Genomic DNA, 456,276 nt, shown 5'->3' with positions numbered 1-456,276 from the left:
ACCGCGGCCGGGCAGATCACCTGCCCCGACGTCGCTTCGCAGCTGCCCGCCATCCCGGCGTCGGCCCAGGCCGAAGTCCAGCGCAACCTGGAACTGCTGGACACGCAGATCGCCGAAGCCAACAACCGGCTCGTCACCAGCGCGGGCGAAGGCGGCGCGAACTTCGTGCAGAACGCCATCCTCGGCCCGCTCGAGGACAAGCGCGTCGCGACGATCAACCGCATCGCGACCGCCATCGGCCGCACCGCGGACAAGCCGCAGGGTCTCGACGCACTAGCCCCGTGCAGCCGCTGACAGGGCGCTGATCCGCAGGAAGCCCTTGGCGGTCATGGTGATCCGCACTTCGGTCGTCGTGACGGGATCGAACTCGAGCGTCGTCGGGTCGTTCGAGCCGCTCCCCCACGTCACCTTCACGTTCCGCGCCGGCTCCCAGCCCCGCGCGGTGCGGTACGCGATCTCGATCGCCGCCGGCAACGCGTGGTTCCCGTCCACGACGAAGTCCGCCGCCACCGCGCCGATCCGCCGGGCCGCGGGCCAGGCGAGCGACACCCAGTCCTGCGCCCGCGGCCGGCTCACCGCGGGCAGTGTCGCGGTCGCCTGCTTGACGTAGAAGTTCGACCAGCCCGTCGCGGGGTCGCCGTCCAGCATCGCCGCCGGCAGCGTGTCCGGCGCGCCCGAGTAACTCGCGTCCGCCGCCACGAAGGCCGGCGGCACCGGCCGGTCCGCGGCCCGGGCGCCGGGACCGTTGCGCTGCCCGAGGTTCGTCCCCGGCAGCGTCGTCTTCCCCGGTGCCAGGCCGGGTGCGGTCGCCGTGACGGTGATCGGGCCGCGGCCGCCGGTCGCGGCGATGACAGCCACCGCCTGACCGCGGAACGCCGGGATCGTCGGCTGCTGGTAGCTCTGGGCGAGTTCCTGGCGTCCGTTGTCGACACCGGCGACCCGCCCCGGCCCGCGGACGGCGAACCGCAGCACCGGTTCGGCGCCGGGCACCACGACCCCGCCGGCGTCCACGACGGACGCCGTCACGAACGCCATCGCACCGTCGCCACGCGGCTCGGCGGTCAGCGTGACGGCGTGCGCCGGCCCGGCCGTGACGAGCCGGTCGCGCGCCACTTCGCGGCCGCCGGACGTGGCGATCGCGGTGAGCGTGCCGGGTTCGAACGGCACGGTCCACGTCAGGTGCAGCTTGCCGGTGCCGCCGTTCGGGCTGGTGTAGCTGCCGGAGGGGTCGTTCTTGTCGTCGCCGGCGGGTTCGGACGTCTCCAGGTAGGGACGTCCGTCCACAGTGGTCTTTCGGTCGAAACGCCTGATGCCGAGCGATCGTCCGTTGAGGACCAGCTCGACGGTGTCCACAGTGGAGTAGACCCACACCGCGACCGGTTCGCCGGGCCGGTGGGTCGTCCAGTCCACCGGCGTCAGGTGCACCATCGGCGCGGTCGTCCACTGGCTGCGGAAGAGGTGGAAGGCGTCCTTGGGCAGGCCGGCGCTGTCGATGGCGCCGAAGAACGACGTCTTGACCGGGAAGACGTCGTAGGGCGTCGGCTCACCCAGGTAGTCCTGCCCGGCCCAGAGGAACTGGCCCTGGCAGAACCGCCGGTCGCGGTCCTTCTTGAGCGAGTACTCGCCGCTGAACGTCCACGAGGCCAGGTTGTTGTCGTACGACGAGGTCGCGCGCTTGCCCGGTGTGTGGTTCTCGCCGGTGTTGAGCAGGTCCGGGTCCTGGTACACCCCGCGCGTCGAGGTTTCCGACGACGATTCGGACTCGAAGAAGAACTTGTCCGGGTACTTCGCGTGCAGCCCGTCGATCGACTGCGCGGTGTTGTAGTTGACGCCGAGGCCGTCGAGCTGCCGCAGGATCAGGTCCTGGGGCGAGCCCGGCGCGGGCACGCTCCGGTAGCGGTCCGACCCCATGACGACGGGCCGGGTGGGGTCGATCCCGCGGACCGTCTTGATGAGCTCCGCCGCGATGGCCGGGCCGCCCGCCATGGACGCGTCCGGTACCTCGTTGCCGATCGACCACAGCACGACGGCCGGCGAATTCTTGGCCGCGTGCACCATTTCCGCGATGTCGCGCCCGCTCCACGCGTCGAAGTCGCGGTGGTAGTCGAATTCGAGCTTCCCGGTCCGCCAGCAGTCGAACGCCTCGACCATCATGAGGATCCCGAGCCGTTCGCAGACGGTCACCAGCTCGGGCGCGGGCGGGTTGTGGGCGGTCCGCAGCGCGTTGGCGCCCATCGCGAGCATCAGCCGCAGCTGGCGTTCGAGCGCGCCCGCGTCGATCACCGCGCCGAGCGGCCCCTGCGTCGAGTGCAGGTTCACCCCGCGCAGCTTCATCGGCTCGCCGTTGAGCGAGAACCCGCGGTCCGGGTGGAACTCGGTGTACCGGAAGCCGAAGTCCGCGGTGGTCGTGTCGAGCACGCGCCCGGCCACGACGACGTCCGTGCGCACGCGGTACAGCCGTGGTTTCCCGGCCGACCAGAGCCGCGGTTCCGGAACGCGCTGGACGGTGACCGCCGTCGCGGTCTTCCCGGCTTGCACCGGCACGGTCGTTCCGCCGCTCGCGACGACGTGGCCGGCGGGGTCGGTGACGGTGGTGCGCACCTCGGCCGCCAGCGCCCCGGCGGAGTCGTTGACGACGTCGGTGGCCACCCTGACGGTGCCGCGCCCGGCGGCGATGTCCGGTGTCGTGACGAAGGTGCCGTGCCGGCCGACGTGCACCGGTTCGGTGACCACCAGCCGGACGCGGCGGTGAATGCCGCTGCCGGAGTACCAGCGGCTGCTGGGCAGCGGGTTCACCGCGCGGACGGCCACGACGTTCGGCGTCCGGCCGTCGGTGTGCACGCGGCTGGTGAGGTCGAAGGCGAAACCGGTGTAGGCGTACGGGTGGTTGCCGAGCAGTTCGCCGTTCAGGTACACGTGGGCGTCGGAGTAGACGCCGTCGAACTCGACCGACACGCGCTTCGCCGCGAGCGACGGCGGCAGCGTGAAGGTCCGGCGGTACCAGCCGAGGCCGCCTTTGAAGAAGCCGGAGCCGCTTTGGGTGCCCCGGTCGGTGGGTGGAAGTTCGATGCTCCAGTCGTGCGGGACGTCGACGACCTGCCACTTCGAGTCGTCGTAGGCGGGGTCCGGCGCGTCGGCGAAGCGGCCGCCGGGGTCGGTGACGCCGTCGGGGTCGGCGAGCGCGAACCGCCAGCCGGCGCCCAGGTCGGTGGCCCGGCCGGTGAGGTCGAGGCCCGGCCGCGCGAGGGCCTCGGCGGCCCGGGCGGCGGGCGCGGCGGCGGAGGTGATGACGGCGGCGCCGAGACCGCCCAGGACTACGCGTCTGCTCGGGGTGTTCGGCATCGGTGAAGTCCCTTCCGGCGGGCTGACGCGGCGGAAAGCACTATTGCACAAGGGTTTCCGGGTGGACAAAGGGTTCGATAGTTTCGAACACCCATTACTCCGCCCGTGCGTGACCGATGAAAGCGGTCACCGCGTCCACGACCGCGCCGGGCTGCTCGTCGGGGATGAAGTGGCCGGACTTCGAGATGACGACACCGGTCACGGTGTCCGCCCAGGGGCCGAGGGAAGCGGCCATGTCGGGGATCGAGCCGTGGGAACCGGAAATCCCCAGCACCGGGACGGTCAAGTGCCGCCGGTCCAGAGCTTCGCGGTTCTTGCGCGCGGATTCCGCGGCGTCGCGGTAGTAGGCGAGAGACGCCCGGAGACCCCCGTCGGCCGCGATGGCGGCGGCGTAGTGGTCGATCTCGGTGCTGTCGAACGTGTTCGCGGACAAGGTTTTGGCCGTCAGGAACCACTCGACGTACTCGCGCTCGCGCCCGGCGAGCAGCGTCTCGGGAAGGCCGGGCACGACGTGGAACGCGAAGTGCCAGGTCTTCCAGGCCCGCCCGGGATCCGTGGGGATCGTGTCCGGGAGGGTGATACCGGGGATGCCGGCGTCGAGCAGGGCGAGGCCGTGCAGGTGCTCTTCGTGCTTCAGGGCGAGCGAAAAGGCGACCCAGGCTCCGACGTCGTGGGCGGCGAGCCAGTACTTCGGCACGTCGAGCGCGGTCACCGCGGCCTGGACGCGCGAAGCGACGGTGTGCGTGTCGTAGCTGTCGTGCGGGCGATCGGAGTGACCTTGTCCCGGCAGGTCGATCGCGAGCACGCGGAAGCGCTCGGCGAGGCCCGGCATCGCCTTGCGCCAGGCCCACCAGGTCTGCGGGAAGCCGGCGAGCAGGACGACAGCCGGACCGGCCGGCCGGCCGCCGTCCACGACGTGGAGCCGGACGCCTCCCGCGTCGACCCAGCGGTGGGTGAACCCCGCGAGGTCGTGCAGCGGCAGCCCGGCGATCGCAGTTTCGGTCATGTCGCCACCCTAGCTCATCTTGAACTGTTCGGTTCAAGATACGATGGAGCGATGGCCGGGAAGAAGCAGTTCGATGTGGACGTCGTGCTCGACGCGGCGATGGCCCAGTTCTGGCGAGCCGGGTACGCCGACACGTCCCTCGACGACCTGTCCCGGGCGACCGGGCTGAACCGCAGCTCCATCTACTCCTCGCTCGGCGACAAGGAGTCGCTCTACCTGCGCTGCCTGGACCGTTATGCCACGCGCTACGGCGAGCGGTACGACCAGGCGCTTTCGGGCGCGTCCGAGGAGCCGCTGCGGGCGGTACGGGAGTTCTTCGACGTCACCCTGAAGCGGATCGCCGACCCGGACCTGCCGGACGGGTGCCTGATCGCCCAGACCGCGATGGCGACGCCGGTGCTGAGCCCGGCCATCGCCGCGCGCGCGACCGAGGCTCTCGGCTTTCAGCGTGCGCGGCTGCGGACCGCTTTGAAGGCCGTGAAGCCGGCCGACGACTTCGCCGTCCACCTCGCGGCGGTCAACCAGTCGCTGGCCGTGATGAGCCGGGCCGGGGCGAGCCCGGAGCAGCTCCGCGCGATCGTCGACGTCAGCCTGGACGCGCTTGCGCGGGCGCTGGGCAAGCGCCAAGCAACCGCTTAGTATGGTGGCCGGACCCGAGGAGGCAACCCATGTCCACTGTGGACGGAGTGCGGTACGCGGCGGACGGCCCGGTCGCCACGCTGACGTTCGACAAGCCCGACCGCAGCAACGCGATGGACGTGCCGATGCAGGCCCGCTACGGCGACCTCCTGCGGCAGGCGGACGCGGACCCCTCGGTACGGGCGGTGGTCGTCACGGGGGCGGGCAAGGCGTTCTGCCCCGGCGCCGACCTGGGGTTGCTCGACAACCTGGCCACCGCGCCCCCGGCAGCCGGCGGCGGGCACGAGAACTTCCGCGACGTCCTGGCGGCCTCGGCGGCCGGCGTCCCGGTGGTGGCGGCGATCAACGGCGGCTGCGCGGGCCTGGGGTTCGTGATCGCGTGCTCGGCGGACGTCCGTTTCGCCGCGGCGGGCGCGAAGTTCACCACGGCGTTCTCGCGCCGCGGGCTGATCGCGGAGTACGGGATCGCGAAGCTGCTGCCGTCGCTGGTGGGCGAGGGCCGGGCCCGTGACCTGCTGCTTTCCGGCCGGACGTTCACCGCGGAGCAGGCCGTGGACTACGGGTTGGTCCAGGAGGTGGTCCCGGCGGAGGAGCTGGGCCTGCGCGCCCACGCGTACGCGACCGAGCTGGCGACCTACAGCGCGCCGCGCTCGATGGCGGTGATGAAGGCGCAGTTCGCCCGGGAGGCGTTGCTGCCGCTGGAGGAGGCCGCCCGCGAGGCGACGGCGCTGATGATCGAGTCGTTCGGGCGTCCCGAGCTGGCCGAAGGCCTGGCCAGCTGGAACGAACGGCGGGCGCCGGAGTTCCCGCCTCACCCCGGCCGATGAGTTTTCCGGCCCGCGCCCGTCAGTACCGGAGTCCGTGAACACCGGCTCAGGGAGACACCATGGCAAAACTGCTCTACGGCTTCAGCTGCTCGCTCGACGGCTTCATCGCCGGCCCCGGCGGGGACATGTCCTGGCTGACGCCCTACCTCGGGCCCGATCCCGTCGTCGACGAGCTGATCCCCGAAATCGGTGCCCTCCTCGTCGGGCGGCGGACCTACGGGGGCGATGACCCCCACCGCGGTACCGAAGGCGAGGGCAAGGCCTTCGGCGGCGGCTGGGACGGCCCGCAGTTCGTGCTCACCCACCGGCCCGCTCCCCCGGCGCCCGGCGTCACCTTCGTCGGCGATCTCGCCGAGGCCGTCGAGCGGGCGAAAGAAGCCGCCGGGGACAAGTACGTCAACGTCCTCGGTGCCGACGTCGCCCGGCAGTGCCTCGACGCCGGGCTGCTCGACGAGATCCTCGCGATGCCCGTCCCCGTGCTGCTCGGCGACGGCGTCCGGATGTTCGACCGGCCCGGCGGGAAGCCCGTGGCGCTCGAAGTCGTCAAGCCCAACTGGTACCGGGTCATCTAGGGCCGCATGCCGAACGACGGGCGGCCCACCAGCTTCGGCAAGACAGCGTAAGCGTCCGGGACCCAGTCGCACAGCCGCGCGCGGGTTTCGCGCGGGTCGATCACGTCCTCCACCGAAAACCGCTCCGCCGTGCGGAACGGCGAGCGCACCGCGTCCAGGCGGGTGCGGATCTCCTCGATCCGCGCCGCCCGGTCGCCGGCCGCGTCGAGTTCCGCTCGGTAGGCCGCCTCGATGCCGCCCTCGACCGGCAGCGATCCCCAGTCGCCCGAGGGCCACGCCCAGCGGCGGACCAGGCGGTGCCGGTTGACCTGGCCCGCGCCGCCCACGCCGAACACGCGGCGGACGATCACCTCCGCCATCGGCACCCGTGCCTGGTAGACCGCGGTCACCGCGCGGGCGCCGTGCCGGATCGCGCCCGCGCGTTCGGCCGCCGCGCCGATCACCATGCCCGCCTGGTCGGTCAGCGACACCAGCGGCAGGTGGAACGTCTCGCACAGGTCGACCAGCCGCGTCATGACGTCGGCGCCTTCGGGCGTCAGCGTCGCGCCGCGGTACGGGTCCGTGGCCAGCACGCCGACCGGGTGCCCGTTCAACCGCGCCAACCCCGCGTACGCCGAGCCGCCCGACACGGCGTAGTCGAACACCGAACCCGAGTCGAAGACGCCCTCCAGCAACGGCCGCAGCCGGTACGGGTGGCGGCGGTTGCGCGGCACGAGCGACAGCAGCGCTTCGTCACGCCGACTTGCCGGGTCCGAAGTGGACCCGACCGGCGGCAGGGCGTCCACAGAGGACGGCAGGTACGACAGGAACTGTTTCGCCACCGCGAAAGCCTCGGCCTCGGCCGCCACGATCCGGTCGACCGCGCCGCTGCGCCGGTGGACGTCGGCGCCGCCCAGCTCCTCCTTGGTGAGGTCCTCCCCCGTCGCGTGCTTGACGACCGGCGGCCCGGCGACGAACAGCTGCCCGGCGCCCTCGACCAGGATGTTCAGGTGCGACATCACCGCCCGCGCGGCGCCGAGCCCGGCGACCGGGCCCAGGCAGAGCGCGACCACCGGCACGGTCGACAGGTTGTCCACCACGAGGTCCCAGCCGGGGTTCACCGGGACGTAGGTGAACCCGTGCTGCTCCAGCATCTTGACGCTGCCACCGCCCCCGGTGCCTTCGATCAGCCGCACCAGGGGCAGGCCCAGCTCGTTCGCCAGCCGCTCGGCGTAGACCTGCTTCTCCATGATCGCCGCGTCGGCGGCGCCGCCGCGGACCGTGAAGTCGTCGCCGCCGATCGCGACGCGCCGGCCGTCGAGCCGGGCGGTGCCGATGACGAAGTTGGCCGGGGTGAACGCCTCCAGTGATTCGTCCACATAGGACGCCGTGCCGGCGAGCGCCCCGATTTCGTCGAAGCTGCCGGGGTCGGCCAGTGCCGCGATCCGCTCCCGGACCGTCGACCGCCCGGCGGCGTGCTGGCGGGCGACCTTCTCCGGCCCGCCCATGCGCTCGGCCAGCTCGCGCCGCCGCGCGATCTCGTCGACCTCCGGCTGCCAGCTCATCCGGCGTCGACGGCCGCTTCGACCTTGCGCTGCAGCTTGTTCATCCCGCCGAGCCACCGGTCGGTCTGCGTGGCGCGCGCCGCGTAGTAGTCCGCGACCTCCGGGTGCGGCAGCACGAGGAACTGCTTCGACTCCATCGCCGCGAACAGCGCGTCCGCGACCTGTTCCGGCTCGATCGCCGACGCGCCCATCAGCAGCTGCCCGGCGGTGCCGGTGCTCTCCAGCATCGCCGTGCGCACACCCTGCGGGCAGATCGCCTGCACGGTGAGGCCGCGGTGCCGGTAGGTCGCCGACAGCCACTCGGCGAACGCGAGCGCGCCGTGCTTGGTCACCGAGTACGGCGCCGAGCCGAGGCTGGTCAGCAGGCCGGCCGCCGACACCGTCGCGATGAAGTGCCCCCGGCCGCGCTCGAGCCAGTTCGGCAGCAGCAGGTTGGCCGCGCGGACGTGCGCCATGACGTTGACGTCCCAGGTGCGCGCCCAGACCTCCTCGGGGCTTTCCGCGCCGCCGAAAGGCGCGATGCCCGCGTTGGCGCAGAAGACGTCGATCTCACCGAGCGTCCCGCGGGCGCTGTCGATCAGCTTCGCGACGCCTTCGGGGCTCGCGACGTCGCCCGCGAAGGCCGTGCCCTTGATTTCGGCGGCGATCTCGGCGGCCTTGTCGCCGTCGAGGTCGGCCACGACCACCTGAGCGCCGTCCGCGGCGAAGCGGCGGGCCAGCGCGGCGCCGATGCCCCCGCCGCCCCCGGTGACGACGACGCCGGTCACAGGCCACCGCCCAGGGTGACGCCGCCGTCGAGGACCATCGTCTGGCCGGTGATCCAGCCCGCGTCGTCGGACAGCAGGAACGCGACGGCGCCGGCGATGTCGGCCGGCACGCCCAGGCGCTTCATCGGGTAGGCCGCGGAGACCTCTTCCTCACGGCCTTCGTAGAGCGCGGTGGCGAACTTCGTCTTGACGACCGCGGGAGCGACGGCGTTGACCCGGATCTTCGGCCCGAGCTCCGCGCCGAGTTCGACGGTGAGCCGGATCAGCGCGGCCTTGCTGACGCCGTACATGCCGATGCCCGGCGACGCGCCGAGGCCGGCGACGGAAGCGACGTTGACGACCGCGCCGCCGTGCTCACCCATCCACGCGTCGCGGGCGCGCTTGGTCCAGCCGAGCGGCGCGAGCACGTTGACGCCGAGGATCTTCGCCGCGGCGGCCGGGTCGATGTCCAGGGTCGGGCCGTAGACGGGGTTGATGCCGGTGTTGTTGACCAGGTAGTCGAGCCGGCCGAACGTCTCGATCGTCTTCGCGACGGCCTCGCCCTGGTGCTCGGTGTCGTCGGCCTTGCCGGGCACGAACATGGCGACGTCGGGCCCGCCGAGGGAGTTGACGGCCTCTTCGAGGGCCTCGGGCTTGCGCGCGGTGATGCACACCTTGGCCCCGCGTTCGACGAGCGTCTTCGCGATCCCGAGGCCGATGCCCCGGCTGGCCCCGGTGACGATCGCGACGCGATCCTTGAACGAGTTCACGGCAGTGTGTCTCCTTCGCGGTGTGGTACCCGGCACATGCTAAGCGGTCGGTCAGGTGCCCATTATGCGCGCCCGCGCCATCCTCTCAAGCCGACGCGCGTCACACCGGCGGCCGCGCCCGCCGCTCCGCTCTTGCCCCTGACATCGGTGTCAGGTTTTAGCGTACGACCATGACCGAAGTGCACGGAACTCACGATCCCCGCTTCGCCCCCGTCCGCGACGCGCTGCGGCGGAACCTCGCCGCCGGCGAGGAGCTCGGCGCGTCCCTCGTCGTCGACCTCGACGGCGAGCTCGTCGTCGACCTCTGGGGCGGCTTCCACGACGAAGCACGCACCACGCCGTGGGACCGGGACACCATCACCAACGTCTGGTCGACCACCAAGACCGTCGTCAGCCTCGCGGCCCTGGTGCTCGCCGACCGCGGCGTCCTCGACCTCCACGCGCCGGTCGCCCGGTACTGGCCCGAGTTCGCCGAAAACGGCAAGGAGGACGTCGAAGTCCGGCACCTGCTGTCGCACACGTCCGGGGTGTCCGGCCTGGAGCAGCCCGCCGTGGTCGCGGACCTCTACGACTGGGACAAGACGACGGCCCGGCTCGCCGCGCAGGCGCCGTGGTGGGCGCCGGGCACCGCCTCGGGCTACCACGCCACGAACTTCGGCCACCTGGCCGGCGAGGTGATCCGGCGGGTCAGCGGCAAGACCGTCAAGGACTTCGTCGCCGAGGAGCTCGCCGGCCCGCTGGAGGCCGACTTCCGGATCGGCGCCGCGGAAGCGGACCGGCCGCGGATCGCGCCGGTCGTGCCGCCTCCGCCCGCGCAGTTCGACCCCGAGCCCGGCAGCGTCATGGCCAAGACCCTGGGCGGCCCGGCGGTCGACGCGGCCGTCGCCAACACCCCGGCGTGGCGCCGCGCGGACCTCGGGGCGGTGAACGGCCACGGCAACGCCCGCTCGGTCGCCCGGCTGCTCTCGGCCCTCGCCCTCGGCGGCACGGTCGACGGCGTCCGCCTGCTCGGTCCGGACACGATCGACCTCGTCTTCGCCGAGCAGGCGAACGGGATCGACCTCGGCCTGGGGATCCCGCTGCGCTGGGGCATCGGCTACGCGCTCCCCCGGCCCGACGCGGTGCCGTGGATCCGGGACGGCCGCGTCTGCTTCTGGGGCGGCTGGGGCGGTTCGGTGATCATCATGGACCTCGACCGGCGCCTGACGATCTCGTACGTGATGAACAAGATGGCGCCCGGCGTCATCGGCTCCGACCGCAGCACGACCTACGTGGACGCGGTCTACGCCGCGCTCGGCTGAGGTGGGTGCGGGTCGCCGGCCGGTCGGGGCACGGCCGGCGACCCGGGTCTCGTCAGACGCCGCTGACCTGGCGGATCCAGCTCCGGCCGGCGGCGACGCTGCCGTAGGTGGTGGTGCTGGACCGGTCGCTGGTCGAGCAGACGCCCACCTGCACGCCGTCGTCGAGCATCGGGCCGCCGGAGTCACCGCCGGCCACCGCGCCGTACGGGGTGTCCGCCGAGATCGCCGGCCCGCCGAAGTAGTCATCGGCGTTCGTGTCGGAGATCCGCACCGACGCCTTCTTCAGCACGCTCGACTGGTGGCTGCCCTCGTCGGTGGACTGGGTCGCGCCCCAGCCGTAGACGGTGGCGCCGTCGCCTTCCTGCGCGTCCGACGAGCTCGACGCGAGCCGCGCGAACGTGCTGCCGCCGTTCGTGTTCAGCTTGATCAGGGCGAGGTCGCCGCCGGAGTACACGTAGGTCGACGACGCTTTCGCGTGCACGCCACCGAAAGCGCTGTTCGACCCGACGTAGAGGTCGATGTCGGTCAGCCGCTGCCCGTTGTTGTCGTACATGCAGTGCTTCGCGGTCAGCACCCAGCGCGCGCCGATCAGCGTGCTGGTGCAGAAGAACGTGTAACCGTTGGCGTGGCCGTTGAAGCGGGTGATGTAGCCGGGGTTCTGGGCGGTGCTGCCGCCGATGATCGACGGCTGGGCGTCGGGCGAAAGCGGCGCGACGGGCGTGGCGGCCGACGCGGGGGCGGCGAGCGTGGCGAGGGCCGCGGCCGAACCGGCCAGCAGGGCGGCGGCGCGGGCGAACCGGCGGGATGACTCACGCATGGGGACTCCTCGGAGGGGACCGGTGGGGACTCACCGAACGTAAGCGCGCGGTGCGCCCGCGGTAACCGTCCGAAGATCCGAGCCGATCAACGGAACAAGACAGTCCCTTCGACGGGTTGCCCCGCGCGCGGCCGACGTTCGTCGGGTGACAGCGGTGATCCGCGGCTGCTAAACCGAAGGCGGTCCGGCGCCACCGTCACCGGACGCCCGCACCGGCCGCGCGTGATCCGCCCGTCCCGGAATCCCTTGCCCCGCACCGACGCCGAGGATCACCGATGCCGTTGTTCGCGGCGGACTTCGCCGAGCGGGAACTGGCGCGCGCGCTCGCCGACGGCCCGTTCAGCCGTGCGCTTTCCCTGGCCATCGACCGCAGTGGACTCGGGCTCGCGCGCCTGCGCGACCGGCTGGCGGGCGCGGGCGTCCCGGTCAGCACGACGACGCTCAGCTACTGGCGCACCGGCCGGACCCGGCCCGAGCGGCCGGATTCGCTGCGGGCGGTGGCGGTGCTGGAGGACGTCCTCGGCGTGCCCGCGCGGGCGCTGACCGAGCTGCTGGCCCGCCCCGGCCACCCGGGCGCGCCGGACCCGGTGCGGTGGGAGCGCTTGTGGGTGCCCGCAACGGGGTTCTCCCGGCGCTGCGGTCGTTCGACGCGGCCGAGGAGACGTCCTTGGTGACGGTCAGCCTGCACGAGGAACTGCACGTCGGCGCCGACCGGTCGCTGACCCGGCTGCGGGTGCGCGAAGTCGTCCGCTCGGCGGAGGAACCGGTGCAGGCCAAGGTGGTGGTGCTGCGCGGCTGCGTGCCCGGCCACCCGCCCCGGCTGGTGTCGACGCGCTACTGCCGTCCGGTCCGCACCGAGGTGCTGCCGGAGCCGGGGTTCGTGCTCAGCGAACTGGTGCCGAGCCGATCGCTGGCGGTCGGCGAGACGGCGATCCTCGAGTACGAATTCGCTTACACGGACGGGGTTCCGGACACGAGCTACGACCGCCGGTTCCGCCACCCGGTGGCCGCGCACCTGCTGGAGGTCCACTTCGCGGAGCTACCGGAGAAGTGCGAGAGCTACCGGCTGGAGTCACCGGGTGGGCCGGAGCGGGACGTGACGGGGGTGCCGCTGTCCCCCGCGGCACCGGCGCACGTCTTCACCAGCGGCGGCGGACCGGGTATCCGGGGCCTGCGGTGGAGCTGGCCGTGACCCCGCTCAGGCGTCCTTCGCGAACTCCGTGACGAGTTCCTGCAGCTTCCCGGGCGTCTCCAATTGCGGCAGGTGCCCGGCCTCCTCGATCAGCACGAACTTGGCATCGGGCAAGGCGTCACTGTAGGCCTTTCCGTGCTCCGGCGGCACAATCCGGTCCGCGGCGCCCCACACCACCAGCGCCGGCGTCGCCGCGGCCGGCAGCCGGCCCAGCAGCGTCGGGTCGGCCATCGACGTGCCGCCGTACACCTGCAGGGCCGCGCGGTTGCCGGCCATCGCCGCCTGGCGCTCGGGCGGCAGCTTCGCGGGGTCGATGCGGAACGCGTCCGGGTTCGCGTAGCTCAGCTCGGCGACCTGGTCCATCGTGAGGCTGAAGAAGTCCGCGATCGGCGCCTGCGGGAGGTCCAGGCCGGCGGCGTCGACCAGCACCACGCCGTCGACCCGCGGCGATCCGAGCAGGGCCAGCTCGGCGGTGATCCACCCGCCGATGGAATTGCCGACCACCGTGACGCCGGTCAGGTCGAGCTCGGTCAGCAGCGCGGAATAGAGCCGGGCCAGCCCGGCGATCGTCGTCAGCGGTTCGGGGCGCGGGGTGCCTTCGAAGCCGGGGTGGACCGGCACGAGCACCCGGAAGCCGTCCGCGGCGAGGCGCTCGGCGAAGCCGGTCACCGACTGCGGGCCCGCGCCGCCGTGCAGCAGGAGGAGCGGGCGGCCGGTGCCGTACGCGCTGTAGGTGACGTCGATCGGGCCTTCGAGGTCGACGCGCTGGGTGTTCGTCATGGGACTTCTCCTGGGGTCGTCAGTCGGTGGCGGGCTCGGTGGCGTAGGCCCGCATGACCTCGGTAAGCGCTTCCGGGGTGGGCCGGCCGCCGCCGGCGATCATGGCGCGCAGGTCCCGGAAGTAGTTGACGTACAGGTCCGGGGTGAAGGTGTTGAGCATGACCGCGGGTTCGTCGCCGTGGTTCGCGAAGGTGTGCGGGGCTCCCGGCGGGACCATCACGAGCGTGCCCGGCGTCGCGTGGTGCTCCTGCGTGCCGACGGTGAAGGTCACCCGGCCCGACACGACGTAGAAGCCTTCGTCGTGCTGGGCGTGGCGGTGCTGCGGCGGCCCGTCGGTGTGCGGGGCGACGACGATCTCCGCCATGCCGAGCCGGTGCTCGGTGGTGCTGCCGTCTTCCAGGATCCGCACCACGGTCGTGCCGATGCCGATCGACTCGCCGTCCTCCGGTCCGACGACCGCTACGTCCGCCATGCCGCGCTCCTTGGTCGAGGTTGCCGGACCAACCTACTTACGAGAGTCAGCTCGCGCAAGTACACTCTCACGAATGCGACTGGCGGCCTGGGAGAGAATCGGACGCGGAGACCGGACGAACAGGAGCGGGATGCCCACGACGAGCAAGCGCGAACGGGTCAGCCGGGCGGACCAGAAGGCGCGGACCCGCGCCGCGATCGTCGACGCGTGCCGCACGCTGATCGCGTCCGGCCGGATGCTGACCATGCCCGAGGTCGCCGAGCTGGCCGGCGTCTCGGAAGCGACCGCGTACCGCCACTTTTCGGAGATCGTGGAGCTGATCAACGCCGCGCTGGTGGGCATGTGGCCGGCTCCCGCCGAAGCGCTCGAGCCGGTCGCGGGCAGCACGGACCCGGCGGACCGGCTGGAGTTCGCCACGGAGGTGCTGCTGCGACGGGTGGTCGCCTACCAGGGGTCGGTCCGCGCGGTCATCGCGGCGACGGTGGTCAACCCCCCGCGCGCACAGGCCCGGCCCGGCTTCCGGTTCGGGCTCATCGACGAGGCCCTCGACCCGGTCCTCCCGGCGGCCGGCCCGGCCGCCGCCCGGAGGCTGGCCCAGCTCAAGCAGGACCTCGCGGCTGTGGTCAGCGCCGACGCGTTCTTCTCACTGACCGACCTTTGCGGGTTGGACACGGAAGCGGCGATCGCGAGCCTTCAGCGCACGGCGCGGACGCTGGTGACGGCCGCACTGCCGGAACTCACGGCCGGCTGACCCACGAGCGGGTCGCTGCCGGAGCGGCGAGAGCTACGGCAGGGTCGCACCGCCGGCCGCCCTCAGCGCGCGCGGCGCCGCGGAGCTGCCGACCGCGGCGGCGTCGCCCGCATGTGGTCGCGCACCGGGGCCAGCAACGCCGCCAAGTTCTCGACGTCCTCGCGCGACAGCGGCTCGAACAGCAACCCGCTCACCACCTCGACGTGTCCCGGCAGCACCGCCGCCAGCCGCTCGCGGCCGGCCGCCGTGATCGTCACCGTGATGCCGCGCTCGTCGTCCGGCGACGGGGCTCGCTCCACCAGACCCGCCTTCTCGAGCAGCCCCGCCTGGTACGTCAAGCCGCTGCGGCTGTAGACGACGCCGTCGGCCAGGTCCGTCATGCGGTGGCTGCCCGACGGCGAGTCCCCGAGCCGGGCCAGCAGCTGGAACTGGACGTAGCTCAGCTCGCCGGCCTCGCGCAGCTGCTGCTCGACCGCGTGCCGCAGCAGGCTCGTCACCTCGATCAGGTCGAAGTACGCGCCCAGCTGCACGGGGTCGAGCGACGGTGGTGCGTCAGCCATGACCGGAGTCTACTGCTTCGAATTCGAAGGGCCCACGTGAGCGCGAACCCGGGCAAACTGGCGCCATGTCGCTGTCCGAACTCGGCGCCGCCGTCCGCCGGCTCCGCGAGCACACCGAACCGGCCGGCGAACGGACCCGGCGGCGGGTTCGCGGCCTGCGCCGGGAAGAGCTCGCCGAACTGGCCGGGGTGTCCGCGGACTACGTCCGGCGGCTGGAGCAGGGACGCCGCCACCCGTCGGCCGGCGTGGTGACCGCGATCGCGCGCGCGTTGCGGATCAGCCGGGCGGACTACGAACGGCTCTGCGCCCTCGCCGGGTACGCCCCGGTGGACGGCCGGGTGCCGCGCGAAGCCGGCCCGGCGGCGATGCGGCTGCTGGAGCGGTTCGGCGACACCCCCGCGTTCCTGACCGACGCCGCGTGGAACGCCATCGCGGTCAACGGCGCCTGGCTGGCGCTCGGCGGCGCGACGGCAACCGGCTCCCGGGACTGGAACGTCGCGTGGCGCACGTTCTGCGACCCGCGAAGGGAAATCGCCCGGACCGACGAGCACCAGGCGGGGTTCCGGGCCGCGCTCGCCGCCCGGCTGCGGGACACCTCCCTGCGCTACCCCACCGACGCGGCGCTCGCCGAGCTCGTCGACGAGCTGCGGAGCACCAGCCGCGCGTTCGACACCCTGTGGCGCAGCCCGGGAACCGTGGACGCCTTCGAGAACCGGGCCGTGTTCCGCACTCCGGACGGCGAGGACATCGCCCTCGACGGCAGCCTGCTCGGGGTGCCCGGGGACGACCTGATGGCGGTGGTCCTCACCGCGGCACCGGGCTCGGCCGACGCGGCCCGCCTCGGCGAGGTCGTCCGCGCCTCCGCCGGGCCGGCCGTGCTCAGGGTGGGCCAAACCGGCCCAGGCTGACCGGGCCCGCGACCACGATCCTGGGACCCGAGTGGATCAAGGGATCCCCCGAAGGTGACCGGCCTCACTTGCTTCGAATTCGAAGCAGCAGTACCGTGCCTGTAGTTGCTTCGAATTCGAAGCTCTTCCCGAAAGCGAGAGTCCGATGAAGGCAGTGCGTTTCCACGACTACGGCGACCCCGAGGTCCTGCGCCACGAGGACGTCGAGGTGCCCGTCCCCGCCGCCGGGCAGGTCCGCGTCCGCGTCGCCGCGACGTCGTTCAACTCCGTCGACGGCAACATCCGCGGCGGCTTCATGCGCGGCCCGATCCCGGTCGAGCTGCCGCACACCCCCGGCCTCGACGTCGCCGGCACGATCGACGCCCTGGGCGACGGCGTCGACGGCCTCGCCGTCGGCGACCCGGTCGTCGGCTTCCTCCCGATGGACAAGCCCGGCGCCGCCGCGGAGTACGTCCTCGCGCCGGCGGACGTCCTGACCGCCGCGCCGAAGGACATTCCCCTGGCGGACGCCGCCGCGTTTCCGCTGGTGGCGCTGACCGCCTACCAGGCGCTGTTCGACCACGGCAAGCTGACCGCCGGCCAGCGGGTGCTGATCAACGGCGCCGGCGGCGCGGTCGGCGGCTACGCCGTCCAGCTGGCCAAGGAGGCCGGGGCCCACGTCATCGCGACGGCCAGCCCGCGCAGCGCCGACGCGGTCAAGTCCGCCGGCGCCGACGAGGTCGTCGACCACACCGCCACCGGCGTGACCGCCGCGGTGACCGAGCCGGTCGACGTCGCGCTCAACCTCGCGCCGGTCGACCCGGCGGAGCTGGCCGCGCTGGTCACCCTGGTCAAGCCGGGCGGGGTCCTGGTGAACACGACGGTGTGGATGCCCGCGCCGTCCGACGAGGACCGTGGCGTGCGTGGCGTCGACCTGTTCGTCCGCAGCGACGCCGGGCAGCTGGCCAAGCTGGTGGCGCTGGTCGACTCCGGCGAACTGCGCGTCGACGTCGCCGAGCGGGTGCCGCTGGCCGAGCTGGCGGCCCTGCACGCCCGCGCCGCCGAGGGCGCGGTGCACGGCAAGGTCGTCGTGACGGTCTAGTGCGGGTCGGTGCCGTTGAGGGTCGCGACGACCTGGTCGTAGTCGCCGCGGGCCTCGCCGTAGCGGAGGAACTTGACCCGCTCGACCTGGATCTCCCGGGCGTCCGGCCGGGTCTCGAGGATGCCCATGACCTCGGCGACGAACTCGCCGAGCGGCTGAGCGTGCGCGTTCTCGGCCTGGCCGGGCAGCAGGTCGGTCTGCACCGACGGCGGCACCAGCTCGACGACCTTCACCGAAGTGTCGGCGAGCTGCAGCCGCAGTGATTCGCTCAGCAGGTGGATCGCGGCCTTCGACGCGTTGTAGCTCGGGGTCACCTTCAGCGGGGCGAACGCCAGGCCCGAGGAGACCGTCATGATCGTGGCGTCGGGCCGGGTCTGCAGGTGCTCGACGAACGCGGCGATCAGCCGGATCGGGCCGAGGACGTTGGTCGTCACGACGTCCTCGGCGGAGGAGAGGAACGTCTCGGGCCGGTGCCAGTCCTCGACGCGCATGACGCCGGCCATGGTCACGAGCACGTTCAGCTCGGGGTAGCGGGCGAGCACCTCCTTCGCCGCGGCCTCGATGCTCGCGGGGTCGGTGGTGTCGATCCGGACGGTGCCGAGGCCGGGGTGCTCGGCGGCGATCTTCTCCAGCAGCTCGGTGCGGCGCCCGCCGACGACCACGGTGTTGCCCCGGTCCTCGAGGGCGAGCGCGAGGGCCAGGCCGATGCCGCTGGTGGCGCCGGGGATGAAGAGGGTGTTTCCGGTGATGTCCATGCCCCGACTTTCGCCCGGCCCGGCGGGCGGCGGCAGAGAGCACTCATCGGGGGATCGGCGATCCCTGGTTGCGGCCGCGGCGGGCGCGATACTGGGGGTATGGACCGAGCGGAACTGGCGGCTTTCCTACGGCGGCGCCGGGAGCGGCTGCGCCCCGAAGACGTCGGCCTGCTGCCGGGTGCGCGCCGCCGGACGGCCGGGCTCCGGCGCGAGGAGGTCGCGTCGCTGGCGGCGATGTCGACGGACTACTACACGCGCCTGGAGCAGCAACGCGGTCCGCAGCCGAGCGAGCAGATGCTGGCCGCGCTGGCCCGCGCGCTGCGCCTGACCGACGCCGAGCGCGACTACCTCTTCGAGGTGGCCGGCCGCACGGCCCCCTCCCCCGCGGCGACGGCCGCGCACGTGGCGCCGGCGTTGCTGCGGGTGCTGGACCGGCTGTCGGACACGCCCGCGCTCATCCTGTCCAACCTCGGCGAGGTGCTGGTCCGCAACCGGCTCGCCGAAGCGCTCTACGGCGGCAAAGCCGACCACACCGGGCTCGCGCGCAGCGAGATCTACCGGTGGTTCACCGATCCCGACGAGCGCCTGATCTACCCCGAGGGCGACCGCGACCGCCAGAGCCGGGCCCTGGTCGCGAACCTGCGTGCCGCGCACGGCTCGATGGGCCCGCGCTCGCGTGCCGGGGAGCTGGTGCGGGCGCTGATCCGCGAGAGCGAGGAGTTCGCGCGGCTGTGGGAACGCCACGAAGTCGCGAAGCGGTTCGAGGACCACAAGGTGCTCGTGCACCCGCAGCTCGGCGAGATCGAAGTGGACTGCCAGGCGCTGTTCACCGAAGACCAGTCCCAGGCGTTGCTGGTGTTGACGGCGCCTCCGCGCACGGAGGCGTTCGAGAAGCTGCAGTTGCTGGGCGTGCTGGGCAACGAGCGGTTCGAGGACGCCGCCTCGTCCTGACCGTCGGGCGGCCGGGCATCTCACAGGTTCCGGCCGAGCACCCGGGTCAGCTCCGGCGAGACGGCTCGGTGCCTCGTCGACGTGTTCCAGCCGAGGTCGGTGCCACTGGAGCCGATCACCGCCCGTGGTTCAGTTTCGCTGCTCCGGGGGCACGTACTCGAACGTCGGGCCCGCAGTCGTCTTCCCGTCGCCGGTCGGCGTCTTCATCAGCGCCAGTGCCTGCTTGCGCAAAGCGAACATCGTGCCGACCGCGTCCGTCATCCCGCCCGGGCTGCCGTTGAACGCCTGCTCCAGCTGGAAGAGCAGCAGACTGTACGTCTGGTTGAACTCCTCCTGGGCGACGCGGATCGGGCTGCCTTCGGGATGATCGGCCGTCCGCGGGTCGGGCCGCATCGGCAGCACGCCGTCGAGATCGACCGCGATCCGCTCGCCCGTCGGGCCGGACTGCGGGGTGTCGCCCGTCCGATAACGGCGGCCCACCTTCAGCTCCTGGAACCGGAAGTAGTGCGCCACCTCCTCCCGCTCGGGGTGGAAGACGTCGCGGTCGCCGTCCCACACGTCCGTGCGCGCGGCGCCTTCGCCCTGCTCGACGATCTCCGCCAGCGCGGCCGATGCGGACTTCAGGTCGTGGACCGGGAGCACTTCGCCGCCTCCGCCGCGGAGGTGGAACTCGCCGATCTGCCGGGCCGGGTCGCCGGTGAACACCCGCTCCTCGCCCAGTTCGTCGCACAGCGTGCGCAGCCCCTCCTCGATCGCGGCGTAGAACTGCCCGATCGTGCGGTACTCGTCGGATTGCGGTGGCGCGTCCGCCGACGCCGGCTGCTCGATGCGCAGGAACAGCTCCAGCGCTTCGGGGCCGAACGGCGCCAGGTGGACGTGCACCGACCGGTCGCCGTGGGGCAGCGGGTGCGGGTACGGCGGCAGCAGGTCCGGGGTGTCGAGCTTGGGCGCGCCGCCGACGGCGTTGAGCAGGTTCGCCGCCAGGGCCAGGTGGATCATCTCCTCGGCCAGCACGGTGCCCACGACCTGGGTGGCTTCGGGGTTGCGCGCCGGGTCCAGCGAGTACAGCGCGCACAGGTACGGGGGAATCGTCGCGTGCTCGAGCTCGATCGCCCACTGCAGGTGGCGGCGGAGATCGTCGATCGTGTCCATGCGGTGCTCCGGTTCGTCGGGTCGGTGTCGCCAGCCAAGACCGGACGCCACCGCGGTTTGTGACAGCCGCCGGAGCCGATCTCGTAGAGTGGGGTCCGGCGGCGCTCGCCAGACGACGATGGGACGTGGGGTGGCGGATTCCGGGGTGGGTACCGAACTCGGCGGCGCGGACGGGCTCGAGGCCGCCACGGCGGTGTTCACCCGGGTGCGGCCGCGCCTGTTCGGGATCGCCTACCGCATGCTCGCCAGCGTCGCCGAGGCCGAGGACCTGGTGCAGGACGTCTGGCTGCGGTGGCAGGCGTACGACCGGTCCACAGTGGCCAGTCCGGACGCCTTCCTGGCGACCACGACCACCCGGCTGGCCATCAACGTCCTCCAGTCGGCGCGGAACCGGCGGGAGACCTACATCGGGCCGTGGCTGCCCGAACCGGTCGACACCGGCGCGGACCCGTACCTGGGCGCCGAGCGCGGGGAAGCGCTGGAGTTCGCCACGCTGCTGCTGATGGAGAAGCTCACCCCCGGCGAACGCGCGGCCTACGTCCTGCGGGAAGCCTTCGACTACTCCTACGCGGAAATCGCCGGCATCCTCTCCTCGACCGAAGCCGCGGTGCGCCAGCTCGTCAGCCGGGCCCGCAAGCACCTCAAGGGCGAACGGCACGCGTCGGTGCCCGCGGCCGAACAGCGGGAACTGCTGACGACGTTCCTCGCCGCCGCGCGGTCCGGCGACATGGCCGAGCTGGAACGGCTCTTCACGCCGGACGTGACCAGCCTGTCCGACGGCAACGGCCGCAAGGGTGTCGCCCGCACGCCGGTCGCGGGCGCGGCGCGGGTGGCGAAGTTCCTGCAGGCCATCTCCACCTGGTTCTGGGACGACGTCGACGTGCGGTGGGCGACCACGAACGGGCAGACCTCCGCCGTGCTCCTCCAGAACGGTGTCGTGTACGGCCTGCTCACGGTCGGCGCCACCGCCGAGGGCATCGACCAGGTGCTGTGGCTGGTCAACCCGGAGAAGAACCGGGCCGTGTCCGTCACGGACTGAGCCGCGGCTTCGCCGACCGGCCGGCACCGCGGCTGCCCGGGCCCGCACCGCGGGCCCGGGCCTTCACCTGCGCGACCAGCCCTTCGCCCGGAGTTCGTCTTCGGCCACGAGGTCGACCATCGGCTTGCCCGGCTCGCAGAGCATGGTGACGGTGAACCGCACCGGGACGTCGTCGCGGTTGTTGCCGTCCTGGTAGTGGATGACGTCGCCGCCCGGCTCCCAGAACGCCTCGCCGGCGCGGACCACCCGCGGCGGCTCGCCTTCGAGTTCGAACACCATCTCGCCCGCCAGCACGTAGCCGAAAGCCGGTCCGGGGTGGCGGTGCGGCGGGGTGCCGGGGTCGCCCGGCGGGTACTCGATGACGATCGTCATCGCGTGCGCCCCCTCCGGGACGAACGGCGGTTCGACCTCTTGCAGCACGGTCAATGACATGGAAGACCTCCTCGACGAACGGGTGCACCCGCTAGGACCGGACAGCCGCGCGATCTGTGACTCGCGCGCCACGGGCTCCTCGGCCCGTTTCGCGGCGAACCGGGTCAGGCCTTGAGGTCGAAGCCGGTGACGTACCAGGCGCCGGCGTGCTTCTGCACCGTGAAGCTGAGGCTGAACGAGCCGGTGTCGCCGGTGGCCCCGATGAGTTCGAGATCGCGCAGCGTACGGCCGTCGAGCTTGATCGCCGTGTCCGGCACGGTGACCTTGTCGCCCTTCGCCGGCGCGGCGGTCACCTCGACTTTTCCCTGCGGAGGGAGGTCGACGCCCGGCTTCGCCCAGGCCTCGCGCAGCGACTTGGCGCTCGACAGGGCTTGGGGGTTCTTGCACAGGGTTTCGGCGTCTTTGCCGGCGGGCAGCAGCGGAGCGCCGGAAAGGCAGGCCTCGGTGTAGCGCTCCTCCAGGATCTGGGTGACCCAGAGCTCGAGGGCGGCCCCGGGCGTTTCGGCCCCGGAGGCGGCCGGCGCCGAAGACGACGGGGCCGCGGCGCTCGCCGACGCGGGCGGACCGCCCGCGGCCGCACTCGCCGACCCGGTCACGCGGGCCGGTCCGCACGCCGCGAGCAGCACCATCGGCGGCACCAGTGGGAGGAGCCACCGCTTCGCCGGCCGCACCGTCGTTCCAGCAGTCACGGAATTCCTCCTGGCTCGCCGGTGTGCGCCGGCTCCGAAGCTCGGTCGGGGCGGATCTTGGTGTCCGGCGCCCGGGACCGTCAACCGGCGCCGGGCAAGTTTGCCCCTTTGGTCAGTTTTCGGGTGCCGGATGGCGGTTCCGCGGGCGTGGCCGGTGTCAGGGCTTCTCCGCGACGTCGCGCCGAGGCCTGCGAAGACATGCCCGCCAACAGTGTCAGCGGCTTGGCAAGGTACGCCTGCGTGGTGCAGCGAGGGCGAAGGGCGGCAGCTGTCAGGCCGAACCGCGACCCCGCGCGGCCGCGCGGTAGGCGGCGATCCGGATCCGCAGCCCGCGCAGGTGGACCAGGTCGATGACGAACGTCGGGGCCGGCCGGTACCCCGCCACCGCCTCGTCGGTCCGGCACGGGCCCGACAGGTGGACGAACTCCGCGTCGTACCGCGGCTCCGACCACACCACCGGGTCCCCCGCCGCGGCGTCGGCGCGGCGGGCGCGGGCCAGCCAGTAGACCGGCAGCTTCATGACCTCGCCGAGCGCTTTGTCGAAGGCGGCGAGGTCGGCTTCGGCGATCGCGAGCGCGCGCCCGTTCCACACCCGTGGCGCCCACGAACCGCCGCCGGCGTGGACGAAGGTCGCGGTGTCGCCGGACGACGTGATGGTCCAGTCGGCCACGGTGGTGAGGGTCGGCATCTCGGCTCCCAGCGCTCACGACCCCCAGGTCGGCGCACGATAGTGGATCAGGTCCGTGCGCTGGTACCACCCACCGCCCGCGCCGACACCGAATTCACCCACCGTTCACCTGAAGCACACCTCGGCACCGGGAACGGGCTCTACGGCCGGGGCGACGAGAATCCGGCCGGCCGGCGTTCGGCGACGGCCGACGTCCGCCGGCGGAATTCCGCCGGTGTCAAGCCGTTCTCCCGCTTGAACACCTGCCCGAAGTGGGACGCGCCGGGAAACCCCCACCGCGCGCCGATGGCGGACGCCGGCACGTGTGCGAGTGCCGGGTCGATCAGGTCGAAGCGGCAGCGTTCGAGCCGGCGCTCGCGGATGCGGCGGGACACCGTCGTCCCCGTTCGCTCGAACAAGCTGTGCAACGCCCGCGGCGAAAGGAAGTGCGCCGCCGCGATCCGGCCCGGGTCGAGGTCGGTGTCGGCCAGGTGGCCGTCGATGTAGGCGAGGATCCGCTCAAGCAGGTCCTCGTGCGGGGGCCGCGCGGGGACGTGGTTCCCGAGTTCGCCGCGCAGCATCGTGCCGACGAGGGTCATCAGCGACCGGATGGCGGTGGGCCCGTGCGGGCCGAGCGACTCGAGGTTGCGGTTGACGCTGAGCACCGTGCTCCACACGGTGTCGGTGAGGCCCGGCGCGCAGGCGAACGGCGTCGCCGTGATCTCGGCCAGCGGATCGTCCTGGCGGGTGGTGATCGCGGTCTTGGGGAACCGGATGCAGGTGGAGCGGTAGCCGTCACCGACGGTCAACGTGGCCGGTTTGCCCGAGTCGTACAACGCGAACAGCCCGGGCTTCAACGCGGCCACGCGGCCGTCCTGCGCGATCCGGATCTCGCCGGCGAGCTGCAGGGTGAGCACGTAGAACCCGGCGTCGGCGGGGCGGATCGTGCGATGGTCGCGGTAGGCCGCGTGGCGTCCGGAGGCCATGTCGACGAAGCTGACGCCGTGCAGGTGGCGGTCGCGGACCCGGCCGGTGAACCGGTCCGGCCGGTCGCAGTCGAACTCGAAGCTCAGCACGCTGCGCCGGACGGCGGCCGCCCACGACGTGAGCGTGATCGGTCGCGGCGCGACGCCTTCGAACTGTTCCGGTAGCGCTGTGAATGACGTCATCGTCGCACTCCACGGTCGGTCAGCCCACGGTACCCAGCCGCCCCGCCGCGGACCAGTGCGCTGGTTCGACACGGCCGTGCGCTCGCACGCCACACGCCGGCCCGCCGCGTTCCTACTGTTCGCCCCGGCGGACATCTCAGTGTGGAGGAGCCACCCATGACCTACGTGCAGGGTTCGCACCACGTGACGCTCTCCGTGGCGGACGCCCAGGAAGACGTCGACTTCCACGTCAAGATCCTCGGCATGCGCTTCATCAAGCGCACCGTCCTGTTCGACGGCTCCCTGCCGATCTACCACCTGTACTACTCGAACGCCGCGGGCGACCCGTCGAGCGTGGTCACGACCTTCCCGTGGGCGCAGGCCGGGTTCTTCGGCAAGCGCGGCACCAACCAGGCGCGCGAGGTCCTGCTGTCGGTCCCGGAGCACTCCCTGGACTTCTGGCACGGCCGGCTGACCGAGCACGACGTCGAGGTCACCGACGTCGAACGGTTCGGCAAGCGCCGGCTCGCGTTCCGGCACCCCTCGGGCATCGAATACCTCTTCGTCGGCAACAACGGCGACGAGCGCGTGGGCCACCCCGGCCACGGGGTGCCGCCGGAGCACGCGATCCACGGCATCCACGGCATCGGCGTGCACATGGCCACGCCCGACCGCATGGTCGAGTTCGCCGGCGAGTCGTTCTTCGCCCAGGACGGCCTCGCCGAGGAGGGCGACGTCATCGGGCTGCAGATCGGGGACGCCAAGCACGGCAACCACCTCGAGATCACCGTCAACCGCACCGACGACCAGGGCACGTGGGGCTACGGCGCCGGCACCTACCACCACTTCGCGTGGAACGCCGCCACCCTGGAGAACCAGGACGAGCTGAAGTTCGCGATCGAAGGACGCGGCTACACCGACATCTCCGAGCTCAAGGACCGCAAGTACTTCAAGAGCGTCTACGTGCGCACCCCGAGCGGCGCGCTGTTCGAGCTCGCCGTCACCCACGCCGACGGCGGCTGGACCTGCGACGAGTCCCCGCACGAGCTCGGCACCCGCTTCCAGCTGCCGGAACAGTTCGAGCACCGCCGCGACGAAATCCTGGGCCGGCTGGAACCGATCGACATCTGAGGGCGGCGGCCATGACGGCACCGCACGTGGCCGGCGGGTACGAAGTCACCGTCCGGCGTGGACAGTTCTGGGTACCCGGCGAACGGGTGCGCGCCGAACACGGGACGGTGCAACGGGCGCCGCTGTTCGTGCAGTGGGAGGCGCCGCCGGGAGACGCCCATCCGGTCCCGCTCGTGCTCGTGCACGGGGGCGGCGGGCAGGGCACCGACTGGACCGGCACCCCCGACGGCAGGCCGGGGTGGGCGGCCCGGTTCGTCGAGGCGGGCTTCGCGGTCTACGTCGTCGACCGCTGCGGGCACGGACGCTCGCCGTACCACCCCGACGTGGTCGCCCCGATGGGGCCGCCGTTCCCCTACGAGGCCGCGGAAGCACTCTTCCTGCCCGGCGGCCCCGACCAGACACAATGGACATACGGGCCCGAGCACGTCGACCAGCTCCTCTGCCCGATGGGACCGTTGCCCGCCGACCTGGCCGAGTCGCAACGCCTCGACGCGGACCGCCTGGGCCGGCTGCTCGACCTCGTGGGCGAGGCCGTGCTGGTGACCCACTCGGCGGGCGGCCCGGTCGGCTGGCTGACCGCCGACGTGCGGCCGGACCGGGTCGCGGCCATCGCCGCCATCGAACCGATGGGTCCCCCGTTCGCGCAGTTCCCCGGATTCGGCACGCTGACCTGGGGCCTCACCAGCGCCGAGATCACCTACGACCCACCCGCCGACGACCCGGCCGAGGTCAGCGGGCGGCGCATCCCGGCGCTGGCGGGCAAGCCGGTCGCGGTCGTGACCGGTGGCGCGTCGGCGTTCGCCGGGTTCGCCCCGCAGGTCGTGGCGTTCCTGAACACCGCCGGCGCCGACGCCCGGCAGCTGCACCTGCCGGACTTCGGCATCACCGGCAACGGGCACGGCCTGATCTTCGAGGCGAACTCGGACGAGACCGTGAAACCCGTCATCGACTGGATCCTGGCCACGCTGCGCACCCGAGGACGGACATCGTGAACCACCTGCACGTCAGCGACGAATTCGACGCGGTCCTGGCCCGGCTCGACGCGATCGCGCCGGTCATCGAGGAAACCGCCGAGCAGGGCGAGGCACTCGGCGCGTACCCGACGAGACCGCGAAGGCCCTGAACGGGACCGGCGCGTTCAAGATCGGCATCCCCCGCGAGCTCGGCGGGTACGAGTTCTCGCCGCGCCAAGTGATCGACACGATCGCCAGACTGTCCTATGCGGACGCTTCGGTCGGCTGGGCCTTCATGGCCGTGCAGATGGTCACCGGCACGACGGCCGCCTACCTCGGCCCGGAGGCCGCCGCGGACCTGTACCCGGACGCCGGCCACGGCGACCACCCGCTCATCGCCGGCCAGGGCACCAAACTCGGCACGGCCGTGCGGACCGACGGCGGCTACCGGATCAGCGGGCACTGGCACTTCGCGTCCGGGATCTCGATGGCGACGCACATCCACACCGCCGCGCTCTGCGCGGAAACCGGCGAGGCGCTGGTCTTCACGCTGCCCAAGGAGCAGGCCACCGTGATCGACAACTGGGACGTCATGGGCCTGCGGGCGACCAGCAGCCACGACTACGTGTGCGACGACGTCTTCGTGCCGGAGAGCCACGTCTACGGCATCGCGACCACCGACGTCCGGCACGGCGGCGCGATCTACCGCATGGGGCTGGCGAACATGGCCGGCGTCTGCCACACCGGGTGGGCGCTCGGCGTCGGCCGCCGGATGCTCGACGAGCTGAAGGTGCTGGCGGCCAAGAAGACCGGCAGCCCGGGCGCGTCGGTGGACACCCAGCAGTTCTACGCCGAGTACGCCCAGGCCGAGGCGAAACTGCGCGCGGCGCAGGCGTGGGCGACGGAAGTCTGGGCGGACAACGAAGCCACCCTGGACCGCGGCGAGCCCCTGGACACCGAGCAGGAGACGCTGACGCGGCTGATGCTCAACAACACCACGTGGTCGGTGCACGCCGTGGGCCAGACCGTCTACAAGTGGGCGGCGACGGCGGCCCTGCGGCACGGTGTCCTGCAACGGTTCTTCCGCGACCTGCACGCCGGCACCCAGCACATCACGTCCAGCCCGGTCGTGCTGCAGAACTGCGGCAAGCTGCTCAGCGGCCTCGCGCCCGGCGCGCGGTGGGTGTTTCTGGATCTCCAGGAGACACCCTGATGGCTACCGAGTGGGGCGCCCCGGCGGACCGGGCCGCCCTGGCCGTGCTCGCGGTGCACGGCCGCGGCCAGGACCCGGCTTTCATGCGGGCGACGGCGCAGCGGCTCGGCACGGCGCCGGTGCGGTTCTTCGCGCCGGAAGCCGAGGGGAACACGTGGTACCCGCTGTCGTTCCTGGAGCCGGTCGAGCGCAACCAGCCGGAGCTGGACCGGTCGGTGCGGGTGCTGGAAGCGTGCCTCGACCGTCTCGCCGAGACCGGGTTCGACGGTGAACGTGTGGTGCTGTGGGGCTTTTCCCAGGGCGCCTGCCTGCTGTCGCACCTGGTGCTGAGCGCCCCGCGGCCGGTGGCCGGGCTCGTCCTGTTCACCGGCGGCTACCTCGGCACGACGCCGCCGGCTCCGGACGAGGGGGCCCTGCGCGGAGTTCCCGTGGTGCTGCGCAGCATCGAAGACGACCCGTGGGTTCCCCGGCACCGGGTCGAGGAGACGGCCGCGCTGTTGCGGCAAGCGGGAGCGGAGGTGGACCTGCGCATCGACCCGGGCACCGACCACGTCATCACCGACGAGGCCTGCGCGAGGGCCACCGAGCTGCTCGACGCGGCGGCGAAGCGCGCGTCCGGCTGAGCACCCGGCTTCCGCGGGCGGCTCGACACCGCGCCTTCGGCCTCCGCGCGACCCTAAGCAGGTCGGCTCGGCGGGGAAGGAGCGTTGACGCAACCCTGACGACCGGCCGAGCCACCTATACGTTTTCCTTACGCGCAGCCCGGAATCTTGACGGTTTCCCTATGCCGCTCCCCCGCGCCGTCAGGCACGCTGCGGTACGTGCCGGCACCCACCTCATGGCTCAAACGGCTGGTACTCGGCCGGCCGTTCCGCAGCGACACCCTCGGCGAGACGCTCCTGCCCAAGTGGCTCGCCCTGCCGATCTTCGCCAGCGATCCGCTCTCCTCGGTGGCCTACGCGACCCAGGAGATCCTGCTGATCCTGAGCATCGGCGGCCTGGCGTACCTGACGCTGGCGCCGTGGATCGGGCTCGCCGTCGCGGTCCTGCTCACCGTCGTGGTGATCTCCTACCGGCAGGTCGTGCGGGCCTACCCCAGCGGCGGCGGCTCCTACGAAGTCGCTTCGCGCAACCTCGGCGGCTCGGCGGGGCTCGTCGTGGCCGGCGCGCTGATGGTCGACTACATCATGACCGTCGCCGTGTCGGTCGCGTCCGGCGTAGACAACATCATCTCCGCGGTGCCCGAGCTCAACGACTACCGCATCGCCCTGAACCTCGGCTTCGTCCTGCTGCTGATGGCGATGAACTTGCGCGGCATCCGCGAATCCGGGCGCGCCTTCGCCATCCCGACGTACCTGTTCATCGGCGGGGTCATGCTGATGATCGCGCTCGGCCTCGGCCAGGCCGTCGCCGGCCACCCGCCGGTCGCCGAAAGCGCCGGCTACGACGTGCGTCCCGAGCAGGTTGGCTTGAGCGGCCTGGCGCTGGTGTTCCTGCTGCTGCGGTCCTTCTCCTCCGGGTGCACCGCACTCACCGGCGTCGAGGCGATCTCCAACGGCGTGCCCGCGTTCCGCAAACCCAAGAGCGCCAACGCGGCCAAGACGATGACCGCGATGGGCGCGACCGCGGTCGCCATGTTCGGCGGCATCACCGCGCTCGCGATGATCAGCCACGTCCGGATCGCCGAAAACGCCTGCGACCTCACCGGGTTCCGCGGCGACTGCACCACCGACCCCCAGCGCACCGTGATCAGCCAGATCGCCGCCGCGGTGTTCGGCGGGGACCACTCGGTCCTGTTCTACTTCCTGCAGGCCGCGACCGCGCTGATCCTGATCCTCGCCGCGAACACCGCGTTCAACGGCTTCCCTTTGCTGGCCTCGATCCTGGCCCAGGACCGCTACCTGCCGCGCCAGCTGCACACCCGCGGCGACCGGCTCGCCTTCTCCAACGGGATCGTCGCGCTCGCCCTCGTCGCCGGCATCCTGATCTTCGCCTTCGACGGCTCGACCACCCGCCTGATCCAGCTCTACATCCTCGGCGTCTTCACGTCGTTCACGCTTTGCCAGGCCGGCATGGTCCGGCACTGGAACCGCGCGCTCGCCGACAGCACCGACGCCCGCGAGCGCCGGTCGATCCACCGGTCCCGGCTGATCAACGCCCTCGGCGCGCTCCTGACCGCGATCGTCCTGGTCGTCGTGCTGATCACGAAGTTCACCCACGGCGCCTACCTGGTCGTGATCGCGATCCCGGCACTGTTCGTCCTGATGCGGACGATCCACCGGCACTACACCCACGTCCGCGAGGAACTCCTGCCGGACGACGAGAGCGAGCTGCTGCCCAGCCGCGTCCACGCCATCGTCCTGGTGTCCACTTTGCACAAACCCAGCCAGCGCGCGATCGCGTTCGCCCGGGCCTCCCGGCCCGACACCCTCACCGCGATCACGGTGAACGTCGACGACGCCGACACCCGCGAACTGCAGCGCCAGTGGGAGCAACGCGGGATGAAGCTCCCGCTCAAGGTGATCGAATCGCCCTACCGCGAGATCACCCGGCCGGTCGTGCAGTACGTCAAGAACCTGCGGCGCGCGAGTCCCCGAGACGTCGTGTGCGTCTACATCCCCGAGTACGTCGTCGGCCGCTGGTGGGAGAACATCCTGCACAACCAGAGCTCGCTGCGGCTGAAGGGCCGGCTGCTGTTCGAGCCGGGGATCATGGTGACGAGCGTCCCCTGGCAGCTGCGCTCGACCAGCCGCCGCGACCTCCAGCGCATCCGCCCCCTGCCCGGCGACCTCCGCCGCGGCGTCACGACGCAACGCCAGTCGTCCCGGTGACGCCCGGCGGCGCTCGGCCGGCGAAGATCGTCGCCTTCAGCGGCTCAACGCGGTCACTTCGCCGTTCGCCCACTGCCGGAGCCACGCAGTCCACGCCGGCCCGACGTCGGCGACGCGCGCGTATTCGAGAACGCAGCCGGCGAGGTCTTCGCGGCTGATCACCAGCCGGCCGGTCGCCTTGTCGGCTTGGGTGTGGCGCCGGAAGATCCCGGCGAACAGTGGCAGGCGCGTCCCGATCAACCGCCACACCCCGGACAGCTCGACGGGACGCCAGTTCTCGCGCTCGAACGCGGCCAGCAAGAGGGCGATGAACAGCAGGTAGAACCCGGCCGACGAGGCCTGGCCGCCGGGGGGTGGCGGGAAGTGCTCGCGGACGACGGCGGTTTCGAACGGGGCCAGCAGCTCGGCGAGCGTGTCTCCGGTCCGCTCGTCTTCCAGCTCGTCGGAAGCCAGCAGGTCGGCCAGCACGGTCTGGTCGTCGAACATCGGCCGGCCGATCAGCTCCGGCGACGGGCCGGGCCCGGTCTCGCCGGAGGGCGCGAGCGCTTCGCCGGGCTTGCCGATCTCGGCCAGTCCGGCCGCCACCGGCCACGACATCGGCACCACCGCCTCCGGGTCGTCGGCCAGGCGAGCGAGCATCTCGTGCAGTTCCGGGTGGAGTTCACCGGCGGCGAAGAACATCCGGAGCCACTCCACCAGCGGCCCCGGTGCCTCGTCGTGCCCGGCCACCGGCACCGATACGAGGGCTCGCGGCCCGAGGGTCGCCACGTAGTGACCGGTGGTCACGAACCCACGGCGGCAGAGCCCCGCGAGCACATCCGGGTGAGACCTTCCCAACCGCTCCGCCACGCCGGCGACCAGCGGACGCACCGCGTTCGGGCCGCCGTCCAGGCGCCCGGCCAGGTCGGCCGGCGCGGTCCCGCCCTCCACCCGGACGAGCAGCTCGTCCACGACCGCCGCGCCGGTAGCGGCTTCGACAGCCGAACCGCCGGCGAGGATGCGGGCACACGCGCGCCGCGCGATCGGGACCACCTCACGCGGAGCGCTCAGCACCAACACGAGCAGCTGTGGGTCGAGACTGCGGCCGTAGGCCGCGATGGCGGTCGCGTAGAGCCGGTCGAGCACGCGCGGGCTCGGCCTCATGAACCGCAGGCAGCGCAGCGCGAAATCGAGGTGGATGCGCCGCGAGCTGTCCAGCGCCAGCAGTTCCAGGCAGTCGTCGATCCCGTCCGCCCGGCGGGCGTCGAACTGCTGGATCGCGATCTGCGGCACCACTTCACTGGTGTTGAACCGGATCATCGGCCGGATCATCTCGACCAGGTCCCGGGCACTGTCGCAGTGCCGGACGATGAAGCACGCGGCGAAGTACTCCAGGAAGGTCCGGTGGGTGAACCCGAAAAGCCGCTCGCCCCGCTCGGACGACCCGGTCTGCGCCAGCAGCCAGGCCCGGCCGGCACAGAAGTCGAGGAAGTCCTGAGCCTGGCCGGACGCCGAATCGGCGTCGTCGACGACGTTGCGCTGGAAGTAGTCCTTGATGTTCTGCTTGAGCCGCCCTTCGGGCAGGCCGGCCTGAACGCCGTCGTTGTTGAAGAAGTTGTAAGCCAGCTCCTGGATCAAGTACCGCGTCCGGGTGTTCGACTTGAACGAGACCGGCACCCGGCGAACCCGGTCCCAGCGTTCGAACAACAGCTCCGCGCATTCCTCGTACACCTGCGGCCGGTTCTCCGGGATGTAGCCCTCGTACTCGTAGATCATGCACAGCAGGGACAACATCAGCGGGTTGGTGCGGAGGTCCCCGACGTGCACGCTGTCGTCGAGGAAGTTGCGCGCCCGCTCGTCGGCGCGGAAGGCCCTCGAGCCGGCGACGATCCGGAACCAGCGCTCGACGTAGTGCCGCAGCTGCTCGTCGGTGAAGTCGGGCAGGTGGTAGACGGGGAACGAAGCCGCGTCGAGACGGGCGCGCGGGTAACCCTCTTCCCGGGAGGTCACCACGACGGTGACGAGCGGGTAGCGGCGGCTGAACATCTCGATGGCCGTCACCGTCGTGCGGCGCAGGTCGATGTCGGTGATCTCGTCGAGCCCGTCGAAGACGACGACCGCGAGCCCCAGCCGCAGGATGTCCCGGATGGTCCCGGCGTCGAACTCGGCTTGGGCGAGCACTCGCAGCGTTTCCGCGAGGATGCCGAGGTACGAGTCGGTCGGCGACGGGTGGTCCTTGAGTTCCACGACCATCGGCGCCACCGGGTTTTCGCCGTCCTGCCCGGCGACCCGGTATAGCAGGTTGCGGATGAAGGTGCTCTTCCCCGCACCCGGGTGGCCGACGACCACGAACCGCCGGTCGTCCAGTTCCTCCTCGGCCACCGGCGCCGAGTCCGCCGCTCGGTCGTCCGCGGCGCGGAAATCGGCCCGTGGCGTGAGGAGCCGGGAGACGTAGATCTGCTCGATGGGCACTTGGTGGTCTTCCCGGGAGTGCGGCATGACCAGTTTGGCGTAGCGCGCCCGCATGGCTTGCCGGACCACTCGGATGGCGGCTTGCGCCGCGGCGACCCGGTGCCGCTGCGGGGAGAGCGTCCACCGATCGGCAATCGTCGAGGAGAGGGCCGACCGTTCCGGCGCGCCTTGCCGGAGGCTGGTCGCGTACACCAGGTCGTCAGCACTGAAAGCGTTGTCCTCGTGGAGCTGGCGGACGTGGAGGCGCACGCAGTCGCAGAGGTCGGCCCACAATGCGGCGGCGATGCGCCCGGACTGGTCTTCGGGCAGCTCGAGTTTCTCCGACAACTCCGCGGCAAAGGTTTGGCCGAGGCGTTCGCGTTCCCGGTCGGATCCCTCCGCGTCTTCGGTGATCTCGAGGTACGCGTAGATTTCCAGCAACCCGGCGCACAGCCGCCCGGACAGGTAGGCGGAAATCTTGTCTTCCTGCGCCTTGGCGAGTTTCACCTGGGTCCAGTACGGGGACTTCCGGACCGGCGACGGCGCCGACCGAAGCTTGTGCGCAGCGGCTTTCCAGGCGGGCGCCGAGGCACGGACGGCCATGCCACCCACAGCCTTTGCCGCTGATTGCGCGACAAGAGCCGCCAGCCCCAGTGACATGCCGGCGATGTTACCGAACGACGGGGGGCGGACTTGCTTTCACCGGCAACGGATCGTGACCTTCCCGCGGACGTCGCCGGCCTCGCTTCGGCGGTGTACGTCGGCGAGGCCGTCGAGCGGGTGCGTCTCGGTGACGTCGACCGTCACGGCGCCCGCGTCCACGAGGTGCACCAGCTCGGTCAGCTGGGCCACGTCGTAGCGGACCACCACGTGGGTCGACGTCACGCCGGGCGGTGCGGTCACCGGCGCCGCCGCGGAGACGATCGTGCCGGAGCGGCGCACCGGTGGGGTCCACGGTGGGGGAGTTCCGACCAGGTGGATCAGCACGTCGACGGGCTCGACCGCCGTTGCGACGGACTCCTTGGTGTAGTCGATGATTTCGTCGGCGCCCTGGCGCCGGACGGCGTCGGCGCTGCGCGCGCTCGCCGTGGCGATGACGTGGGCGCCGGCGCGTTTCGCCAGCTGGACGGCGAATCCGCCGATTCCGCCGCCCGCACCGTTGATCAGGACGCGCTGCCCGGCGGACACGTGCGGGACGACGACCTGCCACGCGGTGAGGCCGGCGAGCGGGATGGCCGCGGCGTCCGGCAGGGGGATGCTCGCCGGCGCGGGCACGAGACGTCCGTGCGGCGCGACGGCGTACTCCGCGGCCGCGCCCCGCTCGAGCCAGCCGATGACCGGGCGGCCGGCCACCGTTCCCGCGACGTCCCAGCCGAGGGTGCAGGGCAGTGCGATCGGGAACAGCGACCGCAGGGCCCCGGAGCGCAGAGCGGTCTCGGTCGGGTTGAACGACGTCGCCGCGACCTCGACCAGCACCTCGCCGCCGGCCGGGAGCGGTCGCGGGATGTCGTCGATCTCGATGACCGAGGGGTCGCCGTGGCGGTGGATCCGTGCGCTTCTCATGGAAATCACCCTAGGATCGGACTGGGGAGACACTCCATGCGTCGCAGTCCTCATTCCTTGTCCGATCGTCTCGCGGGAGAGACTGTGGATGTCTTGAGCGACGTGCTCGCCGTGTTGCGCACCGGCGAGCCGCGCTCCGCCCGGGTGGTGTGGAACGCGCCCTGGGGACAGTGGTTCGCGCCGGTGCCGGGCGCCGCCGGGTTCCAGGTGGTGCTGCACGGGACCTGCTGGCTGATCCGGGCCGACGCCGAGCCGCTGCCGCTGACCGCCGGCGACGTCGTCCTCCTCCCCCACGGCCGGGGTCACGCGCTGGCCGACAGCCCGGCGACGCCGATCGGCACCGAGGCGTGCGACCCGGACGATCCCGGGTTCGCCGAGCGGTACGCGGACCGGCCGGAGACAGGCACGGGCCCGAAGACCGTGACGCTCTGCGGTGCCTACCGGCTGGATCCGGCGCAGGTGCACCCGTTGCTGACGAGCCTGCCCGAGGTCGTGCACCTGCCCGCCCGGCTCGACCACGATCTCCGCGCCGTCGTCGACCTGCTGTGCGCCGAGCTGGAACGCCCGCGGCTCGGCTCGGACGCGCTGATCCCGGCCCTGCTCGACGCGCTGCTGCTGTACCTCCTGCGCGCCTGGTTCGACGAGCGCGCCACGACGGCCGGGACCGGCTGGGCCGCGGCGTTGCGAGACCCCGCGGTCAGCGCGGCGCTGCACGCGATCCACCGCGACCCGGCGCACCCCTGGACCGTGGCGGGCCTCGCGGCCCGGGCCGGGCTGTCCCGGGCGCCGTTCGCGCGCAGGTTCACCGAGAAGGTCGGCCGGCCCCCGCTCACCTACCTGACCTGGTGGCGGCTGACGCTGGCCGCAAGGATGCTGCGCGACACCGACGCCCCGCTGCGCGTGATCGCCGGGAAGAGCGGCTACACCTCGGAGTTCGCCTTCGCCAAGGCCTTCCGGCGGCACTACGGCACCGCACCCGGCAAACTGCGCTCGGCCCGCTCCGGGCCGGAGTGATCACCGGCTCAGGCCGCCGCTTTCGGGCCGCGGTGCAGCGGCGGCGGCTCGCCGGACCGCACGGCGGTCCCCCCGCCGTGCGGTCCGGCGTCAGCGGCCGGTGGTCACACCTGGATACCCAGGACCGTCGTCGCGCGCTGGCGGACGTTCTCGAGGTCGGCCAGCGGATCGCTCGTCTCCGACACGCTCACCGCGAACGTGCGGACGAACGGGTTGATCCGGAACACCGCCGCCCGTGCCGAGTCGTAGTGGACCGAGATGATCTGCCACTCCATGAGGTACTCGATCATCCGCTCGGCGTCGTCGACCGAGGTGCCGAGCACCGCCGCCGCCATGTCCAACGTGAACTCGTCGGCGTGGATGTGCGACAGCGCGCACAACGCCCGCTGCGTGTCCGGGGACAGCTCGTCGTACAGCGCGTAGAACCGGCCGCTGAGGTCCATCCGGCAGGACCCGATCAGCTCCTTCCTCGTGCGCGGGTTGATCAGCGCCGTGAACATCCGGTGCAGTGTCCAATGAGGATTGCGCAGCAGCCGGCCGCTCACCCACTGCAGTGCGAGCGGGAGCCCGCCGCACAGGGTGGCCAGCCCGATCGCCGCGTCGTACTCGTCCCTGATCCGCTGCTCGCCGAGCGCCGCCGCCAGCAGGGCCACCGACAGGCCGACCGACAGCGGCTCGACCGAGACCGTCGGCATGCCCGCCTGCGCCGGGAACCGGCGCCGGCACACCGCGAGCACCGCGCTCGCGCTGACACCCGGCAGCACCGACCGCACCTGGGCTTCGCTGACAACCTTGTCGAGGACGATCAAGAGCCGCCGGCCGGCCAGGAAGCTCCGCAGCGCCGCCGCCGCGGATTCGAGGTCCGCGCCCTCCGCCACCGGTGCCCCGACCGAACGCGACAACCGCCGCACGACGTCGAGCGGGCCCATCGCCGACTGGCCGTCCGGGCTGAGGTCGATGAACAGCTGACCGTCCGGGAACAGGTGCCGCCACTTGTAGGCCGCGTGCACCGCCGCCGTCGTCTTGCCCACCCACGGCGACCCGACGATGAACGCGGTGTTGCCGTTGGCGGGGGCCAACGTCTCGGCCGCGGCCACCGACTGCAGGAAGTCGTCGAGCGCCGGGTAGTCCGGCTGCGTGTTCGGCAACCCCGGCAGCCGGGGCGGCAACTCGCAGATCCGGCCCGGGTCCGCCGCCTCGAAGCGGGCCGCGTCGTGACCGCAGCGGACCGCGCCGGGCCCGGCGTGCGGCAGCGACACCTGCAACGTGGACTTGCGGGCGACGTGGACGAGCCGAGCGGTGTCGTGCTCGTCCAGGCGCATGCCGCTGGCCAGCAGTTCCACCGTCTTGCGTTGCGGGCGGCGGGTCCGGCCCCGCTCGAGGTCGCTGATCGCCCGCACACTGATGCCCGACGCCTCCGCCAATTCTTCCTGCGTGACACCGGATTTGATGCGCAATCTCCGCAATTCAACCCTGAATGATTCGTTGGATTCGAACACAAGGCCCCCAGTTGATTTCCCCGCGCGTCCGCCCGGGAAAACCCGGACGCACCCGCGAGCACCCTTGACCGGCGACCGCTTGCCCCCCAGCCGTCGCCACCCGACAACGCCCCGGCCCGCGATCACCGATTGCGCACACCCCGACACCCGACGGAGTGCACGATCCGATCAATTCAGTGCAAGCTGAATTTCACCCCAGTTACCAACCCCCCAGTTTTTCACTTGTACCACAGTACCGTGATCTCCCTGCCCGGAGATCACGTCGTGGAATTCTCTGGTCGCCGGACCCCCGGCACCGAGGGTGCCCGGACGACCCGGCGAGAGCAAGGGATCAAGCGGACGTCGGCGAACGGCCGCGCAGCGCACGGCCGGCCGCGAGCCGGAACTCAGCGGCACGGGAAGGGAAATCCGGAGACCCGTCCCGGTCACCGGGCAGCTCCGGGTGGCGCGCACACAGCTGGGCGGCGTCGGAAGACTGAGGCCGACTGTCGATCTCCATATGGCGCACCCTCGGAGGGTCTCGTTCGGAAGATATGAGTTTGTCTATCAACGCGTCTGACATGTTGTCAAGGCACCTATGTCGGCTAAGTCCGTTTTATCCAAGTTCACCCGGGAGCCCGGGAGAACCGCCGCGCCGGACCGGAAGGAACACCTCCGGAACGTGCACCGAAACCGCCGGAACACTGCTGCCGTTCTCTCAGGTGTCCGGCCCGCGGCGAGCCAATAAGGTCGTCGGTGACGTCGAGTTCGAGTTTCTTTCCCCGTCAGGCCACTCGAGGTGACCATGCCGAAAACAGACGCGCCCGCATTGTTCAGCGAAGAGTTCACCGCAAATCCCTACCCCACGTACCGAGCGCTCCGCGAAAACGAACCGGTGGTGTGCAAGCGGTACGCGGGCGAGCGCATGCAGGTGTGGTTCGTTTCCCGCTACGAAGACGTCCGCGCGGCGTTCCGCGACCCGCGGTTCCGCAAGAGCCGCGAATCGGTGTCGACGGGCGGGCTGGCGAAAGGGCGGGGGAACCCCGAGCTGGCCGCGTTCCACCGGACGCTGATCATGCTGGACCCGCCCGAGCACACCACGTTGCGCCGGCTGGTGGCCAAGGAGTTCACCCCGCGCCGCATCCGGGCGATGGCGGACAAGGCGGCGGCCTACGCCGACCAGCTCGTCGCCGGGTTCCGGCCGGGCGGGAAAGCCGAGCTCGTCGGCGACCTCGCCGTTCCGCTGTGCTACCACATCATCGGCGGCATGCTCGGCTCCCGGCCCGAGGAGGACTGGCCCGGGTTCGACTGGAACCGGCTGCGGGTGCTCGGCAACCGGCTGACCACCCCGGACAACGGCGCGACGACCGTCGACTACGACGAAATCAAGTTCGAGATCAAGGCGCTGGTCGACGTCCTGATCGAGCGGCGCCGCGAGAACCCGGGGCCGGACGTCTTCAGCGCGTTGATCGCGGCCACCGATCGCGGCGAACTGTCGGCCGACCAGCTCTTCGGCCTGGTCGTCACCCTCGTGCTCGGCGGCATGGACACCACCGCCGCCTTCCTCGGCAACGCCCTGCTCGCGCTGCTGCTCGACCCCGGACAGCTGGAGCTGCTGCGGTCCCGGCCCGAACTGATGGACAACGCGGTCGAGGAACTGTTGCGCTTCGACGGCGCCATGCAGACGGCGTCGTTCCGGTTCACGAGCGAAGACGTCGAGCTGGGCGGCACGGTGATCCCCCGCGGCGCGGTCGTCGCGCTGACCCTGGCCGCGGCCAACCGCGATCCCGAGCGGTTCCCCGACCCCGATCGGCTGGACATCACGCGGGACGCCAAGCACCACGTCGCGCTCGGGCACGGCATCCACAACTGCCTCGGCGCGGAGCTCGGCCGGATGCTGACGCGGATCACGCTCGAGACCGTGCTGCGCCGGCTCCCCGGCCTGGCGCTCGCCGCGCCCCCCGACACCCTCGACTGGCGGCCCGGCATCCTGCTGCGCGCCGTCCGCGAACTGCCCGTCACCTTCACCGACGAGGAACGCCGATGACCCAGCAGGACGCGGTGCCCGAGCTCTTCAGCCCCGAGTTCGTGGCCTGCCCGCACGCCACCTACGAGCACATGCGCGAGGAGGACGGGGTTTCCCAGCGGTTCTACCCGGGCGGCCTCAACCGGCTCTGGTTCCTCACGCGCTACGACGACGTCCGCGCGGCGCTGATCGATCCCGACCTCGTCAAGGACCGCAGCTCGGTCACCGAGGGCTCGCTCGCGGCGCACCAGCTGATGGACCCGGAGCTGAAACCGTTCCACCGCAACCTGTCCATGCTCGACCCGCCCGAGCACACCCGGCTGCGCCGCGTGATCGCGAAGAACATGACGCCGCGGCAGGCGCGCTCGCTGCAGGAGCCCGCGGAACGCCTCGCCGACGAGCTGATCGACAGGTTCGCCGCCGACGGCGAGGCGGAGCTGATCGAGGGGTACGCCTCGCCGCTGGCCGACGGGATCATCGGCGAGCTGGTCGGCGTGCACGTGCTGCCGCCGGCCGACTGGGCCCGGCTGCGCGAGCTCGGCCGCAACCTGACCAGCCCCAGCTACCAGCACCACTCGGACGACTTCGACCGGATCAAGTACGAGATCCGCGACCTCGTGCTCGAGGTGATCCGGTTGCGCCGCGCGCAGCCGGGCGACGACGTGATCAGCGATCTCGTCCGGGCCCGCGACCGCGAGGAGATGACCGAGCCGGAACTGCTGGCCATGGTGGTCACGATGGTGCTGTCCGGCGTCGACTCGGTCACCGCCTTCCTGGGGACCGCGCTGCACTCGCTGCTCACCCACCCGGACCAGCTGGAGCTGCTGCGGGACCGGCCGGAGCTGATGGACAACGCCGTCAACGAGCTGCTGCGCTACGACAGCGGGACCCAGACGGCGACGTTCCGGTTCGCCGCCAAGGACCTGCACTACGGCGACGCCGTGATCCCGAAGGGCGCCGTCGTGTGCCCGGTGATCACCGCCGCGCACCGGGACCCCCGGCACTACGACGAGCCCGAACGGCTCGACGTGACCCGCCAGGGCGAGCTCAACATCGCGTTCGGCATCGGCACGCACAACTGCCTCGGGCAGAAGGTGGGCCAGATGGTCAGCACCGCGGGGCTTTCGGCCGTGGTGCGCCGGCTGCCGGGCCTGCGGCTGGCCGTCGAGCCCGCCGAGCTGCGCTGGCGTTCGGGGTTGCTGCTGCGCTCGGTCTACGAGCTGCCGGTCCGGTTCGACGCGATGGGAGCACTCGGATGACGGAGATCGCGGGCAGCAGCCCGGTTTCGGAGATGTTCACGGCGGACTTCCGCCGCGACCCGTACCCCACCTACGCCCGGTTGCGCGAGTCGGCCGCGGCGTGCCCGGTCACGGCGCCCCACGGGTTCCCGACCTACGTGGTCACCCGCTACGAAGACGCGCGGGCCGCCCTCGCCGATCCCCGGCTCAGCAAGGACATGTACGGCGCGTGGGACGCCTACACCGCCATCTTCGGCGACAGCTCGGTGCACCTCGACGACAACATGATCAACTCCGACGGGGAGAAGCACACCCGGCTGCGCCGGCTGGTCAACCTGGCCTTCACGCCACGCCGGGTCGAAGCGCTCCGGCCGCGGGTGCAGGCGATCACCGACGAGCTGCTCGACCGCATCCCCCTTGGCGAACCGGTCGACCTGATGACCGCGTTCAGCTTCCCCCTGCCGATCACGGTGATCTGCGAGCTGCTGGGCGTGCCGGAAGCGGACCGCGCGGACGTGCAGCGGTGGTCGGCGACAGTGGCGCACACGGGGTTCGACGAGGAGTCCACCACTGCCCAGCAGGAGGCCGAAGGCCGGCTGCACGAGTTCCTGGTGGACCTCATCGCCCGCAAGCGCGTCGAGCGGGGCGACGACCTGATCGGCTCGCTGGTGAGCGCCCGCGACGACGACCGGCTCGACGAGCGGGAACTCGTGTCGTCGGCCTGGCTGCTGCTGTTCGCCGGCCACGAAACCACCGGCAACCTGATCGGCAACTCGATCTTCCACCTGCTGCAGCGCCCGGACCGGCTGGCCGAGCTGCGCGCGCGGCCGGAGCTGCTCACGGACGCCGTCGAGGAGCTGCTGCGTTTCGACGGCCCCGCCGAGAACGCGACTTTCCGTTATGCCACCGAGGAAATCCGCATCGGTGACGAAGTGATCCCCCAGGGCGCGCTCGTGCAGATCGCGATCGCCGCGGCCAACCGGGACCCGGCCCGCTTCCCCGACCCGGACACGGTCGACTTCGGCCGCGCCACCAGCGGTCACCTCGGCTTCGGCCACGGGGCGCACTACTGCCTCGGCGCGCCGCTGGCCCGGATGGAGGCGCAGATCGCGCTGTCGACGTTGTTCACGCGCTTCCCGGGGACCCGGCTCGCCGTGCCCGCCGCGCAGGTGCCGTGGCTCGGGGTCGAGATCCCCGCGTTCCGCGGGCTCGCCGAACTGCCGGTCCTGCTGGCGTAACGGAGGAACCGAATGCCGACGGCCACACCCACCGGGCTGCTGCGCCACACCGACGCTTCGCTGCCCGAGCGCATCGCCGAGTCCGCCGCGGCGGCCGACGGGGTGCTGACCCACCGGGAAGTGCTGGCGTGGCTGGAAAGCCGCCGGCCGCACCACGTCCAAGAGGTGCGGCGGATCCCCTTCACCGAGCTGGGCAGCTGGGGGTTCGACCCGGGCACCGGCAACCTCACGCACGCCAGCGGCCGGTTCTTCTCGGTCGGGGGCCTGCGGGTGCGCAGCGACTTCGGGCCGGTGCGCGAATGGTCCCAGCCGATCATCCACCAGCCCGAGATCGGCATCCTGGGCATCGCCGTCCGCGAGATCGACGGCGTGCTCCACTGCCTGATGCAGGCCAAGGCGGAGCCGGGCAACCCGAACGGGCTGCAGCTCGCGCCGACGGTCCAGGCGACCCGCAGCAACTACACCCGCGTGCACGGCGGCCGGGTGGTGCCCCACCTGGAGCACTTCGCCCCGGCCGACCCGCGGCGGGTCATCGCCGACGTCCTGCAGTCCGAGCAGGGCGCCTGGTTCTACCGCAAGCGCAACCGGAACATGATCGTCGAGGTCGGTCCCGAGGTCGAGGCGGGCGACGACTTCCAGTGGCTCACCCTCGGGCAGCTGCACCGGCTGCTGCACCTGGACAACGTGGTCAACATGGACGCCCGGACGGTGCTGTCCTGCCTGCCGGCCGCGGCCGACACCGCGGGCGGCCTGCACACCACGGCCGAGGTGCTCAGCTGGATCACCCGGATGCACACCGAGCACGAGCTGGTCACCGAACCGGTGCCGCTGCGCGAAATCGAGCGCTGGCACCGGACGGACTCCGCCATCGCCCACGAGTCGGGCCGGTTCTTCAGCGTCGTGGCCGTGGACGTGCGGGCCGGCTGCCGGGAGGTCGGCTCGTGGCAGCAGCCGCTGCTCGAGCCGCACGGGGTCGGCATCGTCGCGCTGCTGGTCAAGCGGTTCGACGGGGTGGTGCACGCCCTGATCAACGCCCGGGTCGAGCCCGGGTACCTGGACGTCGTCGAGCTGGCGCCCACGGTGCAGTGCGTCCCGGAGAACTACGGCGACCTGCCGCCCTACGTGGACCTGGTGCGCGCCCGGCGGCCGGAGCGGACCTGGTTCGACGTCGAGCTTTCCGAAGAGGGCGGCCGGTTCTACGACGCCCGCAGCCGGTACGTGATCCTCGAGGTCGACGACGGGTTTTCGGTCCGGCCGGACGGCCAGTTCCAGTGGCTGACGCTGAGCCAGCTGACCGTGCTGCTGCAGCACCGCCACTACCTCAACGTCCAGGCCCGGACGCTGGTCGCGGCGCTGCGGGCGCTGATATGAGCGCCCGGCCGCGATGCAGGTGATCGGCGGCGGTTTCCTGGCCGCGCACCTGCGCGCGCACTTCGGCGACCGGCACCCCGGCGTGACGGCGATCGCGGCCGGCGTGTCGAGCACGATCGTGGACTCGGCGGCGGAATTCGACCGCGAAGCCGAGCTGCTGTACCGCGTCGCGCTCGAGTGCCGGGACCGCGGCCGGCTGGTCCTGTTCTTTTCGACGGCGTCGCCGGTCCTGTACGGGACGCCGTCGCCGGGCACCGAGACCGGGCCGGTGTTCCCCACTTCGGCGTACGGCCGCCACAAGCTGGCGCTGGAAACGGTGCTGGCGGCCAGCGGCGCCGGCTGGCTGACCCTGCGGCTGAGCAACCTCGTCGGCGCCGGCCAACGCGAGCACCAGCTGCTGCCGGCGTTGATCGCCCAGGTCCGGTCCGGTTCGGTGCTCGTGCGCCGCGGGGTTTTCCGGGATCTGGTGGACGTCCGCCACGCCCTCGCCGCGTTGGACGGCCTGCTGCACGCGGGGGTGCGCGACACCGTGGTGAACGTGGCGTCGGGGGTGCCGGTCCCGGTCGAGAGCGTCATCGCCGGCATCGAGACCCGGCTCGGCACGACGGCCGTCAGGCGGGTGGTGGCCGGGCCGGCGAGCACCCCGGTGGTCAGCCTGGACCGCTTGCGACGGCTGGTGCCGGGCGTGGACGCGTTCGGCTTCGGGCCGGGGTATCTGTCCACTGTGCTCGATCGGTACGTTCCGGCAGGCGAGCCCGCGCTGCCGCGGTGAAATCGAGCTGCCGGGCGGCACATCACCGCCCGGCAGCCGGGTTCACTTCGTCGGCGTCGCCGCGGATTCGGTCAGCTGCGCGGCCACCTCGGCCGGGCTGGGCCGCACAGCGTTCTCCGCCGCCAGCCGCCGCGAAACCTCCTTGAGCGCTTCCCCGTCGGTCACTCCGGCGGCGGCCGCGGCGATCTCCGCCGGGTCCTCCGTCGCCCGGGACAGGCTGAGGGCCGCGCCGGCCTCGACGAGCCGCCCCGCGTTGCGGAACTGGTCGCCGAAGTGCGGGATGATCAGCTGGGGCACGCCGCACGTCGCGGCCGTCAGCGAGCTCCCCATTCCGCCGTGGTGCACGATCGCCGTGCACGTCGGCAGCAGGACGGCCAGCGGCACCCAGTCCGCCCGCACGCCGTCGGGCAGCTCGCCCAGCACCGACCGGTCCTTCGGGTCGATGGCGATGACCACTTCGTGGCCGTGCCCGAGGAACTCGTCCAGCAGCCGCCGCCAGAGCGGGGCGACCTCCGGGTCCCGCCGGGGCAGCATGGTGCCCATGGTGAGGCACACCCGCGGCCGGGCCGGCGCGCCGCCGGTCAGCCAGGCGGGTACGTCGGCCGGCCGGTGGTACGGGACGTAGCGCATCGGGGTCACCGGCACCTCCGCCGGGAACTGCAGGCCGGCCGGGCAGATGTCGAGCGTCCGCACGGGATCGGCCAGCGGGGGCAGCCCGGCGGCCGCCATCGACGCGGTCGCGGCGGCCAGGATGCCGTCGGGCGGGAACAGCCCCCAGTGGTGCCGCACCCAGGGCACGCCGGCCTCGGTCGCGGCGGCCGGGCCGGCCAGCTCCATGGGCTCGGAGACCACCAGCTCCGGGCGCCACTCCCCCACCAGCCGCCGGACGGCCGGCAGCGCCCGGACGGCCGCCTCGCCGCACCGCCGTCCGCTGCCCTCGGCCGCGCGCTGCGGGTCGAACCGGCCGAAGGTGACGCCCGTCGGCGGTTTCAGCAACGTGGAGAGATCACTCGGGGGCAGCACGGCGGTGGCCGGCAGGCCCACGCCCCGCACCGCCGGGGCGAACTCGTCGTCACTGGCGACGAGCACGGTGTGCCCCGCCTCCCGCAACGCCCGCGCCAGGGGCACCATCGGGAACAGGTGGCCGACGCCGGACAGGGTGGTGAACAGTATTCGCAACGGTGGACTCCTCTGTTCGGCGCGGGCGGTTTTCGCACACCCCTTTCCCCAGGATGCGGACCGCCGGACTTCCCCGGCCAGGGAATCGGGGCATCTGCCGGGAAACTGCCGGTGCCGGTGTCCTTTCTTTCCACCGGAACCGCATGGCCCGATTCGTCGCGCGTTGCTTAGCTTGGCCGGAAAGCACGGTCCGGCATTCGAACGATCGGGAAGAATCGCCATGCGACGCACCATCCAGCAGCCGGGTGCCCGGTGACCCGGGTCGCCGTCATCGCGGGCGCGCACGACGACGTCGGCCCGGCGGCCGCGGTCCGGCTCGCCCGCGGCGGGTTCGACGTCGCGCTGATCGACACCGACCTCACCGGGTTCGACGAGACCGCGCGGCAGATCGCGCGGGCCGGCCGGCGGTGCGTCGCCCTCGAAGCCGACTGCGCCGACAGCACTTCGTTCGAGAGCGCGGTACGCGTGGCCGGGGCCGAACTCGGCGGACCGGCCGTCCTCGTCACCGGCGTCCCGCTCGGCGTCCGGGCCGACCGGTCGCCGTCGCTCGAGCACCACATCGCCGCGGTCCGGCGCCGGCTGCGCTCGCTGTTCGTCTGCTGCCGGGCCACCACGGCGCACATGGCCCGCCGGAAGTGGGGCCGGGTCATCAACGTCGGCCTGGCCACCGGCACCGGGGACGACGAGTGGCGCGACGCGCAGACCGTGCTGTCCGGCCTGATCGGGTTCACCCGGACCCTCGCGGTCGAGCTGGCGGCGTTCGGCATCACCGCGAACTACGTCGCGCCGCTGGCGTGCGCCACGAACCCCCGCCCGCGCCTGGGCCCGGCCGGCGACGGCGCCGAGCCCTACTCGGCGGGCGTCGCGCACGTGGCGGAATTCCTGGTCGACGACCGGGCGAACGCGATCACCGGCCAGGGCACCTACGTCGCGGGCCGGTCGCGCCCGCCCCGGGGCCTCGACCGGCAGCAGCTCCAGACCTCCAACGGGAAGTGGGACAGCCATGTCAGCCACTGAGCCGGCGGCCCCCGGGCACTACGTCGAACGCATCCTGGACGCACTGGCCGCGGACGGCTACCGGCCGGTCCTGCGCTGGCGCGACGAGACGTTCACCGCCGCCGAACTGCGCTACGCGGTCCTGCGGGTCGCGTCGGCGCTGCACGAAGCCGGCGCCGGCCCCGGCACCACCGTCGCGGTCCTGACCGCGGTGAACAGCCCGTGGATGCTGGTGGCGCGCTACGCCACGCACCTGCTCGGCGCCGTCGTCGTGCACATCAGCGGCGCCAACCACGGGACCGTGACGCACGAGCTCTCGGTCGCGGCCCGGGCCCGGATGATCCGGGAGACCGGCGCGTCGTTCGTGGTCTTCGACGACGCGAACGCCGAGCGGATCGGGAAGATCGCCGCACAGCTGCCGGAACCGCCGCACCTGTGCGGGGTGGGCCGGCCGATCCGCGACACGGTCACGGTGGACGGCCGGCCGCTCGGCCACCTCCGGATGGAGTTCGAGGCCCGGGCTCCCGAGTGCTCGACGGTGATCTACACCAGCGGCAGCACGGGCCGTCCCAAAGGCGTGTACAAGCCCTTCGCCGCGTGGAACGACCTCGTGCTCGCCGGCGCGGACGAACCGAAGCACTTCCTCGTGGTGAGCGCCGCCAGCCACACCGGCGGCGTCCTGGCCGACGTGGCGATGGCCTCCGGCGGCAGCGTGCTGCTGCGCGAACGGTTCGAGCCGGAAGAGTTCCTGCGGGACATCGAAAAGCACCGGATCACGGACACGTTCATCGGTGTGCCGCTCCTCTACGAGCTGGCGGGCCACCCCGCCGCGCGCTCGGCGGACCTGTCGTCCCTGCGAGGACTGCTCTACGGCGGCTGCCCGGCGTCGCCGGAGCGCGTCGAGCAGGCGCTCGCCGTCTTCCCGGGCGTGCTGCACTACGCGTACGGGACGACGGAAGCCGGCCCGATCGCCATGCTGCCCGCCGACGGCCACGGCGACCCTGCGCTGCGGACGACCGTCGGCCGGCCGCGGCCCGACATCGACGTCGTCGTCCGCGATCCGGGAACCGGCCGGGAGGTACCGGTGGGCGAAGTCGGCGAGGTGACCGTGCGCAGCCCGTACGGCATGCGGGGCTACGCCGCCGATCCGGAGCTGACGGCGGCGGTGCTGCGCGACGGCTGGGTGCGCACCGGGGACTACGGCAGTTTCGACGCCGCCGGCTACCTGCGGTTGTTCGGCCGGATGAACGACGTCGTCAAGGTGCACGACACGAAGGTCGCGCCGACGGAGGTCGAGAAGGTGCTCGTGGGCCACCCCGGGGTCGTCGACGCGTGCGTGTACGGCCACCGCCGCGCGGACCTCGTCGAGGAGCTGCACGCCGGGGTGGTGCTGGCCGCGGACGGCCCGCCGGGCTTCGATGCCCTGCGGGACCACGTTTCCCGGCACATGACGCCGACGCACGCGCCGGTCAAGTTCGTGCGCTGGCGCCGGTTCCCGGTCAGCACCGCGGGCAAGGTCGACCGCGTCGCGGTGCGCCGGGCCAACGCCCTCGTCGCGGTGGAGGACGAGGGCCTGGTCGGCGCGTAACCGGGAACACCTCCGCTGGGGAAAGGAAACTTCGTGGGAACCAACCCGTTCGAAGACCATGACGGCCGCTACCTCGTCCTGGCCAATGACGCGAACGAGCACTCGCTGTGGCCCGCCTTCGCCGCGGTGCCGGCCGGCTGGCGGATCGCGTCCGGGCCCGCCGACCGGCCCGCCGCGCTCGGCTACGTCGAGCACCACTGGACCGGCCTGCGGGCCCGGACCCCGTTCCACGCCGGAGAGGCTTAGGCCGTGCGGACGGGCACGGCCCGCAGCCCGCGGATCTCGCCGATGGCCCGCCACCGCAGGTCTTCCGGGGCACAGGCCAGTTCCAGCACCGGGAAGCGGTCGAGGAGCAGCTTGAGGAAGACCGCGAGTTCGACGCGCGCGAGGTGGCTGCCGAGGCAGCGGTGGATGCCGCGGCTGTAGGCGAGCTGCCCGGGGTCGGTGCGCGTGATGTCGAACCGGTCGGGGTCGGCGAACCGGGCGGGGTCGCGGTTCGCCGCGGTCAGCGAAGCGATCACCGCGTCCCCGCGCTCGATCGGGACCCGGCCGTAGGTCAGGTCCTCCGCGGCGAAGGCCAGCACGGAGGTGAACGGCGCCTCGATGCGCCCGAACTCCTCGACCGCCGAAGGGATGTGCCCGCGGTCTTCGCGGAGCAGGGCGAGCTGGTCGGGGTGCGTAAGCAGGGCGGCCACCCCGCTGCCGATCATGTTGCCCGTGGTCACGTAGCCGGCCACGACGATGTTGACCAGCAGCGAAACCAGTTCGTACCCGGCCACTTCGTCCGCCGCCGGCACGGCTTCGGCGAGGGTGCTGGTCAGGTCCGGACCGGGCTGCCGGCGCTTCTCGGCGATGAGCGCGAGCAGGTAGTCGCGCAGCGAGTGCAGCGCGACGCGGTGGGCCAGGAAGCTGTCCTCGTCGGTGTCCTCCGCGAGCAGGCCGGCGGTGATCCGCATCAGTTCGACGTCGGCGCCCTTCGGTGCGCCGAGCAGGTCGCCGATCACCGCCAGCGGCAGGCGGTAGGCGATCCGCGGGATGACGTCCCACTCCGGGGTCTCGGCGAGCTCGTCGACCAGGGCCGCGACCACCGTCTCGATCCGGCCGGCGAGCGCGTCGATCCGGTGGCCGGTGAAGGCCGGCTGGACGAGCGCGCGCAACCGCGTGTGCTCCGGCGGGTCGACGGTGTCGAGGACGCTCGGCGGGACGAAGTCGCGGCCGGCCACCGCGGCGCCGCCGCCCGGGGTCCCCTGCCGGATCGGGTCCACCTCCCCCGGCACGTTGCGGACCAGCCGCGGGTCGGCGAGCGACTCGCGGACGAGGTCGTACTCCGTCAGCAGCCAGGCGTCGAACCCGAACGCGGTCCGGACGCGCGCGACGGGAGCTTCGCGCCGGAGCCGGGCCAGGACGGGATAGGGATTCTGCAGGAATTCCGGATCGGAAAGATCGGCCGTGATCGCGATCGAATCAACCATGCCGACATCATGAGCACGAATCATTCTCGTGAGCAACGGGAATGGTGATTAACGCGGGTTTTCTGCCGGTCGGGAATTGTCGGCGCGTTTTCAGCGCTCGGGTTCGGGCGACCGGCCGGCGACGTGGTCGCGCAACCGGCCGAGCACGTCGACCAGCGTGGCGCGTTCGGCGTCGGTCAGGATGCCGAACGTCTTCTCCGCGTGGGCGTCGTGCAGCGCCTTGATCTCACTCAGGTGCTCGTGGCCCTTCGCGGTGATCTCGAGCCGGGTCGACCGGCGGTCACCGGGATCGTCGCACCGCTTGAGCAGCCCTTCGTCCTCCAGACCGTCCACAAGGGACGTGATCGACCGGCCCGTGACGCCGAGCCGGTCCTTGAGCTCGCCCATCCGCGGGGTGCCGGCCTCGTCGACGGCCAGCATCAGCAGCACCCGCGACGTGGACCAGCCCTTTTGCTGATAAGGCTGCCCGGCGAACCGGCGCAGCGCGTGCGTGGTGCGCATCAGCGCATCGGCCAGCTGCGCCCCGGTCGGCGGTCCCTCCGGCTGGACGGGCCCCGGCGTCTTTTCGCTCGACACCCGCTCAGGCTACACGCAATCCGGATAGACGAAAGTAAAGCTATCCGGGTTGTGACTGGTGCACCGGAATGGTCCCGGGCCGCCCGAGCGGAGAACCGCGCGCCGCCCGGTGCCGCGGGGATCGGCACCGGGCGGCGCGGCGGTCAGCGGGGCGGCTCACCAGGACCGCCAGGTCCACCCGGACCACCGGGGCCACCCGGGCCGCCAGGCCCACCCGGCCCACCGGGACCACCCGGGCCGCCAGGCCCACCGGGACCGCCGAACGGCCCGCCGGGTCCGCGGGTGCCGTCGTCCGGGGCGCGCTTGACCTTCCGCACCTCGGCCGAGGCGAGGACCATCGCGGTGGTGGCGACGATGGCGCCGCTGGCGATCCACAGCGTCCGGCCGAGCCCGAGCCGGTCCGCGGCCGGGCCCGCGCCGGCCGCGCCGAGCGGGGTGAGGCCGAACGAGCAAAGCGCCTCGTAGGCGGCGATGCGCGAGAACTTCTCGTGCGGGATCTCCTGCCGCAGCGTGGTCATCCAGTTGACGGTGAAGATCTCCACCCCGAGCCCGCCGAGCAACGACGCCGCGCAGATCACCAGCAGCGGCGCGTCGGCCGCGAACGCCGCCAGCGGCAACGCGAGCATCACGGCGCCGGAGACGCCGGAAACCAGCAGCCGCTGCGGCCGCAGCTTCACCATCAGCAACCCGCCGAGGATCATGCCGACCGCGTCGCACGAAAGAATGAAACCCCAGTCGCTCGCGCCGTTGAGCTGACGATCCGAGGCCACCGCGCCGAGCACCGTGAACGCTCCGACGCCGAGGGCGTTGACCACGCCGAACTGCACGGTCACGCTCCACAGCCACTTCCGGCTGGAGAACTCGGTCCAGCCTTCGCGCAGCTCGGTGATCAGGCCTTCCCGCTTGCGCAGCGTTCCTTCGGCCACCATCGCGAAGGCGAGCAACGACGTCAAGGCGAACGTGGCCGAGTCGATCGCGAGCACCCAGCCGGGGCCGAAAGCGGACACCAGCACGCCGCCGAGCGCGGCGCCGGCGACCTGGGCGCCGTTGAGACCGGTCCGGAAGATGGCGAACGCCCTGCTGGCGTTCTCCCGGCCGACGCTGCGCATCAGCAGGCCTTCGGTGGCCGGCATCCGGAAGGCCATCGCGAGCCCGTTGGCGGCGGAGAACGCGATCAGCTCCCAGAGCTTGATCGCATCCAGGAACACCACCAGGGCGAACAGCCCCTGGGCGACCGTGCTGACCAGGTTCGTGGCGACGATGACCAGGTGGCGCGGCAGCCGGTCGGCCACCACCCCGCCGATCACGAAGAACAGCACCGCGGGCACCGTGCCCGCCGCGGACACCAGGCCGACCGCGGTCCCCGAGCCGCCGGTGTCGAGGATCGCGAAGGCCATCGCGACCGGCGCGGCGGACGTGCCCAGTGCCGAGATGATCGCGCCCGCCATCTGCAACTTGTAGTTGCGGCTGAACCACGCTTTCTTCTTCACCGGCGAGACGGTCCCCGGCGGGCCCGTGCTCGTCCCCGTTGCTTCCATGCACGCACTCCTGAAATTAGTTTCAATCCGGACTGAGTTATTTGTGCTTGTCAGGATTACCGGTATGCTCGGGGGGTGTCAAGCGACAATCCACCGGCGGGCCCGCCGACCGGGGCGCGGCTGGGTGACGCGCTCATGCGCACCACGCACGCGCTGCGGCGGTTCGCCGGGCAGCCCTACCAGCAGCGGGGCTGGTCCCCGTCCCGCGTGTTGCTGATGCTCGCCGTCGACGAGGCCGGCACCCCGCGGATGGGCGACCTCAAGGACCGCCTCGGCGTCACCGGCCGGTCGATCACGTCCCTGGTCGACGGCCTGGAGGACGAGGGCCTGCTCGAGCGGCGCCACGATCCCGGCGACCGCCGCTCGACGCGGCTCGAGATCACCGCCAAGGGCCACGAGCACCTCGGCGAGATCCAAGCCCTGCACGAAGCGCACGCCGAGCTGACCTTCGGCATCCTCACCGACGCCGAACGCGCCACCCTGCTCGACGTGCTCGACCGGCTGCGCGACCACGTCGCCGGCCGGCTACCCGAACCCGGAGATCACCGGTCGCCGCCCGTCGCGTAGACGGTCTGCCCGGTGACGTAGCCCGACCGCGGGCCGGCGAGGAACGCCACGACACCCGCGATGTCCGTGGCCGAGGCGACGCGGCCCAGCGCGGTCGTGGCCCCCGCCCGGTCGAGGAACGCCTGCCGGTCGACGTCGAGGCGGTCGGCCAGCTCGTCCACCATCGCCGTCGCGACGAAGCCCGGCGCGACGGCGTTGACGGTGACGCCGAACGGGCCGAACTCCGCGGCGAGCGCCCGGGTGAAGCCGGTGATGGCGGCCTTCGCGGTCGCGTAGTTCGCCTGGCCCGCGTTGCCGTCGGCGGCCACGGAGCTGAAGTTGACGATGTGGCCGGAACGCCGCCGCTTCATGTGCTCGCCGACGACGCGCGAGCAGCGGATCGTGCCGCCGAGGTTGACGTCGACGGCGGCGTCCCACTCGTCGTCGGACATCGTCAGCAGCAGCCGGTCGCGGGTGACGCCGGCGCAGTTCACCAGGACGTCGACGTGCCCGAACTCCGCCACCACCCGCCGCACCATGCGGGTCACCTGATCGCCCGAGGTGACGTCGCAGCCGATGCCCGTGCCGGTGCTCCCGAGCCGGGCCACCGTGGCGGCGAGCTCGCCCTCGTCGCGGTCGACGGCGACGACCGAAACACCGCGGGCCGCGAGCAGTTCCGCGGTGACCGCCCCGATGCCGCCCGCCGCGCCGGTGACGACGGCCACCGCCGCGGCGGCCCCGGCGCACTCCGGAGTGTTCATGCGGTGAACTTGACCGGCAGGGAGCTCATCCCGTGCAGGATGCTGGAGTAGATCCACTTCTCTTCACCGGTCTGCTCCACTTCGGACACCAGCCGGCGCAGCCCGTCGAGCACCGCGCGGACCTCCATCCGCCCCAGGTAGTGCCCGAGGCAGTAGTGCGACCCGTACGCGAAGGTGAAGTGGTGGTTCGGGGTCCGGGCGAGGTCGAACCGGTCGGGGTCGGCGAACACGGTCTCGTCGCGGTTGGCCGAGGAGATCCACACGCTGACCACGTCCCCGGCCTTGATCTCCCGGCCGCCGACCACGACGTCCGCGGTCGCCGTCCGGCCGCCGTGCAGGGACGGCACCGTCCAGCGCAGGGCCTCCTCGGTCGCGGTGGCCAGGTCGACGTCGCCGTTCTTGAGCGCCCGCCACTGGCCGGGGTTTTCGATCAGGGCCAGGATCGTGCCGGTGATCGCGTGCCGGCCGGTCTCGTCGCCGCCGATCATCAGGCCGTAGCAGTTCGCCATGAGTTCGGCCTGGTTGAGCGGCATCCCGTCGATGTGGCAGTTGGCGAGCAGCGTGACCATGTCGTCGCCGGTCGCGCCGCGGCGGGCCTTGGCCAGGCGGCTGAAGTACAGCAGGATCTCGTTCTTGGCGACCCAGCTCTCCTCGGGCGGTTCGTCGGCGTAGTCCGAGCTCCACGCGTGCGCGGTCAAGTCGAGGAGGTACTTGCGGTCGTCGTCGGGGATCTCCAGCAGGTCGCAGATCGCGCCGAGCGGGACGTTGGACGAGACGTCCCGGGCCGCGTCGCACTCGCCCTTTTCGAGGGCGCCGCGCAGCAGCCCGTCCACGGTCTCCTGCAGGGAATGCCCGATGAGGTCGAGCATCCGCTTGGAGAAGCCCTTCTTCAGCACGCCGCGGACCTTGTCGTGGCGCTCGCCATCGGTCACCGCCAGCATCGACCCCGACGCCGAGTCCCCGCCGTGCAGCAACGTGGCAAGTGCGTTGCCGTTCTCGGTCCCGAAGTGCGCTTTGTCCTGGTACACCTGGTTGACGTCGGCGTACCGGGTGATCACCCAGAACCCGCGTTGTCCTTCGCGCGGCGGCTGCCAGTGGACCGGGTCGTGGGCGCGCAGGTGCCGCCACACCTCGTCCAGTTCGTGTTCGGCGTGCAGCGTCGGCGAAGCCAGGTCGAGGTCGGCGAGCGCGGCGGGGTCGGCGATCGGTCGGGTCGTCATGCTTCGCTCCGGGCGGCGGCGGCCAGCGCTTCGATGGTCGGGTTGTCGATGACGCTGCGCGGCGAGAGCTCCAGGCCGGCCTCCTGCGCGCGCAGGATGACGTCGATGGCGAGGATGCTGGTCCCGCCGAGCTCGAAGAAGTTGCTGCCGACGTCGATCGGCGCGCCCTCGAACAGCTCGCGGAAGATCGAGTAGATCGCCTTCTCGGCGGCGGTCTCCGGCGGCCGGCCGCCCGAGCGCGGCCGGACTTCCCGCTCGAGCAGCGCGGTCCGGTCGACCTTCCCGTTCGGCGACAGCGGCATCGCCGGAATCGCGGGGTAGGCGGCCGGGACCATGTGGTCGGGCAGGAACTCCCTCGCGTGCGCGCGCAGTTCGTCCGGCGAAGGCGCGCTCCCGTCCGCCGGGACCACGTGCACGACCAGCTGCCGGCCGCCGGCCCCGTCGTCCCGGACCACCGCGGCGGCCTGGGCGACCGCGGGGTGCCGGGTGAGCACCGCTTCGACCTCGCCGAGCTCGATGCGGAAGCCGCGGAGCTTGACCTGGTCGTCGACGCGGCCGTGGAACACGATGGCGCCGTCCGCGCGGCACGAGCCGAGGTCGCCGGTGCGGTACATGCGAGCGCCCGGCGTCGAGAACGGGTCGGCGACGAACCGCTCGGCGGTCAACGCCGGCCGGCCGAGATAACCCCGCGCCAGCCCCGCACCGCCGAGATACAGCTCGCCGATTTCGCCGGCCGGCACCGGCCGCAGCTCGCCGTCGAGGACGTACACCGAGACCCCGGCGATCGGGGTGCCGATGGTCACCGGCTCGCCCGGCGCGAGCGGCCCGGTCATGGTGGCGCACACCGTGCCCTCGGTCGGCCCGTAGGCGTTGAGCAGCCGCACGTGCGGCGCCCACCGCGCGACGAGATCCGGTGGGCACGCTTCGCCGGCGACGACGAGGGTCCGCAGCTCGGGGAAGTCCGCGGGGGCCAGCGTCGCGACCGCGGTCGGCGGCAGGACCGCGTGCGTGACGCGCCCGTCCAGCAGCGCCGCCTTGAGCGCCTCGCCGGCCAATGTCGGCGCCGACGGGACGACCAGTGCGGCCCCGGCGGTGAACGCGGACAGGAGCTCGGTCAGGAACGCGTCGAAGCTCGGGGACGCGAACTGCAGGACCCGGCTGTCCTCGGTGACCCGCATCGCCGCGACCTTCGCCCTCGCCAGGCCGGCCAGCCCGGTGTGCGTCACCGCGACGCCCTTGGGCCGGCCCGTCGACCCGGACGTGTAGATGACGTAGGCCAGGCTCGCCGCGGAGACGCCTCCGGTGCGCTCGCCGTCGGTCAGGTCGGTGCCGGCGCGCCTCTTCAGCGCTTCGGCCGGACCCTCGTCGTCGAGAACCACCAGCGGCACACCGGTTCCGGGCAACGCCGCGGCGCCCGCGCGCGTCGTGCAGACCACCACCGGCGCGGCGTCGGCCAGCATGTGCGCGACGCGCTCGGCCGGGTACGCGAGGTCGGCGGGCAGGAAGGCCGCACCCGCCTTCGCCACGGCCAGCACGCTCGTCACCATCGCCGCGGACCGCGGCAGCGCCAGCGCCACCACGCGTTCGGGTCCGGCACCGTGGTCGGCCAGCAGCCGCGCCAGCCGGTTCGCCCGGGTGTTCACCTCGTCGTAGGAAAGGACTTCGCCGCCGGCGATCAGCGCGGTGCGGTGCCGGTGCCGCCGCACCGCGTGCTCCCACAATTCGTGCAAGGTGCGGTGCACGCCGTCGTTCGCCATTTGCCCGACTGCCGCTCGACGAAAGTCGTGGGCAGTGCTCGCCTCGTCTTTCGATACCGTCACGCGCCAAAGCTAAACACCGGGTGGCGAGCCCGGCCATGTGGTTCTGGCGGAAGTAGTGGCGCCGATCGGCAGTTTCGGCGGCAGTTGCCCCGATTGCCTGGCCAGCCGGATGCGCCGTGCCCATCCTTGCCTCAGTGGGGCACGGATCCGATCCGCTGCGAGAACTCGCGGGAACTCCAAGAGGTGATCAGATGACGCAGGTTGCGGCGATAGCCTGGACGTTTCGCCGGGAATGCAGGAACGAAGTCGAGAACTTGCTCCTGCGCTATCCCCCGCCGGACTCGCTGGAAATAACCGGCGACGACGGGAATGTGGTCGGCCGCATGCTGGCGACCGCCGTTTTCCTGCGCGACAACCTCGTCGTGCGCGTCATGGAGTTCGAAGGCCCGCTGCCCGAGCTGCTGCGCCAGAAGTCCATGGAGTCGACGCACGCGGAGATCGACCGCGCGCTGCAGCAGTACCTCGAGAAGCCCGCCGACCTCAGCACCCCCGAGGGGTTCCGGACCTTCTTCGCGGACTCCGCGATGCGCTGCCTGTACTTCCGCAAGCCCGCCCAGGACCCGACGGGAGCGATCGCGCGATGATCATCGACGTCCACGGGCACATCATCTCGGCGGAAGCGGCCGAGCGCGCCCCGATGCCCCGCAGCCTGGTCGACGTGGAAGGCATGATCGAGGCCAAGGCGGCGGCCGGCATCGAGCTGACCATCGTCGGCAGCCCGAGCGGCGCGCGGACCATGGCGCCCGCGGACCGGTTCGCCGGGTACCGGCAGCCGTTCGGCTACCAGCAGCCGTTCGACCAGCTGCGCGCGCTGCACGACTGGCTCGGCGAGACCGTGCGGAAGTGGTGGCGCAATCTGCGCGCCTACGTCTACTGCGACGTGTTCGGCGACGACAAGAGCATCGCCGCCGCGGCGGAAACCCTGCGGGAGCCCGGTTTCGTCGGGCTCATCGCGAACTTCAGCGCGGACGCCGAGTACCTCGACTCCCCGCGCGCCGACGCCTTCTTCGCCATGGCCGAAGAGGCCGGCGTGCCGATCCTGCTGCACGCCGGTCCGATGCCCGCGAGCTGCCGGGACATCGCGAACTACGGCCTGCTGGAGATCTTCGGCCGTCCGTGCGACGCGACCCTCGGGCTCGCCGCCCTCGTGCTGTCCGGCCGGCTGGAACGCCACCCGTCGCTCAACTTCATCTCGGCGAACTCGGGCGGCGCCTTCAGCCTGTTCGCCGACCGCATCGACTGGGCGGTCCGGCCGCGGCACTGGGACGACCGTACGACGCAGAACCGCGGCGAAGACGACGCCGCGGGCGCCCCGGTGCCGGAGCTGCACCGGACCGCGTCGTCGCTGCGCCCCAGCGAGCTGGCGGCCCGCCTGTACGTCGACACCACCTTCGACCACCCCAGCCTGCACGAGGCGAACCTGCGCCTGCTCGGGGCCCGGCACATCGTCTTCGGCACCGACGCGCCGCCGATCCCGGTCAAGTTCGAGGACAAGGTCCAGGCCGTGCGCGACCTCCCGATCGGCGAGGCCGAGGTCCAGGACGTCCTCGCCGGGAACGCGCTGCGGCTGTTCGACCTCACGGACTTCCTCGAAGCCCGTGCGTCCGCCGAGGAGCGCCGTGTCGCCGCCGGCGGTTGACCGGGGGCCGCGGTACGCGAAGGGCTTCTGCGGCGGCAACGACTTCGTGCTGCTGATCGATCCCGACGACGACGTCCGGCTGACCGGGAACGCCGTGCGCGGCCTGTGCGACCGGTACCGCGGCCTCGGCGGCGACGGCGTGCTCCGCCTGGTGCGCACCGAGTTCGCCGATCCGGCGCTGGCCGGCGCCGCCGAGTGGTTCATGGACTGCCGCAACCCGGACGGCACGGTCGCGCCGATGTGCGGGCCGGGGCTCGGGCTGGTCGCGCGCTACCTGCTCGACGCCGGCCTGATCGCGCCGGGCGAGGTGTGGATCGGGACCAGCGTCGGCGCGAAGCGGACCGTCATCGACGACCGCGGCACGACGTCGATCGAGCTGCTGCCGCCGGAGTTCCTCGGCTCGGCGTCGGTCCGGCTGGGCGGGCGCGAGTACCCGGGCAGCGTCATCTCGCTCGGCAACCTGCACCTCGTGTGCTTCGTGACGACGCCGGTCGAGACGCTCGACCTGTCGGCCGAACCCGTGCTGGCCGGCCCCGGGTTCGGCGACGCCGACCTCGACATCACCTGGGTCAACGTGCTGGCCGACGGCCGGCTGCGCACCCGCGTGTACGAACCGGGCACGGGCGAGATGCGTTCGTGCGGCACGGCCGTGTGCGCCGCCGCGGCCGCCCGCCAGCGGGCGGAAGGCGCCTGGGGCACGACGGTCGTCGACACCGACGCCGGGCCCCTGTCGGTCACCCTCCGCGGGCACGGCAAGACCGTGTTCACCGGCGCGGCCAGCGTCGCCGCGCTGGGGACCCTCGACGCCACCTGGATCACCTCTCTCGACAAGGAGCCGTCATGACGGAACCGGACACCACGATCGCGTGCCTGGGCCTCGGCGCGATGGGGTCGGGGCTCGCCCACCGGCTGCTCGACGCGGGCCGGCCGGTCTCGGTGTTCAACCGGACCGAGGCCAAGGCGAGCCCGCTGACCGGCCGCGGCGCGCGGTTCGCGGCGACGCCCGCGGCTGCCGTCGCCGACGCCGGCACGGTCCTGGTCAGCCTCAGCGGCCCCGAAGCCGTGGACGAGGTGCTGTTCGGCGACGACGGCGCCGTGCACGGCCTCAAGCCGGGCGCGGTGGTCGTCGACGCCTCCACCGTCTCCCCGGAGTTCTCCCGCGGCTGCACGGCGCGGCTCGCCGAAGCCGGGGTGTCGCGGGTGGAGGCCTGCCTGATCGGCAACCCGTTCCAGGCGAGGTCCGGTGAGGTGCGCGTGCTCGCCGCGGGCGACGAAGCCGACGTCGCCAAGGTGGCGGACCTGCTCGGCGTGATCGGCAAGCACACCTGGCACATCGGCGGCACCGGGTCGGGCGCGAGCGCGAAGCTGGCGTTCAACGCGTTGCTCGGCGTGCAGCTGGCCGGCCTGGCCGAAGCGCTCGACATCGGTGCGGCGGGCGGGGTCGACCGCGACCGGCTCCTCGAGGCGATCGCGGGCAGCGGTTTCAGCTCGCCGGTGCTGGGCTTCCGGGCCGCGCTGGTGCGCGAGAACCGGCTGGTGCCGGCGGCGTTCCGGACCGACCTGATGGCCAAGGACCTCCGGCTCGCCGAGCGGACCGCGCGGGAGCACGGCCTCGACGCCGGTCTGGTGACGCACGCCGCGGGGCGGTTCGCGGCGGTGACCGAACGGGGCGACGGCGCGAAGGACGCCGCCGTCGTCCTCGCCCGAGCCGAGTGAAGTTCCGGTGTTCCTGCAGGTACAAGCACGTGGTCGTCCGAAGCCGCCCGGGGTTGGCTGAGGGTGCCGGGGAGAAAGGAAGGTGAGGGCCGGATGCCGGGTCGTCGTTTCGTCCGGAGTGGACAGTCGCGCCGCCGCCTGCGCGCGCTCGGCCGGTACACCCTGGCGGCACTGGCTTCGGTGGGCGCCGCCTTCAACTTCTACGTCGCCCCGCTCGTCCCGGCCGAACCGGGCGGACCGGGCGGACCGGACCCCGGTTCCCCGCCGGAACCCGCGCCGCTGACCGACGTCGAGCTGAGCGCGTGGGCCGGCATCACGCGGAATCTGACCTGACCGGTGCACCGAGTGAGAAAGGTAGGAAAGTGTCGTTTGCCGCCATCAGTTACAACATCCGCCCGGACACCGAGGCCAAGATCGCCGAGATCTTCTCGGCCACGGGGTTCAAGCGGACCGGCTCGCCGGTCGTCTACGACGCGGACGGGAACGAGGTCGGCCTGATCCCCGCCACCGGGTTGTTCATCGGGGACGACAGCATGGTCCGGATCATCCAGTACCAGGGTGAGCTCGGCGACGTCGCCCGGCACATGTCCCGGCAGACCACGGTGAAGTTCGCCGAGCAGCGGCTGAGCCCGTTCCTCGCCGAGCCGCGGGACACCCAGACCGAGCAGGGTTTCCTCCGGTACTTCGAAAACAGCCTGATGGCCGACTGCGGCGGGTCGACGACGCCGGACCGGCTCGCGCGCATCACGGTGATGCGGTTCCGCCACCCGGGTCCCGCCCACGCGGACTTCGCGCTGGAGAGCCGGGTGCCGATCTGGGCGGAGCCCGGGCACCCGGACGGTCCCGCGCTGCTGGCCGAACGCTGGTACCGCAACGACGAGTCCGTCGTGCGGCTGTGGCAGCACACCGGCGAGCTGCGGGACGTCGCGCGCGCGGTGGCCGGGGACGCGACGGCCTTCGCGCACGAAACCCGGCTGCTGGCCGCGCTGTCCGGCGGGACGCTGCGGCCGACCGAAGAGTCCTACCCGGACGTCGTCGGCCGGCTCGCGATGCGCTGCCTGTCCCAGCTGGCGATGCACGACTCCCCCGCGGGCGAAATCCTGCCCGCGCGCGTCTGAAACCCCTGTCCGACAACGAGACCACCTTCGGAGGTGCGCGTGCAGAGAACACTGATCGTGGCCCGCATGGGTGCGGACGACAGCGCGGACGTCGCCCGGATCTTCGCCGATTCGGACGCGTCCGAGCTGCCGCACCTGATCGGCGTGAGCCGCCGGACCCTCTTCCGCTTCCACGGGCTCTACTTCCACCTCGTCGAAGCCGACGAAGACATCACCCGGGACCTGTACCGGGCCCGGTCCCACCCGCTCTACAAGGACATCAACGAGCGGCTCGGGGAGTTCATCAGCCCGTACGACCCCGGCTGGCGCGAACCGAAGGACGCCATGGCCGAGACCTTCTACAGCTGGAGTGCCACGTGACGCAGAAGATCGCGCTCGGCGACGTGCCCGCCAACCGGCGGCGGGGCGGTGACCTGCGGGTCCTGCTCAGCCCGAAGACGGTGCAGTCGACCACCGGGTTCATGGGCGGCGTCACGCTGCTGCCGGGCGAGTCCGTGACGGAGCACTACCACCCGTACTCCGAGGAGTACCTCTACGTCGTCCGCGGCACGCTCGTGCTGACGCTGGACGACGAGCCGGTCGAACTCGGTGCGGACGAGGCCGTCCTGGTGCCCAAGGACGTGCGCCACCGGCTGGAGAACCGCGGCACCGAAGCCGCGTTCGCGGTGTTCCACCTGTGCCCGCTCGCCCCGCGGCCCGAACTCGGGCACGTGGACACCGAAGCGCCGGCCAATCCCGCCGAGGCCGGCATGGACGTCGGCGGGCCGGTCGCGGCCGCGGAGCGCCGGTGACCACCGCCGTGGTGACCGGCCTCGGCGTCCTCGCGCCCAACGGGATGGGCGTCGAGGAGTGCTGGGCCGCCACCCTGGCCGGGAAGACCGGCATCCGGCCGATCTCCGGGTTCGACGCGTCCCGGTACTCGGTCACGGTGGCCGGGGAGCTGGCCGGCTTCCACGCCGTCGACCGCGTCCCGCGCGGCCTGATCGTGCAGACCGACAAGTGGACCCAGCACGGCCTGGTCTGCGCCGAGAGCGCGCTCGCCGACGCGGCCGTCGACCCCGCGGCGCTCGGCGAGTACGAGATGGCGGTGGTCACCGCGAGCTCGTCCGGCGGGAACGAGTTCGGCCAGCGGGAGATCCAGCGCCTGTGGGAGAAGGGCCCCGAGTTCGTCGGGGCGTACCAGTCGATCGCGTGGTTCTACGCCGCCACCACCGGCCAGGTCTCGATCCGGCACGGGATGCGCGGTCCGTGCGGGGTGGTCGCCACCGAGCAGGCCGGCGGGCTCGACGCCATCGGCCAGGCCCGGCGCCTGCTCCGGGCGGGCACCCCGGTGATCGTCACCGGCGGCACCGACGCCTCGCTGTGCCCGTACGGACTGGTCGCGCAGACCGCCACCGGGCGGATGTCGACGCGCGCCGACCCCGGCCGCGCGTACCTGCCGTTCGACGCCGACGCATGCGGGCACGTCGTCGGCGAAGGCGGGGCCATCGCCGTCGTGGAGGACAACGCGGCCGCGGTGGACCGGGGCGCGCCGCGGCGCTACGGCGAGATCGCCGGGTACGCCGCGACCTTCGACCCGCCACCGGGTTCGCCGCGGCCGCCCGGGCTGCGCCGCGCGGCGCTGGCGGCGCTGGAGGACGCGGGGGTGGCTCCCGGCGAGGTCGACGTCGTCTTCGCGGACGCCGCGGGGACCCCGGCGCTCGACCGCGACGAGGCCGCCGCGATCGCCGCGGTCTTCGGGCCGGCAGGCGTCCCGGTGACCGCGCCCAAGACGATGACCGGCCGGCTGCTCGCGGGCGGCGCGGCGCTCGACGTCGCGTTCGCGTTGCTGGCGATCCGGGACTCGGTGGTCCCGCCGACCGTCGGCGTCCGCCCGGACGCCGGCCACCACCTCGACCTGGTGCTCGACGAACCGCGGGAGGCGCGGGTGCGGATCGCGCTGGTGCTCGCCCGCGGCCACGGCGGCTTCAACTCCGCGATGGTCGTGCGCCAGTGCGGAATCGGTTGACCGAGAAGGGAGACAGGCAGTGTTCACTTTGGACAGTCTGAGAAGGATCATGGACGCCACCGGCGGCGCCGACGACGGGGTCGACCTCGGCGGGGACATCGGCGCCACCGAGTTCACCGACCTCGGCTTCGACTCGCTGGCGATGCTGGAGATCCAGGCGCGCGTCAAGCAGGAACTGGGGATCTCCTTCCCCGAGGACTCCGCGACCCTGCTCCTGCGTCCCGACGACCTGGTCGCCTACGTCAACAGCAACCTCGTGGAGGTGGTCTAGGCGTGGCCGGGCACACCGACAACGAGATCGTGATCGACGCCCCGTTCGACCGGGTGTGGCGGATGACCAACGACGTCGCCGGCTGGCCGCAGCTGTTCAGCGAGTACGCCGAAGCCGTCATCCTGGAGCAGCGCGGCGACACCGTGCGGTTCCGGCTTTCGCTGCACCCGGACGAGAACGGCAAGACCTGGAGCTGGGTGTCCGAGCGGACCCCCGACCCGGCCACCCGGACCGTGCGCGCGCACCGCGTCGACACCGGTGTCTTCAAGTACATGTCCCTGTTCTGGGAGTACGAAGACCTCGGCGGCCGCGTCCGCATGCGCTGGGTCCAGGACTTCGAGATGAAGCCGGGCGCGCCGCTGGACGACGCGGGCATGACCGACCGGCTGAACACCAACTCCGCCGGCCAGCTGAAGCTGATCAAGGACAAGGTCGAAGCGGCCGCCGGCTGACCCCACCCACCCGACTCATCCCAGGGAGGAAGACCATGGCACTTTCCCTTGCCAGGAAACGCGTTCTCGTCACCGGCGGGACCCGCGGCATCGGCCGCGGCGTGGTGCTCGCCATGGCGGACGGCGGCGCCGACGTCGTCACCTGCTACCACAGCGACACCGACGCGGCGAAGGCCCTCGAAGCCGAACTGTCCGAACGGGACGGCAACCACCACGTCGTGCAGGCGGACATCGCCCAGGAAACCGAGATCGACCGGCTGATCGAGGTGTGCGGCGAGCGCCTCGGCGGGCTCGACGTCCTCGTGCACAACGCGGGCGCGATCAGCCACATCCCGTTCGTCAAGCTCGAAGTGGCGGACTGGAACCGGGTGCTCGACACCAACCTGACCGCCGCGTACCTGCTGGCGCAGCGCGCGATGACGCACCTGCGGCCGGGCTCCACGATCATCAACATCGGGTCGAAGGTCGCCGAGATCGGCGTTCCGCTGCGCGCCCACTACACGGCCGCGAAGGCCGGGCTCACCGGCCTCACCAAGTCGCTGGCGAAGGAACTGGGCGCGCAGGGCGTGCGCGTCAACCTGGTCGCCCCCGGGATCATCGCGACCGAGATGGCCGAGCGGGCCACCGACCACGAACGCGCGGCCGTCGAAGAGCGCCTGGAGGGCTACCGCAAGCGGATCCCGCTGGGCCGGCTCGGCGACCCGGCCGACGTCGGCGCGGTCGTCGCCTTCCTGGCGAGCGACGCCGCCGGGTTCGTCAACGGCGCGGTCGTCACCGTCGACGGGGGCATGTGATGGGGGCGCCGGAGACCTTCCGGGTGATCCTCCGGTTCGAGATCAAGGAGGGTGCCGAGCCGGAGTTCGAAAAGACCTGGCTCGACATCGCCGACGTGATCACCGGGCACCCCGCCAACCTCGGGCAGTGGCTGCTGCGCAGCACGCAGGACGGCGCACCGGTCTACTTCGTCATCAGCGACTGGACGAGCGAGCCGGCGTTCCGCGAGTTCGAAACGAGCGCCGACCACCTGGAGCACCGGGTGAAGCTGCACCCGTTCCGCACGGGCGGGTCGATGGAGACGACGACGGTGGTGCACGCGCTGCAGGCCGCCGGCGCGGCCCGATGAGCCGGGTGCGCGTGCTGCTCTACCTGCGCGGCGCCGACAGCGAGCCGATCGAGCGGGCGTACCACCGGATCAGCGGGACCCTGGCCGGGACGCCGGGCCTGCTCGGCAACGAGCTCCTGCGGTCGCCGCACGACCCGGCGGAGCTGGCGGTGCTCAGCGAGTGGGCCAGCCTCGAGGAGTTCGACGCCTGGGAGCGCGGCCCGGACCACCGCGCGTCGACCGCCCCGCTGCGGGACCACCAGGACGGCACCCGCGCCAAGCCGTTCGCGATCTACCAGGTCGTGTCCGAACACCGCGCCGACGCGTAGGACCACCGTTCTCGGAGAGGAAGCTCATGGTACTGCCGGCACAGGGCCGCCGGGTCGCCGTCACCGGCATCGGCGTCGTCGCCCCGGGCGGGATCCGGAAGAAGGAGTTCTGGGACCTGCTGTCGAACGGGCGAACCGCCACCGACCGCATCACGTTGTTCGACCCCAGTGGGTTCCGGTCGCAGATCTCGGCGCAGGTCGACTTCTCCCCCGTCGCGAACGGGCTGAGCGAACGCGAAATCCGCCGGATGGACCGGGCCGCCCAGTTCGTCGTCACCAGCACCCGGGAGGCGATCGCCGACAGCGGCCTCGACTTCGGGGCGATCCCGCCCGAGCGCGTCGGCGTCAGCGTCGGCAGTGCCGTCGGCGCGACGACCGCGCTGGAGCGGGAGTACGTGGTGCTCAGCGACCACGGCAAGCACTGGGAGGTCGACGAGGACTACGTCGTGCCGCACCTGTACAGCTTCATGGTGCCCAGCACGCTGGCCACCGAGGTCGCCTGGGCGGCGAACGCCGAAGGGCCCGCGGCGGTCATCTCCACCGGCTGCACGTCCGGCATCGACGCCGTCGCCCACGGCGCGGCGCTGATCCGGGAGGGGTCGGCCGACGTCGTCCTGGCCGGCGCCACCGACGCGCCGATCTCGCCGATCACCGTCGCGTGCTTCGACGCGATCCGGGCGACCTCGGCGAACAACGCCGACCCCCGGCACGCGTCCCGGCCGTTCGACCGCGAACGGGACGGCTTCGTCATCGGGGAGGGCGCGGCCGTGCTGCTCCTCGAAGAGCTGTCCGCCGCGCGGGACCGCGGGGCGCACATCTACGCCGAGTTCGCCGGGTACGCGGCGCGCAGCAACGCCTTCCACATGACCGGGCTCCGGCCGGACGGCCGCGAGATGGGGGAAGCGATCGACCGGGCGCTCGAGCAGGCCCGGCTCGATCCGTCCGAAGTGGACTACATCAACGCGCACGGGTCGGGTACCAAGCAGAACGACCGGCACGAAACCGCGGCGTTCAAGCGGAGCCTGGGCGAGCACGCCCGCGCGGTGCCGGTGAGCTCCATCAAGTCCATGGTCGGCCACTCCCTCGGCGCCATCGGCTCGATCGAGCTCGCCGCCTGCGCGCTGGCGCTGGAGCACCAGGTGGTCCCGCCGACCGCCAACCTGAGCACCCCGGACCCCGAGTGCGACCTCGACTACGTCCCGGTGCACGCCCGCGAACACCCCATGGACGTCGTGCTCAGCGTCGGCAGCGGCTTCGGCGGCTTCCAGTCCGCCGCGGTGCTGACCCGGCCGGCGTCCTGACCCACCCCAGCCCATCCGATGAGAGGACACCTCGTGACCAGTGAAGTGATCGCCCCGCCGACCGCCGGGGCGGGCTTCCCGAACCTGGCCGTGCTGCCGCCCCGCGTCCGCGTGATCATGCTCGTCACCGCGCAGTGGCTGTCGCACTCGATCAACGTGCTCGCCGAGATCGGCGTCGCCGACCACCTGGTCGACGGCCCCCGCACGGTCGCCGAGATCGCCACGGCCACCGAAACCGACCCCGACGCGCTGTACCGCGTGCTGCGCGCGGCGGCCTCGCTCGGGGTGTTCGCCGAGCGGCCCGACGGCCGGTTCGAGCTGACCCCGGACGCCGACTGCCTGCGCAGCGACACCCCCGGCAGCCTGCGCAACTTCGCGCGGCACGTCGGCCACGCCTGCCGCCTGCAGTCCTACGCGTCGATGGTGGACACGGTCCGCACCGGCGAGCAGGCGTTCCGGAAGGTGCACGGCATGCAGTCGTTCGACTTCTACGCGGCGCACCCGCACCTGGCGGAGGTCTTCAACGGCGCGATGACGGCCTTCAGCGAAGCGGCCGCCGAGGAGCTGAGCGGGCTCGGCGACTTCGGCCGGTTCGGCGTCGTCGCCGACATCGGCGGCGGGCACGGGCACATGCTGTCCGCGGTGCTGCGCGCCCACCCGGGCGTCCGGGGCATCCTGTTCGACCGGCCCGAGGTGCTCGCCGGCGCGGACCCGGTGCTCGAACGCAACGGCGTGCAGGACCGGGTCACGCGCACCCCCGGTGATTTCTTCGCCGACGTGCCGGTGGCGGACGCCTACGTCCTGAAGAGCGTCCTGCACGACTGGACCGACGACGAGTGCGTCGCGATCCTCGGCAACATCCGGCGGCGCATCGGCGACCACGCGGACGCGCGCGTGATCCTGTTCGAGGCCACCGTGCCCGAGCTCAACACGTTCGACTTCAGCAAGCTGATGGACATCGAGATGCTCGTCAACCTCGGTGGCCGGGAGCGGACCGAGGCCGAGTGGCGGGCGCTGTTCCACACCAGCGGGTTCGAGCTGGCCACCACGACCCGCGCGACGCCGCCCAACTGGGTCCTGGAGGCGAAGCCGCGATGAGCCGCTCCGTGTCGCCCGGGATCGTCTGGGCCACCAGCGCGCCGGTCGCGGCGGGGGTCGGCCACCTGAACCTGGCGAAGCTGGCGGGCATGGGTTCACTGTGGACGGTCGACCACCTGGTGAGCCCGTTCCCCCGCAGCGTCTGGGACACCGATTTCACGTTCCTGGCCAAGGGCTCGCCCACCCCGGACGAGGCGTTCGACTTCGCCGCGGCCCTCGGGCACCTGGCGGCCAAGGCCGGCAACGTGCGGCTCGCCGTCGGGGTGACCGATCCGCACCGCCGCCACCCGGTGAGCCTCGCGCAGACGTTCCTGACCTTGTCGCACTTCACGCGCAAGCCGCCGATCCTCGGCCTCGGCGCCGGGGAACGGGAGAACCTCGACCCCTACGGCGTTTCCCACGACCGGCCGGTGGCCCGGCTGGCCGAGGCGGTGCAGATCATCCGGCAGTGCTTCGATGCCACCGAGCCGTTCGACTTCGCGGGCGAGTTCTTCCGGCTCGACCAGGCGGTGCTCGACCTGCGGGCGCCGAAGGGCCGCCGGCCCGAGATCTGGCTGGCCGCGCACGGCCCGCGGATGCTCGAGCTGACCGGCCGGTACGCCGACGGCTGGTACCCGTGGGAGCCGGTCGACCCGGACGAGTACGGGCGGCGGCTGCGCGAGGTCCAGGGCGCGGCGAAGCGGGCCGGGCGCGACCCCGAAGCGATCCAGGCGGCGCAGGTGCTGACCGTGGTGCTCGGCCGGGACGAGCGGCACGTGCGGCGGCTGCTGCGCGCCAAGTCCGTGCGGTACCTCGCCTTGCTCGCCGACGCGAGCGCGTGGCGCGCGTTCGGGGCCGAGCACCCCCTCGGCCCGGACTTCCGCGGGGCGATGGACCTGCTGCCGCACCGGTACAGCCGGGCCCAGGTGGAGGACGCCATCCGCGCGGCTCCCGACGAGCTCGTCGCGAGCCGGGTGGTCGCGGGTACGCCGAAGCAGGTCCGGGACCGCATCGGCGGGCTGGTGGACGCCGGGCTGCGGCACCCGGTGCTGGTCGCGGCGTCCGCGCTGGTGGCGCCGGCCGACGCGGTCTACAGCATGGCGGGCCTGGTGTGGCTCAGCCGAAGCCTGCGCACCCGGCGAGCCGGCCGGGTGTCGCCCGTGACCCAGGAGGTTCCGGTATGAGTCTCGACGTCCTCGTGGTGGGCGCGACCGGTCAGCAGGGTGGCGCGGTCGCCCGCGAACTGCTCGGGCGCGGGCACGTCGTCCGGGCGCTCACGCGCAAGCCGGATTCGCCGGCCGCGGTCGAGCTGGCCGCCCTCGGCGCCGAGGTGGTGCCCGGCGACCTCGCCGTCGCCGCGTCGATCGAAGAGGCCGCGCACGGCGCCGACGCGGCGTTCCTGCTCTCGGATTCCTTCGACGCGGGAACGGATTTCGAGATCACCGCCGGCGTCGGCGCGATCGACGGGCTGCGGCGCGCGAAGGTGGGGCACATCGTCTACACGTCGGCGGCGAGCGCCGATCGCGACACCGGCGTCCCGCACTTCGACAGCAAGGCGGCGATCGAGCGGTACCTGCGGGAGCACCGCGTGCCGCACACGGTCGTCGCGCCGGCGTTCTTCATGGAGAACCGGTTCTTCGGCCTGCGGCGGACCGAAGACGGCTGGCTCCTGCCGACGCCGATGCCCGCGGCGCGGGCGCTGCAGCAGATCGCCGTGGCCGACATCGCCGGCTTCGTGCGCCACGCGGTGGAACACCGGGACGGCGTGCTCGGCGAGCGGTTCGACATCGCCGGTGACGACCTGACCGGCGCGTCCGCCGCCGCAGTCCTGGAACAGATCATCGGCGAACCCGTCCGCTACGCGGCGATTTCGCCGGACGCGCCGTTCCTCGGCCCGGACCTCAGCGCGATGTTCAAGTACATCGACCGGGTCGGGTTCGCCGCCGACGTCGCCGCGCTGCGCGCCGACTTCCCCGACGTCGGCTGGCACACGTTCGAGGAGTGGGCGAAGCGGCAGGACTGGCAGCACATCGGCGCCAAGCCGATCAAGGCCGTGCCGACGGCCTGATCCTCGCCGGACACCGGCAGAAAACACGCAGTTGATACTTCTCGCTTGCCATGTTGTGAACTTTTCTCCTAGTATCGGAGACACGGTCAAACGATCACGGCCACCCCGGCCGCATGGTTCCCGACCGGCACTTTCCCTCGATGATTCGGAGTGTTCCTGCATGTCCAAAATCACCAAGGTGCGGTTCTTCGCGGCAACCGCGGCGGCGTTCGCCGCCGTCATCGCGGGCAGCACGGTGGCCGACGCGGCACCGGAAGCACCGAGCGTGACGGTGTCCCCGGCCGAGGGCCTGGCCGACGGAGCGTCGGTGGCGGTGTCGGCCACCGGCTACACGGCGAACGAGACGGTGACGATCTGGGAGTGCGCCGGCGGCACCACGGGCCCGGTGTGCGACACGGGCAGCCAGTCGACGACCACCGACGCCTCGGGAGCGGTGTCGACGTCGTTCGTGGTGCACAAGGTCCTGACGACGGCGTCCGGGCCGGTGGACTGCACCACGGTCGCCAACGGCTGTTTCGTGGGCGCGGCCAACGAGTCCTACAGCGAAGTCGCCTCGGCGGTGATTTCGTTCGGCTGACGGCTCGCGGCCGGTCGGCCCCACCCCCAGCGGTCGACCGGCCGCTTCCCTCCGTGGAGAGGCACCGGAATGAGCCTGCTGCGCGTCGGCGTCCTGGGGTGCGCGAGCATCGCCTGGCGCCGGATGCTGCCGGCGTTGACGCGCCACCCCGACGTCACGGTGGTGGCGCTGGCCAGCCGGGCACCGGAGAAGGCTGCGCGGTTCGCGGCCCGGTTCGGCGGCGAGGCCGTGACCGGCTACGACCGCCTGCTGGCCCGAGGCGACCTCGACGCGGTGTACGTCCCGCTCCCCGCGGCCCGGCACGCGGACTGGGTCGAGCGCGCGCTCGAGGCGGATCTGCACGTCCTCGCCGAGAAACCCTTGGCCACCACGGCGAAGGAAGCGGAACACCTGGTGTCACTCGCGGCCGGGCGCGGGCTGACGCTGGTCGAGAACTTCATGTTCCGCTGCCACTCCCAGCACGCCACGGTGCGCGAGGTGGCGGCCGCGGGAACGATCGGCACGGTCCGCTCGCTGACGGCGGAGTTCACGATTCCCGCACCCCCACCGGACGACATGCGCTACGACCCGCGGGCAGGCGGCGGCGCGCTGCTGGACATCGGCGTGTACCCGATCCGCACGGCACTGGATTTCCTCGGCGAGGACAGCGAAGCCGCCGGAGCGACACTGAACATCGATGCCCGGTTGCGCGTCGACGTCGGCGGGTCCGCGTTGCTGACCGGACCGGCGGGCCGGACGGCGCAGCTGACGTTCGGCATGCGCCACGGGTACCGCTCCCGCTACGAACTGACCGGCTCCGAGGGCCGCATCACGGTGCTGTGGGCGTACACGCCACCGGCCGGCCACGCGCCAGTGATCCGGATCGAGAGCGGCAACGGGGTCGAGGAGCGGGTTCTGCCACCCGACGACCAGTTCGCGGCCGTGGTGAGCCGGTTCGTGGCGCGCGTCCGAGAGGGCGTGCCGTCGGATCTGGAAGGCCCGGCGATCCTCGCGCAGGCGCGTCTGGTGGACCGGATCCGGGAACGGGCGGTCCTGCTGCCGGAGCCCGGTCCGCGGTAGGCAGCGTCAGCCCGCAACCGGTCCCGGTCACGACTCCCGCGTCACCCCCAGGGCGACCGCGCGCAGCAGCGTCGTCAGCTGTTCGCGGAACCGCAGCGCGCTGTGCGCCCACCGCGGCACCTCGTCGTAGAGCCGGCGCAGGGTCGGCGACGGCCGCGACAGCTGGAACAGGTACGCCGCGCAGCTCATCGCCGCCGTCAGGATCGTGCGGGCGCCCTCGGCGTCCAGACCGGCTTCGGCGCCGGCTTCGGCGAGGGCGGCCGTCATCGCGTCGAACGACGCCGAGGCCGCGGTCTTGTACCGGCGCGCCCGCTCCAGCCGGACCGCGCCCTCCAGGCTCAGGCCGACGTGCGTTTGCAGGTCGCAGAACAGGGGGAGGGCGTCGAGGGAGCCGGCGACCACGTCGGCGATCCCGGCCGCGGTGAGGTGGCGGCCGCCGAGGTCGGCGAGCAGCCGGTCGCGCCATTCGGACCAGCCCTGCTCGGCCAGTTCGAGCAGGAGCTCTTCGCGGGATTCGAAGTACCGCCGCAGCGCCGACGGGTGCAGGCCGACGCGGCTGGTGACCTCGGTGAGCGTGACCTCGCGCACGCCGCGGTCGACCGCGAGCTCGCGCGCGGCGGTCAGCAGGGCCGTCTTGCGGACCTCTTTGTCCTGGTCGGAGCGGGCGCGCTGGCGGGGCTGGGACATCCCTCCACGATAACGCAAGCGCTTTGACTTAACTTCGCGCCCGGCGTACGGTCGGTTTAACGCAAAGGCATTGCGTTAACTGAGGAGCATCCCATGAGTTCAGTGTTTTTCGTGACCGGTTCGTCGCGCGGGCTCGGCCGGCGGATCGCCGAACAGGCCCTGGCCGCCGGGCACCGCGTCGTCGCGACCGCCCGGGACCCGCGGGCCCTGGCCGACCTCGCGGCCCGCTACGGCGACCGCGTCCACGTCGAGCGGCTCGACGTCACCGACGCGGCGGCCGCCGAAGCCGCGATCGCCGCCGGGGTCGCCGCGTTCGGCCGGATCGACGTCGTGGTCAACAACGCCGGCCAAGGTGACCGGGTGTCCCTCGAGGACACGACCCTCGACGTCTTCCGGCGGCAGATCGAGACGAACTTCCTCGGCACGGTGTACGTCACCAAGGCCGCGATCCCGGTGCTGCGCCGGCAGGGCGGCGGCCGGATCATCCAGGTCTCGTCGGTGGGCGGGCGCGTCGGCAGCCCGGGGATGACGGCTTACCAGTCGGCGAAGTGGGCCGTCGGCGGGTTCAGCGAGGCCCTGTCCGCCGAGGTCGCGCCGCTGGGCATCAAGATCACGGTGCTCGAGCCGGGCGGCATGCGCACGGACTGGGGTGGCGCGTCGATGGCCACGCCGCCGATCAGCGAGCCGTACGAGGCGACGGTCGGCGCCTCGGCCCGCGCGATGGCCGACTTCGAGAAGCACGCGAACAGCGACCCCGCGAAGGTCGCCGACCTGGTGCTCACGGTCGCCGGCCTGGACGAGCCGCCGCTGCGCCTGCTGGCGGGCAGCGACGCCTACGAGTTCGGCCGCGAGGCGTGGCGGCACCGCCTCGACTCGGACGCGAAGTGGGCGCACCTGAGCACGTCCACCGACGACGCCGAAACCGGCGACGCGTGGCGCCGGCAGCGCGGCAAGAGCCTGCCCGACGTGCGGGCCTGACGACACCGACGGGTGGTTCGGCGGTTCCGGACGGCCGTTTGCGGGTAGCCCGGTGGTGTGAGGCTGAGCAGGCCCTGCCTGCGGGACTAGTGAGAGGTGAGCACATGAGCCAGGGCGATGCTCCGGTCGGGCGATCCGTGAAAACGGCGGCGGCCGGCGTACGGGACCTCGCGGCCGAGGCGGCGCGGGTGGGTGCGGCCGCGGCCGCACGGGCGGTGGAGATCACCGACCGCAAGCTGTCCGAAGGCGCGGACGAGCTCGCGAAGGTAGGCCGTTCGGCGACCAAGGACTTCGACAAGAGCACCCGGTCCTCGCGCCGTGACGTCCGCAAGCACTCGGTCGCGGCCCGCGACGAGGTGCTGAACCGCGCGGTGAAGCTGCGCGACCCGGGCCGCAAGGCGGCCCAGGCGCTGGCGACGGTGGCGGGCTCGGCGAACGAGTCGAACCGCAAGCGCCGCAAGGCGGTGGCGACGGCCAAGCGTGATCTGGCGGTGGCGCTGCAGGAAGCGAAGAGCGTGGCACGCGGGGAGCGCGGCCGCCGGGCCCGCTGGCCGTGGTTGCTGGCCCTGGGCGCGCTGGCGGCGGCGGTCGTGGCCGTGACGAAGGTGAAGAGGTCGAACCCGCTGGTGGAGGAGAAGCCCACCCCGGCTCCTTCGGCTTCGACGGCCCCGGCGCCGGTACCGGCGGACAAGACGGTGACGCCGGCCGACCAGGCGGTCCCGCCGACCCCGGCCAAGCCGGAACCCCCGAAGCCGGCCACGTCCAAGCCGGTCAACGGCGGCACCGCCAACGGCCACGCGGCCGCGGGCAAGGGCAAGAGCGAGCACAAGTCCCGGTAATCCCGGGTCCGGCCGGGGCGTCGCCTGATGAGGGTGGCGCCCCGGCTTTCGCGTACCTACGCGCACACCTCGATTTGGCGCCGGTATCCGGGCAGCTCCGGGGGTTCGTGCGGGCCTGCCTCGCGCTGCGCGATGGCAAGCTGCCGGGCCCGCTCGCTGATCAGATGCCCCGAGCGGCGGTCTGGCCCTTGCCCTTCACCGGACCGTTCCCCCGCGTCTTACCCTTGGCCTTGCCGCTCTCGGCGTTCGTGCTGTGCGCGGCGCCGGACGTGGTGGCCGCGGGCGGCGGTGCGGCCGCCGGTTCCGACGTGCCCGAGGACCCGCCTTGCGGCGATCCCATCAGGACTGTCGACGCGGGCAGCGTCGCCACCACCGAAGGCGGGGGCTGCGCCGGACTGCCGGGCGTGACGGAACCGGCGCCGGGCTCCTGGCCCGCGTCCGGATCCGCGGCGTCCGGCCGCGTCAGCAGCACGCCGAGCACCACCGCCGCGGCCGCCGTCGCGAGGCCACCCGCGGCGGCCAGCCGGCGGCGGCGCCGCGCGGGCACCGGAGCCAGGAGTGGCGCGGCCGGTTCCCGCAGCAGCCGCCCCACCTCGGCGGCCGTGGGACGCCGTGCGGGTTCGAGCGCGGTCATCCGCTCCAGGACGCGGGCCAGCGGGGCGGGCAGCCCGGCGGGCACGCGGGGCCGGCGGTGCAGCCGCGCCGTCGCCGACTCGGCGGGGGTGCCGGGGTACTCGCGCTCCGCGGTCAGGCACTCCAGCAGGATCAGGCCGAGGGCGTAGACGTCGGCCGCCGGGCCGACCCGCTCGCCGGCCACCTGCTCCGGGGCCAGGTACGCGGCCGTGCCGGTGACCAGGCCGGACCCGGTGACGTGCGTCGACTCCAGCTCGTGCGCGATGCCGAAGTCGGTGATCAGCGGGCCGTCGCCGCCGAGCAGGACGTTGGCGGGCTTGAGGTCGCGGTGCACGATCCGGCGGTCGTGGACGTGGGCCAGCGCGTCGGCCAGCCGGACGGCCAGCTCGGTCACCTCGTCGGCCGGCAGCGGCCCGGCGAGCAGGCGCTGCGCGAGGTTCTCCCCGTGCACCAGCTGCATCACCAGGTAGGGCCGGTCGCCGTCGGTGCCGCTGTCGAACAGGGCGACGACGCGCGGGTGGTCGATGCTTGCCTGGATCGTCTTCTCCCGCGCCCGGCGCAGCCGCTCGACGGCCACCGCGCCGCGGTCGTACACCTTGACCGCGACGTCCCGGCGCAACCGCTGGTCGAAGGCCTGGTAAACGCGGGCGGTGCCGCCGGCGCCGATCAGGCCGCCGACCTCGTAGCGCCCGGCGATCACCTCGGGCGGCTCGTCGCGGGCCCACCACGGCCGCACGCCGGTCACGTCCAGCGAAAACCGGGGAGAGGTCGGGGTGTCGCCATCGTGCTCACCGAGCATGGGCGGCGACCTCCGCAGGCTGAGGGCGAACGCCGGCCGGGAGGGCTCGGCGCCGGACGACGGCTGCTGGCTGAACCGGGAAACGAGCTCACACTTTACGCCCGGCCCGGCCGGCGCGCCGATTCACCCGTGCCGCGGAGGATCTTGGCGGGTCAGCGGCCCAGGACCGCCCGCAGGCCGGGCTGCAGGCGCTCGCCGTGCGCGCGGACCAGGTCGTCGCACAGCTCCCAGATCCGCTCGACCGGCAGCGCGGCCGCCGTGGCCGGGTCGGTCATCGCGGCGTGGCGGATGTGGCGCGGGTCGTCCTCGATCGCCGCACGGACGACCAGGTCGTTCATGCTCAGGTACGTCCGGTTGAGCGCGGCGAGCTGCGGCGGCAGCGCGCCGATCCGGGTCGGCCGGACGCCGGTGCCGTCGGCCAGGCACGGCACCTCGACCACGCCGCCGGCCGGCAGGTTCTCGATCAGGCCGCGGTTGACGACGTTGCCGTAGACGGTCCGCGGCGTGCCGGTGACCAGGCTGTGGACGATCTGCGGCGCGTACTCGTTCGTGCCTTCGACGGGCAGCGGCTCGTCGGCGGCGATCGCGCGGCGGGTCTTCTCGTACTCCGCTTCGTTCTGGGCGACGATGCCGAGGTAGGCGCCGATCGGCAGCCGCAGCCGCTCGACTTCGCTGTCGTGCCCGAGGTACCAGGGGACGTACTCGGCGGAGTGCTCGCTGGTCTCGGTCGGGTAGTAGCCCAGGCGCCGGAACATGTCGAACCGGACGCGCCGGCGCAGCTGCGCGTCGGACTCGGCCAGCTCGGCCAGCCGCGGGTACAGGTCGCTCCCCCGGTGCTCGAACCGCAGCACCCACGCCTGGTGGTTGACGCCGGCGGCGACGTAGGCGACCTCCTCGAACGGCACCCCGACCAGCTGGGCGAGCCCGTGCACGGTCCAGTACACCGAATGGCAGAGCCCGACGACCCTGCTCAGCCCGGTCGCCTCGGTGAGGTACTGGACGTTCATCGCCATCGGGTTGGTGTAGTTCAGCAGCCACGCGTCCGGGCAGACGTCGAGGATGTCCTCGCCGAGCGCCTTCAGGAACGGGAACGTCCGCAGCGCGCGGAAGATCCCGCCGACGCCGAGGGTGTCGCCGATGGTCTGGCGCAGGCCGTACCGCGCGGGGACTTCGAAGTCGGTGCGGGTCGCCTCCCCCATGCCGATCTGGACGATGTTCACGACGAAGTCCGCGCCCGCCAGGGCTTCCCGCCGGTCGGCGTGCGCGGTGAGCACCGGCTTGCCCCCGCGGACGGCGGCGATGCGCCGGGCCGCGGCCAGCGCGGTCGCGAGCCGGTCCGGGTCGATGTCGTGCAGGGCGACGTGGACGCCGTCCAGTTCGGGGTAGGCGAACAGGTCGGCGAGCAGCCCTTGGGTGAAGACGACGCTGCCGGCGCCGACGAAGGTGATCTTGGGAGTCATGGGATCCGATCCGGTGGTCAGGCCTTGAGCCCGCTGGAGGTGATGGACTGGATGAACGTCTTCTGCGCGCCGAGGAACGCGAGCAGCACCGGCAGGACCGTGATGACGTTGCCCGCCATCACCGCGGCCCAGTTCGTGTGGTGCTGGCCCTGGAACGTGGTGAGGCCCAGCTGCAGCGTGTACACCGTGTCGTGGTTGAGCGCGATCAGCGGCCAGGTCAGGTCGTTCCACGTGCTCAGGAACGTCAGCACGGCCACGGTGCTCAACGCGGGCCGCGACAACGGCAGCACGATCGTGACCAGCACGCGCAGGCGCGAGCAGCCGTCGATCCACGCGGCCTCTTCGAGTTCCCGGGGCAGGGACAGGAAGAACTGGCGCAGCAGGAACACCGCGAACGGCGTGACCAGCGACGGCACGATGAGCGCGCCCAGGCTGTCGATCAGGCCCAGCTTCTTCATCACCAGGAACGTCGGGATCATGGTGAGCTGGAACGGGATCGCCATCGTCGCGATCATCAGGGCGAGCAGCGTCCGCGAGCCGGTGAACCGCATCCGCGCGAACGCGTACCCGCCGAGCGCGCCGAACAGCAGGTTCGACCCGACGGTCACCGCCGACACGATCAGCGAGTTCCCGATCCAGCGCACGAAAAGCGCGTTCTCGAGGACGTACCGATAGCCCGCGAAGTCCACATGGGACGGCCACAGCGACGGCGGGAACCGGTTGATCTCCGCGTTGCTCATCACCGAGCTGAGCAGCAGCCACACCAGTGGCGCGGCGAACACCAGCGCCAGCGGGAGCAGCAGCAGGTGCCAGGCGCTGAACGGCAGCCGCGGGCGGCGCAGCTCGGGCAGCGTCCGCGGCGCGGGCACGCTGTCGATCCGGGCGGTCACCGGAGTGCCTTCCGGGGGCGGCGCGCCAGGCGCACGGCGACGACGACCACCAGCAGGCCCAGCGCCAGGACGTACGCCGAGGCCGCGCCGTAGCCGGCGGTGAAGTTCTTGAACGCCTGCTCCCAGACGAAGTAGACGATCACCGTCGTGGAGCCGAGCGGGCCGCCCTTGGTCGTCACGTACACGAGGTCGAACACCTGCAGCGACGTGATCAGCTGCCACAGCACCAGGAACGCCGTCACCGGCAGCACCGCGGGCAGCGTCACGTGCCGCAGCACGCGCCAGGTGCCCGCGCCGTCCAGCCGGGCGGCCTCCACCAGCGACGGCGGGACGTCCTGCAGCGCGGCCAGGTACACCACGACGCAGAAGCCGGTGCCGCTCCACAGCGTGATGCCGACCAGCACGAGCAGCGCCTGCGCCGGATCGGTCAGGAACCCCTGCGGGGAAACGCCGAGGTGGTGCAGCAGCGAGTTCGCCGCGCCGAACTGCGGGTCGAGGATGAAGGAGAACAGCACGCCCTGCGCCGTCGCGGACAGCACGAACGGGACGAACACGAGCGTCCGGTACACCCCGATCAGCCGGATGCGCCGGTTGAGCGCCTGGGCCAGCAGGAAGCCGAACAGGATGCTCAGCGGGACGTACAGCACCGTGTAGAGGACGGTGTTGCCGACGGCCTGGGCGAAGTGCGGGTCCTGGGCGAGCGCGGCGTAGTTGTCGAGCCCGACGAACCGGCTCGGCGTCACGAGGTCGTCGGCCTGGAAGGACAGCAGCAGCGACCAGGCCACGGGGACGACGCCGAGGCCGAGGATGATGAGCACGGCGGGCGAGATGTAAGCCCACGCGGCGGCGGTTTCGCGGCGTCTCCTGGCTGCGGATGTGACGGTGATGGGACTCGGCAGTCCGGGCATGGCGGCTCCCTAGCGTGGGATGATCAGGGCGGCGTTCGCGGCCGCGGCGCAGTCGCGCAGGGCGTCGGCCGGGCTCGCCTGGCCGAGCAGCACGGCGACGATCGCGGTGCCGACGGCCGCCGACACCTGGGGGTAGGCCGGGTGCACCGGCCGGACGCGGGCGTTCGCCAGCGCGTCCACGAACACCGGCAGGCCCGGCGTCTCGGCGGTTTTCTCCTGCCACGCGGGCAGGTCCTTGGTCTGCGGGCTCAGCGGCAGGCTGCCCGCGCCGTCGTCCCAGCGGACGTCCTGGGCCGGGTCCGCCAGCCAGGACAGGAAGGTGCGCGCCGCCCGGACGCGTTCCTCGCCGTTGTCGAAGAGCGTCCAGGTGTCCGGGCCGGAGATGGTCACCGGGCGGCCGCTGAAACCGGGCAGCGGCACGATCGCGTAGTCGACCCCGGCGTCGGCGATGTCGGGCAGCTGCCACGGGCCGGTCGGCACCATGCCGATGTGGCCGGCTTCGAACGCCTGGTACATCTGCTCGCTGCCGGTTTTCGGGTCGAGGTAGACGGACTTGGCGGCGGCGAGGTCGCGGACGACCTCCAGGGCCCGCACGCCCTGGTCGGCGAACCCGATGCCGCGGCCGTCCGCGCCGATGACGTCACCGCCGAGGTCCCACACCATCGGCCAGATCCGCCAGACGGTGTCCTCGTCACCGGTGGCGGGCCAGGCGGTGCCGAAGGTGCCGTCGGCCGGGTCGGTGAGTTTCTTCGCCGTGTCGACGAAATCGGCCCACGTCCAGCCCGCGGCGGGCAGCGGGAGCCCGGCTTTCTCGAACAACGCCTTGTTGCACACCACGGCCAGCGAGTCCAGCAGCGCCGGGACCGCGCGTACGCGGCCGTTGACGGTGACGGCTTCCCTTGCCGGGGCCCAGAACCCGGGTCCGGCGTCGACGAGATCGGTGACGTCGACGACCTGCGGGCTGCGCGCGACGCTCGCGAGGTCCGAGCCGAAGACGTACGCGATGTCCGGGAAGGACCCCGACGCGAGCGCCGCGGTGACCTTCTGCAGCATCGCGTCGGCGAGCACGCCACCGCCGAGGTCGATCCGGATCCCGGGGTGGGTGCGGTGGAAGTCCGCGACGAGCTCCTCGAGGACCTTCTTGCCGGTGTCGGTCTGGCCGTGCCAGACCTCGACGGTGACCGGGCCACCGGCGCCGCGGGCCGGGCCGCAGCCCGCGACGGCGGCGCCGAGCGTCAGCCCGGCGGCGCCGCGCAGGAATCCGCGCCGGTCCATCAGCAGGTCTTGCGGACGTAGCCGGCTTCGCCCTTCGGGACGACGTCCAGGTCGCGCCGCACGATGCTCAGCGAGCTCCACCGGCTGCAGGCGGTCTTGAGCCCGCTGTCGGTGTACTCGATGACGATCACGTGGTCGCCGAACGCGGGCGTGAACTCCCCGCAGTTCTTCTGCTGGCCGCACTCTTCGGCGACGGCGAAGTCGAGCCCGTTCGCCTGGCGGTTCCCGGCCAGTTCGGAGGTGTTCTTCTGCCCGATCGCCAGTCCCTTCGCGTGGGCGTGCGCGGAGAGCAGGCGGATGTAGGCCTGGGCGTCCGCATCGGACAGCAGGCCGCGCGAGCGCGTGAAGCTGTCGTAGTTGTCGGGCTCGACACCCTGGTAGCCCTTGGCCGCGCAGTCGTCGACCCAGGCGTTGACCTTCGCGGCGACGCGCTGGCGCTTGTCGGCGGTGCGCAGGTCGAGGAGGGCTTCGTCCCAGTCCTCGTCGATGACGACGTTGCCGTTCGCGTCCCGCAGGAGGAGGTCGCCCCACTCCCCCTCGGCGCCGGGCTGCGCCTGGAAAGCGTTGACGTAGCAGATGTTGTAGAGCCCCGGGGCGGGCTGGGCGGTGTGGTCGCGGCTGAGGACCTTGACGTCGCTCGCCGGGGTGTAGGCCCCGCCGATCTGGTAGTCGAAGCCGGCTTTGACCGGGGGTGGCGTGACGGCGGCAGTCGTCGCCGCGCCGGCCGGCGGGGTCGCGTCGGCGGAGCAGGCGGTGCCGGCCAGGACGACGGCGGCCAGAGCGGCTCCGGTCAGGAACTGAACGCGGGAAGGGGGCATCCTCGAACTCCGGATGGTGGTGGGCACGACCCCGCCTCGGACCACGAGCAGGTCCTGGCGACTCAGTCCGGGCTCGCGGCGGCGGCCGACATACCGGCTGGGCGTACCTCTGGCGTCGGGCGTCCGTTCCGACGTGTCCAGCAGTAAAGCGAGCAGGACCGGGCATGTCAAGTGCTCGATAGTGATTGATTACCGGCCTTTATGGACAGAATTGCGCGTCAGGCGGCGCCTGGTAGAAACAGCACGTCCGATTTCCGCAGTGCCCGGGAGGGTGATGACCGCCAGCGCGCCGGGGCCGGTCGAGGCGCAGTTCCGGGCGTCGGTCACGCGGTTCGCGGGCCCCGCGCGAGCGGTGGCGGCGACGGTCGTCGGCGTGTTCGGCGTCGTGGCCGCCCCGGGCGACGCGCTGCCGCTGGCGTTCGGCCTGCTCGCGCTGAGCCTGGTGGTGGACGTCTTCGGCGGGTCGTTCGCCTTGGTGGCGGCGCGGGCCGGCGCGGTGGCGGGGTGTCAGCCGTGGATCACGTCGGTGCCGGGCGAGGCGAGCCTGTGGGCGGTGAACGTCCTGACGATCACCGCGATCACGTGGCAGTGGGAGCACTCGCCGCGGCTGACCGCGCCGGTGCTGGTGGCGTTGCCGGCGCTCGGGGCGGCGTTCGGGGGCGGGGACTGGCTGCCGGTGGCGTTGCGGGTGGTGGTGGAGAGCGTCCTGGCGCGGGTGGCGTTCGTGCTGCTGGTCCGCTCGACGGCCCGCACGGACGCGGTGCGCGCCGAGCAGGCGGCCCTCGAGCAGGCGGCGGCGCTCGAGCAGGACCGGCGGAGACGCGAGCGCGAGTACCTGGCACTGCTGCACGACACGGCGTCGGCGACGTTCCTGGCGGTGGCCTCGGGGACGGCGGCCGACCGGGCGTCGGTGGCCGGGTACGCGGCTCGCGACCTGGCGATCTTGACGGCCCCGGACCGCTCGGTCGACACGCCGGTCGACGTCGAGGCGGGGCTGCGGAAGGTGCTGACCGGGCGCGCGTTGCCGGTGTCGGCGGTGTGGGAGCCGGTGCCGCTGGTGCCGGCGGCCGCGGCGTTGGCGGTGGTGCGCGCCGCGGAGGAGGCGTTGCGCAACGCGGAACGGCATTCGGGGGCGGATTCGGTCGCGGTGCGGTTGTTCGCGGTGCCGGGCGGGGTGGCGGTGACGATCACGGACTTCGGGGTGGGGTTCGACCCGTCGTGCGTGCCGGCGGCCCGGCGCGGGGTGCGCGGGTCGGTGGTGGAACGGATGAGCGCGGCCGGCGGGACGGCGGAAGTGCGGTCGGCGCCGGGCGAGGGAACGACGGTGACGTTGAGGTGGGCGCGTGGGTGAGCCGGCGGCCGGGACCGCGTTCCCGATCGAGGGTGGTCGCGTGGCTGATCCAGTGGCGTCGTCGCCCGCCGACCCAGCGATCCGCCTCGCCGCGGCCATCCGGATCGTGCTGCTCGGCGTCACCGGCACCATCCAGCTCGGCCTCAGCCTCCCGCCCCTGCTCCGCCACCAAGCCGCCTACCGCCCGCCCCTCGCTCCCGACCTCGCCTACGGACTCCTCGCCGCGACCCTCGCCCTCTCCGCGATCTGGATCCTCCGCCGCAAGCCGCTCCCCATGGCCGTCGCGGTGACCGGGACCCTTGGAGTCCTCCTCGCCTCCTTCGCCGCCACCGAAGCGCTTCCGCCCGGCTCCTTCTTCCGCGAACCGCACTGGTCCTTCGGGCTCGTCGGGTGGCACCTGCTCGTCCTCCTCGCCGACCGCACTCCGGCCCTGCTCGCCGCGCTCGGCGGGCACGTCGGGGTCAGCGTGGCCCAGTTCCTGCTCGACGGGACCCCCACCCGCACCGAGCTCGGCGACGCCGGCATCGTGCTGTTCGCCGTCACCACCTTCCAGCTCGCCATCATCGGCCTGATCCGGCTGCTCGACCGCCGGGCCTCCGACGCCGCCGCGGCCGCCGCCGGACGCGAACGCCTCGCCACCCGGGCCGCCCTCGCCACGCAGGCCGGGCGGGAGCTGCGGGCCGGGTTCGCCGAACAGCTCGGGGCCACCCTGCCGCTGCTCGCCGGGCTCGCCGACGGGACCGTCGACCCCGGGACCGCCGACGCCCGCGCCCGGTGCGCGCTCGCCGCCGCGCAGCTGCGGCGGCTCTTCGCCGAGAACGACGACGTGCCCGATCCGCTGGTGCACGAGGTCACCGCCGGCCTGGACGTCGCCGAGCGGCGCGGGGTCGCCGTGACCCTCGCCGTCAGCGGGGACGTCGTCGCCGTCCCGGCCGAGGTCCGGCGCGAGCTGGCCGCGCCCGTGTTCACCGCGCTGGCCGCCGCCCGCACCCGGGCGCGCGTGAGCGTGCTGCGGACCCCCGAGCTGGTGCGTGTCGCCGTCTTCGCGGATGGTGAGGCCGAATTCACCGGAGCGGCGGCGGTCCCCGTGACGTCCCAGTCCCGGGACGGGCAGACCTGGATGGAGGCGCGGTGGCGACCCGAGTGACGGCCGTGGTGGTCGACGACCACCCGGCGGTGCGCGCCGGCGTGGCGTACTGGCTGGCGGCCGGCGACCCGCCGATCGACGTCGTCGCCGAGGGCGAGGACGTCAAAGCCGCCTGGCTCGGCGACGGCGCGGCCGCCGACGTGGTGATCTTCGACCTGCACCTGGGCGGCCCCGCGCCGGCGTTCGGCGATCTGCGGCGGCTGGCCGAGGCCGGGCGCCGGGTGGTCGTCTACTCGATGCGCGCGGACGACGACGTCGCCCTGCAGTGCCTCGAACTGGGCGCGCTCACCTACCTGACGAAGGCCGAGGGCGCCGGGCACCTGGTGGAGGCGACGCGGGCGGCGGCGCAGGACCGGCCGTACACGCCGCCGTCGCTGGCCGGGGCGCTCGCCGGCGACCGGTCGGAGACGCGGCCCGCGTTGTCGGCGCGCGAGACCGAGGTGCTCGTCGAGTGGTTCCAGTCGGAATCGAAGGAGTTCGTCGCGCACCGGCTGGGGATCTCGCCCAGCACGGTGAACTCCCACCTCGAGCGGATCCGGGTCAAGTACGCGCGCATCGGCCGCGAGGCGCCGACGAAGGCCGCGCTGGTCGCCCGAGCCATCCAGGACGGCCTGATCGGCGTCGACGACCTGTGACCCCCGTGTGGTGCGAACGGCCCACACCACCGGCGGCGCGCCCGGGTTAGCGTCCGGCCGACGGAGCCGCGAGGGCGCCCCGTGCCGGCCGCCGCGACCGTTCCCCGGGTCGGCCGCGGCGCTCGGCTCCGCCCGGCCGGAACCCGTCCGGCGGGGTCGTCCGAGGAGATCCATGAAGCACGTCCGCACCACCGCCCTGCTCGCCTCCTGCGCCGCCGCGCTCCTGCTGTCCGCGTGCGGCGGGGAGTCCGGCCAGGCCGTGCCCGCCGCGCCGACCAGCGCCCCGGCCTCCGCAGCCCCGGAGTCTTCGACGGCCGCGGCGGCTCCGGTGGGCGACGTCACCAAGCCCGGCACCGAGCTGAAGCTCGGCGAGCGCGCGGTGGTCCCGTTCAAGTACGGCACGAACAAGTCCGGCACGATCGCGATCACCGTGACCGCGATCGAGAAGGGCGACAACGCCGACCTCGCGAAGTACGGCGACAAGGCGAAGGGCATCACGCCGTACTACCTGCGCGCGACGGTCGAAAACGTCGACGGCGCCGACCTGGCCTACTCGTCGGTGTCGCTGCGTGCCCTCGGTTCCGACGGCCGCTCGACGGGCGTGATCATCACCGGCAGCACCGACCGGTGCAAGTCGGGCACGGCGGGCAAGGACTTCACCGCGGCGGGCGCGAAGTTCGAGACGTGCACGCTGCAGGGCGCCCGCGAAGGCGCGACGGTCGAGGCCGCGACGTTCGACAAGGGCGACGGCTACGACAAGTCCCCGGTGGTCTGGAAGAGCTGAGTCTCGGCCTGGCCTGCCGCCCACGACGCCAGCAGGGCCAGCCCGTCCGCGGTCGCCGTGCCGGCGGGCGCGGTGTAGACGGTCAGGACCAGGCCGGGTTCGGCGGGCAGCTCCATCGCCTCGACGTCCAGGTCGAGCCGGCCCACCACCGGGTGGTGCAGCCGCTTGCGCCCGGACCGGTGGAGCCGGACGTCCTGGGACGCCCACCGCTGCCGGAACAGTTCACTGCGCGTCGACAGTTCGCCGACGAGGGCGATCAGCTCCTCGTCGTGCGGATTGCGGCCGGCTTCCATGCGCAGCTTCGCGGCCACATCGCCGACGATCCGGTCGTAGTCGACGAAGAACGCTTTCGCCGCTTCGGGATCCAGATAAACGAACCGCGCGGTGTTGGCCGGCCGTCGCGGGTCGGCCAGCAGCGGTGCATACAGCGCGCGGGCGAGGTGGTTCGTGGCCAGGACGTCGTAACGGCCGTTGCAGAGCCAAGCCGGCGCGTCGGTGATGGCGTCGAGCACCTGCCGCAGCGCCGGACGCACCGTCCCGGCGGGGCGCCGGCGGCGGGGACCGCCGGCCGCCCCGGACTGCCGCGCGAGGTGGAACAGATGATCGCGCTCGGCCTCGTCGAGCTGCAGGGCAGCGGCCACCGCGTCGAGCACCCCGTCGGAGGCGCCGCCGAGGCTGCCGCGCTCCAGGCGCACGTAGTAGTCGACCGACACCCCGGCCAGCAGAGCCACCTCTTCGCGGCGCAGCCCCGCGACCCGGCGGTTGCCGCCGTAGGCAGGCAGCCCCGCCCGCTCGGGCGAGATCCGCGCGCGACGGGAGCGCAGGAATTCCTTGATCTCGGTGCGCAGGTCGATCGTGGTCACCTGGTCACCGTAAGCCCTGTCCGCGGGCGGAGGGAGGTTCTGCCGGTACCCCCGACGCCCCGGCCGGACGACGCCGGCTCCCCAGGCAAGGGGAACTCGAGAACGTGCACCGACGAGAACCCAGACTCCCCCGCACCCCGATCCGAAGCCAGAACACGGCCGGCAGCGCCGGGTCAAGGCATCTTTCCCGCCTTGACGCGGTGTTGCCGGCCGTAGTCACAATGACAGCTTCGGGGTGCCGGAAGGGGCTTTGCCAGGACAGCTGTCCCCGCACGGCCCGGTGGCCCGCCCCCCAACGCCGTGAATGACTCATTCACGGCGCCAGACGCCAGGGCTCCGGCAAAGTCGGATGGGGCGATGCTCCGCCCGGCACCACCGCCCGCGGAACGCCGGGCCGAAGAAGCGCTTCGGCAGGATGCCGAGCTTCGGCGGTCATCAACGACTCGTTCATCGCATCCGGCGAGATGAACGACTCGTTTATGCCATCCGCCAACCGCCACCTGAACGACTGCCCACCGCCTCGCCACGCCACAAAGGCCGACGCCAAAGGCGAGAGGCCCCCGAGAACAGACACCGACGAGAACCCAGACTCCCCCGCACCCCGATCCGAAGCCACAACACGGCCGGCAACGCCGGGTCAAGGCATCTTTCCCGCCTTGACGCGGTGCTGCCGGCCGTAGTCACAATGACAGCTTCGGGGTGCCGGAAGGGCTTTGACAGGACAGCTGTTCCCGGCCCCGCCCACGGAACGCTGGACCGAAGAGGCGCTTCGACAGAATGCCGAGCTTCGATGGTCATCAACGACTCGTTCATGACGTCACCGGCCACCGGACCGGCCGCTCCGATCCGACTTTGCCGGGACCCTGTCGCCAGACGCCATGAATGACTCATTCACGTCGCCAGACGCCATGAAAGAGTCGTTCATTGCGTCGCCGCGCAGGTACTAGGTACCCGTCGCGGTCGTGGCGATGCCGCCGTCGACCGGGATGATCGTGCCCGTCAGGTAGGCCCCGGCCCGGCCGGCGAGGAACACCGCGATACCGGCCATGTCGTCGTCGCGGCCGAGGCGGCGCAGCGGGGCCTTCGCCGCGATCTCGTCGCCGATGGCGTCGAGCGTGGCCGCCATCATCTGCGACGGGAACGGTCCCGGGGCCACCGCGTTCACCGTGATGTGCTGCGGGCCCAGTTCCCGGGCCAGCACCCGGGTGAGCTGGTGGAGTCCCGCTTTGCTGCCGGCGTAGGAGTAGTTGGGCGCGGCGGCGACGTGGATGGCGGCGATGCTGCCGATGTTGACGATCCGCGCGGGATCGTCGGCGGTGCCCGCCCGGCGAAGCGCGGGGAGCAGCGCCTGCACCAGCCAGAACGGCGACTTGAGGTTGAGGTCGATCACCTCGTCCCAGGCCTCGTCCGGGAACGTTTCCAGGGGTTCGCGCCACATCGCTCCCGCGTTGTTGACGAGGATGTCCAGGCGGTCCGAGTCGCCGGTGACCAGCTCGGCGAGGCGCCGGCACTCGTCGTGCCGGGACAGGTCGGCGGGGAACGCCCGGACGTCCCCGAATTCGGACAGCTGCTGCTGCGCTTCCGCGCACGCGTCCGCCTTGCGCGAGCTGATGGTGACGCGAGCGCCCGCCTGCAGCAGGCCGCGCGCGATCATCAGCCCGATTCCCCGGGTGCCGCCGGTGACCAGTGCGGTCTTGCCGCTCAGGTCGAAGAGGTCCGCGTGCGCGGTGAACCGGTTGTCCGCCATGGATGTTCGTTCCTTCGGTCGGGGAAGCTCCGAATCGAGGTTGACAGGCGTCCCGGACGTTCGGGAGACCCTGGTGATCCAGGTACCCGGAGAGCCTCCATGCCGCCCTTTTGACAAGCGGAGAGGTCTCCACTAAGGTCGGCGACGTATCCGGAGACCTCTCCACATCATCTCGTCAGGGAGCCACCCATGCACTACGTGAAGCTCGGCACCACCGGCCTCGACGTCTCGCCCATCGCGATCGGCGCGATGACCTACGGCGAGCCCGACCGCGGCCACCCCGTCTGGTCCCTCGGCGAAGAAGACGCGCGCCCGCTGATCAAGCACGCCCTCGACGCCGGCATCACCTTCTTCGACACCGCGAACATGTACTCCAACGGCTCCAGCGAGGAGATCCTCGGCCGCGCGCTCAAGGACTTCGCCGACCGCGACGACGTCGTGATCGCCACCAAGCTGCGCCACCCCATGCGCCCGGGTCCCAACGGGAAAGGCCTGTCCCGCAAAGCGATCATGACCGAGGTCGAGCACTCGCTGCGCCGGCTCGGCACCGACTACATCGACCTCTACCAGGTGCACCGCAACGACCACGCCACCCCGCTCGAAGAGACCCTCGAAGCGCTGCACGATCTCGTCAAGGCCGGCAAGGTGCGGTACCTGGGCGCGTCCTCGATGCCCGCGTGGGAGTTCGCGAAAGCCCGGCACCTGCAACGCGAACACGGCTGGGCGCGATTCGTGTCCATGCAGGACCACTACAACCTGCTGCACCGCGAGGAAGAACGCGAAATGATCCCGCTGTGCCTCGACGAAGGCGTCGGCACGATCGTCTGGAGCCCGCTGGCCCGCGGCCGCCTCGCCCGCGCCTGGGACGACGCGAAGTCCACGGCCCGCGCCGAGACCGACGGCGCCTTCGCCGACATGCTCTACTCGCCCAGCGAAGAGGCATCGAACCGCGCGATCGTCGAGGCCGTCGGGAAAATCGCCGGCTCCCGCGGCGTGAGCCGCGCGCAGATCGCCCTCGCGTGGCTGCGCCGCCAGCCCGTCGTGACCGCTCCGCTGGTCGGCGCGGGTTCCACGAAGCAGATCGACGACGCCGTCGCGTCGCTGGACGTCGAGCTCACCGACGACGAAGTCCGCTTGCTGGAAGCGCCCTACACGCCGCGCTACGACTGGCAGGGCGTCTCCGACGAGGCCGAGCTGGACGCGATCCGGGCGCGCATCCCCGGGATGGCCCTCAAGTAGCGGACCCGCCGGGCCGTCCCCGTGGGAACGGCCCGGCGGCGGCTCAGGCCGCGCCGGAGCGGAAACCGCGCAGCCGCAGGCTGTTGCCGACCACGAACACCGAGCTGAACGCCATCGCCGCGCCCGCGATCATCGGGTTCAGCAACCCGGCCGCGGCCAGCGGCAGCGCCGCCAGGTTGTAGGCGAACGCCCAGACCAGGTTGCCCTTGATCGTGCGCAACGTGCGGCGGGACAGCCGGATCGCGTCGGCCACCGCGCGCAGGTCGCCGCGGACCAGCGTCAGGTCGCTCGCCTCGATCGCGACGTCCGTGCCGGTGCCCATGGCCAGCCCGAGGTCGGCCTGGGCGAGCGCCGGCGCGTCGTTGACGCCGTCGCCGACCATGGCCACGACCTTGCCCTCGTCCTGCAGCCGCTTGACGACGTCCAGCTTGTCCGCCGGCAGCACCTCCGCGATGACCTCGTCGATCCCCACCTCCGCGGCCACCGCCCGGGCGACGGCCGCGTTGTCCCCGGTCAGCAGCACCGGGGTCAGCCCGAGCGCGCGCAGCTGGGCGATCGCTTCGGCCGACGTCGGCTTGACCGTGTCGGCGACCACCAGGACGCCGCGGGCCGCGCCGTCCCAGGCCACCGCGACTGCCGTGTGCCCCCGTTCCTCCGCCGCGGTCTTCGCGGCGGCGAGGTCGTCCGGCAGGGGCTGGTTCCAGTCCGCCAGCAACGCGGTCCGTCCGACGAGGACGGCGTGCCCGTCGACGGTCCCCTGCACACCGAGGCCTTCCACGTTCGCGAAGTCCTCGACGGCCGGCAGCTCGACGCGCTCCCGGGCGCCGCGGGCGATGGCCGCCGCGATCGGGTGTTCCGACGCGTCCTCCAAGGCCCCGGCCAGCCGCAGCAGCTCGGTCTCGTCGACGCCCTCACCCGGGTGGACACCGGTGAGCGTCATCCGGCCGGCGGTGACCGTGCCGGTCTTGTCCAGCACGACCGTGTCGACGCGGCGGGTGGACTCCAGCACCTCCGGGCCCTTGATCAGGACCCCGAGCTGGGCGCCGCGGCCGGTGCCGACCAGCAGCGCCGTCGGCGTGGCCAGGCCGAGCGCGCACGGGCAGGCGATGATCAGCACCGCGACCGCGGCGGTGAACGCGGCCGCCGCGCCGGCGCCGCTGCCGAGCCAGAAGCCGAGCGTCGCCACGGCCAGCCCGATCACGATCGGCACGAACACCCCGGACACCCGGTCGGCCAGGCGCTGCACGTCCGCCTTCCCGCTCTGGGCGTCCTCGACCAGCTTGGCCATCTGCGCCAGCTGCGTGTCCGTCCCGACGCGCGTGGCCCGCACGACCAGCCGGCCCCCGGCGTTGACGGTCGCGCCGGTGACGGCATCGCCTTCGCCGACCTCGACGGGCACCGATTCCCCGGTGAGCATCGACGCGTCGACGGCGGACTGGCCTTCCTCGACCACGCCGTCGGTGGCGATCTTCTCCCCGGGCCGCACGACGAACCGGTCCCCCACCGCCAGCTCGGACGTCGGGATCCGGACCTCGGCGCCGCCGCGCAGCACCGCGACTTCCTTCGCACCCAGCTCCAGCAACGCCCGCAGCGCGGCGCCGGCGCGGCGCTTGGACCGCGCCTCGAAGTAGCGGCCGGCCAGGATGAACGTGGTGACGCCCGCGGCGACCTCGAGGTAGATGTTGCCGGCGCCGTCCGAGGGCGCGACCATCAGCTCGAACGGGTGCACCATCCCCGGCTCCCCGGCCGTGCCGAACAGCAGTGCCCACACCGACCACGCGAACGCCGCCAGCACGCCCATCGACACGAGCGTGTCCATGGTCGCGGCGCCGTGGCGGAGGTTCGTCCACGCCGCCCGGTGGAACGGCCACGCGCCCCAGGTGACCACCGGCGCGGCCAGCGTCAGCGAAATCCACTGCCAGTACGTGAACTGCAGCGCCGGCACCATGGCCGCCAGGATCACCGGCACCGCCAGCACCGCACTGGTGATCAGCCGCTGCCGCACCGGCCGCGCCGGATCCTCTTCGTCCACTTCGGACTCGGGCGGCTCCGGCCGGGGCAGCGTCGCGTGGTAGCCGGCGGCTTCGACCGTGGCCACCAGGGTCGCCGGGTCGACGCCTTCGGGAGCGAGCACGCGGGCTTTCTCGGTGGCGTAGTTGACCGAAGCGGTGACGCCGTCGAGCTTGTTGAGCTTGCGCTCGATGCGGTTGGCGCACGACGCGCACGTCATGCCACCGATCGCGAGTTCGATCTCGGTCATGATCGGCTCTCCTTTCGCGGTCAGTGGCCGGTGGCGACGGTGAATTCGGCGGTGCGGACGACGCCGCCGTGGCGGAAGTCGAGGAACAGCCGGTAGGTCCCGGCGCTGGGGACTTCGGCGGCGAAGCGCACCTCGGGTCCGGCGCCGGGTCCGCTCTCGGGGTGGACGTGCAAGTAGGCGAGGTCCCCGCCGCGCAGCGCGACCAGGTGCCCGTAGGCGCCGAGGTAGGGCTGCAGGTCGGTGACCGGGACACCGGCACGGCTGACGGTCAGCGTCAGCGGCGACGTCTTCCCCGCGGTCAGGTCCCCGGCGAGTTCGACGCGGTAGCCGTCGACGGTCGCGACGCGGCTGGGCGCGAAGGTCGCCGGCCGGTAGTCCCCCGCGACCGAGAGGTCGACGCCGAGCGTCATCGGCTTCCCGCCGGTGGGCGCGAAGTCGGCGAACGCGCGGTAGGACCCCGCGGCGGGCAGGGCCAGCGGGACGCTCCACGTGCCGTCCGGGGCCGGCTCGGGGTGGACGTGCCGGAAGCCCGCGGTGTCCCGGCGGACGACGATCAGGTGGAGCTTCTTCTCGTGCTCGACGTCGAACGCGGTGACGGGCCTGCCGTCCGGACCGGTGATGCGGAAGGAGAACCGTCCGGCTTCGGCGACCGGGTCGGCGAAGGTGTAACCGTCCTGACTGGACGCGAGCCCGCCCGGGAGGCCGATCTCGGTCGTAGTCTCCGCGTGGCCCCCGCCGTGCCCGGCCTCCTCGGCGGCCGCGGTCGCGACCGGGCCGGCCGCCTTGCCCACGACGAATCCGCCGGCCGCGAGCAGGGCGAGCGCCCCGCCGAACACGGCGAGCCGTGCTGTGGTGTTCATGGCACTGATCCCTTGAGTTCCGGTCGCCGGCTAGCCGGCGAGGGTGTACCCGGCTTCTTCGACGGCGGCGCGGACGCGCGCTTCGTCGACCGGCTCGGCACTGGTGACGGTGACGGCCCCGGTGGGCAGGTCGACGGCGACGTCGGTGACACCGTCGATCGCCCCGACCTCCTCACCGACCGAAGCCACGCAGTGCCCGCAGGTCATCCCGGTGACGGTGAACGTCGTCCGGCTCATGGTGTCCTCCCAGAAGTGCGGTGTCCCGGCCCGGTCGACCATACCCCTAGGGGGTACCAGTATCAAGCCGGGTTCCTGGGCCAGATTCCGCAGCGATCGATGCGAAAGCGGTAGGCTGGGGGGATGAAGACCGGGAAGCGCCGTCCGGCCGGCCGGCCGCGGGGGTTCGACCCCGACGCGGCCCTCGAGCGCGCCCTGCTGGTCTTCTGGGAGCACGGCTACGAGGGCGCGAGCCTGGCCACCCTGACCGAGGCGATGGGCATCTCCACCACCAGCATGTACGCGACCTTCGGCAACAAGGAAGAGCTGTTCCGCAAGGCACTGGAGCGCTACACCGAAGGCCCCAGCGCTTACGTCGTGGACGCGCTGGAACAGCCCACGGCACTCGAGGTCACCACCGCGCTCATCGCGGGCACGATCGAGACGACCACCCGGCCGGCGGGCCCGAACGGCTGCCTGGGCGTCCAGGGCGCCCTGGTCACCGGCGACTCCGGCCGCGGCGCCCGTGACCTGCTCGTCGGCTGGCGCGACGACGGTTACGCCACCCTCCGCGACCGGTTCGAACGAGCCGTCGACGACGGCGACCTGCCCCCGGAAGCCGACCCCGTCGTGCTGGCCCGCTTCGTCACCGCCCTGGCGTACGGCATCGCCGTGCAGGCCGCCGGCGGCGTCCCCCGCGAGGAACTCCAGGCGATGGCCGACGCCGCCCTGCGCGCCTGGCCGCTTTCCTGACCTTTCCGCATCGATCGATGCAAAACGTGCTACGGTCGAATTCTGCATCGATCGATGCGGAAATCGACGGGACGGGGACACCCGATGTCCGACCTGCGCGAGTTCTACCTGCGCTACCTCGAAGAGCTCAACGCCCACCGGTTCGGCGGGATGGCCGGGTTCATCGCCGACCGCACCACCCTGAACGGCGAGCCGGCCACCCGGGACGACCTCATCGCCGTCCAGAAAGCCGACGTGGCCGCCGTTCCGGACCTCCACTGGGAGCTCCGGGAACTGCTCTTCGACGGCGACCGGCTGGCCGCGCGCCTGGTCAACACCGGCACCCCGGTGCGGGAGTGGCTCGGCGTCGCGCCCACCGGCGCCTCCTTCGAAATCACCGAGTACGCCATCTACCAGGTCCACAACGGACGGTTCGTCCACATGACCGCCCTGCACGACGCCGGCGAGCTGCACCGGCAGCTCACCGCCCGAAAGGAACGACCATGACCGTCACCCTGATCACCGGCGCCAACAAGGGCATCGGCTTCGAGACCGCGAAGCAGCTCCTGCAGCGAGGCCACACCGTCTACCTCGGCGCCCGCGACCCCGAGCGGGGCGAGAAAGCCGCGGCCGAGCTCGGCGCGCGGTTCGTCCGGCTCGACGTCACCGACGACGCGTCGGTCACCGGCGCGCTGGCCACCATCGGCGCGGCCGAGGGGCTCCTCGACGTCCTGGTCCACAACGCGGGCGTCCTCGGCAGCGAAGCCCTCGACGGGCCGACGGCCCTGCGGGTCTTCGACACCAACGCCGTGGGGATCGTGCGCGTCACCGAGGCGGCCCTCCCCTGGCTGCGCAAGTCTTCGAATCCCACCGTGGTCACGGTCTCCAGCAGCGCGGGGTCGTTCTGGGCGGTGACCAATCCGGACCGGCCGGAGTACCAGCTGCCGCTCGCGCTCTACTCCGCGTCGAAGGCGGCGGCCACCATGCTGACCCTCCAGTACGCGAAGTCCCAGCCCGGCATCAAGTTCAACGCGGTCGAGCCCGGCACCACCGCCACCGACATGACCGCCGCGTTCGGCATCGGCCGGTCACCGCGGGAGAGCGCCGAGGTCGTCGTGCGGCTGGCCACCCTGGACGCCGGCGGCCCGACCGGAACTCTCCGCGACGAGACCGGGGTGCTGCCCTGGTAGCGGAGGTATCTGGCGGCGGGCGGCGTGCTCTTGAGTGCTGGCGGAAGGCCGGACCACCCAGGAGGACGCCATGCCGGAACAGCTCGGATCCCGACCCAGCCTGGGGAGCGGCGTCGTCGTCGATCGGGGGCGGGGTGAACCCGTCGCCGGCGTGCGGCTCACCGTCCAGTTGAGACTCGACAGCTCCTGCGAACACGACGTCGCGGCCGGGATCAGCGATGCCGACGGGCGGTTTTCGCTCCTGCTGCAAGATCAGGTCGCGGACTGGCTGGTCCGGGTGGTCACCTGCGGCGACGGCGAACCGGTGACCATCCGGGGCGCGCTCGGCGACCAGCCGCCCCAGGAGCTGGGCACCACCCGGCTGGGTGAATTCCTGCAGCTCACCATCGACGTCCCCGCCGCCGACGTCGACTGGGCCGCGTTGGCCCGCGACGGCGAGGGCCGCGTCGACGAGCTGCTCGCCCTCGTCCGCGATCCCGCGGTGGTGCCCGACCAGGCCGTCCGCGTCCGGGCCGTGACCGAACTCGAGACCGCCTTCCTCGACCCGTCCGGCACGCTGAGCCGGTTCGGGACGCTTCCGCCGTGGCAGACGCTCGCCCACGACCTGCCCGCCTACGAAGCCGGCCTGGGCGACCACGCGGACGCCGAACCGGTCCGGCAGGCCCTGCTGGAACTGCGCTCCCGCTTGGAAAGCTTCGCCGATCTGTCCCAAGTGGACTGGCCGATCGACTTCGGCGCGCTGGGCCAAGCCGGGCTGGCGGACGTCCTCAACCGGTACGCCGACCGCTTCACCACCGATCACCTCCTCGACGGCCCGCGGATCGGCGCGCTGCTCCCGCTCGTCGGCTACCGCGACTACCTCCTCTCGGTGTGGACGAAGCTGTGCGCCTACGACGACTACTGGCTCCAGCAAGGCGGCGAGAAACCGCTGACCGCCGCGCAGGCCCGCGCCCAGCTGACCGCCCGCTTCCACCAGGACTTCACCACCCGCGACACGGCTCCGCGGCCGGCCGGCGAACTCGCGATCGGCGTCGTGACGCGCATCCTCACCGAACCCGCGCCGACCGGCTACGGCCTGCCCGCCGGCGCCCTGCCCGACCGCGGCGACCTCGACGCGCGGTCCTACCTGGACAAGCTGATCGGGCTTTCCGGCGTCACCACGAGAGAACTGGGCCTGCGGTTCCGGATCGACCTCGCCCGCGCCGACCAGGTGCCGAGCAGCCCGGTCGCCGAAAACGTCGCCACGCTGCTGGGTTTCTTCCGGGACAGCTTCCAGTCCCAGCCGGACCCGTTCCACACGCCGCCGGACGTGCGCAACCGCACGATCATCCCCGACGTCCAGCGCGGCCGGGCGCCGTTCTTCCTGGAGTACGAGGAGTGGCTGGCCGCGACCGCGCCCTTCCACCCCGAGAACGTCTTCTCGATGGGCCGGTCCCTGCGCGCCGCCGACCTGGCCGCGACCACTCCCGCCGAAGGACCCGCGAAAGCCTGGCAGGTCAAGGCGATCGCGGTGTTCGCCGACATCGCGAAGATCGAGAAACTGCTGCTGCAGAGCGAATACCCGCAGGCGCTGAACCTGCTCGACACGACGACGAACCGTGCCCTCGAGCTGGTGAAGGAGCAGCAGAAAGCCGGGTACCCGCTGGAGCCGCCGCTGCAGGCCCGCAAGCGCCGGACCGTCACCACCAAGCCGCAGCTGGCGGCCTTCGAGCGCTACCTGGGCTCCGGGTCGGCCTACGTGAGCGAGACGCCCTACGACTTCCCGTTCCCGGGTGACTGGACCGTCAAGCGGATGACCGCCGCCCTGGTGCTCCACGCGTTGTACTTCGCGTGGGTTTGGCGGTCGGACGCCCTGCTCGCCGTCGGCCGCTTCACCGAGGCCGCGAAGTGCCTCGAGGGCCTGAGCGCCGTCGCCGTCGGCGCGGCCGGCCAGGACGACCCGGCCGGGTACCAGGCGATCCAGAACGCCGGGGTGCCCGGGCTGTACACCGACGGGCCGCTGCCGTTCACCTTCGACCGCTCGGACCGGCCGCAGGTCGTGCAGCCCGACATCGAGGCACCCGACGCCGTCCCGTACGGAAGCCTCTACGACGAGTACAGCCAGCTGCGCCCGCCGAAGATCGCCGGGCTGCTGCACCGCGTCGACCGCCGGTTCGTGCTGCTGCGCCTGGGAACCGTACTGCTCGAATGGGCCGACGCGCTGTTCCGCGCCGACGATCCGGCGAGCACCGCGCGGGCGCGCGAGCTCTACAAGGCCGTGCTGTGGCTGCACGGCGACGATCCGCGCGTCAGCCCGGCCTGGCAGGCCGACGTCCTCACGCTGCTGGGCGGCTACACCAGCGCGTCGGCGAATCCGGCCGTCGTCGCGCAGGTCGGGCGCGCCCGGCTCGGCTTCACCCGGATCGAGGCCGGCCTGAACTACTTCGGCGGCACCGAGGAAACCGTCCCGGTGCAGCGCTACCGCACCCTCAAGGACGCCGCCGACCGGTTCGCCGCGCTGGCCAAGGCGGCCGAACGCGACTTCCTCGCCGCCACCGCGCACCTCGAAGACCTCGCGGTCGAACGGCTGCGCACGTCGAACCTGCTGGCGAAAGCCACCGCGCAGAAGGCGATCGCCGGGGAGCAGGCGCAGATCGCGGCCCACCAGGTGCAGGTCGCCCAGCAGCAGGTCACCGACGTCGAAGCGCAGATCGCGGCGAAGAAGGCCGAGATCGCCGACCACGACGGCTTCTTCGGCCAGCTGTCCGACTTCGGCTCGGGTCTGGTCAAGACGTTCACCGGGCTGCCGGGCTTCGCGACGAAAGGCATCGGCGAAGGCTTCGCCGCCGAAGCCGGGCTCGGCGACGCGTCCGCGTCCGGCCTGCTCGGGCTCGGCGCGGGCGCGTCGGTGCTCGCCGGCTTCGGGGCGTTCTACTACGCCGGCTACACGAGCATGTCCGGCATGGCCGCCGCCTACGCCGGGCGAGCCGGCGAGCTGAAACGCCTCCAGGACGTCGCACTGCCCTTGGCGCGGGGCAACGTCGAGGCCAAGCAGCGCGAAGTGACCATCGCCAAGCTGCAGGCCACCATCGCCGACGCCGACGTCCGGCTGGCCGGCGACCTCCTCGCGTTCGGCACCCTGCGCCTGCTCAACGCCGAGTTCTGGACCGCCGTCACGCAGGTGCTGCGGCGGGTCCTGCGCCGTTACCTCGACCTCGGCGCCTGGGCGGGCTGGCTCGCCGAGCGCGCGCTCGCGTTCGAACAGGACCGGCGGCTGCGGGTGCTCCGGATGGACTACCTGGCCCGCGACCTCGCCGGCGTCACCGGCGCCGACCAGCTCCAGGGCGACCTCGCCGAACTCGAAGCCACCCGCGTCGCCGGGGAACGCGCGCTGGTCCCCTACCGGTACGCGGTGTCGCTGGCCGAAGAATTCCCGCTCGCCTTCGGTGCCTTGAAGACGCGCGGACAATGTTCCTTCGCCACCACGGAAGCCACCGCCCGAGCGTTCTTCCCCGGCACCTTCGGGCACCGCGTGCGGAGCGTCGCCGTCGAGGTCCGGATGCTCACCGCCGGCCGCCGCGTCCGCGGCACCCTGGTCAACCACGGCGTTTCGCAGGCCAGTGTGGACGAAACCCTCACCACGCGCCCGCTGCTGCGGTTCGCCGACGCGATCGCCGTCTCCGAAAGCGGCACGCCGGTCCCCGAGGGCCACGACGTGCTCGGCCCGTTCGAGGGCATCGGCCTCGACACCGGCTGGACGCTGCACCTCGACCGCGAAGCGAGCGCCACCGCGTGGGACACGATCACCGACGTCGTCCTGCGGATCGACGGGCTCGCCCGCTTCTCCGACGCCCTCCGCCGCACCCCGGCGGCGCCCGCACCCCGCCGGCTGCTGCTGGTCTCCGCGGCCCGGTTCGCCCCGGCCGCACTGGCCGCCGTCAAGGCCGGCGGCGGCGGGCAGGTCGAACTCGACCTCGCCAAGATCCCTTATCCCGCCGAGGAAGGGAACCGCCGGATCGCCAACGTCCTGCTCGCGCTGCCGGGCAGCACCGGCCCCACGGTCACCGGCACGCTGGACCTCGCCGGCGCGACCGCGGCGTTCACGTTCGACGCCGGGACCGCGCTCTCCAACGGCGAACCCCTCCGCCTGCCCGGCAGCCCGACGCCGGACCAGCCCCTCAACGCCGTTCTCGGGGAACCGGTCGAGCAGCCGTGGCGGTTCACGCTCACGCCCGACCCGGGCGCCGACCTGGCCGGGCTGCAGGACCTCGTCGTCGGGGTCGAGTACACCGCCGACCCGGTCTAGCTCACGGCACCACCAGCCGCGCGAGGGGCACGTGGTGCTGGCCCGCGTGCATGTCGCGGTCGCGCAGCGAGCCCTGGCTGACCGGGCGGGGGAAGGAGATCTTGACGACGTTGAGCGACGGGATCCGGAAAATCCGGATCGTGTCCGGATCGACGCGGTACAGCGACGCGATCACCCGCTCGTTCAGGAACGTCTCGTCCGCTGCGATGCGATAGCCGTCGGCGTCGCGCAGGAACAGCTCCATCGTGACCCAGAACGGGCCCGCGTTCTTCGACCGGACTTCGTGGGCCAGGTCCGCCAAAGTGGTCTCAGGCATCGGTGGTCTCCCCGGTCTCGATGCGGAACAGCTCCAGCGGCGCGCAGTCCACGACGTGGTTCAGCACGAACTCGTACGCCGCGCCGCGCTCCACCTCCGCTGGCGACGACGCGAACGCGAAGCTCGGCAGGTAGTCCATCGACGGCGTCGGCAGGTGCAGCATCAGCGGGTTGGCCACCTTCGCCACCGCCGTCGCGGTCGCCTGGTCGGGCGCGTTGACCAGCAGCATCACGCCCACCTCGCGCGGCGGCCCGCTCTCGGGCTCCAGCTCGCCCAGCACCGCGTTGTGGCCGTACAGGCGCAGGTCGAACGCGTATTCGCCGTCGGTGAGGCCGAGGGTCTGGCCGACCCGCTGCGTGATCAGCGTGCGCATCAGCTCCGCCCAGGTGTCGATGTCGGCGAGGACCAGCGGGTCCCGGATCGCCGAGAACGACATCGTTTCGTACCCGGTGATCCGCGCGCCCTCCAGCTTGATCGTGTGCTGGGCGGCGTGGTGGAACTTCGACCCGGTGACGCGGACGATCCGGTCGTCGACGGCGGTGTACTCGGCGTCGCGGACGTCGAGGGTGCCGTCGGGTTCGCGCATCTCAAACGGGTTCGCGGTCTCGTAGAGCATGTGCGCGGCCACCGAGATCGGCGTGCACGCCGACGCCGGGTCGAGCGGCTCGATGGTGAACCCGTCGGCGTCGATCGTGGCCAGTACCCCGCCGGCGCGCGGGTTGCTGGTGCACTGGCCGCCGCATTCGATGATCTTGGCGGCGTGCCAGGTCGGGCCGGCCGGCATGCCCACCATCAGCGGGTAGGCGGCCGCGACCGCCGTGTCGGTCGCGCGGCCGGCGAGCACGACCTGGGCTCCCGCGCGCAGCGCCTCGACGATCGGCTCGTGCCCCATCGCGCCGACGATGTGCGTGCAGCTTTCGAGGGTCTCCGCGTCGAGATTTCCCAAGGGCGGCAACGGGTGGACGCGGTCCAGGTACTCCTTCAGGCCGGTGGCGTCCTGCTCGCTGTAGATCCGCGCCACCTGGAGGTCCAAGCCCTCCTCCGCCAGCACCTCCGCGGCGATCCCGGCGACCCAGTCGACGCCGGCGTCCGTCCCGCTGGTGCCGCACGAGCCCACGATGACCGGGATCCCGGCACCGGCCGCCGCCGTGAACAGGCTGCGCAGGTCGCGCGCCACCGCCTTGGCCGTCGTCTTCGCCGTCGCGGCGCCGAGGTAGTACGGGCCGGAGTCGGTCGAGCCGCCGTCGATGCTGATGACGTCGGCGCCCAGGGCGATGCCGCGTTCGACCGTCGCGTGGTCCCAGCCGGCGCCGAGCATCCCGCTCGGCGCCAGCACGCGAACCTTGTCCATGTCCCTCATCCCTCTGTCCCTCATCCCTCTCCGTTCACGGTGTGCCGGGCCCGGCCTTCGAGGGCCGCGACCAGTTCTTCGGCGCCGCGCAGACCGGCGGCCCGGCGTGCTTCGGCGGTCTGCCCGGCCAGGTGCGAGTAGACGACGATCCCGGCCACCTCCCGCAGCGGGCTGTCCGCGGGCAGCGGCTCTTCGCCCACGACGTCGAGCGCCGCGCCCGCGATCTCCCCGACGCGCACGGCCGCGACGAGCGCGTCCTCGTCGACGATCGCGCCGCGAGCGGTGTTGACCAGCAGGGCCGTCGGCTTCATCTGCTTGAAGGCCACCGCGTCCAGCAGGCCCCGGGTCCGCTCGGTCAGTGCCGTGTGGACGGACACGTAGTCCGAAGTGGACAGTAGTTCGGGCAGCTCGACGAACCGGACACCCGGCCCGCGCAGGCGGGAGGTGCACACGACGGTCATCCCGAAGGCGCGGGCCAGCGGGACGACGGCCCGCGCCGAAGCGCCGTAGCCGATGAGCCCGAGCGTCGACCCGCGCAGCTCGCGCCCTTCCGCACGCGGCCAGCCCCCGGCCGCCACCCCGGTGGCGGACTGCACGAGCCGCCGGGCGCCCGCGAGCAGCAGACCCATCGTGTACTCGGCCACGGCGTTCGCGTTGACGCCGGGCAGGTTGCTCACGCTGATGCCTTGGCGGGCCGCGGCTTCGACGTCGATGGAGTCGTAGCCGACACCGGTCCGGACGATGACCCGCAGCCGCGGCGTGCGGGCGAGCACGCCGGCCGTGAACGGCTCGTTGGCCACCAGCGCGGCGTCGATCCCGGCCAGGGCCGCGACCAGGGCTTCCGGGTCGCGCCGGCCGGTCTTCGGCGAGTACACGGGCTCCAGGCCGGCGGCGCGCAGGTACTCGTCGACCTCGTCCCCGGGACGCAGGTAGTCCGTGGTGATCAGGACGCGCGTCACAGGACACGTCCGTCGGTGCGGCGGCGCTGCAGCACGGCGACGCGGGCGACGAGCAGCACCGCGACCGCGGTGACCACCCCGACGTCGAGCAGCATGTACCGCCACCCGGTGACGTCGACCATGCCGCCGACCAGGGCCGGCCCGGCGAACCCGCCGCCCGACCAGCCGACGGTGTAGAGGCCGGAGTAGGTGCCCAGCACGCGGGCCGACGGGGCGAGGTTCCACAGCACGACCGCGGTGTTGACCATGAACGCCGCCGCGCCCACGGCCGCCACGCACATCGCCACGACGACGCCGGTGGGCGTGGCGATCGCGGTGCCCAGGACCATCGCGGCGGCGAACACCGCCATCCCCGCGAGGATCACCCGCAGCCGCCCGAAGCGCTCGGCGAGCAGGGCGACCGGGTAGGCGGCCACGAGGAAGGCCAGCCCGCTGGGCAGCGTCAGCCCGCCCGCGTCACCGCGGGACAGCCCCAGGGTCTCCATGCCGTAGTTGGTGATCAGCGACCGCGAGGCGAACCACGCGCTGCCGAAGGCGAAGACGGCGGCGATGACCAGCAGCCGGCTGCGATCGGCGTCGCGCACGATGTCGAGCAGGACGTCACGCATCCGCACCCGCGGCGAAGCCTCGCCGGGCTCGGCCCGGTCCTCCTCGAGCGCGGCCCGGTAGGCCGGCGACCGGCTGTCCCGCACCTTCCAGCCGAGCACGGCCACCGAGCCCACCATCAGGACGGCGGGGATCGCGAACGACAGCTTCGGGAAGTCGTCGACGAGGAAGAGGCTGATCAGCGCGGCGACGATCACCGTGATGCTGGAGGCGATCTTGACCGCCGCGTTGGCCCGGCTGCGCCGCTCGGGCGCGATGAAGTCCGGCAGCAGCGATTCCGCGATCGGCTTGAAGGAGTTCGCGACCAGCGCGTAGCCGAACATCGTGAGGACCAGCAGCGGCAGTGACGCCGCGGCGTGCGGGATGAGGACGAACAGCAGCGCCGCCACCGGCATGCCGACGACGAGGTACGGGATGCGCCGGCCCCACGCCGTGCGGGTGCCGTCCGAACGGTTGCCCATCCACGGCTGGACGAAGATGCCGAGCAGGTTGTCCATCCCCATCAGCGCGCCGATGAGCGCGGCGCTGCCGAGGTGCTCGCGCAGCAGCGGCGGCACCTGCGAGTCGTACAGGTTCCACGTCGATTCCTGGGCGAAGACGGCCAGGGCCACGAAGAACGTGATGCGCCCGGTCCGGACGCGCGGGGTGGTCAACGTCATCGTCGGCCCCTTCCGTAGGTCGTGACGGCCACCGTACTTTTGCTATAGCAAGATGGTCAATAGTTGCAAATGAGTTTTGCCGTAGGCTGTGCGGCATGATGGGCGAAGCACTGCAGACCGACACGCTGGCCGACCGCGTGTACCGCGCCCTCCGCGACGCGATCACCACCGGCGAGCTGCGCCCGGGGCAGAAGGTCACCGAGCGCGGGTTCGCCGAGCAGCTGTCGGTCAGCCCGACGCCGGTGCGCGAAGCCATCCGGCGCCTGGAGCAGGACGGCCTCCTCGAACGCGCCGGGCCCCGGACGGTCAAGGTGGCGATGTTCGGCGGCGTCGCCGTCCAGGACCTCGCGGAGGTCGAGGTGGGCCTGCGCGGGATGGTGGCCCGCTTCGCCGCGCGGCACGCGAAGCCCGAGCAGCTGGACCAGCTCGACGCGATCCTCGACGAAGCCGACGACCTGCTGATCCTCATCAAGCAGCGCCACGAGTCCGGCCAGGAGGTGGCCAAGCACGTCGGCCGGCTCTTCGACGCGGTGCAGCGGTTCAACGCGGTGGTCGAGTCGTGCGCGGGCAACCCGGTCCTCGTCCGGCTGCTCGACCAGACACGCGTGTTCTCCTCCCCGGAGCGGCGCTCGCGGGTGCTGGAGCGGGTGAGCGTGGACGAGACGTTCGGCTTGGACCGGTACACGACCCACCGGCAGCTGGTGCACGCGCTCCGGGCGGGCGATTCGGCGGCGGCCGAGGCGCTCGTGCTGGAGGACGCGCGGGGCGGGCTCGGCGACCTGCTGGCCGGCCCCACTCCCCCGGCCGGCTAGCTCGGGGGGGCGCGCTCGGCGAGGTGCTTGGCCACCCGCCGGGCCGGCCAGGCTGGTCCAGCGACATGAATGAGTCATTCATGTCGCTGGACGACGTGAATGACTCATTCATGTCGTCGCGGCCGGGACTGCTCAGGCTGGGCTCTCCCGGCATCGCGACCGGCCGACCCGGCCAGCCGGCCCGGCCGGCTAGGCCCGGCCGGCGATCCGCTCGGCGATCGCCACCCCCAAGCCCTCCGTGGTCCCCTGCCCACCGAGATCCGGGGTCCGCACGTCCGGCCGCTCGTCGAGCACCCCCTCGATCGCGGCCACCACGTCCGCCGCCGCGGTGGGCTCGCCCAGGTGGTCCAGCATCATCGCCCCGCTCCAGATCTGGCCGATCGGGTTGGCGATGCCGCGGCCCGCGATGTCCGGCGCCGACCCGTGGACCGGCTCGAACAGGCTCGGCCACGTGCGGTCCGGGTTGATGTTCGCGCTCGGGGCGATGCCGATCGTGCCGGTGCAGGCCGGGCCGAGGTCGGACAGGATGTCGCCGAAGAGGTTGCTCGCCACCACGACGTCGTACTTCTCCGGACTGAGCACGAACTTCGCGGCCAGGATGTCGATGTGGTCCTTGCCCGCGGTCACGCCGGGGTAGTTCGCCGCCATCGCGGCCGCGCGCTCGTCCCAGTACGGCATCGAGATCGAGATCCCGTTGCTCTTGGTCGCCCACGTCAGGCGCCGGCGCCGGGTGAGCGCCAGCTCGAAGGCGTACTTCAGCACCCGGTCGACGCCGACGCGGGTCATCACCGTCTCCTGCAGCACGGTTTCCCGTTCGGTACCTTCGAAAACGCGGCCGCCGACACTCGAATACTCGCCCTCGGTGTTCTCCCGGACGACCAGGAAGTCGATGTCGCCCGGCTCGTGGTCGCGCAGCGGCGCGCGCACGCCGCGCAGCAGCCGGACCGGCCGGAGGTTGACGTACTGGTCGAAGCCCCGGCGGACCTTGAGCAGGCTGCCCCACAGCGAAACGTGGTCGGGCACCACGTCCGGCCACCCCACCGCGCCGAAGAAGAGCGCGTCGAACCCGGCGAGCTGCTCGCGCCAGTCCGGCGGCAGCATTTCGCCGTGCTCGAGCCAATAGTCGGCGGAGGCGAACCCGAATTCGGTGGTGTCGAGGGCGAAGCCGTGCCGGTCGGCGGCGGCTCGCAGGCAGCGCAGTCCTTCCGGCACGACCTCGCGGCCGATGCCGTCGCCGGGGATGACCGCGATGCGGTAGCGGTGGGTCAACGGAGGCTCCTCGGAGTCGGGAACCTCCACTGTGGCCGGTGCCGCACAGGCCGGGCAAGACCGGCGGCGGCAACCTATCCTTTCCCCCATGGAAAGACTGGACGACCTCGCCTTCTTCCACGTGGTGGCCGGCCGCGAGACGCTCACCGCGGCCGCCCGCGAGCTGGACGTGTCCCTGCCCGTGGTGAGCAAGCGCCTCAAGGCCCTGGAACAACGACTCGACGTCCGCCTGGTGCACCGCGGGACGCGCCGGCTCACGCTGACGTCCGAAGGCGAGCTGTACGCCGCGCGCGTCGCGGAAATCCTCGACCAGGTCCGCGAACTCGACGACCTCGTCAGCCACCGCACCGGCGACCTGCGCGGTTCGATCGTCGTCCAGGCGACCCTCGGGTTCGGCCGCGCCCATGTCGCGCCGCTCGTCGGCGAGTTCACCGCGCTGCACCCGCGGGTGCGCGTCCGGCTTCACACGTCGGCGCTGCCGCTGCGGCCGCACCGGCGCGAGTTCGACCTGGCCGTGCACGTGGGCGTGCCACCGGACTCGACGCTGCGGATGCGGCGGCTGGCGCGCAACCGCCGGGTGCCGTGCGCGGCACCGTCCTATTTGGAGCGCCGCGGTACACCGGAGCGGCTCGAGGACCTGACCGGCCACGACTGCATCGTGCTGCGGGAGAACGAGGGCGACTTCGCGGTGTGGCGGTTCGGCTCCGCGGCCAACCCGCGCCAGGTGCGCGTGCGCGGCAGCCTGTCGAGCAACGACGGCGACGTCGTGACCGCCTGGGCGTTGGCGGGCCACGGCATCGCGATGCGCTCGGAGTGGCAGATCCGGTCCGATTTGGACAGTGGCGCGCTGGTCCGGGTGCTGCCCGGGGTACCGACCCCGCCCGCGGACGTCTACGCCCTCCTCGCCGACGACGTCCACGTACCCCGCCGGGTCGCCGAGCTGATCGACCACCTGGCCGCGCGCCTCCCGGAGCGGCTCCGGGAGATCCCGATCAGCCCGGCGACGAGCACCGCCAGTTCGGCGACGACGACCGCGGCGAAACCGTAGGCCGCGCCGGGACCGGCGGCGAAGTCTCCTCGCCGCAGGACGACCGCGATCGCGATGAGGGTGAGCATGACCGTCTGCACCTCGAGCTGCAGCCGCACCCGCGACGCCCGGCCGTCCATAGCGACGAGCACGTTGGCCAGGCCGAGGGCGTACACCGCGGCCAAGGTGCGCGCGGTCAGCGGCGTGACCGCCCACGGCCACAGCGCGCCCACCTCGGCCGGCCGGGCGAACAGGCCGGCCGCCACCACCAGCTCGGCCAGCCCGGTCACGCCGAGCACGATCCGGACGGCCGACGGCAGCCGGGGATCCGGGGCGACGACCGCGCCGCGGGCCGCCCGGGCGTTCGCGGCCGCGATCACCACCACGAAGACGGGTGCGGCGAAGTACAGCGCGGCCCACGCGACGAACGAGACGTGGCCGTGGGTGAACCGGTCCCAGTGCAGCACCGTCGTGACGCCGAGCAGGGACGCGAACAGCGCCACCGGCGGGAATCCGAGCGCGACCTCCGACCACCGCTTCGCCGCCGCCACGCGGGCGAAGAAGAACGCGCCCCCGAGGTAGACCGCGGCCAGCAGCATCGCGGTGAGCGGCGGCTTGATCCCCCAGGCGAACAGTTCGAGCGTCCGGGTCGGCAGCAGGTAGCAGAGCACGAACGCCGCGATCAGGAACGGCACGATCACGAGGGCGAGCACCCGGGTGGCGGGCCGGACGCGATCGGCGGAAGGGTCTGCAGAGGACTGTCGTGGCGTGGTGGTCATCGGGCGTGCCAATCGCGGAAGGCGTCGAGGACGCTGTCGCGGACCCCGGCCGAAAGGGTTTCGGCCGGGAGCGAGCCGAGTTCCGCGATCGTGGTGCGGAACTGGTCGAGGTAGGTTTCGCACCCCTCGCACAGCGCCAGGTGCTCGACGAAACGGGCTTCGGTCTCCCGATCGAGCGCTCCGTCGAGGAAGGCGGTGACGAGTTCGACGAACTCTTCGCACGTCATGCCGGTTTCCCCTCGGCACCCAGGTATTCCGCGAGCCGCTCGCGGACCACCGCCCGCGCGCGGTGCAGGAGCACCCGCTGGTTGGCCGCGGTGATCTCGAGCAGCGCGCAGACCTCGTCGGCGCTGTGGTCGGCGACGTCGCGGAGGCTGATGACGGCGCGCTGGCGGGCGGGCAGCTCGTCGAGCGCGCCGGCGATCACCTCCCGGACTTCCAGCGCCAGGGCGGTGTTTTCCGGCGACGGCCAGCCGGCGGGGAACTGCCGCCAGCCACCGGGGTAGGGGTCGTCCGGGCCGCGGAACCGGGCCGGGTCGACGGTGGGACCGCGGTCTTCGCCGTCGGGCGCGAGGCTGGCCCAGGGGATGCAGCGGTGTTCGGCGGCGCCGCGTTTCTTGGCCGTGTTGACCAGGATCCGGTAGACCCACGTCTTGAACGCCGAGCGGCCCTCGAACGCGTCGAGGCTCTTGACCACGGCGAGCCACGTGTCCTGGACGACTTCTTCGGCGGACGCGTGGGTGGAGACGAACGAGCGGGCCAGCCGCAGCATCGGCGCCGACCACGCGTCGAGGACGGCGGCGAAGGTGCCGTCGTCCCCGCCGCGCAGCGCGGCGACGAGTTCGGTGTCCGGCGGAAGCGCGCTCACCAGCCGAATATAGCCGCGAAAACGCGCGAAACAGGTGACGGTCATCTTACGGCCACCCGGTCCCGGGACCGCAGCAGCGACAGCGCCCCGGCGGGGAACAGCAGCACCGAAAGCAGGCCGGCGCACACGAGCGCGGCCGCGGTCACCGGGGTCATCAGCCCGGTGAGGACCCCGATCTGGGTGGCGGTGACCAGGAACGGCAGCGACGTCGCCTGCAGCAGCCCGGCCGCGATCGCTTGCCGGGCCCCGAATTCCCGCGCGAACAGCAACGCCGGGACGCCGCGCGCGAGCAGCAGCGCGACCAGGAACAGCGGGACCCGGGCGAGTGCGGCCGCGTCGGCGAGCAGCCCGGACAGGTCGAGCCGCAGACCGCTGGTGACGAAGAAGACCGGCACCAGGAAGCCGTACCCGATGGCGTCGAGCTTGACCCGGAACCGCGGGTGCGACGCCGAGTCGCGGTCGAGCAGGCCGACCACCGCGCCCGCGAGGAAAGCGCCGAGAATGCTTTCCAGGCCGAAAGTTTCGGCCAGCGCGACGAACGCGACCAGCAGCACCACGGCCGCGCGGACCCGGATCTCGGCCGTGGTGTCCTGCAGCAGCAGCAAGGTCGCGCCGAGCCGGCGCGACCGGCCGGCCAGCGCGACCGCGACGGCGGTCACGACGACCAGTCCCGCGAACGCGACGAGCAGCACCAGCCGCGAGCCGGTGCTGCCGCCGGAGGCCGAGAACAGCAACGAGACCAGCAGAACGGCGGCGAAGTCGGCCACCGACGAGGCGGCGATGACCGCCTGCCCCAAGCCGCCTTCGGCCTGCCCGGCGTCCTTGAGCACCGGTACGACCAGGCCGAGCGAGGTCGCCGACAGCGCCACCGCGATCAGCAGCGGGCTCTGCACCCACCCCGCGGCGGCGAAGCCCGCGCCCGCGGCGAGCCCGAGCGCCAGCGTGAGGACGTAGCCCAGCAGCGCCACCCGCAGGGCCCGGCCGCGCAGCCGGTGGACGTCGATCTCCAGTCCCGCCAGGAAAAGCAGGAAGGCGAGCCCGAGCAGGGCGACGATCTGCACCGGCAGGTCCGGCTCGATCCAGCCGAGCCCGGACGGCCCGAGCGCGATCCCGGCCACGATCTCCAGCACCACGGCCGGCACGCGCAGCTTCGGCGCGAGGCCGAGCAGCAGCGGCGCGGCGAGCGCGATGGCCGCGACCGCGAACAGGTTGACGAAGCCGACGCCCGGCATGACTCAGCGGTATTCGGGGTTGGTGAAGTCGAAGCGGCAGCCGGCGTCCCACTCGCTGCGCTGGTTGCCGTGCGCCGGGATGCCGCCCGCGTCCTTCAGCATCCGCGCCAGGTGCAGCAGGTTCCACGTCATGAACGTGGTGTTGCGGTTGGTGAAGTCGTTCTCCGGGCCACCGGAGCCCGGGTCCAGGTAGGACGGTCCCGGGCCCGCCTCGCCGATCCAGCCCGCGTCCGCCTGGGGCGGGATCGTGTACCCGAGGTGCTGGAGGCTGTAGAGGACGTTCATGGCGCAGTGCTTGACGCCGTCTTCGTTGCCGGTGATCAGGCAGCCGCCGACGCGGCCGTAGTAGGCGTACTGGCCGGCGTCGTTGAGCAGGTGCGAGCAGGCGTAGAGCCGCTCGATAACCTGTTTCGTGACGGAACTGTTGTCCCCCAGCCAGATCGGCCCGGCGAGCACCAGGATGTCCGCCGCCATCACCTTTTCGTAGATGGCCGGCCAGGCGTCGGTGGCCCAGCCGTGTTCGGTCATGTCCGGCCAGACGCCGGTGGCGATGTCGTGGTCGATCGCGCGCAGCACCTCGACCCGCACGCCGTTCTTCTCCATGATCCCGCGGCTGACGTCGATCAGGCCGTCGGTGTTGCTGGGCTCGGGCGAGCGCTTGAGGGTGCCGTTGAGGAACAGGGCGCGCAGGTCGTCGTAGCTCGGCATGGTCGTCCCTTTCAGAGGAGTTCGGCGTCCTGTTCGACGCAGAGCAGGGTGGGGCCTTCGGCGGCGAAGAGCGCGGTCATGGCGTCGTCCAGCTGCTCGCGCGCGGTGACGCGGATGCCTTTGGCACCACACAGTTCCGCGTACGCGGCCCAGTCCGGGTTGACCAGCGACGTCTGCCACACCGGGTAGTCCCCGGCGAGCTGCTCCTTGCTGATCTTGCCGAGCGCGTTGTTGTTCAGCAGCACGTGCTTCACCGGGATGCCGTACTTCACGGCCGTGGTCAGCTCGGTCGCGTACTGGCCGAACCCGCCGTCGCCGGTGACGGCCACGACCGGCCGCTCCGGCGCCGCCGCCCAGGCGCCGAGGGCCGCCGGGTAGCCGAAGCCGATCGAACCGAGGTAACCCGACATCAGCACCGGCTGGCCCTTCGACTCCAGGTAGCGGCCCAGCGAGTAGGCGTGGTTGCCGACGTCCACGGCGACCACCGCGTCCTCGGGCAGGTGGCGCGACAACGCGTCGAAGACCGCCGCGGCCGAGACCCCGCGGCCGCGGTCGTCGGCCACCCGGCGGGCCTTCTCCGCACGCCAGATCGCCCAGCGGGCGGCGACGTCGGCCCGCTGGTCTTCGGCCTTCGCCTCCCCCAGTTCGGCCGCGAGCGCGTCGAGGGCGAGCCGGGCGTCGCCGAGCAGCGACGCGGTGACCGCGTCGAACCGGCCGATCGCGCCCGGGTCGTCGTCGAGCTGCAGGATCGGCTTGTAGGCGGCGATGCCGGTGTGGTTGCTGAAGGACGCGCCGACCGCGACGATCAGGTCGGCTTCGTTCATCAGCCAGCTGGCCACCGGCGTCCCGCTGCGGCCCAGCACGCCCGCCCCGAGCGGGTGGGTGTCGGGCACCAGGCCCTTCGCCTTGAACGTGGTGAGCACCGGCGCGCCGAGGCGTTCGGCCAGCGCCGTGACCTCGGCGGCCGCGCCGCGGGCGCCGTGTCCCACGACGAACACCGGCCGGCGAGCGTCCCGCACGAGCGCGGCGGCCACGGTGACGGCGGCGGCGTCCGGTCGCCCGCCCCGGCCCGCGCGCCGGCCCTCCGGGGTGGCCGCCGGCGCGTCGCTCGGCTGCGCCTGGACCTCGTCCGGCAGCACCAGGTGCGCCACGCCCCGCCGGTCGAGCGCGTGCTTGACCGCGAGCGCCGCGAGCTCGGCGTGGTCGCTTCCACTGTGGACGGTCGTGGTGGACACGGCGACGTCGCGGAACACCGTGGAGAGGTCGACGTCCTGGAACGCGCCCCGGCCGAGCACCTTCGACGGCACCTGCCCGGAGATCGCGAGCACCGGCGCGCCGTCGAGCTTGGCGTCGTAGAGGCCGGTGAGCAGGTTCGTCGAGCCCGGCCCGGCGATCGCGAAGCACGCCGCGGGCCGGCCGGTGAGCTTGCCGTACGCGCTCGCCGCGAACGCCGCCGCGCCCTCGTGCCGGATCCCGACGTACGTCAGCTCGCCGCGGGCTTCGGCGCGGCGCAGGGCCTCGGCGAACCCGAGGTTCGAATGCCCGACCATGCCGAACACGTGCCGCACGCCCCAGGCGACGAGTGTCTCGACCAGGACGTCGGCCACCGTCCGCACCGCGGGCGCCGGTTCCGGCAGCCGGACGAAGACGCCGTCCGCGCGTTCCTCGACCGGGTAGGTCGGCACCGCGTCGCCGAACCCACCGGGCGACTCGCCGGTGACCGGGTCGTAGTCGTAGCCGTGCCAGGGGCAGCGCAGCCAGCCCTTCTCGATCGAGCCCTCGCCGAGCGGGCCGCCCTGGTGCGGGCAGTGGTTCTCCAGCGCGCCGAGCCGGGCGCCGCACCGCGACAGCGCGACGCTGCGCCCGGCCACGGTGACGCTGCGGACCCGGCCGTCCGCGGGTACGTCGGCGGGATCCACCCGATGCCACTCCGCCATGTAACGCCTCCTGGGTTCGGGGACACTGCGGTGACGGCAGGCTCAGTGCCCGGAACCCTCCCGGGCGTTACACGAGGAGTTCGGATGGACTGGGAACCGACGCGACGGTCGCTGCACGGCGTGGCCGAGCTGCTGCTCGCGGGCCCGCAGCACCGCGCGACCGGGCGCATCGACCTGGCCGTGGCCGACGGTGGGTTCGCGACGGCCGCCGAACCCGCGTTGCGCGTCGAAGGGGACGAGCTCCTGGCCGGCGGCACCCGCGTGCGGCTCGCCGGGCGCACGTACGCCGATGTGGGGGCGGAGGCGGGGCTCGAGGCGGGTGCACCCGTGGGCGTCTACTCCGGCGGTCCCGGCATCCGGCCGGACGAGACGATCGTCTTCGCCGCCGACGCGCTGAAGCTGCTTCTCCAGGCCTTCGCCGACGGCGACCGCGCGCTGCGCGAGTTCGCGCCCGGGTCGGTGCCGATCCTGTGGCCGGAGCACTTCGACGTCGCGATCGCCCTCGACGAGGTGAACTACGGCGTCTCCCCCGGCGACGGCCACCTCGGCGAGCCCTACGCCTACGTCGGCCCGTTCACGCCGCGGCACGGCGAGTTCTGGAACGCGCCCTTCGGCGCCGCCCGTCCGGTCGCCGACCTCGGCGGCGGTTCCGCGATCGCCGCCTTCTTCGCCGAGGGCCGTGCGCTCACCGCCGACGGGCGCTCAAACCGTCCAGGATGAGGGCGAGCATCGACGCCGACCGGTCCTCCGGGCCCAGGGCGGCCCGCCAGAGGGCACCGGTGAGCTGCAGGAAGTCGCGGGGGTCGGCGTCGGCGCGGATGGTGCCGTCGGCTTTGCCCGCGTCGAGCAGCCGGGTGATGGCGGCGATGACCGGGCCGTAGGTCTGCTCGGTGATCGCCTGGTGCGCGCCGGGGCTGAGCGCGTCGCCGAGGCCGTGCTTCTTCCGCATGGCCGCCACCAGGTCGACCGTCCAGTCCCGCAGCGCCTCCAGCGGCGGCCGCTTCGCGAGCAGCTCCTCGACCGACTCGAGGAGCCGGTCGACTTCGTGCTGGTAGATGGCCAGCACGAGCGCCTCGCGGGTCGGGAAGTTGCGGTAGAGCGTGCCGGGCCCGACACCGGCGAGCTGCGCGATCCGGTTCATCGAGACGTCACCCCCTTCAGTGAACGCCTCGCGCGCGACCTGCAGGATGCGCGCCCGGTTCTCCCGGGCGTCCGAGCGGACCATGGGCCTCCTTGCTATCCGGAGAGGTCTCCATTACTTTATGTGGAGACGTCTCCAGAACCATAGGCGAGCGGCCCGGGCCACGCCAGCTCCTACTCCCGACTTTGCGAGGTTTTCCATGGCTGAAGTACTGGTCACCGGCGGTTCCGGCTACCTCGGCAGCTGGTGCGCGCTGGCGCTCCTGGCCGACGGGCACACGGTCCGCACGACGGTGCGCGACCTGAAGAAGGAGCCCGCGGTGCGGGCGATGCTGCACGCCGGTGGAGCGCCCGCGGACGCGAAACTGACCGTCCTGCAGGCGGAGCTGCGGCAGGACGCCGGCTGGCGCGAGGCCGTCGAAGGGTGCGACTACGTGCTGCACGTCGCCTCGCCGACGCTCACCACCCTCTCCCAGAGCGACGAAGACATGGTCGCGCCCGCCCGCGACGGCGTCCTGCGCGTGCTGCGGGCCACGCGCGAGGCCGGGGTGAAGCGAGTCGTGCTCACGTCGGCGTTCGGCGCGATCGGAATGGGGCACCCGGAGAAGTCCCGGGTCTTCACCGAGGAAGACTGGACCGACGTCGACGCCGGCGTCGCGCCGTACCAGAAGTCCAAGACCCTGGCCGAAAAGGCGGCGTGGCAGTTCGTCGCCGAGCACGGCGGGATCGAGCTGGCCGTCGTGAACCCGGTGGGGGTGCTCGGGCCGGTGCTGGGCCCGGACTACTCGCCGTCGCTCGGACTGGTGAAGCGGATGCTGGACGGGGCGATGCCCGCGCTGCCGAAGTTCGCCATGGGCTACGTGGACGTGCGCGACGTCGCGGACCTGCACCTGCGCGCGATGACCGACCCGGCCGCGGCGGGCGAGCGGTTCCTGGCGATCTCCGGGCACAGCCTGTGGGTGCGCGAGATCGCGGCGATCCTGCGCTCCCGGCTGGGCGATCGGGCGGCGAAGGTCCCGACGCGAGAACTGCCGGTGTGGACCGCGCGGGTCCTCGCGCGCGTCAACCCCGGGCTGCGCGTCCTCGGTCCCCAGCTGGGCCGGAACCACGACGCGTCCGCGGAGAAGGCCCGGCGGGTGCTGGGCTGGTCGCCGCGGCCGATCGCCGACACCATCGCCGAGACCGCGGAAAGCCTCCTGGCGCTCGCGGCCTGAGCTCAGCGAGCCTCGTACAGCCCGGCGTCCAGGATCGTCCGGCGGGGCACGGTGTGGCCGCGGTGCATCTTGACCAGCAGGTCGACGGCGCCCACGGCGAGGCGGTGCGTGTCCTGGACGACGGTGGCCCGCAGCGCGCTGCCGCCGGTGTCGATCAACGTCCGGGCTTCGAGGACGCCGTCGATGCCGACCACGACCGTCTCGCGGGTGGCCGCCGACGGAGTGGCCAGGAGGGCGTCGACCGCGCCCAGCGCCATCTCGTCGTTGGTGCAGAAGATCGCGTCGAGACGCCCGTCCGCGGGCAGCTGCCGGAGGTGGGCCCGGACCGCGTTGTAAGCGCGTGAACGCACGAAGTCGCACCGGTCGTCGACGGTGATCTCGACATCGGCCAGCGCGGCGCGCAGCGCTTTTTCGCAGCGCTGCTGCCGGCTGTCGTGTTCCCGGCTGGCGACGATCAGCACGCGTGGGCCGGGCCTCCCGCGCAGCCGCTTGACCAGCCAGTTCCCGGCCAGCTCCCCGAGTTCGCCGGTGTCGTAGCCGATGAACGCGGTCTTGGCCGGGTATTCGGCTTCACTGGGAAAGGGCTCGAGATCGGCGAAGACGACAGGCAGGCGGGATTCCCGGCAGAACGTCGCCAGGTCCTCACGCAGCCGGAGCACTTCGCCGGCGATGATGATGCCGCCGATGTAGGCGTCCTTCCGGCTGAGGACGCGGCGCAGGTGGTGTGCCTGCGCGCCGGCGTCGTAGTCCAGGTCCGGCACGCGGAGGACGAGGTCGACGTCGTTGCGGTCGAGCGCGCTGTGCACCTGCTGCACCAGATCGGCCACGTAGTACTTCTGGGTGAAGGCCGAGGTCATCATGAACGCCGCGGCGGAGCGCTTCCGGGTGCGCCGCAGCGCGACCCAGAAGATCCCGGCGACGACGGCGGACACCACGGCGGACCACAGCACCGTGGCGCCGGCCGAGATCCCGGCTTGCAGCGCCTTGGTGAGCACGGCCAGGATGACGCCGCTCAGCACGGACGTCGTCACCGCGAACAGCGCCGGGGTGCGGTCGCGATCCAGCCGGGCCATGGTCGGCTCCCCCTCCGTCGGCGGCGCTGTCCCGGAGGGCGATGATACGGCGGCGGGCTAGCCGGTCACCGGAAAAGGGCCGAGGCGGCGCACAGCGCGGCCCACGTCGTGGCGAACGCGGCGACCTTCCGGCGGGCGGACCGGTCGGGCAGGTTCGTCCCGAAGACGACCGCGTCGGCGGCGTCGGACGCCACCCGGGCGGCGAGCGCGACCCGCAGGGGCTTCCCGACGGGGGCGAACACCATCGCGAGGCCGATCGCCGCGTCGCGGGCGCCGATGCCCGCGGTGAGCGTCCGCACGGCGGCGGTGACCTCGCCGGCCGGCGTCGTCAGGCCGCAGGGTTTGGCCAGCACGCGCGGTGCGGCGATGATCGTGACGCTGTAGGCGGCGGTCACCGCTCCGAGAACGCGGGTCAACGCGGGCATCGGCCACTCCTTCGGTCCGTGGGGTTCTCCGCTTACCCGGTCGAACCGCTGCCAAACCGATGCGCGACCGGCTCCGAATGCCGGGGAAACGGGATCAGGAGGGGTGCGCGTGCCGACGTGGACGAGCCGGGTGCTCGACGCCGCCGCCGTCGTACTGCCCGGAATCGGGCGGGTCCGGGCGCAGAAGGAGCCGTTCGCGCGGGCGTGGGAGGAAGCGGGCCGGGCGGCGCTCGCCTCGGACCGGCCGCTGTGGGTGGCGCTCGGCGACTCGATGACGCAGGGCATCGGCGCGGGCACCGTCACGGGGGGCTGGGTCCCGCAGCTGAACGCCCGCCTGGGAGCGCCGTTCGCGGTGCTGAACCTGTCGGCGTCCGGGGCCCGGGTCGCGGACGTCCTCGAGGACCAGCTCCCCCGGCTGCCCGCGCGGGCGGCCTTGGTGACGGTTCTCGTGGGGGCCAACGACATGCTGACGCGGTCCCGGCGCCGCGGGGTCGCGGACGGGTTCGCCCGGCTGCTGGAGGAGCTCCCGCCGGGCCGCTCGGTGGTGGCGACGCTGCCGAGGCGCAACGCGGCGGCCCGGGCGGTCAACGCGCTGATCGACACCGCGGCGGCGGACGGGAAGGTGCGCGTGGCGGACTTGCGAGGGCCGGCGCTGGGCCCGATCCGCGGCACCCTCGCGGACGACTGGTTCCACCCGAACGAGGTCGGCTACGCACGCATCGCGGGCTTGTTCGAAGCCCCGGTCCGCGCGACGGCTCCCCACCACTGCCGAGAGTGACGCGGCGAGGGCGGGCGGGCCGCACGTCGTCCGGCCCGGCGAGCATCCGCCGGACGTACCGCTCGACCGGCCCGTGCCGGCCGCGCACCGGCTCGGGGAACGCGTCGCGCTCGCCGAGCCGGCACCGGACGATCACCGGCCTGGGAAAGAGGGCGGGTTCAGCTGAGCGGGTAGTGGATCAGCTCCACGCCGCCGGAGGCGTAGTTCGGCACGTCGGCGGACACGGCCTTGCCCTCCGGCGAGCCGAGCGCCGCCGCCATGGCCTCGGCCGACTCGAAGTCCGCGTGGAAGACCGCGAAGTACTTGCTCTCACCGGCGAGGGAAGCAACGTCGAAGGAGTACTGCCACGACACCAGCCCCGGGAGCTTCTCGGCCAGCGGCAGGTGCGTCCGGACGTAGTACTCGCGGAAGTGGGCTTCGTCGGCGGGCGGCGGGTAGAGCACGGTGAGGCGGTGCATCGGGGTCCTCTCGGCCGGGTCTGTCTCCCCAGCCTGGCACAGATCACCGGTTCCCGGAGGCCGCGAACGCGTCGGCCACCCAGTCCGCGATGTACGTGCTGACGTGGGGCAGGTGGTCGAGGCCGATGTGCTCGGTCGCGCCCTCCTCCGGGGTGAACACCCGCAGCTCGCGCCGCGGCGAGTTGACCGCCTGCTCGTACGACCGGTGCGCATACTCCAGCGGGATCTGCCGGTCGTGCTCACCGTGGGCGATCAGGAACGGCACCGTGATCTTCTCGACGACGCCGTCGAGGTGGACACCGTCGGCGAACTCGATGAACGCGTCGAGGTCGTCGTGGCCCCACACCCACAGCACGTGCTCCCAGTAGTGCGGCACGGGCCGCTCGCCTTCGCGTTCGAGACGCCGGCGCTGCACCGCGCCCCAGTTGTGGTTCGCGCCCCAGGCGACGCAGAGCGCGAACCGCTTCTCGAACGCCGCCGCGCGGGGCGCGTAGTAGCCGCCGAGCGACCAGCCGGCGATCCCGATCCGGGCGGTGTCCACATCGGACCGCGTCTCGAGCCAGTCCACGGCCGCGCCCGCCCAGGCTTCGGCGTCGATGCGGGCCGTGAGTCCCTGCAGCCGCAACGCTTCCCCGGTGCCGGGCTGGTCGAGCATCAGGCACGAGACGCCGCGGGCGGCCAGCTCCCGCCAGTGGCCCGAGCCGTACATGTGCTCCTTGGTCGAGTCCAGGCCGTTCACCAGCACCACCACCGGCGCCGACGCGCCCGCGGAGCTGAAGTAGGCCGGCAGGGTCGTGCCCTCGTACGGGATCGCCACCCGGGAGACACCGGGATCGCGCAGGGCGAACGACTTCTGGGCGAGGTCGAGGACCCGGCGGTAGGTGGGCAGCCGGTCCGGGTCGGCGTGGGCGAGCATGCGCTCGGCCTGGCAGAGGTAGTTCGTGGCCCGGAAGTACAGTTCGCCGGCGGTGCGGGCGTGGCCGGCCTTCTCGGCTTCTTCGGCTTGGCCGGCGAGCTGGTCGGTCAGCGCGGTCCACGCGCGCAGGAAGTCCGGCGTGCCGGCGTCCGAACCCCGGGCCGCGGCTTCGCGGAGGGGCCGGCAGGCGCGGTCGACCTCGTCGATCAGCCCGCCGCTGTTGAGCGCGGCGACCACGCCGAGGTTCCAGACGTAGTTGCCGGGGAAGTATTCGAACACGGGAAGTCCTTTCGGGTTCGGGCGGCTTCGCTGATCGACTTGACACCGCCGTGCGCGGTCAGGCCGCCGTCGACGGGGATGTCGGCACCGGAGATGAAGGAGGCCGCGTCGCCGATCAGGAACGCGACGAGCGCGGCGACCTCCTCGGCGGTCCCGGTGCGGCCGAGCGGGGTCTCGGCGACGTTCGCGGCCCGGAACCCTGGCGGCGCCGAGGCGGTCATCGGGGTTTCGATGTAGCCGGGGTGCACGGCGTTGACGCGGATGCCGCGGCCGCCCAGTTCGAGGCAAGCCGCTTTGACGAAGCCGCGCAGCGCCCACTTGCTCGCGGTGTAGGCGACCGGGTAGTGCCCGGTCAGCGCGGCGGCCGACCCGGTCACGACGATCGACCCGCCGGCCGGCATCAGCGGCACCACCGCCCGCACCGCGCGCAGCACACCGCCGACGTTGACGTCGTGCACGTGGGCCAGCTCGGCGGCGTCCAGCTCGTCGAGCCGGGCCCGCCAGGTGACGCCCGCGGTCGCGACGAGCCCGTCGACCCGCTCCAGGCTCGCCGCGAGTGCGGCCCAGCCGGCGTCGTCGGTGACGTCGAACCGGTGGTGCTCGACGCCGGGCAGGCCGGGGTCTCCGGCGCGGTCGACGCCGAGCACCCTCGCGCCGTCCGCGGCCAGCCGCCGCGCGGTCGCCGCGCCGATGCCCTGGGCCGCGCCGGTGACGACCACGACCTCGCCGGTCACCGCGACCGCCGTCGCGCCGGGCGGACCGGCGGCAGCTCGACGCCGGGGACGACCGTGTTCCGGATCGTCCCGATGCCCTCGACCGTCATCTCCACGACGTCGCCCGGCCGCAGTGGTGCACGCGTACTGCCACGACTCCACAACTCGGCGAGGCAGCCGCCGTTGCCGCACGTACCGGACCCCAGGACGTCGCCGGGCCGGGTGCGGGTGCCGCGGGCGGCGTAGGCGGCCAGTTCCTCGAACGGCCAGCCCATGGTGGACAGCAGGTCGTGACCGACCTCCTCGCCGTTGACCGAGACCCGCATGTCCAGCCGGAGAAAGCCGTCGGTGTCCCGGTAGGACTCGAGTTCGTCGGCCGTGACGAGCCACGGGCCGAGCGTCGTGGCGGAATCCTTGCCCTTGGCGGGGCCGAGGTTGACCTTCATCTCGCGGCGCTGGAGGTCGCGGGCGGACCAGTCGTTGAGGATCGTGTAGCCGAAGATCCCGTCGGTGCCCAGGACGGCGGCGACCTCCAGCTCGAAGTCGAACCGCCGCGAGCCCGGCGGGATCGGCACGTCGTCGTGCGCGCCGATCAGGGCGGCCGGGTTGGTGAAGTAGAACGTCGGCGCCTCGTACCACTCCGGTGGCACGGACCCGGGCGCGACCATGGCCTCGACGTGCGCCTCGAAGGCGACGAAGTCCCGGACGCTCGGCGGCTCGAGCGGCGGCAGCAGCCGCACCTCGGCCAACGGCACCGCCGGGCCACCGGGGACGGCCGGCCCGCCGCGGACCAGGTCGAGCACGGTCACCCCGGCCGGGAACGCGTGGACGACGTCGCCGGAGACGACGCCCGCGTGCACGGTTCCGCCGTGCTCGTAGGTGGCGAGGCGCATCAGACCGGCGGGGCCGCGAACAGGCCCTGGTCCGGGTCGTTGAACGACCGCCGCGCGACGAACTCGTTCATCGCGTTCGCCGTGCCCCACTGGTCGGACACCTCGGGGTCGCTGAAGTCGTACAGGTGCGGGTGCCAGGTGTCCTCGTCGACGTGCTCCAGCTCGGTGGTGTACTCCACCGTGTTGCCGTGCGGGTCGAGGAAGTAGCTGAAGGTGTTGTTGCCCGCCAGGTGCCGGCCCGGGCCCCAGATCTTCTCGACGCCCGCGCGCAGCAGCCGGCCGGTGCCGCGCAGGTACTCGTCGAGGCCGCGCAGCTCGAACGACACGTGGTGCAGCGACGGGTGCGGGCAGCGCGCGATGGCCATGCTGTGGTGCCACGAGTTCACCCGCAGGAACCACATCATCTCGCCCATCCGCGGGTGCGTCAGGATGTCCGACAGCCGGAACCCCAGGTGCTTCTCGTAGAACGCCCGCGTGGCTTCGGGGTTCGCCGAGTTGATCACCACGTGGGAGAGGCGGACCGGCACGGACTCGCCGGCCTCGATCTTGCGGTGCGCGCGGACCGCGACCTCCGCGCTGATCTCGATGGTCCGGCCTTCGTTGTCGAAGAACCGGAACCCGTAGCCCCCGCCGGGGGTGTGCAGGGCGCGGGGTTCGTGGACGAGGGTGACGCCGCCGGTGGCCAGCCGGGCGGCGAGGGTGTCGACGCCGGCCGCGGTGGCGACGCCGAACGCGATCAGGTCGATGCGCTTGTCGCCGGCCTGGCGCAGCCGCACGACGTACTGCTCGGGCGAGCCCTCGGCGGCGAGGAAGGCGACGCCGGAGTCGGTGTGCTCGGTCTTCAGGCCCCACGCGCCGGTGTAGAAGTCCCGCTGACGGGCGAGGTCCGGCACGGCGAGGTCGACGTGCCGCAGGTGGGTGATCATCTCGGTCTCCTCCGGAAGGGAAGGTCAGGCGGGCTGGGTGACGAGGGCGGCGATCCGGGCCATCAGCCCGGGGACGTCACCGGGCACGCGGTCCACAAGCCACTGTCCCAATTGGACGGACGCGGCGACGACCTCGGCCGCCCGCGCGTACCGGCGCTCGGTGAACGCGGTCCAGAGATCATCGTCGAGGGTGTCCGCCGCGAGCAGCAGCTCGGTCAGCACCGCGGCGTCTTCGAGGGCCTGGGCGCCGCCCTGGGCGAGGGTGGGCGGGCAGGAGTGCGCGGCGTCGCCGATGAGCACGACCCGGCCGCGGTGCCACGGCGGCGGCAGGACGTGCGTCTCGAACCACGTGTAGTTGACCCGGGCCGGGTCGGTCAACGTGGCGCGGATGTCGTCCCACGGCCCGTGGTAGGCCGCCGCGAGTTCGCGCATGGTCGCGAGTTGCTCGCCGGGTGACAGGCCGCTGCGGTCCTGGGCGTCCTCGACGAGGTAGGCGTAGAGGGAATCCGGGCCGGTCGGGCAGAACCCCGCGATGTAGCTCGGGCCGCCGTAACAGATTTCGGTGCGTGTCACCGACTCCGGACGCGGCCCGGACGCCCGCCAGATTCCCATCCCGGTCGGCTGGGGCTCCCGCTCGACGCCCAGCAGGCGCCGGACGGCCGAGCGGACCCCGTCGGCACCGACGACCAGGTCGTAGTGGCCGGTCGAGCCGTCGGAGAAGGTGACGCTCCCGTCCGGGGCGACGGCGGTGACCGTGTACCCCCAGCGCACCTTCACCCCGGCCGAGACGGCGCGCTCGGCGAGGATCCGGGCCAGGTCCGGGCGCGGCATGCCGAGCGCCGCCGGCAGGTCGGCTCCGCCGGTGCGGGCGTCGGGGAACTCCGCGAGCAGGCTGCCGTCCGGGGCACGCAGGCCCACGCTGTCGAAGCCGTATCCCTTCTCCCGGACGCTTTCCCACACGCCGAGCCCGCGGAGTTCCCGCAACGCGTTGCCTTGCAGGGTGATGCCGGAGCCGAGGGCGGTGACGTCCGGCTTGAGCTCGACGAGGTCGACCGCGACGCCGTGGCCGGCGAGGTGGATCGCGGTCGCGGCGCCGGCGAGGCCGCTGCCGACCACGAGGACGGTGTGCACGGCGGGCATGGGGACTCCTCACTTGACGGCGATCGGGGCGACGGGCGCGCCGACCGCGCCGGTCACGGGCAGCGGGTCGGCGGTCAGCCAGAACTCGTAGCGGCCGTCTTCCGCGCAGTCCGCGGCGAGCGCGTCGAGGTCCCACATCTCGCCGAGGAACAGCCCGAGGTGCGGGATCGCGACCTGGTGCAGCGGCTGGAAGGCGTCGTCGAACTCGTTGGGCCGGACCTCGAACCCCCACGTGTCAGTGGCGATCGCGGCGATTTCGGTGCGGTGCAGCCAGTCCGCGGTGGTGAACGACAGGCCCGGGGCGGGCCCGCCGGCGTAGTCGCCCCAGCCGTCGCGCCGAGCCCGGGTGAGCCGGCCGGTCCGCACCAGGAGCAGGTCGCCGCGGCCGACCCGGGCGGTTTCCCCTTGCGCCGCCTGGGTTTCTTCGAGGTGGGCGACGGTGATCGCGAACCCGTCCGGCAGTTCGCCATCGGTGCCGAGCGCACGGCCGACGTCGAGCAGCACACCGCGTCCGGCGATCCGGCCGGCTGTCGTCTCGATCCCGGTGACCTGGTCGCCTTCGCTGGTCACGACGTCCCCGGCGCGCCGGCCGTTCCACGCGACACCGTGGTCGAAGATGTGGCCGAGCCCGTCCCACTGGGTCGAGGCCTGCAGCGGCATGAACACGACGTCGTCCGCGCCGCCGATCCCGTGCGGGAAGCCCTGGGTGCCGCGCTCGGCGTCCAGGCCGGTGTCGAGCATGGTGTGCACCGGGTTGGTGCGGCGGCGCCAGCCTTTCTGCGGCCCGTTCGCGTCGAACCGCTGGGCCAGCGGGAAACTCGCGCCGCGCCGGACGAGCGCGGCCCCTTCGCGGCGCTTGGCGTCGTCGAGGAAGTTCAATGTGCCGAGGACGTCGTCGGCGCCCCAACGGCCCCAGTTGGAACAGCGCTTGGCTGCGGCGGCGATCGCGGCTTCGGGATCGGTGCGGTCCATGCGCCCACCGTCCGGTACCGGGCGACATCAGGGAAGACGAAATACCCTATGCGCGATATCACCGCGATGGATAACCTGAGGTCGTGAACCTGGCGAGCCTGGACCTGAATCTGCTGGTGACGCTCGACGCGTTGCTCGAACACCGCAGCGTGAGCCGGGCCGCCAAGCAGATCGGCCTCAGCCAGCCCGCGGTCTCCGCGCAGCTGGCGAGGCTGCGCCGGCACTTCGGCGACGAACTGCTGGCCCGCCACGGCAACCAGTACCGCCCCACCCCGCTGGCCGTCCAGCTGCGTGGCCGCGTGCAAACGGCGGTGAACGGCGTGGAGCGCGTCTTCGCCGCCGAGCCGGACTTCGACCCGGCGACCACCTCCCGTGAGTTCTCCCTCGCCATGACCGACTACGGCGTCGCGGTCCTCGGCTCCCCGCTGGCCGCCGCCTTGGCCCAGGAGGCACCCGGCGCGCGCGTACGGTTCATCGCCAACACCCCGGCCGTCGTCGACAACGCCCGCCAGGTACTCACCGGCATCGACCTGCTGGTCCTGCCACACGGCTTCCTCGAGGGCCTCCCGCACCAGGACCTCCACCGCGACGACTGGGTCTGCCTGGTCGACGCCGGGCACCCGGCGGTGGCGCACGGGCTGACGGTGGAGCAGCTGCGGGCCATGCCGTGGGTGGTCACCTACCACAGCCCGACCGCGTCGACCCCGGTCGTGCGGCAGATGCGGATGCTCGGCATCGAACCGCACGTCCAGGTCGTCACGGAGAACTTCCTGACCGTCCCGGGCCTCGTCGCCGGCACCGGCCGGGTCGCGCTGCTGCAGCGACGGCTCGCCGAGCGCATCCCGGCCGACACGAACGTGCGGGCGCTGGCCTGTCCCTTCGACGCCGACCCGCTGCTCGAGGCGGTCTGGTGGCACCCGATGTACGAGCACGATCCCGAGCACCGGTACCTCCGCGACCTGCTGACGCGGATCGCCGCCGGCGTCACCGGGCATCCACCGCGCTGATACCGCGCTTCGCCAGAAGTGATTTCCGCTCCCTCACCGCGGAATTCATGCTTTCGGCACCTTCCCTGGACCAACGACGGAATTCAGGTGCCGAAATGTTCGAAAGCCCAGCCGTGAACCTGTCACCGGCCGCCTCGTCCACCGACCGCTCCCCCGGGCTGGTCCAGTTGGTCCTGCTGCTCGCCGGCAGCTGCCTGTCCGTGCTCGGCGCCGTCCTCATCGCGCCGGTGCTGCCGCAGCTGACGCGGGCGTTCGCCGCGACGCCCGGCGCCGAGGTGCTCGTGCCGATCGTGCTGACCGCCCCGGCGCTGCTGATCGGGCTCACGGCGCCGTTCGCCGGCGTCGTCGCCGACCGGATCGACCGGAAACGCCTGCTGCTGCTGGCGATGCTCGCCTACTCCGTGTTCGGCACGGCGCCGCTCTACCTGGGTTCACTCGGCGCGATCCTCGCCAGCCGCGTGCTGGTCGGGCTGTGCGAGGGCGCGATCATGACCTGCTGCACCACGTTGATCGGCGACTACTGGTCCGGCGCGCGCCGGGCGCGGTACCTCGGCCTGCAGACGCTGGTCGCCACCTTGTCGGCGACGGTGTTCCTGGCGCTCGGCGGTGTGCTCGGCGCGTCGGGCTGGCGGACGCCGTTCTGGCTGTACGTCGTCGCCGCGCCCCTGGCGATCCCGATGGCGCTCAAGCTGTGGCAGCCGCGGCGGCGGTCCACGCCCGGGCACCTGGCGAAACTCCCCTGGCGGCAGCTCGCGGCGCCTTGTCTCGTCACGCTTTTCGGCGGGATCGTCTTCTACGCGCTCATCGTCGAACTGTCCTTTGTGCTCACCGGCGTCGGCGTGGCCTCGACCGGCGCGATCGGCGCGGTCTCCGCGATCATGTCGCTGGCCACGGCCGGCGGGGCGATCGCGTTCGGCCGCCTGGCCGGGAAGCCGCCCCGGGTCCTGCTGCCGGTCGAGTTCGGTTTCGCGGCCGCCGGTCTGCTCCTGGTGTTCGCGACGGCGTCGCCGGTCGTCATCACGCTCGGCGCGGTGCTCACCGGGTTCGGCACCGGCATGCTGCTGCCGACCCTGCTGACGTGGGCGGTCAACCGGCTTTCGTTCGACCAGCGCGGCCGCGGCACCGGCCTGTGGACGGGGGCGCTGTTCCTCGGCGAGTTCGCCTGCCCGCTCGCACTGGCCGCGATCAGCGGGGGCGCCGGCGGGCTGCCGGGCGCGCTCGCCGTCCTGGGGATCGCGACCGCGCTCGCCGGCGTGCTGACCGCGCTCACCCCGCGCCGCCACGACCGGCCGCTCGACGCGACCGAGCACTGACGGGAGGAACAGTCCCACCATCCGGCTTTACTGTTGGTTGAACTTTTGCCGGACGACCGATAAGCTGCCGAGCACGCTGGGAGCGCTCCCATGGATCACCACGCTCATCCCGAGAATGGAGGCCCATTCATGCGTATGCGCAGCAGCTCCAGGTCCGGCACCCGCCGGCGGAGCGTCCTCACCCTGATCGTCGGCACCCTCGCCGGACTGCTCGTCTGGGTCCCGGCGGCGTCCGCGCACGGCACCATCGTCGGCCCCGCCACCCGCGCCTACCAGTGCTGGTCGGACTGGGGCAGCCAGCACACGAACCCGGCCATGCAGCAGCAGGACCCCATGTGCTGGCAGGCTTTCCAGGCCAACGCCGACACCATGTGGAACTGGATGAGCGCGCTGCGGGACGGGCTCAAGGGCAACTTCCAGGGCGCGACCCCGGACGGCCAGCTCTGCAGCAACGCCCTTTCCCGCAACAACTCCCTGAACACCCCCGGCTCGTGGCGCACCACCAGCCTCGGCAGCAGTTTCTCGATGCACCTGTACGACCAGGCCAGCCACGGCGCCGACTACCTCCGGGTCTACATCAGCAAGAACGGGTTCGACCCGACCACCCAGCGCCTCGGGTGGGGCAACCTGGACTTCATCACCCAGACCGGCAAGTACGCCCCCGCCAAGGACATCACCTTCAACGTCCAGACGTCCGGCTCGTACCGGGGACACCACGTCGTGTTCACGATCTGGCAGGCTTCGCACCAGGACCAGACCTACATGTGGTGCAGTGACGTGAACTTCGGTTGACGGATCCGGTCCGGCGCCCCGCCTCAGGGGCGCCGGACCGCCAGTCCGTTCACCAGCAGCCGCACGAGGTGGCGCGCGTCGTAGCCCTTCGTGCTGCCCGCGCAGAGGCTTCCCACACCGCGCATCAGTTCGTACGCGTCCTGACCCGGGTTGATCTCCCCCGCCTCGGCGGCCGCCTCGAGCAGCTCGGTGCACACCGGGCCGAGCCGCTCCAGGAAGTACGCGTGCAGCGGGTCGTAGCACGCTTCGTCGGACTGCAGCACCGACGCGAGCCCCTGCTTGGTGATGACGAAGTCGACGAACCGGTCGATCCACTTCGTCAGGGCATCGTGCGGTCCCGGCTCGGCCGCCAGCAACGCCGGGCCGGCTTCGGCCAGGGACTCCACCTGCAGCCGGTACACCGCGAGGATCAGGTCCGCCCGGGTCGGGTAGTGGCGGTAGATGGTCGCCGTGCCCACGCCGGCCCGCGCGGCGATCTCCCGGATCGGCGCCTCGACCCCCGACGTCACGAACACCGCGGCGGCGGCCTCGAGGACGTTCGACGCGTTGCGCCGAGCGTCCGCGCGTTGCGGGGCCGCCGCACGGGAATCCGTCACACCGGCATGCTAACCCGAAGGTCGAGCAGCATCCCGGCGAGCTCGGCGGGCGCGGTGATCATGCAGTCGTGCCCGGTGGCCAGCTCCCGCACGTCCGCGGGCTCGCCGTTCGGCTGCACGGCGGGCACCGGGCGCCGGTCGAAGCCTTCGGGTTTCACCGTGCAGTGGATATGAGTGCGCGGGATCGCGGCGAGCGCGGGGTGGTCCATCGCGACGGGCTCTTCGAGGCAGCGGATCGACTGGTCGGACAGCATGGTGCGCACCCACGCGACGTCGCCGGGATCGGTGACCCCGAACAGCCCGAACGGCGCGGGGAACTCGGGCAGCGGGGGCACCCGCCAGTCCGCTCCGAGCATGGTCCGCGTGGCCGGCATGACGTCGAGCGCGTTCTCGCCGTGGGTGGGCACCATCGCGTCGAGGTAGACCAGCCGCGCGACGCGCTCGGGCACCTGGTTCGCCACCGCGGAGATGACCAGGCCGGCGTAGCTGTGCCCGACCAGCACGACGTCCCGCAGGTCCTCGTCTTCGAGCAGCCGCACGACGTCGGCGGTGTGCGTGCCGAGCCCGACGTCGGGACTCAGCAGGTGCGCGGTCTCGCCGTAGCCGGTCAGCGTCGGGGTGAACACCCGCCGGCCGCTCGCCGCCAGCAGCGGGACGACCCGCGCCCAGGCCTGGCCGGTGTGCCAGGCCCCGTGGACCAGTACGTACGTCACCGTCATGACCGCTCATTTCTTCAAGTGGGACATTGTCCCGGTTAACATACGGGACGATGTCCCACTTAGCCAACACGGGGGGTCTGGCACGCTGGCGAGGGACAGTTGTGAAGGACCGACCCGAGGGAGCGCGCGTGGCAGCCGAAGATCCCGCCGAAATCGAGGCGTTCGACTCCGTGCTCGACGCGATCGGCGGCACCCCGCTGATCCGGCTGGCCCGGATCGCGCCGCCGGGCGGGCCGCGCGTGTACGTCAAGGCCGAGTTCCTGAACCCCGGCGGCAGCGTCAAGGACCGGGCGGCGCTGGCGATGGTGCTCGACGCGGAACGCTCGGGCGCGCTCGCCCCCGGCGGGCTCATCGTCGAAGGCACGTCGGGCAACACCGGCATCGGGCTGGCGATCGTGGCCGCCCAGCTCGGGTACCGGCTGGCCGTCGTGGTGCCCGACAAGACCAGCCGCGAGAAGATCGCGATCCTGCGCGCGTACGGCGCCGAGGTGGTGACCACGCCCGGGACGGTGCCGCGCGAAGACCCGGCGCACGTCCGGCAGCTCGCCCGGCGGATCGCCGAGGAGCGCGGCGGCTGGCTCGCCGACCAGTACGACAACCCGGCCAACCCGGCCGCCCACCGCGAGACGACCGGACCCGAGATCTGGCGCCAGACCGGCGGCCGGCTCACCCATTTCGTCGCCGGGATCGGCACCGGCGGGACGATCAGCGGCGCCGGCGCGTACCTGAAGGAGGTCAGCGGCGGCCGGGTGCGGGTGGTCGGCGCGGATCCCGAGCACTCGGTCTACTCCGGCGGCGACGGCAGCCCGTACCTGGTCGAGAGCATCGGGCACTACCGGCACCCGGACACCGCCGAGGACCTGTGGCCGCGCTCGTACCACCTCGACGTCGTCGACCAGGTCGTGCCGGTCGGCGACCGGGAGTCGATCCTGGTCACCCGGCGGCTGGCGCGGGAAGAGGGGCTGCTGCTGGGCGCTTCGGCCGGGACCGCGGTGGCGGTGGCGCTGCGGGTCGCCGCCGGGCTGTCCCCGGACGACGTGGTCGTCGTCGTGGTCCCGGATTCCGGCCGGTCGTACCTGTCGAAGTACTACGACGACGGGTGGCTGGACCGCCTCGGCCTGCCCGTCGAGCACGCGGGCGAAACGACGGTCGCCGAAGTCGTCGGTCCCCTGCCGGCGGCGGCGCCCGGCCTGCCGGAAACGGCGACGGTCGCGGAAGCGCTCGCTTCGGCCGAGGGGCACGTGGTCCGGCCGGTCGGCCTCAGGCCGTCACCGGAACCGCCGTCGGTCGTGGAGGTGACGGGCGCGGTGGACATCGCCGAACTCCGCCGGGCGGTCGACGCGGGCGTCGCCGGGCCGGACGACCCGATCACCGCGTACGTCAGCGGCACGCTGCCGGCCGTCGGGCTCGGTGAGACCCGGGCCGCGGCCGCGGAGCGCCTCGGTGGGCACGAGGCGGCTTGGCTGCTGTCCGACGGGCGGGTCGTCGGAGCCGTCCACAAAGGACAGCTGGAGCCGTAGCCGGCCGGGAGTGGGGCCGGCTCGTGGCCGGCCCCACCCTGGCCGGCGAACACCCGACGCCGCGGCGTGCCCGGGACGGGGAACCGGAGTGTGCAGCTCGCTCCCTGTTCCGGGCACGCAGTACGACGTCCGGCGCCACGCCGGGTTCCGCGCCAGGGCCGGCTTCCGCACACACAACGGGCGGCCGCGGCGCGGGGACTCAGTTGTCCTGGCTGGTGCCGCCGTCGGCGATGGCCCCGGACGCGCAGTTCTCCGGGTTCTCGCCGCTGGCCTCGCTCCCGCCCGGCGACAGGATCGGCACGCCGATGCCGTTGAGGGAGTTCTGGACCGGGACCTGGACGCCCAGCACGTTGACGTTGTTGTCGCAGATGCCCGGGGTGACGTTCAGGTTGTGCAGCGCGTCGGTGTTGCTCAGGTTCAGCAGGCCGAGCTGGCTGCTGTGGTCGTGGCCGTGGTGACCGTGGTGGTCCGGCGTACCGGCGGCCGCGACGCCGCCGGCCAGGAAAGCGCCAGCGGCCGTGGCGGCCACGACGATACCGAGCTTCTTCAGCATGGGAACTCCTCGAGTAGACGTACGAAACGACCGGGACCGCGACAAGGTGTGTTAGCCGTCCCGGATGGGGGAAACGTACTGAAAAATGCCGTTCGGTTCCGCGCGGAACCACCATCGTGTGCGCCGCGGAAGCCGCTGACCGGGGACCGGGTGCCCCGATGGGTTGATTCCGGCGTGCTCTCCCGGAAACCGGTTCGCACAGTTGTTCAGAAGCCTGCCACCCGGAAACGACGGCGAGTCGGGTGGCACTTTGAAGCGAATCGCCCGCGGCGGTGGTCCGGCACGCAATTTTCCGCCCGGCGGAATTCCCGGGACCGGTTCTTCCGGCAAAAGAGCGAAAACGGATTCGCCTGCCGCGGCGCCACCGGTCGCGTCCGGGCCGCCGGTAGGCCGTCCGGTGGTGGACTGGACCACCCCGTTGACACGGCCGAGAACCCGGACCTACCCTTCCCCCATCCCGATCGCTCCCCCGCGCCACCCTTCTCTCCCGGAAATACAACGTTGTAAAAATCCGCCCGGGTCGTCGACCTGCGGCTCGAGAGTGAGGTCCCCGTGCCCCGCGCCGCCGGTCGAAGCCTGCTCACCGCCCTCCTGCTCGTCCTCGGAACCGTGCTCGGCCCGATCGCCCCCGCGCAGGCCGCCGGCCCGCTGCCGTGCGACATCTACGGATCCGCCGGCACCGCCTGCGTCGCCGCGCACAGCACCACCCGTGCCCTCTACGCGGCCTACGGCGGCGCGCTCTACCGCGTGCAGCGCGCGTCCGACCGGGCCGAAACGGACATCGGGCTGCTCGCGGCGGGCGGGTACGCCAACGCCGCCGCGCAGGACTCCTTCTGCGCGGGGACTTCGTGCACCATCACCGTCATCTACGACCAGTCGCCGCGGCACAACGACCTCACCGTCGAAGGCCCGGGCACCGCCGGCGGGCAGGACGTCGCCGCGAACGCGGCCGCCCTGCCGGTCACCGCCGGCGGGCACAAGGTCTACGGCGTCTACGTCTCCCCCGGCACCGGCTACCGGCACTACGTCGGCGCCGGCGTCGCGCGCGACGGCCAGCCCGAAGGCATGTACATGGTCGCCAGCGGCACGCACGTCAACGGCGGCTGCTGCTTCGACTACGGCAACGTCGAGGCGCAGATCGCCGACACCGGCAACGGCCACATGGACGCGGTGAACCTCGGCACCACCTGCTACTTCCCGCCCTGCACCGGAATCGGGCCGTGGGTCGCGGGCGACCTCGAGAACGGCCTGTTCCAGGGCAACCGCTCCAACACCGCCAACCGCGGCAACGCCACGCCGTTCGTCACCGCGCTGCTGAAGAACAACGGCCAGACCACCTTCGCGCTCAAGGGCGGCAACTCCCAGAGCGGCGGGCTCACCACCTGGTACAACGGCACGCTGCCCTCGGGCGGGTACACGCCGATGCACCAGGAGGGCTCGATCGTGCTCGGCACCGGCGGCGACAACAGCAACGCCTCCATCGGCTCGTTCTTCGAGGGCGTGATGACCGCGGGCTACCCGACCGACGCGGCGGACGACGCCGTCCAGGCCGATGTGGTCTCCGTCGGCTACGCGGGCAGCACCGGGACTCCGCCGTACGCGGCCACGGTTTCCGGGCCCGGCGGCAAGTGCCTCGACGTCAACGGCGACGACACCGGCGGCAACGGCACCGCCGTGCAGCTGTGGGACTGCCAGCCGAACGCGGCCGACCAGCACTGGGCGCACAACGCGGACTCGTCACTGTCCACTGTGGGCCGCTGCCTCGACGTCAACGGCAACGGCACGGCCAACGGCACCCAGGTCGAGCTCTGGGACTGCAACGGCGTCGGCGGCCAGAAGTGGGTGCAGCAGGCCGACGGTTCCCTGCGCAACCCGCAGTCCGGCCGCTGCCTCGACTCCCCCGACGGCGCCACCGCCAACGGCACGCGCCTGCGGATCTGGGACTGCAACGGCTCGGCGGCGCAGAAGTTCTCCGTCACCGGCGGCGGGCCGGTCACCGGCCCCGGCGGGAAGTGCGTCGACGTGGCCGGCGACGACCACGGGGTGAACGGGACCGCGGTGCAGCTGTGGGACTGCCAGTCCTTCGCCGTCGACCAGCACTGGTTCCACCTTTCCGGCGGCGCCCTGCGCACCTTGGGCCGCTGCCTCGACATCAACGGCAACGGGACGGCCAACGGCACCCAGGTCGAGCTGTGGGACTGCAACGGCGTCGGCGGCCAGGGGTGGACGCAGCAGGCCGACGGCTCGCTGCGCAACCCGCAGTCCGGCCGCTGCCTCGACTCCCCCAACGGCGCCACCGCCAACGGCACCCGCCTGCAGATCTGGGACTGCAACGGCTCGGCGGCGCAGAAGTTCGCGTTGCTCTGACCCCGGATGAGGCGGGCCGCCGCGGCGGCCCGCCATATCGTCGGCGTATCGGAAAACGCATACGTGCCGGCAACACCGCCTCGCCTTGACTGGCGGGCATGACCGACACGGCGCTGGGCATCACGATCTACGGCTGCGAGCCGGACGAGGCCGCGTTGTTCCGTGAGCTGGCGCCTCGCTGCGGCGTCGTGCCGACCATCACGGAAGCCGCGGTCTCCGAAGCCAACGTCGAGCTGGCGTGCGGAAACCGGTGCGTCAGCGTCGCGCACAAGACGCCGATCACGAACGCCACCCTGCGTGCGCTCGGCCGGGCCGGCGTGCGGTACGTCTCCACGCGGAGCATCGGTTACAACCACCTCGACGTGGAGTACGCGAAGAGCATCGGCATCGCCGTCGAAAACGTCTCCTACTCGCCGGACAGCGTGGCCGACTACACCGTCATGCTGATGCTGATGGTGGCGCGGGACGTCAAAGCCCTGCTCCGGCGCGCGGACGTGTACGACTACCGGCTGCACGACGTGCGCGGCAAGGAACTGCGCGACCTGACCGTCGGGGTCGTCGGGACCGGGCGCATCGGCGTGGCGGTGATGGACCGGTTGCGCGGCTTCGGCTGCCGCGTGCTGGCCTACGACATCCGGCCGCGCAATTCCGCCGACTACACCTCGCTCGACGAGCTGCTGCAGCTGAGCGACGTCGTCACGCTGCACACGCCGCTGACCGCGGACACCCACCACCTCCTCGACTCCCGGCGCATCGCGCTGCTGAAGCGCGGCGCGGTCGTCGTCAACACCGGACGCGGCCCGCTCCTGGACACCCGGGCCCTGGTCGAGGCGCTGGAAAGCGGCCGGCTGGGCGGCGCGGCGCTGGACGTCCTCGAAGGGGAGGAAGGGATCTTCTACGCCGACCACCGGACCGAGTCGCCGGCGAGCGAACTGCTCGTGCGGCTGCAGAGCATGCCGAACGTGCTGATCAGCCCGCACACCGCGTACTACACCGACCACGCGCTGAGCGACACCGTCGAAAACAGCCTCATCAACTGCCTGACCTTCGAAAGCGAGCTGCGACATGGATAAGGTGAAGGTCGGAATCGTCTTCGGGGGATCCACCGAAGAGCACCCCGTTTCCGTCAAGTCCGCGCAAGAGGTCGCGAAACACCTCGACACCGAAAAGTACGAGCCGTTCTGGATCGGGATCACCCGCGAGGGTGCCTGGTTGCTGTGCGACGGGCCGGACTGGGAAAACGGCCGGCCGGCGGTGCTGTCCCCCGATCGCGGCGTCCACGGCCTGCTCGTCCTGGAGGACGGGAAGTACGAGACGATCCGCCTCGACGTCGTGCTGCCCCTGCTGCACGGGAGGCTCGGGGAGGACGGTGCGACGCAGGGTTTACTGGAACTCGCCGGCGTCCCCTACGCCGGCTGTGACGTCCAGAGTTCCGCCCTGTGCATGGACAAGTCCCTGACCTACCTCGCCGTGAAGAGCGCGGGGATCGCGACGCCGGAGTTCCGGACGGTCACCGCGGACGAGAAGGCCGGTCCCGGTGGGCTCACCTTCCCGGTGTTCGTCAAGCCGGCCCGGTCGGGGTCTTCGTTCGGCGTCAGCAAGGTGTCCCGCGAAGAAGAACTGGCCGGCGCGGTGGAGTCCGCGCGGCAGTACGACTCGAAGGTGCTGATCGAAGAGGCCGTCGCCGGCAGCGAGATCGGCTGCGCCGTCCTGGGCGACGACCCGGACCTGGTCACCGGCGAGCTGGACCGGGTCGCGCTTTCCCACGGCTTCTTCAAGATCCACCAGGAGAGCAACCCGGAAAGCGGTTCCGAGAACTCGACGTTCATCGTGCCGGCCGACATTTCGGAGGAGGCACGTTCGCTCGTCTTGGAGACGGCGAAGGCCGTCTACCGCGCATTGGGTTGCCGGGGACTGTCGCGAGTGGACATGTTCCTGACCGGCGACGGGACCGTGGTCCTCAACGAGGTCAACACGTTGCCCGGCCTGACGTCGTACAGCCGTTACCCGCGGATGATGGCCGCCGCGGGGGTGTCGCTCGGCGAGGTGCTCGACCGGGTGGTGTCGCTGGCCTTGAAGGGGACTTCGCGGTGAACGAGGACTTCGTGTTCGTGGACGGGTGCGCCCCCGGCATCCGCTGGGACGCCAAGTACGCGACCTGGGACAACTTCACCGGCAAACCGGTGGACGGCTACCTGGCGAACCGGGTCGTCGGTACCCGGGCGCTCGGCACGGCGTTGCAGCGGGCGCAGGAGAAGGCGGCCTCGCGCGGGTTCGGCCTGCTGCTCTGGGACGGCTACCGCCCGCAGCGCGCGGTGGACTGCTTCGTGCGCTGGTCCCGGCGGCCGGAGGACGGCCGGACGAAGCCGCGCCACTACCCGAAGATCGACCGGGCCGAGATGTTCGAAAAGGGCTATGTGGCGGCGAAGTCGGGGCACAGCCGGGGCAGCACGGTCGACCTGACGCTGTACCACCTGGACACCGGGGAACTCGCGGCCATGGGCGGCGGCCACGACCTGATGGACGCGATCTCCCACCACGGCGCCCACGGGATCACCGAGGCCGAAGCGCGGAACCGGCAGGTTCTCTGTTCCCTCATGGAGTCCTGCGGGTTCCGGCGGTACGACCGGGAGTGGTGGCACTACACCTTGACCGACGAGCCCTACCCGGACACGTACTTTGACTTCCCCATCGCATAGCCGGGAGATCCGCCCGGTGCGGGCCGCCGACGCCCCGCGTCTCGTCGAGCTGCTGGCCCAGCTCGGGTACCCGAGCGAGCCCGGCACCGTCGGGCGGCGGCTGGCGGGCGTTCTCGGATCGCCGACGCAGCACGTGCTCGTCGCGGACGAGGATGCCCGGCTGGCCGGGTATGCCGGTGTCGAGTGGCGGCCGGCTTTGCTGCACCGCGACGAACACGCCGAGCTCACCGGGCTGGTCGTCGACGCGGCGGCCCGCCGGGCCGGCCTCGGCCGCGCGCTCGTCCGGGCGGCCGAGGAGTGGGCGGCCCGGCACGGCCTGCCGGCGATCGTGGTCCGCTCGAACGTCGTGCGTCCCGAGTCCCACCCGTTCTACGAAGGTCTCGGCTACGTGCGCACGTCGACCTCGCACAGCTACTTCAAGGACCTCACCGCGGGCGGCGGGCGACGCAGATGGGCAGCCGGACCGTGACGTGGAGGCCGCCGCCGGCGCGGGGAGCCAGGGTCAGGGTTCCGCCGTGGGCCTGGGTGATGCTGTGGACGATCGCCAAGCCGAGGCCGACGCCGGTGTGGCCGCTGCGGATGCGCTCGGTGCCCCGCCGGAACGGCTCGACCAGCGTCGACACCAGCCGGGGCGGCAGCGGCTCCCCCGTGTTCTCCACCGTGAGCACGACGCGACCGGGGTCCACGCTGGTCGTGGCCCACACCGTGCCTTCGCCGGGCAGGTTGTGGACGATCGCGTTGTGCACCAGGTTCGTCGTCAGCTGCTGCAGGAGCGCGGGCGACCCGAGCGTCGGGGTCGGTTCGCCGGACGTCTCGATGGTGACGCCGCGTTCTTCCGCGAGGGGCAGCAGCGTCTCGGCGGCCTCTTCCGCCGTCAGCGACAGGTCCACGGTTTCCCGGGCGAACGCCCGCTGGTCGGCCCGGCTGAGCACGAGCAGCGCTTCGGTGAGGTCGATCGCCCGGGTGTTGACCGCGTGCAGGCGCTCGACCAGCTCGCCCGCGTCCCGGGTCGGGTCCTTGCGGGCGACCTCGAGCAGCGTCCGCGTCACGGCCAGCGGCGTGCGGAGCTCGTGGGACGCGTTGGCCGCGAACCGCTGCTGGGCGGTGACGTGGGATTCGAGCTGCTCGAGCATGGTGTCGAAGGCGTCGGCGAGCTCGCGGAACTCGTCCTTGCGGCCGGGGAGCCGGATCCGGTGGGACAGGGAGCCGTCGGCGGCCAGGCGGGTCGCGTCGGTGACGCGGGTCAGCGGGGCGAGCATCCGGCCGGCCAGCACCCAGCCGCCGGCGAGGCCGAACACCAGCAGGAAGATCAGCACCGCGATCGCGGACGGCGCGAAACCGCGGATGAGGACCCGGCCCGGCGGCGACATCACGACCGGCATGGTTTCCAGGCCGAGCCGTTGGTAGTACAGCAGGAACAGGCCCACGGCCGCGAGCAGCAGGGCGCCGGCGACCATGACGAAGCCGGCGTAGCTGAGGGTGAGCTTGAGGCGGACGCTCAGGCCGGGCTTCCTATCCACGGTCGCCTCCCGGGGCTTCGATGCGGTAGCCGACGCCGGCCACCGTGGCGATGAGCCAGGGTTCGCCGAGCCGCTTGCGCAGGGCGGAGACGGTGATGCGGACGGCGTTGGTGAAGGGGTCGGCGTTCTCGTCCCAGGCCCGCTCGAGGAGCTCTTCGGCGCTGACGACCCCGCCTTCGGCGTCCACGAGGACCTCGAGCACGGCGAACTGCTTCCGGGTCAGCGCGACGTACCGGCCGTCCCGGTGGACCTCGCGGCGGAACGGGTCCAGCCGCAGCCCCGCGATCTCCCGCACCGGCGGCCGGCTGTGGGCGCGCCGGCGGTCGAGCGCCCGGAGCCGCAGCACGAGCTCCCGGAGTTCGAACGGCTTGGTGAGGTAGTCGTCGGCGCCGAGCTCGAACCCGGTGACCTTGTCGTCGAGCCGGTCGGCGGCGGTGAGCATGAGGATCGGGATGCCGCTGCCGGAGGCGACGATGCGCTCGGCGATCTCGTCGCCCGACGGCCCGGGGATGTCGCGGTCGAGGACCGCGAGCTCGTAGGCGTTGACGCTCAGCAGCTCCAGCGCGGTGTCGCCGTCCCCGGCGATGTCGGCGGCGATCGCTTCCAGGCGCAGCCCGTCGCGGATCGCCTCGGCCAGGAAGGGTTCGTCCTCGACGACCAGCACACGCATGCCCCCGATGCTACGAGCGGGCCCGTATCGCCGGCTTATCGAAAACCGCATACGGGCCGGCAACGCCCCGCCGCCTCGACTGGGGGCATGGACTTCACCGCGCACGGCGCCGTCCCCCGCCCGGTCCCCGTCTTCGACGACACGACCCCGGCCGTGGTCAACCTGGCCCCGGCCCTGCTCGGCGCCCTGCGCCGGGCCGCCACCGACGCCGGACGCGGGTTCTTCGTCAACGGCGGCTGGCGCTCCCCCGAGTACCAGGAGCACCTGTTCCGCCAGGCGGTCGCGAAGTACGGCTCGGCCGCGGCGGCCGCCCGCTGGGTGGCCACGCCCGGCACGTCGGCGCACGTGTCGGGCGACGCGGTCGACGTCTGGCCGCCGGAGGCCCGGGCGTGGCTGGCCGAGCACGGCGCCGGGTACGGGCTGTGCCAGATCTACCGCAACGAGCCGTGGCACTACGAGCTGCGTCCCGAGGCCATCGACCGGGGGTGCCCGCCGCTCTACCCCGACCCGTCGCACGATCCGCGGCTGCGGCGGTGACCGCGTGTCGAGAACGCGGGGCCGGCTCCGTCCCGGGCACGATCGAGCAGCACCGACGCACCGAGAGGACCGCCACTCGGGCGGCACCGAGGGCCACGAGTCGAACGGCGTCCACACGCTGATCCTGGCCACCACCGGACGGCGGACGGGCGAGCCGCGTCGCACCTGCCTGATCCACGGCAGGTCCGGGGACGACTTCGTCGTCGTCGCCTCCAAAGGCGGCGCGGACGAGGACCCGGCGTGGTTCAAGAACCTGGAGGCCGAGCCGAGCGTCGGCGTCCAGGCCGGCCCCCGCCGGTTCACCGCCCGCGCCCGCGTGGCGTCGCCGGCCGAGCGCGCGGCGCTGTGGCCGCGGATGGTGGAGATCTTCCCGCTGTACGCCGAGTACGCGGAGAAGACCGAGCGCGTGATCCCGGTCGTCCTGCTCACGCCACGGGACTGACGGTCAGCGGTGCTCCTCGTCGATGCCGGTGTAGCGGCCGGGCATCACCAGGCAGGACAGGCCGCCGGTGTCGTTGGTCAGGCAGTAGATCGGCCGGGTCGACTCGGGCCGGCCCGGCTCGCTCTGGTCGCCGAAGTGCTGGAGGGTGATGTGCTGCGGGTCCTTGGGCGGCGCCGGCGCGGCGGGCTTGTCCCAGGGGTGCCAGGCCAGCAGGCCGCCGCCGATCCCGGCGACGACGATCGCGGCGGCCAGCAAGCCGGAGCCACCACGGGCCGGGACGGGCGCGGCGGGCTGCGGTGCGGGGGTGTCGAGGTCGGACATGGCCGCCAGTCAACATGATCGCCGGGCGGCCCCCGGCGTCGACCGCCCGGTTCAGCCGACCCGCAGCACCGCCGCACCGGTCACCCGGTCGGCGGCGAGGTCGGTCAACGCCCGGTCGGCGTCGGCCAGGGCGTAGGGCACCGTGCTCACGCTGAGGTGGTGGGTTCCGGCGAAGCCGAGGAACTCCCGCGCGCCGGCCCGCGTGTTCGCCGTGACGCTGCGGACCTGACGTTCCTGGAACAGGTGCCGCTGGTAGTTCAGCGGCGGCACGTCGGAGAGGTGGATGCCCGCGATGGCCAGGGTGCCGCCGCGGTCGAGGGCTGCCAGCGCCGGCGGGACCAGGGTGCCGACGGGAGCGAACAGGATCGCCGAGTCCAGGGGTTCCGGCGGCGCGTCACCGGCCGACGCGGCCCCCAGCGCCAGGGCGAGTTCGCGGGCTTCGGCACTGCGCGTGACGACGTGGACCGTGGCGCCGCGGGCGATGGCCACCTGGGCGGTCAGGTGCGCGCTGCCGCCGAAGCCGTAGATGCCCAGGCGGCCGTGTTCGGGGACCTCGGCGCGGGTGAGCGCGTGGTACCCGATGAGCCCGGCGCAGAGGAGCGGGGCGAGTTCGTCGTCGGTGTAGCCGGTGGGCAGCGCCAGGGCGTAGGCCGCCGGGACGACCGCGAACTCGGCGTAGCCGCCGTCGGCGTCCCAGCCGGTGTACCGCGACCGCGGGCAGAGGTTTTCCCTTCCCCGCTCGCAGAAGCGGCAGGTGCCGCAGGTGTGCCGCAGCCAGGCGATCCCCACCCGGTCACCGGTTTCGAACCCGGTGACGTCCGCGCCGAGGCCAGCCACCTCGCCGACGACCTCGTGGCCCGGGGTGACACCGGGCCGGTGGACGGGGAGGTCGCCTTCCGCGACGTGCAGGTCGGTCCGGCAGACACCGCAGACGCTGATCCGGACGAGCAGCTCATCGGCGGCGGGTCGAGGTACGGGCACCCGGGCGGTTTCGAGCGGATGGGAAGCCATGGGCCCGGGCCGGGTGACGCGCCAGGCGGTCATGGTGGTCGGCAGGGTCATCGATCCTCCTCGGTCGCCGGACCAGCATGCCGCACGCGCCGGTGCTCAGCCGCCGCAGCCGGGGCCGGCCCTGCGCGAGCCCATGACCGCGACCGGCTCCTCGGTAGCAGCCGCCGCCCGGCCCGCCGCAGACCCATCGCCGCGCCCGATTACCCGGCAGCAGCCGCCCTCCCCCCGCCGGTGCTCAGCCGCCGAAGGGCAATGCCTTGACCGGCTCCCACGGGCCGCCCACGAACCGCCACACCGCCAACCCGGTCGCCGTGCCAGCGCGGGGTCCGAAATCCTCGCGCAGCGCCTCGAGGGTCGCCGCCGCGGTCTGCGGGCTCACCTTGTTCTGCACCGTCACGTGCGGCTTCAGCGGCTGCTTGTCCTGCGGTGTCAGCCATCCGGCCCACCGGCGCCGCACGCGGGCGTGCACCACCGTCAGTTCGGGAGCCCGCACGACGAGCGCGACCCCACGCCCCAGCGACCGGACTCCGTCCACGGCCACCGTGAACGAGTCCGTCGAGCCCGCCACGGCCGCACAATCGGCGACGACCTCGTCCTCGTGACTCCCGGGCAACGCGTGGAACACCGTCACATGCGCCCCGACGAGCAACCGCTCCGGCGGGAACCACCTCCGACGCAGGGCATCCCACGCCGCCTGCGTCTCCTCGTCCACAGTCAACGTGAGAATCACCGGGGCGGTCACGACTCCAAGGCCGCCAGGCAATACCGCAGCAAGCGCTCCGCCTCGCCGGGGCCCGGGCGCGTCCCGGGCAGCACGTGCGCCGGCCGCTCCCGCCGGTCGTGCCAGAACCGCCCCGGCAACGGCCCCGGCCGGGTCGCCGCGAGCCAGACCGCCGTGTCCGCGCCCTCCGCCGCCGTGCGCAGCGCCGGGGCGAGGAGGCGCCGGAACAGCGGGAGCGAACTCGCGAGGCCCGGCGTGTCCGCCCAGCCGGGATGCGTGCTGTGCACGGCGATCCCGTCCGCCCGCCAGCGTTCCGCCAGCAACGGCGTCAGCTCGACCTGCATCCGCTTCGTCCGCGCGTACGCCGTCGCGCCCCGGTACCGGCCTTCGCGGAACTCCGGGTCGTCGGCCGCGAGCCGCTGCGTGTACATCCCGCCGGACGACACGAAGATCACCCGCGCGTCGCGCAACGCCGGTCGCAGTAACTCAGTCAGCAGCAACGGCCCGAGCACGTGCGTGGCGAACGTGATCTCGTGCCCGTCGACGCTCTCCGTCCGCTCCGGCGGCAGCACCCCGGCGTTGTGCACCAGAACGTCCACACGCGACTCCCGGGCCGCGAACTCGCGCACCGAAGCGAAAGACGCGACGTCACACCGGGCCGTCCGGACCTTCGCCTCCGGCACGGCCGTGCGCACGCGGGCGAGTGCACGCTCGCCGCGGTCGAGATCGCGCACCACCAGCACCACTTCCGCGCCCAGCCGGGCCAGGCCGACGGCCGTGGCTTCGCCCAAGCCGGAACTCGCGCCGGTCACCAGGGCGACGCGGCCGCGCAGCGCGTCCGGCGCGGGATCGTCCGCCGCCCACGTACGCCGGCGCAGCGCGTAGCCGAGGCGCGAGTAGCCGACGGCCACTGTGCGGTCGAGCAGCGTGTCGAGCATCAGTTCAGGACGACGATCGCCGCGTTGAGCGCCGTCGCGAAGAGCGTCCACGCCAGGTACGGCAGCTGCAGGGCCGCGGCCGCGGTCGAACGGCGGCGGAACACCAGCGCGGTCGCCGCGATCGCGACGTCCAGCACCACGATCTCCACCAGGGCCAGGGTGTAGGCGCCGGCGGCGAAGAACAACGGCGTCCACGCGGCGTTGAGCACCAAGCCCGCCGCGTACCAGGCGAACTCGCGCCGCGGTGCTCCGGTGCGCCAGAACAGCCAGCCGGACACCGCGATCAGCACGTACAGCACCGTCCACACGGGACCGAACAGCCAGGACGGCGGCGCCCACGGCGGCTGGTCCAGTCCGGAGTAGACGGCACGCGACTGCGTGGCGGCGAGGCTGCCGACCGCGGCGACGACGGCCACCGCGGCGACGAACCCGGCGAGGGCGAGCGGCGGAGCGGGACGGTGCACGGTGGTCATACCGGTTCTCCTGCGGTCGGTCGGGCCGGGACGCCGGCGGTGGCGCCCAGCAGGTGGGCGAGGGCGTCCCGGAGCTCGGGGTGGCGGAATTCGTGCCCGGCGTCGAGCAGCCGCCGCGGATGCACCCGCTGGTCGGCGAGCGCCAGTTCACGGGCGCCCTCGGAGCCGAGCAGCACCCGCGGCCCGAACGACGGCACCGCGAACACCGCCGGACGGTGCAGCACCCGCGCGAGTACCCGCGTGTACTCGGTGTTGCGCACCGGCTCCGGGGCGACGGCGTTGACCGGGCCCGTCAAGATCCGGTCGGTCAGCGCGCGCAGGTAGATGTCGGTCAGGTCGTCGAGGCCGATCCACGGCATCCACTGCCGTCCGCTCCCCAGCGGGCCGCCCAGCCCGGCGGCGAACAGGGGCCGCTGCAACCGCAGCACGCCCCCGCGCGGGCTGAGCACCAGGCCGGTGCGCACGGACACCACCCGGATGCCCGCCGCGGCCGCGGGTCCGGTGGCGGCCTCCCAGTCGTCGACGACGTCGGCGAGGAAGCCCTCGCCGCGGGCACTGTCCTCGGTGAGGACCTCGTCACCGCGGTCCGGCCCGTAGAACCCGACGGCGGACGCCGTGACGACCACCCCGGGCCCGTCCGGGGTGCGGGCGGCGAGCTCGGCGAGCTTGCGGGTCGGGCCGATCCGGCTGTCCCGCACGGCCCGCCGGTGGCGTTCGCCGAACCGCCCGGCCACCGAGGCACCGGCCAGGTGGACCACCGCGTCGATCCCGGCGAGCAGGTCGGCCGACGGCGCCTCGGGGTGCCACGTTCGTTCGTCGGACGTCCGCGCGGGACGGCGCACCAGGCGGACCACGCGGTGGCCGCCGGTGGTGAGCAACGCCGTCAGCGCCGTACCGACCAGGCCGCTCGCCCCGGTCACCGCGACGGTCAGCGGCTCGTGCCAGTACCGCCGTTGCGCGGCCAGGTCCGCCGCCAGCTGCCGGTGGCGGTAGGCGAACATCGAGCGCAGCAGCGCCGCGGGCACCGGCGTCTCCACGCGGTCGGTGACCACGGTGCGGCCCGGGCCGTCCGCCTCGAACCGGTGGGTGTGGCGCCACGGCAGGACGGCCGAGAGCACCGGCGTGGCCAGCCGGTCGACGAACTGGTGCGGCGGCCGGTAGCCGGCGGCCTGGTGCGCCGCGAGCCACTTCGGCCCGCCGGGCAGGACCAGCTCGGCCGTTCCGTCGCGCAGCGACCCGGCCTCGGCGCCGACCCGCACCGGCTGCCACGGCGGGGACAGCCGCGTGATCGCCCCGGGCAGGCCGTGCCAGGCGAACACCTCGTCGACGGGCGCGGCGACGGCGCTCGAATACTCGAAGACCACACGCACCTCCGATGCAGTTTCGACTCATCCCTGCCGCAATCGTAGCCGGACGCCGCGAAATCTGCCGATCTTGCCACCTTCGAAGCGATTCACTTTCGATGCATCGACGTGCATTCCCGGCGCACCGATGTGACGATCGGAGCAACCCACCGAGCGGGAGGGGCCGATGAGTTCACTCACCACGCCGACCAAGGGGTCGAGCCCGGTCGAGAAGGCGCTGGGCGACGCCGCGGACAACGCCGACCAGCGGTACCACCTGGCCAAGGGCCTGCGGCACCAGATGAACAAGGTGTTCCCGACCCACTGGTCGTTCCTGCTGGGCGAGATCGCGCTCTACAGCTTCATCATCCTGCTGCTCACCGGCGTGTACCTGACGTTGTTCTTCGACCCCTCGATGCAGGAGGTCGTCTACCACGGCAGTTTCACGAACATGCAGGGCCTGGAGATGTCGCAGGCCTTCCGGACCACGCTGGACCTCTCGTTCGACGTGCGCGGCGGGTTGTTCATGCGGCAGCTGCACCACTGGGCGGCGCTGATCTTCGTGGCATCGATGGCCGTGCACATGCTGCGGATCTTCTTCACCGGCGCGTTCCGGCGCCCGCGTGAGGCGAACTGGGTGATCGGCGGGCTGCTGCTGATCCTCGGGTGTTTCGAGGGCTTCTTCGGCTACTCGCTGCCGGATGACCTGCTTTCGGGTACCGGGATCCGGGCGACGCTGTCGGGGATCGTGCTGTCGGTGCCGGTGATCGGCACGTGGATCCACTGGGCGCTGTTCGGTGGGGAGTTCCCCGGGGACCAGATCATCCCGCGGTTGTACACGCTGCACATCCTGCTGCTGCCGGGCATCATGCTGGCGCTGGTCGGGGTGCACCTGGCGCTGGTGTGGTACCAGAAGCACACCCAGTTCCCGGGGGTGCGGCGCAAGGAAACCAACGTCGTCGGCGTGCGGATCATGCCGTACTTCGCGCTCAAGGGCGGCGCGTTCTTCACCCTGGTCGTCGGGGTGCTGGCGTTGATGTCGGGGTTGTTCCAGATCAACCCGGTGTGGAACTTCGGGCCCTACAACCCTTCCCAGGTCTCCGCCGGGTCCCAGCCGGACTGGTACATGGGGTGGGCGGACGGGCTGCTGCGCGTGTGGCCGCCGTGGGAGGTGTACCTCGGCGACCACACCGTGCCGCCGGTGTTCTTCGCCGGCGCGATCGGCATCGCCGTGCTGGTCACGCTGCTGCTGAGCTACCCGTTCATCGAGCGGCGGCTCACCGGCGACACCGCGCACCACAACCTGCTGCAGCGGCCGCGTGACGTCCCGGTCCGCACGTCCCTCGGCGCGATGGCGATCACGTTCTTCCTCGTGCTCACCCTGTCCAGCTTCAACGACATCCTCGCCGTCCAGTTCGACGTCTCGCTCAACGCCATGACGTGGGCGGGCCGGATCGGGCTGCTCGTCGGGCCGCCGGTGGCCTACTTCTTCGCCTACCGGCTGTGCGTCGGCCTGCAGCGGGCCGACCGCGAGGTGCTGGAGCACGGCGTCGAGACCGGCATCATCAAGCGGCTGCCGCACGGCGAGTTCGTCGAGGTCCACCAGCCGCTGGCCGCGACGCCGCTCGAATACCAGGGCGCGCCGGTGCCGAAGAAGATGAACAAGCTGGGTTCCGCCGGCCAGGCCATCCCGGGCTCGCTGCTGACCCCGGACCCGGCCGAGGAGACGCGGGCGCTGGACCGGGGGCGGCGATGACGGTCACCGCCCGCTTCGCGGCGGCGTGCGCGGCACTGTTGTCGGCGTTCGCCACCGCGGCCAGTTTCGGCCGGCTGCCGCTGGAGTCGCCGGCGGTGGCGGCGGGCGTGGCGCTGATGGTGCACGGCATGCTGCTGCTGACCATTGTGGACAGCCGGGACCGGCGGCTGCGCGGCCCGGCGGCGGTCGTCGGATCGCTGTTCGCGTGCTTCCTGCTCATCGGTTCACTGTGGACGGCGGCCGGGCTCTTCCCCGGGCAGCCGGGGCCGATCGCCGTGCAGGTCCTGGAGAACACCGCCGGGCCGCTGGCCGTGCTCGCGGTGTTCGCCGCGGACCCGGTCGCGGCCCGCGTCGTCAGCCGGAGAAAGCCGCGAGGGCCGCGGTGAACGACGACGGCACCGGTTCCCCGACGATCGGCAACCCGCGCCAGCCGGGGCCGGCCGGTCGCACCGGCACCCCGTCGGCGTGCAGGGTGCGCAGGATCCGCACGTCCGCCGACTGCGACGTCATCGACCACACCACCACACCCGACGGCGTGAAGCGGTTGGCCACCACGCGCAGGACGTCCAGCGAAACCAAGCCGCCCAGGAACGACGCCGGCGCGCCGTCGTCGTTCAGCGCCGCGCTCAGCACCTTGACCGGCAGCTCGTGGCGTTCCGCCGGGCCGCACACGAACAGCACCGGGGCCCGGCCCGCCCGGGCCGGGGCCGGGTACCGGTCCAGCGCCGCGGACGCCGCCGTCGCCAGCGCCCACTCCGCGGCCATCGCCGTGCGGTCGCCCCGCTGCGCCCACCGCTCCCCGATCGCGCGCAGCACCGGCGCGAGCACCTCGGTCCAGGCCGTCGCGACGCCCAGGCTGCCGAGCGCGTCGTCGACCAGGCCACCCATCGTCGGCAGGTCCAGCGACTCCGCCGCCTCGGCCAGCCGCTGCCGGCGCTGCCCGGCCGTCACCTCGGCGGCCGACCGCGCCAGCACCAGCCGGGCGGCGTCGCGCGCGCTGGTCCCCTGGGCCTGCAGCGCCCGCATCCGGCGCAGCCGCTCGACGTCCTCGGGCGTGTACCGCCGCCGTCCGTTCGCCTCGCGCTCCGCGGCCCCGATCCCGTACCGCTGCTCCCAGGTGCGCAGCGTCACCTGCGACACCCCCAGCGTCCGCGCCACCTCGCTCGAGCTGAGCGGCCGCGGTCCGGCGTTACGGCTCATCCGGCCTCCTCGTGGACGCGTATTGAATCACGAATCGACCGGCCCGGCCGGGTATCGCCACTTCGAAACCCACGGCTGGATCGCATTCGGATCGGAGGTGCACCAGTGGACACCGAACCCGACCACCGGTGGGTGACCACCCAGGTCGGCCGCGTGTGCGCGCGGCTCGCCGAGGTCGCCGAAGGCGTGGTCGACCTCAGGTCCCGGCCGGATCCCGCGGTGATCCGCCGCCGGCTCGCCGACCGGCTGGCGTTCGGCACGGGCCCCACGGCCGCGCTGGGCTACGCGGTGCTCGTCGCCGACGAGCTGGTCACCAACGCCTACCTCCACACCGGCGCACCGGTGCGGCTGCGGTACGCCCGCCACCGCACCGGGCTCCTGCTCGAAGTCACCGACGCGGCTCCGCACCGGGCGCAGGCGCTCGCGGCCATCCGCGACGGCGTCCGCGGATCCGGCACCGGCCTGGCGGTGGTGTCCACAGTGGCCCTCGACTGGGGTGTCCACCACAACGCCGTGGAGAAGACCGTCTGGGCCCTGCTGCGGTGGGTAGGCTGACTCACAGTGACCACCAGCCCCGCCGACGTCGAGCGCGACCGGCTGCTGTCCCCGTCGCGCATCTACTTCGAACGCGCCGCCGCCGAACTGCCCCGCGGCCGGCAGGTGCTGGCCCGGTTCCCCGGCGCCACCCTCGTCGAGGTCGCGAGCCACTGGCAGATCCCCGAACTGCACGGCGACGAGACCAACGTCCGGCGCTGGGTGCGCATCAAGCGCGAGGCCCTCGTCCTGGGGATCAAGAAGTCGCTGACCGCGCGGCCGAACGGGCGGTCCGCCGACTTCATCGCGCCGTCGACGGCCAACGGCTGCGCGATGGCCTGCGCCTACTGCTACGTCCCGCGGCACAAGGGCTACTCGAACCCGATCACGGTCTTCGCCAACATCGACCGGATCACCGGTTACCTGGCCCGCCACATCGCGCGGCAGGGCCCGAAACCCGAGCCCAACCAGTGCGACCCGGCCGCGTGGGTCTACGACATCGGCGAGAACTCCGACTGCTCGGTCGACGCCCTGGTGAGCGACAACGTCGCCGACCTGATCGGGTTGTTCGCCGGGCAGCTCACCGCGAAGGCGAGCTTCGCCACCAAGTACGTCAACCGCGGCCTGCTCGACCTGGCCCCGCGCGGCCGGACGCGGGTCCGGTTCTCGCTCATGCCCGCGCGGGCGGCCAAGCTCCTGGACCTGCGGACCAGCCCGATCCCCGAGCGGCTGCGCGCCCTCGACGACTTCGTCGAGGCGGGGTACGAGGTCCACGTCAACCTCAGCCCCGTCGTCGTCTACCCGGGCTGGCTCGACGACTGGGCCGGACTGCTGACCGACCTCGGCGACGCCACCGGCGAGGCCACCAAGGCACAGCTCGCCGCCGAGGTGATCATGCTGACGCACAACCGCGCGCTGCACGAGGTCAACCTCGGCTGGCACCCGAAGGCCGAGCAGGTGCTGTGGCGGCCCGACCTCCAGGAGACCAAGCGCAGCGAGGGCGGCGGCATCAACGTCCGCTACCGCGCCGGGCGGAAACGGGTGCTCCTCGACGAGCTGCTCGACCTCGTCGCCGAGCGGGCGCCCTACCTCCGGATCCGTTACGCCTTCTGAGGAACCAGCAACTCGACGGCGGTGGTGAACCGGCCGAGGTAGGCGTCGCGGGTATCGACCTGGTGCTTCAGCCCGACCGACGCACTGAGCAACGTCTGCGTGACGCGGGTCGCCGCGGCCCGCCCGGTCACCTCGGCGATCGCGTCGGTCACGAGCGCCTCGAAGCGCGCCGGCGCGGTCTCGACGACGTCGCCGAGCAGGTCCGGGTTCTGCTCGATCACCCCGGTGACGTCCCGGCTGAGCGGCCCGACGTAGCGGCCGGCCCACCGGTCGAACGCGCTCACGACCCGCTCGCGCAACGGCTTGCCCGCGTCCGCGAGGATCCGCCCGGCCTCGGCGAGGTCCTCTTCCAGCGCGCGGGTGACCGCGGCCCGGAACAGCGTCTCCTTCGACTCGAACAGGAAGTAGAGGCCCGGCCGGGAGATCCGGGCCGCGCGCGCCACCTCGTCCATGGACGTCTTCCGGTAGCCGTGCCGGGCGAAGGTCAGCAGGGCCGACTCGAGCACCGCGTCACGACGCTCGGCGGTTTTCGCCGGTTCGGAAACCATGCGACCATCGTAGACGCACTTTACAACTTTGGTCTAGTTCGTATAGTCGATGCCATGTCCTCGCTGATCACCACGCCGTTCACCGCCGCCAGCACCGCGACCGAGGTGCTCGCCGGCGTCGACCTGTCCGGGGTCCGCGCGATCGTGACCGGCGCGTCCTCCGGTCTCGGCGCCGAAACGGCCCGCGTGCTGGCCGCCGCCGGCGCCGAGGTGACGTTCGCCGTCCGGAACCCGGCCGCCGTCGAGGAACCCTCGCGGGTCGCCTGGCTCGACCTCGCCGACCAGGCCTCCGTCCGGCGGTTCACCGCCGCCTGGGCCGGCCCCCTGCACCTGCTCGTCGCCAACGCGGGCATCGTCACCGGCGGCCTGTTCCGCACGCCGGAGGGCTGGGAGCTGCAGTTCGCGACGAACCACCTCGGCCACTTCGCGCTGGCCACCGGCCTGCACGACGCCCTCGCGGCGGGCGCGGCGGACCGCAGCGAGGCGCGGATCGTCTCGGTCAGCTCGACCGCGCACATGCGCGCCGGCGTCGACTTCGCCGACCTGCACTTCACGAAGCGGCCTTACGACCCCCAGATCGCTTACGCCCAGTCGAAAACCGCCAACGCGCTCTTCGCCGTCGAAGCAACGCGCCGCTGGGCGGCCGACGGGATCTTCGCGAACGCCGTGAACCCCGGCGGGGTCGCGACCGGCCTCCAGCGCGACTTCACCGACGCGCAGAAGGCGTCGCTGGCCGCGGCCGAAGCGGCCGGGATCTTCCGGTACAAGACCGTCGGGCAAGGAGCCGCGACGACTGTGGTCGCCGCCGTCGCCCCCGAGTTCGCCCGCACCGGCGGGCACTACCTCGACGACGCGCGGGAGGCCTACACCGTCCCCGACGACGCCGATCTCGCCGACCACCCGCACGGCGTCAAGGAGTGGGCGCTCGACCCGGATCTCGCCCGCCGGCTGTGGTCCGTCTCGGCCGAGCTGACCCGGTTTGCCCGGCGCTAACCCTCCGCTGGCCCGCTGAAAACCCCGCGCCCGGCGTCAAAGACTTCTCACAGGAACCGCCCAAGCGCGGTACAGGTTCATGCCGGACAAAGGGGTCATGACCTCGGTGCATCCCCCTCCTGTCCGGCAGCTCGCGGCGCCGCCCGTCCCGGTCCCGGCGAGGGCGCACCCCGGCGCCGTGCTCGCCGTGATCGCCGCCGGCGCGGTCGGTGTGCTCGGCCTGTGGTGGGCGGACACGCCGTCGGTGCACGGCCTCGGCGACTGGCTGACCGGCGCCGGGCGGATCACCGGCCTGCTCGCCGGGTACGGCTTCGTCGTGCTCGTCGCGTTGATGGCGCGGATCCCGCCCCTGGAACGCGGGGTCGGCGCCGACCGGCTGGCCCGCTGGCACTCCATGGGCGGCCGGTACGTCGTCTCGCTCGTCGTCGCGCACGGGCTGCTCATCACGTGGGGCTACGCCGTTTCCGCGCACGCCGGTCTCCTCGGCCAGGCCACGACGCTGCTGCTGAGCTACCCCGACGTGCTCGCCGCGACCGTCGCCGGGCTGCTGCTCGTCGGCGTCGGGATCAGCTCGGCGCGGGCGGCCCGCCGCCGGTTGCGTTACGAGACTTGGTACTTCCTGCACTTCTACACCTACCTCGCGATGGCGCTGGCCTTCAGCCACCAGTTCGCCACCGGCGCCGAGTTCATGGCGAACCTCGGCGCCCGCATCGCCTGGTCGGCGCTGTACGCCGCGGCCGGGGCCGCGATCCTGTGGTACCGGTTCGTCACGCCGGTGCGGCAGGCGGTGCGCCACCGGATGCGCGTCGAGTCGGTGCGTCCCGAAGCCGACGGCGTCGTGAGCGTCGTCGTCACCGGAGCGCACCTCGACGAGCTGCGGGCCGAGGCCGGGCAGTTCTTCCGCTGGCGCTTCCTGACCCGCGACCTGTGGTGGGTCTCCTCGCCGTACTCGCTCTCGGCTCCCCCGCAGCCCGGCCGGCTGCGGATCACCGTCAAGGCGCTGGGCGGCCACAGCGCGGCCCTCGCCGCCTTGCCGCCGGGCACCCGGGTGGTCACCGAGGGTCCGTACGGGGCGATGACGCCGTCGGCCCGGCGCCACCGGAAGGTCCTGCTGGTCGCCGGCGGCGTCGGGATCACCCCGATCCGGGCGCTGTTCCAAGCCCTGCCGGCCGCGCCGGGCGACCTCACGCTCGTCTACCGCGCCAGCCGCGAAGCCGACGTCGTGTTCCGCGAGGAGCTCGAACAGCTCGCCGCCGACCGGGGTGCGCGGCTGTGGATCCTCACCGGCACCCGCGCCGAGCACGGCGGCGACCCGCTGACCCTGCTGCGCCGGCACGTGCCGGACGTCGCCGGGCACGACGTCTACCTCTGCGGGCCGCCGGGCATGACCGACGCCGTGCACGCCGAGCTGCGCGCCGCGCGGGTCCCCCGCGGCCGGATCCACCACGAGAGCTTCGAGTTCTGAGAAAGGCCTTCCCGATGAAACGGGTCATCTTCGCGTTCGCCGGCACGATCACCGGGCTGGTGCTGCTGCTGTCCTTCAAGACCCAGCCCAGCACGACCGCCGCGGCCACCCCGCCGGCCGCCGTCAGCGGCGCGTCCTCGGGCACCCAGTCCGGTACTGAGGCAGGCACGGTCACCGGGGACGCCGCCGACACGCGGTTCGGGCCGGTCCAGGTCCGGATCACCGTCGAGAACGGCAAGCTCACCTCGGTCACCGCGGTCGAGTACCCGACCGAGAACCCCCGGGACCAGGAGATCAACTCCTACGCCATCCCGCAGCTCAACGACGAGGCCGCGCAGGCGGGTTCCGCGGACATCGACACGGTTTCCGGTGCGACCTACACCTCCGACGGCTACGTCAAGTCGTTGCAGAGCGCCCTCGACAAGGCCGGGATCGCGTGACCCGGACGGTGCACGTCGAGCACTGCATGGGCACGGTCTTCAGCATCGACGTCCGCGACCCCGGTGACTGGGCCGGCCCGATCGCGGAGGTCGTCGCCTGGCTGCACCGGATCGACGCGCTGTTCAGCACCTACCGGCCCGAGAGCGAGCTCAGCCGCATCGGCCGCGGCGAGCTGACGGTCGCCTCGGCCGACCCGCTCGTCGCGGAGGTTTTCGTTCTGTGCGAACGGTTCGAGGGCGAAACCGGCGGCTACTTCACGGCTCGCTGGCGCGGCACGCCCGACCCGACCGGCGTGGTGAAGGGCTGGGCGATCGAGCGGGCCAGTGCGGTGCTGCGCTCGCGTGGAAGTGCGAACCACGCGGTCAACGGCGGTGGTGACGTCCGGGTGGCCGGGGAGTCCGCGCCCGGGAAGCCGTGGCGGATCGGCATCGGCGACCCGGCCGACCGCAAGCGGATCCTCACGGTGGTGACCGGCCGCGACCTCGCGGTGGCGACGTCCGGCACCGCCGAACGCGGGACGCACATCGTCGACCCGGTGACCGCCGCCCCGGCCCGCGGCTGGACGGCGGTCACGGTGACCGGCCCGTGCCTCACCCGCGCCGACGCGTACGCCACCGCCGCCTTCGCCATGGGCGACCGGGTCTTCGGCTGGGCCGACGGGCTGCGGGACCACGGGGTGTACGTCGTCGGCGCGGGTGAGCCGCGGTGGATCACCGGTCAGCGCGCGCAGACGTAGCTCGACGCGCTGTCCGGGTCGCCCGCGCGGTACCGGGGCCACCCCGGGTACGCGCACAACGGCCGGGTTCGCGCGTGCGCCAAGTCGGTCACGACCGGGTTCACCGGCGGCCGTCCGTTGTCGACCCAGCGTTCCAGCGCCGTGAGGGAATCCCACGAGGCGGCGAACGCCGGGGTGCCGAAGTTGGCGTGGTTGGCGCCCGGCACGACGTAGTACCGCAGGAAACCGTCGGTCGTGCGCGGCCCCACCACCGACCGCACCCGCTCGTAGTAGTCGCTTGTCGAGTACGGCGAGACCAGCTCGTCCGCCGCGCCGTGCAGCAGGATCAGCTTGCCGCCGGCCCGGGCGAACGGGCCGAGGTCGGCGTTGTTGCGGTCCTGGATCTTCGACAGCTCGCTGATCCGCCTCAGCCACTTCCCGGGGTCCCGGGGATCGACGTCGAGCGAGCGGTACTGCGGGTCCCGGGTCAGGAAGTACTTGACCCACTGGTCCCAGTACTGCATCCCGTAGCCGCTCGTCACCGGCATGGGGTTCGCCGGGGCGGTGGTCCCGAAGCCGAGGAACGGCGTGCGCATGTCCGCGCCCGAGAGGAACGGGAAGCCCGGGTACTGCGTTTCGCCGCTGGCGATCCGGTACGGCCACCGGAACGGCGTCGACATCGCCTTCACCGCACCGATCTGCGGATCGGACAGGCACGCGGGACCGGTGTCGGCCCCGCCCGGGCACCGCAGCACGCGCGGATCGAAGTGACACGCACCCGGGTTCGAGATGACGTTGTCCTTGACGCCGTCGAGCCCGTCGCACGCGGTGATGACGTTGTCGTACACCAGCTTCTGCTTGTCCGGCGTCGGGAACGCACCAGGCCGCGAGAGAACCTGCGTCAGGTAGCCGAGATCCAGGATCTCGGCCATGTTGTTCCAGGCGGGGAAGGCGGAAATGACGCCGTCGAACGCAGTCGGCCACCGCTGCGCCACGTTCAGCGCTTCGCGGCCGCCGGTCGACCCGCCCGCGAAGAACGTCTCGGCGGGTTTCGTCCCGTAGGCGTGCCGGATGACGAACAGGCTCGCGTCCCGCGTCTTCTTCAGCGCGTCTCCGGCCGCGAAGTTGACCAGGGCTTCGTCGTTCGCGCCGAACGAGCCGTCCAGCGACGGCGGGGACGCCGGGTTCTGCTGGTGCCCCGAGTCGCTCGCGAAGGTCGCGTACCCGCGCGCCAGCGGCACCGGCTGGTCGGCCGGGCCGAACGGCACGTTCGAAGCGACGTCGGGGATGGTGCCGTTGTAGCCGCCACCGCCGAACATCAGCGCCTTGCGGTTCCAGTCGCGGGGCAGCGCGACGCGCAGCTTGATCGACGGCGCGGCCGGGTCGACCGGGAACAGGTCGGCGTCGACCCGGCAGTACTCGCCGCCGGGACCCGTGGCGACCGACGCCGCCGTCACACGGCCGCCGGTGGTCGGCAGGCTCATCGCCGACGCCGGGATCGTCAGCCCGGTGAACTCGGCGCACGCCGTCGTGGCGGCGGGGGCGGGTCCGGCCCCGGCGACCGTGGCCGCACCGGCCACCAGCACCGCGGCGAACAGGGAGAACTTCCGCACTGCGGTCTCCTTCCGGGAGTTCAGCGGTAGAGGTGGGCGCCCGGCACGGCTTCCGGGTCTTCCCGGACCGCCGCGGGGTTCGTCTCGGGGAGGAACCACGCGCTGGCGAAGGTGATCAGCCCCATCAGCGTGATGTAGGCGGCGACCGGCCAGGTGCTGCCGGTCTTCGCGATGAGCGCCGTCATGAGGAACGGTGTCCCGCCGCTGACGATGATCGCCGAGAGCTGGTAGGACAGCGACGCCCCCGAATAGCGGACGGCGGGGGCGAACAGCTCGCCGAGGAAGCTCGCGATCGGGCCGTAGGTGAGACACTGGAAGATGAATCCGACGGCCACGGCGACGAAGATCAGCGGCAGGGACTTGGTGCCGACGAGCCCGAAGTACGGGAACGCCCAAGCGGCGACGCCGAGTCCGCCGACGAGGATCAGCGGCCGGCGGCCGATCTTGTCCGAGAGGTGCCCGGACCACGGGATGGTCAGCAGCATGGCCGCGGAGGCGAGCAGGACGACGGCCAGCAGGGCGTCGCGCTTGAGCCCGAGCGATGCGGTGCCGTAGCTCAGGAGCCCGGAGATGCTGACGTAGAAGAGGCTGTTGGTGGCGGACAGCAGCCCGCAGCCGAGCAGGATCGTCCCCCACTTGCTGCGCAGGACCTGCGCGAGCGGCGCCCGGACCACCACCTCGTCGTCGGACTTCGCCGCTTCCTTCTGCAGCTCCAGGAATTCGGGCGTGTCCTCGACCTTGGCCTGGATGTAGAGGACGACCGCGAACATGAAGACGCTGAGCAGGAACGGGATCCGCCAGCCCCAGGACAGGAACGCGGCGTCCGGCATCAGGCCGCTGGCGGCGACGAAGATGAGGTTGGAGATGATCACGGCGACGGGAACGCTGGTCTGGCCGAAGGTTCCGGCGAAGCCGCGGCGTTTGGGCCCGGCCGATTCGGTGAGCAGCAGGATGATGCCGCCCCACTGGCCGCCGGTCGCGAGTCCCTGGACGAACCGCAGGATGACCAGCAGCGTCGGGGCGAGCGAGCCGACGGCCGCCGCCGTGGGCAGGCAGCCGATCAGGAAGGTCGCCGCGCCCATCACCGCCAGGCAGGCGACGACGACCGGCTTGCGCCCGTACTTGTCGCCGAGGTGCCCGGCGAGCACGCCGCCGATCGGCCGCGCCACGAATCCCGCCCAGAACGTGCTGAAGGCGAGCAGGGTCCCGGTCAGCGCCGAGGAATGCGGGAAGAACACCTTGGGGAACACCAGCGCGGCCGCGGTGCCGTAGAGGAAGAAGTCGTACCACTCGATCGAGCTGCCGACGAGCCCGGCGGCCAGCAGCTTGCGGAAGCCCCGGCGCCGGTCGGGCGGCACTGCGGAGCCGGACTGCCCTTCGGGCTGGGTGAGCGGGATTGCCATGATGCCGCCTTCGTCGTTGAGCGCAGCCTGGTGATGGCGGAGATGCTAGGGCGCCGTTACGCTGCGGATGAGGTGCGGACCACCCACTCCTCACGGCGGGTCGGTGGGCCTTTCGTCCACCTGATCGCGAAGGGGAGGCGTGGTGACCGATGAGGCACCGCTCGCGCGGCGGCAGCGCGAGCTGGCGTCGTTGTATGCGACCGTCAAGTCCCTCACCGCGCTCGGCGGGCTGGACGAGGTCCTGCAGTCGATCGTCCACCACGCCCACGACCTGATCGGCACGGACTTCACCTACCTCTCGCTGGTGGGCGCGGACGGCAGGCTGTCGGCCCGCGCGTCGGACGGCACGATCTCGGCCGAGTTCCTCGCGGCGGCCATCCCGGCCACGGTGGGGCTCGGCGGCAAGGTGCTGGCTTCCCGGAGCCCGCACTGGGTGCGCGACTACGCGTCCTCGACGCTCATCCAGCACGACCCGGACTTCGACCGGCTGGTCGGGACCGAAGACCTGGTGGCGCTCCTCGGGGTGCCGCTGGTCATCCGGGGCGAGGCGGTGGGGGCGCTGTTCGCCGCGTACCGCTCCGAAAGGTCGTTCCAGGCCGACGAAATCGCGCTGCTGAACGCGTTCGCCGACCACGCCGCGGTCGCCCTCGACAACGCCCGGCTCTACGAAGCGAGCCGGACCGCGTTGCAGGAGCTGCAAAGCGCGTACCGGAAGATCGAGCGGGCGCAGGCGATCCACGAGGCGCTGACCGGGGTCGTGCTGGCCGGCGGCACCCCGGACGACGTCGCGCAGCTGCTCGCCGACCAGCTCGGCGGCAGCGTCACGCTCCTCGACCGGGCCGGGGAGATCGAGCTGGCCGACGCCGTCGAAGAAGCCCGGCGCTCGGGTCGCTGCACGGTGGCCGCCGGCCTGAGCGTGGCGGCGATCCAGGCGGGCGACAGCTACCTGGGCGCGTTGGTGTGGCGCCGCGACGGCGTGCCGGACGACACGGATCTGCGCACGGTGGAGCGGGCCACGCACATCCTCGGGCTGCTGATCCTCAAGGAGCGGGCCGTGGCGGAGGCCGGCGAACGGGTGAGCGGCGAGCTGCTGACCGAGCTGATGGTCGGCAGCCCGGGGATCAGCCCGGCCCAGCGCACCCGCGCCCGCGCGCGCGGTATCGACGCCGACCACCTGGAGCTGGTCGTGGTGGCGGACTCCCCCGCGGTGGCGCCGACCGACCTGGCCCGCCACCTGCACGACATCGCCCGCGACCACGCCGGGCTGGCGGGCGAGCACCTGGGCCGGGCCACGATGCTGCTGCCCGGCGCCGACGACGAGGAAACGGTGGCGGAAGTCCACAGCAGACTCCGGCGCACGCTCGGCGGCCCGGTCCTGGTCGTCGGCGAACGGGCGGCCGGCCACGACTGGTCCCGCGCGTTCTCCCTGGCCGGCCGCTGCGGCGCGGTGATGCGCGCGCTCGGGCACACCGACCTCGGCGCGACCACGCGCCGGTATGCGTTGTACGCAATGGTGTTCGACGCCGAGCGCGCCGGCGAGCTGGACCGCTTCCTGGCCGGCTCGCTCGGCGCGTTGCTCGAGTACGACGAGCAGCGCGGCACCGAGCTCGTGGAGACGTTGGCCGCCTACTACGACAACCGCGCGAACGTGGCGGCGACGGCGCGGGCGCTGCACGTGCACGTCAACACGTTGCTCAAGCGGCTCGACCGCGCGGGAAGCGTGCTCGGCTTCGACTGGCGGCAGGGCAACGATCTGGAACTACAGCTCGGCCTCCGCCTGCACGCCCTGCGCGCAACCACCCCCTAAGCGATCCGCTGCGCCTCCCGCAGATCGAGCTTGGAAAGCTTGCCAGTGCCCGTCTTCGGCAACGCGGGCAGGAAGATGAACTCGTCGGGCAGCCACCACTTCGCGACCAGCGGCGTGAGGTGCCGCAGGAGGTCGTCCGCCGTGGTGGCACTTCCCTCGCGCAACGCCACGTACGCGACGGGCCGTTCCATCCACCGCGGGTCCGGGCGGCCGATCACCGCCACCTCGACGACGTCCGGGTGGGCCGAGATGGCGGCCTCCAACTCGACCGAGGAGATCCACTCGCCGCCGGACTTGATCAGGTCCTTGATCCGGTCCACCAGCCGCAGGTAGCCCGCGCCGTCGATGGTGGCCAGGTCGCCGGTGCGCAGCCAGCCGTCGCCGGTGAAGCTGGCGGCCGCGTCCACGCGGAAGTAGCCGCCCGCCACCCACGGGCCCGCGACCTGCAGCTCGCCGACGGCGCGGCCGTCGGGCGGCAGTTCGGCGCCGGTCTCGACGTCGACGATCCGGACGTTCACCAGCGGCAGCGGCTGGCCCTGAGCGGCCCGGACACCCACCTGCTCGGACTCGGCGAGACCGGCGTGCTGGGTGCGCGTGCCGCCGATGACCCCGACCGGGCTGATCTCGGTCATCCCCCAGGAGTGGGTGATGGGGACCCCGATCGCGGCCCGGTAGGTCTCCGACAGCGCGGGGGGAACGGCGGAGCCGCCGCCGAGCAGGAACCGCGTCGCGCTCAGGTCGTGGTCGCGCAGCCCCGGCGCGAGACTCGTCCAGACCGTCGGCACCGCGCCGGCGACCGTCACGCGCTCGGCCGCCATCAACCCCAGCAGGTGCGCCGGGTCCGCCGACGCGCCGGGCAGGACCAGCGCGGCGCCCGCCATCATCGCGCCGTACGGCAGGCCCCACGCGTTGGCGTGGAACATCGGGACGATCGGGAGCACGACGTCGCTCTCGCAGAGGCCGATCAGGCCCGCCGCGAGCGTGCCCAGGCAGTGCAGCACCGTCGACCGGTGGCTGTAGAGCACGCCTTTGGGCGGCCCGGTCGTACCGGAGGTGTAGCAGAGGCCGGCGGCCAGGTTCTCCTCCGCTAGCGTGAAGGCCGCCTCGAACGAGCCCGTGACCGGCTCCGCGTCCGAGACCAGCGAGTCGTAGTCCAAGACGCGCGGATCCGCCGGGATCTCCTCGTCGGTGCCGTCGGGCAGCACCACCCAGTGCCGCACCTTCGGCAGTTTCCCGGCACTCGGCCAGATCCGCGGGAGCAGCCCGCGGTCGACGAAGACCACGTCGTCCTCGGCGTGGTCGACGATGTACTCGAGGTGCTCCGCCGAGAGCCGGATGTTGATCGAGTGCAGCACCCGCTTGGTGGCCGGCACGGCGAGGTAGAGCTCCAGGTGGCGGCGGGTGTTGCTCGCGAACGTCCCGACGCGCGCGCCTTCCGGGACGCCCAGGGCGTCCAGCGCGCCCGCGAGGCGGCGAACGGTGCCCAGCACGTCGGCGTACGTGTGCCGTTCGCCCGGCGTTACGATTTCCTTGTGCGCGAAGAGCCGCTCAGCCCGGTCCAGGATGTGGGCGATGGTGAGCGGCCGCGGCTGCATCAGCCCGTCCATGATCGTCTCTTTCGGTCGTCGGGTCCCCAGCAGGCACGACCTTAAGCGCGGTCACGGGAAGCCGAAGAGGGCGGAAGATCCCACTCATCCGCCCTCTTCGGTGTCAGCTACCTCCACTCAGCCGCACGCCTTCCCGTCGACCGCGAAGGCCGAGGGGTTCGTGTTGGTGCCGGTGTAACTGCCGTTGAAGCCGATCGACGCCGACTGGCCGGGCGCCAGCGAACCGTTCCAGGGCAGGGACGCCGCGGTCACGTTCGCACCCGACTGCGTCCACGTCGCCGACCAGCCCTGCGTCACCTTCTGGGTGCCCGGGAACGCGAAGCCCAGTTTCCAGCTCGTCCACGGTGCCGTGCCGGTGTTCTTCACCGTGACGGCCGCCGTGAAGCCGCCGTTCCACGTGTTCGCGGAGTACGTCACCGCGCAGCCGCCCGCCGGTGTCGCGGGCTGGGTGGTGAACTGCGCCGAGGGTGAGTCCTGGCTCGTCAGGCCCGCGCCGTTGCGGGCCACGACGACCACGGTGTACGCGGTCGACGGCGAGAGGCCCGTGAGCGTCGCCGTCGTGCCGGTGACGCTCGCGAGGACCGTGCGGGCCGAGCCGGCCACCCGGACCACGTCGTAGCCCTTGACGCCGCTTTCGGGGTCCGCGGAAGCCGGCCAGGTCACCGTGGCGCCGCCGCTCGTCACCGCGGACACGGCGGGGGTCCCCGGCGCGGCGGGCGCCGTCGTGTCCACTGTGGACGACGTCTTCTCGGCGACCCAGCCGGAAAGCCAGGCCAGCGCCGAGTTCCAGTTGATCGCGACCTCGTTCACCGAGTACGCCTGGATGTCGTCCACGAAGCAGCGCTGAGGCGCGCACCCGGCGAGCAGCCGCGCCGCGGTCGGGTCCTGCAGGCCGCTGTTGGGCCCGCCGGACAACGCGCCGGGCGGGGCGGTCGGCAGCGACGCGTCCAGCTGGTGCGCCCAGAACCGGTGGTGCACGTTGCGCACCGCCTGGTCGCCGTGCCCGGCGACGTACGAATAGTTCGCGGGGTTGCGGCCGAGCAGGTAGTCCATCGCCGCGAACGCGCCGTCGCGGTACTTGTCCTGCTTGGTGAAGTCGTACGCCAGCGCGAGCACGACGCCGTTGTTGGCCACCAGGCCGTTGGAACCCCATTCGTACGTGCCGTCGGCCGTCCGGTACGGCGCCGGGTAGCCCATGGTCGCCAGCTGCGCCAGGTGGCTGTCGGCGGTCGTGGTGATCGCCGTCCTGATCGCGGCGACGTCCGCCGCGGGCAGATCGGTGGGCACCAGGGCCAGGGTGATGTCGCCGAGCGCGCCCGTCGACGCCCAGTCGAAGCCGTGCGTGGTGAAGCTCTTCCCGCGGTAGAGCGCCGACCCGGTGACGTCGGTGCGGTACGCGCTCTTGCCGGTGGTGGCGAACAATTCCGCGGCGGCCCAGTAGAACTCGTCGGTCACGGTGCCGTCGCTGTAGGTGCCGCCGCCGGTCCCGTCGTTGGGGTCGGCCAGGACGTTCGGGTTGGCCTTCGCCGCCGCGTACGCCTTCTCGGCCGCGGCGAGCAGCTTCGTCGAGTAGGCCGGATCGATCGTCTGCCACAGCCGCGACGCCTGCGCGGCCACCGCGGCCATGTTCAACGTCGCCGCCGTGCTCGGCGCGGACAGCCGGCGCGGCTGGCTGTCCTGGTCGGGCCGGGTGGGCAGGGCCGTCCACTCCGCGTCGTGGATCTTGTGGTGCACCATGCCCGCCTTCGGTTTGCCGTCGGGCACCTGCATCGAGAGCAGGAAGTCGACCTCCCAGCGGGCCTCGTCCAGGATGTCGGGCACGCCGTTGGCGCGTTCCGGGATCGCCAGCTTGCCGTCGCCCAGCGCGCTCGCGTCGCCCAGGCGCACCGCGCGCTCGTACTCGTCGAGCAGCTCCCACGCGGCGATGCCGCCGTTGACGACGTACTTGCCGTGGTCGCCCGCGTCGTACCAGCCGCCGCGCACGTCGAGGGTGTACCCGCAGTTCAGGTCCGACCGGCAGGGGACGTTGCCGTCACCCTGGTTCGGCGCCACGTTGACGTGCCCGGCGGGGCGCGCGTAGCCGGCGCCGACGTACGCGGCGTCGATCGCGATCCCGCTGCGCTGGTGGTAGAAGAACGCCAGCGAGTCGTACCGCAGCTTCTGCGGCCCGGCGGTGGAGATGTCGAACGGGAAGCTGGTCTCGGACCCGACGCTCAGCGTGTAGCCGGCCCCCGCGGTGTCGTAGGCGGAGAAGTCGATTTCGTGCACGTTCTCGCCGGACGCCGCGTCCGCGCCGCGCGGCCGGGTCTGGCCGGTGGCGACGGCGGTGCCGGCGGAGTTCTTCAGCGTCCAGGGCTGCGCGGTGGCCGAGTCGCTGATCAGCGTGGCCCGCTTGGGCAGGCCGGGCGCGTAGCTTTCCTGGTTCACGCGGATGCCGCTGGTCGGCGGCAGGCCACCGGGCGGGACGACGCCGCCGATGAGCGAGATGTTGTCCAGGCACACGGTGTTGGCGGCGGACTGGCCGCCGAACCAGAAGGCCAGCTGCCCGTTGCCCGCGGCCGGAAAGTCCAAAGTGGACGTGAAAGTTACACTGTAGTGCTGCGTCGCCGGGGTGACCGTCAGGTCGGTCCGCGAGATCTGCCGGTACGGCGAAACGGCTTCACCGGCGACGGCGGAGATCTGCTGGGTGGTCGTCGCGTGCGCGTCGAACGTCAGGGTGTACTGCTGCCCCGCCTCGAACGGCACGCCGTTCTGGCCGGCCAGCGCGTCGTACCCGTTGGCCGTGCCGCCGGGGACGTCGGTGCAGAACTCGCCCGCGGTGACGTGGCCGGTCGTGCCCGCCCCGGCTCACCACGGGTCGAGCGTGCCACCGGAAAAAGTACCGTTGAGCAGGCGCTCGTAGTCCGCGGCGGCCGCGGGCGCGGTGCCTCCCGCCAGCCCGAGCGCCACCGCGACCAGCAGGGCCGGACCGGCCCGCAGCTTTCTTGCCCGCATTCGCCATCTCCTCGTCTTCGTCGGCGTGCCGATGGTGATCCCGGACTGAGAGCGCTCCCAGGTGACGGTAACCGCTCCCCCGCGCCGTTGGCAATCGCCGGCGAAACTTTCGAAGCGGTCCGGAAAATTGATCACCGATCAGGTCTTTGCTCACCGGTTCCGGTGTGGTTTCATCGAGAACGGTCCGAGCTGAGAGCGCTCCCAGAAGCGTTCCCCACGACGAAGTGGAGCGGCACGTGAAACTGAAGCACGCCCTGTCCGCGGTAGCACTGTTCACGGCCGGCCTGCTGGCCCCGGTCGTCGGCACGGCGCCGGCCGCCCACGCGGACACCCTGATCTGCGACCAGTACGGCTCGACCACGATCGGCGGCCGGTACGTGGTGATGAACAACCGCTGGGGCAGCAGTGCCCAGCAGTGCATCAACGTCACCGGCAGCGGGTTCCGCATCCAGACCCAGCAGGGCTCGACCAGCGGCGGCGCGCCCCTGTCGTACCCCGCGGTCTACCTCGGGTGCCACTACGGGAACTGCTCCCCCGGCTCGCCCCTGCCGCGGCAGCTGAGCCGGATCGGCAGCGCGTCGTCGTCGATCTCCTACACCTACGTCGGCGGCTCGACCTTCGACGCCTCCTACGACATCTGGATGGACCCGACGGCGAAGACCAACGGGGTCAACCAGATGGAGCTGATGATCTGGTTCAACCGCGTCGGCGGGGTGCAGCCGGTCGGCGGCCGGGTCGGGACCACGACCATCGGCGGCCGGGGCTGGGAAGTGTGGCAGGGCAACAACGGCGGCAACGACGTGGTCTCCTACGTGGCCCAGTCCACGATCTCCGGCTGGTCGTTCAACGTGATGGACTTCGTCAACGACGTCGACAACCGCACCCGCGTGGATCGCTCCTGGTACCTGACCAGCATCCAGGCGGGGTTCGAGCCGTGGAGCGGCGGCGTCGGCCTCGCGGTCAACTCCTTCTCCGCCAACGTGGGTTGAGGCAGCCATGAAACCGATTTCGCGCGCAGCGCTCGCATCCGCGTTCCTGGCGACGTCGCTCGGCGTTTCGCTGGTGCTCGCCACCTCCGCCGGGGCGGCTTCGACGCTCGGCGCGTCGGCCGCCCAGACGGGCCGGTACTTCGGCACCGCCGTCTCGGCCGGGAAGCTCGGCGATTCCACCTACGTCGGCATCCTCGACCGTGAGTTCACCATGGTCACCCCCGAAAACGAGATGAAGTGGGACGCGACCGAGCCCAACCAGGGCCAGTTCTCGTACTCGGGCGGCGACCGCATCCTCAACCAGGCGGTCAGCACCGGCAAACGCGTGCGCGGCCACGCTTTGCTGTGGCACCAGCAGCAGCCGGGCTGGGCCCAGGGGCTCAGCGGGTCCGCCCTGCGGCAGGCCGCGATCAACCACGTCACCCAGGTCGCCACCCACTACAAGGGCAAGATCTACGCGTGGGACGTCGTGAACGAAGCCTTCGCCGACGGCGGTGGCGGCGGACGGCGTGACTCGAACCTCCAGCGCACCGGCAACGACTGGATCGAGGCCGCCTTCCGCGCCGCGCGCGCCGCCGATCCCAGCGCGAAACTCTGCTACAACGACTACAACACCGACGGCGTCAACGCGAAGAGCACCGGCATCTACAACATGGTGCAGGACTTCAAGGCCCGCGGCGTCCCGATCGACTGCGTCGGCTTCCAGTCGCACCTCAGCAACTCCGCTCCCAGCGACTACCAGGCCAACCTGCAGCGGTTCGCCGACCTCGGCGTCGAGGTCCAGATCACCGAGCTGGACATCTCCGGGTCGAACCAGGCCGCGGTGTACGGCACGGTCACCCGGGCCTGCCTGGCCGTTGCCCGGTGCGCCGGCATCACGGTCTGGGGCATCCGCGACACCGACTCATGGCGCACCGGCGAAAACCCGCTGCTGTTCGACGGCAACGGGAACAAGAAGGCCGCTTACACGAGCGTCCTCGACGCGCTGAACGCCGGCGGCACCACGACCACCCCGACGACACCCACGACACCCACGACCCCGACCACACCGACGACTCCGACCACCCCGACGACTCCGGGGCCGGGCGGGTGCACCAGCTCGGTGTCGCTCAACTCGTGGAACGGCGGCTTCGTGGCCACGGTGCGGGTGACGGCCGGGTCGAGCGCCCTCAGCGGCTGGTCGGTGACGACGAACCTGCCGGCGGGCGCGGCCGTCACCAACAGCTGGAGCGCCGGCAACAGCGGCACCAGCGGGGCGGTGACCTGGACCAACGTGAGCTACAACGGCAGCGTCGCGGCCGGTCAGTCCACCGAGTTCGGCTTCCAGGGCACCGGCAGCGCCGACGGCGTCACGTCGACCTGCGCGGCCCGCTGACGTCCACTGTGGACAGAGCGTCGCCCGGGTGTCACGCCGCCCGGGCGACGCTCGACGCCGCCACGGGGTCGCCGGGCGCGCCGAGCTTCTCGCCCTTGCGGTACCCGCCGAAGATCAGCCCGAGCACCACGATGACGACGACGATCACCAGGATCCACAGCCACACGGACTTGCGCACACCGGACACCGTACCGCCGGGCCCGCTTGACCGCGCGCCGGCCTGGGTAATCTTCCGGCATGGGTGCTTGGGGCAAGCGGCTGGTCGCGGCCGGGGTGGCAGTGGTGCTTTTGGCGGTGGCGGTGCTCGTCGCATCGGCGGTGCACCTGTTACCCCAGTTGCGCAACCCGTTCGCGGAGAAGACCGAGGAGCGCTCGGGGCCGGTGCTGCTGCAGTCGATCGTCGAGCTGTCCCGCTACGAGGCGGCGAGCGGGTCGTTCCAGGTGATCGTCGACATCGAGAAGAGTTCGGTCCTGCCGAGCTTCCTGGTGGGCAGCGACACGATGTTCGTCGGCGTGGGCACGGACAACGCGTACGTGGACTTCTCGCGCTTGAAGGGCGAGGCGGTCAAGGTCTCCGACGACCGCCAGTCGGCCACGATCACGCTGGGCCACGCGCAGCTGGAGCCGGCGACCCTGGACGTCAAGGAGTCCTATGTGTACGCGCAGCAGCAAGGTCTGTTCACCCGGATCAACGACTTCCTGAACGGCAACCCGAATTCCCAGCAGGCGCTGTACGAGCTGGCCCAGAAGAAGATCCAGGAGGCGGCCGGCAAGAGCACGCTGGTGGCCGACGCGGAGCGGAACACGAAGACGATGCTGGTCGGGCTGCTGCAGTCGCTCGGGTTCAAGAACATCACGGTGACGTATGCGGACAACGCCGCCGGCTGACCGTTCACGCGATTTGCGACCTGCAATTTGCAGTCCGGCCCCCGGAAAACGAATCCCGGGCCCGCTCACCTTGTGTGAGAAGAATCCACTGGTACCCCGGCAGAAATACCGCCGCGAACCGTGTTCAAGTTGCGCCGAACGGTCGTACGGGAAGCCGTCGCGGACACATAACGTCACATGCCTTCGGAAGCGAAAGGCATCTTCTCCATGAGCATCGAATTGGCGTTGAAAGAAGCGATGTCCATTCCCGGTGCCGTCGGCACGACGCTCGTCGACTACGACAGCGGAATGTCGCTCGGTTCGATGGGCGGTGGCGACTGGCTCGACCTCGACATCGCGGCGGCCGGCAACACCGAGGTCGTCCGGGCGAAGCTGCGGGTGATGGCTTCCCTCGGGCTCGACGATTCCATCGAGGACATCCTCATCACGCTGAGCCGCCAGTACCACCTGATCCGGCCCCTGACGGCCCGAGGCAACTCCACGCTGTTCCTCTACCTCGTGCTGGACCGGGAACGGGCGAACCTCGCGCTCGCGCGGCACAGCCTCAAGCGCATCGAGACCAGTCTCGCCGTATGAAGGCGGCCGACACCTACGGCCAGTACCCCGGTGGACCGCTGCCGATCCGCCGCCCGTCCGCGGACACCGGGCCGCCGCCCGATCCGGCGGTCGCGGGCGCCAAGCCCGACCCCGGCCGGACCCTGGAGGTGCTGCGCCGGATCCGCGAACAGGTCGACCAGGTGGCCGGACTGCTCGTGGCCACGCACGACGGCCTGGTCCTGGCCAACGACAACGAGTCCATCGAAGCCGACAGCGTCGCCGCCATGGCGGCGGCGGCCGTCGGGCTCGCCACGCAGTTCGCCGCCCACGCCAAGATCGGCGAGTCCCGCGGCGCGATGTTCGAAGGCAGCTCGGGCTACGTCGGCGTCTTCCCCGTCGAGTCGACCCTCCTGCTCGTCGTGTTCGGGCGGCCGGACATCACGATGGGGCTGTTCACCCTGGCCGCCAAGCAGGCGCTGACCCTGCTGCGGCAGGCCATGCCGCCGAAGGCGACGCGACGCGCGCAGTGAACTCCGGACGGGGACCCGGGCCGGAGCCCGGGTTCCCCGGCCGAGGTCAGCCGGCCGACATCCGTTCCCGCAGGCTGCGGGGCCGCATGTCGGTCCACACCTCGTCCACGTGGTCCATGCACTCCTGCCGGCTCCCCCGCGTGCCGTCGGGCCGCCAGCCGGCCGGGACCTCCTTGTCCGCCGGCCAGAGGGAGTACTGGCCCTCGTCGTTGAGCAGGACCTGGTAGGTGGTGTTCTCGTCCATCAGGACTCCTTGGTGTTGACGGTTTCGACATCGGACACGGAAGGGAAGCCGCGCAGGGTCCGGCTGAACGTCGTCAGCACGGTGACCGCCGCGATCGCCCCCGCGCAGCTGAGCACGGCGGCCGGATCGGGGAGCAGGTCGACGAGCCAGCCGCCGAGCGCCGGGCCGAGCGCCGCGGCCAGCCCGCCCGTCACGCCCATCACGCCGCCGAGGCGGCCGCGCAGCTCGTCGGGCGTGAAGAGCAGCTGGTAGGTGTTGATGGTCGTGTTCGCCGCCGGGGCCAGGAACGCCATCGCCGCGAACAGCAGGCCCATCAGGTAGCCGTCGTGCACGAACACCGCCAGCGGCGTCAGCAGCGTCAGCCCCCAGAACACGCCGATGATCAGCGCGTACGGGCTGAGTTTGCGGTGCAGGTACGGCGCGGCGAGCGCCCCGGCGATGCCGCCGCCGCCGAGCATCGCGGCCATCACGCCGATCTCGCCGGGCGGCACGCCGCGTTCGTTCGCCAGCACGATGATCACCAGGTAGTACGCCGCGAAGAACAGGTTCAGGACGATCGCGCACACCGCCGTGACGCGCACGCGCGGCTGGCGCCACACCCAGCGCAGCCCCTCGACGATCTCGCGGCCCAGGTGCGCGGGCGGGCGTTCTTCCGCCGGTTCGGGACGCGCGGGCAGGCGGACGAACACCAGCGACACGAACGCGGCCACGTGCGCGACGACGTCGAAGACGAACGGCACGAACCGGCCCAGCGCGAACAGGAACCCGCCGAGCGCCGTGCCCGACAGCTGGCCCGCGCTGGTGCGCGCCGCGTTCAGCGCCACCGCCGACGGGACCTGCTCGGTGCTCACCAGCCGCGGCAGGCTGGCTTCCTCGGCGGGTTCGAACAACGCCCGGCACAGCCCCATCAGGACGGCGACGACGACGAGCTGCGCCACTCCGGCCACGCCCCACCAGAGGGCGAGCACCAAGCTGGCCGCCCCGAGCGCCTGCACGGCCTCGCAGCCGAGCATGATCCGCTTGCGCGACCAGCGGTCCACCAGAGCGCCGGCCGGCAGCCCGGCGACCAGCTGCGCGATCGCGATCGCGCCGAGCACCAGCCCGGACTGCGCGGCCGAGCCCGTGAGCGCCAGCACCAGCAGGGGGAACGCGATCGTCGTGGTGCTGAACCCGGCCTCGGACACGACCTGGCCGGTCCACAGCAGCCGGTAGTCCCGGTTGCGGGACAGCTTCTCCTTGCTCGGCGCGCTCATGCCTCCTCCCCCCGGCAGTCGGCGGCGATGCGCCGCAAGGCTTCGGCGAAGCCGGCAGCGACGGCTTCGACGGTCGTGCGGTCGTGCCGGTCCGGCCGGAAGAACCAGGTGAACTCCAGCCGGCCGTCCCGGACGCCGCCGACCACCTCGAGGAGGTGCGCGGGGACGTTCGCCGGGTCCTGCTCGCGGCCGATCGGCGGGTGCGACGCGCGGAAGAGGCCGTCGCCGCCGCCCGTCCCGTCGCCCTGGCCCAGGTAGTTGAACGCCAGCTGCGGGGTGTTCGTCCCCAGCTCCGGGCACCGGTAGGAACGCAGGACGCCGTGGCCGAAGCCGTTGCCCGGCACCGCGCGCAGCTGCCGCCGCACGGACTTGACCAGCGCGCGCCAGTCCGCGTCCTGGTCGATCGTCAGCCCGACCGGGAACAGCGTGGTGAACCAGCCGACCGTCCGGGACAGGTCGACGCCGTCGAGGACTTCCTCGCGGCCGTGCCCTTCCAGGTCGATCGCGACCGAGTCATGCCCGGTCCACCGGCGGACGGCCCACGCGAGCGCGCTGAGCAGCACGTCGTTGATCCGCGTCCGGTAGGCGCCGGGCGCGAGGTGCAGCAGGGCGTCGGTGTCGCGCTCGCCGACCTCGAGCGGGACGGACTCGACCGTGGCCGGTCCATCGCCGGTGTGGTCGAGCGGGAGCGCGCAGCCCGGCAGTTCGCGCGCCCAGAACTCGCGCTGGTCGTCCAGGCCGCCGCCTTCGGCGAACTCGCGCAGCCGCCGTGCCCAGTCGCGGAACGACGTCGTCTTCGCGCCGAGGTCCGCCTTCTCGCCCGCCTGGATCTGCCCGTAGGCCCGCTCGAGGTCCTCCACGAGGATGCTCCACGACACCGCGTCGACGACCAGGTGGTGCGCCGCCAGGAAGAGCCGGTCCGGCTCGAACAGGACCGCCCGCAGCTGCGGTGGCCGCGCGAGGTCGAAGCTCGCGTGCACTTCGTCGGCGACGGCTTCGGGGTCCGAAGTGGACAGTACCCGCAGCGGGACCGGCGCTTCGGGTGCGTCGTTGTGCTGCCGCCACTGCCCGTCGTCGCGGGTGAACCGCAGGCGCAGGGCGTCGTGGTGGGCGACGACGGCGTCGAGCGCCTGCTGCAGGGCCTCCTCGTTCGGCGGGCCGGCCAGTTCGAGCAGCACGGACTGGTTGAAGTGGGCCGGGTTCGCCGGCTCCGCGTCGAGGAACCACCGCTGGATCGGCGTGAGCGGCACCTCGCCGACGACGGCTTCGTGCTGAGCCCGGTCTTCGTCGGCCGCGGTGACCACGGTCGCCAGCGACGCGACGGTCTGGTGGGCGAACAGGTCCTTCGAGCGCATCCGCAGTCCGGCCAGCCGCGCGCGGTGCACGACCTGGATGCTGAGGATCGAGTCCCCGCCCAGCTCGAAGAAGTTGTCGCGCGCGCCGACACGCTCGCGGCCCAGCACCTCGGCCCAGATCGCGGCCAGCGCCGTCTCGACCGGCCCCGACGGCTCGACGTACCGGTGCTCCTCCGCGTCGGCGTCCGGCAGGGCGGCCCGGTCGAGCTTTCCGTTGCGCGTCACCGGCAACGCGTCCAGCGCGACGATCGCCGAGGGCAGCATGTACTCCGGCAGCGACCGGCCGAGGAACTCGCGCAGGTCCGGTTCGGCGTCCGGGACGACGTAGGCGATCAGCCGCCCGTCGCGGGCGAGCACGGCCGCGTCGGTGACGGCCGGGTGCGCCCGCAGCGCGGCCTCGATCTCGCCGGGTTCGATGCGGTGGCCGCGGATCTTGACCTGCTCGTCGGCGCGGCCGTGGTAGACCAGCTCGCCGTCCGGCCGCCGGGTCACCCGGTCGCCGGAGCGGTACATCCGCTCCCCTGGTGGCCCGAACGGGCAGGCGACGAACCGCGACGCCGTGAGCCCGGGCCGGTCGAGGTAGCCGCGGGCGAGCCCGTCGCCGGCGATGTACAGCTCGCCGGGGATGCCCGGCGGCACCGGGTTCAGCCCGGCGTCGAGCACGTACAGGCGGGTGTTGCGGATCGCGTGCCCGATCGGGACCGGCCCGGCGGGGACGGCGTCCCCGGGTTCGACGCGGTATTCCATGCAGCCGACCGTCGTCTCGGTCGGCCCGTACTCGTTGATCACGGTCGCGGCCGGGTGAGCGTGGCGCCACCGGTCGAGCACGTCGCCGAGCAGCTGCTCGCCACCGACGACGAGGTCCCGTGGATCGCCCGCCAGGACGGGCAGGTGGCTGGGCGTCGCCTTGAGGAACGTGCACGGCACGGGCTCGGCCTCCAGCACGTCGGCGACCCGGATGCGGCCGCCGGCCAGGAGCGGGCCGAACAGCGTCGTGACGGTGAGGTCGAACGAGACCGACGAGTGCAGCACGGCCGTGCCACCCAGGCCCGGGTACGCGTCGACGGCCCAGCGCAGGTAGTTGGCCGCCGCGCGGTGGCTCACGACCACACCCTTGGGCCGGCCGGTCGAGCCGGACGTGTAGATGACGTACGCCGGGCACTCCGGGTCGAGGGCGGCTTCCGGTGCGTGGTCCGGGAAACCGGCCGCATCGACGTCTTCGACCACGCAGACCGGACGCGCGTCTTCGAGCATGTAGGCGATCCGGTCGGCCGGGTAGCCCGGGTCGATCGGGACGTACGCCGCCCCGGTCTTGAGCACCGCCAGCAGCGCCACCAGCAGGTCCGCCGACCGCGGCAGCAGGACCGCGACCCGGGTCTCCGGCCCGGCCCCGGCGGCGATCAGCTTGTGCGCCAGCCGGTTGGCGCGGACGTCGAGTTCGCGGTGGCTGAGCGAAGTCCGGTCGTCGGACACGGCGACGTCGTCGGAGTCGTGACGCAGCAGGGTGGGCAGGGCGACGTCCGGCCGCGGGTCACGCGGGGCCGTGGCCAGGACGTTCTCGCGTTCGCCGGGCAGGAACAGCGAAAGGTCACCGACGGGCCGGTCGGGGTCCGTCGCGGCTTCGGTCAGCAGGACCCGCAACCGCGCGGCCACCCGCTCGATGGTGGCCGTGTCGAACAGGCCGGTGCTGTAGTTGATCGCCCCGCGCAGCGCGCCGTCGTGCTCCTCGAACTGCACGAGCAGGTCGAAGGTCGCGGTCGTCATCGGCAGTGCGACCTCCTCGGCGGCGAGGGTGCCGCCGCCCGGCTCGTCGCCGGTGTTCTGCAGCGCCACCATCACCTGGAACAACGGCGTCCGGCTCGAGTCGCGGACCGGCTGCACCGCGTCCACCACCCGCTCGAACGGCACGTCCTGGTGGGCGAAGGCGTCGAGGACCGTGGTCCGCACGTCGGCGAGGAACTCACGGAAGGGCCGTTTGCCGTCCACAGTGGACCGCAGGACCAGGGTGTTGACGAAGAAGCCGATGAGGCGCTCGAGTTCGGGCCGCTCGCGGCCGGCGGTGACCGTGCCGACCGCGACGTCCTCCTGCCCGGCCCACCGGGCGAGCAGCACCTGGCAGGCGGCGACGAGGGTCATGAACAGCGTGCCGTCGCCTTCGCCCGCCAGCTCCTTGAGCCGCGCGGTGACGTCGGCGGGCACGGTGAACTCGACCCAGTCGCCCTCGGTGGTGCGCACGGGCGGGCGCGGGCGGTCGGTCGGCAGTTCCAGCGGCGCCACGCCGTCGAGGCGCTCGCGCCAGTGGCCGAGCTGTTCGGCCAGCACCGGGCCGTCGAGGGATTCCCGTTGCCAGACGGCGAAATCGGCGTACTGAACGGGCAGTTCGGGCAGGTCCGGTTCGACGCCGCGGGTGAACGCGGTGTAGCAGGCGTCGAGTTCCGACGTGAGCACCCCGGAAGACCAGCCGTCGGTGACGATGTGGTGCAGCGCCAGGAGCAGCACGTGCTCGTCGGGCGCCTGCCGGAACAGGCGCGCCCGCAGCAGCGGCCCGGTGCGCAGGTCGAACGGCTCCCGCAGTGCCCGCGTCAGCGCCTCCTCGGCGAAGTCCTCGACGGGCAGCTCGACGTCGGACGGCTCGTGGACGAGCTGGACGCCCCGGCCGTCGACGGTGGCGAACGTCGTCCGCAGCGACTCGTGCCGGGCGACGACGGCGGTCAGCGCCCGGCGCAGCGCGGGCACGTCCAGCTCGCCGCGCAACCGCAGCGCCGTCGGCGAGAGGTATTCGGTGCTGCCCGGTTCGAACTCGTCCAGGAACCAGAGCCGTTGCTGGGCGAAGGAAAGCGGCAGGGCGCCGTCCCGCGGGACCGCCGGGATCGGCCGCGCGGTGGCCTGTGCCACGGGCAGCGCAGCGGCGAACCGGCCGAGGGTGGGCGCGGCGAACAACGCACGCGGCGAGACCTCGACGCCGAACTCCGCCCGCACGCGGGAGGTGATCCGCATGCTGCTGATCGAGTCGCCACCGAGCTCGAAGAAGCTGTCGGTGCGCCCGACGCGCTCGACGCGCAGCACGTCGGCCCAGATTTCGGCGAGCCGGATCTCGGTCGTCGTTTTCGGAGCGACGTATTCGGCTTCGGCGTCGCGCTCGGGGGCGGGCAGCGCGGCGCGGTCGATCTTCCCGTTGCGGTTCAACGGGATCGCGGTCAGGGCGACGAACGCCGACGGCACGAGGTAGTCCGGCAGGCGGCCGCGCAGCCAGGTCCGCAGGTCTCGGGTTTCGCCGACGACGTAGGCGACGAGCCGGCCGTCGCGGGCGACCACGGTCGTGTCGGTGACCGCCGGGTGCTGCCGGAGCGCGGCCTCGATCTCGCCCGGTTCGACGCGGAAGCCGCGGATCTTGACCTGGTCGTCGACGCGGCCGAGGTAGTCCAGCCGCCCGTCGGCGGCCCGGCGCACGCGGTCGCCGGTCCGGTACATCCGGGTCCCCGGCGGCCCGAAGGGGTCGGCGACGAACCGGTCGGCGGTCAGGCCGGGCCGGTTCAGGTAGCCGCGGGCGAGCTGCGGTCCGGCGAGGAACAGTTCTCCCGCGACGCCGTCGGGCACCGGGTGGCCGGCCGTGTCCAGCACGTAGGCCGCCAGGTTGGCCAGAGGCCGTCCGATCGACGGCCGGTCGCCGGTGACGGGGGCGTGCGTGGCGTCGACGGTCACTTCGGTCGGGCCGTAGTAGTTGTGGGCGGTGACACCGGATTTGGCCAGCTCGCGCCAGAGGGCTTCGCCGGTCGCTTCGCCGCCGACGAGCACGGTGGCGGGCCGGTGGTTTCCGTTCAGGAGCCCGGCGCCGAGGAGCTGCTGCAGGTAGGTCGGGGTGAGGTCGAGCAGGTCGATCCGGTGGTCGCGGACGTACCGGACGGCGGCACGCGGGTCGAGCCGGGTGTCGTCGTCGAGGACGTGCAGCTCGTGGCCCTCGACCAGGGCGAGCAGCGGTTCCCAGGAGGTGTCGAAGGAGAACGACGCCGTGAGCGCGGCCCGGGTGCGAGGGCCGCCGAGGAAGACGCCGCGGTGGTTCGCGAGCATGTTCATCAGTCCGCGGTGCTCGACGAGCACGCCCTTCGGCCGGCCGGTGGAACCGGAGGTGTAGAGGACGTAGGCGGTGTTCGAGGGGCTGGGGCGGGTGGCGACGGCCGCATCCGATGCGACCCGCGGCTCGGTGCCGTCCAGCACCACCACCGGGCGCGCGTCCTCGACCGGCATCCGCACGCGATCTTCGGGCAGCCCCGGATCGATCGGCAAATAAGCCGCCCCGGCCTTGAACGCGGCCAGGATCGCGATGACCGCCTCCGCCGAGCGCGGCAGCCGGATCGCCACCACTCGCTCGGGCCCGGCCCCCGCCGCGACCAACCGGCGGGCCAGCTCGCCGGCGCGAGCGTCGAGTTCGGCGAACGTCAGCCGGGTGTCGCGGAAGACGAGCGCCGTCTCGTGCGGGGTTCGCGCGGCCGTCGCCTCGAAGACGTCCAAGACCGTGCCCGCCGGGACGTCGAGCGCAGCACCCACCCCGGCCTCGACCAGTTCCCGCCGCTCTTCGGGTGTCGACAGGGACAGCTCCCCCACCCGGCGGTCCGGGTCGGCGGCGATCGCCCGGACCAGCTGAGCGAGCTGCCCGGCCAGCCGCCGGACCGTCGGCTCGTCGAACAACCGCGGATCGTAGGACAGCTCGAGGCCGAGCCGGTCGTGCAGGAACGCGGTCAGGTTCAGCGGGTAACTCGTGGTGTCGAGCGAACTGACGTCCAGCACGCGCACGCCGTCCTGCCCGCTGTCTTCGATCGGGTAGTTCTCGAACACCACCACGCTGTCGAACAACGCCGTACCGGCCGGAACCGCGGTGAACGCCTGCAACCGCGACAGCGCGAGGAAGTCGTACCGCCGCGCTTCGGCCTGCGCGCCCTGGATTCCCCGCAGCCACTCCGCCACCGGCAGTCCATTGTGTACGGAGACGCGGGTCGGCACGGTGTTGATGAACATGCCGATCATCGCCTCGACGCCGGGCAGCTCGGCCGGCCGCCCGGAGACCGTGGTGCCGAACAGGACGTCGGACTCGCCGCTGTGCCGGGCCAGCAACACCGCCCACGCGCCCTGGACGACCGAGTTCACCGTCAGCGCCGCCGTCTTCGCCACCTCGCGCAACCGGGCCGACTCCGAAGAGGACAGCTCCACCCGCACCTCGGCGGCCGACTCGGCCCGGTGAGCCTCCTGCGGACGACGGTCGTACGGCAACGGCGTCGGAGCCGCGAAGTCGCCGAGCACCGCGCGCCAGTGCCGTTCGGCTTCGGCGTGGTCCTGCGCCGCCAGCCAGGCGAGGTAGTCGCGGAACGGCCGGCGCGGGGCCAGCTCGGCGGTCCGGCCGCCGGCGATCGCCGCGTACTGCTCGGCCACCTCGCCGAAGACCTGGGCCGTGCTCCAGCCGTCGAGCAGGACGTGGTGCGACGTCCAGACCAGCTGGACCTCGTCGTCGGCGACGCGGGCGATCTCCAGGCGCATCAACGGCGGTGCCGTCAGCTCCATCCCCGCGGCCTGGCCGGCTTGGAGCAGCGAGACCAGCGCCGTCTCCTGCTCGGCCTCGGCCAGGTCGCGCCAGTCGTGCTGCCCGACCGGGACGCGGACCTGCCGGTGGACGCGCTGGAGCGGCTCGTCGACGCCGTCCCAGACCATGCTGCTGCGCAGGATCGGCGTCCGGTCCACCACGCGCTGCCACGCCTCGGCGAGCGCGTGCGGGTCGCGGACGCCGGCCAGCCGCAGGCGGAACTGGTCGAAGTACGCGCTCGAATCGCGGTCGACCAGGCTGTGGAAGACCATCCCGGCCTGCAGCGGGGTGAGCGGGTAGATGTCCTCGACGTCGCGGCCGTCCCCGGCGAGCCGGTCGACGGTGCCCTGGTCGAGCCGGGCCAGCGGGAAGTCCGACGGAGTGCGGCCACCGGCGCCGGCGCAGTGGTCCACCACCTCGGCCAGGGCCTCGACCAGCTCCGAAGCGAGCGCGCGCACGGTGCTCTCGTCGTGCACTTCGTCGGAGTACTCCCACGTGAAGTGCAACTCACCCGCTTCGACGACCCCGACTACGTCGAGCAGGTACGGCCGCGTGCCTTCCGGGTCGCTGTCGTGCCCGAGCGGCTCGCCGCGGCCGGAGTACCAGCCGTCGCCGTCGACATCCCAGCGACCGTGGTAGTTGAAGGAGATCCGCGGGGACGGGTCGTCGCGCAGCGCGGCACCGGGCGCGTCCGGCGGGCTCAGGTAGCGCAGGGCTTCGTAACCGGCGCCCTTGTCCGGCACCGCGCGCAGTTGTTCCTTGACGGCCTTGAGGACGTCGCCCCAACCCCCGTCGGGAACCGTGAGAACCACCGGGAACTGCGCGGTGAACCAGCCGATCGTCCGGGACAGGTCCAGCGGGGCCGCGATTTCCTCGCGGCCGTGGCCTTCCAACGCGACGACGACGCGCGACCGGCCCGTCCACCGGGCGAGCACCCGGCCGAGGGCGCTGAGCAGCACATCGTTGACCTCGGTGCGGTACGCCGCCGGCACATCGTGCAGGAGCGCGGCGGTCTCGGCCCGGCCAAGTGACACCGAGACCGCCCGCGCCGACTTCGCGCGGTTGCGGCCGGAGCGGTCGACCGGGAGTTCCGTCCGCGCACCGCGCAGCGCAGTTTCCCAATACGCGGTGTGCTTGTCGAGGCGTCCCATTTTCACGTGCTCGGCCAGCGATCGGGCCCAGTGGGTGAACGAGCTGCCCACCGGTTCCAGTGCCTCGCCGTGGTAGGCGCGGTCGAGGTCGCCGAGCAGGACGCGCCAGGAGACGCCGTCCATGACGAGGTGGTGGGCGGTCAGGAACAGCTGGGGTGCGCGGTCGGCGAAGGTGAACAGCACCACCCGCCAGACCGGGCCGTTCGCGATGTCCAGGGACGTCTGCGCGCGGACGGCTTCGGCCTGCATCGCGACGTCGACATCGTCCACTTCGGACAGGTCGACGTGCCGGAGGACATCGGCGGTCTCCGCGGCGGCGGGTTCCTGCCACCAGGTCCCGTCCGCCCGGGAGAACCGCATGCGCAGGGCGTCATGGCGTTCGGTCACCGCGGCGACCGCGCGAACGAGCCGCACTCTGTCCACAGCGGACAGGACGACGTGGACGGACATGGTCAGCCGCCACGGCTCGTCGAGGTGCTCGAACAGCCACGACTGGATCGGGCCGAGCGGCGCGGGCCCGGCCTCCTCGACGACCGCGGGGGCCGCATTCGGCGTGGCGACCCGGGCCAGCTCGGCGACGGTCTGGTGCTGGAACAGGTCCTTCGACGAGATCCCCAGGCCCGCCTGCCGGGCGCGGGCGACGACCTGGATGCTGAGGATCGAGTCGCCGCCGAGGCCGAAGAAGTTGTCTTCGACGCTGACCCGGTCGACCCCCAGCACCGCCGACCAGATGCCGGCCAGCACCGTCTCTTCGGGTGTACGCGGGGCCACGTAACGGGTTTCGGTGCGCGCGCCGGGTTCGGGCAGCGCCTTGTGGTCGAGCTTGCCGTTGGCGTTGAGCGGCAGTTCGGCCAGGCCGACGAACACCGCCGGAACCATGTGCGCGGGCAGGGACCGGCCGAGGAACTCGCGCAGCGCGGTGCTCCCGGGCACGGTCCCGGTCAAGTAGGCGACGAGCCGGCGCGTGTCGCCGGTGCCGTGGGCGACGACGGCGGCCCCGGTCACGTCCGGGTGCGCGGTCAGCGCCGCCTCGACCTCGCCCAGCTCGATGCGGAAGCCGCGGATCTTGACCTGGTGGTCGGCACGGCCGCGGTAGGCCAGTTCGCCCCCGGAGGTCCAGCACAGCAGGTCGCCGGTGCGGTACATCCGGGTGCCGGGCGCGTCGAAGGGGTCGGCGACGAACCGGGCCGCCGTCAGCCCCGGCCGGTTGAGGTACCCGCGGGCGAGTCCGGCGCCGGCGACGTACAGCTCGCCGGTGACGCCGGGTGGGACCGGCGCGAGGTCCGCGTCGAGGACGTACGCGCGCAGGTCCGGGATCGGCACGCCGACCGTGGCCGGGCCATCGCCGTCGAGGACGCGGTGGGTGACGTGCACGGTGGTCTCGGTGATGCCGTACATGTCCACCAGCCGCGGGCCGTCCGGGTGCCGGCGGCGCCAGTCCGCCAGCCGCACCGGATCCAGGGCCTCCCCGCCGAAGACGACGTACCGCAGGCTCAGCGGCGGCGACGGCAGCGTGCCGAGCCGGTAGAACGCCGAGGGAGTCTGGTTCAGCACGGTCACGCGCTGCTCGGCCAGCAGCGTCAGGAAGTCTTCGGGAGCGCGGACGACATCCGCCGGGACGACGACGAGCCGGCCGCCGTGCAGCAACGCGCCCCACAGCTCCCACACCGAGAAGTCGAAGGCGTAGGAGTGGAAGAGCGTCCAGACGTCCTGGTCGTCGAAACCGAACCAGTGCGCGGTCGAGGAGAACAGCCGCGTGACGTTGGCGTGCGGGACGAGCACACCCTTCGGCACGCCGGTGGAGCCGGAGGTGTAGATGACGTACGCGGTGTTCTCCGGGTCCACCCGCACCCCGGGGTCGGTGTCCGGCCACTCGTCGGCACGGACGTCGTCCACGACGCGGACCGGGCGGGCGTCGGCGAGCGTCGCCTCGATGCGCGCGGGCGGGTAGTCCGGGTCGATCGGCAGGTAGCCGGCGCCGGACTTGAGCACGCCCAGGACGCCGACGACGAGGTCGGCCGAGCGCGGCAGCCGCAGCGCGACCAGCCGGTCGGGCCCGGCCCCCTCGGCGATCAGCCGGTGGGCCAGGCGGTTCGCGCGCCGGTCCAGTTCGCGGTAGGTCAGCTCGGTGCCCTCGTGCGTGACGGCGACGGCGTCCGGCGTGCGTGCCGCCTGCGCGGCGAACAGCTCGGGCAGCGTCGGCTGTGGCTCGGGCTCGCCCACCGGATTCCATTCGCGCAGCACCAGTTCACGCTCGGCGCCGGTCATCCACGGCAATGTGCTCAGGGGACGCGACGGCGTGGCCGCGATGCCGTCCAGGAGGGTGCGCAGCCGGCCGGTGAACCGCTCGATCGTGGCGGCGTCGAACAGGTCGGTGTTGTAGTTGACGAGCGCGTCGAGCCGGCCGGCCGTCTCCTGGAAGTGGACCATCAGGTCGAAGCCCGCCGTGACGACCGGCGGGGCCAGCTCTTCGACATCGAGGCCGGGCAGCGCGGGCCGGGCGTCCGGGGTGTTGTGCAGCACGACCATCACCTGGCACAGCGGCGTGCGGCTGGTGTCCCGCTCGGGCTGCAGGTCGTCGACGACGCGGTCGAACGGGACGTCCTGGTGGGCGAAGGCGTCCAGCACGGTGTCCCGCACGTCGCCGAGGAAGGCGTCGAACCCGCGACGCAGGTCCACAGTGGACCGCAGGACGAGGGTGTTGACGAAGAACCCGACCAGGCCTTCCAGCTCGGTGCGCTCGCGGCCGGTGACGACCGTGCCGACGGCGATGTCGTCCTGCCCCGACCAGCGGGCGAACAGCAGCTGGCAGGCGGCGAGCAGCGTCATGAACAGCGTGCCGCCGTGCTGCCGGGACAGTTCCTTGAGCCGGGCGGTGGTGCCGGCCGGGACGCGGAACTCGTGCAGGGCGCCGTTCTTGGTGCGGACGGCCGGGCGCGGCCGGTCGGTGGGCAGGTCCAGCACCGGGACGCCGTCGAGGCGGTGCCGCCAGTAGCTCAGCTGGTCGTCGAATTCCGTACGCTCCCGTTGCCAGACCGCGTAGTCGGCGTACTGCAGGGGCAGCGGCGGCAGCGCCGGGTCTTCGCCGCGGGTGAACGCGGCGTAGCACGTGGCCAGCTCGTTCAGGAGCACGCCCGAAGACCAGCCGTCGGTGACGATGTGGTGCAGCACCAGGGTGAGCACGTGGTCGCCGGGGGCGAGCCGGGTCAACGCGGTGCGCAGCAGCGGTCCGGTGCGCAGGTCGACCGGACCGGTGGCGCTGTTCAGCGCGGTGGCGAGGTCGCCGCCGGTCACCGGGACCTCGACCGCGTACGGCGGGTGGATGATCTGGACGCCGCGGCCGTCGACGGTCGCGAACGTCGTACGCAGCGACTCGTGCCGGGCGACCAGCGCGGTGAGCGCCTGGTTCAGCGCCGCGGTGTCGAGTTCGCCGCGCAGGCGCAGGACCGTCGGTGAGACGTACTCCGTGCTGCCCGGCTCGAACTCGTCGAGGAACCACAGCCGTTGCTGCGCAAAGGAAAGCGGCGCTTCGAGGGGTCCGCCGTCGCGCGGCAGGAGCGGGATCGCCGCCTGCGGCGCGGCCGCCTCGGGCAGGTGCGCGGCCAGCTGCGCCGGAGTCGGAGCGGTGAAGACGAGCCGGGCGGGGACGTCGGCGCCGAGTTCGTCCCGGAGCCGGGAGACGACCCGGATGCCGAGCAGCGAGTCGCCGCCGAGGTCGAAGAAGTCGTCGTCGACGCCGACGCGTCCGACGCCGAGCACCTCGGTCCAGACCCGGGTCACCAGCCGCTCGCGGTCGTCCCGCGGGGCCACGTACTCGGTGGCCGCGGCCAGTTCCGGTTCCGGCAGGGCCCGGCGGTCCAGCTTGCCGTGCCGGGTCAGCGGCAGCCGGTCGAGCCGCACGAAGACGGACGGCACGAGGTGGGCCGGCAGCGTCCGGGACAGTTCGGCTTTCAGGTCGGCGGCGTCGCCGACGACGTACGCGACGAGCCGGCCGCCGCGCACGTCCACCGCCGCGTCGGTCACGAACGGCCGCAGCGCCGCCTCGACCTCGCCCGGTTCGATCCGGAACCCGCGCACCTTGACCTGGTCGTCGACCCGGCCCAGGTGTTCCAGCTGCCCGTCCACCCAGCGGACGCGGTCGCCGGTGCGGTACAGCCGCTCTCCCGGGCCGCCGAAGGGGTTGGCGACGAACCGGTCCGCGGTCAGGCCCGGCCGGCCGAGGTAGCCGCGGGCCAGCTGGGCCCCGGCGAGGCAGAGTTCGCCGGGCACACCGGGCGGGACGAGCCGCAGGTGCTCGTCGAGCACGTACGCGCCGACGTTGCCCAGCGGACGGCCGATCAGCGGGCGGTCCCCGGTCACCGGCGCGCAGGTGGCGTCCACAGTGGACTCGGTGGGCCCGTAGTAGTTGTGGGCGGCGGTACCGGAGGCAGCCAGTTCGCGCCACAGATCGCGATCCATGGCTTCCCCGCCGACCATCAGGAACCGCGGGCAGTGCTCGCCGGTCAGGAGCCCGGCGGGCAGCAGCTGCCGCAGGTAGGACGGCGTCACGTCGAGGAAGTCGACGCGCGAGTCGCGGACGTACCGGGTGAGCTCGGCCGGGTCGAGCCGGGTTTCGTCGGTGATCAGGTGCAGTTCGTGGCCGTCGGCCAGCAGCAGCGGGCCTTCCCAGGACGTGTCGAACGACAGCGTCGCGGTGAGCGCCACGCGCATCGGGTCGCGCCCGAACACCGTCCGGTGGTTGGCGAGGAGGTTGACCAGGGCCGCGTGCTCCACGATCACACCCTTGGGCGTGCCGGTCGAACCGGAGGTGTGGATGACGTAGGCGGCGTCGGACGGGCGTGGCCCGGCCGGTCTCGATCTGCCGGTGGGCACGACGGTGCCGGCCAGCACGACCACCGGCCGCGTGTCCTCCAGCAGGACGCGGATGCGTTCCTCGGGCAGCCCGGGATCGATCGACAGGTGCACCGCGCCCGCCTTGAGCACGGCGAACAGGGCGACGATCGCGTCGGCCGAGCGGGGCAGCCGCACGGCCACGACACGGTCCGGGCCGGCACCCCGCGCGGCCAGGTCGGCCGCGAGCGCGTCGGTGCGGGCGGCGAGTTCGGCGAAGGTGAGCCGGAGGTCGCCGCAGACCAGCGCGGTCGCGTCCGGCCGGGTCCGCGCCTGGTGGTCGAGGAGGTCGACGACGGTCGTCGCGGGGACGTCGAGCGTGCTGCTCCCCCACTTCAGCAGCGTGGCTTCTTCGGCTTCGGTCGTCAGCGGCAGGTCGGCGATCCGGCGCGCCGGGTCCGCGGCGATCCCGCCCAGGAGCCGTAGCAGGTGGGTGAGCAGGCGGTCGATCGTCGCGGCCTCGAACAGCTCGGTGCTGTACTCGACGAGCCCGGCCAGCCGCCCGCCCGACTCCTCGAACTCGATCGAGAGGTCGAAGTTCGAGGAATCCCGCGCCACGTCGGCCGGTTCGGCGGTGAGGCCGGGGAACGACGGGCCGCCCCCGGCGCTGTGCAGCAGCACCATGACGTCGAACAGCGGATGGCGGCCGGGGTCACGGCCGGCGTGGACGGCGTCGACGAGTTCCTCGAACGGCACGTCGTCGTGGGCGAAGGCGTCCAGGACCGTCTGCCGCGCGCTGGCCAAGTGGTCGGCGAACGACACCGAAGTGTCCACAGTGGAACGCAAGACGACGGTGTTGACGAAGAACCCGACTACCCGTTCCAGTTCCGGCCGGTCACGGCCCTGCACGACCGTGCCGAGCGCGATGTCGTCCTGCCCGGTGTAGCGCGCGAAGAGGGCCTGGCAGGCGGCGACGAGCACGGTGAACAACGTCGTCTCCGACGCCCGGGCCAGTTCGGCCAGCTGCCGCGCGACGTCGTCGGGGACGGTGAACTCGCGGACCGCACCCGCGGTGCCGCGCGTGGCCGGACGCGGGTGGTCGGCCGCCAAGTCCACGGGGGTGATCCCGGCGAGCTGGTCCTTCCAGTGCTCGAGCCCCGCCGGGCGGGTCGGCCGGTCGTGCTGCCACCGTGCGAAGTCCGCGTACTGCAGGGGTTGCGGCGGCAACTCGGCATCCGAGCCGTCGCGGTAGAGCAGCCCGAGTTCTTCGGTGAGCACGCCCATCGAGGCGCCGTCGGTGGCGATGTGGTGCACGCAGACGAGCAGGACGTGCTCAGCCGGGCCGAGCCGGGCCAGGAGAGCGCGCAGCAGCGGGCCGCGGCCGAGGTCGAACGGCCGGACGTATTCCTCGCGCAGCACAGCGTCGAGGTCGGCCGCGTTGACGTCGACGACGGGCAGCGGCACCTCGTACGGCGGCTGGACCACCTGCACGCCTTCGCCGTCGACCTCGGTGAAGGTGGTGCGCAGCGGCTCGTGCCGGGCGACGAGCAGCCGCAGCGCGGTGCCCAGGGCGGCGACGTCGAGTTCGCCGGTGAGGCGCAGGGCGAACGCGCTGTTGTACTCGGGGTCTCCGGGCCGCAGCCGGCTGAGGAACCAGAGCCGGCGCTGCGCGGACGACAGCGGGATCGGGCGGGAGCGGTCGGCGGCGGCCGGGATCTCCGGCGTGCGCGCCCCCGCTCCCGCCATCCGCCGGCGCAGCGCTTCCTGCAGGTGGGCGGGCAGCGCCGCGATGCGGTCCTGTCGGGACGTGGTCATGGAGCAGTCCTCACGCTTCCTGGTCGAAGGCGAGGCTTTCCAGCTCGCCCAGGATGAGTTCCTCGACGGTCCCGGCCAACCCGGCGACCGTGCGCGCGGTGAGCACATCGGCCGGGGTGAGCCGGACGTCGAACAGCGCGCTGGCCTGTGCGGCGATCTGCAGGCTGCGCAGGGAGTCGCCGCCGAGGGCGTAGAAGCTGTCTTCGGCGCCGACCCGGGTCACGCCGAGCACCTCGGCCCAGATCCCGGCGAGCGCGCGCTCGGTTTCGGTTTCCGGTTCGACGTGCCGGGTTTCCGGCGCGGCGGGGGCGGGCAGCGCGCGGCGGTCGACCTTGCCGTTGGCGCTGACCGGCAGCCGGTCGAGAGCGACGAACGCGGTCGGCACCAGGTAGTCCGGCAGGGTACGAGCCAGGAACTCCCGCAGCGTGGCTTCGTCCACATCGGACACCACGTAGGCAACCAGTTGCTTGGTGCCCGGCTGGTCCTCCCGCACGATGACCGCGGCCTGCGCCACCTCCGGGTGCCGGGCCAGCACGGCCTCGACTTCGCCGGGTTCGACGCGGAACCCTCGCAGCTTGACCTGGTCGTCACGGCGGCCGAGGAACTCGAGAGTGCCTTCGGCGGTCCAGCGGACGAGGTCGCCCGTGCGGTACATCCGCTCCCCCGGCGCACCGAAGGGGTCCGCCACGAACCGGTCCGCGGTGAGGCCGGGCCGGTCCCGGTAGCCGCGCGCCAGGCCCGCGCCGGCGAGGCACAGTTCGCCGGGGACGCCCGGTGGCACCGGCCGCAGGTCCGCGTCGAGGACCCGGGCGTGCACCCCGTCGAGCGGCCGGCCGATCGGGATGCGGTCCGGGACCACGTCGGCCATCGGGTGCGCAGTCGCGAACGTCGTGGTCTCGGTCGGGCCGTAGCCGTCGACGACCCGCAGCCCCGGACACGCGGCCAGCACGCGCCGCACCGAGGTCGCCGGGACGACGTCGCCGCCGGTCCAGACTTCGCGGAGGCCGGAGAAGCAGTCCGGGGTTTCCTGCGCGAGGACGCGGAAGAGCCCGGCGGTGATCCACATCGCGGTCAGGCCGTGCTCGCGCACGAGGTCCCGCAGCGCCGGCGCGTCGACGCCTTCACCGGGGGCGACGACCACCCGGCCGCCGTTCAGCAGCGGCACCCACAGCTCGTACGTCGTGGCGTCGAAGGCCAGCGGCGAGTGCAGCAGAACGCGTTCGTGCTCGCCACCGCGGAACCGCCGGTCGGCGGCCAGCGCGGCGACATCGCGGTGGCGCACCACGACCCCCTTCGGCACCCCGGTGGATCCGGACGTGTACATCACGTACGCCGCCTGGTCGGGATCGACGGCGACCTCGGGGTCCGTGGTGGACTCGTGGTCCACGGAGGACACGAGCACCGTCCGTCCGAGCGGGTACTCCTCGGCCGCGATGACGAACCGGACACCGTCGAGCAGCAGCTTCTGCCGCTCGGCCGGGGCGCGGGTGTCGATCGGCAGGTAGGCGCCGCCCGCCTTGACCACGGCCAGCTCGGCAATCACGGCGTCGGCGCGGCACACCGCGAGCCCGACCGGTTCCTCCGGCCGCAAGCCCAAGCCCACCAGGCGGTTCGCGAGCCGGTTGGCCCGCCGGTTCAGCTCGGCGTAGGTGACCGGGTCACCGTCGAGGACGGCCGCGACGGCGTCCGGCCGGGTGCGGACCTGCTCGGCGAACAGCTCCGGCAGCGACCGGGCCGGGGGCTCGTCGCCGGTCGCCGTCCACTCCGCCAGCAGCCGGGCTTCGGCCGGGGTGGTCATGGTGACCGCGCCGAGGGCCCGATCGCCGTCCGCGGCCAGTTCGCCGAGGACCGTCAGCAGGTGCCCGGCCAGCCGGGACACCGTCGCGGCGTCGAACAGGCCCGGGTCGTAGCCGACGTCGACCGACAGCTCGGCCCCCGGCGACGCCACCACGGTGAGCGGGAAGTTCGTCGTCTCCCGCGCGGACAGGCCGCGCACGGTCAGGCCGTGGCCGGCGGACGCGCCGGTGATCGGGTAGTTCTCGAACACCACCAGGCTGGCGCACAGGTCGACCCCGCCGGGCAGGCCCGCCCAGCCCTGCACTCGCGCGAGGGGCACGTGGCCGTGCCCGCGGGCCTCCGCCTGCGCGGCCTGCAGCCCGGCGAGCCAGTCCGCCACGCGGGCGCGGCGGTCGACGGCGGCCCGGACCGGCAGGGTGTTGATGAAGATGCCGGTGATGTCGTCCACGCCGGGTACCTCGGCAGGCCGGCCCGACGTGGTGGCGCCGAACACGACGTCGTCGCGTCCACTGTAGATCGACAGCAGCAGCGCCCACGCGCCTTGCAGCACGACGTTGTGGGTGAGGCCGTGACGTTTGACGAACGCGTCGAGGCGGGCGGTCGCGGTCTCGTCGAGCTTGACCGGCAGCCATTCGGCCGAGCAGGGCGCGTGGCCCGGGGCCGGCGTCCGGTCGGCGGGCACCGGGGTCGGGCCTTCGATGCCGTCGAGCGCGGTGCGCCAGAAGCGTTCGGCGTCCGCCTGGTCCTGGCGGCCCAGCCACGCGAGGTACTCGCGGAACGGCGGCCGGGCCGGCAGCGGCTGCCCGGCGTAGGCGGTGCAGACGTCCGAGAGCACCTGGAAGACGCTCCAGCCGTCGAGCAGGACGTGGTGGAACGTCCACAGCACCTGGACTTCGGTGGCGGAGAGCCGGGCCAGCGCGACCCGGGCCAGTGGTGCCGTCCCGAGGTCGAGGCCTTCCGCGCGGTCCTCGGCGAGGAGCTTCCGCAGTTCCTCGTCGTGGTCCAGCCCGGTCCAGTCGAGCCGGCGGACCGGCAGGGTGACCCCGTGGTGCACGACCTGGACCGGCTCGGTGACGCCGGCCCAGACGAACGCGGTGCGCAGGATCGGCGTGCGGTCGACGACGAGCTGCCAGGCTTCGGCGAGCCGGTCGAGGTCGGTGACACCGTCGAGCACGAACGTCGCCTGCTCGAAGTACAAGCCCTGGGCCGCTTGGGAAAGCCCGTGGAACACCATGCCGCCCTGCATCGGCGTCACCGGGTAGACGTCCTCGGCGCCCCGGGCGACCAGGTCATCCACTGTGGACTGATCCAGGGACACCAAGGGGAAGTCCGACGGCGTCCGTCCACCCGTGCCGGGTTCGGCGCAGTGCGCAACGATCTCCCGCAGGGCCGTCAGCATCCGCTCGGCGAGGTTTTCGACGGTGCTGCGGTGGTGCACGCCGGCGATGTGCGACCAGGTCAGCTCCAGCTCGCCGCCCACGACCCGGCCGACGACGTCGAGGGCGTGCGTGCGGGGTGCGTCCGGGTCGACGTCGGCGTCGAGCCCGCCGGCGGCGTCGTCGAACCGGCCGAGGTAGTTGAAGCTGACGAGCGGGTCGATCGCGGGCGCCGTGCCGGTCAGGTACCGCAGGGCGCCGTAGCCGATGCCCCGCCGCGGAACCGAGCGCAGCTGCTCCTTGACCGACTTGAGCGCGGTGCCCCAGTCGTCCGGGACGTCCAGGGCGATCGGGAACATCGTGGTGAACCAGCCGACCGTCCGGGAGAGGTCGACGTCGTCGAACAGCTCCTCGCGGCCGTGCCCTTCGAGGTCGACGACCGGGGTGTGCCCGGTCCAGTCCCGCAGCACGCGGCCGAGCGCGGTCAGCAGCACGTCGTTGACCTGCGTCCGGTAGACCTCGGGGACGTCGTGCAGCAGCGCCCGCGTCTCCTCGGCGGTGAGCCGGACGGTGACCTCGCGGCTGTCGGCGATGGTGGCCGGGCCTTCGCCGTCGGCGGGCAGCGGCGGCACCGCGGGCAGCGCGCGCCAGTGGGCCAGTTCGTCGTCGAAGCCGCCGGCCTCCGCGTACTCGGCCAGCTTCCGCGCCCAGGCGAGGAACGACGTCGTCTTCGGCGCGAGGGCCTCACCGCGGTAGGCGGCGTGGAAGTCCTCCAGGAGGATCCGCCACGAGACGCCGTCGACGACCAGGTGGTGCGCGGCCAGCAGCAGCCGCCGTCCGTCGAGGACGGCGTTCAGCAGCGGTCCGCGGCCGAGGTCGAAGGACACCTCGCCGGTGAGCAGTTCGGCGGGCCACACCGGTTCGCCGTGCTGGACCCTGCCCTCGAACCGCAGGCGCAAAGCGTCGTGGTGGGCCCACACCGCTTCGAGCGCACGGCGCACAGCCTGCTCGTCGGCGTCCTCGGCGAACTCGAGGACCACGCGCTGGTCGAACCGCGCGGGCTGGGTCTCGAAGTACCACCGCTGGATCGGCGTCAGCGGTGCTTCGCCGGTGACCGGGCCCTGTTCGGCGCGCGGACCGTGGTCCGCACCCGCGTGCGCCGCGAGCGCGGCCAGGGTCGGGTGGCGGAAGACGTCGTGCGGCAGCAGGGTCAGGCCGGCGCGGCGGGCGCGGGAGACGACCTGGATGCTGAGGATCGAGTCGCCGCCCAGCTCGAAGAAGTTCGTCTCGGCCCCGACGTCCTCGACGCCGAGCACGTCCGTCCAGATCGCGGCCAGTGCCCGCTCGGCCTCGGTCGACGGCGCCCGGTGGGTGCCGGCCGCGGCGAAGTCCGGCGCGGGCAGGGCGTTCCGGTCGAGCTTGCCGTTGACGTTCAAGGGGAAGCGCTCGAGCCGGACGAACGCGGCCGGCACCATGTAGTCCGGCAGCGTCTCCCCGAGGAACTCGGCCAGGTCGCCGGCGTCGCCGGTGAAGTACGCGACCAGGCGCTTGACGCCGTGGTCTTCGCGCGCCACCACCGCGGCCTGGGTGATCCCGGGGTGCGCGGCCAGCGCGGCCTCGATCTCGCCGGGCTCGATCCGGAACCCGCGCACCTTGACCTGCTCGTCGGCGCGGCCGGCGAACTCGAGCGCGCCCTCGCCGGTCCAGCGCGCGAGGTCGCCGGTGCGGTACATCCGCTCCCCCGCCGGCCCGAACGGGTCGGCGAGGAACCGCTCGGCCGTCAGCCCGGGCCGGCCGAGGTACCCGCGTGCCAGCCCTTCCCCGGCGAGGTACAGCTCGCCGGGAGCGCCGGGCGGCACCGGCCGCAGGTCCGGGCCGAGGACGTAGGCACGCATGTTGTCGAGGGGCCGGCCGATCGGGACGACGTCCGGGACCGCGCCGGGCATCGGGTACACGGTCGCGAAGGTCGTGGTTTCGGTGGGGCCGTAGACGTCGGCGACCACGGTGTCCGGGCAGGCTTCCCGGACCCGGCGCAGGGCCGCGGCCGGCACCGCGTCGCCGCCGGTCCACACCTCCCGCATCCCGGCGAACACCGCCGGGGCCTCCTGCGCGACCAGCCGGAACAGCCCGGTCGTGAGGAACGCGCCGGTCACGCCGTGCGTGGTGAGCAGCCGGCCGAGGGTGTCGACGTCGAGGTCGCCCGGCGGCGCGACCACGACCGTGCCGCCGGTGAGCAGCGGCACCCAGAGTTCGTACGTCGAGGCGTCGAACGAGTGCGGCGAGTGCAGCAGCACCCGGTCGTGCGGGCCGAACCGGTGGTCGGCGGCCAGCGCCACGACGTCCCGCCGGCGCACGGCCACGCCCTTCGGCGTGCCGGTCGAACCGGACGTGTACATCACGTACGCGAGGTTGTCCGGGTCCGCGGCGGGCAGCGGCACGTCCGCCGTCCGGTCGTCCGGCCCGACGACGAGTCCATTGTGGATCGCCCGGGCGGTCCAGGCCCAGGTCTCGTCGGCGACGAGGATGGTGACGCCGGCGAGGAGGGTCTTGAGGCGCGGCGCGGGCGCGCGGGTGTCGAGCGGCAGGTAGGCCGCGCCCGCCTTGATGATCGCCAGTTCGGTGACGAGCAGCCGGGACGAGCGTTCCATGAGCACGCCGACCAGGCGTTCGGGCCCGGCGCCGAGCGAGACCAGGTACCGCGCGAGCCGGTCGGCAGCTTCGTCCAGTTCGGCGTAGGTCGTCTCGAAGCCGTCCCCGGTCAGCGCGACGGCGTCCGGGGTGCGCGAGACCTGCGCGGCGAACAACTCCGCCAGATCGCCGTCGGGCAGCGGGTGCGCGGTGGCGTTCCACTCGACCAGCACCTGGTGGCGTTCGGCGTCGCTGAGCAGGTCGACGTCCGCCAAGGGGCGGTTCAGGTCCGCGGCGAAGGCGTCGAGGACGCCGGTCAGCTGCCGGGCGATCCGCTCGGCCGTCTTCGTATCGAACAAGTCCGGGTCGTAGCCGACGTCGAGGGTGATCCGCTCCCCCGGCGAGGCGACCACGCTGAGCGGGTAGTTGGTCGTCTCGGCCGCGTCGACGTCCCGCAACGTCAGGCCGTGCGCGGCCGCGGTGTCGGCCGGGTAGTTCTCGAACACGACGATGCTGTCGAAGAGGCTCCCCGTGCTGCCGCTCCACGCCTGCAGCTTCGTCAGCGGCAGGTGCCCGTACCGGCGCGACTCGACCTGGCGCGCCTGCAGTGCGGCCAGCCAGTCCGCCACCGAGCCGCCCGCGACGGTGACGCGCACGGGCAGGGTGTTGATGAAGATGCCGGTGACGTCGTCGGCGCCGGGCAGCTCGACCGGGCGGCCGGACACCGTGGTGCCGAAGCAGACGTCCGGTTCGCCGCCGAGGCGGGCCAGCAGCAGCGCCCACGCGCCCTGCAGGACGGTGTTCACCGTGAGCCCGGCGCGGCGGGCCGCGTCCCGCAGCCGCTCGGAGTTCTCGAGCGGGATGCGCAGCCACTGCGAGGAACGGGTGGTGTGGGCCTGCGCGGGCACGCGGTCGAAGGGCAGCCGGGCCGGGGCGACGAGGTCGCCGAGTTCCGCTCGCCAGTGCCGTTCGGCCGCCGAGTCGTCCTGGCGGGCCAGCCAGGCCACGTAGTCGCTGAAGGGCGGCCGCTCGGGCAGCTCATCGCCGGCGTAGGCGGCGAAGACATCGGACAGCACGCCGAAGACGCTCCAGCCGTCGAGCAGGACGTGGTGGAACGTCCACAGCACGCGCACTTCGGTGTCGGACAGGCGCGCCAGCACCAGCCGCAGCAACGGCGTTTCGGTGAGGTCGAGGCCGCGGGTGCGGTCGGCGGCGAGGAGGTCCCGCCAGGCCTGGTCCCGCTCGGCCGGGGTGTGGCCGCGCCAGTCGTGGTGGGTGACCGGGACGTCGGTGTGGCGCTGCACGACCTGGACGGGCTCGGGCACGTCCTCCCACACGATCCGCGTCCGCAGCACCGGGGTCCGGTCGACGACCCGCTGCCACGCGCGTTCGAGGGCGGCCGGGTCGCGTACGCCGTCGAGCACGAAGGCGACTTGCTGGAAGTAGACGCGTTCCTCGCTTTGGGACAGCGCGTGGAAGACCATGCCGGACTGCATCGGCGTCAGCGGGTAGACGTCCTCGACCGCGCGCCCGTCGCCGACCAGTTCGTCCAGAGTGGACTGATCGAGCGTCACCAGGGGGAAGTCGGACGGCGTGCGGCCGCCCGCGCCCGGTTCCGCGCAGTGCCGGACGATCTCACGCAGGGCGCCGAGCATCGCGGTGGCGAGCGTGTCCACAGTGGATTTCTGGTGGACACCTTCGGCGTAGTACCAGGTCAGCTCAAGTTCACCGGCTTCGACACGGCCGACGACGTCGAGCAGGTGCGCCCGCGCCGAGCGGGGGCTCTCGTCGGATTCGAGGCGGCCGGAGCCGAACTGCCCGAGGTAGTTGAAGCTCACCTGCGGATCGATCTCCGGGGCCGTGCCGGCCAGGTACCGCAGGGCGCCGTAGCCGATGCCGCGTCGCGGGACCGCGCGCAGCCGCTCCTTGACGGCCTTCAGTGCATCGCCCCAGTCGTCCGGGACGTCCAGGGCCACCGGGAACACGGTGGTGAACCAGCCGACCGTCCTCGACAAGTCGACATCGGCGAACAGGTCTTCGCGGCCGTGGCCTTCGAGGTCGACGACCGGCGTGCGCCCGGTCCAGTCCCGCAGCACGCGGCCGAGCGCGGCCAGCAGCACGTCGTTGACCTGCGTCCGGTAGACGGGCGGAACTTCGCGGAGCAATGCGTTCGTCTCCGGCTCGGGCAGCCGGACGGTGACCGACCGCATCCCGGCGACCGTCGTGTCGCCTTCGCCGTCGACCGGGATCACTGTCGCCTCGGGCAGGCCGCGCCAGTGAGCGAGTTCGTCGTCGAAGCCGCCGGAATCGGCGTGCCCGGTCAAGCGGCCGGCCCACTCGCGGAACGACGTCGTCCGCGGGCCGAGGTCGATCGGCTCACCCCGCAGCGCTTGGTCGTAGGCGCGTTCGAAGTCCTCGATGAGCACGCGCCAGGACACGCCGTCGACCACGAGGTGGTGCACGGCGAGCTTGACGTCGTGTTCGGAGACGTCCAGGCGGACGAGCGGCGTCTCGGCGCCGACCGGGCCGTTCTCCTGGTGCCAGCCGTCTTCGCCGTGGGTGAAGCGCATGCGGAGTGCGTCGTGGTGCGCCAGCAGTGCGTCGACGGCTTGGCGGGCCGCCCGGACGTCCACGGTGTCCGGTCCCAGGTGGACGAACTGGTGGAAGTGGTCCGGCGCGGCGGTCTGCGTCGCGAAGAACCAGCGCTGGATCGGCGTCAACGGCACCGAACCGCTGACCGGGCCGCGCTCGGCGGTTTCGGTGGCGGCACGCGCGGCCGCGGCGAGCGCGGCCGGCGTGCGGTGGGCGAACAGGTCGCCGGGCAGCAGCTCCAGCCCGGCCCGGCGGGCCCGGGACACGACCTGGATGCTGAGGATCGAATCGCCACCGAGGGAGAAGAAGTCGTCGGTCGCGCCGACGCGCTCGACGCCGAGCACCTCGGCCCAGATCTCGGTCACCACGCGCTCGCGGTCGGTGCGTGGGGCCACGTGCTCCCGGCCGCCGAAATCGGGCGCCGGCAACGCGTTCCGGTCGAGCTTGCCGTTGACGTTCACCGGGAACCGGTCCAGCCGGACGAACGCGGCGGGCACCATGTAGTCCGGCAGCGTCCGGCCGAGGAACTCCGCCAGCCCGGCGGTTTCGCCGACGACGTAGGCGACCAGGCGCTTCACGCCGCCGTCCGCGCGAGCCAGCACCGCGGCCTGCACGACGTCCGGGTGCTCGCCCAGCGCCGCCTCGATCTCGCTCGGTTCGACGCGGAAGCCGCGGACCTTCACCTGCTCGTCGACGCGGCCGACGAACTCGAGCGCGCCGTCGCCGGTCCAGCGCACCAGGTCGCCGGTGCGGTACATCCGTTCCCCCGGCGGCCCGAACGGGTCCGCGACGAACCGGTCGGCGGTCAGGCCGGGCCGGCCCAGGTAGCCGCGAGCCAGCCCGGCGCCGGCGATGTGCAGCTCGCCGGGCGCGCCCGGTGGGGCCAGCCGCAGGTCGGCGTCCAGGACGTAGACGCGCGTGTTGTCCAGCGGGGCGCCGATCGGGACGACGTCGGGGATTTCGCCGGGCAGCGGGTGCACGGTCGCGAAGGTCGTGGTCTCGGTGGGGCCGTAGACGTCGGCGACGAGGACGCCGGGGCAGGCGGCCTGGACGCGGCGCAGGGCCGCCGCGGGCACGGCGTCGCCGCCGGTCCAGACCTCGCGCAGCCCGGCGAAGACCTCGGGCGCTTCCTGGGCGACCAGCCGGAACAGCCCGGTGGTGAGGAACGCGCCGGTGACGCCGTGCGTGGTGAGCGCGCGGCCGAGGGTGTGGACGTCGAGGTCGCCGGGCGGGGCGAGGACGACCGTGCCGCCGTTGAGCAGCGGCACCCACAGCTCGTAGGTGGAGGCGTCGAAGGCCTGGGGCGAGTGCAGCAGCACCCGGTCGTGCGCGGCGAACCGCCGGTCCGCGGCCAGCGTGACGACGTCGCGGTGCCGGGCGGCCACGCCCTTGGGCTTGCCCGTCGACCCGGACGTGTAGATGACGTAAGCGAGCTGGTCGGCCTCGACGGCCACGTCCGGCGGCGTTTCCGGCCGGTCGTCCGCACCGGTCACGATGGGTCCACTGTGGACCTCGCGGGCGGTGGCCAGCCAGGTCTCGTCGGTGACCAGCACGTCGGCCTCCGCCTCGGCCAGCAGCAACCGCAGCCGGTCGGCGGGGGCCCGCAGGTCCAGGGGCAGGTACGCGCCACCGGCCTTGAGGATCGCCAGTTCGGCGACGACGAGCGCGGGCGAGCGGTCCATCAGGACGGCGACCCGGTCCTCCGGGCGGACGCCGAGGTCGAGCAGCCGGTGGGCCAGCCGGTTCGCGCGGACGTCGAGTTCGCCGTAGGTGACCGACTCGTCGTCCGTCACCAGCACGACCGCGGCTGGATCGGTGCGAACGCGGGCCTGGAACAGCTCGGGCACGGTCCCCGCCGGCACCGGGACCGCGGTGTCGTTCCGGTCGGCGAGCAGCTGCCGGACCTCGTCGTCCGACAGCATCGGCACGTGCGTCACCGGCTCGTCCGGGGCGGCGACCATGCCCCGGACCAGGGCTTCGAGGTGCGCGGCGAGCCGGGCGGCGACCGCCGGGGCGATGACCGCCGGGTCGTGGGTCAGCACCAGCGACAACCGCCGGCCCGGGTAGGCGACCAGCCCGAGCGGGTAGTTGGTGCGCTCGGCCGCCCGGACGTCCCGCAGCCCGGAGACCTCGTCGACCGGGTAGTTCTCGAACACGACGATGCTGTCGAACAGGCTCCCGCCGCTGCCGCTCCACGTCTGCAGCCGCGGCAGCCCGACGTGCCCGAACCGCCGGGATTCCGCCTGCGCGGCCTGGAGTTCGCGCAGCCAGGCGGCGACGCCGTGGTCCCGGTCGAGCCGGACGCGCACCGGGAGCGTGTTGATGAACAGGCCCGGGATGTCGTCCGCGCCGGGCAGTTCGGCCGGGCGGCCGGACACCGTCGCGCCGAAGCAGACCTCGGGTTCGCCGCTGTAGCGGGACAACAGGGCCGCCCAAGCGCCTTGCACGAGGGTGTTCACGGTCAGCCGGTGGCGGCGGGCGAAGGCGTAGACCGCCGCCGATCCGGCGTCGTCGAGTTCGAGGGGGACGCGGGCGCTCGAGCTGGCCGAGTGGGCGCGTCCCGAGGCACGGTCACCGGGCAGCGAGGTGGGCGTCACGCCGGCGAGTTCGGCGCGCCAGTACGTCTCGGCGAGGGTGTCGTCCTGGCCGGCCAGCCAGGCCGCGTACTCGCGGAACGGCCGTCGCGGAGGCGGTTCCTCGCCGCGCAGCAGCGCGACGACGTCGTTGAGGGTCCCGAAGACGCTCCAGCCGTCGAGCAGGACGTGGTGGAACGTCCAGATCACGCGCACAGTCGTACCGGACAGCCTCGCGATGGCCAGCCGGGCCAGGGGCGCCGTCGTCAGGTCGAGTCCTTCGGCCAGGTCCGCGGCGAGGTACTCGGCTTCGTCGACGACGTAGGCGACCGGGAGTTCGGCGGTGCGCTGGACGATCTGGAGCGGCTCGGGCACGCCGTCCCAGACGATCCGGCTGCGCAGCACCGGCGTCCGGTCGACGATCCGCTGGAACGCTTCGCCGAGCCGGCGCGGGTCGGGGACGTCGTCGAGGGTGAAGGAGATCTGTTCGAAGTAGACGCGTTCGCCGGGCTGGGCCAGGTCGTGGAAGACCATGCCGGCCTGCATCGGCGTGAGCGGGTAGATGTCTTCGACTGCGCGGCCGTCGCCGACCAGTTCGTCCAAAGTGGACTGATCGAGACCCGCGAGGGGGAAGTCGGACGGCGTGCGGCCGCCCGCGCCCGGGTTCGCACAGTGCGCGACGATCGCCCGCAACGCGGCCAGCATGCCCTCCGCCAATCGCTTGACGGTGGCTTCCTCGTGGACGCCTTCGGCGTAGTGCCAGCCGAATTCGAGGGTGTCGCCGTCGACCCGGCCGACGACTTCGAGGAGGTGCGGGCGGCTGTCGCTGGGATCGGCGTCGAGGGACAGCTCGCGGTGCAGCCCGGTGTAGAGGTCGCCGGGCAGGTCGAACTGGCCGAGGTAGTTGAAGCTGATGGGCGGGGTGATCACCGGCGCCGTCCCGGTCAGGTACCGCAGGGCGCCGTAGCCGATGCCGCGCCGCGGAACCGCCCGCAGGTGCTCCTTGGCCGACTTCAGGGCGGCGCCCCAGTCGTCCGGGACGTCGAGCGCGACCGGGAACATGCTGGTGAACCAGCCGACCGTCCGCGAGAGGTCGACGTCGTCGAACAGCTCCTCGCGGCCGTGTCCTTCGAGGTCGATCACCGGAACGTGCCCGGTCCACTCCCCCAGCACGCGGCCGAGGGCGGTCAGCAGCACGTCGTTGACCTGCGTCCGGTAGACCTCGGGCACCTGCCGCAGCAGCGCCCGCGTCTCCTCGGCGGTGAGCCGGACGGTGACCGCGCGGGCCCGGCCGACCGTGTTCGCGCCGTGGCCGTCGACCGGGATCGGGGCCGCCTCGGGCAGGCTCCGCCAGTGGTCCAGTTCGTCGTCGAAGCCGCCCGCTTCGGCGTGCTCGGCGAGCTTCGCGGCCCAGTCGCGGAACGACGTCGTGCGCGGGCCGAGGTCGATCGCTTCGCCGCGGGTGACCTGGTGGTAGGCGCGGTCGAGGTCTTCGAGCAGCAGCCGCCACGACACGCCGTCGACGACCAGGTGGTGCGCGGACAGGTGCAGCACGCGCCGGCCGGGCTCGCCGGACAGCGCCCACCGCAGCATCGAGTGCCCCTCGCCGACGGGGGCGTTGTGCTGCCGCCAGCCGTCGCCGTCAGGTTCGAACCGCAGGCGCAGGGCGTCGTGGTGCTCGGCCAGCGCGGCCAGGGCCGCGGCGAGGGCGACCTCGCCGACGTTCTCCGCGAGCTCGACCGCGATCGCCTGGTCGAACCGGTACGGCACCGCCGCGGTCTCGAAGAACCAGCGCTGGATCGGCGTGAGCGCGACCTCACCGGTCACCGGCCCGCGGTCGGGGCTCGCCGCGGCGTCCCCGATCACCGGGGCGAGCGCCGCGATCGTCTGGTGCCGGAACAGGTCCGCCGTGGTCACGGCGAGACCCGCGCGCCGGGCCCGGGCGCTGACCTGGATGCTGAGGATCGAATCGCCGCCGAGGGCGAAGAAGTTGTCCTCGGCACCGACGCGTTCGACACCGAGCACGTCGGCCCAGATCCCGGCGAGGACGGCTTCCCGCTCGGTGCGCGGCGTCCGGTCCCCGGTGGACTCGAAGCGCGGCTCGGGCAGGGCGCGCCGGTCGACCTTGCCGTTCGGGTTGAGCGGCAACGCGTCCAGGACGACGATCGCCGACGGCACCATGTAGTCCGGCAGCGTGCGACCCACCGCGCGTCGCAGCGTTTCGACATCCACAATGGACTTGTCGACCGGGACGACGTACCCGGCGAGCTGCTTGCGCGCGCCGGTGACCCGGACGGTCACGACAGCCTGTGCGACCCCCGGCTGGGCGGCCAGCACGCGTTCGACCTCGGCGGGTTCGACGCGGAAGCCGCGGATCTTCACCTGGTCGTCGGCGCGGCCGGCGAACTCGAGGGTCCCGTCGGTGCGCCAGCGGCCGCGGTCACCGGTCCGGTACATCCGGTCGCCCGGCGCGCCGAACGGGTCGGCGACGAACCGCTCGGCGGTCGCGCCGGGCCGCGCGAAGTACCCGCGGGCCAGGCCGGCGCCGGCGATGCAGACCTCGCCGAGCGCGCCGCGCGGCACCAGCCGGAGCCGCTCGTCCAAGAGGTAGACACGCATGCCGGCCAGGGGCGTGCCGATCGGGACGGTCTCGGGGACCGCGTCCGCCGACGGCATCGGGAACGACGAGGCGAACGTGGTGGTTTCGGTCGGGCCGTAGCCGTCGACGACCGTGAGCCCCGGGCAGCCGTCGAGCACCCGGCGCGCGGCGGCCGGCGGGACGACGTCGCCGCCGGTCCAGACCTCGCGCAGGCCGGTGAAGCACTCGGGGTCGTCCTCGGCGAAGAGCCGGAAGAGCCCGGCAGTCAGCCACAACGCGGTGATCTTGTGCTCGGCCGTGAGCCGGCGGAGGGTGTCGGCGTCCAGATCGCCGGGTGGCGCGACGACGACGGTGCCGCCGCCCAGCAACGGCACCCACAGCTCGTAGGTCGAGGCGTCGAAGGCGAGCGGCGAGTGCAGCAGCACCCGCTCGTGGGCGCCGCCGGCGAACCGCGGGTCGGCGGCGAGCGCGGCGACGTCCGCATGCCGCACGGCCACACCCTTCGGGACGCCGGTGGACCCGGAGGTGTACTCGACGTAGGCCAGGTTGTGCGGATCGACTGCGATGCCCCTCGCCGTCGTGGGCTCGTCGACGTCCGTGACCACGAACGGGGCCGGGTGGACGTCGGCCGCCGTGTCCTGCCACCGCTCGTCGGTGAGCAGCAACGGGGTGCCGTCGAGGACCAGGCGCATCCGGTCGGCCGGGGCGCGCAGGTCCAGCGGCAGGTAGGCGGCACCGGCCTTGAGGATCGCGAGCACGGCGACGACCTGGGCGGCCGAGCGGTCCATGAGCACGCCGACCCGGTCCTCCGGGCCGACGCCGAGCCGGGCCAGCCGCTGCGCGAGCCGGTCGGCACGGTTCTTCAGTTCGCGGTAGGTCAGCTCTTCGTCGCCGGCCACGGCTGTCGCGTCCGGGTGGCGCGCGGCGCGGCGGTCGAAGAGGTCCGGGACGGTCGCGGTGGCTTCGGTCTCCGCGCTCGGCGGGAGCAGGAAGCGGCGATCCTCGTCGGTGAGCAGCGGGAGGTCGCCCACCGGGCACGCCGGGTCGGCCGCGATGCCGGTCAGCAGCGTCTCCAGGCTGCGCGTGAGGCGTTCGATCGTGGCCGCGTCGAAGAGCGCGGTGGCGTACTCGACGGTGACGCGCAGGCCGTCGGCGTGCGGCCAGAACTCGACGACCAGGTCGAACCGGGCCGACGGGCGCGGCAGGTCGTACTCGCTCACCCGCAGGTCGCCGGCCTCGCGAGGCTGCACGAGCGGGGTCTGCAGGACGACGACGGCCTGCACCAGCGGCGTCCGCGAGGGGTCGCGGTCCGGTTGCACCTCGTCGACGACGCGGTCGAAGGGGACGTCGCCGTGGGCGAACGCCGCCAGTACCGTCTCGCGGAACTCGCCGAGGAAGCCCTCGAACGACCGGTCACCGTCCACAGCGGACCGCAGGACGAGGGTGTTGACGAAGAACCCGGTCAGCGATTCGAGCTCGGCCCGGTCGCGGCCGGCGACCGCGGTGCCGACCGCGATGTCGCGTTGCCCGCTGTAGGCGGCCAGGAGCACCTGCACCGCGGCGGTGAGCGTCATGAAGAGCGTGGCGCCGTGGGAGCGGCCGGCTTCGGCGATCCGGCCGACCAGGTCGGCCGGGAGGTCGTGCCGGTGGACCGCGCCGCCGGTCGTGCGCTGCGGCGGACGCGGCCGGTCCGTCGGCAGGGCGAGTGGTTCGATGCCTTCGAGGGTTTCGCGCCAGTAGCCGAGCTGATCGTCCGAAGTGGACTGGAGCCGCCAGTGCGTGTAGTCGCGGTAGCCCAGGGTCAGCGGCGGCGGGGTCACGCCGCGGTAGAAGTCGAGGAGTTCTTTCGTGAGCACGCCGATCGACCGGCCGTCGGTGACGATGTGGTGCTGGCACAGCAGGAGCAGGTGCTCGCCGGGGCCGAGCGGGAACAGCGTGGCGCGGGTCAGCGGGCCGGCCCGCAGGTCGAACGGCTCGCTCAGCTCGGCTTCGAGTACGTCGTCGTCGGGCGGTTCTTCTTTTGTACGCAGGGGGATCTCGCCGGTGGGCGCGATCTGCTGGACGCCGTCCCCGAACGTCGTCCGGAGTGATTCGTGCCGCGCGCAGAGCGACGACAGTGCGCCGCGCAGGGCGTCGACGTCGAGCGGGCCGGACAGCCGGAGCCCGACGCCGGTGTTGTACTCGGCGCTGCCGCCGGTCAGTTCGTCGAGGAACCACAACCGACGCTGGGCCGGGGACAGCGGGATGACGTCCGATGGTGGGGCGACCGGGATCGCGGCCTCGCCGGGGGCAGCTTTCTCCAGGGTGTTCGCCAATTGGGCCACGGTGGGCGCGTCGAACAGCGTCCGTGCCGACAGAGCGGCACCGAACTCCCGGCGCAGCCGCGAAAGCGCTTGCACCGCCAGGATCGAGTCCCCGCCGAGGGCGAAGAAGTCTTTGTCGACGCCGAGCCGCTCGACGCCCAGCACCTCCGCCAGGACGCCCGCGACGGCACGCTCGGTGTCCGTCCGCGGTTCGATGCCTTCTTCCGGCTCGGCCGACGGCGCGGGCAGGGCCCGTCGGTCGACTTTGCCGTTGCTGCTCAAGGGAAGCGCGTCGAGCACGACGAACGCCGACGGCACCATGTAGTCGGGCAACGCCGCGGCCGCGGCCGCTTCGAGGTCACCCGGCTCCCCCACCACGTAGGCCACCAGGCGCTTGACCCCGGGCCGGTCCTCGCGTGCCACCACGACGACCTCGGCGACGCCGGGAGCGGCGGCGAGCACGGCCTCGATCTCGCCCAGCTCGACGCGGAAGCCGCGGACCTTGACCTGGTCGTCGACCCGGCCCAGGAACTCCAGCTCGCCGTTTTCGGTGCGGCGCACCAGATCGCCGGTGCGGTACATGCGGTCGCCGGGTGCGCCCGCCGGGTCGGCGACGAACTTCTCCGCCGTCGCGCCGGGCCGGGCCCAGTAGCCGCGGGCCAGCCCGGCGCCGGCGAGGTGGAGTTCGCCGGCTTCGCCGTCGGCGACCGGGACGAGGTCGCCGTCCAGGACGTACGCGCGCACGTCGTCGAGCGGCCGGCCGATCGGCACCGCCGCCGGGACCCGGTCCGCCGACGGCAGCCGGTGGGAAGTGGCGAACGTGGTCGTCTCGGTCGGGCCGTAGCCGTCGACGACGGTCAGGCCCGGGCACGCCCGCAGCACGCGCCGCACGGACTCGGCCGGGACGACGTCGCCACCGGTCCAGACCTCGCGCACGCCGCGGAAGCAGTCCGGTGCTTCCTGGGCGACAACGCGGAACAGGCCGGCCGTCAGCCACAGCGCCGTCACGCCGTGTCGCGTGAGGACGGTCCGCAGCGTCTCGACGTCGAGGTCGCCGGGCGGGGCGACCACCACGGTGCCCCCGTTCAGCAGCGGCACCCACAGTTCGTAGGTCGACGCGTCGAAGGCGACCGGCGAGTGCAGCAGCACCCGCTCGTGGGCGCCGCCGGCGAAGCAGCGGTCCGCGGCGAGCGCGACGACGTCCCGGTGCCGGACGGCGACTCCCTTGGGCGTGCCGGTCGAGCCCGACGTGTGCATCAGGTACGCCAGCCGGTCCGGGTCCGCCGGCGACACGACGAATTCCGCGTCCGGCAGCGGTTCCGCCGTGTGCACCGTACGTCCACTGTGGATCGCGGCGGCCCGGTCCGCGTCGTCGGTGACCAGGATCGACACCTCCGCGTCGGCCAGGAGGGTGCGCAGCCGGGTGTCCGGCGCGCGGCCGTCGAGGGGCACGTACGCGCCCCCGGCCGTCACGACGGCCAGCTCGGCGACGACCAGCTCCGCCGACCGGCCGAGCAGGAGCCCGACCCGGTCCTCCGGCCGCAGCCCGAGCCGCACGAGGTGCGCGGCGAGCCGGTCGGCCCGCTCGTGCAGTTCGCCGTAGGTCAGCCGGCTGTTCTCGCCTTCCACGGCGACGGCGCCGGGCGCCGAAAGCGCCCGTGCGGCGAACAGCTCCGCCAGGCCGGCGGTTCTCGGCGCGGTACCGTCCGTTTCGGCCGGCGTGTCTTGCACGGTCATCGTCTTCGCTACCTTCCGGGCACGACAGGGGAACCCGCCGCTGCGGGCGGGGAGGGAGAGGGGTTCGCGTCAGCGGCGCCCGGCGAGGCGGCCGCCGATTTCGACCGCGGCCGAGGCACCGGGCTCGCCGCGGAACCGGCCGCAGGGGGTGACCCGGCCGGTCGCCGGATCGCGGACGGTGAACGTCCGGTCGTCGTGGAGCACCAGCTCGGGGAACACTTCGCCGTCGACGACGAGGCGGTCGGCCGTGATCACGTACTCGATGGATCCGTTGCGGTAGGCGCCGAAGTCGCCCGGCGGCACGGGAACCTCGCGCGTCGAGTCCGCTGCCTGGACCGCGCGGGACGGGACTTCGATGCCGAGGTCGGCGAGCTCGGCGGCCAGCGCGTGCCACAGGTCGGCGCCGGTGGTGCCGTTGGTGGTCAGGGCGACGACGCAGGCGCCGGCCTGGTCGATCCGCAGGTGGCAGGAGGTGCCGTCGGCGGTGCCGTCGTGCCCGAGCCAGCCGTTGTCGGCGTCGCCGAAGTGGGCGATGCCGAGGCCCCAGCCGTCGGCCAGGCCGAACGGCTCGGCGGCCGGGACGCGCCGGTGCATGTCGGCCGCGGTGACGACGTCGAGCAGGCCCGGCTTCCCGAGGTGCACCCGGCCGAGCGAGACGAGGTCGGCGGCGCTCATCGCGAGCGCTCCGGCGGGGTCGAGCATCGGCGGCAGGATCTGGTCGACCGGGCGGTCGCCGGCGTGCCCGGACACGACACCCGGGTCGTCGACGAAGACGGGTTCGATGTCCAGCGGGCGCAGGACGATCGCGTCGGCCGCCTCGCGCCAGCTCATCCCGGTGATCTCCTCGATCACCGCGCCGACCAGCGCATAGCCGAGGTTCGAGTACGAGAAGGCCGTCCCCGGTGGACAGACGGGCGGGGCGCTCCGCACTTCTCTCAGCACCGAGCCGGCGAGGTCGGCCGGGTCGGACGGCAGTCCGCCGGTGTGGCTCAGCAGCCGCCGGGTGGTCAGCCCGGCGGGCAGTCCGGAGACGCCCAGGACGTCGCCGACGGGTTCGTCCAGGTCGAGGTCGTCGTCCGCGACGAGCACCATCGCGAGCGTCGCGGTGACCAGCTTGGTGATCGAGCCCACCGGGACCGCGGAGGCGGGGAGCATCGCGCCCGGTCGGTCGTGGTGCCGGACCCCGGCCTGCACCACAGCGGCTTCGTCACCCTGCCACACCGCGAGCTGCGCCCCCGGCACCCGGTAGCGGCGGGCGAGCCCGGTGAGGAGCGCGTCCAGCCGGGTGGCCGGCACCGGCCGGGTTCCCGCCCGCCGGTCGAGGACATCTCTGTCGGACTGCATATGAGCGAACCTTTCGAGCTTCTTGTGGGCCGTGCCGGGAATTGCGCACGCACCGTTGTCGTCCCCCGTCAGCCTGCGACTCACCGCCCGGCTGGAACACTTACGCTGCCGCGCGCACCGTGATCGTCAGTACCGCCAATAGTGGGATTCGATCGACGCCCGATCCGCATTCGCGAACACGCCCCGTCGCGACATTACGGACACCATTCCGGAAGGTGAACCACCGGCGACCGAACCGCATACCACAATCGAGCAGCACAAAACCCCGCCACGTCAATCGCCGTGCCGACCAGCAGCGCCGCCCGTTCGCCCCTGCTCCCTTCGCCCACTCCGGCCGCCGGCTGGTTGCCCTCTCGGCACCTGCGGCTCCTCCGCCGCCGATGCAGTCTTCCCACCGCTATCGACTCTCAAACGCGCCGATCGGACCCACGTGCCGGCCAACCGGAGCTCATTTCGAAAAAGATCATCACCACATTCTTGGACAGGGCCCGGAACTGCACAGATACGCACTGGGATCCGGCCGTCAAACCGGACCGGCCGACTGCTCGCACGTGCATTCTCGTGTGCATCCAGCACATGTCGACATATGTGTCACCGGGTCCCAGAATGCGAGAATTGCTATTTTTAAGATCACACGATTGACCTGTAACGAAATCCGACCGCGCTTTTTCCCGACTTTCGGCCCTTACCGAGCCCGGCGCGGCGGTGATGTCAGATCGGTGTGATGCGGAGTCAAGTCGTTTCAGCTGCTGGGCAGCCGGGGTCGCGCAAGGAATGCCGGACGCCCGCGACTACGGCCATTTCCGCGCCGAGACAAGCGATTCGCGAGGTGGCGGGACTCCGTTCGAACCAGGGGTCGACAACGGCACCGGGGGAACAATGGCCACTGGTCTCGCGGGGCTGCTTCGCGGCGAGAGCGGGTATCGCCACCTGCGGCGACCCAGGACGACGCGAGGACACCTCTCGCGGCGCCGGCTCACGATTCGCGGGCCGCCCTCCCCCGGGACGCGATTGTTGCGCGCACTGGGAAACTGACCGCATGAGCACAGCACTGATCGTCGGCGACCTCCAGCGGGGCATCACCGAACGCTTCGCGTTCACCCGGCAGGTGGTGGCACCGGTGACCGCGTTGCTGCCCCGCGCGCGGGCCGCCGGTGCGCTGGTGGTGCACGTCCAGACGGCGTTCCGCGCCAACCGCGCGGACCTGCCCCCGGGCGACGCCCTGTTCGAATCCTTCTTCGAGTCAGGAGACGTCTTCCACGAGGGCTCGCCCGGCATCGAGCCCGCCCTGCCGGTGCTCCCGGAGGACGTCGTCGTGCGCAAGCGCCGGGCGAGCGCCTTCGCCGGCACCGACCTGGACCTCGTGCTCCGGGCGCGGGGCGTGGACGCGATCACCATCACCGGGGTGGCCACCAGCGCGATGGTCGCGGCGACGGCGTACGACGCCGCCGACCGCGGCTACCGCGTGACCCTCCTGGCCGACGGCTGCGCCGACGACGATCCGGGCGTCCACGAGTTCTTCATGGACCGGGTTTTCCCGAGCCGGGGTTTCGAAGTCGGTTCCTGCGCCGGCCGGTGGTGAACCGGCGACGGCCTCAGCGTTCCGCCTTCACCGCGGGCAGTCCGGCCGGCTCCGCCAGATCGGCCCGGTTGCTCTCCCGCAGCACCAGCACGCACGCCACCGTCACGAGGCAGCACCCCGCGATCACCGCCGAGATCACGCCCGTGCCCGCGCCGGCGATCGAGGCGAACACCACCGGGCCGAGGCCCGCGCCGAGGCCGGCTATCTGGTAGCCCAGCGAGGCTCCCGTGTAGCGGGTGCGCGTCGAGAACAGCTCGGTGTACAGCGCCGCCAGCGGTCCGTACATCGCCGGGTGCGCCACCGACTGGCCCAGCACCACCGCCAGCGTCAGCAGCGCCGCGTTGCCGGTGTCGATCAGCGGGAACAGCAGGAACCCCACCACGCCGGTGGCCAGCGCGCCCGCGATGACCACCGGGCGGCGCCCGATCCGGTCGGACAGCGCCGAGTAGCCGATGATGCCGATCACCGCGCCGACCGAGGACACCGTGATCGCGTTGAGCACGGTCTGGCGCGAGAATCCCGCGTGCACGGCGTACGACAGCACGTACGTCGTGAGCGTGCCCTGCGCGACGAACGCGCCGAAGCCGACGCCGATCGACAGCAGCAGGTTCTTGGGGTGGCGGCGCAGGACCTCCAGCAGCGGCGCGCCGGAGCGTTCGCGGACCGCGGCGAAGACCGGCGTCTCGTCGACCTTCAGCCGGATGAACAGGCCGATGGCGAGCAGCACGACGCTGAGCAGGAACGGCACGCGCCAGCCCCACGCGAGGAACTGCGCGTCGGTCGTCACCGCGCCCATCAGGGTCAGCAGCAACGTCGAGACCACCATCCCGCTGGGCGCCCCGGCGTTGGTGAAACTCGCCCACAACCCGCGGCGGCTGGTCGCGTGCTCGGCCGACATCAGCACCGCGCCACCCCACTCGCCGCCGACCGCGACGCCCTGCAGCACCCGCAGCACGATCAGCAGGACCGGCGCCCACACCCCGATCTGCGCGTAGGTCGGCAGGACGCCGATCAGCGTGCTCGCGATGCCCATCATCGACATCGTGATCACGAGCATCCGCTTGCGCCCCAAGCGGTCGCCGAAGTGGCCGAAGACGATCCCGCCGATCGGGCGCGCCAGGTAGCCGGTGGTGAACGTGCCGAGGCTGGCGACCGTGCCGAGCACCGGGTCGAGGTTGGAGAAGAAGACTTTGTTGAACACCACCGCCGAGGCCGTGGCGTAGAGCAGGAAGTCGTAGTACTCGATCACGCTGCCGAAGTAGCTGGAGAGCACCGCGCGGCGCAGCTGCGCCCGCGAGCGGAGGTTGTCTGCCATCGCGTCCTGCCTCGTCGCCGAACCCACGTGACCCGCGTCACGCCGCGACGAACGTTAAGCAGTTTGGTGACCACCGTCAAGACACTGCCCAACATCGGCCGGGGGCTTATGCTCGCGCCGTGAGCGATCTGGCCGTCTCCGCCGCCGAGGGCATCGGCGCCGACACCCCGCGTCCGCAGACGCTGCTGCTCACCTTCTTCGGCGGTCACGTCCTCGACCGCGGGATCCACGTCGCCACCGGCAGCGTCCTGGACGTGCTGGAGCGCGTCGGCGTCTCCGAGCACGCCACCCGATCCACGCTGAGCCGGATGGCGCGGCGCGGCCTGCTCCACCGGGTGCGCCGCGGGCGGCACGTCTACGTCGGCCTCACCGACCGGTCGCGGGCGATCCTGCACGACGGCGAGTGGCGCATCTGGCGGGCCGGGGCGGTCAACCGGCAGTGGGACGGCACGTGGACGCTGCTCGGGTTCTCGATGCCCGAGTCGTGGCAGCGCCAGCGGCACGCCCTGCGCTCCCGGCTGCTGTGGGCCGGCTTCGGCAGCCTGCAGGGCGGCCTGTGGATCGCGCCGGGCGAGGTCGACCCGGTCCCGCTGCTCGACGGCCTCGGCGCCGACGGGCACGTCAAGGTCTTCCAGGCCCGCGCGCTGCCGCCGACCGAGGTCGCCGGGATCGTCCGGGAAGCCTGGGACATCGACCGGCTGGCCGGGCACTACCGGGCGTTCCTCGCCCGCTGGCAGGACCCGGCGGCCCAGGCCCCGGACCGCCTCGCCCGCGACCTGCTGCTGGAGTCCGACTGGCTGCAGACCATCCGCACCGATCCGCGGCTGCCGCGGGAACACCTGCCCGCGGACTGGCCGGCCGAACCCGCCCAGGAGCTGTTCTACGCCTTGAGCACCGAGCTGCGGCCCGCCGCCCGCGCCATCGCCGCCGACCTGCTCGACTCGATCACCGACGAGCAGGCTGATCGTCCACAGTAGACAGCACGGGGTTCAGCGCCAGGTCCCGACGCTGTCGAGGAGCCGCTCGATGAGCGCGTCCGGGACCGCGTCCCGCTGCATCGCCGTGCGGTAGACGATCGGCCCGACCAGCAGTGACACGAGGTCCGCCGGGTCGACGTCCGTCTCGAGCTCGTGCCCGGCGACGGCCAGCCGGACCGCCGCGTGCAGCCGCGCGCGGATCGTCTCGTTCGACTCGTCGCGGCGGTGCGCGAGCTGCGGATCCCAGAGCGCCGACTGCATCATGGCGAGCGACAGCCCGGCCACGGCCGGCGGCAGCACCTCGTCGGCCAGCTGCCGCAGCCGGCGCCGCAACCAGGGTCGCACCGGCGCCTCGGGATCCTTGAACAGCGGCAGGTCGGCGCCCTCCATCACGTCGAGCAGCAGCTGCTCGGACCGCGGCCAGTGTCCCCCACCTGGCGTTCAGCTTCGGCACCCACCAGTGCCTCGGGCAGCAGCTGGCCCGGATCGAGCTGAAGGCGGCGCTGCCCGCGCTGCTGCGCCGGTTCCCGGACCTGCGCCTGGCCGTGCCCTTCGAGCGGATCGAGTTCCGGACGCTGTCGCCGGTCCACGGCGTCACGTCGCTGCCGGTGACGTGGTGACCCCCGCCGCTGGTGTTCGATGGCGGGGTGCGAGAACCAGGTGACGACCCACCGACCGCCGTCCTGCCGGACGTGCTCGCCGAGGGGCTGCGGGTCGTGTTCGTCGGCATCAACCCCGGCCTTTCGTCGGCGGCGGCCGGGCACAGCTTTTCCACGCCCGGCAACCGGTTCTGGCCCGCCCTGCACCGCGCCGGGTTCACGCCCCGGCGATTGAGCGCGGAGGAGGAAGGACTGCTGCCGGGCTGGGGGCTGGGCATCACCAGCATCGTGCGCCGCCCCACGGCCCGGGCCGCGCAGCTGTCGCGGGAGGAGCTCGCGGCCGGCGGCCGGGACCTGGCCGAGCGGGTCCGGACGATCCGGCCGGACTGGCTCGCGATGCTGGGCGTCACCGGGTACCGGGCGGCGTTCGGGTCGCCCCGCGCCCGGCTCGGTCCCCAGACCGAGACGATCGGCGGCGCCCGCGTGTGGATCGTGCCCAACCCCAGCGGCCTCAACGCGCACTACCCGCCGGCGGCCCTCGCCGTCGAGTTCGCCCGGCTGCGCGTCGCCGCCGGCGTCCCCGACCGTTCCGGGCTCCTCGGCGACGGCCCGTTCCCGTACGCCGCAATCGACGGCCCCTGACCCCAGGGCTCCGGCGAAAGCCGCCCGACTCACCTGCCCGGCGCCGCGGCCAACGGTCTTGAATGAGTCGTTCAGGACCTCCTACGCCCTGAATGACTCATTCAAGACAACCGCCGGCGAGCCCGCCGGGCCGAAAGGGAGCCGCGCCCTGAGCACAGACGGGATGAGCACGCCCGACTTCGCCGCCCCCAGGTGGTGGACCCCGCGGCGGTCACCGTGCTAGAAGTAGAACGTGTTTCACTTCTGACCGCCTGGAGGTGCGCGGATGAGCGTCCCGACCGTGACCGAGCTCCTCCTGGCCCGCGCCGGCGACGAACGCCCCGGCCTGCGGTTCGAGGACGAAACGATGTCGTGGGCCGAGCACGTCCGAGCCTCGGCGCGCTGCGCTGCCGGCCTCCGGGACACGCTGGACTGGACGAAACCACCGCACGTGGGCGTGCTGGCCGACAACGTCCCGGCGTTCTCCGTCCTGCTCGGCGCCTGCGCGTTCGCCGGGGCGGTGCTGGTCGGGCTCAACCCCACCCGGCGCGGCGAGGCCCTCGCCCGGGACATCCGGCTCGCCGACTGCCAGGTCGTCCTCACCGAGCCGAAGTACGAGCCCCTCCTGACCGGACTGGGCCTCGGCGGGATCCCCGTGCGGGAACTGGGATCGTGGCCACCGGCGGCCGAGCCGATCGACCCCGTCCCCGCGTCGGCCGACGACCTGCTCATGCTGATCTTCACCTCCGGCACCAGCGGCGACCCGAAGGCCGTCCGCTGCACCCACGGCAAGATCGCGTTCCCCGGCGTGATGCTCGCCGACCGCTTCCGGTTGTCCACATCGGACACCGTCTACGTCGCGATGCCGATGTTCCACTCGAACGCCGTCATGGCCGGCTGGGCCGTCGGACTCGCCGCGGGCGCGAGCATCGCCCTGCGGCGCCGGTTCTCCGCGTCCGGCTTCCTGCCCGACGTGCGCAAGTTCGGCGTGACCTACGCCAACTACGTGGGCAAGCCACTGTCCTATGTGGTCGCCACGCCGGCGCGGCCGGACGACGCGGACAACCCCCTGCGCCTCGTCTACGGCAACGAAGGAGCCGCCGCCGACCTGGCCGCGTTCGAGAAGCGCTTCGGCTGCAAGGTCGTCGACGCGTTCGGCTCCACCGAAGGCGGCATCGGGTTCGCGCGCACCGACGACACCCCGCCGGCCTCACTCGGCCGGCCGACGCCCGACGTGGCCATCCTGCACCCGCACACCGGCCGGCCCTGCCCGCCCGCCGAGTTCGACGCCGGCGGCCGGCTGGCCAACGCCGGGGAAGCCGTCGGCGAGCTGGTCAACACCGCCGGCGCCGGCTGGTTCGCCGGGTACTACCGAGACCCCGCGGCCGACGCGGAACGCCTGCGCGACGGCCGGTTCCACACCGGTGACCTCGCCTACGCGGACGCCGACGGCTTCTGCTACTTCGCCGGGCGGCTCGGCGACTGGCTCCGCGTCGACGGGGAGAACCTCGGCACGGCGCCGATCGAGCGGATCCTGCTGCGGCACCCGGCGATCACCGACGCCGCCGTCTACGCGGTGCCCGACCCGGTGACCGGCGACCAGGTGATGGCCGCCGTCGTCACCGACGGCACTCCCCTGGACCCCGCCGGGTTCGGCCGCTTCCTCGCCGGCCAGCCGGATCTCGGGCCCAAGCAGGTCCCCAGGTACGTGCGCACGGTCCGCGAACTGCCGCGGACGTCGACATTCAAGGTCGTCAAGCGGCAGCTTTCCGCGGAGGGCCTGAACTGCCCCGACGTCGTGTGGGAACGCACGGGCCCGGACATCGCCTACACCGCTCTGTCCACTGTGGTCTGACAGGTCAGGCGAAAGCCTGGTCGACGGCGTCCGCGAAGGCGCCCATCGACGGGAACTCCAGGTTGTACGACCAATCGCCGCCCGGCTCCGGCGTCGCACCCCAGCCCGGCCGGTCGTGGCGGCGGTTGATCCACACCGACGGCAGCCCTTCGCGCTTCGCGGGCACGTGGTCGTGGAACAGGCTTTGCGCCACGTGCAGCAGTTCCGCGCGGGCCACCCCCAAGGACGGCAACGTCTCGTCCAGCGCGCGGAAGTGGTTCCCGGCGGGCTTGTAGGCGCCGACGTCCTCAGCCGTGATGATCGCCGCGAACCGGCCGTTCAGCCGCTTGTTGCTGCCCGCGAACCCGTCGCGGTGCACGTTCGAAAGGATGATCAACCGGTAGTGCTCGGCGAGACGTGCGAGCGCGTCGGCCGAGTCCGGGAACGCGGGCCAGTCCGGCACGGACTCGCCCGGCCGGCGGGCCCAGTCATCGCTCACCGCGGCCCCGAGGCCGGCACCCGTGCGGCGGAACGCCTCCGCCAGGACGTCCGGATAAAGCGTGGCCGGCGCTTCCCGCTCGACGGCGGCCTCGTGGCCGGCGTAGGCGACCAGCAGTTCCTCCTCGGGGACTCCGAGGCCACGCTCTTCGGCCCACGGCGACAGGACGGCCGCGATCCCCGTCTCCCAGTCGATCAGGGTGCCGTAGCAGTCGAAGCTCAGCGCCTGGAAGCTCGTCAGGTCCGTCATGTGTATGACAGTATAACAATGGACGTCAGCCGACCAGGCCGTTCAGCGCGTGCTCCAGGTGGTCCCGCATCGCCGCGACCGCCAGTTCTTCGTCCCCCGACTGCACCGCGTCGAGCAGCGTCCGGTGCTCCGCCGCGAGGTCGCCGGCTCGCGGGTAGGAGTCGCTGAGCTGGGCCAGGCAGAGCTGCATCTCCTCCTGCATCGCCGGGTAGACCCGGTCGAGCCGCGGGCTGCCGGCGCAGCCGATCAGCGCGACGTGGAACTTCGTGTGCGCGTCGACCCGATCGCCCCAGCTCGCGCCCGGCGCCAGGGCTTCCATCGCGGCGAGGCCGGCTTCGGCGGCGGCGACCGGACGCCGCTCGATGACGATCCGCCGGACCGCCTCGAGCTCGAGCGGCGTGCGCACGAAGAACAGGTCCCGGACGTCGTCCGCGGTGAACACCGGGACGCGCAGCGAGCGCCCGGTGGACCGTTCGGCGAGGTTGCGGGCCAGGAGCTCCTGCAGAGCCGAGCGCACGGTCGGGCGCGCGACGCCGAACGTGCTCGCGAGGCCGACCTCGGTGAGCGGCTCCCCGGGCTTGAGGTCGCCGCCGAGGATGTGCCGCCGGATCTCCGCGACGAGGGCGTCGCGCGTGCTGATGCCGCGCAGAGGCACGGTCACGCGGTCCCCTTTCCCACAGCCGGGCCGGACGGGCACCAGTCTGGCACGTGCCCGCCGGCCCGGCCGGGGACCGTCAGCAGCTGAGGTACGGGGACAGCCAGTCGCCCCAGTCCCCGGCGGACCCGTCGCTCGCGTCGTCCACGGCGAGCGCCAGCACCTGCACACCCGTCACCGGCACGGCGAGGTGCTGCGCCGCGTCGCCGTGCCGCAGGTCTCCGGTGGCCTCGAGTTCGACGCCGTCGCCGATGACCCGGAACCCGAGTGTCCCGTCCGGACCGCGGTCGTCGACGCCGACGGTCGCGGTGAACTGCTTGCACTTGCCGCCGAGGAAGTACCGCACGACCGAGGGCGCGTGCGTGCCGAGGCCGCCGTGCGCGTCGGTCTTGCCGTTGATCGTGAGCGGGTGGCCGTTGTCGGTGCTGTCGCGCTCGACCGGGCCGAGGCCGTTCTCGGTGGAGATCCACGGCTGCGTGTTGAGCAATCCGTTGGTGTAGGGCGGGTTCGGCGCGAGCATGAGCGGCGCTTCGGCCGACGCGGTCGCGGTCCGCGCGCCGTGCGCGGTCGTGTACGTCACGGTGGCCGGCATCTTGACCGGCTGCGTGGCGGTCGAAACCGGGTGCAGCGTCACCGCGGTTTCCCACGTGGCACCGGGTGCGACGGTCGCGGTGGTCGCTTCGCCGGGGCCGTCCAGCTGCCATTCGGCGGGCGCGGTCACCTGCAGGTGCGCGCCGGTGACCGGCGTCGAACCGGCGTTGGCGAACTTGACCGTGGCGGTCACCGGCTGGGCCGGCGGCACGGAGTCGGGCAGGTCGACGGTCAGCGAGGTCCGCGGCGCGGCGGCCGGGGCGGTGGGCCACACGCGCAGCACGGTGGCGGCGTGCCGTCCGACGGTGCCGCCGAGCGCGCCGGTCGTCTCGGTCTCGTCGCCGGTCCACAGGTCGCGCACGCGGTACCCGGCCGCGGCGGGGAGCCCGGCGTCGGCCACGGACGTCGTGATCGGCGCGGCGAGCTCGCCGCGGTTGAACAGCACCAGCACGGCCGAGCCGTCGGACATCGGTTTCGTCCACACCTCGGTCCAGCCGGTGTCCCGGACCTTGTGCCCGCCGACGCCCGCCCAGTCCCGGTCGACGGCGATGATGTCGGGGTTGCCCATCTCGGCGGCCGGGAGCGTCGTATCGGCCGCGAGCGCCATGTCGGCCACCAAGGGCGCGTTGAGCACGGCCCACAGCCCGAGCTTGGCTTGGCGCTCGGCGGTGTCGAGGTAGCTGAAGGTGAAGGAGCCCGGCATGTTCCAGCCGCCCGGGCCGGGGTAGCCGTCGAGGCCGTACTGCCTGTCGAGGCTGCCGGTCGAGTAGCCGAAGTTGAAGGTCGCGTTCTTGTAGGTGCGCCAGACCTGCGCGCCGGACGCCCGCGCCCACAGCCACGGGCTCTGGTTGCGGTCGAAGTCGTCGACTTCGAGGGTGATCGGCCGGCCGGTCCGCTTGAGGGCGTCGGCCATCTTCTTCACGCGCGCGGGCGCGTCACCGTTGACGCTGTAACAGGTGTCGTAGCGCAGGTAGTCCGCACCCCAGCCGGCGAAGGTCTGCGCGTCGAGGTCTTCGTGGTCGAGCGAGCCGGCCGCCGGGTAGGCGCTGCAGGTCTTGGCGCCGGTGCCGCTGTAGAACCCGATCTTGAGCCCGCGCTCGTGGATGTAGCTGACCAGCGCCGGGATGTCGGCGGAGAAGCTGGGGCGCGGCGTGAGCTTGCCATCGGCATCCCGCTGGGCGGCCTGCCAGCAGTCGCCGAGCATGACGTATTCGTAGCCGGCGTCCCGCAGCCCGGAGGCGACGAGCTGGTCGGCCGCGGCTTTCACGGCGTTCTCGCCGAGCTGGTAGAGGCAGTAGGGATCCCCGGTGGCCCAGGTGATTCCCAGCGGAGGTCTTTCGCCGGGGACCGGATCCGGTGGCGCATCGGCCCACGCGGGGACGGCGGTGACCGTCAGCAAAAGGGCGCAGAGCAGCACGAGGAGTCGACGCATTGGTTCCCCCTCCGGGAAAAGCGGACAAGACTCCCAGGATTGCCCTGCCGCGCGAGGGAGGTCAAGACGGGCAAAACTACCCTGCCCGGGCGACCCCCGCGGCCCGGCCGCCGGGGTGTAACAACGGGCGCTCGCCGACGACTTGATGTTGGTCGACGAAGGAGGCGGTCGGTGCCGGACCTGGCCATGGTGGAACCACTCGAGGAACTGGCGGCGTTGCGAGCGCCCGGAAGCGCTGTGCTGTGCGTGGGCGGCGGTGACCTCGACGTCGAGTCGATCGCGGCTTGGCACGTCAGTCCGACGGGCGACCCGACCGGTGCGTGGATCGTCCCCGCCGCCGAGGCGTTCGGCTCGCCGGACGCCGCGCGACGCCTCCTGACCCTGCTCGAACGGCGGGCGATCGCGGCTGTGCACACCCGGGAACTGCGGAAGTGGCTCGAGCGCCTGACCGCGGCGGCGAAGGTGGACGCCGAAGCCGGCTGGTGGGAGCACCAGCTGTTCTCGCCGGTGGACGCGTTCCGCGAGACGGCCGAGCGACGGCGGCAGTACGACGTCACGGTCGAGACCGCGCGCGAGGGCAGCAAGTCCATCACCTCCTTGGAGTGGACCCACGACCTGCCCGAGGACACCGGGATCGAGGACTTCGCTTCCCTGCAACGCGTTGCGCGCGTTTCGGCCGCGCCCGGATCCCCCGTGGTGTCCGATGTCCTGTCGATCGCCCGGACGCTGAGGTGGCTGGTGTCCGTCTGGGCGGAAACCGAGCAGGTGAAGAACCGCCGCCGCTACGTGCGGGCCGGACACGGGGATCCCGAGCCGTTGCCGCCCCGGTGGCTGGCCGCGGTCCGGTTCGCCGCCGCCACCCGGCTGCCGCTGTGAAGACCGCGCACGGCTACGCCGTCATCGACACCGAAACCACCGGGATCCTGACCGGCTGGCACCACCGCATCGCCGAGATCGCGGTCGTCCACGTCGACGCGTGCGGGACCATCACCGACGAGTGGGTGACGCTCGTCAACCCCGACCGCGACCTCGGCCCGCAGGCCATCCACGGCATCCGGGCGGCCGACGCGCGCCGGGCGCCGCGCTTCGAGCACCTCGCCGGCGACTTCGTCGAGCGCCTGAGCGGCCGGGTGGTGGTGGCGCACAACTGGACGTTCGACGCGATGCACCTGCGTGCCGAGTTCGGCAGGCTGGGCATCGACACACCGTTCGGAGCCGATGCGGGGCTGTGCACGCTGCGAGCCGCCGGCCGGGCGCGGCTGAGCTCGGGACGGTCCCTGATCGACTGCTGTGCGGCCGCGGGGCTGCCCGAGCGGTCCTGGCACACCGCGCTCGACGACGCACGAGGAGCGGGCGAACTGCTCGGCTTCCTCCTGCGGCACGCGCCGGACGCCGTGCGGGTCACCGATGCCCAGCTGAGCGCCGCGAACTGGGCTTGGCCACTGATCGAGCGGCGGCGCACCCCCGTCGTCCGCCGGACGGCGATCGGGCAGGTCGAACCTCACTTCCTCGCCAGGCTGGTCGAGCGGATGCCGCGGGACGGCGAACCGGTGGTCGACGCGTACTACGCGATGCTCGACGACGCATTGCTGGACCGGCAGATCTCCGCCACCGAAGGCGACGCGCTCGTCGAGATCGCCCACGACCTCGGCCTGCACAAGAACGAAGTCGTGGCCCTGCACCTGAGCTACCTGCGCGACCTGGCGCGCGAAGCGTGGGCCGATCAGGTCGTCACCGACGAGGAGCGCACCGACCTGCTCACCGTCGCCACCCTCCTGGCGCTCGATCCGGCGGTCGTCGAAACGATCCTCGACGAGGAACGCGACGCCGCAGGGGAACCGGGTCCGCAGCGCAAGACCGGCGGACTCGTTCTGCGGCCGGGCGACAAGGTGGTCCTCACCGGCGCCATGGAACGCGACCGCGCCGACATCGCGGCCGAGGCCACCGCGGCGGGTGTCCGCGTCACCGGGACGGTGAGCAAGCAGACGCGCGTTCTCGCCGCGGCCGACCCGGACTCCATGTCGGGCAAGGCCAAGCGGGCGCGCGAATGCGGGGTCCCGGTCGTCTCGGAGGACGCGTTCCTGCGGGCGCTCGCGAAGCTGCGGGGCTGAGGAGCAGGCCGATGCGCCGAGGGGGAGGGGCGCACCGGCCTGCACGCAAGACGCTAGCCGGAGCGCGGCGTCTTCGCGCGTTGGCCGCCGGTTCCGGGCGAGATGTGCTGTTTGCCACCTTGTTGGTTAGGTAAGCCTGACCTTATCGTTCTCGCGTGTCCGTCGTCCCCCGCCGCGCCGACAGCGGTGTCCACGCCCGTGAGCTCGACGTCGCCTACGGCAGCGATGTCGTCGTGCGCGCCGCGTCTGTCTCCCTGCTCGCCGGGACCGTCACCGCGCTGATCGGGCCGAACGGCAGCGGGAAGTCGACGCTGCTGCGCGCGCTCGCGCGGCTGCACCCGCCCGTCGCCGGGACGGTCACCTTCGCCGACGGGGCCGACCTGCGGGCACTGTCCGGAAAGGACATCGCCAAGCGGATCACCCTGCTGTCGCAGCAACGGACCGCGCCCGGTGGGGTGAGCGTGCGGGAGCTCGTCGAGTTCGGCAGGCACCCGCACCGGTCCCGCTGGGGCGGCCGCGACCTCGAAGGCCCCGCCGCCGTCGAGCGCGCGCTGGCGCTGACCGGCCTGGCCGCCCTCGCCGACCGGCCGGTGCAGGCCCTCTCCGGCGGGCAGGCGCAGCGGGTGTGGCTCGCGAGCTGCCTGGCCCAGGACACCGCGCTGCTGCTGCTCGACGAGCCCACGACCTTCCTCGACCTGCGCTACCAGGTGGAGATCCTCGACGTCGTCCGCGACCTCGCCGACCGGCACGACGTCGGGGTCGGCGTGGTGCTGCACGACCTCGACCAGGCCGCCGCGGTCGCCGACCGCGTGCTGCTGCTGGAGGACGGCCGGGTCACCGCCGACGGCTCCCCCGCCGACGTGCTCACCTCGGCGAACCTCACGCGGGCCTACGGCATCCGCGTGGACGTCGTGCTCGACCCGGCCGACGGCCGGATCCACACCCGCGCGGTCGGCCGCTTCAACGACACCACGCTCGTCTGACCCATCGAAAACAGGAGAAACATGCGGATCACCCGGATGCTCCTCGGCCTGTCCGCGGCCGCCACGTTCTTCGTGGCCGCCTGCGGCACCACCGAGGAGCCCACCAGCAACGCGGCCGCCACGAGCGGCGCCGGTCCGGTCACGGTCGTCGACTCGCGCGGCAAGGAGGTCAAGCTGCCCCACCCGGCCAAGCGCGTCGCGGCGACCGAGTGGAACGCCGTCGAGCACCTGGTGTCGCTCGGCGTCATGCCGGTCGGCGTGTCCGACATCAAGGGCTACGGCCAGTGGGTGAGCGCCGCCCCGCTCGACGGCACCCCGAAGGACATCGGCACCCGTGGCGAGCCGAGCCTCGACACGCTGGGCTCGCTGGGCCTGGACCTCGTGGTCGTCACCGACAGCGTGACCGAAGGGGCGCTCGAGCAGATCGAGGCGAAGGTGCCGGTGATCGTCATCACCGGCGGCGACGCCAAGGACCCGATCGCCGGGATGTACGCCGGCCTGGACGTCATCGCGAAGGCCACCGGCACCGAAACCCGGGCCGCGCAGCTGAAGTCCGAGTTCGAGCAGAAGCTCACCGCCGGCAAGGCGGAGGTGGAAAAGCTCGGCGCGGCGGGCCGGCAGGTCGCGTTCTCCGACGCCTACGTCACCTCCGGCTCGGTCAGCATCCGCCCCTACACCAAGGGCGCGCTGGTGTCCGCGGTGTTCGGCCGGCTCGGCCTCGACACGGCGTGGACGATGGACGGCGATCCGACCTACGGCCTCGGGCAGGCCGACGTCGAAGGCCTTACGCGGCTGCCCGACGTGCGGTTCTGGTACATCGCCAACAACGCCGACGGCGACCCGTACCAGCAGGAGCTGGCCGGCAACGCGATCTGGCAGAACCTCCCGTTCGTCAAGAGCGGCAAGGTGCACCGCTTCCCGGACTCCCTGTGGATGTTCGGCGGGCCCAAGTCCATGGCGCAGTTCGTCGACGCGGCCGTCGCCGGGCTGAAGGGGTAGTGGTCACCCTGACTGGGCCGCCCGTGGCCGCCGTCCGGCGGCACGGGCGGCTCGCCCTGCTCGGGGCCGGGCTCGCCGCCCTGCTCCTGCTGGGTTCGGCCGTGCACCTCACGCAGGGCACCGCGAACCTGGACGCGCTCGACGTGCTGCGGCTGGTGTTCGGCGGCGCAACCGGCGACACGACCGCCGTCGTCGTCGAGTCGCGGCTGCCGCGGTTGCTCGCGGCGCTGGTCGTCGGGGCCGCGCTCGGCGTGGCCGGCGCGGTGCTGCAGTCGGTGTCCCGCAACGCCTTGGCGTCGCCGGACACCCTGGCCGTCAACGCCGGCGCGCACCTGGCGGTCGTCGCCGTCGCCGCGTTCGGCGTCTCGCTGCCACTGCTCGGCGCGACCGGGGTCGCGTTCGCGGGCGGGCTCGCCGCGGCCGTCGTGGTGCTCGGGCTGGCCGGCGCCGGGGGCACCGGGATCGTGCGGCTGGTGCTGGCCGGCACCGCGATCGCGCTGGCCCTGGTCTCGGTGACCCAGGTCCTGCTGTTGCTGTACGCCCAGGAAACCCGCGGCCTGTTCGCCTGGGGCGAGGGATCGCTGGAGCAGAACGGGCTCGGCGGGGTCCGCACGCTCGGTCCTGTCGTCGGCGTCGCGGTGGCCGCGTTGCTCCTCATGGCCCGGCGGCTCGACCTGATCCACGTCGGCGACGACCACGCCCGGACCCTCGGTGTCCACATCGGACGGACGCGGGTCGCCGCGATCGGGCTGGCCGTGCTGCTCGCCGCGGCGGCGGTGACGCTGGCGGGCCCCATCGGGTTCGTCGGCCTCGCCGCGCCGGCGCTGGCCCGCCTGCTCGCGTCCGCGGTGCCGGGCCTGCACCGGCACGCGGCGCTGCTCCCGGTCTCCGCGGCGCTGGGCGCGGCGCTCCTGCTGGGCGCCGACGTGCTGCTCCGCACGATCATCAGCCCGCAGCGAGCCCTGGAGGTGCCGACGGGCGTCGTGACGACGATCCTCGGCGCACTGTTCCTCGTGGTCCTGGCCCGCGGCGCCCGGATCACGTCGGCGACCGCCGAACCCCCGGCGGCCGGCGCGCGCGGCGGGGTGAGCACGCTCCGGTACGGCGTGGTGCTGGGCGTGCTGGCGCTCGCGACGATCGGCGTCGCCGTGGGCGCGGTCCTGCTCGGGGACGCGAAGCTGCTGCTGGGCGACGTCGTCTACTGGGTCACCGGCCAGGCGGGCCCGCTCGTCACCGGCGTGCTGGACACCCGCGTCCCGCGCGTGGTGGCGGCGCTCCTGGCGGGCGCGGCGCTGGCGCTCGGCGGCGCGCTCACCCAGGCGGTCGCCCGCAACCCGCTGGCCGAACCGGGGATGATCGGGGTCGTCGGCGGGGCGGGCCTCGGCGCGGTCGCCGTGATCACCCTGGTCTCCGGGGTCGGGTTCTGGACGCTGACCGGGTCCGCGGGCCTGGGGGCCGCCCTGGCGATGGCCGTGGTCTTCGCCGTCGCGGCCCGGGGCGGGTTCACGAGCGAACGCCTGGTGCTGATCGGGTTCGGCGTGCACGCGGCGTCGCAGGCGTTGGTGACGGTGCTGATCACGCTGTCCGACCCGTGGAACGAGACGAAGGCGCTGACCTGGCTGGGCGGCTCGACCTACGGCCGCACGTTCACGCACCTGGTGCCGATGGCGCTGGCGGTGCTGCTGGTGGCGCCGGTGCTGGTCCGCCTGCGGCGCGAACTCGACCTGCTGTCCCTGGACGACGAGGCGCCCCGGGTGCTGGGCGTGCCGGTCGCGAGGACGCGGTTGCTGCTGCTGTCGTGCGCGGTGCTGCTGACCGGCGCGGCGGTGGCGGGGATCGGGGTGCTGAGCTTCGTCGGCCTGGTGGCGCCGCACGCGGCCCGCGCGGTCGTGGGCAGCCGGCACGCCCGGTTGCTGCCGGCGGCGGCGCTGCTGGGCGCGATCCTGGTGTGCACGGCGGACACGGCGGGCCGCACGGTGATCGCGCCGGGGCAGCTCCCGGCCGGTTTGCTGACGGCGATCATCGGGGCGCCATACTTCGTGTGGCTGCTGTACCGGCACCGCACGCGAGGCCGCTGACCTGCTTCGGGCGGCGACGTTGCCGCGCCGGACTTCGTGCGGCTCCCCCATCGCCCCGCGCGCGAGGCCGCTGACCCCGCGTTCAGCGGGCGACGACCTCCCGCACGGTGGCCAGCACTTCGTCCGGGTGGTCGAGGTGGACGCTGTGCGTCGCGCCCGGCCAGCTCACCAGCCGGCCACCGAACGCGGCGGCCAGCCTTTCGTGGGCCCGCCTCACCGCGTGACCAGGCTTGCGGTCCGCCGTCACCACGACGGCCGGGATCCGGGGCAGCTCGGACTCGCGCAGGGAGACCTCGGCGAGGCCGTCCACCGCGCGGGCCAGCGTCGGGATGTCGAGGTCCGCCGTCCGCCGGAGCGCGGCCGCGCAGTCCGGGCGCAAGTCGCGCGCGCCACGCAACGCCGCCGCACGGAATCCCTTGGACAGCAAGGTACGCAGCCCCGGCACGGCCGACAGCCGGCCGAGCACGCGCGTCATGCGTTCGATGCGCGCGCAGAGCCGGGCATCGTTGACCGGCGTCGGGTCGAGCAGGACGAGACCCGCGACCAGCTCGGGGTGCGCGCGGGCGAGCAGGACGGCGACCGCGCCGCCGAGGCTCTGCCCGACCACCACGACCGGGCCGACGTCCAGCCGTTCGAGGAACGCCCCGAGGTGCGCCGCGGCGCCGGCCAGTGAACCGTCCTCTGTGGACGTCCCGGTGCCCGGCCGGTCGTGCTGGAGCACGCGCACGCCCGGATCGGCTTCGAGTCCCTCGACCAGGCCCGGGAAGAAGCCGGCACAGCTCTCGGCGCCGCCAGGCAGCAACAGCACGGTCTTCATGCCACATTGTGACACAATCTGAGGCGATCGTGTGTGACAAGAAGGAGGCCACGGTGGCGCCTGCGGCACCCGAGCGGATCGCCGAGGTGGTGCGCGGCGAGCTGCTGGACGGCGTGCACCCCGTCGGCACCCGCTTCCGCGAGGAAGAGCTGGCGGACCGCTTCGACGTGGGCCGGCACACGGTCCGCTCGGCGCTGCGCCTGCTGACCGACCGCGGCCTGGTGGTCCACGAACGCCACCGCGGCGCGGTCGTCGCGCCGCTGAGCCGGGCGCGCATCGACGAGATCTTCGACTACCGCAAGGTCCTCGAGCTCGGCGCGCTGCGGATGGCGCTGGCCCGGGGCGCGGACCTGACCCCGGTGCTCACGGAGGTCGAGCGCCTCGAAGCGCTGGCGGAGCGGACGCCGTCGTGGCGGCAGCTGATGGAGACCCACGGCGCGATCCACCAGGCGATCGTCGCGGCGGCGGGCAACGAGCACCTGCTGGAGAGCTACCGCCGCTGCGAGGACGAGGTCCGGCTGCTGCTGGCGTTCGTCCGGCCGGACTTCGACGCGGCGAGCCTGGCGGCGATCCACCGCCGCCTGGTCACGAAGCTCGGCCTCGGCGGCGAAGCGGCGACGGACGCGTTGACCGAGGACATCGACCACACGGGCCGGGCGGCGTTGCTGACGGCATTGCACCGGGCGGAGGACAGCGCCCACCGGCTCGGCCGCTGACCGCTCCCCGGGGAACGAGCCGCGCGAACCGGCTCGGACGTGGCGGCGCCCACGGCCGGCCGGTTCACCGCGGTGCGCCGAGCCGGTCGGCGGCGGCTCCCGAGTCCGGCACCCCCGCGTAGTCCGGCAGCTCGACGCCGTTGAGCGCGCGCTCGACCAGGGCGGTCAGCGCTTCCACGTCGGGCTCCGGGCTCGGCTCGGCGGCCGGGTCGGCGAGGCCGCGCATTTCCGCGTGCAGCCGGCCGATCTCCTGGTTCGCCTCGACGAACGACCGCATCCGGCGCTCGTAGGCGGCGAACGCGGCGGCCGGGTCCCAGCCGGCGGCGGCCAGCTCGCCGGCCAGCAGGTAGGCGCCGACCAGGGCCAGGCCGGTGCCCTGCCCGGACAGCGGCGACGAGCTGAACGCCGCGTCCCCGAGCAGCGCCACCCGGCCGCTCGACCAGCGGTCCATGACCACCTGGGCGACCTGGTCGAGGTAGAAGTCCGGCGTGTCGGCCAGGTGCTCGAGCAGCTGCGGCGTCAGCCAGCCGAGGCCGGCGACCCGCTCGCGGAGCAGGCGCTTCTGGGCCTCGACGTCCCGGTGGTCGACGTCGAAATCGGGCGAGGCGAAGGAGAACATGGCCATCGCGCGGGTGGCGTCGCCGATCGGCCGCAGCATCGCCGAACGCCCGGGCTCCTGGTGCTCGAGCAGCCAGCGGTCGAGCCCGAACTCGTTGGGCACGCTGTAGAAGGCCAGCACGTGCCCGAGGTGGCGGACGAACTCGTCGTGCGGCCCGAACACCATCGCCCGCAGCGCCGAGTGCAGGCCGTCCGCGCCGACCACCAGGTCGAAGCGCCGCCGGTCGCCGCCCGCGAAGACGACGTCGACGCCGTCCGGGTCCTGGGTGAGTTCGGCGATCCGGTCGCCGAAGACGTACTCGACGCCGTCGCGGGTGTCGTCGTAGAGCACCCGGGACAGGTCGCCGCGGAGGATTTCGATCTCCGAGATGTAGCCGTCGCCGCCGTCGTCCTCCGCGCTGAAGGTCTCCAGGACGGTCCCGTCGGCGGCCACGGTGTGCGCACCGGCGGTCTCGGTGCGGGCCGCGCGCACGGCCTCGTCGAGCCCCATCCGGCGGATGACCTCCCTGGTCACCCCGCGCGCGTCCACCGCCTGCCCGCCGGGACGCAGCCCGGGAGCCCGTTCCACGACGGTCACCTCGGCGCCCCGCCGCCGCAGCCAGTGGGCCAGCGCGGGCCCCGCGATGCTCGCTCCGGCCACCAGCACCTTGATTCCGCTCACTGCGCGCCCCCTGCTCACCGGTCGTCGTCGACGCCCGGATGGTAGCGGGATCGCGGCCCCGGGCGGCGGACCTCGGCCCCGGGCCCTGGCCGCCCGGGGCCCGGGGGTCGACCAGGGTGTCTCCCTGGGGCCACCGGGGCCGGGGCGGAGCACTGTGGACCACAGAGCGGCGAACCCCCGCCGCACCGCCCAAGGAGTTCCGATCATGGACATGAAGCTCGAGGTCGTGGTCCTGCCCGTCACCGACGTCGACCGGACCAAGCACTTCTACAAGACCCTCGGCTGGCGCGAAGACGCCGACATCGACTTCGGCGCCTCCCGCGTCGTGCAGCTCACCCCGCCGGGCTCGGCGGCCTCGGTCCACTTCGGCACCGGCCTGACCGACGCCGCTCCCGGGTCGGTCCGCGGCACCTACCTCGTCGTCGACGACGTCGAAGCCGCCCGCAAGGAGCTCGCCGGCCACGGTGTCGACGTCAGCGAGGTGTTCCACCGCGACGCGACGGGCGCCTTCGCCCCGGGCGCGCACCCCGACCGCGGCACCTACTCGTCGTTCGCCTCCTTCCACGACCCCGACGGCAACACCTGGCTGCTGCAGGAGATCACCACCCGCTTCCCGGGCCGCGTCGACGGTGTGACCTACGGCTCCACCGAAAAGCTCGAGAACGCGCTGCGCGAGGCCGCGGCCGCGCACGGCGAGCACGAGAAGGAAACCGGGAAGTACGACGAGAACTGGCCGGAGTGGTACGCCCGGTACATGGCCGGGCACCAAGCCTGAAACCCCCGCGACACCACCGAGGAGACCGGAAAGATGTCCACGATCCACCTGCGCCAGGCGACCACCGCCACCCCGGAGCAGTTCCTGGCCGCCCTGACCGACTTCGGCCCGGAGCGCGCGAAGCTCTTCGGCCGCAGCGCGACCGACTACCTGCAGGTGCACGGCCAAGGCCCCGGCCACGCCGACGTCACCGAAGGGTCCGGCGGCATCTGGGAGCGGCTGAGCTACGACTGGTCCGATCCGGCCGAGGTCGTCATGCGGACCACCGACTCCAACACCTGGGGCGGCGCGTCCGGCCACACCTACACCTTCAGCCGGCTGCCCGACGGCACCACCCAGGTCGACGCCGTGGTGGTGCGGGAAGGCAAGAACCTCAAGGGCCGGTTGCTCGGCGGCCTGCTCGGGCTGCTGGGCAAGCGCGTGCTCGGCGGCGAACTGGCGAAGACCGCCAAGGCGATCGAAGCGCGGTACGCGGGCGCCCACGACGACGCGTGAGGCGCCGGCCGGCTGCGCTAGGGTTCGGTGACCCGGCGCGGCCGTCGCCGGTCGGTCGTGGGAGGTTCGCATGCCGGGGCGTGGGCCGGCGCTGATCGGGCGGCACGGCGAATGCGCCGCACTCGACCGCCTCCTCGCCAGCGCCCGGTCGGGGCAGGGCCAGGTGCTGGTCCTGCGCGGCGAAGCCGGGATCGGCAAGACCGCGCTCCTGGAGTACGCGCACGCGCAGGCCCCGGGGTTCCGGGTCGCGCGCGCCGCCGGGGTCGAATCCGAGCAGGTGATGGCCTACGCCGGGCTGCACCAGCTGTGCGCGCCGTTCTTCGACCGGCTCGACCGCCTGCCCGAACCCCAGCGCGACGCGCTCGCCACGGCCTTCGGGCTGAGTGCCGGCGCCCGGCCGACCCGCTTCCTGGTCGGGCTGGCGGTGCTGACCCTGCTCGCCGACGTCGCCGAGGACCAGCCGCTGCTCTGCCTGGTCGACGACGCGCAGTGGCTCGACCGGATGTCCGCGCTGGTCCTCGCCTTCGCCGCCCGCCGGCTCCTCGCCGAGCGGATCGCCGTGGTCTTCGCGGTGCGGGAGCCCGGCCGCGAGCCCGACCTGGCCGGGCTGCCGGAGCTCCCGATCGGCGGCCTGGACGAGGCCGAATCGGAGGAGCTGCTGGCCTCGGTGCTCAAGGGACCGGTGGACGGCCGCGTCCGCGCCCGGATCGTCGCCGAAACCCACGGCAACCCGCTGGCGCTGCTGGAACTGCCGCGCACGTGGACCGCCGACGGGCCGGCCGACGGGTTCGCCCGGCCGGAGACGGTACCGCTCGCCGGGCGCATCGAGGAGTGTTTCGTCCGGCAACTGGAACCGCTGCCCGCCGACACGCGGCGGCTCCTGCTCATCGCCGCCGCCGAGCCCCTCGGCGACGCCACCCTGCTGTGGGCCGCGGCGGGCCGGCTCGGGCTCGGCGCCGACCCCGCGGCGGCGGCCGAGGCGACCGGGCTGATCGAATTCGGCCGCCGGATCCGGTTCCGCCACCCGCTGGTGCGGTCGGCGGTCTACCGGTCCGCGCCGGCCCCGGACCGCCAGGACGTCCACCGGGCGCTGGCGGACGTGACCGACCCGGACCGCGACCCCGACCGCCGCGCCTGGCACCGCGGGCAGGCGACGGTCTCCCCCGACGAAGACGTGGCGGCCGGCCTCGAACGCTCGGCCGGACGAGCCCGGGCCCGCGGCGGCCTGGTCGCGGCGGCCGCGTTCCTCGAGCAGGCGGCGCTCCTGACCCCGGAACCCGCCCGGCGGGCGCACCGAGAACTCGCGGCCGCCGCGGTCAAGCGCGACGCCGGCGCGCTCGAAGCGGCGCTCGGCCTCCTCGACTCGGTCGCGGCCGGACCGCCGGACGCCGGGCGCGCCGCCCGGATCGAGCACCTGCGCGGGCAGATCGCGTTCGACCGGCGACGCGGCGGCGACGCGGCCCGGCTGCTGCTCCGCGCGGCCGAGCAGCTGTCCCCGCTCGACGCGAACCGGGCTCGCGAGACGTACCTGGAGGCGTTGGCGGCGGCGCTGTGGGCCGGTGCGGACCAGGACGATCTCGTCGCCGCGGCCGAGGCAACCCGCGCCGCTCCCCCGGCACCCGTGCCGCCACGGGCCGTCGACCTCGTCCTGGACGCGCTGGCCACCCGGCTCACCGACGGCTACCCGGCCGCCGCGCCGCTGCTGTCCCGGGCGGTGGCGGCGGTCCACGCGCTGGACGTCGGCACCGAGGACGCCGGGCGCGTGCTCTGGCTGCTGGGCAACCGGGCCGGCGGCATGATCGCCACCGAAGCGGCGGACTTCGCGGCGGCGCGGGCGTTCGCCACGCGTCAGGTCCAGCTCGCCCGTGACGCGGGTGCGCTCGTGCAGCTGCAGTTCGCGCTCAACTTCCTCGCCGTCAACGAGGTGCTCGCGGGCGAGCTGACCGCCGCGGCGGCCTCGGCCGAGGAGGACCGGGTGATCGCCGGCGCGACCGGCAACGCGCCGGTCGGCTACGGCGCGCTGCTGCTCGCGGCGTTCCGCGGTCAGGAGGCACCGGCGGCCGAGCTGTTCGAGGACACTGCGCGCGACGCGTCGGGACGCGGTCAGCTCCGGCTGGTGACCTTCGCCGACTACGGACGCGCGGTGCTCTACAACGGTCTCGGCCGCCACGACGCCGCGCTGGCCGCCGCCCGCCGGGTGTTCGACCACGACGTCGTGGGGTTCCAGGGGCTCGTCACCGCCGAACTGGCCGAGGCGGCGTCGCGAACCGGGGACGAAGAGCAGCTGCGGGCAGCGGCCGCCCGGTCGGCGGAGCGCGCCTCGGCGGCCCGGACCGCGGAAGCGCTGGGGCTCGACGCCCGCATCCGCGCGCTGGGCAGCACCGGTGCGGACGCCGACCGCCTCCACCGCGAATCGCTCGCGTGCCTCGACGGGACCCCGCTGCGCGTGGACCTCGCCCGCGGCCACCTGCTCTACGGCGAATGGCTGCGCCGCGAGGGCCGCCGCGCGGACGCCCGCGCCCACCTGCACACCGCGCACGAGCAGCTGTCCGCCATGGGGCTGGAGGCGTTCGCCGAGCGGGCCCGGCGCGAGCTGCAGGCCACCGGGGAGACCGCGCGGAAACGCACGGTGGAGACCACCGGCGAGCTCACCGCCCAGGAGTTCCAGATCGCCCGGCTGGCCGCGGAAGGCTATTCCAACCCCGAAATCGGCACCCGGCTGTTCCTCAGCCCCCGCACGGTGGAATGGCACCTGCGCAAGATCTTCGGCAAGCTCGGCATCAGCTCCCGCCGCCAGCTGCGCGACGTCGTCCCGGCCGGTGCCGGCACGTAAGCCGCGCCGGCACACTCCGCGGCGGATCCGCCGACCTCCTGAATGAGTCATTCAGGACCTCCGAAGACCTGAATGACTCATTCAAGACATCCGAAGAGCCGGTCACCGACAGCGGTGTGGCCTGGTGGTGCGACTTTGCCGGGCCCTGTCGCCGAACGAGATGCGACACCAGCCAGCGGCTTCATCCTGCAAGTTGAGTGCACGCCCGTACACTCAATGGGCATGGTCACCTTGGAAGCCGGCGCCGCCCGTCCCGTGCGGGGTGGTGCGTGATGGCCGAAGTGGGGATGCCTCCTCCGGCGTCGCCGCTGCGGCGCCGGGCACTGCGCGCGCTGCGCTGGCTGTTCACGCCCCTGCGGCCCGACGACTACCTCGAACTGATCAACCCGCTGTGGTCGACCCGCGAGCTGCGCGGGCGCGTCGAGCGGGTCGAGCCCGAACGCGGCGGCGCGGCCACCGTGCTGATCCGGCCGGGCTACGACTGGGTCGGGCACCGGCCCGGGCAGTACGTGCGCCTCGGCGTGGTCATCGACGGCGTGCACCACTGGCGCGCGTACTCGCTGACGTCGAGCCCGGACCGCGCCGACGGGCTCATCTCGGTCACGCCGAAGAAGGTCGACGGCGGGGTCGTCTCGCCGTACCTGGTCGAGCGGGCCCGGCCCGGCGAGCTCGTCCGGCTCGGGGAGGTCGAAGGCTCGTTCACCCTGCCCGACCGCCTCGACCGCGGCCTGCTGTTCGTCACGGCCGGCAGCGGCGTCACGCCGGTCATGAGCATGCTGCGGCACCTGGCGCCGGGTCCCGGGCTGCGCGACGTCGTGCACGTCCACTCGGCGCGGGAGACCGGCGGCGTCATCTTCGGCGACGAACTGGCGGAGCTCGAACAGCAGCACGAGGGTTTCCGCCTCGAGCTGCGCATCACGAGCGAGGACGGCCGGTTCACCCCGGCCGAGCTGGACGCGCTGTGCCCGGACTGGCCGGAGCGGGAGACCTACGCCTGCGGGCCCGGCGAACTCCTCGACGCGCTGCGGGAGCACTGGAAGCGCCACGGCGACGTCGACCGGCTGCACCACGAACGGTTCCAGCCGATCGTCGGCGGTGAAGGCGCCGACGGAGACGGCGGGACGGTGCACTTCGCCCACCGCAACGTCGACGCGGAGTGCCCGCCCGGCACCCCGATCCTCGTCGCCGGCGAGGAAGCGGGCGTGGACATGCCCTTCGGCTGCCGGGTCGGGGTCTGCCACACGTGCGTGCTGCCGATCCGGGAGGGCCGGATCCGCGACCTGCGCACGAACGTCGTCAGCGAGAAGCACAACGAGATCGTGCGCACCTGCGTGCACGGCGCCGAAGGCCGGGTCACGGTCGAACTCTGAAGCTCCGGAAGGGAAAACATGACAGCGACGCACCCGTTCGCCCACCTGAGCGCGGACCAGCTCGCCGAACTCGCCCGCGAGTTCGACGGCATCCACGACGACGTGCGCGCCGACCTCGGCGAGCGCGACCGCCGGTACATCAAGGGCGTCATCCGGCTGCACCGGCAGATCGCGGTGGCCGGCCGGGTCCTGCTGCTCGGCTCCCGGTCCAAGGCGGCCTGGGCGGCGGGCACCGGCTGCCTGGCGGTCGCGAAGATCCTGGAGAACATGGAGATCGGGCACAACGTCCTGCACGGCCAGTGGGACTGGATGAACGACCCGTACATCCATTCGTCCACATGGGACTGGGACACGGCCTCGACCGCGGCGGCGTGGAAGCACTCGCACAACTACATCCACCACACGTACACGAACATCCGCGGCAAGGACAAGGATCTCGGCTACGAGATCATGCGGATCGACCCGCACCAGAAGTGGCACCCCGCGTACCTGGCGCAGCCGTTCTACAACCTGCTGCTGATGGCCTTCTTCGAATGGGGCGTCGCGGTCCACGACCTCGACGTCGAAGCCATCCGCGCCGGCGAGAAGCCGCTGAAGGACGTGTGGCACGACATCAAGGGCATCTCGGGCAAGGCCCGCGACCAGATCCTCAAGGACTACGTCGGCTGGCCGCTGGTGAGCGCCCTCGCCGCGACCGCCGTCGGGCGGGTTGTGCGCCCCGAACCCCGGTCACGGCGCCGGGTCCTGGCCGACCGCGCCCGTGGCAAGCGGTTCAAGGGCGCGGTCCGGGCCCAGCTCGCGGCCGTCCGCAAGGAGGGCGGCGGCACGTTCGCCGCGACGTTCTGGGCGGACTTCACCGCGAACATCATCCGCAACGTGTGGGCGCACTCGATCATCTTCTGCGGCCACTTCCCCGACCAGACCTACACGTTCAGCCAGGAGGAAGTCCGCGACGAGACCCGCGGCGGCTGGTACGTCCGCCAGCTCGTCGGCGCGGCCAACATCACCGGGTCGCCGCTGTTCCACCTGATGAGCGGCAACCTCGGCTACCAGGTCGAACACCACCTGTTCCCGGACATGCCCAGCAGCCGCTACGCCGAGATCGCGCCGCGGGTGAAGGACATCTGCCGGCGCTACGGCCTGCCGTACAACACCGGCCCGCTGTCCCGCCAGCTCGGCACGGTGCACCGCACGATCCTGCGCCTGGCGTTCCCGGGCGGCAAGCCCCGTCCCAAGCCCGGCCCCTACCGCGGCGAGGAGCCGGCCCGCGCCGCCTGACCTCAGGGAAGCGCGAGCTCGGCCCAGACGGTCTTGCCGGTGCTGCGCTGCCACTGGCCCCAGGTCACGCTCACCGCGGCGACGGCCCGCAGTCCCCCGCCGCCGGACCGGCGCACGCAAGCCGTGTCGAGGCAGCCGTCGTCGACCTCGACACCCAGCCACCCGGGCCGCCGCAGCAGCCGGACCTGCCGCGGCGGCTCGCCGTGGAGCAGGGCGTTGGTGGCCAGCTCTTCGACGACCCAGACGGCGACGCGCCGCCGTTCGTCGGGCAGGTCGGCCAGGACGCGCTCGGCCCAGGCTCGCACGGTCGCCACTTCGCGGAGATCGTCGGCGATCTCCAGCGCGACGACCCGGAGCTGCTCGTCCGAGCGGGGAAGCTGGTGCGTCGTCATCGGCGGTCGCCTTTCGTCCGGTGGGGTACTACTACCCCGCCGGGAGCCGTCACGAACATGCGTGACGCGGACGTGTGACGCTCACAGCGGCAGCGGCCGGTCGGCCACCACGGACTTCATGACCAGGGTGGAGGTCAGCCGCTGCACCCGGGCAGCGTGGCGCGGACTGGGCGTACGCGATCGCGGCCGGGCTGCGGTGCCGGACCGGGTGGTCAGCCGCGTGTCGGGCGTCGCGCTGATCGGGATCGGCGCGCTGCTGGTGGCCGAGCGGCTCATCCGACGCGCGCCGTTCTGGCGAGGATGTCCGCGGCCACCCGTTCGGGATCTTCGAGGTGCGGGCAGTGGCCGAGGTCGGGGTACTCGACCAGGTCGGCGTCCGGGTCGCGGCTCCGCAGTTCTCGCGCGACCAGGGGTCCGGACACGGGATCGCGCATCCCCCACAGGAACGACAGCGGAACCGGGGTACTGGTGAAAACCGGCTCGAAGCGGTCGCGGTGGGCCGCGCGCTCGGGGATGTAGCGCAGCAGCCGCGCGGTCAGGTCGGGGTCGGCGTCGCCGGCGCGCAACGCGCGGTAGTGCAGTGCGGCCAGGTCGGGGGCCAAGGGGTGCTCGGGAGAGAAGACCCGGGACCAGGACCGGACGAACTGCCGCTCGGTCAGGGAGCGGGCGAGCAGGCTCCCGAGCACCGGCCACAGCGAGGCCCGCTGGATCAGCCGGGGCCGGTACTGGTCGGCGTACAGGCCCGCGTTCAGGAACACGCACCGGTCGATCCCGAACGGCAGATCGCGGGCGAGGAGCTCCGAGGCCACGATGGCGCCGTAGTCGTAAGCCACGAGGGTGACAGCCGTCAGGCCGAGCGACTCGATCAGCGCTTGGGCGAGGTCGGCTTGTTCGAAGACGCTGTAGTGGTGCTTGCGGGGCTTCTCGGACGCGCCATAGCCGAGGAAGTCGAACGTCACGACGGTGTGCCGGCGCGCCGCGAGCCACTCCACCCCCGCCCATTCGAACGACGACGCCGGGAAGCCGTGCAGCAGCACGAGCGGGCTGCCGCTCCCGGTCACCCGGTGGAACACCGCTCGGGGCACACCTCGCACCGGCAGCGTGGTCGTCACGCCCCGGCGGTGCCAGTCCGTCAGCTGGTCGGTCACGGCTTCACCCACTAACCTAGCGATCGTTAGGTTAACGATCGGACGGAGCCGGCCGGATGTCAAGCGAACCGAAGCGGCGGATGCCGGCGGCGAAGCGGCGCGCGGTGATCGTCGAGAGCGCGACCGAGGTCTTCGCCGAACGCGGGTACGACGGGGCGCCGATCGACGAGATCGCCCGGCGCTCGGGGATCTCGGCGCCGGTGCTCTACGACCACTTCCCGTCGAAGCTCGCCCTGTTCCAAGAGGTGCTCGACGCCGAGTACGCCCGGCTGCGCGAAGCCTGGCAGGTCACCTTCGCCGCCCCGGAGCCACTGCGGCAGCGGTTCGCCACCGCGCTCGACGCCTGGTTCGCGCACGTCGAGCGGCGCCGGAAGTCGATCCCCGTCCTGTTCCAGGTCGCCACCGCCGACGAAGGCGCCCGCCGGGCGCAGGTCGACGCCACGCGCGCGAGCCGGTCGGCGTTGACGCCCTTCGTCGGCGGCGTGCTGGCCGCCGGTGAGTCCGATGTGGACGAACTCGACGCCGAGCTGCTGGTCGAGATCATCGCCGCCTCCCTGCGCGCCCTCGCGCTCTGGTGGCACGACCACCCCGGGGTACCGCGCGCCAGGCTGGTGGACGCGGCACTCGACGCCCTGTGGCCGGCCGTCGAACGGCGGACGTCGTGAGGATCACCACGGGGACAACCCTTCCGCGTCGAGGAACCTGCCGGTGGGGTCCGCCGGACCGAACCGCGCGGCCCGCACGATCGGTACCGCACCGGCCTCGACCGGCTGCACGCCCGGGAGCGAGTTCATGCCGGTCGCGGTCGGTCCGGGGTCGACGACGTTGATCCGGAGGCCCGGGTACGCCTTGGCGTACTGGACCGTCAGCATCGAGAGCGCAGCTTTCGATGCCGTGTAAGGGATTTCGACGAGCCGGGACTCCAGCCGGTCCGGGTCGTGGACGCGGCCGAACGACCCGGTGCCGCTCCCGACGTTGACGACGACGCCGTGCCGGGCCTTCTCCAGCAGGGGCAGGAAAGCGTGCATGACCCGGACCACGCCGGCGGTGTTGGTGTCGAAGACCTTCCGCGCGTCGGCGGCGGTCACCTCGGCCACGGGCTTCAGCTCCGGCCGGACGGCGGCGTTGTTCACGAGCACGTCGAGCCGGCCCTGTTCGCGCTCGACGAGCGCGGCCGCCGCGGCCACGGAGTCGTCCTCGGTGACGTCGAGGGCGAGGGCCCGCACGCCCAGCTTCGCCGCCGCTTCGGCGGCTTTGCCTTCGTCGCGAGCGGCGAGGTAGAGGTCGAACCCGGCGGCGGCGAGCTGCTTGGCCGTTTCGAAGCCGAGGCCGCGGTTGGCGCCGGTCACCAGTGCGATGGGCAAGGGATTCCCTTTCGTCGCGCGAAGTTCGGATCAGAACGCGTACGGGCCGAACCGGCCCCACGCCACCACCGCCGCCAGGACCAGCAGCACGCCGCTCGGCACGAGTGCCGGGAATTCGGCCCGGCGCAGGTGCAGCACCACCGCACCGGCCATCACCACGGCGAGGCCGGTCGCGGCGACCGGGACCAGGATCGGCGCGACGCCGGCCGCGGCGGGCAGGATCAGGCCGAGGGCGCCGAGCACCTCCAGCACGCCGATCGTGCGGGGAGCCCAGGGCGGCGCGTCCCTGGCCCAAGCCTGCGCCGCGACGTACTTCTCGTGCGGCAAGGCGAGCTTGTAACCACCGGAAAACAGGAAGCCGGCGGCGACCAGGCCGGCGCTGACCCACAGAACGATATTCACAGTGGATAATCTACTGACTAGACTATCCATTTGCCAACTCGTCCACCTTGCGAGCCATCTCGGCCGCCGCCTACGATCACGGGGTGACCCCCCGAGCCTCCGAGCGCAAGCCCCCGGCCGACGAACCCGTCGTCCTGGACAGCGACCTGGGGTGGGCACTGCGCGTGGTGTCCGGCGCGTTCCGCCGGACCGCAACGAGTTCCGTCGCCGCCCTGCCCGGCGGGCCCCGGGGGTACCTGGTGCTGATGGCGGTCGTGTCGGGACCGCCTCGGTCGCAGCTCGCGCTCGCGCAGCAGCTGACGGTCAACAAGACCGTGATGACCTACCTGCTCGACGACCTCGAAGCCGAGGGGCTGCTCACCCGGCAGCCGGACCCCGCCGACCGCCGGGCGCGCCAGGTGCTCATCACGGAGAAGGGGACTCGGGCGCTGAAGGAGGCGCGGGATCGCCTGGGCGAGGCGGAGGCACGGCTGCTGGCCGACCTGGACCCCGCCGAAGAGCAGCAGCTGCGGACCTTGCTGGAGCGGGTCGCGCGGACCGCCCACCGGAACGAAGGCGATCCCGAAGACTGCCGCCTCCCAGGCTGACTTTCCGTCCCGCGGCGGAAGCTGCCCGGACGAGGGCGAGACCGTCATCTCCCCTTTGACGGCAGCGGGAAACGCGGCAAGTGTGAACGCCGTCTCATCCGGGTACTCCCTGGTGTGTACAAGATCATCGCCGGGCTCGGCACCGCAGTGGTCCTCCTCTGCGGCTGCTCGGCGGCGGACACCTCTTCCGCCCAAGAGGCGGCCCAGCAGTTCGAAGCGGCCCTCGGTGACGGCGGCGCACCCGCGTGCGCGTTCCTGGCTCCCCGGGCCCGGGACGGCCTGGGCCCGGGCGGCTGCGCGCCGGGCTCACCGGTTTCCGCGCTCCCGCGCGCCGCGGTCGGGTCGGTCGTCGTCTGGGGCGACGAAGCGCAGGCCCGGACGGCGGCGGACACCCTGTTCCTGCACGACTTCCCCGACGGCTGGCGGGTGACCGGCGCCGGCTGTCACCCCCGCAACGAACAGGTCTACGACTGCGCGGTGGGTGGCCGGTGAAAGCCCGCGCCGTCTACCTCGGCTACCTCGTCGTCGTCCTCTGTGGACTGGCGTACTTCATCGTGATCGGGGTGCTCGGGCGATGAAGCGGTTCCTTCGCGACAACGGGCTTTCCCTGGCGTTCGGCGCCCTGTTCCTGGTGAGCCTCGTCGGCCAGGCGCTGTCCGGGCTCGCCGATTTCAACGACCAGCAGGTCGCCCACGGCGTCGACACCATCGGGCTGGGCGCCTACCTGACGTCGTCGTCGTTCGCGGTCGACGTCGCGGAGAACTGGCAGTCCGAGTACCTGCAGTTCTTCCTCTACGTCTTCGCGACCGTCTGGCTGGTGCAGCGCGGCTCGCCGGAGTCCAAGCCGCTCGGCCGGATCGGGACCGAAAGCGACAAGGACCAGCTCGTCGGCCGCTACGTCAAGGCGAACTCGCCGCCGTGGGCGAAGGCGGGCGGCTGGCGGACCGCCGTGTTCGCCCGCTCGCTGGCGCTGGTGATGGGCGGGATCTTCCTGCTGTCGTGGCTCGCGCAGTCGGTCGCCGGGGTCGCCGCGTACAACGCGGAGCAGCTGAGCGACTTCGGGGATCCGGTGTCCTGGGCGGACTACCTCGTTTCGGCCGACTTCTGGAACCGCACGCTGCAGAACTGGCAGTCGGAGTTCCTGGCCATCGGCTCGATGGCGGTGTTCAGCGTGTACCTGCGCCGGCGCGGCTCCCCGGAGTCGAAACCGGTCGGCGCCCCGCACGGCGTCACCGACGAATCCGGTTAGTCCACCGGCAAGAGGGCCAGCTCCGGCCAGTCGTTCCCCGGCAGGGTCGTCATCAGCACCCGCGGCGTCCCGACGAGCGCGGCCGGCCACTCGCGTTGGATCTTCGGGATCAACGGCGATCTGAGGTGCTCCTCGACGCTTTCCTCGCGGTGACCTTCCAGCAGGAAGAACACGTTCGGCTCGTCCACGCTGCGAGCCCACCAGAACCAGAGGGTGCCGGCCTCCGCCCGGGTCGCGCGGGTGAACTCGCCGACGAGGTCGAGCCACCGGCCGGCCCACTCTTCGCGCACGGTGAAGCGGATGACGACGACCTGCATCAGGCGGCCCTCCGCCCGGTCCACCGGCCGAGCACCGCGGCCCAGCCGCCGGACCCGGCGTCGCCGGCCCACGCGACGTAGCCGTCCGGGCGCACCAGCAGCCCCGGCCCGCCGTCGGTGCGGTGCACCACCGGCACCGGCGCATGCACCGTCCCGGTGTCCTGGCCCGCCACCAGCACGAACCCGCCGCGGCGCAGGGCGAGCGGCAGCCGTCCCTCCCGCAGCGGGACGTCGCCCGCGGGGGTGCCGACCAGCGGGTGCTCGGCCCGCCCGCGCCGGTAGCGGATCCCGGTCCCGGTGAACATGCCGGCGGCCTTGCGGGCGAACCGGCCGTTGCGCAGCAACGCGCCGATCAAGTGGTTGCGGAGCAGCCGCACCGGCCACGACCGGACCGTCATCAGCCGGATCGTCGCCCCGCTCGAGCGGAGTACCAGCTTGCCGACCGGGTGCCGTTCGGCCTGGTAGGTGTCGAGGACCGCGGCGTCGGCGCCGTCGAGGACGGCGGCCAGCTTCCAGCCGAGGTTGGCCGCGTCCTGGATGCCGGTGTTCATGCCCTGCCCGCCCGCCGGCGAATGGACGTGCGCGGCGTCGCCCGCGAAGAACACGCGCCCCGCGCGGTAAGCACCGATCTGACGTTCGTCGCTGCGGAACTGCGAAATCCAGCGGGTCTCCCCCATGCCGTAGTCGGTGCCCATGGTCCGCTTGAGGATGCCGCGGACCAGCTCCGGTTCCGCGCGGAAGGCCGGATCGCTTTCGTGGCGCCGGTCCCAGGCGATGACGCGGAACCAGCCGTCGCCGAACGGCGCGAGGAACGCGAAGCTGTCCTTGACGGCGTCCACGGTGATGACGGTTTCCGGTGGCTCGGCGAGGTACGCGTCGGCGAGCATGATCGACTTCAGCAGCACCTTGCCCGGGAACTCCGTCCCGGTCAGGCGCCGGACCGTGCTGTGCGCGCCGTCCGCGGCGACCACGTAGGACGCTTTCCACGCGAGCTCGCCGGCGCGGACGACGACGCCGTCCGCCTGCTGTTCCAGCGCGGTGACCTCCCTCCCGCGGATGAGCTGCGCGCCCTGGTCCCGGGCGTACTTCTCCAGCAGCGTGTCCACGTTGCGCTGCGGCGTGACGAGCAGGAAGGGAAACCTCGACGGCAGCCGGGTGAGGTCCAGTCCCGCGCTCTTCCACAGGCTCAGGCGGCCCGCGCGGGTACCGGTGGCGACCAGCTCGTCGGCGAGGCCGCGGGTGTCCAGGACCTCCAGGGTCCGCGCGTGGGTGCCGAACGCGCGGCTGAGCGGCGAGGCTTCCGCGTGCTTCTCGACGACCACGACCGACCGGCCCGCCAGCGCCACCTCCCCGGCGAGCAGGCAGCCGGTCGGGCCGGCTCCGACCACGACGACATCGACGGTGTCCACGACGGACCTCCTAAGTCAACGGTGGGTGACTTAGACGGTACGAGCCCCTCCGGGCGAAGTCAACCGTCGGTGACTTATGCTGACGCCATGCCGGAGACCCGTCGCCGTTCCGCTCCCGCCACCCGCGCCGCGATCCTCGAAGCGGCCCGGGAACGCTTCGGCGCGCAAGGGTTCGACCGCGTGCGGCTGCGCGACGTGGCCGCGGACGTCGGGGTCGACCCGGCGATGGTCATCCGCTACTTCGGGACGAAGGAAGGCCTTTTCGCGGCGGCCGCGGAGTTCGACCTGGACCTGCCCGACCTCACGGGCGTGCGCGCGGCGGACCTCGGGCACGTGCTGATGCCGCGCTTCTTCGGCGTCTGGGAGGACGACGCCGGGTTCCTCTCGCTGCTGCGCGCGAGCACGACCAGCGAAGCGGCCGCGGCGAAGATGCTGGAGCTGTTCACCGGCCAGGTCGCGCCCGCGGTGGCCGCCGTGGTGGCCGGCCACGCCGCCGAACGCGCCGCGCTCCTCGGTTCCCAGATCCTCGGGCTGGCCGTCTCCCGTTACGTGCTGAAGGTGCCGCCGCTGGCGCGGATGTCCCGCGCCGAACTCGAAGCGTGGGTCACCCCGGTCATCCGCCACTACCTGACCGGCCCAGCGCCGGGGTGAGGTCCAGGTGGACGCGGTAGTCGACGACCTGCTCCCCCGCCAGCCACATCACCGTCACGCACGGCAGGGCCAGCGGCTTTCCCGCCGGGGACTCGGTTTCGATCGTGAAGCGGCAGAACAGCTGGTCCTCCCCCACGAGCGCGACCTGGTCGACGACGTGGCGGACCCACGGCAGGGCGCCCGCCGCGCCGGCCGTGGCCGCGGTGATCGCCGCCCGGCCGGTCAGCGGCTCGTTGTTCGCGAACACGTACGTGGCGTCCTCGGCGAACCAGGACGCGAAGGCCGCCGCGTCACCCGCGTCGACCGCCGCGCACATCTCGCGCACCATGCGCTCGTGGTTCACCTCTGCAGCGCCAGGCCGTAGCGGGTCATCACTTCGGCGACCAGCTTCATGTCCCGCCCGGGCGGCAGCTCGGACAGCTCCCGGTAGTAGTTCTCCAGCCCCGGCGGGGAAACCACCGCGATGATGCGCGTCTCCTCGTCGAACGGGTTGCGGAACACGTGCGGCACCCCGCGCGGCATCAGCAGCGAGTCCCCCGGGCCGAGGACGTGCCGGACGCCGTCGAGCTCGACCTCGACGCGCCCCCGGACGCACGTGAACAGCTCGTCTTCGCGGCTGTGGATGTGGGTCGGCGGGCCGCCGAGGCCCGGCGGCACCACGTATTCGAACAGCGAGTACGCGCCGTTCGTGTCGGCGCCGGTGAGCCGGGCGTGGATGCCCAGCCCGATCGCGCCGAGGTTCGTTCCGTCGCCGGGGTGGATCACACCGGTCGTGGTGTCCATTCGGGACTCCTTCCTACAGCGAGGCGGTTTCGGGGGTCTTTTCCAGGCGTGCCAGCACTTTCGGCGTCAGCGACCGGTACGCCGACGGCGCGACCGGGTTCAGCCAGTGCGTGAAGCGGGTGAACCGGCCGAGCTGGACGCCGAGGTCTCCGAGCACTTCGTCGACGTTGTGGATGGAGAACGGGATGATCTTCGTGCCGCGGCAGTGGTGCGCCGCCGTGGCGACGTCCAGGAAGGCGAGCTGCGCGACGACGTCTTCACGCCGCGCGGTCTCGTCCGGCAGGGTCAGCGCGCCGCCGAGGTCGGCCGCGATCCACAGTGCCGCCATCTCGGCGTTGAGCGGGCTGAAGAACGACGAGTTGTAGCCGTTGAAGTACAGCCCGGGCACGCCGATCGGCTGGATCTGCCGGTACAGCAGGAAGTTCCGGCGTTCGTCGAACAGCCGCTCCCGGACGGCCGCGGGCAGGAACGGCACGCCCTGGGTGAACCCGGTCGCGCAGACGACCAGGTCGGCGGGCAGCACGGTGCCGTCGGCCAGCTCGGCTTCCGGTCCGTCGCCGGCGGACAGCCGCTCGATCACCTGGTCGCGGTGGACGCGGATCGAGCCGTCGGCCACGCCTTCGAAGAAGCCTTCGGTGGCCAGGCCGATCGCGTTCTTGACGATGTCCTCCATCCGCCCGCGCGGCACGAGGTCGTGCCGGGCGAGGCCGAACTGCCGCACCGACACCGACCCGATGGAGTTCAGCATCGCCCGCCGCAGCCGGTTTCCGGGACCGTGCAGGAACTTCTCGAAGCCGCGCAGCCACCGGTAGCGGAACAGCGCCTCGCCCAGCCGGGTCAGCAGGAGCATCTTGAAGTTGAGCACGCCGGCGATCTTGCGCGGCACCTTCCACAGCAGCTGCCGGGCGATGACGTCGGTGCTCGCCGCGACGCCGCTGATCGCGACCGTCACGTCGCAGGCGGACTTGCCGTAGCCGACGACGAGCGTGTGCTTCCCCCGCGCGTCCTCGACGTCGTGGAAGTCCGAGCCGGCCAGCAGCCGCCCGCCGGCCGCCTCGAACTCCGCGCGGCCGGGGTAGTCCGGGAGCGCGGGCTCGCAGAACACGCCGTTCGCGACCACCACCCGGTCGAACCCCGCGGCCCCCTGCGCCGCGGTGGTCACCACCCACCGGCCGCCGTCCGGCTCGACCGACGTCACCTCGGTGCCGAGCCGCAGGTGCGACGTGACGCCGTACTCGTCGGCGTAGGCCGCGAGGTACTCCTGGATCTGCGCGCCCGTCGGCCATTCCGGGTAATCGCGCGGCATCGGGAAGTCCGAAAAGGAGTACTGCGCCTTCGGGCTCTGCGTCGTCAGCCCCGGGTAGCGCCGGGTCCGGCTCCACACCCCGCCGACGTCCGGCGCCTTGTCGAACACCTCGACGTCGTGCCCGGCCTGCAGCAGCACCTTGGCCGTCGTCAGCCCGGCGAGCCCGGCCCCGATGATCGCGACGCGCATGCCTGCTCCTCCTCGTCGAGGCCTCCGGGGCGGGTTCCCGGCCCGGCGTGCGCACAGCGTTCACCGGCGGGCCACCGCGGGCCAATCGGGCGTCCTGCTCACTGGGACGGCAGCTCCGGCCGCGGTGCCGCCCACCGCCGCGCGGAGTAGGCGCGGCTCGCCGCGGCGGCCGCCATCCGCACCGCCGGCCCGATCCGGTCGGGCTGCACCGCGGCGCTCGGGCCGGTGACCGACAGCGCGGCCGTGACGCCGCCGGTGAAGTCGAAGATCGGCGCGGCGACGCAGCTGATGCCGGGGTTGCCCTCTTCGCGGTCGTAGGCCCAGCCCTGCTCGTGGACGACGGCGAGCTCGCGTTCCAGCGCGTCCGCGGTGGTGATCGTGCGCGGGGTGCGCCGGGTGAGCCCGGCCGCCACGACCGCGGCCACCGTTTCGGCGTCCGACCAGGCGAGGATGGCGCGGCCGATGCCCGAGCAGTGCGCCGGGATGAAGCCGCCGACCTGGTCGAGCATCGGCAGCCGGCGGTGCCCGCTGATCTTCTCGACCACCAGGACCCGGGTGCCCTCGAGGACGCCGAGCTGCACGGTCGTCTTGGCCGCCGCGTAGAGGTCCTGCAGGTAGGGCAGCACGGCCTCGCGCAGCTCGTGGCGCACCGGCACCAGGCCGGACAGCTCGAACAGGCGCGTCCCGATCCGGTACTTCTCCCCCGGCTTGTCCAGCCAGCCGAGCTCGATCATCCGGGCCGCGGTGCGGTGCACGGTCGAGCGCGGCAGGCCCGAGCGTTCGACGAGCCGGGCGAGGGTGAGCTCGCGGTGGGTCGCGTCGAACGCGTCCAGCAGCGCGGCGGCCCGTTCGAGCGCGCCGGAGTCCCGGGCAGTGGGACTCATCGTTGGTCACCGGGGGTCATAGCCCGAATGTAGGACACATCATGGAGACCAACCAGCCTCATCCGAACCGGCGCCGCGTCGCCCTGGTCGGCGGCGGCGCCGGCGGCATCGGGTCGGCCTGCGCGGCCGCGCTGCACGCGAGCGGCCACCGTGTGGTCCTCGCCGGCCGCACGGCGTCCACCCTCGCCCGGACCGCGGCCGAACTCGGCCCCGGCGCCGGCTACGTCGTCTGCGACCTCGCCGACCCGGCCGCGGCGGCCGGCGCCGCGGACCACGTGCGCGAGCGGCACGGTTCGCTCGACGTCGTGGTGGCCAACGCCGGCGGTCCCGCGCCGGGCACGGTGTTCGACGTGCCGGCCGAGCAGTGGCACCACGACCTCGACCTGCTGGTCCTCGGCCCGCTGGCCGTGCTGCGGGCCGCGCTGCCCGCCATGGCCGAGCGCGGGTTCGGCCGCGTCGTCGTGCTCACCTCGACGGCGGTGCGCCAGCCGCAACCCGGGCTCGCCGCTTCGACCGTGCTGCGCTCGGCGACGACGTCGGCGGCGAAGCTGGCCGCGCTCGAATACGCCGACCGGGGTGTCACCGTCAACTGCGTCGCGGTCGGTGCGACGCTCACCGAGCGGCGCCTCGAAGTGGTGCGCGGCCGGGCCGGCGCGGCCGGGGTCGACGTCGCCACGGCGCTGGCCGAAGACCTCGCCGCCATCCCCGCCGGGCGGGCGGCGGCACCCCGCGAGGTGGCGGCCGCGGTGGCGTTCCTCGCGTCCCCCGAAGCGGGGTACGTCAACGGGACGGTGCTGACGGTCGACGGCGGCCGCACGGAATGCCCAGCCTGAAAGGTGCGCCATGACCACGTCCGGACCCGGCTTCGCCATGACCGACTTCCTCGCGGGCATCGGCCACGCCGTCCGCCCCGGCGAGCAGCGGCCGCTCGTCGTGCACGACGGCGAACTGGAGGAGATCCCGCCCGGCGCCGTACCGAACCCGACGTCGCTGCGGATCGCCGGGCGGCTCCCGACCACGACGTTCGAGCTGTTCCGCCAGGTCATTCCGGCCGGCGAAAGCTCGGACGTGCAGCGCCACCACCACGAGACCGTCCACTTCGTCCTGTCCGGCGACGGGCACAGCGAGATCGAGGACGAGACCGTGTCGTGGACGACCGGCTCGTTCATCTACACCCCGCCCTGGACGTGGCACCGCCACTACAACGACTCGGCCGCGTGGCCGGTCGAGTTCCTGACCATCGAAAATTCGCGGCTGCTGGGCCTGTTCGGGCTCGGGTGCCGCCAAAGCGCGGGCCTGGCGAGCATCGCCGAAGCCCGCGCCGGCCACCGGGAGGACGAATGACGACCACCGAACGCCCCGCGCCGCCGATCCCCGACCACGTCGGGATCTGGGGCGAACTGGGCGAACTCGAGCACACGCTGCGCTACGTCGACGTGCCGTTGGACGGGCGGCCGGTGCGGACGCGGGTGCTGCAGGCCGGCAGCGGCCCGGATCTGGTCCTGCTGCACGGCACCGGCGGGCACCTCGAGGCGTACGCCCGCGACCTGGCCGGGCTGGCGCGCGACTTCCGCGTGACGGCCTACGACATGGTCGGCCACGGCTGGTCGGACCTGCCGGACCGGCCGTACACGATCGACGTCCTCACCGCCCACCTGGTGTCCCTTTTGGACGTTCTCGGCATCGGGCGGGCGCACCTGTCCGGCGAGTCGCTCGGCGGCTGGGTGGTCGCCTGGACCGCCGCGCACCACCCGGACCGCGTCGACCGGCTCGTCCTGAACACCCCGGGGAACATCGCCAACAAGCCCGAGGTGATGACCCGGATGCGCGACAGCACGATGGCGGCGGTGCTCGACCCCGGCGACGAGACGGTCCGCCGCCGCGTCGAGTTCCTGTTCCACCACAAGGAAATGGTCACCGACGAGCTGGTGAACCTGCGCCGCCGGGTGTACTCCCGGCCCGGGTTCGTCCAGGCGATCACGAACACGCTGGTGCTGCAGGACCCCGCGGTGCGCAAGGACTTCGCGTGGGACCCGGCGTGGGTGTCGCGCGTCACCGCGCCGACGTTGCTGCTGTGGACCAGCCACGACCCGACCGGCGGGCTCGACGAGGCCGAACTGCTGCTCGGCTGGCTGCCGGACGCGCGGCTGCACGTCATCGACGACGCCGGCCACTGGCCGCAGTGGGAGAAGGTCGGCGAGTTCCTCGACGTCCACCGCACGTGGCTGCTGACCGGGGAGGACCCGTCCTGATGGCCGAGATCGCCGGGTTCGCCGGGATGTCCCACAGTCCCTTCGCGACACTGCTGCCACCGCCGGCCGAAGGTGGCCCGGGCGCGAAGTTCCTCGCCGACGCCGCCCGCGCGCGCCGCGCGGTGGCAGCGCTGGCGCCGGACGCGATCGTCGTCATCGGGCCCGACCACTTCCACGGCAACTTCTACGACGTGATGCCGCCGTTCGTGCTCGGGGTCGAGCACGCGGCCGGCTTCGGGGACTTCGGCAGCACCGAAGGTCCGCTGCCGGTGGCCGGTCCGCTCGCCTGGTCCGTCCACAACGGACTGACCGACGCGGGTTTCGACGTGTCGCTGTCGTACTCGCTCACCGTCGACCACGGCATCGTGCAGACCTACGAGATGCTGACCGGCGGGACCACGCTGCCGATGGTGCCCCTGGTCGTCAACACCGCGGCGCCGCCGCTGCCATCGCTGCGACGATGTGTTGATTTGGGCCGCGCCTTGGGTTCGGCACTGCGCGCGGCCGGCTTCCCGGGCCGGGTACTGGTGGCGGCGAGCGGCGGGCTGTCGCACTGGCTGCCGTCCAACGACCCGCGCGAGGTGGCGGGCGAGCGGCGCGAGTCGCTGATCCACGGCCGCGCGGACGTCCGCGCCTTCGCGGCGGCCCGCGAACCGCGGGTCCGCGCGATGGGCGGCGACCCCGGCGCCCGGGTGAACACGGAGTGGGACCGGTGGTTCCTCGACCGCCTGACGGCCGGTGACGCGGAGGCGGTGGCCGCCCTCGGCCACGACGCGTTGGAGGAGGCGGCCGGCAGCGGTGGTCATGAGGTGCGTTGCTGGCTGATCGGCCAGGTGGCGGCGGGGGTGCCGTTGGCGTGGACCGGTTACGAGCCCGTCCCCGAGTGGATCACCGGGATGGGGATCGGCACCACGTTCCCCGTCGGCTGAGCGAGCGCGACCGACGGCGAGCGGTCAGTGCGGCCGGGAGAGGTCGCCGGGCTGGAAGCCCCCCACCGTGTCGGTGACGGGCTGGTCGAGCTCCGCCTTGTGGGCGGCCGGGTAAACCCAGCGGAGCCCGGCCGCCGACCCGGCTCCGATGGCCTCGTGCTCGTAGAAGATCCGGCCGTCGCCCTGGAAGCCGGAGATCGTGTAGCCGTTCTTGTCGGCGGAGCGGAACGTCACCCGGCCGCCGTTCCCCTCGACCGACGTGATCACCTCGGCCAGCTTGTCCGCCGGCCGCGTGCTTGCCGAATTGGTTCCCCACACCGTCAGCGTCGCGCCGAGGCCGGCGTCGGTGAACCGCATCCCCTCGCCGTTCTCCGGGACCCACGACGACGCCGTGTAGCCCGGCGGCACCAGCGTCGTGAACCCGAAGCGGGCGTTCGTGTACGTGTTCCCGGCACCGGGCGGCTCCGAAGGCGCCGTCTTCGAGGGCGAGGTCGGCTGCGCCGTCTTTCCCAGCAGCGTCAGGAACTTCGGCAGCAGCAGGTCGTCGAGCTCGTCGTACGGCAGCACCACGGTCTCGTTCCCGGCCGCGGTCGCGCAGCCGAGGTCGTACCACAGCACCTCGAACTCCGCGCCGGCGTCGGTGAACCCGAACGTCGCCGCCGGCACGTGGTCGCCGCCGCCGGTGCTTTCGGCGGCGTCGATGCTGACGCGCCGCTCCGGGTCCCCGGCGACCGTGGGCACGGTGCAGAAGCCGTTCCTCGTGTGCGGGGACAGCCGCTGGGTCAGCGTCCGCATGCCGGCGGCCGTCAGGATCTCGGGCCGGAAGACGTCCTTGGGTCCCAGCACCTGCCCGGTGGCGAGGTCGACGGTGAGCGCTTCGGGGAACCGCCAGGTCGTGTGCGCCAGCACGGCCGAGTCGAGATCGTGGTCGTACCGCACGGAAAGCAGGCCCGGTGCCTGCCGCAGGACGCGCGCGGACGAGTGCACCCGGAGCGTTTCGCCTTCCTGCCGGACCCGCTCGAGCGTGCTCGGTTCGGCGACGCCGTCGTGGATGTACTTCAGCCGCTTGTCGACCGGCGCGCGCAGCGCGTCGTTGATCCGCTGCCGGACCGCGGCGTCGGCACCGCCGGACACCTGGGGGTACTGGAGCTCGTAGCCGATCGGCAGCGCCTGGTCCCGTCCGGACATCGTCTGCAGGGCGACCGACAGCGGCGCGGGCGCGGCGGGCGGGTCGTCCCCCTTCGGGATGAGCAGCACCCCGCCGGCGACGAGCGCGCCGGCGATCGCGACGGCGGCGGCGATCTTGCCTGCCATCGCCGCGGTCAGCCCCGTCCCGGTGCCCGTGGCGGTGGCCGTCGCGCCGGCTCCCGCGGCGGCGAGCGGTGCGGCCGCCGTGCCCGCGGTCGTCAGGAGAGCCAGCGGCGTCAGCGCCGTCAACGCCGCGGCCGAGGTGGCCAGCCGCTTCCAGCCGCGCTTCTCCCAGTTCTTCCCGTAGGCCTTGCGCGCGACGGCTTCCAGCTCGGTGACGAAGACGCCCGCCGTCGCCGGCCGCCACGCCGGGTCCTTCGCCATGCCCCGCGCGATCAGCGGACGCAGCGCTTCGGGCACCGCGTCCATCGGCACGGGTGCTCCGCCGTGCAGGGCGCGCAGCTGCTCGCTCGTGTCCGCGTCGAACGGCCGGTGCCCGGTGACGCACTGGTAGAACACGCAGGTGGCCGCGTAGACGTCGGTGGCGGGCAGGCCCGGCTGCCCGGCCCACTGCTCCGGCGCCATGTAGGACGGGGAGCCGGCGGTCAGTCCGTTGTGTCCGTCCAAAGTGGCCAGCCCGAAGTCGACGAGCTTCGACTCGCCTTCTCGCGACACCAGCACGTTCCCCGGCTTGTAGTCCCGGTGGACGACGCCGGCCGCGTGCGCGTCGGCGAGGCCGAGCAGCGAGCCCTTGAGGATCGCGAGCGCCGCCTCGGGCGCCAGGACGTTCTCCGCCACGAGCAGGGCGCGCAGCGAGACACCGGGCACGGCCTCCATGACGAGCGCGGCACCCTGGGGCGTCTCGACGAAGTCGAAGATCCGGACGACGTGCGGGCTGCGCAGGCCGGACAGCAGCCACGCCTCGTGCCGGAACCCGCCGGCGATCCGCGCGTCGGCGAGGAACTCCGCGCGCAGGTACTTGATCGCCGCCATGGTCCCGGAGGCCTCGTGCTTGGCGAGCACGACCCGCCCGAAGCTCCCGGTGCCGAGCACGTCCACTTCGGCGTACCCGGGCACGCTCCAGGTGTCGTTCATCCCCGCCGCTCCCCCTCGCCCTGTCCTGCGTCGCGGAGGCAGACGATAGCCCGCCGAGGTCGCCGTTCGTGGCAATTCACGCAAAAGTGTCACTTACAGCTGGTCGTGGCCGCCTGATCGGCGCTACCTCCGCCGGCCGGTGGGAAACACCCGCGGCGACCCACCCGCCAACGTCCGCCCGATCCCCCGCGCCGCCGCCATCACCAACGGCGCCAGCGCACCCGGCGCCGCACCACCGGCCCGCACGACCAGCGACACCGCCGCCACCACCGAGCTGAGGCACCCAGGGTGAGAGCGGCGACAGCCCCTGGCCATCGCTCACCTCGGCCGCCGGGAACACCCGCGGCGACCCACCCGCCATCAGCAGAGCCGCCAACGCGCCAGCGATGCGCCACCGATCCGCACGACCAGCGACACGGCCGCCACCCACGGAGCCGGGGCGCCCAAGGCAAGAGCGTCGAGAGAGTCACCTGACCGGCGCTACCTCCGCCGGCCGGTGGGAAACACCCGCGGCGACCCACCCGCCAACGTCCGACCGATCCCCCGCGCCGCCGCCATCACCAACGGCGCCAGCGCACCCGGCGCCGCACCGCCGGCCCGCACGACCAGCGACACCGCCGCCACCACCGAACCGTCCCCGGCGAAAACCGGAGCACCCACGGAGAGAGCGTCGACGGTCACCTGACCGTCACTCACCGAATAGCCGAGCTTGCGGACGTCCGCGAGCATGCGGCGCAGCCGGGCGGGGTCGGCGACCGTCTTGGGCGTGAACGTCCGCAAGGTCCCGCCGAGCACCTCCTCCTGCACGGCCGCCGGCGCGTGGGCCAGCAGGACGAGCCCGACCCCGGTCGCGTGCAGGGCGAACCGGCCGCCGACGCGGGTCCAGACCGGGACCGCGTCGCGGCCGGCGATGCGCTCGACGAACACCACCTCGAGGCCTTCGCGCACCGCCAGCTGGACGTTCTCGTGCGTCACCTCGTACAGGTCCTCGAGGAACGGCATCGCCGCGTCACGCAGGCCCAGCCCGCGCGGCGCGAGCGACGCGACCTCCCACAGCCGCAGCCCGACGTGGTAGCGACCGGCGGCGTCGCGCTCCAGCGCGCCCCACTCCACGAGCTCGGCCGCGCGGCGGTGCGCGGTGGCGAGCGAGACGCCCGAGCGGCGGGCCAGCTCGCTCAGGCTGAGCTCGGTGGCCTCCGGCGTGAACGCCTCGAGCAGCGCCAGCACCTTGCTCGTCACCGAGGTGCCGGCGCCGTGCTCGGCTCGCCGGGTCATCGCCTCACGCTACCCGGCGTGTCACAGGTCCAGCACCAGCCGCGGGCCCGCGCAGCGCGACACGCAGATCATCATCACGTCGCCGGCCTCCTGCTCGGCCGGGGTGAGCACGGCGTCGCGGTGGTCGGGCACGCCCGCCAGGACCCCCGTCTCGCACGTGCCGCACGTGCCCTCGCGGCACGACGACAGGACCGGCACGCCGGACTCCTCCACGACCTCGAGCACCGACCGGTCCGGCGGCACCGACAGGGTGCGCCCCGACTGCGCCAGCTCCACCTCGAACGCGGTTTTCGCCTCGGTGTCCGCTTTCGCCGTGAACCGCTCCACGTGCAGCGTGCCGGGTGCGCAGCGCACCTCCATCGCCGCCAGCAGCGGCTCCGGGCCGCAGCAGTACACGGCCGCGCCCGGCTCGGCGGCCAGTGCCGCGTCGAGGTCGAGCAAGCCGCGCTCGTCCTGCGGGACCAGCTCCACACGGTCGCCGTAGCGGTCCCGCAGCTCGGCCGCGAACGCCATCGACGCGCGCGTGCGGCCGCCGTACAGCAGCCGCCACCGGGCGCCCGCCGCCTCGGCCGTGGCGAGCATCGGCACGAGCGGCGTGATGCCGATCCCGCCCGCGACGAACAGGTAGTGCGGCGCCGGTTCGAGCGCGAAGTGGTTGCGCGGGCCGCGCACGCGCAGGGTCTCGCCGTTCCTCAGCCGCTCGTGGACGTGCGCCGACCCGCCGCGGCCCGCCGGCTCCCGCAGCACGGCCACCTGGAGCACCGACCGGTCGGCCGGGTCGCCGCACAACGAGTACTGCCGCACGAGGTCGGGTCCCAGCACCAGGTCCAGGTGGGCGCCCGGCTCCCACGCGGGCAGCGGGCCGCCGTCCGGGGCGCGCAGGGTCAGCCGCACGACACCTTCGGCGAGGCGTTCCTTGGCCGCCAGGACCACGGTCGGCTCCGAGCTCATCGGTCCCCCGCTTCGTGGCCGTCGGGGTGCGCGAGCAGCCACTCCCACAGCTCCACCGGGTCCTCCGACTCGTGCTCGGCGCCGCAGTGGCACACCCCGGCGAGCACGTCGGTGCCGAGCTTCCAGTGGATGCGGACCACGGTGTCGCCGGACAGCATCGCCACGCGGGCGCTCACGAGGCCGCCAGCTTCGCGAGGATGCGCCGCGCGGCCAGGCCCCCGGTGTCGATGTTGACCGAAAGCTCCTGGTACCCCTCGGGTTCGGTGGCGATGACGCGTTCGAGGATGTCGAGCGCGCGCACGTCCTGCAGCACCACCGTGCGGTTGTTCTCGGCCAGGAAATCGGACACGCCCTGGTCCTCGAGCGCGAAGTCGCGGGCCACGGCCCAGAAGTCGTGCGTGCTGTGCTCGGTCTCCGGGGTGATGGCGTAGACGACCTCGACGTGGAAGCCGTCGGGGTCGCTGCCGTCGTCGTTGGGCAGCACGCCGACGGGGGCGATCCGGCTGTGCAGCAGGTACAGGCACGGCGGGTGGTACTCGATGTCCTGCCAGCGCGTGATCCGGCCTTCGATGCCGGTGGACTTCGCGTAGAACGACGGGCATTCGGCGTCGGCCATGTGCCGGCTGACGTAGATGATGCCGCGGTCCTCGTCGACCTCCGTGGTGATGGGCGTGTTCGCGACCTCCGGCGTCCCGATGTAGCCGCCGTGCAGGTAGGTCTCGTGGGACAGGTCGAGCAGGTTGTCCACGAGCAGCTCGTACCGCGCGGCGAGCGGTTCCATCCCGCTCACGGTGGTGTACGCCGGATCGGCGAGCCACGGCGCGCGCGGGATCGCGGCCGGGTCGGCCAGGTCGCGGTCGCCGATCCAGACCCAGACGAACGAGTCCTGCTCGACCACCGGGTAGGACGGAACCCGCGCGGTGCGGGGAATGCGCGTCTGGCCGGGGACCGACACGCACGAACCGGCGCGGTCGTAGGTGAAGCCGTGGTAGCCGCAGATGATCCGGTCGCCTTCGAGGCGACTCTCCGAGAGCGGGTAGCGGCGGTGCACGCAGCGGTCCGCGAGCGCGGTGACTTCGCCGGATTCGGTGCGGTAGAAGACGATCGACTCACCGAGCACCGTGCGGGCGAAGAGCTCTCGCCCCACCTCGCGGCCGTAAGCGGCGACGTACCACTGGTTTCGGGCGAACGCGGCCATGGCGCCTCAGAGCTCCTTCGGTCGGGACGACCTTCCGAAGCTCTCACCCCCGCCGCCGTGGCGGCCATCCGGCTTTTCACTGGTTGAAAGAACGAAATCACCCCTTCCCAGCAGGCCGTTCGCAGACGTACAGTCGGCGCCGACGTTATTTCGGGTACCGGAACGTACGGGGACCAAAGTGACAACTCGCGACACCGAAACCTTCGACGAGCTGGGGCCGGACGCCTCCCTGGGCGAGGTCCTGCTCGCCCTCGGCGGGCGGCTGACCCGGCTGCAGACGGAACTGCTGGCCGGCCTCGAGCAGCCGCTCACCATCCGGCAGTACCGGATCCTGTCGCGGGTCGGGGCCGGGCACACGTCGCTCACGGCGCTGTGCAAGCTCGCGCACCGCAACCCGTCGACCATGTCCGAAAGCGTCGACAAGCTGGTCACCCAGGGATTCCTGTCCCGGCAGCCGTCGGCCAAGAGCCGGCGCACGATGCAGCTCGAGCTGACCGCCAAAGGGGTGGAGGCGCGGGACGCCGCGCGGCGCGCGCTCGACAAGTTCACCGCCGAGCTGACCGCGGGCCTCACCCCCGAGGTCCGCGCCCAGCTCCTGCCCGCGCTCTCCGGGCTCTACCACCGCGTCCAGGGCAACCTCGACGACCGGTAGCGGGGAAGACCCGAGGGGGGTCCGCAGAGCGCACAACCGCTGGTCCATGCCACAGAGAGGTGGCCCGCCATGCCCCCGTCCCCCACCACCGCGTCCCGCGCGGTGCTCGCCCGGCTCGACGAGTCGGCGTTCACCGCGCGGCACCTGAGAATCTACGTGACCGTCCTCTTGGGACACTTCCTGTGCGGGTTCGTCATCAACCTGACCGGGGTGGTCCTGCCGGGCGTCGTCAAGACGTTCCACCTCACCAGCGAATCGGCCGGGGTGTTCTCCTCGGTCCTGTTCGCCGGCATGCTCGTCGGCGCGGCCGTCGCCGGCACCGTGTCCGACCGGTTCGGCCGGAAGGTGCCGCTGGCCGTCACCATCATGGTCTACGCGCTGTTCTCGCTGGCCGCCGTGTTCGCGACCGGCTTCGGCGCGCTGCTCACCTTCCGGGCGCTGCAGGGCGTCGGGCTCGGCGCGGAGATCGCCGTGGCGCTGCCCTACATCGCGGAGTTCGTGCCGTCCCGCCACCGCGGGCCGCTCGTCACCGCGGCCACGGCCGCCTGGCTGATCGGCCTGCCGACCGCCGCAGCGGTCGGGACCGCCGTGGTGCCGGTGCAGGGCTGGCGGGCGATGTTCGCGATCGCCACCGTGCCGGTGCTCGTCGGCGCCGTCATGCTGGCCACGCTGCCGGAGTCGGTGCGCTACCTGCTGCGCCGCGGCCGGCTCGCCGCCGGTACGGCGATCGTCGACACGCTCTGCCGCGGCACCGGCGCGAGCAACCCCGCCGAACACGCCGAGCCACCCGAGAGCCGGGGCACCGTGCGCACGCTCGTCGCCCGGCGCTACCTGCGCTACACCATCGCTCTCTGGTTCATGGAGGTCTGCGCCGGGGCGTTCCTCTACGGGCTGTCGACCTGGCTGCCCTCGATCCTCGAGAAACAGGGCGTCGGCCTGCTCAAGAGCTTCGGTTACACGGCGATCATCACCACGGCCGGCGTGGTCGGCGCGCTCCTGGCCGGGCAGCTGATCAACCGGATCGGCCGCCGCGTGGTGCTCGGCGCCGGGTTCGTCCTCAGTGGACTGCTGTGCCTGCTCTGGGGCACCACGTCCGCGGCCGGCGCGGTGATCCTGCTCGGCTCGCTCGCGACGTTCTTCGGCAGCGGCCTCGCCGGCAGCACGCTCTTCGCCTACGCCAGTGAGCTCTACCCGACCGCGAGCCGCGCGACCGGGCTCGGCTGGGCCGCGGCGTGGCAGAAGGTCGGCGGGCTCGTCATGCCGGCGCTGGCCGGGTTCGTCCTGGCCATGCACACCTCGCAGTTCCTGTTCTTCCTGCTCTTCGGCGTCATCTCGGTCCTCGCCGGGCTCGCCGCGCTGGTGGCGACCTTCGAGACCCGCGGCCGCACCGTCGAGCAGATCACCCGGGAGATCACCGGGGCACCCGTGGCGCCCGCGCCGACGATGGCCCGCTCCTGACCCACCCCGTGGAGGAAACCATGACGATGTCACCCGACGACGAAGCGGAGCTGCGGCTGCGGCAGCGCAAGATCCGCGCCGCGATGGCCGAGCAGGGCCTCGACGTCGTGCTCGCCTACGGCCCGGCCTGGCGGCGCGAGAACATCCGCTACTTCACCGACGTGACCCCGGCCGGCAGCGCCGCGCTCGTCGTCTTCCCGGCCGAGGGCGACGCCGTCGCCTTCTCGACGCGGCCGTCGGACCTCGCGGCGTTCACCGCGCAGGGCTGGGTCGGCGAAGCCCGCCGCCTCGACCCGGCGAACCCGGCGGAACTGGGCGTGGTCCTGAAGGAGCTGGCGCCGCGGCGCGTCGGGATCGCGCTCCACGAGCTCGTGCCGCTCGTGCTCATGGAGACGATCCGCGCCGCGGCGCCGGGCGCCGAAGTCGTCTCGGCGACGAAGCTGCTCGACACCGCCCGGCTCGTGAAGAGCGAGTGGGAACTGACCCGGATGCGGCGCAGCGCCGTGGTGTGTGCCGCGGGCTGGGAAGCGTTCGTCGACGTACTCGAACCCGGGCTGCCGGAGTACCGGATCGTCGCCGAGGTCGAGGCCCGGCTGAAGAACCTCGGCGCCGAGGACAACTTCATGCTCATCGCCTCGGGCCGCGACGAGGTCCGCGGCATGACCCCACCCGGCGACCGGCGGCTCGAAGCCGGCGACCTGGTGCGCACCGAGCTGACGCCCAAGATGGCCGGTTACTGGCTGCAGATCTGCCGCTCCGCCGTGGTGGGCACGGCCGACGACGGGCAGCACAAGTCGTTCGACCTGTTCAACGAAGCGGTCGAAGCGGGCATTTCCGTGGTGCGGCCGGGCATCACCGCGCACGAGGTCGCGGTGGCGCAGAACGACGTGTTCCGCAAGTACGGCTACGGCGAGTACTGCACGAGCGAGTACACCCGCGTGCGCGGCCACGGCCACGGCCTGCACCTCGACGAGACGCCGATCATCGAGGGCAACCACACCGTGCTGCCCGAGAACTCCGTGTTCATCATCCACCCCAACACCTACACGCCGCTGGCCGGCTACCACGTGCTCGGCGACCCGGTGCGCGTGACCGCCGACGGCTGCGAAGTGCTGATCACGACCGAACGCAAGCTGTTCGAGACAGGAGCCGTGGCGTGAAACGAGGGTTGCACGTACTCGATCCCGCGGAGGTGCCCGACCAGGAGTGGCACGACCGCGTGGCCGCGCTGCAGCGGGCCATGGCCGCGGAAGGCGTCGACGTCGCCCTCGTCTACGCCGACGTGTCGCGCTCGGACGACCTCGCCTACCTGACCAACCTGTGCCTCTACTGGAACGAGGGCGTGCTCGCGATCCCCGCAGAGGGGCCCGTCACGTTCTTGACGAAGCTGTCGCTGCGCGTGCAGAACTGGATGCGGCGCTCGTCGACGGTCACGGAGTTCGGCAGCGGCAAGAACTTCGCCGATCTCGTCGCGAAGTACGTGCAGGGCCGCGAAAACGGGACGATCGGCCTGGTCGACGCCGCGCTGTGGCCCGCCGAGGTGGCCGGCGAGATCGTCGCCGCCGTACCCGACTGGGAGGTCCGCCGCCTCGGCGGGCTGGTGCGCGAGCAGCGGCTGGTGCCGTCGGCGGCCGAGACCGAGCTGCTGCGGGCAGCAGGCCGGATCCTGGACGACGCCGCGGCGAAGGCGACGGTCGCGGGCAGCACCGCGGGCAGCCGCGTCGAGACCGTGGAACGCGCGTTGCGCGGCAGCGGGTTCCTCGACCTGTACCCCCTCTCGCTGTCCACTTCGGACGGTGTGACGTCCTTCGCCGTCACCGGCCAGTACCGGATGAACTGGATCCACGCCAGCCGCGTGCTCGACGACGGCGGCTGGCCTGACGCGCTGAAAGAAGCCCTCGCGAAGGCGATCAGCGCGGCCAAGGCCGGCGCCACCCTCGGCGCCCTCGCCGAGGCCGCGGCGCCCGCGCTGGCGAAGCTGCCCGAAGGCGCGAAGACCGAGGTCCGCTGGGTCAACCAGGCGGACCTGTCCACCGCGGGCGAATTCCGCGCCCAGGACCCCGCCACCGTCCTGGCCGACGGCGAGGCGGGCGCGGTGTCCGTGGCGGTCGCGTTCGCCGACGGCGGCACCGCGGTCGTGGCCGAAACCGTTCGCGTCACCGACGGCGAACCCGAACACCTGACAGGAGCACACCGGTGAGGATCCTTTCCAACGGCGACATCGAGCAGGTGCTCACCGCCGGCGAAACGCTCGACGCGCTCGAAACCGCGTACCAGGAGCTGAACTCCGGCCAGGGCGCCAACCGGCCGCGCAACCACACGTACTTCCCGGTCGAGGACAGCCGCCACCCCGGCTTCCGCTTCCGGTTCAAGTCCCAGGAGGGCGGCAACGTCTCCAGCGGCGTGTGGGCGTTGCGGATCACGTCCGACATCGCCGGCGTCGAGACGCTGCCGAGCGGCGTGCAGCGGCGGCGGCTCATCCCGGCCGCGCCCGGCGGCCGGTACGTCGGGCTCGTCACGCTCTACAGCCTGACCACTCTGGAACCCCTGGCCATCATGCACGACAGCTTCATCCAGAAGATGCGCGTCGGCGCCACTTCCGCGCTCGGCATCCGCGAACTGGCCGATCCGGACGCCACGGTCGCCGGGATGTTCGGCTCCGGCTGGCAGGCCGAGGCACACCTCGAATGCCTGCTCATGGTCCGGCCGGGCATCGAAGAGGTCCGCGTCTACAGCCCGACGGCCGAGCACCGCGAGGAGTTCGCGCGCGTGTGGAGCGAAAAGACGGGCCGCAAGATCGTGGCCGTCGACGAACGGCGTGACGCGGTGGCGGGCTGCCAGATCGTCACGTGCGCCACCGCGGCCATGGAACCGTGCTTCGACGGCGCGTGGATCGATCCCGGCACGCACGTCACGGCGATCACCTCCCCCGACGGCACGGCCACCCGGCGCGAACTCGACGACACGACGTTCGACCGCGCGGCGCGCATCACCGTGCTCTCGCGCGAGCAGGTGCACCACGACAAGCAGTACGACATCCTCGGGCCCGTCGAACGCGGGCTGCTGGCGTGGGACGACATCCGCGAACTGGGCGACCTGCTGCTCGGTGAGGCACCCGGCCGCACCAGTCCCGACGACATCACCGTGTTCGCCAACAACACCGGCATGGGCATCCAGTTCGCGGCGGTCTGCGCCCGGGCGCTCGCGCTGGCCGAGGAGCGCGATCTCGGGAACACCGTGCCGACCGACTGGTTCCTCGAGGAAACCAGCCCCTGACCGGAACTTCGAACGGAGACGCATCCATGGGCAGTGCACACCGCGTCGGGGGCCGGGTCATCACCTTCGGCGAAAACGTGAACACCGACGTCATCATCCCCGGCCGCTACCTCGTCAGCATCGACCCGGCGGAACTCGCCGAGCACGCTTTCGAGCCGCTGGGGCCGGAAACGCAACACCGGCTGCGGGCCAGCGACGTCGTCGTCGCCGGGCGCAACTTCGGCTGCGGCAGCGCGCGGGAGCAGGCGGCCACGTGCCTGATCGGCGCGGGGATCAAGGCGGTCGTCGCGGCCTCCTTTTCCCGCGTGTTCTTCCGCAACGCGATCAACACCGGGCTCGTCGCGGTCGAGTCGCCCGCCGCGGCGGAAGCGGCCGCCGACGGCAGCGAGCTGTGGGTCGACTACGACGCGGGCACGGTCGAAACGGGCGGGCAGACCTTCCCGTTCAGCCCGTACCCACCGGTACTGCGGGAGATCATGGCCGACGGCGGCCTGATCCCGCACCTGATGGCGAGCTTCGCCGCGGGAGGAACGAAATGACCGGCAAGACCTTCGCGCAGAAGGCGATCGAACGGGCGTCCGCGGTCACGGACCTCGTGCCCGGGCAGATCGTCGACGCGTACCCGGACCTCTACATGAGCCACACCGCGAGCTGGCGGTGCATCCGGACGTTGGAGAAGATGGGCGTCGAAAAGCTCTTCGACGTCGACCGCGTGGCGATGGTGATGGACCACCTCTCCCCCGCCATGAACGCGAAGACGGCCGCCGACCACGCGCTGTGCCGCGAGTTCGCGAAGAAGCTGGGCGTGAAGAACTTCTTCGACGTCAACAGCGGGATCGCGCACATCGTCCTGATGGAGCACGGGCTCGTGCGGCCCGGGCAGTTCATCATCGGCACCGACTCGCACTCCACGATCTACGGCGCGCTGGGCGCCTTCGGCACCGGCGTCGGGTTCAGCGAGATCACCGCCGCGTGGGTCACCGGCAAGCTGTGGGTCAAGGTGCCCGAGTCGGTCCGCGTGGTCATCGAGGGCGACCTCGCCCCCGGCGTGTACGCCAAGGACGTGATGCTCAAGCTCATCGGCGACCTCGGCGCCGACGGGCTTACCTACGAGTCGGCCGAGTTCTCCGGCTCCTACGTCGAGGGCATGTCCGTGTCGGAACGCATGACGTTCTGCAACCTGGCCATGGAAATGGGCGCCAAGAACGCCTACGTGGCCCCGGACGCGACCACGCTCGCCTACCTCGACGAGGCCCGGGTGCCGCGCGACGAGCTGGACATCCTGCTGCCCGACGAAGACGCGACCTACCGGACCACGGTCACCCTCGACGGGCCGGCGCTGGCGCCGCAGATCGCCGTGCCGCACACGGTCGACAACGTCGTCGGCGTCGGCGACGTCGCCGGGACCAAGCTCGACCAGGTGTTCATCGGCTCGTGCGCCAACGCCAAGTACGACGACCTCGTGATCGCGGCCGACGTGCTCGCCGGCCACCGGGTCGCGCCGGGCCTGCGGCTCATCGTGACCCCCGCGTCGGCGAAGATCATGGCGAAGGCGGCGGAGAACGGCGTGCTGACGAAGCTCATCGACGCCGGCGCGATGATCACGAACCCGGGTTGCGGCGCGTGCGCGGGCAACGGCGGCGCGATGGCCGACGGCGAGACCACGCTGTCCACCGCCAACCGCAACTTCCAGGGCCGCATGGGCAGTTACGACTCGAAGATCTTCCTGTCGAGCCCGGCGACGGCCGCGGCTTCGGCGATCCGCGGGGTCATCACCGACCCGCGTGAGATCGTGGCGACGGCGGTGGTCGCGTGAACCTCGTCGAAAAGATCCTCGCCCGCGCGAGCGGCCGCGAGTCGGTGGAGCCCGGCGAGATCGTCGTGGCGAAGGTCGACCGGCTGATCATGCACGACCTGTCCGGATACCTGACGTCGCAGGTGTACGAGAAGCGCGTGAACGCGCCCATCCCCGACCCCGAGCGGGCCGTGCTGGTGTTCGACCACCACTTCGCCCCGCCGACCGAGCAGCAGGCCGACGTGCTGCGGCACAACCGGGAGTGGGCGCGCAAGCACGGGCTCACGCTGTACGACTGCGGCAACGGCAACCTGCACCACGCGGTCGTCCGGAATGGACACGTCAAGCCGGGCATGATCGTGGTCGGTTCCGACAGCCACACGCCCGTGCACGGGACGCTGGGCGCGCTCGCCGTGGCGCTGGGCAACGACTCGCACGCCGGTACCGTGCTGCCGTACGGCACCGCCTGGTTCAAGGTGCCCGAGACGAGCCGGGTCCACCTCGACGGCACCCCGAAGCCGGGGGTGACACCGCGCGACGTCGCGCTGTGGCTCGTCGGCCGCATCGGCGAAGGCGAGCTGAACTACCGGGCCGTCGAGTTCGGCGGGCCGTACGTGCGCGGACTGTCCTTTTGGGACCGGTGGCTCTTCCCGCTGCTGTGCGTGGACCTCGGGGCGAAGTGCAGCTTCGTCGAGCCGGACGAGGTGACCGAGGCGTTCGTGCGGACGCTGCCGGGCGACGGGCCGGACCTGCTGGTGCGCGGCGACGGCGGAGAGGCGGCGCAGGTGCTGCGCTTCGACGTCGGCGAGGTGGACCCGCAGGTCGCGTGCCCACCGACCGTGGGCAACGTCAAGCCGGTCACGGAGGTGGCGGGCACGCCGATCCAGTACGCGGAGCTGGGCGGCCACGGCGGCGGCCGGCTCGAGGACTTCCGCGCGGCGGCCGGGGTGCTCGCCGGGCGCCGGGTCCACCCGGACGTCCGGTTCCACCTCGTGCCGTCCAGCCGCGAGGTGTTCGCGGAGGCGGCGCGGGAAGGGCTGGTGCTCGCGCTGCACGAGGCGGGCGCGACGTGGTTCCCGCCGAGCACGGGCTCGAACCAGGCGTACAACATGGGCGCGCTGGCCTCGGACGAGGCGATGATCTCGACGCACGCCCGCAACTTCCCGGGCCGCAACGGGAGTCCCGACGCGTCGATGTACCTGGCGTCGTCGGAGACCGTCGCCGCGTCGGCCGTGGCGGGCGTGATCGCAGGGAGGACCGCGTGAAGTTCGAAGGCCGCTGCTGGCGGTTCGGGGACAACATCCCGACCGACCGGCTCGTGAAGACGCAGTACGTGTTCGAACCGATGGACGTGCTGGTGCAGCACGTCCTGGAGGACCTGAACCCGGAGTTCCCGAAGAAGGTGCAGCCGGGCGACATCGTGTTCGCGGGCAAGCACTTCGGGCAGTCGTCGGGCCGCGCGATCGCCACGAAAGCCCTGCAGGCGACCGGGATCGGCTGTGTGGTGGCGGAGACGTTCGCGCGGACGTTCTACCGCAACTGCTTCGAGATCGGCCTGCCCGCGCTGGAGATCGGCCTCAACCCCGACCTGGCGGCCGACGGCGACCGGGTCCGGGTGGACCTCACCCGCGGCGAGTTCACGAACTTGACGACGGGCACGACCGTCCGCGGGGCGGCGGCCGACCCGTTCCTCGTGGACATGCTCGAGGCGGGCGGGTTGATCAGCTTCGCCAAGAACCGGCCGGAGGTGTTCCGCCAGGACAGTCACCGCTGAGGGATCCCCGCGGGCAGCGACTCCGGTCAGCCGGTCGTCAGGCGCAGCGTGGCGATCCCGCGCATGTCGAGCGTGGCCCCGGAGGGGACTTCGGCGTACCGCAGCAGCACCTGGTCGCAGCCGGGGCACCGCGCGATGTACCCCATCGGGGCGCCGTACACCGCCGCCGCGGCGAGGCGATCGGTCCGGCCGCACCCGGCGCACACCGCCGTCGCGCTCGTGACGTCGGCGGTGAACACGCTGCTCAGGGGCCCGGCCAGGACGTTGCCGTCGATGTGTGCGTCCGTCATTTCACCCTCCGCTCGCTCCGAACCGCTCCGCGCGCACGCGGCCGGGATCGTGCCCGGCGTCGACCAGCAACCCGGTGACCGTCTCGACGAACGGCGTCGGCCCGCACACGTAGCAGGTCGGCGCGTCGTCCGCGGGCAGCCCGTACGCCTTCAGGTCCGCCGCGTCGATCCGGTGGGGCGCGCGTTCGACGCCGTCCGGTGCTTCCCGCGTGTACAGCACGACCGTCTCCGGACCGCTCAGTTCGCCGGCGAAGTACACGTCGGCCGGGGTCCGGACCGAGTAGAGCAACCGGAACGCCGGGCGGGCCCGCACCATCGCCATCAGCGGGGCGACCCCCGAGCCGCCGCCGATCAGCAGCACCGGCTCCGGCTGCTCGGGCCGCCACACGAACCAGCCGCCGAGCGGGCCGAGCACCTCGACGACGTCGCCGACCTCGATGTCGCGCACGAGGTAGGGCGAGACCTCCCCGTCGGGCACCAGCTGGACGGTGATCTCGATGAACTCGCCGTCGGCGGGCGCGGACAGCGAGTAGCTGCGCTGCGCGGTGTAGCCGTCCTCGGCGGTGAGCCGGAGGTCGACGTGCTGCCCGGCGAGGTGGCCCGGCCAGTTCGGCACGGCGAACCGGAGGGTGCGCGCGGTGGCCGTCTCGTCGCGGGTTCCGACGAGCCGGGCGGTCCGGCGGCGGTGGCCTAGTCGCCGTCGTAGCGTTGTTCCTGCCACGGGTCTCCGTAGTTGTGGTAGCCGAGCTGTTCCCAGAAGCCGGGCTCGTCGTCGGGCAGCAGTTGCAGGCCGCTGACCCACTTGGCCGACTTCCAGAAGTACAGGTGCGGCACGAGCAGCCGCGCGGGGCCGCCGTGCACCGGTTCGAGGGGCTCGCCGTCGAACTCGTAGGCGATCCACGCCTTGCCGTCGAGCAGGTCCTCCAGCGGGAGGTTCGTGGTGTAGCCGCCGGAACTGTGCACCAGCGCGTAGTCGGCGGCGGTCTCGACGTCGGCCAGCAGCACGTCGAGCGACACCCCGCGCCAGGTCGTGCCGAGCTTCGACCAGCGGGTCACGCAGTGGATGTCGACGGTCGGCTCCTCGGCGGGCAGCGCCATCAGGCCGGCCCAGCTCCACGACGTCCGCTCCCCGGTTTCCGTGGTGACCGTGAACGACCAGTCGTCGACGGTCACCGGCGGGGTCGGCCCCGCGGACAGGACGGGGAAGTCGTCGGTGAGGTACTGACCCGGCGGAAGGTCGGCGTCGCGCTCGCGCCGCCCCTGGAACCCCCGGCTGAAGACGGCCAAGGCACTCCCCTCTCGTCGGGAGCCACCCTAACCCGCCACGGCGGCCCCGAGGGGGTGTCAGTCTGATTTATAGTCCCCCCGTGGCGAGGCACTCCGCGGTCCACCTGGCGAACCTGGACCTCAACCTGCTCGTCGTCCTGCGGGAGCTGCTCGGCGAGCGGAACGTCACCCGCGCGGCGGCCCGGCTCGGCGTGTCGCAGCCCGCGGCCAGTGCCGCGCTCGGCCGGTTGCGGCGGCACTTCGGCGACGAGCTGCTCGTGCGGTCCGGGAACGGCTACGTCCTTTCCGCGCTCGCCACGCAGCTGGCCGACCAGGTCGAAGCCGTGTGCACCGGCGCGGAACGGCTCTTCGGCACCGGTCACGACTTCGACCCCGGCGCGTCCGCCCGCGAGTTCACGCTCGTCATGGCGGACTACACGATCGAGGTCCTCGGCTCGCGGCTGTCCGCGCTGCTCGCGGCGCGGGCGCCGGACGTCCGGCTGCACGTCCGGCTGGTCCGGGAGGCCTTCGCCAGCGACATCGCCGACACGATCCGGCTGATCGACGGCATGGTCGCGCCCCCGGTCAGCCGGTTCGAGCTGCCCGACGTGCGATCCGTCGAGTTGTTCACCGACCGGTGGGTCTGCGTCGTCGACGCGGCGAACCCGTCGGTGCAGGGCGACGAACTCAGCCTCGAGCAGCTCGCCGCACTGCCGTGGGTCGCGCCGTTCCAGCCGGACCGCGGATTCCCGCCCGCCGCGCCGATGGGCCGGCAGCTCGCGCTCTTCGGCATCCAGCCGCGCATCCGGGTCCGCGTCGAGAGCTACCAGGCCGTGCCCCGCTTCGTCGCGGGCACCGACCGCGTCGCGCTGCTGCAGGAACGCCTCGCGACGCGCGTCGCCGACCGGCTCGGCCTGCGGATCCTGCCGTGTCCCGGCGATCCGGAACCGATCGTCGAACGGTTCTGGTGGCACGCCGGGCACGACGGCGACCCGGCCCACCACTGGCTCCGGACCGTGCTGACCGACCTCGCGCGGCAGCTATAACCCACCCTGATACCTCCGCAGCGCGATTCTCTATTTCCGGGGCCCCGGCAGCCCGACCTAGCGTGTGAGCCATGCCGCACCCCCTCACCGAGCTGAAGGTCCACACCGTCCGCAAGCCCGCCGGTTCCGCCGCCCACCAGGTCTCCGCCGACGTCTGCGTCGTCGGCGCCGGCATCGCCGGGCTGTCCGCGGCCATCGAGTCCGCCCGGCTCGGCCGCGACGTCGTGCTCGTCGACGCGCTGCCGGTGCTCGGCGGCCAGATGGTCAACTCGCTGATCGGGTTGTTCTGCGGGGTCTTCGGCAACGCCCCGGACTACCACCAGCTGACGCACGGGATCTTCGACGACATCTTCCGCGACCTGGGTGCCACGGGCGACCTGTTCCGCCAGCGGCGGCACACGCTCACCGTCGGCTACGACGAGGTGGTGCTCGGCCGGTGGGTCGAAGACACCGTGCGGGAGCACGGCATCCGGGTGATCACCGGCGCGTCGATCACCGGCGTCGTCCGGAGTGGCGACCGCGTCGAGTCGGTCACCTTCGCCACCCGCTACGGCCCGGTGGACGTCGACGCCACCGGGTTCGTCGACGCGAGCGGGGACGCGTCCCTGATCTGGGAGGCGGGCCTGCCCTGCCGCCTGCCGGAGCGCGAGATCTACGGCTCGCAGCAGCTCGTCGTCGAGCACGTCGCCGAGGAGGCCGCGCCGGAGCCGGACGAGCTGGCCGAGCGCGTCGGTGCGAAAGCCGCCCAGTACGGCCTGCGCCGGCACGACGGCCTCGCCTTCCACTTCCCCGGCCGGGGCACCGCGGTGCTCAACATGACGCACATCGAGGCGCCCCTCGAACCGATCGCCGCGGCGCAAGCCCAGCTCGAAGGCAAGGCCCAGGCCGACCGCGTGGTGGCGTTCCTGCGCGCGGAGTTCCCCGAGGCGTTCGGCCGCGCCCGCGTCCGGGCCTACGGGCTGCCCGGCCGGCGGCAGACGCGCTGGGCGCAGGGGCTGCACCAGCTGACCATCGACGAGGTGCGGGCCGGCACCCGCTTCCCCGACGCCGTCGCGCGGACCGCGTGGCCGGTGGAACTGCACGACAGCCCCGAAGGCTACGTCTGGGAGACGTTCGGGCCCGGGCACGTGCACTACGTCCCGCTGCGCTCGATGACACCGCCGGATGTCCACAACGTCCTGGTCGCCGGCCGGTGCGTCGACGGCGACGCGGCCGCGTTGTCGAGCGTGCGCGTGATGGGCCCGTGCGGGGCGATGGGCATGGCCGCCGCGCACGCCCTGGACCTGGCCGGGAAGGACAGCGTGCACGACGTCGACCACGGCGAGCTCGGCGCCCGCCTGGTCCGCAACCTCGAGTCCTGACCGGAGGAAAGCCATGGTCCGCAGCGACTTCCCGCCCGGCACGGTCCGCTGGGCCACCCGGCGCGCCCAGTGGCGCGCCCTCGGGCTCACCGACGAAGACCTCCGCAAGCCGAAGATCGCCGTCGTCAACTCCTCGTCGGACCTGGCGATCTGCTTCAGCCACCTCGACGCGATCGCGGCCCGGGTCAAGAACGGGATCGCCGCCGCCGGCGGGCTGGCGTTCGAGGTGCGCACCACCGCACCGAGCGACTTCATCCACTCGGCCGGGCACGGCGGCGGGTACATCCTGTCGGCGCGCGACCTCATCGTGAACGACATCGAAGTCGGAGTCGAGGGCGCGCAGCTGGACGGCATGGTGTGCCTGGCCAGCTGCGACAAGACCGCGCCGGCCCAGCTGATGGCCGCCGGGCGGCTGGACCTCCCGACGCTGCTCGTGGCCTGCGGCTACCAGCCCAGCGGGTGCTTCCGCGGCGGTCACTGCGACATCGAGGACGTCTTCCTCCACGCCTGCGGGACATCCACTGTGGACGAGCTCGCCGAGATGAGCGACGGCGCCGTCGGCGGCCCGGGCGTGTGCCCGGGCATGGGCACGGCCAACTCGATGCACGTCGTCGCCGAAGCACTCGGCATGACGCTGCCCGGCACCACCCCCGTCGCGGCGAACTCGCCGTCGATGTGGGCCGCGGCCGACGCCGCCGCGGCGCGGATCGTGGAGATGGTGGCGGAGGACCTGCGCCCGCGCCGGATCATGACGGCCGCCGCGTTCGGCAACGCCGTCCGCGTCGCCCTGGCGGTCGGCGCGTCGATCAACACCGTGAAGCACCTCCAAGCGGTGGCTGAAGAGTCCGATGTGGACATCGACGTCCTCGGCCTGTACGCCGAGCTGGGCCGCGACACCCCGGTGGTGTCGGCGATCCGGCCGAACGGGCCGCACCTCATCGAGCAGTTCGAGGCCGCGGGCGGCGCGCGAGCGGTCATGAAGCAGCTCGGCGACCTCATCGACCCGGTGCCGCTGACCGTGAGCGGCGTTTCGGTGGGTGACAACCTGTCCGCGGCCGAAGTCACGGACGCGGAAGTGATCCGCCCGGCCGACCGTCCCTTTGCGACAGAGCCGTTGATCGTGGTCCTGCGCGGATCGCTCACTCCCGACGGCGGCATCGTCAAGCTCGCGGTCGGCGACGCGCGCCCGGCCGCGTTCACCGGCCCGGCCCGCTGCTTCGAAAGCCAGGAAGCCGCGGTCGCCGCCCTGGCGGACGGCGGCATCACCACCGGGGACGTCGTGGTCGTCCGCGGGCTCGGGCCGCGCGGCCGGCCCGGCATGGGGATGGCGTCGCAGATCGTCTTCGCCCTCGACCGCGCCGGGCTCACCGGCGAAGTCGCGGTGGTCACCGACGGCCAGCTGTCCGGGCTCGTCAACCGCGGCATCGTCGTCGGCGAGGTCCGTCCCGAAGCCGCCGACGGCGGGCCGCTGTCCCTCGTCCGCGACGGCGACACCGTCCACATCGACCTGCCCGGGCGGGTGTGCGAACTGCGCGTCGACCCCGCCGACCTCGCCGCGCGGCGCCCGGAACCCGTGGCGGACCACCACGAAACCGGCTGGCTGTCGGTCTACCGGCGCACCGTGCGCCCGCTCGGCCGAGGAGCCGTGCTCCGCCCCTAGCGCTCCCCCAAGATCAGGAGGCCGCAATGACGCCGCCCGAAGTCCCCCCATCCACCGTCATCACCGAGGCCGACGAACGGCGCTCCGCGCGCGGTGGCGCGTTCTCGATGTTCGTCGACAGCTTCGACGTGTACCTCCCGGCGCTCGTGCTGCCGGCCGCCATGGCGTACTTCATGCCCGCGAACCTGTCGCCGGCGATCCGCGCGACGTTCACCACGCTGCTGTTCACGGTCGGGCTGCTCGCGCGGCCGATCGGCAGCGTCATCTTCGGCAACCTGTCCGACCGGATCGGGCGCAAGCCCGTCACCATGATCAGCGGGTGGGGCTTCACGATCGTCACCCTGCTCATCGGGCTGCTGCCCGGCTTCGCGGCGTGGAACTACGGCGCGATCGCCGTGTTCGCCGTGCTGCGGCTGATCGGCGGGATCTTCCTCGCCGGTGGCTACGCCGCCCCGATGCCCCTGGCGCTGGAACAGGCCGAGCCCGCGCGGCGCGGCCGGGTCGGCGGGCTCATCGGCGTCGGCGCGCCCGGCTCGTTCCTGGTGATCAACCTGCTCCTGCTCGGCCTGCTCGACGTGCTGCCCCACGGCGGTTTCCTGGCCTGGGGCTGGCGGATCCCGTTCTTCCTCGGGTTCGTGCTCGGCCTGGTCTACCTGTGGCACTACCGCGGCGTGAAGGAGGACGACTCGGTGTTCCGGCAGCGCCGCACGGGACGGCAGCCGGTGGCGGAGCTGTTCACCACCCACCGCGCGCTGTTCTTCAGCGTCTTCCTGTTCACCTGCGGGTACTGGTTCGCCACCCAGATGTCGGTGTCGTTCCTGCCGACGCTGCTGGTGCAGGTGCTGGACCAGAGCCCGCGGCTGTCGTCCACAGTGGAGATCATCAGCTCGGTCGTCACGATCGTGCTGATCCTGGTGCTCGCCGCGGTCGGCCAGCGGATCGGCAGGCGGACGCTGCTGATGCGCTGGGCGCTCGTGCTCACGTTCGTCGTGGGCGGCGCGTTCGCGGTGCTGGCGGTGGCGGCCCGGGCCGGGGCGCCCGCGTGGCTGATCGGGCTGATCGCCGTGGTGGCGAAGGTCCTGCCGTCCGCGCCGCTCGGCGTCATCCTGGTATACCTCAACGAGCGGTTCCCGGCGTCCGTGCGGGCGAGCGGCTACGGCATCGGCTACATGTTCGGGCTGATCCTGCCCGGGCTCTACACGTTCTGGCTGCTCGCGCTCAGCTCGATCATGCCCTACGAGTTCACGCCGATCGCGTTGATCGTCTTCGGTGGCCTGCTGATGTTCGAGGCCGTGCGGCGGGGCCCGGAGACCAACGACGTCGCCGATCCGGCCCCGGCGGTCTCCCGGCAGGAGGTCGCGCGGTGATCCTGACCGACGACGAGAAGGCGATGCGCGACGGCGCCGACGGGCCGGCCGTGGCGGCGGCCATGGACCTGCTCGTCCGCTACGGCGAGGCGCTGGGCGCGGAACACCTGTGCGACACCCGCAACGTCGCCGGCACGAGCACCCAGCCGTCGCCGGTGAAGGCGAAGCTGGTGGCCGAAGGCGGCTGGAACAAGGCGTTCGCGGTGCTCAACCTCGACTGCGACGACGTCGTCGAGATCCCCGACATGCGGGTGCCGACGTGCCAGCTGCAGCAGGGGTTCGGCCCGGACTCGGTCGGCGTGGTGCCGTACCCGAAGGAGTTCGTCGAGCTGCAGAGCGACGCCGAGGCGTTCTACGGGCGGCGCGGGGTGAACATCCTCGCCACCTGCACGCCGTACCAAGTCGGTAACCTCCCGGTCCGCGGCGAGCACTGCGCGTGGATGGAGTCGTCGGCGGTCGTGTACGCCAACTCCGTGCTCGGTGCCCGGACCAACTGCGAAGGCGGGACGTCGACCGGCGCGGCGTCGCTGACCGGCAAGATCCCGTGCTGGGGCAACCACCTGCCCGAGAACCGGTTCGGCACGCACCTCGTCGAGGTGGACGCGGGCGTCCGCGACTTCATGGACTGGGGCATGCTGGGCTACTTCGCGGGCGGGCTGGTCCAGGACGAACGCCCGGTGGTCACCGGCGCTTACCCGCGTCCCGATCTCGTCGACCTCAAGCACTTCGGGGCGGCCGCCGCGTCTTCCGGCGGGGTCGAGCTGTACCACCTGCCCGGGATCACGCCCGAGGCGCCGACGGTCGAGGCGGCCTTCCGCGGCCGCCCGCCCGTCGCTATCCACTATGGACTCCGGGAGCGGCGTGCGGTCTACGAGACGTTGAACGACCAGGGCCGCTCGACCGACGTCGACTTCGTGCTGCTGGGCTGCCCGCACGCGTCGATCGACCAGATCCGCGCCGCCGCCCGGGCCCTGGACGGCAAGCGGCTGCACTCGGGAACGCAGCTGTGGATCATGGCACCCCGGGCGCTCAAGGCGGTCGCGGACCGCAGCGGCTACACGGCCGTGATCGAGGCCGCGGGTGGGCGGCTGCTCGCCGACTCGTGCCCGGCGATGTCCCGCGTCGCCCCGCCGGGCACCCGCGTGTTCGCCACCGACTCGGCGAAGCAGGCGCACTACCTGCCCGCGATCCTCGGGATCGAGGCGTGGTTCGGTTCGCTGGCGGACTGCGTGGACGCGGCGGTCACCGGACGCTGGCGAGGCGACCTCCGATGACGATCCTGCGCGGCCGGACGATCGTCCCCGGCGTCGTCGAGGGCGAAGCACTGGTGTCCCACGAGACGATCTCGGGCTGGGGCGGCATCGACCCGGCCACGGGAACGATCATCGAGCGCCGCCACGAGCTGCACGGGGTGTGCTTCACGGGGAAGATCCTCGTCTTCCCGAGCGCGAAGGGATCGTCGGGCTGGTCGGGGTTCTTCCAGTCGACCCGCCTGCTCGGCACGGCGCCACTGGGCATGATCTTCACGGTGGTGACGACGAAGGTGGCATTGGGCGCGGTGGTGACCCGGGTACCGGCCCTGAGCGACTTCGACGACGACCCGGTCGAGGTGATCCACACCGGCGACCGGCTCCGCCTCGACGCCGACCACGGGTTCGTCGAGATCACACGGAAATCCCGGCGGGCTCCTGGACCGGGGTGACGCCGCCGCGCCGGGAGCATCGACGCCGGCGATGTCCGGGTGCTCGTGCACGGTGATGCCGAGCCGGTCGAACGCCTTGCGCAGGTGACGCTGGGCCTTCTCGCTCAGCCAGTCGCCGAGGCCGCCGCGGGCGGCGAGCACCGCTTCGCCCGCCGCGAGACCGTGGGTCCTGACCGGTTGCGCTACCGAAATTCGCTACCTCGCGTACGCACCCTTCGGCGGCAAGCCGGGCGCGAACCGGATTGCCGGCGTTCCGGCGCCTCGCGGACGGCCGGGGCCTCACCGGTCGGCAGGTCGTGCTCGCGTGGCCGACATCGCTCGGGGCGATCCCGATCGTCGGCACCGGCCGGCCGGCCGGCCCACATCACGCAGGCGGCGGCGTCCGTCGAGCTGACCCCGGCGGAACCGGAACCGCTCACGGCGACCGCACGCCCGGCACCGCCGTAGCGCGGGAGATCAGCGACTCCCCGGTGGCGACTCGAGGCATGGGACCATGCGTGACACCCGCGGCGGCGTTCTTCACCCCGGGCCGGCGGCTCACCCCGCGCGGACCGGCCCCGGATCGCCGGTCCGGGCCAGTCTCGCCTCGACCTCCAGCGCGGCCTCGTCCAGGTGCTGGGCCCGGTACAGCGCCGCGGCCCGCCGCCAGGCCGCCCGGGCGCGGCCGAGGTCGCCGAGGCGCTGGTGCTCGTCGCCCGTCGCGGTGTGGGTGGCCGCCTGCCGGTAGGTGTTGTCCAGCCGGTGCCAGAGGTCCTGGGCCCGTTCGTAGTGGCGCAGGGCCGCGGCGCTGTCGCCGGTGCGCGCGGCGATCGCGGCGAGGTTGTCCAGGCTGTCCGCCTGGCCGTAGACGTCGCCCTGCTCCCGGCAGCGAGCCAGCGCGGACTCGCAGTACTCGCGCGCCCGGTCGTGGTGGCCCAGCCGGGTGTGGCAGGCGCCCATCATGCTGAGCGCCCGGGTTTCCCACTTCTCGTCGCCGACGTCGCGGTAGAGGTCCCGCGCGCTGGTGATGTGGGTGAGCGCGCGCTCGTCGTCGTCCTGGTGGGTCCAGGCGAGCGCCAGCACGAAGTGGGCACCGGCCTGCCCGAGCGTGTCGCCGACGCGCTCGGACAGCGCGAGCGACCGGTTCAGGTGGCGCAGTGCCTCCTCCTGCCGGCCGAGCGGGGCGTAGACCAGGCCGAGCCGCCGGTGCGCGCGGGCCTGGACCCCGAGGTTCCCCAGCCGTTCGGCCGCGGCCAGGCCCGCGCGCCAGGCGTCGATGTTCTCGTGCAGGTGACCGCGCCGGTAGTGGAAGTTGTCCAGCGTCCAGGCCAGCTGCCAGACCGCCGTGTCCCACTTGGCGTTCCCCGCCGCCACCCGCGCGGCCACCACGCACCGGTGGTGGGTGTCGAACCACGCCATCGCCGCGGCGTCGTCGGGCAACGCGACCGGGACGCACCCCGCGGCCGGCGGCTCGAGGTCGATGGGCGGGTGCTGCTGGTCGAGCAGGCGGCTGGCCGCGTAGGCGGTGTGGAGGTAGAAGTCGACGACCCGGCGCAGGGCCCCGGCCCGGGCGCCCTCCGGTTCCTCGGCGAGCGCGACGTCGCGCGCGTGCCGGCGGACCAGATCGTGGAGCCGGTAGCGGCCGGTGAGCGGCTGCTGCACGAGGTGGTCGTCGACGAGGCTCTCCAGCAGCTCGTTCGCCTCCGCGCGCGTGACGCCGGCGAGGGCGGCCGCGGCCGGGACGTCGATCTCCGGGCCGGGGTGCACCCCGAGCAACCGGAACATCCGCCGCCGCGGCTCGTCGAGCCGTTCGTAGGACAGCGCGAACGCGGCCGCGACGCTGCGGTCCCCCACCGCCAGCTCGGCGAGCGTGGAGCAGGCCTCCCCCAGCCGGTCGGCCAGGTACCGGACGGTCCACGCGGGCCGCGAGCGCAGCCGCGCGGCGGCGATGCGGATCGCCAGCGGCAGGTGGCCGCACCGCTCGACGACGTCGCGGACCGCGCCGGGCTCGGCGGCCGCCCGCTCGTCGCCGACGACGCCGGCGAACAACGCGACCGCGTCGGCCACCGGCAGCACGTCCAGCGACAGGGTGCGCGCGGACTCGAGGTCGACCAGCCGGCGCCGGCTGGTGATCAGCGTCAGGCTCCGCGCGGTGCCGGGGAGCAGCGGCCGGACCTGCGCGGCGTCGGCGGCGTTGTCCAGCAGGACGAGCACCGAGCGCGCCGCCAGCTCCGAGCGCCACGCCGCGGCGCGCGCGTCGAGGTCGGCGGGGATCCGCTCGCCCGGCACGCCCAGCGCCCGCAGCAGCACGTCCAGCGCGGCCGCCGGCGCGATCGGCGGCTGGCCCGGGGTGTGGCCGTGCAGGTCGATGAACAGCTGCGCGTCGGGGTAGCGCTCGGCCAGCCGGTGCGCGGCGTGCACCGCCAAGGTCGTCTTGCCGACGCCCGCCATGCCGTCCAGCGCCTCGATGACCATGGCCAGCGGAGCCGCGTCGAGCCCGCTGACGAGCAACCGGTCCAGCTCGGCACCGCGGCCCGCGAAGTCGGCGATGTCGCCCGGCAGGTCGCTGCGCACCGCCCGGGGCGGCCCGGCGCGGACGGCCACGGGAGCGGCGGGCGCTTCGAGCCGGCGGTCGTTCGCCAGCACCCGCCGGTGCACCTCGACGAGCCGCGGCGACGGGTCCAGGCCGAATCGTTCGACAAGCACGGTGCGTGCCCGGGCGAACGTGTCGAGTGCGTCGGCCTGCCTGCCCGCCCGGTACAGCGCGGTCATCAGCTGGCCCCACAGCCGCTCGTGCCCGGGATGGCGCTCGGTGAGGCCGGTGAGCTCCTCCACCAGGTCCGGGCCCGCGCCGGTGGTGAGCTCGGCGTCGACGCGGTCCTCGATCGCGCCGAGCCGCAGCCCGTGCAGCCGGGTCGCCTCGGCCCGCAGCTGCGGAACTTCGGCGAATTCGGCGTAGGCGTCCCCACGCCACACCGCGAGCGCGGCGGTCAGGTGCCCGGCCGCGACCGCCGGCTCGGCCGGCAGGGCCCGCCTGCCCGCCGCGACCAGCCGCTCGAACCGGGCGGCGTCGACCGCGTCGGGAGGCGGTTGCAGCAGGTACCCTGCCGGGTGGGTGGTGATCAGCTCGTCCGCCGGCACCAGGGAGTGCCGCAGCCGGGACACGTAGCTGCGCACGGTCCGGTGCGCGTCGCGGGGCGCCTCCGCGGCCCACAGCGCGTCGACCAGCGTGGCCACCGAGATCACGTGCCCGGCGTTCGCCGTGAGCAGCGCGAGGAGCGTCCGGATGCGGAACCCGCCGAGCTCCAGAGCCCGGTCGCGCACCCGCAGTTCGAAGGGGCCCAGCACCTGGAACCGCGGCCCGTCCGCGTCGTCGGCGTCCGGTTCGCGCGCAGAATCCGTTCTCACGCCCTACAGGTGAACCGGCCGCCCCGCCAGATACGCCGGAGCAGCTTCGTCAAGCTGTCGACGGTTTGTGGACGAGTTGTCGACCGTCTCGGCAACAGTGGGCCGGGCAACCGAACCGCCCGGGGGAACCATGACCATCGTCCGGCTGAAGTGGGCCGACACCGCCGCGACCGACCTGCACCTGACGCCCGGCCTCTCGTCGCCGGAGCTCGTCCGGCTCCTGCGGGTCGACGACCTCACCGGCGAGACGCTCACGCAGGACCAGCCCTTGCCGGCGAGCGCCACGGTGACGTTCACGCCGCAGCTGAAGGTCGGCGACGACCACGGCATCGAGCTGACCGCCGCCGGGGAGGTCACCGTCAAGACGCTCGCCCTGCGCGGGCATTCCTTCCTCCTCCGGGTCTCGCTCGACCAGGACCCGGCCATCACCACCCGCATCCGGATCCACGTGCACGAAAAGCTTTCCTCGCTGTGGCTCACCCCGTCGAAGCTGACCGTGCGCCAGGGATCCGGCCAGGCGCGGTTCTCCGTGCTCGGCCGGTTCGACCAGGTGCTCGACGGGACCGTGGTCGTCGCCGACGGGGTCATCGGCGACATCACCAACTGGTCGCCGTTCCGGACGCCGGACGCGAACGAGCTCACCTACGTCCGCCTCGCGCACACGACCACCGCCGCACTCACCTGGTCGGCGACCGGCGGCCCGATCACCGCCGACCCCCGGACCGGGGTGCTCACCGCGCCGGCCGAATCGGGTCCCGACACCAAGGTGACCGCCACGGCCGCCGGGCTGCACGCCGACGGCACCGCCGTCAGCGCCCCGTCCTGGTCGACCCACGTGCGGCTCGCGCACCTCGGCGGCCCCGGCGTCAAGCAGGTCGACACCGTGCCGAACATCCTCTTCCTGCCCGACGGCTTCCAGGACACCGAAGCCGACCAGGCGCAGTACAACCGGCTCGTCGGCATCGTCAAGGACCGGCTGGAGAGCCGGCCCCACACCCGGCCGTTCGCCGCCCTCACCGGCCGCGTCAACTACTGGCGGGGCTGGGTGCCCTCGCCCGACGCGGGGGTCACGGTGCTCGACGAGCTCGACCCCAGCCCGGCTCCGGGACAGCTGCCGACGACGGCGTCGCCGCTGCCCCTGCCGAGCGCGGCCCGCCCGGCCGCCGGCTGGTCGCTCGCCGACGTCGTCAACGCCATCGGCCTGCCGAACCCGGACGACTACCCCGTCGGCACCACGGTGGAGAGCAAGATCGGCTTCCTGCAGAGCGCCTACGGCGACTCCATCACCGCGGACCTGCTGCGGCCGCGGTTCACCCAGTGGGTCGGCCTCAACGACCGGTTGCTGCTCAACGAGCGGGACACCGCGTTCCACATGGCGTTCAGCGAGCGGCCGTCGGCCGACGCGAACCTCCTCGAGCAGTACGTCTCGACGAACCCCCGCCGGGTTTCCGACAACGACTTCAACAAGTTCCTCGACGCCCTGCGGGGCGAGGACGACGACGTCCTCCCGGCCGGGCTGTGGACGACCGGCAAGGACCGCAACCGGGTGATCGTGCTCTGCCGGTCCTCCCGGCGCGCCGGGCTCGCCGCGCGCCGCAGGGTGAGCGACACCTCGACCGGGATCACCATCGGCGTGAGCATGGCCGCCCGCCCGTTCCACCAGGTGCGGCCGAACGACCGGGGCGACGGGTTCGACCTGAAGCCGGACGACATCCCGACCGACGTCTTCTACGCCGTCTGGCTGACCGTCGCCCACGAGCTCGGGCACTCCTTCGGCCTCGGCGACGAGTACGGCGGGCGGACCGCCGCGCCGACACCGCTCAAGATCCGCCAGGTGCGCGGCACCCCCAACGTCCAGGACCGCGGCTCGCTCACCGCGGACGGGACCCCCGACGCCCTGATCGACGTCGGCAAGATCAAGTGGGCGGACTGGCCGCGGATCGCCAAGGCCGGCTTGCTGCAGAACGGGCTGACCCCGCCGGTCGGCGGCCGGTTCACCGTCGACCTCGTCGACGTCAGGGCGAGCCGGCTGCGGACCGACGACATCGTCATGTTCCGCCGCCGCCCGCTGGCCACGGCCGGCAAGCCGTCGAACATCTGCAAGGTCCTCGCGGTCGACGTGCCCGCGAACCGGGTGTTCGTCGCGCCGCTGCTGGGCGGCACCGTCGACCCGGCGGCGTTCCCGGCCGGGAGCATCCTGCTCGCCTACGTCCGCGAACCCGACCCGGACTTCGCCCACGACAAGTTCGGCGGCGTGCTGACCCTGGCGGACCCGGCCGTGCTGCAGCGCATCGCCGAAACGCAGAACCCGCTGAACGCCCAGCCGCGACCGGGCGAAGCCGATCCACCGAACGACGCCGAGGGCCGGCCCTGCGCCAACGTCCGGCTGCCGGTGCCGACGTTCGCGACCAACTTCCCGCACCGCGCGGCGCCGAACCCGCCCGCGGCCTCGTACTGGACGATCGGGCTCTACGAGAACGGCAGCGAGCACAACTGCGGGGTCTACCGCCCGACCGGCACCTGCGTGATGAACCGCGAGTTCTTCGTGGACCCGAAGACGAAAACCGTGAAGCTGTCCGACTTCTGCATCATCTGCCGCTATGCGTTCGTCGACAACGCCGACCCGACCCTGCACGGCGCGGTGGAGGCGGACTTCCGCGAGCGCTACGGGAAGCGGGGCGCGCGATGACCGGCCCCACCGGCGATCGCGGCACCCTGGGCCTGCTCGCCCACCACCTCGTCGAGGCCGTCCGGCCCCTCGAGGACGCGTTCTCGGACGCGGCCGCCTTCACGACGCTGATGCGCCAGCTCGGCTGGCAGGTACCCGGCCTGCCGCCGTCCTACCCCGCCGTCGCGGCGGCGGTCACCCGGGCCGTCAACGCGCTGGAACTGCTCGCCGACGGCGCCGGAGCCGAAGAGATCCTCACCGTCGTCGGCAAAGCCGGGGACGTCTACCGGGCGATCTCGGCGCTGACCCAGGCTCCGGCCGGGATCGACCCCGCGGTGTTCCTCCCCGGGCTGGCGCGCCGGCTCTTCGAGTACCTGCTGGGCCGGCAGCTGCTGGCCGAGGCGCCCGGCTGGTACGCCGCGCTCGAGGCGCTCGGGATCATCGCGCCCGAGTTCCAGCCGGCCTCCGCGGGCCGCGCCGACCACGTGCGCGTCCGCTTCGACTGGGACCGGATCCCCGCGCTCCTGTCCGACCCGTCGGCGGTGCCCGCCGCGGTCTACGGCTGGGGCACGCCGGACCTGGCGTTCGGCAAGCTCGCCGAACTGCTCGCCGGGCTCGTCGCGGGCCTCGGCCTGCCGGTGACGCTCGACGAGCTGTCCGACGACGAAATCGCGCCCCTGCACCCCGGCGCGGCCGGGCCACCGGCCGGAAGCGCCGGCCAGGGGCTGACCCTGCAGCTCGGCGAACTCCCCCTGCCCGACGGGACAGTGGCGCCGATCGGGCTCCAGCTCACCGGGCTGCCGGCCGACGGCGGCGCGCTGCCCGGGATGATCCTGCTGCCGCAGGTGCCCGACGGCGTCGACGCGGCCGTGCCGCTCGGCGGCGACTGGACGCTCGTCGTGCGCGCCGGCACCGATCTGGACCAGCAGCTCGCCGTGTTCGCCCGGCCGGGCGACGTCGGCGTGCGCTACCCCGGCGCGCCCGGCCGGCCGCTGCCGAGCGCCGGGTTCGGGGTGTCGCTCGAGTTCGCCCCGGAGACCGCCGTCCGGTTGTTCGGCCAGCCCGGGCAGACCCGCCTCGAACTCACCGGCGCCACCCTCGAAGCGGCCGTCGACGTGCGGGGCGGCGAACCCGAAGTGGGCTTCCGCGCCGCCCTCGACGGCCTGGCGCTCGTCGTCAGCGCCGCCGGGTCGGACGGGTTCCTCGCGACCGTGCTGGGCGACGACGAGCTGCGGGTGGTGATCCCGGCCGAACTCGCGTGGTCGAGCCGCTCCGGCCTGCGGTTCACCACGCGGGCCGGGATCGAAGTGACCGTCAGCCCGAACCTGGACCTCGGGTTCGTGCACGTCGACCGCGTCACCCTGGCGCTGACCGGCGACGCGACGGCCCTGGCGGCCCGCGCGCAAGCGGCGTTCTCGGGCACCTTCGGCCCGTTTTCCTACGTGGTCGACGGGTTCGGGGTCGAGCTGCCGGTCACCTTCGCCGACGGCAACGCCGGCCCGTTCGACGTCGGGCTGGACGTCACGCCGCCGACCGGGGTCGGGCTGGCGGTGGACGCGGGCGCGATCTCCGGCGGCGGGTTCCTCTCCTTCGACGCCGGCCGCGGGGAGTACGCCGGCGCGCTGGAGCTGGAACTGGCGGATTTCCTGGCGGTCAAGGCGATCGGGGTGATCACGACCCGGCAGCCGGACGGGTCCCGCGGGTTCTCGCTGCTGATCGTGCTGACCGCCGAGTTCGGCACCGGCCTGCAGCTGGGGGCGGGCTTCACGCTGCTGGCCGTCGGCGGGCTCGTCGGGCTGAACCGCGGGATGAACCTGGCGGCGCTGGTCGAGGGCGTCCGCACCGGCGCGATCGAGTCGGTCGCCTTCCCGGAGGACGTCATCGCCAACGCGCCGCGGATCCTGTCCGACCTGGCGCGGTTCTTCCCGCCGGAAGAGGGCACGTTCCTGATCGGGCCGATGGCGAAGATCGGCTGGGGCACGCCGACTCTCGTGAGCATCTCCCTCGGGGTGATCATCGAAATCCCCGGCAACATCGCCGTGCTCGGCGTCCTCAAGGCCGCGCTCCCGAACGCCGACAAGCCGCTCCTGGTCGTGCAGGCGCAGTTCGTCGGCGCGCTCGAACTCGACAAGTCCCGGCTGTGGTTCTTCGCGAAGCTCTTCGACAGCCGCATTCTCACCATGACCATCGACGGCGGCATGGGCGTCCTCGTCGCGTGGGGCGACAACCCCGACCTCATCCTCACTGTCGGCGGATTCCACCCCGCCTACCGGCCGCCGCCGCTGCCGTTCCCGATCCCCGACCGGCTCTCGGTCGACATCCTCAACCGCAACAACCAGCTCATCCGGGTTTCCGGGTACTTCGCCGTCACCAGCAACACCGTCCAATTCGGCGCGAAAGCCGAACTACGCCTGGGGTTCAGCGCCTTCCGCGTCGAAGGCCACTTGGGATTCGACGCACTGTTCCAGCTGTCCCCGTTCCGGTTCGCGATCCACATCGGTGCCCACGTGACGTTGCGAGCGTTCGGCGTCGGCGCCTTCGGCATCGACCTCGACTTCCAGCTCGAAGGGCCGGCCCCTTGGCGAGCCCACGGCAAAGGGTCGATCGGCTTCCTCTTCTTCTCCATCTCCGCCAACTTCGACATCACCTGGGGCGAAGACCGCGACACCACCTTGCCGCCCGTCGCTGTCCTTCCGTTGCTGGCCAACGAAATCGGCAAGACCGAAGGCTGGGAGACCCGGCTGCCCTCGGGTGGGAACCGGGTGCTGGTCACCCTCCGGGACCTGCCCGACACGGGCGAACTCGTCCTGCACCCCCTCGGCACGCTGTTCGTCCGGCAACGCGCGCTGCCGCTGAACGTCCGGCTCGACCGCGTCGGCGGGCAGAAAGCCGGGGACGGCAAGCGGTTCACCGTCGCCCCCGTCGACAACACCGGCCTCGAACGGGTCTCGGACACCGGCGACCGGTTCGCGATGGGACAGTTCCAGACCCTCTCCGACGCGGCCGCCCTCTCGCGGCCGTCCTACGAAACCCAGGACTCCGGGCTCGAACTGACCGCCGGCACCGCCCTCGCCACGGCCCGGGTCGTCCGCCGCAGCGCCCGCTACGAACTGCACGTCATCGACAGCGCCGCCACCACCCCGCGCGCGACCCGGCTAGCCGCGCCGCAGAAAAGCTTCCACAGCGTCAGCGGACCGGTCTTCGACGAACTGACCAAGGGCAGCAGCACCAGCCGCGCCGCGCTGTCGGCCCGCCAGGCCGCCCAGAAGCAGCCGTTCGCGGCCGCCGACGCCGTGCGCGTCACCGAACAGCGGTTCGTGGTCGCCTACCGCAAGAGCAACCGGCAGGCCTTCCCACCCGGTTCGCCGGGACGGCGGATGCACGCGGCCACGTTCCGCAGCCGGACCACGGCGGAGGACGCGCTGGCCGGCTTCGTCACCGCGGACCGGACCCTGGACGGCCTGCTCCACGTGATCCCGGTGGCGGAGGCGGCGGTGTCCCCGGCCGCGTCCGGGACGTGGGCCGACGCCGGGCCGCTGCCGGTGCCCGCGGCCGATAGTGACCTGGTCACGCTCGCCGACGGCCGCGTGCTGCTGGCCGGCGGCACCGGCCCGGACGGGACGCCGCTCGCCGCCACGGCGTTGTTCGACCCGACCGCCGACGCGTGGTCGGCCGGGCCGGCCCTGGCGACCGGACGCCGGCGGCACACCACGACCCGGCTCGGCACCGGCCGCGTGCTCGCCCTCGGCGGGCACTCCGGCACCGAGGTGCTCGCCTCGGCCGAGGTCTTCGACCCCGCCGCCGGCGCCTGGGCGTTCGCGCCGGCGATGAGCACGGCCCGTCACGGCCACGCGGCGACCGCGCTGCGCGACGGGCGGATCCTCGTCACCGGCGGCAGCGGGGTCCGGCCCGGGCAGGAGGACGGCGCGCTCGCCTCGGCCGAGCTGTTCCACCCGGCCACCGGGACCTGGACCGCGGCCGCCCCGATGGGCGACGCCCGCACCGGGCACCAGGCGGTCGTCCTCGACGACGGCCGGGTCCTCGTCGTCGGCGGCGCCGTCCCCACCGGCAACGGCCGGGAAGAAGCACTGGCCCACTGCGAGCTGTACGACCCGGACGACGACGAGTGGACCCCCGCCGGAAGCCTTTCCCAGGCGAGAAAAGGCCACCAGGCGACCGTGCTGCCCACCGGGCGGGTGCTCGTCACCGGCGGCGACCCGGTCGTCGCGGCCGACGGCACCGCCGACCCGCACAGCCTGGCCACCGCCGAGCTGTTCGACCTGGGCACGCGCAAGTGGTCCGCCGCGGCGGCCATGCCCGGCGGGCGTGCCCGCCACCGGAGCCTGCTCCTGCGCTCGGAACTCGTCCTCGTGCTCGGCGGGACCGGCGCACCCGAAGCGACGGCCGGCTACCGGTCCGTCCTCGCCTACGACCACCTCGACGACTCATGGTCCACAGTGGACGGTCTGGTCACCGGCCGGTCCGGTTTCGGTGTCGTGGAACTGGCGGACGACCGGGTCCTGGTCGCCGGCGGGGTCGCGAGCGCGGGCGCGGCAGCCGAAAGTCCCGACGCCGGCATCCCGGCCCGACGCAGTGAGGTGCTCATCCCGTGACCCATTCCCAGGATTTCCGCCTGCTGATCGGCCCGGAGCCGTTCGACCCGGTCGACGTGGCCCCCGGCGTGCTCGCGGCCGGCAAGAAGGCGACGGTCGTCCAGTTCACCGCCGCGCTGACCGAGCCCGACGTCGGCCGCCTGAAGAGCGCGTACGGCCTGGTCCTCGACCGGTTCATCCCGAACCTGGCCTACCTCGAACGCCTCGACGACGAGACCGTCGCCCGGGTGCGGGCCGACTTCCTCGTCCGGTCGTGCACCGCGCTGGACCCGGCGCTGAAGCTCGCGCCGTGGATCCCCGCGACCGGCACCCCGCTCCAGCTGATCGTGACGCTGTTCGACGACACGGACCTCCCCGCCGCGCGGACGGCGCTGACCGCGGCCGGCGCCCGGGACGTCCAGGTCCTCGACAACCGGGAGATCGGCGCCCACCCCGTCGCGCGGTGCGCGCTCGACGACCGGACGGCGCTGCCGCTCCTCGCGGCCGTCGACGACGTCGTCTGGGTGGAGCCGGAGCAGGCCGCCGTGAACTTCAACGTGGAAGCGGCGCAGACGATCCAGTCCGGCGGGGTCGGCGTGCACGGCGGCACCATCTGGGACCAGGGCCTGCACGGCGAAGGCCAGGTGATCGGCGTCATCGAGAAGGACGGCACGATCGACCTGAACCACTGCTTCTTCGCCGACACCCCGGTGAACGTGCCCGGCCCGAAGCACCGCAAGGTCCTGCGGCTGTTCAAGAAGGACGGCGCCGAGGTCAGCGAGCACAGCATGTTCGTCGCGGGCATCGCGGTGGGCAACTCGCTCGACAAGGACGGCACCCACGAGCACCGCGGCGGCGCGTGGGCGGCCAAGCTCGTCTTCCGCACCCGCGACAACCACCTGCTGAACATGCTGGAGGACGCGAAGAACGAGGGCGCCACGATCCACAACACCAGCTGGGGCGTCGAACAGCCCTTCTACGACAAGACCGCGCGGGACGCGGACGACTTCAGCTTCCGCAACGAGGACCACGTGGTCGTCGGCGCCTCTTCACCCTTCCACGGCACGAACGAGAACAAGCCGCCCGGGATCGCCAAGAACGCCCTCTGCGTCGCGGCGGCCGAAGCGTTTCCCCTCGAGATGAACTTCGGTGACGGGCAGCCCGGACCGACCGTCCCCGACCGCCGCCGCAAGCCCGATCTCATCGCCGTGGGCGGTGGCATCAGCTCGGCGTTGCTCAACCCCACGCCGAACTCGGGACCCTATTGCCTGACCGGTCCGCCGCAGGTGTTCGGCGCGACCGCCTCGAGCTGGGCGGCGCCGAACGCGGCGGCCGCGGCCGCGCTCGTGCGCCAGTACTTCACCGAGGGCTACTACCCCCGCGGCACGAGGCTGGGCAGCCGGGTGTTCTTCCCGACCGGTGCGCTGATCCGGGCGGTGCTGCTCAACTCCACCGTCGACATGACCGGTACCGGTCTCCCCGGTGCCGGCCTCACCGGCTACCCCACGAACCTCGAGGGCTGGGGACTCATCCGGCTCGACCGCACCCTGTTCTTCCCCGGCAGCCCTCGCAAGCTGTTCGTGAACGACGTGCGGCACGCCGCCGGCCTGACGCAGGGCCGGCAGGTGACCCGGCCGGTGACCGTCGAAAGCCCGGCCGAACCGCTCAAGATCACGCTGGTGTGGACGGACGTCCCGCCGGCCGAGTCCCTGCACACCCTGCCCTCGCGCAACGCCGTCCGGCTGGACGTGGAGGACCCCGCGGGGGTCCGGTACCTCGGCAACGACATCGACCGGGCCACCGGGTTCTCCCGGCCGTTCGCGCCCGCCACGTCCGCCGGGGCGGACCTGCGCAACAACGTCCAGATGGTCATCGTCGAACGGCCGCCGGCCGGCACCTGGCGGATCTCGCTCCACGGCGACCTGGTCTTCGGGCAGCAAGGTTACGCACTCGTCGTGACGGGAGCCCTGAAATGACCGACTTCCGCGTGTGGATCGGCCCGGCCCCGTTCGACCCCGCCGACGTGCGGGTGCCGATGGCCCTCGCGCCGGCCAAGAGGGCGACGCTGGTGCAGTTCCGGGCGTCCCTGAACGAGCCCGACGCCGCCCGGCTGAAAGCCGCGTACGGGCTGCGCCTCGACCGGTTCGTGCCGAACTTCTCGTTCCTCGAACGGCTCGACGACGACACCGCGGCGCGGGTGCGCGCCGACTTCCTGGTGCGCACGTGCGTCCCGCTCGACCCGGCGTTGAAGCTCGCCTCCTGGATCCCGGCCGGCACCACCCCGCTCGCCCTGATCGCGACCCTGTTCGACGACGCGGACCCCGCTGCCGTCACCGCCGCGTTGACCGCACTCGGCGCGCGCGACGTCGTGCTCACCGACAACCGGTCCTTCGGCGGCAGCCGGTACGCCGACTTCACCCTCGACGACCGGGCCGAGCTGCCTCAGGTCGCGGCGGTCGACGACGTGGTCCTGATCGAGCCGGTCCCGGAGCGCGAGGTCACCGACGTCCCCGCGGCCCAGGTCTTCCAGTCCGGCGTCGCCGGCCTGAACGCCACCCCGATCTGGGACCACGGCCTGCACGGCGAAGGCCAGGTCGTCGGGCTCATCGACCAGGGCCACCTCGACCTCAACCACTGCTTCTTCAACGACCCCGCGGAAACCAAGGCCGGCGAAGACCACCGCAAGGTGCTCGGCATGTTCGACCAGAACACCCCGGACGTCAGCGAGCACTTCATGTTCGTCGCGGGCATCCTCGCCGGCAACCCGCTCGACAAGAACGGTACCCACGAGCACCGCGGCGGCGCGTGGGCGGCGAAGCTCGTCTGCCGCAGCATCGACGACCTGTTCCCGCCGATCGGGCTCAAGATGGAGGGCATCCTCCAGCGGGGCAAGGAACTCGGGGCGTTCGTCCACACCAACAGCTGGGCCGGCCTCATCCCGCTGTACAACACCGACGCCGTCGGCGCGGACGCGTTCAGCTTCGGCAACGAGGACCACGTGGTGATCGCCGCCGCGGCGAACACCAACGACCGCGGCGCCGGCAACGGCGCGCCCGGGATCGCGAAGAACGTGCTGTGCGTGGCCGCGTCCCAAGGTCCGCCCGACCAGATGAGCTTCGGCAGCGGGAAGCCGGGGCCGACCACCGACGGGCGCCGCAAACCCGATCTCGTGGCGGTCGGCAACGGCATCCAGTCCGCGTCCCTGAAGCGGAACTCGACCGCGCTCTACTGCGACACCGGGCCCTACTTCAAGAACCCGGACCTGGCGGCCACCAGCTGGGCGACCCCCAACGCGGCGGCCGCGGCCACCCTGGTGCGCCAGTACTTCACCGAGGGGTTCTACCCCCACGGCGAACGACGGGCCGACCGCCGGATCACGCCGACCGGCGCCCTGATCCGGGCGGTGCTGCTCAACTCGACCACCAACCTCACCGGCGTCGCGGGCTACCCGTCCGACCGCGAGGGCTGGGGGCAGATCCAGCTCGACCGCGCCCTCGTCTTCAAGGACGGCCGCCGGCGCCGGCTGCTGGTGAACGACGTCCGCAACAGTGCCGGGCTGTCGCTGAACACGAGCGCCTCGCAGCGCTTCTTCGTCGGCGACGACCACGAGCAGCTCAAGATCACGCTCGTGTGGACGGATCCGCCCGCGGCCGCGCTTTCGACCCAGCCCTCGCGCAACGTCCTCAAGCTGACGGCCCAGGACGCGCTGGGGGTCAAGTACCTGGGCAACGACTTCGACACCGCAGCCGGCGTGTCCCGCGAAGGCGGGACCGGCCCCCAGGACCGGCTCAACAACGTCCAGATGATCGTCGTCGACCGGCCGTTCACCGGACCGTGGACCATCACCGTCAGCGGGACCGTCGTCTTCGCCAAGCAGGGTTACGCCCTGGTCGTGACGGGCGCCTGACATGAACTCCAGCACCGAGCCCGTCGGAGGCACCGGATGGCACTGACCGTCGAAACCCTGCTGCTCGAAGCCGGCCGCGCGTTCGCACCGCTCGAACAACGCTTGCGCGGCGCCGAAATCCCGCTCCTGTTCGCCGAGATCGGGCTGCCCGCGCCCGACGCGGTGCTCGGCGCGCAGGCCGTGCAGAACGCCGTCGGCGGGGCCGCGACCGCGCTGAGCACCCTGCCGCGGGTGGTGGACGACCTGGCCGCGGCGATCGACGCCCGCGACACCGCCCGGATCACCGCGGCGGTGGCCGCCGTGACGCCGATCGTCAAGTCGGTCGCCACGGCCGTCGACGTGGTGTCCACCGCGATCACGGCGGCGGCGCAGACGGCGGGACCGGGCCGGGCCGAGGTCGAAGCGTTCGCCGCCGAACTCGCGCAGCGGCTGTTCGGCTTCGCGCTCATCACCTACCTCGAGGACCGCAAGCCGGTCGCCGGGTACCTGCTGGGCCTGCTCGGGATCCTCGAATCGACCCCGCTGGCCGCGACCCCGGCGGCGCCCGCGCACGTGCGCCGCGTGCTGCGCGTGGACCGGTTGACCGCGCTGCTGCGCGACCCGGTCGGCGTGCTCGCCGACGTCTACGCCTGGGGCAGTCCCGGGTTCGACTGGGACCTGCTGCTGCGACGGCTCTCGATCTTCCTCGTCGCGGTCACGGACTTCGCCTTCGTGCAGACCGGGCCGCCGCCGTTCCTGCGCATCGCCGGGGTCGACGTCGGCGTCACCGACGATCCCGTCCCCGGTGTCGACGCGCAGCTGCGCCTGGCCACCGACCAGTCGCTGGACCTGACCATCCCGATCGGGGACACGGTCGCGTTCGTCGTGACGTCCGACGCGGCCCTGGAAGAAAAAGCCGCCGTCGAACTGCTGCCGCCGGCGCGGATCCGGGTCGTCCCGCCGACGGCCGAAGTGCGCGGCGGGGTGCGGCTGGGCCTGCAGGCGCCGTACGCCGACGGGGCGCCGCCGATCGTCGTCCTGGGCACGGCCGGTGGCTCGCGGATCGAGGCGCGGCGCCTGCGCACGACAGTCGGCGCGGACCTCGTGTGGAACCCCACCGAACGGCGGGCCGACGGCGCGCTGGTGTTCGAAGCCGCCGTCGAGGGCGGCAAGATCGTCCTGGACCTGGCGGACGCGGACGGCTTCATCAGCACGCTGCTGCCCGCCGGCAAGCTCGAGTTCGACGTCGACTTCGTGCTGACGTGGTCTTCGGCCACCGGGTTGCGCTTCAAGGGATCCGGCGGCGCCGAGGTGGACGTGCCGGTCGACCTCAGCGCCGGGCCGGTGACCCTCACCGGGCTGCACCTCGCGCTGCTGCTGGCGGCCGGCGGTGTCAGGTTCGAGGCGTCGGGCTCGATCACCGCCCAGCTCGGCCCGGTCTTCGCCGCGGTCGCGCGGACCGGTGCCGTGCTGCGCCTGGAGCAGCCGCCGAGCGGCGGCGGCCTGGGGCTCGCCGACTTCTCCGTCGGGTTCAAGCCGCCCACCGGGGTCGGCCTGGCGGTCGACGCGGGCGCGATCGCCGGCGGCGGCACCCTCTCGTTCGACCCGGACCGCGGGGAGTACTCCGGCTCCCTCGAATTGGAGTTCGCGGACTTCCTCGCGCTGAAGGCGATCGGGCTGATCACGACGCGCCAGCCGGACGGCTCGCCGGGCTTCTCCCTGCTGATGGTCCTGACCGCCGAGTTCGGCAGCGGGATCCAGCTGGGGTACGGCTTCCGGCTCCTGGCCGTCGGCGGTCTCCTCGGGCTGAACCGCGGGATGAACCTCGCGGCGCTGGTCGAAGGCGTCCGCACCGGCGCGATCGAATCGGTCGCCTTCCCGAAGGACGTGGTCGCCAACGCGCCCCGGATCCTGTCCGACCTGGCGCGGTTCTTCCCGCCCGAGCAAGGCACGTTCCTGATCGGGCCGATGGCCAAGATCGGCTGGGGCACGCCGACCCTGGTCAGCATCTCGCTGGGCGTGATCATCGAAATCCCCAGCAACATCGCCGTTCTGGGCGTCCTCAAGGCCGCGCTGCCCACCGAGGACGACCCGCTGCTGGTCGTGCAGGCCCAGTTCGTCGGCGCCCTCGAACTCGACAAGTCCCGGCTGTGGTTCTTCGCGAAACTGTTCGACAGCCGCATCCTGACGATGACCATCGACGGCGGCATGGGCGTGCTGGTCGCTTGGGGTGACAACCCCGACCTGGTGTTGACGGTCGGCGGGTTCCACCCGGCGTACCGCCCACCGCCGCTGCCGTTCCCGATCCCCGACCGGCTGTCGGTCGACATCCTCAACCGCAACAACCAGCTCATCCGCGTCTCCGGGTACTTCGCCGTCACGAGCAACACGGTCCAGTTCGGCGCGAAAGCCGAGCTGCGGCTCGGGTTCAGCGCGTTCCGCGTCGAGGGCCATCTGGGGTTCGACGCGCTGTTCCAGCTGTCGCCGTTCCGGTTCGCCATCCACATCGGCGCCCACGTGACACTGCGCGCCTTCGGCGTCGGCGCCTTCGGCATCGACCTCGACTTCCAGCTCGAAGGACCGGCACCCTGGCGAGCCCACGGCAAGGGGTCGATCGGCTTCCTGTTCTTCTCCATTTCGGCCGACTTCGACATCACCTGGGGCGAGAACCGCGACACCACACTGCCGCCGGTGGCCGTTCTTCCGTTGCTGGCCAACGAAATCGGCAAGACCGAAGGCTGGGACACCCGGCTGCCGTCCGGGGACAACCGCACGCTCGTCAACCTCCGGCAGTTGCCCGACACCGGCGAGATCGTGCTGCACCCGCTGGGCACGCTGTTCGTCCGGCAGCGCGCGCTGCCCCTCGGCGTCCGGCTGGACCGCGTGGGCGGACAGAAAGCCGGGGACGGCAAGCGGTTCACCGTCGCCCCCGTCGACAACACCGGCCTGAAGCGGGTGTCGTTCACCGGCGACCGGTTCGCGATGGGACAGTTCCAGACCCTCTCCGACGCGGCCGCCCTCTCGCGGCCGTCCTACGAAACCCAGGACGCCGGCCTGGAGCTGACCGCCGACACCGCCCTCGCCACGGCCCGGGTCGTCCGCCGCAGCGCCCGCTACGAACTGCACCTGATCGACAGCGCCACCACCACCTCGCGAGCGGCCCGGCCGGCCGCGCCGCAGAAACGGTTCCACAGCGTCAGCGGACCGGTCTTCGACGAACTGACCAAGGGCAGCAGCACCAGCCGCGCCGCCCTGTCCGCCCGCCAGGCCGCGCAGAAGCAGCCGTTCGCCGCGCAGGACACCGTCCGCGTCACCGAACAGCGGTTCGTCGTCGCCTACCGCAAGAGCAACCGGCAGGCCTTCCCGCCCGGCTCGATCGCCCGCCGGGCCACCGTGACGACTTTCCGCAGCCGGGCGACCGCCGAAGACGCGCTCACCGGCTTCGTCGCCGCGGACCGCGGGCTGGACGGCCTGCTGCACGTGATCCCCGCGGCCGAAGCGGTGGGCGCCCCCGGCGTGCCGGGCACCTGGTCCCCCGCGGGCGTCCTGCCGGCCCCGGTGTCCACTGTGGACGCCGTCCCGCTGACCACCGGCCGCGTGCTGCTCGCCGGCGGGTCCGGCCAGGACGGCGCCGCCGTCGCCACCACCACCCTGTTCGACCCGACCGCCGACTCGTGGGCCACCGGCCCGGCGCTGGGCACCGCCCGCCGCGGGCACACCACCACCCGGCTCGACGACGGCCGGGTGCTCACGGCCGGCGGCCGCGGCGCGGACGCCGTGCTCGCGACGGCCGAGCTGGCCGACCCGGCCGCGAGCGCGTGGACGCCGGCGGCGGACCTGGGTGTCGCCCGGCACGGCCACACGGCGACGAAGCTGATCGGCGGCCGGGTGCTGGTCGCCGGCGGCAGCGGCGTGCGGGCCGGGCAGGCCGACGGCGCCCTCACCGCGTGCGAGGCGTTCGACCCCGGCACCGGCACCTGGACGCCGCTGCCGCCGATGACCGACGCCCGCACCGGCCACCGAGCGGTGCTGCTGGGCACCGGCGACGTCCTCGTCGTCGGCGGCGCCCTCCCGGGCGCGAACGGGCGGCTCGCCTACTGCGAGGTGTTCGACCGGGCGCGGGAGGACTGGGTCGTCACCGGCAGCCTCGCCCAGGCGCGCACCGGCCACCAGGCGACGCTGCTGCCGGACGGCACGGTCCTGGTCACCGGCGGCGACCCGGTCGTCGCGCCCGGCGGCACGCTCGACCCGCACAGCCTCGCCACGGCCGAGCGGTACGACCCGGGGGACGGCACGTGGCACGCGGCCGCACCGATGCCGGGCGGCGGGCGCACCGGGCACCGGGCGCTGCTGCTGAGCTCCGGGGCCGTCCTGGTGACCGGCGGGACCGGCACCCCGGAACGGACGGCCGGCTACCGCGCCGCGCTGCTCTACGACCCGGAGCACGACACCTGGACGACGGTCGCGGGCCTGCTGGGAGGCCGGTCCGCCCACGCCGTCACCGAACTGCCCGACGACCGGGTGCTCGTCGCCGCCGGTGTCGCCGGCCCCGACCCCGCCGGCACCGGCGAGGTGCTCATCCCATGACGTCAACGAAGGAACCCACGATGACCACTCTCACCGCGGCCCTCGGCACCTGGACCGACGCCCACGACCTGCCCACGCCCGCCGCCTGGTACGGCCAGCACGACGGCGCGGTCCCGCTCGGCGACGGCGTCGTCCTGGTGGCGGGCGGCGCGGACGCCGCCGGCACCGCGCTCGGCACCGCCGCGACGCTCGCGCCGTCCGGCGCCTGGACGCCGACCGGCACCATGCGCTCACCCCGGCAGCTGCACACGCTCACCCGGCTGCCGGACGGGACGGTCCTCGCCGCCGGCGGCCTCGGCGGCTCGTCCCCCACCGGGCCGGGCCTCGGCACGGCCGAGCTCTACCACCCGACCGGGCCGGACGCCGGCCAGTGGACCACCACCGGCGCGATGATCACGCCCCGCTGGGGGCACAGCGCGGTGCTGCTGGCCGACGGCTCGGTGCTCGTCGCCGGCGGCAGCGCGGCCCGTCCCGGCGGGAGCGTCACCGCCCTGCGTTCGGCCGAGCGCTACACCCCGAACGACGGGAAGTGGCACGAGGCACCGGCGATGACCGACGCCCGTACCGGGCACACCGCCGTCGCGCTCGACGACGGGATGGTCCTCGTCGTCGGCGGCGTCGTGCCGGTGGGCGTCCCCGACGACCCGGCGCTCGCCTTCTGCGAGCTGTACGACTCGGGCAAGAAGGTCTGGGCGCCGACCGGGGCCCTGCTGCGCGCCCGACGGCACCACCAGGCGACGCGGCTGTCCGGCACCACCGTGCTCGTCACCGGCGGGACCGCGCCGGGCTCGCCGGGCACCGCGCCCTTCGACCCGTTCAGCCAGCGCGCGACCGAGGTGTTCGAGCTGGGCAGCGGGAAGTGGACGGAGAAGACCCCGATGCCGGCCGGGCGGGCGTTCCACCGCGCCGTCCCGGTCGGCCCGGGCCGGGTGCTGGTCGTCGGCGGCGCCGCGAGCGACCGCGACGAAGCCGGCTACCGCAGCGCGTTCGTCTACGACGCCGAGGACGACGACTGGACGGCGGCCGCCGGGCTCCGGACCGGGCGGTGGTCGTTCGCCGCCGCGCCCCTCGACGACGGCGGGGCGGTGGTCGCCGGCGGCGTCGTCCGGTCCGGGCTGGCCGCCGCGGACCCGGCCGTCACCGAGCTGACCCCGGCCGCGGAGCTGTTCGCCGGCGGTGCCGCGTGAGCGCGAACTCCTACACCTTCCTGCCCTGGCTGCGGTCCGGGATCAGCACGCAGGTGAAGACCCCGCCACAGGCCGGCGTGCGGGCGACGGTCAAGGTGCAGCTCATGGTGTCGGGCGATCCGATCACCGGGCACGAAACCCTGACCCAGCCGGTGAACCGCGACGTCCAGCTGTACGGGCCCGGCGACGTCGTCGGCGTCGACCCGCGGGCGATCTCCCGCACCGAGCCGCGGCCCGGCGTGCCCAACGTCGAGCCGAACTACCTGGCGCACATCGAGTTCTCCGAAGAGGACTTCCTCTGGCGCTACAGCCCGGCCGCCGCGGACGGGCACACCGCGCGCCTCACGCCGTGGCTGGCGCTCGTCGTGCTCGCCACGGACGAGTTCGCCGAGATCCCGTCCGCCGGCGGCCCGCTGCCCGCGATCAGCGTCGCGGACCCGGCGGGCACGCTGCCGCCGGCGGACCAGCTCGGGGCGTGGGCGCACGTGCACGTCAACGGCTCCCTGGCCGACCCGGTCGCGACCGACGGCACGACCGCCGCGCTGGCCGCGCTCACCGAAGTGGTGCGCACCAACGCCGACAACGCCTGCTCCCGGCTGATCTGCCCCCGCCACCTGCAACCCGGCACCGCGTACGAGGCGTTCCTGGTGCCGACGTTCGAATCCGGCCGGCTCGCGGGGCTCGGGCTGGACCCGGCGGTGGCGCCTGATGCGCTGTATTCGAGCTGGGGCCCGCACTACGCGAACCGCCCGGCCGAGGGCGTCCTGCCGTACTACCACCGCTGGGCGTTCGCCACCGGCACCGCGGGCGACTTCGAGTTCCTGGTGCGGCTGCTCCGCCCGCAGGCCCCGGACCCGCGGATCGGCCGGCGGGACCTCGACGTCCACGGGCCGTTCGACCTGGACCTGCCACCCATCACCGACCTGGGCGGGGTGCTGCCGCTGCGAGGCGCGCTGAAGGTGCCCGAACGCGCCGGCGACCCGGTCGACCCGGTCGACCCGGCGGACAACTGGGACCACTTCATCGACACCGGGGAAGCGCCGCCCTACCCGCACCCGTTCGAGCAGGCCATGGCGGGCGTGCTCAACCTGGCCGACGACTACCTGCGCCACGAACCGGCGGCGGCCCACGCCGCGAGCCCGGCGGCCACCACCGGCCCGGACCCGGTGATCACGCCGCCGCTGTACGGGCGCTGGCACGCGCTGACCACCCGGCTGCTGAACGACGAGGACGGCCACCCGGTGTCCCCGGAGGTCCTGCGCGGCTGGCTGCACCGGCTCAACCTCGACCCGCGCTTCCGGATCGCGGCCAACCTCGGCACGCAGGTCGTGCGCGCCCACGACGAGGAGCTGATGGCGGCGGCCTGGGCCCAGGTCGGCGACGTCCTGGTGGCGAACGGCCGGATCCGGGCCGCGCAGCTGGCTCGCGAAGTCGGGAACGTGTTGCAGGCCAAGCACATCGACCCGCCGGCGGGGAGCGGGCCCGCGGCGCTCGCCGCCGCTCCGGCTTCGGCGCCGGGCCGGTCGCTGACGCTCACCGCACCGGCGCATTCGCGGGTCACGACGGCGGCGAGCAGCGGCGCCTTCGCCGCCACCCGCGGTTCCGCCGGCCTCGTCACCGATCCCGCGAACCAGGTCGCCGTCGGGTTCCGGGTGGCGAGCAGCCGGGTCGCGACCGCGCCCGTGTCGCCCGCCATGCGCCGCATCATGCGGCCCGGCTCGCGGCTCATGCGGACGCTGCCGTTCTCCGGTCAGGCCGGCGCGCTCCTGTCCCGAATGGACGCTCCGGTCGACCCCGTCGTCGCCGCGCCGGTCAAGGTCACCCCGGGTGCGCTCGTCACGCCCCGGGACCTGGCGGCCACGCTGCACCCGACCCGGCCGCCCGGTGCCGACCCCGTCGGCTCGCTGCCGCTCAGCCCGGACTTCGTGCTGCGCGCCCTCGGCGACCCGGTCGCACCGCACTCCGGGACCTCCGACAGCGCCGAGGCCCAGCGGTTCAAGGCCGCGCTGCGCGAACTCCACCAAGGCTTCGACGCGGGCGTGGCGGTCGGCCGCGTCAAACCCGCGCCGCCGCTGGACCTCGTCGAGACCACCAGCTCGGTGCTCACCGGGCTCAACGCCGACGAGACCGTGCCCCGCGCGCTGCTCGAAGGGTCGGTCAGCCTGCCCGAACGGCTGCGGCCCTTCGCCGCCGAGTTCATCGAAGCCATGGCCTACCCGATCTTCGACGTGCCCACCTACCGGTCGCTGCTGGACGTCTCGGTCGACAGCCTCGTGCCGAACCTGAGCCTGCTGCCGCCGAACTCGATCACGTTGCTGGCGAACAACCGCGAGTTCATCGAGTCCTTCCTCGTCGGCCTCAACCACGAGATGGCCCGCGAACTGCTGTGGCGGGAGTACCCGACCGACCAGCGCGGGACGCCGTTCCGGCAGTTCTGGGACCCGGTCGCGACGCTGCCCGTGCCGAACGAGACCGCCGCGCAGCGCCGGGAGCGGGGCTACGACATCCCGCCGATCCACGAGTGGCCGGTCACGACCCGGTTGGGGGACAACGAAAACCGGCGGCCGGACGACCCGCGCCCCGGTGGCCCGCAGCGCGACGACCTCGTTCTCGTCGTCCGCGGCGAGCTGCTCAAGAAGTACCCCACGGCCGCGATCTACGCGCAGCGCGCGCAGTTCCCCGGCAACGACCCCACCCAGCCCCGCGAACTGGCCGACCTGCCCGCCGACGGGCTCCCGTCGCCCGAGCAGGTCCGGCTGCCCCGGTACGAGGCGAAGGTCGAGCCGGACATCTACCTGCTCGGCTTCGACCTCGACGCCGACGAGGCACTGGGCACGCCGGGCGCCGACCCCGGCTGGTTCTTCGTGCTGAAGGAACGCCCCGGCGACCCGCGCTTCGGCGTCGACGACGGACCGCCCACCCACGTCGAAGTCTGGAACGACCTCACCTGGGACGACGTCGACCCCGGCCGGACCGGGTTCCTCGAGCTGGACCCGGCCGTCCAGGTCGCCCTCGGCGACTTCGACAGCCCCGACGACGACCGCGAGAAGAAGGACCAGCGCGCCGAAGACGAGAACCTGCCGCTCTGGTTCTCGGGCCTCGGTTCGGCCGACCTCGCCTACATCCTTTTCCAGGTCCCCGTCATGGTGGCCGTGCACGCACAGGAGATGTTGCCGCGATGACCGCCTTGAGTGACGACTTCCCGGTGCTGCTCGGCCCGGTCCGCCTCGAAACCCGGTTCACGCCGACCGAGCTGCTCGTCCGCGTGTTCCCCGACGAGTGGTCGGTGGAAAAGTCCGAAACCAAGCCGACGGTGGCCGAGATCGGCGCGGTCGACGCCTACTGGACCGCCCGGTGGGCCGCCGCGCACCGGCCGGTTCCCCTCGCCGCCGCGTGGCAGGAGCTGACCGGCCGGGTGGCCGCGGGGCGCGCCGCCTGGCTGCTGACCACGCGGGTCCCGGCGAACCCCGCCGACGAACCGGCCACCGTGCCCGGCACCACCGTCGTGCTCGTCGTCCGGAGCACCACCGCCGTGGCCACGAACGACAAGGCGCCGACCGTCGCGTACTGGACCGCGGTGTGGCGCGCCCACGGCGACCGGCTGCTGCTGCGGCAGGCCGACGCCGCCCTGCGCGTCGCGGTCAACGGCAACGACACCCGCGCGAACGCGATCCGCGCCCGCCGTCCGTCCGGAGTGGACGGTGCGCCGGTGACCCCGGGCAACGACGTCGCCGTGGCCTTCCTGGTGCTCCCCGCACCGGCGGCGAACAGCACCGCGACGGACTCGTGGACGCAGGCCGCGCGGGCCCGGCTGCTGCCGGACCGCTTCCAGGTGCGCGGGTACCTCGGGAGCCGCCAGGTCGTCTCGGTCACCGGCGCGACCGTGCCGGCGACGCTGCCGGTCAGCCCGGATCCGAACGCCGTCGACCAGATCAGCGTGAACGAGCAGACCGGCGCCCTGCACGTCCCGGACGAGCTGCGCTGGCTGACCGACTTCGACCGCGCGGTCGCGGTCGGGATGGGCGTGCGGATCCCGCTCACCGACGAGATCCGCGGCGGGCTCGACCGGCTCGTCGCGTTCGGGCTGCGTGAGCAGTCCGCGCCCGCCAAGACCGCCACGGACCTCGCCGACCTCATCACCCGGCAGCTGCGCGGCCCGGACGGGTTCGCCCTGCTGCCGCAGGGCACGCCGACGAACAACTCCGACGCGCTGGCCGCCGGGCAGGACGCGGAAGACGAGGCCGCCGCGGCGCTGCGCAGCACCACCGGAGCGGCCGCGGCCGCCGCGCCGGACTGGACGAGCCGGACCGACGGCCGGGTGTTCGCCGACCTGCTCGGCCTCGACCCGGCCGTGCTCACCGGGATGCCGAACGCGGACGGCACCGACCAGCGCGACGCGCGCGCCGCCAACACCGCGCTGTGGCCGGCGACCTGGGGCTACTTCCTGCAGACCGCGCTGAACCCGCTGCTCGGCCCGGCGGCGGTCGCCGCCACCCGCGACTTCTTCCTCAAGTACGTGTCCGGCCGCGGCCCGCTGCCGGCCGTCAAGATCGGGCGCCAGCCCTACGGCATCCTGCCGACGACGGTGTTTTCGAAGCTCGCCTACCCGGACACCGCCACCCATCGGCGTGCGCTGAACAAGGTGCTGACCGCGGCCGGCGTGGACTGGACGGCGGCCGTCGCCCGCGTGCCGCGCCTCGACCCCGACGCGCCCGACCCGCACCAGCGGCTGCTGGACCTCCTGGCGCTGCACCCGACGTCGGCGGAGTACCACCAGCGGTACGCCCAAAGCGTCGAAGACCTGTTCAACCGGGAGAACCTCGGCGGGCTGGGCTCGACCGTGCAGCCGGCGCTCGACGCGCTGGGCCTGCCGGGCCCGGTGCGGGCGCTGCTCGCGCGCTTCGGCGCGGACACCGGCCCCGGCCGCGACCCGGACCTGCTGCGCCGGCTGTTCACCGACTTCCAACAGCCGATCCTGGCCCCGCTCGTCGACGACCGCCCGTTGTCGGAGACCGACCCGATCCGGGAGTACACCCCCGACCACAAGAACTACGTGCGCTGGCTGGCGGACCTGGCCGGCGGCGACCCGGCGGCCACCGACCTCGACGCGATCCGGCTGGAGCTCGGCTTCACCGGCGACACACCGCCGTCGGCGTTGCTCTACCTGTTGCTGCGGCACGCGGTCCTGCTCGGCTGGGACGACGCGGCCCGCGCCCTCGCGAGCGCGGCCGGCGTGCCCGGACTGTCCACAGCGGACTCGCCGTTCGTGCACGTCCGGATCCCGGCGCCCGGCGAGCAGGCGCTCAGCGAGAGCCGGTTCCGGCTGCTGTACTCCCCCGCGCCCGCCGTCACCGGGAACCCGGAGCAGCTGCTCGTCGACTTCATCCCGGGCGTCCTGCACCAGCCGGGGCCGACCGCCGCGCTGGCCGAGCAGGTCACCGCGCTCGGGCTGCTGGCCGGCCTGCCGACGGCCAAGCTGGAGCGGGTGCTCGCCGAGCACCTCGACCTGGCTTCCTACCGGCTCGACGCCTGGCGGCTCGGGCTGGCCACCGAACGGCTGGCCGAGCTGCGGTTCGGGCCCGGCGGCATCGGCACCGCGAAGCCGGGGCTGCACCTCGGCGCGTACGGCTGGCTGGAAGACGTCCGCCCGAGCACCGACCCGCTCACCCCGGTCACCCTCACCGGCCCGCTCGCCACGGTGTTCGCCGGCGGGAAACCGTTGCTGCACGACGAAAGGAACGAAGGGTTCGTGCACACGCCGTCGCCGGGGCACGCCCGGACCGCGGCCGTGCTGCGCGCCGGCTACGCCGCCAACCGCACGCCCGAAAACCCCGGCACGTTCGCGGTGAACCTCGGCTCCGCCCGCGTGCGGGTCGCGCTCGGCATCCTCGCCGGGCTGCGGCAAGGCCAGTCGCTGGGCGCGTTGCTCGGCTACCGGTTCGAGCGCGGGCTGCACGACCGCCACGCCCAAGCCGAGGTCGACGAGTTCATCGCCGGGCTGCGGCTGAAGTTCCCGTTGCGCGCGGGGAAGATCACCGAGACCGCCGCCGAACCGGACAAGATCACGCAGGTCGAGGCCGGGAACGTCGTCGACGGCCTGGCGCTGGTCCGGCACCTCAACGGGGCCGGGGTGGCGCAGATCTACCCGTTCGGCCTCACCGGGCTGCCCGAGGCGAACGCCGGCCAGAAGCAGGCGATCAGCGACGAGGCGGCCCTGCTGCTCGACGCCAACGACGCCGTCGCCGACCTCGCCGTCGCCGAGTCGGCCCACCAGGCGCTCGCCGGCAACGTCGAGCGGGCTTCGGCGACCCTCGACGCCTACGCCAAGGACGGCCTGCCGCCCGAGCCCACGGTGATCGAGACGCCCCGCAGCGGCACGACGCTCACCCACCGGTTCGGCCTGCGGTTGCGGACCGGGCTGAACCCGGGCGGCGGCGACTCGCCCCGCGCCAAGGCCGAACCCGCGGTCGACGACTGGCTGCCCAGCCTGCTGCCCCCGCCGCGGTCGGTCGCCGCCCGGGTCACCTGGACCGACGGGAAAGGGCGCCCGCAGCACCGGGACGTCACCCAGGACGACCTGGACCTGTCGCCGATCGACCTGCTCTGGACCGTGCGCCCGACCGGCGACCCGGCCATGGCCGAGCTCGACGACCGGATCATCGGCGTCGTCGTCGACGACGACCACCCGCCGCGCCCGGACGCCGAGCTGACCATCCGCTACACCGAGCGGATCGACGGCAAGATCACGTTCTTCGAGCTGTCGCCGCTGATCACCGCGCTGCGGACGCTGCTGACGACCGGCCGGGCCCTGCGCCCGACCGACCTCGTCCCCGCGGCCGGGCCCGCCGCGGTGGACCGGAGCCTCGACGACGCCGTCACAGTCGAGAGAAGGCGGCCGGAAGCGGTGCGGGACGCCCTCGACGACCTCGCCGACGACGTGGCCGACTACATCGGGGACGTCACGAGGCTGTACCCGCCGTCGCCCGCGCCGCCGAAGCGCGCCGACGTGCTCGACCGCATCGACTCGCTGCTGACGCGGTACGCCGAGCTGGTCACCACGGCGGCCGGCTTCGGCGTGGTCCGCAGCGGCTGGGGCGAGCTGACGGCGTGGCGGCGCGGGGTCTTCTCGGCCGTGCTGGCCGCGGTGGCCGCCGTCGCCGACCGGATGGCCGGGGCGCTCGCCGCCGCCAACACGCTGCTCACCGCCTACGACGCGCTGCCGAAGTCGACTCCGGACGCCGAGCGCATCCGGGTGCTGCGGCAGGCGGAACGGCTGGTCGTCACGACGCCGGCCCTCGACCCGAAGACACCGGGCGAGTTCCGCACGGCGGTCCGCCACAAGCGGGACCTCTTCGCCGACCGGCTCGAAGACCTCCAGGACGTCGCCGGGACCGACGCGACGAAGCTCGGCGACCTGCTGCACGACGTCGGCCGCCTGCCGGTCACCGACTTCGACCCCACGGGCCTCGACCTGACGCCGTTCCAGGACCGGGTGGTGGAGTTCGGCCGCGAGCTGCTGACCCGGGCCCGCGCGCTGCAGACCGAGGTCGCCGGCCGGCTGGCGGCGGCGACCACCGCGCTCACCGGCTTCGACCAGGCCGTCACCCCGCCGGATCGCACCAAGGCCGCCCTCGAGGCGCTGCAGGCGCTGCTCGGCACCGACGTCCTCGTGGTGCCCGAGTACGCGCTCCCGGACCAGCTGGCCGAGGACCTGCACGACGCCCTCGACGACAGCACGGACCTGGTGGACCACCTGACGAAGGCGCCGATCGGCCGGGACTTCCCGGTGGACGACTGGCTGCACGGCATCGCCCGGGTCCGCGAGATGCCCCGGCTCTGGGAACGCGTCGTCCTGCTCAGCGACGCGTTGCGCGGCGACGACGGCCTGCTCGGCGAGGACGCCGACAAGGACGAGAAAGACCGGACGCGCCTGCAGCCGATCCAGCTGCCGCTGCGATCCGGCGACCACTGGCTCGGCATGGAGTTCGCGGCCGGCGCCGACCTCACCGAAGACCGGCTGCTGTTCACCGCGCACTACGCGACCGAGCCGTCGCGGGGCGCCGACAGCGAGTGCGGCCTGCTCTTCGACGAGTGGACCGAGGTGATCCCCGCCGAGCGGGAGACCACGAGCATCGCCGTCCACGCGGACAGCCCGGATTCCGAGCCGCCGCAGGCGATGCTGCTGGTGACCCCGCCGGTGAAGACCGGGACGTGGGCCGCCGACGACCTCGTCGCCGCCGTCAACGAAACCTTCGACCTGGCCAAGACCCGGCTCGTCGAACCGGTGCACCTGGACGACACCGGGTACGCGCAGCTCCTGCCGGCCACCGTGCTGTCGGCCACCCGGCAGCCGATCACGATCAGCACCGACCTGGCGATCGCCAACACCCGCTGGAAGGCAGACCATGAGTGAGCCCCGCATCGCCGACCTCGCCGGCGCGCTGACCCGCCGCGAAAACCCGACGGTGGGGGTCTGGAACCGCCTGGAAGGCCGGCCGCGCACGACCGACTTCGCCCGGGCGCTGCGGGCCGAGGTCCGGGATCCGTTGTGGCTGCTGGCCCGGCAGTGGCAGCTCGGCGAGTTCCGCGGCAGCGACGCCGGTTCGCCGGTGACCGCCACCTACTCGGTCACCGCGAGCGCGCCGGGCCGGTTCCGGTCCGACACCGGCCCGGACGGCCCGCCGGTCGCGCTGCCGCCGGACCGTCCACTCGAGACGGTCGCGGAGCGGCAGCTGCTGCCGTTCGCGTTCGGCACCGAACCACTTTCGTTCGACCTGCGCCTGGCGCTGGGCCGCCGGTGGCTGCGGCTGCTCGCCCGGACGTCGGGACTGCGGGACACCGCCGGGCAGTTCGTCGCGCGGTACCCGATCGCGCTGCCCGGCCCGGACGACGCCGCGCAGCTCGCCCACCCGGAGGTCTGGGCGGCGACGCAGGCGGTGGCCGGCCGCCGGCTGGACGGCTACCTGCTGTACCGGCACCTCAAGGGGGGCGGGCACGCCTCCGACGGGATCCGGGACCTGTCGCGGCAGCGCCGGACCCAGCTCGACGCGCTCGGCCCGCGGCTGACCGGCTGGTTCGACGACCTCGTCGACCAGCCCGGCGGAGTCACCCCGGACCGGCCCGCGGGCGACTCGGCGTGGGACCCCCGGCGGCTGGAGCACCGCTTTTCCATCGGGGCCGGCGACCAGGTGCTCACCGCACCGGAGTACCCCGGCGGCGAGCTGGACTGGCACGCGTTCTCCGCCGCGCCGGGGTCGCTGGGCAGCACGCCGGCACCGGTCACGCTGAACCGGACCGTGTTCCCCTCCCCCGTGCGTTATTCGGGCATGCCGCTGCCCCGCTGGTGGTCGGTCGAGGACGGCAAGACGAACTTCGCCGCGGTCACCCCGGACAGCACCGACCTGGCCCGGCTGATCTTCCTCGAGTTCGCGCTGGTGTTCAGCAACGACTGGTACCAGCTGCCGTGCGACCTGCCGGCCGGCACGCTCGCGACCGTGGGGGGCCTGTGCGTGACCGACGTGTTCGGCGAGCGCCGCTGGATCACCCCGGCCGGCGACACCGCGCACTGGTCGATGTACACGCTCGGCGGCGGCCCCGGCGTGCTGCTGCCGCCGGGCACGCCGAAGGTGGCGACGGGCCCGGCGCTCGAGGACGTGGCCCTGGTCCGCGACGAGAGCGCCAACCTGGTGTGGGGCATCGAGCAGACGGTCCGCACGACGACGGGCGAAGGCCGCGCGGGCGACGAGATGGCGGCCGAATCGCTGGCGTTCCGCCGCCGCCGGCACCCGGCACCGGCCCCGGACGACCCGCGCGCGCCGATCGCGTACGACGTCATGAGTTCGGTGCCGGAGAACTGGATCCCGTTCATCCCGGTCCACGTCCCGGGCGACAGCCGGGCGGTCCAGCTGCAGCGGGCGGCGATGCCGAGCGAGGTGGACGCGAGCTTGATCCGCCCGAGAACGGCGTTGCTGCGCGAGGGTTTCGACCGCGGGGACTCGTACTTCGTCAACGAGGAGGAGGTGCCGAGATCGGGCACCCGCCTGACGGTGTCGTACAACCGGACCCGCACGAAAACCGGCCGGGTGGCCGTGTGGCTGAGCATCCGCCGCGACGTCGGCCGCGGCGAGCGTTCGAGCGGCTTGTCGTTCGACCTGGCGAAGGGAACGTGAGTGTCCGGGGCCCGTTTCCTTCGCCGACGCTCACGCCGGTTCGCCGCCCGGGGGCGACCGGCGCAGCCCGTCGAGCACCAGGGTGATCACGCCGTCGGCTTCGGCCCGCCACTCCGGGCGGTCGTGCGCCGCGCCGATGCCGTGCAGGGCCATCATGACGGCGCCGGCCCCCACGTCGGCGCGGAGGTGACCGGCCCGCACGCCGGCGGTCACCAGGTCGGTGACGGCCCGCTCCAGCGCCCGGCTGCCTTCGGCGAGGACGTCCGACCCGGCGGTCATGAGCGTGGCCAGCGTCCGGGCGAGGCCGTGGTGGGCGGCGAGGTAGCCGACCATGCCCCGCAGGAAGGTCGCCAGCGCCTCGGCCGCGGGCAGCGTCGCCTGCAGCTCGCGGGCGCGCTCGCAGAGCGTCGCGACTTCGGTGCGGTAGACGGCTTCGGCCAGTGCTTCCCGGGTGGGGAAATGGCGGTACAGCGTGCCGGTGCCCACGCCGGCCAGCCGGGCGAAGTCGTCGAAGCGCAGGTCGTAGAAGCTCCCGGCGGCAAAGATCTCCCGGGCTTTGGCCAGCACCGCCTCACGGTTGCGCCGGGCGTCCGCGCGCAGCGGCTTGCCGGCCCTGCCTTCAGTTGACAACCGGGGTCCGCCTCCCTACGTTGAGAAATGGAGATGACCTCCACTTTCATCATAGCCGACGAGGTGCGCGTGAAGATCCTCATGTTCGGCCGGGGCGTGATCGCCGCGGTGTACGGCTGGGCGCTGGAACAGGCCGGGCACGACGTCGAGTTCTACGTCCGGCCGGGCCGCGCGGCGGCCTACGGCGACGCGATCGAGCTCGACCTGCTCGACGCGCGCAAGTGCATCCGGGGACAGCGCGTCGTGCGGTCGTGGCCGGTGCGCTACCGCGAGGAGCTGGCGCCCGGCCACGATTTCGACCTGATCGTGCTGAGCGTGCAGCACCAGCGCATCCCCGAGGCCGCGGCTTTCCTCGCGCCGCGCATCGGCAACGCGACCGTGCTGGTGTTCGGCAACGTCTGGGCCGAGCCGCTGACCGCGATCGGCGCCCTTCCGGCCGACCGGGTCGCGTGGGGCTTCCCGCAGTCCGGCGGCGGATTCGGCGCGGACGGCGTGCTCCGCGGGATGATGCTGCCCTTGGTCGTCTTCGGGACGCTCGACCGGCCCCCGGCCGAACGCGCGCTGGCCGTGCGCCGGGCGTTTCGCGCGGCCGGGTTCCGGATCCGGGAGCGGGCGGATTTCCGCGGCTGGCTGTGGCTCCACTTCGTGGCGAACGCCGGCCTGCACGCGCAAGGCCTGAAGCGGGGCTCGCTGGCCGACCTGGCCGGCGCGACGGGCGACCTGCGCGAGGCGCTGCTGACCAGCCGCGAGCTGCTGCCCCTGGTCGCGGCGCGCGGAGTCGACCTGCGCCGGCACCGGGGCGCGATGCTGGGCTACCGGGCACCGACCTGGCTGACGGCGCCCGCGTTCGCCTGGCTGACCGCGCACTTCCCGCCCGCCCGCGCGAGCTTCGAGACGCACTGCGACCCGGACGCCGCGGAACCGCGAGACGTCTGCCGCGACACGCTGGCGGAGGCACGGCGGCTGGGCATCGCGGTGCCACGGCTGGAAGCCGCCGAACCGCACTTCGCCACCGCGTGATCGCCATCGGGGCACGCACGCCGTGAGCAGTTCTCCCCCGGGCGCGCACCAAGCGCTTGCTTACAATGGGCACGACCGAAGCCGGCCATCCCGGGCGGTGAGGTCTGGGAGGATCACCGGATGACGATGTCGCTGTCGGCCGAACTCTGGCCGGATGTGCAGCCCGAGACCGCTCGCCGGTTGATGCTGGCCGGCGTGGAGGCCTTCGCCAAGCGGGGCTACCACGCCACCACCACGCGGGACATCGCCGGAGCCGCCGGGATGAGCCCCGCCGCGCTCTACGTGCACTTCCCCTCCAAGGCCGCGCTGCTCTTCGCGATCAGCCGGTACGGCCACGAGCAGACCCTCGCCCTGGTGGAGAACGTCGTCGCGAAGGAGTCCGATCCCGTCGAACGGATCCGGCTGATCGTCGAGGACTTCGTCGCCTGGCACGCGCGGCGCCACACCGTCGCCCGGGTCGTCCAGTACGAGCTGCAGGCCCTGCCCGAGCAGGAGTTCCAGGTGGTCGCCGAGCTGCGGCGGCGCATCGAGCGGATCGTCCGGGAGGTCATCGCCGACGGCGTCGAGGAGGGTGTGTTCACGGTGTCCGACCCGCACACGTCGGCCCGCGCGGTGCTTTCCCTCGGCGTCGACGTCGCCCGCTGGTACACCGAGCGAGCCCGCCAGACCCCGGCCGCGCTCGGCAAGGAGTACGGCGGCCTCGTGCTGCGCATGCTCGGCGCGGCACAGCCCGAGGCACCGGTCACGGGCTGAGCGCCCGTCGTGCGACACGATCACCGACCCTCGCAATAGCGGACACCTCCTGTCCGCTATCTCTGCCACGCTGACCGCATGACCACCGATACCGAACGCGAAGACCTGATCGCCGAGCTGGCCACCGCCCGCGCTGCCCTCCTCACCACCACCGACGGCCTCACCGATGAGCAGGCCGGCGCGACCCCGACCGTCAGCGCCCTCTGCCTCGGCGGCCTCGTCAAGCACGTCGCGTCGATGGAAGGCAACTGGCTGCGCTTCGTCGTCGAAGGCCCGTCGGTCATGCGGTTCGACCTCCCCGACGGCGTCACCTGGGCGGACATCGTCGCCGGGACCGCCCGTGCGTACCCGCAGTGGATGATCGACCACCAGAACGAGTTCGCCATGCGGCCCGGCGACACCCTGGCGACCGTCCGGGCGCGCTACGAACACGTCGCCAAGCGCACCGAGGACGTCATCCGCACGCTGCCCGACCTCTCGGTGACGCACAAGGTGCCCGACGCGCCGTGGGACGACCGGCCCGGGCAGCGGTGGACCGCGCGGCGGGCGATCCTGCACGTCATCTCCGAGACCGTCCAGCACGCCGGCCACGCCGACATCCTCCGCGAGACCCTCGACGGGCAGAAGGCGACGTGACCGTCCTCGACCCCCGGGCGCTCAACCGCGCGACGCTCGCCCGGCAGCTCCTGCTCGACCGCGCCGAGCTGCCCGTGCACGACGCCGTCGCGCACCTCGGCGGCCTGCAGGCGCAGGAACCCCAAGAGCCCTTCACCGGCCTGTGGTCACGCCTGCGCGGCTTCGACCCGGCCACGCTGTCGGACCTGCTCACCGAGCGCCGCGTGGTGCGGACGCACCTGATGCGCCGGACCGTCCACCTGCTCACCGCCGACGACGTCCTCGCCTGGCGGACGCGCTTCGACGCCATGCTGCGCCAGCGCGTCCTCGGCGTCTACCGCCGGGAACTCGACGGCGTCGACCTCGACGAGCTCGAAAAGGCGGGGCTCGCCGTCCTGGCCGACGGGGAGCCGAGGTCGATGGGCGACCTCGCGCGGGCGGTCGCCCACCGGTGGCCGGAAGCCGGGCCGCGGCCGCTCGGCGAAATGCTGGTCGCCGCGCTGATCCCGGTCGCACAGCTGCCGCCGCGGGGACTGTGGCGCGGCAAAGCCGGCGTGCGGAACCTGCCGCTGTCGGCGTGGCTGGGCCGCGACGTCGACCCGCTCGATCCGGCCGACGCGGTCGGGCGGACGCTGGTGCGCCGCTACCTGGCGGCGTACGGCCCGGCGGCGACGGCGGACCTGCGCGCGTGGTCCGGCCTGGCCGGGCTGCCCGCGGCGGTGAAAGCCGTGCGCGAGGAGCTGGTGGTCTTCCGCGACGCACGCGGCCGCGAGCTGCTCGACCTGCCGGACGCGCCGCGCCCCGACCCGGATACGCCCGCCCCCGTGCGGTTCCTGCCCGCGTTCGACAACGCGATCCTCGGCTACGACGACCGGACCCGCGTCATCGACGACGCCCACCGCCTGCTCTCGGTGGCCGGCGAGCGGGTGGTGCTGGTCGACGGCCGGGTCTCGGCGACGTGGACGGTCGAGGGCGACACGGTGAGCGTGCGGCCGCTGCGGAAACTGACCGGGACCGAGCGCCGGGAAGTCACCGGGGAAGGCAGCGAGCTGGCGGCCTTCCTGAGCGACGGCGAAAGCGATTGCGTCCGGCTCGAAGCGGGCTAGCCGACCGCGCGGGCGAAGCGCTCCGCGACCTCCCGCAGCCGCTCGACCAAGCCCGGCGGGGCCTCCTCCACCACGAAGTCGTACCCCCACTGCGCCAGGTAGTACGGCACCGTGTCCAGGGTGTTCGCCCCGGTCCGGACCCGGCAGCTGTGCTCGTCGATCGGCTCCACCGCCCCGGTGGTCGGCGGCACCCGCGCCGCCACCACCGCTGCCGGCGCCGCCACGCGCAGCACGAGCTGGTGCGGGTACGGCGCCGACGAGATCTGCCGCGACACGTACGCCGCCAGGTCCTCGGCCGGCGGCTCACGGGGCGTGAACCGGAAGCTCGGCGCCGGCACGGCGGTGATCCGGTCCACGCGGAACGTACGCCAGCCGGCCCGGTCCAGGTCGTAGGCGACCAGGTACCACCGTCGTCCCGTGTGGACCAGCCGCAGCGGCTCGACCGACCGCTCGGTCTCGGTGCCGGCGCGGTCGCCGTAGGGGAACCGCAGCCGCTCGTGGTCGCGGCAGGCCGCCGCGATCGCCGTCAGCACCGACGCGTCCACCACCGGGCCGCCGCCCGGGAGCGACACCGTCGCCGCGCCCAACGCGCCCACCCGCGGCCGCAGCCGCGCCGGGAGCACCTGCTCCAGCTTCGCCAGCGCGCGCACCGACGTCTCCTCGATGCCGCTGACCGTGCCGTTCGCCGCCGTGCGCAGGCCGACCGCCACCGCGACCGCCTCGTCGTCGTCCAGCAGCAACGGCGGCAGCGCCGCCCCCGCGCCGAGCCGGTAGCCGCCGGCGACGCCGGGCGTCGCGTGCACCGGGTACCCCAGGGACCGCAGGCGCTCGACGTCGCGGCGGATCGTGCGGACGTCGACCTCCAGGCGCGACGCGAGGTCCGCGCCCGGCCAGTCGCGGCGGGCCTGCAGCAGCGACAGCAGCCTGAGCAGGCGTTCCGATGTCCCGTACATGGGACGCAGTGTGCCAGACATCGAGGACAGCTCCGGTCCGCGATCCGCCGGAAGGTGCAGTTGAATCGTCAAACACTTGCCACGGACCGCGTCGGGCGGAAAGAGTGACGCATGCCGATCGACCCGGACGCCCTGCTGGCCGTCGCCCGTGAAGAAGCCGAACTGGGCAAGGCCGAGGGCGGCGTCCCGATCGGGGCCGCGTTGTTCGACACCACGGGCACGCTGCTCGGCCGCGGGCACAACCGGCGGGTGCAGGACGACGACCCGTCGATGCACGCGGAGACCTCGGCCTTCCGCAACGCCGGCCGCCGCCCGCACTACCGCGACACCATCATGGTCACCACGCTTTCGCCGTGCTGGTACTGCTCCGGGCTCGTCCGTCAGTTCGGGATCGGGCGCGTCATCATCGGCGAGGCGACGACGTTCCACGGCGGGCACGACTGGCTCGCCGGGCTCGGCGTGGAGATCACCCTGCTCGACGATCCCGCCTGCACCGCGCTGATGACGGAGTTCATCGCGGCGCGCCCGGACCTGTGGTTCGAAGACATCGGGGTCGAAAAGTCCGAATAGGACAGTGTTAGAGGAGCCGGTATGCCGTCAACCGTTCCGCTCGTGGACCTTTCACCGTGGTTCGCGGGCACGTCCGAGGGCCGGGCCGAGGTGGCGACGCGCATCGACGCCGCGCTGCGGGAGTCCGGGTTCCTGCTGGTCACCGGGCACGGCGTGCCGGACGACCTGCGCCACCGGACGCGTGAGCTGGCGCGGGAGTTCTTCGCGCTGCCCGAGGACGTCAAGCAGCGCTACGCCGTCACCGTCGGCGGCCGCGGCTGGCTGCCGCCGGGCGTCGAGGCCAACGGCTACGCCGAAGGCACCGAGACCCCACCGGACCTGAAGGAGTCGTTCTCCGCGGGCGCGGACCTCGGCGTCGGCGTCGCCGAGGTCGACGGGTTCTGGTTCCAGCCCAACGTCTGGCCGGTCGAGGTCCCGGGCCTCGCCGAGACGGCGACGGAGTACATGCGCCGGATGCGCGCGCTGTCGGACCACCTCCTCGAGATCTGCGCCGCTGCGCTCGGCCTGGCCGAGAACCACTTCACGCGGCACACCGCGCACCCGACGTACACGTTCAACATCAACTGGTACCCGCCGATGACCCGCGTCGGCGCGCCGGAGCCGGAGCAGTTCCGGATCGGGCCGCACACCGACTTCGGCACGGTGACGGTGCTCGACCGCCAGGCCGGCGTCGGTGGCCTGCAGGTCTACACCGCCGACGGCGAATGGGAGGACGCGCCGTTCCACCCGGACGCGTTCACGGTCAACATCGGCGACCTGATGGCGCGCTGGACGGGCGACCGCTGGCGGTCGACGCGCCACCGCGTCCTCCCGCCGGCGGTCGCCGCCCCGGACGAAGACCTGGTGTCGCTGATCTTCTTCTACGAGACCGACCACGACGCGCGGATCACGTCGCTGGCCCCGCCGCTGGGCAGGACGACGTACCCGGAAGTGATCGCTTCGGACTACCTCCGCGAAAAGCTGAACGCGATCACGGTGGCTCAATAACAGATTTGCTTCGCGGTCGCGGCCGGGACCTTTTCGCACAATTCCCCGGTGCCGCCGCCCACCGGAACCCAGTTTCCGTTCCGGTAGGTGAACAGAATGCTGCCCCCGTCGATTTCGTTGGAGAAGTGCGCGAAGGCCCAGGGCGCGACGCATTTGATGCGCTGCAGGCCGGTGCTGTCGACGATCAGCGCGCCGGACACCTTCTCGTCCGCCTTCAGCGCGGCTTCCAGCTTGGCCTTGGTCGCCGAAGCACAAGCACCCACCTTGGTGGGCGCCGGCTTCACCGCCTGCGCGGAGGTCGTGGCCTGCGCGGGTGCGGCGGCCGTGGTCGCGGCCGGCGTCGTCGTCGCGGGCGGCGCGGTCGCGACCTGCCCGCCGGCCGGCGCATCCTGCGGACCGGTGCACGCCGAAAGAACGACCGCGGCCGCCACACCGGTTCCGGCCACGACGACACGACGAACTGAACGCATTGTTTCCCCCTGAAATCCCCCGACGGCCCCTCGCCGCCTTCCTGCCATTCAAGACGCCCGGCGGTATGCCCGGTTGTACGCCTTTCCTAACGGAAGGATCACGACGCCGGTTCAGCGCAGATCGTCCGATTGCGGCCCGCCGCCTTCGCACGCAACACCGCCGCCTCCGCCGCCGACAACGCCTCCGCCAGCTCCGCACCGGGCGCACACACCGCCACCCCGACCGACACCGTCACGCCGACGAACTGCGGGCCGTCGCCGGACGCCTTCAGTGCCACCAGCGTCGAGGCGACCCGCAGCCGGATCCGCTCGGCGATCGCCATCGCGTCGAAGCGGCCGGTGCCCGGCAGCAGCACCGCGAACTCCTCGCCGCCGGACCGGCCCACCAGATCCGCCGCCCGGACCTCGTCGCGCAGGGCGTCGGCGACCGCGCGCAGGACCGCGTCGCCGATGCGGGCGCCGTAGCGGTCGTTGAGCCGGCGGAAGTGGTCCAGGTCGAGCACCAGCACCGCTTGGCCGGGGCCGTGGCGGCCGAGCCGGTCCAGTTCGGCTTCGGCGGCGCCGCGCCACGACGCCGCGGTCAGCACGCCCGTGCCGGGGTCGAGGGTGACGTGGTCGCGGCGGCCGTGGCCGAGCCCGCCGCGGTGCAGCACGACGGTGGCGCCGGCCAGCACCGGGACCAGCAGCGGCGCGGCCTGCACGGCCCAGGCGAGCGGCAGGGCGAACGCCGTCATCGCGGCGTCGAAGGCGTGGCCGGGCAGGGCCGCGCGGAGCCGGCGGGGGCCGTCGGCGGCGGTGACGAGCGCGGCGTTCACCGCCAGGAACACCACGCCGGCGACGGTCAGCAGGACGACGGTGCGGGCGTCCAGGACCTCGCCGAGCGGCCGGACACCGGTCGCGGTGAGGAACGCGCCGGCGACGAGACCGGCCAGCGCCGTCGCCGCAGCGCCGAACACCTGCCGGTACCCGGGTCTTCTGCGGACCCGGAACCACTGGTGCAGCGCGGAGAGCACGACCAGTGCGACGGCGAGGCCCGGCCGGAGCACGAGCACCCCGGCGAAGATCCACGGCGTGTCGACGCCGGGGCCGAGGAGGGTGTCCTCGCGGTGGCGCTCCACGGTCCTGGCGAGCTCGGCCGAGACCAGCATGCCGCCCCCGAGCAGCGCGAACGGCGTGAGCATGGCGGCGAGCGGCGGGAACCGCAGCGCCGCGAGCACGGCGGCGGCGACGGCGAGGACGTCGATCGCGACGAGGTAGAGGACCTGGCCGCGACGCGGCAGCCGCCAGAGCGCCCAACGCCGCGGCACGACGGCGGGCAGGAACCGGCCCGGGCGGCGTCCCCCGCCGGCGGCGACCGAATCCCCCACCATTTCGGCAAAGTAGCCGGAATGGCGGGCGGTGTCACTCCGCCTTCAGGGGAATCTCACCCCCGCCGACGCTCGGCACCCGGGCGCGCACCGTGCGTCATTTTCCGACCGAAGAAGGGTTGACACGCAACATTGGTCTAGTCCACTGTGTGGTGGCACACACCGCTCCTCCCGGGATGATCCCGCCGCCTCAAACCGGAGGTGCTCCACTCGCACATTGGAGGACCCCCATGCAATCAGTGCGCCGTCTGGTGACCCTCGCGCTCGCGGCATCGGCCGCCCTGGCGACGGCGGTCGGTCTCGCCCCGCAGGCCATGGCCGCGGTCGACCCGGTGCTCGCGTCCCCGTACCTGTACCAGTGGGGCGGCCAGACCAGCCCGACCGCGGCGATGTCCGCGACCGGCGTGAAAGCGTTTACCCTCGCGTTCGTCCTGTCGGACGGCACCTGCAACCCGAAGTGGGACGGCAGCCGCTCGCTGACCGGCTCCGACAAGACGATGATCCAGAACATCCGCAACGCGGGCGGGGACGTGATCCCCTCCTTCGGCGGCTGGTCCGGCACGAAGCTGGGCTCCAAGTGCACGTCGGCCTCGGCGCTGGCGGGCGCATACCAGAAGGTGATCGACGCCTACGGCCTCAAGGCGATCGACCTCGACATCGAGAACACCGACGAGTTCCAGAACAACACGGTGCAGGACCGCATCCTCAACGCGGTGAAGCTGACCAAGCAGAAGAACCCGAACCTGAAGGTCGTCATCACCATCGGCACCACCACGACCGGCCCCGACTCGTGGGGCAAGCGCCTGATCAACCAGGCCAAGGCGATCGGCGCCCCGGTCGACGTCTGGTCGGTCATGCCGTTCGACTTCTCCAGCGGCGGCGACATGGCCGCCCTGACGAAGTCCGCGGTCGACGGGCTGAAGAACCAGCTCAAGACCACGTTCGGCTGGAACGACGACACCGCCTACCGGCACAGCGGCCTCTCCTCGATGAACGGCAAGACCGACAACGCGGGCGAGACGGTCACGGTGGCGAACTTCAACTCCATCCGCGGCTACGCGGCGAGCCACCACCTCGCCCGCTTCACGTTCTGGGCCACCAACCGCGACTGCAGCGGCGGCGGCGAGTGCAGCGGCATCACGCAGGACAAGTACGCGTTCACGAAGATCGTCGCCGGGTACGCCGGCTGACGCGAGACCCGTAGTGGGGCTGTCGGAGGCCCTCTCACCGGCATCGGGGCCGGTGAGGGGGCCTTCGCCGGGTCCCGGTCAGCGGCACCCGTTCCGGTGACCGGGATGACGTGAATGACTCATTCATGTCGTCAGGCGACAGGAATGAGTCATTCACGTCGTCGGGAACCCCCGCGGAATCCGTCACACCGCCGAAATCTTCGTCGCCTACCGTCTTCGCATGGCGACCACCGAGCAGCACTCCTACGGCGACAAGGTCGTCGCGGTCGAGCCCGGCGGGGTCGAGCCCGTCGCCGACGCCGACCGGCACGGCACGCCCCGGCAGCTGGCCTGGACCTGGGCCTCCCCCAACCTCGAGTTCGCCACGATCTTCGTCGGCGTCCTCGCCGTCACCGCCTTCGGGCTCTCCTTCACCCAGGCCGCGCTCGCCGCGGTCGTCGGGAACGGGCTCGGCGCCGTCGCCCACGGCGTCCTGAGCGCCCGCGGTCCGCGCTACGGCGTGCCGCAGATGGTGCTCGGGCGGGCCGCTTTCGGCTACCGCGGGAACGTGCTGCCCGCCGCGCTCATGTCGGTCATGGCCGGCGTCGGCTGGTTCGCCGTCAACAGCGTCAGCGGGGCGTTCGCGCTCGCCGGCCTCACCGGGCTCCCGACGCTCGCCTGCCTCGCACTCGTCGTCGCACTGCAGATCGTCGTCGCCTTCTTCGGGCACAACCTCGTTCAGGCGTACGAAAAGTACGTCTTCGCCGTGCTGGCCGTCGTCTTCGCCGCCGCGAGCGTGGTCGTCTTCGGGAAGTCCGGCGCCACCACCAACTCCGGCAGCGTGGGCGGGTTCCTGCTCGCCGTCGGGACGGCGTTCGGCTACACCGCCGGCTGGAACCCCTACGCCGCCGACTACACGCGTTACCTGCCGAAAACCGCGTCACGCCGGGCGATCGGCCTCTACGCCGGCGGCGGGCTCTTCCTGTCGACGACCGTCCTGATGCTCGTCGGCGCCGCCTCGACGACCATCGCGGGCCCGGCCGAGGACAACCCCACGACGGCGTTCACCGGGCACCTGCCCGGTTTCCTCGCCGCCGCGACGCTGCTGGCGATCACGCTCGGCGCCGTCGCCGCGAACGTCCTCAACGTCTACTCGGGCGCGCTCGCCTTCCTCGCGCTCGGCGTCCGGTTGCCGCTGGCCTGGCGCCGCGCCGTCGTCGCGGTGGCGTTCGGCGCGGTCGGGTTCGTGCTGGCGTGGCTCGGGCTCGCCGACGCCGGGCACGCGTACGAGAACTTCCTGCTCGTGATCGCCTACTGGATCGGCCCGTGGCTCGGCGTGCTGCTGGCCGACCACCACCTGCGCCGCGGCACGGAGTTCGGCGACCTGCTCTTCGACAAGGGCCACCGCAACGTCGCCGGGTTCACCGCGTTCCTGGTCGGGCTGGTGGTGTCCGTCGGGCTGTTCGCGAACCAGGCCCTCTACACCGCGCCGATCCCGAAGGCGGTGCCCGGCACCGGCGACCTGACGTTCGCCGCCGGGTTCGTGCTCGCCGCCGGCACGTACCTCCTGCTGCGCCGTCAGCGCACCGGCGTGCCGTCGCGCCGGCAGCCGTAGGGGGTGCAGCGGCTCCAGTCCGCTGTGGACGACGGCAGGGTGACCGTGGTCGTCGGCGACGGCGGCAGCTCGACCGTCACCGTGGGCGTGGGGGTCGGCGTCTTGCGCGCGTGCATCACCACCGGGGACGGCGTGGTCGTCTGCGTGGGCGCCGCGACCGCCGTCGACGTCGGGACGCCGGTCGCCGGCTGCAGCTGCGGGAACTGCGTGGTCCCCGGGACGGGCTCGGGCCGCGACGCCAGGACGACCACCAGCCCGCCCAGCACCACCAGCACCGCCGACGCCAGCGCGAGCCTCCCCGCCGCACCGCGCGGCTCGTCGCCGGGGTCGCGCCGGGCCGCCGTCTCGGCCGACCGCGAGCCGGGCCGCCTCGGGCGCAGCCCGGCCTGCTGCAGCAGTTCGTCGACCGAAACCCGGTCCCGCCGCCTGCGCGCCCTGCGCGTCATGCACGAACCTCCACCCCATCGCCGATCGGGTGGATATTAGGAAGCCGCGCCGGAAATGTAAACGCGCTGATCGCAGCGGTCTCGTTACCGTTTCGAGACATCCGGATCGCGTTTCCGGCCGTAGTCGTCAACGAGAGGCGAACCGCCGCCGGAGACCGGCCACCCGCCGGGTCACCGGGGTGAACTCCGGGAGCTTGAGCAGCGCCAGCAAGCCGAACGGGACGGCCATCCCCAGCAAGGTCTGGACCGGCAGTTTCACCCACGCGCCCGCGATCGGGCCGAGGGAGCCGGGTACGGCGTAGCCGGCCAGCACCGCCGCCCCGACGCCGAGCGCGCTGACCGACAGGGTGATCAGCCCGACCCGCAGGGACCGCTTGCTGCGCAGGTGCCCGAGCCGGACCCACAGCCACACCTGGCCGAGGACGGCGCCGACGACGAACCCGGCGCCGTTGACGAGCATCACGCCGTAGACGACGTGCTCGCCGTCGAGCAGCCCGCGGCACAGCAGCAGCAACGGGATCTTGACCGCGGTCATCACGAGCATGATCAGCGTCGGCGTGCGGGCGTCCTTCATCGCGTAGAACACCCGCAGCTGCAACATGACCAGGGCGAACGGCAGCAGCCCGACGGCGGAGACGGCGAGCGTCTGGCCGAGCCGCTCGGCGTCCTCGAGGGTGCCGCGGCCCCACGTGAAGATCGCGATGCCGACCGGCGTGCCGACGACGGCCAGCACGGCGGAGATCGGCACGAACAGCACCGTCGACATGCGGGAGGCGAGCGAGAGGTCGCCGACGAGCGAGACCGTGTCGCCGTCGGCGGCCGCGCGGCTCATCCGCGGCATCAACGCGGTCAGCAGCGAAACGCCGAGGATCCCGTACGGGAGCTGGAAGAGCAGGGACGCGTAGCTGTAGGCCGTGACGCCACCGCTGCTGCCGTGCGTCAGCACGCGGGTGGTGACGACGAACCCGACGTGGCTGATCACGACGTAGCCGAGGATCCACGCGGCGAGCCCGCCGAACTCCTTGATCCGCGGGTCGAAGCCCCAGCGCCAGCGGAACCGGAACCCGGTGCGCAGCAACGCGGGGATCAGCACGACGGCCTGCACGACGATGCCGAGCGTGGTGCCGAGGCCGAGGACCAGCAGCTTCGGGTCGCTCATCCGGACCGGGTCGAGCGTCAGCTCCCCCGGCACGACGGCGAACACGACGAGCGTGCCGGTGACGACGACGTTGTTCAGCACCGGCGCCCAGGCCGGCGGCCCGAAGACGTTCTGGGCGTTGAGGATCGCCGAAAGCAGCGCGAAGAGGCCGTAGAAGAGGATCTGCGGCAGCAGCAGGTACGCGAGCGCGGTCGTCAGCCCCGGGTTGGCCGTCGGAGACGATTTGTCGACGTAGAGCGTGGTGAACAGCGGCGCGATCGCCACCGCGACCGCCGTGCCGACGGTGAGCAGCACCAGCCCCATCGTGATCAGCCGCTGCGTGTAGGCGCGGCCGCCGTCCGGGTCGTCCTGCGAGCGGACCAGCAGCGGCACGACGACGCTGGCGAGCACGCCGCCGAAGAGCAGTTCGAAGACGATGTTGGGCAGGGTGTTCGCGACGGTGAAGGAGTCGTTGACGACCCCGGTGCCGACGACGGCGGCCAGCAGCAGCTTCGCGACGAACCCGGTGATCCGGCTGACGGTGGAGGCGACCGCCATCCGGCCGCTGGAGCGGGCCAGCGACGAGCCGGCGCCCTCGCCGCGGCCGGCGCTGACGGGCGACGCGGGCGGCCGCGCGACGATCTGGGTGGCGAACTCGTCGTAGGGCCGCCGGGAGACGTCGGGGTCGCGGGTCGGCCAGTGGGCGCCGCGCAGTTCGCTGGGGAGGAAGACCGTCGCCTCGTCGTCGACCGGTGGTGGGGGTTCCGCCATGGCCCAAGCCTGCCAGGTCGGACGGCTTTCGGGGCCTCGTGTGCCGGACTGGTATTCCTATACCGGGGACGTGCTACCGTTCCGGTATAACTATACCGACTCTTGGGGACGCGAGGTTTTCGTGATCGAACTGAAGTCGCCCGCGGAAGTGGACCGCATGCACGTGACCGGCCGCTTCGTCGCCGAGATCCTCACCGAGGTCGGCCGGCTCGCCGACGTGGGCGTCAACCTGATGGACCTCGAGCACCACGCACGCGGGATGATCAAGCGGCGCGGCGCGGAGTCGTGCTACTGGGACTACGCGCCGTCCTTCGGCAAGGGCCCGTTCCGCAACGTGATCTGCCTGTCGGTCAACGACGCCGTCCTCCACGGCCTGCCGCACGACTACGTGCTGCGCGACGGCGACGTGCTCACCGCCGACCTCGCGGTCAGCATCGACGGCTGGGCGGCCGACTCGGCCCGCACGGTCATCGTCGGCACGCCCGCCGAGGAGGACCTGCGGATCATCCGCGCCACCGAGGAAGCCCTGGAGGCGGCGATCGGCGCGGCGCGCGCGGGCAACCGGCTGGGCGACATCTCCGCGGCGATCGGGGCAGTGGCCGCGGAGTACGGCTACCCGGTCAACACCGAGTTCGGCGGGCACGGCATCGGCCGCACGATGCACGAGGACCTGCACGTTCCCAACAAGGGCACCGCCGGCCGCGGAATGAAGCTGCGGCCGGGCCTGACGCTCGCGCTCGAACCCTGGTTCGCCCGCACGACCGACCGGATCGTCTACGACCCCGACGGCTGGACCATCCGGTCGGCCGACGGCTCCCGCACGGCTCACTCCGAGCACACGGTCGCCGTCACCGAAGGCGAGGCCCGGGTGCTCACCCGGCGGGACGGCGAATCGAACACCTGAGCGAACAGCGACGGTGCGTGACGCACGTGCGGAAGCTCAGGCGGCGACGGTGATCTCCAGCGCGGCGCGCCCGGCCTCGGTCAGTTCGGCCGGGACGCGCCCGGTGGCGGCCTCGACGGCGGGACGCAGGTAGCCGCCGTGGGCGAGCGCGTGGGCCGTCATCTGATCGCAGCACGCGAATCCGTCGATGAAGAGGTCGGGCTCGCAGCTGCACGACATCTGCGCACGTCCAGCGGCCACCGCCTTCAGCATCGCCATCGCGCGGTGGGTGAGCTCGACTCCTGAACCGGACACCGGACTGCCTTCCTCTGCGGTCTTGCTACGTATGGTCATTCGCCCGTTGGGCCGATTGTGTTACTTACGACACTATGACGGTTCGGAGCAGATCGAGGTTCCGATGGGTCCCGATCGGTGTCGACGAGCGGTGCGACGGTCGCGGCGAGCGGTCGCTAAACCGCCGGGCGCGTCCGGGCGTGAGGGTGGTGTCATCGACCTCCGGAGGAGCCCCATGCTCAAGCGCACCCTGACGATGTTCACGTTGCTCTGCACGGCCCTCGCCCCCAGTCTGCTGTTCTCCGCGACCGTGGCGCACGCGTCGGCCCCCGGCGCCGCACCGCTCGCGGTCGCCGTGTCGCCGAAGTGCTCGGGCACGCTCTCGCACGGCAAGATCCGCTACCAGGTCTGCTTCCGCTGGAACTGCGACAGCACGAAGTGCAACGTGCTCGGCTACCTCGGGCTGATCAACACGGCCACGAGCGCGCGCACGGTCGAGTGGCAGCTCGACTACAAGATCGACGGCGGCTTTTACTACCACGACAGCAACGGCACGGCGGTGCTGGCCGCAGGCGAGCAGCGGACGATCTATCCCGCGGTGGGCCGGCAGACGCAGCTGTGCGTCCGCAACGAAGAGAACCTCCAGATCAGCTACGACAGCACCGGCCCGAGCATCGCGGCGATCACCAGCGAGTTCGTCGGCTGCCAGTAGGGCGGGCGCACGGCCGGGTGCCGGGCATCGCCTGGGCACCCGGCCGGCGGTCAGCGCCGGCCTTCGAGCTTCAGGTCCCCGCGCATCACCGCCCGGATGTGGTCGCCGGCCAGCAGGTCGTGCGGATAGCCGAGGTCGATCGCACTCGCCTCCTCGAGCCGGGCCAGCTGAGCCTCGCCGAACTCGACCTCCAACGCCCCCAAGTTCCCCTCCAGCTGCTCCGGAGTCCGCGCCCCGATGATCGACGCCGTCACGCCCGGGTTCTGCAGGGTCCAGGCCAATCCGACCTGCGCCGGCGTGTGCCCCAGCTCGTCCGCCACCTCCGTGACGACGTCCGCGATGGCGAGGTTCCGCTCGGTGACCATGCCCAGCCCCGCGTTGAAGCTCTCGCGGGCGCCCGAACCGGCACCGGCACGGTACTTGCCGGTCAGCAGGCCGCCCGCCAGCGGCGAATACGGCGTCACCCCCAGCCCCATCGTCCGCGCCATCGGGATCAGGTCGCGTTCCGCGGCCCGGTTGATCAGGTTGTACTCGACCTGCAGCGCGATCAGCGGTGACCAGCCGCGCAGGTCGGCGATCGCCTGCATGCGCGAGACCTCCCACGCCGGGGCGTTCGAGATCGCCACGTACAGCACCTTGCCGCGGCGGACCAGGTCGTCCAGACCACGCAGGATCTCCTCGACCGGCGTCGTGAAGTCCCACACGTGCAGGAACAGCAGGTCGAGGTAGTCCGTGTCCAGCCGCCGCAGACTGGTGTCCACCGACGCGACCAGGCTCTTGCGGTGGGCACCCGACGAATTCGGGTCGCCGGGCCGGCGCAGCGTCGTGTACTTCGTGGCCAGCACGAGGCTTTCGCGGTGGTCGCGGGCGAACTCACCCAGCTGACGTTCGGCGCTGCCGTCGGTGTAGGTGTTCGCCGTGTCGATGAAGTTGCCGCCGCGCTCGACGTAGGTGTCGAACAGCTTGCGCGCCTCGGCCTTTTCCGCGCCCCAGCCCCATTCGGTGCCGAACGTCGCCGTGCCCAGCGCCAGCGGGGAAACCCGCAGCCCGGACCGGCCCAGCAGCCGGTAGGTGTCCAGTGTCAATGCCATGGGCGGTGAGTCTCCGCTCTCGCCCCGGCGGTGGTAAGGGAAAGGACTTCCTGGGAACACGAGTCCCACCCCGGCTGTTGCAGCGATCATGACGACCCCCACCGCGGAGCTCGCCGCGTTCCTGCGGACCCGGCGGGAACGCCTGGACCCGCGGGACTTCGGCCTGCCGCCCCGCCGGCGGACGCCGGGACTGCGCCGCGAAGACGTCGCCGAGCTGGCCGGGATCAGCGTCGACTACGTCGTCCGGCTGGAACAGGCCCGCGGGCTGCGGCCTTCGGCGGACGTCGTGGAGGCGCTGGCCGGGGCGCTGCGGCTGGCCCCCGACGAACGCGCCTACCTCTTCGACCTGACCCGGCAGCGCCCGCGTGCCGGCGGCGAGCTCGCCACCGCCGCGCCCCCGCCGCTGGCCGGGCTGGTCGCCGACCTGTCCCCGCTGCCGGCCATGCTCCTCAACCACCGCTACGACGTCCTGGCCTGGAACCCCGAGATGGCGCGGCTGCTGGTGGACTTCGCCGCGCTGCCACCTGCGCGGCGCAACGCGATGTGGCTGTGCCTGATGCACCCGCGGGTGCGCGAGTTCTACGTCGACCGGGAAACCGTGGTGCGGGAAGGGATCGCCCACCTGCGCGCCGCCTGGGCCGCGCACCCGGACGACCGGGCGCTGACCGGCCTCATCGAGGAACTGACCATCGAGAACGCGGAGTTCGCGCGGCTGTGGGCCGGCCAGGACGTCAAGGTCAACGGCCGCGGGCGCAAGGTCGTGCGGCACCCCGAGGCCGGCGTCCTCACGCTGCAGTTCGAGACGCTGCGGCCGGTCCAGGACCCGGACCAGCTGCTGGTGATCCACCGCGCCGCCGACGAGCGGAGCCGGGCGGCGCTGGACCGGCTCACCCGAGCCGCAGCTCCAGCGTCCGCGCCCACTCCCTGACGATCTGCTTGCGGCGGCGCGCGTCGTCGGTGAGCAGGTTCGCCAGGCCCAGCCCGCGGCCCAGGTCGAGGGTGGCCTGGACCAGTTCGCGCACGCCCGGCCGGGACTCGTCGACGCCGAGGAGCTCGACCGCCACCCGGTGCGCCTCGCGGCCGACCCGCGCCTCCAAGGGCACGAGCACGTCCCGCAGTGCCTCGTCGGTCGCCGCGACCGCCCACAGCTGCAGGGCCGCCCGGAACAGCGGCCCGGTGTAGAGGTTCAGCACCATCTCGACGACGCGCTCGGTGCGCGACGGCCCGCTCGGCAGGTCGGCGGCCTGCGCGCGCAGCTCGTCGATCTGCGCCTGGCCGAGCAGGTCGACCGCCGCCACGACGAGGTCCTCCCGCGTCGGGAAGTGGTGCTGGGCCGCGCCGCGCGAGACACCGGCGCGTTCGGCGATCCCGGCCACCGTGACGCCGTGCCAGCCGCGCACGGCGAACCCGTCGAGCGCGGCCTCGATCAGCCGCCGCCGCGTGGTGCGGCTGCGTTCCTGCTGGGGTTCGCGGACGCCGGTCAAGCCGGTTCGACCCAGAAGTCGAGCTGCAGGTCGTCCTCCGCGGTGTCGCCGACGCGGTACTTCGCGAAGTCGGTGACGCCTTCGGCCCGCAGCACCTCGTCGTCGAGGAAGAAGTTCCCGGTGACCTCCCGGCTCGGCTTGGTCAGGATCGCGTACGCGGCGTCGGCCATGATCTCCGGCGTCCGGCTGCGCGAGGCCAGTTCCGCCCCGACGACGTTGCGGATCGCCGCGGTGTCGATCGTGGTGCGCGGCCACAGCGAGTTCGCCGCGATGCCGTCCTTCTTGAGTTCGGCGGCGAGCCCGACGGTCACCAGGCTCATCGAGTACTTCGCGATGCTGTAGGCGAGGTGCCCGGCGGTGAACCACTTCTCGTCGAGGCTGATCGGCGGCGACAGCGTCAGGATGTGCGCGTTCGCGGCGTTTCTCAAGTGCGGGATGGCCAGTTTGGACAGCAGGAACGTGCCGCGCGCGTTGATGTCCTGCATCAGGTCGTAGCGCTTCATGCTGACCTGGTCGGTCGGGGTCAGGTCGATCGCGCTGGCGTTGTTCACGACGATGTCGATGCCGCCGAACTGCTCGGCCGTCTTCGCCACCGCGGCGGCGACCCCGTCGTCGTCGCGGACGTCGCCGAGGATCGGCAGCGCGTGCCCGCCCGCCTTCTCGATCGCTTCGGCCGCGGTGTAGATCGTGCCGGGCAGCTTCGGGTGCGGCTCGGCCGTCTTGGCCAGCAGCGCGACGTTCGCCCCGTCGGCGGCCGCCCGCAGCGCGATCGCCTCGCCGATGCCGCGGCTGCCGCCGGACATCAGGATCGTCTTGCCGTCCAATGTAGACATAGCGATCCTCCTAGTAGGACTTGGGGAGGCCGAGGCTGTGCTGGCCGACGAAGTTGAGCACCATTTCGCGGCTGACCGGCGCGATCCGGCCCAGCCGCACCGCCGTGACCAGCGTGCCGAGGCCGTACTCGGTGGCGAGGCCGTTGCCGCCGTGCGTCTGCACGGCCTGGTCGGTCGCGCGGATGGCCACCTCGGCGGCGGCGTACTTGGCCATGTTGGCCGACTCCCCCGCGCCGAAGTCGTCGCCGGAGTCGTAGAGCGACGCGGCCTTCTGCGTCATCAGCTTCGCCAGCTCCAGCTCGATCTTGATCTCCGCGAGGGGGTGGGCGAGGCCTTGGTGGCTGCCGATCGGGGCGCCCCAGACCTGGCGTTCGTTCGCGTAGCCGACGGCCTTCGAGAGCGCGTACCGGGCGATGCCGAGGGAGAACGACGCGCCCATGATGCGTTCGGGGTTGAGGCCCGCGAACAGCTGCGCGATGGCCGCGTCCTCCTCGCCGACCAGCGCTTCGGCCGGGAGCTTGACATCGTCGAGGAACAGCGAGAACTGGTTCTCCGGCGCGACGATGTCCATCGGGATCTTCGTGTACTCGAAGCCCTCGGTGCCGGTCGGCAGGATGAACAGCGCGGGCTTGAGCCGGCCGGTCTTGGAGTCCTCCGTGCGGCCGACGACGAGCACCGCGTCGGCCTCGTCGACGCCGGAGATGTAGACCTTGCGTCCACTGAGGACCCAGCCGTCGCCGTCGCGCTTGGCGGTGGTGGTGATCTTGTGCGAGTTCGACCCGGCGTCCGGCTCGGTGATCGCGAAGACCATCCGCTTGGTGCCGTCGGCGATGCCGGGCAGCCACTGCTTCTTCTGCTCATCGGTGCCGAAGCGGGAGATGACGGTGCCGCAGATCGCCGGCGAGACGACCATGAGCAGCAGCGGCGAGCCCACGGCGGCGAGTTCTTCGAGCACCGCGGCGAGGTCGGCGATGCCCGCGCCCCCGCCGCCGTACTCCTCGGGGATGTTGACGCCGAGGTAGCCCAGCCGGCCGGCCTCGTCCCAGAGTTCGTGCGTCTTCTCGTCCGCGCGGGCCTTCTTCGCGTAGTACTCGTGCCCGTACTTGGCGCCCAACTCGGCGACAGCCTTGCGGAGCGCGATCCGCTCCTCCGGCTCGATGAAGTTCATCGCGTTCATTCTGCTTCTCCCACCACCGCGAGGATCGTGCCCACTTCGACCTGCTGTCCCACTGTCACCGGCAGTTCCGCCACCACGCCGTCGGCGGGGGCGGCGATCCGGTGTTCCATCTTCATCGCTTCGAGCCACAGCAACGGGTCGCCCGCCTTGACCGGGTCCCCGGCCTGGACGGCGAGCCGCACGACGGTGCCCGGCATCGGCGCGACCAGCGACCCCGCCGCGAGGGCGGCGTCCGGGTCGGCGAACCGCGGCTCGGCCTTCAGCGCCACCGAACCGAGCACGGAGTCCACGTAGGACACCCCGTCGTGCCGGGCGACGTCGAACGCGCGCCGCACGCCGCCGACGTCCAGCACGACCCGCCCCGGCTCGGCCGTGACCAGGTCGGCCTCGAAGCCTTCGGCCCGCAAGCCGTCGCGGGTCAGCGAATAGACCACTTCGTACGCGCGATCCGCGACCGTGAAGGCCTTGCGCTGCCCGGCCGAGCGGACGTTGCGCCAGCCACTCGGCAACCGGCCCTGCGTGGTGGCTCGCGCCCGGTTGCCCGCCGCGTCGGCGAGGGCCGCCGCGAGGGCGGACAGCCGTTCGGTGTCGGGCGTGGCCAGCGGCGCGGCGAGGGTGTCGAGGCCGTGGCGGTCGAAGAACGCCGTGTCGGTCTCCCCCGCCAGGAAAGCCTCGTGCCGCAGGATGTTCACCAGCAGGTCGCGGTTGGTGACGACGCCGTGGATCTTCGACGCGGCGAGGGCCTTGGCGAGCCGCCGGGCCGCCTCGGCGCGCGTCGGCGCCCACGTGATGACCTTGGCGAGCATCGGGTCGTAGTGGACACCCACCACCGAGCCGGTCTCGAAGCCGGAGTCGAGCCTGAGGCCGGGTCCGTGTTCGAAGGAACGGTCCACATCGGGCACTTCGAACGTGTGGAGCGTGCCGCTCTGCGGCTGCCACCCGGCCGCCGGGTCTTCGGCGTAGAGCCGGACCTCGATGGAGTGCCCGACGGTCGGCGGCGGGTCGGCCGGGAGCCGCTCGCCCTCGGCGATCCGCAGCTGCAGTGCGACGAGGTCGAGCCCGGTGACGTTCTCGGTGACCGGGTGTTCGACCTGCAGCCGGGTGTTCATCTCGAGGAAGTAGAACCGGCCGTCGGGTCCAGCGAGGAACTCGACCGTGCCCGCCCCGACGTAGTCGATGGCCTTGGCGGCCTTGCGCGCGGCGTCGAACAGCTCCTCGCGCATCGCCGCGTCGACGAACGGTGACGGCGCTTCCTCGACGACTTTCTGGTGGCGACGCTGGATGGAGCACTCCCGCTCCCCCACCGCCCACACCGTGCCGTGGGTGTCGGCGAGCACCTGGACCTCGATGTGGCGGCCGGTCTCCAGGTACCGCTCGCAGAAGACGGTCGGGTCGCCGAACGCGGACCCGGCCTCCGCACTGGCGCCTTCCACCGCCTCGGCCAGCTCGTCGAGGGAGCGGACCACGCGCATCCCACGGCCACCGCCACCCGCGGACGCCTTGACCAGCAACGGAAGGTCGTCTTCGGTCACCGAAGCCGCGTCCAGTTCGGACAGCACCGGGACCCCGGCCGCGGCCATCAGCCGCTTGGACTCCACTTTGGAGCCCATGGTCTCGATGGCCTCCGGCGGCGGCCCGACCCACGTCAGCCCGGCGTCGAGCACGGCGCGGGCGAAAGCGGCGTTCTCGGACAGGAAGCCGTAGCCCGGGTGGACGGCGTCGGCGCCGGTGTCGGCCGCGGCCTTGACCAGCAGCTCGGCCCGGAGGTAGGTCTCCGAAGGCGCGTTGCCGGGCAACCGGACGGCCGCGTCGGCCTCGAGGGTGTGCGGCGCGGCGGCATCGGCGTCGGAGAACACCGCCACCGTGCCGATCCCGGCGTCACGGCAGCTGCGGAAGACGCGGCGGGCGATCTCGCCGCGGTTGGCGACCAGCAGGTTCTGGATCATCGCTCACTCACATCCGGAAGACGCCGAAGCCCTCGGCGCCCTTCACTGGTCCATTGTGGATCGCGGACAGGCTCAGGCCCAGCACGGTGCGGGTGTCGCGCGGGTCGATGATGCCGTCGTCGTAGAGCATGCCGGAGAGGAACATCGGCATCGACTCGGCTTCGATCTGGCCTTCCACCATGGCGCGCATGGCCTTGTCGTGCTCCTCGTTGTACTCCTGGCCCCGGCTTTCGGCCGCCGCGCGGGCCACGATGGACAGCACGCCGGCCAGCTGCGCCGGGCCCATCACCGCGGACTTCGCGCTCGGCCAGGCGAACAGGAAGCGGGGGTCGTAGGCCCGGCCGCACATCCCGTAGTGGCCGGCGCCGTAGGACGCTCCCATGAGGACGGACAGGTGCGGCACCTTCGAGTTCGACACCGCGTTGATCATCATCGCGCCGTGCTTGATGATGCCGCTCTGCTCGTACTCCTTGCCGACCATGTAGCCGGTCGTGTTGTGCAGGAACACCAGCGGCGTGTGGATCTGGTTGGCCAGCTGGATGAACTGCGCGGCCTTCTGCGACTCCTCGCCGAACAGCACGCCCTGGGCGTTGGCGAGGACGCCGACCGGGTAGCCGTGGATGCTCGCCCAGCCCGTGACGAGCGAAGAGCCGTACAGCGGCTTGAACTCGTCGAAGTCGGAGCCGTCGACGACGCGGGCGATGACCTCGCGCGGGTCGAAGGGCACCTTGAGGTCGGTCGGCACGATGCCGAGCAGGTCCTCGGCGTCGTACAGCGGTTCGGCGTAGTCCGGTTTCGGCGTCGGCCCCTGCTTGGTCCAGTTGAGCCGCTTGATGATGTTCCGGCCCAGGCGGATCGCGTCCTGCTCGTCGACGGCCAGGTAGTCGGCCAGACCGGACGTCCGCGCGTGCATTTCGGCGCCGCCGAGCGACTCGTCGTCGGACTCCTCGCCGGTCGCCATCTTGACCAGCGGCGGCCCGCCGAGGAACACCTTTGCACGTTCCTTGACCATCACGACGTAGTCCGACATGCCCGGCAGGTACGCGCCACCGGCGGTGGAGTTGCCGAACACCAGCGCGACCGTCGGGCACCCCGCGGCCGAGGCCCGCGTGATGTCGCGGAAGATCCGCCCGCCGGGGATGAAGATCTCCTTCTGCGTCGGCAGGTCCGCGCCGCCGGACTCGACGAGGTTGATCGACGGCAGCCGGTTCTGCGCGGCGATGTCCGCGGCCCGGAAGCTCTTCTTCGTGGTCCACGGGTTGCTGGCGCCGCCCTTGACCGTCGGGTCGCTGGCGGAGATCAGGCACTCGACGCCCTCGACGACCCCGATGCCGGTCACCAGGCTCGCGCCGACGCGGTAGTCGGTGCCCCAGGCGGCCAACGGCGAGAGCTCCAGGAACGGCGAGTCCTGGTCGAGCAGCAGCTCGATCCGCTCGCGGGCGAGGAGCTTGCCGCGCTTGCGGTGGCGCTCGACGTACTTCTCGCCGCCGCCCGCGACGGCCTTGGCCTGCTCGGCGTCGATCTCGGCGAGCTTCTCCAGCATCGCCTCGCGGTTCGCGCCGAACTCGGCGGCCCGCGTGTCCACTGTGGACCTCAAAGTAGTCACGAGGTGTATCCCAATCGCTTCGCGGCCAGGCCGGTGAGGATCTCGGTGGTGCCGCCGCCGATGCCGAGGATCCGGACGTCGCGGTAGTGGCGCTCCACTTCGGACTCGCGCATGTAGCCGAGCCCGCCGTGCAGCTGGACGGCCTCGTTGACCACCCACTCGGCGGCTTCGACGGCGGTGTTCTTGGCGAAACAGGCTTCGGCGATGACCTCTTCGCCCGAGACGTGCCGGATCGCGGCCTGCCGGGTGTAGGTCCGCGCGACGTCGACCTTGCGCGCCATCTCGGTGAGCTTGTGCTGCACGACCTGCCGCGAGATGAGCGGCCGGCCGAACGTCTCGCGCAGCCGGCACCAGTCCAGCGTCAGGTCGAGGGCCCGCTGGGCGTGCGCGTACGCCTGCACCGCGAGGGAAAGCCGTTCGGTGACGAACTGGGTGGCCACCTGCGCGAAGCCGCTGTTCTCGGCGCCGACCAGGTTCTCGACCGGTACCCGGACGTCCACGTAGGACAGTTCGGCGGTGTCGGAGCAGAGCCAGCCCATCTTCTCCAGCTTGCGGGAGACGGTGAACCCGGGCGTCCCGCGCTCGACGACGATCAGCGAAAGCCCGTGGGCGCCGTCGCCGCCGGTGCGCACGACCGTCGTCACGAAGTCCGCGCGGCAGCCGGAGGTGATGAACGTCTTGGCGCCGTTGACGACGTACTCGTCGCCCTCGCGGACGGCGGTGGTCCGGATCCCGGCGACGTCGGAGCCGCCGTCCGGTTCGGTGACGGCCAGCGAACCGATCTTGTCGCCGGCCAGCGTCGGGCGGACCCAGCGTTCGAGCTGGACCGGGTCGTTCGCCTCGGCGATGTGCGGCACGGCGATGCCGCAGGTGAACAGCGACGCGAAGAGCCCGCCGGAGCCGCCCGCGTAGTGTATCTCCTCGGCGACGACCAGCGCGTCGAGGTAGTTGCCGTCTCCCCCGCCGATCTCCTCGGGGAAGGCCACGCCGAGCAGGCCCAGCTCACCGGCCTTGCGGTGCAGGTCGCGCGGCAGCTCGCCGGCCCGCTCCCAGTCGTCGAGGTGCGGCAGCACCTCCTGCTCGACGAACCTGCGCACGGTCTTGCGCAGCTCGGCGCGCTCGGGCGTCCGGAAGGGGTCGGTCACAGGAGCACCTCGGGAACGTCGATTTCACGGGAGCGCAGCCACTCGCCGAAGGCCTTGGCCTGCGGGTCGAACCGCGCCTGCGACGCGACGCCCTCGCCGAGGATGCCTTCGACGACGAAGTTCATCGCCCACAGGTTGGGCAGCAGGTAGCGCGTCACCGGCAGGTCGGCGGTCTCGGGCAGCAGGAGCTTGAACTCGGCCACGGTCAGCCGGTGCACGAGCCACCGCCAGGCCTCTTCGGACCGCACCCAGACGCCGAGGTTGGCGTTGCCGCCCTTGTCCCCGCTGCGGGCGCCGGCGATCGTGCCCAGGGGGACACGGCGCACCGGCCCGTGGTCCAGGGGTTCGGGCAGCGCGGGCTCGTCCACATCGGACAAGTCCTGAGTGGACGTCGAGGGCGCTATGTCGACCCGCATCCCGTCCGGCAGCACGGCGACGTGCGGCACCTTCTCCGCGGCTACGTAAGCCGCCGTGTAGACGCCGTACGGCGAGGCGTCCGAGGGTGGCGCGGTGACGTGGAAGCCCGGGTAGCTCGCCAGCGCCAGCTCGATGGCGGCGCCGGTGAACGCGCGCCCGGCGACCTTCGGGTCGGCGTCCTTCACGGCGACGTGCAGCAGCGCGCTGGCCGTCTGCTCGGTGTCGGCGTCGGTGTGGTCGGTGCGGGCGAGGGTCCACCGGACGTCGGCGGGCGGCCGGTCCTTCAAGGACGCTTCGAGCTGTTCCTGCACCAGCGCGGCTTTCGCCTCGATGTCGAGTCCGGTGAGGACGAACGTCGTTTCGTTGCGGAACCCGCCGAGCGTGTTCAGCGCGACCTTCAGCGTTGGCGGCGGCGCTTCCCCGCGGACGCCGGAGATGCGGACGCGGTCGGGCCCGTCGTCCGACAACGACAGCGTGTCGAACCGGGTGGTCACATCGGGTCCGGCGTAGCGCGCGCCGGTGATCTCGTACAGCAGCTGCGCCTTGACCGTGCCGGTGTTCACCACTCCCCCGGTGCCCGGGTGCTTGGTGATGACGCTGGAGCCGTCGGCCTCGATCTCGGCGATCGGGAAGCCCGGCACGCCGAGGGAGTGTTCGGTGAAGAACGCGTAGTTGCCGCCGGTTGCCTGGGCGCCGCATTCGATGACGTGCCCGGCCGCGACGGCGCCGGCGAGGGCGTCGAAGTCGTCGCGGGCCCAGCCGTAGTGCGCGGCGGCCGGGCCGACGATCACCGAAGCGTCGGTGACGCGGCCGGTGACGACGACGTCGGCACCCGCGTTCAGGCATTCGACGACGCCCCACGCGCCGAGATAAGCGTTGGCGGTCAACGGTTTCCCGAGGTCCAGCTCGTCGGCGCGCGCGACCAGGTCGTCGCCTTCGACGTGCGCGACCCTGACGTCGATCCCGAGCTTGGCCGCCAGCTCGCGGAGGGCGTCCGCAAGCCCGGCGGGGTTCAGGCCACCCGCGTTGGCGACGATCTTGACACCCTTTTCCCGCGCCAGACCTAGGTTCTCCTCCATCTGGCGCAGGAACGTCTTGGCGTAGCCTCGGTTCGCGTCCTTCATCCGGTCGCGGCCCAGGATGAGCATGGTCAGCTCGGCGAGGTAGTCGCCGGTCAGGACGTCGAGGGGGCCGCCGGTGAGCATCTCGCGGACCGCGGAGAACCGGTCGCCGTAGAACCCCGACGCGTTGCCGATGCGGTACGTCATGCGAACTGCCCCGGCTTCCGGCCTTCCCCCGGAGGCCCGGCGAAGGCCTGCGCGATGGTCAGCCACTCCTCGACGTCGGCGCCGCTCGCGACCAGGTCGGTGTCGGCCGGGTGCCGCCGCTGCGTGACGACCAGGCAGAAGTCCAGCGCGCTGCCGGTCAGCTTCTGCTCGGCGTCTTCCGGGCCGAACGCCCAGGTCGTGCCGTCCGGCGCGGCCAGTTCGACGCGGAACTCCCCGGCCGGCGGCGCGAGCGAGTTCGTCAGGTAGGCGAAGTCACGGGTGCGCGTGCCGAACCGGGCGATGTGCCACAGGCGCGCGGTCGGCTCGCGGGTCAGGCCGAGGGCGTCGAAGACGTCCTGGCCGTGCGCCCAGGTCTCCATCATCCGCGCGGTCGCCATCGAGGCGGCGCTCATCGGCGGGCCGTACCAGGGCAGCTTCTGCCCGGCCGGCACCGCGGCGAGCGCTTCGGCCAGCGCGGCCCGGCCTTCCCGCCACTCCGCGAGGATCTCGCCCGGCGGCCGCTCGGCCCCGGCCGCGGCGCCGTCGTCGACGTAGGTCTCCCCCGCCTTGAGCAGCTCCTCGACCTCGGCCTGCCAGTCCTCCGGGTGGGCCGCCGCGATCAGGGCCTTCCGGTCGGTCCAGGCCAGGTGGGCGATCTGGTGCGCGACCGTCCACCCCTCGGCGGGCGTGGCCCGCGCCCAGTCCGACGCGGGCAGGTCCGCCACCACGTCGTCGATCGTCCGTGTCTCCGCGTCGAGATCCCCGAGGATCACGCCGAGATCCGCCATCGCCCGCCTCCTTGCGTCCTGGCTGCCAGCGTCGCACCGGCCGCCGGAAAAATCAAGCACGCTTGATTGTTTCGTCCCGGACGCTGCGGATCCACTATTGACATCTTGCCAGTAGTGCCGGTCTGCAATAGTTTCCTCGCATGGCCGACTACGCCGAGATCACCTACGCCGTCGCGGACCGGATCGCCACGGTGACGCTGAACCGCCCCGAGGCGCGCAACGGCTACACGATCCGGATGGCCGACGAGCTCGGCGCCGCGATGGACCGCGCGGACCGCGACGAGGACGTCCGCGTGGTCGTGCTGACCGGCGCGGGCAAGGACTTCTGCGTCGGCGCCGACCTGTCCCAGGGCGGTTTCGACTTCGACCCGTCGACCGGGCCGGACGCGGCGTGGCAGGAGCCCGCCGGCCGGTGCTCGAAGCGGATCTTCGCCATGAACAAGCCGGTGATCGCGGCCCTGCACGGCGCGGCGGTCGGCGGCGGCGTCACGATCACGCTGTCGTGCGACTACCGCCTCGCGTCGGAGGACTCCCGGTTCGGGTTCGTGTTCACGCGGCGCGGCATCTACCCCGAAGGCGCGTCGGCGTGGTTCCTCCCCCGGCTCGTCGGCATGGGCACGGCCCTGGACTGGATGATCAGCGGCCGCGTGTTCCCGGCGGCCGAGGCGCTGGAAAAGGGCTTGGTGCACAAAGTTTTCCCGGCCGGCACGGTGCTCGACGAGGCCTACGCGCTGGCTCGCGAGATCGTGTCGACGACGGCGCCGGTGTCGGTCGCGGTGACCCGCCAGCTGCTCTACCGGATGGCAAGCGCCGAGTCGCCGTACCCGGTGCACGAACTCGACTCCCACCTGATCGGCGGCCTCGGCGCGAGCCCGGACGCCGTCGAAGGGGTGCTGTCGTTCCTGCAGAAGCGGCCGCCGGCGTTCGGCATGCGCGTCGACAAGGACCTGCCGTCGTACCTCCCCTGGTTGGACAAATGAGCCTCTACCCACCGCAGCCCTGGCACCTGACCGCCGACGCGCGCGTCTCGATCTGGCGGGTGCCGCCTTCGCGGCTTTCCCTGCCCCCTGGTGTTTCGCCGCTGCTGGTGGCCGGGCACGCGTCGGTGTTCACGGCGTGGATCGACTACACCCCGCCGGGGCAGCTGGCGTACCACGAGCTGCTGGCCGCGGTGTCGATCAAGGCGCGCCGGGTGTCGTGCTCCATCACCGAGATCTGGGTGGACAGCGAGGCGTCGATGGCGGGCGGCCGCGAGCTGTGGGCGATCCCGAAGGACCTGGCCACGCTGGACTTCACGACCGGCGACCGCACGTTCACGGCCACGGCGGCGACGGCCGACGCCTGGATCGCGACGGCGGCGTTCAAGCGCCGGGCCGGTCTGCCGCTGAAGCTCCCGACATCGTTCGAAGTGGTCCAGGAGCGCGACGGCTTGCTTCGGACCCCGGTGGGCGCGAAGATCAGCCCGCGCCCGGCGTCGGCGGACTGGAGCTTCAACCCGGACGGCCCGTTGGGTTACCTCGACGGCCGCCGGCCGGTGGCGAGCCTGGAACTCCCGAAGTCGGAGCTGCGCTTCGGCGCCTGATCCCGGCCTCCGCTCCGAAGCGCGCAACCCGCCCCGGGCCGGCCCGCTCCCATATGTAGTGAATGACTCATTCATGTCGTCTGGTGACAGGGTCCCGGCGAGGTCGGATCGGTGCGGCCGGTCTGGCGGCCGGTGACGTCATGAACGAGTCGTTGATGACCGTCGAAGCTCGGCATCCTGCTGAAGCGCCTTTTCGGTCCGGCGTTCCGCGGGTGGGGTGGGGGCTGCTGTTCTGCCAAAGCCCTTCCGGCACCCCGAAGCTGTCATGGTGACTACGGCCGGCAACACCGCGTCAAGGCGGGAAAGATGCCTTGACCCGGCGCTGCCGGCCGTGTTCTGGCTTCGGATCGGGGTGCGGGGGAGTCTGGGTCCTCGTCGGTGCACGTTCTCGGGGCCTCTCGCCTTTGGCGTCGGCCTTCGTGGCGTGGCGAGGCGGTGGGCAGTCGTTCAGGCGGCGGATGGCATGAACGAGTCGTTGATGACCACCGAAGCTCGGCATCCTGCCGAAGCGCCTCTTCGGCCCGGCGTTCCGCGGGCGGTGGTGCCGGGCGGAACATCGCCCCACCGACCTTGCCGGAGCCCTGACGTCAGACGACATGAATGAGTCATTCACGTCATCGGCCCACCCGCGCACCCGACCGGACCACCGGCACCGGCGGTCCACTCAGGCCGAAGCGGCCTCGAAACCTACCTGCGCAAGCGCGCCCACGCGGCGTGAACTGCACCTCTGGGTGATCACGTAACCCGCCAGGGTGAGCCCCCGACACGCCATCCCTTGGGTCCCGCGCGCAGACCGACCCCTACATGTAGTCTCTGGGAACCGGCAGCCCCCAGCGACGGGGAGACCGCTGCGGAGGGCGGCCGGGCAGCTTTCAAGAAACCGCAGCGCACGGCCTCATGACGCCGTGTGGCGATCGAACGCGCCCGAAAACTTGGAGACACGCATGTCAGTCGAAACCGGTCAGCGGCCCTCCGCCGCGGACACCCCCACCGCGATCCGGGTCATCCGGCGGGACGGCAGCGTGTCGCCGTTCGACGCCGGGAAGATCTCCGTCGCGCTGACCAAGGCGTTCCTCGCGGTCGAGGGCGGCGACGCCGCCGCGTCCTCCCGCGTGCACCACGTCGTCGCCGAGCTGACCCAGCAGGTGGAGACCACCCTGCTGCGCCACGCCGGCCCCGAGACCGCCCTGCACATCGAGCAGATCCAGGACATCGTCGAGCTCGCCCTCATGCGCGGCGAGCACCACAAGGTCGCCCGCGCCTACGTCCTCTACCGCGAGGAGCGCAGCAAGGCCCGCGAGGCCGCCAAGCCGGCCGCGACCGAGGCCGCCCTGAACGTCAAGGGCGCCGACGGCGTCCTGCGCCCGCTCGACTGGGCCCGCGTGTCCCACGTCGTGGGCGAGGCCGTCGCCGGGCTCGAGGACGTCGAAGCCGAGCCGGTGCTGGCCGAGGCCAAGCGCAACCTCTACGACGGCATCAGCGCCGACGAGCTGGCCCTGGCCCAGGTCCTGGCCGCCCGCGTGCTCGTCGAGCAGGAGCCGAACTACTCCTTCGTCTCCGCCCGCCTGCTGCTGGACAAGCTGCGCGGCGAGGCACTGAGCTACCTGGCCGGCAAGCCGCGCCAGGCCAGCCAGGACGAGATGACCAGCGAGTACGCGCCGTACTTCCGCGCCTACCTGCGCCGCGCGATCGAGCTGGAGCTGGTCGACGCCGAGCTGCAGCGCTTCGACCTCGACAAGATCACCGCCGCGATCCGGCCCGAGCGCGACCTCGACTTCGGGTTCCTCGGCCTGCAGACGCTCTACGACCGGTACTTCCAGCACCACGACGGCACCCGCTTCGAGCTGCCGCAGGCGTTCTTCATGCGCGTCGCCATGGGTCTCGCCATCCGGGAAGACGACCGCGAAGCCCGCGCCATCGAGTTTTATGAGCTGCTGTCGAGCTTCCACTTCATGGCGTCCACCCCGACGCTGTTCAACTCGGGCACCACGCGCCCGCAGCTGTCGTCCTGCTTCCTGACCACTGTGGACGACGACCTGGACTCGATCTTCCAGGCCTACAAGAACAACGCGCTGCTGGCCAAGTACTCGGGCGGCCTCGGCAACGACTGGACCCCGGTCCGCGGCCTCGGCGCGCACATCAAGGGCACCAACGGCCAGTCGCAGGGCGTCGTGCCGTTCCTCAAGATCGCCAACGACACCGCCGTCGCGGTCAACCAGGGCGGGAAGCGCAAGGGCGCGGCCTGCGCGTACCTCGAGACCTGGCACGTGGACATCGAGGAGTTCCTCGACCTGCGCAAGAACACCGGCGACGACCGCCGCCGCACCCACGACATGAACACCGCGAACTGGGTGCCCGACGAGTTCCTCCGCCGCGTCGAGGCCAACGCCGAGTGGACGCTGTTCTCGCCGAACGAGACGCCGGACCTGCACGACCTCTACGGCAACGAGTTCGCCGCCCGCTACCGCGAGTACGAGGCGATGGCCGACCGCGGCGAGATCAAGGTGTTCCGCCGGATCCGCGCGGTCGACCTGTGGCGCCGCATGCTGACCATGCTGTTCGAGACCGGTCACCCGTGGATCACGTTCAAGGACCCGTGCAACCTGCGCTCGCCGCAGCAGCACGTCGGCGTCGTGCACTCGTCCAACCTGTGCACCGAGATCACGCTGAACACCACCACCGACGAGGTCGCGGTCTGCAACCTCGGCTCGGTGAACCTGCTCAAGCACGTCACCCCGGCCGGCTTGGACACCGAGCGCCTCGAGAAGACCGTGCGCACGGCCGTCCGCATGCTGGACAACGTGATCGACATCAACTTCTACACGATCCCGGAGGCGCGCCGCTCCAACCTGCGCCACCGCCCGGTCGGCCTGGGCATCATGGGCTTCCAGGACGCGCTGTTCGAGATCGGCGTCCCGTTCGCCTCCGAAGAGGCCGTCAAGTTCGCCGACGTCTCCATGGAGCACCTGTCCTACTACGCGATCTCGGCGTCGACCGACCTCGCCGAGGAGCGCGGGCAGTACCAGTCGTTCGAGGGTTCGCTGTGGAGCAAGGGCATCCTGCCGATCGACTCGCTGCAGCTGCTCATCGACGCCCGCCAGGGTGACGGCCTCGACGTCGACACCTCGTCCACTTTGGACTGGGCGCCGCTGCGCGAGCGCGTCAAGACCGTCGGCATGCGCAACTCCAACGTGATGGCGATCGCGCCGACCGCGACGATCTCCAACATCTCCGGGGTCGGCCAGTCGATCGAGCCGCTGTTCCAGAACCTGTTCGTCAAGTCGAACATGTCCGGCGACTTCACCGTCGTGAACCCGCACCTGGTCAAGAGCCTGAAGGAGCGCGGGCTCTGGGACGAGGTCATGGTCAGCGACCTCAAGTACTTCGACGGCAGCCTCGGCCAGATCGACCGGGTCCCGGACGACCTGAAGGCGCTGTACGCCACGGCGTTCGAGATCGAGTCGAAGTGGATCGTCGACGCCGGTTCGGTGCGCCAGAAGTGGATCGACCAGGCGCAGTCGCTGAACCTCTACATCGCGGCGCCGAGCGGCCGCAAGCTCGACGAGCTGTACCGCTACGCGTGGCACAAGGGCCTCAAGACCACGTACTACCTGCGGGCGCAGTCCGCGACGCACGTGGAGAAGAGCACCCTGCGCGGCACCGACGGCAAGCTGAACGCCGTCTCGGCCACCCCGGCCCCGGTCGCCGCGGCTCCCGCGGCCACGCCGGCACCCGCGCCGGCACCGGCTCCCGCGCCCAAGCCTGCGCCCGACGTCGACTTCGTCGCCACCGAAGGCGCCGCCTGCCGCATCGACGACCCCGACTGCGAAGCCTGCCAGTAAAGGAATCCCTGCACAGATGACGAACTTGGAGACGACCGGCGCGACCGGCCTCGGAGAGATCGAGGTCGGCGCCGCCCGGATCAACGTCGACGACAAGCGCATGATCAACGCGCGCGCCGACGTCAACCAGCTGCTGCCGATGAAGTACACGTGGGCCTGGGAGAAGTACCTGGCCGGCTGCAACAACCACTGGATGCCGACCGAAGTCGCCATGCAGGCCGACATCGCGCTGTGGAAGTCGAAGGACGGCCTCACCGAGGACGAGCGCCAGATGCTCAAGCGCAACCTGGGCTTCTTCGCGACCGCGGAGTCCTTGGTGGCCAACAACATCGTGCTCGCGGTGTACCGGCAGATCACCAACCCCGAGTGCCGCCAGTACCTGCTGCGCCAGGCGTTCGAGGAAGCCGTGCACACGCACACCTTCCAGTACATCTGCGAGAGCCTCGGCCTGGTCGAGGGCGAGCTGTTCAACATGTACCGCGAGGTTCCGTCCATTTCGGACAAGGACGCGTGGGCGCTGAAGTACACGCAGCACCTGGAGGACCCGGACTTCGAGACCGGGACGCCGGAAGCCGACACGGCGTTCCTGCGTGACCTCGTCGCGTTCTACGTGATCTTCGAGGGCATGTGGTTCTACACCGGCTTCGCGCAGATCCTGTCGCTGGGCCGCCGGAACAAGATGGTCGGCATCGCCGAGCAGTACCAGTACATCCTGCGCGACGAGTCGATCCACCTGAACTTCGGCATCGACTGCATCAACCAGATCAAGATCGAGAACCCGCACCTGTGGACGCCGGAGTTCCAGGAAGAGGTCCGCGGAATGCTGAAGGAGGCGTGCGAGCTGGAGGTGGCGTACGCCCGCGACACGATGCCGCGCGGCATGCTCGGCTTGTCGGCGCAGCTGTGCGAGCAGTACATGCACTTCATCACCGACCGCCGCGCGCAGCAGATCGGGCTGACCCCGATCTTCGGCGAGACCGAGAACCCGTTCCCGTGGATGTCCGAGGCGATGGACTTGAAGAAGGAGAAGAACTTCTTCGAGACCCGAGTCATCGAGTACCAGTCGGGCGGCGCCCTCGACTGGGACTGAGGTCCGCTGCCGAGGAGCCCGGCCACGCCTTTCGAGGGGTGGCCGGGCTTTCTCACGGGGCCGGGTCGATGCGGACCGTCGCGGCCCGGGCCTCGGGGCTCGCGACCAGCGCGTCGGACACGGGTCCGTACTTGCCGGCGAAGGCGGCGTCGAGCCCGGCGGGTGGTTCGAGACCGGTCGTGAACGACACTTCGCGGGTGACGCCGGCCAGCTCGATCCGGCCGTGGCCGTGTTCGCTCGCCGCGCGGTACCAGCGCGAGCGGACGCCGCGGTAGGCGCGCACGTACACCCCGCCGTCGACGACCGCCATGCCGATCTCGACGCCGGGCCCGCCACCGTCCCCGGCGGTCAGGACGAGCGAGTAGCTCTCGGCGAGCCGGGCGAGGTCTTCGGGTGTCCAGGTGGTCATGGTTCCAGTGTGGAGCTTCCGCCGCGTCGGGTGCGGGGGCAGGATCCTTCCCAGGCAGGAACCCGCGGCTTTTCCACCCCCCGTCCCGGGGCGAAGGTGGAGACATGACCACGAACGTCACCTTCCCCAGCGCCGGCCTCGACATCGCCGCGCACCTCTACCTCCCCGACACCACGGACACCCCGCGCCCCGCCCTGGTCGTCGGTCATCCCGGGACCGGCGTCAAAGAACAGACCTCCGGCACGTACGCCCGGCTCATGGCCGACCGCGGCTTCGTCACCCTGGCCTTCGACGCCGCCCACCAGGGCGAGTCCGGCGGCCTGCCGCGCGGCCTCGAAGACCCCGCTCAGCGGATCGAAGACTTCAAAGCCGCCGTCTCGTACCTGGCCACCCGGCCCGAGGTCGACGCCGGCCGGATCGGGCTGCTCGGCATCTGCGCCTCCGGTGGCTACTCGCTCGCCGCCGCCGGTGGGGACCACCGGGTCAAGGCCGTGGCGACCGTGTGCACCGCCGAACCCGCCCGTCAGTTCCGCTACGGCGCCGACGGCACCCAGGACCCGGCCGTCTTCCAGGGCCTGCTCGACGCCGCCGCGCAGGCCCGCACCGCCGCCGCCCGCGGCGAGGACCCGGGCGTGCTGACGATGTTCCCCGAAACCGCCGCGGAAGCCGGCGCGCTCGGCGGGCCGCACGGCGTCGAGGGCTGGGAGTACTACTGCGGCGCCCGCGGTTACCACGAGCGCTCGGCGAAGTTCCTGACCTGGGACAGCGTCGACAAGATGGCCACGAGCGACGTCTTCCACGCCGTCCCGCTGATCGGCCCGCGCCCGATGCTGCAGATCCTCGGCGAGCGCGCCGTCACCGCGTGGATGGGCCTGGAGGCCCACCGGCGCGCGACCGGTCCCGCGGAGGTCCACTGGATCCCGGGGGCGAGCCACGTCGACCTCTACGACAAGCGCGAGTACATCGACCTCGCCGTCGCCAAGCTCACCGAATACTTCACCGTCCACCTCGACAAGTGACCTAGACTCGGGCACGCCACTGGTTCCCCGGGACTCCGGTCCCGGGGAGGCAACAGGGAACCCGGTGCGAATCCGGGACTGCCCCGCAGCGGTGAGTGGGAACGAAAGCCGTCAAGAAGCACTGAGTGAGAACTTGGGAAGCGACGGCCGGTAGGCGCGAGCGGTCCGCCCACGAGTCCGAAGACCTGCCCGTGGTGCGCGCGCCGACGGCGTGCGCGAGTCCGGGCCTCGCGGGATGGGCACGACCGAAACGCTCGCCTCCGCGCGCGTCCGGGCTCTTCGGACTAGCTCGCGAGGAGAGAGCTGTGACCATCGGCACCACTGTGCTCGGCTACCCCCGGATCGGCCCGGACCGGGAGCTCAAGCGCGCCCTGGAACGCTATTGGGCGGGCAAGATCGACTCGACGGCCTTGCTCGCCGCCGGCCGGGAACTGCGGCAGCGGACCTGGCTCGAACTGCGGGACGCCGGGCTGGACTCGATCCCGTCCAACACGTTCTCGCACTACGACCACGTGCTGGACACCGCCGAGCTGTTCGGCGTGCTGCCCACCCGGCCGGGGCTTTCGCCGCTCGACACGTACTTCGCCGCCGCGCGGGGCGTCCAGGACGCGCCGGCGTGGGAGATGACGAAGTGGTTCGACACCAATTACCACTACCTCGTCCCCGAACTGGGGCCCGACACCGAGTTCTCCCTCGCCGGGACCAAACCCCTCGACGAGTACCGGGAAGCCCGCACGCTCGGGATCGAGACGCGGCCGGTGCTCGTCGGGCCGGTGACGTTCCTGTTGCTGAGCAAGGGCACCGGCGGGTTCCGCCCGCTGGACCTGCTCGACACGCTCCTCCCCCGCTACGCCGATCTGCTGGCCAAGCTGCACGACGCGGGCGTCGAATGGGTGCAGCTGGACGAGCCCGCCTTCGCCGCCGACCGCACCGAGGCCGAGCTGAACGCGCTGATCCGCGCGTACCACTGGCTCGGCAAGGCGACCGCCCGGCCGAAGCTGCTGGTCGCCGGGTACTTCGGCGGCCTGGGCCGCGGGCTCGGCGTGCTCGCCCGGGCGCCGATCGACGCGCTGGCCGTCGACCTCGTCACCGACGAGTCCTTTGTGGACTCTGTTGCAGCCGAACCGGCGTTGCGGGACAAGGAAGTAGTGGCCGGGGTCGTCGACGGGCGCAACGTCTGGCGGACCGACCCGCGGCGCGCGCTGAGCCGGGCCGCGACGCTGTTCGGGGTCGCGAAGTCCGTCGGCGTGACGACGTCGTGCTCGCTGCTGCACGTGCCCTACGACGTCTCGCGCGAAGACCTGGACCCGCGGCTGAAGGACCGGCTGGCGTTCGCGCGGCAGAAGGTCGACGAGGTCGTGCTGCTCGGACGCGCTCTACGTGGCGAGTCCGTTGACCTGGAGGCGGTCACGGACCGGAGGACCGCGTCGAGCGCTTCCGTTCTGCCGGAAGAGGTTTCCCGGCCGCCGTACGCGCGGCGGGCGGCGGCTCAGCAGGCTGCTTTGCGCTTGCCGCCGTTGCCGACCACGACGATCGGCTCGTTCCCGCAGACGGCCGAAGTGCGCCGGGCGCGGGCGGCGCACCGGGCGGGCACGCTCGACGACGCCGCGTACGAGGCCGCGATGCGCGCGGAGGTCGCGCGGGTCGTCCGGCTGCAGGAGGACCTCGGGCTCGACGTCCTGGTGCACGGCGAGCCGGAGCGCAACGACATGGTGCAGTACTTCGCCGAGCATCTGGCGGGGTTCGCCACGACGGCGCACGGCTGGGTGCAGTCGTACGGTTCGCGGTGCGTCCGGCCGCCGATCCTGCACGGCGACGTCGCGCGGCCGGCGCCGATGACCGTGTCGTGGGCGCGATACGCGCAGAGCCTGACCGGGAAACCGGTCAAGGGCATGCTGACGGGCCCGGTGACGATGCTGGCGTGGTCGTTCGTCCGCGACGACCGGCCCCTGGCCGAGACGGCGCGCCAGGTGGCGCTCGCGATCCGCGCCGAGGTGCACGACCTGGAGGCGGCGGGCATCCGGATCGTCCAGGTCGACGAGCCGGCGTTGCGGGAGCTGCTGCCGCTGCGGGCCTCCGAGCACTCCGCCTACTTCGAGTGGGCGGTGTCGGCGTTCCGGCTGGCGACGTCGGGGATCTCGGACGCGACCCAGATCCACACGCACCTGTGCTACTCGGAGTTCGGCGAGGTGCTGGCGGCGATCGACGCGCTGGACGCGGACGTCACGAGCATCGAGGCGGCGCGGTCGAGGCTGGAGGTGCTGACGGACCTGGGCGGCTTCGGCCGCGGCGTCGGGCCGGGGGTGTACGACATCCACTCGCCGCGGGTGCCGTCGGCGGCCGAAGTGGCGGCCGCGCTGCGAGCGGCGGTGGGTGCGGTGCCGGCTTCGCGGGTGTGGGTGAACCCGGACTGCGGGTTGAAGACGCGGGGCTACGCGGAGGTGGAACCGGCGCTGCGGAACCTCGTGGCGGCGGCGCGGGAGGTGCGCGCCGAGCTGGGGTGACGGGCCGCCGCCCCCGGTTTCCAGTCTAGCCGCGGGGTCCGACAGTTCCCCGCCGGTCAATACGCGTAGCGGCGGACCTCGTCCGGGTGGATCACCAGCCGGACGAGGTCCGTGGCCAGGATTCCGTCGAGGTCCGCCGCGCGGGCCGGGTCGTCGAGGTCCCAGTAGCGCGCGGCCAAGCGCTTCGCCAAGTCGTGGGCGCCGTCCTCTTCCAGCGTGACGCGACCGGCCGCCGAAACCCACCGTTCACGCTCCCCCACCGGCGCCGCCACGACGATCGATGCCCGCGGGTCCCGGCGCACCCGCCGCACCTTCGGCGAGTCCGGTTCCGTGAACAGCTCGATCGTGCCTTCGGCGGTCGCCTCGAACCACACCGGGCGGGGCTCGCCGCCCGCCACCGTCAGGAATCCGTGCAGCGGCCGGCGGAGGAAGTCGAGGTCCTCATCAGTCAACGCGGTCATGACACCCAGTCAACCCGCCCCGCCCGGACGATCCCATGGGCGAAACGCCGGAATACCTACGCGATCGTCTAACGTCAGCGATGTGGACGCCTTCGGTGACCTCTTCCGCGACGTGCGGGCCCACGGCTCGCTCTTCGGCAGCTCGGCCCTGTCCCCGCCCTGGGCGCTGCACTTCGTCGACGGCGCGCCGCTGACCCTGTGCACCGTCCTCGCCGGCGGCGGCTGGATCGTGCCGGACCACGGTGCGCCGGAACCACTGCGCGCCTACGACACGGTCGTCGTGCGCGGGCCCGGGACGTTCACCTTCGTCGACGAACCCGGCACGACCGCCGAACCCGTCGACTGCGGTGAGTTCTGCGCCGAGCCCGAGCAGGGCGGGACCCGGCACCGGCGCGGCTGGCACGACCCCGGCACCGGCACGACGACCCTCATCACCGGCGCCTACCCCGTCCGCGGCGAGATCGGCCGCCGGCTGCTGGACGCCCTGCCCGTCGTGCTGCGCGTGGCCGGCGGCGGCACCGGCGACGCCGTGCTCGACCACCTCGCCGCCGAGGTCGCCGTCGACGCGCCGGGTCAGCAGGTGGTGCTGGACCGGCTGCTGGACTGGATGCTGGTCTGCACGCTGCGCGAGTGGTTCGACCGGCCCGGCGGCGCGCCCCCGGCGTGGTGGACCGCCCAGCGCGACCCGCTCGTCGGCCACGCGCTGCGGCTCCTGCACGCCGAACCGGCGGCGCCGTGGACGGTCGGGACGCTGGCCGCCCGCACCGGCGTGTCGCGCTCGACGCTGGCGAAGCGGTTCGGCGAGCTGGTCGGCGAACCGCCGCTGACGTACTTGACCCGCCACCGCATGACGCTCGCGGCGGACCTCCTGGTCGAGCGGGACACCGCGACCGTCGCGGAGGTCGCCCACGCGGTCGGGTACGCAGACGCGTTCTCGTTCAGCGCCGCCTTCAAGCGGGTGCGCGGCAGCACCCCCTCCGAGGTCCGGCGCGCCGCACCTCGCTGAGCATCGCCCGGGCCCCGCCCGCCGGCAGCGCCCGACGGCGCCGGCCGGACCCCACCGCGCCTTTACCGCCAACGCGGCGACTCGACCCCGGCCCACCTACGACGCGTCCGCGGCCGCACCCCTTCGGACGTCCGGCGCGCCGGCAAGCCACCCGAAAAGAGGCCCGCCCAGGTGTTGTCAGACCGTCAACAAGGGTGCATCGTGGAGGGATAGCCGATCTCAGCGGGGAGATGGTCAGTTTGCCGGGCACCGTCAGCCGAGCCGCCGAAGCACTGCGCGAACGCGTTCCGCCGTTGACGGCGCTCCCCTTGCCGCACAAGGTCGACGAACGCTGGTTGCAGTCGCGCTGGCCGGTCAAGGAACTGGCGACGCCGCCCGCGGGCAGCGGCCTCAAGCCCGTCCTCGGCGACGAAGGCCCGCCGGTCGTCGGGCACATGCTCGAGATGATGCGCTTCGGGCCCGCCTTCGGCCTGCGCCGCTACGAGCTCTACGGCCCCGTGTCGTGGACCGGCGGCTTCGGCCGCCGGATCGTCGCGCTGTCCGGGCCGGAGGCGACGCAGATCGCGCTCGTCAACAAGGACAAGGCCTTCTCGCAGGAAGGCTGGAAGTTCTTCATCGAGAAGTTCTTCGAGCGCGGCCTGATGCTGATGGACTTCGGCGAGCACCACCTGCACCGCCGGATCATGCAGGAGGCGTTCACCCGGTCCCGGCTCACGGGCTACGTCAACGAGATGGGCCCGGCGCTGCGCGAAGGCGTCGCGGGCTGGGGTTCGAACGAGCGCCCGCGGCTGTACTGGGCGCTCAAGCAGCTCACCCTCGACGTCGCGACGCGCGTGTTCATGGGCATGCGCAGCGGCGCCGACGCACACCGGATCAACCGCGCGTTCGTCAGCTCCGTGCGCGCCGGCACCGCGCTGGTGCGCTTCCCGGTGCCCGGCGGGCGCTGGTCGGCGGGCCTGCACGGGCGGAAGGTGCTCGAGCGCTACTTCAGCGAAACCCTGCCCGCCAAACGCAAGTCGGACGGCGACGACCTGTTCACCGCCCTCTGCCACGCCACCACCGAGGACGGCGACCGCTTCACCGACACCGACATCGTCAACCACATGATCTTCCTGATGATGGCCGCGCACGACACGACGACCATCACCAGCAGCGCCATGGCGTACTACCTCGCCAAGCACCCGCAGTGGCAGGAGCGCGCCCGCGAGGAGTCGCTGGCCCTCGGCGACGACGTCCTCGACATCGACGCGATCGACCGGCTGGAGACGCTGGACCTGGTGATGAAGGAGGCGCTGCGGCTCGTCGCGCCGGTGCCGTCGCTGACCCGCCAGACCGTCAAGGACACCGAGGTCCTCGGCCACTACATCCCCGCCGGGACCCTGTGCGGCGTCTCGCCGACGGTCAACCACTTCACGCCCGAGTGCTGGACGAACCCCTTCGAGTTCGACCCTGAGCGCTTCGCCGAGCCGCGGCGCGAGGACAAGTCGCACCGGATGGCGTGGATGCCGTTCGGCGGCGGCGCGCACAAGTGCATCGGGCTCCACTTCGGCGGTCTCGAGGTGAAGTTGCTGATGCACGAAATGCTGCGGGCGTACCGCTGGTCGGTTCCGGAGAGTTACACCGCGAAGTGGGATTACGTGTCCCTGCCGGTCCCCGCCGACGGTCTTCCGGTGCGGCTGACCCGACGCTGACCCGGGCACCGTCCACCACTGCATACGGGGTGTGACAAAAAGTTACCGCATGTGGACATTCGTTCACTCGTTCAGCCGGTAGACACCCCGTTACGCGCATGATGGCGTGGCATCGGTCGCGGCCGAGGGGTACCTAGTGTGGCTTCATGATCCCCGACACCGCGGCTGAACTGGCCTGACCCGTGCATGAAGAGGTGGAGTGTGCCTGAGCCCGGTGCCGCGCCAGGACTGCTGGACGTGGCGCGCAGGTGGGCGGCGACGTTGGCCGACACCAAAGGAGTAACACTTCCCCCGGAGGAGCTGGAGCCACTGCTGCTGGAGATCGCGCACGACGCGGTCGACCACGCCGGCCCGGGCCACGACGGCGCCCTGCACCGGTTCACGGCGCTCTACGCCGCGTCGCCGATGGGGATCGCGCTCGCCGACCCCGGCGGCGAGATCGTCGAGGCCAACCTCGCGCTCGGCCAGCTGCTCGGCTGCTCGCCGGACGAGCTGCGCGGCCGGCACCTCACCGACCTCGGCTCCACCGACCACGACGTCTCGCGGCTCAAGGCCGGCCTCGAGCAGGTGCGGGGCGGGCGTGAGCGCTACCGGGAGCGGATGCTGCTCGACCACACCGAGGACGGGCAGCTCTGGACCGACGTCACCCTCGCCCGGCTGCCCGGCGACCGGCCGGGGTCGGTCTACCCGGTGCTGATGGTGTCCGACGTGAACGAGCTGCACCTGCTGCAGGAACGGCTGCTGCACCAGAACGTGCACGACCCGCTGACCGGTCTGCCCAACGCGTCGTCGTTCACCACCAAGCTCGAAGCGGCGCTCGGCGCCGGCGCGCGCGACGACATCGCGTTGATCTACCTCGACGTCGACGGCTTCAAGGTGGTCAACGACGGCCTCGGTGCCGGCGTCGGCGACCAGGTGCTGCGCGGGGTCGCGGGCAAGCTGTCGGCGGTGTTCACCGGCCACCACGACGGGTTCGTCGCGCGGCTGTCCGGCGACGGTTTCGCCGTGCTGCTGCGCGGGAAGCTCACCGCCGCCGAGGTCGTCGAGCTCGTCGAGCGGGCCCTGGAGGACCTCAACGAGCCGATCTACCTGGGCGGGCACGGCATCGGCGTGAGCGCGAGCGCGGGCATCGTGGTGCGCGCGGCCGTCGAGGGCGGCGCGGCGGAGCTGCTGCGGGCAGCGGAGATCGCGCTGCACCGGGCCAAGGAGGCCGGCAAGGCGCAGTGGATGCTGTTCGACCCCGAGCTGGACGCCCGCGACCGCGGCCGCTACCAGCTGGGCGCGGTGATCGCCGGAGCGCTCGAGAACGGCGAGTTCTCGCTCGTCTACCAGCCGACGGTGCGCCTGGCCGACCCCGGCAGCCTCGCCGCGGTCAACGCGGGCCTGCGCTGGAACCACCCGGAGAAGGGCGAGCTGGACTCGGACGAGTTCTACCCGCTGGCCCAGACGACGGGGATGACGGTGCCGCTGGGGCGCTGGCTGCTGGCGGAGTCCCTGGCGGCGACGGCCCGCTGGCGCGCCCGCTTCGGCGACGCGGCCCCGGACGTGTGCGTCCGGCTGCCGACCCGGCTGGCCATCGACCCGGACCTGGTCCTGCTGGTGAAGGAGCAGCTGGACAAGCACGAGCTGCCGGCCGACGCCCTCCGGCTGTGCACGGACCGCGACTCGGTCCTCGACCCGCGCGGCGAGGTCCTGGACTCGTTCGCGGTGCTGTCCGAGCTGGGCACGCAGCTGGTGCTGACGATCTCGGGTTCGGCGGACCTGGAGCTGATCCCCCAGCACCGGCTGCCGGTCCACCACGTGATCCTGTCCGGCCCGGTGATCGACGCGCTGGACACGGATTCCCCACCGGAGCCGGCGCTGCGGCACTTGACGCAGCTGGTGACCCGGGCACGCGAGCTGAAGCTCCGCGTGGGCGCGGAGGGGGTCCGCACGCACGAGCAGGCGGCCCGGTTGCGTCAGCTGGGTGTGCTGGCGGCCCGCGGCCCGTTCGTGACGGACTCGGCCACGGGCGACGAGGTCGACGAGCTGATCGCCCGCCACCCGGCGCCCTGACCAAGCCGGTGCGGTGCCGGCTCCGAAGGCCAGGCAGGATGGGTTCTGCCGCCGACGAGAAGGGACGTCCATGGACGCCGGAGACCTCGCCCCCGACTTCACGCTGCCCGACGACCAGGGCGCCGAGCGCACGCTGTCGGACTTCCTGGCCACCGGGCCGGTCGTGCTGTTCTTCTACCCCGCCGCGATGACCGGCGGCTGCACCGCCGAGAGCTGTCACTTCCGCGACCTCGCCGCCGAGTTCGCCGAGGTCGGCGCGCACCGGATCGGGATCAGCCCGGACGGCGTCACCAAGCAGCGGCAGTTCTCCGAGGCCAACGGCTTCGACTACCCCCTGCTGTCCGATGTGGAGGGTGAAGTCGCGAAGCAGTTCGGCGTCTGGCGGAAACTGCTGCCCCTGCACGCCAAGCGCGTCACGTTCGTGATCGGCGAAGACCGCAGGGTGCTCGAGAAGATCAAGAGCGAGCTGAACTTCACGGTCCACGCCGACCAGGCGCTCAAGGTGCTGCGGGAACGCGACAAGGTTTCCTAGCGACGCCAACCCCGCGGGGGCCAGCCCGGCGGCCGGCGCACGCCGGCCGCCGGCCAGCCCCGCGGGCGGTCGCGCCGGCGCCGCCGGACGTCGTAGTCGTGCGCCTCGGCGCGGTTCCCGCGCCTCTCGGCCCGGCTCGCGATCGTGCGTCGCTCGCACAGCCACCGGTGCCCTGGTTCCGTCACGTAACCCAAGTTCACGGTCTCTCCAGCCGCCAGACGTGGTTGACACCCGTGCACGACGGGGCGAGCGGCTTCTCGGCCGGCTCTTCGCGCACCTTTTCGAAACCGAGGCGAGCGGGCACCGCTCCACTTCGGACGTTCAGCTCGTCGTGCTTGATCTCGACGTACCCCGCGCCGAGCCGGAACGCCTCCTCGGTGAGCAGCCGTGCCGCGCGGGTCATCAGGCCGCGGCCGGTGTAGTCGGACGCGAGCCAGTAGCCGATCTCGACCCCGCCCTCACGCCTCATCGTGCCGATGCCGCCCGCGACCGCGTCGTCGACGCGGATGGCGAAGTCGTGCGTTTCCCCGCTCTCCCAGTTCTTTCGGGTGCGCTCCAGGAACTCGGCACTGTCCTCGGCGGTGTAGCCGCCGGTGGCCCAGATCAGCCAGGCCCCGAGGTGGCCGAGGGACCCGGCGACCGTCGCAGTCAGCTCCGGTTCGTCGGCGAACTCCCAGCGGGGTCAAGGTGAAGCCGTCGCCGGTGTAGGTCTCCTTCACGGCTTCTCCTTCCGCCACACCTGCTTGACCCCGACGCAGGCCACCGGCCGGACCTCGTCGTCCGCGAGTTCCTTGCGCACCACGGAAAACCCGAGCCGGGCCGGGATCGCTCCACTTCGGACGTTCGCCTCGTCGTGCTTGATCTCGACGTATCCCGCGCCACGCGCGAACGCGTCCGAAACCAGCAGCGAAACCGCACGCGTCACCAGGCCGCGCCCGGTGAACTCCTTCGCGAGCCAATAGCCGATCTCGACCCCGCCCTCGCGGGTCATCACACCGATCGCGCCCGCGAGCGAGCCGGCCACCCGGATCGCCCACTCGTACGCCCGGCCGGTTTCCCAGTTCTCGTGCGTCCGCCGCAGGAACTCCGCCGCGTCGGATTCCGTGTAGCCGCCGACCGCCCACGGGACCCAGTCGGCCAGGTGCGCGCCGGACCCCGAAACCGCGGCCGCGACGGCCGGGCGGTCGCCGGACTGCCAGCGGGTCAGCGAAAACTCGTCACGGGTGAACGACTCGGCCGGGGTCTCCATGGCGTCCATGGTGCCCCGGCCGAATCGAAACCGCGCCCGAATTAATTGACGATGACGCTGTCCGGGATCTCCGTGTCGTTCTTCAGCGCGTCGAACAGCTGCTTCGACTTGGTCTTGTCCCAGTTCTCCGCCGAGCCGTTCGTGACCGGCACCGTCGTGGTCACGACACCGCCCGAGGAGATGCCGCGCATCGCGATCGCCAGGCCGGCCAGGTTGTGCACGTGGTCGCCCGAGTCCATCGTCAGCGCGTCCGGGCCGGAGCCCAGCAGCGGGAAGAAGTGGAACGGGTTGAGCAGCGTGCCCGGGCTCGCGATCTGGCTCACCAGCGCGCCGATGAACTTGCGCTGGTTGGCGACGCGGTCGAGGTCCGACCGCGGCGTCGCGTCGCTGTGGCGCATGCGGACGAAGCCCAGCGCCGAGCGGCCGTCGAGCGACTGGCAGCCGGCCTTGATGCTGATGCCGGTCATCGTGTCGTTCATGTCCTTGTCGATGCACATGTCGACGCCGCCGATCGCGTCGACGATCTTGGCGAACCCGCCGAAGCCGATCTCCGCGTAGTGGTCGATGTGCAGCCCGGTGGCGCCTTCGACGGTCTGCGCCAGCAGCGACGGCCCGCCCAGCGAGAACGCCGCGTTGATCTTGTTCGTGCCGTGGCCCGGGATCTTCACCTGGGAGTCGCGCGGCAGCGACAGCAGCGTCGGCTTGGTGGAGTTGTCGGGGATGTGCGCGACCATGATCGTGTCGGTGCGCTGCCCGCCGCCGGCCGCGGCGACGTCGCCGGTGGCCAGCCGCTCCTCGTCCTCCGCGGTGAGGCCTTCGCGGCTGTCGGAGCCGACGATCAGCCAGTTGGTGCCGGACGCGGCGACCGGGCGGCCCGAGTAGTCGGTGAGCGCGTCGACGCGCTTGATGGAGAACTCCAGGTAGACCCAGATGCCGGCGAGGAACACCACGAACACCAGCAGCAGCGTCAGCAGGATCCGGCCGAAGCCCCAGCGGCGCCGGCGCGGCGGCCGGGACGGCGGGTAGTCGTCGTCGACGGGCCGCCGGGGCGGGTCCTGCCGGGGCGGCGGGGGCGGCGCGTACTGGCGCTCGTCCTCGCGGGTGCCCATCGGGCGGGTGCGCTCGTCGTAGGGGCTCTGGCCGCGCCCGGGCAGCGGCATCATCTGCGCGCGCTGGTGGTCCCGGGGACGCGCGGGAGGCCGGGGCGGCATGCGGCGCCCGCCGTCGTCGCCACGGTACGTCATCTCCATCACCCAATCCCGATCCGGACAAAGCTGTCGTCGTCAGTACACCGCACGTCCTCTACTGGAAGACGTCCGGCATCGGGTCGGGTTGTCCGGCGAGGTTACTTGCCGGTCGCCTCGTAGCCGAACTGGTGGACCTTGAGGTACCCGGAGCGGAACCCGGCCTCCGAATAGGCCAGGTAGAACTCCCACATCCGGCGGAAGACGTCGTCGAACCCGAACCCGGCGATGTCGGCCCAGCGGTGCAGGAACCGTTCGCGCCACAACCGTAACGTGCGCGCGTAGTCTTGGCCGAACTCGCGCATCCCGGCCAGCTTGAGCCTGGTGTTCGCCTTGACGCCCTCCTCGATCGAGCGCACCGACGGGATGATGCCGCCCGGGAAGATGTACTTGTGGATCCAGGTGTAGGCGCGCGAGGCCGCCAGCATCCGGTCGTGGTCCATGGTGATGGCCTGCAGGCCGAACCGCCCGCCGGGGCGCAGCCGCTCCCCGATCGTGGCGTAGAACGCCGGCCAGTAGGACGCGCCGACGGCCTCGATCATCTCGACACTGACCACGGCGTCGTACTGGCCGCTCGACTCGCGGTAGTCGCACAGCTTCACTTCGACGCGGTCGGAGAACCCGGCCGCGGCGATGCGCTCGGTCGCCAGCGCCCGCTGTTCCTCCGAAATGGTCAGTGACGTGACGTGCGCGCCGCGGGCGGCCGCGCGGATGGCGAGTTCACCCCATCCGGTACCGATTTCGAGGACTTCGCTGCCCTGGCGGACGCCGGCGTAGTCGAGCACGCTGTCGATCTTGCGGTGCTGGGCTCCGGTCAGGTCCTCGCCGGGACCGAACAGCGCCGAGGAGTACATCATCGACTCGTCGAGGAAGGCGCCGAAGAGGTCGTTCGACAGGTCGTAGTGCCGGTGGATGTTGGCCCGCGCGCCTTCGAGGGTGTTCTCCTCCGACGGCGGCTGCGTGCGCTCGGCGATCCGCCGGAACTTCTGCAGCACCGGCGGCACCAGGGTGGCCATCCGCTCGGCGAACGGCGTCAGCACCTCGGCCAGGTCGGACGCGGTCCAGTCACCGGCCATGTAGGACTCGCCGAAGCCGATCTTGGCGTCGACGCCGAGGCGGTGGAAGAACGCTTCGGGACGCAAGATGCGCATTTCGGGCGATTCCGGCCCGCCGGCGCCGAGGACGGTGCCGTCCGGGAACACCACCCGCAGGTCGAGCGGGCGGACCGCGCGGCGGAACAGCGCGGCGGCGATCCGCGCCCGCAGCGCGGAGTGCGGCGGGGTGGCCAGGCCCGGCCAGCGGGACTCGTCGGGGATTTCCCGAGCACGGTCAACACTCGAGGTGGTCACGGTTCTCCCTCCGGCCGGCCAAGTGCGCCGGTGATCGATCGTAGTCGCCGCACCCCCGCGGCGCGTTTCGCCGAATGCCCTGTTCGGGGCCCTTTCACACGGGTATTCGGAGCCGCTCGGGCCCCGGCGCGGCCCACGCGCCACGCAGTTCCGCATCGGCGTCCCCAGCGAGCACTTCCAGTGTGAAAGCAATCGTCAGCCGGGTCCACACGGATGACCGGCGAAGCATCGCGTGTCCCTCGTTCGCGATTTCGAACCGGGCGACGCGGGCGGCGACGTCCTCGGCGCGTTCGGCGAAGGCGTGCGACTCGGCCGGGCTGGTCATCCGGTCGCGGGTGCCGTGCACGATGAGCACCGCCCGCCCGGCGACCGCGGCCACCGGCTCGCCGCGCGGCGTCCACGGCGCCAGCGCGCAGACCCCGCGCACGGCACTGTCGTCGGCCACGCGCAGCGCCACCCGGGCACCCATGGAGTGGCCGACCAGCACGACCGGCAGGCCGGGGTGGTCGGCGTGGATGCGCTCGAGGGCCCAGCGGGCGTCGTCGATCGGGTCCATGGCGGGGGCGTTCCAGCCGTAGCGCCGGTTGCGCAGCAGCCGCACCTCGACGCCGTGCCGGCGGCCGGCCCGGTGCAGGGCGCGCGCGATCGGCACCATCCGCAGGAACGCGAGCTTCCAGGGTGGCACGCCGCCGGTGCCGCGCTCGGCGCCGCCGTGCAGCACGAGCACGACCGCTTCGGTCCGCCCGCGCGCCCGCCGCACCGACACGGCCGGTTCCGCTTCGCTCACCCAGTCCTCCTCGCCCGCATTCGGGTCAACCCCGCCCGGCCACCGGGCTATTCCACCGCGCACCACCATCTTCGCGGTAGATTCGGCGCCCGATCCCCTACGGAAGGGTGGGTGTGGTGAGCGCCACGGACATCTCGGGCAGCGTCGCCAAGCAACTGGCGGACGTCGAGCAGGCCAACGCGGAGGCAGTGCGCGAAGCCGCGGATCTGGTGCTGGGGGTGATCCGGGCCGACGCACTGGTCTATACCGCCGGGGCCGGGCACTCGCTGGCGGCCGTCGCCGAGACGTTCTACCGGGCCGGCGGCCTGGCCTGCGTCTACCCGCTGTACCACCCGGACCTGCTGCCGCTGCACGGCGCGGTGAGCAGCACGCAGACCGAGCGGCGCAGCGGCCTGGCCGCCGAAGTCCTTTCCGAGCGCGCGCCGGGACCGGACGACGTGCTGGTGGTCTTCTCGACGTCCGGGTCGAACCCGTACCCGGTCGAGCTGTGCATCGAGGCCCGCAAGCGCGGGGCCGCGGTCATCGCGATCACGTCGCGGGCGTGCGTGGCGGCGGCGCCGAAGCGGTCGTCGAGCAACCTCGTGGAGCAGGGCACGGTGGTGCTGGACTCGCTGGTGATCCCCGGCGACGCGAGCTACCCGCCGGACGCGCCGCGCACCGCGCCGCTGTCCACTGTGGTCAACGCGTTCCTGTGGAACCTCGTGCTCGCCCAGGTCTACGACCGCGGCACCGCCGAGGGGCTCGACGTCCCGCTGTGGCGCAGCTCCAATGTGGAGGGTGGCGACGAGGCCAACAAGGCGCTGCTGGCCAAGTACGGCGAGATCGTGCCGCGACTGCGCTGACTTGGTGGGAAAGCACCGGCCGGGTGCGTCTTGACGGGCGCGCCCGGCCGTTTTAACGTCGACATACCGACTGGTCGGTGTGGACCGGTCGTCCCCGAGGAGGTCCGATGGACAGCGCCACGGCGACGGTGCACGGCGAGTGCGCGCCCGGCTTCGAACCGGTGCGAGCGGCCTTCGAGGAGAACTTCCGCTCCCGCGGCGAGCTGGGCGCGGCGTTCACGGCCATCCGCGACGGCGAAGTCGTGGTGGACCTGTGGGGCGGCTGGTCCGGTCCGGAACGCACCGCCGAGTGGCAGCCGGACACGCTCGCCAACGTGTGGTCGACGACCAAGGGCATGACCGCGATCTGCGCGCACAAGCTGGTCGACGCGGGCGAGCTGGACGTGGACGCGCCGGTCGCGAAATACTGGCCCGAGTTCGGCGCGGCGGGCAAGGCGGAGGTGCCCGTGCGGTGGCTGCTCACCCACCGCTCCGGCGTCCCCGGGATCGGCCTCGACCGGCCCGTGCGGGTCGAGGAGCTGTACGACTGGGACCTCATGACGTCGCTGCTGGCGGCCCAGGAACCGTTGTACGTGCCCGGATCCGCGGGTGGCTACCACGCGCTGGCGTACGGCTGGCTCGTCGGCGAGGTCGTCCGGCGGATCGCCGGGCAGGGCGTCCGCGAGTTCTTCGCCGAGCAGGTCGCCGGGCCGCTGGACGCCGACTTCTCGATCGGCCTGGCGTCGGATGCCGACCTGGACCGCTGCGCGACGCTCGTCGACCCGGTGATGACCGAGGAGATGGCGAACGCGCTGGCCACGGCGTTCGCCGCGGCCGGTCCGGTCGCGCAGGCAGCGCTGACCAATCCCCAGCTCGCGGGTCACCACGCGAACGACCCGGCGTTCCGGCGCGCGGTGATGCCGGCGTTGAACGGCCACGGAACGGCCCGCGCGATCGCCACGATCTACGGGGCACTGGCCACCGGCGATCTTCTGTCGGCGCCGACGCTGGCCCGCGCCCGGGAGAGCCAGGGCAAGGAGATCGACGCGGTGCTCGGCCTGCCGAACGAGTGGGGCCTGGGCTTCTACCTGGGCAGCGACGCCCGGGGCTTCGGCCCGAACCCGGCGGCCTTCGGCCACGACGGCCTGGGCGGCTCGACCGGCGGCGCGGACCCGGAGAACGGCATTTCCTTCGGCTACACGCTCAACCAGCTGGGCCCGCTGATCCGCGACGACCCCCGCAAGATGGCGCTGGTCAACGCGGTGTACGAGAGCTTGGCGGAGCAGACCGCTTGACGGGAACGGCGCGCGGGTTTCCCGCGCGCCGCCTCTCTCCCGCTCACGCCACCGCCGGCTCCTCCTCCGCGAACTGCGTCGCGTGCAAAGTCGCGTACCGGCCCCCCGCGGCCAGCAGTTCCTCGTGCGTTCCGCTCTCGACGATCTCCCCGTGCTCCAGCACCAGGATCTTGTCCGCCGCCCGCACCGTCGACAACCGGTGCGCGATCACCAACGCCGTGCGGCCCGCCAGCGCGTGCGTCAACGCCTCGCCCACCGCCGCCTCGGACTCCGAGTCCAGGTGTGCGGTCGCCTCGTCCAGGATGACCACCTTCGGCTGCGCCAGCAGCAGCCGGGCGATCGTCAGCCGCTGGCGTTCGCCGCCCGACAAGCGGTAGCCGCGCTCGCCCACCGTCGTGTCGAGGCCGTCCGGCAGCGATCGCGCCAGCTCGCCGAGCCGCGCGCGCTCCAGCGCCTCCCAGATCTCGTCGTCCGTCACGCCCGGGCGCGCGTAGGCGAGGTTGGCGCGGATCGTGTCGTGGAAGAGGTGCCCGTCCTGCGTCACGACGCCGACGGTTTCCCGCAGCGAAGCGAAAGTCAGGTCCCGGACGTCCACATCGGACAGCCGCACCGACCCCGAGTCGACGTCGTACAGCCGCGGCAGCAGCGACGCGATCGTCGACTTCCCCGCGCCCGAAGACCCGACCAGCGCGACCATCTGCCCCGGCTCGGCGCGGAACGAGATGCCGTGCAGCACCTCGTCACCACCGCGGTGGTCGAGCGTGGCGACGTCTTCCAGCGACGCCAGCGAATACCGGTCCGCCGCCGGGTACCCGAACCGGACGTCGGAGAACTCCACCGAGACGCCGTCCGAAGCGGGGAGCGCCCGCGCGGCCGGCTTCTCCTTGATCATCGGTTCCAGGTCCAGCACCTCGAAGACCCGCTCGAAGGACACCAGGGCGGTCATGACGTCGACGCGGACGTTGGCCAGCGCGGTCAGCGGCGCGTACAGCCGGGTCAGCAGCAGCGCCAGCGCGACGACCGTGCCCGGCGCGAGCTTGCCGGTCAGCGCGAGGTACCCGCCGAGGCCGTAGACGAGCGCCTGCGCCAGCGCCGAAACCAGGGTCAGGCTGGTCATGAACCAGCGGGTCAGCATCGCCGTCCGGACACCGATGTCACGCACCCGCCCGGCCCGCAGGGCGAAGTCGTCCGCCTCCTGCACCGGCCGGCCGAACAGCTTCACCAGCGTCGCGCCCGGCGCGGAGAAGCGCTCGGTCATCTGCGTCGTCATGCCCGCGTTGAGGTTCGCGGCCTCGCGCTGCAGCCCGGCCATCCGGCGGCCGAGCCGGCGCGCCGGCAGCACGAAGATCGGCAGCAGCACCAGCGCGAGCACGGTGACCTGCCACGACAGCGTCAGCATGACGGCCAGCGACAGCGCCAGCTGGATCGTGTTGGTGACCAGGCCGGACAGCGTCGCGGTGAACGTCCGCTGCGCGCCGATGACGTCGTTGTTCAGCCGGGACACCAGCGCGCCGGTGCGGGTACGGGTGAAGAACGCGATCGGCATCCGCTGCACGTGCTCGAACACCGCGCGGCGCAGGTCGAAGATGATGCCCTCGCCGATGCGCGCGGACTGCCACCGCTCGATGAGCCCGAACCCGGCGTCGGCGATCGCCAGTCCGGCGATGACGACGGCGAGCCAGACGACCAGCGGCAGGTCACGCCCGCCGACGATCGCGTCGACCACCTTGCCCGCCAGCACCGGCGTCGTCACCGCGAGGACCGCCGAAACCACGGTCAGCACGAGGAAGGCCAGCAGCCGCCGCCAGTGCGGCCGCGCGAACCGGGCCACGCGTTTCAGCGTGCCGCGGCTCAGCCCCTTCGGCACGTCGTTGGCGCGCATCGCCGAGCTCAGCAGCGCCCAGGTGTTGTCCATGGGGAACCCCCAGTCTCAAAACCTCTACTATAGCTGAGGTTTTCTCCGGATATGACCTGGACAACGCGGCCGCTGTCCGATTGCTTCCCGCCGCCGTTCACTCCCCGCGAACAACGCGCCCCAACGCGTCGCGGAACTGCTCCGCATCCGCCAGGGGCGCCAGCAACTGTGCCTCAGCCTGCCGGGTGACGTCTTCGCCCGCCGCGCGGACCCGCTCGCCTTCGCCGGTGAGCGTCACGAGGCGCTTGCGGCGGTCGCCCGGCGCGACCTCGCGCCGAACCAGTCCCTTGTCCTCCAGCTCGTCGACGAGCGCGACCATCGTCGTCCGGTCGATGCCCAGGCGCGCCGCGCCGTCCTGTTGCGACAGCGCCGGACCGTCGCCGAACAGCGTGAGCAGCGCGAGCTGGCGGCCGGTGATCCCCAGCGGCGCGTACAACGGCTCGGCCAGCTCGGCGAGCCGCAGCTGGGCGTGCTTGAGCAGGTAACCGAGGCGCCGCGTGACGGCGGGCGGCGCTCCGAGGTCGCTGGACATGCGAGAACTCTACCCTTACGCTGATCGTCAGTTTTACTGATGATTCTTTCAACTGATAATCAGGAGAGCGCTATGACCACCGTCGGACTCAAGCCACCCCAGCAGCACCTCGGCGTCGCCGCGCTCCGCGAGGTCTGGGCCATCGCCGACGACGCCGGGTTCGACGGCTGCTGGGTGTTCGACCACCTCGCCCCGATGGGCCCCGACCGCACCGGCGACATCTTCGACGGCTGGACGCTGCTGGCCGCGATGGCCGAGGCGACGAAGCGGGTGCGCCTCGGATGCCTGGTGTCGGGGAACACCAACCGCCACCCGGGCACGTTCGCGAAGATCGCCACGACGGTCGACCACCTCTCAAGCGGCCGGCTCGACGTCGGCCTCGGCGCGGGCGGCGACGCGCTCACCGACGCGATGATGGGCACGCCCACCCCGCCGGCGGTCGAACGCGTCGAACGGCTCGCCGAGGCCTGCGAAATCCTCCGTCTGCTGTGGACCCGGCCGGCCACGGAGTTCGCCGGGAAGCACTACACGTTGACGGGCGCGATCAGCGATCCGAAGCCGGTGCAGCAGAAACCGCCGCTGTGGCTGGGCAGCAGCGGGGAGAAGCGCGGCCTGCGGGTCGTGGCCGAGCACGCCGACGTCTGGCTCAACGCGGCGTTGCCGGGCACGGAAATCGCCGAGCTGCAACGGCTTTCGCGCGTGCTCGACGAGCACTGCGCGGCGGCCGGCCGCGATCCGGCGACGATCCGCCGGGCGGTGCAGTTCCGGCTGCCGTCCGATGCGGACAGTGCGCTGCGGCTCGCGCAGAGCTACGTCGAAGCGGGCTTCACCGAGCTGGTGCTGATGCCGACCGGGCACGAGGACGTCGTGAAGGCGGCGGAAGCGGCCGCGGAACTGCTCCCCCGCCTGCGCGACGTCGGCTGAACCGGGCACCGGGCCCCTCGGTAGCCTCAAGAGGTGGAAACGGAGGTGGGCCGGGCGCCCGCGTGGCAGCGCACGGCACAGCTCTTCACGGCACCCGCGCGCGAAGCCGGCGTCGCCGCCCTGCGCTGGGACCTGGGGTTTTACCTCGCCTGCCTGGCCTTCGCGCTGCCGACCGCGCTGCTTTCGGAGTTCTACGGCTACCGCGTCTGGGGCAACTTCGCGACCGTCGCGTACGGCTTCGGCGCGCTGCACAGCGGGTGGCTGCTGCTCTCCGCGCGCACCGGCCGTACGCCGCACGGAGTACTCGGCTCGCGCTGGTGCGGCATCGCCGCCGTCGCGTTGTTGGCAATGATCCTTCCGTTGCTGCTTCTGGTGATCCGCCGCCTGACCGGGGTGGACTGGCTGATCACGCCGTTCTCGTGGGCCGCCCAGCCCGAGGTCTGGGTGATCGAGCGGTCCGCGGATCTGCTGCTGCACCACGGAACCCCGTACGTCGACGTCACCGCGCTCGGCCGGGCGCCGGAGGTCAACGACTACACGCCCTACGGCCCGGTCATGGCGGCCTTCGGCCTGCCGCGCGCGCTGTTCGGCGGCACCCCGCTCACCGACGCGCTCACCGACGCCCGCTGGATGTTCGCCCTCGCCGCCTGCGCGTGCGTGCTGGGCACGCTGAAACTGCTGAAGTGGCCGAAGGTGCCGGTCGGCGCCGCGCAGCTCGCGCTGGCCTGCCCGCTGACCGCGCTCACCTGGGCCGTCGCCGGGCCGGACCTGGCGATCGTCGGGTTGCTGGTGCTCGCCTGCGCGCTCGCCGCCACCGGGCGGGTCGCGTGGTCGGGCCTGGTGCTGGCGCTGGTCGTCAGTGCGAAGCTCATCGTCGCGCCCGCGGCCGCGGTGCTGGTGGTGTTCGTGTTCGTGCGCCGCGGGAAGAGCTGGCCCGCGGTCGGGCGGTTCGCCTCAGCGCTGGTGGCGACGACGGCCGCGCTGCACCTGCCCGTCTACCTGGTGGATCCGGCGGCGTTCGTCGAACACGTCTTCCGGTTCCCCCTCGGGATGGGCGCCGTGCGGTCGCCCGCGGCGAGCCCGTTGCCGGGCCACCTGATCGCCGAACTCGGCGTCCTCGGGCGGGTGACGGCGTTCGTGCTCGTCGGCGCCGCGGCCGTGGCCGTGCTGGTCTGGCTGGTGCGCCGGCCCCCCGCGAACGGCTCCGGCGCAGTCCTGCGCATCGCCGTCGGACTCGGCGCGTTGATCCTGCTCACCCCGGCCACCCGCTACGGCTACCTGGTGTACCCGCTGGTCCTGCTCGGGGCCCACCTGGTGTTCCGCGTGGCCGAAGCTCCCGCTGCGCCCCCCGCGCAGCAGTCCTCGGCTACTTCTTCTTGACCCGGGTGGCCCCGCCGCGCCCCCGCAGCTGGACTCCGGACTCCGACAGCACCCGGTGCACGAACCCGTAGGACCTGCCCGTCGACTCCGCGAGGGCCCGGATGCTCGAGCCCTTCTCGTATTTCTTCTTCAGGTCAGCGGCCAGCTTGTCGCGCGTGTTGCCGGTGATCCGCGCGCCTTTCTTGAGATCAGCCACGTCGATCGCCTTCCCGCCGAGAGTGTTCTGGGCCACATATCGGCCCCTGCCGGGGCAATGATCGAACACTGAGCGCCGGATTGCCAGACGACAGCCCTAAAACAGCCGAAATTGCGATCACATTGGGCCATTCCAGTGCCGGGCGGGAGTGATCTTGCACCCGAATGGACGCATCGATCACGCGAGCTGGACAAGTTCCAGGTAGTCCGCCGACCAGTGGTCCTCGGTGCCGTCGGGCAGCAGGATGACCCGCTCGGGCTCGAGCGCCTCGACCGCGCCGGGGTCGTGCGTGACCAGCACGACCGCGCCCGCGAAGCTGCGCAAAGCGTCCAGGACCTGGGCCCGGCTGGCCGGGTCCAGGTTGTTCGTCGGCTCGTCGAGCAGCAACACGTTGGCAGCGCTGGAGACCAGGCCCGCCAGCGCGAGCCGGGTCTTCTCGCCACCGGAAAGCGTCCCGGCCGGCTGGTCGAGTTGTTCGCCGGTGAAGAGGAAGGAGCCGAGCAGGTTCCGCAACTCCTGAGCACCGGTGTCCGGTGAGAGATGTCGGATGTTTTCCCACACCGACGCATCATGATCAAGAGTTTCGTGTTCCTGAGCGTAATAGCCCAAACGCATTCCGTGACCCGGCACGATCTCGCCGGTGTCCGGAGTTTCCATTCCACCGAGGAGGCGGAGCAAAGTCGTCTTTCCCGCGCCGTTCAACCCGAGTACGACGACCTTCGAACCGCGATCGATCGCGAGGTCGACGCCGGTGAAGATTTCCAGTGAGCCGTAGGACTTCGAGAGACCCTCGGCGGTGAGCGGCGTGCGGCCGCAGGGAGCGGGGTCCGGGAACTTGATCCGGGCGACCTTGTCGGCCACCCGGGTCTCGTCCAGCGCGGAGAGCATCTGCTCGGCGCGGCGCGCCATGTTCTTGGCCGCCACGGCCTTCGTGGCCTTCGCGCCGAGCTTCGCGGCCTGCTGCTGCAGGGCCGACGCCTTCTTCTCGGCGTTGGCACGCTCGCGGCGGCGGCGCTTCTCGTCGGTGGCGCGGGCGTCGAGGTAGCGCTGCCAGCCCATGTTGTACAGGTCGAGCTCGCCGCGGGTGGCGTCGAGGAACCACACCTTGTTGACGACGTCGGCCAGCAGGTCGACGTCGTGGCTGATCACGACCAGGCCGCCGTCGTGCTGCTTGAGGAACCCGCGCAGCCAGTTGATGGAGTCGGCGTCGAGGTGGTTGGTCGGCTCGTCGAGCAGCAGGATCGTCTCGGACTTGCCGCCGGCGCCCGCTTCGGCCGCGGCGAACAGGATCCGCGCCAGCTCGACGCGCCGGCGCTGACCACCGGAAAGCGTCTGCAGCGTCTGGGCGAGGATGCGGTCGGCCAGGCCGAGGTTCGAGCAGATCCGCGCGGCTTCGCTCTCCGCGGCGTACCCGCCGAGCGACGCGAAGCGCTCTTCGAGCCGGGCGTAGCGGTTGATGGCCTTGTCGCGCGCGGCTTCGTCGACGAGCTCGGCCATCGAGGCCTGGGCCTTCTCCATGTCGCGCATCAGCTTGTCGAGGCCGCGCGCGGAGAGCACGCGGTCCTTCGCGGTGACCGAAAGATCACCTTCGCGCGGGTCCTGCGGCAGGTAGCCGAGCTCGCCGCTGCGGCGGACCTCGCCCGCGTGCGGCTCGCCTTCGCCGGCGAGGACCTTCAGCGAGGTGGTCTTGCCCGCGCCGTTGCGGCCGACGAGGCCGATGCGGTCGCCGGGCTGGATGCGGACGGTGACGCCGTTGAGCAGGATGCGCGAACCCGCGCGCAGCTCAAGGCCGGTGGCCGTGATCAAGGGGAACTCCCGTGGAAAGGGGGCGTACGGAGGACAGCATCAGGCGGCCGCGAGGGCCGCGGCGTCACTCCAGCTGAATATCCACGGTGTCCAGTGTACGGGCCGGGGTCGAGGAGTTTTTCCGGACGTGTGCGGTCTCACCCGTCGCGCAGGGTGACCTGCACCGACAGCGCCCGCGCGGCGGCGTCCTCGAGCACGGCGTAGCTCGGCTCGCCGACGTCCAGCACGCGCGGTTCCGCACGGGCGAACAGCGGCGCGAGCCGGCGGTCCTCGCGCAGCTCGTCGAGGGCCCGCCGGTCCCCGCCGAGCACGACGGCGTCCACTTCGGACAATCTCGGCAGGAGGACTTCGAAGACGTCCTTGGCCGCGTCCTGGAGCGCGTGCCGCGCCTGGCCCGCGCGCCGGCGGGCGAAGCGCTGCTGCGACCAGCCGCCCGCCGCGGAGCGGCCCTGGACGAGGTGCCGGTCGGTGCGGGAGACCTCGATCCGCCCGTCCCGCGCGATCCCGATGCTGTGGCCGCCACGGCGGACCAGCACGAGGGCGATCGTCCGCGGGCGGAGTGCGTGCGCGACGAGCGCGTCGACGGAGGGTTCTTCGAGGGGTCCGAAAGGGACGGTCGCGGTCGCGGTGGAGTCATCGGCGGCGGTCACGCGGACTTCGCGCGGTGTTCCCGAGGTGGCGACGATCCCGCCGTGCGACGCGGCGAAGCGTTCGAACCAGCCGGCAAGGCGCTCCGGCGGTACCTCGACGGCGCGTCCGCCACCGGAGACCTGCCGCGCTTTCGCCATGGGGAAAACGGTACGGGGCCGCCGCGATCACCGCGACGGCCCCGCAACGAACTACTGCTTACAGCGGGTGCACCGGGCCGTTGTTGGTGTAACCCCGCACGTTCGACGGCGCGCCGGCCGCCGGGGGCTGCACGAACCCGTTGATGTGCAACGCGACCGAGCGGATCGAGCCGACGTCGCCGCCCGCCGCGTCGACCACGGAGAACGTCCACGTGCCGTCGACCGCCGCGGCGGTCAGGCCGCCGGTCAGCGACTGCGTCGGCCGCCACGTGCCGGTGAACGGCGCGTTGGCCGAGGTCACCGTGCTGAACGCGGTCGCCGCGGTGTCGGCGAAGACGACCTGGCACAGGTTCTTGCCGGAGCCGCCGTTGCGCTGGAACACCGTCGCCTTCGCCCCGGAGGGCGCCGTCAGCGAGCCGACCAGGTCACCGACGTAGGTGTGGTCGAGTCCCACGGTGGTCGAGGCGGTGCCGGTGCTGCAGCTGGTGCCGTCGATGGAGAAGCCCACCTTGGACGCACGGCCGACCCCGGTGACCGGGATGGTCACCGACGCCCCGACCGGGCTGTTGTCCGGGATCGCCACCGGCGCGCCGGTGTAGGCGAAGTCCTGCGCGACCGGCGACGGGGTGCCGACCGGGAGCGAGAACGACGTCGTCGTCGGCGAGTGCGCGCCGGCGAAGGTGACGCGGGCGTTCAGCACGACCGGCGCGCCGAGCTGCTGCGTCGCCGGGACGGTGATGGTGAAGTCGTTGACGCCGGTCTGTCCCGGGCTGATGGTGCCGTAGGACTTGGACCGCGGCGCCACCGTGACACCCGGGGTCGGGCTGCTGAGCACGACGCTGGTGGACACGGCGGTGCCGTCGCCTTCGTTGGTCACCGGCAGCGTCACCTTGGCCGTGTCGCCCGGGTCGAGCGCGGAGCCGCCGTCGGCCGGGGTGACCGTCGGCTGCTTCGCCACCGCGAGGGGCTGCGGGCTGGCGCCGGTGTAGGCGAGCACCTTGTCCGCGAGGATGACGCCGGCGCCGGTGAAGTTGTCGTTGCCCGGCTTCTCGATGTCGATCGCGGTGTTGATCAGCGCTTCCCGCACCTCGGACGGCGGCAGCCCGGGGTTGCCGGACAGCACCAGCGAGGCGATGGCGGCCGCGTGCGGCGCGGCGGCCGAGGTGCCGAAGAACGGGTTGAACCCGGTCACGCTGGTCTTGACGCCGTCGGCCGCGGTGATCTCCGGCTTGTTCCGGACCTCGCCGCCGGTCGAGGACACGTTGCCCGGGGTGATGGGCGTGCCGTCGGCTTCGTAGAACACGCGGCGCGGGCCGTCGGAGGTGAACCGCTCGGCCTTGGTGGCACCGCTGAACGCCGCCGGGTACGGGCCCGCCGGGTTGGCCGGGTCGCCCGGTTCGAGCGGCCGGCCGAACGCCGCCGCCGCCGGAGCCGCCGCGACGCTGAAGGCGTCCCGCGCGGCCGAGTGGCCGACCGTGACACCCGGGGTGTTGTAGGCCTTGAGGCCGTCCGCCGAGTCCTTGAACCGGCCGCGCAGCGCGGACAGCGACAGGTAGCGGTTCTGGCCCGAGAACTTCACGACCGCCAGGCGCAGCCCGGTGCCGCCGAAGAGCGGCGTCTGCAGGATCTCGAACGGGTCCTGGGTGCCGTCCTGGACGTTCTGGCTGAAGCTGACCACGGCGCCCGCGGCGTTGAGCAGGTAGAGGTCGTAGTCGTTGGCCGAGTGCCCGATCGGGTCGGACCAGTGCAGCGTCACCGGGACACCGGCCGAGGAGGCGTCGGAGACGGGCTCGTAGATCTGGTTGCCCGCGGCGCCGGCGAAGTTGTGCGCGACACCGGCGAACTTGCCGACCGACTTGCCGGAGTCGACGAAGTCGCCTTCCCAGTGCCCGGCGGTGCCGTCGGCGACGTTGCCCTCGTTGCCCGCCGACGAGAAGTACAGCGCGCCGTCCGCGGTCACGTCGTTCACGGCCTGGGCGATGATCCAGTCCTGGAACGGGGATTCCTTGAAGTAGATGACGTCGTCGACGATGACGTCGCAGTGCGACTCGAAGCGCAGCTTGCGGATGTTGTCCGCGAAGCTGGCGTCGGAGTTGAACGCCGAGGCGAAGCCGAGCTTCGCGTTGGGCGCGAGGTCGTGGATGATCTCGAGCATCGCGGTGCCCTCGTCGCCGTCGCCCTCCTGGCCGGCGATGACGTCGACGTCCGGCGGGAGCTCGCCCCGGGCCTGCGAGGCCGAGAGGGAGTCGACACCGTCGGAGAGCGCGCACGCCTTGACGCCGACGCCGGTGACGCCGAACTGCTGGCGCGCGATGTCCGCGTTGTGGGCGCGGTCGCCCTCGCTGGTCAGGGTGGCGGCCGCGGCGGCGCTGCGCTGCGACTTCGCGGAGACCGCCTTCTGCAGCTCGCCGGCGATGCGGTCGGCCTTCTGCTGCTTGGATTCCGTCTTGGCCGGCGTCGTCGCCGGGGTGGCCAGCTCGCGAGCGGTCATGGCCTGGTCGGCCTGCTCGACGCGCTTCACGTCGCCGCGCGCGGCGATCGCGCCGACCTGGTTCAGCGGGACCTCGGCGCGGACGCTGGCGTAGCGGTCGGACACCGCGCGGATGCCGGCCCCGGCCTTGGTCAGCGAGCCGATGAGGTCCGGGGTGACCTTGCTCGCGCGGATGTCGACCAGGACGGTCCCGGCCGAAGACACCGCGGCCCCCGACTGCAGCGCGGTGAGCTGCTTGGTGACGCCCTTCTGAGCGGCGAGCAGATTGCTGTCCACTTTGGACTCGGCGGCGGTGCGGCCCGCCTTGACGGCCTGCAGGGCGGCGATCTGCTGTTGCGCGGTTTCGGTGAAAGCGTCCGGAGTGGACGCCGAGGCGGCCCCCGCGACCGGCGGGGAAACCAGGCCGAGCGCGGCGAGCAAGGCCGCCGCCCCGGCCGTGAGCACTGTGGATCTCGATCTCGTGGAACGGGTACGACGCACGTGCGCCCTCCGATATCTCCAGGCGCGTGCCCCGACTCACGCTGACCGACGCCGGTGATCACCGGCAAGTTCCAGCTAAGTACTGTGAGTTCCCGGTGAGCAGCGGCCGTTCGAGTGACATCGGATGGAGAATTTCCTGAATGGACCGTAAGTCGTAGGCCGTTCAGCGGAACCGCACAACCGTTACAGGGCGAACGAAACGGACCAGCCGCGTCAAGCGGTTTCACTGCACGGGATCGCCGGATCGGACAAGAACCGGACAGCCGTCGATCAGAGCACGAACGAGTCCGACCACGGCTGCGAGGCCCGGCCCGACAGCGCGTCCAAAAGGGTCACCGCCTGCTTGTCGGTCAGCGAAGCCACGAAGTCCACGACCGCGCGGCCCCGCGCCAGGCCGCGCACGGCGTCCGGCCCGGACACCGGCTCCCCGGTCGCCCCGATGAGCAGCTCCGGGGCCGTGCGCGCCAGCCCCGTGTACTCCGCGTGCGCCAGCTCGACCAGGTCGTGCAACCGCCGCGGCAGCCGCGAAACCTCGTCGCGGTCCGACAGCCACGCGTCGAGCGCGTCGACCAGGCTGGTCACCAGCCCGGCCTGGCCGCGCTGGTGCAGCGCGAGGTCCGGGCGCAGCAGCACGAACCGGCGGTGCACGAACTTGAGCACCTGGACCTCGTGCCACTGCGCGGGCCGCAGCGAGACGTGGCCGGCGCGGGTGGACGGGTCCGCGAGCACGAACACGCCGTCGACCAGGCGGGCGGTCCAGTTCGCGGAGAACGCCGCCGTCGCCTGCTCGGCCTCGATCGAGCCGTCGAACTCCCCGGCGAGCAAGCCGTCGACCAGCTCCGCGCGCACCCGCGCGACGGCCGCGGCGAACGCGTCGTCGTCGACGATCCACGCGTCCTTGACGTGCATGCGGCGGCGGACGCGCTCGAGCGAACGGCCCGGGCGGCGCAGTTCGGCGTGCAGCGTCTCGTCGTCGAGCGTGGCCAGCTCGCCCGCGTGCTCGAGCCACTCCCCCAGCTCCGCCGCCACCGGCGCGTGCTGCAGGACGCCGATGCGGTGGAAGTCCTGCAGGTCGTGGATGGCGTAGGCGATGTCGTCGGCGGTGTCCATCACGGACGCTTCGACCGTCTGTTGCCAGCCTTCGACGCGCCCCGCGAACGCCGCGCGCGCCTGCTCGAAGTCGTCGAGTTCGGTGGCGTAGGCGGAGAACTTGGCCGCGCCGGTGCCGGGCAGGTCCTCGGGCTCGCCGGCCCCGCGCGGCGGGACGGCCATCGCGGACGGGTGCGGCGCCGGGTGGTGCAGCCGCAGCCACGGGTACTTGAGGACGGCGGCGCGCACCGCCGTGGTGAGGTCGAGCCCGATCGCCGACGGCCCGCGCACGTCGGTCGTGGTGATGATGCGGAACGTCTGCGCGTTGCCCTCGAAGCCGTCGGCCAGGCCGAAGCGGTGCCGGGCGATGCGGTCGAGCGTCTGCTCGCCGAGGTGCCCGAACGGCGGGTGCCCGAGGTCGTGCGCGAGCGCGGCGGCCTCGGCGACGTCGGGGTCGCAGCCGCCCAGCTTGTCGGCCAGGCCGGCGTCGGGGCCGGTGGTGATCCGCTCGGCGATGGCGCGGGCGACCTGCGCGACCTTCAGGCTGTGGGTCAGCCGGTTGTGCAGCAGCCCGGCCCCGCCGGCGCTGACCACCTGCGTCACCCCGCCGAGACGGGCGAAGAACGGCGAGGCGGCGATGCGGTCGCGGTCGATCCGGAACGGGCTGGTCGCCAGGTCGGTGAACCCGCCGGCGTTCGCGACGGGATCCCGCCGCACCACCCGCGGGTCGGTCTGCTCACTGCCCTGATCCATGCGCCCGACCTTATCCGGCTTCACCCGAACGGCGGGCAGGCGCGTGGGTACCCCGCAGGCATGTCCCGAGCGATGGTCACCACGCTGGCAGCACTCTCGTTCGTCCTGGTCGCCTGCGGCGGCTCACCGGCCGCGCCCGGCGCGACTTCGGCGCCCGAGCCGTCGGCGACCTCGGCGAAGCTGATCAAGGTCCCGGATGTCTCCGGCATGAACCACCAGGACGCCCAGGACACGATGCAGCGCGCCGGCCTCTACAACCTGCGCGAGGTCGACGGCACCGGCCAGGGCCGGGCGCTGGTGGTCGACCGCAACTGGGTCCAGACGGGCCAGGACCCGGCCGCGGGCACCGAAGTCCCGGCCGACGCGGTGATCACCTTGACGGCGGTCAAGGCCGGCGAGCGTTAACCCTCCGGCTGGGCCGTGTAGGCGGCCAGGCAGCGATCGGCCTGGGCGCGGGCCGTCGCCTGGTCCTCCCCGCCGGCGACGTGGGCCTCGTACCAGGCCTCGTTCGCCGCCGTCACGAACCCGATTCCCTCCGGGGACGCCATCCACGCCATCGCCTCGGCCGGGTCGACCACGTACCCCGGATCGGCGGCCAGGTGGCGGACCAGCGCGGTCAGCGCCATGTCCCAGCCGACGCCGACCGCGCCCGGGCCGAACTGCTCCCAGTGGTCGTCGACGTGGGCCGTGTGCTCCAGCTCGAAGCGCGTGCCCGAGCCCTCGGGGGTGAGCCGGACCTCGATCCAGCTGATCCCGCCGTGCATCTCCCACGTCGCGGTGAAGCTCTTCGGCGGGTCGCAGCGCTCGACCGTGCCGCCCGCGTTGCCCTCCAGCTGGTACTTGCCGCCGAGCTTGAGCTCGCCGGTGACCGGCAGGAACCAGCGCGGGATACGCTCGGCGTTCGTGCAGGCGTCCCACATGTCGTCGACGTCGGTGTCGTAGACCTGGCTGATGGTCATCACGCGCGCCTCCCCCGCTTCGAGCGCGCGGCGGCCGACCGTCCGGCGGACGGCGCTGATCTGGTGGCTGACCTCGATCACGAACCTTCTCCTTCTTCGATGCGTCGCCGGGCGCGTTTGCCGCGGGCGATTTCGGTGGCCAGTGCGTCGAGCGGCGGGGTCCAGTACCGGCGGAACCGGTCCAGCCAGGCGTCGACGTCGCGCAGCGGGTCGTGCCCGACCGCGTACAGCCGCCGCGTGCCGTCCTGGCGGACGACCGCGAAGCCGTTGTCCCGCAACACTTTCAGGTGCTGCGACACCGCCGGTTGCGAGATGCCGAACTCGGCCCGGATCACCTCGGTCACCGAGCCGGCCGCCCGCTCGCCGTCGGCCAGCAGCTCGAGGATCCGGCGGCGGACCGGGTCGCCGAGGACGTCGAACGCGTGCACGTCGTCAAACTACAAGCAGCCACTTATATAAGTCAAGAGTGAACAAGTGGCGGACGTCACGCTGCGTTACTCCGATGTGGGTAACGGTGGTGAACATCAGTCGACATCCGTTTCGTTTCGCGGCCGGACCCGCGACGATCGGGACGTGAAGTCGCCACGCGCGGTCCGCTTCGCCTTCCAGCCGCTGTACAGCCTCCACACGGGGGGCGTCGTGGCTCACGAAGCGCTGGCCAGGCCGGGCCAGGGCACCGTCCCCGAGCTGCTCACCCAGGCGCGCCGCGAAGGCCGCCTCGCCGAGGTCGACCTGGGCCTGGCGATCGCCGCCGTCCGGCAGGACGAGACGGCGCTCCCCCTGCACCTCAACCTCTCCGCGCGCACCCTCGCGGCGCCGGCGGCGATGTACGACGACCTCCTGGCCGAGCTCGGGAACGCCGGGCGCCGCACCCGCGACGTCGTCCTCGAGATCGGGCCGCCGTTCGCGCCGCTGCCCGCCGACCGCGCGCTGGCCGGGATGCGCGCGCTCACCGAGCTCGGCTTCCGGCTCGCGCTCGACGGCCTCGGCCGCGGCGACCTGCCGCTCGGCCTGCTCGTCGACGCGCCCGTCGACCTGGTCAAGCTCGACCGCACGGTGCTGCGCGGACTGCCGGACGACCAGGCGTCGGTCGCCGTCGTCGAGGCGCTGCTGCACTACACCAACCGCACCGGCACGCGGCTGGTCGCGACCGGCGTGGAGACCGACGCGCAGCTCGACGCCGTCCGCGGCCTCGGCGTCCGGATCGCGCAGGGCAACCTGCTGGCCCCGCCGACCGCCGCCGGCCCCGCCCCGGCGCTGCTCACGCGGCCGCAGCAGACCCCGCGCGCGCCGGGTCCGGCGCAGTGCGTCGGCGACTTCCTCCGGCCGGCCACGACGCTGCCGGAGTCCGCGACCTGCGACGAGGTCCGCGAGGTCCTGGCGGCGGCCGACGCGCCCTCGGGCGTCGTCGGCGTCGACGAGCTGAACCGGCCGCGCTGGTCGGTCGACCGGACGCGGTTCCTGGTCGCGGTCACCGGCCCGTACGGGCACGCGCTGCACGCGAAGCGCCCGGCGGCGCGGCTGGCGGACACCCCGCACACGATCGAGGCCCGCGCGGGCGCGATGGAGTTCCTCGAGCTGGTCACCGACGCCGACTGGGGCCGCACCGGCGACGACGTCGTGGTGGTCGACGAGGTCGGCCGCTGCCTCGGCGTGGTGCTGGTGACCGAGGTGGTCCGCGGGGTGGCCGAGGCGAAGGTCGAGGCCGCGGCGGCGCTGAACCCGCTGACCCGGCTGCCGGGCAGCGACACGGTGGCCCGCGACGTCGCCCGCCGGATCACGATCGGCGAGCCGTTCGTGGCGGCGTGGCTGGACATCGACGCGTTCAAGGCGGTCAACGACACGGCGGGCTTCGCGGCGGGCGACGACCTGATCCGCGAACTGGGCGGCGCGCTGACGGCGCTGGCCGGGCAGCTGCGGCGGATGCGGGTGAGCCACGTGGGCGGCGACGACTTCCTGGTGGTCTGCGACGTCGACGAGATCGCGACGGTGGCGGGAGCGCTGCTGGACCGCCACTGGGCGGCGGACGGGATGCCGGTGACGGTGTCCCTGGCGACGCTGGTGTGCGCGAGCGGGTCGATCCGCTCGTACCAGGAGGTTTCCCGGCTGCTGGCGCCGTTGAAGAAGCGCGCGAAGGCGGTGCCGGGGTCGAGCTGGGTACTGAGCCGGCCGGGCGCGGACCGGGTGGAAGTGCTGCGGGGAATAGGAACGCGCGGCCTCCAGGCGGCTGCCGGTTAGCGAGTCTGCCGCAGCTCGGCCTGGATCGCCTCGGTCGCCCACGTCACGTAGTCGTCGTGCGGCCAGCCGCACATCCCGGTCAAGTGGTCGTAAGCCTCGTGCGACGTCAGCAACCCGATCGCGTCGGCCAGCCGGTCGGACGCCGGCACCCCGGCCTCCGTCAACCGCTCCTTGATCTCCGCGCGGCGGGCCACCGCCAGCTCCGCGCGGACCGCCGCCACCGCGGGGTCGGCCATCGCCGCCGTCGTGAACGCGCGCCAGATCGGCAGCGACCGGCGGACGCCCGAAGCCAGCCGCGCGACCATCTCCGGCAGCTCTTCCAGCGTGCCGCGCCCCACCAGCCGGTCCAGGTTCACCGCGTCCGGGTTGCCCGCGAAGCCGTCCCGGAACGCGGCCAGCAGCAGGTCCGCCTTGCGCCCGGTCTGCGTGACCGTCTCCAGGCTCACCCCGGCCGCGGCCGCGATCTGCCGCATGCTCGTGCCGGCGTACCCGCGCTCGGCGAACAGCCGCCCCGCCGTCGTGACCACGTGGGCGCGAGTCTGCCGGGCTCGCTCCGCGCGCACCGGTGACGAGTAGCTCCGTCGTTCGGGTATCGTCATCAATTGGATAGTACAGCGTATCGGTCAATCAAGGGGGAACCATGACCCGCGTACTCGTCTGCGTCCAGCCCGCTCGCGGCCACGTCGGCCCGACCAAGCCGATCGTCGAAGCCCTGCTCGCCGAAGGCCACGACGTCACCGTCGTCACCGGCGAGCGCTACCGGGCGGCCTTCGGGAAAGCCACCGTGCGACTCCTGCCGCCGGAAGCCGACTTCGACGAGACCGACCTCGACGGTTCGATCCCCGGCCGCGCCGGGAAACGCGGGCTGCGGCTCGCCCGGTTCGACCTGGCGAACTTCGTGAGCGCGCTGCCCGCCCAGCTCAGCGTCCTGGACCTCGACGTCGACGTCGTGCTGTGCGACCCGCTCTTCATGGCCGGCCTCGCGCTGGTCCGCCGCGAGCGGCGGCCACGCGTGCTGGTGCTCGGGTTCCTGCCGTTCATGCCCCCGGTGCCGAGCGGCCCGAACAGCGCGTTCCTGAAGGTGCTGGCGCCGTGGGTGCTCGGCCCGGCGCAGCGACGGGCCCGCGAAGTGCTGGGCGAGGACCCCGGCATGCTCTTCGCGAACTGGCCGCTGCACAGCGACGGCGTCCTGCAGATGACCTGCCCGGGCTTCGAATACCCGCGCCCGAACGCGCCCCTGCACTTCATCGGCCCGACGACGGTCAGCGCCGCGAACGAGCACCCGCTGCCGCCGTGGTGGGCCGACCTCGACGGCTCCCGGCCGATCGTGCACGTGACCCAGGGAACGGTGGCGAACGACGACCTGAGCCGGCTCGTCGAACCGGCGATCGACGCGCTGGCCGGCGAAAACGTGCTGGTCGTCGTGACGACGTGCGGCGGCACGCTGCGGCCGGGCCCGCTGCCGGCCAACGTCCGCGTCGCCGGTTTCCTGCCCTACGACGACCTGCTCCCCCGCTGCGCCGCGGTGGTCACGAACGGCGGGTACGGCGGCGTCAACCACGCCCTCCGCTACGGCGTGCCGCTGGTCGTGGTCGGCGCGAGCGAGGACAAGCGCGAGGTCGCCGCCCGGGTCACCTGGTCCGGCGCCGGGATCGGCCGCGCCCGGAGCTCGGCTTCGCCGAAGGTACTGCGGCGGGACGTCCGCGCCGTCTTGGACGACCCGCGCTACCGCGACCGGGCGAAGGAACTGGCCGCCGAGATGGCGGCCGGGCCGTCGATGGCCGAGGTGGTCGAGCTGATCACGACGAGCTGAACCGCTCGTCGACCTCCTCCGCCGTCAACCCGAAGTCCTCCAGGCGGTAGCGGTGCACCGGCTTCCGGTCCCCCGACCGGCTTTCCGAGTGCAACATGGTCATCGCCTCACGAGCGCCGTCCGTCAAGGACAGTCCGAAGTGGTCGTACACAGTGGACACCGTGCCGATCGGGTCGGCGACGAAGTCCTCGTACGCCACGTCGCAGAACTGGGCCTCGTCGTACTTCCCCCGCGCCGCGCGGAACTCCTCCGCGCCGCGCGCCCACAGGTCCAGCTGGGAACGGCCGATGACCTCGCCGCGGAACTTCGTGGACCAGCCCTCGGCCGCCTTCTCCGCAAGGCTGCACATCGAGCCCATGATCGTGCTGGGCGCGCGGTGGGTCTGGATCACCAGCGCGTCCGGGTACGCCGCCATCAGCGCGTCCAGCGCGAACAGGTGGCTCGGGTTCTTGAGCACCCACCGCTTGCCCGCGTCCGGCAGCCCGATGAGCTGCAGGTTGCGCCGGTGCCGGGCGTACGCGTCCGTCCAGTCCTGCTTCGCGAGCCAGCGCGAGTACCGCGGCACGTGCGCCAGGCACTCGAAGGAGATCGACCGCATCGACTGGCGCAGCAGCTGCCAGCACTCCTCCACCTGGTCGGCGGACATGTGGTGCACGCCCATGAACTCCGGGTGCTCGACGTGGTGGCGCTCGTAGCCGGCCTGGATCCCTTGGTAGACCGGGTTGTCCGCCCACGTCTCGCGCGGCGGGCGCGGCTGCGGGACCTCGGCGAGCCACACTTCGAGGCCCTGGTGCCCCGGGTCCTCGGCGAGCAGCCGGTGCAGCGCGGTCGTACCGGTGCGCGGCAGGCCGGTCACGAAGATCGGCCGCTCGATCGCCACCGAAGCCGACTCCGGGTGCTGCTTCCAGCCCGCCTCGCTGAGCAGCCGCGCCACGAGCGCGCCGCGCAGGAACGCCCGGTGCACCTTGTTGCCGTACGGCGTGAGGTCCTCGTCCGCCTCGTACGACTCCAGCAGCACGCGCAGGCCCTCGACGTACTCGTCCGAACCGAAGTCGTCAAGGCCGGTGAGCTTGGTGGCCGACGCGTGCAGGTCCTCGACGGTGCCGACGTCTTCCCGGCCGGGACGCATGAAACCTCCTAGTGGTGGTACTCGCCGGCGTTGACGTCGAGGCACTGCCCGGTGATCGCCCGCGCCATCGGCGAGGCGAGGAACACCACGGCGTCGGCGATCTCGTCCGGTTCCGGCAGCTTGCGCAGGTCTATTGTGGACGCCGTCTCGGCGTACACCTCTTCGGGCGTGATGCCGCGTTCCTTGGCGAGGTAGCTGAAGTACCACTTGAGGTTCGGCGCCCAGATGTAGCCGGGCGCGACGGTGTTGACGCGGATCCCGTCCGGCCCGAGTTCGCTGGCGAGGCTCTGCGAAAGCGACAGCAGCGCCGACTTCGCCATCTTGTACGCGCCGAACGTGCGCCGTGAATGCCGCAGCACCGCCGAGTTGATCATCACCAGCGAGCCCTTGCTCTCCTTGAGCGCGGGCAGGAACAACCGGGTCAGCCGCAGCACCGAGATCCCGGCCGTTTCGAACCCGGCGCGGACGGCGTCGAGGTCCACTGTGGCCAGATCGGTCAGCGGCGGGACGGCGAAGGCGTTGTGCACCACCGCGTCCACCCGGCCGAACGCTTCGAGCGCCTCGTTCACCAGGTTCGCGGCCGAGCCGGCGTCGTCGATGTCGGTCCGGACCGCGACGGCGCGGCGCCCGAGGTCCGTGACCTCCTTCGCGACTTCGGTGAGCCGCGACTCGGTGCGGGCGGCGAGCACGACGTCCGCGCCCGCCTCCGCGCTGCGCACCGCGATCGACCGGCCGAGCCCCGGCCCGATGCCGGAGACGACGACCACCTTGTCCCGCAACAGGTCCGCCACGCTCACCCCAGCATCCGGGCGGCGACGGCGTCCTGCCGGGCCGCGATCCGCGCCGACCACTCGGCCGGCGTCACGCGCGCTTGCTCGTGGAAGGGCAGCCGGTCCGGCAGCTCGTCCACCTTGACGACCTCGACGACCGGGCCGTCGTCCGGGCCGAGGTCCCGCGCGAGCCGCTGCCAGCGGATCTGGACGTACCCGCGGTCGTGGCCCGTGCGCTCCAGCCAGTTCGCCACGCCGGGGTCGCGTTCGCTGATCACGAACCGGATCCTGCCGTCCGGGTCGACGCGGGCCTGGTCGGCGGTGAGGCTCGTCTGGTGGTTGATGTAGTCGAGCGAGACGTACCAGAGGCTGCCGAGCTGGATGCCCTGGTACGGCGCGTCCGCGCACCGCGGCACCGTGACGATCATCGCCTCTTCGTCGTCCAGCTCGTAGTGCCCGGCCGAGGAGAACTGCGTGGTCAGCCCGCCCGGCGTCGACCGCGGCTCGGTCATCGTGTTCACCGGCAGGTTGTCGTAGAACCACTTCGGGAACGCCAGGAAGGTCTTCAGCCGGCTCAGCAGGATCTTGCCGGTGACGCCGTAGCGCTTGGCCAGCGCGGAGCGGTCCGGCACCGGCGGCGCCTGGCCCGCCGTGTCGACGCACCGGATGCGGATTTCGCCGCGCTTCTCGGTCGCCCAGTCGCTGTGGACCTCGCGGACGACGAGCATCGACGAGCCCTCGCCGAGGACGAAGTAGTTCGGCCCCGGGTTCTCGCGAGCCGGGCCGAACCGCAGCTCGAACCGGCCGTCTTCGCCGATTTCGATGGCCCGGTCGTCGAACGCGGCCAGGCTGTCGGGGACCACCACCGGCGAGTAGTCGCCGTTGAGGATCTGGAAGCTCAGGTCGGCGGTGGTCCCGCGGACACCGGTGACGAGGTACTCGCGGTCGGCGCGGATGTTCGCGTTGAAGTAGAGCGTGTCCGGGTTGTCCAGGCCCATCTTCGTGTACGGCCCGGTGGACGCCGTGAAGTACGGGAAGTCGCGCTGGTAGGCCCAGGCCATCTGCAGCGACGCGCGGATGCTCCCGGCGAGGTAGTCGTAGCCCTCCAGCAGGCCCTGCTCGGTCTGCGCCGGCGGCGCTTCGGCGATCAGCTTCTCGGCCTCGGCGATCGCGTCCGCGAACGGCCGGGTCAACGAGAACTCGTTCTCGATCATGCCGGAACGGCCCAGCGGTTCGCGAGCAGCCGGAAGCCGGGGTTGCCCTCCCAGGACAGCATCGACTCGTAGGTCCGGACGTACCCGATGTGCGACATCCGCCAGGCGCCGTCGGCGTCCCGGCGGTAGGTGTCCTCGTAGAAGGCGGCGCCTTCGATGATCACCTTGTGGTCGGGGACGATGACCTTGTCGGTGAACGACCACCGCCCGGTCGCGGTGTCGCCGTCGACCTCGATCTCGGGCTGACCTGCGTGGTGGACGGTGATGATGCCGTTGCCGAGGCTCTTGGTGAGGAACTCGAGGATGGCGTCGCGCCCCTCGAACTTCTTCCCGTCCCCGCCCACGGCGTGCGTCCCGTAGTCGGCCGTGGCGTCGACGGTGAACGTGTCGGCCACCTCGTCCCACAGCTTCAGGTCCACCCCGCGCAGGTACCGGTACTTCAGCCGGCGGATCTCTTCGAGTACGACCAGGTCCATGCTCACAGGGTCCCGCACCGCTTGACCGATGACAAGAACATGTTCTACTTTTTTCCGGTGTCCGTGGCCTATGAGCTGTCCCACCTGGCCGCGCTCGAAGCGGAGGCCGTGCACGTCTTCCGCGAAGTCGCGGCGACCTTCGAACGCCCGGTGCTGCTGTTTTCCGGCGGCAAGGACTCGGTGGTGATGCTGCACGCCGCCGCGAAGGCGTTCTGGCCGGCGCCGCTGCCGTTCCCGGTGCTGCACGTCGACACCGGCCACAACTTCGACGAGGTCATCCGGTTCCGCGACGAGACCGTTGCCTCGCTGAACCTGCGCCTCGAAGTCGCGAGCGTGCAGGACGACATCGACGCCGGGCGCGTCGTCGAGGAGACCGGCCCGGGAGCCAGCCGCAACCGGCTGCAGACCGTCACCCTGCTGCGCGCGATCCGCGAAGGCGGGTTCGACGCCGTGTTCGGCGGCGCCCGCCGCGACGAGGAGAAGGCGCGCGCCAAGGAGCGCGTGTTCAGCTTCCGCGACGAGCACGGCCAGTGGGACCCGCGCGGCCAGCGCCCGGAGCTGTGGAACCTCTACAACGGGCGGCACCGGCGCGGCGAGCACATCCGCGTCTTCCCGCTGTCGAACTGGACCGAGCTGGACATCTGGCAGTACATCCGGGACGAACGGATCGCGCTGCCACCGCTGTACTACGCGCACCGCCGCGAGGTCGTCCAGCGAGACGGGATGCTGCTGGCGGCCACCCGGTTCCTGTCCCTTGTGGGCGGCGAGACACCGTACGAGGCGACCGTGCGCTTCCGGACCGTCGGCGACGCCACCTGCACCGGCTGCGTCGAATCGTCGGCGGCGACACCGTCCGAAGTGGTCGCCGAGGTGGCCGCCACCCGCGTCACCGAACGCGGCGCGACCCGCGCCGACGACCGGATTTCCGAAGCAGGCATGGAAGACCGCAAGCGGGAGGGCTACTTCTGATGCAGCTGCTGCGGATCGCCACGGCGGGGAGCGTGGACGACGGGAAGTCCACGTTGATCGGCCGGCTGCTGTTCGACTCGAAGGCGATCTTCACCGACCAGCTCGCCGCCGTCGAACGCGCCAGCCGCGACCGGGGCGAGGACTACCCGGACCTCGCGCTGCTCACCGACGGCCTGCGCGCCGAGCGCGAGCAGGGCATCACCATCGACGTCGCCCACCGCTACTTCGCCACGCCCAAGCGCAAGTTCATCATCGCGGACACGCCGGGGCACCTGCAGTACACGCGGAACATGGTGACCGGCGCGTCGACGGCCGACCTGGCGCTGGTCCTGGTGGACGCGCGCAAGGGCGTGCTGGAGCAGTCGCGGCGGCACGCGTTCCTCGCGTCGCTGCTCGGCATCGGGCACCTCGTGGTGTGCGTCAACAAGATGGACCTCGTCGGCTGGTCCCAGGACCGGTTCGACGAAATCCGCGAGGACTTCCGCCGGTTCGCGATGAAGCTCGACGTCGCCGACCTGACGTTCGTGCCGGTCTCGGCCCTGCACGGCGACAACGTCGTCCACCGCAGTGCGAGCATGCCCTGGTACGAAGGGACTTCGCTGCTGCACCAGCTGGAAGAAGTGCACGTCGCTTCCGACCGGAACCTGATCGACGCGCGGTTCCCGGTGCAGTACGTGATCCGCGGCGCGGACTTCCGCGGCTACGCGGGCACCATCGCCGGCGGTGTGTTCAAGCCGGGCGACGAGGTCGTGGCGCTGCCGTCGGGCTTCACCTCGCGGGTGCGCACGGTGTGGGGACCGGGCGGGAAACCGCTTTCGGAAGCCTTCACCGGGCAGGCGGTCACGGTCGAGCTGGCCGGCGACCTGGATCTGGGCCGGGGCGCGATGCTGTGCCGCCCGGGCAACCGCGCGGAGTCGGCCCGCGAAGTCGACGCGCTGGTGTGCTGGTTCTCCTCCCGGTCTTCCCTGACTCCGGGTGGTTCCTACGTCGTCCGGCACACGACCACCGAGACGCGGGGGTCGGTGGAGCGCCTGGAGTACCGCCTCGACGTGACGACGCTGCACCGCTCACCCGCGGATTCGCTGTCGTTGAACGACATCGGCCGGATCCGCCTGCGCACGCGCGCGCCGCTGCTGTTCGACCCGTACCGCCGCAACCGCGCCACGGGCGGGTTCCTGCTGGTCGACGAGCACACGGGCGACACGGTCGCGGCGGGCATGATCACCGGGGCGGTCGCGTCCCCGGTCGTCTGGCACACGGCGGCGGTGCGCCGCGAGGACCGCCCGACCCGCGGCGCGACGGTGTGGCTGACCGGGCTGTCGGCGTCGGGCAAGTCGTCGGTGGCGGTGGAACTGGAGCGCCGTCTCGTGGCGGCGGGCCGGCCGGCGTACCTCCTGGACGGCGACAACCTGCGCCACGGGCTGAACAAGGGACTCGGCTTCAGCCCCGCGGACCGCGCCGAGAACGTGCGGCGGGTGGCGGAGGTGGCCCGGCTCTTCGCGGACGCCGGCGTGGTCGCGGTCGCCTCGCTGATCAGCCCTTACGCGTCGGACCGCGCTTCGGCGCGCGCGATCTCCGGGGATCTGCCGTTCGTCGAGGTCTTCGTGGACACACCACTGGAGGTCTGCGAGGCGCGCGACCCGAAGGGGATGTACGCGAAGGCGCGGGCCGGGGAGATCACCGGGTTCACCGGTATCGACGCGCCCTACGAGCGTCCTTCGTCGCCTGATCTGGTGCTGCGCCCGGACGACGGCGACCCGGCGGCGATGGCCGCGGCGATCCAGGCCGTCCTCGACGACCTCGACCGGAACGTGTCCTGAAGCGGCCAATCCGGCGGATTCGGCACACCCTCTCGCCGAGCACGGGTTACTTTGCCTGTGCACTGCCGGTGGCACAGAGGGGTAACGCAGTGAAAAGCGTGGTTTGGTGGTCGGTCGGGCTGCTGTTCGGCCTGGGGTTTATGGCGCTCGGCCTGTTCGGTTCCGGGGAGCCGAGCGGCAAGGTGCTGTGCGGCAGTGAAGAGATGCGGCCGGGGCAGACCTGCGACCGGACGCAGTACGGCCTGACGACCAGCGAGACCTACGAAGAGAAGCGCCAGGAAGCGATCGACGACGCGGCGACGTTCAAGGGCGGCGGCCGGTGGGTCACCTTCGGCATCGGCACGGCGATCGCGGCCGCGTGCGGCTGGCGGCTGGTCGTCGCCGTCCGGCGCCGGGCCGGCCGGGGAGCCGGCCCGGTCGCCCAGGCCGTGCCCGGGTTCGCGCCGCCGCCGGGTTACGCGCCGCAGGGTTTCCCGGCGCAGCAGGGTTTCCCCGCGCAGCAGGGTTTCCCCGCGCAGCAGGACTTCCGGCAGCAGCCGGGATTCCCGCCGTCGCCGCAGGGATTTCCGCCGGGTTACCCACCGCCGCGCGGGCCGCACCAGCAGTAGCCCTAGCCGGCCTCGAGCGCGAAGAACAGGAAGCTCGGGAAGGTGTCGAGCAGGTGGAAGTCGTCCGGGAACAGCTCACGCGCTTCCGGCACCGGGTGCGGTTCGCTGATCACGGAGATCCGGAACCCGGCCGCGGTGAAGGCGTCGGTCATCGCGTGCAGCGGCTTGTGCCAGAACGTCATCCGCGCGGTTCGGCCGTGCAGCTCGAACTCGTCGGTCCAGGTGTAGGACTCGAAGTAGTCGGGCCGGGGCCCGGTCTGGCGGTGGATCAGGTTGTTCATGAAGGGGTGGTTGACGGACGCGATGAGCCGGCCGCCGGTCTTGAGCACCCGGCGGAACTCGGCGAGCGTCGGCTCCCAATCCCGCAGGTAGTGCAACACCAGGGACGCGACGACGTCGTCGAACGCGTCATCGGCGAAGGGCAGCGGGTCGGCCAGGTCGGCGACCCGCAGGTCCGCGTCGGCGCCGAGCCGCCGCCGGGCGTGCTCGACCATCGCGGGACTCTGGTCGAAGCCGGTCACGACGGCACCCCGCTCGCGCAGCGCGGCGAACAGCGGACCCGAGCCGCAGCCGGCGTCGAGGATCCGCCGCCCGGCGACGTCCCCGGCGAGGGCCAGGGTCGCGGGCCGTTCGTAGTAGGCGTTCATCAGGCTTGACTCGTTTTCGGCCGTGTAGGCCTCGGCGAACTCGTCGTACGCGGCAACCGGGGTCATGCGGCCCATAGTGCCCGCGTCAGCCCGCGGGCGCCACGAACCCCGAGTCGTAGGCCCGGATCACCGCCTGGGTCCGGTCGCGTGCGCCGAGCTTCGCCAGTACGTTGCCCACGTGGGTCTTCACCGTCTGGATCCCCAGGTACAGCTCGCCCGCGATCTCCACATTGGACAGTCCACCGGCCATCAGCCGCAGCACTTCGCGTTCGCGCTCGGTCAGGTTGGCCCCCGCCAAGCCGTCGCCGGACGGGGCCCGGTTCGCCGCCAGCCGGCGGATCGCCGCCGGGAACAGCAACGACTCCCCCGCGACCACCGTGCGGATCGCCGCCACGATCTCCTCCGGCCGCGCCCGCTTGAGCAGGAATCCGCTCGCGCCCGCGAGCAGCGCGTCGTACACGTAGTCGTCGTTCTCGAAGGTCGTCACCACGATCACCTCCGGCGGCGCGTCCACAGTGGACATCAGGTGCGCGGTGGCGCGGATCCCGTCCACCGCGGGCATCCGCACGTCCATCAGGACGACGTCCGGGCGCAGCCGCGCCACCAGGCCGGGCACCTCGGCGCCGTCGGCCGCTTCGCCGACCACGGTCAGCCCGGGCTCGCTCTCGACGATCGCCCGCAGCCCGGCGCGGATCAGCGGCTCGTCGTCGACCAGCAGCACGCGCACGCTCAGCTCCCCCACGGCACCCGCACCTCGACCTCCCACCGCTCGTCCACCCGCCCGGCCGACAGCTGACCGCCGAGCACCGCGACCCGCTCGCTCATCCCGCGCACGCCGCGGCCGCCCCCGGCGCTCCCCGCGCCGCTCCCGAGCGGGTTGGCGACCCGGGCGACCAGGCCGTGCGCGGCGACGTCGAGGGCCACCGTCACCGGGACCCTACCGGCGTGCCGGACCGCGTTGGTCAGGCATTCCTGCAGGATCCGGTAGACCTCGCGGGACACCACGGCGGGCACCGCGGCGAGGTCGCCGACGATCGACGCGGTGACGTCGGTGCCGGCCAGCCGGGTCGTGTCGAGGAGGGTCGGCAGCTCGGTCAGCGCCGGCTGCGGGGTCCGGGCCGCCGCCTCGTCGCGCAGCAGCCCGAGGACGTGGTCGAGGTCGTCGAGGGCCGTGCGGGCGGACTCCTCGATGGCGCCGAGCGCGCGTTCGGTGAAGTCCGGATCGGTGCGCAGCGTCCGCCGGGCGGCGCCTGCTTGGAGGGTGACGACGCTCAGCGCGTGCCCGACCGAGTTGTGCAGTTCGCGGGCCAGGCGGTTGCGTTCGGCGAGCTGCCCGGTCCGCCGTTCCAGCTGCGCGATCCGATCGGCGGCGCTGATCCCGAGCAGCCGCGCCGCAACCCGGCGCAGGACACCGCCGACCGCCCAGACGGCGTAACCGAGCAGCACCGAGGCGAGAGCGAAGACGACGGGCAGCCACACCGAGGGCCAGCCGCGCGCCACGGTGACCTCGCCACCGCCGTCGGTCTGGAAGAGGTGCCCGGTGAAGACGGCGTTGACGGAGACCCCGACGGCAACGGGCGCGGCGAGGCTGAAGAAGCTGACGACGAACCCGGCGACGACGTGCAGCACGAACATGCCGGCGGCCCGCCGCCGCCCAGGCCGGCTACGCGGTTTCGCGGGCGCGTCGGGGACGGGATCGTCGAGCAGTTCCCGGACGGCGGTGGATTCCAGGACGTGCACGGCGGGCAGGAAGGCGGTCCCGGCGAGGACGAGCAGGGTGATCGCGCCACCAATGAGGACGGCCTGCTCGGCGGTGGTGACGAAGGGCAGCACGGAAGGCACGGCGACGGCGGAGAAGAGCAGGTAGGGGACGCTGATGGCCCCGCCGAGAACGAGGTAGACCCAGCGACGGTAGGTCGCCTTGCTCGTCAGGGGGCGGAGGATGCGCACGAGCCGATCTTCGCAGGTGGCGGAGTTGGGCGCTTCCCTCTCGAGGTGGAGGCGGCCCCCGCCCTCTCCGGGGGTCCGGCCCCGCTTCCATTGTATCGGCGCCGCCCGACGAAAAGCCGGAAAGCGCGCGACCGGAGCCTGGTTGTCCACAACACGGCCGGGCTGTGGGCAACCAGGCGTCGACCGGCGTCAGCGCTACAACGCGACCTTGCGCGGAGCGGCCTCAGCCCCCGCCAACCCGTTCACCCACAAAGACTGCACCTTCGCCGCCTCGGCGGACGAAGGCTTCGCGTTCGTGCAGGACGTTCCCGGTCCGTGGCCGGACATCAGCTCCGTGCACGGCCCGCTGTAGTGGTCCGGCAACCCCAGGTTGTGGCCCAGCTCGTGCGCCGCGATGCGGGTCGGGTCGTAGCCCTCCGCCACCTGGCTCGTGTCCAGGTAGATGTCGCCGCGGCCGTGGCCGTTCGTGTTCGTGTACGAACCGCCGCTGTGGATCTCGTGGAACTTGATCGTCGCGCCCGTGGTGCGCTTGACCAGCTTCACGTCGGTGACCGCGGCGTTCCAGTTGGCCGCGCCCTGGTCGATCTGCGCGAGGTAGTCCGGCGCTCCCGACGAGCTGTAGTAGAGCGTCGTGACCGCGGCCGCCGATGCGGCGGGCGCGAAACCCAGGCCCAGCGGGGCCACCAGGGCCAGGGCCGCGATCCGGCTGATCACGCGTGCGTCCATCGTGTCTCCTTCGTCCGATTCAGAGAACACTTCACCGTGGTTCGAGCGATCAGGTTAGAAGTCCACCGACAGGCCGGCCACGGCCGAAAGTAGCTCCCTCGCCGGAGGGAGCCCGGTCCCGCCGCCGCGTGAGCCGCCCGGCCCGGCCGCCGTGGTCTGCTCGCCCCATGGACATCCTGCTGGGCCTGCTGACCCTGCCGCTCTACGCGCTCGTGCTGTGGCCGCTCGTGGTCGCCTCCCGGCGCGTACTCGGCGTGCGGATCGGCGCCGTCCGCGCGCTGTGCGGCGCCGCCTTCGGCTGGCTCGTCGCGGGCGGCATCGGCCAGGCGTTCCCGGTTTCCCTGCTGCACAACGGCGGCGCGGCCGTCGGCCTGCTGATCCCGATGGCGGGCAGCGCTTTCCTGGCGACGCTGATCTTCCTCTTCGTCGCCGAGCTGGCCCTGTCGGGCGGGTTCCGGCCGCGGTCGCTGCGCGCCAAGGTCCGGCGCGCCCGCCGGTATTCGCAGATCAGCCGGATCGCGATCAAGCACGGCCTCGGCCGCCACCTCGCCGGCCGCCGCGAAGCCGGCGTCCGGCACGCCAAGCTCGCCCGCTCCCTGCGCCTCGCGCTCGAGGAAGGCGGCGTGACGTTCGTGAAGCTCGGCCAGCTGCTCTCGACGCGCGCGGACCTGCTGCCGCCGGTGTTCGTCGACGAGCTCGCGAAGCTGCAGGACCGGGTCGCGCCCGCGAAGGCCGACGCCGTGTGGGCCGTGCTGACCGAAGAGCTCGGCGGCTCGCCCGACGACGTCTTCGCCGAGTTCGACCCGGAACCCCTGGCCGCCGCGTCGGTCGCGCAGGTCTACCGGGCCCGCCTGCGAAGCGGCGAAGACGTCGTGGTCAAGGTGCAGCGCCCCGGGGTCCGGGAACAAGCCGAACGCGACACCGACATCGTCCGCCGCGTCGCCGCGGCCCTCGAGGAACGCGCGGACTGGGCACGCTCCCTCGGGGTCGCCGAACTCGCCGACGGGTTCGCCGAGGCGCTCACCGAAGAGCTCGACTTCACCATCGAAGCCCGCAACATCGCCGCCGTGGGCGCCACTTCGTGCCCGGACGTCGCGGTACCGACCGTCCACAAAGCACTGTCCACCGAGCGCGTCCTGGTCATGTCCCGATTGGACGGCAAGCCCCTGGAGACGGCTCCGGCGGCCGACCGCAAGCGGCTCGCGCGGGCCCTCCTGCGGTGCCTGCTCGACCAGGTGCTGATCGGCGGTGTCTTCCACGCCGACCCGCACCCGGGCAACCTCATGCTGCTCGCCGACGGCCGCCTGGGTCTGCTCGACTTCGGCTCGGTCGGCCGCCTCGACGCCGGGCTGCGCGGCGGCCTGCAGAACCTCGTGCTGGCCCTCGACCGCGGCGACCCGGCCGCCCTGCGCGACGGACTGCTGGAGATCGTCGACCGCACCGGCGACATCGACGAGCAGCGCCTCGACCGCGCACTCGGCGCGCTCGTCGCCCGGCACTTCGGGCCCGGCCGCTCCCCCGGCCTCGACCTGTTCACCAGCCTGTTCCGGGTCGTCGCGGACTTCCGGCTGAGCGTGCCGCCGCCGATCGCCGCCGTGTTCCGGGCGCTCGCCACCGTCGAAGGGACGCTGTCGGCGCTGGACCCCGCGTTCGACGTCCTGGCCGAATCCCGCGCGTTCGCCGCCGAGCAGGTCGGCGCCCGGCTGCGGCCGGACTCGCTGCGCCACGCCGCGCTCACCGAATTCACGGCGCTGCTGCCGGTCCTGCGCCGCCTCCCGCGCCGCGTCGACCGCGTCGGCGCCGCGCTGGAGGAGGGCAGGCTGTCGGTGAACGTCCGGCTGTTCTCCGACGAGCGCGACCGAGACGTCGTCACGACCCTCGTGCACGAGGTCCTGCTGGCGTTCGTCGGCGCGGCGACCGGGCTGATGGCCGTCCTGCTGCTGGCCGGCGACGGCGGCCCGCGCGTCGTCGCCGACCTGACGCTGCACCAGGTGTTCGGCTACAACCTGCTGGTGATCAGCGCGCTGGTGGGGCTGCGGCTGCTCTTCGTCGTCTTCCGGCGCTCCGGACGGCGGTCACGATCAGCCCGGTGAGGCCGGCGACGAACAGCACGAAGCCGCCGAGGATCCACCACTTCAGGGTGGCCAAGGTGCCGTCGGAGTACGGCGTTCCCGGCAGTCCCGCGTCGGTGAACGCGGTGACCGGCGGCAGCGACCGAGGAGTGACGACCGTGCCGGTGGCGACCACGAATCCGGTGACCCCGGACAGCCGCACGGGGCCGCTGAACCGCGAGTCGTCGGAGTTGCCGCGGTTGTCGCCCTCGACGAAGATCGTGCCCTCGGGAACCTTCGCGGAGAACTCGAAAAGACCCTCGTAGCCGGGGGTGATGTAGGGCTCGGTGATCGGCTTGCCGTTGACCGTGAGGTGCTCGCCGGTGCAGCAGGCGACCGTGTCCCCCGCGACCCCGACCACGCGGACGACGCTGATTCCGGCGCGGCCCGGTTCGGCGTACGCGCTCAGGTCGACGGCGACGAGATCCCCGCGGTGCACCTCGGCGCCGTCGGCCCGGTGCACCACCAGCCGGTCCCCCGGCTGCAAGGTGGGACTCATGTTCCCGCCCTGCAACGCGTAGGCCTCGTACCCCAGCATCAACCGGCCGAAGCCGTACGCACCGGCGCCCACGCCGAGCACCGCGACGGCGATCAGCACCAGCACCGCGCGCAGGTTCGAGCGCGGTTTCGCCGGCTCGGGCGGCGCCGGCGGGAAAGAAGGCTCGGTCACGAAGTGGCGCCTTCCCTGACGAAGAACCAGTAGTCGCGCTCGGTCCGGTACCCGCCGGTGCCGTAGCGGTGCGAAACGGTCAGCGAGTAGTACCCCGGCTCCCGCGGTGTCCACGTCAGCGTCGCCGTGCCGTCCGGACCCGCCGCGACCGTGCCGCTCTCGTCCTCCGACGGGCCCGAGAAGGTGTAGTCGTAGCTCGCCGCCGAGTCCGACGCCGTCGAGAAGCGGAAGGTCCCGGCCACGCCCGGTCCGCCGCCGAACTCCCCTTGGGGGTAGTCGTCGGAGGCGATCACCGGCTGGGTGAACACGTCGAAGTCGTACGTCTGCTGCGTCGACGACGTCCCGGCGGCGTCCCGCGTCCAGGCGGTGAGCCGGTAGTCGTCGTAGCCCGGCGGCGTCCAGTCGAAGGAGGCCCGGCCGTCCGGTCCGACCGGCAGCGTCACTTCGGCGCCGCCCAGCGAATAAACGAACTCGATCGCGCCCGGCTGGTGGGCCACCAGGGTGAACCGGCCCGGGTGCCCGGCCGTGGTGCCGTCCTCCGGGAACTCCGCCGAGGTGATCCCCGGCTCGTCGTGGACGTAGACGGAGCCCCAGCCCGGGTCGGTGGTGATCCCGCTCGTCGTGATCGCCCGGGCTTCGACCGTCTGCCAGCCGCCGGTCGTCGGGGTCCAGGTGACCGTGGCGGTTCCGTCGGCGCGGGCCGCGACGGTGTGCGGGCCGTCGGAGCCGATCGAGTACTGGTACTTCGCGACGCCCGTCAGCTTGCTGCTGAACACCGCCTGGGCCGCCTCCCCGGGGTGGGCGCCGCCGGTCACCGTCACCTTGGGCGCGGCGCCGTCGATGCTCAGGTACACCGACCGCTCGAGGGTCGGCTCGGCCGCGCCGCTGTGGCTGCGGATCCGGAGCTGGATGTAGTCGGTGCGGTCGGGCGTCCAGGTGATGGTCGCCGTGCCGTCCGGACCGGCCGGCACCGACCGGAACCCGGTCGGCGAACCGCCGTTGAGGACGAACGCGTAGTCGTACGACGTGACCCCGGCCGCGCGCGGCGCGAAGGTCATCGTCCGCGGCTCGCCGAGCAGGAGCAGGCCGTCCGCGCCGGTCACCGTCGGCATGTCGTCGACCTGGAAGTGGTACCCCCGCTCCGCCCCGACGTAGCCCGACGCGGTCTTGCTCCGCACGTACACGTCGTGGAACCCGCCGCTGCGCGGGGTGATGGTCGCGGCGCCCTTGTGGTCGTCACCCGCGGGCACGGTCAGGGTCGGGCCGTCGTCGAGCCGGTACTGGTACTCGACGACGTCCTCCAGCGTCATCGGGGAGAAGGTGAAGACGCCCGGGATTCCGACGCCGCCGTCGAGGTTGGTCCACCCCTGCGGGTACTGCACCGACCAGATGTCGGGCCGCGACTCGCGGACGTAGAAGCCGGTCGACAGCGCCTGCGAGCGGTTGCCGGCGCGGTCGATCGTGTAGGCGTAGACGTAGTTCCAGCCGGAGTCCTTGGGCGCCCAGGTGACCGTCACCGGGCCGCCCGGGTGCTCCGGCGCGGCCGTCTTCGGGTCCGTCCAGCCGCCGGTCGAGATCGCGTACTCGTAGCCGACGACGTCGTCGGAACCGTTGGCGGCGAAGGTGAAGTGCCCCGGCAGCCCGACGTCACCCTGCTCGCCGCCCACGTCGGTCCGGTAGACGTCGGAGGTGACGGTGGGCGCGTTCGGCACGACGCGGTCGACGGTGAAGTAGCAGGTGGTGCTCCACGGCGAGACGTCCGTGCCGTCGTCGCCCCGGACGCGCCAGGCGTAGGTGGTGCCTTCGGTGAGTTCCTCGCTCTTCACCAGCACCGAGCCCGAACCGCTTTCCTAGACCGGCGCGTCGAGCTGCCGCTTCGCCGCGGGCTGGTCCGCCGGCCACAGTTCGTAGCGCGCGGTCAGTCCGTCACCCGCGTCGGGGTCGGTGAAGTGCCCGGACATGACGACGGACGCGGTGAAGTCGCGGTAGTTCGGGTTGAGGTAGCGGCCGGGCGCGTCGGGTGTGCAGGCGACGTCGTTGTTTTCCAGCGCCGTGGGCGCGGCGGGCGCGCCGTTGTACCCGACTTGCAGCGCGACGGCGTCGGCGAAGTCCCGGGCGTACCGCGGGTCGAACTCCTGCCCGGCCGGGACCCGCAGCTCGAGCGTCAGCTGGGCGTCACCCCGCGCGGCCGCCGCGCCGAGGGCCGCGGTGACGTCGAACCGCGTGTCCGCGACGACGCAGCCCGACGCCGGCTTTCCCGCCGTGGCCAGGCGTTCCAGCTCCGCGGGCGGTTTCACCCACGACGAGCGCGACGTGAACGGCGCGGTGCGCCACAGTTCGAGCGACCGGTGCGCGCAGTCGGCGGCCCGCGTTTCCTTGGCCGCCACCACGGCCGACACGACGTGCGTCCCCTTGAACCGGGCGACGTCGAAGGTGAAGAACGACCGCGCGGCCTTCGCGCCGCGCGCCGTGGTGCCGACCGGGGCGGTGCCGGTGCCGCCCGGGTGGGCGGCCGTCGGCGTCCCCGCTTCGACGTACCCCCAGGACGCCCGCGCGACGGTGGCCGACGGCACGAACCCGTCCGCGGCCGAAGCCGCGGGAGCCGTGAGGACCGAGATGGACGCGGCGACGAGGACAGCCGGAAGCAGGACAAGTTTGCGCATACGTTCCCCCTGACGATCGCACCGGTCTATCGGCGGCGGCGGGAGAACGTTACGAATCACCCGGACCGGGGTGAATACATGATCACCGCGACCCCGGCCAGGCACAGCAGCGCGCCGAGGACGTCGTAGCGGTCCGGGCGGTAACCGTCCGCGACCATCCCCCAGACCAGCGAACCGGCGACGAACACGCCGCCGTACGCCGCGAGGATGCGGCCGAAGTGGACGTCCGGCTGGAGCGTCGCCACGAAGCCGTACACGCCCAGAGCCAGGATCCCGCCGCCGATCCAGAGCCAGCCGCGGTGTTCGCGGACGCCCTGCCAGACCAGCCACGCGCCGCCGATTTCGCAGACCGCCGCGGCGAGGAACAGGACGATCGAGCGCAGGACCACCCCGGGATACTAGCTCCCGTGCCGTTCACGCTGAGTCATCCGGCCGCCGTGCTCCCGCTGGCCAGGCGTCCCCTGGTCCCGTCCGCGCTCGTGGCCGGGTCGGTGGCGCCGGACGTCTTCTGGTTCGTGCCGCGGCTGCCCGGCATCGGCTTGACGAAGACGCACGAATTCGCGTCGGTCCTCTGGCTCGACCCGCTGCTCGCGCTGGTTCTGCTGGCCGTGTTCCACGTCTTGCTGAAACGGCCGCTGCTGGCGCTGGCACCGTCGCGTTTGGCCGCGCGGCTTCCCCGCGGCTTCAGCTGGCGGCGGCCCGGGTGGATCGCCCTGTCCCTGGTGCTCGGTGCCGCCACCCACGTCGGCTGGGACGCGTTCACGCACGAGAGCGGCGGCTTCCCGTTCCTGCGGGTTCCGCTGGTCACGGGCGTGGACGTCGGCCGGCTGATCCAGCTGGTCAGCACGATCGCCGGCGCCGCGGTCCTCGCGTGGTGGCTCGTGCGCTGGTACCGCGGCGCGCCCGTGCGGCCGGTCCCGCCGGGCACCCGGCACCGCACGGCCGTCACGGCACTCCTGGCGGCCGGCGCGGTCACCGGCGTTCTGGCGCAGGTGCTGCCGTTCCTCGCCCACCACGACCCGATGACCCGCGCGGGCGTGGTCGGCAACGCGACGTACCTGCTGGTCACCGGCGCCTGCAGCGGGTTCTTCGCCGCGCTCGGCCTCTACGCGCTGGCCTGGCACGCGCGGTATAGGGCGTTATACACAAAGCGGGCCACCTCGGAAGGTGACCCGCTCGGTGTGCGAGAAATCAGACGGTGAAGCCGAGGGCGCGCAGCTGCTCGCGGCCGTCCTCGGTGATCTTCTCCGGGCCCCACGGCGGCATCCAGACCCAGTTGATCCGGAAGTCCTTGACCAGGCCGCCGCTGGTGAGCGCGGCGTTCGTCTGGTCCTCGATGACGTCGGTCAGCGGACAGGCCGCCGAGGTCAGGGTCATGTCGAGGGTCGCCGTGTTGTCCGGCTCGACGCGGATGTCGTAGACCAGGCCGAGGTCGACGACATTGATGCCGAGCTCGGGGTCGACGACGTCGCGCATGGCTTCCTCGACGTCCTCGATCTTGGCGAGGTCGAGGTCCTGCTTCGCGGTGGTCTCGGCGTCGAGGTCGGCGGCGGTCCGGCCCTCGCGAGCGTCGGTGGCGGTGTCTTCGGTCATGCCTTTTCAGCTCCACTGGTCGTCCGGGCGACGGCGTCCTTGAAAGCCATCCAGCCGAGGAGGGCGCACTTGACGCGGGCGGGGTACTTGGCGACGCCCGCGAAGGCGACCCCGTCCTCCAGCACGTCCTCGTCCGGCTCGACCTTTCCCTTGCCCTGCATCAGTTCCACGAAGGCGTCCATGGTGGTGAACGCCTCCTCGATCGTGTGGCCGACGACGAGATCCGTCAAGACCGACGTCGAGGCCTGGCTGATCGAACAGCCCTGGCCGTCGTAGGAGACGTCGGCGACTTTCCCGTCGTCGACCTTGACGCGCAGCGTCACCTCGTCGCCGCAGGTCGGGTTGACCTGGAACGACTCGGCGTCGAACGGGTCGCGGAGGCCGCGCCCGTGCGGGTTCTTGTAGTGGTCCAGGATGATCTCCTGGTACATGCTCTCCAGGTTCACTGGGCCACCCCGAAGAACTTCTGCGCCTCGCGGATGCCCGCGACGAGCGCGTCCACTTCGGACAGCTCGTTGTAGAGGTAGAAGGACGCGCGCACGGTCGCCTGCGCGTTGCACGCGCGGTGCAGCGGCCACGCGCAGTGGTGGCCGACGCGGACGGCGATGCCGAGGCTGTCGAGCACCTGGCCGGCGTCGTGCGGGTGCACGCCGTCGATCACGAACGACACGGTCGCGCCGCGGTCCTTCAGGTCGGTCGGCCCGATGATCCGGACGCCGGGGATGGCGGAGATGCCCTCGATGGCCGCCGCGGCGAGCTCGTGCTCGTGCGCCGCGATCCGGTCCATGCCGATGGCCGAGAGGTAGTCGACGGCCGCGCCGAGGCCGATGGCCTGCGACGTCATCGGGACGCCGGCCTCGAACCGCTGCGGCGGCGGCGCGAAGGTCGAGCCCTCCATCCGGACCATCTCGATCATCGACCCGCCGGTGAGGAACGGCGGCATCGCTTCGAGCAGCTCAGTCCGTCCGTAAAGGACGCCGATGCCGGACGGGCCCAGCATCTTGTGCCCGGAGAACGCGGCGAAGTCGACCCCGAGAGCGTGGAAGTTCACCGGGAAGTGCGGCACCGACTGGCAGGCGTCGAGCACGGTGAACGCGCCGACGGCCTTGGCCTTCTCGACGAGCAGCTCGACCGGGTTGACCGTGCCGAGCACGTTCGACTGGTGCGCGAACGCGACGACCTTGGTGCGGGGCGTGATCAGTTCGTCCACATCGGACAGATCAAGGCGGCCCTCGGGCGTCACCTTGAACCACTTCAGCGTCGCGCCGGTGCGCTGGCAGAGCTGCTGCCACGGCACGAGGTTCGCGTGGTGCTCCATCTCGGTGACGACGATCTCGTCGCCCGGCCCGACGACGAAGCGCGCGGCTTCCGGGCCGGCGGTGGCGGCGTTGCCGAAGGAGTAGGCGACCAGGTTGATGCCCTCGGTGGCGTTCTTGGTGAACACCAGCTCCTCGGGGTCGGCGCCGACGAACTCGGCGATCTTCGCCCGGGCGGACTCGTAGGCGTCGGTCGCTTCTTCGGACAGCTGGTGCGCGCCGCGGTGGACGGCGGCGTTCGACGTGACGACGTAGTGCCGTTCGGCGTCGAGCACCGCTTCCGGCCGTTGCGACGTCGCCCCGGAGTCCAGGTACACCAAGGGTTTCCCGTCGCGGACGGTGCGCGACAGGATGGGGAAGTCGGCCCTCAGGGCCGCCACGTCCAGTGGCAAAGAGCTGGCCGAGGTGGTGGTCATCGGGCCGACTCCTCTCATTCTCGGTGTCCTACGGGAAAACGTCAGAGCGCGGCGGGCTCGGGCTTGCCCACGTACTTGACGTAACCGTTCTCCTCCAGCTCGTCGGCGAGCTCCTTGCCGCCCGACTCGACGATCTTGCCGCCGGCGAAGACGTGCACGAAGTCCGGCGTGATGTGGCGGAGGATCCGGGTGTAGTGCGTGATCAGCATGACGCCGACCTCGCTCGAAGCCTTGTACGCGTTGACGCCCTCGGAGACGACGCGCAGGGCGTCGACGTCGAGGCCGGAGTCGGTCTCGTCGAGGATGGCGAACTTCGGCTTGAGCAGCGCCAGCTGCAGGATCTCGTGGCGCTTCTTCTCGCCGCCGGAGAAGCCCTCGTTGACCGAGCGCTCGGCGAACTCCTGCGAGATCTCGAGCTTGCCCATCTCCTCCTTGACCTCCTTGACCCAGTGGCGCAGCTTGGGGGCCTCGCCACGGACCGCGGTGGCCGCGGTGCGGAGGAAGTTGGACATGGACACGCCCGGCACCTCGACCGGGTACTGCATCGCGAGGAACAGGCCCGCGCGGGCGCGCTCGTCGACGCTCATCTCGAGGACGTTCTCGCCGTCGAGGAGCACCTCACCCGAGGTGACTTCGTACTTCGGGTGCCCGGCGATCGCGTAGGACAGCGTGGACTTGCCCGAGCCGTTCGGGCCCATGATCGCGTGCGTCTCGCCCGACTTGATGGTCAGGTTGACGCCCTTGAGGATCTCCTTGGCGCCCTCGTCGGTCGTGACCGAGGCGTGGAGGTCCTTGATTTCCAGGGTAGCCATTTCTTCGTTTCCTAAGTCAGAGAGGGCGGTCAGGCGCCAACGGCTTCGAGTTCGGCTTCGATCGCGGCTTCGAGGCGCTCGCGCACCTCGGGGACGTCGATCTTCACCAGGATCTCGTGGAAGAACCCGCGCACGACCAGGCGCCGCGCGGCTTCTTCGGCGATCCCGCGCGACTGGAGGTAGAACAACTGCTCGTCGTCGAACCTTCCCGTCGCGCTCGCGTGGCCGGCGCCTTCGATCTCGCCGGTCTCGATCTCGAGGTTCGGCACCGAGTCCGCGCGCGCCCCGGGCGTGAGCACCAGGTTGCGGTTGAGCTCGTAGGTGTCGGTGGCCTCGGCCGCGGCGCGGATCAGGACGTCGCCGATCCAGACCGCGTGCGCGTCGTCGCCCTGCAGCGCGCCCTTGTACATCACGCGCGACTTGCAGTTCGGGACCGCGTGGTCGACGAAGAGGCGGTGCTCCTGGTGCTGGCCCTTGTCCGCGAAGTAGACGCCGAGCATCTCGACGTCGCCGCCCTTGTCGGCGAAGGTCGCCGTCGGCGAGACGCGGACCAGGTCACCGCCCAGGGTGATCACGGTGTGCCGCAGCGCGGCGTCGCGGCCCAGCTTCAGGTGCTGCTCGGAGACGTGCACGGCGTCGTCGGCCCAGTCCTGGACGCTGACCACGGTGACCTTGGCGCCGTCGCCGATGACGAACTCGACGTTGTCGGCGTAGGTGCCGGAGCCGACGTGGTCGAGGACGATCACGGCTTCGGCGAACGCCTCGGCGCGGACCTGCAGGTGCCCGTAGGCGACCTGGCCCTCGCCCGGGCCGTGGATCCGCAGCACGGACGGCTTCGACGCCTTCGTCTCCTTCGGCACCGTCACGACGGTGGCCTGCTTGAACGACGAGTACGCCTGCGCGGCGATCCGGTCGCTCGGGACGCCGGCGGCGCCGAGCCGCTCGTCGTCGCGGCCGACGGTCTCGATCTTCAGCTCAGGCGCGGCCTCGGCTTCGAGCGTGATCTCGCCGGTGGCGGTGGCGCTGCCGTCGTGGAGGCCGCGAAGGCGCTTCATCGGCGTGAAGCGCCAGTTCTCCTCACGGCCGCCCGGGACCTCGAAGGCCTCGACGTCGTAGGAGGTGAAGCGCTCCGCGCGGGAGGCGGCCGGGATGACCGCCCCCTCGCGGAGAGCTTCGGAAACGTTGTTCTCGGTAACCGACATGACTAGCCGACGGACCCTTCCATCTGGAGCTCGATCAGGCGGTTCAGCTCGAGCGCGTACTCCATCGGCAGCTCACGGGCGATCGGCTCGACGAAGCCGCGCACGATCATCGCCATCGCCTCGGCCTCGTCGAGACCGCGCGACATCAGGTAGAACAGCTGGTCCTCGCTGACCTTGGACACCGTGGCCTCGTGGCCCATGGACACCTCGTCGTTGCGGATGTCCACGTACGGGTACGTGTCCGAGCGCGAGATCGTGTCCACCAGCAGCGCGTCGCAGACCACGCTGGAGCGCGAGTGGTGGGCCCGCTTCGCCACGCGGACCAGGCCGCGGTAGGAGGTGCGGCCGCCGCCGCGCGCCACCGACTTCGACACGATGGTCGAGGACGTGTACGGCGCGAGGTGCTCCATCTTGGCGCCCGCGTCCTGGTGCTGGCCCTCGCCCGCGAACGCGACCGACAGGACCTCGCCCTTGGCGTGCTCGCCCATGAGGAACACCGACGGGTACTTCATCGTCACCTTGGAACCGATGTTGCCGTCGATCCATTCCATGGTCGCGCCCTCTTCGCACTTGGCGCGCTTGGTGACCAGGTTGTAGACGTTGTTCGACCAGTTCTGGATGGTCGTGTAGCGGCAGCGGGCGCCCTTCTTGACGATGATCTCCACGACCGCCGAGTGCAGCGAGTCGGACTGGTAGATCGGCGCCGTGCAACCCTCGACGTAGTGCACGTACGCACCTTCGTCGACGATGATCAGGGTGCGCTCGAACTGGCCCATGTTCTCGGTGTTGATCCGGAAGTAGGCCTGCAGCGGGATCTCGACGTGCACGCCCTTCGGCACGTAGATGAACGAGCCGCCGGACCACACCGCCGTGTTCAGCGCGGAGAACTTGTTGTCGCCGGCCGGGATGACCGAGCCGAAGTACTCCTGGAACAGCTCCGGGTGCTCCTTGAGCGCGGAGTCGGTGTCCAGGAACAGGACGCCCTGCTCCTCCAGGTCCTCGCGGATCTGGTGGTAGACGACCTCGGACTCGTACTGCGCGGCGACACCGGCGACGAGGCGCTGCTTCTCCGCCTCGGGGATGCCGAGCTTGTCGTACGTGTTCTTGATGTCCTCGGGCAGTTCCTCCCAGGAGGTGGCCTGCTTCTCCGTGGACCGCACGAAGTACTTGATGTTCTCGAAGTCGATCCCGGAGAGGTCCGCACCCCAGTTGGGCATGGGCTTCTTCTCGAAGAGCTTGAGCGCCTTCAGTCGCGCTTCGCGCATCCACTCCGGCTCGGACTTCTTCGAGGAGATGTCGGTGACGACGTCCTCGTTCAGCCCGCGACGGGCGCTGGCGCCCGCCTCGTCGGAGTCGGCCCAGCCGAACGCGTACTTGCCAAGGGACTCGATGGTCTCTTCCTGGCTCAGTGGCGCGGTGGTGGGAGTGCGCTGCTCGGCAGCGGCAGTCATGCGGGTTTCCCTCCATTCGGGATCCGTGCTGTGTGCCCCTCGGGGGACACCGTTCTCACCGGCTCGGGATGGGCCGGCTGACCCGCCGTGGCGGGTACGTGGGTGGTGCACGCGGAGTCACCGCGCGCGATGGTCGCCAGCCGCTGGACGTGGGTGCCCAGCAGCTGCGCGAACGCCTCGGTCTCGGCCTCGCAGAGCTGCGGGAACTCCGCGGCCACGTGGGCGACCGGGCAGTGGTGCTGGCAAAGCTGCGCCCCGACGTTCTGACCGGGTGCCGGGGCAGCGACCTGGCGGGTCGACGCAGCGTAGCCCTCCCTGGTCAACGCGGTCGCCAGGGCCTCCGCGCGCGCCGCGGGATCACTCGATCCGGTGATCGCGGAGCGGTGCGGCCCGACCAGCTTCTCGATGCGGCGCTCGGCGAAGGCGCGGACGGCGTCTTCCCCGGCGTGCTCGGCGAGGAAGCGGATGGCCGAGACGGCCAGGTCGTCGTAGGCGTGCCCGAACCGCGCGCGGCCGGGCTCGGTGAGCAGGAAGAGCTTCGCGGGACGACCCCGGCCCCGGGGTCCGCGGCGGGGTGCGTCGCGGGTCTCGGCCTCGCCGTCGGCGAGCAGCGCGTCGAGGTGCCGGCGGACGGCCGCCGGGCTGATCCCGAGCTGCTCGGCGACCACGACGGCGGTCATGGGACCCTGTTCCAGCAGCAGCCGGGCGACCTCGTGCCGGGTCTTGCCCTCGGCGCTGACCTGCGACGGGACGTGCGGGTGTGCGGCGCGGGGCATGTCGCCGCCCGCCTGGTCACCCGCCTCCGTCTTTTTCACAACACAAGTGTGTCTTATTTCCGGATGACCCGCAAAGGCGGGGTCTCCGGCAGTGACCCGACTCACTCCGGGGCGGACCGATACCCTGCACGCGTGGCTGTGGGCGAACATCCTGCTCAGCAGGAACGGCAAGTGGCGGAGCTGGACACCGGGAGTGCCCATCCCGTCACGCTCTCGCCCGTCCGCCCGCTCGAGCCGCTGCCCCTGGAGGCCGACGAGCGCCGCGGGCTGAACGTCGTCCGCCGCTTCGGCACGGTCGGGTCGCTCTTCCTCGCCCTGGGGTCCCTGGGCGCCGGCGCCGCCCCGGTGATCAACCCGGTGCAGGAGATCCCGGTGCTGCGGCTGTTCACCCGGATCCCGACGGTGTCCCTGGCCATCGCCATCTCCGGGATGGGCATCCTGGTGCTGAGCTGGCTGATGCTCGGCAAGTTCGCCCGCCCCGACCGCACCCGGCTGGCCTCCCAGGGCCAGCTCGCCCGGACCATCGCGCTGTGGGTGCTGCCGCTGCTGGTCATCCCGCCGCTGTTCTCCCGCGACGTCTACAGCTACCTCGCGCAGAGCGAGATCGTGCACCGCGGGATGGACCCGTACGTGCTCGGCCCGGCCCAGGCCCTCGGCGTCGCCGACCCGTTCACCGCGGGCGTGTCGAACATGTGGCGCGAGACGCCGGCGCCGTACGGGCCGCTGGTGCTGCGCCTCGGCGGCTGGCTGGCGCCGATGGCCGGCAACAGCATCGCCGTCGGCGTGCTGCTGCAGCGGCTGCTCGCGCTCGCCGGCGTCGTCCTCATCGTCTGGGCGCTGCCCCGGCTGGCCCGCCGCTTCGGCGTCCAGCCCGCGACGGCGCTCTGGCTCGGCGCGCTGAACCCGCTGCTGATCTTCCACTTCGTCGCCGGCGCCCACAACGACGCGCTCGCCGTCGGCCTGATGCTCGCCGGCCTCGAGGTCGGCATCCGCAAGCTGCCGATCCGGGTGAAGGGCGACACCCCACCGCCGCTCGCGCGCGGAGAGTTGTTGTACATCGGCCTGGGCGTGGCGATCATCACCCTCGGCGTCGCGGTGAAGCTGCCCGCGGTGTTCGCGCTGCCGTTCTTCGCCGTGATGGTCGCGCGGCGCTGGCACGGCCGGCTCAAGGACCTCTTCTACGCCGGCGCGCCGATGGCGGCGTGGTTCGGCCTGGTCCTGGTCGCCGTGTGCTTCGGCACCGGCCTCGGCTTCGGCTGGGTCGGCGCGACGTTCAACACCCCCGGCCTGGTCCGCTCCTGGATCTCCCCCACCGCCGAGCTGGCCAACCTCTCCGGCGTCCTCGGCATCGCGCTCGGGCTCGGCAACCACACCAACGGCCTGGTGCCGATCCTCGGCGCGCTCGGCTACCTCGTGGCCGTGGCGATCACCGTCAAGTTCCTGTGGGACAGCTTCAAGTGGCGCTACCGGCCGATCATCGGCCTCGGCGTGTCGCTGGGCGCGGTGATGATCCTGCAGATCAACCTGCAGCCCTGGTACGTGCTGTGGGCGGTGATCCCGCTGGCCGCGGCGGCCGGGACGTCCCGCTTCCGGGTGGCCGCGGCGGTGCTGTCCGCCGCGCTGCCGTTCCTGCTGCCGCCGACCGGCAGCACCTTCGACGGCCGCCCGTACGTGCTGCCGTTCGCCTACGTCGCGGCGATCGTCGTGTGCGGCGGCGGCATGCTGATCGTGCGGCGCCTCGCTCCCGTCTTGCTCTCCAGGCCGTCCCCGCGGCTGCCCGCGCGGGCCGAGCCCGTATCGTGACCCGATGTGAGTGCCCCCGCCGTCGAGATCACCGGGCTGGTGAAAAGCTACGGCTCCACCCGCGCGGTCGACGGTCTCGACCTGCGGATGGAGCGCGGCAGCCTGCTCGCCCTGCTCGGCCCGAACGGGGCCGGCAAGACCACCACCGTCGAGATCTGCGAGGGCTTCCTCAAGCCTGACGCCGGTTCGGTGCGCGTGCTCGGCCTCGACCCGGTCCGCGAGTCGGCGCAGCTGCGCCCCCGCGTCGGGATCATGCCCCAGGGCGGCGGCGCGTACCCCGGCGTCCGCGCCGACGAGATGCTCAACCTGGTGGCGTCCTGCGCGGCGTCCCCGCTGGATCCGGCGTGGCTGCTGGACGTGCTGGGCCTTTCGAGCGTCCGGCGGACGCCGTTCAAGCGCCTTTCCGGCGGGCAGCAGCAGCGGCTTTCGCTGGCGTGCGCCCTGGTCGGGCGGCCCGAGCTGGTGTTCCTCGACGAGCCGACCGCGGGCATGGACCCCCAGGCCCGCCGGCTGGTGTGGGACCTGTTGTCGGCGTTGCGCCGCGACGGCGTTTCGGTGCTGCTGACCACGCACCTGATGGAGGAGGCCGAGGCACTGGCCGACACGGTGGTGATCGTGGACCACGGCAAGGTCGTCGTCTCGGGTGCCCCGCAGTCGTTGACGGTGGACGACAGCGGCAACGCGGGCCTGCGGTTCAAGGCCCGCACGCGGCTGGACACGGAGTTGCTGACGGCGGCGCTGCCGGAGGGCTACGCGGTGCGCGAGTCGGCACCGGGGACGTACGTCGTCGTGGGGTCGGTCGACCCGCAGGTGGTGTCGACGGTCACGGCGTGGTGCGCGCAGCAGGGCGTCCTGCCGGAGGAGCTGCAGGTCGGCAAGCGGACGCTCGAAGAGGTCTTCCTCGAGCTGACCGGACGGGAGCTGCGGGCGTGACTTTTGCTCCTGGCACTTTCACACCGGCCCCCGGGCGCGGCTCCCTCGGCCGCATGCTGCGGACGCACGCTCGCGTCGAGGCGAGCTTGACCCTGCGCCACGGCGAACAGGTCCTGCTGACGCTGCTGATCCCGCTGGCGTTGCTGATCGGGTTGTCGCTGCTGGACATCCTGCCCGCTTCGTCGCTGGGCTCTGTTCCGCGGGTGGACTGGATCACGCCCCGGATCCTGGCGCTGGCGGTGATGTCGTCGGCGTTCACGGGGCAGGCGATCGCGCTGGGCTTCGACCGCCGGTACGGAGTGCTGAAGCGGTTGTCCGCGACGGCGTTGCCGCGGTGGTTGCTCGTGGCGGGGCGGTTGATCGCGGCGCTGGTGGTGGTCGTGCTGCAGTCGGTGATCATCGGTGTGGTGGCGGCGTTCCTGGGGTGGTCGCCTTCGGCCTCCGGGCTGTTCTCGGCGGTTTTGCTGCTGGTGCTGGGGACGTTGGCTTTCGGTGCTCTCGGCGTTCTTTTGGGTGGCGCTTTGCGGGCCGAGGCCGTGCTGGCGTTGGCGAACATCGTGTGGTTCGTGTTGCTGCTGGCCGGGGGGATCCTGCTGGCGCCGTCGTCGTTGCCTTCGGGGTTGGCCCGCGTCGTGGAGCTGCTGCCGTCGGGGGCGCTGGCGGAGGGGATGCGGGCCGCGTTGGTGGACGGGGCTTTCGCGCCTGGGCCCATGTTGGTTCTGACTGTCTGGGCGGTCGCTGCCGGCGCGTTGGCTTCGCGCACGACCAAGCTCACCTGACCGCTCGTCCACACTGTTTTCGGCGGATTCGTTTTTTGCGCTCGTGGGCCCATCACCCCGCTCGCCGATTGTGACTACGGACGGCAGCACCGCGTCAAGGCGGGAAAGATGCCTTGACCCGGCACTGCCGTCCGTGTTCTGGCTTCGGATCGGGGTGGTGGGCCGGGTCTGGGTGGGGTGCCGGTTCTCTCTTTGGCTGCCGTTCACGTTCATGGGGGCGTGAAGGTGCGCTGTGACTTTGCGAGAGGGTGGTGCCCGGCCTTTCCGTGACCTTGGTCCCTTGCGGCCGCCGCGCATTTCTGGGCGCCGGGACCTGCCGAAAGCCCTTTTTCCGCGCGGTTCTACCATCGATGGGTGCCGTTCACCAGCCTTGTCGCCCGCCTGCCGTTTCCGTCCGCCTCCGTTCAGCGGGCCGTCGGGATCGCCGCCGTTGTCGCGCAGGCGCTGATCGGCGTCACCGGCTCCATCGTGCGTGTCACCGGCTCCGGCCTCGGGTGCCCGACCTGGCCGCAGTGCGTCGCCGGCAGCCTCGTCCCCAAGCACGACTCCGGCATCGACGCGCTCAACCAGTGGATCGAGTTCGGCAACCGGCTGCTGACCGGCGTCGTCATCGTCGTCGCGGCCATTGCCGTCCTCACTGCGTGGCGCGTGCAGATCGACCACCCCTCCCGCAAGCGGCTGGTGAAGCTGGCCTGGACGATGCCCGGCGGTGTCGTGCTGCAGGCCGTCGTCGGCGGGATGACGGTCCTCGCGAAGCTCGAGTGGTGGACCGTCGCGATCCACTTCCTCGCCACCACTCCCCTGGTGTGGCTCGCGGTCCTGCTGCTGCGCGCGTTCCGCGAGGGCGACGAGCCCGCGCGCTCGCTCGTCCCCGCGTCCGGCCGCGGCATCCTGGTGGCGCTGGCCGTGGTGATGTGGCTGGTCCTCGCGGCGGGCACGACGGTGACCGGCGCCGGCCCGCACAGCGGAGACATCAACACCCACCGCCTCGACGCCCCGGTGGAGTCGCTCGCCCAGGTCCACGGCGGCCTGCTGGTGCTCTACTTGCTGCTGCTCGCGGTGTTCGGCCTCCAGCTGATGCGCATCGGCGCGCCGAAGGGCCTCTGGCAGCGCTACGTCGTGGTCTGGGTGGTCGCGGTGGCGCAGGGCGGGCTGGGTTCGCTGCAGTACGCGCTGGGCGTGCCGGAGGCGATGGTGTCGTTCCACGTGCTCGGCGCGATGGCGGTGATCATCGCGACGGCGTCGCTGTGGGTGGGCAGCCGCGACCGCGGCCCGGTGGTCTCCCTGACGGCGGCGCCTAAGGAACTCGCCACCGCCTGAACACACCACCGTAACTCGGTGCGGTTACGGTGCGCCCATGACGACGCGCTCCGCGCCCAAGCCGCTCATCTCCCACCGCCGGGGCACTGGCGAGATGCTGGTGCTGAAGACGTTCCTGCTGGTGCCGTTCGCGGCGCTCCTGATCGCGGTCCCGCTGGTGTGGGGCTGGGGCATGACCTGGATCGACTTGATCCTCGCGGCGGCGTTCTACGTGTTCGCGACGCTCGGCGTGACAGTCGGTTACCACCGCTATTTCACGCATGGGGCGTTCAAGGCGTCCCGTCCGTTGCGCGTGGCGCTGGCGATCGCGGGGAGCATGGCGGTCCAGGGATCGGTGATCTTCTGGGTGGCGAGCCATCGCCGTCACCACGCTTTCGCGGACCGGGAGGGTGACCCGCATTCGCCGTGGCTGTTCGGGACATCGCCGTCGGCGCTGCTGCGCGGGTTCTGGCACGCGCACATGGGGTGGATGTTCTCGCGCGAGGTGACCAACGCGGACCGGTTCGCACCCGACCTGGTGGCGGACCGCGATCTGCGGGTGGTGAACCGGTACTTCTGGCTGTGGATCACGTTGAGCCTGGCGCTGCCGGCTCTTTTGGGCGGCCTGCTTTCGTGGTCCTGGTGGGGCGTGGTGACGGCGTTCTTCTGGGCCGGGTTGGTGCGCATCGCTTTCCTGCACCACGTGTCTTGGTCGGTGAATTCGATTTGCCACCTGATCGGGGAACGCCCGTTCGCCAGTCGTGATCGCGCCGCCAACTTCTGGCCGCTGGCGTTGTTGTCGATGGGCGAGTCTTGGCACAACTCGCACCACGCGGACCCGACCTGTGCGCGACACGGGGTGCTGCGGGGTCAGGTGGATGTTTCGGCGCGGGTGATCCGGACGTTCGAGCAACTCGGGTGGGCGACCGACGTTCGGTGGCCGCGGGCTGACCGGCTGGCCGCCAAGCAGGTAAGCGACCAAGCATAATCCGCCTTCGGCGCCACGAAAGAGAGCTGACTCGCTCGATCGTGGCGCCCGGTTACTCCTACGGTGAGCCAACTTCCCATCACCGAAGGAGACTCATGGACAAGCGCAGCAAGAGCGGAAAACTCCGGCGGATCATCGTCGCCGTCGCTCTGACCATCGCCGTGATCGGGGTGATCGCCCCTGCGTCGAGCGGGCAGGAGCCGGCTGACACCACCACGACCGTCCTCGCGGGCGGCGGCGGTGGCGGCAACACCGGTAACTAGAACACCAAGACGGGAATGATCTCTCGTGACCGATGCGACTCACGTCGGTCACGAGGATTTCCACCTGAAGGCAATACCGTAATCCTCTCGCGGATGGCAGCCTTCGACAAAGGTGTGCCGGACGAAACCGTCGCCGATGTGAAGCAAGTGCGGGTCACCGTCCGGCGGTTGCCGCGTCCGTTCGTATTCCAGCTGTTCCGCGTACCACCAGCACGCCTCAGGCAGGTGTCGCGCGTCGAAGCTCACCTGGATCGTCAGGCCGCCGGGCGCGATGCCGTGGTGGTCGATGTCCACGTTGAGCCACCTGCGTTCCTCTTCGAGCCGCCCGTCGAGCGCCTCGGAGACGAACGTGTAGCGCTCGCCCATCCGCAGTGCCCGGCGAAACTGCAAGCGCGCCTGAATCGGGTCGCCCGGGTGCAGCCAGGGTGACGCGACCACCCGGCACGCCCACAGGGCCGTCACCGGCAGGTCCGCCGGGTCGTGCTCCCAGCCGATCGCCGCGTGCGTGTCGTAGCCGTCGACGCCGTCTTCGCAGGCGACGACGTCGCGTTCGGTGATGCGGCGCCAGATCGTCCGGCGGTACATCACCGCCGTGACCAGCATGCGCTCCACGAACACCGGCTGCGCCCCCACTGACGCCGCCCGTGCCCGCCAGGCGACGCGCTCGTCCGTGACCTCCACCGCCGCTCGGCCGATGTCGATGTAGTCCGGCCAGTACGGCCCGCTCGCCAGCTTCTCCGCCAGCGAGGCCGCCAACGCCGTGAGCGACCACCTCCAGGTCTGGTGCATCGGCGTGGCGGTGGTCGGGGGCGGATCGCCGAAGACGCCCGGGAGCAGCATCAGCTGGCGGAAGCGGTCACCCAAGGTAGCCTTCCACGCGGTTCCACGCGGCGCCGGCGGGACCCGGAATGCTGCCATCAACGTGTTGCGGCGGCGGGAATTCGCGGCCGCGCCGATCTCGTCGACCAGCAGGCCCCACACCGCGAACGCGCGCGACTCGGGCGCCACCGACGCCGCCGGCGCGACCAAGGAGCGGAGCACGACCGCCGGTTCGCCCGCCGGATTTTCGATCGCGTCGCGGAGGAAGCGAAGCGGCTCGCCGTCTTTGCGTTTCGCCAACCAGCGCAGCGCGGCTTCGACTTCCGCGAGCGAAGCCGCATCTCCGACCGGCTCGCTGCCCATCCCGATGGTCATGACGCCCTCCGCTACCCCGACGAAGATCGACAATTGCAAACACGCGCATTGCCTGGGGCGTACTAGTACACCAATAAAGGGGTAGCACAGTGACCGACGAGAGGACAAGCGGGCTCTGCCTGCTCACCGGCTCACTGGCCGTGACCGCGATCGGCGCCATCGTCGCCCTCGCGCTGGCCGCGGTGCGATGACTACGCCAGCTGCTGCCGCACCGCCGAAGCGAAGCGGAGCGCCGCCGAGGCATCCGTCTGGCGGAAGCCCAGCGACGGCTCCGTCAGCTCCAGCTCCAGCAGCAACGGCTTCCCGTCCGCCCCCCGCACCAGGTCCACCCGCGCGTACAGCAACTCCGCCCGCAGGATCCCCAGCAACGCCGACGCCGCATCGAGGACGTCCTCCGCCAACGCCACCGCGTCCGCGGGTGGCGTGGCCGGCGCCAGCTCCTCCGACAGGTACAGGCCCGATGCGTCCATTGTGGAGCCCAGCATCGCGCCCTTCGAGAAGGCGTGCGAGTAGATTCCGCCTATGTACACCAGAGCCAGCTCGCCCGACTCGTCCACACTGGACTGGTACGGCTGGATCAGCGCCGTGTGACCGTCCGTGTGCAACGACGAAACGTGCGCCGAAGCGTCGGCACCCGCGGCGAACCGGGCCGCGCCCCGGGAACCCGCGCCCACCGAGGGCTTCACCACGAAGTCCGACGACGGGAACCGGGCCGCCTCACCCGGCTCGACGAGCGAGGTGGGCACCACCGCCACACCCGCGTCGAGCAGCTCCACCAGGTACGACTTGTCCGTGTTCCACCGGACCACCGCCGCCGAGTTGTACAGCGACGGTACCGACTCGCACCACGAGAGGAACTCGGGCCGACGGTCCGCGTAGTCCCAGGTCGCCCGCAGGATCACCGCATCCGCCGAGGAAAAGTCGACCGACGAGTCCCAGGCTGCCCACGAAACCGAGAAGCCCAGCGACTCCAACGCGGGCACCACGGCGTCGTCGTCGCCGTCTCCCGTGGGGAGCTCCGCACAACCGACCAGGATCGCGCTGAGGGTCACCGGCCCGCCATCTTACGGCGGTGCTCCGGGCCGATCTTCGTCTGCTTGACCGTCTCCGCGTCCCACTCGGCCGGCGAGAGGTCCTCGACCGCCTCGATCAAGGCCGAACCGGTCTCGACGCTGGGCACCACCACGTCGCCGAGTGCGCCGTCGGCGCCGACCAGCACCACGCGTGCGCCCGCCCGGCCGATGTTCTCCACCACCGCGCGGGACGGCTTGCCGTGCGCCTTCACGAACTTGCGGGCCGCGCCCAGCTGCGCGCTGGTCGGCGGAACAGTCTCTTCGGAATCAGACACGTCCCGAACGATAACCAAGAACGCGCCGGAACGCGGAACAGCGTGGCGTCGGCCATAGTTGCTACCGGGAGAACCGACCCGAGGAGGACGCATGCCCACCGCAGTGCAGGTGACGAAGACCGGCGGCCCGGAAGTGCTCGAAACGGCCGAAGTGGACGTCGCGGCCCCGCAGGCCGGCGAACTGCTGGTCGACGTCGCCGCGGCCGGCGTCAACTACATCGACACCTACCAGCGGCAGGGCATCTACCCCATCGACCTGCCGTTCGTCCTCGGCCTCGAGGGCGCGGGCACGGTCGTCGAGGCCGGCGCCGACACGGGCTTCGCGCCCGGTGACCGCGTCGCCTGGCAGGGGTCGCTCGGCAGCTACGCGGCGCGCAAGCTCGTCCCCGCGTCGATGGCCGTCAAGGTCCCCGAGGGCGTCTCCCTGGAAACCGCCGCCGCGACGATGCTGCAGGGCATGACCGCGCACTACCTGGTCGCCTCGACGTTCGAGGTCAAGCCCGGCCACGACGTGCTGGTGCACGCGGCCGCGGGCGGCGTCGGGCTGCTGCTGATCCAGCTGGCCAAGGCGCGCGGCGCCCGCGTGATCGGCACGGTGTCGACCGAGGAGAAGGAGAAGCTCGCCCGCGAAGCCGGCGCCGACGACGTCATCCGCTACGACCGCGACGACTTCGCCAAGCTCACCCGCGAACTGACGAACGGCGAGGGTGTCGACGTGGTCTACGACGGCGTCGGCAAGGACACCGTCGACGGCAGCCTCGCCAGCCTCAAGATCCGCGGCCTGCTCGCGCTGTTCGGCGCGGCCAGCGGCCCGGTGCCGCCGATCGACCCGCAGCGCCTCAACTCGGGCGGCTCGCTGTACCTGACCCGCCCGACGTCGGCGCACTACACGCGCACCCGCGAGGAGATCGACTGGCGGTCGAAGGAGCTGTTCGACGCGGTTCAGGCGGGCGACCTGACCGTCCGGATCGGCGGCAAGTACCCGCTGGCCGACGCCCGCCAGGCCCATGAGGACCTGCAGGGCCGCCGCACCACCGGCAAGCTCCTGCTCATCCCCTGAAACTTGGGAAGGCCACCTCGAGTCGCCCGAGGTGGCCTTCACGAACTACGCGGCGGGGACCGAAACGGCGTCGGTGACGAAAACCAGCGTCTCGTTCGGCTTGATGCCCTGGCCGCCCTGGCCGTACGCCAGGTCCGGCGGGATGATCAGCAACCGGCGGCCGCCCTGCTTGATGCCCGCCAGGCCCTGGTCCCAGCCGGGGATGACCTCGCCCGCGCCGAGGTTGAGGTCGAACGTCTCGCCGCGGTCGTAGGAGTTGTCCAGGACCTTCTTGTCCGACCACGTCACCAGCAGGTAGTTCATCTTCAGCTGCTGGCCGGCCTTCGCCGCGCCGCCGGTGCCCTCGGACAGGTCCTTGGTGATCAGCTTCTTCGGCGGGTCGCAGTCGTCGGGGATGGTGATCGCCGGCTTCTCGCCGAACTTGCCCGTCGTCTTGATGTCGTCCGCGGTGCACTCGCGGCCCTTGCTCTGGGGCGCCTGGGCGGCGTCCGACGACGGCGGCACCGACGGCCCCGCGGGGGCGGCCGTCTGGGTCTGGGCCTTCTGACCGCACGCGGCCAGCGACAGCGCCGCCGCGGCGACGACCACGATCTTCCCGATCTTCTGCATGCGAGGCACCCTAGCCAAGCACGGAGAGTGCCGGGACGTCGTCACCCGTGGCGACCACGCCGAGCCGCCGCGTAGCCCGCGTCAGGGCCACGTACAGGTCGTTGAGCCCGCGCGGCGACCCCGCGACGACCTCGTCCGGCGCGACCAGCACCACCGAATCGAACTCCAGGCCCTTCGACCGCTCGACGGTCAGCACGCTCAGCCGTTCGTCGTGATCGGACAGCCACGACGACACCTCGTCGAACCGCCCGGCGGGCACCAGGACCGCCACCGTCCCACCGTCCACTTCGGACAGCTCGCGCTCGGCCAGGCCGGGCAGCTCCGCGGCCAGGGAAGCCGGCCGCACCGACCACGGCGGCACCCCGGTCTCCCGCACCGAAGACGGCGCCGCCAGCTCCGGGGAAACCTCGGCGAGGACTCGCGCCGCGACCGCCATGATCTCGGCCGGCGTGCGGTAGTTCACGGTCAGCTCTTCGAGGCGCCACCGGTTTTCGACGTACGGCGAGAGCACCTCGTCCCACGACCGCGCGCCCCCGGCCGCGCCGGTCTGGGCGACGTCGCCGACCAGCGTCATCGACCGGTTCGGCGAGCGCCGCATGAGCAGCCGCCAGTCCATCGCCGAAAGCTCCTGGGCCTCGTCGACGATCACGTGCCCGAACGTCCACGTCCGGTCCTGCGCGGCGCGCTGGGCGGCGGTCAGCTCGCTGCGCGCCACCTGGCGTTCGGCGAACAGCTCGGCGTCGAGGACGTCGGAGACGCGCAGCAGCTCCTCGTCGATGATTTCCTCGTCCTGCTCGAGGATGTCGAGCACACCCTCGGCGTACGCGCGGTCCTCGCGCTCACGGCGTTTGCGCTCGACGCGGGCCTCGGTGTCGTCGACGCCGATCAGCTCGGCCAGCTCGTCGAGCAGCGGCACGTCGGCCGGCGTCCAGCGCCCGTCCCGGCCGCTTTCCAGCAGGGCGCGATCTTCGGGGGACAGCAGCTTGCGAGCGGCGCTGGACAGCCGTTCGCGGTCGGCGAACAGGTCGTCGAGCACGCCTTCCGGGGTCAGCACCGGCCACAGCGAGTCGAGCGCGGCGGCGATGTTCTCGTCGGCCGCCAGCTCGGCGCGGATGTCCTGGAGGTCCTGCCCGTCGAGCAGGTCCTCCCCCAGCTTGCGGGCGGCCTGGCGGGTCAGCGCGTCGAGGACGTCGGAGACGAACAGGCGCCGCGCCGGGTTGTGCGGCCGCCGCGAACGGCGGGCGCGGGTCCGGGCGTCGGTGCAGGTCTTGCGGTCCAGCCGCAGCACGTCGTGCTCGTACTCGATCTCCATGACCGGCTCGGGCACGCGCTGGCGGTCGCGCACGGCGTTGGCGAGCACGTCGGCCATCACCAGCCGGCCCTTGACCTCGGTCGTCTCGCGGGGTTCGACGCCGTCGGCGTCCAGGCCCGGGTAGAGCTGCCCGATCGTGGCGAGCAGCACGCCGGTCTCGCCCAGCGACGGCAGCACCTGGCCGATGTAGCGCAGGAACGTGCTGTTCGGCCCGACGACGAGCACGCCGCGGGTCGTGAGCTGCTGGCGGTGCGTGTAGAGCAGGTAGGCCGCGCGGTGCAGCGCGACGGCGGTCTTGCCGGTACCGGGGCCGCCCTGGACGACCATGACGCCGCCGAGCGGGGCGCGGATGATGCGGTCCTGCTCGGCCTGAATGGTGGCGACGATGTCGCTCATCTCACCGGTGCGCCGCTGTTCGAGCGCGGCCAGCAGCGCGGCCTCGCCGGCCAGCCCGAGGTCCTGGCCCTGGTCGGCGGCGGTGAGGTCGAGGATCTCGTCGTCGAAGCCGGTGACCTTGCGGGTCAGCGACCGCAGGTGCCGCCGCCGGCGCACCCCTTCGGGGGAGGCCGCGGTGGCGAGGTAGAAGGGCCGCGCGACGGGCGCCCGCCAGTCGACGAGCAGCGGCTTGTAGTCGTCGTCCTCGTCGAAGAGCCCGAGCCGGCCGATGTAGGTGGTTTCCTCGGCGCTCTCGGGGACGAAGTCGAGCCGCCCGAAGGCGAGGCCCTGCTCGACGGAGCCGAGCTGGGCGAGCCGGTCGGTGTAGAGGGTGGTGGCGACGTCGCGCTCGGTACGGGCCTGCGGGGTGCCGCCGGTCAGCCGCAACGTCTCGTCGAGGCGGCGCTGGGCGTCGACGCGCTCGGCGTCGAGCTTCGCGTAGAGGGTGGTGACGTACGCCTGCTCGCGGGCGAGCTCGGCGGAGAAGTCGTCCGAAGACAAAGATCCTGCTTTCGCCTCAAGGAAAAGAGCCAACCGAGTTTAACGGGGACCGCCGCGCGATCATTCCGCGGCGAGGGCGCAGTACGGGTAGATCTCGGCGCCCGCGCCGGGAAGCACGTGGTCACCCGGCGCGCACGACACGCTCGCCGGCGGCAGCCGGTCGCCGCCGGTCAGGCGGCCGGTGGGGTCGCGGTGGAGGACGGCGGCGCCGCGGCTGGTCAGGGCGCGGCAGTTCGCCGAGTGGTAGCGGATGCCGCCCGGCACGACGGACGCGGTCACCGGGGTGAACCCGCCCAAGGCCTCGGGCGCGAGCCAGGTCACCGCGCCGACCAGGGGCCGGTCGAGGACGACGCCGACCCGCTGTCCGGGCGGGAGCACCGGTACCTCGACGGTCCGGGTGCCGGACGTCACCGGGATCCGGTAGGCGGCCAGGGTGCCGGTGTTCTCCAGCACCGCGACCCCCGGGCCCAGCTCGGCGACGCGGACGGTCCCGCCGTCGGGGGCCGGGCCGGGGACGGCGGTGATCCGCGACGGGATGGCGCAACCGGTGCCGAGCAGTTGCTCCTGGTCGAGCGGCACCTTCCCGCGGCCGAGCAGGACCAGCAGGCCGAGGACGACGACCGCGGCTACCGCGGTCCCGATCCGTCTCAGAACGGCAGGCCGAGGGTCGGCAGGCCGATGGCCGAGTCGACCGCCAGCGCCACGAACACGATCATCAGGTACGTGTTCGACCGGTGGAACAACGCCATCGGCTTGGTCTCTTCGCCGCGCCGGACCGCCGCCTGGAGGCTGTGCGCGTAGAAGAGAAACCAGCCGCCCGCGAGGATCGCGAACGTGCCGTACAGCCAGGACGTCACCGGGAGCAGCAGCAGCGTCCACGCCACCATCACCCACGAGTAGATGACGATCTGGCGGGCGACGTGCTGGGCGGTGGCGACCACCGGCAGCATCGGGACGCCCGCGCGCTCGTAGTCGTCGCGGTACTTCATGCCCAGCGCCCACGTGTGCGGGGGCGTCCAGAAGAAGATGACGCCGAACATCACGAACGCCGGCCACTGCACGGTGCCGGTGACCGCGGCCCAGCCGATGACGACCGGCATGCAGCCCGCCGCGCCGCCCCAGACCACGTTCTGCGACGTCCGCCGCTTCAGGCCGAGCGTGTAGACGAAGATGTAGAAGAGGATCGTCGCGACCGCCAGGATCGCCGACAGCAGGTTGACCGTGAAGTAGAGCACCACGGCCGACGCGACGCCCATCACCAAGCCGAAGATCAGCGCGCCGCGGCGGGGCACCGAGTCCTTCACCAGCGGCCGGCGCTTCGTGCGGTTCATCACCTTGTCGATGTCCGCGTCGATCACGCAGTTGAGCGCGTTCGCGCTGCCCGCGGCCATCGTCCCGCCGACCAGCGTGGCCAGGACCAGCCACGGCGAGGGGATCTGACGGCCGGCGAGGAACATCGCCGGGATGGTGGTCACCAGGAGGAGCTCGATGACCCGCGGCTTCGCGAGCGCCGCGTAGGCGCCGACGACCCGGCGGATGCTTCGCCGGTCACCGTGCGGTCGCTCACCGGTCGGGTGCACGGCGCTGGTGTCCTCACTGCGTCCGTGCGCAGCGTTCACCAACGACATTTCACTCCCTGCGTCAGGTTCGGGCGGGACCAGTCCGGGTAGCCGAAGAAACCAGCCCTACTGAACCCTCGAACGATGTTAGACGTGGTGAATCCCGTGGGTGATCGCGGGTCCTCGACTCCCCGAAGCACTAGGCTGGCCGCGACGGGCCGCGATTGCCCCTGCGCATGGCCGCGAGCAGGAATATCGTCCCTTCGGGATCGATTGAGATAGGTAGCCGCGCGCACGGGTAACCGGAACGAGGAAGACCAGCCGCAACCATCATGACCGGGAGTTGGAGTTCAGTGTCCGAAACCGCCACTACCAGCGAGAACAACCCACTCCTCCGGCGCAACGTGCCCGCCGACTGGACCGACACCGACACCCGCGCCGTGGACACCGTCCGGGTGCTGGCCGCGGACGCGGTCGAAAACTGTGGCAGTGGCCACCCCGGCACCGCGATGAGCCTCGCGCCGCTGGCCTACACGCTCTTCCAGCGCACGCTGCGTCACGACCCGAACGACCAGCACTGGCCCGGGCGTGACCGGTTCGTCCTCTCGGCCGGCCACTCGAGCCTGACGCTCTACATCCAGCTGTTCCTCGCCGGCTACGGCCTCGAGCTCGAGGACCTCAAGCAGCTGCGCAAGTGGGGCTCGAAGACCCCGGGTCACCCGGAGTACCGCCACACCGACGGCGTCGAGACCACCACCGGCCCGCTGGGGCAGGGCCTGGCGAACGCCGTGGGCATGGCTATGGCCGCCCGCCGCGAGCGGGGCCTGCTCGACCCGGACGCCGCGCCCGGCGAGAGCATCTTCGACCACCACATCTACGTGATCGCCTCCGACGGCGACATCGAAGAGGGCGTCACCTCCGAGGCCTCGTCCATCGCGGGCCGCCAGGAGCTGGGGAACCTGATCGTCTTCTACGACGACAACAAGATCTCGATCGAGGACGACACCAACATCGCGCTGTCCGAGGACACCGTGAAGCGCTACGAGGCCTACGGGTGGCACACCCAGGTCGTCGAGGGCGGCGAGGACGTCGTCGCGATCGAGGAGGCCATCAAGGCCGCCAAGGCCGAGACGCAGCGGCCGTCGTTCATCGCGCTGCGCACCGTCATCGGCTACCCGGCGCCGAAGAAGATGGGCACCGGCAAGGCGCACGGCGCCGCGCTGGGCGCCGAAGAGGTCGCCGCGGTCAAGAAGATCCTCGGCTTCGACCTGGAGCAGTCGTTCCAGGTCGAGGACGACGTGCTCAAGCACACCCGCCAGGCGCTGGAGCGCGGCAAGGCCGCGCACGCCGAGTGGCAGGAGAAGTACGAGGCCTGGGGCAAGGCCAACCCGGAGCGCAAGAAGATCGGCGACCGGATGGCCACCCGCACGCTGCCCGAGGGCTTCGCCGACAACCTGCCGAAGTGGGAGCCGGACGCCAAGGGCATCGCGACCCGCAAGGCCTCCGGTGAGGTGCTCAACGCCCTCGCCGAGCCGCTGCCGGAGCTGTGGGGCGGTTCGGCCGACCTGGCCGAGAGCAACAACACGACGATGAAGGGCGCCGACTCGTTCGGCCCCGAGAAGGCCGCCACCGACATGTGGCAGGCCAACCCGTACGGCCGGACGCTGCACTTCGGCGTCCGCGAGCACGCCATGGGCTCGATCCTCAACGGGATCGCGCTGCACGGCGGCACCCGCCCGTACGGCGCGACGTTCCTCATCTTCTCCGACTACATGCGCCCGCCGGTCCGGCTGGCCGCGCTGATGAAGGCGCCGGTCACCTACGTGTGGACGCACGACTCGATCGGCCTCGGCGAGGACGGGCCGACGCACCAGCCGATCGAGCAGCTCTCCGCGCTGCGCGCGATCCCGGGCCTCAACGTCGTCCGCCCGGCGGACGCCAACGAGACCGCGTACGCGTGGAAGGCGGTCCTGGAGGACATCCACCACCCGTCCGGCCTGGCGCTGACCCGCCAGAACGTGCCGGTGCTCGAGGGCACCAGCGCCGAGGGCGTGGCCAAGGGCGGGTACGTCCTGGCCGACTTCGGCAAGGCGGACGACGAGCACGTGGTGCTCATCGCCACCGGCTCCGAGGTCCAGCTCGCCGTCGAGGCCGGCAAGAAGCTGGCCGAAGAGGGCGTCGCCGCCCGGGTGGTCTCGATGCCGTGCGTCGAGTGGTTCGACGCTCAGGACCAGGAGTACCGCGATTCGGTCATCCCGCCGTCGGTGAAGGCCCGCGTGTCCGTCGAGGCGGGGATCGCCCAGTCGTGGCACCGCTTCACCGGTGACGCCGGGGTGAACGTTTCGATCGAGCACTTCGGCGCCTCCGCCGATGCCGCCACACTGTTCCGTGAGTTCGGTTTCACCGCGGAAGCAGTCGTCGAGGCCGCGCGCCGCTCGATCCAGAACACCAAGAATTCCTGAAGGGGATGACGCAGCAAATGAGCAACGACAAGCTCGCGCAGCTGTCCGCGGCCGGTGTTTCGATCTGGCTGGACGACCTTTCGCGTGAACGCCTGAACACCGGCAACCTGGCCGACCTGATCCGCGACAAGCACGTCGTGGGCGTGACGACCAACCCGACGATCTTCGCCAACGCGATGTCGAAGGGCGACGCCTACGACGAGCGGACGCGGGAGCTCGCCGCCCAGGGCGCCGACGTCGAGGCGACCATCCGGGACCTGACCACGACCGACGTGCGCAACGCCGCGGACCTGTTCCGCGACGTCTACACCGCCACGAACGGCGTCGACGGCCGCGTCTCCATCGAGGTCGACCCGCGCCTGGCCAAGGACACCGACAAGACGGTGGTCGAGGCGCAGGACCTGTGGAAGACCGTGGACCGGCCGAACGTGCTGATCAAGATCCCGGCCACCGAAGAGGGCCTGCCGGCCATCACGAAGACCCTGGCCGAGGGCATCAGCGTCAACGTCACGCTGATCTTCTCCGTCGAGCGGTACAAGAAGGTCATCGAGGCCTTCTTCGCCGGCCTGGAGCAGGCGAAGGCCAACGGTCACGACCTGCGCGGCATCCACTCCGTGGCGTCGTTCTTCGTGTCCCGCGTGGACACCGAGATCGACAAGCGCCTGGACGCGATCGGCACCGACGAGGCCAAGGCCCTGCGCGGCAAGGCGGCCGTCGCCAACGCGCGGCTCGCCTACGCGGCCTTCGAGGAGCTGTTCTCCTCGGACCGCTGGAAGGCCCTCGCCGCCGACGGTGCCAACGCGCAGCGCCCGCTGTGGGCCTCGACCGGCGTGAAGAACCCGGACTACTCCCCCACCCTCTACGTCGACCAGCTCGTGGTGAAGGACACCGTCAACACGATGCCGGAGAAGACCCTCGACGAGGTCGCGGAGCACGCGGAGATCACCGGCGACCAGGTCACCGGCCGCGCCGCCGAGGCGCAGGAGGTCTTCGACAAGCTCGAGGCGGTCGGCATCGACATCCGCGACGTGTTCCTCACGCTGGAGAACGAGGGCGTCGAGAAGTTCGAGAAGTCGTGGACCGAGCTTCTGGAGACCGTGAACGGGCAGCTCGAGAAGGCGAAGGGCTGAAGCACGACATGACGACAGGTGAGAAGACCGGCGTCGAGATCGTGGACGCCGCACTGGCGGAGCGTGCCGCACCGCTGGCCGAGCAGCTGGTCAACGACCAAGCGGCTTCGAAGCTGGCGGCGCAGGACGCGACGCTCTGGGGGCCGGACGCCGAATCCGAGGCGTCGATCCGGCTGTCGTGGACGACGCTGCACAAGTCGTCGCGGCCGCTGATCGGCGAGATCGAGGCGCTGCGGACCGAGCTGCGGAGTGAGGGCGTCGACCGCGTCGTGCTGGCCGGCATGGGCGGCTCGTCGCTGGCGCCCGAGGTGATCACCGCGACCGACGGCGTGCCGCTGACCGTCCTCGACACCACCGACCCGGGCCAGGTCGCCGACGCGCTCGCCGGCGACCTCGAGCGCACGGTGATCGTGGTGTCGTCGAAGTCGGGCGGCACCGTCGAGACCGACAGCCACCGGCGGATCTTCGCGAAAGCGTTCACCGACGCGGGCATCGACGCGGCGCGGCGGATCGTGGTCGTCACCGACCCGGGCTCGCCGTTCCAGGAACTGTCCGAAAAGGAGGGTTACCGCAAGACCTTCCTCGCCGACCCGCACGTCGGCGGCCGCTACTCGGCGCTGACCGCGTTCGGGCTCGTCCCGGCCGGTCTCGCCGGCGCGGACGTCGCCCGGCTGCTCGACCAGGCCGCTTCGGTGGCCGACGAGCTGGCCGCGGACACGGCCGGCAACCCGGCGGTCAAGCTGGCCGCCGCCTGGGCCGCCGCGCACGAGGCGGGCGCGGAGAAGGTCGTCCTGGCCGACTCCGGTTCCGGGATCAAGGGCTTTCCCGACTGGGCGGAGCAGCTGATCGCGGAATCCACCGGCAAGCAGGGCACCGGCCTGCTGCCGGTCGCGGTGGAGGGCCCGGAGGCGCCCGGCTTCGCCGACGCCAAGTCCGACGCCACGCCGACCGCGGTCGGCGGCCCGCAGGGTGCGGCGAAGATCTCGGTCACCGGGTCGCTGGGTGCGCAGTTCCTGCTCTGGGAGTTCGCCACGGCGCTCGCCGGGCGGCTGCTCGGGATCAACCCGTTCGACCAGCCCGACGTCGAAGCGGCCAAGAAGGCGGCCCGCGCGCTGCTGGACGACCCGGAGAAGCTGAAGGGCGGCGAGACCGCGTCCAATGTGGACGGACCAGTCGAGATCTTCGGTTCCGAAGGCGTTGCCACCGAAGGAAGCCTGACCGACGTGCTGCGCGCGTTCTTCGCTTCGGCCCCGGACGCGGGCTACATCGCGGTGCAGGCGTACCTCGACCGGCTCGAAGACGCGTCGACGTCGCTGCTGCGCGGCGAAATCGCCAAGCGGACCGGGCTGCAGACGACGTTCGGCTGGGGCCCGCGGTTCCTGCACTCCACCGGCCAGTACCACAAGGGCGGGCACCAGAACGGCGTGTTCCTGCAGCTCACCGGCGCCGTCGAGCACGACCTCGACGTCCCGGAGCGGCCGTACACGCTGGGGCAGCTGCAGCACGCCCAGGCACTGGGTGACGGGCAGGTGCTCGCCGAGCACGGCCGCCCGGTGCTGCGCCTGCACCTGACCGACCGGGCCGCGGGTCTCGCGGCCGTCGTCCGTGCGGTACAGGAGGTTTCCGCATGACGTGGAAGAACCCGCTGCGCGATCCGCGGGACAAGCGGCTCCCGCGGATCGCCGGGCCGTCCAGCCTGGTGATCTTCGGGGTCACCGGCGACCTGGCCCGCAAGAAGCTGATGCCCGCCATCTACGACCTGGCCAACCGCGGGCTGCTGCCCGCCGGCTTCTCGCTCGTCGGGTTCGCCCGGCGCGACTGGGAGCACCAGGACTTCGGCGAGCTCGTGCACGACTCGGTCAAGGAGCACGCGCGGACGCCGTTCAAGGAGTCGGTGTGGAACCGGCTCGCCGAAGGCATCCGGTTCGTCCAGGGCACGTTCGACGACGACGACGCCTTCGACCGGCTCGCGCAGACGGTCAAGGACCTCGACCACGAGCGCGGCACCGGCGGCAACACCGCGTTCTACCTGTCGATCCCGCCCGGCGCGTTCCCGGTGGTGACCAAGCAGCTGGCCCGCTCCGGGCTCGCGAACGCCGACGAGAACACCTGGCGGCGCGTCGTCATCGAGAAGCCCTTCGGCCACGACCTCAAGAGCGCCGAAGAGCTGAACGCAATCGTCAACGACGTCTTCCCCGAGGAGTCGGTGTTCCGCATCGACCACTACCTCGGCAAGGAGACGGTGCAGAACATCCTGGCGCTGCGCTTCGCGAACCAGCTGTTCGAGCCGATCTGGAACGCCAACTTCGTCGACCACGTGCAGATCACCATGGCCGAGGACATCGGCCTCGGTGGGCGCGCGGGGTACTACGACGGCATCGGCGCCGCCCGGGACGTCATCCAGAACCACCTGCTGCAGCTGCTGGCCTTCACCGCGATGGAGGAGCCGCTGTCGTTCGACCCGCGGGCCCTGCGCGCGGAGAAGATCAAGGTGCTCTCGGGCACCAAGCCGCTGGGACCGCTGGACAAGACGACCGCGCGCGGCCAGTACGCGGGCGGCTGGCAGGGCGGCACGAAGGTGCCCGGCCTGCTGCAGGAAGAGGGCTTCGCGAAGGACTCGAAGACCGAGACCTACGCCGCGGTGACCCTCGAGGTGCAGAGCCGCCGCTGGGCCGGGGTGCCGTTCTACCTGCGCACCGGCAAGCGGCTCGGCCGCCGCGTCACCGAGATCGCCGTCGTGTTCAAGCGGGCGCCGCACCTGCCGTTCGACTCGACGTCGACCGAGGAGCTGGGGCAGAACGCCCTGGTCATCCGGGTCCAGCCGGACGAGGGCATCACGCTGCGGTTCGGCTCGAAGGTGCCGGGGACCACGATGGAGGTCCGCGACGTCACGATGGACTTCGGCTACGGGCACGCGTTCACCGAGTCCTCCCCCGAGGCCTACGAACGCCTGATCCTCGACGTCCTGCTGGGTGAGCCGTCGCTGTTCCCGGTGAACGAAGAGGTCGAGCTGTCCTGGAAGATCCTCGACCCGATCCTGGCGCACTGGGCCAAGGAAGGCGCGCCCGAGCAGTACGCGCCGGGCACCTGGGGTCCGCCGTCCGCCGACGAAATGCTGGAGCGCACCGGCCGGAAATGGAGGCGCCCGTGATCATCGACCTGCCGTCCACCACGACTTCGGCACTCAACAAGAAGCTGGTGGAGATCCGCGAACAGGGCGGGCAAGTCGCGCTCGGGCGGGTCCTGACGCTGGTGATCGTGGCCGACGACGACGCCAAGCTCGAAGACGCCATCGAGGCGGCCAACGGCGCGAGCCGCGAGCACCCGTCGCGGGTGATCGTGGTGGCCAAGGGCGCCCGCACCGCGGCCCCGCGCATCGACGGCCAGATCCGGGTCGGCGGCGACGCCGGCGCGAGCGAGGTCATCGTGCTGCGCCTGTACGGCCCGCTGGCCGCGCAGGGCCAGAGCGCGGTGGTGCCGCTGCTGCTGCCGGACGCGCCGATCGTCTGCTGGTGGCCCGGGGCCGGTCCGAAGGACCCGGCGAAGGACCCGCTGGGCGAGCTGGCCCAGCGCCGGATCACCGACTCCGCCGCGGAGAAGAACCCGGTCCGGGCGCTGACCACGCGCGCGAAGGCGTACACGGCCGGCGACACCGACCTGGCGTGGACCCGGCTGACCCGCTGGCGGGCGCAGCTGGTGTCGGCGCTGGACCTGCCGCCGTACGAGAAGGTCACCGGCGCGACGGTGACCGGCGAGGCCGATTCGCCGTCGACCGAGCTGCTGGCCGGCTGGCTGGCCGAGTACCTCAAGGTGCCGGTCAAGCGGGTCAAGAGCACGGGCGCGGCCGGGATCATCTCGGTGACCCTGGAGCGCCGGTCGGGCCCGGTGGAGCTGCACCGGCCGGACGGCCGCGTCGGCACGCTGACCCAGCCGGGCCAGCCGACCCGCCGGATCGCGCTGCAGCGGCGTGACAACCAGGACTGCCTGATCGAGGAGCTGCGGCGGCTCGACCCGGACGAGGTGTACGAGACGTCGCTGCACGGGCTTTCGAAGATCACCTCCGGCACGAACGGCAAGACGGGGGCGCCGCCGAAGGCCGACGTCACTTCGCCTGCCGCGGCGGCGGCCGCTTCCGGTTCGAAGAAATGAGCAAGACGGAAGTAGTCGTCTACGCGAACCAGGACCTCCTGGCGGCCGCGGCTGCGGCCCGGCTGGTCACGCGGCTGGTGGACGTCCAGGCGGCCAAGGGATCGGCCTCACTGGTGCTGACGGGCGGCGGAACGGGCATCGCGGTGCTGTCGGAGCTGCGCGAGTCTTCGGCCCGCGACGCGATCGACTGGTCCCGCTTGGACATCTACTGGGGCGATGAGCGGTTCGTCCCGGCGGATTCCGACGAGCGGAACGAGAAGCAGGCCCGCGAGGCGTTGCTGGACCACGTGCCGCTGGACCCGAAGAGGGTCCACGCGATGGCGCCTTCGGACGGCGAGTTCGGCTCCGACGTGGACGCGGCGGCGTCGGCTTACGCCCGCGTTCTGTCCGACAACGCCGGCCCGGAGGACCACGGCGACGTGCCGTCGTTCGACATCATGCTGCTGGGCCTGGGCGGCGAAGGGCACACGGCTTCGGTGTTCCCGGAGTCGCCGGCGGTGTACGAGACCGAGCGGTCGGTGGTGGCGGTGCGGAACTGTCCCAAGCCGCCGCCCACGCGGATCTCGTTGACGTTGCCGGCCATCCGCCAGGCGCGTGACATCTGGCTGATGACCGCGGGTGAGGCCAAGGCGGACGCGGTGGCATTGGCGCTGTCGGGGGCCGGCGAGGTCCAGTTGCCGGTGGCCGGCGCCCGCGGGCACCGGCGGACGTTGTGGCTGTTGGATCGAGCTGCGGCGGGGAAGCTGACGAAGGTGTATCAGCCGCCCACGGCTTGAGTTCGGTTCGGTGGAGGCCCCCTCGGTTCGCGCCGAGGGGGCCTTCGTCGTTCCTGAGCGTGCCGCCCGCCCCCTCGGGCATCATGGGGTGACGGCGCTCGCACCCTGTGTGGGCGAAAGCCCTGGGGAGGGTGCTCGTGGGGGATCCGGTCTGGCCGGCGCTGGCCGCCGCCGCTGCGGACAACGACGACGGCGCCGTGGGCGCTCTCGTCTTCTTGGCGATCTTGTTCGCCGGAGGGCTCCACCTGGCGCTCAAGTACGACAAACGGCGAGCCGCGGAACGGAACGAGGCCGAAGCGCTGACCGCGGCCTACGACGAAGTGCAAGCGTGGGCGAAGAAGACGCGGTATCCCGGCTTCCGGGGACGCAGGCCGGCGCCGGTCCGGCTGCCGGTTCCGGCAGCCGGGCCGGGCCCGCGGCCGGCGGACCAAGCCCGGCGGGTCGTCCGGGATGCCTTGGCCGGCCTCACGGCGGCCATCGCCGGTGAAGCGCGGGCACACGCGGAGTTCCTGCGCTCCCCGGCCGGCCGCCGTCTCGTACCGGGGAAGTACCGGAATCGGACCGAAACCGGATGGGGACCCGCCGAGGACGGCACCCGGCCCGCGACCGAGGTGTTCCAGCACCTGCACGATGTGCTGGCCTGGTCGGACGCGCGAAGCGCCCTGCTGGCGGACGTGCACCGGGCTGCCGCGCAGCTGATCGTCCGGGCGATCACCCCGCGGAAAGCCGCGTTCGACGCGATCCTGAAGGACAATTCGCGCCCGGGCGACGGCGCGGGAGTCCCGGTGCTCCCCGGCAGCTCGTGGGAGAAGTTCTTCGACGACCTGCACGCCACGCTCACCACGCTCGCGGACGGTCTCGCGGCGGTCCCGCCACCGGAACCACCGGCGGTCCACCGTCCCGACGAAGGCAGGCTCCGCGAGGAAATGTCCGCGGAGGCGGTGTCCGCGCAGCTCGACGAGTTCATCGACGGAACCGTGAAAGAGCGCCGGGCCGCTGCATGGCCCGGCCCGTTCGGCGCGAAGTGGCGGCTCGACGGCGGCGTCCTCGACGGGTTCGTCACCCTGGAGCTGCGCGAGCGGCTCGCGCGGGCGACACCGGGGTTCGCCGGCGTCGCCGCGTGGCGCGCGAAGGACATCGACCCGGGCAGTCACGCCCACATCTACCTGGCCCACGTCGACATCGCACTCGCCTATCTGACGGAGGTACGCGCGAACATGGATTCCTACGCCCAGGGGACCGGTGACCGGATCACCGTCAACGTCGGGCACAACGACGGCAACGTGAACGTGCGGAGCTCGATCGGCACGATCAACACGACCCTCGCGCCGGTCGCCCAGCGGGGCGACACCGAACTGGCGGACGCGATCCGCGCGCTCGGCGAGGCGATCCGCCAGGCCCCGGGCCTCACCGACGCCGCACGGCAGGAAGCGCTCCACCACGTCGAGGACGTCGCGGACGCCGCCGCCGAGCCGGGTGAAGAACGCAAGCGCAGCAGGGCGAAGGCGGCACTGGCGGCGATCACCGAGGCCACCAAGGGGTCCGCGCAGCTGGCCCAGTCCGTGGCCACCTGGCACGAGGTCATCGGCAAGCTGTTCTGAGCACCCGCCCGGTTTGCCTCGCACGCCCCGGCGAGCCTCCCGGTTCCGGCCATCGCGTTCCGCGCTAGTCCACCCGCCAGCCGCGGCCCAGGTTGCCGAAGATCTCCTCCGCCGCCTTTCGCGGGTTCTTCGCGCCGACGATCAGCTCTCGTGACGCCAGCGCGAACCGCGCCAGCGACGCGCACGACACGTCGTCCTCCGGGGCATCCATCTCCTCCGCGATCGCCTTCGCCAGCGCCGTCTCGTGGCGCATCCACATCCGGCGGGCGTAGTCGCGCAGGACCGGGGTGCTCTCGATCAGACCGATGAACTCGTCGCTCGGTCCGCCGTCCGCGCTGTCGCGCAGCATGTGCTCGCGCAGGGCGTCCACGATCGAGTACCCCGGCGGGCGGCCGCGGACCGCCAGGACCAGCCCCGCCTCGATGTCGTCGTCCTGGTCGAACAGCAGCGCTTCCTTGCTCGGGAAGTACTTGAACAACGTCGTCACCGAGACGTCGGCGGCGTCCGCCACCTCCTTCACCCCGACCTCGTCGTAGCCGCGCGCCAGGAACAGCTCCAGCGCCGCGTCGGCCAGCGCCTGCCGGGTCTGCGCCTTCTTGCGCTCGCGGCGCCCGATCACTTCGGTCATGGACGTCAGCCTACGTGATGGTGGACTCACTTCAAAAGTTTAGTCATTGCACTTTTTAAGTCACTATGCTTTTCTGGCTTCAGGCCGCCGGACCAGCCGGCGGCACCGAACTTCCAGGGGGAAGCCATGAACTCCATCGCGATCGTCGGCGCCGGCCTCGGCGGGCTCGCCTGTGCCCGCGTCCTGCAGCTCCACGACATCGACGTCACCGTCTTCGAACAGGAACCCTCGGCCGACTCCCGCCCCCAGGGCGGCACGCTCGACCTCCACGGCGACACGGGCCAGGTCGCCATGCGCACCGCGCAGCTGTACGAACCGTTCCGCACCTTGGCCCGCCCCGAAGGCCAGCAGATGCGGGCAGTCGACCCACGCACCGGCGAGACCGTCTTCGACGAGACCCCCGCCGAAGGCGACGACTTCCGCCCCGAGATCGACCGCGGCCAGCTCCGCGGCCTGCTCCTCGGCTCCCTCTCCCCCGGCACCGTCCAGTGGGGCCGGCCGATCACCGACGTCTCCAAAACCGGGCGCGTGACCTTCGCCGACGGCACGGACCAGGACTTCGACCTGGTCGTCGGCGCGGACGGCGCCTGGTCGCGCGTCCGGCGCGCCCTCACCGGCGTCCGGCCCGAGTACAGCGGCGTCACGTTCGTCGAGTTCGGCCTCGACGACGCCGACCGCCGCCACCCGGGCCTGGCCGCGCTCACCGGCCAGGGCACGCTGATGACGAAGGTCGACGGCAAAGCGCTCGTCGCGCAGCGCACCAGCACCGGCCACATCCGCTGCTACGCGACGTTCTACGCGCCCGAAGACTGGGCGAGGGGGCTCGACTTCGCCGACACGGAGGCCGTGCGCGCGACCCTGCTGGAGCGCTACGCCGGCTGGCACCCGAGCGTGCTCGCGTTCCTGCACGACGTCGACGGCGGCTTCACGCACCGGCCGCTGCAGGTCCTCCCCGTCCCGCACGCGTGGACCCACACCCCCGGGCTCACGCTGCTCGGCGACGCCGCGCACCTGATGCCGCCGCTGGGCGTCGGCGCGAACCTGGCGCTGCTGGACGGCACCGAGCTCGCCACCGCGCTGGCCACGTCGGCGAACGTCGGGGAAGCCGTCCGCACCTACGAGGCCGGGATGCTGCCGCGGTCGATCGAGACGGCGAAGGCGTGCGCCGGCGGCCTGCACGACCTGCTCAGCGACGACCTCCGGTCCATGGCAGCCTGATGACCCCTTGCCGGACGACCACACGTGGGTAACATGATTCCCACGATGTGGTCGTCTCGGTGCACAGTACGGAGCAGTACTCCCACTCTTGGTAGCGCCATCTCGCCGTCATACCCCGGACGGAGTAGTCGACTACGGAATCCGGACGCCGAAACTCCGACAACGGGTGAAACTTACCGTCTTCGTACGCGACCTCGTTAGCATCCGCACATTTGTCCGTCGCTGCGCGTCCCGATCGGGCCCTGAGCACCTCTCACCAACAAGTCCACAAGACGAATGGGGTCGCCAGCGATGAGTACAGAGGGACTCTCGATTCCAGGCATCTCGATCGCCGGCTCGGGGCCATCGGCCGCCGAGCGGGTGCGCAAGCGCGGGTTGAGCGTGTTCGGCTCGGTACCGCGCCCCGCTGTGGTCACGTTCGCCATCGACGCGGCCGCGGTCATCCTGGCCGTGCTCGACGTGTGGCTGGTGATCCCCGAGAAGGCTCAGCCCTATTCCATCTGGCTCTCCGGCGCCGCCTGCCTCGCGGTGGTGTTCCGCCGGAAGTTCCCGTTCCTCGCCGTGCTCGTCGCGGTCCCCGGCTTCCTCGCCGGCTGGGCGCAGCTGGCGTCGATGATCACGCTCGGCATGCTCGCCACCCGCCGTCAGCTGCACTGGCAGGTGTGGGTCGGCGCGGCGCTGGTGTGGTGCTGCCGGTTCGTGCAGTGGCCGTTGGAGGACTTCGCCGAGCTCAGCTGGCGCGAACACATCCTCGACGGGATCTACGGCGTCCTCGTCGCCGGCATGCCGATCGCGATCGGCCTGCTCATCGGGGCGCGGTCGGAGGTGTCGAACAAGCTCGCCGAGCTGGCCACGAGCCGCGACCGCGAGCGCCGCTTCCACGCCGACGCCGTCCGCGCCGAGGAGCGCGCCCGGCTGGCGCGCGAGATGCACGACGTCGTCTCGCACCAGATCACGCTGATCGCGATGCAGGCCGGCGCGCTGCAGGCCCAGTCGACCGACGACCGGGCGCAGGAGACCGCGCAGGTCATCCGGACGCTGTCGAAGCGGACGCTGGAGGAGCTGCGGTCGCTGCTGAGCGTGCTGCGCGCGGGCGCCGACGACGACGGCCCGCGCCCCGGGATCAACGACCTCGACCGGCTGATCCGGACGTCGGAGGTCCCGGTGCACCTGTCGGTGGAGCACCTGCCGGAGGCCCTGCCGAACCAGGTGTCGGCGGCGGCGTACCGGACGGTCCAGGAGTGCTTGACGAACGTCCACAAGCACGCCCCGGGCGCGACGGCGACGATCCGCATCCAGGGTGAGCACGGAGCGCTCAAGATCGAGGTCCGCAACGAGCGCGCCCGCCGGACGGCGGAGTCGCTGCCGTCGGGCGGACACGGGCTGACGGGCCTGGCCGAGCGCGCGCGGCTGCTGGGCGGGAGTTTCGAGACGTCCGGGACGGAGGACGGCGGGTTCCGCGTCCGGGCCAGGTATCCGCTGGACCGCTGAGGCGGGCAACGACCACGAAAGCCACCTCGGTTCGCCGAGGTGGCTTTCTGCTTGTCCGGAGGGCAGGGTGAACGCGCGAAAAGCCACCCCGAGGTGTCCCGGGGTGGCTTTCGGCCGCCGAACTTAGATGATCTCCCGGCGCTGGCGCAGGCGCTCGAGGGCTTCGGCCAGGATGGCCTCGCCGTCGGCGTCGCTGCGTCGCTCCTTCACGTACGCCAGGTGCGTCTTGTACGGCTCGGTCCGCGGTGCGGCCGGCGGGTTCTTCTCGTCCTGCCCGCCCGGGAGCCCGCAGCGAGGGCAGTCCCACTCGTCGGGAATCTCCGCGTCGAGCGCGAACGACGGGCGGGCTTCGTGGCCGTTGGCGCACCAGTAACCTACCCGGCGCCGCGGCGCCGACTCACCTCGCTCGGATTCGCCCGTAGGACCGGCACCCACCCTGGTGCCTCGAATCGCGTTACCGCCAACCATGAATCCTCACACCTAGGAATCGGCGGCGCGCCCCCCAATAGGCACGCCGAATCGCTGCGCCCTGCCGTCGTGACCCGGTCGCGATCGACGGCGGGGCGCCGGACGCCTCACACCTTGAGCAGCAGACCCAGGCCCACGATGCTGATCAGCCACACCGCGCCCAGGAGCAGGGTGATCCGGTCGAGGTTCTTCTCGGCCACGCTCGACCCGGCCAGGCTCGACTGCATCCCGCCGCCGAACAGCGACGACAGGCCACCGCCCCGGCCCCGGTGCAGCAGCACCGCGACCACCAGGAAGACGCTGGTGACGATCAACAGGATTTGCAGGAACAGCTTCATGTCATCCTCTGGGCTCTAGGAGAATGCAGGGGTACGGCATGGTCGTTTCCGACCACCACCGTACCCCTGGACTCGTCCACTGCTGTGTGACGGACCGGATACACAGGTTACCCGGTCGTGGCCTCGATCAGGGCAGCGGCCCGCCCGCGGCGAGTGCGCAGAGTTTCGTGAACTCCTCGCCGTCGAGGCTCGCTCCGCCGACCAGGGCACCGTCGATGTTCTCGCAGCCCACCAGCTCGCTGATGTTGCCCGATTTGACCGATCCCCCGTAGAGCACCCGGACGGACGAAGCGACCTCGTCGCCGTACTTCTCCTGGAGGGTCGCCCGGATGGCTTTGCAGACCTCTTCGGCGTCCGCGGACGACGCGACCTTGCCGGTGCCGATCGCCCAGACCGGCTCGTACGCGACCACCACGTCCTTGACCTGCTCGGCCTTGAGGCCCTTCAGGCCCTCGATCAGCTGCGTCGTGGTGTGGTGGATGTGCTCGCCGGCCTCGCGGACCTCGAGCTTCTCCCCGATGCAGAGGATCGGCGTGATGCCGTGCTTGAGCGCGGCCTTGACCTTCTTGTTGACCAGCTCGTCGGTCTCGGCGTGGTACTCGCGCCGCTCCGAGTGGCCGACGGTGACGAACTTGCAGCCCAGCTTCGCCAGCATCGGGCCCGAGATGTCACCGGTGTAGGCGCCCGAGTCCTGCGGCGCGACGTCCTGCGCGCCGTAGGTGAGCGACAGCTTGTCGCCGTCGACCAGGGTCTGCACGCTGCGGATGTCGGTGAACGGCGGCAGCACCGCCACGTCGACCTTCGCGTAGTACTTCTCCGGCAGCGCGAAGGCGATCTTCTGGACGAGCGCGATCGCCTCGAGGTGGTTCAGGTTCATCTTCCAGTTGCCGGCGATGAACGGCTTGCGTGCCACTAGTTCTTCTCCTCCAGGGCCATCACGCCCGGCAGTTCCTTGCCTTCGAGGTACTCCAGCGAGGCACCGCCGCCGGTGGAGATGTGCGAGAAGCCGTCCTCGGGCAGGCCCAGCTGCCGCACCGCGGCCGCCGAGTCGCCGCCGCCGACGACGGTGAACGCGTCGCTCTTCACGAGCGCCTCCGCGACGGCCCGGGTGCCGCCGGAGAAGGCCTCGAACTCGAACACGCCCATCGGGCCGTTCCAGAACACCGTCTGCGCGTCGGCCAGCTTGCTCGCGAACAGCTCGCGGCTGCGCGGGCCGATGTCGAGGCCCTGGCGGTCGGCCGGGATGGCGGTGGCGTCGACGACCTCGTGCTCGGCGTCGGCCGAGAACTCCGTCGCGGCCAGGACGTCGACCGGCAGGACCAGTTCGACGCCGCGCTTCTCCGCCTCGGCGAGGAAGCCCGACACCTGCTCCAGCTGGTCGGCCTGCAGCAGCGACTGGCCGACCTCGTGGCCCTGGGCCTTGAGGAACGTGTACGCCATGCCGCCGCCGACGAGCAGCCGGTCGACCTTGGTCAGCAGGTTCGCGATGACGCCGAGCTTGTCGGACACCTTCGCGCCGCCGAGCACGACCACGTACGGCCGCTGGACGTCGTCGGTCAGCTTCTTCAGCACGTCCAGCTCGGCCAGCACCAGGCCGCCCGCGTACGCCGGCAGCACCGACGCGACCTCGTAGACCGAGGCCTGCTTGCGGTGGACGACGCCGAAGCCGTCGGAGACGAACGCGCCGCCGGGGACGAGCGCGCCCAGCTCGGCGGCCAGCTCGGAGCGGTCCACGGCGTCCTTGCTGGTCTCCCGCGCGTCGAAGCGCACGTTCTCCAGCAGGACGACGCCGCCGTCGGCCAGGCCGCCGGTCAGCGCCTTCGCGGACTCGCCGACCAGGTCACCGGCCAGCGCGACCTCGGCGCCGAGCAGCTCGGAGAGCCGCTTCGCGACGGGCGCGAGGGTGTACTTCGGGTCCGGCTCGCCCTTCGGACGGCCGAGGTGCGCGGTGACGACGACCTTCGCGCCCGCGTCGGCGAGCTTCTTGATCGTCGGCAGGGCCGCGCGGACCCGCCCGTCGTCGGTGATGCGGTCCCCGTCGAGCGGGACGTTCAGGTCGGACCGCACGAGTACGTACCGGCCCTGAACGCCCTCGCCCAGCAGGTCGTCGAGGTTCTTGACGGTCATCGGGTTCAGGACAGCTTCGAACCGACGAGCTTGATCAGGTCGGCGAGGCGGTTGGAGTAGCCCCACTCGTTGTCGTACCAGCCGACGACCTTGACCTGGTTGCCGATGACCTTGGTCAGCGGCGCGTCGTAGATGCAGGACGCCGGGTCGGTGACGATGTCCGAGGACACGATCGGGTCGTCCGAGTAGCGCAGGATGCCGGCGAGGGGGCCCTCGGCGGCGGCCTTGTAGGCGGCGTTGATCTCCTCGACCGTGGCGGCCTTGGTCAGGGTGACGGTGAGGTCGGTCGCCGAGCCGGTCGGGATCGGGACGCGCAGCGCGTAGCCGTCCAGCTTGCCCTGCAGCTCCGGCAGGACCAGGCCGATGGCCTTGGCGGCACCGGTCGAGGTCGGGACGACGTTCAGGGCGGCGGCGCGGGCGCGGCGCAGGTCCTTGTGCGGGGCGTCCTGCAGGTTCTGGTCCTGGGTGTAGGCGTGGACCGTGGTCATCAGGCCCTGCTCGATGCCGAAGGCGTCGTGCAGCACCTTGGCCAGCGGGCCGAGGCAGTTGGTGGTGCAGGACGCGTTGGAGATGATGACCTGCGAGCCGTCGTACTTGTCGTCGTTGACGCCGAGGACCACGGTCAGGTCCTCGCCCTTGGCGGGCGCGGAGATGATGACCTTCTTGGCCCCGCCGGCGATGTGCGCCTTGGCGGCGTCGGCGTTGGTGAAGAAGCCGGTCGACTCGAGGACGACGTCGACGTTCAGCTCGCCCCACGGCAGGTTGGCCGGGTCGCGCTCGGCGAGGGCCTTGATGGTCTTGCCGTCGACGACGATGCCCTCGTCGCTGACGCTGACCTCACCCGGGAACCGGCCCAGGATGGAGTCGTACTTCAGCAGGTGGGCCATGGTGGCGACGTCGCCGAGGTCGTTGAACGCGACGACCTCGATGTCGTGGCCGCTGGCCTGCACGGCGCGGAAGAAGTTGCGGCCGATGCGGCCGAAGCCGTTGACACCTACGCGAACGGTCACTGCTGCCACTCCTCTGAGGATCGGCCGGGAGGCCCGGCCGTGACTTGCGGGCTCGCGGTCACCCTAGCGTGCGGGCATGCGCGTCCCTGACTGCCCTGACGAGACTTCCACCACTTGGCGAACGGGTCAAGAATCGATTAAGAAGCCGGGGTCCACGACCTGGCCCCGTTCACGTGATCGACACCTGGACCACGACGGCACGGGATCCCACCCGGATCGGCTGTTTCGGCTGGGAGCACCGGGTGCACCGGAGGGCTGAACAGCCACGCGGGCCCGCCGCTGGACCGATTCAGTCGATCTTCCGGACCCGAGCTTCCCGCAGGGGGTTTCCGAGCGGCCCGCGAGCGGGACGTGAGGTCCGTGACTCGACCGATCCAGCCACCGGTTCACCCGGTCAGCTCGCGTTCGAGCGGGGTGCGGAACCGCGGCACGGCCCGGACCTCTCCGTACCAGCCCGCGCACCGGTCCGCCTCCTCCCCGACCCTCTCCGCGACCTCCGTCCCCACGTCCTCCAGCAACCGGTACGCGATTTCGCCCGATGCCCGCTGCCCCCACCCTCCGACGATCCGCCCGGAGGCCCAGATCGTCGGGCCGATGTTGCCGCTGCGGTCGAACAACGCAGGCCGGTGCGGGCCCAGGAACCAGTCGCGCTCCTGCCAGCCCATCGGGGTCGGGTCCAGGGCCGGCAGGAACGCCACCCACGGCGCCGGCTCGGGCACCGGCGCCAGGTCGTCCGCCAGCGCCACGCCCGGTACGCCGGACAGGTCGACCTCCACCGGGGCCACCGCGGAAAGGGCCTTCTTCGTCTGGCCGGCCGTCCAGCCCGTCCACCAGCGCAGGTCCGCGACCGGCGCCGGGCCGTACGCGCGCAGCCAGCGGCGGGCCAGCTCCGCCCGTGCCTCCTCCGCGTCCCACGCCCGCAACCCCGGCACCCAGGCATCCAGTGGATGCCACACGTACTGGCTGCTCAGCCAGCTTCCGCGGGGCCGGCCGCGGGCGATCCGGCCGTCGGCCGCCAGCAGGAAGAGGACCCGGCTCGTCACGTTGCCGATCGCTTCGTACGGCTTCCCCGCCGCCATCAGCAACTGCTGGCGCAGCCGAGGCTCGTCTTCGCTCAGCTGCTGCGCCGTCGCCGACCCTCGGGCGCGCAACGCCGCCTCGACCGACTCCTCGACGTCCGCCAGCCACTTCCCCGGCTCCGGCACGTTCTCCGGATGGCCCTGCTGCCCGAGGTGCTGTTCGAGGAGCTTCCGCTGCTTGACGGCGATGTCCGCCGAGCACCCGGCCTGCACGAGCGCCGCCGTGTCCAGGGTCGTCACGAACACCGTGCGGCGCATGCCGAGCAGCCGCAGCAGCGTCCGGTCGTCGTACAACGCTTGCTCCACCAGGGAAATCCCCGGCTTCGCGAGCCGCGCGGACGCCGACAGGTGCACCGTCGCCGGGTCCGTGGCGTGCAGGGCCACGACCCCGTTCACGGCGTCGGTGACCCTGGCCGCGGGCGCGGCCAGGTGGTGGCGGACCGCGAGGCGGGCCCGGCGCTGTGAGGTGCTGATCGTCGAAGGCACGGAAAATTCCTACCACCCGGCACCGACAAAAACCGCTGGTCGCCAGGTCAGGCCCGGGGATAGCCTCACCGAATGGTCTCCGGTGCGCACTTCGCGGCCTTCGCCGCGCTGACTTTCCTGATGGTCGTCGTCCCCGGGCCGAGCGTGCTGTTCACCATCAGCCGCGCGCTCACGGTCGGGCGGCGCGACGCGCTGCTCACCGTCCTGGGCAACTCGGCGGGCGTCTACACGCAGGTCGTCGCGGTCGCGTTCGGCCTCGGCGCGCTCGTGACGACGTCGGCCGCGGTCTTCACCGCCATCAAGATCGCCGGCGCGCTCTACCTCGTCTACCTCGGCGTGCAGGCCTTCCGGCACCGCCGGAAGCTCACCGACGCCATGGCTGCCAAGGTCCGCACGACGCCCGGCCGGGTCCTGACCGTGCTCCGCGACGGGTTCGTCGTCGGCTTCGCGAACCCGAAGTCGATCGTGTTCCTCGCCGCGCTGCTCCCCCAGTTCGTCGACCCCGCCGCCGGCTCAGTACCGGCACAGATGCTCGTGCTCGGCCTGTGCCTACCGGCGATCGCGCTGGCCACCGACAGTGCGTGGGCGCTCGTGGCGGGCACGGCCCGCGCGTGGTTCGCGCGCTCGCCGAAGCGCCTGGAAATGGTCGGCGGCACCGGCGGCCTCGTGATGATCGGCCTCGGCACCGGCCTCGCCTTCACCGGCCGGGGTGACTGAGCACCAGGTCGAGCAACCCCGGGAACGCCGCGTCGAACTCCGGGCGCCGCAAGCGGTTCAGCCGCCGCGGGCCTTCGTCGCGCTGCTCGATCAGGCCCGCCGCGCGCAGGACGCCGAAGTGGTGGCTGAGCGTCGCCTTCGCCACCGGCAGGTCGAACGTGCCGCACGCCTTCGACCAGTCCGGCACTTCGGCGAGCGAGCGCAGGATGCTGCGGCGCACGGGGTCGGCGACCGCGGCGAGGGCGTCCTGGAGGGACACCTCCGCCGGGACGCCGTGCGTCAGCCCGCGGGCCCGCGCCGAGGTCACCGCACGGCCTCCGCCAGCGCCGGCCACCACTCGCGGGGCAGGTCGGCGGCCGGGACGACGACCTGGTCCGCCCCCGCCGCCCGGTACTCGCGCAGGCGGGCCACGACCGCGTCGAGGTCGCCGCGCACGGTCAGCCCGTCGACCAGGGCGTCCGAGAGGTCCGCGATGTCGGCGTCGGTGAAGCCCATGCGGCGGAAGTTGTTCGCGTAGCCCGGCATCCCGGCCAGGAACCGCAGCGAACCACCGCGGGCGCGCTCGCGAGCCGTCGCGGCGTCGGACTCCGGGACGACGCTCAGCAGCACCACCAGCTGCCGTCCGGCGCCGAGGATCTCGCGCGCCGAAGCGACGTAGTCCGTCGTCACCAGGAACGGGTACGCGCCGGCCGCGCGGTCCCGCGCCAGCTCCAGCATCTTCGGGCCCAGCGCCGACAGGATCCGCGCGGACGCGGGGACGGTGTCGTCGAGCTCGTCGAGGTAGTCGTTCAGCGTGGCCAGCGGACGCGGCCCGTGGGCGCCGCCGAGGCCGACGACGAACCGCCCGGCCGGCAGGTCCGCGTACGCCCGGGCGACGTCGGCCGCGGGCACCCGGTCGACCGGGAGGATGCCGCTGGCCACCGGGATCTTCGCGGTCCCGTGGACCACGTCGGTGATCAGCGGCAGGTTGCTGCCCTGCCCGCCCGGCAGCCACAGCGTGGCGTACCCCAGCTCCTCCAGCTCGGCGGCGGCCGCGACGGTCTCCGGGCCGGTCGTGTTCAGTGTGGCGCCCAGCGCCCCCAGGTTCGTCATGCGCCGGGCAACCACGGAACCGCGGGAGATGTTCCCGTCACGCCGTCTGTTCGTCCTCAGCGGAATCGGCGGGCTCTCCGGACGGCCGCGTGAACATCCGGGTCGCCGAAAGCCGCGCGACGCCGTCGGGGTCGCCGAGGTCGTCGAGGGAGTTGCGGATCGTCGAGTCCACCGACAGGTACTTGCGGCCCGCCCGCAGGTCGGCGTCGTTGCGCAGCCGCACGATCAGCGGGAACTCCGACAGCGCGCCCGCGTCGAACAGGCCGGTCGTGTAGATCAGCTGCACGCCGAGCGCCTCGGCGACCGCCCGCTGCAGCTCCAGCAGGTAGCCCGCGGACGCGCGGCCGATCGGGTTGTCCAGGAACAGCACACCCGAGTGCCGGTTGCGGACCTTGCCGCGGTTGTTGGCCCGCAGCGCCGCCAGCGTGCAGTACAGGATGATCGCCGCGGTCAGCTGCTGGCCGCCGGAGAAGACGTCGCGGATCTCCGAGACGCGCTGGCGTTCGGTCCGCAGCACCGAGTCCGGCTTGAGCATGTCGACCCGGAAGCCCTTGGGCGCCGCGGCCCGGACCCCGCGCAGCACCAGGGAAAGCCCGTCGCGCTTGACGTCCCGGCCGTCGGCGGTCTTGCCGACGGCGGCCTCGTCGACGACCTCGCCGAGCTTCTCGGTCAGCGCGTTGTCCTCCAGCTCGGTGAACCGGATGCGCAGGAACTCCTGCCCGGACCAGTCGCCGAGGCCGTCCGGCAGCCGGGAGACGCGCTGGGCCGAGCGCAACGTCCGGAGCGCGCCGTCGACCATGCCCTGCAGGCGCGTGATGATGCCGCCGCGGTGCCGGTCGATCTGCGCGAGGTCGTCGGTGAGCGACCGCAGCCGCGGCCGCAGCGCCTCGGCCCATTCGGCGGCGTGCGCGGGCAGCTGGTCGCGCTTGACCGAGATGACCTGCTGGCGCACCGGCGTGCTCAGCTTCTCGAACCGCTTCTCGGTCGCGTACTGCGCGAGCTGGTCGGCGGCCGCGCGCACCCGCCGGTCGCCCGCGTCGGCGGCTTCCTGCGCTTGGCCGAGCGTCGCGTTCAGGCGGCTGTGCTGGGCGCGGGCGGTCTCGACGTCGCCGTCGTAGGCCGCCGCGTCGGTGTCGGTGACCAGGTGGGCCATCGATTCCGCGAGCAGCGCGAAGCCCGAGGCCGAATTGCGGGCCGACTCCAGCGTCGCCTCCGCGGCGGCCCGGCGTTCCTGCAGCTCTTCCCACTTGCGCGCGGCCGCCGACGCCTCCAGGCCGGCCGCGTCGATCAGCTCCAGGCCGTGCTCGATATCCCGCGGCTTCTCGCCGGTGACGCCGTTCTGCAGCGGCAGCGCGTCCAGCTCGGCGCGCCGCGTCGAGACGAGCCCGATCGCTTCGGTGCGCTCGTCCTCCAGGCCGTCGACGACCCGGCGGGCGCGCGCCAACGCGGCCGCGCGGGCGGAAGCGTCGGACCCGTCGGGCGTTTCCAGCAGCTCGGCCGCGCGGAGCCGGACCGCTTCGTCCAGGGACTCCACGGCCGAGCCCGCGGCCGCTTCGGCGGACTCGGCCTGCTCCAGCTCGGCCCGCAGGTCGCTGCCGACCTCGACCTTCGCGTACGACTCGGACGCCGACAGGTAGGTCCGTCGCAAGGCGTCGACCGGCTCTGACGGCACCGGGCCGTCCGCCGCCTCGGCCGCGCCGGGCACCTCGGCGAGTTCGGCGCGCGCGGTCGTCGCGGTCCGGCGGTGGCCGTCGGCGGTGCGCTGCTCCTCCCCCGCCTGCTCGCGCAGCCGCGCGGCCTTGCCCGCCGCGTCGGCGGCCTGCAGGTCGGCGCGCTCGGCGACCTCGGTGGCGCGCTCGACGTCTTCGGTCCATTCGGTGATCCGCGCGCTGCGGGCCCCCAGCTCGCCGAGGCGCCGCGCGCGTTCCTCCGCCTCGGCGGCGGCCGCGCGGAGTTCGGGGACGCGTTCGCGCAGCGACGCCGCTTTTTCGCTCAGCCGCGCGAAGTCCGCGTCGGCCTGCTCCAGCGCGGTGCGCGCGGTCTCGCGCGCGGTGCGGGCGGCCTGGGCCTGCTCGGCCAGGGTCGCGACGGCACCGGGCGGGTAGTCCTCGCGCCAGGTGGTGAGCTTCCACGTCAACGCGCCGTCCGCGGACAGCTTGGCGGACAACGCTTCGAGGCGCCGCTGCCGTTCGGTGTGCCGCCGGGCCACGGCTTCCCGCTCGGCGTCGGCGGCTTCTTCGTCGTACATCGCGGGGTTCGGGGGCACGAGGAACTCGACGCCGGGCGCGGCCGGCGCCTCGGCCAGGAGTGCTTCGGTGGTGCCCACGGCGATGGTCGCGCTCGGCAGCAGCCGCCGCTTCGTGAGCACTTCGCGGGCGCGGTCCACGTGCGCGGCGTCGTTGAGCAGCACGCCGGACACCAGCTGCGGCAGGGTCTCCAGCACCTCGGCCCGGCGGGAAGCGTCCAGTTTGGACAGATAGCGCCAGCCGGACCACGCCGTGATCCCGGCTTCTTCCAGCGCGTCGAGGGCGGCCTGGACGTCCTCCGGCGGCGGCAGCAGCCCCCCGGATCCGAGCGCGGCCAGCGCGCGTTCGTCGGCGGACTCCTCCATCCGCAGCGCGGTCTGCTCCTTCTCGACGGCCGCGCTCGCCTCGCGCAGCCGCTCCAGCAGCACCGGCAGGTCGCTCTCCAGGGCGACGTCGTCCGCGCCGAGCAGCTCGATCAGCCGGCCCTCGGCGGCCAGCGCGTCGGTGCGGCGGTGGGCGCGGTCGAGGTCCTCGGTGGCGCGTTCGAAGCGGTCCTGGGTGGTGCCGGCGAGCTGGTGCGCCTCGTTCACGGCCCGTTGCGCCGCTTGGAGGTCCGCCGCGACGCGGTCGAGTTCCTGTTCGCGCCGCGCGAGTTCGGCGGTGGCCGCTTCGGCGGCGCTACGGGCGGCGCGGGACGCTTCGGCGACGTCGGCCCCCGAAGGCAGCAACCCCGCTCGCACGGCGTTCTGGACTTCTTCGCGCAGCTCGGTGATCCGTGCGGTCAGGCCGCGCGCTTCGGCCCGCCGGGCGGCCGCGAGGTTCGCGGCTTCGTCACGCTCGGTCTGCGCCTTCTCGGCTTCGGCCCGCAACGCACCCGCGTGCGCTTCGGCCTTGTCGGCCTGACGCTGGGCGTCCTGTGCCAGCGCGTGCAACCCGCGAGCGAGCGCCGAAGCGGCGTCGTTGCGCGCCTTCAGCGCCGGGCGCGCCTTCTCCTCCCGGCTGCCGACCAGCTCGCGCAGGTCCTTCGCCTTGCGGGCCGCGTTGAGCGAATTGAGCACGGTCGCCGTCTCGCGCCAGGCTTCGGCCTCGGTCTTCGCCTCAGCGAGTTCGCCGTCGACGCGCTTGCGGGCCTCCTGGGCTTCGTCCAGGCGCAGCACCGCGACCAGGCGGCGCAGCTCGGTGACGGCCGCGGCGAGCCGCCGGTGGTCGCCCTCGGCGAGCTTCTCCGCGGACTTGACCTCGGTGACGTGGTCCTCGAGCCCGGACAGCCGCGCGTTCTCGAGCTCGTTGCGCGCGACGACGCGGGCGGCGAGCGCGGCCATGTCGGCCTTCGCGGACTCAGCGATCTTCCGCGACTCCGCGGCGACGCCTTCTTCGGCGGCAAGGGGCCCCAGCAGATCCAGGGCGCCGGCGACGAAATCGCGTTCCGACAGCAGGTCCCCACGCTGCGCCAGGTTGTTCGCGTATGTGGCGACGACTTCGGCGAGGTCCTTCGGTTCTTCTTCGGAGATCACCGCGCGCAGCAGGAACTCGACGAACGCGTCGTCGGTGCCGAAGGCGAACGCGTCGGCCGCTTCACCTTCGCCGGCGTTCATCGCGCGCTGGTAGCGGAACAGCTCGGTGTCGAGGCCGAGGGTGTCGAGGCGGCCGGTCCACTCGTGGTGGCGGCGGGTCCAGGTCAGCTCCAGCTCGGGCTCGGCCAGCTGGGCGGCGGCGAGCTTGTCGTGGAAGCCGGACATGGTGAGCAGCCGGCCGTCCTGGGTCATCGGCAGGGAATCGAGGCCCAGCGCGGCGGTCGGGCGGAAGCAGTACCAGGAGTCGGCGAGGTTCTCGGAGTCGGCGGACACGACGTGCCCGCGCCATTCGGAGACCTTGCCGGTGATGATCCGGTGCCCGCTCTCGACGTGCAGCCACTCCAGCACGACGTGCGAGACGTCCTTGGCGGCGACGAACTTCTCGAGGACCTTGGTGCTGGTGGTGCCGACGACCTGGCGGCGGCCGGGCAGCATGACCGAGAAGATCAGCTTGATGAGGACGGACTTGCCGCCGCCGTTCTCGAGGAACAGCACGCTCGCCGGCGACGGGCGGCGCAGCTCGGCCGGGCCGGTCGCGTGGATGCCGGCGCTGAACAGGGCGTCCTGCTGGGGCGCGGTGATCTTGGCGCCGACGCCGCTGAAGTCGAGCACGACGTCCTGGTAGCGGGCACCCGCCGGGCCCACGGAATGCAGGCGGACCCGCGAAAGCTCGTACATCGATTCCCCTCTACAGCGTGTCCGAAGACGCCGCGCGCAGCGTGCCCCCGGCGTTCGCGACGGCCACGACGTCCAGCGCGAGCAGGTCGTCGAAGGCGGCGTCGGCCGCGAGCTCGCGGACCTGGATCTGGTAGCGCGGCGTGGTCCGGTAGGTGCCGCCCTGCTCGTCGCTCACCGGGACCAGGAAGCCCTGGTCGGCGAGGAAGCGCAGGGCGCGGGAGACCATGCCGCGGGTGGTGTCGGCGGCGAGGCGGCCGTCCTTGGTGGCCGCGGCCGCGGGCCGGCGGGTGTAGGCGCGCCAGGCCTGTTCCAGCTCGGGGGCGTCGGCCAGGGGGTCGTTGTTGGCCTCGGCGGCCGCGGCGCGTTCGTCGAGCATGCGGGCGGCTTCGCGGACCATCGCGTCGACCTGCTCGACGCTGACGCGGCCGATGTAGGTGTCGTTGGCCAGGTCGTCCGGGCGTGGGTAGCCGAGGGCGGCGGTGGCGAGGTGGATGAGGCCGTGCAGGACCTTCTCCGTGTCGCGGCGCTCGCGGATCTTGGCCTGGCGGGCGTAGGAGTCCATCTTGATCTCGAAGACGGACTCGTCGGTGGCGGCGAGGACCGCGCCGGCCTGCTGGTTGACCTCGAGGACCATGAGGCCGAGCCCGGCGGCGACGGCGTGGGTGAGGGCCTTGAACGCGTTGTCCTCGCCGTAGCGGCGGACGAGGTCGCCGTAGACGACGTCACGCGCGGGCAGCTGCTTCGGCCGCATGCCGAAGGCGACCAGCCGGGCCGCGGCCTCGGCGTCCACGCTGCTGTGGGACAGCGCCATTACGCGACTTCCTCTTCTTCATCGGCCCGCTCGACGGCGGCGGTGGACAGGAGCAGGTCGGCGCCGCCGAACTCCGGGTCGTCCAGGAGCGTGCCGTCGTCGACGGCGAGCAGCACCTGGCGGTCGCCTTGGCGGCGGGCCGCGCCGACCCCGGGACTGTAGGCGTGGACGGCGCGCAGCGCGACCAGGGCGGCGAGCCCGGGCTGGCGGCTGCGGCGGGCCTCTTCGAGCAGGCCGGAGAGCCGGCGGGGGACTTCGGGGAGGTCGAGGAGTTCGTCGGCGGCGCGCCAGACGTCGTCGCCGAAGCGGTCGGTGGTCTCGGCGGGCATCAGCTCCGGCTCGGGAATTTCTCCGACGAGCTGGTCGCGTTCGGGGGCCGGGCGCAGGAGCAGCGAGACGAGGGATGACAGCGACGGCACGACCGGTGCGATGATGCCGGCGGCGGCGTGGAAGAAGTGCTCGGCGGGGGCGACGGCGTCGGCCAGCGGCAGCCCGAGCGTCGGGACGAGGAGCTGGCCGAACAGGTCGAGGGTGGCCCGCTGGGGCGGGCCGGAGAACTGCTGGCGGTCCTGCTCGGCGCGGAAGACGGCGCCCGCGTCGGCGAGCCGGGACTGCAGGCGGGTGTGGCGGCGGATGCAGTCGCCGACGATGTCGACGAGCTCGGCGGCACGGCGCTTGCGGTCGAGGTCCTCGGTCTCGTCGCGGGCGGTGGTGATGTTCTTGAGGATGGCGTTCTCGGCGCGGAAGCGGGCCTCGATGTGGCTGAGCGCGCTGTCGAGCAGCTCCGGGACCTCGCGTTCCCAGTCGACCGAGCGGACGTCGCGGCGGGTGGCGTCGAGCTTCGCGCGCAGGGTCTCGCCGTACTGGACGGTCCGGTAGCGGGCCTGCTCGGCGGCCAGCTTGGCGTCGGCGAGCCGGCCGCGGTTGATGAGGTTCTCGAGCTTGACCTCGGCGGCGATCTGCGCGGACTCGACGTCGGTGTCGAGGGCGCCGACGAGGACGTTGATGGCCTCGTCGGTGGCGCGCAGGTAGACCTCGCCGTCCGGAGCGGCCAGCTCGACGAGCAGCTTGAAGTCGAACTGGCGCCGCTGGTAACCGCCGGGCCCGATCGAGCCGTAGACGCGCCGGAAGCCGCGGTCGGTCGTCCCGACGTTGATCAGGTTGTCCAGGACCCACTTGGCGACGCGGACGTGCTCTTCGGGCATCCGCGACGGCGCCTGCTGGGCGATGAAGGGCAGCAGCCGGTCGATGACCTCGTCGTGGCCGGCGCCGGTGTCGAAGTCCATCGCGATGGTGACCTGGTCGATCGTGTGCAGCGCGATCTCGGCCATCTGGTAGATCGTGGCGTCGGCCCAGTCGAGCTTCGCCTTGCGCGCGTCCAGGTCGTGCAGCGGCGCGGTGCAGGCCAGCGCCTTGAGGCGGCGGGTCAGCCCCTCGTCGGCCAGGCCGGCTCCCCCGGTGTCGTGGTCTCGCACAGCAGGCCAGGCTAGTCGGCCACCCTCTGCGCACGCTCGGGTGACTCCATCCATGCCCCCACCACCACCCTCAACGGTGACGCTGACGCGTCGCAGTGCTTGTATTAACGTCCCTCCTATGCGTGAGATGAGCCGCGACGAGTGGTGGAAGTTCGCTTCGGAAGGCACCCGTACGGGCATGCTGGGCCTGGTGAGGGCCAACGGCGCCCCGATCGTGACGCCGATCTGGTTCCTGCTGAACGAGGGCCCCGACGGCGACGAGCTGATCTTCACGACGGGCACCGAGACGCTGAAAGGGAAGGCCATCGCCCGCGACGGCCGCATTTCCCTCGCCGTCGACGACCAGAAACCGCCGTATTCGTACGTCCAGTTCACCGCCGAGGCGCGGCTGACCCACGACTTCGACGACCTGCTCGCATGGGCGACCCGCCTGGGCTCCCGGTACATGGGCGCCGAGCGGGGCGAAGAGTACGGGAAGCGCAATGCCGTCCCGGAGGAGTCGCTGGTCCGGGCGAGGATCACCAAGGTGATCGCGCGGGCCGAAATCGCCGGCTGACCTCGGTTCGCTGGTAACCTCACCGGCGGGGGGTGGGGGTCATGCTTCCGGGTGAGGACGACAGACGTGACGCCGTCAAGGCGATCCTGAGCTCAGGCCAGCGCGAGCTGGTCGCCGAGCTGGAACGGCTGGACGGCGGGGCCCGCTTCGCGCGGGGCCGGGTCCGCCTGCTGGAGGACGGCGACGTCTTCGAGCGGGCCGGGATCTGCGTGACGTCGGCGGACGACAGCGAGTTCTTCACCAGCGGCCTGTCGGTCGTGCTGCACCCGCGCAACCCCTGGGTCCCGGCGTTCCGGGCGGCCTTCCGGTACTGCGAGTCCGGGGACGCGTGGTGGTTCGAAGGCGCCGTGGAACTCCTGCCGTGCTACGGCTTCGCCGAGGACGCCGCCCACTTCCACCGGGTGCTCAAGAACCACTGCGACACGCTCGACCCGGCGTTCCACGCGCAGGCGAAGCGGGCCGCCGACGACCGGTTCCGGCTCCCCCACCGCGCCGAGCCGCACGGGATCGGCGGCATCGCGTTCGACCACCTGAGCCCGTCGGGGGCGCACGGCTGGCGGCGCGGAGCGGCGTTCACGGCGGCGGGCATCGCGACGATCGCGCCCGCGTACCTCCCGATCGTCCGGCGGCGCCGGGACCTCCCGCACGGCGACCGCGAACGGCAGTGGCAGCTGCACCGCCGTGGCCGGTTCGTGGAGTCCGCGCTGTTCCACGCGGCATCGGCCACGCGCGCCGACGCCGAGGCCGTGTTGACGGCCCTGCCGCCGTTGGTGCGGTGGGACGCGGGGTTCACGCCGGAGCCGGGCAGTCCCGAAGCCGAGCTGGCCTCTTTCCTGACGCCGCGCGACTGGGCGGGCGAGACCGCCGCGGTGGTCGGCTGAAATCTCGGGTCCGTCGCCGGGCGTCCGCGCACCGGTGAGCGGGAAACCCTTCTTCACCAAGGGTGAGCGGTCCCGTCGAGTATTGACACGGCCCGCTCGGAGGGTGTGAGATCTGTCCCATAGATAGGAAACTTTCCTAACTATTAGGTCCGATCCCGGTGGTCCGCCGACCAGTTCCGCCCCGGTCACCCCCTGTCCCCCGACCCACGCAGGAGGCTCCCAGTGGCACCCCGTCCACCGTGGCGCGTGGTACTGGCCGGTACCGCCGTCGCGGCGCTCGGCCTCACCGCGCTCAGTCCGGTAAGCGCTTTCGCAGCGGATACCGACTACGAGTCCGAGAACGCCGTGATCTCCCAAGGCGCCGTCGAGTCGAACCACGCCGGCTACTCCGGCACCGGGTTCGTCAACTTCGACAACGTCGTCGGCAGCTACGTCGAATACTCCGTGAACGCCGCGCAGGCGGGCACGCACACCCTGACCTTCCGCTACGCCAACGGAACCGCCGACAACCGCCCGGTGAAGCTCGTCGTCGACGGCGGCGACAAGGGCACGGTCGACTTCCCCGGCACCGGCGCCTGGACGACCTGGAAGACCGCCACCGCGACCGTCCAGCTGACCGCCGGCGTCAACAAGGTCCGCACCACCGCGACCACCGCGAACGGCGGCCCGAACGCCGACAAGCTCACCGACACCTTCGTCGCGCCGGTCGACGGAGAGCCGCCGACTCCGCCGTCGAACCTCAAGGCGAGCAACATCCTCCCGACCGCGGCCACGTTCACCTGGACCGCCGCGACCGACAACGTCGGCGTAGTCCGCTACGAGGTCAACCGCGGCGGCAACGTCCTCAAGACCGTCGACGGCACCACCACCACGGCCACCGTGGACAACCTGACCCCGAACACCGCCTACGACATCTCGGTCGGCGCGTTCGACGCCGCGGGCAACCCGTCGCAGCAGAGCAACGTGGTCACCTTCACCACGCCGCCGAGCGACGACACCACCCCGCCCACCGTGCCGGGCAACCTGCGCTCCACCGGCGTCACCGCGAACAGTGTTTCGCTGGCGTGGAACGCTTCCACCGACAACGGCGGCACCGTCGCCGGCTACGACGTCTACCAGGGCACCGCCAAGGTCGCGACCACGACGTCCCTCGGGACGACCGTCACGAACCTGAACCCGAACACCTCGTACACCTTCACGGTCAAGGCGCGCGACCCCGACGGCAACACCTCCGCGGCCAGCAACGCGGTCACCGTCAAGACGTCCGCTCCGGGCGGCGCAGGGGGCATCCCGGAGTACGACAAGGACATCGCGAAGGTCGACCTCGGCTGGTCGGTGGACTTCCTGCCGAACGGCAACGCGCTGGTGACCGAGCGGGACCGGTTCGAGATCGTGCTGGTGACGCCGTCCGGCCAGAAGACGACGCTGGGCAAGGTGCCGGGCGCGGTCACGACCAGCGGCGAAGGCGGCCTTCTCGGCCTGGCGATCTCGCCGAACTGGACGTCCGACCACGCGATCTACTTGTACCACACGGCTTCCGGGGACAACCGGATCGTGAAGATGACCTACGACGGCAGCACGCTGTCCTCGACGTCGACGCCGGTGCTGACCGGGATCGCGAAGAACCGCTACCACAACGGCGGCCGGATCAAGTTCGGTCCGGACGGCAAGCTCTACGCCACCGTGGGCGACGCGAAGAACAGCGACAACGCGCAGAACAAGAGCTCGCTCAACGGGAAGATCCTGCGGCTCAACCCGGACGGCTCCGCGCCGAGCGACAACCCGTTCTACGCCACCGGCGGCAACGCCCGGTACGTCTGGAGCTACGGCCACCGCAACCCGCAGGGGCTGGCCTGGGACTCGCGCGGCCAGCTGTGGGCGGCGGAGTTCGGGGAGAGCAGCCAGGACGAGCTCAACCTGATCCAGAAGGGCGGCAACTTCGGCTGGCCCAGCTGCGAAGGCACGCAGGGCAGCTGCAGCGGCTTCATCGCCCCGAAGAAGACCTGGTCGACGTCGCAGGCCGGGCCGAGCGGGCTGGAGATCGTCAACGACTGGATCTACATCGCCGGCGTCACCGGCGAGCAGCTGTTCGCCACGCAGATCAACTCCGCGGGCACCGGGGTCGGCACCGTGTCGACGCTGTTCTCCGGCCGCTGGGGCCGGCTGCGCTCGGTCACGAAGACCCCGGACGGCGGGCTGTGGCTGACGTCTACGAACAACGACAAGAACGGCGGCACGCCGTCGGTGCTGGACAACGTGATCGTGCGGCTGAAGTTCCCCGGCGGTTCGACGCCGGGTGACTTCAAGCTGACCAGCTCCGCGTTCGCCGACAACGCGACCATCCCGGACAAGTACACGTGCGCCGGCGACGGCACGGCGGGCCAGGACCCGTCGCCGCCGCTCGCGTGGGGCGCGTCCACCGGCGCGAAGGCGTACGCGATCGTGTTCGCCGACGTCGCCAACAGCGGGAACAAGCTGCACTGGGCGATCTGGGACGTGCCGGCCGCCACGAAGTCGCTGCCGGAAGGCCTCGGCGCGGGCTACACCGTGCCGAACCAGGGCGGCGCCAAGCAGAAGGCGATGGGCAGCGGGGCGAACGCGCAGAAGTTCTTCGGCCCCTGCCCGGGCGGGTCCAGCCACCCGTACACGTTCACCCTCTACGCCCTGAACACCGCGACGGTCCCCGGCCTGAGCTCGTCTTCGACGATGGCCCAGATCGAGACGGCGATCAAGGGCGCGTCGACGGCGAGCGTGGTGCTGCGCGGCAAGTCCAGCGCGGCCGCCTGAAAGCCGCGGCAGGGGTGACCGGAGCGGCGCCGGTCACCCCTGCCGCCCTCACCCCTGTTCGGTGAGCGTGCGCAGGTGCGCGTCGACGTCGAAGCCGTGTTCCTCCAGCCGGCGGCGGGCGAGCAGGAGCTCGTCGGGGGTGAACAGCTCCGAGTACTCCGAGCGGAGCATCGTGGCCTCCGAGCTGCGGCCGAGCTGGTTCTTCTCCCAGAGGACGGTGAACCCGCCGGCGGTGCCGGCGCCGCGCAGCAGGAGCCGGGCCGCTTCGACGCCGCCGTGTTCGCGGACCATGCGCTCGAACTGGGCCGGCCGGTAGCCGTAGTCCTTGGCCAGGACCCGGCAGCCGTCGAGCAGGTCCTCGGTGAACCGCGCGGCGAGGCGGGGATCGGCCGGGACGGGGGCGGCTGGTTCGGGCATGGGACACCTCTCGACGCGATGGCTTCCCTGATTAATCGCGAACGCTACCGGTTTCGCTACGCCGTTCGGGCAAGCGTTCGGCAAACACCACTCTGTGTGGGCAGATTAACGGACAAACCCGGCCAAACGGAAACCGCCGGTGGCGGCTGCCATGCTGACCGGCATGCGAACCGCGGTGCACGGCGACGTTCATGTCCACTATGGACAGATCTACGTCCACAGCGAGGGCGGCGAACCGTTCGAGGGCGACCTTCCCGCGTGCTTCGCCGGGCAGCGCAACGGGCTGTGCGGCGCCGCGGTGCCGGGGACGTTGTTCCTGCTCACCGGGCTGCACACCGGCGACGTCGGGTTCACGGCCGAGGCGCACGAGACCGAGCCGCCCGACGCCGGCGGGGAGGACGTGGTCGAGGCGTCGTTCCGGGCGCAGGGGCCCGCGAGGCTCGTGACCTGGGGTGGAGAGGACTGGTGGGACCTCGGGCTCGCGCCGGGCGACTACCGCGTCCGCTACAGCGCCACCGCGATGGACGCGGGCCGCGAGCAGGCCACCCGCCTCGACGGCGAGCCCGAGGAGGAGCGGTACCTGCTGCAGTTCTGGCCCGCTCCCCCGGCGCCGGACGCGGTCGTCCGGCAGCACAGCGCGGCCGCCGCGTACTGGCACGGCTTCGCGCGGAAGCTCCCGCGGCCGGCGCGGGGGTAGCTCGCCGCGGCGGCGACAGGCCGACGGGCGGCAACCGCCGAAGCCGATCGCCACAGCCGGCGCGCCACCATCCCGGCGCCGCCGAAGCCCGCGCCGAGCTCACCAGCCGAACAGGCCCGCCATGATGCGCGCGCAGCGGGACGTCATCGCGGCCGCGTCCTCGTCCGGGCGGTCGATCCACCAGCTGATCAGCGAGTCCACCACCCCGGTCCACACCTGGGCGATCGCCTCGATGTCCACCGGGTCGGCCAGCCCGCGGGACGTCATCAGCTGCGTCGCCCCCAGCAGCGCGAACGCGTCCAGGCGGTGCCGGTAGTCCGCCGCCGACGCCGCGATGTCGCCCGTCGCCGGGACGGTTTCGTCGCGCAGGAGGCGCCACGCGTAACGGTCGTGGTCGAACGTCGTGAAGATCGCCGAGAGCACCTTCAGCGGCATCTGGTCGGGCTCGCCGCCCGCCGCCATCGTCGTCGCCACGCCTTCGGTCAGCCGGTCGCCCGCTCGGTGCAGGCAGGCCAGGTAGAGCCCGTCCTTCGAGCCGAAGTACTGGTACAGCAACGGCTTCGTGACCCCGACCCGGCGGGCGATCTCGACCATCGACGCGCCCGCGTAGCCCACCCGGCCGAACTCCTCGGTGCCCGCCACCACGAGCTGGGCCTCGCGCTCCTCGCGAGGCATCCCCTTGGTCCCGACCGCCCTTGACTCCGTCACACGCGAGAGCCTACCGTGCGTAAAGTGACCCAAGGGTAAGTTACCGTCAGGTCAGATCAAGGAGGCGACGTGGCCGAGTTCCTGGCGCACCTGCGCGACCCCGTGTTGTTCGCGATTCCGGTGTTCGTGCTGTTCGTGGCGATCGAAATCGTCGCGGTGCACGTGCTCGGCCACGACGACAACGTCGTCGGCTACACCGTCGCCGACACCCGCACTAGCATGCTGATGGGCACCGTCGCGGTCGGGGTCAACGCGCTGTTCCGGCTGGTGATGCTCTTCGTCTTCGCCGCGCTGTTCGAGCTGGCGCCGGTGAAGTTCGACCCGCGCGACTTGTGGACGTGGGTGCTCATGCTGCTCGGCCAGGAGCTGGTCTTCTACGCCTACCACCGCGCCAGCCACCGAGTGCGGCTGCTGTGGGCCGGCCACCAGGTGCACCACTCCAGCGAGCACTACAACTTCTCGACCGCGCTGCGCCAGAAGTGGACGCCGTACTTCCAGCTCCCCTTCTGGTCGGTGCTGGCGCTGTGCGGGATCCCGCCGTGGATGATCCTGACCGGCCTCTCGATCGACCTCGTCTACCAGTTCTTCGTGCACACCGAGAAGGTCGGGAAGCTGCCGCGCTGGTTCGAGTACGTCTTCAACACCCCGTCGCACCACCGCGTCCACCACGGCAGCGACGAGGAGTACCTGGACGCCAACTACGGCGGCATCCTGATCATCTGGGACCGCCTGTTCGGCAGCTTCGTCCCCGAGGGCAAGCGGCCGACGTACGGGCTGACGAAGAACATCGGCACGTACAACCTGCTCAAGGTCGGCTTCCACGAGTACGGCTCGATCCTGCGCGACCTCCGCACGGCCCGAACGTGGCGTGAGCGCGCGGGCTACGTGTTCGGCCCGCCCGGGTGGACGCCCCGCACCACCGCGGGCGCCGGGGCCGACGCGCTGCCCAGAAGCTTCAGCGCGGTCTCCGACGGTGAACCGGGCTCCGCCGTGTAGGCGATCAGGCGCTGGCCCGACGTGCCCGGGATGACGAGGTTCTCGAAGCTGAGCTCCACTTCGCCGACCACCGGGTGCCGCAGGAGCTTCACGCCGGACGTGCACGTGCGGACCGGATGCCGGGCCCACAGCGTCGCGAACTCGTCGGAGTTCATCGTGAGCCCGCCGACGAGCTCGGCGAGCGCGCGGTCGTCGTGGTGGCGGCCGGCGACCAGGCGCAGCGACGCCACCGCCAGCTCCGCCTGCTCGCCCCAGTTCCGGTACAGCGCGCGGTACCGCTCGTCCAGGAACAGCATCCGGGTCAGGTTGGGCCGGGTCGCCGGGTCGTCCGGGCTCTCGGGCGCGAGGTGCGCGGCGAGCAGCGCGTGCCCGAGCTGGTTCCAGGCGAGGACGTCGCCCCGGCGGTCCATGATCACCGCCGGGACGTGGGTCATCGCCCCCAGCAGCTGCCGGGCCGACGCGCTCGCGTGCGCCACTCGCGGCGGCGCCGGGCGCGACGGCGCGGTCGGCCGGGCGAGGTCCTTCAGGTGGGCCGTCTCGTCTTCGGTGAGCCGCAGGGTGCGGGCGATCGCCTCCAGCGTGCTGTCGGACGCGTTGCCGGCGCGGCCCTGCTCGAGGCGGGTGTAGTGGGTGATGCTGACGTTGGCGAGCGTCGCCAGCTCCTCGCGGCGCAGGCCGCTGACGCGGCGGCGGGCCGGGTGCGGCGTGATGCCGACGTCCTCGGGACGCAGCGCGGCGCGGCGCGACTTCAGGAAGTCGCCCAGCTCGGACGGGGCGTCCATGAGTGCCTCCGGTTCGGCCTTGATCGCTACGCCTCCATGATGCCCGCCCGGCCCACCGGCCGGAAGGCGTGAGGGTGGTGCTGTCGTGACCACCCTCGCGCGGACTGGGCAGAACGGGGTTCTGGCTGGCCACCCCGGTGCCGACGATTCTTTTCTTCGATCACGCGTGCCGCGTCGGAGCGCACCGCGTACCCGCAACGTCGAAGGAAAAGGACCTATGTCTGTCACTGATACCGAGGCGGCCGGGACCGTCGCCGGCGCGGCACCGGACCGGCTCACGCCCCGGCTGCGGCTGGTGCTCGTGCTGCTGCTCGCCACGCAGTTCATGCTCGCCGTGGACTTCGCCATCCTGAACGTCGCGCTGCCGGTGATCGGCGGCAACCTCGGCTTCTCGCTGGGGCACCTGCAGTGGATCGCGACGGCGTTCGCGCTGTGCGCCGCGGGGTTCACGCTGTTCTTCGGCCGGGTCGCGGACCTGTTCGGCCGGCGCCGGCTGTTCCTCGGCGGCCTGGTCGTCCTGGGCGCGGCCTCGGTCCTGGGCGGGCTGGCGCAGAACCCGGAGATGCTGATCATCGCCCGCATCTTCCAGGGCCTGGCCACCGCCGCCGTGACCCCGGCCGCGCTGTCGCTGATGACGGTCTCGTTCCCGGAGGGCCCGCTGCGCCAGAAGGCGCTCGGCCTCAACGGCGCGCTGATGTCCAGCGGTTTCACCGCCGGCGCCATCCTCGGCGGCGTGCTGACCGACCTGCTGTCGTGGCGGTGGGCGTTCTTCATCAACGTGCCGGTCGCCATCGCCGTGCTGCTCATCGCCCCGACGGTGATCAAGGAGTCGCGGCCCGACGAGCGTCCGAAGCTCGACGTGCCCGGCGCCATCACCGTGACGCTCGGTCTGCTGGCCGTCATCTTCGGGCTCACGCAGGCGAGCGAGGAGGGCTGGGGCTCGCCGACCGTCCTCGGGTCGCTGGCGGCGGGTGTGGTGCTGCTGCTGGTGTTCTACGCCGTCGAGCGCAAGGTGTCGGCGCCGCTGGTGCCGCTCGCCGTGCTCCGCAAGCGGTCGGTGGCCTGGGGCAACGTCGCGGGCCTGATCGCGTTCCTCACCGAGTGCTCGCTGGTGTTCCCGCTGACGCTCTACCTGCAGGAAGTGCTCGGCTTCTCGCCGCTCGCCGCGGGCCTGTCCTTCGGCGTGCTCGGCCTGGGCACGGTCACCGGCGGCGTCTTCGCCCCGAAGGTCATCGGCAAGGTCGGCAGCAAGCGGACGCTGATCATCGGCGGCATCCTGCAGACGGTGTTCACCGCGGCGCTGCTCGGCCTCGGTGACGACCGCTCGTGGATGGCGCTGATGCTGATCGCCAGCTTCGCCGGCGGCGTCGGCAACATGCTCGTCATCGTCGGGTTCATGGTCACCGCCACCTCGGGGCTGGCCGACCACGAGCAAGGCCTGGCCACCGGCCTCGCCACGATGACCCAGCAGGTCGGCATCACGATGGGCACGCCGATCATGAGCGTCGTGGTCACCTCCGCCGTGGCGGGCACCGGAGCCACGGCCATCCTCGGCGGCCTGAAGGCGGCGATCGCGGTGAACGCCGCCATCGTCCTCCTCGGTCTCCTGACCAGCGCCCTGTTCCTGCGCAGCGACCGGGCACCCGCGCGCTGACGGAAGAGCCGAAGAAGCCCCTCGGGACGGTCCCGAGGGGCTTCTTCGGCGTCGGCTTCAGTCCGCCAGGGGGAACCGGAAGTTCGCGAACAGCGGGGTCTCCTTCGCCCCGGCCCCGCGCATCCGCAGCGCGTAGCTGACCAGGGCGTGGTCGATCATCGAGATCCGATCACCTTCTTCCGCCGCTCCCTCGGAAAGGTGGTCGACGAACCAGGCGATCGCCGACTTGCCTTCGTAGCGGTCGCGCGGGGTGAAGACCAGGTCCGCGGCACCGATCTCGCCGAGGACGTTGAGCACGTAGCTGACCGGGAACGCGCGGTTCTCCCGGTCGAACCGCGTCCGGTTCAGGTCCGGGAACGAATCGGCCATGCGCTCCAGCGCCGCCTCCGGGATCAGGTCCATCCGGCCGGTCATCATCGACAGCTCGATGATGTACGGGTAGGCGTTGCCGCGGGGCGAATAGTTCTCCCCCGGGTCGACGTCGTCGAGCACCGCCGTGACGTCCCGCAGGAAGCCGTCCAGGTCGGGCAGTTCTTGCGCCAGGCGGCCCAGGTTGTGCAGCGCGACCACGTAGTACTGGGACATGTGGACCCGGATGTTCCACGGGATCAGGCGCATCAGCGACCGCGCCTCGGCGAGCGCGTCGATCGGCCGGGTCAGGTACTCCGGCCGCCCGATCAGCGCGACCGCGTTGAGCATCGTCAGCAGCGGGTAGACCTTCATCCACTCGGTCGTCAGGTGGTTGTGGAAGAACGGCCAGTTCCCGACTTCGTCGGCCCGCATCAGGTAGTCGAGGACTTCCGCCAGGTAGTCGCGGTCGCCGTCGCAGATCTGCTCGGTGTGGCCGAGCAGCGCGAGCACCGACATCAGCATCCCGCCCGCGCGCCCGCAGAAGTACGGGATGGGGATGCGCTCCAGCAGGTCCAGCGCTTCGACGACGTGGTTGCGCTCCGCGGTGACCAGGCGGTCGCCCAGCCCGAGCTGCCCGATCGCGAGGAAGACCGTGGAACAGGCGGAAACCCGCTCGTATTCCCCGTGCTTCCCCTGGTTCTCGTCCTCGATCCCGTCCGGCACGATCAGGTCGAGCATGCCGAGCACCTCGGCCGGGAAATCGAGTTCGGCGTCGACCAGCAGCTCGAGGTCCAGCTCCAGCTTGGCGAAGGCGTCCAGCAGGATGCTGCCCGCCGTCGCCCGGTAGTAGGGGTTCGGCACAGCCCGCACGGCGTCGAGCAGCGGCCCGACGGCCGGCGCCACCCAGGCGCGGTCGCGGCCGGGCTCGACGACCTTCAGCGTGAAGTCCGCCAGTTCGCGGCAGAACCGGGTGTAGCCGTCGGCCGGTGACACCTTCGCCGTCAGGCGGTCGAAGGTGTCACGGATGTGCCCGGCGACGGCCGGGTCGTAGGCGATGGGGTACTGGCCGAGGCCGATCCCGCGGAGCATCCGGCTCCACGGGGTCGCGATCATCCGGGACTCGTGGGGCAGGTCGCCCAGTCCGGACACGGGCAGAGCGCGCGTGACGGCGTTCATCGATCTCCTTCGTCGAGGCTCACGAAGTGGCGTGCGGCAACGCGGGCGCGGCGATGCCGAGGAATTCGGTCCGGCTGCCCTCCAGCAGCTCCAGGGCCCAGTTGAGCCACTTGACGCCCTGGCAGTAGATGGCGACCGGACGGCGCTGGGTGCGGTGGCTGTCGACGAGCGTGCCGTCCAGCTCCTTCTGGAAGTGGAACGGCGGCATGGCCGTGAAGTGCTGGCCCATCAGGAACACGAACCGGATCAGCCAGTACGGGTCGTCCCGCAGGTAGGGCGACTCCGGGTCGTCCAGGCGCAGCGCGGCCGTCATGACCGGGGCGAAGAAGTCCTCCATCCCCTGCGGCGCCGAGGGGTCGACGCGGCCGCCGGCCGCGGTCACGTCCCGGACGCGGTACGCCCGCTGGTACGGGTTGCCCGCCACGAACGCGATGTCGACACTGGGCGTCCGGCCCGCACCGGCGTCGACGCTCATCGCGAACTGTTCGAAGTGGATTTCGTCGTAGTGGCCGATCGAGTTGTGCCACGGCTTGTTGTCGTACATCGGGTCGTCGCGGGTTTCCGCGCCGTCGCTCTTGAAGCCGATGGCCCGCGGGTCGAGGAACCGGATCCCCAGCGAGGCGGGGGTGATCGCCGCCAGCGACGCGTCGATTTCCCCTTGCGGCGCACCGGCTTCCACCAGCCGCTGGGCCCGCCGCAGCGGTTCGGTGTGGGTGATCTTGATGTTCTCGGTGTTCGTGTCGCCCATGACCAGGGAGTGGAACGCCGGCTCGAGGACCGCCGAGAACTGCGGAGTCTCGCGGAAGCGCTTCAGCAGCGCCGAGTGGTTGAGGTAGGAGACGCCGTCGAGGACGATCCGCTCGGTGTCGAGCAGGTCCGGGCCGAACGTCCGCGGTGCCGTCCGGCGGCAGAGGTCCAGGCGGTCCTCGATCTTCCGGAAGTAGGAGACGTCGAGGGTCTCGCCCGGCGCCGGCACGCGGCCCACGCTGTGCACCTCGTCGTTGAGCACGCGGATGATCTGCTCGTAGAGCCGGGCGAGGACGACCGGCGGCGGGGTGTGCCTCTCGACGTAGCGGCTGACCTCCTCGCCCGCGACGTAGCTCATCTCGTAGATGACTTCCCGGTCGACCGCGCGGTCGCCGGTCCGCCGGGCGGCCGGCACCGGAACCTCCCGCTCGCACACGGAGAAGACCTCGGGGAAGTAGCCGCGGACCGGGTCGGGCAGTGCCCGCAGGAACTCGGCCTGCTTCCGGGCCTTGGTGAACGGCGGGAGCATGACGCCGTCGCCGTCCGGGTTCCACCGCGCGGTCGTCAGCGCCTCACTGAGGATCTTCCGGACCGTCACGTGCCGCTCCCCGTCCTTGCGGACGAAGACCGTCATGGACTCGCTCCCGCCCTGGCCGAAACCGACGACCGCCTCGTCGCTGCCGAGGTAGGAGTGGACCGTGCTGGGCAGCACCCGGCGGGCGCGGGCGCTGGCCAGCACGCGCTCGTTCTCCTCGGTCAGGCCGAGCAGGCACTTGTACTCGAACTCGTCGAGGGCCGCGTTGAGCCGCTTCCGCCGGGCCTCGACGGGGTCCGCGACCGCGAAGATGTGCGCGGCGTAGGGCCCGGTGTCCACTTCGGTCGCGGCCGGCGCCTCGCCGAGGGCGACGATCTGGCAGTGGCCGTTGAGGTGGACCGGCCGCGGGCCGGTGCCGTAGGCGCCGTCGCGCAGCACCGCGCGGGTGGCGTCCGCCAGCTCCTTGCGGGCGTGGATCGGCACGCCCGCCGGGGAGACGAGCGGGATCCCGGCCGCGGTGAGGCCGTCCAGGATCCGGTCGGCTTCCGGCGTCCCCTCGCCGAGGGCGACGGCGTCGGCCGGCGAAACGGCTCCGGAGGCGGCCAAGGCCGCCAGCCAGCCCGGGACGTCGGCGGCCGCGAGGTAGTGGTCGCTCTGCGCGAAGAGCGCGGGCCGGTGCCGGGCGAGCGCGTCGAACAGCTCGTGCTGCCGGCCGACGCGTTCCGCCGCCGGGAGGCCGGAGTGCCCGCCGAAGTGGAAGACGACGACCTCCGGCCGGCTGGTCGGGACGGTCCGCGCGCGGACACCGCCGGCCAGGTCCCGCACGGTGAGCTCGACGTAGGCCTGCCCCGGCGGCGCGGCGTCCCCGGCGGCAATGCCCTTCTTGATCCGCGCGCGCAGGGCCAGCTCGCCCTGGTCGAGGGCGAGGTGCTCACGGTGGTCGCGGGTGTGCTGGTACAGCTGGAGGAACCGGTGGAACGCGGGCGAACCCGCCCGGTCGGGCCGCAGCATCTCCGCCGTGATGACGCGCTCGAAGACGTGGGAGAAGAAGTCGTCGCGGAAGCCGTTCCCGGCGGCGAGGCCGAACAGCTCGTGCAGGAGGCCGTAGTCCCCGCGGGTCAGCTCCTCACCCGAGAGCGACAGCTCCTCCAGCCGCGACCGCACGGCGCTCGCCACGTCGACGGTGCGCAGGAACGTGTCGACGTCGTCCCGGCTGCCCGAGCAGGCCGTGACGGGTGTGGCGACCGCGTTGTCCCGCACCAGGGTGACGGACTTCTCCCCCAAGCCCAGTTCCAGCACGACGTCCGCGTCGAGGCCGGTCAGGCTCTCGCACGTGTCGCGGGACGCCATGACCCGGTCGGTCATGGCCAGCACGCCTTCGCGGACGGCGGAAGCGGTGGTCAGCAGGGACGCGTCGTGGTTGGACACCACCGGGACGCGCGGGTCGGCGAAGCGGATCCCTTCGGCGTCGATGAACCGGGCGAGGGCGTCGCGGGCCGGCCGCATCCGCGCGGAGTGCGCGAGGAAGACGGTCGGTTCCTTGAGTTCCCAGGCCGACGCGTGGGCGAAGGACGCGACGAGCGCGTCGAACCCGGGCTTGGCCCCGGACCGGACGTAGAGGTTCGCCTGCGTCGGCGCGTACGTCTTGTGCACTTCGACGTCCGTGAGCGGAAAAGCCGCACGGATCGCCGCCAGGACCTCCGCGAGGGCGGCCGGATCCGGCGTCTTCACCGCGACCACGTGGTGCGGTTCCGCGACCAGCGGCACCTGCCGGGCGGATTCGTCCAAATAGGACTCGACGAACCGGGCGAAGTCCTCGTCCACCTCCGGTCCGCCGGCCGCCCGCAGCATGAGCGGCGTGAACACCTGGGCGATCTTGACGCCGTCGAAGACGGAAAGCGCGCCGCTCGCGACCGCGGCCGTCAGGATGCCGAAGCTTTCGCCGGTGTAGGCGGCGAAGCCGGCCGGCACGCCGTTCTTCGCGATCCGGTCGCGCAGGTGGGCGTCCACGGCGAGGCTGTGCACGAGCAGGGCGGCCCCGATGCGGCCCTGGAGTGCCAGCCTGCCCTTCGGCAGGCTCCCGGCTTCGAGGAGGAGCAGTTCCGGCCGTGCCGGGAAACCGAGGGCACGGGCGGCTTCGCGGTAGACGCCGGCGACTTCGGGTACTCCGGAGTCGAGGAACGACCGGGGCAGATCCCGGTAACGGGCCCGGCTGCCGAGGCCGGGGAAGAAGCCCGCCACGCGGATCCGGTCCGCCGCGGGTGCGGGCGGTCCGGACTGGACGGTGGCGGGGACGAGCGACGGGGAGCGGAGCACAGGCATCGCCTCTCGGTGTTTTCGGTGGCGGTGGAGTCGCACGCTCGCCGTTGGGCGTGAGGAAATACTCGATCGCGAGTACAAATCGATTCTTGACGTTCACTCGAACGCGTTTCAACACGGATATGTACAGGCTTCTTCAAGCTTCTGTCGGGAAATGTCAAGGAGTGTGAAGTTCGCGCTCACACCCGCGGAGGTCGCGCCCGCGCGTCGCATCGGATATCATCGATACGGCCATGATCAGCACGGAAGGCCAACGAAGACATGCCCGTGACAGGCGACATCGCGGTCCTGCTCGAGCCCCTCAAGGCGCTCGCCAACCCGGTCAGGTTCGAAGTGCTCCAATGGCTTCGCGAGCCGGAGGAGCACTTCCCCGTCGACCCCGCCGTCGTCGACCCGCGCGAGGTCGGCGTCTGCGTCAGCCACATCCAGGCCAAGGCCGGGCTCGCGCAGTCCACCGTCTCCGCCTACATGGCGGTGCTGGAACGCGCAGGTCTCGTGCGGGCGACGCGCGTCGGGAAATGGACCCACTACCGGCGTGACGAAGAACGCATCGCCTCGTTCCTCGAATCGTTCAAACGGGAACTCGGCGCGTTTTCGGCGGGCTTGGCGTAGCCGGTTTCCGGCTCACCCGTGCCCGATCCGGAAACCGACGCCGCGCACGGTGACTATCCACCGGCTCGAGCCGAGCTTGCTCCGGAGGCTGCTCACGTGCGTGTCGATCGTGCGGCTGCGGCGCGACCACTCGTCGTCCCACACCCGGCTGAGCAGGTGGCGCCGGGAAAGCGTGGTGCCCGGCTGCGAAGCGAGCTGGTAGAGCAGGTCGAACTCCTTGGGCGTGAGGTCCACCCGCCGCCCCTCCTGCAGGACTTCGCGCGCCCCGGCGTCGATCCGGAGTGGACCGTGCGTCACCACGTCCGCCGCCGGTGGCCGGGGATAGGCCCGGCGCAGCACCGCTTCCATCCGCGCGAGGAGTTCCCGCAGGCCGTAGGGCTTGACGATGTAGTCGTCGGCGCCGGCTGCCAGCCCGAGCACGCAGTCGAGTTCGGCGCCGCGCACGGTGATCGAGATGATCGGCACGTCGCCGGCCGCCCGGATCCGGCGGCACACTTCGAGGCCGTCGAGGTCGGAGAGGTCGAGGTCCAGCAGGACCATGTCGAAACCGGCATGGACCTTCAAGGCTTCCGCCGCCGTGGACACGCTCGTCGCCGCGTAGCCGTGCCGGCGCAGTTCCCGCGAAAGGTCTTCCGCGACCGAAGAGTCGTTTTCCACGACCAAAACCCGCAGCGCCTGCGCGCGCACCTCCCGCTCACGTGGTCTCACCAACTCCACGACCTGCCGATTCACTAGACGCTCCTTCCCCCAAAGGACGCAAAACTTCGAACAGTGCGCAGCACACCCCAGGAAAACGCTACCAAGCTGCCCACTTCGACACACCACGATATCACGATATGGACGGCGGTCTCAACGACGTATTCCTTTGCGGACAGCACGAAACAGCCGGGCAGGGACCTCCCCCGCCCGGCTGTTTCCCGGCGCTCGTCAGGCGGCGGACGTCACGCCGTGTTCCGCAGATTGACCGCGTTTTCCGGGCGCACCGCCGCCGGCAGGCTCACCAGCGGCGGGCGCTGCGGGGAAGTCAGGTCGGTCAGCACGAGCTCGCGCTCGACGCCGTTTTCCGAGACCCCGCGCTGGAACTGCGCGAGCAGCGTCGCCGGCGGGATCGCGGTGACCAGGCGGCCGTAGTGCTCCAGGCGGTCGAAGAGCGTCTGCATGATCTGCCCGGACATCCGGCCCAGTGCCTGGGTGCTCTGGTGCCGGTGGGCGCGGTGGCCGAGGTCGACCTGGGCGAGCGCGTCGAGGCCGCGCAGCTCCAGCAGGTCGATGAGGTGCCCGATCTCGACGCCGTAGTTGACGACGAACGGGATGCTCTCCAGCACCTCGCGGCGGCCCGCGTACTCGCCGGCGAGGGGCTGCACGAACCCGGCCAGCTCCGGCCAGAACATGTTGAGCAGCGGCCGGGCGACGAGCTCGGTGACGCGGCCACCGCCTTCCGGCTCGCTGCCCGCCGCGCCGTTCAGCGGGCGATGGTAGAAGCCCTTGACGTAGGCGACCGCCGGGTCGGTGAGCAGCGGGCCGAGCAGCCCGGTGACGTAGTCGGTGGTGAAGTCGTAGAGGTCGCCGTCGACGAAGACGACGAGGTCGCCGCTCGTCGCGGCGACGCCCTTCCACAGCGCCTCGCCTTTGCCCTGCAACCCCTCGAGGGCGGGGAAGACGGCGTCCTGCGCGACGACCCGGGCCCCGGCCGCGGCGGCGACTTCGGCGGTGGCGTCGGTGGAGTGGCTGTCGACGACGAGGATCTCGTCGACCAGGCGGCCGCCGAGCTCCTCGCGGATGGCGGTGACGATCGCGCCGACGGTGGTCTCTTCGTTCCGGGCCGGAATGACGACGGAGACGGTGGTGCCCCTCTTCGCCGCGACGAGCTCGTCGATCGTCCAGTCGCCGGCCTTGCTGCTGCGCCGGGCGAGCCAGGTGCCGACCTCCGGTGTCACCTGCAGGCGTGCGTTACGCATGCTTTCCCCTTCCCTCGTTCGGCGTATCCCTGTCCGAGGTTCGAGGTGCCGCGTTTCGGCGACGGCGCCCGGGTGCTACCGCGGTGTTACGAAGTGGCGGGTCCGGTTAACGCGACGGGCCGAAAACCGGGTGACCACTGTGGCGGCCGCGGCCTAGGCTCGCGGCCGATGAGCCAGAACTTCCGCAATACCGGAAACGTCTCGCGGCGAAGCGCGGCCAGGTCCGGCCGGCTCGCGGAGCCGGTGGCCGGGCACGAAGGCGCGATGCCGGGGTGATCGAGCCGAACCGGCCGTTCCGCTGGGACCTCGTGCGCCCCGACCACCTCGGCTCCCTGCTGGACGGCCTGCCCGAGCCGGACCTGTGGTTCCTCGACGACCTCGTCGAGTGCGCTGCCAAGGTGCTCGCGCGGTCCGAGGACGGCGAGCTGTACTTCATCGGCCGGTCCGCGGACTCCGTGTTCGACCTGCTCGGGGGCGCCCTGCCGGACGCGGGCCGACTGCACCCGCTCCCGCTGTCCACCGGCTCGATCGACAGCTGGCCGTACGGCCGCCTCCACCCGGCCGAAGTGGCGCAGCTGCGCGCCAACCTGGCCGCCCACGGGCTGAGCCCCGCTCTTCTCGCGCACGGATCCCGGCCGATCGTCTTCGCCGAGGCGGTGTCGACGGGCCGGACGCTGAAGCAACTGCTGGACGTCCTGCGCGACTGGGCCGCCGACGACCGCGCGGACTGGCCCGCCGTCCTGCGCCGGATCCGGATCGTCGGCCTGACGCGGCGCACGCACACCAGCCCGAACACCCACCGCTGGCAGCAGCAAGCGGAGTGGGCCCGCGACGTGACGATCCGGAACGTGTCGGTCGAGTCCGCGTTGTTCAGCTACCTGGCCGACCGCCAGCCCAAGCTCACGCGGTCGTTCGGCCGGGACTTGTGGGCTGCCGCGGACGTCCGCGAACCGCCCCGCGACGACCGCACCCGCCGGGCACTGGCCGAGGCGGTCGCGATCGTCGAAGCCGGCCGCTCCCCGGCCGTGCGCGAACGACTGGCCCGCGTGCTCGAGCGCGAGCCGGCCGGTTCCGAGCCGTGGCTGCGGGACCTCGCCCGGTGTCTTCTCCGAGCGCCTCGGGCGTGACCGCGCGGCGCTACGATCCGGGTTTCACGGGGGAACGGGGCCACATGACATCCGCGAACGACGACCAGCACCGGCAGCTCCGCCTGGAGGTCCTCGCCACGCTCGTCCGGCAGGAGCTGGCGGCCGCCGGGTTGCCGGTGATCCCCGGTGACCAGCCCGTCCCGGTCGGCTTGGCCGGCGCCGTCGTGAAGCTCGACGTGCTGGATCCGCGCGGCGTCATGGTCGACTGGCAGGCCCACGCCGTCCTCCTGGACGCGAACCGGGACGCCTGGGCCGAAGACCCGCTCCGCGAAGGCGGCGAGTGCGAGGCGATCGGGACGATGGTGGTCACGATCGACGCGGCGATGGCCGAGGCGATGCGGAAGATCCTCACCGCGGCCGGCCTCGAGGTCACCGGCAGCGGCAACGACTACGCGCCCGACCAGCTGCTGGTCACCCGCTGCCTGACCCCCTCACCCTGGCAGGCCCGCCGCGACGCCAAGTTCGAGCGGCAGCAGGAGGCGATGACCGCGGCCTGGCAAGCGCAGCACGCGGCCGGCTGCCCGAACCACGGCGACGACTGACCGGTCAGGCGTCCTCTTCTTCCAGCATCTCCGGCGTTACCGCGGACTCCGTGTCCGGGATGTTCAGGTCCTTCGCCCGCTTGTCCGCCATCGCCAGCAGCCGGCGGATGCGGCCCGCCACCGCGTCCTTCGTCATCTGCGGGTCGGACAGCTGGCCCAGCTCCTCCAGGGACGCCTGGCGGTTCGACAGCCGGAGCTTGCCCGCCGCCAGGAGGTGGTCCGGGGCCGTGTCGCCGAGGATCTCCAGGGCGCGCTCCACCCGGGCCGCCGCCGCGACCGCCGCGCGGGCCGAGCGGCGCAGGTTCGCGTCGTCGAAGTTCGCCAGGCGGTTGGCCGTCGCGCGGACTTCGCGGCGCATCCGGCGCTCTTCCCACTGCAGGACGCTCGTGTGCGCGCCCAGGCGGGTCAGCAGCGCGCCGATCGCGTCGCCGTCGCGGACCACCACCCGGTCGGCTCCGCGGACCTCGCGCGACTTCGCCTGGATGCCCATCCGGCGTGCGGCACCGACCAGGGCCAGTGCCGCCTCCGGGCCCGGGCACGTCACCTCGAGCGACGACGACCGGCCCGGTTCCGTCAGGGAGCCGTGCGCGAGGAACGCGCCCCGCCACGCCGCCTCCGCGTCCGCCACTCCCCCGGACACCACGGCCGCGGGCAGCCCGCGCACCGGGCGGCCGCGCTGGTCGATCAGCCCGGTCTGGCGGGCCAGGCCCTCACCGTCCTTGACCACGCGCACGACGTACCGGGTGCCCTTGCGCAGCCCGCCGCTGGCGGTGATGACGTGGACGTCCGAATGGTGGCCGTACAGCTCGTGGATCTCCTTGCGCAGCCGTCGCGCGACCGAGCCCGTGTCCAGCTCCGCCTCCACGACCACCCGGCCGGCCACGATGTGCAGCCCGCCGGCGAAGCGGAGCAGTGACGCGACCTCCGCCCGGCGCGGCCCGATCTTCGTGATCTCCAGCCGGCTCAGCTCGTCCTTCACCGCGGCGGTCATCGCCATTGCTGCCCCTCCCTGCCTTTCGCTCCTCCCCCGTGCTCCCCGCCGAGACCGAGAGCCTCCCGCATGCACAACGCGAGCGCATCAGGATCATGCCGTCCCGCCACTTCCGGGTCGCCCACCGCCCCCAGGTGCGCGCGCCCGCCGAGCCGTTCCGCCGCGCGCCGGAGATTCGCCGGGTCGGGGACGGAATCGCGGTCCGCGATCACCGCGTCGACCCGCAGATCGGGCGCGTGCTCGAAGAGTACGTCCAGGTGCCGCTCCGGCGAGAACCCGGCGGTTTCCCCCGGCTGGGGGACAAGGTTGAGCACGAGCACCTTCGTCGCGGCGGTCCGCACGAGCGCGTCGTGCAGGCCCGGCACCAGCAGATGAGGTAAAACGCTCGTGAACCAGGAGCCCGGACCGAGGAAGACGACGTCGGCGTTCAGCACCGCTTCGACGGCTTCCTCGCACGCCAGCGGCGGCCGCCCCGAACCGCCCGGCGCGCGCAGGCTCACGCGCTGCACCTGCCCGGGCGTCGAGGCCACCGCGACCTGGCCGCGGATGGTGCGCAGCGCCGCCGGGTGCTCGCTGTCCAGGCCGCTGACCTGCCCCTCGATCTCCAGTGGCTCCGGCGACATCGGCAGCACGCGGCCCGAGACGCCCATCAGCCGGCACGCCTCGTCGAGCGCGGCGACCGGGTCGCCGAGCACCTCGAAGAGCCCCGCCAGCAGCAGGTTCCCCACCGCGTGGCCGGCCAGCGCGCCGTCGCCGCCGAAGCGGTGCTGGAACACCTCCGCCCACAGCGTGCCGCCGTCCTCCGCGGCGAAGGCGGCGAAGGCCTGCCGGAGGTCGCCCGGCGGCAGCAGCCCCAGCTCGCGCCGCAGCCGGCCGGACGATCCGCCGTCGTCGGCCACGGTCACGATCGCGGTGACGTCGGGGGTCACCCGCCGCACCGCGGACAACGTGGCGTGCAGCCCGTGGCCGCCCCCGAGGGCGACCGCGCGCACGTTATTCACGACCAAGGTCGCGGTGCACCACCTTCACAGCCATACCGTCCTCTTTGGACAGACGCTGGGCGAGCTCGACGGACAGCGCCACGCTGCGGTGCTTGCCGCCGGTGCAGCCGACGGCGAGCGTCAGGTACCGCTTGCCCTCGCGCTTGTAGCCGGCGCCGATCAGCCGCAGCAGCTGGTGGTAGCGGTCCAGGAACTCCTCGGCGCCCTCCTGCGAGAGGACGTAGTTGCGGACCTCGCCGTCGAGGCCCGTGTGTTCGCGCAGCTCCGGGATCCAGAACGGGTTCGGCAGGAACCGGACGTCCATCACCAGGTCGGCGTCCATCGGCAGGCCGTACTTGTAGCCGAAGGACAGCACGGTGACCCGGGTCTGGGTGCTCGCCTCGGAGCCGAACGCGTCCTCGATCTTGGCCCGCAGGTCGTGCACCGACAGCGACGACGTGTCGAGCACCAGGTCGGCCTCTTCGCGCAGCGGCTCCAGCAGCGTCCGCTCGGCCGTGATGCCGTCGGCGAGCCGGCCGTCGCCCTGCATCGGGTGGCCGCGGCGGACGGCCTCGAAGCGCCGAACCAGCACCGCGTCGGTCGCCTCCAGGAACAGCACGCGCGGCTTGTAGCCCCGCGCGTCCAGGTCCTTGATGACCGAGGCGAGGTCGTCGGTGAACGCGCGCGAGCGCACGTCCATGACGACGGCCACCTTCGTGATCGCGCCGCGCGCCTGCGCGCCCAGCTCGACCATCGTCGCGATCAGCTCCGGGGGCAGGTTGTCGACGACGAACCAGCCCAGGTCCTCCAGGCACTTGGCGGCCGTGCTGCGGCCCGCCCCGGACAGCCCGGACACGACCGCGACCTCCATGCCGGACCCGCGGATCTCCTCTTGCGCACTCACTGTCTTTCCCTACTCCCCTGCTTGTGTGCCGTTGCCCGCACCGGACTCCCCGGCCAGCGCGGCGACCACGGCCTCCGCGGTGCGCCTGCCGAAGCCGGGCACCGCCTCGATCTCCTCGACCCTGGCCTGCTTGAGCTTCTTCACCGAGCCGAAGTGCTTGATCAGCGCGGTGCGGCGAGCCTGCCCCAGGCCGGGCACACTGTCCAATTCGGACGTCACCAGCCGCTTGGAGCGCTTCTCGCGGTGGTAGGCGATGGCGAAGCGGTGGGCCTCGTCACGCAGCCGCTGCAGCAGGTACAGCCCCTCCGACGTCCGCGGCAGGATGACCGGGTCGGGGTCGGCGGGCAGCCACACCTCTTCCAGCCGCTTCGCCAGCCCGATGACGGAGATGTCGGTGATGCCGAGCTCGGCCAGCACGTCCGCGGCCGCCGTGGCCTGCGGGCCCGCGCCGTCGACGACCAGCAGGTTCGGCGGGTAGGCGAACTTCTTCGGGCGGCCGGTCTCCGGGTCGAGGCCGGGCTTGCTCGTGTCCTCCGCCGTTTCCTTGAGGTAGCGGTAGAAGCGGCGGCGAACGACCTCGGCGATCGACGCCACATCGCCCTCTTCGGCCGCCTCGCGCAGCGCGAAGCGCCGGTACTCGGACTTGCGCGCGAGCCCGTCCTCGAAGACGACGAGCGACGCCACGACGTCGCTGCCCTGGATGTGGCTGATGTCGATGCACTCGATGCGCAGCGGCGCGGTGTCGAGGGCCAGGAACTCCTGCAGCTCGGTCAGCGCCGCCGAGCGGGCCGTCAGGTCGCCGGCGCGGCGCAGCTTGTGCTGGGTGAACGCCTCCCCCGCGTTGCGCTCCACGGTCTCGGCCAGCGCTTTCTTGTCGCCGCGCTGCGGCACCCGCAGCTGGACCCGCGAACCGCGCAGCCCGCTCAGCCACTCCGCGACCGCGTCGGCGTCCGCCGGCAGCTCCGGCACCAGCACCTCGCGCGGGACGACCGGCCCGGCGTCGACGTCGTCGCGGGCGTCGAGCTCGGCCTCGTCGCCGTAGAACTGGGTGAGGAAGTGGTCGACCAGCGCCGGGACGTCCATCTCCTCGGCCTTGTCGATCACCCAGCCGCGCTGGCCGCGGACCCGGCCGCCGCGCACGTGGAAGACCTGGACGGCGGCTTCGAGCTCGTCGTGCGCGAACGCCACGACGTCGGCGTCCGTGCCGTCGCCGAGCACCACGGCCTGCTTCTCCATGGCGCGGCGCAGCGCGCCGAGGTCGTCGCGCAGCCGGGCCGCGCGCTCGAACTCGAGCTCCTGGGACGCCGCGGCCATCTCGGCTTCCAGCCGCTTGATCATGACGTCGGTCTTGCCGGCGAGGAAGTCGCAGAAGTCCTCGACGATGTCGCGGTGCTCGTCGGCCGAGACGCGGCCGACGCACGGCGCCGAGCACTTGTCGATGTAGCCGAGCAGGCAGGGCCGGCCGATCTGGCCGTGGCGCCGGAACACCCCCGCCGAGCAGGTGCGGGCCGGGAAGACGCGCAGCAGCAGGTCGAGCGTCTCGCGGATGGCCCACGCGTGCGCGTACGGCCCGAAGTACCGGACGCCCTTCTTGCGCGCGCCGCGGTAGACGTGCAGGCGCGGGAACTCCTCGTTCAGCGTCACCGCGAGCACCGGGTAGCTCTTGTCGTCGCGGTAGCGGACGTTGAACCGCGGGTCGAACTCCTTGATCCAGTTGTACTCGAGCTGGAGGGCCTCGACCTCGGTGGTGACGACGGTCCATTCGACGCTCGCCGCCGTCGTCACCATCTGGCGCGTGCGCGGGTGCAGGCCGGAGAGGTCGGCGAAGTAGGAGTTCAGCCTGCTGCGCAGGCTTTTCGCCTTGCCGACGTAGATGACCCGCTTGGTCGCGTCGCGGAACTTGTACACGCCAGGGGCCTCCGGGATGCTTCCCGGAGCGGGTCGGTAGGTGGTCGGGTCAGCCACTCCCCCAGCCTATTTGCCACCACCGACACTTCTCGCACGCCCCCGGCCGCACCGCCGGAAGTAGGGTGTTCCTCCGCTTCCGACCTTCGTCGGTGTCCCCCTGGGTGACGCGGTGGTTACTTTCCGACCGGCCGGTCCGGCCCCCGTCCGAAAGGATCCCCACCGTGAGCTCTCTCCGTCTCCTCGGCGCCGCCTCGGCCGCCGCTGTCGCGCTGACTCTCGCGGGTGGCGCCGTCGCTTCCGCCGGCGTCCAGCCGAACATCGTCGGCGGCACCACCGCCCCCACCGTGTCGTGGGGCGCCCAGGTGTACGTCAACACCCCCGGGCGCGACTACCAGGGCTTCAACTGCTCGGGCACGGTCATCGCGGCGCGCTGGGTGCTGACCGCGGTGCACTGCCTCGACCAGGACGGCTCGGGCATGTACGTCCGGGTCGGCAGCAACACACTGCTGTCGGGCACGAAGATCGCCGTCGACAACGAGTACGAGTCCCCGAACGGCGACATCGCGCTGCTGCACCTGGCGTCGGCGACGAGCGCTTCGCCGATCTCGCTGGGCAGCTCGGACCCGGCGACCGGCAGCACGAACCAGATCTACGGCTGGGGCCGCACGACCCCGACCGGCCCGCCGGCGACGTCGCTGAAGACGGCGAACGTCCAGGTGACCGGCCGGTCCACGGACGCCTACGGCGGCCGCGCGATCCAGAGCGTCGGCGTCAACGGCTCGGCGTGGAAGGGCGACTCGGGCGGCCCCGAGGTGTCGGGCGGCGTCCAGGTCGGCGTCGCGTCGACGGTCCAGAACCAGAGCGGGTCCAACACGCGCGGGACGAACAACTACGCGAGCGTGGCGGCGAGCCGCTCCTGGATCCGGACGACCGCGGGCGTGTGAGTCCCCGGGGCGGCGCTCCGGCGCCGCCCCGGTTTTGTCGGTGGCGTGTGGGATGCTCGCGGGCATGCGGATCGCCACCTGGAACGTGAACTCCATCGTCCCCCGCCTGCCCCGGGTGCTGGGCTTCCTGGAGGAGACGGCGCCGGACGTGCTGTGCCTGCAGGAGCTGAAGACCACGACGGAGAAGTTCCCGCTGGCCGAGATCGAGGCACTGGGCTACGAGGTGGCGGCGTACGGGCTGGGGCGCTGGAACGGCGTCGGGATCGTGTCGCGAGTGGGGTTGTCCGACGTGGTGCGCGGGTTGCCGGGCGAGCCGCAGTTCGAAGGCGCCGCGGAGGCGCGCGCGGTGGGCGCCACGTGCGGCGGGGTGCGGGTGTGGTCGGTGTACGTGCCGAACGGGCGTGAGCCGGACAACCCGCACTACGCGTACAAGCTGGAGTGGCTTTCGTCGCTGCATTCCCTGGTGGCTTCGGAGCTTTCGTCCGGGCCGTACGCGGTGCTGGGCGACTTCAACGTGGCACCGACGGACGCGGACGTCTGGGACATCGCGCTGTTCGCGGAGTCGACGCACGTGACGCCCCCGGAACGCGAAGCCCTGGCACGCCTGCGGAAACTGGGGCTGTCGGACGTGTTCCCGCGGCCGCTGAAGTACGACCACCCGTTCACGTACTGGGATTACCGGGCCGGCAACTTCCCGAACAACAAGGGGATGCGGATCGACCTGGTGTACGGGAACGAGGCGTTCACGTCCGCGGTGACGGATTCCTATGTGGACCGCAACGCGCGGAAGGGGAAGGGGCCGTCCGACCACGCGCCGATCGTGGTGGACCTGGACCTCTGACCCCGGGCCGACCGGACGTTTCGCCGATACTCCCGGGTTCCGGCCACGCCGACCCGACTTCGCCGAGACCCTGTCGCCACATGAAGTGAATGACTCATTCATGTCGCCTGGCGACCTGAATGAGTCATTCACGTCGCCAGAACGCCGGCCGCTCAGCCGCCAGTCGCCGCTCGGTGCAGTTTGCGCAGTGCCCGCACCGCTTCCACCGCCCGGGCCCGATCGACCGCCTGAATCGCCATCACCGCGTGGTACTCGTCATCCGGCAACTCCAGCCGAGCCCACGAAGCGCCGTCCGGAAAGCTCACCGAAAGCACCTCGCTCCACGCGAACCGCCGGGTGACGAGCACGTTCCGGACCTCGATGCCCTCTTCGTCCGCCCGCACCCGGGCGATCGCGAACAGCATCACGCCGCACGCCAGCAGGATGCCGATGCCGATCATCGCCGCCTGGTCGGAGCGCTGGAAGTGGACGCCCGTGTTGCCGTTGCGCAGCAGGACCGCCACCACCACGAACACCGCCAGCAGCGCCACCGCCAGCACGCTGCACATGATCAGCGCGCGCCGCGGGCGGATCACCAGGAGAGTCACACGAAACCCCGCTCGGTCCACGGCTGGCGCAGGCTCTTCAGCACGTGGGCCGTGTCCAGGGCCGCCACCGTCGCCTCGTAGCCCTTGTCCTCCTTGGCGCCCGGGCGGCCCGACCGGTCGACCGCCTGCTCGTGCGTGTCGCACGTCAGGACGCCGTTGCCGACCGGGGTGCTCTCGTCCAGCGCCACCCGGGTCAGGCCCGCCGTCACCGCGTCGCACACGTACTCGAAGTGCGGGGTGCCGCCGCGGATGACCACGCCCAGCGCCACCACCGCGTCGTGGTTGCGGGCCAGCGCCTGCACCACCACCGGGAGCTCGATCGCGCCCGCCACGTGGACGACCGTCGGGTCCTCCTCCAGCTCCGCCTCGCGCGCCGCGACCAGCGCGCGCTCCAGCAGGACGTCGGTGATGTCCGCGTTCCACTTGGTGGCGACGATGCCGAGCTTGAGGGACTTGCAGCCGGTCAGGTCCAGCGAAACGTCGGGACGGCCTTCGCCGCTCACAGTGCTCCTCCGTCGGGGTGCTCGGTGCCGGCGCCGACCTGGTCGTAGTGCTCGAGCTGGGCCAGGTCGTGGCCCATCCGGTCGCGCTTGGTCCGCAGGTAGCGCAGGTTCTCCGGGTTCGGCGAGATCGGCAGCGGCACCCGCCCGGTGACGCGCAGGCCGTAGCCCTCCAGGCCGATCCGCTTGGCCGGGTTGTTCGACAGCAGCCGCATGGTGCGGACGCCGAGGTCGCACAGGATCTGCGCGCCCGTGCCGTAGTCGCGCGCGTCGGCCGGGACGCCCAGCGCGAGGTTCGCGTCGACGGTGTCCGCGCCGTCGTCCTGCAGCTGGTAGGCCTGCAGCTTGTGCAGCAGGCCGATGCCGCGGCCCTCGTGGCCGCGGATGTAGAGCACGACGCCGCGGCCCTCGGCCGCCACCGCTTCCAGGGCCGCTTCCAGCTGGGGGCCGCAGTCGCAGCGCAGCGAGCCGAAGACGTCGCCGGTCAGGCACTCGGAGTGGACGCGGACGAGGATGTCCTGGCCGTCGCCGATCTCGCCGTAGACGAACGCGACGTGCTCGATGCCGTCCAGCAGCGAGTCGTAGCCGACCGCGCGGAACGTGCCCGCGGCCAGCGGGATCCGCGCCTCGGCGACGCGCTCGACCTGCTTCTCGGTGCGACGGCGGTAGGCGATCAGGTCGGCGATGGTGATGATCGCGAGGTCGTGGTCGGCGGCGAAGACCTCGAGCTCGTCGCGGCGCGCCATGTCGCCTTCGTCCTTCTGCGACACGATCTCGCAGAGCACGCCGGCCGGCGCCAGCCCGGCCATCCGGGCCAGGTCGACCGACGCCTCGGTGTGCCCGGGGCGGCGCAGCACGCCGCCCTCCTTGGCCCGCAGCGGCACGACGTGCCCAGGCCGGCGGAAGTCCTTCGCCGTGGACGCGGGGTCGGCCAGCAGCCGGATCGTGTGCGCGCGGTCGGCGGCGGAGATGCCGGTGCTGATGCCCTCGGCGGCGTCGACCGTGACGCTGTACGCGGTCCCGCGCGCGTCCTGGTTCGTGTGGTACATCGGCGGCAGGTCCAGCCGGTCGGCTTCGCCCTCGGTGAGCGCCACGCAGACGTAGCCCGAGGTGTAGCGGACCATGAACGCCAGCAGCTCCGGCGTCGCCTTCTCCGCGGCGAAGATGAGGTCGCCCTCATTTTCGCGGTCTTCGTCGTCGACCACGACGACCGGCCGGCCCGCCGCGACGTCCGCGATCGCCCGCTCGATGGCGTCGGCGTCGAACACCGCCCCGGTGCCGCAGGGGGTCCAGCCCGCTTCGGGCTCTGCCGCGCTCGACTCACTCATGACCGCTCCTCCGTGCCGCCGCCGTCCCGATTCTGCACCTGGTCGCGGATGTGTGCCTCGGCCAGCTTTTCCACGTACTTCGCGACCACGTCGACCTCGAGGTTGACCAGGTCGCCGGCTTCGCGGCCGCCGAGGGTGGTCGCTTCGAGCGTGGTCGGGATCAACGCCACCTTGAACCGGTCGTCGGTGACGGCGGCGACGGTGAGGGAGATCCCGTCGACCGCGATCGAGCCCTTTTCGACGACGTACCGCGCGAGGTGCGCGGGCAGTGAGAACGTCGTGACGCCGTCCTCGTCGCGGCCGAGGAACGTCCCGGTGCCGTCGACGTGGCCCTGCATGATGTGCCCGCCGAGCCGCCCGCCCGCGGGCGTGGCGCGTTCCAGGTTGACCCGGTCGCCGGTCGCGACCTTGGCCAGGCTCGAGCGCTGCAGCGTCTCGTTCACGACGTCGACGGTGAACTCGCCGCCGGAGACCTCGACGACCGTGAGGCACACCCCGCTGACCGCGATCGAGTCGCCGTGCCCGGCGTCGCTGGTGACCAGCGGGCCGCGTACGCGCAGCCGTGCCGCGTTGGTCAGCTGTTCGACCGCGGTGACCTCGCCGATCTCCTCGACTATGCCGGTGAACACGTCCGCTGCCTCCTTGTGAGCCGGTCCTCCCATCCAACACCCGCCGCGGCCCCGGGGCTTCCCCGGTGCCGCCGCGAAGTCAGCCCGCCCGGCCGCGGGCCGCCTGCTCGCGCAGCGCGGCGACCGCCTTGCCCGGGTCGCCGGCGCCGTAGACGGCCGAGCCCGCGACGAAGCAGTCGACGCCCGCCTCGGCGGCCTGTTCGATGGTGTCGGTGTTGATCCCGCCGTCGATCTCGACGACCAGCTTGAGGTGCCCGGTGTCGACCAGGCGCCGCGCGGTGCGGACCTTCTCCAGGACGTCGGCGATGAACGACTGCCCGCCGAAGCCCGGCTCGACGGACATGACCAGCAGCGTGTCGTAGTGCTTGAGGGCGTCCAGCCACGGCCCGAGCGCGGTCCCGGGCTTGAGCGACAGGCCGGCCTTCGCGCCCGCGGCGCGCAGGTTCTTCGCCAGCGCGACCGGGTCCTTCGCGGCCTCGGCGTGCACGGTGACGTTGTAGGCACCGGCCTCGGCGTACCCGATCGCCCAGCGGTCGGGGTCGTCGATCATCAGGTGGCAGTCGATCGGCACGTCGGTGCTCTTGAGCAGCGCCTTGACCACGGGCAGGCCGAGGGTCAGGTTGGGCACGAAGTGCGCGTCCATGACGTCGACGTGGACCCAGTCGGCGCGGGTCTCGCCGCCGCCGGCCACGGCGGCGATCTCCTCGCCGAGCCGGGCGAAGTCCGCGGACAGGATGCTGGGGGCGATCAGGGGTCGGTCTGCCACGTCCTGAGTGTAGGAGGAGCGTGCTAACGCTCACTAACCGGTTGTGACCAGGATCTGGCTCCGCGGAGGGAGGTGTGCGCCACTGCGGCCGCACTACGGTCGCCGCATGTCCGGATTCTTCCGCTCCCTGGCGCGGCTCGGCAGCTACCGCGCCCTTCCGTTCGCCGTCGCGGGTGCCTTCCTGATGGTGCCGGTGTCCCCGTTCGCCTTCGCCGCGGCGGTGTCCGTCGAAGCCGACTCGCGGGTGCGGGCGCTGCTCGCCCTGGTGGCCATCGCGGTGCTCACGGGACTGCTGGGCCTGCTGGGGCCGGTGCGGCGCGCCGGCATCGGGCTGGCGAACCTCCTGCTCGGGACGACCGTCCCGGCCCCGGCCGGGCGCCCCGACACCGGCTCGCGGCTGCGTTCGGGCGTGTGGCTCGCCCTGCACACGCTGCTCAGCGGCGTGCTGCTCACCGCGCTCGCGTTCCTCGGGCTCGGCGTGCTGGTCCCCGCGGTGTGGCTGGCCGGCGGGCAGGACCGGATCAGCCTGTTCTGGGACGACGTCCCGCTCGGCGCGTGGACGGTCCCGTTCGGCGTCGTGCTGCTATTCGGCACGCTCGTGCTGCTCGCGGGTGCCACCCGCGCGTTCCGCACCGGCGCGGAAGCGCTGCTGGGCCCGTCCGACGCCGAACGGGCGGCGCTCGCCGAGCGCCGCGCCGCCGTCCTGGCCCAGCGCAACCGGCTGGCCCGCGAGCTGCACGACTCGATCGGCCACACGCTGACGACGTCGACCATCCAGGCGGCCGCCGCGGCCGAGCTGGTCGAGGCCGACCCGGCCCAGGTGCGGCGCGCGCTCGGCACGATCGAAGAAGCGTCTCGAAGCGCCCTCGAGGACCTCGACCACGTTCTCGGGCTGCTGCGCGAGGAACCCGCGGCGAAGGAGCCGGCCCGCACGCTGACCGAGGTCGACGTCCTCGCCGTGCGCGCCCGCGAAGCCGGGCTCGACGTCCGGCTGACCGTCACCGGACCGGTCGCCGGGCTGCCCGCCGCGGTGTCGCGCGAGGGGTACCGGATCGTCCAGGAAGGCCTGACCAACGCGCTGCGCCACGCCGGCCCGGGCGCGGTCGACGTCCGCGTCGAGGCCGGTCCCGAGCGCCTGGCGATCGCCGTCGTCAACGCGCTGACCGGCGGACAGGTGCGGCCGGGGCGGCGCGGGCTGACCGGGCTCGCCGAGCGCGTCGAAGCCCTGCGCGGCGAGCTCGACGCGGGCCCGGACGGGCCGCGGTGGCGGCTGTCCGCGACGATCCCGCTGCGGACGAGCGCGTGACGCCCACCGTGCTCCTGGCCGACGACGAGCCGCTCGTCCGCACCGGCCTGCGGGCGCTGCTGGAGCAGCAGGGCATCCCCGTGGTCGGCGAGGCGGCCGACGGCGCCGAGGTGCTGCCCGCGGTGCGCCGCGCCCGGCCGGACGTCGTGCTGATGGACGTCCGGATGCCCGGCACCGACGGCATCGAGGCCACCCGGCTGCTGCTCGGCTCGCTCGACGACCCGCCGAAGGTCCTCGTCGTCACGACGTTCGACAACGACGACTACGTGCACGAAGCACTGCTGGCCGGCGCGAGCGGGTTCCTGCTCAAGCGGGCGCGCAAGGAGGAGATCGCGCACGCGGTCCGGACCGTCGCGGCCGGGGAGTCGCTGCTGTTCCCCGAGGCGATCCGGCGCCTGGTGACGGCCCGGCTGCCGGGCGGGGCCTACGCGAAGGCCGCGAAAGCGCTCACCCGGCGCGAGGCCGAGGTGCTCCGGCTGATCGCGCGCGGATCGTCCAACCAGGACATCGCCGCCGAACTGGTGATCAGCCTCGAAACCGTGAAGACCCACGTGGGCAACATCTTCGGCAAGCTCGGCGCGGCCAACCGCAGCCACGCGGTGGTCATAGCGTACGAATCGGGCGTCGTCCGGCCGGGGCACCTCGCCGGTCCTTGACCGACGTGCTCCCGGTCACCCACGGGAAGCCATGAGTTCGGCCAGGGGCCACCCGGCGGTCACCTCGCGTCTCTTCGCACCACACATGCGAGAGGACTAATAGCCCGTGTCCGAAATCCGGGCCTTACCTCCCGAAGTCCCCCAATGAGGAGAAACATGGCTTCGCTGTTCGCCGGCCGCCGACGGTGGCTGGTCGCGGGCGCGCTCGGCGCCGCGCTGGTCGCCGCCGCGCCGGTCGCCCTCGCCACCAACGGCTCCGACTCCGCCGACGCGCGTTCGTCGGCCGGTACCGGTGACCGCACGAACGACGTCCGCGCCGCGGTCCAGGGCGGGCACGCCCGCAACGTGATCCTGTTCATCGGCGACGGCATGGGCCAGTCGGAGATCACCGCCGCCCGCAACTACGAGCGCGGCGCCGCGGGCCGGCTCGCGATGGACGAGCTGCCGCTGACCGGCGACTACACCACGTACGCCGTGGAGCAGAACAACCCGGCGAAGCCGAACTACGTGACCGACTCGGCCGCGTCCGGCACCGGCTGGGCCACCGGCACCAAGACCTACAACGGCGCCATCTCCGTCGACGCGTACGGCAACGACGTCCCGACGATCCTGGAGATCGCCAAGCGCAACGGCCTGCGCACCGGCGACGTGACCACCGCCGAGGTCCAGGACGCGACCCCGGCCGTGCTCGGCTCGCACGTCGTCAACCGCGACTGCAAGGGCCCGGTCGAGACGACCGCGAAGTGCGCGAAGAACGCCAAGGAGAACGGCGGCCTCGGCTCGATCTCCGAGCAGCTGGTGCAGACCCGCCCCGACGTCCTGCTGGGCGGCGGCGCGAAGTACTTCAACCAGCCGGTGACGGCGGGCAAGTTCAAGGGCAAGCCCGTCCTGGACCAGGCCAAGGCGGCCGGCTACACCGTCGTCAACACCGCGGCCGACCTGGCCGCGGTCAAGAAGGGCAAGCCGGTCCTCGGCCTGTTCGCCGACGGCAACATGCCGGTCAACTGGGTCGGCCCCGCGGCCGTCCACGGCGGCACCGCGCCGGCCCGCTGCGCCCCGAACCCGAAGCTGCCGTCGACCCAGCCGAAGCTGGCGGACCAGACCCGCAAGGCCCTCGAGCTGCTCGACGACCGGCGCAGCGACAAGGGTTTCTTCCTCCAGGTCGAGGGCGCGAGCATCGACAAGCAGGACCACGCGGCCGATCCGTGCGGCCAGATCGGCGAGACGGTCGACTTCGACGCGGCGATCGCGGCGGGCACGGCGTTCGCCCGCAGCCACCCGGACACCCTGGTGCTGGTGACGGCCGACCACGGCCACAGCAGCCAGATCGTCGAGCCCACCGCGACCCCGGGTCTGACCGCGACGCTCGTCACCAACGAGGGCGCGAACATGACCCTGGCGTACGGCACGGCGGAGACGGGCGGCTCGCAGTCGCACACCGGCACCCAGGTGCGCATCGCGGGCCTCGGCCCGCAGGCGGCCAACATCGTCGGGCTGACCAACCAGACCGACCTGTTCGGGACCCTGAAGCGGGCGCTTCGCCTGCGTTGACGCGGTAGGGCAGGCCCCCGGAGCGTTCCGGCGGCCTGCCCCATGCCCCCTGGTGCGCGGGCTCCCTAGCGTGGGAGCACCGAGACACCAGGGGGTTCTTCCATGCGGAAATCAGTGCGGATCGTCGCGGCCGGCACGCTGGCCGTGCTG

General features: G+C 72.2%; 398 protein-coding genes, 1 pseudogene and 1 riboswitch (2 of these 400 only partly in view). Of the genes and pseudogenes, 203 read left to right on the top strand and 196 right to left on the bottom strand.

Going from position 1 to position 456,276, the window contains the following annotated elements; genetic code table 11:
- Positions 1-294, top strand: partial view of a hypothetical protein gene (locus ACERZO_RS02315; RefSeq protein ID WP_372660877.1) — the final stretch only. The gene continues 519 nt to the left of window position 1, outside the view; only the last 294 of its 813 coding nucleotides appear in the window; its start codon lies beyond the left edge, outside the window; its stop codon occupies positions 292-294.
- Here the strand turns inward: ACERZO_RS02315 and ACERZO_RS02310 are convergent.
- Positions 274-3,342 (bottom strand): glycoside hydrolase family 2 TIM barrel-domain containing protein, encoded by a 3,069-nt coding sequence (locus ACERZO_RS02310; RefSeq protein WP_372660874.1) that lies wholly within the window; start codon positions 3,340-3,342, stop codon positions 274-276. The genes ACERZO_RS02315 and ACERZO_RS02310 overlap by 21 nt on opposite strands.
- A gap of 94 nt (positions 3,343-3,436) precedes the next feature.
- Positions 3,437-4,348: an alpha/beta fold hydrolase gene (locus ACERZO_RS02305; protein WP_372660871.1), complete on the bottom strand. Its 912-nt coding sequence runs from the start codon at positions 4,346-4,348 to the stop codon at positions 3,437-3,439.
- A 51-nt stretch (positions 4,349-4,399) separates the two neighbouring features.
- Here ACERZO_RS02305 and ACERZO_RS02300 point away from each other — a divergent pair, with 51 nt between their 5' ends.
- The 3 genes from ACERZO_RS02300 to ACERZO_RS02290 are packed head-to-tail and all read left to right on the top strand — an operon-like array spanning position 4,400 to position 6,386.
- Positions 4,400-4,987 (top strand): TetR/AcrR family transcriptional regulator, encoded by a 588-nt coding sequence (locus ACERZO_RS02300; RefSeq protein ID WP_372660868.1) that lies wholly within the window; start codon positions 4,400-4,402, stop codon positions 4,985-4,987.
- A 29-nt stretch (positions 4,988-5,016) separates the two neighbouring features.
- Positions 5,017-5,814, top strand: a complete 798-nt coding sequence (locus ACERZO_RS02295; RefSeq protein WP_372660865.1) for an enoyl-CoA hydratase-related protein — start codon at positions 5,017-5,019, stop codon at positions 5,812-5,814.
- Positions 5,815-5,873: 59 nt separating this feature from the next.
- Positions 5,874-6,386 (top strand): dihydrofolate reductase family protein, encoded by a 513-nt coding sequence (locus ACERZO_RS02290; RefSeq protein WP_372660862.1) that lies wholly within the window; start codon positions 5,874-5,876, stop codon positions 6,384-6,386.
- Here the strand turns inward: ACERZO_RS02290 and ACERZO_RS02285 are convergent.
- The 3 genes from ACERZO_RS02285 to ACERZO_RS02275 are packed head-to-tail and all read right to left on the bottom strand — an operon-like array spanning position 6,383 to position 9,446.
- Positions 6,383-7,930, bottom strand: a complete 1,548-nt coding sequence (locus ACERZO_RS02285) for an acyl-CoA carboxylase subunit beta (RefSeq protein ID WP_372660860.1) — start codon at positions 7,928-7,930, stop codon at positions 6,383-6,385. The genes ACERZO_RS02290 and ACERZO_RS02285 overlap by 4 nt on opposite strands.
- The gene (locus tag ACERZO_RS02280; RefSeq protein ID WP_372660857.1) at positions 7,927-8,697 is read right to left on the bottom strand and encodes an SDR family NAD(P)-dependent oxidoreductase; all 771 of its coding nucleotides are present in this window, start codon (positions 8,695-8,697) and stop codon (positions 7,927-7,929) included. The genes ACERZO_RS02285 and ACERZO_RS02280 overlap by 4 nt, the downstream gene beginning before the upstream one ends.
- Complete coding sequence (locus tag ACERZO_RS02275) at positions 8,694-9,446, bottom strand: SDR family oxidoreductase (protein WP_372660854.1); 753 nt, start codon at positions 9,444-9,446, stop codon at positions 8,694-8,696. Before ACERZO_RS02275 ends, ACERZO_RS02280 begins: the two co-directional genes overlap by 4 nt.
- A gap of 170 nt (positions 9,447-9,616) precedes the next feature.
- Between ACERZO_RS02275 and ACERZO_RS02270 the strand changes: the two genes are divergently transcribed.
- Positions 9,617-10,747 carry a serine hydrolase domain-containing protein gene (locus ACERZO_RS02270; protein WP_372660851.1) on the top strand — a complete coding sequence of 377 codons (1,131 nt, stop codon included), beginning with the start codon at positions 9,617-9,619 and terminating at the stop codon, positions 10,745-10,747.
- Between the two features lie 52 nt (positions 10,748-10,799).
- On the opposite strand, the gene ACERZO_RS02265 is transcribed toward ACERZO_RS02270, so the two are convergent.
- A complete protein-coding gene (locus tag ACERZO_RS02265) occupies positions 10,800-11,564 on the bottom strand; it encodes a S1 family peptidase (protein WP_372660848.1) in 765 nt (254 codons plus the stop codon).
- 275 nt (positions 11,565-11,839) lie between these two features.
- Between ACERZO_RS02265 and ACERZO_RS02260 the strand changes: the two genes are divergently transcribed.
- Positions 11,840-12,238 carry a transcriptional regulator gene (locus ACERZO_RS02260; RefSeq protein ID WP_372660845.1) on the top strand — a complete coding sequence of 133 codons (399 nt, stop codon included), beginning with the start codon at positions 11,840-11,842 and terminating at the stop codon, positions 12,236-12,238.
- A complete protein-coding gene (locus tag ACERZO_RS02255; protein ID WP_372660842.1) occupies positions 12,169-12,756 on the top strand; it encodes a hypothetical protein in 588 nt (195 codons plus the stop codon). The genes ACERZO_RS02260 and ACERZO_RS02255 overlap by 70 nt, the downstream gene beginning before the upstream one ends.
- 6 nt (positions 12,757-12,762) lie before the next feature.
- Here the strand turns inward: ACERZO_RS02255 and ACERZO_RS02250 are convergent, their stop codons facing one another.
- On the bottom strand, positions 12,763-13,536 hold the full coding sequence (locus ACERZO_RS02250) for an alpha/beta fold hydrolase (protein WP_372660839.1): 774 nt from the start codon (positions 13,534-13,536) through the stop codon (positions 12,763-12,765).
- A 19-nt stretch (positions 13,537-13,555) separates the two neighbouring features.
- Positions 13,556-14,008 carry a cupin domain-containing protein gene (locus ACERZO_RS02245; protein ID WP_372660836.1) on the bottom strand — a complete coding sequence of 151 codons (453 nt, stop codon included), beginning with the start codon at positions 14,006-14,008 and terminating at the stop codon, positions 13,556-13,558.
- A gap of 130 nt (positions 14,009-14,138) precedes the next feature.
- On the opposite strand from ACERZO_RS02245, the gene ACERZO_RS02240 reads away from it, so the two are divergent.
- Positions 14,139-14,759 carry a TetR/AcrR family transcriptional regulator gene (locus ACERZO_RS02240; protein WP_372660833.1) on the top strand — a complete coding sequence of 207 codons (621 nt, stop codon included), beginning with the start codon at positions 14,139-14,141 and terminating at the stop codon, positions 14,757-14,759.
- A 62-nt stretch (positions 14,760-14,821) separates the two neighbouring features.
- On the opposite strand, the gene ACERZO_RS02235 is transcribed toward ACERZO_RS02240, so the two are convergent.
- The gene (locus tag ACERZO_RS02235) at positions 14,822-15,319 is read right to left on the bottom strand and encodes a MarR family winged helix-turn-helix transcriptional regulator (RefSeq protein ID WP_372660830.1); all 498 of its coding nucleotides are present in this window, start codon (positions 15,317-15,319) and stop codon (positions 14,822-14,824) included.
- Between the two features lie 65 nt (positions 15,320-15,384).
- On the opposite strand from ACERZO_RS02235, the gene ACERZO_RS02230 reads away from it, so the two are divergent.
- Complete coding sequence (locus tag ACERZO_RS02230) at positions 15,385-16,227, top strand: helix-turn-helix domain-containing protein (protein WP_372660827.1); 843 nt, start codon at positions 15,385-15,387, stop codon at positions 16,225-16,227.
- Between the two features lie 145 nt (positions 16,228-16,372).
- Positions 16,373-17,308 carry an NADP-dependent oxidoreductase gene (locus tag ACERZO_RS02225; protein ID WP_372660824.1) on the top strand — a complete coding sequence of 312 codons (936 nt, stop codon included), beginning with the start codon at positions 16,373-16,375 and terminating at the stop codon, positions 17,306-17,308.
- Here ACERZO_RS02225 and ACERZO_RS02220 read toward each other — a convergent pair.
- The gene (locus ACERZO_RS02220) at positions 17,305-18,063 is read right to left on the bottom strand and encodes an SDR family oxidoreductase (protein WP_372660821.1); all 759 of its coding nucleotides are present in this window, start codon (positions 18,061-18,063) and stop codon (positions 17,305-17,307) included. The genes ACERZO_RS02225 and ACERZO_RS02220 overlap by 4 nt on opposite strands.
- A gap of 99 nt (positions 18,064-18,162) precedes the next feature.
- On the opposite strand from ACERZO_RS02220, the gene ACERZO_RS02215 reads away from it, so the two are divergent.
- A complete protein-coding gene (locus ACERZO_RS02215) occupies positions 18,163-19,014 on the top strand; it encodes a helix-turn-helix transcriptional regulator (RefSeq protein ID WP_372660818.1) in 852 nt (283 codons plus the stop codon).
- A 129-nt stretch (positions 19,015-19,143) separates the two neighbouring features.
- Here the strand turns inward: ACERZO_RS02215 and ACERZO_RS02210 are convergent, their stop codons facing one another.
- On the bottom strand, positions 19,144-20,166 hold the full coding sequence (locus ACERZO_RS02210) for a ferritin-like domain-containing protein (RefSeq protein ID WP_372660815.1): 1,023 nt from the start codon (positions 20,164-20,166) through the stop codon (positions 19,144-19,146).
- Positions 20,167-20,311: 145 nt separating this feature from the next.
- On the opposite strand from ACERZO_RS02210, the gene ACERZO_RS02205 reads away from it, so the two are divergent.
- Positions 20,312-21,205, top strand: a complete 894-nt coding sequence (locus ACERZO_RS02205; protein WP_372660812.1) for an RNA polymerase sigma-70 factor — start codon at positions 20,312-20,314, stop codon at positions 21,203-21,205.
- A 63-nt stretch (positions 21,206-21,268) separates the two neighbouring features.
- On the opposite strand, the gene ACERZO_RS02200 is transcribed toward ACERZO_RS02205, so the two are convergent.
- The 4 genes from ACERZO_RS02200 to ACERZO_RS02185 all read right to left on the bottom strand — a co-directional run bounded on the left by ACERZO_RS02200 (position 21,269) and on the right by ACERZO_RS02185 (position 24,162).
- The gene (locus ACERZO_RS02200) at positions 21,269-21,637 is read right to left on the bottom strand and encodes a cupin domain-containing protein (RefSeq protein ID WP_372660809.1); all 369 of its coding nucleotides are present in this window, start codon (positions 21,635-21,637) and stop codon (positions 21,269-21,271) included.
- A 104-nt stretch (positions 21,638-21,741) separates the two neighbouring features.
- On the bottom strand, positions 21,742-22,326 hold the full coding sequence (locus tag ACERZO_RS02195) for a hypothetical protein (RefSeq protein ID WP_372660806.1): 585 nt from the start codon (positions 22,324-22,326) through the stop codon (positions 21,742-21,744).
- Between the two features lie 271 nt (positions 22,327-22,597).
- Entirely contained in the window at positions 22,598-23,014 is a 417-nt protein-coding gene (locus ACERZO_RS02190; protein ID WP_372660803.1) for a hypothetical protein, read from the bottom strand.
- 140 nt (positions 23,015-23,154) lie between these two features.
- Complete coding sequence (locus tag ACERZO_RS02185) at positions 23,155-24,162, bottom strand: helix-turn-helix domain-containing protein (protein ID WP_372660800.1); 1,008 nt, start codon at positions 24,160-24,162, stop codon at positions 23,155-23,157.
- A gap of 156 nt (positions 24,163-24,318) precedes the next feature.
- On the opposite strand from ACERZO_RS02185, the gene ACERZO_RS02180 reads away from it, so the two are divergent.
- The 6 genes from ACERZO_RS02180 (at position 24,319) to ACERZO_RS02155 (ending at position 30,269) form a co-directional block, all read left to right on the top strand.
- Positions 24,319-25,272, top strand: coding sequence for a VOC family protein (locus tag ACERZO_RS02180; RefSeq protein ID WP_372660797.1), 954 nt, complete (start codon positions 24,319-24,321; stop codon positions 25,270-25,272).
- Between the two features lie 11 nt (positions 25,273-25,283).
- The gene (locus ACERZO_RS02175; RefSeq protein ID WP_372660794.1) at positions 25,284-26,264 is read left to right on the top strand and encodes an alpha/beta fold hydrolase; all 981 of its coding nucleotides are present in this window, start codon (positions 25,284-25,286) and stop codon (positions 26,262-26,264) included.
- Positions 26,261-26,395 carry a hypothetical protein gene (locus tag ACERZO_RS02170; RefSeq protein WP_372660791.1) on the top strand — a complete coding sequence of 45 codons (135 nt, stop codon included), beginning with the start codon at positions 26,261-26,263 and terminating at the stop codon, positions 26,393-26,395. Before ACERZO_RS02175 ends, ACERZO_RS02170 begins: the two co-directional genes overlap by 4 nt.
- A 68-nt stretch (positions 26,396-26,463) precedes the next feature.
- Positions 26,464-27,438 carry an acyl-CoA dehydrogenase gene (locus tag ACERZO_RS02165; protein WP_372660789.1) on the top strand — a complete coding sequence of 325 codons (975 nt, stop codon included), beginning with the start codon at positions 26,464-26,466 and terminating at the stop codon, positions 27,436-27,438.
- Positions 27,438-28,061, top strand: a complete 624-nt coding sequence (locus ACERZO_RS02160; protein WP_372660786.1) for an alpha/beta hydrolase — start codon at positions 27,438-27,440, stop codon at positions 28,059-28,061. The genes ACERZO_RS02165 and ACERZO_RS02160 overlap by 1 nt, the downstream gene beginning before the upstream one ends.
- A gap of 198 nt (positions 28,062-28,259) precedes the next feature.
- On the top strand, positions 28,260-30,269 hold the full coding sequence (locus ACERZO_RS02155; RefSeq protein WP_372660784.1) for an APC family permease: 2,010 nt from the start codon (positions 28,260-28,262) through the stop codon (positions 30,267-30,269).
- 36 nt (positions 30,270-30,305) lie between these two features.
- Here ACERZO_RS02155 and ACERZO_RS02150 read toward each other — a convergent pair whose 3' ends face one another.
- A complete protein-coding gene (locus tag ACERZO_RS02150; RefSeq protein ID WP_372660781.1) occupies positions 30,306-33,302 on the bottom strand; it encodes an NACHT domain-containing protein in 2,997 nt (998 codons plus the stop codon).
- 96 nt (positions 33,303-33,398) lie between these two features.
- Positions 33,399-34,262 (bottom strand): NADP-dependent oxidoreductase, encoded by an 864-nt coding sequence (locus ACERZO_RS02145; RefSeq protein ID WP_372660778.1) that lies wholly within the window; start codon positions 34,260-34,262, stop codon positions 33,399-33,401.
- Positions 34,263-34,346: 84 nt separating this feature from the next.
- Between ACERZO_RS02145 and ACERZO_RS02140 the strand changes: the two genes are divergently transcribed.
- Entirely contained in the window at positions 34,347-35,276 is a 930-nt protein-coding gene (locus ACERZO_RS02140; RefSeq protein ID WP_372660776.1) for an AraC family transcriptional regulator, read from the top strand.
- A gap of 104 nt (positions 35,277-35,380) precedes the next feature.
- Here ACERZO_RS02140 and ACERZO_RS02135 read toward each other — a convergent pair whose 3' ends face one another.
- Entirely contained in the window at positions 35,381-36,775 is a 1,395-nt protein-coding gene (locus tag ACERZO_RS02135; protein WP_372660773.1) for a helix-turn-helix domain-containing protein, read from the bottom strand.
- Between the two features lie 784 nt (positions 36,776-37,559).
- On the opposite strand from ACERZO_RS02135, the gene ACERZO_RS02130 reads away from it, so the two are divergent.
- Genes ACERZO_RS02130 through ACERZO_RS02110 form a run of 5 tightly spaced genes read left to right on the top strand, consistent with a single transcriptional unit; the run spans position 37,560 to position 43,399 of the window.
- Positions 37,560-38,801, top strand: a complete 1,242-nt coding sequence (locus ACERZO_RS02130; protein ID WP_372660770.1) for a cytochrome P450 — start codon at positions 37,560-37,562, stop codon at positions 38,799-38,801.
- Positions 38,798-40,039: a cytochrome P450 gene (locus tag ACERZO_RS02125; protein ID WP_372660767.1), complete on the top strand. Its 1,242-nt coding sequence runs from the start codon at positions 38,798-38,800 to the stop codon at positions 40,037-40,039. Before ACERZO_RS02130 ends, ACERZO_RS02125 begins: the two co-directional genes overlap by 4 nt.
- On the top strand, positions 40,036-41,256 hold the full coding sequence (locus tag ACERZO_RS02120; protein WP_372660764.1) for a cytochrome P450 family protein: 1,221 nt from the start codon (positions 40,036-40,038) through the stop codon (positions 41,254-41,256). Before ACERZO_RS02125 ends, ACERZO_RS02120 begins: the two co-directional genes overlap by 4 nt.
- Positions 41,257-41,268: 12 nt before the next feature.
- Positions 41,269-42,627 carry an NDP-hexose 2,3-dehydratase family protein gene (locus tag ACERZO_RS02115; protein ID WP_372660761.1) on the top strand — a complete coding sequence of 453 codons (1,359 nt, stop codon included), beginning with the start codon at positions 41,269-41,271 and terminating at the stop codon, positions 42,625-42,627.
- 13 nt (positions 42,628-42,640) lie between these two features.
- Positions 42,641-43,399 carry an NAD-dependent epimerase/dehydratase family protein gene (locus tag ACERZO_RS02110; RefSeq protein ID WP_372660758.1) on the top strand — a complete coding sequence of 253 codons (759 nt, stop codon included), beginning with the start codon at positions 42,641-42,643 and terminating at the stop codon, positions 43,397-43,399.
- 42 nt (positions 43,400-43,441) lie between these two features.
- On the opposite strand, the gene ACERZO_RS02105 is transcribed toward ACERZO_RS02110, so the two are convergent.
- Positions 43,442-44,578, bottom strand: coding sequence for a nucleotide disphospho-sugar-binding domain-containing protein (locus tag ACERZO_RS02105; RefSeq protein ID WP_372660755.1), 1,137 nt, complete (start codon positions 44,576-44,578; stop codon positions 43,442-43,444).
- Positions 44,579-44,830: 252 nt separating this feature from the next.
- On the opposite strand from ACERZO_RS02105, the gene ACERZO_RS02100 reads away from it, so the two are divergent.
- Genes ACERZO_RS02100 through ACERZO_RS02090 form a run of 3 tightly spaced genes read left to right on the top strand, consistent with a single transcriptional unit; the run spans position 44,831 to position 47,408 of the window.
- A complete protein-coding gene (locus ACERZO_RS02100; protein WP_372660752.1) occupies positions 44,831-45,595 on the top strand; it encodes an SDR family NAD(P)-dependent oxidoreductase in 765 nt (254 codons plus the stop codon).
- Positions 45,582-47,162, top strand: coding sequence for a class I adenylate-forming enzyme family protein (locus tag ACERZO_RS02095; RefSeq protein ID WP_372660749.1), 1,581 nt, complete (start codon positions 45,582-45,584; stop codon positions 47,160-47,162). The genes ACERZO_RS02100 and ACERZO_RS02095 overlap by 14 nt, the downstream gene beginning before the upstream one ends.
- Before the next feature lie 33 nt (positions 47,163-47,195).
- Positions 47,196-47,408 (top strand): MbtH family protein, encoded by a 213-nt coding sequence (locus tag ACERZO_RS02090; RefSeq protein ID WP_372660747.1) that lies wholly within the window; start codon positions 47,196-47,198, stop codon positions 47,406-47,408.
- Here the strand turns inward: ACERZO_RS02090 and ACERZO_RS02085 are convergent.
- The 3 genes from ACERZO_RS02085 to ACERZO_RS02075 form a co-directional block, all read right to left on the bottom strand.
- Entirely contained in the window at positions 47,405-48,634 is a 1,230-nt protein-coding gene (locus tag ACERZO_RS02085) for a cytochrome P450 (RefSeq protein ID WP_372660744.1), read from the bottom strand. The genes ACERZO_RS02090 and ACERZO_RS02085 overlap by 4 nt on opposite strands.
- Before the next feature lie 90 nt (positions 48,635-48,724).
- Positions 48,725-49,210, bottom strand: a complete 486-nt coding sequence (locus ACERZO_RS02080) for a MarR family winged helix-turn-helix transcriptional regulator (RefSeq protein ID WP_372660741.1) — start codon at positions 49,208-49,210, stop codon at positions 48,725-48,727.
- Positions 49,211-49,353: 143 nt separating this feature from the next.
- The gene (locus ACERZO_RS02075) at positions 49,354-50,748 is read right to left on the bottom strand and encodes an MFS transporter (protein WP_372660739.1); all 1,395 of its coding nucleotides are present in this window, start codon (positions 50,746-50,748) and stop codon (positions 49,354-49,356) included.
- Positions 50,749-50,823: 75 nt separating this feature from the next.
- On the opposite strand from ACERZO_RS02075, the gene ACERZO_RS02070 reads away from it, so the two are divergent.
- Entirely contained in the window at positions 50,824-51,315 is a 492-nt protein-coding gene (locus tag ACERZO_RS02070; protein WP_372660736.1) for a MarR family winged helix-turn-helix transcriptional regulator, read from the top strand.
- On the opposite strand, the gene ACERZO_RS02065 is transcribed toward ACERZO_RS02070, so the two are convergent.
- The 3 genes from ACERZO_RS02065 to ACERZO_RS02055 are packed head-to-tail and all read right to left on the bottom strand — an operon-like array spanning position 51,291 to position 55,032.
- On the bottom strand, positions 51,291-52,055 hold the full coding sequence (locus tag ACERZO_RS02065) for an SDR family oxidoreductase (protein WP_372660733.1): 765 nt from the start codon (positions 52,053-52,055) through the stop codon (positions 51,291-51,293). The two genes, ACERZO_RS02070 and ACERZO_RS02065, sit on opposite strands and share 25 nt — an antisense overlap.
- Positions 52,052-53,275: a cytochrome P450 gene (locus tag ACERZO_RS02060; RefSeq protein ID WP_372660730.1), complete on the bottom strand. Its 1,224-nt coding sequence runs from the start codon at positions 53,273-53,275 to the stop codon at positions 52,052-52,054. The genes ACERZO_RS02065 and ACERZO_RS02060 overlap by 4 nt, the downstream gene beginning before the upstream one ends.
- The gene (locus tag ACERZO_RS02055; RefSeq protein WP_372660727.1) at positions 53,272-55,032 is read right to left on the bottom strand and encodes a non-ribosomal peptide synthetase; all 1,761 of its coding nucleotides are present in this window, start codon (positions 55,030-55,032) and stop codon (positions 53,272-53,274) included. Before ACERZO_RS02055 ends, ACERZO_RS02060 begins: the two co-directional genes overlap by 4 nt.
- 254 nt (positions 55,033-55,286) lie before the next feature.
- On the opposite strand from ACERZO_RS02055, the gene ACERZO_RS02050 reads away from it, so the two are divergent.
- The 20 genes from ACERZO_RS02050 to ACERZO_RS01955 all read left to right on the top strand — a co-directional run bounded on the left by ACERZO_RS02050 (position 55,287) and on the right by ACERZO_RS01955 (position 69,812).
- Positions 55,287-55,679, top strand: a complete 393-nt coding sequence (locus tag ACERZO_RS02050) for a SchA/CurD-like domain-containing protein (RefSeq protein ID WP_372660725.1) — start codon at positions 55,287-55,289, stop codon at positions 55,677-55,679.
- Entirely contained in the window at positions 55,676-56,734 is a 1,059-nt protein-coding gene (locus tag ACERZO_RS02045) for an amidohydrolase family protein (RefSeq protein ID WP_372660722.1), read from the top strand. Before ACERZO_RS02050 ends, ACERZO_RS02045 begins: the two co-directional genes overlap by 4 nt.
- Entirely contained in the window at positions 56,715-57,578 is an 864-nt protein-coding gene (locus tag ACERZO_RS02040) for a diaminopimelate epimerase (protein ID WP_372660719.1), read from the top strand. Before ACERZO_RS02045 ends, ACERZO_RS02040 begins: the two co-directional genes overlap by 20 nt.
- Entirely contained in the window at positions 57,575-58,450 is an 876-nt protein-coding gene (locus tag ACERZO_RS02035; protein ID WP_372660717.1) for an NAD(P)-dependent oxidoreductase, read from the top strand. The genes ACERZO_RS02040 and ACERZO_RS02035 overlap by 4 nt, the downstream gene beginning before the upstream one ends.
- 93 nt (positions 58,451-58,543) lie before the next feature.
- Positions 58,544-58,783: a hypothetical protein gene (locus ACERZO_RS02030; protein WP_372660714.1), complete on the top strand. Its 240-nt coding sequence runs from the start codon at positions 58,544-58,546 to the stop codon at positions 58,781-58,783.
- A gap of 29 nt (positions 58,784-58,812) precedes the next feature.
- Entirely contained in the window at positions 58,813-59,568 is a 756-nt protein-coding gene (locus ACERZO_RS02025; protein WP_372660711.1) for a SchA/CurD-like domain-containing protein, read from the top strand.
- 39 nt (positions 59,569-59,607) lie between these two features.
- Positions 59,608-59,928 (top strand): TcmI family type II polyketide cyclase, encoded by a 321-nt coding sequence (locus ACERZO_RS02020; RefSeq protein WP_372660708.1) that lies wholly within the window; start codon positions 59,608-59,610, stop codon positions 59,926-59,928.
- A complete protein-coding gene (locus tag ACERZO_RS02015; RefSeq protein WP_372660705.1) occupies positions 59,925-60,359 on the top strand; it encodes a cupin domain-containing protein in 435 nt (144 codons plus the stop codon). The genes ACERZO_RS02020 and ACERZO_RS02015 overlap by 4 nt, the downstream gene beginning before the upstream one ends.
- Positions 60,356-61,576 (top strand): ketosynthase chain-length factor, encoded by a 1,221-nt coding sequence (locus ACERZO_RS02010; protein ID WP_372660702.1) that lies wholly within the window; start codon positions 60,356-60,358, stop codon positions 61,574-61,576. Before ACERZO_RS02015 ends, ACERZO_RS02010 begins: the two co-directional genes overlap by 4 nt.
- A gap of 49 nt (positions 61,577-61,625) precedes the next feature.
- Positions 61,626-61,847: an acyl carrier protein gene (locus tag ACERZO_RS02005; protein ID WP_155545791.1), complete on the top strand. Its 222-nt coding sequence runs from the start codon at positions 61,626-61,628 to the stop codon at positions 61,845-61,847.
- A 2-nt stretch (positions 61,848-61,849) separates the two neighbouring features.
- Entirely contained in the window at positions 61,850-62,299 is a 450-nt protein-coding gene (locus ACERZO_RS02000) for an SRPBCC family protein (RefSeq protein WP_372660699.1), read from the top strand.
- A 35-nt stretch (positions 62,300-62,334) separates the two neighbouring features.
- Positions 62,335-63,093, top strand: coding sequence for an SDR family NAD(P)-dependent oxidoreductase (locus ACERZO_RS01995; protein WP_372660696.1), 759 nt, complete (start codon positions 62,335-62,337; stop codon positions 63,091-63,093).
- Positions 63,093-63,422, top strand: a complete 330-nt coding sequence (locus ACERZO_RS01990; protein WP_372660693.1) for an antibiotic biosynthesis monooxygenase family protein — start codon at positions 63,093-63,095, stop codon at positions 63,420-63,422. Before ACERZO_RS01995 ends, ACERZO_RS01990 begins: the two co-directional genes overlap by 1 nt.
- Positions 63,419-63,730 carry an antibiotic biosynthesis monooxygenase family protein gene (locus tag ACERZO_RS01985; RefSeq protein ID WP_372660690.1) on the top strand — a complete coding sequence of 104 codons (312 nt, stop codon included), beginning with the start codon at positions 63,419-63,421 and terminating at the stop codon, positions 63,728-63,730. Before ACERZO_RS01990 ends, ACERZO_RS01985 begins: the two co-directional genes overlap by 4 nt.
- Before the next feature lie 26 nt (positions 63,731-63,756).
- Positions 63,757-65,031: a beta-ketoacyl-[acyl-carrier-protein] synthase family protein gene (locus ACERZO_RS01980; protein WP_372660687.1), complete on the top strand. Its 1,275-nt coding sequence runs from the start codon at positions 63,757-63,759 to the stop codon at positions 65,029-65,031.
- Positions 65,032-65,064: 33 nt separating this feature from the next.
- Positions 65,065-66,129 carry a methyltransferase gene (locus ACERZO_RS01975; protein ID WP_372660684.1) on the top strand — a complete coding sequence of 355 codons (1,065 nt, stop codon included), beginning with the start codon at positions 65,065-65,067 and terminating at the stop codon, positions 66,127-66,129.
- The gene (locus ACERZO_RS01970) at positions 66,126-67,292 is read left to right on the top strand and encodes an LLM class flavin-dependent oxidoreductase (RefSeq protein WP_372660681.1); all 1,167 of its coding nucleotides are present in this window, start codon (positions 66,126-66,128) and stop codon (positions 67,290-67,292) included. Before ACERZO_RS01975 ends, ACERZO_RS01970 begins: the two co-directional genes overlap by 4 nt.
- A complete protein-coding gene (locus ACERZO_RS01965) occupies positions 67,289-68,176 on the top strand; it encodes an NmrA/HSCARG family protein (protein ID WP_372660679.1) in 888 nt (295 codons plus the stop codon). The genes ACERZO_RS01970 and ACERZO_RS01965 overlap by 4 nt, the downstream gene beginning before the upstream one ends.
- 160 nt (positions 68,177-68,336) lie before the next feature.
- Positions 68,337-68,753 carry an enediyne antibiotic chromoprotein gene (locus tag ACERZO_RS01960; protein ID WP_372660676.1) on the top strand — a complete coding sequence of 139 codons (417 nt, stop codon included), beginning with the start codon at positions 68,337-68,339 and terminating at the stop codon, positions 68,751-68,753.
- Positions 68,754-68,822: 69 nt separating this feature from the next.
- Complete coding sequence (locus ACERZO_RS01955) at positions 68,823-69,812, top strand: Gfo/Idh/MocA family protein (protein WP_372660673.1); 990 nt, start codon at positions 68,823-68,825, stop codon at positions 69,810-69,812.
- Positions 69,813-69,839: 27 nt separating this feature from the next.
- Here the strand turns inward: ACERZO_RS01955 and ACERZO_RS01950 are convergent, their stop codons facing one another.
- Positions 69,840-70,499 (bottom strand): TetR family transcriptional regulator, encoded by a 660-nt coding sequence (locus ACERZO_RS01950; protein ID WP_372660670.1) that lies wholly within the window; start codon positions 70,497-70,499, stop codon positions 69,840-69,842.
- A gap of 93 nt (positions 70,500-70,592) precedes the next feature.
- Between ACERZO_RS01950 and ACERZO_RS01945 the strand changes: the two genes are divergently transcribed.
- The gene (locus ACERZO_RS01945) at positions 70,593-71,477 is read left to right on the top strand and encodes an SDR family NAD(P)-dependent oxidoreductase (protein WP_372660667.1); all 885 of its coding nucleotides are present in this window, start codon (positions 70,593-70,595) and stop codon (positions 71,475-71,477) included.
- A 104-nt stretch (positions 71,478-71,581) separates the two neighbouring features.
- A complete protein-coding gene (locus ACERZO_RS01940) occupies positions 71,582-72,316 on the top strand; it encodes a hypothetical protein (RefSeq protein WP_372660664.1) in 735 nt (244 codons plus the stop codon).
- Between the two features lie 160 nt (positions 72,317-72,476).
- Here the strand turns inward: ACERZO_RS01940 and ACERZO_RS01935 are convergent, their stop codons facing one another.
- The 6 genes from ACERZO_RS01935 to ACERZO_RS01910 form a co-directional block, all read right to left on the bottom strand.
- Entirely contained in the window at positions 72,477-73,748 is a 1,272-nt protein-coding gene (locus ACERZO_RS01935; protein ID WP_372660661.1) for a serine/threonine-protein kinase, read from the bottom strand.
- Positions 73,749-73,900: 152 nt separating this feature from the next.
- A complete protein-coding gene (locus tag ACERZO_RS01930; RefSeq protein ID WP_372660658.1) occupies positions 73,901-75,208 on the bottom strand; it encodes an alpha-glucosidase/alpha-galactosidase in 1,308 nt (435 codons plus the stop codon).
- 17 nt (positions 75,209-75,225) lie between these two features.
- Positions 75,226-76,098, bottom strand: coding sequence for a carbohydrate ABC transporter permease (locus ACERZO_RS01925; protein ID WP_372660654.1), 873 nt, complete (start codon positions 76,096-76,098; stop codon positions 75,226-75,228).
- On the bottom strand, positions 76,095-77,006 hold the full coding sequence (locus ACERZO_RS01920) for a carbohydrate ABC transporter permease (protein WP_372660652.1): 912 nt from the start codon (positions 77,004-77,006) through the stop codon (positions 76,095-76,097). The genes ACERZO_RS01925 and ACERZO_RS01920 overlap by 4 nt, the downstream gene beginning before the upstream one ends.
- 9 nt (positions 77,007-77,015) lie before the next feature.
- On the bottom strand, positions 77,016-78,281 hold the full coding sequence (locus tag ACERZO_RS01915; protein ID WP_372660649.1) for an ABC transporter substrate-binding protein: 1,266 nt from the start codon (positions 78,279-78,281) through the stop codon (positions 77,016-77,018).
- Positions 78,281-79,099, bottom strand: coding sequence for an endo alpha-1,4 polygalactosaminidase (locus ACERZO_RS01910; RefSeq protein ID WP_372660646.1), 819 nt, complete (start codon positions 79,097-79,099; stop codon positions 78,281-78,283). Before ACERZO_RS01910 ends, ACERZO_RS01915 begins: the two co-directional genes overlap by 1 nt.
- 274 nt (positions 79,100-79,373) lie before the next feature.
- Here ACERZO_RS01910 and ACERZO_RS01905 point away from each other — a divergent pair, with 274 nt between their 5' ends.
- The 4 genes from ACERZO_RS01905 to ACERZO_RS01890 all read left to right on the top strand — a co-directional run bounded on the left by ACERZO_RS01905 (position 79,374) and on the right by ACERZO_RS01890 (position 83,016).
- Positions 79,374-80,450, top strand: coding sequence for a sensor histidine kinase (locus ACERZO_RS01905; RefSeq protein WP_372660643.1), 1,077 nt, complete (start codon positions 79,374-79,376; stop codon positions 80,448-80,450).
- Between the two features lie 40 nt (positions 80,451-80,490).
- A complete protein-coding gene (locus ACERZO_RS01900; protein ID WP_372660640.1) occupies positions 80,491-81,597 on the top strand; it encodes a hypothetical protein in 1,107 nt (368 codons plus the stop codon).
- On the top strand, positions 81,582-82,232 hold the full coding sequence (locus ACERZO_RS01895; RefSeq protein ID WP_372660637.1) for a response regulator transcription factor: 651 nt from the start codon (positions 81,582-81,584) through the stop codon (positions 82,230-82,232). Before ACERZO_RS01900 ends, ACERZO_RS01895 begins: the two co-directional genes overlap by 16 nt.
- 172 nt (positions 82,233-82,404) lie before the next feature.
- Positions 82,405-83,016: a hypothetical protein gene (locus ACERZO_RS01890; protein ID WP_372660634.1), complete on the top strand. Its 612-nt coding sequence runs from the start codon at positions 82,405-82,407 to the stop codon at positions 83,014-83,016.
- On the opposite strand, the gene ACERZO_RS01885 is transcribed toward ACERZO_RS01890, so the two are convergent.
- Together ACERZO_RS01885 and ACERZO_RS01880 are read right to left on the bottom strand one after the other, a co-directional pair.
- Positions 82,983-83,879, bottom strand: a complete 897-nt coding sequence (locus ACERZO_RS01885) for a helix-turn-helix transcriptional regulator (protein ID WP_372660632.1) — start codon at positions 83,877-83,879, stop codon at positions 82,983-82,985. The two genes, ACERZO_RS01890 and ACERZO_RS01885, sit on opposite strands and share 34 nt — an antisense overlap.
- A gap of 943 nt (positions 83,880-84,822) precedes the next feature.
- Entirely contained in the window at positions 84,823-85,626 is an 804-nt protein-coding gene (locus tag ACERZO_RS01880) for an SDR family oxidoreductase (RefSeq protein WP_372660629.1), read from the bottom strand.
- A 189-nt stretch (positions 85,627-85,815) separates the two neighbouring features.
- Between ACERZO_RS01880 and ACERZO_RS01875 the strand changes: the two genes are divergently transcribed.
- On the top strand, positions 85,816-86,865 hold the full coding sequence (locus ACERZO_RS01875; RefSeq protein WP_372660626.1) for an aldo/keto reductase: 1,050 nt from the start codon (positions 85,816-85,818) through the stop codon (positions 86,863-86,865).
- 43 nt (positions 86,866-86,908) lie between these two features.
- Here ACERZO_RS01875 and ACERZO_RS01870 read toward each other — a convergent pair whose 3' ends face one another.
- From ACERZO_RS01870 to ACERZO_RS01860, 3 genes are read right to left on the bottom strand one after another with little or no spacing between them, the layout of a single operon-like run.
- Positions 86,909-89,125 (bottom strand): heavy metal translocating P-type ATPase, encoded by a 2,217-nt coding sequence (locus tag ACERZO_RS01870; protein ID WP_372660623.1) that lies wholly within the window; start codon positions 89,123-89,125, stop codon positions 86,909-86,911.
- 20 nt (positions 89,126-89,145) lie between these two features.
- Positions 89,146-89,985: a hypothetical protein gene (locus ACERZO_RS01865; RefSeq protein WP_372660620.1), complete on the bottom strand. Its 840-nt coding sequence runs from the start codon at positions 89,983-89,985 to the stop codon at positions 89,146-89,148.
- A 30-nt stretch (positions 89,986-90,015) separates the two neighbouring features.
- On the bottom strand, positions 90,016-90,222 hold the full coding sequence (locus ACERZO_RS01860; RefSeq protein ID WP_372660617.1) for a heavy-metal-associated domain-containing protein: 207 nt from the start codon (positions 90,220-90,222) through the stop codon (positions 90,016-90,018).
- Between the two features lie 123 nt (positions 90,223-90,345).
- Between ACERZO_RS01860 and ACERZO_RS01855 the strand changes: the two genes are divergently transcribed.
- From ACERZO_RS01855 to ACERZO_RS01840, 4 genes are all read left to right on the top strand, one after another.
- Complete coding sequence (locus ACERZO_RS01855; RefSeq protein WP_372660614.1) at positions 90,346-90,954, top strand: TetR/AcrR family transcriptional regulator; 609 nt, start codon at positions 90,346-90,348, stop codon at positions 90,952-90,954.
- An 84-nt stretch (positions 90,955-91,038) separates the two neighbouring features.
- On the top strand, positions 91,039-91,440 hold the full coding sequence (locus tag ACERZO_RS01850) for an ester cyclase (RefSeq protein ID WP_372660611.1): 402 nt from the start codon (positions 91,039-91,041) through the stop codon (positions 91,438-91,440).
- The gene (locus ACERZO_RS01845; protein WP_372660608.1) at positions 91,437-92,123 is read left to right on the top strand and encodes an SDR family NAD(P)-dependent oxidoreductase; all 687 of its coding nucleotides are present in this window, start codon (positions 91,437-91,439) and stop codon (positions 92,121-92,123) included. The genes ACERZO_RS01850 and ACERZO_RS01845 overlap by 4 nt, the downstream gene beginning before the upstream one ends.
- Positions 92,124-92,193: 70 nt before the next feature.
- Entirely contained in the window at positions 92,194-96,408 is a 4,215-nt protein-coding gene (locus ACERZO_RS01840; RefSeq protein WP_372660605.1) for a Tc toxin subunit A-related protein, read from the top strand.
- Position 96,409: 1 nt separating this feature from the next.
- Here ACERZO_RS01840 and ACERZO_RS01835 read toward each other — a convergent pair whose 3' ends face one another.
- Genes ACERZO_RS01835 through ACERZO_RS01820 form a run of 4 tightly spaced genes read right to left on the bottom strand, consistent with a single transcriptional unit; the run spans position 96,410 to position 100,299 of the window.
- Positions 96,410-96,724 (bottom strand): DUF4387 domain-containing protein, encoded by a 315-nt coding sequence (locus ACERZO_RS01835; protein ID WP_372660602.1) that lies wholly within the window; start codon positions 96,722-96,724, stop codon positions 96,410-96,412.
- Entirely contained in the window at positions 96,717-98,075 is a 1,359-nt protein-coding gene (locus ACERZO_RS01830; RefSeq protein ID WP_372660599.1) for an acyclic terpene utilization AtuA family protein, read from the bottom strand. Before ACERZO_RS01830 ends, ACERZO_RS01835 begins: the two co-directional genes overlap by 8 nt.
- A gap of 20 nt (positions 98,076-98,095) precedes the next feature.
- Positions 98,096-99,034, bottom strand: a complete 939-nt coding sequence (locus tag ACERZO_RS01825; RefSeq protein WP_372660596.1) for a phosphoglycerate dehydrogenase — start codon at positions 99,032-99,034, stop codon at positions 98,096-98,098.
- Entirely contained in the window at positions 99,031-100,299 is a 1,269-nt protein-coding gene (locus ACERZO_RS01820; RefSeq protein WP_372660593.1) for an MFS transporter, read from the bottom strand. The genes ACERZO_RS01825 and ACERZO_RS01820 overlap by 4 nt, the downstream gene beginning before the upstream one ends.
- Positions 100,300-100,394: 95 nt before the next feature.
- Between ACERZO_RS01820 and ACERZO_RS01815 the strand changes: the two genes are divergently transcribed.
- Complete coding sequence (locus ACERZO_RS01815) at positions 100,395-101,111, top strand: GntR family transcriptional regulator (RefSeq protein WP_372660590.1); 717 nt, start codon at positions 100,395-100,397, stop codon at positions 101,109-101,111.
- A gap of 189 nt (positions 101,112-101,300) precedes the next feature.
- Here ACERZO_RS01815 and ACERZO_RS01810 read toward each other — a convergent pair whose 3' ends face one another.
- Positions 101,301-102,380 carry a tartrate dehydrogenase gene (locus ACERZO_RS01810; RefSeq protein WP_372660587.1) on the bottom strand — a complete coding sequence of 360 codons (1,080 nt, stop codon included), beginning with the start codon at positions 102,378-102,380 and terminating at the stop codon, positions 101,301-101,303.
- Positions 102,381-102,468: 88 nt separating this feature from the next.
- On the opposite strand from ACERZO_RS01810, the gene ACERZO_RS01805 reads away from it, so the two are divergent.
- The gene (locus ACERZO_RS01805; RefSeq protein WP_372660584.1) at positions 102,469-103,428 is read left to right on the top strand and encodes a LysR family transcriptional regulator; all 960 of its coding nucleotides are present in this window, start codon (positions 102,469-102,471) and stop codon (positions 103,426-103,428) included.
- Between the two features lie 754 nt (positions 103,429-104,182).
- Here ACERZO_RS01805 and ACERZO_RS01800 read toward each other — a convergent pair.
- From ACERZO_RS01800 to ACERZO_RS01780, 5 genes are read right to left on the bottom strand one after another with little or no spacing between them, the layout of a single operon-like run.
- Entirely contained in the window at positions 104,183-104,413 is a 231-nt protein-coding gene (locus ACERZO_RS01800; protein ID WP_372660581.1) for an anti-sigma factor family protein, read from the bottom strand.
- Positions 104,410-105,054: an RNA polymerase sigma factor gene (locus ACERZO_RS01795; RefSeq protein ID WP_372660578.1), complete on the bottom strand. Its 645-nt coding sequence runs from the start codon at positions 105,052-105,054 to the stop codon at positions 104,410-104,412. The genes ACERZO_RS01800 and ACERZO_RS01795 overlap by 4 nt, the downstream gene beginning before the upstream one ends.
- Before the next feature lie 41 nt (positions 105,055-105,095).
- On the bottom strand, positions 105,096-106,286 hold the full coding sequence (locus ACERZO_RS01790) for a cation:proton antiporter (protein WP_372660575.1): 1,191 nt from the start codon (positions 106,284-106,286) through the stop codon (positions 105,096-105,098).
- Between the two features lie 3 nt (positions 106,287-106,289).
- Positions 106,290-106,994: a flavodoxin family protein gene (locus ACERZO_RS01785; protein WP_372660572.1), complete on the bottom strand. Its 705-nt coding sequence runs from the start codon at positions 106,992-106,994 to the stop codon at positions 106,290-106,292.
- 11 nt (positions 106,995-107,005) lie between these two features.
- On the bottom strand, positions 107,006-108,931 hold the full coding sequence (locus ACERZO_RS01780) for a thiamine pyrophosphate-binding protein (RefSeq protein WP_372660569.1): 1,926 nt from the start codon (positions 108,929-108,931) through the stop codon (positions 107,006-107,008).
- Between the two features lie 84 nt (positions 108,932-109,015).
- Here ACERZO_RS01780 and ACERZO_RS01775 point away from each other — a divergent pair, with 84 nt between their 5' ends.
- On the top strand, positions 109,016-109,651 hold the full coding sequence (locus tag ACERZO_RS01775; protein WP_372660566.1) for a hypothetical protein: 636 nt from the start codon (positions 109,016-109,018) through the stop codon (positions 109,649-109,651).
- On the opposite strand, the gene ACERZO_RS01770 is transcribed toward ACERZO_RS01775, so the two are convergent.
- The gene (locus ACERZO_RS01770) at positions 109,617-110,156 is read right to left on the bottom strand and encodes a TetR/AcrR family transcriptional regulator (protein ID WP_372660564.1); all 540 of its coding nucleotides are present in this window, start codon (positions 110,154-110,156) and stop codon (positions 109,617-109,619) included. The genes ACERZO_RS01775 and ACERZO_RS01770 overlap by 35 nt on opposite strands.
- 115 nt (positions 110,157-110,271) lie before the next feature.
- On the opposite strand from ACERZO_RS01770, the gene ACERZO_RS01765 reads away from it, so the two are divergent.
- Positions 110,272-111,285 (top strand): SDR family oxidoreductase, encoded by a 1,014-nt coding sequence (locus tag ACERZO_RS01765; protein WP_372660561.1) that lies wholly within the window; start codon positions 110,272-110,274, stop codon positions 111,283-111,285.
- A 2-nt stretch (positions 111,286-111,287) separates the two neighbouring features.
- On the opposite strand, the gene ACERZO_RS01760 is transcribed toward ACERZO_RS01765, so the two are convergent.
- Positions 111,288-112,358, bottom strand: a complete 1,071-nt coding sequence (locus ACERZO_RS01760; RefSeq protein WP_372660558.1) for a sugar ABC transporter substrate-binding protein — start codon at positions 112,356-112,358, stop codon at positions 111,288-111,290.
- 65 nt (positions 112,359-112,423) lie between these two features.
- Positions 112,424-112,783 carry a hypothetical protein gene (locus ACERZO_RS01755; protein WP_372660555.1) on the bottom strand — a complete coding sequence of 120 codons (360 nt, stop codon included), beginning with the start codon at positions 112,781-112,783 and terminating at the stop codon, positions 112,424-112,426.
- A 109-nt stretch (positions 112,784-112,892) separates the two neighbouring features.
- Between ACERZO_RS01755 and ACERZO_RS01750 the strand changes: the two genes are divergently transcribed.
- Entirely contained in the window at positions 112,893-113,561 is a 669-nt protein-coding gene (locus ACERZO_RS01750) for an SGNH/GDSL hydrolase family protein (RefSeq protein WP_372660552.1), read from the top strand.
- Positions 113,562-113,719: 158 nt separating this feature from the next.
- Here ACERZO_RS01750 and ACERZO_RS01745 read toward each other — a convergent pair whose 3' ends face one another.
- From ACERZO_RS01745 to ACERZO_RS01715, 7 genes are read right to left on the bottom strand one after another with little or no spacing between them, the layout of a single operon-like run.
- On the bottom strand, positions 113,720-114,019 hold the full coding sequence (locus tag ACERZO_RS01745; RefSeq protein WP_372660549.1) for an EthD family reductase: 300 nt from the start codon (positions 114,017-114,019) through the stop codon (positions 113,720-113,722).
- 43 nt (positions 114,020-114,062) lie between these two features.
- Positions 114,063-115,214 (bottom strand): alpha/beta hydrolase family protein, encoded by a 1,152-nt coding sequence (locus tag ACERZO_RS01740; protein WP_372660546.1) that lies wholly within the window; start codon positions 115,212-115,214, stop codon positions 114,063-114,065.
- Complete coding sequence (locus ACERZO_RS01735) at positions 115,142-115,948, bottom strand: SDR family NAD(P)-dependent oxidoreductase (RefSeq protein WP_372660543.1); 807 nt, start codon at positions 115,946-115,948, stop codon at positions 115,142-115,144. The genes ACERZO_RS01740 and ACERZO_RS01735 overlap by 73 nt, the downstream gene beginning before the upstream one ends.
- The gene (locus ACERZO_RS01730) at positions 115,945-116,820 is read right to left on the bottom strand and encodes a fumarylacetoacetate hydrolase family protein (protein WP_372660541.1); all 876 of its coding nucleotides are present in this window, start codon (positions 116,818-116,820) and stop codon (positions 115,945-115,947) included. The genes ACERZO_RS01735 and ACERZO_RS01730 overlap by 4 nt, the downstream gene beginning before the upstream one ends.
- The gene (locus ACERZO_RS01725; protein WP_372660538.1) at positions 116,820-117,746 is read right to left on the bottom strand and encodes a VOC family protein; all 927 of its coding nucleotides are present in this window, start codon (positions 117,744-117,746) and stop codon (positions 116,820-116,822) included. The genes ACERZO_RS01730 and ACERZO_RS01725 overlap by 1 nt, the downstream gene beginning before the upstream one ends.
- A 24-nt stretch (positions 117,747-117,770) precedes the next feature.
- Positions 117,771-118,886 (bottom strand): FAD-dependent oxidoreductase, encoded by a 1,116-nt coding sequence (locus tag ACERZO_RS01720; RefSeq protein WP_372660535.1) that lies wholly within the window; start codon positions 118,884-118,886, stop codon positions 117,771-117,773.
- A gap of 9 nt (positions 118,887-118,895) precedes the next feature.
- Entirely contained in the window at positions 118,896-119,858 is a 963-nt protein-coding gene (locus ACERZO_RS01715) for a cyclase family protein (protein WP_372660532.1), read from the bottom strand.
- 83 nt (positions 119,859-119,941) lie between these two features.
- On the opposite strand from ACERZO_RS01715, the gene ACERZO_RS01710 reads away from it, so the two are divergent.
- The 3 genes from ACERZO_RS01710 to ACERZO_RS01700 all read left to right on the top strand — a co-directional run bounded on the left by ACERZO_RS01710 (position 119,942) and on the right by ACERZO_RS01700 (position 122,970).
- A complete protein-coding gene (locus tag ACERZO_RS01710; protein WP_372660529.1) occupies positions 119,942-120,865 on the top strand; it encodes a LysR family transcriptional regulator in 924 nt (307 codons plus the stop codon).
- A 95-nt stretch (positions 120,866-120,960) separates the two neighbouring features.
- A complete protein-coding gene (locus ACERZO_RS01705) occupies positions 120,961-122,178 on the top strand; it encodes an MFS transporter (protein ID WP_372660526.1) in 1,218 nt (405 codons plus the stop codon).
- A 129-nt stretch (positions 122,179-122,307) separates the two neighbouring features.
- A complete protein-coding gene (locus ACERZO_RS01700; RefSeq protein ID WP_372660524.1) occupies positions 122,308-122,970 on the top strand; it encodes a lytic polysaccharide monooxygenase auxiliary activity family 9 protein in 663 nt (220 codons plus the stop codon).
- A 23-nt stretch (positions 122,971-122,993) separates the two neighbouring features.
- Here ACERZO_RS01700 and ACERZO_RS01695 read toward each other — a convergent pair whose 3' ends face one another.
- Both ACERZO_RS01695 and ACERZO_RS01690 read right to left on the bottom strand, forming a co-directional pair.
- Positions 122,994-123,566: a TetR/AcrR family transcriptional regulator gene (locus tag ACERZO_RS01695; RefSeq protein ID WP_372660521.1), complete on the bottom strand. Its 573-nt coding sequence runs from the start codon at positions 123,564-123,566 to the stop codon at positions 122,994-122,996.
- The gene (locus tag ACERZO_RS01690; RefSeq protein WP_372660519.1) at positions 123,563-124,285 is read right to left on the bottom strand and encodes an alpha/beta hydrolase; all 723 of its coding nucleotides are present in this window, start codon (positions 124,283-124,285) and stop codon (positions 123,563-123,565) included. The genes ACERZO_RS01695 and ACERZO_RS01690 overlap by 4 nt, the downstream gene beginning before the upstream one ends.
- Before the next feature lie 128 nt (positions 124,286-124,413).
- Here ACERZO_RS01690 and ACERZO_RS01685 point away from each other — a divergent pair, with 128 nt between their 5' ends.
- Positions 124,414-125,805 (top strand): PLP-dependent cysteine synthase family protein, encoded by a 1,392-nt coding sequence (locus ACERZO_RS01685; RefSeq protein WP_372660516.1) that lies wholly within the window; start codon positions 124,414-124,416, stop codon positions 125,803-125,805.
- A 199-nt stretch (positions 125,806-126,004) separates the two neighbouring features.
- On the opposite strand, the gene ACERZO_RS01680 is transcribed toward ACERZO_RS01685, so the two are convergent.
- Positions 126,005-126,358 (bottom strand): hypothetical protein, encoded by a 354-nt coding sequence (locus ACERZO_RS01680; RefSeq protein WP_372660513.1) that lies wholly within the window; start codon positions 126,356-126,358, stop codon positions 126,005-126,007.
- 552 nt (positions 126,359-126,910) lie between these two features.
- On the opposite strand from ACERZO_RS01680, the gene ACERZO_RS01675 reads away from it, so the two are divergent.
- The 5 genes from ACERZO_RS01675 to ACERZO_RS01655 all read left to right on the top strand — a co-directional run bounded on the left by ACERZO_RS01675 (position 126,911) and on the right by ACERZO_RS01655 (position 131,893).
- Positions 126,911-128,725: an arabinofuranosidase catalytic domain-containing protein gene (locus ACERZO_RS01675; RefSeq protein ID WP_372660510.1), complete on the top strand. Its 1,815-nt coding sequence runs from the start codon at positions 126,911-126,913 to the stop codon at positions 128,723-128,725.
- A gap of 98 nt (positions 128,726-128,823) precedes the next feature.
- A complete protein-coding gene (locus ACERZO_RS01670; protein ID WP_372660507.1) occupies positions 128,824-129,798 on the top strand; it encodes a D-isomer specific 2-hydroxyacid dehydrogenase family protein in 975 nt (324 codons plus the stop codon).
- The gene (gene vanA, locus ACERZO_RS01665; protein ID WP_372660504.1) at positions 129,791-130,819 is read left to right on the top strand and encodes a D-alanine--(R)-lactate ligase; all 1,029 of its coding nucleotides are present in this window, start codon (positions 129,791-129,793) and stop codon (positions 130,817-130,819) included. Before ACERZO_RS01670 ends, vanA begins: the two co-directional genes overlap by 8 nt.
- Positions 130,816-131,424, top strand: a complete 609-nt coding sequence (vanX, locus tag ACERZO_RS01660; protein ID WP_372660501.1) for a D-Ala-D-Ala dipeptidase VanX — start codon at positions 130,816-130,818, stop codon at positions 131,422-131,424. The genes vanA and vanX overlap by 4 nt, the downstream gene beginning before the upstream one ends.
- 16 nt (positions 131,425-131,440) lie before the next feature.
- Positions 131,441-131,893 (top strand): GNAT family N-acetyltransferase, encoded by a 453-nt coding sequence (locus tag ACERZO_RS01655; protein ID WP_372660498.1) that lies wholly within the window; start codon positions 131,441-131,443, stop codon positions 131,891-131,893.
- Here the strand turns inward: ACERZO_RS01655 and ACERZO_RS01650 are convergent.
- A complete protein-coding gene (locus tag ACERZO_RS01650; protein WP_372660496.1) occupies positions 131,850-132,944 on the bottom strand; it encodes a sensor histidine kinase in 1,095 nt (364 codons plus the stop codon). The genes ACERZO_RS01655 and ACERZO_RS01650 overlap by 44 nt on opposite strands.
- Complete coding sequence (locus ACERZO_RS01645; RefSeq protein WP_372660493.1) at positions 132,937-133,614, bottom strand: response regulator transcription factor; 678 nt, start codon at positions 133,612-133,614, stop codon at positions 132,937-132,939. The genes ACERZO_RS01650 and ACERZO_RS01645 overlap by 8 nt, the downstream gene beginning before the upstream one ends.
- Before the next feature lie 87 nt (positions 133,615-133,701).
- Between ACERZO_RS01645 and ACERZO_RS01640 the strand changes: the two genes are divergently transcribed.
- Both ACERZO_RS01640 and ACERZO_RS01635 read left to right on the top strand, forming a co-directional pair.
- Complete coding sequence (locus ACERZO_RS01640; protein ID WP_372660490.1) at positions 133,702-134,151, top strand: M15 family metallopeptidase; 450 nt, start codon at positions 133,702-133,704, stop codon at positions 134,149-134,151.
- Between the two features lie 4 nt (positions 134,152-134,155).
- Positions 134,156-134,593 carry a nitroreductase family deazaflavin-dependent oxidoreductase gene (locus ACERZO_RS01635; RefSeq protein WP_372660487.1) on the top strand — a complete coding sequence of 146 codons (438 nt, stop codon included), beginning with the start codon at positions 134,156-134,158 and terminating at the stop codon, positions 134,591-134,593.
- Between the two features lie 3 nt (positions 134,594-134,596).
- Here the strand turns inward: ACERZO_RS01635 and ACERZO_RS01630 are convergent, their stop codons facing one another.
- The 6 genes from ACERZO_RS01630 to ACERZO_RS01605 form a co-directional block, all read right to left on the bottom strand.
- Positions 134,597-134,914 (bottom strand): hypothetical protein, encoded by a 318-nt coding sequence (locus ACERZO_RS01630; protein ID WP_372660484.1) that lies wholly within the window; start codon positions 134,912-134,914, stop codon positions 134,597-134,599.
- A 51-nt stretch (positions 134,915-134,965) separates the two neighbouring features.
- On the bottom strand, positions 134,966-135,958 hold the full coding sequence (locus ACERZO_RS01625; protein ID WP_372662889.1) for a zinc-binding alcohol dehydrogenase family protein: 993 nt from the start codon (positions 135,956-135,958) through the stop codon (positions 134,966-134,968).
- Between the two features lie 202 nt (positions 135,959-136,160).
- Positions 136,161-136,667: a 2'-5' RNA ligase family protein gene (locus tag ACERZO_RS01620; RefSeq protein WP_372660481.1), complete on the bottom strand. Its 507-nt coding sequence runs from the start codon at positions 136,665-136,667 to the stop codon at positions 136,161-136,163.
- Positions 136,664-137,584: an SDR family NAD(P)-dependent oxidoreductase gene (locus ACERZO_RS01615; RefSeq protein WP_372660478.1), complete on the bottom strand. Its 921-nt coding sequence runs from the start codon at positions 137,582-137,584 to the stop codon at positions 136,664-136,666. Before ACERZO_RS01615 ends, ACERZO_RS01620 begins: the two co-directional genes overlap by 4 nt.
- Positions 137,584-138,057, bottom strand: a complete 474-nt coding sequence (locus tag ACERZO_RS01610; RefSeq protein ID WP_372660475.1) for a TspO/MBR family protein — start codon at positions 138,055-138,057, stop codon at positions 137,584-137,586. The genes ACERZO_RS01615 and ACERZO_RS01610 overlap by 1 nt, the downstream gene beginning before the upstream one ends.
- Positions 138,054-139,427: a TIGR01777 family oxidoreductase gene (locus ACERZO_RS01605; protein ID WP_372660472.1), complete on the bottom strand. Its 1,374-nt coding sequence runs from the start codon at positions 139,425-139,427 to the stop codon at positions 138,054-138,056. The genes ACERZO_RS01610 and ACERZO_RS01605 overlap by 4 nt, the downstream gene beginning before the upstream one ends.
- A gap of 160 nt (positions 139,428-139,587) precedes the next feature.
- Here ACERZO_RS01605 and qcrB point away from each other — a divergent pair, with 160 nt between their 5' ends.
- Entirely contained in the window at positions 139,588-141,156 is a 1,569-nt protein-coding gene (qcrB, locus tag ACERZO_RS01600; protein WP_372660469.1) for a cytochrome bc1 complex cytochrome b subunit, read from the top strand.
- A complete protein-coding gene (locus ACERZO_RS01595) occupies positions 141,153-141,542 on the top strand; it encodes a hypothetical protein (protein WP_372660466.1) in 390 nt (129 codons plus the stop codon). Before qcrB ends, ACERZO_RS01595 begins: the two co-directional genes overlap by 4 nt.
- Here ACERZO_RS01595 and ACERZO_RS01590 read toward each other — a convergent pair.
- Positions 141,511-142,356 carry a MerR family transcriptional regulator gene (locus ACERZO_RS01590; protein WP_372660463.1) on the bottom strand — a complete coding sequence of 282 codons (846 nt, stop codon included), beginning with the start codon at positions 142,354-142,356 and terminating at the stop codon, positions 141,511-141,513. The genes ACERZO_RS01595 and ACERZO_RS01590 overlap by 32 nt on opposite strands.
- Before the next feature lie 105 nt (positions 142,357-142,461).
- On the opposite strand from ACERZO_RS01590, the gene ACERZO_RS01585 reads away from it, so the two are divergent.
- Both ACERZO_RS01585 and ACERZO_RS01580 read left to right on the top strand, forming a co-directional pair.
- On the top strand, positions 142,462-142,911 hold the full coding sequence (locus ACERZO_RS01585; protein ID WP_372660460.1) for an ATP-binding protein: 450 nt from the start codon (positions 142,462-142,464) through the stop codon (positions 142,909-142,911).
- A 6-nt stretch (positions 142,912-142,917) separates the two neighbouring features.
- Positions 142,918-144,003, top strand: a complete 1,086-nt coding sequence (locus ACERZO_RS01580) for a spore photoproduct lyase family protein (protein WP_372660458.1) — start codon at positions 142,918-142,920, stop codon at positions 144,001-144,003.
- On the opposite strand, the gene ACERZO_RS01575 is transcribed toward ACERZO_RS01580, so the two are convergent.
- Positions 143,991-144,551: a TetR/AcrR family transcriptional regulator gene (locus tag ACERZO_RS01575; RefSeq protein ID WP_372660455.1), complete on the bottom strand. Its 561-nt coding sequence runs from the start codon at positions 144,549-144,551 to the stop codon at positions 143,991-143,993. The two genes, ACERZO_RS01580 and ACERZO_RS01575, sit on opposite strands and share 13 nt — an antisense overlap.
- Before the next feature lie 54 nt (positions 144,552-144,605).
- Here ACERZO_RS01575 and ACERZO_RS01570 point away from each other — a divergent pair, with 54 nt between their 5' ends.
- From ACERZO_RS01570 to ACERZO_RS01555, 4 genes are all read left to right on the top strand, one after another.
- On the top strand, positions 144,606-145,544 hold the full coding sequence (locus tag ACERZO_RS01570) for an SDR family NAD(P)-dependent oxidoreductase (protein WP_372660452.1): 939 nt from the start codon (positions 144,606-144,608) through the stop codon (positions 145,542-145,544).
- Between the two features lie 97 nt (positions 145,545-145,641).
- Complete coding sequence (locus ACERZO_RS01565; RefSeq protein WP_372660448.1) at positions 145,642-147,009, top strand: ferredoxin reductase family protein; 1,368 nt, start codon at positions 145,642-145,644, stop codon at positions 147,007-147,009.
- Between the two features lie 14 nt (positions 147,010-147,023).
- Entirely contained in the window at positions 147,024-147,449 is a 426-nt protein-coding gene (locus ACERZO_RS01560) for an FMN-binding protein (RefSeq protein WP_372660446.1), read from the top strand.
- Positions 147,446-148,186 carry an FAD:protein FMN transferase gene (locus ACERZO_RS01555; protein WP_372660443.1) on the top strand — a complete coding sequence of 247 codons (741 nt, stop codon included), beginning with the start codon at positions 147,446-147,448 and terminating at the stop codon, positions 148,184-148,186. Before ACERZO_RS01560 ends, ACERZO_RS01555 begins: the two co-directional genes overlap by 4 nt.
- Here the strand turns inward: ACERZO_RS01555 and ACERZO_RS01550 are convergent.
- Both ACERZO_RS01550 and ACERZO_RS01545 read right to left on the bottom strand, forming a co-directional pair.
- The gene (locus ACERZO_RS01550) at positions 148,168-149,649 is read right to left on the bottom strand and encodes a tannase/feruloyl esterase family alpha/beta hydrolase (protein WP_372662885.1); all 1,482 of its coding nucleotides are present in this window, start codon (positions 149,647-149,649) and stop codon (positions 148,168-148,170) included. The genes ACERZO_RS01555 and ACERZO_RS01550 overlap by 19 nt on opposite strands.
- A 149-nt stretch (positions 149,650-149,798) precedes the next feature.
- Complete coding sequence (locus tag ACERZO_RS01545; protein WP_372660440.1) at positions 149,799-151,181, bottom strand: MFS transporter; 1,383 nt, start codon at positions 151,179-151,181, stop codon at positions 149,799-149,801.
- 142 nt (positions 151,182-151,323) lie between these two features.
- On the opposite strand from ACERZO_RS01545, the gene ACERZO_RS01540 reads away from it, so the two are divergent.
- The gene (locus tag ACERZO_RS01540; protein WP_372660437.1) at positions 151,324-152,988 is read left to right on the top strand and encodes a helix-turn-helix domain-containing protein; all 1,665 of its coding nucleotides are present in this window, start codon (positions 151,324-151,326) and stop codon (positions 152,986-152,988) included.
- Here ACERZO_RS01540 and ACERZO_RS01535 read toward each other — a convergent pair.
- The 4 genes and pseudogenes from ACERZO_RS01535 to ACERZO_RS01520 form a co-directional block, all read right to left on the bottom strand.
- On the bottom strand, positions 152,985-154,595 hold the full coding sequence (locus tag ACERZO_RS01535; protein ID WP_372660434.1) for a long-chain fatty acid--CoA ligase: 1,611 nt from the start codon (positions 154,593-154,595) through the stop codon (positions 152,985-152,987). The two genes, ACERZO_RS01540 and ACERZO_RS01535, sit on opposite strands and share 4 nt — an antisense overlap.
- Positions 154,596-154,712: 117 nt before the next feature.
- The gene (locus tag ACERZO_RS01530) at positions 154,713-157,097 is read right to left on the bottom strand and encodes a glycoside hydrolase family 9 protein (protein WP_372662882.1); all 2,385 of its coding nucleotides are present in this window, start codon (positions 157,095-157,097) and stop codon (positions 154,713-154,715) included.
- A 39-nt stretch (positions 157,098-157,136) separates the two neighbouring features.
- Positions 157,137-157,403, bottom strand: a pseudogene (locus tag ACERZO_RS01525) (carbohydrate binding domain-containing protein); the annotation flags it as partial.
- Positions 157,404-157,442: 39 nt separating this feature from the next.
- Positions 157,443-157,589, bottom strand: coding sequence for a hypothetical protein (locus tag ACERZO_RS01520; protein WP_372660431.1), 147 nt, complete (start codon positions 157,587-157,589; stop codon positions 157,443-157,445).
- 236 nt (positions 157,590-157,825) lie between these two features.
- On the opposite strand from ACERZO_RS01520, the gene ACERZO_RS01515 reads away from it, so the two are divergent.
- The gene (locus ACERZO_RS01515) at positions 157,826-158,578 is read left to right on the top strand and encodes a GH12 family glycosyl hydrolase domain-containing protein (RefSeq protein WP_372660428.1); all 753 of its coding nucleotides are present in this window, start codon (positions 157,826-157,828) and stop codon (positions 158,576-158,578) included.
- Positions 158,579-158,585: 7 nt separating this feature from the next.
- The gene (locus ACERZO_RS01510; protein ID WP_372660426.1) at positions 158,586-159,953 is read left to right on the top strand and encodes an endo-1,4-beta-xylanase; all 1,368 of its coding nucleotides are present in this window, start codon (positions 158,586-158,588) and stop codon (positions 159,951-159,953) included.
- Between the two features lie 31 nt (positions 159,954-159,984).
- Here the strand turns inward: ACERZO_RS01510 and ACERZO_RS01505 are convergent, their stop codons facing one another.
- Entirely contained in the window at positions 159,985-160,131 is a 147-nt protein-coding gene (locus ACERZO_RS01505) for a hypothetical protein (RefSeq protein WP_372660417.1), read from the bottom strand.
- 59 nt (positions 160,132-160,190) lie between these two features.
- Here ACERZO_RS01505 and ACERZO_RS01500 point away from each other — a divergent pair, with 59 nt between their 5' ends.
- The 3 genes from ACERZO_RS01500 (at position 160,191) to ACERZO_RS01490 (ending at position 161,908) form a co-directional block, all read left to right on the top strand.
- The gene (locus tag ACERZO_RS01500) at positions 160,191-160,841 is read left to right on the top strand and encodes a DUF4230 domain-containing protein (RefSeq protein ID WP_372660413.1); all 651 of its coding nucleotides are present in this window, start codon (positions 160,191-160,193) and stop codon (positions 160,839-160,841) included.
- A 207-nt stretch (positions 160,842-161,048) separates the two neighbouring features.
- Complete coding sequence (locus ACERZO_RS01495) at positions 161,049-161,417, top strand: hypothetical protein (RefSeq protein ID WP_372660410.1); 369 nt, start codon at positions 161,049-161,051, stop codon at positions 161,415-161,417.
- Positions 161,414-161,908 carry a roadblock/LC7 domain-containing protein gene (locus ACERZO_RS01490; protein WP_372660407.1) on the top strand — a complete coding sequence of 165 codons (495 nt, stop codon included), beginning with the start codon at positions 161,414-161,416 and terminating at the stop codon, positions 161,906-161,908. The genes ACERZO_RS01495 and ACERZO_RS01490 overlap by 4 nt, the downstream gene beginning before the upstream one ends.
- Before the next feature lie 46 nt (positions 161,909-161,954).
- On the opposite strand, the gene ACERZO_RS01485 is transcribed toward ACERZO_RS01490, so the two are convergent.
- The 5 genes from ACERZO_RS01485 to ACERZO_RS01465 form a co-directional block, all read right to left on the bottom strand.
- Positions 161,955-162,152: an MbtH family protein gene (locus ACERZO_RS01485; RefSeq protein ID WP_372660404.1), complete on the bottom strand. Its 198-nt coding sequence runs from the start codon at positions 162,150-162,152 to the stop codon at positions 161,955-161,957.
- Positions 162,152-163,405, bottom strand: a complete 1,254-nt coding sequence (locus ACERZO_RS01480; protein WP_372660402.1) for an MFS transporter — start codon at positions 163,403-163,405, stop codon at positions 162,152-162,154. Before ACERZO_RS01480 ends, ACERZO_RS01485 begins: the two co-directional genes overlap by 1 nt.
- Complete coding sequence (locus tag ACERZO_RS01475; protein ID WP_372660399.1) at positions 163,402-178,128, bottom strand: amino acid adenylation domain-containing protein; 14,727 nt, start codon at positions 178,126-178,128, stop codon at positions 163,402-163,404. The genes ACERZO_RS01480 and ACERZO_RS01475 overlap by 4 nt, the downstream gene beginning before the upstream one ends.
- Positions 178,129-178,138: 10 nt before the next feature.
- Positions 178,139-195,727 carry a non-ribosomal peptide synthase/polyketide synthase gene (locus tag ACERZO_RS01470; protein ID WP_444843212.1) on the bottom strand — a complete coding sequence of 5,863 codons (17,589 nt, stop codon included), beginning with the start codon at positions 195,725-195,727 and terminating at the stop codon, positions 178,139-178,141.
- 75 nt (positions 195,728-195,802) lie between these two features.
- Positions 195,803-197,077: a serine hydrolase domain-containing protein gene (locus tag ACERZO_RS01465; RefSeq protein WP_372660393.1), complete on the bottom strand. Its 1,275-nt coding sequence runs from the start codon at positions 197,075-197,077 to the stop codon at positions 195,803-195,805.
- A 1,039-nt stretch (positions 197,078-198,116) separates the two neighbouring features.
- On the opposite strand from ACERZO_RS01465, the gene ACERZO_RS01460 reads away from it, so the two are divergent.
- Positions 198,117-198,659, top strand: a complete 543-nt coding sequence (locus ACERZO_RS01460; protein WP_372660390.1) for a cysteine hydrolase family protein — start codon at positions 198,117-198,119, stop codon at positions 198,657-198,659.
- Positions 198,660-198,672: 13 nt separating this feature from the next.
- Here the strand turns inward: ACERZO_RS01460 and ACERZO_RS01455 are convergent, their stop codons facing one another.
- On the bottom strand, positions 198,673-199,974 hold the full coding sequence (locus ACERZO_RS01455; RefSeq protein ID WP_372660388.1) for an MFS transporter: 1,302 nt from the start codon (positions 199,972-199,974) through the stop codon (positions 198,673-198,675).
- A gap of 119 nt (positions 199,975-200,093) precedes the next feature.
- Here ACERZO_RS01455 and ACERZO_RS01450 point away from each other — a divergent pair, with 119 nt between their 5' ends.
- A complete protein-coding gene (locus ACERZO_RS01450; protein WP_372660383.1) occupies positions 200,094-200,951 on the top strand; it encodes a PaaX family transcriptional regulator in 858 nt (285 codons plus the stop codon).
- A gap of 12 nt (positions 200,952-200,963) precedes the next feature.
- Here the strand turns inward: ACERZO_RS01450 and ACERZO_RS01445 are convergent, their stop codons facing one another.
- Positions 200,964-201,341 carry a TetR-like C-terminal domain-containing protein gene (locus ACERZO_RS01445; protein WP_372660380.1) on the bottom strand — a complete coding sequence of 126 codons (378 nt, stop codon included), beginning with the start codon at positions 201,339-201,341 and terminating at the stop codon, positions 200,964-200,966.
- Positions 201,342-201,385: 44 nt separating this feature from the next.
- Here ACERZO_RS01445 and ACERZO_RS01440 point away from each other — a divergent pair, with 44 nt between their 5' ends.
- The 3 genes from ACERZO_RS01440 (at position 201,386) to ACERZO_RS01430 (ending at position 204,026) form a co-directional block, all read left to right on the top strand.
- On the top strand, positions 201,386-201,571 hold the full coding sequence (locus ACERZO_RS01440) for a cytochrome P450 (protein ID WP_372662879.1): 186 nt from the start codon (positions 201,386-201,388) through the stop codon (positions 201,569-201,571).
- 27 nt (positions 201,572-201,598) lie between these two features.
- A complete protein-coding gene (mug, locus tag ACERZO_RS01435; protein WP_372660377.1) occupies positions 201,599-202,192 on the top strand; it encodes a G/U mismatch-specific DNA glycosylase in 594 nt (197 codons plus the stop codon).
- Positions 202,193-202,457: 265 nt separating this feature from the next.
- Positions 202,458-204,026, top strand: coding sequence for a long-chain-fatty-acid--CoA ligase (locus ACERZO_RS01430; protein WP_372660374.1), 1,569 nt, complete (start codon positions 202,458-202,460; stop codon positions 204,024-204,026).
- A gap of 4 nt (positions 204,027-204,030) precedes the next feature.
- On the opposite strand, the gene ACERZO_RS01425 is transcribed toward ACERZO_RS01430, so the two are convergent.
- The 3 genes from ACERZO_RS01425 to ACERZO_RS01415 form a co-directional block, all read right to left on the bottom strand.
- The gene (locus ACERZO_RS01425) at positions 204,031-204,753 is read right to left on the bottom strand and encodes an HAD-IA family hydrolase (protein ID WP_372660371.1); all 723 of its coding nucleotides are present in this window, start codon (positions 204,751-204,753) and stop codon (positions 204,031-204,033) included.
- 25 nt (positions 204,754-204,778) lie between these two features.
- Complete coding sequence (locus tag ACERZO_RS01420; RefSeq protein WP_372660369.1) at positions 204,779-205,414, bottom strand: GntR family transcriptional regulator; 636 nt, start codon at positions 205,412-205,414, stop codon at positions 204,779-204,781.
- A gap of 73 nt (positions 205,415-205,487) precedes the next feature.
- On the bottom strand, positions 205,488-207,431 hold the full coding sequence (locus ACERZO_RS01415) for an NPCBM/NEW2 domain-containing protein (RefSeq protein ID WP_372660365.1): 1,944 nt from the start codon (positions 207,429-207,431) through the stop codon (positions 205,488-205,490).
- Positions 207,432-207,602: 171 nt separating this feature from the next.
- Here ACERZO_RS01415 and ACERZO_RS01410 point away from each other — a divergent pair, with 171 nt between their 5' ends.
- From ACERZO_RS01410 to ACERZO_RS01390, 5 genes are all read left to right on the top strand, one after another.
- Positions 207,603-208,307 carry a DUF6218 family protein gene (locus tag ACERZO_RS01410; protein WP_372660362.1) on the top strand — a complete coding sequence of 235 codons (705 nt, stop codon included), beginning with the start codon at positions 207,603-207,605 and terminating at the stop codon, positions 208,305-208,307.
- Positions 208,304-209,542, top strand: coding sequence for an exonuclease domain-containing protein (locus ACERZO_RS01405; protein ID WP_372660359.1), 1,239 nt, complete (start codon positions 208,304-208,306; stop codon positions 209,540-209,542). The genes ACERZO_RS01410 and ACERZO_RS01405 overlap by 4 nt, the downstream gene beginning before the upstream one ends.
- A gap of 155 nt (positions 209,543-209,697) precedes the next feature.
- Positions 209,698-210,525, top strand: coding sequence for an ABC transporter ATP-binding protein (locus tag ACERZO_RS01400; protein ID WP_372660356.1), 828 nt, complete (start codon positions 209,698-209,700; stop codon positions 210,523-210,525).
- A gap of 21 nt (positions 210,526-210,546) precedes the next feature.
- On the top strand, positions 210,547-211,524 hold the full coding sequence (locus ACERZO_RS01395) for an ABC transporter substrate-binding protein (protein WP_372660353.1): 978 nt from the start codon (positions 210,547-210,549) through the stop codon (positions 211,522-211,524).
- Complete coding sequence (locus ACERZO_RS01390) at positions 211,524-213,602, top strand: iron ABC transporter permease (protein ID WP_372660350.1); 2,079 nt, start codon at positions 211,524-211,526, stop codon at positions 213,600-213,602. Before ACERZO_RS01395 ends, ACERZO_RS01390 begins: the two co-directional genes overlap by 1 nt.
- 82 nt (positions 213,603-213,684) lie before the next feature.
- Here the strand turns inward: ACERZO_RS01390 and ACERZO_RS01385 are convergent, their stop codons facing one another.
- Positions 213,685-214,419: an alpha/beta fold hydrolase gene (locus ACERZO_RS01385; RefSeq protein WP_372660347.1), complete on the bottom strand. Its 735-nt coding sequence runs from the start codon at positions 214,417-214,419 to the stop codon at positions 213,685-213,687.
- A 53-nt stretch (positions 214,420-214,472) separates the two neighbouring features.
- Between ACERZO_RS01385 and ACERZO_RS01380 the strand changes: the two genes are divergently transcribed.
- Positions 214,473-215,135 (top strand): GntR family transcriptional regulator, encoded by a 663-nt coding sequence (locus ACERZO_RS01380; RefSeq protein ID WP_372660344.1) that lies wholly within the window; start codon positions 214,473-214,475, stop codon positions 215,133-215,135.
- Between the two features lie 64 nt (positions 215,136-215,199).
- On the opposite strand, the gene ACERZO_RS01375 is transcribed toward ACERZO_RS01380, so the two are convergent.
- Positions 215,200-216,414 carry an FAD-dependent monooxygenase gene (locus tag ACERZO_RS01375; protein WP_372660341.1) on the bottom strand — a complete coding sequence of 405 codons (1,215 nt, stop codon included), beginning with the start codon at positions 216,412-216,414 and terminating at the stop codon, positions 215,200-215,202.
- 205 nt (positions 216,415-216,619) lie between these two features.
- Here ACERZO_RS01375 and ACERZO_RS01370 point away from each other — a divergent pair, with 205 nt between their 5' ends.
- From ACERZO_RS01370 to ACERZO_RS01350, 5 genes are all read left to right on the top strand, one after another.
- Positions 216,620-217,189 carry a VOC family protein gene (locus ACERZO_RS01370; RefSeq protein WP_372660338.1) on the top strand — a complete coding sequence of 190 codons (570 nt, stop codon included), beginning with the start codon at positions 216,620-216,622 and terminating at the stop codon, positions 217,187-217,189.
- 33 nt (positions 217,190-217,222) lie between these two features.
- Positions 217,223-217,684, top strand: a complete 462-nt coding sequence (locus ACERZO_RS01365) for a hypothetical protein (RefSeq protein ID WP_372660335.1) — start codon at positions 217,223-217,225, stop codon at positions 217,682-217,684.
- Positions 217,685-217,754: 70 nt separating this feature from the next.
- Positions 217,755-220,517, top strand: coding sequence for a helix-turn-helix transcriptional regulator (locus tag ACERZO_RS01360; protein WP_372660331.1), 2,763 nt, complete (start codon positions 217,755-217,757; stop codon positions 220,515-220,517).
- A 272-nt stretch (positions 220,518-220,789) separates the two neighbouring features.
- Positions 220,790-221,887: a ferredoxin reductase gene (locus tag ACERZO_RS01355; RefSeq protein ID WP_372660327.1), complete on the top strand. Its 1,098-nt coding sequence runs from the start codon at positions 220,790-220,792 to the stop codon at positions 221,885-221,887.
- Positions 221,888-221,905: 18 nt separating this feature from the next.
- Positions 221,906-223,165 (top strand): fatty acid desaturase family protein, encoded by a 1,260-nt coding sequence (locus ACERZO_RS01350; RefSeq protein WP_372660324.1) that lies wholly within the window; start codon positions 221,906-221,908, stop codon positions 223,163-223,165.
- Between the two features lie 2 nt (positions 223,166-223,167).
- On the opposite strand, the gene ACERZO_RS01345 is transcribed toward ACERZO_RS01350, so the two are convergent.
- The 3 genes from ACERZO_RS01345 to ACERZO_RS01335 form a co-directional block, all read right to left on the bottom strand.
- The gene (locus tag ACERZO_RS01345) at positions 223,168-223,557 is read right to left on the bottom strand and encodes an ATP-binding protein (RefSeq protein WP_372660321.1); all 390 of its coding nucleotides are present in this window, start codon (positions 223,555-223,557) and stop codon (positions 223,168-223,170) included.
- An 81-nt stretch (positions 223,558-223,638) separates the two neighbouring features.
- Positions 223,639-223,833, bottom strand: a complete 195-nt coding sequence (locus ACERZO_RS01340; protein ID WP_372660318.1) for a hypothetical protein — start codon at positions 223,831-223,833, stop codon at positions 223,639-223,641.
- Positions 223,830-224,705, bottom strand: a complete 876-nt coding sequence (locus ACERZO_RS01335) for an alpha/beta fold hydrolase (RefSeq protein ID WP_372660316.1) — start codon at positions 224,703-224,705, stop codon at positions 223,830-223,832. The genes ACERZO_RS01340 and ACERZO_RS01335 overlap by 4 nt, the downstream gene beginning before the upstream one ends.
- Positions 224,706-224,761: 56 nt before the next feature.
- Between ACERZO_RS01335 and ACERZO_RS01330 the strand changes: the two genes are divergently transcribed.
- The gene (locus tag ACERZO_RS01330) at positions 224,762-225,370 is read left to right on the top strand and encodes a TetR/AcrR family transcriptional regulator (RefSeq protein ID WP_372660314.1); all 609 of its coding nucleotides are present in this window, start codon (positions 224,762-224,764) and stop codon (positions 225,368-225,370) included.
- A gap of 3 nt (positions 225,371-225,373) precedes the next feature.
- On the opposite strand, the gene ACERZO_RS01325 is transcribed toward ACERZO_RS01330, so the two are convergent.
- Positions 225,374-226,069: an SDR family NAD(P)-dependent oxidoreductase gene (locus ACERZO_RS01325; RefSeq protein ID WP_372660312.1), complete on the bottom strand. Its 696-nt coding sequence runs from the start codon at positions 226,067-226,069 to the stop codon at positions 225,374-225,376.
- 30 nt (positions 226,070-226,099) lie between these two features.
- The gene (locus ACERZO_RS01320) at positions 226,100-226,471 is read right to left on the bottom strand and encodes a DoxX family protein (RefSeq protein ID WP_372660309.1); all 372 of its coding nucleotides are present in this window, start codon (positions 226,469-226,471) and stop codon (positions 226,100-226,102) included.
- Between the two features lie 83 nt (positions 226,472-226,554).
- Here ACERZO_RS01320 and ACERZO_RS01315 point away from each other — a divergent pair, with 83 nt between their 5' ends.
- The 3 genes from ACERZO_RS01315 to ACERZO_RS01305 all read left to right on the top strand — a co-directional run bounded on the left by ACERZO_RS01315 (position 226,555) and on the right by ACERZO_RS01305 (position 228,307).
- Complete coding sequence (locus tag ACERZO_RS01315) at positions 226,555-227,058, top strand: MarR family winged helix-turn-helix transcriptional regulator (RefSeq protein WP_372660306.1); 504 nt, start codon at positions 226,555-226,557, stop codon at positions 227,056-227,058.
- Positions 227,059-227,172: 114 nt separating this feature from the next.
- Positions 227,173-227,550, top strand: coding sequence for a hypothetical protein (locus ACERZO_RS01310; RefSeq protein ID WP_372660304.1), 378 nt, complete (start codon positions 227,173-227,175; stop codon positions 227,548-227,550).
- An 82-nt stretch (positions 227,551-227,632) separates the two neighbouring features.
- Positions 227,633-228,307: a DUF6766 family protein gene (locus tag ACERZO_RS01305; protein WP_372660301.1), complete on the top strand. Its 675-nt coding sequence runs from the start codon at positions 227,633-227,635 to the stop codon at positions 228,305-228,307.
- Here ACERZO_RS01305 and ACERZO_RS01300 read toward each other — a convergent pair.
- Together ACERZO_RS01300 and ACERZO_RS01295 are read right to left on the bottom strand one after the other, a co-directional pair.
- Complete coding sequence (locus ACERZO_RS01300; protein WP_372660299.1) at positions 228,304-228,648, bottom strand: putative quinol monooxygenase; 345 nt, start codon at positions 228,646-228,648, stop codon at positions 228,304-228,306. The two genes, ACERZO_RS01305 and ACERZO_RS01300, sit on opposite strands and share 4 nt — an antisense overlap.
- Complete coding sequence (locus tag ACERZO_RS01295) at positions 228,624-230,033, bottom strand: FAD-dependent monooxygenase (RefSeq protein WP_372660296.1); 1,410 nt, start codon at positions 230,031-230,033, stop codon at positions 228,624-228,626. The genes ACERZO_RS01300 and ACERZO_RS01295 overlap by 25 nt, the downstream gene beginning before the upstream one ends.
- An 87-nt stretch (positions 230,034-230,120) precedes the next feature.
- Here ACERZO_RS01295 and ACERZO_RS01290 point away from each other — a divergent pair, with 87 nt between their 5' ends.
- The gene (locus ACERZO_RS01290) at positions 230,121-230,684 is read left to right on the top strand and encodes a TetR/AcrR family transcriptional regulator (RefSeq protein WP_372660293.1); all 564 of its coding nucleotides are present in this window, start codon (positions 230,121-230,123) and stop codon (positions 230,682-230,684) included.
- Here the strand turns inward: ACERZO_RS01290 and ACERZO_RS01285 are convergent.
- The 4 genes from ACERZO_RS01285 to ACERZO_RS01270 all read right to left on the bottom strand — a co-directional run bounded on the left by ACERZO_RS01285 (position 230,647) and on the right by ACERZO_RS01270 (position 233,846).
- A complete protein-coding gene (locus tag ACERZO_RS01285) occupies positions 230,647-231,027 on the bottom strand; it encodes an SgcJ/EcaC family oxidoreductase (RefSeq protein ID WP_372660290.1) in 381 nt (126 codons plus the stop codon). The two genes, ACERZO_RS01290 and ACERZO_RS01285, sit on opposite strands and share 38 nt — an antisense overlap.
- A complete protein-coding gene (locus ACERZO_RS01280; RefSeq protein WP_372660288.1) occupies positions 231,024-231,467 on the bottom strand; it encodes a cupin domain-containing protein in 444 nt (147 codons plus the stop codon). Before ACERZO_RS01280 ends, ACERZO_RS01285 begins: the two co-directional genes overlap by 4 nt.
- A 13-nt stretch (positions 231,468-231,480) precedes the next feature.
- Complete coding sequence (locus ACERZO_RS01275) at positions 231,481-232,962, bottom strand: flavin-containing monooxygenase (protein ID WP_372660285.1); 1,482 nt, start codon at positions 232,960-232,962, stop codon at positions 231,481-231,483.
- A gap of 98 nt (positions 232,963-233,060) precedes the next feature.
- Positions 233,061-233,846, bottom strand: coding sequence for an IclR family transcriptional regulator (locus ACERZO_RS01270; RefSeq protein ID WP_372660282.1), 786 nt, complete (start codon positions 233,844-233,846; stop codon positions 233,061-233,063).
- A 41-nt stretch (positions 233,847-233,887) separates the two neighbouring features.
- Between ACERZO_RS01270 and ACERZO_RS01265 the strand changes: the two genes are divergently transcribed.
- From ACERZO_RS01265 to ACERZO_RS01250, 4 genes are read left to right on the top strand one after another with little or no spacing between them, the layout of a single operon-like run.
- A complete protein-coding gene (locus ACERZO_RS01265; RefSeq protein WP_372660280.1) occupies positions 233,888-234,679 on the top strand; it encodes an SDR family oxidoreductase in 792 nt (263 codons plus the stop codon).
- 10 nt (positions 234,680-234,689) lie between these two features.
- The gene (locus ACERZO_RS01260) at positions 234,690-235,190 is read left to right on the top strand and encodes a cupin domain-containing protein (protein ID WP_372660277.1); all 501 of its coding nucleotides are present in this window, start codon (positions 234,690-234,692) and stop codon (positions 235,188-235,190) included.
- Positions 235,187-236,098 carry an alpha/beta fold hydrolase gene (locus tag ACERZO_RS01255; RefSeq protein ID WP_372660274.1) on the top strand — a complete coding sequence of 304 codons (912 nt, stop codon included), beginning with the start codon at positions 235,187-235,189 and terminating at the stop codon, positions 236,096-236,098. The genes ACERZO_RS01260 and ACERZO_RS01255 overlap by 4 nt, the downstream gene beginning before the upstream one ends.
- On the top strand, positions 236,098-237,027 hold the full coding sequence (locus ACERZO_RS01250; protein ID WP_372660271.1) for a 2,3-dihydroxyphenylpropionate 1,2-dioxygenase: 930 nt from the start codon (positions 236,098-236,100) through the stop codon (positions 237,025-237,027). Before ACERZO_RS01255 ends, ACERZO_RS01250 begins: the two co-directional genes overlap by 1 nt.
- Positions 237,028-237,051: 24 nt before the next feature.
- Here ACERZO_RS01250 and ACERZO_RS01245 read toward each other — a convergent pair whose 3' ends face one another.
- The 5 genes from ACERZO_RS01245 to ACERZO_RS01225 form a co-directional block, all read right to left on the bottom strand.
- The gene (locus tag ACERZO_RS01245; RefSeq protein WP_372660269.1) at positions 237,052-239,310 is read right to left on the bottom strand and encodes a serine/threonine-protein kinase; all 2,259 of its coding nucleotides are present in this window, start codon (positions 239,308-239,310) and stop codon (positions 237,052-237,054) included.
- Between the two features lie 480 nt (positions 239,311-239,790).
- Positions 239,791-240,585, bottom strand: a complete 795-nt coding sequence (locus ACERZO_RS01240; protein ID WP_372660267.1) for an IclR family transcriptional regulator — start codon at positions 240,583-240,585, stop codon at positions 239,791-239,793.
- A 21-nt stretch (positions 240,586-240,606) separates the two neighbouring features.
- Positions 240,607-241,536, bottom strand: coding sequence for a PDR/VanB family oxidoreductase (locus tag ACERZO_RS01235; RefSeq protein WP_372660265.1), 930 nt, complete (start codon positions 241,534-241,536; stop codon positions 240,607-240,609).
- The gene (locus ACERZO_RS01230) at positions 241,533-241,712 is read right to left on the bottom strand and encodes a hypothetical protein (protein ID WP_372660263.1); all 180 of its coding nucleotides are present in this window, start codon (positions 241,710-241,712) and stop codon (positions 241,533-241,535) included. Before ACERZO_RS01230 ends, ACERZO_RS01235 begins: the two co-directional genes overlap by 4 nt.
- On the bottom strand, positions 241,709-242,734 hold the full coding sequence (locus ACERZO_RS01225; RefSeq protein WP_372660261.1) for an aromatic ring-hydroxylating dioxygenase subunit alpha: 1,026 nt from the start codon (positions 242,732-242,734) through the stop codon (positions 241,709-241,711). Before ACERZO_RS01225 ends, ACERZO_RS01230 begins: the two co-directional genes overlap by 4 nt.
- Before the next feature lie 178 nt (positions 242,735-242,912).
- Here ACERZO_RS01225 and ACERZO_RS01220 point away from each other — a divergent pair, with 178 nt between their 5' ends.
- From ACERZO_RS01220 to ACERZO_RS01180, 9 genes are all read left to right on the top strand, one after another.
- Positions 242,913-243,386 carry a MarR family winged helix-turn-helix transcriptional regulator gene (locus tag ACERZO_RS01220; protein WP_372660259.1) on the top strand — a complete coding sequence of 158 codons (474 nt, stop codon included), beginning with the start codon at positions 242,913-242,915 and terminating at the stop codon, positions 243,384-243,386.
- A gap of 69 nt (positions 243,387-243,455) precedes the next feature.
- On the top strand, positions 243,456-244,844 hold the full coding sequence (locus tag ACERZO_RS01215) for an MFS transporter (RefSeq protein WP_372660257.1): 1,389 nt from the start codon (positions 243,456-243,458) through the stop codon (positions 244,842-244,844).
- Positions 244,845-244,864: 20 nt separating this feature from the next.
- Entirely contained in the window at positions 244,865-246,004 is a 1,140-nt protein-coding gene (locus ACERZO_RS01210; protein ID WP_372660255.1) for a M24 family metallopeptidase, read from the top strand.
- On the top strand, positions 246,001-247,044 hold the full coding sequence (locus tag ACERZO_RS01205; RefSeq protein ID WP_372660253.1) for an aminopeptidase P family N-terminal domain-containing protein: 1,044 nt from the start codon (positions 246,001-246,003) through the stop codon (positions 247,042-247,044). The genes ACERZO_RS01210 and ACERZO_RS01205 overlap by 4 nt, the downstream gene beginning before the upstream one ends.
- Positions 247,041-248,120 carry an ornithine cyclodeaminase family protein gene (locus tag ACERZO_RS01200; protein WP_372660251.1) on the top strand — a complete coding sequence of 360 codons (1,080 nt, stop codon included), beginning with the start codon at positions 247,041-247,043 and terminating at the stop codon, positions 248,118-248,120. Before ACERZO_RS01205 ends, ACERZO_RS01200 begins: the two co-directional genes overlap by 4 nt.
- A 26-nt stretch (positions 248,121-248,146) precedes the next feature.
- Positions 248,147-248,659 carry a LeuD/DmdB family oxidoreductase small subunit gene (locus ACERZO_RS01195; RefSeq protein ID WP_372660249.1) on the top strand — a complete coding sequence of 171 codons (513 nt, stop codon included), beginning with the start codon at positions 248,147-248,149 and terminating at the stop codon, positions 248,657-248,659.
- Positions 248,656-249,936, top strand: coding sequence for an aconitase/3-isopropylmalate dehydratase large subunit family protein (locus tag ACERZO_RS01190; protein WP_372660247.1), 1,281 nt, complete (start codon positions 248,656-248,658; stop codon positions 249,934-249,936). The genes ACERZO_RS01195 and ACERZO_RS01190 overlap by 4 nt, the downstream gene beginning before the upstream one ends.
- A complete protein-coding gene (locus ACERZO_RS01185; protein ID WP_372660245.1) occupies positions 249,933-251,180 on the top strand; it encodes a 3-isopropylmalate dehydratase large subunit in 1,248 nt (415 codons plus the stop codon). The genes ACERZO_RS01190 and ACERZO_RS01185 overlap by 4 nt, the downstream gene beginning before the upstream one ends.
- Complete coding sequence (locus ACERZO_RS01180) at positions 251,177-251,689, top strand: LeuD/DmdB family oxidoreductase small subunit (RefSeq protein WP_372660243.1); 513 nt, start codon at positions 251,177-251,179, stop codon at positions 251,687-251,689. The genes ACERZO_RS01185 and ACERZO_RS01180 overlap by 4 nt, the downstream gene beginning before the upstream one ends.
- 26 nt (positions 251,690-251,715) lie before the next feature.
- Here ACERZO_RS01180 and ACERZO_RS01175 read toward each other — a convergent pair whose 3' ends face one another.
- Genes ACERZO_RS01175 through ACERZO_RS01165 form a run of 3 tightly spaced genes read right to left on the bottom strand, consistent with a single transcriptional unit; the run spans position 251,716 to position 253,266 of the window.
- Positions 251,716-251,979 carry a DUF6510 family protein gene (locus ACERZO_RS01175; RefSeq protein WP_372660241.1) on the bottom strand — a complete coding sequence of 88 codons (264 nt, stop codon included), beginning with the start codon at positions 251,977-251,979 and terminating at the stop codon, positions 251,716-251,718.
- 1 nt (position 251,980) lies between these two features.
- Positions 251,981-252,700: a ferredoxin reductase gene (locus tag ACERZO_RS01170; protein WP_372660239.1), complete on the bottom strand. Its 720-nt coding sequence runs from the start codon at positions 252,698-252,700 to the stop codon at positions 251,981-251,983.
- Positions 252,670-253,266 carry a sulfite oxidase-like oxidoreductase gene (locus ACERZO_RS01165; RefSeq protein ID WP_372660237.1) on the bottom strand — a complete coding sequence of 199 codons (597 nt, stop codon included), beginning with the start codon at positions 253,264-253,266 and terminating at the stop codon, positions 252,670-252,672. Before ACERZO_RS01165 ends, ACERZO_RS01170 begins: the two co-directional genes overlap by 31 nt.
- Before the next feature lie 80 nt (positions 253,267-253,346).
- Between ACERZO_RS01165 and ACERZO_RS01160 the strand changes: the two genes are divergently transcribed.
- From ACERZO_RS01160 to ACERZO_RS01135, 6 genes are all read left to right on the top strand, one after another.
- Positions 253,347-254,291 carry a LysR family transcriptional regulator gene (locus tag ACERZO_RS01160; RefSeq protein ID WP_372660235.1) on the top strand — a complete coding sequence of 315 codons (945 nt, stop codon included), beginning with the start codon at positions 253,347-253,349 and terminating at the stop codon, positions 254,289-254,291.
- Between the two features lie 71 nt (positions 254,292-254,362).
- Positions 254,363-255,652, top strand: coding sequence for an FAD-dependent oxidoreductase (locus tag ACERZO_RS01155; protein ID WP_372660233.1), 1,290 nt, complete (start codon positions 254,363-254,365; stop codon positions 255,650-255,652).
- Positions 255,653-255,665: 13 nt separating this feature from the next.
- Positions 255,666-257,312, top strand: a complete 1,647-nt coding sequence (gene ilvD / locus ACERZO_RS01150) for a dihydroxy-acid dehydratase (protein ID WP_372660231.1) — start codon at positions 255,666-255,668, stop codon at positions 257,310-257,312.
- Between the two features lie 26 nt (positions 257,313-257,338).
- A complete protein-coding gene (locus tag ACERZO_RS01145; protein WP_372660229.1) occupies positions 257,339-258,679 on the top strand; it encodes an MFS transporter in 1,341 nt (446 codons plus the stop codon).
- Positions 258,676-259,953, top strand: a complete 1,278-nt coding sequence (locus tag ACERZO_RS01140; RefSeq protein ID WP_372660227.1) for an aconitase X — start codon at positions 258,676-258,678, stop codon at positions 259,951-259,953. The genes ACERZO_RS01145 and ACERZO_RS01140 overlap by 4 nt, the downstream gene beginning before the upstream one ends.
- Entirely contained in the window at positions 259,950-260,381 is a 432-nt protein-coding gene (locus tag ACERZO_RS01135) for an aconitase X swivel domain-containing protein (protein WP_372660225.1), read from the top strand. The genes ACERZO_RS01140 and ACERZO_RS01135 overlap by 4 nt, the downstream gene beginning before the upstream one ends.
- 537 nt (positions 260,382-260,918) lie before the next feature.
- Here ACERZO_RS01135 and ACERZO_RS01130 read toward each other — a convergent pair.
- Complete coding sequence (locus ACERZO_RS01130; RefSeq protein ID WP_372660223.1) at positions 260,919-263,768, bottom strand: AfsR/SARP family transcriptional regulator; 2,850 nt, start codon at positions 263,766-263,768, stop codon at positions 260,919-260,921.
- A 130-nt stretch (positions 263,769-263,898) separates the two neighbouring features.
- Between ACERZO_RS01130 and ACERZO_RS01125 the strand changes: the two genes are divergently transcribed.
- Genes ACERZO_RS01125 through ACERZO_RS01085 form a run of 9 tightly spaced genes read left to right on the top strand, consistent with a single transcriptional unit; the run spans position 263,899 to position 290,857 of the window.
- On the top strand, positions 263,899-266,457 hold the full coding sequence (locus tag ACERZO_RS01125; RefSeq protein ID WP_372660221.1) for a hypothetical protein: 2,559 nt from the start codon (positions 263,899-263,901) through the stop codon (positions 266,455-266,457).
- A complete protein-coding gene (locus ACERZO_RS01120) occupies positions 266,454-271,049 on the top strand; it encodes a DUF6603 domain-containing protein (protein WP_372660219.1) in 4,596 nt (1,531 codons plus the stop codon). Before ACERZO_RS01125 ends, ACERZO_RS01120 begins: the two co-directional genes overlap by 4 nt.
- The gene (locus tag ACERZO_RS01115) at positions 271,046-273,004 is read left to right on the top strand and encodes a S8 family serine peptidase (RefSeq protein ID WP_372660217.1); all 1,959 of its coding nucleotides are present in this window, start codon (positions 271,046-271,048) and stop codon (positions 273,002-273,004) included. Before ACERZO_RS01120 ends, ACERZO_RS01115 begins: the two co-directional genes overlap by 4 nt.
- Positions 273,001-274,935 (top strand): S8 family serine peptidase, encoded by a 1,935-nt coding sequence (locus ACERZO_RS01110; RefSeq protein WP_372660215.1) that lies wholly within the window; start codon positions 273,001-273,003, stop codon positions 274,933-274,935. The genes ACERZO_RS01115 and ACERZO_RS01110 overlap by 4 nt, the downstream gene beginning before the upstream one ends.
- Positions 274,936-274,971: 36 nt before the next feature.
- Positions 274,972-279,501 carry a DUF6603 domain-containing protein gene (locus tag ACERZO_RS01105; RefSeq protein ID WP_372660213.1) on the top strand — a complete coding sequence of 1,510 codons (4,530 nt, stop codon included), beginning with the start codon at positions 274,972-274,974 and terminating at the stop codon, positions 279,499-279,501.
- A 20-nt stretch (positions 279,502-279,521) separates the two neighbouring features.
- Positions 279,522-280,688 (top strand): Kelch repeat-containing protein, encoded by a 1,167-nt coding sequence (locus ACERZO_RS01100; protein WP_372660211.1) that lies wholly within the window; start codon positions 279,522-279,524, stop codon positions 280,686-280,688.
- The gene (locus ACERZO_RS01095) at positions 280,685-283,870 is read left to right on the top strand and encodes a hypothetical protein (protein ID WP_372660209.1); all 3,186 of its coding nucleotides are present in this window, start codon (positions 280,685-280,687) and stop codon (positions 283,868-283,870) included. The genes ACERZO_RS01100 and ACERZO_RS01095 overlap by 4 nt, the downstream gene beginning before the upstream one ends.
- A complete protein-coding gene (locus ACERZO_RS01090) occupies positions 283,867-289,101 on the top strand; it encodes a hypothetical protein (RefSeq protein WP_372660207.1) in 5,235 nt (1,744 codons plus the stop codon). Before ACERZO_RS01095 ends, ACERZO_RS01090 begins: the two co-directional genes overlap by 4 nt.
- Positions 289,094-290,857, top strand: a complete 1,764-nt coding sequence (locus ACERZO_RS01085) for a hypothetical protein (RefSeq protein ID WP_372660205.1) — start codon at positions 289,094-289,096, stop codon at positions 290,855-290,857. The genes ACERZO_RS01090 and ACERZO_RS01085 overlap by 8 nt, the downstream gene beginning before the upstream one ends.
- A gap of 30 nt (positions 290,858-290,887) precedes the next feature.
- Here ACERZO_RS01085 and ACERZO_RS01080 read toward each other — a convergent pair whose 3' ends face one another.
- On the bottom strand, positions 290,888-291,487 hold the full coding sequence (locus ACERZO_RS01080) for a TetR/AcrR family transcriptional regulator (RefSeq protein ID WP_372660203.1): 600 nt from the start codon (positions 291,485-291,487) through the stop codon (positions 290,888-290,890).
- A 69-nt stretch (positions 291,488-291,556) separates the two neighbouring features.
- Between ACERZO_RS01080 and ACERZO_RS01075 the strand changes: the two genes are divergently transcribed.
- From ACERZO_RS01075 to ACERZO_RS01060, 4 genes are all read left to right on the top strand, one after another.
- A complete protein-coding gene (locus ACERZO_RS01075) occupies positions 291,557-292,507 on the top strand; it encodes a ketopantoate reductase family protein (RefSeq protein WP_372662875.1) in 951 nt (316 codons plus the stop codon).
- 120 nt (positions 292,508-292,627) lie between these two features.
- Positions 292,628-293,260 carry a TetR/AcrR family transcriptional regulator gene (locus ACERZO_RS01070; RefSeq protein WP_372660201.1) on the top strand — a complete coding sequence of 211 codons (633 nt, stop codon included), beginning with the start codon at positions 292,628-292,630 and terminating at the stop codon, positions 293,258-293,260.
- A 78-nt stretch (positions 293,261-293,338) separates the two neighbouring features.
- A complete protein-coding gene (locus tag ACERZO_RS01065) occupies positions 293,339-293,896 on the top strand; it encodes a DinB family protein (RefSeq protein ID WP_372660199.1) in 558 nt (185 codons plus the stop codon).
- Positions 293,893-294,981, top strand: a complete 1,089-nt coding sequence (locus ACERZO_RS01060) for a winged helix DNA-binding domain-containing protein (RefSeq protein WP_372660197.1) — start codon at positions 293,893-293,895, stop codon at positions 294,979-294,981. Before ACERZO_RS01065 ends, ACERZO_RS01060 begins: the two co-directional genes overlap by 4 nt.
- On the opposite strand, the gene ACERZO_RS01055 is transcribed toward ACERZO_RS01060, so the two are convergent.
- Positions 294,978-295,934 (bottom strand): helix-turn-helix transcriptional regulator, encoded by a 957-nt coding sequence (locus ACERZO_RS01055; RefSeq protein ID WP_372660195.1) that lies wholly within the window; start codon positions 295,932-295,934, stop codon positions 294,978-294,980. The two genes, ACERZO_RS01060 and ACERZO_RS01055, sit on opposite strands and share 4 nt — an antisense overlap.
- Before the next feature lie 111 nt (positions 295,935-296,045).
- Here ACERZO_RS01055 and ACERZO_RS01050 point away from each other — a divergent pair, with 111 nt between their 5' ends.
- Positions 296,046-296,504 carry a nucleoside deaminase gene (locus ACERZO_RS01050; RefSeq protein ID WP_372660193.1) on the top strand — a complete coding sequence of 153 codons (459 nt, stop codon included), beginning with the start codon at positions 296,046-296,048 and terminating at the stop codon, positions 296,502-296,504.
- 21 nt (positions 296,505-296,525) lie between these two features.
- On the top strand, positions 296,526-297,491 hold the full coding sequence (locus ACERZO_RS01045) for an isopenicillin N synthase family dioxygenase (RefSeq protein ID WP_372660191.1): 966 nt from the start codon (positions 296,526-296,528) through the stop codon (positions 297,489-297,491).
- On the opposite strand, the gene ACERZO_RS01040 is transcribed toward ACERZO_RS01045, so the two are convergent.
- Together ACERZO_RS01040 and ACERZO_RS01035 are read right to left on the bottom strand one after the other, a co-directional pair.
- Positions 297,485-297,961 (bottom strand): hypothetical protein, encoded by a 477-nt coding sequence (locus ACERZO_RS01040; protein WP_372660189.1) that lies wholly within the window; start codon positions 297,959-297,961, stop codon positions 297,485-297,487. The two genes, ACERZO_RS01045 and ACERZO_RS01040, sit on opposite strands and share 7 nt — an antisense overlap.
- Positions 297,962-298,059: 98 nt before the next feature.
- Positions 298,060-299,331, bottom strand: a complete 1,272-nt coding sequence (locus ACERZO_RS01035) for a GGDEF domain-containing protein (RefSeq protein ID WP_372660187.1) — start codon at positions 299,329-299,331, stop codon at positions 298,060-298,062.
- Between the two features lie 227 nt (positions 299,332-299,558).
- On the opposite strand from ACERZO_RS01035, the gene ACERZO_RS01030 reads away from it, so the two are divergent.
- Together ACERZO_RS01030 and ACERZO_RS01025 are read left to right on the top strand one after the other, a co-directional pair.
- Positions 299,559-300,518 carry a chitinase gene (locus tag ACERZO_RS01030; protein WP_372660185.1) on the top strand — a complete coding sequence of 320 codons (960 nt, stop codon included), beginning with the start codon at positions 299,559-299,561 and terminating at the stop codon, positions 300,516-300,518.
- A 220-nt stretch (positions 300,519-300,738) separates the two neighbouring features.
- Positions 300,739-302,112: a purine-cytosine permease family protein gene (locus ACERZO_RS01025; protein ID WP_372660183.1), complete on the top strand. Its 1,374-nt coding sequence runs from the start codon at positions 300,739-300,741 to the stop codon at positions 302,110-302,112.
- Here ACERZO_RS01025 and ACERZO_RS01020 read toward each other — a convergent pair.
- On the bottom strand, positions 302,076-302,558 hold the full coding sequence (locus tag ACERZO_RS01020; RefSeq protein ID WP_372660181.1) for a hypothetical protein: 483 nt from the start codon (positions 302,556-302,558) through the stop codon (positions 302,076-302,078). The two genes, ACERZO_RS01025 and ACERZO_RS01020, sit on opposite strands and share 37 nt — an antisense overlap.
- Before the next feature lie 127 nt (positions 302,559-302,685).
- Entirely contained in the window at positions 302,686-304,467 is a 1,782-nt protein-coding gene (gene murJ / locus ACERZO_RS01015) for a murein biosynthesis integral membrane protein MurJ (protein ID WP_372660179.1), read from the bottom strand.
- A 121-nt stretch (positions 304,468-304,588) separates the two neighbouring features.
- On the opposite strand from murJ, the gene map reads away from it, so the two are divergent.
- Entirely contained in the window at positions 304,589-305,371 is a 783-nt protein-coding gene (gene map / locus ACERZO_RS01010; RefSeq protein ID WP_372660177.1) for a type I methionyl aminopeptidase, read from the top strand.
- A gap of 36 nt (positions 305,372-305,407) precedes the next feature.
- Here map and ACERZO_RS01005 read toward each other — a convergent pair whose 3' ends face one another.
- Positions 305,408-305,665: a hypothetical protein gene (locus tag ACERZO_RS01005; RefSeq protein ID WP_086672410.1), complete on the bottom strand. Its 258-nt coding sequence runs from the start codon at positions 305,663-305,665 to the stop codon at positions 305,408-305,410.
- 214 nt (positions 305,666-305,879) lie between these two features.
- Between ACERZO_RS01005 and ACERZO_RS01000 the strand changes: the two genes are divergently transcribed.
- Positions 305,880-306,356: a hypothetical protein gene (locus tag ACERZO_RS01000; protein ID WP_372660175.1), complete on the top strand. Its 477-nt coding sequence runs from the start codon at positions 305,880-305,882 to the stop codon at positions 306,354-306,356.
- Positions 306,357-306,406: 50 nt separating this feature from the next.
- Here the strand turns inward: ACERZO_RS01000 and ACERZO_RS00995 are convergent, their stop codons facing one another.
- Positions 306,407-307,447: an aldo/keto reductase gene (locus tag ACERZO_RS00995; protein WP_372660173.1), complete on the bottom strand. Its 1,041-nt coding sequence runs from the start codon at positions 307,445-307,447 to the stop codon at positions 306,407-306,409.
- Positions 307,448-307,535: 88 nt separating this feature from the next.
- Between ACERZO_RS00995 and ACERZO_RS00990 the strand changes: the two genes are divergently transcribed.
- Positions 307,536-308,375 (top strand): helix-turn-helix transcriptional regulator, encoded by an 840-nt coding sequence (locus tag ACERZO_RS00990; RefSeq protein ID WP_372660171.1) that lies wholly within the window; start codon positions 307,536-307,538, stop codon positions 308,373-308,375.
- On the opposite strand, the gene ACERZO_RS00985 is transcribed toward ACERZO_RS00990, so the two are convergent.
- Genes ACERZO_RS00985 through ACERZO_RS00950 form a run of 8 tightly spaced genes read right to left on the bottom strand, consistent with a single transcriptional unit; the run spans position 308,335 to position 318,111 of the window.
- Entirely contained in the window at positions 308,335-308,931 is a 597-nt protein-coding gene (locus ACERZO_RS00985; protein ID WP_372660169.1) for a TetR/AcrR family transcriptional regulator, read from the bottom strand. The genes ACERZO_RS00990 and ACERZO_RS00985 overlap by 41 nt on opposite strands.
- Positions 308,928-309,764 carry an SDR family oxidoreductase gene (locus ACERZO_RS00980; RefSeq protein ID WP_372660167.1) on the bottom strand — a complete coding sequence of 279 codons (837 nt, stop codon included), beginning with the start codon at positions 309,762-309,764 and terminating at the stop codon, positions 308,928-308,930. Before ACERZO_RS00980 ends, ACERZO_RS00985 begins: the two co-directional genes overlap by 4 nt.
- A 10-nt stretch (positions 309,765-309,774) precedes the next feature.
- Positions 309,775-310,941, bottom strand: coding sequence for an acyl-CoA dehydrogenase family protein (locus tag ACERZO_RS00975; protein WP_372660165.1), 1,167 nt, complete (start codon positions 310,939-310,941; stop codon positions 309,775-309,777).
- Positions 310,938-312,887, bottom strand: coding sequence for an acetyl/propionyl/methylcrotonyl-CoA carboxylase subunit alpha (locus tag ACERZO_RS00970; protein WP_372660163.1), 1,950 nt, complete (start codon positions 312,885-312,887; stop codon positions 310,938-310,940). The genes ACERZO_RS00975 and ACERZO_RS00970 overlap by 4 nt, the downstream gene beginning before the upstream one ends.
- Before the next feature lie 7 nt (positions 312,888-312,894).
- Entirely contained in the window at positions 312,895-314,493 is a 1,599-nt protein-coding gene (locus tag ACERZO_RS00965; protein ID WP_372660161.1) for an acyl-CoA carboxylase subunit beta, read from the bottom strand.
- Positions 314,490-315,638: an acyl-CoA dehydrogenase family protein gene (locus tag ACERZO_RS00960; RefSeq protein WP_372660159.1), complete on the bottom strand. Its 1,149-nt coding sequence runs from the start codon at positions 315,636-315,638 to the stop codon at positions 314,490-314,492. The genes ACERZO_RS00965 and ACERZO_RS00960 overlap by 4 nt, the downstream gene beginning before the upstream one ends.
- Entirely contained in the window at positions 315,635-317,323 is a 1,689-nt protein-coding gene (locus tag ACERZO_RS00955; protein ID WP_372660157.1) for an acyclic terpene utilization AtuA family protein, read from the bottom strand. Before ACERZO_RS00955 ends, ACERZO_RS00960 begins: the two co-directional genes overlap by 4 nt.
- A complete protein-coding gene (locus tag ACERZO_RS00950) occupies positions 317,320-318,111 on the bottom strand; it encodes a TIGR03084 family metal-binding protein (RefSeq protein WP_372660155.1) in 792 nt (263 codons plus the stop codon). Before ACERZO_RS00950 ends, ACERZO_RS00955 begins: the two co-directional genes overlap by 4 nt.
- A 140-nt stretch (positions 318,112-318,251) precedes the next feature.
- Between ACERZO_RS00950 and ACERZO_RS00945 the strand changes: the two genes are divergently transcribed.
- The 4 genes from ACERZO_RS00945 to ACERZO_RS00930 all read left to right on the top strand — a co-directional run bounded on the left by ACERZO_RS00945 (position 318,252) and on the right by ACERZO_RS00930 (position 324,625).
- Positions 318,252-319,091 (top strand): enoyl-CoA hydratase-related protein, encoded by an 840-nt coding sequence (locus tag ACERZO_RS00945; RefSeq protein WP_372660153.1) that lies wholly within the window; start codon positions 318,252-318,254, stop codon positions 319,089-319,091.
- The gene (locus ACERZO_RS00940; RefSeq protein ID WP_372660151.1) at positions 319,088-319,693 is read left to right on the top strand and encodes an acetoacetate decarboxylase family protein; all 606 of its coding nucleotides are present in this window, start codon (positions 319,088-319,090) and stop codon (positions 319,691-319,693) included. The genes ACERZO_RS00945 and ACERZO_RS00940 overlap by 4 nt, the downstream gene beginning before the upstream one ends.
- Positions 319,694-320,637: 944 nt before the next feature.
- Entirely contained in the window at positions 320,638-323,535 is a 2,898-nt protein-coding gene (locus ACERZO_RS00935) for a ribonucleoside-diphosphate reductase subunit alpha (protein ID WP_372660149.1), read from the top strand.
- A 16-nt stretch (positions 323,536-323,551) separates the two neighbouring features.
- Positions 323,552-324,625, top strand: a complete 1,074-nt coding sequence (locus ACERZO_RS00930; protein ID WP_372660147.1) for a ribonucleotide-diphosphate reductase subunit beta — start codon at positions 323,552-323,554, stop codon at positions 324,623-324,625.
- A 52-nt stretch (positions 324,626-324,677) separates the two neighbouring features.
- On the opposite strand, the gene ACERZO_RS00925 is transcribed toward ACERZO_RS00930, so the two are convergent.
- A complete protein-coding gene (locus tag ACERZO_RS00925; RefSeq protein WP_372660145.1) occupies positions 324,678-325,034 on the bottom strand; it encodes a DUF2255 family protein in 357 nt (118 codons plus the stop codon).
- Positions 325,035-325,138: 104 nt separating this feature from the next.
- Here ACERZO_RS00925 and ACERZO_RS00920 point away from each other — a divergent pair, with 104 nt between their 5' ends.
- On the top strand, positions 325,139-326,053 hold the full coding sequence (locus ACERZO_RS00920; RefSeq protein WP_372660143.1) for an alpha/beta hydrolase: 915 nt from the start codon (positions 325,139-325,141) through the stop codon (positions 326,051-326,053).
- Between the two features lie 3 nt (positions 326,054-326,056).
- A riboswitch (cobalamin riboswitch) is annotated at positions 326,057-326,260 on the top strand.
- Positions 326,261-326,358: 98 nt separating this feature from the next.
- A complete protein-coding gene (metE, locus tag ACERZO_RS00915; RefSeq protein WP_372660141.1) occupies positions 326,359-328,557 on the top strand; it encodes a 5-methyltetrahydropteroyltriglutamate--homocysteine S-methyltransferase in 2,199 nt (732 codons plus the stop codon).
- Positions 328,558-328,613: 56 nt separating this feature from the next.
- On the opposite strand, the gene ACERZO_RS00910 is transcribed toward metE, so the two are convergent.
- On the bottom strand, positions 328,614-329,018 hold the full coding sequence (locus ACERZO_RS00910) for a pyridoxamine 5'-phosphate oxidase family protein (RefSeq protein WP_372660139.1): 405 nt from the start codon (positions 329,016-329,018) through the stop codon (positions 328,614-328,616).
- A gap of 82 nt (positions 329,019-329,100) precedes the next feature.
- Here ACERZO_RS00910 and ACERZO_RS00905 point away from each other — a divergent pair, with 82 nt between their 5' ends.
- From ACERZO_RS00905 to ACERZO_RS00890, 4 genes are all read left to right on the top strand, one after another.
- Positions 329,101-330,024 (top strand): AraC family transcriptional regulator, encoded by a 924-nt coding sequence (locus ACERZO_RS00905; protein ID WP_372660137.1) that lies wholly within the window; start codon positions 329,101-329,103, stop codon positions 330,022-330,024.
- A 230-nt stretch (positions 330,025-330,254) separates the two neighbouring features.
- Positions 330,255-331,715, top strand: coding sequence for a cytochrome P450 (locus ACERZO_RS00900; protein ID WP_372660135.1), 1,461 nt, complete (start codon positions 330,255-330,257; stop codon positions 331,713-331,715).
- A 237-nt stretch (positions 331,716-331,952) separates the two neighbouring features.
- Positions 331,953-333,770 (top strand): putative bifunctional diguanylate cyclase/phosphodiesterase, encoded by a 1,818-nt coding sequence (locus tag ACERZO_RS00895; RefSeq protein WP_372662872.1) that lies wholly within the window; start codon positions 331,953-331,955, stop codon positions 333,768-333,770.
- Between the two features lie 70 nt (positions 333,771-333,840).
- On the top strand, positions 333,841-334,302 hold the full coding sequence (locus tag ACERZO_RS00890; protein WP_372660133.1) for a peroxiredoxin: 462 nt from the start codon (positions 333,841-333,843) through the stop codon (positions 334,300-334,302).
- 196 nt (positions 334,303-334,498) lie between these two features.
- Here the strand turns inward: ACERZO_RS00890 and ACERZO_RS00885 are convergent, their stop codons facing one another.
- From ACERZO_RS00885 to ACERZO_RS00865, 5 genes are all read right to left on the bottom strand, one after another.
- Positions 334,499-334,861: a GNAT family N-acetyltransferase gene (locus ACERZO_RS00885; RefSeq protein ID WP_372662869.1), complete on the bottom strand. Its 363-nt coding sequence runs from the start codon at positions 334,859-334,861 to the stop codon at positions 334,499-334,501.
- A 156-nt stretch (positions 334,862-335,017) separates the two neighbouring features.
- On the bottom strand, positions 335,018-335,551 hold the full coding sequence (locus tag ACERZO_RS00880) for a GNAT family N-acetyltransferase (protein WP_372660131.1): 534 nt from the start codon (positions 335,549-335,551) through the stop codon (positions 335,018-335,020).
- Positions 335,552-335,592: 41 nt separating this feature from the next.
- Entirely contained in the window at positions 335,593-336,801 is a 1,209-nt protein-coding gene (locus ACERZO_RS00875) for an LCP family protein (protein WP_372660130.1), read from the bottom strand.
- Between the two features lie 95 nt (positions 336,802-336,896).
- Positions 336,897-338,144 carry a class I SAM-dependent methyltransferase gene (locus ACERZO_RS00870; RefSeq protein WP_372660128.1) on the bottom strand — a complete coding sequence of 416 codons (1,248 nt, stop codon included), beginning with the start codon at positions 338,142-338,144 and terminating at the stop codon, positions 336,897-336,899.
- A 94-nt stretch (positions 338,145-338,238) separates the two neighbouring features.
- Positions 338,239-338,931, bottom strand: a complete 693-nt coding sequence (locus tag ACERZO_RS00865; protein WP_372660126.1) for an alpha/beta hydrolase — start codon at positions 338,929-338,931, stop codon at positions 338,239-338,241.
- A 113-nt stretch (positions 338,932-339,044) separates the two neighbouring features.
- Between ACERZO_RS00865 and ACERZO_RS00860 the strand changes: the two genes are divergently transcribed.
- Positions 339,045-339,773, top strand: a complete 729-nt coding sequence (locus ACERZO_RS00860; protein ID WP_372660124.1) for an SIS domain-containing protein — start codon at positions 339,045-339,047, stop codon at positions 339,771-339,773.
- Positions 339,774-339,880: 107 nt separating this feature from the next.
- Positions 339,881-341,047: a serine hydrolase domain-containing protein gene (locus ACERZO_RS00855; RefSeq protein WP_372660122.1), complete on the top strand. Its 1,167-nt coding sequence runs from the start codon at positions 339,881-339,883 to the stop codon at positions 341,045-341,047.
- A 43-nt stretch (positions 341,048-341,090) separates the two neighbouring features.
- Here ACERZO_RS00855 and ACERZO_RS00850 read toward each other — a convergent pair whose 3' ends face one another.
- Together ACERZO_RS00850 and ACERZO_RS00845 are read right to left on the bottom strand one after the other, a co-directional pair.
- The gene (locus ACERZO_RS00850) at positions 341,091-342,962 is read right to left on the bottom strand and encodes an ABC transporter ATP-binding protein (RefSeq protein ID WP_372660120.1); all 1,872 of its coding nucleotides are present in this window, start codon (positions 342,960-342,962) and stop codon (positions 341,091-341,093) included.
- Between the two features lie 97 nt (positions 342,963-343,059).
- Positions 343,060-343,494, bottom strand: a complete 435-nt coding sequence (locus ACERZO_RS00845) for a MarR family winged helix-turn-helix transcriptional regulator (protein WP_372660118.1) — start codon at positions 343,492-343,494, stop codon at positions 343,060-343,062.
- Positions 343,495-343,566: 72 nt separating this feature from the next.
- Here ACERZO_RS00845 and ACERZO_RS00840 point away from each other — a divergent pair, with 72 nt between their 5' ends.
- Positions 343,567-344,418: an LLM class flavin-dependent oxidoreductase gene (locus ACERZO_RS00840; protein WP_372660116.1), complete on the top strand. Its 852-nt coding sequence runs from the start codon at positions 343,567-343,569 to the stop codon at positions 344,416-344,418.
- A gap of 33 nt (positions 344,419-344,451) precedes the next feature.
- Positions 344,452-345,798, top strand: coding sequence for a glycosyltransferase 87 family protein (locus ACERZO_RS00835; RefSeq protein ID WP_372660114.1), 1,347 nt, complete (start codon positions 344,452-344,454; stop codon positions 345,796-345,798).
- Here ACERZO_RS00835 and ACERZO_RS00830 read toward each other — a convergent pair.
- The 5 genes from ACERZO_RS00830 to ACERZO_RS00810 all read right to left on the bottom strand — a co-directional run bounded on the left by ACERZO_RS00830 (position 345,785) and on the right by ACERZO_RS00810 (position 353,401).
- Entirely contained in the window at positions 345,785-345,994 is a 210-nt protein-coding gene (locus ACERZO_RS00830; protein ID WP_003071237.1) for a helix-turn-helix domain-containing protein, read from the bottom strand. The two genes, ACERZO_RS00835 and ACERZO_RS00830, sit on opposite strands and share 14 nt — an antisense overlap.
- A gap of 177 nt (positions 345,995-346,171) precedes the next feature.
- Complete coding sequence (locus ACERZO_RS00825) at positions 346,172-347,800, bottom strand: ABC-F family ATP-binding cassette domain-containing protein (RefSeq protein ID WP_372660111.1); 1,629 nt, start codon at positions 347,798-347,800, stop codon at positions 346,172-346,174.
- A 137-nt stretch (positions 347,801-347,937) separates the two neighbouring features.
- The gene (locus ACERZO_RS00820; RefSeq protein WP_372660109.1) at positions 347,938-348,588 is read right to left on the bottom strand and encodes an acVLRF1 family peptidyl-tRNA hydrolase; all 651 of its coding nucleotides are present in this window, start codon (positions 348,586-348,588) and stop codon (positions 347,938-347,940) included.
- A 58-nt stretch (positions 348,589-348,646) separates the two neighbouring features.
- Positions 348,647-351,523 (bottom strand): S8 family serine peptidase, encoded by a 2,877-nt coding sequence (locus tag ACERZO_RS00815; protein WP_372660107.1) that lies wholly within the window; start codon positions 351,521-351,523, stop codon positions 348,647-348,649.
- Positions 351,524-351,829: 306 nt separating this feature from the next.
- The gene (locus ACERZO_RS00810) at positions 351,830-353,401 is read right to left on the bottom strand and encodes a deoxyguanosinetriphosphate triphosphohydrolase family protein (RefSeq protein WP_372660105.1); all 1,572 of its coding nucleotides are present in this window, start codon (positions 353,399-353,401) and stop codon (positions 351,830-351,832) included.
- A 60-nt stretch (positions 353,402-353,461) separates the two neighbouring features.
- On the opposite strand from ACERZO_RS00810, the gene ACERZO_RS00805 reads away from it, so the two are divergent.
- Entirely contained in the window at positions 353,462-353,806 is a 345-nt protein-coding gene (locus ACERZO_RS00805) for a PASTA domain-containing protein (RefSeq protein WP_372660103.1), read from the top strand.
- On the opposite strand, the gene ACERZO_RS00800 is transcribed toward ACERZO_RS00805, so the two are convergent.
- Together ACERZO_RS00800 and ACERZO_RS00795 are read right to left on the bottom strand one after the other, a co-directional pair.
- A complete protein-coding gene (locus ACERZO_RS00800; protein ID WP_372660101.1) occupies positions 353,803-354,441 on the bottom strand; it encodes an SRPBCC family protein in 639 nt (212 codons plus the stop codon). The two genes, ACERZO_RS00805 and ACERZO_RS00800, sit on opposite strands and share 4 nt — an antisense overlap.
- Positions 354,438-354,788, bottom strand: coding sequence for an ArsR/SmtB family transcription factor (locus tag ACERZO_RS00795; protein ID WP_372660099.1), 351 nt, complete (start codon positions 354,786-354,788; stop codon positions 354,438-354,440). Before ACERZO_RS00795 ends, ACERZO_RS00800 begins: the two co-directional genes overlap by 4 nt.
- Before the next feature lie 145 nt (positions 354,789-354,933).
- Here ACERZO_RS00795 and ACERZO_RS00790 point away from each other — a divergent pair, with 145 nt between their 5' ends.
- Positions 354,934-356,598: a GGDEF domain-containing protein gene (locus ACERZO_RS00790; RefSeq protein ID WP_372660097.1), complete on the top strand. Its 1,665-nt coding sequence runs from the start codon at positions 354,934-354,936 to the stop codon at positions 356,596-356,598.
- On the opposite strand, the gene ACERZO_RS00785 is transcribed toward ACERZO_RS00790, so the two are convergent.
- A complete protein-coding gene (locus ACERZO_RS00785) occupies positions 356,595-357,197 on the bottom strand; it encodes a TetR/AcrR family transcriptional regulator (RefSeq protein ID WP_372660096.1) in 603 nt (200 codons plus the stop codon). The two genes, ACERZO_RS00790 and ACERZO_RS00785, sit on opposite strands and share 4 nt — an antisense overlap.
- A 41-nt stretch (positions 357,198-357,238) precedes the next feature.
- Between ACERZO_RS00785 and ACERZO_RS00780 the strand changes: the two genes are divergently transcribed.
- Positions 357,239-358,411: a glycosyltransferase gene (locus ACERZO_RS00780; RefSeq protein WP_372660094.1), complete on the top strand. Its 1,173-nt coding sequence runs from the start codon at positions 357,239-357,241 to the stop codon at positions 358,409-358,411.
- Here ACERZO_RS00780 and ACERZO_RS00775 read toward each other — a convergent pair.
- Genes ACERZO_RS00775 through ACERZO_RS00760 form a run of 4 tightly spaced genes read right to left on the bottom strand, consistent with a single transcriptional unit; the run spans position 358,398 to position 362,000 of the window.
- Entirely contained in the window at positions 358,398-359,540 is a 1,143-nt protein-coding gene (locus tag ACERZO_RS00775) for a sulfotransferase family protein (protein WP_372660093.1), read from the bottom strand. The two genes, ACERZO_RS00780 and ACERZO_RS00775, sit on opposite strands and share 14 nt — an antisense overlap.
- 8 nt (positions 359,541-359,548) lie before the next feature.
- Entirely contained in the window at positions 359,549-360,331 is a 783-nt protein-coding gene (locus ACERZO_RS00770; RefSeq protein ID WP_372662866.1) for an SDR family oxidoreductase, read from the bottom strand.
- A 2-nt stretch (positions 360,332-360,333) separates the two neighbouring features.
- Positions 360,334-361,524, bottom strand: a complete 1,191-nt coding sequence (locus tag ACERZO_RS00765) for a hypothetical protein (RefSeq protein WP_372660091.1) — start codon at positions 361,522-361,524, stop codon at positions 360,334-360,336.
- Positions 361,521-362,000: a nuclear transport factor 2 family protein gene (locus ACERZO_RS00760; protein ID WP_169734929.1), complete on the bottom strand. Its 480-nt coding sequence runs from the start codon at positions 361,998-362,000 to the stop codon at positions 361,521-361,523. The genes ACERZO_RS00765 and ACERZO_RS00760 overlap by 4 nt, the downstream gene beginning before the upstream one ends.
- 39 nt (positions 362,001-362,039) lie before the next feature.
- Between ACERZO_RS00760 and cysD the strand changes: the two genes are divergently transcribed.
- The 3 genes from cysD (at position 362,040) to ACERZO_RS00745 (ending at position 365,397) form a co-directional block, all read left to right on the top strand.
- Complete coding sequence (cysD, locus tag ACERZO_RS00755) at positions 362,040-362,969, top strand: sulfate adenylyltransferase subunit CysD (RefSeq protein WP_372662863.1); 930 nt, start codon at positions 362,040-362,042, stop codon at positions 362,967-362,969.
- Positions 362,969-364,789, top strand: coding sequence for an adenylyl-sulfate kinase (cysC, locus tag ACERZO_RS00750; RefSeq protein WP_372660089.1), 1,821 nt, complete (start codon positions 362,969-362,971; stop codon positions 364,787-364,789). The genes cysD and cysC overlap by 1 nt, the downstream gene beginning before the upstream one ends.
- Before the next feature lie 89 nt (positions 364,790-364,878).
- A complete protein-coding gene (locus tag ACERZO_RS00745; protein ID WP_372660087.1) occupies positions 364,879-365,397 on the top strand; it encodes a hypothetical protein in 519 nt (172 codons plus the stop codon).
- 2 nt (positions 365,398-365,399) lie between these two features.
- On the opposite strand, the gene ACERZO_RS00740 is transcribed toward ACERZO_RS00745, so the two are convergent.
- The 4 genes from ACERZO_RS00740 to ACERZO_RS00725 form a co-directional block, all read right to left on the bottom strand.
- Positions 365,400-366,110 carry a class I SAM-dependent methyltransferase gene (locus ACERZO_RS00740; RefSeq protein ID WP_372660085.1) on the bottom strand — a complete coding sequence of 237 codons (711 nt, stop codon included), beginning with the start codon at positions 366,108-366,110 and terminating at the stop codon, positions 365,400-365,402.
- Between the two features lie 19 nt (positions 366,111-366,129).
- Positions 366,130-366,777, bottom strand: coding sequence for a response regulator (locus ACERZO_RS00735; protein WP_372662860.1), 648 nt, complete (start codon positions 366,775-366,777; stop codon positions 366,130-366,132).
- Complete coding sequence (locus ACERZO_RS00730) at positions 366,774-367,994, bottom strand: sensor histidine kinase (RefSeq protein WP_372660083.1); 1,221 nt, start codon at positions 367,992-367,994, stop codon at positions 366,774-366,776. Before ACERZO_RS00730 ends, ACERZO_RS00735 begins: the two co-directional genes overlap by 4 nt.
- A gap of 195 nt (positions 367,995-368,189) precedes the next feature.
- Complete coding sequence (locus tag ACERZO_RS00725; RefSeq protein ID WP_372660081.1) at positions 368,190-368,720, bottom strand: snapalysin family zinc-dependent metalloprotease; 531 nt, start codon at positions 368,718-368,720, stop codon at positions 368,190-368,192.
- Positions 368,721-368,887: 167 nt separating this feature from the next.
- Between ACERZO_RS00725 and ACERZO_RS00720 the strand changes: the two genes are divergently transcribed.
- Entirely contained in the window at positions 368,888-370,813 is a 1,926-nt protein-coding gene (locus tag ACERZO_RS00720) for an ABC1 kinase family protein (RefSeq protein WP_372660079.1), read from the top strand.
- On the opposite strand, the gene lepB is transcribed toward ACERZO_RS00720, so the two are convergent.
- From lepB to ACERZO_RS00700, 4 genes are read right to left on the bottom strand one after another with little or no spacing between them, the layout of a single operon-like run.
- Positions 370,737-371,501 (bottom strand): signal peptidase I, encoded by a 765-nt coding sequence (gene lepB / locus ACERZO_RS00715; RefSeq protein WP_372660077.1) that lies wholly within the window; start codon positions 371,499-371,501, stop codon positions 370,737-370,739. The genes ACERZO_RS00720 and lepB overlap by 77 nt on opposite strands.
- Positions 371,498-373,333: a hypothetical protein gene (locus tag ACERZO_RS00710; protein ID WP_372660075.1), complete on the bottom strand. Its 1,836-nt coding sequence runs from the start codon at positions 373,331-373,333 to the stop codon at positions 371,498-371,500. Before ACERZO_RS00710 ends, lepB begins: the two co-directional genes overlap by 4 nt.
- 18 nt (positions 373,334-373,351) lie before the next feature.
- On the bottom strand, positions 373,352-374,164 hold the full coding sequence (locus ACERZO_RS00705) for a hypothetical protein (protein WP_372660073.1): 813 nt from the start codon (positions 374,162-374,164) through the stop codon (positions 373,352-373,354).
- Between the two features lie 56 nt (positions 374,165-374,220).
- On the bottom strand, positions 374,221-374,553 hold the full coding sequence (locus ACERZO_RS00700) for a YnfA family protein (protein WP_372660071.1): 333 nt from the start codon (positions 374,551-374,553) through the stop codon (positions 374,221-374,223).
- A gap of 18 nt (positions 374,554-374,571) precedes the next feature.
- Here ACERZO_RS00700 and ACERZO_RS00695 point away from each other — a divergent pair, with 18 nt between their 5' ends.
- Positions 374,572-375,366 (top strand): DUF4184 family protein, encoded by a 795-nt coding sequence (locus ACERZO_RS00695; RefSeq protein WP_372660069.1) that lies wholly within the window; start codon positions 374,572-374,574, stop codon positions 375,364-375,366.
- Here ACERZO_RS00695 and ACERZO_RS00690 read toward each other — a convergent pair.
- The 7 genes from ACERZO_RS00690 to ACERZO_RS00660 are packed head-to-tail and all read right to left on the bottom strand — an operon-like array spanning position 375,356 to position 381,730.
- Positions 375,356-375,757, bottom strand: a complete 402-nt coding sequence (locus ACERZO_RS00690; protein WP_086677997.1) for a metal-sulfur cluster assembly factor — start codon at positions 375,755-375,757, stop codon at positions 375,356-375,358. The genes ACERZO_RS00695 and ACERZO_RS00690 overlap by 11 nt on opposite strands.
- Positions 375,754-376,203, bottom strand: a complete 450-nt coding sequence (sufU, locus tag ACERZO_RS00685; protein ID WP_364446784.1) for a Fe-S cluster assembly sulfur transfer protein SufU — start codon at positions 376,201-376,203, stop codon at positions 375,754-375,756. Before sufU ends, ACERZO_RS00690 begins: the two co-directional genes overlap by 4 nt.
- Positions 376,200-377,489 carry a cysteine desulfurase gene (locus ACERZO_RS00680; RefSeq protein ID WP_372660066.1) on the bottom strand — a complete coding sequence of 430 codons (1,290 nt, stop codon included), beginning with the start codon at positions 377,487-377,489 and terminating at the stop codon, positions 376,200-376,202. Before ACERZO_RS00680 ends, sufU begins: the two co-directional genes overlap by 4 nt.
- A 41-nt stretch (positions 377,490-377,530) precedes the next feature.
- Positions 377,531-378,301: a Fe-S cluster assembly ATPase SufC gene (gene sufC, locus ACERZO_RS00675; protein ID WP_361102571.1), complete on the bottom strand. Its 771-nt coding sequence runs from the start codon at positions 378,299-378,301 to the stop codon at positions 377,531-377,533.
- Positions 378,302-378,330: 29 nt separating this feature from the next.
- Positions 378,331-379,503: a Fe-S cluster assembly protein SufD gene (gene sufD, locus ACERZO_RS00670; protein WP_372660064.1), complete on the bottom strand. Its 1,173-nt coding sequence runs from the start codon at positions 379,501-379,503 to the stop codon at positions 378,331-378,333.
- Between the two features lie 2 nt (positions 379,504-379,505).
- Positions 379,506-380,954, bottom strand: coding sequence for a Fe-S cluster assembly protein SufB (gene sufB / locus ACERZO_RS00665; protein ID WP_354913674.1), 1,449 nt, complete (start codon positions 380,952-380,954; stop codon positions 379,506-379,508).
- Positions 380,951-381,730 carry a helix-turn-helix transcriptional regulator gene (locus ACERZO_RS00660; RefSeq protein ID WP_372662857.1) on the bottom strand — a complete coding sequence of 260 codons (780 nt, stop codon included), beginning with the start codon at positions 381,728-381,730 and terminating at the stop codon, positions 380,951-380,953. The genes sufB and ACERZO_RS00660 overlap by 4 nt, the downstream gene beginning before the upstream one ends.
- Before the next feature lie 171 nt (positions 381,731-381,901).
- On the opposite strand from ACERZO_RS00660, the gene mptB reads away from it, so the two are divergent.
- The 6 genes from mptB to ACERZO_RS00630 all read left to right on the top strand — a co-directional run bounded on the left by mptB (position 381,902) and on the right by ACERZO_RS00630 (position 387,795).
- Positions 381,902-383,533, top strand: a complete 1,632-nt coding sequence (gene mptB, locus ACERZO_RS00655; RefSeq protein WP_372662854.1) for a polyprenol phosphomannose-dependent alpha 1,6 mannosyltransferase MptB — start codon at positions 381,902-381,904, stop codon at positions 383,531-383,533.
- 6 nt (positions 383,534-383,539) lie between these two features.
- Positions 383,540-384,466 carry an ABC transporter ATP-binding protein gene (locus ACERZO_RS00650; protein WP_372660062.1) on the top strand — a complete coding sequence of 309 codons (927 nt, stop codon included), beginning with the start codon at positions 383,540-383,542 and terminating at the stop codon, positions 384,464-384,466.
- A 53-nt stretch (positions 384,467-384,519) separates the two neighbouring features.
- On the top strand, positions 384,520-385,245 hold the full coding sequence (locus ACERZO_RS00645) for an ABC transporter permease (protein WP_372660060.1): 726 nt from the start codon (positions 384,520-384,522) through the stop codon (positions 385,243-385,245).
- A 354-nt stretch (positions 385,246-385,599) separates the two neighbouring features.
- Positions 385,600-386,565, top strand: a complete 966-nt coding sequence (locus tag ACERZO_RS00640) for a COX15/CtaA family protein (protein ID WP_372660058.1) — start codon at positions 385,600-385,602, stop codon at positions 386,563-386,565.
- A gap of 37 nt (positions 386,566-386,602) precedes the next feature.
- Complete coding sequence (locus ACERZO_RS00635; protein ID WP_372660056.1) at positions 386,603-387,532, top strand: acyl-CoA desaturase; 930 nt, start codon at positions 386,603-386,605, stop codon at positions 387,530-387,532.
- 95 nt (positions 387,533-387,627) lie between these two features.
- A complete protein-coding gene (locus ACERZO_RS00630) occupies positions 387,628-387,795 on the top strand; it encodes a hypothetical protein (protein ID WP_372660054.1) in 168 nt (55 codons plus the stop codon).
- A 48-nt stretch (positions 387,796-387,843) separates the two neighbouring features.
- On the opposite strand, the gene ACERZO_RS00625 is transcribed toward ACERZO_RS00630, so the two are convergent.
- The 3 genes from ACERZO_RS00625 to ACERZO_RS00615 form a co-directional block, all read right to left on the bottom strand.
- Positions 387,844-389,097: a hypothetical protein gene (locus ACERZO_RS00625; RefSeq protein ID WP_372660052.1), complete on the bottom strand. Its 1,254-nt coding sequence runs from the start codon at positions 389,095-389,097 to the stop codon at positions 387,844-387,846.
- Positions 389,098-389,180: 83 nt separating this feature from the next.
- The gene (locus tag ACERZO_RS00620; RefSeq protein WP_372660050.1) at positions 389,181-390,041 is read right to left on the bottom strand and encodes an ATP-grasp domain-containing protein; all 861 of its coding nucleotides are present in this window, start codon (positions 390,039-390,041) and stop codon (positions 389,181-389,183) included.
- Positions 390,038-390,337: a hypothetical protein gene (locus ACERZO_RS00615; protein WP_372660048.1), complete on the bottom strand. Its 300-nt coding sequence runs from the start codon at positions 390,335-390,337 to the stop codon at positions 390,038-390,040. Before ACERZO_RS00615 ends, ACERZO_RS00620 begins: the two co-directional genes overlap by 4 nt.
- A gap of 91 nt (positions 390,338-390,428) precedes the next feature.
- On the opposite strand from ACERZO_RS00615, the gene ACERZO_RS00610 reads away from it, so the two are divergent.
- Positions 390,429-391,397, top strand: a complete 969-nt coding sequence (locus tag ACERZO_RS00610; protein WP_372660046.1) for a quinone oxidoreductase family protein — start codon at positions 390,429-390,431, stop codon at positions 391,395-391,397.
- A gap of 45 nt (positions 391,398-391,442) precedes the next feature.
- Here the strand turns inward: ACERZO_RS00610 and ACERZO_RS00605 are convergent, their stop codons facing one another.
- The 4 genes from ACERZO_RS00605 to ACERZO_RS00590 form a co-directional block, all read right to left on the bottom strand.
- Entirely contained in the window at positions 391,443-392,006 is a 564-nt protein-coding gene (locus tag ACERZO_RS00605) for an FKBP-type peptidyl-prolyl cis-trans isomerase (protein WP_372660044.1), read from the bottom strand.
- Between the two features lie 10 nt (positions 392,007-392,016).
- The gene (locus ACERZO_RS00600) at positions 392,017-394,254 is read right to left on the bottom strand and encodes a HelD family protein (protein ID WP_372660042.1); all 2,238 of its coding nucleotides are present in this window, start codon (positions 394,252-394,254) and stop codon (positions 392,017-392,019) included.
- Positions 394,255-394,314: 60 nt separating this feature from the next.
- A complete protein-coding gene (locus ACERZO_RS00595; RefSeq protein ID WP_372660040.1) occupies positions 394,315-394,833 on the bottom strand; it encodes a hypothetical protein in 519 nt (172 codons plus the stop codon).
- A 68-nt stretch (positions 394,834-394,901) separates the two neighbouring features.
- Complete coding sequence (locus tag ACERZO_RS00590) at positions 394,902-395,882, bottom strand: heme o synthase (protein ID WP_372660038.1); 981 nt, start codon at positions 395,880-395,882, stop codon at positions 394,902-394,904.
- 284 nt (positions 395,883-396,166) lie between these two features.
- Between ACERZO_RS00590 and tkt the strand changes: the two genes are divergently transcribed.
- The 7 genes from tkt (at position 396,167) to ACERZO_RS00555 (ending at position 405,931) form a co-directional block, all read left to right on the top strand.
- Complete coding sequence (gene tkt, locus ACERZO_RS00585; protein ID WP_372660036.1) at positions 396,167-398,275, top strand: transketolase; 2,109 nt, start codon at positions 396,167-396,169, stop codon at positions 398,273-398,275.
- A gap of 17 nt (positions 398,276-398,292) precedes the next feature.
- Positions 398,293-399,405 (top strand): transaldolase, encoded by a 1,113-nt coding sequence (tal, locus tag ACERZO_RS00580; RefSeq protein WP_372660034.1) that lies wholly within the window; start codon positions 398,293-398,295, stop codon positions 399,403-399,405.
- 8 nt (positions 399,406-399,413) lie between these two features.
- Positions 399,414-401,036: a glucose-6-phosphate isomerase gene (locus ACERZO_RS00575; protein WP_372660032.1), complete on the top strand. Its 1,623-nt coding sequence runs from the start codon at positions 399,414-399,416 to the stop codon at positions 401,034-401,036.
- Complete coding sequence (gene zwf / locus ACERZO_RS00570; protein WP_372660030.1) at positions 401,033-402,556, top strand: glucose-6-phosphate dehydrogenase; 1,524 nt, start codon at positions 401,033-401,035, stop codon at positions 402,554-402,556. Before ACERZO_RS00575 ends, zwf begins: the two co-directional genes overlap by 4 nt.
- On the top strand, positions 402,553-403,554 hold the full coding sequence (opcA, locus tag ACERZO_RS00565; RefSeq protein ID WP_372660028.1) for a glucose-6-phosphate dehydrogenase assembly protein OpcA: 1,002 nt from the start codon (positions 402,553-402,555) through the stop codon (positions 403,552-403,554). The genes zwf and opcA overlap by 4 nt, the downstream gene beginning before the upstream one ends.
- The gene (gene pgl, locus ACERZO_RS00560; protein WP_372660026.1) at positions 403,551-404,330 is read left to right on the top strand and encodes a 6-phosphogluconolactonase; all 780 of its coding nucleotides are present in this window, start codon (positions 403,551-403,553) and stop codon (positions 404,328-404,330) included. Before opcA ends, pgl begins: the two co-directional genes overlap by 4 nt.
- A gap of 137 nt (positions 404,331-404,467) precedes the next feature.
- Positions 404,468-405,931 carry a hypothetical protein gene (locus ACERZO_RS00555; protein WP_372660024.1) on the top strand — a complete coding sequence of 488 codons (1,464 nt, stop codon included), beginning with the start codon at positions 404,468-404,470 and terminating at the stop codon, positions 405,929-405,931.
- Positions 405,932-405,995: 64 nt separating this feature from the next.
- Here the strand turns inward: ACERZO_RS00555 and ACERZO_RS00550 are convergent, their stop codons facing one another.
- The gene (locus ACERZO_RS00550; RefSeq protein WP_372660022.1) at positions 405,996-406,559 is read right to left on the bottom strand and encodes a TetR/AcrR family transcriptional regulator; all 564 of its coding nucleotides are present in this window, start codon (positions 406,557-406,559) and stop codon (positions 405,996-405,998) included.
- A 126-nt stretch (positions 406,560-406,685) separates the two neighbouring features.
- On the opposite strand from ACERZO_RS00550, the gene ACERZO_RS00545 reads away from it, so the two are divergent.
- Entirely contained in the window at positions 406,686-407,777 is a 1,092-nt protein-coding gene (locus ACERZO_RS00545; protein WP_372660020.1) for an FAD-dependent oxidoreductase, read from the top strand.
- 291 nt (positions 407,778-408,068) lie between these two features.
- The gene (locus ACERZO_RS00540) at positions 408,069-409,268 is read left to right on the top strand and encodes a sensor histidine kinase (protein ID WP_372660018.1); all 1,200 of its coding nucleotides are present in this window, start codon (positions 408,069-408,071) and stop codon (positions 409,266-409,268) included.
- Between the two features lie 123 nt (positions 409,269-409,391).
- Here the strand turns inward: ACERZO_RS00540 and ACERZO_RS00535 are convergent, their stop codons facing one another.
- The 6 genes from ACERZO_RS00535 to ACERZO_RS00510 all read right to left on the bottom strand — a co-directional run bounded on the left by ACERZO_RS00535 (position 409,392) and on the right by ACERZO_RS00510 (position 414,776).
- Positions 409,392-409,736, bottom strand: coding sequence for an RNA polymerase-binding protein RbpA (locus ACERZO_RS00535; RefSeq protein ID WP_086671261.1), 345 nt, complete (start codon positions 409,734-409,736; stop codon positions 409,392-409,394).
- A gap of 107 nt (positions 409,737-409,843) precedes the next feature.
- The gene (secG, locus tag ACERZO_RS00530; RefSeq protein WP_086845181.1) at positions 409,844-410,074 is read right to left on the bottom strand and encodes a preprotein translocase subunit SecG; all 231 of its coding nucleotides are present in this window, start codon (positions 410,072-410,074) and stop codon (positions 409,844-409,846) included.
- Between the two features lie 127 nt (positions 410,075-410,201).
- Positions 410,202-410,987, bottom strand: a complete 786-nt coding sequence (gene tpiA, locus ACERZO_RS00525; RefSeq protein WP_372660015.1) for a triose-phosphate isomerase — start codon at positions 410,985-410,987, stop codon at positions 410,202-410,204.
- Positions 410,987-412,201, bottom strand: coding sequence for a phosphoglycerate kinase (locus tag ACERZO_RS00520; protein ID WP_372660013.1), 1,215 nt, complete (start codon positions 412,199-412,201; stop codon positions 410,987-410,989). The genes tpiA and ACERZO_RS00520 overlap by 1 nt, the downstream gene beginning before the upstream one ends.
- Positions 412,202-412,206: 5 nt before the next feature.
- Entirely contained in the window at positions 412,207-413,211 is a 1,005-nt protein-coding gene (gene gap, locus ACERZO_RS00515; protein WP_372660011.1) for a type I glyceraldehyde-3-phosphate dehydrogenase, read from the bottom strand.
- Between the two features lie 386 nt (positions 413,212-413,597).
- Positions 413,598-414,776: a winged helix DNA-binding domain-containing protein gene (locus tag ACERZO_RS00510; RefSeq protein WP_372660009.1), complete on the bottom strand. Its 1,179-nt coding sequence runs from the start codon at positions 414,774-414,776 to the stop codon at positions 413,598-413,600.
- A gap of 72 nt (positions 414,777-414,848) precedes the next feature.
- Between ACERZO_RS00510 and ACERZO_RS00505 the strand changes: the two genes are divergently transcribed.
- Complete coding sequence (locus ACERZO_RS00505; RefSeq protein ID WP_372660007.1) at positions 414,849-415,493, top strand: LysE family translocator; 645 nt, start codon at positions 414,849-414,851, stop codon at positions 415,491-415,493.
- Here ACERZO_RS00505 and ACERZO_RS00500 read toward each other — a convergent pair.
- Genes ACERZO_RS00500 through ACERZO_RS00480 form a run of 5 tightly spaced genes read right to left on the bottom strand, consistent with a single transcriptional unit; the run spans position 415,474 to position 423,369 of the window.
- The gene (locus tag ACERZO_RS00500) at positions 415,474-415,800 is read right to left on the bottom strand and encodes an ArsR/SmtB family transcription factor (protein ID WP_372660005.1); all 327 of its coding nucleotides are present in this window, start codon (positions 415,798-415,800) and stop codon (positions 415,474-415,476) included. The two genes, ACERZO_RS00505 and ACERZO_RS00500, sit on opposite strands and share 20 nt — an antisense overlap.
- Positions 415,797-416,585, bottom strand: coding sequence for a TIGR03620 family F420-dependent LLM class oxidoreductase (locus ACERZO_RS00495; protein WP_372660003.1), 789 nt, complete (start codon positions 416,583-416,585; stop codon positions 415,797-415,799). The genes ACERZO_RS00500 and ACERZO_RS00495 overlap by 4 nt, the downstream gene beginning before the upstream one ends.
- Positions 416,586-416,622: 37 nt before the next feature.
- Entirely contained in the window at positions 416,623-421,083 is a 4,461-nt protein-coding gene (locus ACERZO_RS00490; RefSeq protein ID WP_372660001.1) for a hypothetical protein, read from the bottom strand.
- A gap of 10 nt (positions 421,084-421,093) precedes the next feature.
- Positions 421,094-421,894, bottom strand: coding sequence for a hypothetical protein (locus ACERZO_RS00485; protein ID WP_372659999.1), 801 nt, complete (start codon positions 421,892-421,894; stop codon positions 421,094-421,096).
- Positions 421,894-423,369 carry a hypothetical protein gene (locus ACERZO_RS00480; RefSeq protein ID WP_372659997.1) on the bottom strand — a complete coding sequence of 492 codons (1,476 nt, stop codon included), beginning with the start codon at positions 423,367-423,369 and terminating at the stop codon, positions 421,894-421,896. The genes ACERZO_RS00485 and ACERZO_RS00480 overlap by 1 nt, the downstream gene beginning before the upstream one ends.
- 118 nt (positions 423,370-423,487) lie before the next feature.
- Here ACERZO_RS00480 and ACERZO_RS00475 point away from each other — a divergent pair, with 118 nt between their 5' ends.
- The 3 genes from ACERZO_RS00475 to ACERZO_RS00465 all read left to right on the top strand — a co-directional run bounded on the left by ACERZO_RS00475 (position 423,488) and on the right by ACERZO_RS00465 (position 427,593).
- The gene (locus ACERZO_RS00475; RefSeq protein WP_372659995.1) at positions 423,488-423,925 is read left to right on the top strand and encodes a PPOX class F420-dependent oxidoreductase; all 438 of its coding nucleotides are present in this window, start codon (positions 423,488-423,490) and stop codon (positions 423,923-423,925) included.
- A 41-nt stretch (positions 423,926-423,966) separates the two neighbouring features.
- Positions 423,967-424,806: a coproporphyrinogen III oxidase gene (locus ACERZO_RS00470; RefSeq protein WP_372659993.1), complete on the top strand. Its 840-nt coding sequence runs from the start codon at positions 423,967-423,969 to the stop codon at positions 424,804-424,806.
- A gap of 222 nt (positions 424,807-425,028) precedes the next feature.
- Positions 425,029-427,593, top strand: coding sequence for a PQQ-dependent sugar dehydrogenase (locus ACERZO_RS00465; protein WP_372659991.1), 2,565 nt, complete (start codon positions 425,029-425,031; stop codon positions 427,591-427,593).
- A 48-nt stretch (positions 427,594-427,641) separates the two neighbouring features.
- On the opposite strand, the gene ACERZO_RS00460 is transcribed toward ACERZO_RS00465, so the two are convergent.
- Positions 427,642-428,010, bottom strand: a complete 369-nt coding sequence (locus ACERZO_RS00460) for a hypothetical protein (RefSeq protein ID WP_372659990.1) — start codon at positions 428,008-428,010, stop codon at positions 427,642-427,644.
- A 163-nt stretch (positions 428,011-428,173) separates the two neighbouring features.
- Here ACERZO_RS00460 and ACERZO_RS00455 point away from each other — a divergent pair, with 163 nt between their 5' ends.
- Positions 428,174-428,707 (top strand): hypothetical protein, encoded by a 534-nt coding sequence (locus ACERZO_RS00455; RefSeq protein WP_372659988.1) that lies wholly within the window; start codon positions 428,174-428,176, stop codon positions 428,705-428,707.
- Between the two features lie 99 nt (positions 428,708-428,806).
- On the opposite strand, the gene ACERZO_RS00450 is transcribed toward ACERZO_RS00455, so the two are convergent.
- On the bottom strand, positions 428,807-429,415 hold the full coding sequence (locus ACERZO_RS00450) for a TetR/AcrR family transcriptional regulator (RefSeq protein WP_372659986.1): 609 nt from the start codon (positions 429,413-429,415) through the stop codon (positions 428,807-428,809).
- Positions 429,416-429,484: 69 nt separating this feature from the next.
- Between ACERZO_RS00450 and ACERZO_RS00445 the strand changes: the two genes are divergently transcribed.
- The gene (locus ACERZO_RS00445) at positions 429,485-430,411 is read left to right on the top strand and encodes a sterol desaturase family protein (RefSeq protein ID WP_372659984.1); all 927 of its coding nucleotides are present in this window, start codon (positions 429,485-429,487) and stop codon (positions 430,409-430,411) included.
- Here the strand turns inward: ACERZO_RS00445 and ACERZO_RS00440 are convergent.
- Positions 430,297-431,193 (bottom strand): helix-turn-helix transcriptional regulator, encoded by an 897-nt coding sequence (locus ACERZO_RS00440; protein WP_372659982.1) that lies wholly within the window; start codon positions 431,191-431,193, stop codon positions 430,297-430,299. The genes ACERZO_RS00445 and ACERZO_RS00440 overlap by 115 nt on opposite strands.
- Positions 431,194-431,410: 217 nt before the next feature.
- Here ACERZO_RS00440 and ACERZO_RS00435 point away from each other — a divergent pair, with 217 nt between their 5' ends.
- Positions 431,411-432,847 carry an MFS transporter gene (locus tag ACERZO_RS00435; RefSeq protein WP_372659980.1) on the top strand — a complete coding sequence of 479 codons (1,437 nt, stop codon included), beginning with the start codon at positions 431,411-431,413 and terminating at the stop codon, positions 432,845-432,847.
- Positions 432,848-432,904: 57 nt separating this feature from the next.
- Here ACERZO_RS00435 and ACERZO_RS00430 read toward each other — a convergent pair whose 3' ends face one another.
- Complete coding sequence (locus tag ACERZO_RS00430; protein ID WP_372659978.1) at positions 432,905-434,374, bottom strand: hypothetical protein; 1,470 nt, start codon at positions 434,372-434,374, stop codon at positions 432,905-432,907.
- Between the two features lie 19 nt (positions 434,375-434,393).
- On the bottom strand, positions 434,394-437,978 hold the full coding sequence (locus ACERZO_RS00425) for an ACP S-malonyltransferase (RefSeq protein ID WP_372659976.1): 3,585 nt from the start codon (positions 437,976-437,978) through the stop codon (positions 434,394-434,396).
- Between the two features lie 258 nt (positions 437,979-438,236).
- Between ACERZO_RS00425 and ACERZO_RS00420 the strand changes: the two genes are divergently transcribed.
- Complete coding sequence (locus ACERZO_RS00420) at positions 438,237-438,587, top strand: ArsR/SmtB family transcription factor (protein ID WP_372659974.1); 351 nt, start codon at positions 438,237-438,239, stop codon at positions 438,585-438,587.
- Positions 438,588-438,599: 12 nt separating this feature from the next.
- Here ACERZO_RS00420 and ACERZO_RS00415 read toward each other — a convergent pair whose 3' ends face one another.
- Positions 438,600-439,295, bottom strand: a complete 696-nt coding sequence (locus ACERZO_RS00415; protein ID WP_372659972.1) for a response regulator transcription factor — start codon at positions 439,293-439,295, stop codon at positions 438,600-438,602.
- Positions 439,296-439,528: 233 nt separating this feature from the next.
- Positions 439,529-440,545 (bottom strand): glucosyl-3-phosphoglycerate synthase, encoded by a 1,017-nt coding sequence (locus tag ACERZO_RS00410; protein WP_372659970.1) that lies wholly within the window; start codon positions 440,543-440,545, stop codon positions 439,529-439,531.
- 272 nt (positions 440,546-440,817) lie between these two features.
- Here ACERZO_RS00410 and ACERZO_RS00405 point away from each other — a divergent pair, with 272 nt between their 5' ends.
- Positions 440,818-441,672, top strand: a complete 855-nt coding sequence (locus ACERZO_RS00405; protein ID WP_372659968.1) for a hypothetical protein — start codon at positions 440,818-440,820, stop codon at positions 441,670-441,672.
- 44 nt (positions 441,673-441,716) lie between these two features.
- On the top strand, positions 441,717-442,235 hold the full coding sequence (locus ACERZO_RS00400; protein WP_372659966.1) for a hypothetical protein: 519 nt from the start codon (positions 441,717-441,719) through the stop codon (positions 442,233-442,235).
- A 4-nt stretch (positions 442,236-442,239) separates the two neighbouring features.
- Here the strand turns inward: ACERZO_RS00400 and whiA are convergent, their stop codons facing one another.
- From whiA to uvrC, 4 genes are read right to left on the bottom strand one after another with little or no spacing between them, the layout of a single operon-like run.
- Complete coding sequence (gene whiA, locus ACERZO_RS00395) at positions 442,240-443,232, bottom strand: DNA-binding protein WhiA (RefSeq protein ID WP_086671216.1); 993 nt, start codon at positions 443,230-443,232, stop codon at positions 442,240-442,242.
- Complete coding sequence (locus tag ACERZO_RS00390) at positions 443,223-444,218, bottom strand: gluconeogenesis factor YvcK family protein (RefSeq protein WP_372659964.1); 996 nt, start codon at positions 444,216-444,218, stop codon at positions 443,223-443,225. The genes whiA and ACERZO_RS00390 overlap by 10 nt, the downstream gene beginning before the upstream one ends.
- A gap of 1 nt (position 444,219) precedes the next feature.
- Positions 444,220-445,077 (bottom strand): RNase adapter RapZ, encoded by an 858-nt coding sequence (gene rapZ / locus ACERZO_RS00385; protein WP_003101350.1) that lies wholly within the window; start codon positions 445,075-445,077, stop codon positions 444,220-444,222.
- A 42-nt stretch (positions 445,078-445,119) separates the two neighbouring features.
- Positions 445,120-447,075, bottom strand: a complete 1,956-nt coding sequence (uvrC, locus tag ACERZO_RS00380; RefSeq protein ID WP_372659962.1) for an excinuclease ABC subunit UvrC — start codon at positions 447,073-447,075, stop codon at positions 445,120-445,122.
- 164 nt (positions 447,076-447,239) lie between these two features.
- Between uvrC and ACERZO_RS00375 the strand changes: the two genes are divergently transcribed.
- Complete coding sequence (locus ACERZO_RS00375; RefSeq protein WP_372659960.1) at positions 447,240-447,962, top strand: S1 family peptidase; 723 nt, start codon at positions 447,240-447,242, stop codon at positions 447,960-447,962.
- Between the two features lie 64 nt (positions 447,963-448,026).
- On the top strand, positions 448,027-448,803 hold the full coding sequence (locus tag ACERZO_RS00370) for an exodeoxyribonuclease III (RefSeq protein ID WP_372659958.1): 777 nt from the start codon (positions 448,027-448,029) through the stop codon (positions 448,801-448,803).
- Positions 448,804-448,955: 152 nt separating this feature from the next.
- Here ACERZO_RS00370 and ACERZO_RS00365 read toward each other — a convergent pair whose 3' ends face one another.
- From ACERZO_RS00365 to rpe, 5 genes are all read right to left on the bottom strand, one after another.
- Positions 448,956-449,351 (bottom strand): PH domain-containing protein, encoded by a 396-nt coding sequence (locus ACERZO_RS00365; protein WP_372662851.1) that lies wholly within the window; start codon positions 449,349-449,351, stop codon positions 448,956-448,958.
- Between the two features lie 35 nt (positions 449,352-449,386).
- Positions 449,387-449,893: a 6,7-dimethyl-8-ribityllumazine synthase gene (gene ribH, locus ACERZO_RS00360; protein WP_372659956.1), complete on the bottom strand. Its 507-nt coding sequence runs from the start codon at positions 449,891-449,893 to the stop codon at positions 449,387-449,389.
- Positions 449,890-451,218 carry a bifunctional 3,4-dihydroxy-2-butanone-4-phosphate synthase/GTP cyclohydrolase II gene (locus tag ACERZO_RS00355; RefSeq protein WP_372659954.1) on the bottom strand — a complete coding sequence of 443 codons (1,329 nt, stop codon included), beginning with the start codon at positions 451,216-451,218 and terminating at the stop codon, positions 449,890-449,892. The genes ribH and ACERZO_RS00355 overlap by 4 nt, the downstream gene beginning before the upstream one ends.
- Entirely contained in the window at positions 451,215-451,847 is a 633-nt protein-coding gene (locus ACERZO_RS00350; protein WP_372659952.1) for a riboflavin synthase, read from the bottom strand. Before ACERZO_RS00350 ends, ACERZO_RS00355 begins: the two co-directional genes overlap by 4 nt.
- Before the next feature lie 79 nt (positions 451,848-451,926).
- Positions 451,927-452,598 (bottom strand): ribulose-phosphate 3-epimerase, encoded by a 672-nt coding sequence (rpe, locus tag ACERZO_RS00345; protein WP_372662848.1) that lies wholly within the window; start codon positions 452,596-452,598, stop codon positions 451,927-451,929.
- Between the two features lie 121 nt (positions 452,599-452,719).
- On the opposite strand from rpe, the gene ACERZO_RS00340 reads away from it, so the two are divergent.
- The 4 genes from ACERZO_RS00340 to ACERZO_RS00325 all read left to right on the top strand — a co-directional run.
- Positions 452,720-453,919 (top strand): sensor histidine kinase, encoded by a 1,200-nt coding sequence (locus ACERZO_RS00340; RefSeq protein WP_372659950.1) that lies wholly within the window; start codon positions 452,720-452,722, stop codon positions 453,917-453,919.
- A complete protein-coding gene (locus ACERZO_RS00335) occupies positions 453,916-454,575 on the top strand; it encodes a response regulator transcription factor (protein ID WP_372659948.1) in 660 nt (219 codons plus the stop codon). Before ACERZO_RS00340 ends, ACERZO_RS00335 begins: the two co-directional genes overlap by 4 nt.
- A gap of 156 nt (positions 454,576-454,731) precedes the next feature.
- Positions 454,732-456,126, top strand: coding sequence for an alkaline phosphatase (gene phoA / locus ACERZO_RS00330; RefSeq protein ID WP_372659946.1), 1,395 nt, complete (start codon positions 454,732-454,734; stop codon positions 456,124-456,126).
- A 102-nt stretch (positions 456,127-456,228) separates the two neighbouring features.
- A protein-coding gene (locus ACERZO_RS00325) for a serine hydrolase domain-containing protein (protein ID WP_372659944.1) crosses the window boundary here: on the top strand, positions 456,229-456,276 show its 5' portion. It continues 1,035 nt past the right edge of the window; only the first 48 of its 1,083 coding nucleotides appear in the window; it begins with the start codon at positions 456,229-456,231; its stop codon lies beyond the right edge, outside the window.

Source organism: Amycolatopsis kentuckyensis, assembly GCF_041679295.1.
In the GTDB taxonomy this organism is placed as follows: Bacteria; Actinomycetota; Actinomycetes; order Mycobacteriales; family Pseudonocardiaceae; genus Amycolatopsis; species Amycolatopsis kentuckyensis_A.
Note: the sequence above shows the minus strand (reverse complement) of the source record. Positions and strands in the feature narration are given on the sequence as shown.

What these genes read in the sequence shown, in the direction of transcription:
- ACERZO_RS02310 (WP_372660874.1), bottom strand. Translation starts at nt 3,342, where the DNA reads ATGCCGAACACCCCGAGCAGACGCGTAGTCCTGGGCGGTCTCGGCGCC.
- ACERZO_RS02305 (WP_372660871.1), bottom strand. Translation starts at nt 4,348, where the DNA reads ATGACCGAAACTGCGATCGCCGGGCTGCCGCTGCACGACCTCGCGGGG.
- ACERZO_RS02300 (WP_372660868.1), top strand. Translation starts at nt 4,400, where the DNA reads ATGGCCGGGAAGAAGCAGTTCGATGTGGACGTCGTGCTCGACGCGGCG.
- ACERZO_RS02295 (WP_372660865.1), top strand. Translation starts at nt 5,017, where the DNA reads ATGTCCACTGTGGACGGAGTGCGGTACGCGGCGGACGGCCCGGTCGCC.
- ACERZO_RS02290 (WP_372660862.1), top strand. Translation starts at nt 5,874, where the DNA reads ATGGCAAAACTGCTCTACGGCTTCAGCTGCTCGCTCGACGGCTTCATC.
- ACERZO_RS02285 (WP_372660860.1), bottom strand. Translation starts at nt 7,930, where the DNA reads ATGAGCTGGCAGCCGGAGGTCGACGAGATCGCGCGGCGGCGCGAGCTG.
- ACERZO_RS02270 (WP_372660851.1), top strand. Translation starts at nt 9,617, where the DNA reads ATGACCGAAGTGCACGGAACTCACGATCCCCGCTTCGCCCCCGTCCGC.
- ACERZO_RS02265 (WP_372660848.1), bottom strand. Translation starts at nt 11,564, where the DNA reads ATGCGTGAGTCATCCCGCCGGTTCGCCCGCGCCGCCGCCCTGCTGGCC.
- ACERZO_RS02260 (WP_372660845.1), top strand. Translation starts at nt 11,840, where the DNA reads ATGCCGTTGTTCGCGGCGGACTTCGCCGAGCGGGAACTGGCGCGCGCG.
- ACERZO_RS02250 (WP_372660839.1), bottom strand. Translation starts at nt 13,536, where the DNA reads ATGACGAACACCCAGCGCGTCGACCTCGAAGGCCCGATCGACGTCACC.
- ACERZO_RS02245 (WP_372660836.1), bottom strand. Translation starts at nt 14,008, where the DNA reads ATGGCGGACGTAGCGGTCGTCGGACCGGAGGACGGCGAGTCGATCGGC.
- ACERZO_RS02240 (WP_372660833.1), top strand. Translation starts at nt 14,139, where the DNA reads ATGCCCACGACGAGCAAGCGCGAACGGGTCAGCCGGGCGGACCAGAAG.
- ACERZO_RS02235 (WP_372660830.1), bottom strand. Translation starts at nt 15,319, where the DNA reads ATGGCTGACGCACCACCGTCGCTCGACCCCGTGCAGCTGGGCGCGTAC.
- ACERZO_RS02230 (WP_372660827.1), top strand. Translation starts at nt 15,385, where the DNA reads ATGTCGCTGTCCGAACTCGGCGCCGCCGTCCGCCGGCTCCGCGAGCAC.
- ACERZO_RS02225 (WP_372660824.1), top strand. Translation starts at nt 16,373, where the DNA reads ATGAAGGCAGTGCGTTTCCACGACTACGGCGACCCCGAGGTCCTGCGC.
- ACERZO_RS02220 (WP_372660821.1), bottom strand. Translation starts at nt 18,063, where the DNA reads ATGGACATCACCGGAAACACCCTCTTCATCCCCGGCGCCACCAGCGGC.
- ACERZO_RS02215 (WP_372660818.1), top strand. Translation starts at nt 18,163, where the DNA reads ATGGACCGAGCGGAACTGGCGGCTTTCCTACGGCGGCGCCGGGAGCGG.
- ACERZO_RS02210 (WP_372660815.1), bottom strand. Translation starts at nt 20,166, where the DNA reads ATGGACACGATCGACGATCTCCGCCGCCACCTGCAGTGGGCGATCGAG.
- ACERZO_RS02200 (WP_372660809.1), bottom strand. Translation starts at nt 21,637, where the DNA reads ATGTCATTGACCGTGCTGCAAGAGGTCGAACCGCCGTTCGTCCCGGAG.
- ACERZO_RS02190 (WP_372660803.1), bottom strand. Translation starts at nt 23,014, where the DNA reads ATGCCGACCCTCACCACCGTGGCCGACTGGACCATCACGTCGTCCGGC.
- ACERZO_RS02185 (WP_372660800.1), bottom strand. Translation starts at nt 24,162, where the DNA reads ATGACGTCATTCACAGCGCTACCGGAACAGTTCGAAGGCGTCGCGCCG.
- ACERZO_RS02180 (WP_372660797.1), top strand. Translation starts at nt 24,319, where the DNA reads ATGACCTACGTGCAGGGTTCGCACCACGTGACGCTCTCCGTGGCGGAC.
- ACERZO_RS02175 (WP_372660794.1), top strand. Translation starts at nt 25,284, where the DNA reads ATGACGGCACCGCACGTGGCCGGCGGGTACGAAGTCACCGTCCGGCGT.
- ACERZO_RS02160 (WP_372660786.1), top strand. Translation starts at nt 27,438, where the DNA reads ATGGCTACCGAGTGGGGCGCCCCGGCGGACCGGGCCGCCCTGGCCGTG.
- ACERZO_RS02150 (WP_372660781.1), bottom strand. Translation starts at nt 33,302, where the DNA reads ATGGCCGTCCGTGCCTCGGCGCCCGCCTGGAAAGCCGCTGCGCACAAG.
- ACERZO_RS02145 (WP_372660778.1), bottom strand. Translation starts at nt 34,262, where the DNA reads ATGAGAAGCGCACGGATCCACCGCCACGGCGACCCCTCGGTCATCGAG.
- ACERZO_RS02130 (WP_372660770.1), top strand. Translation starts at nt 37,560, where the DNA reads ATGCCGAAAACAGACGCGCCCGCATTGTTCAGCGAAGAGTTCACCGCA.
- ACERZO_RS02125 (WP_372660767.1), top strand. Translation starts at nt 38,798, where the DNA reads ATGACCCAGCAGGACGCGGTGCCCGAGCTCTTCAGCCCCGAGTTCGTG.
- ACERZO_RS02120 (WP_372660764.1), top strand. Translation starts at nt 40,036, where the DNA reads ATGACGGAGATCGCGGGCAGCAGCCCGGTTTCGGAGATGTTCACGGCG.
- ACERZO_RS02115 (WP_372660761.1), top strand. Translation starts at nt 41,269, where the DNA reads ATGCCGACGGCCACACCCACCGGGCTGCTGCGCCACACCGACGCTTCG.
- ACERZO_RS02110 (WP_372660758.1), top strand. Translation starts at nt 42,641, where the DNA reads ATGCAGGTGATCGGCGGCGGTTTCCTGGCCGCGCACCTGCGCGCGCAC.
- ACERZO_RS02095 (WP_372660749.1), top strand. Translation starts at nt 45,582, where the DNA reads ATGTCAGCCACTGAGCCGGCGGCCCCCGGGCACTACGTCGAACGCATC.
- ACERZO_RS02085 (WP_372660744.1), bottom strand. Translation starts at nt 48,634, where the DNA reads ATGGTTGATTCGATCGCGATCACGGCCGATCTTTCCGATCCGGAATTC.
- ACERZO_RS02075 (WP_372660739.1), bottom strand. Translation starts at nt 50,748, where the DNA reads ATGGAAGCAACGGGGACGAGCACGGGCCCGCCGGGGACCGTCTCGCCG.
- ACERZO_RS02065 (WP_372660733.1), bottom strand. Translation starts at nt 52,055, where the DNA reads ATGAACACTCCGGAGTGCGCCGGGGCCGCCGCGGCGGTGGCCGTCGTC.
- ACERZO_RS02060 (WP_372660730.1), bottom strand. Translation starts at nt 53,275, where the DNA reads ATGACGACCCGACCGATCGCCGACCCCGCCGCGCTCGCCGACCTCGAC.
- ACERZO_RS02055 (WP_372660727.1), bottom strand. Translation starts at nt 55,032, where the DNA reads ATGGCGAACGACGGCGTGCACCGCACCTTGCACGAATTGTGGGAGCAC.
- ACERZO_RS02050 (WP_372660725.1), top strand. Translation starts at nt 55,287, where the DNA reads ATGACGCAGGTTGCGGCGATAGCCTGGACGTTTCGCCGGGAATGCAGG.
- ACERZO_RS02045 (WP_372660722.1), top strand. Translation starts at nt 55,676, where the DNA reads ATGATCATCGACGTCCACGGGCACATCATCTCGGCGGAAGCGGCCGAG.
- ACERZO_RS02035 (WP_372660717.1), top strand. Translation starts at nt 57,575, where the DNA reads ATGACGGAACCGGACACCACGATCGCGTGCCTGGGCCTCGGCGCGATG.
- ACERZO_RS02030 (WP_372660714.1), top strand. Translation starts at nt 58,544, where the DNA reads ATGCCGGGTCGTCGTTTCGTCCGGAGTGGACAGTCGCGCCGCCGCCTG.
- ACERZO_RS02005 (WP_155545791.1), top strand. Translation starts at nt 61,626, where the DNA reads ATGGACGCCACCGGCGGCGCCGACGACGGGGTCGACCTCGGCGGGGAC.
- ACERZO_RS01995 (WP_372660696.1), top strand. Translation starts at nt 62,335, where the DNA reads ATGGCACTTTCCCTTGCCAGGAAACGCGTTCTCGTCACCGGCGGGACC.
- ACERZO_RS01990 (WP_372660693.1), top strand. Translation starts at nt 63,093, where the DNA reads ATGGGGGCGCCGGAGACCTTCCGGGTGATCCTCCGGTTCGAGATCAAG.
- ACERZO_RS01985 (WP_372660690.1), top strand. Translation starts at nt 63,419, where the DNA reads ATGAGCCGGGTGCGCGTGCTGCTCTACCTGCGCGGCGCCGACAGCGAG.
- ACERZO_RS01980 (WP_372660687.1), top strand. Translation starts at nt 63,757, where the DNA reads ATGGTACTGCCGGCACAGGGCCGCCGGGTCGCCGTCACCGGCATCGGC.
- ACERZO_RS01970 (WP_372660681.1), top strand. Translation starts at nt 66,126, where the DNA reads ATGAGCCGCTCCGTGTCGCCCGGGATCGTCTGGGCCACCAGCGCGCCG.
- ACERZO_RS01965 (WP_372660679.1), top strand. Translation starts at nt 67,289, where the DNA reads ATGAGTCTCGACGTCCTCGTGGTGGGCGCGACCGGTCAGCAGGGTGGC.
- ACERZO_RS01960 (WP_372660676.1), top strand. Translation starts at nt 68,337, where the DNA reads ATGTCCAAAATCACCAAGGTGCGGTTCTTCGCGGCAACCGCGGCGGCG.
- ACERZO_RS01955 (WP_372660673.1), top strand. Translation starts at nt 68,823, where the DNA reads ATGAGCCTGCTGCGCGTCGGCGTCCTGGGGTGCGCGAGCATCGCCTGG.
- ACERZO_RS01950 (WP_372660670.1), bottom strand. Translation starts at nt 70,499, where the DNA reads ATGTCCCAGCCCCGCCAGCGCGCCCGCTCCGACCAGGACAAAGAGGTC.
- ACERZO_RS01945 (WP_372660667.1), top strand. Translation starts at nt 70,593, where the DNA reads ATGAGTTCAGTGTTTTTCGTGACCGGTTCGTCGCGCGGGCTCGGCCGG.
- ACERZO_RS01940 (WP_372660664.1), top strand. Translation starts at nt 71,582, where the DNA reads ATGAGCCAGGGCGATGCTCCGGTCGGGCGATCCGTGAAAACGGCGGCG.
- ACERZO_RS01935 (WP_372660661.1), bottom strand. Translation starts at nt 73,748, where the DNA reads ATGCTCGGTGAGCACGATGGCGACACCCCGACCTCTCCCCGGTTTTCG.
- ACERZO_RS01930 (WP_372660658.1), bottom strand. Translation starts at nt 75,208, where the DNA reads ATGACTCCCAAGATCACCTTCGTCGGCGCCGGCAGCGTCGTCTTCACC.
- ACERZO_RS01920 (WP_372660652.1), bottom strand. Translation starts at nt 77,006, where the DNA reads ATGCCCGGACTGCCGAGTCCCATCACCGTCACATCCGCAGCCAGGAGA.
- ACERZO_RS01915 (WP_372660649.1), bottom strand. Translation starts at nt 78,281, where the DNA reads ATGGACCGGCGCGGATTCCTGCGCGGCGCCGCCGGGCTGACGCTCGGC.
- ACERZO_RS01910 (WP_372660646.1), bottom strand. Translation starts at nt 79,099, where the DNA reads ATGCCCCCTTCCCGCGTTCAGTTCCTGACCGGAGCCGCTCTGGCCGCC.
- ACERZO_RS01905 (WP_372660643.1), top strand. Translation starts at nt 79,374, where the DNA reads ATGACCGCCAGCGCGCCGGGGCCGGTCGAGGCGCAGTTCCGGGCGTCG.
- ACERZO_RS01890 (WP_372660634.1), top strand. Translation starts at nt 82,405, where the DNA reads ATGAAGCACGTCCGCACCACCGCCCTGCTCGCCTCCTGCGCCGCCGCG.
- ACERZO_RS01880 (WP_372660629.1), bottom strand. Translation starts at nt 85,626, where the DNA reads ATGGCGGACAACCGGTTCACCGCGCACGCGGACCTCTTCGACCTGAGC.
- ACERZO_RS01875 (WP_372660626.1), top strand. Translation starts at nt 85,816, where the DNA reads ATGCACTACGTGAAGCTCGGCACCACCGGCCTCGACGTCTCGCCCATC.
- ACERZO_RS01870 (WP_372660623.1), bottom strand. Translation starts at nt 89,125, where the DNA reads ATGACCGAGATCGAACTCGCGATCGGTGGCATGACGTGCGCGTCGTGC.
- ACERZO_RS01865 (WP_372660620.1), bottom strand. Translation starts at nt 89,985, where the DNA reads ATGAACACCACAGCACGGCTCGCCGTGTTCGGCGGGGCGCTCGCCCTG.
- ACERZO_RS01860 (WP_372660617.1), bottom strand. Translation starts at nt 90,222, where the DNA reads ATGAGCCGGACGACGTTCACCGTCACCGGGATGACCTGCGGGCACTGC.
- ACERZO_RS01855 (WP_372660614.1), top strand. Translation starts at nt 90,346, where the DNA reads ATGAAGACCGGGAAGCGCCGTCCGGCCGGCCGGCCGCGGGGGTTCGAC.
- ACERZO_RS01850 (WP_372660611.1), top strand. Translation starts at nt 91,039, where the DNA reads ATGTCCGACCTGCGCGAGTTCTACCTGCGCTACCTCGAAGAGCTCAAC.
- ACERZO_RS01845 (WP_372660608.1), top strand. Translation starts at nt 91,437, where the DNA reads ATGACCGTCACCCTGATCACCGGCGCCAACAAGGGCATCGGCTTCGAG.
- ACERZO_RS01840 (WP_372660605.1), top strand. Translation starts at nt 92,194, where the DNA reads ATGCCGGAACAGCTCGGATCCCGACCCAGCCTGGGGAGCGGCGTCGTC.
- ACERZO_RS01835 (WP_372660602.1), bottom strand. Translation starts at nt 96,724, where the DNA reads ATGCCTGAGACCACTTTGGCGGACCTGGCCCACGAAGTCCGGTCGAAG.
- ACERZO_RS01830 (WP_372660599.1), bottom strand. Translation starts at nt 98,075, where the DNA reads ATGGACAAGGTTCGCGTGCTGGCGCCGAGCGGGATGCTCGGCGCCGGC.
- ACERZO_RS01820 (WP_372660593.1), bottom strand. Translation starts at nt 100,299, where the DNA reads ATGACGTTGACCACCCCGCGCGTCCGGACCGGGCGCATCACGTTCTTC.
- ACERZO_RS01815 (WP_372660590.1), top strand. Translation starts at nt 100,395, where the DNA reads ATGATGGGCGAAGCACTGCAGACCGACACGCTGGCCGACCGCGTGTAC.
- ACERZO_RS01805 (WP_372660584.1), top strand. Translation starts at nt 102,469, where the DNA reads ATGGAAAGACTGGACGACCTCGCCTTCTTCCACGTGGTGGCCGGCCGC.
- ACERZO_RS01800 (WP_372660581.1), bottom strand. Translation starts at nt 104,413, where the DNA reads ATGACGTGCGAAGAGTTCGTCGAACTCGTCACCGCCTTCCTCGACGGA.
- ACERZO_RS01790 (WP_372660575.1), bottom strand. Translation starts at nt 106,286, where the DNA reads ATGCCGGGCGTCGGCTTCGTCAACCTGTTCGCGGTCGCGGCCATCGCG.
- ACERZO_RS01785 (WP_372660572.1), bottom strand. Translation starts at nt 106,994, where the DNA reads ATGCCGAGCTACGACGACCTGCGCGCCCTGTTCCTCAACGGCACCCTC.
- ACERZO_RS01780 (WP_372660569.1), bottom strand. Translation starts at nt 108,931, where the DNA reads ATGGCGGAGTGGCATCGGGTGGATCCCGCCGACGTACCCGCGGACGGC.
- ACERZO_RS01775 (WP_372660566.1), top strand. Translation starts at nt 109,016, where the DNA reads ATGGACTGGGAACCGACGCGACGGTCGCTGCACGGCGTGGCCGAGCTG.
- ACERZO_RS01770 (WP_372660564.1), bottom strand. Translation starts at nt 110,156, where the DNA reads ATGGTCCGCTCGGACGCCCGGGAGAACCGGGCGCGCATCCTGCAGGTC.
- ACERZO_RS01765 (WP_372660561.1), top strand. Translation starts at nt 110,272, where the DNA reads ATGGCTGAAGTACTGGTCACCGGCGGTTCCGGCTACCTCGGCAGCTGG.
- ACERZO_RS01760 (WP_372660558.1), bottom strand. Translation starts at nt 112,358, where the DNA reads ATGGCCCGGCTGGATCGCGACCGCACCCCGGCGCTGTTCGCGGTGACG.
- ACERZO_RS01755 (WP_372660555.1), bottom strand. Translation starts at nt 112,783, where the DNA reads ATGCCCGCGTTGACCCGCGTTCTCGGAGCGGTGACCGCCGCCTACAGC.
- ACERZO_RS01745 (WP_372660549.1), bottom strand. Translation starts at nt 114,019, where the DNA reads ATGCACCGCCTCACCGTGCTCTACCCGCCGCCCGCCGACGAAGCCCAC.
- ACERZO_RS01730 (WP_372660541.1), bottom strand. Translation starts at nt 116,820, where the DNA reads ATGCGCCTCGCCACCTACGAGCACGGCGGAACCGTGCACGCGGGCGTC.
- ACERZO_RS01725 (WP_372660538.1), bottom strand. Translation starts at nt 117,746, where the DNA reads ATGATCACCCACCTGCGGCACGTCGACCTCGCCGTGCCGGACCTCGCC.
- ACERZO_RS01720 (WP_372660535.1), bottom strand. Translation starts at nt 118,886, where the DNA reads ATGCCCGCCGTGCACACCGTCCTCGTGGTCGGCAGCGGCCTCGCCGGC.
- ACERZO_RS01715 (WP_372660532.1), bottom strand. Translation starts at nt 119,858, where the DNA reads ATGGACCGCACCGATCCCGAAGCCGCGATCGCCGCCGCAGCCAAGCGC.
- ACERZO_RS01705 (WP_372660526.1), top strand. Translation starts at nt 120,961, where the DNA reads ATGTTCGAAAGCCCAGCCGTGAACCTGTCACCGGCCGCCTCGTCCACC.
- ACERZO_RS01700 (WP_372660524.1), top strand. Translation starts at nt 122,308, where the DNA reads ATGCGTATGCGCAGCAGCTCCAGGTCCGGCACCCGCCGGCGGAGCGTC.
- ACERZO_RS01690 (WP_372660519.1), bottom strand. Translation starts at nt 124,285, where the DNA reads ATGACGGTGACGTACGTACTGGTCCACGGGGCCTGGCACACCGGCCAG.
- ACERZO_RS01680 (WP_372660513.1), bottom strand. Translation starts at nt 126,358, where the DNA reads ATGCTGAAGAAGCTCGGTATCGTCGTGGCCGCCACGGCCGCTGGCGCT.
- ACERZO_RS01670 (WP_372660507.1), top strand. Translation starts at nt 128,824, where the DNA reads ATGACCGACACGGCGCTGGGCATCACGATCTACGGCTGCGAGCCGGAC.
- vanA (WP_372660504.1), top strand. Translation starts at nt 129,791, where the DNA reads ATGGATAAGGTGAAGGTCGGAATCGTCTTCGGGGGATCCACCGAAGAG.
- ACERZO_RS01645 (WP_372660493.1), bottom strand. Translation starts at nt 133,614, where the DNA reads ATGCGTGTGCTGGTCGTCGAGGACGAACCCTTCCTGGCCGAGGCGATC.
- ACERZO_RS01640 (WP_372660490.1), top strand. Translation starts at nt 133,702, where the DNA reads ATGGACTTCACCGCGCACGGCGCCGTCCCCCGCCCGGTCCCCGTCTTC.
- ACERZO_RS01630 (WP_372660484.1), bottom strand. Translation starts at nt 134,914, where the DNA reads ATGTCCGACCTCGACACCCCCGCACCGCAGCCCGCCGCGCCCGTCCCG.
- ACERZO_RS01625 (WP_372662889.1), bottom strand. Translation starts at nt 135,958, where the DNA reads ATGACCGCCTGGCGCGTCACCCGGCCCGGGCCCATGGCTTCCCATCCG.
- ACERZO_RS01615 (WP_372660478.1), bottom strand. Translation starts at nt 137,584, where the DNA reads ATGCTCGACACGCTGCTCGACCGCACAGTGGCCGTCGGCTACTCGCGC.
- ACERZO_RS01610 (WP_372660475.1), bottom strand. Translation starts at nt 138,057, where the DNA reads ATGACCACCGTGCACCGTCCCGCTCCGCCGCTCGCCCTCGCCGGGTTC.
- qcrB (WP_372660469.1), top strand. Translation starts at nt 139,588, where the DNA reads ATGAGTTCACTCACCACGCCGACCAAGGGGTCGAGCCCGGTCGAGAAG.
- ACERZO_RS01595 (WP_372660466.1), top strand. Translation starts at nt 141,153, where the DNA reads ATGACGGTCACCGCCCGCTTCGCGGCGGCGTGCGCGGCACTGTTGTCG.
- ACERZO_RS01590 (WP_372660463.1), bottom strand. Translation starts at nt 142,356, where the DNA reads ATGAGCCGTAACGCCGGACCGCGGCCGCTCAGCTCGAGCGAGGTGGCG.
- ACERZO_RS01575 (WP_372660455.1), bottom strand. Translation starts at nt 144,551, where the DNA reads ATGGTTTCCGAACCGGCGAAAACCGCCGAGCGTCGTGACGCGGTGCTC.
- ACERZO_RS01570 (WP_372660452.1), top strand. Translation starts at nt 144,606, where the DNA reads ATGTCCTCGCTGATCACCACGCCGTTCACCGCCGCCAGCACCGCGACC.
- ACERZO_RS01565 (WP_372660448.1), top strand. Translation starts at nt 145,642, where the DNA reads ATGACCTCGGTGCATCCCCCTCCTGTCCGGCAGCTCGCGGCGCCGCCC.
- ACERZO_RS01560 (WP_372660446.1), top strand. Translation starts at nt 147,024, where the DNA reads ATGAAACGGGTCATCTTCGCGTTCGCCGGCACGATCACCGGGCTGGTG.
- ACERZO_RS01550 (WP_372662885.1), bottom strand. Translation starts at nt 149,649, where the DNA reads ATGAGCCTGCCGACCACCGGCGGCCGTGTGACGGCGGCGTCGGTCGCC.
- ACERZO_RS01545 (WP_372660440.1), bottom strand. Translation starts at nt 151,181, where the DNA reads ATGGCAATCCCGCTCACCCAGCCCGAAGGGCAGTCCGGCTCCGCAGTG.
- ACERZO_RS01535 (WP_372660434.1), bottom strand. Translation starts at nt 154,595, where the DNA reads ATGGACGGGCTGATGCAGCCGCGGCCGCTCACCATCGCCCACATCCTG.
- ACERZO_RS01520 (WP_372660431.1), bottom strand. Translation starts at nt 157,589, where the DNA reads ATGCGGGCAAGAAAGCTGCGGGCCGGTCCGGCCCTGCTGGTCGCGGTG.
- ACERZO_RS01510 (WP_372660426.1), top strand. Translation starts at nt 158,586, where the DNA reads ATGAAACCGATTTCGCGCGCAGCGCTCGCATCCGCGTTCCTGGCGACG.
- ACERZO_RS01500 (WP_372660413.1), top strand. Translation starts at nt 160,191, where the DNA reads ATGGGTGCTTGGGGCAAGCGGCTGGTCGCGGCCGGGGTGGCAGTGGTG.
- ACERZO_RS01495 (WP_372660410.1), top strand. Translation starts at nt 161,049, where the DNA reads ATGAGCATCGAATTGGCGTTGAAAGAAGCGATGTCCATTCCCGGTGCC.
- ACERZO_RS01490 (WP_372660407.1), top strand. Translation starts at nt 161,414, where the DNA reads ATGAAGGCGGCCGACACCTACGGCCAGTACCCCGGTGGACCGCTGCCG.
- ACERZO_RS01485 (WP_372660404.1), bottom strand. Translation starts at nt 162,152, where the DNA reads ATGGACGAGAACACCACCTACCAGGTCCTGCTCAACGACGAGGGCCAG.
- ACERZO_RS01480 (WP_372660402.1), bottom strand. Translation starts at nt 163,405, where the DNA reads ATGAGCGCGCCGAGCAAGGAGAAGCTGTCCCGCAACCGGGACTACCGG.
- ACERZO_RS01475 (WP_372660399.1), bottom strand. Translation starts at nt 178,128, where the DNA reads ATGACCACGTCCCGACAGGACCGCATCGCGGCGCTGCCCGCCCACCTG.
- ACERZO_RS01465 (WP_372660393.1), bottom strand. Translation starts at nt 197,077, where the DNA reads ATGCAGTCCGACAGAGATGTCCTCGACCGGCGGGCGGGAACCCGGCCG.
- ACERZO_RS01460 (WP_372660390.1), top strand. Translation starts at nt 198,117, where the DNA reads ATGAGCACAGCACTGATCGTCGGCGACCTCCAGCGGGGCATCACCGAA.
- ACERZO_RS01455 (WP_372660388.1), bottom strand. Translation starts at nt 199,974, where the DNA reads ATGGCAGACAACCTCCGCTCGCGGGCGCAGCTGCGCCGCGCGGTGCTC.
- ACERZO_RS01445 (WP_372660380.1), bottom strand. Translation starts at nt 201,341, where the DNA reads ATGGAGGGCGCCGACCTGCCGCTGTTCAAGGATCCCGAGGCGCCGGTG.
- ACERZO_RS01430 (WP_372660374.1), top strand. Translation starts at nt 202,458, where the DNA reads ATGAGCGTCCCGACCGTGACCGAGCTCCTCCTGGCCCGCGCCGGCGAC.
- ACERZO_RS01425 (WP_372660371.1), bottom strand. Translation starts at nt 204,753, where the DNA reads ATGACGGACCTGACGAGCTTCCAGGCGCTGAGCTTCGACTGCTACGGC.
- ACERZO_RS01415 (WP_372660365.1), bottom strand. Translation starts at nt 207,431, where the DNA reads ATGCGTCGACTCCTCGTGCTGCTCTGCGCCCTTTTGCTGACGGTCACC.
- ACERZO_RS01395 (WP_372660353.1), top strand. Translation starts at nt 210,547, where the DNA reads ATGCGGATCACCCGGATGCTCCTCGGCCTGTCCGCGGCCGCCACGTTC.
- ACERZO_RS01385 (WP_372660347.1), bottom strand. Translation starts at nt 214,419, where the DNA reads ATGAAGACCGTGCTGTTGCTGCCTGGCGGCGCCGAGAGCTGTGCCGGC.
- ACERZO_RS01370 (WP_372660338.1), top strand. Translation starts at nt 216,620, where the DNA reads ATGGACATGAAGCTCGAGGTCGTGGTCCTGCCCGTCACCGACGTCGAC.
- ACERZO_RS01365 (WP_372660335.1), top strand. Translation starts at nt 217,223, where the DNA reads ATGTCCACGATCCACCTGCGCCAGGCGACCACCGCCACCCCGGAGCAG.
- ACERZO_RS01360 (WP_372660331.1), top strand. Translation starts at nt 217,755, where the DNA reads ATGCCGGGGCGTGGGCCGGCGCTGATCGGGCGGCACGGCGAATGCGCC.
- ACERZO_RS01355 (WP_372660327.1), top strand. Translation starts at nt 220,790, where the DNA reads ATGGCCGAAGTGGGGATGCCTCCTCCGGCGTCGCCGCTGCGGCGCCGG.
- ACERZO_RS01350 (WP_372660324.1), top strand. Translation starts at nt 221,906, where the DNA reads ATGACAGCGACGCACCCGTTCGCCCACCTGAGCGCGGACCAGCTCGCC.
- ACERZO_RS01345 (WP_372660321.1), bottom strand. Translation starts at nt 223,557, where the DNA reads ATGACGACGCACCAGCTTCCCCGCTCGGACGAGCAGCTCCGGGTCGTC.
- ACERZO_RS01340 (WP_372660318.1), bottom strand. Translation starts at nt 223,833, where the DNA reads ATGAGCCGCTCGGCCACCAGCAGCGCGCCGATCCCGATCAGCGCGACG.
- ACERZO_RS01330 (WP_372660314.1), top strand. Translation starts at nt 224,762, where the DNA reads ATGTCAAGCGAACCGAAGCGGCGGATGCCGGCGGCGAAGCGGCGCGCG.
- ACERZO_RS01305 (WP_372660301.1), top strand. Translation starts at nt 227,633, where the DNA reads ATGAAGCGGTTCCTTCGCGACAACGGGCTTTCCCTGGCGTTCGGCGCC.
- ACERZO_RS01290 (WP_372660293.1), top strand. Translation starts at nt 230,121, where the DNA reads ATGCCGGAGACCCGTCGCCGTTCCGCTCCCGCCACCCGCGCCGCGATC.
- ACERZO_RS01280 (WP_372660288.1), bottom strand. Translation starts at nt 231,467, where the DNA reads ATGGACACCACGACCGGTGTGATCCACCCCGGCGACGGAACGAACCTC.
- ACERZO_RS01275 (WP_372660285.1), bottom strand. Translation starts at nt 232,962, where the DNA reads ATGCGCGTCGCGATCATCGGGGCCGGGCTCGCCGGGCTGACGACGGCC.
- ACERZO_RS01270 (WP_372660282.1), bottom strand. Translation starts at nt 233,846, where the DNA reads ATGAGTCCCACTGCCCGGGACTCCGGCGCGCTCGAACGGGCCGCCGCG.
- ACERZO_RS01265 (WP_372660280.1), top strand. Translation starts at nt 233,888, where the DNA reads ATGGAGACCAACCAGCCTCATCCGAACCGGCGCCGCGTCGCCCTGGTC.
- ACERZO_RS01260 (WP_372660277.1), top strand. Translation starts at nt 234,690, where the DNA reads ATGACCACGTCCGGACCCGGCTTCGCCATGACCGACTTCCTCGCGGGC.
- ACERZO_RS01255 (WP_372660274.1), top strand. Translation starts at nt 235,187, where the DNA reads ATGACGACCACCGAACGCCCCGCGCCGCCGATCCCCGACCACGTCGGG.
- ACERZO_RS01250 (WP_372660271.1), top strand. Translation starts at nt 236,098, where the DNA reads ATGGCCGAGATCGCCGGGTTCGCCGGGATGTCCCACAGTCCCTTCGCG.
- ACERZO_RS01245 (WP_372660269.1), bottom strand. Translation starts at nt 239,310, where the DNA reads ATGAACGACACCTGGAGCGTGCCCGGGTACGCCGAAGTGGACGTGCTC.
- ACERZO_RS01240 (WP_372660267.1), bottom strand. Translation starts at nt 240,585, where the DNA reads ATGACCCGGCGAGCCGAGCACGGCGCCGGCACCTCGGTGACGAGCAAG.
- ACERZO_RS01235 (WP_372660265.1), bottom strand. Translation starts at nt 241,536, where the DNA reads ATGAGCTCGGAGCCGACCGTGGTCCTGGCGGCCAAGGAACGCCTCGCC.
- ACERZO_RS01225 (WP_372660261.1), bottom strand. Translation starts at nt 242,734, where the DNA reads ATGGCCGCGTTCGCCCGAAACCAGTGGTACGTCGCCGCTTACGGCCGC.
- ACERZO_RS01215 (WP_372660257.1), top strand. Translation starts at nt 243,456, where the DNA reads ATGCCCCCGTCCCCCACCACCGCGTCCCGCGCGGTGCTCGCCCGGCTC.
- ACERZO_RS01210 (WP_372660255.1), top strand. Translation starts at nt 244,865, where the DNA reads ATGACGATGTCACCCGACGACGAAGCGGAGCTGCGGCTGCGGCAGCGC.
- ACERZO_RS01195 (WP_372660249.1), top strand. Translation starts at nt 248,147, where the DNA reads ATGGGCAGTGCACACCGCGTCGGGGGCCGGGTCATCACCTTCGGCGAA.
- ACERZO_RS01190 (WP_372660247.1), top strand. Translation starts at nt 248,656, where the DNA reads ATGACCGGCAAGACCTTCGCGCAGAAGGCGATCGAACGGGCGTCCGCG.
- ACERZO_RS01175 (WP_372660241.1), bottom strand. Translation starts at nt 251,979, where the DNA reads ATGACGGACGCACACATCGACGGCAACGTCCTGGCCGGGCCCCTGAGC.
- ACERZO_RS01155 (WP_372660233.1), top strand. Translation starts at nt 254,363, where the DNA reads ATGCCGCACCCCCTCACCGAGCTGAAGGTCCACACCGTCCGCAAGCCC.
- ilvD (WP_372660231.1), top strand. Translation starts at nt 255,666, where the DNA reads ATGGTCCGCAGCGACTTCCCGCCCGGCACGGTCCGCTGGGCCACCCGG.
- ACERZO_RS01145 (WP_372660229.1), top strand. Translation starts at nt 257,339, where the DNA reads ATGACGCCGCCCGAAGTCCCCCCATCCACCGTCATCACCGAGGCCGAC.
- ACERZO_RS01135 (WP_372660225.1), top strand. Translation starts at nt 259,950, where the DNA reads ATGACGATCCTGCGCGGCCGGACGATCGTCCCCGGCGTCGTCGAGGGC.
- ACERZO_RS01125 (WP_372660221.1), top strand. Translation starts at nt 263,899, where the DNA reads ATGACCATCGTCCGGCTGAAGTGGGCCGACACCGCCGCGACCGACCTG.
- ACERZO_RS01120 (WP_372660219.1), top strand. Translation starts at nt 266,454, where the DNA reads ATGACCGGCCCCACCGGCGATCGCGGCACCCTGGGCCTGCTCGCCCAC.
- ACERZO_RS01110 (WP_372660215.1), top strand. Translation starts at nt 273,001, where the DNA reads ATGACCGACTTCCGCGTGTGGATCGGCCCGGCCCCGTTCGACCCCGCC.
- ACERZO_RS01105 (WP_372660213.1), top strand. Translation starts at nt 274,972, where the DNA reads ATGGCACTGACCGTCGAAACCCTGCTGCTCGAAGCCGGCCGCGCGTTC.
- ACERZO_RS01100 (WP_372660211.1), top strand. Translation starts at nt 279,522, where the DNA reads ATGACCACTCTCACCGCGGCCCTCGGCACCTGGACCGACGCCCACGAC.
- ACERZO_RS01090 (WP_372660207.1), top strand. Translation starts at nt 283,867, where the DNA reads ATGACCGCCTTGAGTGACGACTTCCCGGTGCTGCTCGGCCCGGTCCGC.
- ACERZO_RS01085 (WP_372660205.1), top strand. Translation starts at nt 289,094, where the DNA reads ATGAGTGAGCCCCGCATCGCCGACCTCGCCGGCGCGCTGACCCGCCGC.
- ACERZO_RS01070 (WP_372660201.1), top strand. Translation starts at nt 292,628, where the DNA reads ATGACGATGTCGCTGTCGGCCGAACTCTGGCCGGATGTGCAGCCCGAG.
- ACERZO_RS01065 (WP_372660199.1), top strand. Translation starts at nt 293,339, where the DNA reads ATGACCACCGATACCGAACGCGAAGACCTGATCGCCGAGCTGGCCACC.
- ACERZO_RS01055 (WP_372660195.1), bottom strand. Translation starts at nt 295,934, where the DNA reads ATGTACGGGACATCGGAACGCCTGCTCAGGCTGCTGTCGCTGCTGCAG.
- ACERZO_RS01050 (WP_372660193.1), top strand. Translation starts at nt 296,046, where the DNA reads ATGCCGATCGACCCGGACGCCCTGCTGGCCGTCGCCCGTGAAGAAGCC.
- ACERZO_RS01045 (WP_372660191.1), top strand. Translation starts at nt 296,526, where the DNA reads ATGCCGTCAACCGTTCCGCTCGTGGACCTTTCACCGTGGTTCGCGGGC.
- ACERZO_RS01040 (WP_372660189.1), bottom strand. Translation starts at nt 297,961, where the DNA reads ATGCGTTCAGTTCGTCGTGTCGTCGTGGCCGGAACCGGTGTGGCGGCC.
- ACERZO_RS01035 (WP_372660187.1), bottom strand. Translation starts at nt 299,331, where the DNA reads ATGGTGGGGGATTCGGTCGCCGCCGGCGGGGGACGCCGCCCGGGCCGG.
- ACERZO_RS01030 (WP_372660185.1), top strand. Translation starts at nt 299,559, where the DNA reads ATGCAATCAGTGCGCCGTCTGGTGACCCTCGCGCTCGCGGCATCGGCC.
- ACERZO_RS01025 (WP_372660183.1), top strand. Translation starts at nt 300,739, where the DNA reads ATGGCGACCACCGAGCAGCACTCCTACGGCGACAAGGTCGTCGCGGTC.
- ACERZO_RS01020 (WP_372660181.1), bottom strand. Translation starts at nt 302,558, where the DNA reads ATGACGCGCAGGGCGCGCAGGCGGCGGGACCGGGTTTCGGTCGACGAA.
- murJ (WP_372660179.1), bottom strand. Translation starts at nt 304,467, where the DNA reads ATGGCGGAACCCCCACCACCGGTCGACGACGAGGCGACGGTCTTCCTC.
- ACERZO_RS01000 (WP_372660175.1), top strand. Translation starts at nt 305,880, where the DNA reads ATGCTCAAGCGCACCCTGACGATGTTCACGTTGCTCTGCACGGCCCTC.
- ACERZO_RS00995 (WP_372660173.1), bottom strand. Translation starts at nt 307,447, where the DNA reads ATGGCATTGACACTGGACACCTACCGGCTGCTGGGCCGGTCCGGGCTG.
- ACERZO_RS00990 (WP_372660171.1), top strand. Translation starts at nt 307,536, where the DNA reads ATGACGACCCCCACCGCGGAGCTCGCCGCGTTCCTGCGGACCCGGCGG.
- ACERZO_RS00980 (WP_372660167.1), bottom strand. Translation starts at nt 309,764, where the DNA reads ATGTCTACATTGGACGGCAAGACGATCCTGATGTCCGGCGGCAGCCGC.
- ACERZO_RS00975 (WP_372660165.1), bottom strand. Translation starts at nt 310,941, where the DNA reads ATGAACGCGATGAACTTCATCGAGCCGGAGGAGCGGATCGCGCTCCGC.
- ACERZO_RS00970 (WP_372660163.1), bottom strand. Translation starts at nt 312,887, where the DNA reads ATGATCCAGAACCTGCTGGTCGCCAACCGCGGCGAGATCGCCCGCCGC.
- ACERZO_RS00955 (WP_372660157.1), bottom strand. Translation starts at nt 317,323, where the DNA reads ATGACGTACCGCATCGGCAACGCGTCGGGGTTCTACGGCGACCGGTTC.
- ACERZO_RS00950 (WP_372660155.1), bottom strand. Translation starts at nt 318,111, where the DNA reads ATGGCGGATCTCGGCGTGATCCTCGGGGATCTCGACGCGGAGACACGG.
- ACERZO_RS00945 (WP_372660153.1), top strand. Translation starts at nt 318,252, where the DNA reads ATGGCCGACTACGCCGAGATCACCTACGCCGTCGCGGACCGGATCGCC.
- ACERZO_RS00940 (WP_372660151.1), top strand. Translation starts at nt 319,088, where the DNA reads ATGAGCCTCTACCCACCGCAGCCCTGGCACCTGACCGCCGACGCGCGC.
- ACERZO_RS00935 (WP_372660149.1), top strand. Translation starts at nt 320,638, where the DNA reads ATGTCAGTCGAAACCGGTCAGCGGCCCTCCGCCGCGGACACCCCCACC.
- ACERZO_RS00930 (WP_372660147.1), top strand. Translation starts at nt 323,552, where the DNA reads ATGACGAACTTGGAGACGACCGGCGCGACCGGCCTCGGAGAGATCGAG.
- ACERZO_RS00925 (WP_372660145.1), bottom strand. Translation starts at nt 325,034, where the DNA reads ATGACCACCTGGACACCCGAAGACCTCGCCCGGCTCGCCGAGAGCTAC.
- ACERZO_RS00920 (WP_372660143.1), top strand. Translation starts at nt 325,139, where the DNA reads ATGACCACGAACGTCACCTTCCCCAGCGCCGGCCTCGACATCGCCGCG.
- ACERZO_RS00910 (WP_372660139.1), bottom strand. Translation starts at nt 329,018, where the DNA reads ATGACCGCGTTGACTGATGAGGACCTCGACTTCCTCCGCCGGCCGCTG.
- ACERZO_RS00900 (WP_372660135.1), top strand. Translation starts at nt 330,255, where the DNA reads ATGGTCAGTTTGCCGGGCACCGTCAGCCGAGCCGCCGAAGCACTGCGC.
- ACERZO_RS00890 (WP_372660133.1), top strand. Translation starts at nt 333,841, where the DNA reads ATGGACGCCGGAGACCTCGCCCCCGACTTCACGCTGCCCGACGACCAG.
- ACERZO_RS00880 (WP_372660131.1), bottom strand. Translation starts at nt 335,551, where the DNA reads ATGGAGACCCCGGCCGAGTCGTTCACCCGTGACGAGTTTTCGCTGACC.
- ACERZO_RS00875 (WP_372660130.1), bottom strand. Translation starts at nt 336,801, where the DNA reads ATGGAGATGACGTACCGTGGCGACGACGGCGGGCGCCGCATGCCGCCC.
- ACERZO_RS00855 (WP_372660122.1), top strand. Translation starts at nt 339,881, where the DNA reads ATGGACAGCGCCACGGCGACGGTGCACGGCGAGTGCGCGCCCGGCTTC.
- ACERZO_RS00850 (WP_372660120.1), bottom strand. Translation starts at nt 342,962, where the DNA reads ATGGACAACACCTGGGCGCTGCTGAGCTCGGCGATGCGCGCCAACGAC.
- ACERZO_RS00845 (WP_372660118.1), bottom strand. Translation starts at nt 343,494, where the DNA reads ATGTCCAGCGACCTCGGAGCGCCGCCCGCCGTCACGCGGCGCCTCGGT.
- ACERZO_RS00840 (WP_372660116.1), top strand. Translation starts at nt 343,567, where the DNA reads ATGACCACCGTCGGACTCAAGCCACCCCAGCAGCACCTCGGCGTCGCC.
- ACERZO_RS00820 (WP_372660109.1), bottom strand. Translation starts at nt 348,588, where the DNA reads ATGGCGAAAGCGCGGCAGGTCTCCGGTGGCGGACGCGCCGTCGAGGTA.
- ACERZO_RS00810 (WP_372660105.1), bottom strand. Translation starts at nt 353,401, where the DNA reads ATGGATCAGGGCAGTGAGCAGACCGACCCGCGGGTGGTGCGGCGGGAT.
- ACERZO_RS00805 (WP_372660103.1), top strand. Translation starts at nt 353,462, where the DNA reads ATGTCCCGAGCGATGGTCACCACGCTGGCAGCACTCTCGTTCGTCCTG.
- ACERZO_RS00785 (WP_372660096.1), bottom strand. Translation starts at nt 357,197, where the DNA reads ATGACGATACCCGAACGACGGAGCTACTCGTCACCGGTGCGCGCGGAG.
- ACERZO_RS00780 (WP_372660094.1), top strand. Translation starts at nt 357,239, where the DNA reads ATGACCCGCGTACTCGTCTGCGTCCAGCCCGCTCGCGGCCACGTCGGC.
- ACERZO_RS00775 (WP_372660093.1), bottom strand. Translation starts at nt 359,540, where the DNA reads ATGCGTCCCGGCCGGGAAGACGTCGGCACCGTCGAGGACCTGCACGCG.
- ACERZO_RS00765 (WP_372660091.1), bottom strand. Translation starts at nt 361,524, where the DNA reads ATGATCGAGAACGAGTTCTCGTTGACCCGGCCGTTCGCGGACGCGATC.
- ACERZO_RS00760 (WP_169734929.1), bottom strand. Translation starts at nt 362,000, where the DNA reads ATGGACCTGGTCGTACTCGAAGAGATCCGCCGGCTGAAGTACCGGTAC.
- cysD (WP_372662863.1), top strand. Translation starts at nt 362,040, where the DNA reads ATGTTCTACTTTTTTCCGGTGTCCGTGGCCTATGAGCTGTCCCACCTG.
- cysC (WP_372660089.1), top strand. Translation starts at nt 362,969, where the DNA reads ATGCAGCTGCTGCGGATCGCCACGGCGGGGAGCGTGGACGACGGGAAG.
- ACERZO_RS00740 (WP_372660085.1), bottom strand. Translation starts at nt 366,110, where the DNA reads ATGACCCCGGTTGCCGCGTACGACGAGTTCGCCGAGGCCTACACGGCC.
- ACERZO_RS00725 (WP_372660081.1), bottom strand. Translation starts at nt 368,720, where the DNA reads ATGGACGCACGCGTGATCAGCCGGATCGCGGCCCTGGCCCTGGTGGCC.
- ACERZO_RS00720 (WP_372660079.1), top strand. Translation starts at nt 368,888, where the DNA reads ATGGACATCCTGCTGGGCCTGCTGACCCTGCCGCTCTACGCGCTCGTG.
- ACERZO_RS00705 (WP_372660073.1), bottom strand. Translation starts at nt 374,164, where the DNA reads ATGCGCAAACTTGTCCTGCTTCCGGCTGTCCTCGTCGCCGCGTCCATC.
- ACERZO_RS00690 (WP_086677997.1), bottom strand. Translation starts at nt 375,757, where the DNA reads ATGACCGAAGACACCGCCACCGACGCTCGCGAGGGCCGGACCGCCGCC.
- ACERZO_RS00680 (WP_372660066.1), bottom strand. Translation starts at nt 377,489, where the DNA reads ATGACCACCACCTCGGCCAGCTCTTTGCCACTGGACGTGGCGGCCCTG.
- sufC (WP_361102571.1), bottom strand. Translation starts at nt 378,301, where the DNA reads ATGGCTACCCTGGAAATCAAGGACCTCCACGCCTCGGTCACGACCGAC.
- sufD (WP_372660064.1), bottom strand. Translation starts at nt 379,503, where the DNA reads ATGTCGGTTACCGAGAACAACGTTTCCGAAGCTCTCCGCGAGGGGGCG.
- sufB (WP_354913674.1), bottom strand. Translation starts at nt 380,954, where the DNA reads ATGACTGCCGCTGCCGAGCAGCGCACTCCCACCACCGCGCCACTGAGC.
- ACERZO_RS00660 (WP_372662857.1), bottom strand. Translation starts at nt 381,730, where the DNA reads ATGCCCCGCGCCGCACACCCGCACGTCCCGTCGCAGGTCAGCGCCGAG.
- ACERZO_RS00645 (WP_372660060.1), top strand. Translation starts at nt 384,520, where the DNA reads ATGCTGCGGACGCACGCTCGCGTCGAGGCGAGCTTGACCCTGCGCCAC.
- ACERZO_RS00635 (WP_372660056.1), top strand. Translation starts at nt 386,603, where the DNA reads ATGACGACGCGCTCCGCGCCCAAGCCGCTCATCTCCCACCGCCGGGGC.
- ACERZO_RS00630 (WP_372660054.1), top strand. Translation starts at nt 387,628, where the DNA reads ATGGACAAGCGCAGCAAGAGCGGAAAACTCCGGCGGATCATCGTCGCC.
- ACERZO_RS00610 (WP_372660046.1), top strand. Translation starts at nt 390,429, where the DNA reads ATGCCCACCGCAGTGCAGGTGACGAAGACCGGCGGCCCGGAAGTGCTC.
- ACERZO_RS00605 (WP_372660044.1), bottom strand. Translation starts at nt 392,006, where the DNA reads ATGCAGAAGATCGGGAAGATCGTGGTCGTCGCCGCGGCGGCGCTGTCG.
- ACERZO_RS00590 (WP_372660038.1), bottom strand. Translation starts at nt 395,882, where the DNA reads ATGTCGTTGGTGAACGCTGCGCACGGACGCAGTGAGGACACCAGCGCC.
- tal (WP_372660034.1), top strand. Translation starts at nt 398,293, where the DNA reads ATGAGCAACGACAAGCTCGCGCAGCTGTCCGCGGCCGGTGTTTCGATC.
- ACERZO_RS00575 (WP_372660032.1), top strand. Translation starts at nt 399,414, where the DNA reads ATGACGACAGGTGAGAAGACCGGCGTCGAGATCGTGGACGCCGCACTG.
- zwf (WP_372660030.1), top strand. Translation starts at nt 401,033, where the DNA reads ATGACGTGGAAGAACCCGCTGCGCGATCCGCGGGACAAGCGGCTCCCG.
- pgl (WP_372660026.1), top strand. Translation starts at nt 403,551, where the DNA reads ATGAGCAAGACGGAAGTAGTCGTCTACGCGAACCAGGACCTCCTGGCG.
- ACERZO_RS00550 (WP_372660022.1), bottom strand. Translation starts at nt 406,559, where the DNA reads ATGACCGAAGTGATCGGGCGCCGCGAGCGCAAGAAGGCGCAGACCCGG.
- ACERZO_RS00545 (WP_372660020.1), top strand. Translation starts at nt 406,686, where the DNA reads ATGAACTCCATCGCGATCGTCGGCGCCGGCCTCGGCGGGCTCGCCTGT.
- ACERZO_RS00540 (WP_372660018.1), top strand. Translation starts at nt 408,069, where the DNA reads ATGAGTACAGAGGGACTCTCGATTCCAGGCATCTCGATCGCCGGCTCG.
- ACERZO_RS00535 (WP_086671261.1), bottom strand. Translation starts at nt 409,736, where the DNA reads ATGGTTGGCGGTAACGCGATTCGAGGCACCAGGGTGGGTGCCGGTCCT.
- secG (WP_086845181.1), bottom strand. Translation starts at nt 410,074, where the DNA reads ATGAAGCTGTTCCTGCAAATCCTGTTGATCGTCACCAGCGTCTTCCTG.
- ACERZO_RS00520 (WP_372660013.1), bottom strand. Translation starts at nt 412,201, where the DNA reads ATGACCGTCAAGAACCTCGACGACCTGCTGGGCGAGGGCGTTCAGGGC.
- ACERZO_RS00505 (WP_372660007.1), top strand. Translation starts at nt 414,849, where the DNA reads ATGGTCTCCGGTGCGCACTTCGCGGCCTTCGCCGCGCTGACTTTCCTG.
- ACERZO_RS00495 (WP_372660003.1), bottom strand. Translation starts at nt 416,585, where the DNA reads ATGACGAACCTGGGGGCGCTGGGCGCCACACTGAACACGACCGGCCCG.
- ACERZO_RS00490 (WP_372660001.1), bottom strand. Translation starts at nt 421,083, where the DNA reads ATGTACGAGCTTTCGCGGGTCCGCCTGCATTCCGTGGGCCCGGCGGGT.
- ACERZO_RS00485 (WP_372659999.1), bottom strand. Translation starts at nt 421,894, where the DNA reads ATGGCGCTGTCCCACAGCAGCGTGGACGCCGAGGCCGCGGCCCGGCTG.
- ACERZO_RS00475 (WP_372659995.1), top strand. Translation starts at nt 423,488, where the DNA reads ATGCGTGAGATGAGCCGCGACGAGTGGTGGAAGTTCGCTTCGGAAGGC.
- ACERZO_RS00470 (WP_372659993.1), top strand. Translation starts at nt 423,967, where the DNA reads ATGCTTCCGGGTGAGGACGACAGACGTGACGCCGTCAAGGCGATCCTG.
- ACERZO_RS00460 (WP_372659990.1), bottom strand. Translation starts at nt 428,010, where the DNA reads ATGCCCGAACCAGCCGCCCCCGTCCCGGCCGATCCCCGCCTCGCCGCG.
- ACERZO_RS00455 (WP_372659988.1), top strand. Translation starts at nt 428,174, where the DNA reads ATGCGAACCGCGGTGCACGGCGACGTTCATGTCCACTATGGACAGATC.
- ACERZO_RS00440 (WP_372659982.1), bottom strand. Translation starts at nt 431,193, where the DNA reads ATGGACGCCCCGTCCGAGCTGGGCGACTTCCTGAAGTCGCGCCGCGCC.
- ACERZO_RS00435 (WP_372659980.1), top strand. Translation starts at nt 431,411, where the DNA reads ATGTCTGTCACTGATACCGAGGCGGCCGGGACCGTCGCCGGCGCGGCA.
- ACERZO_RS00430 (WP_372659978.1), bottom strand. Translation starts at nt 434,374, where the DNA reads ATGAACGCCGTCACGCGCGCTCTGCCCGTGTCCGGACTGGGCGACCTG.
- ACERZO_RS00425 (WP_372659976.1), bottom strand. Translation starts at nt 437,978, where the DNA reads ATGCCTGTGCTCCGCTCCCCGTCGCTCGTCCCCGCCACCGTCCAGTCC.
- ACERZO_RS00420 (WP_372659974.1), top strand. Translation starts at nt 438,237, where the DNA reads ATGCCCGTGACAGGCGACATCGCGGTCCTGCTCGAGCCCCTCAAGGCG.
- ACERZO_RS00410 (WP_372659970.1), bottom strand. Translation starts at nt 440,545, where the DNA reads ATGCGTAACGCACGCCTGCAGGTGACACCGGAGGTCGGCACCTGGCTC.
- ACERZO_RS00400 (WP_372659966.1), top strand. Translation starts at nt 441,717, where the DNA reads ATGACATCCGCGAACGACGACCAGCACCGGCAGCTCCGCCTGGAGGTC.
- whiA (WP_086671216.1), bottom strand. Translation starts at nt 443,232, where the DNA reads ATGGCGATGACCGCCGCGGTGAAGGACGAGCTGAGCCGGCTGGAGATC.
- rapZ (WP_003101350.1), bottom strand. Translation starts at nt 445,077, where the DNA reads ATGGAGGTCGCGGTCGTGTCCGGGCTGTCCGGGGCGGGCCGCAGCACG.
- ACERZO_RS00370 (WP_372659958.1), top strand. Translation starts at nt 448,027, where the DNA reads ATGCGGATCGCCACCTGGAACGTGAACTCCATCGTCCCCCGCCTGCCC.
- ACERZO_RS00365 (WP_372662851.1), bottom strand. Translation starts at nt 449,351, where the DNA reads ATGTGCAGCGTGCTGGCGGTGGCGCTGCTGGCGGTGTTCGTGGTGGTG.
- ACERZO_RS00355 (WP_372659954.1), bottom strand. Translation starts at nt 451,218, where the DNA reads ATGAGTGAGTCGAGCGCGGCAGAGCCCGAAGCGGGCTGGACCCCCTGC.
- ACERZO_RS00340 (WP_372659950.1), top strand. Translation starts at nt 452,720, where the DNA reads ATGTCCGGATTCTTCCGCTCCCTGGCGCGGCTCGGCAGCTACCGCGCC.
- phoA (WP_372659946.1), top strand. Translation starts at nt 454,732, where the DNA reads ATGGCTTCGCTGTTCGCCGGCCGCCGACGGTGGCTGGTCGCGGGCGCG.